This is a genomic window from Kribbella sp. NPDC051718, from assembly GCF_040681515.1.
Lineage (GTDB): Bacteria > Actinomycetota > Actinomycetes > Propionibacteriales > Kribbellaceae > Kribbella.
In genome coordinates this window covers 516,921-865,918 of sequence record NZ_JBFAYZ010000003.1, presented here as the reverse complement: position 1 = coordinate 865,918, position 348,998 = coordinate 516,921, and the positions used below count along the sequence as shown (strand labels likewise).

The 348,998-nt window shown below is 68.1% G+C and carries 330 protein-coding genes, 1 tRNA gene, 3 pseudogenes and 1 riboswitch (1 of these 335 only partly in view); of the genes and pseudogenes, 119 read left to right on the top strand and 215 right to left on the bottom strand.

The genetic code is table 11. The features are described 5' to 3' along the window. Together AB0M15_RS15660 and AB0M15_RS15655 are read left to right on the top strand one after the other, a co-directional pair. A pseudogene (locus AB0M15_RS15660) lies at positions 1-1,181 on the top strand (hypothetical protein); the annotation flags it as partial. A gap of 41 nt (positions 1,182-1,222) precedes the next feature. Beyond that, positions 1,223-1,786: a hypothetical protein gene (locus AB0M15_RS15655; RefSeq protein ID WP_363818411.1), complete on the top strand. Its 564-nt coding sequence runs from the start codon at positions 1,223-1,225 to the stop codon at positions 1,784-1,786. Between the two features lie 23 nt (positions 1,787-1,809). Here the strand turns inward: AB0M15_RS15655 and AB0M15_RS15650 are convergent, their stop codons facing one another. The 5 genes from AB0M15_RS15650 to AB0M15_RS15630 all read right to left on the bottom strand — a co-directional run bounded on the left by AB0M15_RS15650 (position 1,810) and on the right by AB0M15_RS15630 (position 7,061). Next, positions 1,810-2,316: a hypothetical protein gene (locus AB0M15_RS15650; protein WP_363818409.1), complete on the bottom strand. Its 507-nt coding sequence runs from the start codon at positions 2,314-2,316 to the stop codon at positions 1,810-1,812. Positions 2,317-2,320: 4 nt separating this feature from the next. After that, positions 2,321-3,205, bottom strand: a complete 885-nt coding sequence (locus AB0M15_RS15645) for a hypothetical protein (RefSeq protein ID WP_363818406.1) — start codon at positions 3,203-3,205, stop codon at positions 2,321-2,323. 71 nt (positions 3,206-3,276) lie between these two features. After that, positions 3,277-3,618, bottom strand: coding sequence for a hypothetical protein (locus AB0M15_RS15640; RefSeq protein WP_363818403.1), 342 nt, complete (start codon positions 3,616-3,618; stop codon positions 3,277-3,279). A 277-nt stretch (positions 3,619-3,895) separates the two neighbouring features. Further along, on the bottom strand, positions 3,896-6,358 hold the full coding sequence (locus tag AB0M15_RS15635) for an excinuclease ABC subunit UvrA (protein WP_363818401.1): 2,463 nt from the start codon (positions 6,356-6,358) through the stop codon (positions 3,896-3,898). 4 nt (positions 6,359-6,362) lie between these two features. After that, positions 6,363-7,061 (bottom strand): TetR/AcrR family transcriptional regulator, encoded by a 699-nt coding sequence (locus tag AB0M15_RS15630; RefSeq protein WP_363818399.1) that lies wholly within the window; start codon positions 7,059-7,061, stop codon positions 6,363-6,365. 53 nt (positions 7,062-7,114) lie between these two features. On the opposite strand from AB0M15_RS15630, the gene AB0M15_RS15625 reads away from it, so the two are divergent. Beyond that, entirely contained in the window at positions 7,115-8,554 is a 1,440-nt protein-coding gene (locus AB0M15_RS15625) for a DHA2 family efflux MFS transporter permease subunit (RefSeq protein WP_363818397.1), read from the top strand. A 3-nt stretch (positions 8,555-8,557) separates the two neighbouring features. On the opposite strand, the gene AB0M15_RS15620 is transcribed toward AB0M15_RS15625, so the two are convergent. Together AB0M15_RS15620 and AB0M15_RS15615 are read right to left on the bottom strand one after the other, a co-directional pair. After that, on the bottom strand, positions 8,558-9,373 hold the full coding sequence (locus AB0M15_RS15620; protein WP_363818395.1) for a VOC family protein: 816 nt from the start codon (positions 9,371-9,373) through the stop codon (positions 8,558-8,560). After that, positions 9,370-9,702: a metalloregulator ArsR/SmtB family transcription factor gene (locus AB0M15_RS15615; protein WP_363818392.1), complete on the bottom strand. Its 333-nt coding sequence runs from the start codon at positions 9,700-9,702 to the stop codon at positions 9,370-9,372. The genes AB0M15_RS15620 and AB0M15_RS15615 overlap by 4 nt, the downstream gene beginning before the upstream one ends. Before the next feature lie 99 nt (positions 9,703-9,801). Between AB0M15_RS15615 and AB0M15_RS15610 the strand changes: the two genes are divergently transcribed. Continuing rightward, positions 9,802-11,733 carry an AAA family ATPase gene (locus AB0M15_RS15610; protein WP_363818389.1) on the top strand — a complete coding sequence of 644 codons (1,932 nt, stop codon included), beginning with the start codon at positions 9,802-9,804 and terminating at the stop codon, positions 11,731-11,733. 3 nt (positions 11,734-11,736) lie between these two features. On the opposite strand, the gene AB0M15_RS15605 is transcribed toward AB0M15_RS15610, so the two are convergent. The 3 genes from AB0M15_RS15605 to AB0M15_RS15595 form a co-directional block, all read right to left on the bottom strand. Next, positions 11,737-12,345: a hypothetical protein gene (locus tag AB0M15_RS15605; protein ID WP_363818387.1), complete on the bottom strand. Its 609-nt coding sequence runs from the start codon at positions 12,343-12,345 to the stop codon at positions 11,737-11,739. Continuing rightward, the gene (locus AB0M15_RS15600; RefSeq protein ID WP_363818384.1) at positions 12,342-12,887 is read right to left on the bottom strand and encodes a sigma-70 family RNA polymerase sigma factor; all 546 of its coding nucleotides are present in this window, start codon (positions 12,885-12,887) and stop codon (positions 12,342-12,344) included. The genes AB0M15_RS15605 and AB0M15_RS15600 overlap by 4 nt, the downstream gene beginning before the upstream one ends. A gap of 66 nt (positions 12,888-12,953) precedes the next feature. Beyond that, on the bottom strand, positions 12,954-13,574 hold the full coding sequence (locus AB0M15_RS15595; protein WP_363818381.1) for a dihydrofolate reductase family protein: 621 nt from the start codon (positions 13,572-13,574) through the stop codon (positions 12,954-12,956). A 70-nt stretch (positions 13,575-13,644) separates the two neighbouring features. On the opposite strand from AB0M15_RS15595, the gene AB0M15_RS15590 reads away from it, so the two are divergent. Beyond that, positions 13,645-14,415, top strand: coding sequence for a class I SAM-dependent methyltransferase (locus AB0M15_RS15590; protein ID WP_363818378.1), 771 nt, complete (start codon positions 13,645-13,647; stop codon positions 14,413-14,415). On the opposite strand, the gene AB0M15_RS15585 is transcribed toward AB0M15_RS15590, so the two are convergent. Genes AB0M15_RS15585 through AB0M15_RS15575 form a run of 3 tightly spaced genes read right to left on the bottom strand, consistent with a single transcriptional unit; the run spans position 14,412 to position 16,977 of the window. After that, positions 14,412-15,368, bottom strand: coding sequence for a DUF3500 domain-containing protein (locus AB0M15_RS15585; protein ID WP_363818376.1), 957 nt, complete (start codon positions 15,366-15,368; stop codon positions 14,412-14,414). The genes AB0M15_RS15590 and AB0M15_RS15585 overlap by 4 nt on opposite strands. Continuing rightward, on the bottom strand, positions 15,359-16,039 hold the full coding sequence (locus AB0M15_RS15580; RefSeq protein ID WP_363818373.1) for a phosphoglycerate mutase family protein: 681 nt from the start codon (positions 16,037-16,039) through the stop codon (positions 15,359-15,361). Before AB0M15_RS15580 ends, AB0M15_RS15585 begins: the two co-directional genes overlap by 10 nt. After that, positions 16,030-16,977: a cobalamin biosynthesis protein gene (locus tag AB0M15_RS15575; RefSeq protein ID WP_363818370.1), complete on the bottom strand. Its 948-nt coding sequence runs from the start codon at positions 16,975-16,977 to the stop codon at positions 16,030-16,032. The genes AB0M15_RS15580 and AB0M15_RS15575 overlap by 10 nt, the downstream gene beginning before the upstream one ends. A gap of 62 nt (positions 16,978-17,039) precedes the next feature. Between AB0M15_RS15575 and AB0M15_RS15570 the strand changes: the two genes are divergently transcribed. The 3 genes from AB0M15_RS15570 to AB0M15_RS15560 are packed head-to-tail and all read left to right on the top strand — an operon-like array spanning position 17,040 to position 19,779. After that, positions 17,040-17,852, top strand: coding sequence for a serine hydrolase (locus AB0M15_RS15570; protein WP_363818368.1), 813 nt, complete (start codon positions 17,040-17,042; stop codon positions 17,850-17,852). After that, positions 17,849-18,916, top strand: a complete 1,068-nt coding sequence (locus AB0M15_RS15565) for a dipeptide epimerase (RefSeq protein ID WP_363818366.1) — start codon at positions 17,849-17,851, stop codon at positions 18,914-18,916. The genes AB0M15_RS15570 and AB0M15_RS15565 overlap by 4 nt, the downstream gene beginning before the upstream one ends. Further along, positions 18,913-19,779, top strand: a complete 867-nt coding sequence (locus AB0M15_RS15560) for an NlpC/P60 family protein (RefSeq protein WP_363818363.1) — start codon at positions 18,913-18,915, stop codon at positions 19,777-19,779. The genes AB0M15_RS15565 and AB0M15_RS15560 overlap by 4 nt, the downstream gene beginning before the upstream one ends. A 160-nt stretch (positions 19,780-19,939) precedes the next feature. On the opposite strand, the gene AB0M15_RS15555 is transcribed toward AB0M15_RS15560, so the two are convergent. The 3 genes from AB0M15_RS15555 to AB0M15_RS15545 form a co-directional block, all read right to left on the bottom strand. Continuing rightward, positions 19,940-21,052, bottom strand: coding sequence for a TerC family protein (locus AB0M15_RS15555; RefSeq protein ID WP_363818361.1), 1,113 nt, complete (start codon positions 21,050-21,052; stop codon positions 19,940-19,942). Between the two features lie 197 nt (positions 21,053-21,249). Beyond that, positions 21,250-21,603: an MmcQ/YjbR family DNA-binding protein gene (locus AB0M15_RS15550; RefSeq protein WP_363818358.1), complete on the bottom strand. Its 354-nt coding sequence runs from the start codon at positions 21,601-21,603 to the stop codon at positions 21,250-21,252. Between the two features lie 9 nt (positions 21,604-21,612). Then, a complete protein-coding gene (locus AB0M15_RS15545; protein ID WP_363818355.1) occupies positions 21,613-22,350 on the bottom strand; it encodes an SDR family oxidoreductase in 738 nt (245 codons plus the stop codon). A gap of 77 nt (positions 22,351-22,427) precedes the next feature. On the opposite strand from AB0M15_RS15545, the gene AB0M15_RS15540 reads away from it, so the two are divergent. After that, complete coding sequence (locus tag AB0M15_RS15540) at positions 22,428-23,348, top strand: nitrilase-related carbon-nitrogen hydrolase (protein ID WP_363818353.1); 921 nt, start codon at positions 22,428-22,430, stop codon at positions 23,346-23,348. A 1-nt stretch (position 23,349) separates the two neighbouring features. On the opposite strand, the gene uvrB is transcribed toward AB0M15_RS15540, so the two are convergent. The 9 genes from uvrB to AB0M15_RS15495 all read right to left on the bottom strand — a co-directional run bounded on the left by uvrB (position 23,350) and on the right by AB0M15_RS15495 (position 33,732). Continuing rightward, the gene (gene uvrB, locus AB0M15_RS15535) at positions 23,350-25,455 is read right to left on the bottom strand and encodes an excinuclease ABC subunit UvrB (protein ID WP_363818350.1); all 2,106 of its coding nucleotides are present in this window, start codon (positions 25,453-25,455) and stop codon (positions 23,350-23,352) included. 57 nt (positions 25,456-25,512) lie between these two features. Further along, entirely contained in the window at positions 25,513-26,283 is a 771-nt protein-coding gene (locus tag AB0M15_RS15530; protein ID WP_363818348.1) for a hypothetical protein, read from the bottom strand. Between the two features lie 13 nt (positions 26,284-26,296). After that, positions 26,297-27,220 carry a hypothetical protein gene (locus AB0M15_RS15525; protein WP_363818345.1) on the bottom strand — a complete coding sequence of 308 codons (924 nt, stop codon included), beginning with the start codon at positions 27,218-27,220 and terminating at the stop codon, positions 26,297-26,299. Continuing rightward, complete coding sequence (locus tag AB0M15_RS15520) at positions 27,217-28,215, bottom strand: hypothetical protein (protein WP_363818343.1); 999 nt, start codon at positions 28,213-28,215, stop codon at positions 27,217-27,219. Before AB0M15_RS15520 ends, AB0M15_RS15525 begins: the two co-directional genes overlap by 4 nt. Next, a complete protein-coding gene (locus tag AB0M15_RS15515; RefSeq protein ID WP_363818341.1) occupies positions 28,212-29,390 on the bottom strand; it encodes a PrsW family glutamic-type intramembrane protease in 1,179 nt (392 codons plus the stop codon). The genes AB0M15_RS15520 and AB0M15_RS15515 overlap by 4 nt, the downstream gene beginning before the upstream one ends. 81 nt (positions 29,391-29,471) lie before the next feature. Then, positions 29,472-30,086, bottom strand: coding sequence for a dephospho-CoA kinase (gene coaE / locus AB0M15_RS15510; protein ID WP_363818338.1), 615 nt, complete (start codon positions 30,084-30,086; stop codon positions 29,472-29,474). Between the two features lie 85 nt (positions 30,087-30,171). Beyond that, entirely contained in the window at positions 30,172-31,665 is a 1,494-nt protein-coding gene (gene rpsA / locus AB0M15_RS15505; protein WP_363818336.1) for a 30S ribosomal protein S1, read from the bottom strand. A 209-nt stretch (positions 31,666-31,874) separates the two neighbouring features. Continuing rightward, the gene (locus tag AB0M15_RS15500) at positions 31,875-32,780 is read right to left on the bottom strand and encodes a phosphotransferase (RefSeq protein WP_363818334.1); all 906 of its coding nucleotides are present in this window, start codon (positions 32,778-32,780) and stop codon (positions 31,875-31,877) included. A gap of 37 nt (positions 32,781-32,817) precedes the next feature. Then, entirely contained in the window at positions 32,818-33,732 is a 915-nt protein-coding gene (locus AB0M15_RS15495) for an SGNH/GDSL hydrolase family protein (protein ID WP_363818331.1), read from the bottom strand. 141 nt (positions 33,733-33,873) lie between these two features. Here AB0M15_RS15495 and AB0M15_RS15490 point away from each other — a divergent pair, with 141 nt between their 5' ends. Genes AB0M15_RS15490 through AB0M15_RS15480 form a run of 3 tightly spaced genes read left to right on the top strand, consistent with a single transcriptional unit; the run spans position 33,874 to position 35,786 of the window. Beyond that, positions 33,874-34,443 (top strand): TetR/AcrR family transcriptional regulator, encoded by a 570-nt coding sequence (locus AB0M15_RS15490; RefSeq protein WP_363818328.1) that lies wholly within the window; start codon positions 33,874-33,876, stop codon positions 34,441-34,443. Next, positions 34,440-34,985 carry an SRPBCC domain-containing protein gene (locus tag AB0M15_RS15485; RefSeq protein ID WP_363818326.1) on the top strand — a complete coding sequence of 182 codons (546 nt, stop codon included), beginning with the start codon at positions 34,440-34,442 and terminating at the stop codon, positions 34,983-34,985. The genes AB0M15_RS15490 and AB0M15_RS15485 overlap by 4 nt, the downstream gene beginning before the upstream one ends. Positions 34,986-34,994: 9 nt before the next feature. After that, positions 34,995-35,786 carry a class I SAM-dependent methyltransferase gene (locus AB0M15_RS15480; protein ID WP_363818323.1) on the top strand — a complete coding sequence of 264 codons (792 nt, stop codon included), beginning with the start codon at positions 34,995-34,997 and terminating at the stop codon, positions 35,784-35,786. Here AB0M15_RS15480 and AB0M15_RS15475 read toward each other — a convergent pair. Continuing rightward, complete coding sequence (locus tag AB0M15_RS15475; RefSeq protein WP_363818320.1) at positions 35,783-36,889, bottom strand: DUF3068 domain-containing protein; 1,107 nt, start codon at positions 36,887-36,889, stop codon at positions 35,783-35,785. The genes AB0M15_RS15480 and AB0M15_RS15475 overlap by 4 nt on opposite strands. A gap of 112 nt (positions 36,890-37,001) precedes the next feature. Here AB0M15_RS15475 and AB0M15_RS15470 point away from each other — a divergent pair, with 112 nt between their 5' ends. Both AB0M15_RS15470 and AB0M15_RS15465 read left to right on the top strand, forming a co-directional pair. Next, positions 37,002-38,801, top strand: coding sequence for a hypothetical protein (locus tag AB0M15_RS15470; protein ID WP_363818318.1), 1,800 nt, complete (start codon positions 37,002-37,004; stop codon positions 38,799-38,801). Beyond that, positions 38,798-40,024: an acyltransferase gene (locus AB0M15_RS15465; RefSeq protein WP_363818315.1), complete on the top strand. Its 1,227-nt coding sequence runs from the start codon at positions 38,798-38,800 to the stop codon at positions 40,022-40,024. Before AB0M15_RS15470 ends, AB0M15_RS15465 begins: the two co-directional genes overlap by 4 nt. Here the strand turns inward: AB0M15_RS15465 and AB0M15_RS15460 are convergent. Continuing rightward, positions 39,913-43,992, bottom strand: coding sequence for an alpha-(1->3)-arabinofuranosyltransferase (locus tag AB0M15_RS15460; RefSeq protein WP_363818313.1), 4,080 nt, complete (start codon positions 43,990-43,992; stop codon positions 39,913-39,915). The two genes, AB0M15_RS15465 and AB0M15_RS15460, sit on opposite strands and share 112 nt — an antisense overlap. Next, on the bottom strand, positions 43,989-44,747 hold the full coding sequence (locus tag AB0M15_RS15455; protein WP_363818310.1) for a class I SAM-dependent methyltransferase: 759 nt from the start codon (positions 44,745-44,747) through the stop codon (positions 43,989-43,991). Before AB0M15_RS15455 ends, AB0M15_RS15460 begins: the two co-directional genes overlap by 4 nt. Before the next feature lie 107 nt (positions 44,748-44,854). On the opposite strand from AB0M15_RS15455, the gene AB0M15_RS15450 reads away from it, so the two are divergent. Then, on the top strand, positions 44,855-45,976 hold the full coding sequence (locus AB0M15_RS15450) for a glycosyltransferase family 4 protein (protein ID WP_363818308.1): 1,122 nt from the start codon (positions 44,855-44,857) through the stop codon (positions 45,974-45,976). A gap of 21 nt (positions 45,977-45,997) precedes the next feature. Here AB0M15_RS15450 and AB0M15_RS15445 read toward each other — a convergent pair whose 3' ends face one another. Then, entirely contained in the window at positions 45,998-46,165 is a 168-nt protein-coding gene (locus AB0M15_RS15445; RefSeq protein ID WP_363818306.1) for a DUF2613 family protein, read from the bottom strand. 58 nt (positions 46,166-46,223) lie between these two features. Further along, entirely contained in the window at positions 46,224-47,933 is a 1,710-nt protein-coding gene (locus tag AB0M15_RS15440) for a hypothetical protein (RefSeq protein ID WP_363818304.1), read from the bottom strand. Positions 47,934-47,995: 62 nt separating this feature from the next. On the opposite strand from AB0M15_RS15440, the gene AB0M15_RS15435 reads away from it, so the two are divergent. After that, positions 47,996-49,261, top strand: a complete 1,266-nt coding sequence (locus tag AB0M15_RS15435) for a polysaccharide biosynthesis protein (RefSeq protein ID WP_363818302.1) — start codon at positions 47,996-47,998, stop codon at positions 49,259-49,261. Positions 49,262-49,270: 9 nt separating this feature from the next. Next, entirely contained in the window at positions 49,271-49,750 is a 480-nt protein-coding gene (locus tag AB0M15_RS15430) for an NUDIX domain-containing protein (protein ID WP_363818300.1), read from the top strand. Here the strand turns inward: AB0M15_RS15430 and AB0M15_RS15425 are convergent. Continuing rightward, the gene (locus tag AB0M15_RS15425; RefSeq protein WP_363818297.1) at positions 49,747-50,598 is read right to left on the bottom strand and encodes a hypothetical protein; all 852 of its coding nucleotides are present in this window, start codon (positions 50,596-50,598) and stop codon (positions 49,747-49,749) included. The genes AB0M15_RS15430 and AB0M15_RS15425 overlap by 4 nt on opposite strands. A 3-nt stretch (positions 50,599-50,601) precedes the next feature. Beyond that, entirely contained in the window at positions 50,602-53,313 is a 2,712-nt protein-coding gene (gene polA / locus AB0M15_RS15420) for a DNA polymerase I (protein WP_363818450.1), read from the bottom strand. A 96-nt stretch (positions 53,314-53,409) separates the two neighbouring features. Between polA and AB0M15_RS15415 the strand changes: the two genes are divergently transcribed. After that, the gene (locus tag AB0M15_RS15415; protein ID WP_363818294.1) at positions 53,410-53,835 is read left to right on the top strand and encodes a hotdog fold thioesterase; all 426 of its coding nucleotides are present in this window, start codon (positions 53,410-53,412) and stop codon (positions 53,833-53,835) included. On the opposite strand, the gene AB0M15_RS15410 is transcribed toward AB0M15_RS15415, so the two are convergent. Further along, positions 53,798-54,445 (bottom strand): GNAT family N-acetyltransferase, encoded by a 648-nt coding sequence (locus AB0M15_RS15410; protein ID WP_363818292.1) that lies wholly within the window; start codon positions 54,443-54,445, stop codon positions 53,798-53,800. The two genes, AB0M15_RS15415 and AB0M15_RS15410, sit on opposite strands and share 38 nt — an antisense overlap. Before the next feature lie 129 nt (positions 54,446-54,574). On the opposite strand from AB0M15_RS15410, the gene AB0M15_RS15405 reads away from it, so the two are divergent. Next, positions 54,575-55,315, top strand: a complete 741-nt coding sequence (locus tag AB0M15_RS15405; RefSeq protein WP_363818289.1) for a DUF554 domain-containing protein — start codon at positions 54,575-54,577, stop codon at positions 55,313-55,315. A 100-nt stretch (positions 55,316-55,415) separates the two neighbouring features. Here AB0M15_RS15405 and AB0M15_RS15400 read toward each other — a convergent pair whose 3' ends face one another. From AB0M15_RS15400 to AB0M15_RS15370, 7 genes are all read right to left on the bottom strand, one after another. Then, the gene (locus AB0M15_RS15400) at positions 55,416-56,132 is read right to left on the bottom strand and encodes an ABC transporter ATP-binding protein (RefSeq protein ID WP_363818286.1); all 717 of its coding nucleotides are present in this window, start codon (positions 56,130-56,132) and stop codon (positions 55,416-55,418) included. Next, positions 56,129-57,010 carry an ABC transporter ATP-binding protein gene (locus tag AB0M15_RS15395; protein WP_363818284.1) on the bottom strand — a complete coding sequence of 294 codons (882 nt, stop codon included), beginning with the start codon at positions 57,008-57,010 and terminating at the stop codon, positions 56,129-56,131. Before AB0M15_RS15395 ends, AB0M15_RS15400 begins: the two co-directional genes overlap by 4 nt. After that, complete coding sequence (locus tag AB0M15_RS15390) at positions 57,007-58,701, bottom strand: branched-chain amino acid ABC transporter permease (protein WP_363818280.1); 1,695 nt, start codon at positions 58,699-58,701, stop codon at positions 57,007-57,009. The genes AB0M15_RS15395 and AB0M15_RS15390 overlap by 4 nt, the downstream gene beginning before the upstream one ends. Beyond that, a complete protein-coding gene (locus AB0M15_RS15385) occupies positions 58,698-59,630 on the bottom strand; it encodes a branched-chain amino acid ABC transporter permease (protein WP_363818277.1) in 933 nt (310 codons plus the stop codon). Before AB0M15_RS15385 ends, AB0M15_RS15390 begins: the two co-directional genes overlap by 4 nt. A gap of 84 nt (positions 59,631-59,714) precedes the next feature. Continuing rightward, a complete protein-coding gene (locus AB0M15_RS15380; protein ID WP_363818274.1) occupies positions 59,715-60,956 on the bottom strand; it encodes a branched-chain amino acid ABC transporter substrate-binding protein in 1,242 nt (413 codons plus the stop codon). 192 nt (positions 60,957-61,148) lie between these two features. Further along, positions 61,149-61,739 (bottom strand): response regulator, encoded by a 591-nt coding sequence (locus AB0M15_RS15375; protein ID WP_363818272.1) that lies wholly within the window; start codon positions 61,737-61,739, stop codon positions 61,149-61,151. Positions 61,740-61,755: 16 nt separating this feature from the next. Further along, entirely contained in the window at positions 61,756-62,109 is a 354-nt protein-coding gene (locus AB0M15_RS15370; protein WP_363818269.1) for a hypothetical protein, read from the bottom strand. A gap of 617 nt (positions 62,110-62,726) precedes the next feature. Between AB0M15_RS15370 and AB0M15_RS15365 the strand changes: the two genes are divergently transcribed. Further along, a tRNA-Leu gene (locus AB0M15_RS15365) sits at positions 62,727-62,799 on the top strand. A 98-nt stretch (positions 62,800-62,897) separates the two neighbouring features. Continuing rightward, positions 62,898-63,632, top strand: a complete 735-nt coding sequence (locus tag AB0M15_RS15360) for a helix-turn-helix domain-containing protein (RefSeq protein WP_363818267.1) — start codon at positions 62,898-62,900, stop codon at positions 63,630-63,632. A gap of 192 nt (positions 63,633-63,824) precedes the next feature. On the opposite strand, the gene pyk is transcribed toward AB0M15_RS15360, so the two are convergent. From pyk to gltB, 4 genes are all read right to left on the bottom strand, one after another. After that, positions 63,825-65,267 (bottom strand): pyruvate kinase, encoded by a 1,443-nt coding sequence (gene pyk / locus AB0M15_RS15355; protein WP_363818264.1) that lies wholly within the window; start codon positions 65,265-65,267, stop codon positions 63,825-63,827. A 74-nt stretch (positions 65,268-65,341) separates the two neighbouring features. Further along, on the bottom strand, positions 65,342-66,892 hold the full coding sequence (locus AB0M15_RS15350) for a metallophosphoesterase (RefSeq protein WP_363818261.1): 1,551 nt from the start codon (positions 66,890-66,892) through the stop codon (positions 65,342-65,344). A gap of 138 nt (positions 66,893-67,030) precedes the next feature. Then, on the bottom strand, positions 67,031-68,497 hold the full coding sequence (locus AB0M15_RS15345) for a glutamate synthase subunit beta (RefSeq protein ID WP_363818259.1): 1,467 nt from the start codon (positions 68,495-68,497) through the stop codon (positions 67,031-67,033). Beyond that, positions 68,497-73,020, bottom strand: a complete 4,524-nt coding sequence (gene gltB / locus AB0M15_RS15340) for a glutamate synthase large subunit (RefSeq protein WP_363818257.1) — start codon at positions 73,018-73,020, stop codon at positions 68,497-68,499. Before gltB ends, AB0M15_RS15345 begins: the two co-directional genes overlap by 1 nt. 958 nt (positions 73,021-73,978) lie before the next feature. On the opposite strand from gltB, the gene AB0M15_RS15335 reads away from it, so the two are divergent. Further along, positions 73,979-74,713 (top strand): phosphotransferase, encoded by a 735-nt coding sequence (locus AB0M15_RS15335; protein WP_363818255.1) that lies wholly within the window; start codon positions 73,979-73,981, stop codon positions 74,711-74,713. Here AB0M15_RS15335 and AB0M15_RS15330 read toward each other — a convergent pair. The 13 genes from AB0M15_RS15330 to hisI form a co-directional block, all read right to left on the bottom strand. Beyond that, the gene (locus tag AB0M15_RS15330; RefSeq protein ID WP_363818251.1) at positions 74,677-75,486 is read right to left on the bottom strand and encodes a hypothetical protein; all 810 of its coding nucleotides are present in this window, start codon (positions 75,484-75,486) and stop codon (positions 74,677-74,679) included. The two genes, AB0M15_RS15335 and AB0M15_RS15330, sit on opposite strands and share 37 nt — an antisense overlap. Before the next feature lie 10 nt (positions 75,487-75,496). Further along, on the bottom strand, positions 75,497-76,213 hold the full coding sequence (locus AB0M15_RS15325; protein WP_363818248.1) for a VIT1/CCC1 transporter family protein: 717 nt from the start codon (positions 76,211-76,213) through the stop codon (positions 75,497-75,499). Then, the gene (lgt, locus tag AB0M15_RS15320) at positions 76,206-77,333 is read right to left on the bottom strand and encodes a prolipoprotein diacylglyceryl transferase (protein ID WP_363818245.1); all 1,128 of its coding nucleotides are present in this window, start codon (positions 77,331-77,333) and stop codon (positions 76,206-76,208) included. The genes AB0M15_RS15325 and lgt overlap by 8 nt, the downstream gene beginning before the upstream one ends. An 84-nt stretch (positions 77,334-77,417) precedes the next feature. Next, entirely contained in the window at positions 77,418-78,134 is a 717-nt protein-coding gene (locus AB0M15_RS15315) for a thioredoxin domain-containing protein (protein WP_363818242.1), read from the bottom strand. Next, complete coding sequence (locus AB0M15_RS15310) at positions 78,131-78,595, bottom strand: MauE/DoxX family redox-associated membrane protein (protein ID WP_363818239.1); 465 nt, start codon at positions 78,593-78,595, stop codon at positions 78,131-78,133. Before AB0M15_RS15310 ends, AB0M15_RS15315 begins: the two co-directional genes overlap by 4 nt. Next, a complete protein-coding gene (locus AB0M15_RS15305; RefSeq protein ID WP_363818236.1) occupies positions 78,592-79,254 on the bottom strand; it encodes an SCO family protein in 663 nt (220 codons plus the stop codon). Before AB0M15_RS15305 ends, AB0M15_RS15310 begins: the two co-directional genes overlap by 4 nt. A gap of 7 nt (positions 79,255-79,261) precedes the next feature. Beyond that, positions 79,262-80,089 carry a tryptophan synthase subunit alpha gene (gene trpA / locus AB0M15_RS15300; RefSeq protein ID WP_363818233.1) on the bottom strand — a complete coding sequence of 276 codons (828 nt, stop codon included), beginning with the start codon at positions 80,087-80,089 and terminating at the stop codon, positions 79,262-79,264. After that, positions 80,086-81,294 (bottom strand): tryptophan synthase subunit beta, encoded by a 1,209-nt coding sequence (gene trpB, locus AB0M15_RS15295; protein ID WP_363818230.1) that lies wholly within the window; start codon positions 81,292-81,294, stop codon positions 80,086-80,088. Before trpB ends, trpA begins: the two co-directional genes overlap by 4 nt. Positions 81,295-81,345: 51 nt before the next feature. Then, positions 81,346-82,152 carry an indole-3-glycerol phosphate synthase TrpC gene (gene trpC, locus AB0M15_RS15290; protein WP_343977734.1) on the bottom strand — a complete coding sequence of 269 codons (807 nt, stop codon included), beginning with the start codon at positions 82,150-82,152 and terminating at the stop codon, positions 81,346-81,348. 14 nt (positions 82,153-82,166) lie between these two features. Further along, positions 82,167-82,427, bottom strand: a complete 261-nt coding sequence (locus AB0M15_RS15285) for an HGxxPAAW family protein (RefSeq protein ID WP_164596673.1) — start codon at positions 82,425-82,427, stop codon at positions 82,167-82,169. A 55-nt stretch (positions 82,428-82,482) separates the two neighbouring features. After that, positions 82,483-83,013 carry a Trp biosynthesis-associated membrane protein gene (locus AB0M15_RS15280; protein ID WP_363818225.1) on the bottom strand — a complete coding sequence of 177 codons (531 nt, stop codon included), beginning with the start codon at positions 83,011-83,013 and terminating at the stop codon, positions 82,483-82,485. After that, the gene (locus tag AB0M15_RS15275) at positions 83,013-84,503 is read right to left on the bottom strand and encodes an anthranilate synthase component I (RefSeq protein WP_363818223.1); all 1,491 of its coding nucleotides are present in this window, start codon (positions 84,501-84,503) and stop codon (positions 83,013-83,015) included. The genes AB0M15_RS15280 and AB0M15_RS15275 overlap by 1 nt, the downstream gene beginning before the upstream one ends. Beyond that, positions 84,500-84,829, bottom strand: coding sequence for a phosphoribosyl-AMP cyclohydrolase (gene hisI, locus AB0M15_RS15270; RefSeq protein WP_363818220.1), 330 nt, complete (start codon positions 84,827-84,829; stop codon positions 84,500-84,502). Before hisI ends, AB0M15_RS15275 begins: the two co-directional genes overlap by 4 nt. A gap of 88 nt (positions 84,830-84,917) precedes the next feature. Here hisI and AB0M15_RS15265 point away from each other — a divergent pair, with 88 nt between their 5' ends. After that, positions 84,918-86,030: a dipeptidase gene (locus AB0M15_RS15265; protein WP_363818217.1), complete on the top strand. Its 1,113-nt coding sequence runs from the start codon at positions 84,918-84,920 to the stop codon at positions 86,028-86,030. 36 nt (positions 86,031-86,066) lie between these two features. Here AB0M15_RS15265 and AB0M15_RS15260 read toward each other — a convergent pair whose 3' ends face one another. After that, positions 86,067-86,933, bottom strand: coding sequence for a GNAT family N-acetyltransferase (locus AB0M15_RS15260; RefSeq protein WP_363818215.1), 867 nt, complete (start codon positions 86,931-86,933; stop codon positions 86,067-86,069). A 192-nt stretch (positions 86,934-87,125) separates the two neighbouring features. Here AB0M15_RS15260 and AB0M15_RS15255 point away from each other — a divergent pair, with 192 nt between their 5' ends. Together AB0M15_RS15255 and AB0M15_RS15250 are read left to right on the top strand one after the other, a co-directional pair. After that, positions 87,126-88,169 carry a hypothetical protein gene (locus AB0M15_RS15255; RefSeq protein WP_363818214.1) on the top strand — a complete coding sequence of 348 codons (1,044 nt, stop codon included), beginning with the start codon at positions 87,126-87,128 and terminating at the stop codon, positions 88,167-88,169. A gap of 137 nt (positions 88,170-88,306) precedes the next feature. Beyond that, entirely contained in the window at positions 88,307-88,603 is a 297-nt protein-coding gene (locus tag AB0M15_RS15250) for a Fe-S cluster assembly protein HesB (protein ID WP_363818211.1), read from the top strand. Positions 88,604-88,657: 54 nt separating this feature from the next. Here AB0M15_RS15250 and AB0M15_RS15245 read toward each other — a convergent pair whose 3' ends face one another. Both AB0M15_RS15245 and AB0M15_RS15240 read right to left on the bottom strand, forming a co-directional pair. Further along, complete coding sequence (locus tag AB0M15_RS15245; RefSeq protein WP_363818209.1) at positions 88,658-90,454, bottom strand: ABC transporter ATP-binding protein; 1,797 nt, start codon at positions 90,452-90,454, stop codon at positions 88,658-88,660. Next, complete coding sequence (locus AB0M15_RS15240) at positions 90,451-92,304, bottom strand: ABC transporter ATP-binding protein (protein WP_363818207.1); 1,854 nt, start codon at positions 92,302-92,304, stop codon at positions 90,451-90,453. Before AB0M15_RS15240 ends, AB0M15_RS15245 begins: the two co-directional genes overlap by 4 nt. Positions 92,305-92,403: 99 nt before the next feature. Here AB0M15_RS15240 and AB0M15_RS15235 point away from each other — a divergent pair, with 99 nt between their 5' ends. Then, positions 92,404-93,045, top strand: a complete 642-nt coding sequence (locus AB0M15_RS15235) for a TIGR03085 family metal-binding protein (RefSeq protein WP_363818205.1) — start codon at positions 92,404-92,406, stop codon at positions 93,043-93,045. Positions 93,046-93,078: 33 nt separating this feature from the next. On the opposite strand, the gene AB0M15_RS15230 is transcribed toward AB0M15_RS15235, so the two are convergent. From AB0M15_RS15230 to AB0M15_RS15215, 4 genes are all read right to left on the bottom strand, one after another. Beyond that, entirely contained in the window at positions 93,079-93,687 is a 609-nt protein-coding gene (locus AB0M15_RS15230; RefSeq protein ID WP_363818203.1) for a VTT domain-containing protein, read from the bottom strand. Further along, a complete protein-coding gene (locus AB0M15_RS15225) occupies positions 93,677-94,438 on the bottom strand; it encodes an MBL fold metallo-hydrolase (protein ID WP_363818201.1) in 762 nt (253 codons plus the stop codon). The genes AB0M15_RS15230 and AB0M15_RS15225 overlap by 11 nt, the downstream gene beginning before the upstream one ends. Before the next feature lie 2 nt (positions 94,439-94,440). Then, positions 94,441-96,570 carry an alkaline phosphatase family protein gene (locus AB0M15_RS15220; RefSeq protein ID WP_363818198.1) on the bottom strand — a complete coding sequence of 710 codons (2,130 nt, stop codon included), beginning with the start codon at positions 96,568-96,570 and terminating at the stop codon, positions 94,441-94,443. A gap of 112 nt (positions 96,571-96,682) precedes the next feature. Next, positions 96,683-97,993 carry a family 43 glycosylhydrolase gene (locus tag AB0M15_RS15215; protein WP_363818196.1) on the bottom strand — a complete coding sequence of 437 codons (1,311 nt, stop codon included), beginning with the start codon at positions 97,991-97,993 and terminating at the stop codon, positions 96,683-96,685. Between the two features lie 124 nt (positions 97,994-98,117). Between AB0M15_RS15215 and AB0M15_RS15210 the strand changes: the two genes are divergently transcribed. The 5 genes from AB0M15_RS15210 to AB0M15_RS15190 all read left to right on the top strand — a co-directional run bounded on the left by AB0M15_RS15210 (position 98,118) and on the right by AB0M15_RS15190 (position 103,900). Continuing rightward, positions 98,118-99,005 carry a MurR/RpiR family transcriptional regulator gene (locus tag AB0M15_RS15210; RefSeq protein ID WP_363818193.1) on the top strand — a complete coding sequence of 296 codons (888 nt, stop codon included), beginning with the start codon at positions 98,118-98,120 and terminating at the stop codon, positions 99,003-99,005. A gap of 9 nt (positions 99,006-99,014) precedes the next feature. Continuing rightward, positions 99,015-100,226 (top strand): hypothetical protein, encoded by a 1,212-nt coding sequence (locus tag AB0M15_RS15205; RefSeq protein WP_363818190.1) that lies wholly within the window; start codon positions 99,015-99,017, stop codon positions 100,224-100,226. Positions 100,227-100,338: 112 nt separating this feature from the next. Then, complete coding sequence (gene dacB / locus AB0M15_RS15200; protein WP_363818188.1) at positions 100,339-101,925, top strand: D-alanyl-D-alanine carboxypeptidase/D-alanyl-D-alanine-endopeptidase; 1,587 nt, start codon at positions 100,339-100,341, stop codon at positions 101,923-101,925. 80 nt (positions 101,926-102,005) lie between these two features. After that, on the top strand, positions 102,006-102,959 hold the full coding sequence (locus AB0M15_RS15195; RefSeq protein ID WP_363818185.1) for a GNAT family N-acetyltransferase: 954 nt from the start codon (positions 102,006-102,008) through the stop codon (positions 102,957-102,959). Beyond that, positions 102,959-103,900: a GNAT family N-acetyltransferase gene (locus AB0M15_RS15190; protein WP_363818182.1), complete on the top strand. Its 942-nt coding sequence runs from the start codon at positions 102,959-102,961 to the stop codon at positions 103,898-103,900. The genes AB0M15_RS15195 and AB0M15_RS15190 overlap by 1 nt, the downstream gene beginning before the upstream one ends. Here the strand turns inward: AB0M15_RS15190 and AB0M15_RS15185 are convergent. Together AB0M15_RS15185 and AB0M15_RS15180 are read right to left on the bottom strand one after the other, a co-directional pair. Then, positions 103,897-104,496, bottom strand: a complete 600-nt coding sequence (locus tag AB0M15_RS15185; protein ID WP_363818179.1) for a hypothetical protein — start codon at positions 104,494-104,496, stop codon at positions 103,897-103,899. The two genes, AB0M15_RS15190 and AB0M15_RS15185, sit on opposite strands and share 4 nt — an antisense overlap. After that, entirely contained in the window at positions 104,489-104,995 is a 507-nt protein-coding gene (locus AB0M15_RS15180) for a sigma-70 family RNA polymerase sigma factor (RefSeq protein WP_363818176.1), read from the bottom strand. Before AB0M15_RS15180 ends, AB0M15_RS15185 begins: the two co-directional genes overlap by 8 nt. 74 nt (positions 104,996-105,069) lie before the next feature. Between AB0M15_RS15180 and AB0M15_RS15175 the strand changes: the two genes are divergently transcribed. Both AB0M15_RS15175 and AB0M15_RS15170 read left to right on the top strand, forming a co-directional pair. Continuing rightward, positions 105,070-105,657: an ArsR family transcriptional regulator gene (locus tag AB0M15_RS15175; RefSeq protein ID WP_363818174.1), complete on the top strand. Its 588-nt coding sequence runs from the start codon at positions 105,070-105,072 to the stop codon at positions 105,655-105,657. 16 nt (positions 105,658-105,673) lie between these two features. Continuing rightward, complete coding sequence (locus AB0M15_RS15170; RefSeq protein ID WP_363818171.1) at positions 105,674-106,936, top strand: MFS transporter; 1,263 nt, start codon at positions 105,674-105,676, stop codon at positions 106,934-106,936. A 3-nt stretch (positions 106,937-106,939) separates the two neighbouring features. Here the strand turns inward: AB0M15_RS15170 and AB0M15_RS15165 are convergent, their stop codons facing one another. From AB0M15_RS15165 to AB0M15_RS15155, 3 genes and pseudogenes are all read right to left on the bottom strand, one after another. Continuing rightward, entirely contained in the window at positions 106,940-108,526 is a 1,587-nt protein-coding gene (locus tag AB0M15_RS15165) for an MDR family MFS transporter (RefSeq protein ID WP_363818169.1), read from the bottom strand. Then, positions 108,526-109,035 carry a MarR family transcriptional regulator gene (locus tag AB0M15_RS15160; RefSeq protein WP_363818166.1) on the bottom strand — a complete coding sequence of 170 codons (510 nt, stop codon included), beginning with the start codon at positions 109,033-109,035 and terminating at the stop codon, positions 108,526-108,528. Before AB0M15_RS15160 ends, AB0M15_RS15165 begins: the two co-directional genes overlap by 1 nt. 19 nt (positions 109,036-109,054) lie before the next feature. Continuing rightward, a pseudogene (locus AB0M15_RS15155) lies at positions 109,055-109,897 on the bottom strand (helix-turn-helix transcriptional regulator). A gap of 167 nt (positions 109,898-110,064) precedes the next feature. On the opposite strand from AB0M15_RS15155, the gene AB0M15_RS15150 reads away from it, so the two are divergent. Next, a complete protein-coding gene (locus AB0M15_RS15150) occupies positions 110,065-110,865 on the top strand; it encodes an SDR family oxidoreductase (protein WP_363818163.1) in 801 nt (266 codons plus the stop codon). Here AB0M15_RS15150 and AB0M15_RS15145 read toward each other — a convergent pair. The 4 genes from AB0M15_RS15145 to AB0M15_RS15130 all read right to left on the bottom strand — a co-directional run bounded on the left by AB0M15_RS15145 (position 110,830) and on the right by AB0M15_RS15130 (position 113,885). Further along, positions 110,830-111,513: a GNAT family N-acetyltransferase gene (locus tag AB0M15_RS15145; RefSeq protein ID WP_363818160.1), complete on the bottom strand. Its 684-nt coding sequence runs from the start codon at positions 111,511-111,513 to the stop codon at positions 110,830-110,832. The genes AB0M15_RS15150 and AB0M15_RS15145 overlap by 36 nt on opposite strands. 236 nt (positions 111,514-111,749) lie before the next feature. After that, a complete protein-coding gene (locus tag AB0M15_RS15140; protein ID WP_363818157.1) occupies positions 111,750-112,208 on the bottom strand; it encodes a MarR family transcriptional regulator in 459 nt (152 codons plus the stop codon). Positions 112,209-112,213: 5 nt separating this feature from the next. Continuing rightward, entirely contained in the window at positions 112,214-112,975 is a 762-nt protein-coding gene (gene hisF / locus AB0M15_RS15135) for an imidazole glycerol phosphate synthase subunit HisF (RefSeq protein ID WP_343977645.1), read from the bottom strand. Then, complete coding sequence (locus tag AB0M15_RS15130) at positions 112,935-113,885, bottom strand: helix-turn-helix transcriptional regulator (protein ID WP_363818153.1); 951 nt, start codon at positions 113,883-113,885, stop codon at positions 112,935-112,937. Before AB0M15_RS15130 ends, hisF begins: the two co-directional genes overlap by 41 nt. 53 nt (positions 113,886-113,938) lie before the next feature. Here AB0M15_RS15130 and AB0M15_RS15125 point away from each other — a divergent pair, with 53 nt between their 5' ends. Next, the gene (locus tag AB0M15_RS15125) at positions 113,939-114,625 is read left to right on the top strand and encodes an SDR family NAD(P)-dependent oxidoreductase (protein ID WP_363818151.1); all 687 of its coding nucleotides are present in this window, start codon (positions 113,939-113,941) and stop codon (positions 114,623-114,625) included. 39 nt (positions 114,626-114,664) lie between these two features. Here AB0M15_RS15125 and AB0M15_RS15120 read toward each other — a convergent pair whose 3' ends face one another. The 5 genes from AB0M15_RS15120 to priA all read right to left on the bottom strand — a co-directional run bounded on the left by AB0M15_RS15120 (position 114,665) and on the right by priA (position 121,528). Further along, entirely contained in the window at positions 114,665-115,597 is a 933-nt protein-coding gene (locus AB0M15_RS15120) for a lysophospholipid acyltransferase family protein (RefSeq protein WP_363818149.1), read from the bottom strand. Further along, positions 115,597-117,177, bottom strand: a complete 1,581-nt coding sequence (locus AB0M15_RS15115) for a lactate racemase domain-containing protein (RefSeq protein WP_363818146.1) — start codon at positions 117,175-117,177, stop codon at positions 115,597-115,599. The genes AB0M15_RS15120 and AB0M15_RS15115 overlap by 1 nt, the downstream gene beginning before the upstream one ends. 69 nt (positions 117,178-117,246) lie before the next feature. Beyond that, on the bottom strand, positions 117,247-118,446 hold the full coding sequence (locus AB0M15_RS15110) for a zinc-binding dehydrogenase (RefSeq protein WP_363818144.1): 1,200 nt from the start codon (positions 118,444-118,446) through the stop codon (positions 117,247-117,249). Continuing rightward, positions 118,443-120,758, bottom strand: a complete 2,316-nt coding sequence (locus AB0M15_RS15105; protein ID WP_363818141.1) for an HAD-IB family hydrolase — start codon at positions 120,756-120,758, stop codon at positions 118,443-118,445. Before AB0M15_RS15105 ends, AB0M15_RS15110 begins: the two co-directional genes overlap by 4 nt. Next, entirely contained in the window at positions 120,755-121,528 is a 774-nt protein-coding gene (priA, locus tag AB0M15_RS15100; RefSeq protein WP_363818138.1) for a bifunctional 1-(5-phosphoribosyl)-5-((5-phosphoribosylamino)methylideneamino)imidazole-4-carboxamide isomerase/phosphoribosylanthranilate isomerase PriA, read from the bottom strand. Before priA ends, AB0M15_RS15105 begins: the two co-directional genes overlap by 4 nt. Positions 121,529-121,654: 126 nt before the next feature. Between priA and AB0M15_RS15095 the strand changes: the two genes are divergently transcribed. Continuing rightward, positions 121,655-122,779 carry a cytochrome P450 gene (locus AB0M15_RS15095; RefSeq protein WP_363818135.1) on the top strand — a complete coding sequence of 375 codons (1,125 nt, stop codon included), beginning with the start codon at positions 121,655-121,657 and terminating at the stop codon, positions 122,777-122,779. Between the two features lie 20 nt (positions 122,780-122,799). On the opposite strand, the gene AB0M15_RS15090 is transcribed toward AB0M15_RS15095, so the two are convergent. From AB0M15_RS15090 to dxr, 15 genes are all read right to left on the bottom strand, one after another. Continuing rightward, positions 122,800-123,555: a class I SAM-dependent methyltransferase gene (locus tag AB0M15_RS15090; protein ID WP_363818132.1), complete on the bottom strand. Its 756-nt coding sequence runs from the start codon at positions 123,553-123,555 to the stop codon at positions 122,800-122,802. Positions 123,556-123,564: 9 nt separating this feature from the next. Next, positions 123,565-124,344: a TSUP family transporter gene (locus AB0M15_RS15085; protein WP_363818130.1), complete on the bottom strand. Its 780-nt coding sequence runs from the start codon at positions 124,342-124,344 to the stop codon at positions 123,565-123,567. 573 nt (positions 124,345-124,917) lie between these two features. Beyond that, a complete protein-coding gene (locus AB0M15_RS15080; RefSeq protein WP_363818127.1) occupies positions 124,918-126,681 on the bottom strand; it encodes a proline--tRNA ligase in 1,764 nt (587 codons plus the stop codon). 100 nt (positions 126,682-126,781) lie between these two features. Beyond that, positions 126,782-127,153 (bottom strand): hypothetical protein, encoded by a 372-nt coding sequence (locus tag AB0M15_RS15075; RefSeq protein ID WP_363818124.1) that lies wholly within the window; start codon positions 127,151-127,153, stop codon positions 126,782-126,784. A 42-nt stretch (positions 127,154-127,195) separates the two neighbouring features. Further along, positions 127,196-128,527, bottom strand: coding sequence for a M14 family zinc carboxypeptidase (locus AB0M15_RS15070; protein WP_363818121.1), 1,332 nt, complete (start codon positions 128,525-128,527; stop codon positions 127,196-127,198). 91 nt (positions 128,528-128,618) lie between these two features. Beyond that, entirely contained in the window at positions 128,619-129,443 is an 825-nt protein-coding gene (locus AB0M15_RS15065) for a GNAT family N-acetyltransferase (protein ID WP_363818119.1), read from the bottom strand. A 48-nt stretch (positions 129,444-129,491) separates the two neighbouring features. Further along, positions 129,492-129,965, bottom strand: a complete 474-nt coding sequence (locus AB0M15_RS15060; RefSeq protein ID WP_363818116.1) for a GNAT family N-acetyltransferase — start codon at positions 129,963-129,965, stop codon at positions 129,492-129,494. Beyond that, positions 129,962-130,612 (bottom strand): VOC family protein, encoded by a 651-nt coding sequence (locus AB0M15_RS15055; RefSeq protein WP_363818113.1) that lies wholly within the window; start codon positions 130,610-130,612, stop codon positions 129,962-129,964. The genes AB0M15_RS15060 and AB0M15_RS15055 overlap by 4 nt, the downstream gene beginning before the upstream one ends. Then, positions 130,605-130,763: a CopG family transcriptional regulator gene (locus AB0M15_RS15050; protein WP_363818111.1), complete on the bottom strand. Its 159-nt coding sequence runs from the start codon at positions 130,761-130,763 to the stop codon at positions 130,605-130,607. The genes AB0M15_RS15055 and AB0M15_RS15050 overlap by 8 nt, the downstream gene beginning before the upstream one ends. 82 nt (positions 130,764-130,845) lie before the next feature. After that, positions 130,846-131,181, bottom strand: a complete 336-nt coding sequence (gene trxA / locus AB0M15_RS15045; RefSeq protein ID WP_343977581.1) for a thioredoxin — start codon at positions 131,179-131,181, stop codon at positions 130,846-130,848. Further along, positions 131,178-131,543, bottom strand: a complete 366-nt coding sequence (locus tag AB0M15_RS15040; RefSeq protein ID WP_363818108.1) for a MerR family transcriptional regulator — start codon at positions 131,541-131,543, stop codon at positions 131,178-131,180. The genes trxA and AB0M15_RS15040 overlap by 4 nt, the downstream gene beginning before the upstream one ends. Before the next feature lie 51 nt (positions 131,544-131,594). Continuing rightward, positions 131,595-132,143, bottom strand: coding sequence for a nucleosidase (locus AB0M15_RS15035; RefSeq protein ID WP_363818106.1), 549 nt, complete (start codon positions 132,141-132,143; stop codon positions 131,595-131,597). Between the two features lie 44 nt (positions 132,144-132,187). Beyond that, the gene (gene ispG, locus AB0M15_RS15030) at positions 132,188-133,339 is read right to left on the bottom strand and encodes a flavodoxin-dependent (E)-4-hydroxy-3-methylbut-2-enyl-diphosphate synthase (RefSeq protein WP_363818103.1); all 1,152 of its coding nucleotides are present in this window, start codon (positions 133,337-133,339) and stop codon (positions 132,188-132,190) included. 22 nt (positions 133,340-133,361) lie between these two features. After that, positions 133,362-134,675, bottom strand: coding sequence for a M50 family metallopeptidase (locus AB0M15_RS15025; protein ID WP_363818101.1), 1,314 nt, complete (start codon positions 134,673-134,675; stop codon positions 133,362-133,364). Beyond that, the gene (gene dxr / locus AB0M15_RS15020) at positions 134,672-135,898 is read right to left on the bottom strand and encodes a 1-deoxy-D-xylulose-5-phosphate reductoisomerase (RefSeq protein ID WP_363818098.1); all 1,227 of its coding nucleotides are present in this window, start codon (positions 135,896-135,898) and stop codon (positions 134,672-134,674) included. The genes AB0M15_RS15025 and dxr overlap by 4 nt, the downstream gene beginning before the upstream one ends. Positions 135,899-136,029: 131 nt before the next feature. Between dxr and AB0M15_RS15015 the strand changes: the two genes are divergently transcribed. The 3 genes from AB0M15_RS15015 (at position 136,030) to AB0M15_RS15005 (ending at position 138,160) form a co-directional block, all read left to right on the top strand. Beyond that, positions 136,030-136,608 carry a DUF1707 domain-containing protein gene (locus AB0M15_RS15015; RefSeq protein ID WP_363818096.1) on the top strand — a complete coding sequence of 193 codons (579 nt, stop codon included), beginning with the start codon at positions 136,030-136,032 and terminating at the stop codon, positions 136,606-136,608. Between the two features lie 18 nt (positions 136,609-136,626). Continuing rightward, the gene (locus tag AB0M15_RS15010; protein ID WP_363818093.1) at positions 136,627-137,790 is read left to right on the top strand and encodes an acyl-CoA dehydrogenase family protein; all 1,164 of its coding nucleotides are present in this window, start codon (positions 136,627-136,629) and stop codon (positions 137,788-137,790) included. 85 nt (positions 137,791-137,875) lie between these two features. Beyond that, the gene (locus AB0M15_RS15005; protein WP_363818091.1) at positions 137,876-138,160 is read left to right on the top strand and encodes a DUF6458 family protein; all 285 of its coding nucleotides are present in this window, start codon (positions 137,876-137,878) and stop codon (positions 138,158-138,160) included. Here AB0M15_RS15005 and AB0M15_RS15000 read toward each other — a convergent pair. Beyond that, complete coding sequence (locus tag AB0M15_RS15000) at positions 138,157-138,882, bottom strand: SDR family oxidoreductase (RefSeq protein ID WP_363818089.1); 726 nt, start codon at positions 138,880-138,882, stop codon at positions 138,157-138,159. The genes AB0M15_RS15005 and AB0M15_RS15000 overlap by 4 nt on opposite strands. A gap of 70 nt (positions 138,883-138,952) precedes the next feature. On the opposite strand from AB0M15_RS15000, the gene AB0M15_RS14995 reads away from it, so the two are divergent. The 3 genes from AB0M15_RS14995 to AB0M15_RS14985 are packed head-to-tail and all read left to right on the top strand — an operon-like array spanning position 138,953 to position 141,262. Then, a complete protein-coding gene (locus AB0M15_RS14995) occupies positions 138,953-139,864 on the top strand; it encodes a LysR substrate-binding domain-containing protein (RefSeq protein WP_363818087.1) in 912 nt (303 codons plus the stop codon). Positions 139,865-139,917: 53 nt separating this feature from the next. Then, positions 139,918-140,292 carry a nuclear transport factor 2 family protein gene (locus AB0M15_RS14990; RefSeq protein ID WP_363818084.1) on the top strand — a complete coding sequence of 125 codons (375 nt, stop codon included), beginning with the start codon at positions 139,918-139,920 and terminating at the stop codon, positions 140,290-140,292. A gap of 28 nt (positions 140,293-140,320) precedes the next feature. After that, a complete protein-coding gene (locus AB0M15_RS14985) occupies positions 140,321-141,262 on the top strand; it encodes a cyclase family protein (RefSeq protein ID WP_363818081.1) in 942 nt (313 codons plus the stop codon). A 9-nt stretch (positions 141,263-141,271) separates the two neighbouring features. Here AB0M15_RS14985 and rny read toward each other — a convergent pair whose 3' ends face one another. The 6 genes from rny to recA all read right to left on the bottom strand — a co-directional run bounded on the left by rny (position 141,272) and on the right by recA (position 147,884). Continuing rightward, positions 141,272-142,975 (bottom strand): ribonuclease Y, encoded by a 1,704-nt coding sequence (rny, locus tag AB0M15_RS14980; protein WP_363818079.1) that lies wholly within the window; start codon positions 142,973-142,975, stop codon positions 141,272-141,274. Positions 142,976-143,468: 493 nt separating this feature from the next. Beyond that, the gene (locus AB0M15_RS14975) at positions 143,469-144,089 is read right to left on the bottom strand and encodes an Rv0909 family putative TA system antitoxin (RefSeq protein ID WP_363818076.1); all 621 of its coding nucleotides are present in this window, start codon (positions 144,087-144,089) and stop codon (positions 143,469-143,471) included. Between the two features lie 234 nt (positions 144,090-144,323). Further along, complete coding sequence (locus AB0M15_RS14970; protein WP_363818074.1) at positions 144,324-144,608, bottom strand: hypothetical protein; 285 nt, start codon at positions 144,606-144,608, stop codon at positions 144,324-144,326. Between the two features lie 180 nt (positions 144,609-144,788). Then, positions 144,789-145,463, bottom strand: coding sequence for an alpha/beta hydrolase family protein (locus tag AB0M15_RS14965; protein ID WP_363818072.1), 675 nt, complete (start codon positions 145,461-145,463; stop codon positions 144,789-144,791). A gap of 29 nt (positions 145,464-145,492) precedes the next feature. Further along, the gene (locus tag AB0M15_RS14960; protein WP_363818069.1) at positions 145,493-146,131 is read right to left on the bottom strand and encodes a regulatory protein RecX; all 639 of its coding nucleotides are present in this window, start codon (positions 146,129-146,131) and stop codon (positions 145,493-145,495) included. Positions 146,132-146,807: 676 nt separating this feature from the next. Next, entirely contained in the window at positions 146,808-147,884 is a 1,077-nt protein-coding gene (recA, locus tag AB0M15_RS14955; RefSeq protein WP_363818067.1) for a recombinase RecA, read from the bottom strand. A 249-nt stretch (positions 147,885-148,133) separates the two neighbouring features. Between recA and AB0M15_RS14950 the strand changes: the two genes are divergently transcribed. From AB0M15_RS14950 to AB0M15_RS14935, 4 genes are all read left to right on the top strand, one after another. Next, complete coding sequence (locus tag AB0M15_RS14950; protein WP_363818064.1) at positions 148,134-148,928, top strand: hypothetical protein; 795 nt, start codon at positions 148,134-148,136, stop codon at positions 148,926-148,928. Between the two features lie 40 nt (positions 148,929-148,968). After that, a complete protein-coding gene (locus tag AB0M15_RS14945; RefSeq protein WP_363818062.1) occupies positions 148,969-149,532 on the top strand; it encodes a GrpB family protein in 564 nt (187 codons plus the stop codon). A gap of 108 nt (positions 149,533-149,640) precedes the next feature. Then, positions 149,641-150,855 carry an MMPL family transporter gene (locus AB0M15_RS14940; protein ID WP_363818059.1) on the top strand — a complete coding sequence of 405 codons (1,215 nt, stop codon included), beginning with the start codon at positions 149,641-149,643 and terminating at the stop codon, positions 150,853-150,855. Further along, positions 150,797-151,762, top strand: a complete 966-nt coding sequence (locus AB0M15_RS14935) for an MMPL family transporter (RefSeq protein WP_363818057.1) — start codon at positions 150,797-150,799, stop codon at positions 151,760-151,762. Before AB0M15_RS14940 ends, AB0M15_RS14935 begins: the two co-directional genes overlap by 59 nt. Before the next feature lie 41 nt (positions 151,763-151,803). On the opposite strand, the gene AB0M15_RS14930 is transcribed toward AB0M15_RS14935, so the two are convergent. Beyond that, complete coding sequence (locus AB0M15_RS14930; protein WP_363818054.1) at positions 151,804-151,998, bottom strand: DUF3046 domain-containing protein; 195 nt, start codon at positions 151,996-151,998, stop codon at positions 151,804-151,806. Beyond that, a complete protein-coding gene (locus AB0M15_RS14925; RefSeq protein WP_363818051.1) occupies positions 151,998-153,161 on the bottom strand; it encodes a hypothetical protein in 1,164 nt (387 codons plus the stop codon). Before AB0M15_RS14925 ends, AB0M15_RS14930 begins: the two co-directional genes overlap by 1 nt. 76 nt (positions 153,162-153,237) lie before the next feature. On the opposite strand from AB0M15_RS14925, the gene AB0M15_RS14920 reads away from it, so the two are divergent. The 3 genes from AB0M15_RS14920 to AB0M15_RS14910 all read left to right on the top strand — a co-directional run bounded on the left by AB0M15_RS14920 (position 153,238) and on the right by AB0M15_RS14910 (position 159,227). Next, complete coding sequence (locus tag AB0M15_RS14920; RefSeq protein ID WP_363818447.1) at positions 153,238-157,926, top strand: ATP-dependent helicase; 4,689 nt, start codon at positions 153,238-153,240, stop codon at positions 157,924-157,926. Positions 157,927-157,929: 3 nt separating this feature from the next. Further along, complete coding sequence (locus AB0M15_RS14915; protein WP_363818048.1) at positions 157,930-158,715, top strand: DNA-formamidopyrimidine glycosylase family protein; 786 nt, start codon at positions 157,930-157,932, stop codon at positions 158,713-158,715. Between the two features lie 92 nt (positions 158,716-158,807). Next, positions 158,808-159,227, top strand: a complete 420-nt coding sequence (locus AB0M15_RS14910; RefSeq protein WP_363818046.1) for a DUF4262 domain-containing protein — start codon at positions 158,808-158,810, stop codon at positions 159,225-159,227. Positions 159,228-159,247: 20 nt separating this feature from the next. Here the strand turns inward: AB0M15_RS14910 and AB0M15_RS14905 are convergent, their stop codons facing one another. The 8 genes from AB0M15_RS14905 to AB0M15_RS14870 form a co-directional block, all read right to left on the bottom strand. Beyond that, positions 159,248-159,538 carry a helix-turn-helix transcriptional regulator gene (locus tag AB0M15_RS14905; protein WP_328322728.1) on the bottom strand — a complete coding sequence of 97 codons (291 nt, stop codon included), beginning with the start codon at positions 159,536-159,538 and terminating at the stop codon, positions 159,248-159,250. A 163-nt stretch (positions 159,539-159,701) separates the two neighbouring features. After that, a complete protein-coding gene (locus tag AB0M15_RS14900; RefSeq protein ID WP_363818044.1) occupies positions 159,702-160,202 on the bottom strand; it encodes a CinA family protein in 501 nt (166 codons plus the stop codon). Then, complete coding sequence (gene pgsA, locus AB0M15_RS14895; protein WP_363818041.1) at positions 160,199-160,822, bottom strand: CDP-diacylglycerol--glycerol-3-phosphate 3-phosphatidyltransferase; 624 nt, start codon at positions 160,820-160,822, stop codon at positions 160,199-160,201. Before pgsA ends, AB0M15_RS14900 begins: the two co-directional genes overlap by 4 nt. After that, positions 160,819-162,384 (bottom strand): 30S ribosomal protein S12 methylthiotransferase RimO, encoded by a 1,566-nt coding sequence (gene rimO / locus AB0M15_RS14890; RefSeq protein ID WP_363818038.1) that lies wholly within the window; start codon positions 162,382-162,384, stop codon positions 160,819-160,821. The genes pgsA and rimO overlap by 4 nt, the downstream gene beginning before the upstream one ends. A 183-nt stretch (positions 162,385-162,567) precedes the next feature. Beyond that, complete coding sequence (locus AB0M15_RS14885) at positions 162,568-163,329, bottom strand: RodZ domain-containing protein (protein ID WP_363818035.1); 762 nt, start codon at positions 163,327-163,329, stop codon at positions 162,568-162,570. A 95-nt stretch (positions 163,330-163,424) separates the two neighbouring features. Beyond that, positions 163,425-163,997, bottom strand: coding sequence for a hypothetical protein (locus AB0M15_RS14880; RefSeq protein ID WP_363818033.1), 573 nt, complete (start codon positions 163,995-163,997; stop codon positions 163,425-163,427). Between the two features lie 3 nt (positions 163,998-164,000). Further along, positions 164,001-166,649 (bottom strand): DNA translocase FtsK 4TM domain-containing protein, encoded by a 2,649-nt coding sequence (locus tag AB0M15_RS14875; RefSeq protein WP_363818030.1) that lies wholly within the window; start codon positions 166,647-166,649, stop codon positions 164,001-164,003. Between the two features lie 110 nt (positions 166,650-166,759). Then, complete coding sequence (locus AB0M15_RS14870; protein WP_363818028.1) at positions 166,760-167,335, bottom strand: DinB family protein; 576 nt, start codon at positions 167,333-167,335, stop codon at positions 166,760-166,762. Between the two features lie 163 nt (positions 167,336-167,498). After that, positions 167,499-167,613, top strand: a riboswitch (SAM riboswitch). 16 nt (positions 167,614-167,629) lie between these two features. Here AB0M15_RS14870 and AB0M15_RS14865 point away from each other — a divergent pair. Beyond that, positions 167,630-168,994 (top strand): aminotransferase class V-fold PLP-dependent enzyme, encoded by a 1,365-nt coding sequence (locus tag AB0M15_RS14865; RefSeq protein ID WP_363818026.1) that lies wholly within the window; start codon positions 167,630-167,632, stop codon positions 168,992-168,994. A 102-nt stretch (positions 168,995-169,096) separates the two neighbouring features. On the opposite strand, the gene AB0M15_RS14860 is transcribed toward AB0M15_RS14865, so the two are convergent. The 3 genes from AB0M15_RS14860 to AB0M15_RS14850 form a co-directional block, all read right to left on the bottom strand. After that, positions 169,097-170,830, bottom strand: a complete 1,734-nt coding sequence (locus tag AB0M15_RS14860; protein ID WP_363818023.1) for an alpha/beta hydrolase fold domain-containing protein — start codon at positions 170,828-170,830, stop codon at positions 169,097-169,099. An 88-nt stretch (positions 170,831-170,918) separates the two neighbouring features. Further along, positions 170,919-172,973, bottom strand: coding sequence for a prolyl oligopeptidase family serine peptidase (locus AB0M15_RS14855; RefSeq protein WP_363818020.1), 2,055 nt, complete (start codon positions 172,971-172,973; stop codon positions 170,919-170,921). Positions 172,974-173,116: 143 nt separating this feature from the next. Beyond that, a complete protein-coding gene (locus AB0M15_RS14850) occupies positions 173,117-174,640 on the bottom strand; it encodes an alkaline phosphatase D family protein (RefSeq protein WP_363818017.1) in 1,524 nt (507 codons plus the stop codon). A 133-nt stretch (positions 174,641-174,773) separates the two neighbouring features. Between AB0M15_RS14850 and AB0M15_RS14845 the strand changes: the two genes are divergently transcribed. Beyond that, positions 174,774-175,382: an ANTAR domain-containing protein gene (locus AB0M15_RS14845; RefSeq protein ID WP_363818015.1), complete on the top strand. Its 609-nt coding sequence runs from the start codon at positions 174,774-174,776 to the stop codon at positions 175,380-175,382. 106 nt (positions 175,383-175,488) lie between these two features. Further along, the gene (locus tag AB0M15_RS14840; protein ID WP_363818012.1) at positions 175,489-176,613 is read left to right on the top strand and encodes an acyl-CoA desaturase; all 1,125 of its coding nucleotides are present in this window, start codon (positions 175,489-175,491) and stop codon (positions 176,611-176,613) included. Here the strand turns inward: AB0M15_RS14840 and AB0M15_RS14835 are convergent. After that, positions 176,594-177,181 carry a TetR/AcrR family transcriptional regulator gene (locus AB0M15_RS14835; protein WP_363818010.1) on the bottom strand — a complete coding sequence of 196 codons (588 nt, stop codon included), beginning with the start codon at positions 177,179-177,181 and terminating at the stop codon, positions 176,594-176,596. The two genes, AB0M15_RS14840 and AB0M15_RS14835, sit on opposite strands and share 20 nt — an antisense overlap. An 80-nt stretch (positions 177,182-177,261) precedes the next feature. On the opposite strand from AB0M15_RS14835, the gene AB0M15_RS14830 reads away from it, so the two are divergent. After that, the gene (locus AB0M15_RS14830; protein ID WP_363818008.1) at positions 177,262-178,002 is read left to right on the top strand and encodes an alpha/beta fold hydrolase; all 741 of its coding nucleotides are present in this window, start codon (positions 177,262-177,264) and stop codon (positions 178,000-178,002) included. Between the two features lie 18 nt (positions 178,003-178,020). Beyond that, positions 178,021-178,893, top strand: a complete 873-nt coding sequence (locus AB0M15_RS14825; protein ID WP_363818005.1) for a DMT family transporter — start codon at positions 178,021-178,023, stop codon at positions 178,891-178,893. On the opposite strand, the gene AB0M15_RS14820 is transcribed toward AB0M15_RS14825, so the two are convergent. The 4 genes from AB0M15_RS14820 to AB0M15_RS14805 all read right to left on the bottom strand — a co-directional run bounded on the left by AB0M15_RS14820 (position 178,835) and on the right by AB0M15_RS14805 (position 183,615). Next, positions 178,835-179,851, bottom strand: coding sequence for a LacI family DNA-binding transcriptional regulator (locus tag AB0M15_RS14820; RefSeq protein WP_363818003.1), 1,017 nt, complete (start codon positions 179,849-179,851; stop codon positions 178,835-178,837). The two genes, AB0M15_RS14825 and AB0M15_RS14820, sit on opposite strands and share 59 nt — an antisense overlap. A gap of 34 nt (positions 179,852-179,885) precedes the next feature. After that, complete coding sequence (locus AB0M15_RS14815) at positions 179,886-181,580, bottom strand: ribonuclease J (protein ID WP_363818000.1); 1,695 nt, start codon at positions 181,578-181,580, stop codon at positions 179,886-179,888. After that, positions 181,577-182,491 (bottom strand): 4-hydroxy-tetrahydrodipicolinate synthase, encoded by a 915-nt coding sequence (gene dapA / locus AB0M15_RS14810; RefSeq protein ID WP_363817998.1) that lies wholly within the window; start codon positions 182,489-182,491, stop codon positions 181,577-181,579. Before dapA ends, AB0M15_RS14815 begins: the two co-directional genes overlap by 4 nt. Before the next feature lie 329 nt (positions 182,492-182,820). Further along, entirely contained in the window at positions 182,821-183,615 is a 795-nt protein-coding gene (locus AB0M15_RS14805; RefSeq protein WP_363817995.1) for a metal-dependent hydrolase, read from the bottom strand. Positions 183,616-183,827: 212 nt separating this feature from the next. Between AB0M15_RS14805 and AB0M15_RS14800 the strand changes: the two genes are divergently transcribed. Then, entirely contained in the window at positions 183,828-184,985 is a 1,158-nt protein-coding gene (locus AB0M15_RS14800) for a hypothetical protein (RefSeq protein WP_363817993.1), read from the top strand. Between the two features lie 377 nt (positions 184,986-185,362). Here AB0M15_RS14800 and paaE read toward each other — a convergent pair whose 3' ends face one another. The 5 genes from paaE to paaA are packed head-to-tail and all read right to left on the bottom strand — an operon-like array spanning position 185,363 to position 188,895. Then, positions 185,363-186,436, bottom strand: a complete 1,074-nt coding sequence (paaE, locus tag AB0M15_RS14795; RefSeq protein WP_363817990.1) for a 1,2-phenylacetyl-CoA epoxidase subunit PaaE — start codon at positions 186,434-186,436, stop codon at positions 185,363-185,365. An 11-nt stretch (positions 186,437-186,447) separates the two neighbouring features. Next, positions 186,448-186,927, bottom strand: coding sequence for a 1,2-phenylacetyl-CoA epoxidase subunit PaaD (gene paaD / locus AB0M15_RS14790; RefSeq protein ID WP_363817987.1), 480 nt, complete (start codon positions 186,925-186,927; stop codon positions 186,448-186,450). Beyond that, complete coding sequence (gene paaC / locus AB0M15_RS14785; RefSeq protein WP_363817984.1) at positions 186,921-187,661, bottom strand: 1,2-phenylacetyl-CoA epoxidase subunit PaaC; 741 nt, start codon at positions 187,659-187,661, stop codon at positions 186,921-186,923. The genes paaD and paaC overlap by 7 nt, the downstream gene beginning before the upstream one ends. After that, positions 187,658-187,969, bottom strand: a complete 312-nt coding sequence (gene paaB, locus AB0M15_RS14780; RefSeq protein WP_363817981.1) for a 1,2-phenylacetyl-CoA epoxidase subunit PaaB — start codon at positions 187,967-187,969, stop codon at positions 187,658-187,660. The genes paaC and paaB overlap by 4 nt, the downstream gene beginning before the upstream one ends. Beyond that, positions 187,966-188,895 carry a 1,2-phenylacetyl-CoA epoxidase subunit PaaA gene (gene paaA / locus AB0M15_RS14775; RefSeq protein ID WP_363817979.1) on the bottom strand — a complete coding sequence of 310 codons (930 nt, stop codon included), beginning with the start codon at positions 188,893-188,895 and terminating at the stop codon, positions 187,966-187,968. The genes paaB and paaA overlap by 4 nt, the downstream gene beginning before the upstream one ends. Positions 188,896-189,084: 189 nt before the next feature. Here paaA and AB0M15_RS14770 point away from each other — a divergent pair, with 189 nt between their 5' ends. After that, positions 189,085-190,299, top strand: a complete 1,215-nt coding sequence (locus AB0M15_RS14770; protein WP_363817976.1) for a DUF418 domain-containing protein — start codon at positions 189,085-189,087, stop codon at positions 190,297-190,299. 86 nt (positions 190,300-190,385) lie between these two features. After that, positions 190,386-191,000, top strand: coding sequence for a GNAT family N-acetyltransferase (locus AB0M15_RS14765; protein ID WP_363817973.1), 615 nt, complete (start codon positions 190,386-190,388; stop codon positions 190,998-191,000). 664 nt (positions 191,001-191,664) lie between these two features. Here AB0M15_RS14765 and AB0M15_RS14760 read toward each other — a convergent pair. Both AB0M15_RS14760 and AB0M15_RS14755 read right to left on the bottom strand, forming a co-directional pair. Then, positions 191,665-193,245 carry a DUF222 domain-containing protein gene (locus AB0M15_RS14760; protein WP_363817971.1) on the bottom strand — a complete coding sequence of 527 codons (1,581 nt, stop codon included), beginning with the start codon at positions 193,243-193,245 and terminating at the stop codon, positions 191,665-191,667. A 148-nt stretch (positions 193,246-193,393) separates the two neighbouring features. Continuing rightward, positions 193,394-194,392: a helix-turn-helix domain-containing protein gene (locus AB0M15_RS14755; protein ID WP_363817968.1), complete on the bottom strand. Its 999-nt coding sequence runs from the start codon at positions 194,390-194,392 to the stop codon at positions 193,394-193,396. A gap of 52 nt (positions 194,393-194,444) precedes the next feature. On the opposite strand from AB0M15_RS14755, the gene AB0M15_RS14750 reads away from it, so the two are divergent. After that, positions 194,445-194,831, top strand: a complete 387-nt coding sequence (locus AB0M15_RS14750) for a cupin domain-containing protein (RefSeq protein ID WP_363817966.1) — start codon at positions 194,445-194,447, stop codon at positions 194,829-194,831. Positions 194,832-194,854: 23 nt separating this feature from the next. Here AB0M15_RS14750 and AB0M15_RS14745 read toward each other — a convergent pair whose 3' ends face one another. From AB0M15_RS14745 to AB0M15_RS14735, 3 genes are read right to left on the bottom strand one after another with little or no spacing between them, the layout of a single operon-like run. Then, positions 194,855-195,550, bottom strand: a complete 696-nt coding sequence (locus AB0M15_RS14745; RefSeq protein ID WP_363817964.1) for a DsbA family protein — start codon at positions 195,548-195,550, stop codon at positions 194,855-194,857. 11 nt (positions 195,551-195,561) lie between these two features. Further along, positions 195,562-195,759, bottom strand: coding sequence for a hypothetical protein (locus AB0M15_RS14740; protein WP_363817961.1), 198 nt, complete (start codon positions 195,757-195,759; stop codon positions 195,562-195,564). 10 nt (positions 195,760-195,769) lie between these two features. Further along, entirely contained in the window at positions 195,770-197,299 is a 1,530-nt protein-coding gene (locus AB0M15_RS14735) for an MFS transporter (RefSeq protein ID WP_363817960.1), read from the bottom strand. 86 nt (positions 197,300-197,385) lie between these two features. Between AB0M15_RS14735 and AB0M15_RS14730 the strand changes: the two genes are divergently transcribed. Further along, entirely contained in the window at positions 197,386-198,048 is a 663-nt protein-coding gene (locus AB0M15_RS14730; protein ID WP_363817957.1) for a TetR/AcrR family transcriptional regulator, read from the top strand. A gap of 149 nt (positions 198,049-198,197) precedes the next feature. Beyond that, positions 198,198-199,919 carry an alpha/beta fold hydrolase gene (locus AB0M15_RS14725; protein WP_363817954.1) on the top strand — a complete coding sequence of 574 codons (1,722 nt, stop codon included), beginning with the start codon at positions 198,198-198,200 and terminating at the stop codon, positions 199,917-199,919. A gap of 394 nt (positions 199,920-200,313) precedes the next feature. Here the strand turns inward: AB0M15_RS14725 and AB0M15_RS14720 are convergent, their stop codons facing one another. The 6 genes from AB0M15_RS14720 to AB0M15_RS14695 all read right to left on the bottom strand — a co-directional run bounded on the left by AB0M15_RS14720 (position 200,314) and on the right by AB0M15_RS14695 (position 207,980). Continuing rightward, entirely contained in the window at positions 200,314-201,927 is a 1,614-nt protein-coding gene (locus AB0M15_RS14720) for a hypothetical protein (RefSeq protein ID WP_363817952.1), read from the bottom strand. Between the two features lie 123 nt (positions 201,928-202,050). Next, positions 202,051-204,597 carry a tetratricopeptide repeat protein gene (locus tag AB0M15_RS14715; RefSeq protein WP_363817949.1) on the bottom strand — a complete coding sequence of 849 codons (2,547 nt, stop codon included), beginning with the start codon at positions 204,595-204,597 and terminating at the stop codon, positions 202,051-202,053. Positions 204,598-204,681: 84 nt separating this feature from the next. After that, the gene (locus AB0M15_RS14710) at positions 204,682-205,122 is read right to left on the bottom strand and encodes a hypothetical protein (RefSeq protein ID WP_363817946.1); all 441 of its coding nucleotides are present in this window, start codon (positions 205,120-205,122) and stop codon (positions 204,682-204,684) included. A gap of 1 nt (position 205,123) precedes the next feature. After that, on the bottom strand, positions 205,124-205,870 hold the full coding sequence (gene dapB, locus AB0M15_RS14705; protein WP_363817943.1) for a 4-hydroxy-tetrahydrodipicolinate reductase: 747 nt from the start codon (positions 205,868-205,870) through the stop codon (positions 205,124-205,126). A gap of 66 nt (positions 205,871-205,936) precedes the next feature. Further along, entirely contained in the window at positions 205,937-207,766 is a 1,830-nt protein-coding gene (locus tag AB0M15_RS14700) for a hypothetical protein (RefSeq protein WP_363817940.1), read from the bottom strand. Between the two features lie 28 nt (positions 207,767-207,794). Next, positions 207,795-207,980 (bottom strand): hypothetical protein, encoded by a 186-nt coding sequence (locus AB0M15_RS14695; RefSeq protein ID WP_363817938.1) that lies wholly within the window; start codon positions 207,978-207,980, stop codon positions 207,795-207,797. Positions 207,981-208,144: 164 nt separating this feature from the next. Here AB0M15_RS14695 and AB0M15_RS14690 point away from each other — a divergent pair, with 164 nt between their 5' ends. Next, complete coding sequence (locus AB0M15_RS14690) at positions 208,145-208,624, top strand: hypothetical protein (RefSeq protein WP_363817935.1); 480 nt, start codon at positions 208,145-208,147, stop codon at positions 208,622-208,624. A 208-nt stretch (positions 208,625-208,832) separates the two neighbouring features. Here the strand turns inward: AB0M15_RS14690 and AB0M15_RS14685 are convergent, their stop codons facing one another. The 9 genes from AB0M15_RS14685 to AB0M15_RS14645 form a co-directional block, all read right to left on the bottom strand. Further along, positions 208,833-209,837 carry a dipeptide ABC transporter ATP-binding protein gene (locus tag AB0M15_RS14685; protein ID WP_363817932.1) on the bottom strand — a complete coding sequence of 335 codons (1,005 nt, stop codon included), beginning with the start codon at positions 209,835-209,837 and terminating at the stop codon, positions 208,833-208,835. Continuing rightward, complete coding sequence (locus tag AB0M15_RS14680) at positions 209,837-210,841, bottom strand: ABC transporter ATP-binding protein (protein WP_363817930.1); 1,005 nt, start codon at positions 210,839-210,841, stop codon at positions 209,837-209,839. The genes AB0M15_RS14685 and AB0M15_RS14680 overlap by 1 nt, the downstream gene beginning before the upstream one ends. After that, on the bottom strand, positions 210,838-211,731 hold the full coding sequence (locus AB0M15_RS14675) for an ABC transporter permease (RefSeq protein WP_363817928.1): 894 nt from the start codon (positions 211,729-211,731) through the stop codon (positions 210,838-210,840). The genes AB0M15_RS14680 and AB0M15_RS14675 overlap by 4 nt, the downstream gene beginning before the upstream one ends. Further along, positions 211,724-212,650 carry an ABC transporter permease gene (locus AB0M15_RS14670; RefSeq protein ID WP_363817925.1) on the bottom strand — a complete coding sequence of 309 codons (927 nt, stop codon included), beginning with the start codon at positions 212,648-212,650 and terminating at the stop codon, positions 211,724-211,726. Before AB0M15_RS14670 ends, AB0M15_RS14675 begins: the two co-directional genes overlap by 8 nt. Then, positions 212,647-214,254 carry an ABC transporter substrate-binding protein gene (locus AB0M15_RS14665; protein ID WP_363817922.1) on the bottom strand — a complete coding sequence of 536 codons (1,608 nt, stop codon included), beginning with the start codon at positions 214,252-214,254 and terminating at the stop codon, positions 212,647-212,649. Before AB0M15_RS14665 ends, AB0M15_RS14670 begins: the two co-directional genes overlap by 4 nt. A gap of 300 nt (positions 214,255-214,554) precedes the next feature. Next, on the bottom strand, positions 214,555-215,865 hold the full coding sequence (locus tag AB0M15_RS14660; protein ID WP_363817918.1) for a pitrilysin family protein: 1,311 nt from the start codon (positions 215,863-215,865) through the stop codon (positions 214,555-214,557). Next, positions 215,862-218,105: a polyribonucleotide nucleotidyltransferase gene (locus AB0M15_RS14655; protein ID WP_363817916.1), complete on the bottom strand. Its 2,244-nt coding sequence runs from the start codon at positions 218,103-218,105 to the stop codon at positions 215,862-215,864. The genes AB0M15_RS14660 and AB0M15_RS14655 overlap by 4 nt, the downstream gene beginning before the upstream one ends. A gap of 292 nt (positions 218,106-218,397) precedes the next feature. Continuing rightward, complete coding sequence (rpsO, locus tag AB0M15_RS14650) at positions 218,398-218,670, bottom strand: 30S ribosomal protein S15 (RefSeq protein WP_164604166.1); 273 nt, start codon at positions 218,668-218,670, stop codon at positions 218,398-218,400. Positions 218,671-218,788: 118 nt separating this feature from the next. Further along, a complete protein-coding gene (locus AB0M15_RS14645; protein WP_363817913.1) occupies positions 218,789-219,751 on the bottom strand; it encodes a bifunctional riboflavin kinase/FAD synthetase in 963 nt (320 codons plus the stop codon). Positions 219,752-219,872: 121 nt separating this feature from the next. Between AB0M15_RS14645 and AB0M15_RS14640 the strand changes: the two genes are divergently transcribed. After that, positions 219,873-220,904 carry an SGNH/GDSL hydrolase family protein gene (locus AB0M15_RS14640; protein WP_363817911.1) on the top strand — a complete coding sequence of 344 codons (1,032 nt, stop codon included), beginning with the start codon at positions 219,873-219,875 and terminating at the stop codon, positions 220,902-220,904. Positions 220,905-221,039: 135 nt separating this feature from the next. Further along, positions 221,040-221,468 (top strand): Type 1 glutamine amidotransferase-like domain-containing protein, encoded by a 429-nt coding sequence (locus AB0M15_RS14635; RefSeq protein ID WP_363817908.1) that lies wholly within the window; start codon positions 221,040-221,042, stop codon positions 221,466-221,468. On the opposite strand, the gene AB0M15_RS14630 is transcribed toward AB0M15_RS14635, so the two are convergent. From AB0M15_RS14630 to AB0M15_RS14605, 6 genes are read right to left on the bottom strand one after another with little or no spacing between them, the layout of a single operon-like run. Beyond that, the gene (locus tag AB0M15_RS14630) at positions 221,417-222,409 is read right to left on the bottom strand and encodes a phosphotransferase (protein WP_363817905.1); all 993 of its coding nucleotides are present in this window, start codon (positions 222,407-222,409) and stop codon (positions 221,417-221,419) included. The genes AB0M15_RS14635 and AB0M15_RS14630 overlap by 52 nt on opposite strands. A gap of 13 nt (positions 222,410-222,422) precedes the next feature. Then, on the bottom strand, positions 222,423-223,343 hold the full coding sequence (locus tag AB0M15_RS14625; protein WP_363817902.1) for an NAD(P)-dependent oxidoreductase: 921 nt from the start codon (positions 223,341-223,343) through the stop codon (positions 222,423-222,425). After that, positions 223,340-223,933 carry a dihydrofolate reductase family protein gene (locus AB0M15_RS14620; protein WP_363817900.1) on the bottom strand — a complete coding sequence of 198 codons (594 nt, stop codon included), beginning with the start codon at positions 223,931-223,933 and terminating at the stop codon, positions 223,340-223,342. Before AB0M15_RS14620 ends, AB0M15_RS14625 begins: the two co-directional genes overlap by 4 nt. Continuing rightward, on the bottom strand, positions 223,930-225,216 hold the full coding sequence (locus AB0M15_RS14615) for an FAD-binding oxidoreductase (protein ID WP_363817897.1): 1,287 nt from the start codon (positions 225,214-225,216) through the stop codon (positions 223,930-223,932). Before AB0M15_RS14615 ends, AB0M15_RS14620 begins: the two co-directional genes overlap by 4 nt. A 10-nt stretch (positions 225,217-225,226) precedes the next feature. Next, on the bottom strand, positions 225,227-226,087 hold the full coding sequence (locus AB0M15_RS14610) for a helix-turn-helix domain-containing protein (RefSeq protein ID WP_363817894.1): 861 nt from the start codon (positions 226,085-226,087) through the stop codon (positions 225,227-225,229). 31 nt (positions 226,088-226,118) lie between these two features. Then, positions 226,119-227,003, bottom strand: a complete 885-nt coding sequence (locus AB0M15_RS14605) for an NAD-dependent protein deacetylase (protein WP_363817891.1) — start codon at positions 227,001-227,003, stop codon at positions 226,119-226,121. 66 nt (positions 227,004-227,069) lie between these two features. Between AB0M15_RS14605 and AB0M15_RS14600 the strand changes: the two genes are divergently transcribed. Next, entirely contained in the window at positions 227,070-228,272 is a 1,203-nt protein-coding gene (locus AB0M15_RS14600) for an MFS transporter (RefSeq protein WP_363817888.1), read from the top strand. Between the two features lie 13 nt (positions 228,273-228,285). Here AB0M15_RS14600 and AB0M15_RS14595 read toward each other — a convergent pair whose 3' ends face one another. Then, the gene (locus AB0M15_RS14595) at positions 228,286-229,239 is read right to left on the bottom strand and encodes an NADP-dependent oxidoreductase (RefSeq protein ID WP_363817886.1); all 954 of its coding nucleotides are present in this window, start codon (positions 229,237-229,239) and stop codon (positions 228,286-228,288) included. A gap of 71 nt (positions 229,240-229,310) precedes the next feature. On the opposite strand from AB0M15_RS14595, the gene AB0M15_RS14590 reads away from it, so the two are divergent. The 9 genes from AB0M15_RS14590 (at position 229,311) to AB0M15_RS14550 (ending at position 238,211) form a co-directional block, all read left to right on the top strand. Next, positions 229,311-230,285 carry a helix-turn-helix domain-containing protein gene (locus AB0M15_RS14590; RefSeq protein WP_363817883.1) on the top strand — a complete coding sequence of 325 codons (975 nt, stop codon included), beginning with the start codon at positions 229,311-229,313 and terminating at the stop codon, positions 230,283-230,285. A gap of 30 nt (positions 230,286-230,315) precedes the next feature. Then, the gene (locus tag AB0M15_RS14585; protein WP_363817880.1) at positions 230,316-231,119 is read left to right on the top strand and encodes an alpha/beta hydrolase; all 804 of its coding nucleotides are present in this window, start codon (positions 230,316-230,318) and stop codon (positions 231,117-231,119) included. Next, a complete protein-coding gene (locus tag AB0M15_RS14580; protein ID WP_363817878.1) occupies positions 231,116-232,258 on the top strand; it encodes a SpoIIE family protein phosphatase in 1,143 nt (380 codons plus the stop codon). The genes AB0M15_RS14585 and AB0M15_RS14580 overlap by 4 nt, the downstream gene beginning before the upstream one ends. Positions 232,259-232,327: 69 nt before the next feature. Next, on the top strand, positions 232,328-233,050 hold the full coding sequence (locus AB0M15_RS14575; protein ID WP_363817875.1) for a GAF and ANTAR domain-containing protein: 723 nt from the start codon (positions 232,328-232,330) through the stop codon (positions 233,048-233,050). Beyond that, positions 233,047-233,379, top strand: a complete 333-nt coding sequence (locus tag AB0M15_RS14570; protein ID WP_363817871.1) for an STAS domain-containing protein — start codon at positions 233,047-233,049, stop codon at positions 233,377-233,379. Before AB0M15_RS14575 ends, AB0M15_RS14570 begins: the two co-directional genes overlap by 4 nt. A gap of 45 nt (positions 233,380-233,424) precedes the next feature. Next, on the top strand, positions 233,425-235,350 hold the full coding sequence (locus tag AB0M15_RS14565) for a potassium transporter Kup (protein ID WP_363817869.1): 1,926 nt from the start codon (positions 233,425-233,427) through the stop codon (positions 235,348-235,350). Between the two features lie 9 nt (positions 235,351-235,359). Then, a complete protein-coding gene (locus tag AB0M15_RS14560) occupies positions 235,360-236,769 on the top strand; it encodes a hypothetical protein (RefSeq protein ID WP_363817867.1) in 1,410 nt (469 codons plus the stop codon). A 31-nt stretch (positions 236,770-236,800) separates the two neighbouring features. Further along, a complete protein-coding gene (locus AB0M15_RS14555) occupies positions 236,801-237,883 on the top strand; it encodes a serine hydrolase domain-containing protein (RefSeq protein WP_363817865.1) in 1,083 nt (360 codons plus the stop codon). A 28-nt stretch (positions 237,884-237,911) separates the two neighbouring features. Further along, on the top strand, positions 237,912-238,211 hold the full coding sequence (locus AB0M15_RS14550) for a hypothetical protein (RefSeq protein WP_363817863.1): 300 nt from the start codon (positions 237,912-237,914) through the stop codon (positions 238,209-238,211). Here the strand turns inward: AB0M15_RS14550 and AB0M15_RS14545 are convergent. Continuing rightward, positions 238,208-239,152, bottom strand: coding sequence for a pyridoxal-phosphate dependent enzyme (locus tag AB0M15_RS14545; protein WP_363817861.1), 945 nt, complete (start codon positions 239,150-239,152; stop codon positions 238,208-238,210). The genes AB0M15_RS14550 and AB0M15_RS14545 overlap by 4 nt on opposite strands. An 82-nt stretch (positions 239,153-239,234) precedes the next feature. On the opposite strand from AB0M15_RS14545, the gene AB0M15_RS14540 reads away from it, so the two are divergent. Further along, a complete protein-coding gene (locus tag AB0M15_RS14540) occupies positions 239,235-239,795 on the top strand; it encodes a hypothetical protein (RefSeq protein WP_363817858.1) in 561 nt (186 codons plus the stop codon). Positions 239,796-240,106: 311 nt separating this feature from the next. Here AB0M15_RS14540 and AB0M15_RS14535 read toward each other — a convergent pair whose 3' ends face one another. From AB0M15_RS14535 to rimP, 7 genes are all read right to left on the bottom strand, one after another. Continuing rightward, complete coding sequence (locus tag AB0M15_RS14535; RefSeq protein ID WP_363817855.1) at positions 240,107-240,358, bottom strand: hypothetical protein; 252 nt, start codon at positions 240,356-240,358, stop codon at positions 240,107-240,109. Positions 240,359-240,825: 467 nt separating this feature from the next. After that, positions 240,826-241,809 (bottom strand): tRNA pseudouridine(55) synthase TruB, encoded by a 984-nt coding sequence (gene truB, locus AB0M15_RS14530; protein ID WP_363817851.1) that lies wholly within the window; start codon positions 241,807-241,809, stop codon positions 240,826-240,828. Then, positions 241,790-242,227 carry a 30S ribosome-binding factor RbfA gene (gene rbfA / locus AB0M15_RS14525; RefSeq protein ID WP_328322645.1) on the bottom strand — a complete coding sequence of 146 codons (438 nt, stop codon included), beginning with the start codon at positions 242,225-242,227 and terminating at the stop codon, positions 241,790-241,792. The genes truB and rbfA overlap by 20 nt, the downstream gene beginning before the upstream one ends. Before the next feature lie 96 nt (positions 242,228-242,323). Further along, positions 242,324-245,572, bottom strand: coding sequence for a translation initiation factor IF-2 (gene infB / locus AB0M15_RS14520; protein ID WP_363817849.1), 3,249 nt, complete (start codon positions 245,570-245,572; stop codon positions 242,324-242,326). 178 nt (positions 245,573-245,750) lie between these two features. Continuing rightward, positions 245,751-245,975, bottom strand: coding sequence for a YlxR family protein (locus AB0M15_RS14515; protein ID WP_363818444.1), 225 nt, complete (start codon positions 245,973-245,975; stop codon positions 245,751-245,753). Positions 245,976-246,071: 96 nt separating this feature from the next. After that, positions 246,072-247,064 (bottom strand): transcription termination factor NusA, encoded by a 993-nt coding sequence (nusA, locus tag AB0M15_RS14510; RefSeq protein ID WP_363817846.1) that lies wholly within the window; start codon positions 247,062-247,064, stop codon positions 246,072-246,074. Beyond that, positions 247,064-247,585, bottom strand: coding sequence for a ribosome maturation factor RimP (gene rimP, locus AB0M15_RS14505; RefSeq protein WP_363817844.1), 522 nt, complete (start codon positions 247,583-247,585; stop codon positions 247,064-247,066). Before rimP ends, nusA begins: the two co-directional genes overlap by 1 nt. A 146-nt stretch (positions 247,586-247,731) precedes the next feature. On the opposite strand from rimP, the gene AB0M15_RS14500 reads away from it, so the two are divergent. Genes AB0M15_RS14500 through AB0M15_RS14490 form a run of 3 tightly spaced genes read left to right on the top strand, consistent with a single transcriptional unit; the run spans position 247,732 to position 249,402 of the window. Then, on the top strand, positions 247,732-248,313 hold the full coding sequence (locus AB0M15_RS14500) for a cell division protein FtsK (RefSeq protein ID WP_363817842.1): 582 nt from the start codon (positions 247,732-247,734) through the stop codon (positions 248,311-248,313). Next, positions 248,310-248,720 carry a ferritin-like domain-containing protein gene (locus tag AB0M15_RS14495; RefSeq protein ID WP_363817840.1) on the top strand — a complete coding sequence of 137 codons (411 nt, stop codon included), beginning with the start codon at positions 248,310-248,312 and terminating at the stop codon, positions 248,718-248,720. The genes AB0M15_RS14500 and AB0M15_RS14495 overlap by 4 nt, the downstream gene beginning before the upstream one ends. Before the next feature lie 55 nt (positions 248,721-248,775). Beyond that, entirely contained in the window at positions 248,776-249,402 is a 627-nt protein-coding gene (locus AB0M15_RS14490; protein ID WP_363817837.1) for a lysoplasmalogenase, read from the top strand. On the opposite strand, the gene AB0M15_RS14485 is transcribed toward AB0M15_RS14490, so the two are convergent. Then, positions 249,358-250,353, bottom strand: coding sequence for a sigma-70 family RNA polymerase sigma factor (locus AB0M15_RS14485; protein WP_363817835.1), 996 nt, complete (start codon positions 250,351-250,353; stop codon positions 249,358-249,360). The two genes, AB0M15_RS14490 and AB0M15_RS14485, sit on opposite strands and share 45 nt — an antisense overlap. Before the next feature lie 79 nt (positions 250,354-250,432). On the opposite strand from AB0M15_RS14485, the gene AB0M15_RS14480 reads away from it, so the two are divergent. Genes AB0M15_RS14480 through AB0M15_RS14470 form a run of 3 tightly spaced genes read left to right on the top strand, consistent with a single transcriptional unit; the run spans position 250,433 to position 251,972 of the window. After that, on the top strand, positions 250,433-251,212 hold the full coding sequence (locus tag AB0M15_RS14480) for an SDR family oxidoreductase (RefSeq protein WP_363817833.1): 780 nt from the start codon (positions 250,433-250,435) through the stop codon (positions 251,210-251,212). Between the two features lie 12 nt (positions 251,213-251,224). Next, positions 251,225-251,608, top strand: a complete 384-nt coding sequence (locus AB0M15_RS14475) for a YchJ family metal-binding protein (RefSeq protein ID WP_363817830.1) — start codon at positions 251,225-251,227, stop codon at positions 251,606-251,608. Position 251,609: 1 nt separating this feature from the next. Beyond that, positions 251,610-251,972, top strand: coding sequence for an ACT domain-containing protein (locus AB0M15_RS14470; protein ID WP_363817828.1), 363 nt, complete (start codon positions 251,610-251,612; stop codon positions 251,970-251,972). A 67-nt stretch (positions 251,973-252,039) separates the two neighbouring features. On the opposite strand, the gene AB0M15_RS14465 is transcribed toward AB0M15_RS14470, so the two are convergent. The 6 genes from AB0M15_RS14465 to hisD all read right to left on the bottom strand — a co-directional run bounded on the left by AB0M15_RS14465 (position 252,040) and on the right by hisD (position 257,740). Continuing rightward, a complete protein-coding gene (locus tag AB0M15_RS14465; protein ID WP_363817826.1) occupies positions 252,040-253,437 on the bottom strand; it encodes an alkaline phosphatase PhoX in 1,398 nt (465 codons plus the stop codon). A gap of 80 nt (positions 253,438-253,517) precedes the next feature. Next, positions 253,518-254,078: a YciI family protein gene (locus AB0M15_RS14460; RefSeq protein WP_363817823.1), complete on the bottom strand. Its 561-nt coding sequence runs from the start codon at positions 254,076-254,078 to the stop codon at positions 253,518-253,520. Then, entirely contained in the window at positions 254,078-254,716 is a 639-nt protein-coding gene (hisH, locus tag AB0M15_RS14455) for an imidazole glycerol phosphate synthase subunit HisH (RefSeq protein WP_363817820.1), read from the bottom strand. Before hisH ends, AB0M15_RS14460 begins: the two co-directional genes overlap by 1 nt. Continuing rightward, the gene (hisB, locus tag AB0M15_RS14450; RefSeq protein ID WP_363817817.1) at positions 254,713-255,312 is read right to left on the bottom strand and encodes an imidazoleglycerol-phosphate dehydratase HisB; all 600 of its coding nucleotides are present in this window, start codon (positions 255,310-255,312) and stop codon (positions 254,713-254,715) included. The genes hisH and hisB overlap by 4 nt, the downstream gene beginning before the upstream one ends. Continuing rightward, positions 255,309-256,427 carry a histidinol-phosphate transaminase gene (locus AB0M15_RS14445; RefSeq protein WP_363817815.1) on the bottom strand — a complete coding sequence of 373 codons (1,119 nt, stop codon included), beginning with the start codon at positions 256,425-256,427 and terminating at the stop codon, positions 255,309-255,311. The genes hisB and AB0M15_RS14445 overlap by 4 nt, the downstream gene beginning before the upstream one ends. Next, positions 256,427-257,740, bottom strand: coding sequence for a histidinol dehydrogenase (hisD, locus tag AB0M15_RS14440; protein WP_363817812.1), 1,314 nt, complete (start codon positions 257,738-257,740; stop codon positions 256,427-256,429). The genes AB0M15_RS14445 and hisD overlap by 1 nt, the downstream gene beginning before the upstream one ends. Positions 257,741-257,996: 256 nt before the next feature. Between hisD and AB0M15_RS14435 the strand changes: the two genes are divergently transcribed. Beyond that, on the top strand, positions 257,997-258,665 hold the full coding sequence (locus tag AB0M15_RS14435; RefSeq protein ID WP_363817809.1) for an LON peptidase substrate-binding domain-containing protein: 669 nt from the start codon (positions 257,997-257,999) through the stop codon (positions 258,663-258,665). Between the two features lie 14 nt (positions 258,666-258,679). Here the strand turns inward: AB0M15_RS14435 and AB0M15_RS14430 are convergent, their stop codons facing one another. Then, positions 258,680-259,573: a LysR substrate-binding domain-containing protein gene (locus tag AB0M15_RS14430; RefSeq protein ID WP_363817807.1), complete on the bottom strand. Its 894-nt coding sequence runs from the start codon at positions 259,571-259,573 to the stop codon at positions 258,680-258,682. Between the two features lie 137 nt (positions 259,574-259,710). Between AB0M15_RS14430 and AB0M15_RS14425 the strand changes: the two genes are divergently transcribed. Genes AB0M15_RS14425 through AB0M15_RS14395 form a run of 7 tightly spaced genes read left to right on the top strand, consistent with a single transcriptional unit; the run spans position 259,711 to position 264,096 of the window. Continuing rightward, positions 259,711-260,445, top strand: a complete 735-nt coding sequence (locus AB0M15_RS14425) for an SDR family oxidoreductase (protein ID WP_363817804.1) — start codon at positions 259,711-259,713, stop codon at positions 260,443-260,445. Positions 260,446-260,459: 14 nt separating this feature from the next. Beyond that, on the top strand, positions 260,460-261,083 hold the full coding sequence (locus tag AB0M15_RS14420; protein WP_363817801.1) for an NAD(P)-binding domain-containing protein: 624 nt from the start codon (positions 260,460-260,462) through the stop codon (positions 261,081-261,083). Positions 261,084-261,120: 37 nt separating this feature from the next. Next, on the top strand, positions 261,121-262,056 hold the full coding sequence (locus tag AB0M15_RS14415; RefSeq protein WP_363817799.1) for an SDR family oxidoreductase: 936 nt from the start codon (positions 261,121-261,123) through the stop codon (positions 262,054-262,056). Positions 262,057-262,107: 51 nt separating this feature from the next. Further along, entirely contained in the window at positions 262,108-262,938 is an 831-nt protein-coding gene (locus AB0M15_RS14410; protein ID WP_363817796.1) for a metalloregulator ArsR/SmtB family transcription factor, read from the top strand. After that, entirely contained in the window at positions 262,935-263,522 is a 588-nt protein-coding gene (locus tag AB0M15_RS14405; RefSeq protein WP_363817794.1) for a dihydrofolate reductase family protein, read from the top strand. The genes AB0M15_RS14410 and AB0M15_RS14405 overlap by 4 nt, the downstream gene beginning before the upstream one ends. A 32-nt stretch (positions 263,523-263,554) precedes the next feature. Further along, entirely contained in the window at positions 263,555-263,791 is a 237-nt protein-coding gene (locus AB0M15_RS14400; RefSeq protein ID WP_328322622.1) for a ribbon-helix-helix domain-containing protein, read from the top strand. Then, positions 263,791-264,096 carry a type II toxin-antitoxin system PemK/MazF family toxin gene (locus AB0M15_RS14395; protein WP_363817791.1) on the top strand — a complete coding sequence of 102 codons (306 nt, stop codon included), beginning with the start codon at positions 263,791-263,793 and terminating at the stop codon, positions 264,094-264,096. Before AB0M15_RS14400 ends, AB0M15_RS14395 begins: the two co-directional genes overlap by 1 nt. A gap of 197 nt (positions 264,097-264,293) precedes the next feature. On the opposite strand, the gene ilvD is transcribed toward AB0M15_RS14395, so the two are convergent. Further along, a complete protein-coding gene (gene ilvD / locus AB0M15_RS14390; protein ID WP_363817789.1) occupies positions 264,294-266,144 on the bottom strand; it encodes a dihydroxy-acid dehydratase in 1,851 nt (616 codons plus the stop codon). 123 nt (positions 266,145-266,267) lie between these two features. Between ilvD and AB0M15_RS14385 the strand changes: the two genes are divergently transcribed. The 7 genes from AB0M15_RS14385 to AB0M15_RS14355 all read left to right on the top strand — a co-directional run bounded on the left by AB0M15_RS14385 (position 266,268) and on the right by AB0M15_RS14355 (position 273,356). Continuing rightward, the gene (locus AB0M15_RS14385; protein WP_363817786.1) at positions 266,268-267,203 is read left to right on the top strand and encodes a sigma-70 family RNA polymerase sigma factor; all 936 of its coding nucleotides are present in this window, start codon (positions 266,268-266,270) and stop codon (positions 267,201-267,203) included. Between the two features lie 54 nt (positions 267,204-267,257). Next, positions 267,258-268,286 (top strand): class I SAM-dependent methyltransferase, encoded by a 1,029-nt coding sequence (locus AB0M15_RS14380; protein ID WP_363817783.1) that lies wholly within the window; start codon positions 267,258-267,260, stop codon positions 268,284-268,286. Between the two features lie 34 nt (positions 268,287-268,320). After that, positions 268,321-269,163 carry a helix-turn-helix domain-containing protein gene (locus tag AB0M15_RS14375; protein ID WP_363817781.1) on the top strand — a complete coding sequence of 281 codons (843 nt, stop codon included), beginning with the start codon at positions 268,321-268,323 and terminating at the stop codon, positions 269,161-269,163. Then, complete coding sequence (locus AB0M15_RS14370; RefSeq protein ID WP_363817778.1) at positions 269,160-269,606, top strand: VOC family protein; 447 nt, start codon at positions 269,160-269,162, stop codon at positions 269,604-269,606. The genes AB0M15_RS14375 and AB0M15_RS14370 overlap by 4 nt, the downstream gene beginning before the upstream one ends. Before the next feature lie 26 nt (positions 269,607-269,632). Next, positions 269,633-271,480: a DNA helicase RecQ gene (gene recQ / locus AB0M15_RS14365; protein ID WP_363817776.1), complete on the top strand. Its 1,848-nt coding sequence runs from the start codon at positions 269,633-269,635 to the stop codon at positions 271,478-271,480. Positions 271,481-271,545: 65 nt separating this feature from the next. Then, positions 271,546-272,586 (top strand): hypothetical protein, encoded by a 1,041-nt coding sequence (locus tag AB0M15_RS14360; protein ID WP_363817774.1) that lies wholly within the window; start codon positions 271,546-271,548, stop codon positions 272,584-272,586. Positions 272,587-272,636: 50 nt separating this feature from the next. After that, complete coding sequence (locus tag AB0M15_RS14355) at positions 272,637-273,356, top strand: class I SAM-dependent methyltransferase (RefSeq protein ID WP_363817771.1); 720 nt, start codon at positions 272,637-272,639, stop codon at positions 273,354-273,356. Here AB0M15_RS14355 and AB0M15_RS14350 read toward each other — a convergent pair. The 4 genes from AB0M15_RS14350 to AB0M15_RS14335 form a co-directional block, all read right to left on the bottom strand. Further along, on the bottom strand, positions 273,325-274,494 hold the full coding sequence (locus AB0M15_RS14350) for a serine hydrolase domain-containing protein (RefSeq protein ID WP_363817768.1): 1,170 nt from the start codon (positions 274,492-274,494) through the stop codon (positions 273,325-273,327). The two genes, AB0M15_RS14355 and AB0M15_RS14350, sit on opposite strands and share 32 nt — an antisense overlap. 68 nt (positions 274,495-274,562) lie before the next feature. Further along, positions 274,563-274,955: a DUF1801 domain-containing protein gene (locus tag AB0M15_RS14345; RefSeq protein WP_363817765.1), complete on the bottom strand. Its 393-nt coding sequence runs from the start codon at positions 274,953-274,955 to the stop codon at positions 274,563-274,565. Further along, complete coding sequence (locus tag AB0M15_RS14340) at positions 274,955-275,824, bottom strand: LysR family transcriptional regulator (RefSeq protein ID WP_363817762.1); 870 nt, start codon at positions 275,822-275,824, stop codon at positions 274,955-274,957. The genes AB0M15_RS14345 and AB0M15_RS14340 overlap by 1 nt, the downstream gene beginning before the upstream one ends. A gap of 28 nt (positions 275,825-275,852) precedes the next feature. Further along, on the bottom strand, positions 275,853-276,215 hold the full coding sequence (locus AB0M15_RS14335) for a VOC family protein (protein ID WP_363817760.1): 363 nt from the start codon (positions 276,213-276,215) through the stop codon (positions 275,853-275,855). A gap of 127 nt (positions 276,216-276,342) precedes the next feature. Between AB0M15_RS14335 and AB0M15_RS14330 the strand changes: the two genes are divergently transcribed. Beyond that, a complete protein-coding gene (locus tag AB0M15_RS14330; protein ID WP_363817757.1) occupies positions 276,343-276,876 on the top strand; it encodes a dihydrofolate reductase family protein in 534 nt (177 codons plus the stop codon). Here AB0M15_RS14330 and AB0M15_RS14325 read toward each other — a convergent pair. The 8 genes from AB0M15_RS14325 to AB0M15_RS14290 form a co-directional block, all read right to left on the bottom strand. Continuing rightward, positions 276,869-277,312 carry a hypothetical protein gene (locus tag AB0M15_RS14325; RefSeq protein ID WP_363817755.1) on the bottom strand — a complete coding sequence of 148 codons (444 nt, stop codon included), beginning with the start codon at positions 277,310-277,312 and terminating at the stop codon, positions 276,869-276,871. The genes AB0M15_RS14330 and AB0M15_RS14325 overlap by 8 nt on opposite strands. An 81-nt stretch (positions 277,313-277,393) precedes the next feature. Further along, positions 277,394-279,289, bottom strand: coding sequence for a DUF3352 domain-containing protein (locus AB0M15_RS14320; RefSeq protein WP_363817752.1), 1,896 nt, complete (start codon positions 279,287-279,289; stop codon positions 277,394-277,396). 46 nt (positions 279,290-279,335) lie between these two features. Further along, the gene (locus tag AB0M15_RS14315) at positions 279,336-279,965 is read right to left on the bottom strand and encodes a hypothetical protein (RefSeq protein ID WP_363817750.1); all 630 of its coding nucleotides are present in this window, start codon (positions 279,963-279,965) and stop codon (positions 279,336-279,338) included. A 22-nt stretch (positions 279,966-279,987) separates the two neighbouring features. Next, positions 279,988-283,533 (bottom strand): DNA polymerase III subunit alpha, encoded by a 3,546-nt coding sequence (gene dnaE, locus AB0M15_RS14310; protein ID WP_363817747.1) that lies wholly within the window; start codon positions 283,531-283,533, stop codon positions 279,988-279,990. A gap of 131 nt (positions 283,534-283,664) precedes the next feature. Further along, a complete protein-coding gene (locus AB0M15_RS14305) occupies positions 283,665-284,306 on the bottom strand; it encodes a Type 1 glutamine amidotransferase-like domain-containing protein (RefSeq protein ID WP_363817744.1) in 642 nt (213 codons plus the stop codon). A 2-nt stretch (positions 284,307-284,308) separates the two neighbouring features. After that, entirely contained in the window at positions 284,309-285,241 is a 933-nt protein-coding gene (locus AB0M15_RS14300; RefSeq protein WP_363817741.1) for an RluA family pseudouridine synthase, read from the bottom strand. After that, positions 285,238-286,086 (bottom strand): signal peptidase II, encoded by an 849-nt coding sequence (gene lspA / locus AB0M15_RS14295; protein ID WP_363817738.1) that lies wholly within the window; start codon positions 286,084-286,086, stop codon positions 285,238-285,240. The genes AB0M15_RS14300 and lspA overlap by 4 nt, the downstream gene beginning before the upstream one ends. After that, positions 286,059-286,673 carry a TraR/DksA C4-type zinc finger protein gene (locus AB0M15_RS14290; protein WP_363817736.1) on the bottom strand — a complete coding sequence of 205 codons (615 nt, stop codon included), beginning with the start codon at positions 286,671-286,673 and terminating at the stop codon, positions 286,059-286,061. Before AB0M15_RS14290 ends, lspA begins: the two co-directional genes overlap by 28 nt. Before the next feature lie 506 nt (positions 286,674-287,179). Between AB0M15_RS14290 and ileS the strand changes: the two genes are divergently transcribed. Next, positions 287,180-290,335, top strand: coding sequence for an isoleucine--tRNA ligase (gene ileS, locus AB0M15_RS14285; RefSeq protein WP_363817734.1), 3,156 nt, complete (start codon positions 287,180-287,182; stop codon positions 290,333-290,335). A gap of 4 nt (positions 290,336-290,339) precedes the next feature. Here ileS and AB0M15_RS14280 read toward each other — a convergent pair whose 3' ends face one another. Beyond that, positions 290,340-290,819, bottom strand: a complete 480-nt coding sequence (locus tag AB0M15_RS14280; RefSeq protein ID WP_363817731.1) for a MarR family winged helix-turn-helix transcriptional regulator — start codon at positions 290,817-290,819, stop codon at positions 290,340-290,342. Positions 290,820-290,864: 45 nt separating this feature from the next. On the opposite strand from AB0M15_RS14280, the gene AB0M15_RS14275 reads away from it, so the two are divergent. Then, on the top strand, positions 290,865-291,332 hold the full coding sequence (locus tag AB0M15_RS14275; RefSeq protein ID WP_363817728.1) for a pyridoxamine 5'-phosphate oxidase family protein: 468 nt from the start codon (positions 290,865-290,867) through the stop codon (positions 291,330-291,332). 147 nt (positions 291,333-291,479) lie between these two features. Here AB0M15_RS14275 and AB0M15_RS14270 read toward each other — a convergent pair whose 3' ends face one another. The 6 genes from AB0M15_RS14270 to AB0M15_RS14245 all read right to left on the bottom strand — a co-directional run bounded on the left by AB0M15_RS14270 (position 291,480) and on the right by AB0M15_RS14245 (position 295,866). Continuing rightward, on the bottom strand, positions 291,480-292,250 hold the full coding sequence (locus AB0M15_RS14270; RefSeq protein WP_343968484.1) for a DivIVA domain-containing protein: 771 nt from the start codon (positions 292,248-292,250) through the stop codon (positions 291,480-291,482). Positions 292,251-292,436: 186 nt separating this feature from the next. Next, entirely contained in the window at positions 292,437-292,742 is a 306-nt protein-coding gene (locus AB0M15_RS14265; protein WP_343968486.1) for a YggT family protein, read from the bottom strand. Positions 292,743-292,780: 38 nt separating this feature from the next. Continuing rightward, the gene (gene sepF / locus AB0M15_RS14260) at positions 292,781-293,302 is read right to left on the bottom strand and encodes a cell division protein SepF (RefSeq protein ID WP_363817724.1); all 522 of its coding nucleotides are present in this window, start codon (positions 293,300-293,302) and stop codon (positions 292,781-292,783) included. A gap of 37 nt (positions 293,303-293,339) precedes the next feature. Further along, positions 293,340-294,056: a YggS family pyridoxal phosphate-dependent enzyme gene (locus tag AB0M15_RS14255; protein WP_363817721.1), complete on the bottom strand. Its 717-nt coding sequence runs from the start codon at positions 294,054-294,056 to the stop codon at positions 293,340-293,342. After that, positions 294,053-294,781, bottom strand: coding sequence for a peptidoglycan editing factor PgeF (pgeF, locus tag AB0M15_RS14250; RefSeq protein WP_363817718.1), 729 nt, complete (start codon positions 294,779-294,781; stop codon positions 294,053-294,055). The genes AB0M15_RS14255 and pgeF overlap by 4 nt, the downstream gene beginning before the upstream one ends. A gap of 110 nt (positions 294,782-294,891) precedes the next feature. Then, on the bottom strand, positions 294,892-295,866 hold the full coding sequence (locus AB0M15_RS14245; RefSeq protein ID WP_363817715.1) for a S41 family peptidase: 975 nt from the start codon (positions 295,864-295,866) through the stop codon (positions 294,892-294,894). 57 nt (positions 295,867-295,923) lie between these two features. Between AB0M15_RS14245 and AB0M15_RS14240 the strand changes: the two genes are divergently transcribed. Continuing rightward, a complete protein-coding gene (locus AB0M15_RS14240; protein ID WP_363817713.1) occupies positions 295,924-296,448 on the top strand; it encodes a metalloregulator ArsR/SmtB family transcription factor in 525 nt (174 codons plus the stop codon). A 604-nt stretch (positions 296,449-297,052) separates the two neighbouring features. Here the strand turns inward: AB0M15_RS14240 and ftsZ are convergent. The 13 genes and pseudogenes from ftsZ to mraZ form a co-directional block, all read right to left on the bottom strand. Next, positions 297,053-298,027 (bottom strand): annotated as a pseudogene (gene ftsZ, locus AB0M15_RS14235) (cell division protein FtsZ); the annotation flags it as partial. 241 nt (positions 298,028-298,268) lie between these two features. Then, a complete protein-coding gene (locus AB0M15_RS14230) occupies positions 298,269-299,009 on the bottom strand; it encodes an FtsQ-type POTRA domain-containing protein (protein ID WP_363817710.1) in 741 nt (246 codons plus the stop codon). Between the two features lie 21 nt (positions 299,010-299,030). Then, positions 299,031-300,470 (bottom strand): UDP-N-acetylmuramate--L-alanine ligase, encoded by a 1,440-nt coding sequence (gene murC, locus AB0M15_RS14225; RefSeq protein WP_363817708.1) that lies wholly within the window; start codon positions 300,468-300,470, stop codon positions 299,031-299,033. After that, positions 300,467-301,555 carry an undecaprenyldiphospho-muramoylpentapeptide beta-N-acetylglucosaminyltransferase gene (gene murG / locus AB0M15_RS14220; protein WP_363817705.1) on the bottom strand — a complete coding sequence of 363 codons (1,089 nt, stop codon included), beginning with the start codon at positions 301,553-301,555 and terminating at the stop codon, positions 300,467-300,469. Before murG ends, murC begins: the two co-directional genes overlap by 4 nt. A gap of 5 nt (positions 301,556-301,560) precedes the next feature. After that, complete coding sequence (ftsW, locus tag AB0M15_RS14215) at positions 301,561-302,838, bottom strand: putative lipid II flippase FtsW (protein WP_363817702.1); 1,278 nt, start codon at positions 302,836-302,838, stop codon at positions 301,561-301,563. A 15-nt stretch (positions 302,839-302,853) separates the two neighbouring features. Further along, positions 302,854-304,293 carry a UDP-N-acetylmuramoyl-L-alanine--D-glutamate ligase gene (murD, locus tag AB0M15_RS14210; protein WP_363817699.1) on the bottom strand — a complete coding sequence of 480 codons (1,440 nt, stop codon included), beginning with the start codon at positions 304,291-304,293 and terminating at the stop codon, positions 302,854-302,856. Next, positions 304,290-305,366: a phospho-N-acetylmuramoyl-pentapeptide-transferase gene (gene mraY, locus AB0M15_RS14205; RefSeq protein WP_363817696.1), complete on the bottom strand. Its 1,077-nt coding sequence runs from the start codon at positions 305,364-305,366 to the stop codon at positions 304,290-304,292. The genes murD and mraY overlap by 4 nt, the downstream gene beginning before the upstream one ends. After that, positions 305,363-306,772, bottom strand: coding sequence for a UDP-N-acetylmuramoyl-tripeptide--D-alanyl-D-alanine ligase (gene murF, locus AB0M15_RS14200; RefSeq protein ID WP_363817694.1), 1,410 nt, complete (start codon positions 306,770-306,772; stop codon positions 305,363-305,365). The genes mraY and murF overlap by 4 nt, the downstream gene beginning before the upstream one ends. Further along, on the bottom strand, positions 306,769-308,346 hold the full coding sequence (locus AB0M15_RS14195; RefSeq protein ID WP_363817692.1) for a UDP-N-acetylmuramoyl-L-alanyl-D-glutamate--2,6-diaminopimelate ligase: 1,578 nt from the start codon (positions 308,344-308,346) through the stop codon (positions 306,769-306,771). Before AB0M15_RS14195 ends, murF begins: the two co-directional genes overlap by 4 nt. 50 nt (positions 308,347-308,396) lie before the next feature. Next, positions 308,397-310,451, bottom strand: coding sequence for a penicillin-binding protein 2 (locus AB0M15_RS14190; protein WP_363817689.1), 2,055 nt, complete (start codon positions 310,449-310,451; stop codon positions 308,397-308,399). A gap of 439 nt (positions 310,452-310,890) precedes the next feature. Continuing rightward, on the bottom strand, positions 310,891-311,553 hold the full coding sequence (locus AB0M15_RS14185) for a hypothetical protein (protein ID WP_363817686.1): 663 nt from the start codon (positions 311,551-311,553) through the stop codon (positions 310,891-310,893). Beyond that, on the bottom strand, positions 311,553-312,533 hold the full coding sequence (gene rsmH, locus AB0M15_RS14180; protein WP_363817683.1) for a 16S rRNA (cytosine(1402)-N(4))-methyltransferase RsmH: 981 nt from the start codon (positions 312,531-312,533) through the stop codon (positions 311,553-311,555). Before rsmH ends, AB0M15_RS14185 begins: the two co-directional genes overlap by 1 nt. Positions 312,534-312,743: 210 nt before the next feature. Beyond that, the gene (gene mraZ, locus AB0M15_RS14175; protein ID WP_328322582.1) at positions 312,744-313,175 is read right to left on the bottom strand and encodes a division/cell wall cluster transcriptional repressor MraZ; all 432 of its coding nucleotides are present in this window, start codon (positions 313,173-313,175) and stop codon (positions 312,744-312,746) included. Between the two features lie 304 nt (positions 313,176-313,479). On the opposite strand from mraZ, the gene AB0M15_RS14170 reads away from it, so the two are divergent. From AB0M15_RS14170 to AB0M15_RS14160, 3 genes are read left to right on the top strand one after another with little or no spacing between them, the layout of a single operon-like run. Continuing rightward, positions 313,480-314,433, top strand: coding sequence for a MoxR family ATPase (locus tag AB0M15_RS14170; protein WP_363818441.1), 954 nt, complete (start codon positions 313,480-313,482; stop codon positions 314,431-314,433). Between the two features lie 3 nt (positions 314,434-314,436). Continuing rightward, positions 314,437-315,723 carry a DUF58 domain-containing protein gene (locus AB0M15_RS14165; RefSeq protein ID WP_363817679.1) on the top strand — a complete coding sequence of 429 codons (1,287 nt, stop codon included), beginning with the start codon at positions 314,437-314,439 and terminating at the stop codon, positions 315,721-315,723. Then, positions 315,720-318,074 carry a DUF3488 and transglutaminase-like domain-containing protein gene (locus tag AB0M15_RS14160; protein ID WP_363817676.1) on the top strand — a complete coding sequence of 785 codons (2,355 nt, stop codon included), beginning with the start codon at positions 315,720-315,722 and terminating at the stop codon, positions 318,072-318,074. Before AB0M15_RS14165 ends, AB0M15_RS14160 begins: the two co-directional genes overlap by 4 nt. Before the next feature lie 281 nt (positions 318,075-318,355). Here AB0M15_RS14160 and AB0M15_RS14155 read toward each other — a convergent pair whose 3' ends face one another. From AB0M15_RS14155 to AB0M15_RS14145, 3 genes are all read right to left on the bottom strand, one after another. After that, the gene (locus AB0M15_RS14155) at positions 318,356-318,820 is read right to left on the bottom strand and encodes a DUF3040 domain-containing protein (protein ID WP_363818439.1); all 465 of its coding nucleotides are present in this window, start codon (positions 318,818-318,820) and stop codon (positions 318,356-318,358) included. 267 nt (positions 318,821-319,087) lie between these two features. Continuing rightward, positions 319,088-319,834: a methyltransferase domain-containing protein gene (locus AB0M15_RS14150; protein ID WP_363817674.1), complete on the bottom strand. Its 747-nt coding sequence runs from the start codon at positions 319,832-319,834 to the stop codon at positions 319,088-319,090. A gap of 82 nt (positions 319,835-319,916) precedes the next feature. Beyond that, a complete protein-coding gene (locus AB0M15_RS14145; RefSeq protein WP_363817671.1) occupies positions 319,917-320,888 on the bottom strand; it encodes an aminoglycoside phosphotransferase family protein in 972 nt (323 codons plus the stop codon). Between the two features lie 79 nt (positions 320,889-320,967). Here AB0M15_RS14145 and AB0M15_RS14140 point away from each other — a divergent pair, with 79 nt between their 5' ends. Continuing rightward, on the top strand, positions 320,968-322,740 hold the full coding sequence (locus AB0M15_RS14140) for a right-handed parallel beta-helix repeat-containing protein (protein WP_363817668.1): 1,773 nt from the start codon (positions 320,968-320,970) through the stop codon (positions 322,738-322,740). On the opposite strand, the gene AB0M15_RS14135 is transcribed toward AB0M15_RS14140, so the two are convergent. After that, positions 322,741-323,319, bottom strand: a complete 579-nt coding sequence (locus tag AB0M15_RS14135) for a dihydrofolate reductase family protein (protein WP_363817665.1) — start codon at positions 323,317-323,319, stop codon at positions 322,741-322,743. A 90-nt stretch (positions 323,320-323,409) separates the two neighbouring features. Then, entirely contained in the window at positions 323,410-326,199 is a 2,790-nt protein-coding gene (locus tag AB0M15_RS14130) for a LuxR C-terminal-related transcriptional regulator (RefSeq protein ID WP_363817662.1), read from the bottom strand. A gap of 66 nt (positions 326,200-326,265) precedes the next feature. On the opposite strand from AB0M15_RS14130, the gene AB0M15_RS14125 reads away from it, so the two are divergent. After that, complete coding sequence (locus tag AB0M15_RS14125) at positions 326,266-326,721, top strand: pyridoxamine 5'-phosphate oxidase family protein (RefSeq protein WP_363817659.1); 456 nt, start codon at positions 326,266-326,268, stop codon at positions 326,719-326,721. Between the two features lie 79 nt (positions 326,722-326,800). Here AB0M15_RS14125 and AB0M15_RS14120 read toward each other — a convergent pair whose 3' ends face one another. From AB0M15_RS14120 to AB0M15_RS14110, 3 genes are all read right to left on the bottom strand, one after another. Next, positions 326,801-327,217, bottom strand: a complete 417-nt coding sequence (locus AB0M15_RS14120; RefSeq protein ID WP_363817656.1) for a serine hydrolase — start codon at positions 327,215-327,217, stop codon at positions 326,801-326,803. A 310-nt stretch (positions 327,218-327,527) separates the two neighbouring features. Then, positions 327,528-328,001 (bottom strand): SAV_6107 family HEPN domain-containing protein, encoded by a 474-nt coding sequence (locus tag AB0M15_RS14115; RefSeq protein ID WP_363817653.1) that lies wholly within the window; start codon positions 327,999-328,001, stop codon positions 327,528-327,530. Then, a complete protein-coding gene (locus AB0M15_RS14110) occupies positions 327,998-328,357 on the bottom strand; it encodes a DUF6504 family protein (RefSeq protein WP_363817650.1) in 360 nt (119 codons plus the stop codon). The genes AB0M15_RS14115 and AB0M15_RS14110 overlap by 4 nt, the downstream gene beginning before the upstream one ends. A 349-nt stretch (positions 328,358-328,706) precedes the next feature. Here AB0M15_RS14110 and AB0M15_RS14105 point away from each other — a divergent pair, with 349 nt between their 5' ends. The 3 genes from AB0M15_RS14105 (at position 328,707) to AB0M15_RS14095 (ending at position 330,865) form a co-directional block, all read left to right on the top strand. Beyond that, complete coding sequence (locus tag AB0M15_RS14105) at positions 328,707-329,288, top strand: DM13 domain-containing protein (protein ID WP_363817647.1); 582 nt, start codon at positions 328,707-328,709, stop codon at positions 329,286-329,288. A gap of 61 nt (positions 329,289-329,349) precedes the next feature. Continuing rightward, positions 329,350-330,384: a DUF4037 domain-containing protein gene (locus tag AB0M15_RS14100; protein ID WP_363817644.1), complete on the top strand. Its 1,035-nt coding sequence runs from the start codon at positions 329,350-329,352 to the stop codon at positions 330,382-330,384. 10 nt (positions 330,385-330,394) lie between these two features. Further along, positions 330,395-330,865: a YbaK/EbsC family protein gene (locus AB0M15_RS14095; RefSeq protein WP_363817641.1), complete on the top strand. Its 471-nt coding sequence runs from the start codon at positions 330,395-330,397 to the stop codon at positions 330,863-330,865. Here AB0M15_RS14095 and AB0M15_RS14090 read toward each other — a convergent pair. Both AB0M15_RS14090 and AB0M15_RS14085 read right to left on the bottom strand, forming a co-directional pair. Continuing rightward, the gene (locus AB0M15_RS14090; protein ID WP_363817639.1) at positions 330,858-331,661 is read right to left on the bottom strand and encodes a hypothetical protein; all 804 of its coding nucleotides are present in this window, start codon (positions 331,659-331,661) and stop codon (positions 330,858-330,860) included. The two genes, AB0M15_RS14095 and AB0M15_RS14090, sit on opposite strands and share 8 nt — an antisense overlap. 2 nt (positions 331,662-331,663) lie before the next feature. Beyond that, on the bottom strand, positions 331,664-333,595 hold the full coding sequence (locus AB0M15_RS14085) for an N-acetylmuramoyl-L-alanine amidase (RefSeq protein ID WP_363817637.1): 1,932 nt from the start codon (positions 333,593-333,595) through the stop codon (positions 331,664-331,666). A 139-nt stretch (positions 333,596-333,734) separates the two neighbouring features. Between AB0M15_RS14085 and AB0M15_RS14080 the strand changes: the two genes are divergently transcribed. The 4 genes from AB0M15_RS14080 (at position 333,735) to AB0M15_RS14065 (ending at position 339,417) form a co-directional block, all read left to right on the top strand. Next, on the top strand, positions 333,735-334,346 hold the full coding sequence (locus tag AB0M15_RS14080; RefSeq protein WP_363817634.1) for a DUF4126 domain-containing protein: 612 nt from the start codon (positions 333,735-333,737) through the stop codon (positions 334,344-334,346). Continuing rightward, a complete protein-coding gene (locus tag AB0M15_RS14075; RefSeq protein ID WP_363817631.1) occupies positions 334,346-335,653 on the top strand; it encodes an FAD-dependent oxidoreductase in 1,308 nt (435 codons plus the stop codon). Before AB0M15_RS14080 ends, AB0M15_RS14075 begins: the two co-directional genes overlap by 1 nt. A 72-nt stretch (positions 335,654-335,725) precedes the next feature. Next, entirely contained in the window at positions 335,726-337,945 is a 2,220-nt protein-coding gene (locus AB0M15_RS14070; protein WP_363817628.1) for a UvrD-helicase domain-containing protein, read from the top strand. A 20-nt stretch (positions 337,946-337,965) separates the two neighbouring features. Next, positions 337,966-339,417, top strand: a complete 1,452-nt coding sequence (locus AB0M15_RS14065) for an alpha/beta hydrolase (RefSeq protein ID WP_363817626.1) — start codon at positions 337,966-337,968, stop codon at positions 339,415-339,417. Here the strand turns inward: AB0M15_RS14065 and AB0M15_RS14060 are convergent. Both AB0M15_RS14060 and metF read right to left on the bottom strand, forming a co-directional pair. Then, positions 339,414-339,944, bottom strand: a complete 531-nt coding sequence (locus tag AB0M15_RS14060; RefSeq protein ID WP_344838295.1) for a histidine phosphatase family protein — start codon at positions 339,942-339,944, stop codon at positions 339,414-339,416. The two genes, AB0M15_RS14065 and AB0M15_RS14060, sit on opposite strands and share 4 nt — an antisense overlap. 18 nt (positions 339,945-339,962) lie before the next feature. Next, positions 339,963-340,877 (bottom strand): methylenetetrahydrofolate reductase [NAD(P)H], encoded by a 915-nt coding sequence (gene metF / locus AB0M15_RS14055; RefSeq protein ID WP_363817623.1) that lies wholly within the window; start codon positions 340,875-340,877, stop codon positions 339,963-339,965. A 58-nt stretch (positions 340,878-340,935) separates the two neighbouring features. Between metF and AB0M15_RS14050 the strand changes: the two genes are divergently transcribed. Beyond that, entirely contained in the window at positions 340,936-342,006 is a 1,071-nt protein-coding gene (locus AB0M15_RS14050; protein ID WP_363817620.1) for a polyprenyl synthetase family protein, read from the top strand. A 4-nt stretch (positions 342,007-342,010) separates the two neighbouring features. Here AB0M15_RS14050 and AB0M15_RS14045 read toward each other — a convergent pair whose 3' ends face one another. Continuing rightward, positions 342,011-342,418, bottom strand: coding sequence for a helix-turn-helix domain-containing protein (locus tag AB0M15_RS14045; protein WP_363817618.1), 408 nt, complete (start codon positions 342,416-342,418; stop codon positions 342,011-342,013). Between the two features lie 65 nt (positions 342,419-342,483). Here AB0M15_RS14045 and AB0M15_RS14040 point away from each other — a divergent pair, with 65 nt between their 5' ends. Together AB0M15_RS14040 and AB0M15_RS14035 are read left to right on the top strand one after the other, a co-directional pair. Continuing rightward, positions 342,484-342,825, top strand: a complete 342-nt coding sequence (locus AB0M15_RS14040) for a DUF4180 domain-containing protein (protein ID WP_363817615.1) — start codon at positions 342,484-342,486, stop codon at positions 342,823-342,825. After that, complete coding sequence (locus AB0M15_RS14035) at positions 342,803-343,498, top strand: DUF2071 domain-containing protein (protein ID WP_363817612.1); 696 nt, start codon at positions 342,803-342,805, stop codon at positions 343,496-343,498. Before AB0M15_RS14040 ends, AB0M15_RS14035 begins: the two co-directional genes overlap by 23 nt. Here the strand turns inward: AB0M15_RS14035 and AB0M15_RS14030 are convergent. The 3 genes from AB0M15_RS14030 to thiE are packed head-to-tail and all read right to left on the bottom strand — an operon-like array spanning position 343,476 to position 344,988. Continuing rightward, positions 343,476-343,904 carry a barstar family protein gene (locus AB0M15_RS14030; protein WP_363817609.1) on the bottom strand — a complete coding sequence of 143 codons (429 nt, stop codon included), beginning with the start codon at positions 343,902-343,904 and terminating at the stop codon, positions 343,476-343,478. The two genes, AB0M15_RS14035 and AB0M15_RS14030, sit on opposite strands and share 23 nt — an antisense overlap. Then, positions 343,901-344,326: a ribonuclease gene (locus tag AB0M15_RS14025; protein WP_363817606.1), complete on the bottom strand. Its 426-nt coding sequence runs from the start codon at positions 344,324-344,326 to the stop codon at positions 343,901-343,903. The genes AB0M15_RS14030 and AB0M15_RS14025 overlap by 4 nt, the downstream gene beginning before the upstream one ends. After that, on the bottom strand, positions 344,323-344,988 hold the full coding sequence (gene thiE, locus AB0M15_RS14020) for a thiamine phosphate synthase (protein ID WP_363817603.1): 666 nt from the start codon (positions 344,986-344,988) through the stop codon (positions 344,323-344,325). The genes AB0M15_RS14025 and thiE overlap by 4 nt, the downstream gene beginning before the upstream one ends. 42 nt (positions 344,989-345,030) lie before the next feature. On the opposite strand from thiE, the gene thiO reads away from it, so the two are divergent. The 5 genes from thiO to pknB form a co-directional block, all read left to right on the top strand. Further along, positions 345,031-346,185: a glycine oxidase ThiO gene (thiO, locus tag AB0M15_RS14015; RefSeq protein ID WP_363817600.1), complete on the top strand. Its 1,155-nt coding sequence runs from the start codon at positions 345,031-345,033 to the stop codon at positions 346,183-346,185. Next, positions 346,182-346,382, top strand: coding sequence for a sulfur carrier protein ThiS (gene thiS, locus AB0M15_RS14010; protein WP_363817597.1), 201 nt, complete (start codon positions 346,182-346,184; stop codon positions 346,380-346,382). Before thiO ends, thiS begins: the two co-directional genes overlap by 4 nt. Positions 346,383-346,391: 9 nt before the next feature. Further along, positions 346,392-347,168, top strand: coding sequence for a thiazole synthase (locus AB0M15_RS14005; RefSeq protein ID WP_343968566.1), 777 nt, complete (start codon positions 346,392-346,394; stop codon positions 347,166-347,168). Positions 347,169-347,343: 175 nt separating this feature from the next. Further along, the gene (locus AB0M15_RS14000; protein WP_363817593.1) at positions 347,344-348,330 is read left to right on the top strand and encodes a LysM peptidoglycan-binding domain-containing protein; all 987 of its coding nucleotides are present in this window, start codon (positions 347,344-347,346) and stop codon (positions 348,328-348,330) included. Positions 348,331-348,502: 172 nt separating this feature from the next. Continuing rightward, positions 348,503-348,998, top strand: the beginning of a protein-coding gene (gene pknB, locus AB0M15_RS13995; protein ID WP_363817590.1) for a Stk1 family PASTA domain-containing Ser/Thr kinase. 1,511 nt of this gene lie beyond the right edge of the window; only the first 496 of its 2,007 coding nucleotides appear in the window; the start codon lies at positions 348,503-348,505; its stop codon lies off the right edge, out of view.

Here is a 348,998-nt window from a genome sequence, read left to right as displayed (position 1 = left end):
AAGCCGACCCCGAAACCGCCCGCGCCACCGCCGAACAGAAAGCCCGCGAACGCGGCGTCTACATCGGCCGCTCCGACGACCACGGCACCACCACCGTCGTCGTCAAAGCCGACACCGGCTCGGTCATCTTCTTCGACGCCACCATCGACCAGATCGCCGACGCACTCAACGTCCTCGAAGGCCCCGCACCCCACCAGGAACAGCGAGCCAGAGCCTTCAGCATCATGGCCGACCCCGCCCTGTCTCACCTCTTCCTCCAGGTAGCCCAGTACCTAGCCACCCACCAGCCCATCACAGGCACAGCCGCGACCACGCCAACCCCTGCGACCGACCCCATCCCGGACGTGCCGGACCCTGCGGAGGCTGCCGCTGCCCAGCACACCCCAAATGAGGACTCTTCCGGCGCTCCGAATGCCGTGAGCGCTCAGGAAGCGGCTGGTGGAGCCGACACCAGTGAACAGACCAGCCATCGACACCCGGCCGACGAACGCAGCCGGCCCGAAGAGCCAGACTGGCCACCCGCAAGTACGCCGGTCTACCCACCCGATCCGCCGCGGCGGCACCGTGTGGAACCGCTGGAAGCAGCCATTGCCGACAAGCTCGTTTCCGCCATGGACGCTGCCGCGCGGGACAATCTCGCCAGCAGGCTCTTCGCCCTCAAAAGCGCTGCCCGCCAAGCCGGCAGAGACGGCACCAGGCCGGGGAAGGTCAAGCTGTATGTCCACCTCACCGACGAGATCCTGCTCGCCGGTCAGGGAACCATGCGTGTCGAAGGGTTCGGACCGGTGTACGCGAAGCTGGCCGAGCTGATCGGCTATGACCGGGTCGTGCTCCAGCCGGTCATCGACCTCAACGAGGGGCACAACGTCAACGCGTACGAGATCCCGGGCTGGATGCGCGAGCGGGTCAAGCTCACCTACCCGGTCGAGCAGTTTCCGTACGGGCCGGGCGAGACCACCAACCGGACCGACCTGGACCATGTCGTCCCGTACGACCCCAACGGGTCCGAAGGACAGACCAGTACCGCCAACCTGCGACCGCTACGGCGCCGCAGCCACCGGATCAAGACCCTCGCCGGCTGGACCGAACGCGCTGACGGCAACGCCACGGAATGGACCACCCGCCACGGCTACCGATTCCGCGTCGACCGCAACGGCACTCATCCCATCCACGACCCCTAAACCAGTGGCGCCCATGGCGACAGGACGGCCACTCTGGGGACATGCGACTGACCTTTCTGCATGACCCGCGTGGTGGTGAGAGCCTCACGCTGATCCGGCGTGCGGATGGCGCGGAGTTCAACCTCTTCTCGTACTCCCGCAAGCACCGCGTGCCGCACGATCTCGCGCATGCGGTCACCGAACGCGAGCTCGGCATGCCCGACGGCATCTTCGGCTGTATCGCGGCCGGTGCGGTCTTCGACAGCATGGAGCAGACGGCCGGGAAGAAGCGTCACGACGCCAAGGTCCGCAGCGCGCGCATCCTCAAAGCACCGAACAGCATCGGCATGAGCGAGGCGCTCTCGACCGTCTTTCACATGGCGGTCGAGAAAGACCAGCCCACGCCGTACGCCGAAGTCCGCGAAATGTGGGGCGTCACCCGAGCCGATCCCTGCCCGTACGCCGACGCCGACCTCGACCGCACCACCGAGACCCTGCGCGAACTGAGCCAGCGCTGGCAGGCGAGCTCCGACCCGCTCGACTTCCCTTGGCCGGAATCGCTTCAGGTGGAGGCATCACAGCGCGGTCCGAAAATGCGCGTGCGTACCGGCCGCCGCGACCGCTAGCACCTCCACCACAGATACGGCGGCTAGCGACGTCTGCGACTCCACCATGGTTTCCGCCAACCATAGAATGCAACGCCGAACAGCCAGGCGCCCGCGACAGCCGCGCCGAGTTGAATGCCCCACAGGCGACCGAGCAAGGTGTGGCTCAGCTCGCCTCGGGCCCACTTCGCGCCCTCTTGCCGACAGTCGAGCTTGTTGCTCTGCTCATCCTTGATCAGATCGCAGGGCGGGTCCTCGACCGCATCCGCGCTCACCGTCGATCCCGCCGGTGCCTGCTTCGCCTGCTCCGCTGCCTTCGGATTGACGGCCTGGAGCGTCGGGTGCTGTTTCATCCACCGCTCGAAGACCTGCAGCATGGCCAGGTGGCCACGCGCGTTGGGATGGAGGCTGTTGTGGTACCAGTTCTTCGGGTTGAAGCGCTGCTCGGCGATCCCCGCAACGGATCGAAGACCGATGAAGTTCACGCCTGGCTGGTCGTCGTTGGCCGGATCGCACAACTGCAGGTGCGCAGTGGCCAACGCACCTTCCATCTCGTCAAGGAAGTAGAACTTCTCGGCGAGCGCCGCAGCTCTGATGGTTGAGTTCAGGCTCGCGACGAAGCTGCTGATGAAGTCCAGGTCTCCTTGGGACAGCGCCACCTGACCGCACTTGACCGCTCTCCCATTCTCGACGTACGCCGGCGCCGGGGCTGATCACGACCAGGGATGGCGACAACCCCTGCTCAAAGGCGCTGACCTGGGCGAGCTGGCTCCCGGGCTCGTTGTACTGCCGCGCCGGACCAGGCAGGTTTGTCTCCGCCCGATACCGGACGTGGGAGGTCTTGGCGCCCGAGCACGCCAGAAAGGCCATCGAGTCGAAATCGTTTCGCCCTGCGATAGCGGCCCACGCGGTGGGAGAGCGGTGGCAATGGTTCCGACTCCCCTTCCCGCCGCTGTCGGCATTCGCCTCGTAATAGGTCTGTGCTCCTTCGCCGGACATGTAGGAGTCCCCCAGAGCGACAAGCACCCTTTGATCGCCCGCCTTCGGAGTCAGCTCCGCCGGCCACCGGTCGGCCGCCGACGTGATACCCATGAGCGACACCGCAGCGATGACTGCGGCGATGTCGGCCTGCGTACTGGAGACGATCGCAAACACCAGCAGCGCGAGGGCGGCAAAGGCGATCAGAACATACGCGGTTTGCGTAGTTTCCAGTCGCTTGACAGCGATCAAGGCAGATCCACCGAGCAGCAGCGGACCGGTGATGAAGAATGCGGCGACGCGTCGACCCGCTTCGTCACTGTGCAACCAATCCACCGCCGGCTCGGCAAGAATGCTGAGCCCGGCGGGCACGAAAACGACGATCCCGAAGGCAACGAGCACTACCGACCACCCGTGAGACTTCATGAGAAGAAGCCCGACGAGCACGAGCGCCACACTCACGATGAGCAGGAGACCTCCTGTCAGGACGCGACACTTTCCACTGCCGTCCGTGCCTTTTTGCCGGAACCGCATCAGCACGTTCTCGCGTGGGGCGCCGAGATCAAATAGGGAAAGGTCCATGGCTTATCGGCCGACTTGCCCGACTGTGCAGCCTTGATCGATGCCTGATGTTGCCCACTGATCCACAACGTGGCCGCGGCGATATAGAGAATGAAGACGGTACCGACCCCGAACAAAGATGCGCCTTGCCTGCAGATGACGGCCAAGAGGATCGCGGTACACAACAAAAACGGCAGCCGTGTCGCGATTCGCACCACCCGTTCGCGATCCATGGTCTCCGCGTATGACCCAGCCATCCAGCGCCAGAACGCACGCCATGGCGACAAGGCCGCTGGCGCGTTCGAACTTTCCATCAGATGTTCCCCCTGTACTGCTACAACACATCCGAACAGTCCGGAATACACTTCAAATGATGTGCGCAGCGCCTAGGCAGAATCCACAGGCGTACTCCGGAGCGCGAAAACCAACCGGCCGAAATGCTTCGTGGTGCGCTCATATGGTTCCCCCTTGGGAGAGCCGAGTCACATCACGTGGCTGCTCGCCCAAACTCCACTGTCCTCCTCGAAAGGCCTCCTGAGAAGCTTTCAATGAGGTAAAGCCCTCGCGGGGGAAACCACCCACTTGCTTGAGTTAGAGAACGTCGCGGAGGTAGTGGCCGGTGAGGCTTTCGGGGGTTTGGGTGAGTAGGGCGGGGGTGGTGGCGGCTACTATGCGGCCGCCGGCGGTGCCGCCACCGGGGCCCAGGTCGATTACGTAGTCGGCGTTGGCGATCATGTCGAGGTCGTGTTCGATGACGATGACCGTGGCGCCGGCGGTGATCAGGCGGTCGAAGACGTTGAGGAGGACGCGGATGTCGGCGGGGTGGAGGCCGACGCTGGGTTCGTCGAAGATGAAGAGGGTGCCTTGCTGGGGTTTCTCCAGGTCGGCGACGAGTTTGAGGCGTTGGGCTTCGCCGCCGGAAAGCGCCGGAGTGGCTTCGCCGAGGATCAGGTAGCCGAGGCCGACCTCGTCGAGGGTGCGTAGACGCGCTTGCATTTTGCGGAGGCCGGTGAACTTGGTTCGAGCCTGTTCGACGGTCAGGGCCAGCGCCCCGGCCATGGTCAGGTCGTCGAGGGTGATGGTGTCGCAGTCGGGGTTGTAGCGGCGGCCTTCGCACACCGGGCAAGGGATGTCGACGTCGGGGAGGAACTGGACGTCCAGCGAGATCTGGCCGGTGCCGTCGCATTGCGGGCAGCGCAGGCTGCCGGTGTTGTAGGAGAAATCCGCGGCCTTGAGTCCACGCGACACTGCTTCCGGCGTACCGGCGAAGGCTCGGCGGAGGTCGTCGAGGACGCCGCTGTACGTCGCCACGGTGGAACGCACGTTGCGCCCGATCGGAACGGCGTCGACGATGACGGTGCGGTCGATGCCGCCTGCGTCCAGGTGGCGTACGTGTTTGGGCGAGGAGCCGGTCAGGGCCGCGGCGAGGCTGTCGAGTACGAGGGTGGTCTTGCCCGAACCGGATACGCCGGTGACCGCTGTGAGCCGCAACAAGGGGAACGAAGCCTCGAGCGCCTTCAAGGTGAAACGGGGGCCGGTCTCAACGCGGATCCGGCCGTGTTCGAAGACGTCCTCGAGGGGCACGCGTGGGCGAACGACCGCCGGTTCCTGGCCGCCGAGGAATCCTCCGATCACCGACGCAGTCGACTTCGACAGGTCCTCGACGGTGCCGGTGGCAACAATCTCGCCGCCGTGCGCGCCGGCGCCCGGGCCGATCTCGATCAGCCAGTCGGCGTGGCGTAGTACGCGGACGTCGTGGTCGACGAGGACCACGGAGTTGCCGGTCTCGACCAGGCGGCGCGCGACCGTCATCAGGGCGTCGATGTTGCTCGGATGCAGCCCGATCGACGGCTCGTCGAGGACGTACAGGAGGCCTGTCGCGCTGCTTCGCAGAGTACGGCTGAGCTGTACCCGCTGCAGCTCGCCGGTCGAGAGCGTGCGCGAGGCCCGGCCGAGGGACAGGTAGCCGAGTCCGAGGCCGAGCAGGTGCTCAGCGGTCGGAGTGAACGCGTCGACGATCTGCGTGGCCATCCGGGTGAGCTCGGCCGGCGCGGCTGCCGGCAACAAGCGGACGAAGGCCGTCGTCCGGTCGAGGCTCCAGGTGGAGATCTCGTCGAGGGTGACGCCGTTGAGGGGGACGGTTCGCGCGCGTTCGTTGAGCCGCGAGCCGCCGCAGGCCGGGCACTCGGCGATGTGGACGAAGCGGTCGAGGCGGGTGAGCGACTTCTCGCTCTGGGCGTTGGCGAGCGCGTCCTCGATCACCCGGTTGGCGTTGCGGTAGGCCGCGTTGAGCTCGAAGGCGTTGCCTTTCTTGCTCGTGACAACGACCGTCCGCTTGGTCTCCTCACCGTTCAGGACGATCTCGCGCTCGGCCGGAGTCAGCTCCCGGAACGGAACATCCACCCGTACGCCGAGCTGCGCGACCACCTGAGGCAGCAGGCCGGCGCCGAACGAGGCCCACGCCGCCACGGCTCCATCGGCGATCGAGAGCGACTCGTCCGGTACGAGCGCCTCCTGATCGATCTGCCGCGTCTCCCCCGTGCCCGCGCAGGTCTCGCAAGCGCCGTCGCTGTTGAACGCGAACGACTCCGCCCCCGGTACTGCGAAACGCTCGCCGCACTCAGGACAGGTGAGATGCGCGGTCGAGGCGATCTCCAGCGTCGGCTGCACGCGATGGCCGTTGGGGCAAAGGTGCACCCCCAATCGGGAGTACATCAGGCGAAGCGAGTTGAGCAGCTCGGTCGCCGTACCGAACGTACTGCGAACACCCGGTACTGCGGGACGCTGATGCAGCGCGATCGCAGCCGGTACTCCATCAACGGCGTCGACGTCCGCGCGCGCAGCCTGCGACAGGCGTCGGCGGGTGTAGGAGGACAAGGCTTCGAGGTAGCGGCGAGATCCCTCTGCATAGAGCACGCCCAGCGCGAGTGACGACTTGCCCGACCCGGACACACCGGTCAGGGCAACGAGCTGCCGAAGCGGCACGTCGATGTCGACGCTCTTCAGGTTGTGGACACGGGCACGTCGTACTGCGACCTGCTCGCCCCAATGCATGTGGTCATCGTAGGTTGCCGATCATCAGATTCAGCGTGAAGTCGAAGCGTTCGTGGCCCATTCCCGCGGTCAGCTGGAACGCATAGCGCCGGGTCTGCGGGAACTGGTCGGCGGGTAGCGCGGCAAACCGGTGCACCAACTCTTCCCGGCTGACGACCCAGTCGTCGGCCTGCGGAACCAGTGAGTGTTCCAGCGCGTAGGCGCAGACATACAGCCAGAGGGCATCGATGGCCCAGGCCGCGGTCTGCGGTCCGATGCGGCCGGCAAGGAGGATGGCCAGCATTCCTTCGTTGACCCTCAGCACGTCGAGGTCGGTGGCGGCCATCGCGAGGGCTGCCCGGGAGATGCCGGGGTACTTCAGGAACTGGTCGCGCGCCTGGGCGCAGACGTGGCGGATCTGCTCTTGCCAGCTCGCCGGGTCGGGCTTGGGTAGTACGAGCTGGGAGCAGAGGCGGCCGATGATCAGCTCGTCGATGTCCGCCTTGTTGACGACGTGCGCGTACAGCGAGGCGGGGCCGGTGTCGAGGACGGCGGCGACGCTCCGCATCGTCAGAGCGTCGTAGCCCTGGGTCGCCACCACCTCGAGCGCCGCGTCGGTGATCCGGTCGACGGTGATCGGCTCTTTGCGGCGCTTCTGCTGCGCCGGCACGGCGGCGGGCTGAGCGTGCCGGGCGGCACGGCGTTCTCTCGGATCGACTGGCATGTGACCGACCCTACCGTTGACACGAACAATGTTCCAAGAGTAGAACTTAGTTCGTGACTGTAGAACAACGTTCGTTGGAAGCGTCGAGCACCGCTCCGCTCCCCCTTCGGCAAGCCTGGCTCGTGCTGGCTGCCGTCTTCATCGCCGATGTGATGGACGTCATCGACTCCACCATCGCCAACCTCGCCGGCCCCTCGATCCGCGCCGACCTCGGCGGCAGCGAGACCACCCTGCAGTGGGTGCTCACCGCCTACACCGCGGCGTTCGCCATCGGCCTGATCACGTCCGGCCGGCTCGGCGACCTGCTCGGCCGCCGCCGGCTGTTCCTGCTCGGCATGGCCGGCTTCACGCTGACCTCGCTGGCCTGCGGCCTGGCGCCCACTGTCGGCTTCCTGATCACCGCCCGCGTGCTGCAAGGCCTGTTCGGCGCCGTGATGATTCCGCAGGGCTTCGCGATGGTGAAGGTCGTCTTCCCGCCGCACCTGCTGCGCAAGGCGCTGATCCCGTTCGGTCCCGTGATGGGACTCGCGACGGTCGCCGGGCCGATCATGGCCGGCTGGCTGCTGCACCTCGACCTGTTCGGCAGTCAGTGGCGCTCGATCTTCCTGATCAACGTGCCGATCGGCGTCATCGCCTGGCTGCTCGCCTGGCGAGTCCTGCCGCACCGTACCGGCGAGGACTCGAACGCCCGGCTCGATCTCGGCGGCGTCGGTCTGCTCACGCTGTCGTCAGCGCTGTTGATCATCCCGCTGATCCAGGGCCGCGAGCTCGGCTGGCCGCTGTGGACCTATCTGTCGATGGCTGGCTCGGTCGTCGCGCTGGCCCTGTTCGTCGGCTCCGAGCGGCGCAGCAAGCATCCCGTGATCACGCCTTCGCTGTTCACCAAACGCAGCTTCGTCGTCGGTCTTGCCATCACCGGCGCCTTCTACGCATCGCTGAGCGGCTTCCAGTTGGCGCTCAACCTGCTCCTGCAGCTCGGCGAGCACTGGACCCCGCTGCACACCAGCCTGACCTTGATCCCGTGGGCGCTCGGCAGCGCTGTCGCTGTCGCGCTCGCCGGCGCAGTACTCACCCAGCGACTCGGCCGCGCCACCCTGCACCTCGGCCTCGGCATCGCCGTCATCGGCCTGCTCGCGCTCTGGTGGACCGTGGCCGCCACGGACCTCACGTCCTGGACGCTCGCACCCTCACTGCTGCTGATCGGCTTCGGTACCGGCCTGGTCTTCGTCCCGATCTTCGACTTCATCCTCGGCACCGCCACCACCGAAGAGGTCGGCACCGGCGCCGGCATGCTCAACGCCGTCCAGCAGTTCTCCGGCGCCATCGGCGTAGCCGCCCTGGGCACCGTCTTCTTCGCCCGAGCCGCCCACGCCCACACCAAACCCTTCACCCACGCCGGCGAACTGGTCATCGTGCTGGCCGCCGTCTTCTTCGCCCTCACCTTCACCCTCGTCTACCTACTCCCCAAGCACGTCCAGCAACCAGAAGCCTGACCGTCAAGCCATCGACGGACCCGACTGGACGAACCGCCAGTGATGACCTTCGAGATCCTTCACCTCGTACGACCGGTAGCCATGCTGTTCGATTCCCGCGACGATCACCGCGCCGTTCGCGGTACTACGGGCGAAGTGGGCATCGAGGTCATCGACAGAGATCCAGACCGCATGGTCGACCGGCCGTCGATCGACGAGCTCCTTCAGCGCGAAGAGCATGATCGCCGAACCGCCCACCCGGAGCTCGTTCCAGGACGGATGGTTGTCGTCGCCGGACAGCCGCAAGGACGACTCCAGGCCGAAGACCTTCCCCAGCCATTCGGCTGCGGCGGCGGGATCCTCGTAGTACAAGGCGATGCCCAGGCGGTCGAGCTCAGCCGGCGCCTGCGCAGCGGCTGAACTGATGCGGTCGGCGTACCAGCCGATGACGTTTGGCCAGAAGTAGAAGGCCTTCTTGCCGCCTGGTAGCAGGGTCTGTTCGACGCTAACTCGGGTGCCGCCTTCGACGGGGGCGAAGCGGATTTCGGTTTCGGTGTCGTCTACTGAGCTTCGGTAGGCGAACAGGGCGCCGGGATCCCAGGCGGTGATCTGGCCGAGTTCGAGGACGTCTTCGGCGGTGGTGGCGTCGGCGTGCCGGTAGATCTCGAGGATTCGGCCGCCGAGGCCTGGTTCGATCTGCATGCCGATGGCGCGGGTGGCGTCGAAGAAGTTGATGGGGCCGCGGACCCACCACAAGTCGATCTCGGCGGTGAAGATCCGGAAGGCTGTCGCTGGGTCGGTGGCGACCTCGACGGATGCGGACGCGGACGGCTTGGTCACGATCTCTCCTCTCGTTCGACGTGCTTCTTGAAGGCCCCCAACTGCTCCTGCCAATGCGCCTGTACCTGATCAAGCCACGCCTGTACGGCGACCATCGGCTCCTGCCGCAGGTGGAACACCCGCAGCCGCGCGTCATCCGGCACCCGCTCGTCGTCGATCACCCGGGCGGCCAGGAGAATCCGCAGATGCCGGCTCATCGCCGGCGCCGACGCCCCGGTTGCCATCGCGAGCTCACCAGCCCGCCGCGGCCCCTCCCCCAGCAACCGAACGACCTGCCGGCGCGTCGGATCAGCCAGTACCTCGAAGAAGCGGTCAACTTCGTCTTCCATGGATTAATAGTTACAGCAGCCGTTAACTATTCGCAAGACGTGAAGCACCCTGACGCACTAAAGTGAGCGGGCCTGATGGTCGGCTAGGAGAGGAAGTTCGTGGAGCAGCACACCCGGAGAGCGCGCCTGCTCGACGTACTCACAGCTGAGCGGGCTTGGGAAGTACCGGATAGCTGGCTGGCCGGGGTTCGGGGGCAGCTTCGCGCCTGGGCCGACGACCCGAAGGCGTTGCGGCCGGGAGCCTTTCCGGAGTTCGTCGACGGGACGCCCGCGGCGGTGTGGTTCGCGCATCAGATCGCGCCGCTGCTGACCGGCTGGATTCCGGTACTCCGCGGCGAATACGCCGACGTCAGCGCGGCCGTGACCCGGGACTTCTATCGGCCGTCGGGCTGGGTCGGCGCCGGGCATGTGGTCCGCGTCGCCGCGACCGACTGGCCGCTGCTGGTGTTGTCGGGCGCGCGCGGCTTCAACGAAGAGAGCCGTCGGCAAGCATTGCAGTTGTCGCGTGACGTGGTGAGCCTGTTCGTCGACGCTCCGCCGATGGCCGCTCGCGCGCAGGCGTTGACCGCTGGGTTCGATCGGGTGCTGGGCGACCGCGAGGCGACCCGGATGCATGTCGCGGCCGATTACGAGACGATCGAGCAGTTCTGGCGGACGACGGTGCTCAGCGACGCGGAGCGCGCAGTACTGCCGGAGCTCGGTGGCTCCGAGGCGGCGCTCAGGTACTCGCTCGACTCGTTGCGGGATGCCCACGCGAAGTTGTCGGCGGTCGTTGTGGACGATGAGGCGCCGGGGTTCGCGCAGTTGCTGGCGCGGTTGATCCGGGCGACCGGGCTCGGCGGACAGCCTGCGGAGGTCGGGCAGGTCCTGGGCGCTGAGGGGTGGGATGTCGAGGGCGCGCTGGCTGAGCTGAGGGACGGGTTCGAAACCCAGACTTGGTTGGGGCGCAACGCTGACTGGCTAGGCAGAGCGATCGCGCAGGACCAGCGGGTGCCGGCGCGGTACTGGGTGGCGGCGGCTACGCGAGTGTCGGTGCATTTGTCGGGCGTACTGGAGAACGGGCCGTGGCCGGAGCCGGAGGTGCCCGACCTCGGTGCGTTCTTCGAGCACCTCGACGGCGGGCGCGCACCGGCGGTGGAGGCGGCACCGGTGAGGCAGGCTGTCGTTGCGGAGCTTGAGCAGACTGATGGGTTGGCTGAGCTGGAGGCCTTGATCGGGCTGGAGTCGATCAAGGACTCCGTGCGCCGGATGGTGGCCGAGATCAGGACCAACCAGCGGCGCAAGGAGCTCGGGCTGCCGACGCAGGACCGGGCCCGGCACATGGTGTTCGTCGGCAAGCCCGGTACGGCCAAGACCACGATCGCCCGGCTGCTCGCCAAGATCTACAAAGAGCTGGGCGTACTCGAGAAAGGCCACGTGGTCGAGGTCGACCGATCGGATCTGGTCGGCTCCGGAGTCGGTACCACCGCCCCGATGACGGCCGCCAAGTTCCGCGAGGCGCTCGGCGGGCTGCTGTTCGTCGACGAGGCGTACACCCTGGTACCGGACAACAACCCCGGTGACTTCGGGATGGAGGCCGTCGCCACCCTGCTGAAGATGATGGAGGACTACCGCGACGAGTGCGTCGTGATCGTCGCCGGGTACCACCGTGAGATGCAGCGGTTCCTGGACTCCAACCCGGGCTTGGCGTCGCGGTTCCCGAAGCTGCTGTCGTTCGCCGAGTACGACACCGACCAGTTGGTCGCCATCTTCGAGTTGCAGGCGAAGCAGAAGGGGATGATCCACAGCCAGGAGGTCCTGGCTGTGGTTCGCAAGTACATCCCCGCCGCTCCGCGTGGGCACAACTTCGGCAACGGCCGGTTCATCCGGAACATGCTCGAGGAAGCCATCTCCACCCAGGCGACCCGGCTCTCCCTGCGCGACCCCGAGACGCTGACCGAGCGCGACCTGCGGGAACTGCTCCCCGAAGACGTCAGGCCGGCTACCTCGATGCGCGCCGAGGACTACCTGTTGCAGCGGCCGGGCACCTGAGGATCAGCCTCCGAAGGCCTGCTTGTAGAGGCTGAGGAGTTCCGGGTTGGTCGGGGCGCTCTCGCCGCAGAGGCTGACCTGGGCGTTGGTCGCGGTGATGAGGTAGGTGCCGCCGACCTTGAAATCTACGCCGAGCAGAGTGGTGACCGCGTCGGCGTCGGACTGGACCTCGACCGTGGTGGCTTCGCCGCCGCGGTACCAGTGGTCGACGTGGAGGGTGACCTGCTCGCCCTTGATGGCGGTGGCGGTGCCCTCGAAGGCGGTCTCCATCCCTTGGAGGTCTGCCACCTCTACCGCGCGGCACTTGGCGTTGGGCGCAGCGCCGACGGTCAGCTTGAGGACGCTCGGCGTGCTGACAGCGCTGGTCGGCGGACCGGCCACAGGCTGGTTGTCGTTGCCGGAGTTGCCGGCGACGGCCCAGCCGACTCCACCGGCGGCGAGCAGTACGCCGGCGGCAACCGCGGGCAGCCAGCGGCGGTAGGTGTTGCGGGTGGGCCGGGTTTCGGTGTCGGTGGTCATCGTGGCCTCCAGGAGGCGGTCGAGGTTCGGCTCGGGAGCGTGCCTCGCCGGATCGGCGGCCTTCAGCTGGGCCAGCAGTTCGTCGTCGTTCACAGCTCGCTCCCTCCTTTACCCTTCTCCTGTCCGGCACCGACCGCGTTCTTTCGCCCGAGGACCGCGGCCAGCTTTTTCTTTGCCCGATGCAACCGAATGCTGACGGCGTTCGCGGTCAACCCGGTCACCTCCGCGATCCCCCGCGGCGCCAGCCCCTCCCAGGCCCACAACGTCACGACTTCCCGATCGAGCTCGCCCAGAGTCTTGAGCGCCTCGTACAGCGCAGCATGATCAGTAGTTGCCGTTGGCAACTCCGAAGCAGTACGAGCCAACCGCTCCACCAACCGGAGCCGGCGCCCCTCCGCCCGCCGCGCGTTGGCCAAACAACCACGCGCGACCCCGTAGCACCACGGCAACACCTCGTCCGGATCAACCGCAGTACCGTCGCCAAGCCCAGGTACGTCATCGAGCCGCCGCCACAACACCAGCATCGTCTCCGCCAGCACGTCATCGACCGCGTCGGCAGCGGCCCGCCGCACCAGATACCGATGCACAGGCGCCCCCACCACCCCCACCAACACCTCAAAGCGAGCCTCGCGCACCCGCACATCCTCTCGCCCAACCGTAGAAGTCACACCCATCCCTGTCCGGCAAGCCCCGGATTCTTTCTAACGGCGGACCAGCTGCACGTGCCCGGCTGTGGCGGAGCTGGTTTGGTCGGCGACGCGGTACTGCGCGAGGGCGTCGTCGAGGTTGTCGAAGAGGCGGATGCCGGTGCCGGCCAGGACTGGGGCGATGACCAGGTGGAGTTCGTCGATCAGGCCGGCGCGGAGGTATTGCTGGATCGTTGTGGCGCCGCCGGCGATGACGACGTCTTGGCCGTCGGCTGCTTGGAAGGCTTGGTCGAGGACCTTCTCGATCGGGGCGTCGGTGAAGCGGAAGGTGGTGCCGCCCTCCATCGGGAGGTCTGGGCGGAGGTGGTGGGTCTGGACGAAGGTGGTGTGGTGGTATGGCGGGTTCGGGCCCCACCAGCCGGTCCAGGACTCGTCCTCCCACGGGCCTCGCTGCGGACCGAACATGTTGCGGCCCATGATCGTGGCACCCACGTTGTCGTTCCACCGGTTCAGCCGCTCGGCGTCAAGACCGGTCGCGCCGGCCTCCATCGCCGCTTCCATCCAGCCGTGCAGGTCGTCCATTCCGTCCCCGAACGGTTTGTCGAGCCGCTGGTTCGGGCCGGCGGCATAGCCGTCCACGGTGATCGTGAAGTTGTGAACGCGTACCTTCGCCATGATCTGTCTCCTTAAAGGTTGCTTTACCGCAGAGTCGGAGCCGGTCGGGCGGCTTTGACATGGAAACTCGATGGACATGGTCGGCGCCGACAGTGCAGGCTGCCAGGCGATGACCAGCAGCGAAGTGTGGGACGAGGACACTGCGACGCGGTACGACGCGTCGTCCGCCGAGATGTTCGAGCCGGAGGTGATCGAACCGACGGTCGGCTTCCTGGCAGAACTGGCCGGCCAGGGCGCAGCGCTGGAGTTCGCGATCGGTACCGGCCGGGTGGCCATCCCGCTTGCGGTTCGCGGCGTCGCCGTGACCGGGATCGAGCTGTCCGAGCCGATGGCGGCTCAGCTGCGACAGAAGGACCAGACGCTCCCCGTCGTGATCGGCGACATGGCGACGACGCAGGTGCCCGGCGAGTACGAGCTGGTCTATCTCGTCTTCAACTCCATCTCGAACCTGCGGACCCAGGCTGAGCAGGTCGAGTGCTTCCGCAACGCGGCCCGCCACCTCAAGCCGGGCGGCCGCTTCGTCATCGAGCTGTGGGTGCCCGCGATCCGCCGGATGCCGCCGGGGCAATCCGCGGTACCGATGGGCATCGGCGACGGACATCTCGTCTTCGACACGTACGATCTCGCGACCCAGGCCTGCGCGTCGCACCACTACTTCACCGACCCCGACGGCACGACCCGGTACGAAGCCGGCAACTTCCGCTACATCTGGCCTGCCGAGTGCGACCTGATGGCTCAGCTGGCCGGACTCGAGTTCGAGGCCCGGTACGCCGATTGGCACCGAGCCCCCTTCACCGCCGACAGCGAAAGCCACGTCTCCGTCTGGCGCAAGCCGGTCTAGTACCCGGCGTAATGAGCAGCGAGTAGATCCGTACCCCAGTCGTTGCGCAGATCCCGCCACACCGAGTGGATGTGGTTGGCGTCGTCCTGCGTGTTGTCGTACTCCGCCAAGAACGTCGGCCCCGCGATCGAGTAGTAATGGCCGCCGCCCGGCCGGGTCGCCCCGGCCCACGCAAACGTCAACCGCTCGATCCCCTGCTCCGTGATGTCCTGCCACGTCTGCAGGCCGATCGGGCCGGCGGCGCGGCCGATGTATTGGCCGATCAGCAGGCTGAAGAGTTGCCGCTGCTCTGGCGTCAGCTCGCCGTACGGAAGCCCACGCATCAATACCTTGGGGTCCGCCACCGGGTCATATCGGGTCAGGATGTCGGACGGCGCCGTGTCGGAGACGATCGCGAGCTCCCGCTGCCCGGCCTCCAGCGAATCCAGGAACGAGAACCCCAGATCCTGCTCGGCCGCCAGCGTCCGCAACCCCTCATGCGGCCCGGACAACACCGTCGCCGGCTCGGAGCCGAAGAACTGCGGCGTGAACCCGATCGCACCCGACACGAACGTCACATGCAACGCGATGTGATGCCCGTTGAGCCGCCAGGCCCACGGGGCCATCCCAGCAGGATCGCCGAGCACCCGCAGGAAGTACCGCTGCTCGGACCCGACATCCACAGCCGACCCCGGCTCGGCCTGCGGCAGTCCCCGCCGGATCGCCTCGGTGAACATCACCGACCGCGCATCCGCCAGCCCGCGCTCGCTCAACGCGATCTCCAGCAACCGAAGCGCGAGCCGCCGCTGCTCGACCGACAACTCCCCCAGCGTCACCCCGGGACGATCGCCCGGCAGGTACGTCCACACCTGGTGGTCAGGCGTGTCGAAGGGAGCGGTCGCCTTCTCCCGCAGCTCCGGACTCAAGGCGGCCAGCAACTCGACGGCCGCGTCGCGAGACTGTTCTACAACCATGCCGATCGCTCCCGTTCAGTCGGAGTGTGCTGGGTCCATTGTTCGAACGGCCGGTCCAGTTTGTACCGGAAGTCCGGCTGCCGCAGCAGCACCCGTGTCTCCGCGTTGCCCGGGTTGCGCAGCGTCTCGAAGAACTTCACCGACCAGTGGAACCAGCGCATGCAGAACAGCCGCATCGTCAGCCCGTGCGACACCAGCAGCACGTTCCGCGGCGAGTCGGGCGTCTCGAAGTCGCGGTGCATCGTCTCGAGGAAGCTCGACACCCGGTCGTACACGTCCGAGCCGGACTCGCCATGCGTGAACCGGTAGAAGAAGTGCCCGTACGAGTCCCGCAGCGCCTCCTGCCGGGCGATGTCCTCGGTGTCCTGGAAGTTCGCCCAGTCCTGCTCACGCAGCCGTGGCTCCTCCCGGGCGACCCCGATCAGGTCGTCCAGCCCGAGCGAGTCGAGCGTCTGCAGCGTCCGCAGGTACGGCGAGACGTAGACGCGTACCGGCTCGCCCTCGAAGAGTTCGCGCAACTGCTTGCCCGCCGCGGCCGCCTGCTCGTGCCCGTGCGCGGTGAGCGGGACCGAGTGGTCGGGCACGGTCTCGTAGACCCGCTTGTCGAGATTGGCCTCGGACTCGCCGTGCCGGATCAGCGCGATCCGCATCGGCCGCTGGGTCAGATGCATGCCCGCTCCCCTCGCCTTCCACGGTGCTTCGGACGCAACGCCACGATCGCCGCCAGCGCGGCCGACGCGTAGGCGACGCGCCGCGCGAGTGATGCCGTACGCCGGATGTCGCCGACCGTCGGTGGCAGGCCGTCTCCCAACGTGCCCCGATCCTCGACCTCGGAACCGTACGAGTTGACCCCGCCCAGTCGCAGGCCGAGCGCACCCGCGAAGGACGCCTCGACCGGGCCTGCGTTCGGACTCGGATGGCCGGGTGCATCCCGTCGCCAGATGCGCCACGACTCCCCCGGTCGCCCGGAGACGAGGCCGGTCAGTACTGCGCACACTCGCGCCGGCAGCAGGTTGACCGCATCATCGAGTCGCGCCGACGCCCACCCGAAGTTGCGGTAGCGGGGCGACTTGTAGCCGACCATGGCGTCGAGCGTGTTGACCGCGCGGTAGCCGATCAGGCCGGGGATCCCGAGGAGGCCGCCCCAGACGAGCGGGGCGACGGTCGCATCGGAGGTGTTCTCGGCGATTGACTCGACGGTCGCGCGGGCGAGCTCGTCGGCTTCGAGGTCGGTGGCGTCGCGGCTGCAGAGGTAGCTGAGTCTGCCGCGGGCGTCCTCGAGTTCTTTGGCGTCGAGGTAGCCGGCCATGATTTCGGCTTCACGCTCGAGGCTGCGGCCGCCTAGGACGGCCCAGGTTGCGGCGGCGGTGAGCACGGTTCGCGCGATCGGGCGGCCGGCTGTCAGCTTTTCGGCTGCCACGCCTACGGTCGCGGTCGTGGTGATGAGGAGGGCGGCGTACTTCGTACCGGCCGCGCGTGAATCGGCGTACAGCGTGCGCTCGAGCCGGCCGGCGACCTGGCCGAAACCGGCCACCGGGTGGAAGCGGCGTGGGTCGCCCAGCCAGCGATCGGCGGCGAAACCGAGGAGAAGTCCTAGCGCTCTCGACACTCCGCGAAGTCTGCCAGGCCCGGCAAGTTCAAGGACGGTCGCGGTGTGGAAGGGTGACGATCATGGGAATTGCAGACCAACTCCGTGGGGTCGACGGGCGGGGTGAGTTCGGTGTCTGGCTGGGGCGGCTCGACGGCAAAGCGGTGCTGCGGCATCACGCGGAGCGCACGCACTACGCCGCGAGCACGATGAAGCTGCCGGTCGCGATCGCGATGATGCGGCTGGTCGAGGCCGGTGAGCTGGCGCTCGACCAGGCGGTGACCGTGCACAACGACTTCGCGTCGGCGGCGGGTGGGCGGTTCGGGGTCAATCCGGCCGAGGACGAGGCGCCGGCGACCTGGACGCGGCTCGGGGAGCAGGTGACTTTGGGCTGGCTGGCGACAGAGATGATCACTCGGTCGAGCAATCTCGCGACTGATCTGGTCCTGGAGCAGACCGGGGTGGATGGGGCCAATGCCGTGCTGGCCGAGTACGGATCCGGCGCCAGCGTGATCCGGCGCGGCATCGACGACGCGGGAGCGCAGGCGGCGGGGATCAGCAACTTGATGAGCCCGGCCGATCTCGCCGCCGTCTTGGTTGCTGTGGGCAATGACATGACGGCATCGGGTGAGTATGTGCGCGAGCTTCTCGCCGGAAATACCTGGAACGGCGAGATCCCGGCCTTGCTGCCGTCGGGGACACGCGTGGAGCACAAGAACGGCTGGGATCTCCGGATCCGGCACGACGGTGGCATCGTCCGGCCTTCCGACGCCGACGCCTTCGTGCTCGTGGTCTGCACGACGTCCGAGCTGCCCGATTCCGAGGCGCAGCGGTTGATCGCCGAGATCGCACTTGAGGCCTGGACCCATCGACACGATCTGGAGGCGATCCGGTGAAACTCACCACGCACCTGATCTCCGCACCGCTGCACACCCCGTTCATCACAGCACTCCGTACTGCGACCAGCGCCGACTCCCTGCTCGTCGAGCTGACGGACGGCGAGCTGAGCGGCTGGGGCGAGGCGCCTCAGGTCTGGAAGGTGACCGGCGAATCGCTGGCCGGCGCGCAGGCCTGCGTCGAAGGTCCGATCGCGGCCGCGCTCGACGGGCTGGAACCGGACGACTTCACCGAGGCGTTGCGCCGGATCCAAGCGGCCGTGCAGGGCAACTTCGGGGCCAAGGCGGCGGTGGATGTCGCTCTGCATGATCTCGTGGCGCGTCGACGGGGGCAGACCTTGCATGGGTTCCTCGGGTCGACCGTTTCGTCGGTGCGGACGGATGTGACGTTGTCGGTCGGGGATGCCGAAGAGTTGGCGGCGTCGGCGATAGATCGGATCGCTGACGGGTTCGACGTGTTGAAGGTGAAGGTCGGGACGGGTGACGCTGCGGCTGACTTCCACCGGGTACGCCGGGTGCGGGAGGCGATCGGGCCGGATCCGCGGCTGCGGCTCGATGCGAATCAGGGGTGGAGCCGGCGGGACGCGGTGAACGCGATTCGTGCTCTGGAGGATGCGGGGTGCGATATCGAGCTGGTCGAGCAGCCGGTGGTCGCGGCCGATCTGGAGGGGATGGCGTGGATCACTGATCGGGTGAGTACGCCGATTCTGGCTGATGAATCGGTGTACGGAGTACGGGATCTGGTCGCGGTGATCCGGCATGGCGCGGCTGATCTGGTCAATGTGAAGCTCGCCAAGTGTGGTGGGCTGGCGACCGCCCGGACGCTGCTCGAGTTGGCTCGGGAGCACGGGCTTGGGGCGATTGTGGGGTCGATGATGGAGAGTCACGTGGGGATCGGGGCGGCGGCTGCGCTTGTCGCGGCGTACCCGACTACGGCGGTCAATGACCTCGACGCGGCCTGGTGGTTGAGGTCGGCGCCGGTGGTCGGCGGGGTGCGATATGAGGGCTCGGTGATCCACCTGCCGACGGCGGCTGGACTCGGCGTGACAGGCTTGACGCTATGAAGTTAGTTTCCGCCAAAGTACCGGTGAGTACCGTTTGGACTTCACCGGATGCGCCACGGGACGTCGACGCGCCTGCGATCGCCGCCCAGCCTGACGTCGCCGCCTGGGCGAAGGCCATGGACACCGAGACCCGGCTCGGCCTGCACGGCCGGACGCTCACCCAGTTGCTGTTCGCCGAGCCGGTGCTCGTACGGTCCGAACGCGACGGGTGGTCCGAGATCATCGCGCCGTGGCAGCCGTCGTCGGCCGACGACCTCGGCTATCCGGGGTGGGTGCCGTCGAGCCATCTCGGTGAGCTGCCGGGCGCTGCCACTGCACCGGTCGCCGTCACTGTGCCGACTGCTCAACTGTTCGCCGAGCCGGGCGCCGGTCATCTGGCTGACCTGTCCTTTGCGACCGTACTGGCGTCAGTCGACCATGCCGACGGCTACACCCGCGTCGCACTGCCCGACGGTGGCTCCGGCTGGCTTGCAGACTCTGCGCTGCGTCCCGTGGACTCCCCCGCATCACCCGAGGACCGCATCCGCCTGGGCTCACTCTTCCTAGGCCTCGAGTACCTCTGGGGCGGCACCTCCACCTACGGCCTCGACTGCTCCGGCCTGGTCCACGCCGTCAGCCGCGTCCTCGGCCAGCGAATCCCCCGAGACGCCCACGACCAGTGCGACGCCCTCGAACACATCCCCACCGACGAAGCCCACCCCGGCGACCTCTACTTCTTCGGCCGCCCCGGCCAGAAGGTCCACCACGTAGGTTTCGTCTCCCCCGCCGGCATGCTCCACGCCTCAGAAACCGGCAAACGCCTAGAAAACGAACCCCTACTCCCAGAACGCCGCCAAACCCTGGTAACCACCGCCCGCCTCTAACCCACCACCCAACAGCCTGCCGCCGGGCGCTCACCTCCTGCCCAGGCAGCCACCGAGCGAAGCGAGGCGTGCTGCCTGGACCACCGTGGCGGTGCTCCTCCGAACAACAACCGGCGCCCGATCCCCGCAGGGGATCGGGCGCCGGTGCTTTGGCTTTTGGCTAGGACTTCTTGGTGTCTGACTGCTCGGGCTCTTGGAGACCCTCGAGTTGGGCGCGGGTCGCCTCGTCGAGTTCGCCGCCGCCGGCTTGCGCAGCTGCCGAGGTCGGCGTCTCGGACTCGGGCGCGTCGACTGCGGGCGACGTCGCCATGTTGCGGGACTTGTGGAGGCTGAGCAGGGTCGTGATGCCGAGGGTGACGATGATGAAGCCGAGGGAGACCCAGATCGGGATCTCGGGCGCCCACTCGATGTGATGGCCGCCGTTGATGAACGGCAGTTCGTTCTCGTGCATCGCGTGCAGGACCAGCTTCACGCCGATGAAGGCGAGTACGACCGACAGCCCGAGCGACAGGTAGACCAGCCGCCGCAGCAGATCGCCGAGCAGGAAGTACAGCTGCCGCAGACCCATCAGCGCGAACACGTTGGCGGTGAAGACCAGGAACGGCTCCTGGGTCAGCCCGTAGATCGCCGGGATCGAGTCGAGCGCGAACAGCAGGTCCGTCGTACCGAGCGCGATGATCACGATCGCCATCGGGGTGACGAGCCGCTTGCCGTTCTGCTTCACGGTGAGCTTGACGCCGTTGTACTCGTCGGTCGCGTTCAGCCGCTTCTTGGCGAACCGGATGACCGCGTTCTCCTTGTAGTCCTCGTCGTCGTTCTCACCCTGCTTGGCCAGGTGGATCGCCGTGTACACGAGGAACGCGCCGAACAGGTAGAACACCCAGGAGAACTCGTTGATCGCGGCCGCGCCGACGGCGATGAAGATGCCGCGGAAGAACAGCGCCAGGATGATGCCGACCAGCAATGCGGTCTGCTGGTACTTCCTGGGCACCTGGAACCTGGCCATGATGATCAGGAAGATGAACAGGTTGTCGACGCTCAGGCTGTACTCCGTGAGCCAGCCGGCGAAGAACTCGCCGGCGTACTCGCCGCCGGAGAAGACCCAGACGCCGAGCCCGAAGACGACGGCGAGGGAGACGTAGAAGACGATCGCCCGGGCCGATTCCTTGGTACTCGGTTCGTGCGGGCGGCGGCCGATGATGAAGACATCGAAGGCCAGCAGGGCGAGCAGCACCCCGACGGTGATGTACCAGACGTAGTCGGCAACGTGCACAGGAAACCTCCGGAGCTCAGACGAGAATCGGACTCCGAAGGTCTCTTCCGCCTGGCTCGATCAGTCGGGCCTGGCCGGCGGCACCGGGCGTGGGGACGAACCCTTGACCGTGATGACGATACCGCCGCGAAAGGAATACTCCCCTTCAACACCTCTATTCTGACCGATCGATGTCCAAGTTTCCAAATCGAACCCACCTATCGAACCGGTGGCCGTTTTGATTTCGGCAGCTTGGCGACGATCGTCTCGTAGGACGTGTCGACCAGCTCGAGGATCTCGTCATCGGGCACCGACCCGCCCAGCCGAACCGTGTTCCACCCCGACCGTCCGATGTACGCCGACTTGCTGACATCCTCCGGATAGGTGTCGACCAGCTCGTCGGCCTCCTCCCGGTTGTTGCCGCACTTCACCCCCACCGCGGTCCCCGACCCGAGGAACGCGAAGATCTTGTCCCCCACCTTGGCGACGACGTCCCCTTCCCACGGCTCGTCCTGCCAAGCTCCCGGCTTCGCCAGGCAGTGCTCCAGCAGGTCCGCCGCGGTCAGTCTCATACCTGCAGGCTAGGAGATGATCTGGCCGCCGTCAGCTACCACGACCGCGCCGGTGACGTAGCTGGCGCGCGGTGAGGCGAGGAACAGCGCGACCTCGGCGATCTCCTCCGGCGTGCCCGGTCGACCGAGCGGCCAGGGTGCGCTCACCTGCTGCATGCCTTCCTCCGGCAGGATCTCCAGCAGCTTGTCGGTCCGGATCATGCCGGCGCAGACCGCGTTCACCCGCACCCCGGCCGGCCCGAACTCGACCGCCCACGACCTGGTCATCGACTCCAGCGCCGCCTTGCTGCCGCTGTAGCCCGCGGCGATCGCCATCCCGATCTGCGCACCGGTCGAGGAGACGTTGACGATCGCGCTCCCCAGGCCCATGCGTGGAGCGATGGCGGCGGTCAGGAAGTACGCGCTGCGGAGATTCACGTCGTACACCCGCTGGTACTCCGCGGCCGTCAACGCCACGGTCGGAACCATCGGGTAGAACCCGGCGTTGTTGACCAGGATCCCGATGTCGCCGGCCTCGCTGGTCAGCCGCTCGAGGTCGTCCAGCTCGCCGAGATCAGCCGGTACGAACGTCGCCCGACCGCCATCGCTCTCGATCAGCCCGACCGTCTCGGCGCCGAGTTCGGCGCGTCGCCCGGTGACGACGACCTCCGCTCCGGCGGCCGCCAGACTGCGGGCGATGGCACGCCCGATTCTCGACGTGGCTCCGGTGACGAGGGCCCGCTGACCGGCCAGTTCCTGAGTGCTCATCGATCGAGCGTAGGGCCGCCGCCAGGACCTCGTACCGACTCGCCGACCGGTGCCCTTCGACGGCGTACTCTCCCGGCATGGCATCCGTCGTCGTAGCTGCTGTTCAGGCCGGATCTGTTCTCTTCGACACTCCTGCCACCATGGCGAAAGCCGAGCACTTCATCCGGGAGGCAGCCTCGGGCGGCGCCCGGCTGGTGGTGCTGCCGGAGGCGTTCATCGGTGGCTATCCGAAGGGCATCGACTTCGGCGTGACGGTCGGGTCACGGTCGGCCGAAGGACGCGACCTCTTCCGCCGCTACCGCGAAGCAGCGATCGCCGTACCAGGCCCCGAAACCGCCCGACTGGCGGAGCTGTCCGCCCAGCTAGGCGTCGACCTGGTCGTCGGTGTGATCGAACGCGACGGCGGCACCCTCTACTGCACCGCGCTCTTCTTCACCGCCACCGACGGCCTGGTAGCCAAGCACCGCAAACTCCTGCCAACAGCCGCCGAACGCTACCTCTGGGGCCAAGGCGACGGCTCGACCATGCCCGCGGTCCGCACCGAGTACGCCGTACTGGGCGCCGCCATCTGCTGGGAGAACTACCTGCCGCTGTTCCGCCAGTCCATGTACGCCAAAGGCATCGACATCTGGTGCGCCCCCACCGTCGACGACCGCGACCAGTGGCAGTCGACGATGCGCCACATCGCCTTGGAAGGCCGCTGCTTCGTCATCAGCGCCAACCAATACCTGACCCGCGCCGACCTCCCCGAGGACGTCCACCCCATCCAAGGCGACTCCCCCGAAACCATCCTCATCAACGGCGGCAGCACCATCATCTCGCCACTCGGCGAGATCCTCGCCGGCCCAGCCCGGGCCGGCGAAACTGTCCTCCTAGCCGAACTAGACCTCTCCGACCGAGATCGGGGCTTCCTCGACTTCGATCCGGTCGGCCACTACAGCCGACCGGACATCTTCACCCTCACCGTCAACGAGTCCCCCCAGCGCAACGTCAGCTGAACTACTTGGCGCCGGCGTTGAGCATTTGGCGGAGTTCCTTCTTGAGCTCGGAGATTTCGTCTCGGTAGCGGGCGGCTACTTCGAACTGGAGCTCGGCGGCTGCGTTGTGCATCTGGTCGGTGAGTTGCTGGATCAGGTCTGCCAGGTCGGAGGACGGGAGGCCGCCGGCCAGTTCGCGGGCCTTCTCGCCTGCCTTGAGTTTGCCGCCGCCGGGGACGGGGGCCTTGCCACGGGATTGGGTGCGACCGTTGCCGAGGAGCTCGGCGGTGTCGGCGTCCTCGCGGGCCAGCATGTCGGTGATGTCGGCGATCTTCTTACGGAGCGGTTGCGGGTCGACGCCGTTGGCGGTGTTGTACGCGACCTGGATGGCGCGACGACGGTTGGTCTCGTCGATCGCCTGCTCCATCGACGGGGTGATCTTGTCGGCGTACATGAAGACCGCACCCGAGACGTTTCGGGCCGCGCGGCCGATCGTCTGGATCAGTGACCGGCCCGAGCGTAGGAAGCCTTCCTTGTCCGCGTCGAGGATCGCGACCAGCGACACCTCCGGCAGGTCGAGGCCCTCACGCAGCAGGTTGATGCCGACCAGTACGTCGTACTCACCCATCCGCAGCTCGCGGAGCAGTTCGACCCGGCGCAGGGTGTCCACCTCGCTGTGCAGATAGCGAGTCCGGATGCCCATCTCCAGCAGGTAGTCGGTCAGGTCCTCCGACATTTTCTTGGTCAGCGTGGTGACCAGCACCCGCTCGTTGCGCTCGGTCCGGAGCCGGATCTCGTGGATCAGGTCGTCGATCTGGCCCTTGGTCGGCTTCACGATCACCTCGGGGTCGATCAGACCCGTCGGCCGGATGATCTGCTCGACGTGCCCGTCCGACTTGTCCTGCTCGTACTGCCCCGGAGTCGCCGACAGGTACACCGTCTGGCCGATCCGCTCCAGGAACTCCTCCCAGCGCAGCGGCCGGTTGTCCATCGCCGACGGCAACCGGAAGCCGTGCTCGACCAGCGTCCGCTTCCGCGACATGTCGCCCTCGTACATCCCGCCGATCTGCGGCACGGTGACGTGCGACTCGTCGATCACCAGCAGGAAGTCCTCGGGGAAGTAGTCCAGCAGGCAGTGCGGCGCCGTCCCCGGCTCGCGCCCGTCCGTGTGCCGCGAGTAGTTCTCGATCCCCGAGCAGGTGCCGATCTGGCGCATCATCTCGATGTCGTACGTCGTGCGCATCCGCAGCCGCTGGGCCTCCAGCAGTTGCCCGCCGCGCTCCAGCTCGGCCAGCCGCTCCTCGAGCTCGGCCTCGATGCTGGTGATCGCGCGCTCCATCTTCTCCGGCGCCGTCACGTAGTGCGTCGCGGCACCGATGTAGAGCTCGTTCTCCTCGCTGAGGATCTCGCCGGTCAACGGGTGCAGCGTCATCACCCGCTCGATCTCGTCGCCGAAGAACTCCACCCGGACCGCCAGCTCCTGGTAGACCGGGAAGACCTCGAGCGTGTCGCCGCGGACCCGGAAGGTGCCGCGGGTGCCGGCCAGGTCGTTGCGCGCGTACTGCACGCCGACCAGCTTGCGGAGCAGACCGTCGCGGTCCATCTCGTCGCCGACCTTCACGTGGATCATCCGGTTCAGGTACTCATCGGCTGAGCCCAGACCGTAGATACAGGAGACGGTCGCCACCACGACCACGTCGCGCCGGGTCAGCAGCGACCAGGTCGCCGAGTGCCGCAGCCGCTCGACCTCCTCGTTGATCGAGGAGTCCTTCTCGATGTAGGTGTCCGTCTGCGGGACGTACGCCTCCGGCTGGTAGTAGTCGTAGTACGAGACGAAGTACTCGACCGCGTTCTCCGGGAAGAAGTGCCGCAGCTCGGTCGCGAACTGGGCGGCCAGCGTCTTGTTCGGTTGCAGGATCAGCATCGGCCGCTGGATCTTCTCCGCCAGCCACGCCATCGTGGCCGTCTTGCCCGTACCCGTGGCGCCCAGCAGCACCACATCCTGCTCGCCCGCGTTGATCCGGCGCTCGAGCTCGGCGATCGCGGCCGGCTGGTCGCCGGCCGGATCGAAGTCGGACACGACCTTGAGGGGCGCGACCATACGCTGGAGATCGGTGACCTGTCTCATGACCACCACCGTACGACCCGCCGCCGACAGTTTCCGAAAATCAGCCCAGGGCGGACATCAGGTGTAGCTCTTCACCACGGATTCGTTCATCGCGGCCAGATCCTTCGCCCGCCGGTCGTAGACGCTCGTCTCCAGCCCCACGTCGGTCGCCGTGACCTGCCCGAACTGGTCCTCGTACGCCGTCATGAAGCCCTTGAACGGCAGCAGCTTCCCGCTTTTGGTCGGCACGTCCGCGGTGTAGGTGATCGTGTAGCAGGACTTCAGCGCCGGCACCGCACATTCCAGCGCGGTTCCGCGACCGATCTTGACGTTCTTGTACCCGTTCGACTCGATGTCGACCAGGTGCTCGGCGAACGCCTTCGCGTCGTACAGCTGCGTCTGCCGGACCCAGAAATACCCGTCGATGAACCCACGCCGCTTCCCGCCCTGCCGGTTCTCCTGCAGGATCCAATACTGCCCGCCGACCGTCTTGTCCGGCCCCTGCAGCCACCCCTTCGCCGGCGTGAACCAGACGCCCTTGCCGACCTCGACACCGACGTCGAACGGGCCCTTGGTCTTCGGCGCAGCCGTCGGTGACGGTGTGAAGAGTGTGCCGACCGGCTCCGGGGTCGCGCCGGCCACCGGCGTACCGGCGGTGTCGTCGTCCTTGCCGGTCACCATCAGCACCACACCGATCGCGATCAGCAACACCGCGAGCACGGCACAGCCCATCACGATCCACTGCGTCTTCGACGATTTGGCCGGCCGGAACTGAGGTCCGATCGGGCCCGGACCCCATCCGCCCTGGACGGGCGGAGGCGGCGGGGTTCGGTACTGCTGCTGGCTCATGTTCGCCTCTCACTCAAAGACTGTCGAGCACCGACTGCTTCATCGCCTTCACCGCTGGATCGGCGGTCGCGACGAAGTCGGCCCCTGCCTGGTAGTCCAGCGCGGTGACCACGCCGTCCTTGCGCCGGTACACCTCCACGTCGCCCTTGATCGACGCACCAGGCGTCGGGGTGATGGTGTAGGAGAGCGCAACGCACTCCACCAAGACGTCCTTGGGGCACTGCAGGTTCCGTACGTTGTCGAGCTTGGCGATCTTGTCCTTGGTCTCGCCCTCGACGATGCCGACCACGAACGCGTTCGCGGTGACGTTCTGCTTCTGCCGCACCCACAGGAACGCCCGGGGCGCTCCATCCGGCCCGTAGATGGCGACCTGCTTGCCGTTCGTCTCCTTGGCGACCACGTTCCAGCCCGGGGCCGGCACGATCGAGACGCCGAACTGCACCGGCAACGCGTTCGAGGGCGGCGTGTACGACGGTGTCGGCGTGACCGTGGGGACCGGGCCTGGATCGGCGCTCTTGTCGTCTCCCCCGGTCAGCAGGACAAGCGCAACAGCGACCAGTACTACGACCGCGAGCCCCGCAGCGATGGGGATCACCACCGGCGGCAGCTTGAACCCCTTCTTGACCGGCTCAGGCCGACGCAGAGACGGCGGGCCGACCTTGTCACCCCACGGCGCATCGGTCTGACTAGCACCCTGTACTCCGGTGCCGCTCGTCGCTGCTGGAGTAGTGCCCGCTGCATCCCACGTGGATGGCGCAGAGCCCGCAGTACCGGCGTCTGGCGTGTCCCAGGGGGACGGTGGGCGGGCGGGGACCTCCAGCGACCAGGGAGACGGCGGTAGCTCCGGCTCCGGGGTGGTGGACTCCTCGCCCTCCTCGTCGGTCTTCCGCACCCATGGATTGCTGGGTGGCTGGCCTTTGTCGCGCTTGTTGTTCACTGGCTCTTGATCACCGAATCCAGCATCGTGGTGACGGCCTTCTGGACGGCGTCCTTCTTGTCCTCGCGGCCGTACACCTGAATGATCGTCAGGACGCCGTCCTCACGCTGGATGACACCGACCAGGCCGACCACCTTGAGCGTGCCGCTCTGGCTCGTCGACACCGCGCTGTAGGTCTGCGACGCCAGGTACTTGACCTTGCCGGTGGTGGGCGAGCTCTCGAACGGCTTGTTCTTCTTGACCTGGTCCAGGCCCTTCGTCTCGACCGTGAACAGCTTCGCCAGCGCCGACGCCGGGGTCTCGCCCGGGTTCGGCTTGAAGGCGTTCACCATGAAGTACGCCTCGCCCTTGTTGAGCAGGTAGACGCCGGTGTACTTGGCCAGGGACTCACGCTTGTAGCCGGGCGCGGGGGTCACGCGGACGCCCTCGGCCACGTCGATGCCGGTGTCGTCGGCCGGCGTGCTGGGCTCGTTGCTCGGCTCGGTGCTCGGCTCAGTGGTCGGCTGGGTGGCGGTGGGCACGCTCGGCGACGCGTCGATCTTCTTGTCGTCGTTACCGCCGAACACGAAGGCCAGCACGACACCGATGAGCGCTACCGCGGCGAGACCTCCACCGGCGAGCAGCAGGATCTTGTTCGGACCCTTACCACCACCACCGGCGTACTGCGGGCTCCACTGCTGCTGGCCCGGGTAGCCCGGCTGCTGGGGGTAGCCCGGCTGCTGGCCCGGGTACTGCTGCTGAGGCGGGCCCTGGTACGGCGGTTGGCCAGGCTGCCCATACGCAGGCGGCGGCCCTTGCGGCGGCCGTCCCTGCGGAGGCGGACCCTGCGGAGGCGGCGGGCCCTGGTATGGCGGCTGGCCGTAGCCAGGTGGCGGTCCATAGCCGTGCGGCGGACCCTGCGGCGGCCGGCCATAACCCGGCGGCGGTCCCTGCGGCGGTCCCTGCGGCGGCTGCTGACCTGGCTGGCCGCCGTACGGCGGTTGCTGGTTGCTCATGCCTGCGTCTCCCCAGTCTGCAGTGCCACGCCGCGCTCGGACTTCGGCACCGACCGGACCGAGTTGCCACAAGCAGAACAGAAGTCCGAGTGCGGCAGCAGCGGCATCTCACACCGCGAGCAGAACGCCAGCTCACCCGACGCATGGTTCGAGCCACCCCGGGCGGCCGACTCCAGCGCCGCCTCCAGCAGACCCTTGTGCAGCACCGTCCGGACCCGGATGATCAACGCCCCGAGCAGCACCAGACCCCAGAGCACACCGAGCACGGCACCGATCGTCGAGCCGTGCCCGCCGACGAAGCCGAGCAGGTACACACCGCCCTGGAACAGCGCGTTCACCAGCATCGCCTGGATCAGACCGACCACCCAGCGCGGCGTGAAGCCGTCGTACTTCTCCCCCAGCCCGGAGAACTCCGCCACCGCGAGCCCGGTCGCCGAGCCGTAGATCAGCGGCTTCACGAACCCCTGCAGCAGGACGACCGAGATCCAGGTACCGGCGCTGCTGCCCGGACCGGCGAAGCCGCCGCTGATCCAGCCCCAGTGCAGGACGAGCGTCTCGAAACAAGCGAAGCCGACCCCGGCCACCACGCCGAACGTGAAGCCGTCCATCAGGTCGTCGTACCGCGGCCGCGAGGCGAGGTACAGCGGGCCGATCTGCCGGATCAGCTCCGAGACGACCGGGACCAGCAGCACCAGGATCAGCAGGTCGCTCCCGGAAGGACTGCCCGAGTTGCCACCGATCAGGTCGGTCGACAGGCCGATCCGGTCGGACCACAACCAGGTGAACACCGCGGCCAGTACGCCGGTCAGCACGAACGCCGCGGCGACCACCGGGACCGGCTCGTCCTCCCACAGGTTCACGTCGTAGATGTAGAGGATGTAGACGATCGGGATGGCGAAGGCGGCGATCATGATCGCGACCGGCAGCGCGCCCAGCGCCGCCGTCACCACGGTCAGCAGCAAGGCGATGCCCAGCGCAACCCGGTAGGTGTACGGCTGACGGCCCGCGCCCTGCGGCATGATCGTCGAGACCAGCTTGAACGAAGCCACCGGCTCGTCCGGTCTGGCCGCATAGGCCTTCTTGCGCTCGGCGTCCCCGGTCTGCAGATCATTGCCACAGTGGTGGCAGAAATGCGATACCTCGGGGACGTCAGAGCTACAGCGCGGACACTCCACGCCACCCTCCCAACCTTGGACTTGCGGACCGGGAAGATTCTCCAACAGCTCGGCCCGGAATCATCATTTCGGGCCCAAGGGTCATCCTTTCGTGGCCGGACCGTGTCCTGCTCGGCTCAGCAGTCCCGGCCAGAGCTCCGCGATCCGGGCGTCCAGCTGCTCGAGGCTGCCGGCGTTGTCGACGACCAGGTCCGCGACCGCGAGCCGCTGCTCCCGCGTTGCCTGGCTGGCGATCCGAGCCTTCGCTTCCTCCTCTGTCATGCCGCGGTCCCGGGTCAGCCGCTCGACCTGTACCTCCTGCGGCACATCGACCACCAGCACCAGATCGAAGTTGCCCCCCTGCCCGGTCTCCACCAGCAGCGGAATGTCGTGCACCACAACGGCGTCGGCCGGCGCCGAGCTCTCGATCTCGGCGGCCCGGGCCCGCACCCGCGGATGGATGATCGCCTCCAGCTTGCGCCGGGCGACCTCGTCCCCGAACACGATCCGCCCGACCGCCGGCCGGTCCAGGTCCCCGTCGGCCGTCAGTACGTCCCCGAACACCTCCACCACCTCGGCCAGCCCATCGGTGCCCCTGGCAACCACTTCGCGGGCCAGCAGGTCCGAGTCGATCACGACGGCTCCACGAGCGGCCAGTCGCGCCGACACCGAGCTTTTGCCCGACCCGATCCCTCCGGTCAATCCGACTCTCAGCACGCAAGCACCGTACAAGGACGAGACCCCCACACCCAGTACGGGGGTGTGGGGGTCTCGGGTCCTGCAGGTACTTACCGGGTGGCTATCAGCCCTGGCCGGTCAGCTTCTCGCGGAGAGCCTGGAGCGCCTCGTCGGAAGCGAGCGCGCCCTCGGCGGGAGCGTCGTCCTTCGCTGCGGCAGCTCCGCCGCCGGTGGCCGAGGAGTACGTGGAGGCCTCGCCGGCCTCGACGTCCGCGGTCTTGGCGTCCTCGATCTGCTTCTTGTGGGCCTCCCAGCGCGTGTGGGCCTCGGCGTACTGCCGCTCCCACTCCTCGCGCTGAGCGTCGAAGCCCTCGAGCCATTCGCCCGTCTCCGGGTCGAAGCCGTCGGGGTAGACGTAGTTGCCCTGGTCGTCGTACGTCGCCGCCATGCCGTACAGCGTGGGGTCGAAGTCGTCGGAGACCGGGTCGACACCCTCGTTGGCCTGCTTCAGCGACAGCGAGATCCGGCGACGCTCGAGGTCGATGTCGATGATCTTGACCATCACATCGTCGTTCACCTGAACGACCTGCTCCGGGATCTCGACGTGACGCTCGGCCAGCTCGGAGATGTGCACCAGACCCTCGATGCCCTCCTCGACCCGGACGAACGCACCGAACGGAACCAGCTTGGTGACCTTGCCGGGCACGATCTGGCCCATCTGGTGGGTCCGGGCGAACTGCTGCCACGGGTCTTCCTGGGTCGCCTTCAGCGACAGCGAGACGCGCTCGCGGTCCATGTCGACGTCCAGCACCTCGACGGTGACCTCCTGGCCGACCTCGACCACCTCGGTCGGGTGGTCGATGTGCTTCCAGGACAGCTCCGAGACGTGCACCAGACCGTCGACGCCGCCGAGGTCCACGAACGCACCGAAGTTGACGATCGAGGAGACGACACCCTTGCGGATCTGGCCCTTCTGCAGCTGGGTGAGGAAGTTCATCCGCACCTCGGACTGCGTCTGCTCCAGCCAGGCGCGACGCGACAGAACCACGTTGTTGCGGTTCTTGTCGAGCTCGATGATCTTGGCCTCGATCTCCTGGCCGACGTACGGCTGGAGGTCGCGGACCCGACGCATCTCGACGAGCGAGGCGGGCAGGAAGCCGCGGAGGCCGATGTCCAGGATGAGTCCACCCTTGACGACCTCGATGACGGTACCGGTGACGACGCCGTCCTCTTCCTTGATCTTCTCGATCGTGCCCCAGGCCTTCTCGTACTGGGCGCGCTTCTTCGAGAGGATCAGGCGACCCTCCTTGTCCTCCTTCTGGAGAACCAGGGCCTCGACGTGGTCGCCGACGTTGACGACCTCGTTCGGGTCGACGTCGTGCTTGATCGACAGCTCGCGCGACGGGATGACGCCCTCGGTCTTGTAACCGATGTCGAGGAGAACCTCGTCCCGGTCGACCTTGACGATGGTCCCCTCAACGATGTCGCCGTCGTTGAAGTACTTGATGGTCAGATCGATCGCCGCGAGGAAGTCTTCCTCCGACCCGATGTCATTGACCGCTACCTGCGGGGTGGTGCGTACTGCGGGGTCGAGAGGTGCCTCGATGCTGGCCGTCATGTGGTGAGTTGCTCCGTGGGCTGATGGTGTCGTACGGGTGCGTTATGACCGTTGGATCGCATCTTGCTGCGAGCACGAGCCTGCTCCGTCTGAGGTCGCGCGGGCCCATAGCGCATCTCACAGAATACGTGTATGACGGAGGGCACGGCAACCCGGGGCACCCGGTGACGACCGGCCGCCCGCCGAGGTCTCTCGACGTGCCACTGGTCTCAATGTACGACGTCCGGGTCCGGACGGCCGCCCGCAAGCTCGCCCGTGTCGCAGATCCGGGTGATCAACGCGTTCGCGGCGGCCGCCACGGGGTTGGTCCCCGGCCTCGCCGCGAGGTCGATCAGGGCCCAGAGATCCGCCGCCCGAGCCTGGTCGACCAGCCTGTCCCCGAGGTCGAAACCGGCCCGTATTACGCCGAGCACCGCCCCCGCGAGCACCGGGTCGGTGTTGAACCGCAGCAGGTTGCCCAGGTCGGCGTAGACCGACCCCGCATGCGCGAACTCCCAGTCGATCAGCCCCGTGATCTCCGCGTTCGCCGGGTCGACCAGCAGATTCTTCGGGTTGAAGTCACTGTGCACCAGGCAGAAGCGGTCCACCCCGGTCGCGGCCAGCTCCTCGACCTCGAAGATCACGTCAGCGAACCGGTCGACCTGCGCCCGCGTCAGCCCGATCTCGCCGGCATGCGATTGGAAGAATTCCTCCAGGTCGCCGACCCCGAACGGCTCGATCGCCAGTTCCCGCCCGACGAAGTCGCCGAAGCTCAGGAACGGCATCCCGCTCAGCCGCACGAGGAGTTCGCCGAGCTGCTCCCCCACCCTCCGCCGCTCCGCGTCGCCGGCCGTCGCGAGATAGGTCTCCAGATTCACGCCGGGCAGCCGCTCGTACAAGACATAAGGAGGAGCACCGTCGCCAGCAGGCTCAGGCATGGCGTCCAGCACCCGGGGCACCGGTAGCAGTCCGCGCACGAGTCGCATCAGCGAGACATCGACCGCCGCGCGCGCCGGGCGCCTGCCGTACAGCTTCAGCACGGCATCCTCACCGCCGGCGCTCACGGCGAAGGTCTCCCCGCCGTAGCCGCCGGTCAGCGGTACCGCACTGGCTGCGATCGCCCCGAAGTCGTCCATGCCGCGCATCCTGCCGCACGGCACGGACGATTTCGGATCAGGCCTTGGAGTTCGCCGTGAGCCCGGCCGCTGCCATCACGGTCGGTACCGCATTACGCAGGCCGGCCGCGTTCGGGTGCAGGGGGACGAGTCCGTTCGTCACCACGTTCGGGATCAGCCCCTCGATCCACCTGGTCGCGAGGCCCTTGCACATGTCGTGGCCGATGCTGGGCGTCGCCAGATCGACGTACGTCGCACCGTGCGCCTGTGCCTGCTCCGCCATCCGGACGTTCAGCCGCGTCAGCGCCGACTGCAGGTAGTCGGCGTCTGCTGCCCAGACCGGAACGGCCGGCCAGCAGCCGCCCTTCTTGATCCCAGTCGGGTAGCCGACCATCAGGATCTTCGCGTGCGGCGCCCGCTGCCGGATCTGCTCGATCACCGTTCCGTACGTCGGTGCGAACGCGTCGATCTTCTGCGCGAGCTTGTCCAGCCCACCAGCGGTGTTGGTCGCCTTGCAGGACGTCCCGAGCGGCTGCGGCAGCAGGTTCACGCAGGAGACCGCGAGCCCGACCAGGCCGATGTCGTTGCCGCCGATCCCGACCGTGACGAGCGTGGTGTCGGCGCTCAGCGCGTCGTACTGCGGTGCCGCCGTCCCGGTGATGATCCCGGGCTGCGGCTGCGCGAAGTGGTTGGTCGTGGCCCCGCCGCAGGTGACGTCGCGGAAGGTCGCGGGGTGGACCTGGTTGGCGATCAGCGACGGGTAGTTGACCGCCGATCGCGCGCAGGTGAACAGCTCCTTCGCCGGCAACACCAGGGAGCCGGCGGCGTAGGAGTCACCCATCGCGACATAGACGAGCGGCGGCGCCTCGGCCGCTCGAGCCGTGGCCGCTTGAGCCGCGACCGGCCCCGCCACGAGCAACCCGGTCGCGGCGAGTACCGCGACCATCCGAGCACGTACTGATCTCTTCTGCATGCTGCCCGCCTTCAACGTTAAGTGACTGGTCGGTAACAGTACGAGTCAGCTTGAGGAAAACTCACCTTTTCGGCAAGAGCTGGGGGCTGACAACTTTCCGTCGATCAATTACGCTACTGCAGTATCGTAAAAGGAGATGAGATGGCCGGACGAGGTAGACCGCGCGACACCGGGGTCGAGGGCAGAGTGCTCGCGGCCGCGGCGGCAGAGATCCGCCAGGGCGGATACGACGCGCTGTCGATCGACCGGGTCGCCGAGCGGGCCGGTGTCGCCAAGACGACGCTGTACCGGCGCTGGGCATCCAAGGCCGAGCTGGTGGTCGCGCTGATCACCAACTTGCGCGAGGAAGTCCCGTTCGAGCCGACCGACGATCCGCGCGGCGACCTGACCAAGCTCGTCGCCACGATCACCGCCAATCTCGCCGCGACCCCGGCGACCCTGATCGCCGACCTGGCCGCCGCTGCCGCCCGCGAACCACGCGTCGGCGAAAGCGTCCGCGCACTGTGGGCCGAGCGCCACCGAGCCGTCACGGCCGTGGTCGCCAAGGCCCAGGAGGCAGGCCTCGTCCTGGACCACGTCTCCCCCGCCGTGCTGGTCGACCAACTGGTCGGCCCCCTCTACTACCGCCTGCTCGTCACCGGCGAGCCGCTCACCCCTGATTACGCAAGGACGCTCATCCGCAGCGTCCTCGGCCCTGAGGAGCCACGATGACCACCGCCACCACCGCCAAGAAGAAGTCACCCGTACGCCGACGGGTGCTGACCGCCTTGGGCGCCGTCGTAGTACTGCTGGCCGGCTACTGCGTCTACGCGATCGCCCACACCACCGTGCTGCACACCGAGATCGAGATCGACGCAACCCCCGACGAGGTCTGGAAGGTGCTGGCGGACCGCGCCGCCTACCCCGACTGGAACCCATTCATCATCTCGTCGACCGGCGACCTGAAGACCGGCGCCACCATCACCAACGTCCTCAAGGACACCAAGGGCGAGGAAACGACCTTCACCCCCGAACTCCTCGCCGTCGACCCCGGCAAGGAGCTGCGCTGGATCGGCAAGATCCCCCCGGGCGGCATCTTCAACGGCGAGCACTCGTTCCGGATCGAACCGCTGCCGGGCGGCCGCTCGAAGCTCATCCAGGAAGAACGCTTCAACGGCATCGCCGTCCCCTTCACCGTCAGCATGCTGAACGAAACCATCAAGCCCCAGTTCGAGGCGATGAACCGGGCGCTGGCCGCGCGCGCCGCCGGATAGGCTGCGCGGGTGGTGGAGCCGCAGCGGGTGGAGTTGAGTGAGTCGGAGACGTCCAGGGCCAGCCGGACCTACTGGGATTCGGCGGCCGAGGAGTATCTCGAGGAGCATGGGGAGTTCCTCGGGGACGACAAGTTCATCTGGTCTCCCGAGGGAGTGGATGAGGCTGCGGCGCAGTTGCTTGGACCGGTGCGAGGGAAGCGAGTGCTCGAGGTCGGGTGCGGGGCTGCACAGTGCTCGCGGTGGTTGGCTGGGCAGGGCGCGAATGTGGTTGCCTTCGACATCTCGGTCGAGCAGCTTCGGGTCGGGCGCGAGCTGGATCGGCGTACCGGGACCGCAGTACGGACCGTTGCTGCCGACGCGGTCGCGATTCCCTTTGCGAGCAACACCTTTGACATCGCCTGCTCGGCGTTCGGCGCGCTGCCGTTCGTAGCCGACGCGGAGGCGGCGCTCGGCGAGATCGCGCGGACCCTCAAGCCCGGCGGCCTTCTCGTCTTCTCGGTGACGCACCCGATCAGATGGAGCATGCCGGACGACCCGACCCCGGCCGGCCTCCGGATCACTCAGTCGTACTTCGACCGCACCCCGTACGTCGAGGTCGACGCCGACGGCACTCCCGTGTACGCCGAGCACCACCGCACGACCGGCGACTGGATCCGCGCCCTCACCACCGCCGGCTTCGTCATCGACGACCTACTCGAACCCGAGTGGCCGGCCGGCAACGACAACATCTGGGGCGGCTGGGGACCAGACCGCGGCCGGCTGGTTCCCGGTACCGCGATCTGGTCCGCCCGCAAGAACTAGTCCTTCTCGTCCGGTTCCGTGGCCTCGGCCCGAGCGTGAGCGGCAGCGGGCCGCGGCCGGACCTGCAAGAACACCACCAGCGCCAGCAACAGCAGCCCGATGATCAGCGAGAACAGCGGCACCCAGAAGCCGATCGCGTGCAGCTGCGCGGCCTTGGCCTGGTAACCGCCCTCCTCGACGCCGTTCTCCTTGGCGCCCTTGACGTTCTTCTGCACGGTCGCGTCGTCGTAGGCGATCGTCACCTCGGTCGCGGTCAGCTTCTTGCCGTCGTCGGCCTGCAGTTCGGCGAGCTGCTTCTCCTCGCCCTTGATGATGGCGCCGGTGACCGGCTCGATCCACAGCGTCCGGGTGTTCTGGTACATCCGGTCCACCTCGACGGCCGGCTCGGCCGAGCCGAGCAGCGACCCCGGGATCTTCAGCCGCTCGGCCGCCTCCAGTTTCTGCTTCGGCACCTCCTGGACGAACTTGTAGACCTCGAGCCCCTTCAGGTGCGTGGTGCTCTCGTACTTCATCGGCCAGGCCTTGCGGGTCGACGTGTCCCAGAACTGGTACGTCTGCTTCTTCGTCCCGAACGGGAACTTCAGCACCAGCCCGTCGTGACCGTGGAAGAACCGGTCGCCGCCGTTCTCGGCGGTCTTGCGGTCGGCCTTCTCCAACGTGGTGGAGATGTACTCACCGGTGTCCTTGTCCGCCCAGCGCACCGACTCGCCGGTGTGCGCGTCCAGCACGACCCGCTCCTGGACGAAGCTCAGCGGCATCTTGTCCGTCTGCGACTTGTCGTCAGGGAACTGGTAGTTCTGCGTGTTGTCGGTCACCACCGCGGTGTCGAAGACGACCACCTTGCGGTCCAGCTTCTTGCTGATCTCCTCGGCCGCTTTCACGTCCCCGCGGACCGTACGGCGTGCCTCGAGTGTCTCGTGCTCCTTCTTCTTCAGCTCCTTGGCGCTGAAGAAGGTAGCGTCCGGCCCTTCCGAGACGGTGTGCGCGACCTGGTCCGGTGGCGCCACCGACAGCGTCGGATACGCGTAGAACTTGGCCAATGCCGCGATCCCCACGAAGAAGATCCCGAGTGCGATCACCAGCGCACGACTGCGATTCCCCACAACAACCCCTCCCGGTCTGTTCGCGGGACGCTACCAGCGAGTAAGGGCCCTGAACAGGGAGCAGTGCGGAGAAAAATCCGGTAGTGGCCGAACTGTCATATAGTCCGGCCACATGAGTGCGATCTGGGGGGCGGCGGGGCGGCTGCGAGCCGGCCCCGACGAGGCGGTGCTGCGGGTCGCGGTGGTGGCGATCGCGGCCGTCCAGGCGGTCGTCCTCGGCCTGCTCGCCCGGCGCGGTTCGTGGCTGAGCGACGACCTCGACTTCATGGTGCAGGGCGGCAAGGGCTTCGCGCCGGACGAGCTACTCACCCCGGTCAACGACCACATCGCCCCCGGCCTGCGGTTCGTCTACGCGGTCTTCGCCCAGCTGGCCCCGATGAACTACGACCTCACCGTCGCCTGGCGGGTGCTCATGCAGGCCCTGGCGATCGCCTTCATGGGCTTCCTGCTGCTCCGCCTGCTCGGCGCCAGTTGGTGGGTCGTCACCGGTACGGCGCTCTACGCGCTGGCCCCGGTCAGCATGCCGTCGTTCATGTCGCTGTCGAGCGCGGTCAACAACCTGCCCGCCCACGTCTTCGGGTTACTGGTCCTGCACGCCACCGTCGACTGGTACTCCGGCCGCCGCCGCCAAGCAGTTGCCTACGGCCCCCTTTCGTTGCTGATCTCGTTGGCCTGCTGGGAGAAGTCCGGCCTGATCATGGCCACCGCGCTCGCCCTGGCGCTGTACCTGCGCAAGGTGCCGCTGCGCCAATGGCTCCGGCAGAGCTGGCTGCTCGGCGCCGTGTTCGCCGCCCCGGTCGTCGCCTTTGGCATCCTTTACGCGACGCACGGCGATCCGTCCAGTGGCAGCTGGCCCGGCCTCGGCAAGCTGCTCGGACAGGGCGCCCGGGCGTTCGCAGTACCGATCGGGACACTGGCCGGTGGGCCGTGGCACTGGGCTTCGTTCGACACTCCGTTCGGTATCGCCGACGCACCTGTCGCAGCGGTCGTGCTGGGTGGCGTGGTTCTGATCGTTCTCCTTGCGGCCGCTTGGCGGCTGGACCGCCGGGTGCTGTTGCTGTGGGGATCCCTGCTCGCCTATGTCCTGACCACCTGGCTGCTGGTGTCGTACGGACGCTCCGCGCTCTTCGGCTCGGTCTTCACCGTGCACTACCACTACTGGTCGGACATCTCGATCCCACTGACCCTGGCCGTCGTCCTGACCGCGCGATCCATCCACCCCCGCGTCGAGTGGATCCGGCCGGCCGCTGCCGCGACCGCCTGCTGCCTGGTCGCGTGGACCGCCGGAGTCGTCGTCTCCGACGCAGGCTTCGCCAAGAGCTGGGGCAAGAACCCAGCTCGCCCGTACTTCGACAACGTCACCACCGAGCTCGACCAGGCCGGCTCGTCGGTCAACCTGTGGGACGTCACGATGCCCTCGACGATCTCGGGGCTGCTCTCCAGCGACAACCGGCTCTCCCCCGTCCTCCGCACCGCCGGCATCCCGTTCCGGCTGCAGGGGCCGGGACCTGATCCGTACTTCGTCACCCGATCCGGCGAGGTCCGGCCGTCGAAGTTCCGGGTCTGGGCGACGTCGCACACTCCCGGTGGCTGCGCGAAGGAACTGAAGGGGACTACGCCGGTGACACTGCCGCTGGAGAAGGTAGGGCCTGACTACGGTGCGGTCCGGTGGTTCGCGAAGTTCTCCTATCTCGCCAACCAGGAGGTCCGAGTGCTGGCCGAACTGATCGACGCCGACGGCAAGGTCGTACCGATGCCGCTGCCGGACCACGCCTGGCCGACCGGGTTCACGACCATGTACTTCGGTCCGTCCGAGCTGATCCAGGCGACCGCTGTCCGGCTGCGATCCGTGGATCCGGACGACACCGTCTGCCTGGGCGAGTTCGAGCTCGGCCTGCCGGAGGCATCGTGATCAGGCGGCAGCGGTTCCCTGCCCTCGACGGGCTGCGCGCGATCGGCGCTCTCGCCGTACTGACCACGCACGTCGGCTTCCAGAGTGGCGAGTCGCTGAACGGCCCGTTCGCCGGGCTGCTGGCCCGGCTGGACGTCGGTGTTGCCATCTTCTTCGCCATCTCCGGTTTCCTGCTCTACCGGCCGCATGTCGTCGCCTGGTTCGAGGAGAGCGAGCCGCCCCGCCTGTTGCCGTACCTGCGCAACAGGGCGCTGCGGATCGTGCCTGCGCTCTGGGTCGCCGTCGTGCTGGCCGCCGTCCTGGTGCCGCACGATCAGACGGTCGGCTTCCTGAACTACCTACGGCACGCGACCTTCACGCAGATCTACGTCGAGCGGCCGTCGGTCCCCGGACTCTCGCAGCTGTGGAGTCTCGCTACCGAGGTGGCGTTCTACTTGCTGCTGCCCTTCATCGCCAAGTTGCTGACGAGCTACGAGCGGCCGACCCGGCGGGGCGTGCGGTGGCGGCTGGCAGTGCTGTTCGCGTTCGGCCTGATCGGTCCGGCCTGGATGGCCGCCATCAACGCCACGGATCACAGCCTGGCTGGTCTGTGGCTGCCCGGCTACTTGGGTTGGTTCGCGGTCGGCATGGGGATGGCGCTGTGGCAGGTCGCCCGGACCAGTGGACGTCTCGGCCCGTCCCCGGTGGACACGCTGACGAAGATCCCCGGCACCGTCTGGGGGGTCGCGATCGCGCTCTTCCTGATCGCGACCACGCCGATCGCGGGTCCGTACGGTCTCAGCGTGCCGACGCCGGCGCAGGCGTTCGTGAAGTGCCTGCTCTACACCGGGATCGCCGCATGCGCGCTGTTCCCCGCGATCAGTCCGACCCGCCGTACGGCCGGAGTGCTGGGCGGCCGGATCGGCCATGTCGCGGGCGATCTCTCGTACAGCGTCTTCGTCTACCACTTGATCGTGCTGGACCTGGTCGAGCGGCTCTTCGACCAGAAGCTTTTCAGCGGGCACTTCGCCGTGCTCTTCTGGCCGACTCTGGTGGCGACGATCGGGGTCGCCGCGGCCAGCTACTACGGGATGGAGCGGCCGATCATGCGCCGCGGGCGGCGCGACCGGAGCTACGACGTCTCCGGGACCGGTCTCGACAGCAACGCCAACGCACAGCCGAACAAGATCGACGACTGGACCAAGCCCGAGGTGAGACCCGCTCCCCCGTCCGGCCAGGGCTGAACCGCTGCCACCAGCGATCCCAGCAGGACGGCGGCGATCACGACCGCGATGGCGATCAGCCGGCGCCCATCGAGAGCCCAGGCGACCACAGCAGCGATCAGGGTTGCGGCGAAGCCGATCCAGCCCGCCATGAACGTTCCGGCTGCGACGGCGACGACCGAGACGACCCAGGGGCCAAGGCGACCGGCCTCGCGCAGCACGTGCCCTCGGCGACGTGCACGTTGCCGAGCGAAGATCGCCAATCCCAGCACCCCGAGGAACGCGGCCAGCCCGACCATCAGCCCGGCGCGGTAGTCCCGGTCCGGTGTGAAGCGCGCGGTGACCATCTGCTCGGGGCCGGCCGGAAGGATCCAGCCCTGCTGCCAACCGCCGATCCGTAGCGGGACGAGCTTGCGACCGGTGCTGTCGTAGGCCTCCCAGCCCACATTGAAGTTCTGTGCAACCGTCAGTACCGACTGCTCGTCCGCGTGTGGCACCTCTAGCGTCATCGACGCCGGGGTGGGACGCCAGACCGCCACCTTCTTGATCGGCTCGCTCGCCGTGGCCGTGAAGCCCGGGCGGCTCAGCTTGACCTCGACCGGTACGAAGTCAGGGCTCGCCGTGACGTCGATCGAGTGCCGGCCGGCCTGCAGTTTGACGCTGCCCTGCTGGCAGAGGGTGAAGGTGAGCGGTCGCCGCTGCAGTACGTCGCGGACCGTACCGGTGAGCGCAGTGGGAATGTCCACGCCGTCCACCCGGACAGACGGACCGAAGCCGCACAGGGATCCGGTCACCGTGTTCAGGTCGACCACCTTGCGGAGCTGGTCGACACCAAGTACCCGCACCTCGGAGACACCGACCGGAAGGTACCGGGCGAATCCGCTGGCCGAGTCGACGTCGACGGACTGGTCGACGCCGGTGAAGGTCACCTCGATGTCCCTCAGCACCGTCGTCCCAGCGGGGAAGGTGATGTAGCCCTCCGGATCGATCTTGTACTCGGTCTTCGGTCCGCGGTCGAAGCTGACCGACACGTCCGTAGTCCGGGAGGCCGCCAGGTACGGGTCGTTGAGGAACTGCAGCCCGGTGACGGGCTTCCTCCTCGCCCCGGGCAACCTCAGCGTCAGGCTGGGTCGCAGGTCGTCCGCACCGGCCAACCACCCAGTGCCGAGGTCGCGGTCAACCACCGCACCCGGCCGGCCTTCAGGCGCGGTGACCGCGCGGGACGAGGCAGTTGCCCGGATCGGCGCCCGGCGGTCCAGCAGCCGCTCCACCGCCGTACCGTCCTTCGGCAGGGCCGTGCCCACCACCCGGTACGCCGCCGCGCTGGGCAGGTCGACACTGCGCAGCAGTCCCTCCGGCTCCTCGGAGTCACGCGCGCTACCGGCCCGGCACAACGGCCTGGTCCCTGCGTGCAGGCAGCTCGACCGGCCGACCTGCTGGTTGCGGAACACCAGCGCCTCGGGCTGACGATCCGGCACGCTCGGAACCACCAGCCTGCTCACCGGCGTCACCCCGGGCACCGTGACCTCGGCGATCGAGACGCCGTTGGGGTTCTTGCCGTCGGTGACGCCGACCGTGATCCGGAGCCGCTGAGTGGTCCCGGGTGGCGCCGCGATGGACTGCGGATCACCGGTGCTCTGCACGGCCGACGTGACCGAGCCCCGATCGGTGTCGACCCGCACCGTACGAACCGCTTCCGTGGTCGGCGCGGCCAGCGAGAACTGCACCTCGAGGTGATCGAGTGACTGCGCGGCCGCGAAGCTCAGCTCGAGCCACTCCCCGCTGCTGCGACCGAAGTTGCCGGAGACCCAGCGAGTGTCGGGATCACCATCGACGGCGGCCGACGGCCCATTGCCGGGTCCGAGCCTCAGGGTCGCGTCCGCGTCCGCAGCCGACGAGGAGGCCCGTACGCCGGTGACGCCACCGGCCCATGACCTCGTCGTCAACACGGCCGCGGGATCGACCACGTAGTCGAGCGTGCGCCTCTTCTGCCGACCCGGGTCGTCCGCGGTCAGCACCGGCGACGCGTTGTCCGCAGCTCTGCCGAAGGTCACCTCTCGACGCTGCAACCCGTCCGTCTGGACCAGTGGCAGCCTGGCGAGTCCCTTGGCGTCAGTGCTGGTCACTGCCTCCCAGTTGCTGCCCAGTGCAGTCAGCACCGCGGGTACGTCCTCGGGAGCGCCACGCACCTCGACCAGTTGCGACTGCGGGACCAACCTCCCGAGGCTGACCTCACCCACGTCGAAGATCTCCACGCTCGGGAACGGCAGCCGGGTGTGCTCGTCGAGGGTCAGGCGGGCTTGCTCGATGGAGCTTCCGGTCGGCGGCCCGAAGTACGCGACCCGCTTGATACCGGCGTCGGCCAGGCTCTCGTGGACTGCGAGGGTTGGGCTCACCTGCGTATCGAGCCGCAGGTCGTTCCGCACCACCAGGTACCTCACGCCGGCCCTGGTCAATGCCTGCCGCAAGGTCTTGTCGCCGACGCCGGAGCTCAGCCGGCGCTCCACCTCATCCAGCCATCGCGTAGTACCGGCCGATCCCAGCGGTACCGCGTCCCGGACCGCCATCGGTCGCTTCAGCAACGACTGGAACGGCTCGTCCTTGGTAGAGCCCCAAGTGAAGTCGGCGAACGACGCCGCCGGTACTACGAGCACGCTGCCCGCCGTCTGCTGACTGTCGAGCCAGGTCGCCGCCTCACGCCAGTGCGCCGGCATCGCCTGGTAGGACTCAGGCCTCGGCAGCTGGGCGAACACCGCGGGCGTTGCGACCGAGACGACCAGGCAGGCCGCCAGTACCGGCACTATGCGGCGGTGGACGCCACGGGCGGCCGCCCAGCTCGTCAGCCGGGTCAGTGCGTGGGCCGCGGCCAGCGTGAGCGGCAGCCGCACGACCAGCTCGAACTTGTGGGTGTTGCGGAGAGCGGCAAGCGGTCCGTCGAGCAGCTCCTGCAGCTGGGGGGCCAGTGGCGAACCGGCCGTGCCTGCGTGCCCGAGGGTGACCAGCAGCAGACCGACGACCAGTGAGAGTTGCAGGAAGCCCCGGTGCTTCAGTGTGCCCATCGCCAGGCCGACCAGGCCGAGCAGGGCGACGACAGCCGAGGTGAAGATCAGTGCCGGCTGCGTGACGAAGAGCCAGCCGGCGGGCCAGGTCGCGCCGTCTCCGGCCAGCAGGAAGTTCAGCCACTGCGACGTACCGCGGAAGGACTCGAAGGCGCTCGCCTTGCTGGTCGTGATCGCGGCGTTCTCGATCCAGTCGAGGAAGGGTGGGCTGTACCGGCCGAGGATCGCCAGCGGGATCAGCCACCACAACGAGACCAGCAGTACGCAGCCGAACCAGCCTGCCGCGATCTTGAGGGTCGACCTGTCCACTCGCCGGGTGAGCAGCCACAGGGCCGGGAGCACCAGGGTCGCCCCCGTCGCGACCGCGTTCACTCCCCCGACCAGTCCGAACGCCACCGCGGACCAGCCGACCCGCCACCAGCCGGACCGGGCCTTGGGAGTCACCAGCGGGAGCAGCACCCAGGGGGCCATCGCAAGTGGCCACACCTCGATCGAGGTGATCGCCACCTCGCCGAGCATCCGCGGACTCAGCGCGTAGAACAGGGCGGCGGCGAAGCGCGCCCACGGAGCGCCGTACCCGAGTGCGCCGCAGAGCTTCCACACGCCGAGGAAGGCCACGCACATCACCAGCGACCACCACAGCCGCTGAGTGACCCAGCCTGGTACCGACACGGCGTCCAGCAACCAGTGGAACGGTCCCATCGGCAACAGGTAGCCGTAGGCCTGGTTCTGGAGCTGGCCGAACGCACCTTGCGGATCCCACAGATGCAGCGAGCGGGCCAGGAACGGACCAGGTCCGGCCGTCAGGTCGAGCTTGGTGTCGGGGACGATCTTGCCCGGCGCCTGATGGAAGCACAGGGCCATCAGGACCAGGCAGCCCAGCAACAGCCGGGTCCGCCAGATCACCTTCTCGTTGCTCGGTGCCTTCATCGGCGCCGGAGCACCACGACGAGGTTCCAGGTCACGATCTCCCGCAACCCCGGAATCGCCAGTACGCCGTACGCCCAGCGCGGGTGGTACCGCGGGAAGGCGGCGACGAGCTCGGCGTCGCGGCACGAGCGCGCCCACCGGAGTCCGCCGGCCACGGTGATCGGGAACAGCGATTCGCCGAATTTGTTCTTCGGCGGCTTGCCCAGCTTGCGCTCGTACCGCGCAGCGGCCCGGTGGCCACCGAGGAAATGCCAGGGCGCGGTCTCGTGGCCGCCATGCGGACCCCACCAGCCCGTGTAGGACAGGAAGATCGTGCCGCCCGGCTTGGTGACGCGAACCATCTCGTCGGCCATCAGCCACGGGTCCGGCACGTGCTCGAGGACGTTCGACGAGAAGCAGATGTCGATCTCGCCGTCACCGATCGGCAGCGCCATCCCGCTGCCCAGGACGGTGCCCGGCACCGGTTCGCCGCGGCCGCTCAGCTCGCCGAGATCGGAGTCGATCGCGTAGTACGTCGCCCCCGCGGCGCGGAAGGCGTCGGCGAAGTAGCCGGGGCCGCCGCCGACGTCGAGCATCCGGGCGCCGCGCAGGTCGGCATACGCGGACAGCTGGCCGACCGAGTCGGCGGCGAGCGTTCCGTAGAAGTGATCCGGGTCGGTCTGCTCGACTCCGAACGCCCGGAACAGCCGCACGGCGCGGCCGAGATCGGCCGTCCAGCCGACGGTGGTCACAGGGCTCGGAATCGCTTCGGACACAGGCCGGACCCTAACGGATTTCGCGAGGTCTGGCGGACATCGTTACTCCCTGGTAACCTCGCCGCCTCATCCGCGGGGGCGGACTAGCGGAAGGTGGGGCTCTACCGGTGCGCGAGCAGACCGTGCTGTTACTGAACTGGCGGGACACGACCAACCCCGAAGGCGGGGGTTCCGAACGATGCGTGGAGGAGGTGGCGAAAGGCCTTGCGGCGATGGGCTGGTCGGTCACCATGCTCTGCGCGGCGTACCCCGGCAGCCCGCGGGAGGCCCGCCGGCACGGCGTCCGGTACCTGTACCGCGGCAGCAAAGTGACCGTTTACCTCCGCGGCCTGCTGCACACGCTGCTGCACCGGCCCAGCCACGTCATCGACGTGCAGAACGGGCTCCCATTCTTTACCCGCCTCGTACGTCGTACCGGCGTCGTCGTCCTCGTCCACCACGTGCACGAGGAGCAGTGGCAGGTCGTCTACCCGGGCTGGAAGGGACGCCTCGGATGGTGGCTGGAGTCCAGGGTGGCTCCCAGGCTCTACAGCGACTGCCGCTACGTCACGGTGTCGTCGGCATCGCGCGACGAACTGCAGGCGCTCGGTGTGGAGAGCACGCGCATCGACGTGATCCACAACGGGACCGACCCGGCGCCTCCTCGTCAGGTACCGCAGGCCGCCGCGCCGACTGTGGTCTGTGTCGGGCGCATCGTGCCGCACAAGCAGGTGGAGCACGCGGTGGACGCCATCGCCGAAGCGCGCAAGGTGCTGCCGGATGCACGGTTGCTGGTCGTCGGGTCCGGTTGGTGGGAGGACGAACTGCGCTCGTACGTCGAGTCACGGGGGCTGCAGGACGCGGTCGAGTTCCGCGGGCACGTCAGCGAGGACGACAAGCACGCGGCGTACGACGAGGCCTGGGTGCTCGCGTTGCCGAGCCTGAAGGAGGGCTGGGGGTTGGTGGTCGGTGAGGCGGCGGCGCACGGCGTACCGACGGTCGCCTATCGCAGTGCGGGTGGACCGACCGAGTCGGTGCAGCACGATGCCACGGGGCTCCTGGTGGACACCGAGGCAGAGTTCGGCGCGGCCATCCTGTCCCTGCTGCAGGACGAGGCCGTTCGCCGCAGGCTGTCCGCGGGAGCAGTCGCGTCCGCGGGCAACTTCACCTGGTCGGCCACGGTCCGCGGGTTCGACCGCGTGCTCAGCGGCCGGCCGGAGACAGCAGAAAGGCCGGCCAGCGTCCGCTGACCGGCCTTGCCGACGTACCGACTACTTGCCCCCGTAGTTGACGATCGGGACGTCCACCTGGCCGACGCTGGTCTGGCCGGCGGGCGCCTTCGGCTCGTCCTTCACCGTCTGTACTACCCCGACGACAGCGGCGGTCGAGACGGCCATGCCGGCCAGTATTGCCAACACAGCACCAATCAGAGTTCCCATGAAGCGCGTCCCCTCCTAGACAAGTAAACCGGATGGTAACAACCGGCTGGTAACTTCGCTAGAGCTTGGAACGGGCCGGTCTGAACCTGGCGAGCGCCCCCGCTGCAGCGGCGGCAAGTACAGCACCTGCGAGGGCCCAGGCGGTCAGGACGAGGACAATAGACCAGAGCCGATCGCCTTGCTCGGCAGGGGTTCCTGCGATGCGGAACACGGTGACCGTCGGACCGTTGAACTCCTCGATGAGCTGCGGGGTCAGCTCGCGAGGAGACGGGCCGCCCGCGTCACGATCGACGACGATCCAGCCGACGCCTTGCTGCTGCAGGGCCTGGGCGGGGTCTGCCCCGGTCCGGACCGCCTCGCGAAGGCCTGTGGCGATCGCGGTTGCTCTCGGGTCCTCACCGGCCAGTCGGCGGCCGTCGACGATCAGCTCGTCAGGGACGACCGAGGCTCTGGAGAAGTAGCGCGGCATCGGATCGAGCATCGGGCGTCTACCGGTCCAGGCCGGCGCCCGATAGGCCTCGAAGGGCCATGGGATGAAGTCCCCCGCTTTGTCGCTGCTCGCGAGGACGCGGCGGGCCTCCGCCCAGTCGGCCGGGTACTGGGCGGCCTTCAGCCCGTCACCACCCGCCAGCGACGGCATCGCGGCGATCGGGATCAGCGCGGCGGTCGCTCCCACCACCCATCTCAACGGCACGACGCGCAGTACGGCGGCCAAGGCGACACCGAAGGCGAGCGACTCGAGCAGGACCAAGGGACCGAGGTACCGCTGCCCATCCCGGAACAGGCCGGCCCCCGGTACCTCCCGTACCGCCCAGGCCACCGCCCCTGGTGCCACTACGCCGGCCATCCCAACCGCTACGGCCAGGCCGGCCGCAACCACGAGCGCCCGCACCAGGTGGTCCCGCTGTCGCCACCAGATCACCACGCCCACGACGGCAACCACCAGCAGCAGGAATCCCAGCGCCATAGGTACGACCTGGCCGCGGCTGCCAGGCACCACGTCTGCATTCCAGACGCCGCCGAGAGTGAGCAGGGTCGGCAAGGTACCGCCGTACCCCTCGTTCCGAGCAGCGAAGGCCCTGACGGCGGCGGGGTCCGAGGTAGCAGGGGAGGTCCGTGCCAGACCGGCGACGAGCCAGGGTGCATTCAGGAGAGCCGCCCCAAGCAGTGCATGCCGCGAAAGGCGCCTGCTCTCAGCTCCCGGCCAGAGGAGCGTCAGTGCAGCCAGCAGTAGGCCGGTGAGTCCGCCTGACGCGGTCAGCGCGCATCCGGCGGATGCCAGCAGGAAGCCGGGCAGGCCCTTGCCCTCACGGAGTCGGAGCGCAGAGCGCACCAGCCACGGCAGAGCGGCGTACCCGAGGAGTAGCGCCCAGGCACCGAGGTGGAACCGCTCGGCGACGAACGGGTTCCACACATAGAGCGTCGTCGCCGCAGCGCCCGCCAGCGGACCGCCTAGGCCCAATTGCCGCCACAGGGCAGTCAGGCCCAGGCCGCTCAGCAGTGGGATCGCGACGATCACCAGCTTGTTGAGCAGCTGTCCGCCGGCCACCTCGTCCAGTACTGCTACCAGTACGTCCGACGGGACGGCGCGCGGCAAGGCGGTTGTGACACCGAACAGGTCAAGCCGTAGCGTGAGGTCCGGCACGAACACCATGTCGTAGCCGACCACATACCCAGGAGCGAGCAGCGGCACGGTGATGAGCACGGTCAGCAGAACCGGCCAGGTCCACGGCAACAGCCGGCCCAGCCGGGAGGATCCCCCCTCCACGCCCACCTCCTCGCAAGTACTGTTCAGCGCAACCTACCCGCCAGCCACAGAACAGAAGCCGCATGACCTCTGAGATGACTCCCGACCAGCAGCCGGCCGCACCGAAGCTCGGTTTCCTGCGCAGCGCCACCGTGGTAGCGGTCGGCATGGCCATCATGAACGTAGCCGCCTACGGTTTCACCTTGTTTGCGGTGCACCGGCTCGTACCGGAGCAGTTCAGCGCCGTGGTGGCGCTGCTGGGGCTGCTGCTGATCGGCAATGTCGTGCCGCTGGGGTTGCAGGCGTCGGGAGCGCGGCGGATCGCTACGCATCCAGGGCCTGGGCGGGAGGCGTTGGCGGACTCGCTGCTCAGGGCGGGTCGTCGTTCGGCGCTTGGGCTGACTGTGGTGTGTCTGCTGGCCAGCCCCTTGTTGATCTGGCTGCTGCACATCGACTCGTGGGTTGCTGTGCTGCTGTTGGCGCCTACGCTCGGTGGGCTGACGCTGATGGGGTCGCAGCTCGGAGTACTGCAGGGCAGCGAGCGGTGGACCGAGTTGGCCGCGATGTACACGGCTGTCGGGATTGGACGGTTCGCCTTCGGGGCCGGTGCGCTGGTGATCCACCCGAGTGTCACCGCGGCGATGATCGGTGTCGCCGTCGGTGCCGCACTACCGCCGCTGGTCGGGTCCTTCCTGCTGCGCGGTTCTGCCGGTGGTACGCCGGAGCAGGTCAAGGAAGCACTGCGGGAAACCATCCACGGCACCCACGCGCTGCTGGCCTTCTTCGCCATCGCCAACGCGGATGCCTTGCTCGCCAGAGGTCTGATGGACGGCGAGCACAGCGGGTACTACGCGGCCGGCGTGATCGTCGCCAAAGCGTGCCTCTTCCTGCCCCAGTTCGTGATCGTCACCGTCTTCCCCTCCCTGGCCAGCTCCCCCGGCGACACGCTGCGCCTGCGCCGCGCCATCCAGGCGGTCGCCGCACTCGGCGTCTGCTGCGTCCTCGGCGCGCTGCTCCTCCCGGACCTCGTCGTGACGGTTGCCGGGGGCAAGGACAAGTATCCGGTACTGGGCGACTTCGCCTGGATCTTCGCGCTCGCCGGTTCGGCGTACGCCGTCCTGCAACTGGTCGTCTACGCCGCGATCGCCCAACAGGAAAAACGCGCCGCCCTGGTCATCTGGATCGGCCTGGCCGTGCTGGCGGTCGCCGCCCTCATCGTCATCGGCACCGACCTGGCCACCGGCTTCACCGCCATCAAGATCCTGGCCGCGATGACCGCTGCCTGCGCCATCGCCCTGTCGGCCGCCCTGGCAACAGGTCTCCACCGCCAGGCTGGGACCTCCGCCTAGGCTGGCGGAATGACGACCCCGAAGTTCATCCTCGACCTGCGCGAGAAGGTCGGCCATGATCTGCTCTGGCTGACCGGGATCACCGGCGTCGTGCTGGACGACGCCGACCGCGTCCTGCTGGTACGCCGGGCGGACACCGGGCGCTGGTCGTTGCCCGCCGGGATTCTCGAGCCGGGTGAGCAGCCGGCGATCGCGTTGCTGCGCGAGATCCAGGAGGAGACGGCGGTCGAGGCGGAGATCGTCCGGCTGGTCAGTATCGACACTCTGCCGCCGGGTGCCTACCCGAACGGCGACCAGGTGCAGTTCCTCGACCTGTGCTTCAGCTGCCGGCCGTTGCGCGGTGAGGCGCGCGTCAACGACGACGAGAACCTGGAGGTCGCCTGGTTCCCCCTCGACGACCTACCAGACCTCTCCGAAGTCAGACTCGCGTCAATCGCGCACGCCTTGAAACCCGACACTCAACCGCTCTACACCGGCCGCCCCGCCTAGCCCCGAAGCTCCAACTGCAACTCCCGCGACCAGCGCTCGCCTTTACTCGGCTCCTGCCCCAGCACAGCCGCCAGCTGACGGCGTACAGAAGCAGACTTTCCGCGCTCGACCAGGAGCGCTGCCTCGGCCAGCGCATAGCGCGTCTTCTTGTCCCGGCGCGGTTCGCCGACCTTGGGATCGCTCCACCTGCCATGCCAGAACGATCCTGCCGTCTTCGCCTGGTAGTCGCCGAAGTAGCTCCACACCGTCCCGTCGAGCGACACGTTCCTGATCGACGACGCCGGTAGCTCCGCCGTCCACCGGGCTTCTTGCTGCCAGCGCCACTTGTTCGGACTCGTCTTGCCCCGCCGGGTGATTCCGACGAAGCGCAGCTGCCGCCGGATCACGTCCCACTGCGCGTGCTCGTCGGCTATCCAGTCGCGCAGCAACTCGTACAGGTTCTCGAACGTGAATCCCTGGCTCACCAGGTCCACGAACACCGTCGGCCGGCCGCGCATCAGGTCTGCCGGGGCAAGACCTGCCGCGGCCAGGTTCGTCCGTAGCTGGGCCAGTTCCTCGGCGGTCAGATCGTCGGCCCACGTCCCGGGCAGCGACAACGGCAACGGGTGCAGCCGGTCCTGCCAGGACGTACCGACGAAGGCGCCGCTCAGGAGGTCGAACAGGCTGTCCACCGAGCGGCCGACGAAGTACAGGTCGCCGTCGCCACAACGGGCGAGCACCTTGCCGGCGCAGGCGATCAGCTCGTCGAGGTAGTCGAGGTTGACCTCGGGTACGTCGTCGAGCATCGAGCCGAGCTGGTCCGGCCGGACCAGATCCCAACGGAACGGCCGGATCGGCTCATCAGGCATCGGTTAGTGCGCAGCCTCGTGCCAGGTGCGGCCGACACCCACCGAGACATCGAGCGGTACCGCCATTTCGACGGCGGCGCCCATGTCTCGGCGGACCAGTTCCTCCAGGGCTTCGCGCTCGCCCGGCGCGATCTCGAAGACCAGTTCGTCGTGGACCTGGAGGAGCATCCGGGACTTCAGGTCGGAGGACTTCAGTGAGGCGTCGACCTTGAGCATCGCCATCTTGATGACGTCGGCGGCCGAGCCCTGGATTGGGGCGTTCAGGGCCATCCGCTCGGCCATCTCGCGGCGTTGGCGGTTGTCGCTGGTCAGGTCCGGCAGGTAGCGGCGGCGGCCGAGGATCGTCTCGGTGTAGCCGCTCTTGCCGGCCCCGAGCACGATGCTGCGCAGGTAGTCGCGGACGCCACCGAAGCCCTCGAAGTACTCGTCCATCAAGCCCTTCGCCTCGTCCACGCCGATCTTCAGCTGCTGGCTCAGCCCGTACGCCGACAACCCGTACGCGAGGCCGTAGTTCATCGCCTTGATCTTGGCCCGCTGCTCCTGGGTCACCTCGGTCGGCTCGACCGAGAACACCCGGGACGCGGTCACCGAGTGGAAGTCCATCCCGGAGTTGAACGCGTCGATCAGCCCCTGGTCCTCCGACACGTGCGCCATGATCCGCATCTCGATCTGGCTGTAGTCGGCCGACATCAACGCCTCGAAGCCGTCACCGACCACGAACGCCTCGCGGATCCGGCGGCCCTCCTCGGTCCGGATCGGGATGTTCTGCAGGTTCGGGTCGGTCGAGCTCAACCGCCCGGTCGCCGCGATCGTCTGGTTGAACGTGGTGTGGATCCGCGCGTCGACCGGGCTGATCGTCTTCAGCAGCCCCTCGACCGTCTGCCGCAGCCGGGTCGCGTCCCGGTGTGCCAGCAGGTAAGCGAGGAACGGGTGCTCGGTCTTCTCGAACAGCGACTGCAGCGAGTCCGCGTCGGTCGTGTAACCCGTCTTGGTCCGCTTGGTCTTCGGCATCTGCAGCTCGTCGAACAGCACCACCTGCAGCTGCTTCGGCGACCCGAGGTTGATCTCCTTGCCGATCACCTCGTACGCCGCGGTCGCCGCCTCCCGCACACCCGTGGCGAACCGCGCCTCGAGCTCCTCCAGGTACGGCCGGTCGACCGAGATGCCGTCCCGCTCCATCGCCGCGATCACGTCGATCAGCGGCAACTCGACGTCGGCGAGCAGCGTCGTACCGGCCTGCTTCTCCAGCTCGGCGTCGAGGGTGTCGGCCAGGTCGGCGATCGCCCGGGCGCGCAGCATCGTCGCGTCCGCGGCCGGCCCGCCCTCGACGTCGTCGAAGCTGAGCTGGCCGTTCTCGGCCTCCTCGGTGCGCAGTTCACGCTTGAGGTAGCGCACGGTCAGGTCGGCGAGGTCGTACGACCGTTGGTCCGGCCGGACCAGATAAGCGCTCAGCTGGGTGTCCGAGGTCAGTCCACCGAGCGTCCAACCGCGCTCGAGGAATCCGAGCAGCGGGCCCTTCGCGTCGTGCAATGCCTTCGGCTGATTCGGGTCGGCCAGCCAAGCCTGCCAGGCCGCGTCGTCGTCCGGGGTCAGGAAGGCCGGGTCGAACCAGGCGGCCGCACCCGTCGAGGTCGCCAGCGCCAGGCCGGTGATCTCGCCCGTACCACGCCCCCAGCTGCCCTGTACTGCGACGCCCGTCCGCGCGCCGGTCGAGACGTGCTCCTTGATCCAGGCGCCGACCTCACCGGGCTTGAGCTGCGTGCCCTCGAGGTCGAAGCCCTCCTCGATCGTCTCCTCGACCTGCTCGTGCTCGGCGACCAGCCGCTCGCGGAGTACGCGGAACTCGAGGCTGTCGAAAAGCGTGTGCACCTTGTCCCGGTCCCACGGGTGCCGGACCAGGTCGTCGACGGCCACGTCCAGCGTCAGGTCGCGGACCAGCTCGTTGATCTGCCGGTTCCGGATCACGTCGGACAGGTGCTCGCGCAGCGACTCACCGGCCTTGCCCTTGATCTCGTTCACCCGGTCGATCACGTCGTTCAGCGAACCGAACTGGTTCAGCCACTTCGCCGCCGTCTTGTCGCCGACCCCGGGCACGCCCGGCAGGTTGTCGCTCTTCTCCCCCACCAGCGCGGCCAGATCCGGATACATCCGCGGCGGGATCCCGTACTTCGCCTCGACCGCGGCCGGGTCCATCCGGGCGATCTCGGAGACGCCACGCTTCGGGTACAGCACGGTGATGTTCTCGTTGATCAGCTGGAACGAGTCGCGGTCGCCGGAGCTGATCAGCACCTCGAAACCCTGCTCGTCGGCCTGCGTCGCCAGCGTGGCGATGATGTCGTCCGCTTCCCAGCCGTCGATCTCGGTGGTCGGGATCCGGAGCGCCTCCAGCACCTCCTTGACCAGCGAGACCTGCCCCTTGAACTCGTCCGGGGACTTCGACCGGCCGGCCTTGTACTCGGTGTACTGCTCGGCGCGGAAGGTCTTGCGGGACACGTCGAACGCGACGCAGATGTGCGTCGGCTGCTCGTCGCGCAGCATGTTGATCAGCATCGAGGTGAACCCGTACACCGCGTTGGTGTGCTGACCAGTGGTGGTGGAGAAGTTCTCCACCGGCAGCGCGTAGAACGCCCGGTACGCGAGCGAGTGCCCGTCCAGCAGCAGGATCCGCGGTCGCTTGGTGGGACCGTCCACCGTCGTACCCGGGTCCTTGGTCATCGTCGAGGAGTCTGTTTCAGGAGCCACGTAAAGACTCTAGTGGGTACCGCCGACAGTTCCCGCACGCGCACGCGGGGGCTCACGTAGCCTTCTGTCATGAGTGATGAGAAGACGGGCATCGACGTGCCGGGGATGTCGACCGAGGGAACGCTGCTCGACGCCATGGGCATCGTCATCACCGAGGCGGCCCCCGAGCGGGTGGTCGCGACGATGCCGGTGAAGGGCAACGTCCAGCCGTACGGGTTGCTGCACGGCGGCGCGTCCTGCGTGCTCGCCGAGAGCCTCGGCTCGATCGGCTCCGCGCTGCACGCCGCGACGTACGGGAAGGTCGCTGTCGGTGTCGACATCAACGCGACGCATCACCGGGCCGTCCGGGAAGGCGTCGTCACCGGCGTGGCCACCCCGATCTACCTGGGCCGCACCACTACGTCGTACGAGGTCGTCATCACCGACGAGCGGGACAAGCGGGTCTGCACCGCGCGGATCACGTGCCAGCTGATTCAGGCGCCGCCGGGAGCCTGAACTCCTCGAACTGCTCGTCGCCGTGGTCGTCGGCCAGCGGCGAGCGGGCGAGTTGCGCGCGGCGGGCCATCACGGAACGCCGTGACGACAACAACGCCAGCAGGTTGGGCGCATGCTCGGCCGCAAGGCGGCGCCGCACGGTATGCGTGCTCGCGAACCGCAGTACGCCGGCCTGCCCCAACCCCAACCGGGCGAGGAACCTGTTGGCCTCTCGGGCGATCGGCGGAGCGACGACTGCGAGATGCGGGCAGTTCTCGTGCTCGGCCCAAGCGGCCGCCTCGGCGATCAGCGCCTTGCCCAGGCCGTGCCGGCGGGCGTGATCGCTGACGTGTAGGTACTCCACCGTGACCGTGACCTCGTCGTGCAGCGGGCTGATCGGGGTCTGGCGCAGGTACGCCATGCCGCCGAGCTCGCCGTCGATCTCGCCGACCACCAGCCGGCCCGACGGATCGTCCGCGTGCTTGGCCACGGAGGCCTGGGCGGACTCCACGGACGGCGCGGTCAGCAACCGCGCCTGATGTCCGGCTCCGACCGCCATCTCGCTCCACAGGGTCACCAAAGCGCCGGCGTCGTCCGGACGGGCGTCGCGCACCTCGATGGCTGGTGCCACGTGGCCCTCCTAGATTCTGATCCACCCCCGAGGTGAACAGATATGAGCGGATACGCTCATCCCCCGCGCAACAGTAGGGCTTTCGGGGTCCGATGCAAAGCTGACGCGAAGCGAAACGGGAGACCAGGTTTGTTCATCGGAATCGGTACTGTCGTGAACGTCGCGGCAGTGCTCGTCGGCTCGGTCCTGGGCGTCCTGATCGGTCACCGGCTGCAGCACCGGACCCGCGATCTGGTCACCGACGCACTCGGCCTGGTCACGCTGCTGATCGCGATCAGCTCGGCACTGACCGTGGGCGACGCCGTCCTCAGCGACGCGGTCGGCGACAGTGCGCCGGTGCTGATCGTGCTCGGCGCGATGCTGATCGGCGGCATCACCGGCTCGCTGCTGCGGATCGAGCAGCGGCTGGAGGGATTCGGCGCCTGGATGCAGCATCGGTTCAGCCGGGGTGACAGCGAAAGCACTTTCGTCGAAGGCTTCGTGTCGGCGTCGATGGTGTTCTGTGTCGGGCCGTTGACCTTCCTGGGCGCGTTGTCCGACGGATTGGGCCGGGGCGCGGATCAGCTGTTGCTCAAGTCGGTGCTGGACGGCTTCGCCTCGATCGCCTTCGCCGCGTCCCTGGGTTGGGGTGTGGCGGCCTCGGCTGTGGTCGTACTGGTCATCCAGGGGCTGATGACGGCCGTAGGCGCAGTACTGGGCGACATCCTTCCCGACGCTCACGTGACCGCCCTGGGCGCCACTGGCGGCCTGCTGCTGGTCGGCGTAGCCCTGCGCCTGCTCAAGCTCAAGCAGATCGCCGTCGCCGACCTGCTCCCGGCGCTGATCGTCGCGCCCCTGCTCGTCCAGCTGCTCGTTGTCATCCGCAACTGACCAGCAGTTGTTGCCTCGGACACCAAACGGGGACCTTGAACAAGTTATTACCTGTTCAAGGTCCCCATTGGGTGTTCAAGGCAACCAGTACCGCCGGGTACTAGTCCTCGCCGAGGTACGCCTTGCGGACGTCGTCGTTGACGAGCAGCTCGCGGCCGGAGCCGGACAGCACGATCTGGCCGACCTCGAGCACGTAGCCGAAGTCGGCCCGCTTGAGCGCCGCCTGGGCGTTCTGCTCGACCAGCAGGATCGTGGTGCCCTGCTTCTGCAGCTCGGTGACCGTCGACATGATCCGCTTCATCATGATCGGCGACAGCCCCATCGACGGCTCGTCCAGCATCAGCAGCTTGGGCTTGCTCATCATCGCGCGGCCCATCGCGAGCATCTGCTGCTCACCGCCCGAGAACGTACCGGCCGGCTGCTTGCGCCGCTCCCCCAGGATCGGGAACAGCTCGTACGCCGCGTCCAGGTCCTTGCGGATCGCCGCCGAGTCGTTGCGCGCGAACGCACCGAGCAGCAGGTTCTCCTCCACCGACAGCCGGGGGAAGATCCGCCGGCCCTCGGGTGAGTGCGCCAGCCCCATCGTGACGATGTCGTGGGCCGGCACCTTGTCGATCCGCTGACCCATGAAGGTGATCTCGCCACCACTGGGCCGGAGCAGACCGGAGATGGTCCGCAGCGTCGTCGTCTTGCCGGCACCGTTGGTACCGATCAGCGAGACGACCTGGCCCTGCTCGACCGAGAAGCTGATCCCCTTCACGGCGACGATCTTGCCGTAGGAGACTTCCAGGTCCTTGACCTCGAGCATCGCGGTCATGCTTTGCCCTCCTCGTCGGCCACGGTGGTGTCCTGGACGTGGGCCGCGGTGGTGTCCACCTCGTCCTCGTCGTCGTCCTCACCGGTGCCGATGTACGCCTCGATCACCCGCGGGTCGGACTGCACCTCGCCCGGCGTGCCCTCGACCAGGGCCTCGCCGCGGACCAGACACAGCACCCGGTCGCACAGGTTGAAGATGAAGCGCATGTCGTGCTCGATGACGACCACGGACAGGCCCGAGTCCCGGATCTTGAAGATCAGGTCGCTGGCCTGCCGGGTCTCCTGCGGGTTCATACCGGCCGTCGGCTCGTCCAGCAGGATGAGCTTCGGGTCGGTGGCCAGCGCGCGGGCGATCTCGAGCCGCCGCTGGTCGCCGTACGGCATGTTGCGGGCCAGGTGCTCGGCCGACTTGCCGAGCCCGACGAATTCGAGCAGCTCCTGGGCCCGGGCCCGGGTGGCCCGCTCCTCGCGACGGAACTTCGGCCCCCGCAGTACGGCGGTGAGCGCACCCGCGCTGGTCCGGCAGTAGCGGCCGACCATCACGTTCTCCAGCGCGGTCATGTTCGCGAACAGCCGGATGTTCTGGAACGTCCGGGCCATGCCCGCCGTGACGACCGCGCGCGGCTTGGGCGGCAACGGCGTACCGGCGAACCGGACCTGGCCGCTGGTCGGCTTGTACAGCCCGGTCAGGCAGTTGAAGAACGTCGTCTTGCCGGCCCCGTTCGGGCCGATCAGACCGACGATCTCGCCTTCGCGGACGGTCAGGTTGACCTCGCTGACGGCCAGCAGACCGCCGAACCGCATGGTCACGCCGGAGGCCTCCAGGACCACCTGCGGAGTGCCCGGCGCGGCGTTGGTCACTTCCTCCGTGACGGTCATCTCGCCTCCTCGATCAGGTCGTGCTCGACCGCCACCGCGAGTGCCTCGTCCTCTTCGTGGAACTCCAGCTGCCGCCGTCTGCTCGCGACCAGCCCCTCCGGACGGAACCGCATCATCAGCACCAGCAGCAGACCGAACAACAGCAGCCGGTACTCCGAGAAGAACCGCAGCTTCTCCGGCAGCAACTTCAGGATCGTTGCTCCCAGCAACACACCGGCGATGGTACCCATACCGCCCAGCACGATCGCCGCGAGCAGGAACGCCGACTCGAGGAAGACGTACTGGTCCGGGCTGACCGCACCGTCCTGGTGGGCCTTGATGGTGCCGGCCAGGCCGGCCAGGAAGGCGCCGACGGAGAACGCCAGCAGCTTCAGGCCGAAGACGTTGACACCCATCGCCTCGGCGGCCTTCTCGTCCTCGCGGATGGCGACCCAGCCGCGACCGATCCGGCTGTCGTTCAGCCGGGCGAAGACCAGGATGACGCCGCCGATCAGGATCAGCAGCAGGAAGTAGTAGTTCGAGAACCTGCCCAGATCGATGCCGGCGATCGTGTGCGTAGCGCCGAAGTTGAAGCTGCCGATCTCCAGGTCCGGGATGCCGGGGACACCGTTCGGGCCGTTGGTCAGGTTCGGCCCGTTGTTGCCGTCCAGGTTGAACATCGAGAACCGGAAGATCTCACCGAAGCCCAGCGTCACGATCGCCAGGTAGTCACCGGAGACCCGCAGCGTCGGCGAACCGATGATCAGGCCCAGCACCGCCGCCACGCTCGCACCGAGCAGGACGACCACCAGGAACGGCGGCTTCCAGCCGATGGTGGCGAACGCCGACTGCGACATGGTCGCCGCGACGTAGGCGCCGGAGCCGAGGAAGGCGATGTAGCCGAGGTCCAGCAGGCCGGCCAGGCCGACCACGATGTTCAGGCCCATCGCCGTCGCGGCGAAGACCAGCACCTGGGTGGCGATCGACATGTTCGCGTCCGACCCGTTCTGGGTGAACGGGAACAGGAACGCGACCAGGAACGCCGACAGGGTGAGGATCTTCTTCTGCCGCTGGGCGACGTGACCGAACCAGGTCAGGATGCCGGTCCGCACCATCATCGCGATGACGCCGGCGGCGAAGACCAGGAACAGCACGAACGACCAGGCGTCGTCGCGGCCCAGCGCGTAGGCCGCACCGAACAGCACACCCGCCATCACGACGGCGATCGCGAGTACTTCGGCCCAGCCCGGCGCCCTGGCCGCGGCCAGGTCACGGTGCTCGCGCAGCGGAACGACCCGCGCGCCCAGGAACAGCAGCAGCGCGCCCACGAAGGACACCCAGCCACCCGGGTTGACGTTGATCAGGCCGGTGGAATCGGTGGTGATGGCAACGAGTACCAGCACCATGTAGATCAGCATCCACAGGCCGAGGGCACGCAGTCCGAGCGCCGCGTCGAGCCAGGGCCCGATCCGGGACTCGAGCGGTCCCTTGACGGTGAGCAGCAGCAACAGGCCGACGACCCCGCCGATGATGGCCAGGATCTGCAGGCCACCGGGGTAGAAGTTGATCGACAGGTCGCCCAGGATCTGGTCGTCGTAGCTCCAGGACAGGAAGGAGCCGATGATCAGCAGCGCCACCCCGGCCAGGCCGAGCGGCCAGCCCTTGGCAGCGTGCTTGGCCGTGAAGCTCTCGGGCAGGTTGGGAATTCTCATGCGCGATCCACCACCCTCGCTCCGAGCAGACCCTGCGGCCGGAAGACCAGCACCAGAATCAGGATCACGAACGCCCAGACGTCCTTCCAGGTACTACCGCCGAGGCCGAACTGGGTCGCCATCGCCTCGACGACGCCGAGCACCAGGCCACCGACCACGGCGCCCTGGATGTTGCCGATACCGCCCAGCACCGCGGCGGTGAACGCCTTCAGACCGGCCAGGAAGCCCATCCGGAAGTCGATGTTGTTGTTCTGCAGGCCCTGCGAGACACCGGCGACGGCGGCCAGGACGGCGCCGAGCGCGAACGCCACGACGATGATCCGGTCGACGTTGATACCCATCAGCCGGGCGGTGTCCGGGTCCTGCGAGACGGCCTGCATGCCGCGGCCCAGCCGGGTCCGGGTGATGAAGTACCAGAGCAGTGCCGAACAGATGATCAGCGCGGCGACGGTGAAGATCGCAGACCGCTGGATCGTCACGCTGCCGACCTGAACGGCCGTGCCGCTGACGACGTCGAGCTGCGGGAACGGGATCCGCTGCTTGGCGCTCGGGAAGTCCGGGATCTTCTCGTAGAAGAGCCGGATGAACTCCTGCAGGAAGACCGAGATGCCGATCGCCGTGATCAGTGGTGCGAGGCGGGGCGCGTTCCGCAGGGGACGGTACGCGATCCGCTCCATCAGCACCGCGGTGCCGACCGAGGCGATCATGGCGCCGATGATCATGATCGGCAGGATCCAGACGCCGGTCTGACCGTCGAAGAACAACAGGTACGTGGTCAGTGCGCCGAACGCACCGATCATGAAGACCTCGCCGTGGGCGAAGTTGATGAGCTGAACGATGCCGTAGACGACGGTGTACCCGACCGCGATCAGGGCGTACAGCGATCCAAGGGTCAGCCCGTTCACGAGCTGCTGAAAGAACAGGTCCACGTCGACCTCCCAACTGGCTTGAGTTTGCGGCATGCCACGGGGGTGGGACGACGTGTGGCGTCCCACCCCCGGGTCATGGGTCGACTACTTGCTCTCGAAGTCCTTGGTCTCCACGGTGGCCCACTTGCCGGCATCCACCTTGTAGACGGTCAGGACCTTGGACGTGGTGTCGCCGTACTGGTCGAACGCGACCTTGCCGGTGACGCCGTCGAAGCTGACCTTGCTCATCGCGTCGATGGTCGCCTGACGGGCCGACTCGACGTCCTTGGCGTCCTTCAGCGAGACCTTCAGCGCGTTGATGATCGCGTTGGCCGCGTCGTAGGAGTAGCCACCGTAAGCCGCGTACGGCTCCGGGTACTTCTGCTCGGCGTAGTCGGCGACGAACTTCTTCGCCGAGTCCAGCGCCTCGACCGGCGCGCCGACCGAGGTGGCCAGGTCACCCGTGGAGGTCTTGCCCGCCAGGGTGATGTACTTCGGGTCGAAGATGCCGTCGCCGCCCATCAGCGGGACGTTCAGGCCGGCGGCCTTCATCTGCTGCGACAGCGGTCCGGCGGCCGGGTACTCGCCACCGTAGTAGATGGCCTGCGGCGCGCTCGGCTTGATCGCGGTCACGACGGCCTGGTAGTTCGAGTCGTCCGGGTTGATGGTCTCGGCCTCGACGACCGTACCGCCCAGCTTCTTGAACTCCTCGGTGAAGGTGCCGACCAGACCCTGGCCGTACGCCTTCTTGTCGTGCACCGTGGCGACCTTGGTGATCTTGGCCGTCTCGTACAGGTACCGGGCCGCGAACGGGCCCTGGACCGCGTCCGTGGTGCAGGTGCGGAAGTACGAGGCGTACGGACGCTTCGGGTCCTTCTGCCAGTCGACGCCCTGGGTCAGGCCGGGGCCGGTGTTGGCCGGCGAGACCTGGACGATCTTGGCGGTCGACAGGACCGGCTGGACCTGCTGGCTGACGCTGGTGTTCAGCGTTCCGACGACGCCGATGACGTCCTTGTCGCCGGCCAGCGACGTGGCGGCGTTCTTACCCGGGTCCGGCTTGGCCTCGTCGTCCTTCGCGTCGACCTCGAGCTTCCAGCCCGGGATCGCGTTGGTGTCGTTGGCCTGCTTGATAGCCAGTTCGACCGAGTGCTGGATACCCAGACCCAGCGCCGACAGGTCGCCTGACAGAGGTGCGATGACGCCGATCTTGGCGGTCTTGGTCGCACTGCCGCCGCCCCCGGCGTTGTCGTCCTTGCTGCGTGAACCGCAGGCAGTCAGGGCCAACGACGCCACGATCAGCGTCGCGCCGACCCGTACTACGGAACGCTGCTGCACTGTTCCTCCCATGTCTGGATAGTCCGAGCAAACCCCCGGACTCCCGCGATTGCCGCGAGCACCCGCAGGTTAGACCTCCGGAAGCGTCACAAGCGAACGTGACGGAGCGTGTGTTGTGAGGTCGTTACAGCGGTAAGCAGCATGAGCATCAGTGACGACTGTTAATGCCGTCCTCGTGGCGCTTTCCGATGAGCAGAGAGTGACTCAGTCGTCACTACCCGCCTCGTCAACAACCAACTCGGCGACCTGACGCATCGAAACTCTTTTATCCATGGCGGTTTTCTGGATCCAGCGGAACGAGTCCGGCTCGGTCAGCCCGAACTTGGTCTGCAGCACCGACTTGGCCCGGTCGACCAGCTTGCGGGTCTCCAGCCGCTCGGCCAGATCGGCCACCTCACGCTCGAGCTCGGCCAGTTCGACGTACCGCGAGGCGGCGATCTCGATGGCCGGCAGCAGATCCGCCTTGGAGAACGGCTTCACCAGGTACGCCATCGCCCCCGCATCCCGGGCCCGCTCGACCAGCTCCCGCTGCGAGAACGCGGTCAGCATCAGCACCGGAGCGATCCGGTCCCCCGCGATCTTCTCCGCCGCACTGAGCCCGTCCAGCTTCGGCATCTTCACATCCAGAATCACCAGATCAGGCCGATGCTCAGTCGCCAGCCGAATGGCCTCCTCACCATCCCCCGCCTGCCCGACGACGTCATACCCCTCCTCCTCGAGCATCTCCGCCAGATCCATCCGGATCAGCGCCTCATCCTCCGCAATCACCACCCGCTTAGCATTCACAAGGTCCACCCTATCGATCCCCCTCTCAGCTCTTCCCCCCGACGAACCGATCCAGCGCCTCGACCCCCTCGCGCCGACTCACAGCCACCGCGTTCATCCGAGGCCTCCGCCACGCGATACCCAACAGATCCAGAGCATCGGTCAATATGTTCCGGATGTCGTCGGACTCGTTCCAGAACTGGTAGCGGATGTACTCGTACCGCTTGGTTCCGCCATCCGCAGTCACCTTGGTCGCCCAGTTGACGAACCGGCAACCATCCGAATGGAACAGCCCGCGCAGCAGCTGTTCGGGGTACTCGGCAACTATCTCCCGTTGCCAGTCCGCCAGCTCGATCTTGCGCAGATGCTCCGCCCCGGCCCATGCTGCGGAAACAGACAAGGCCAGTGCTTCCACCGCACCTCGATCCGAATCGCGCTCCCGTTCCGAAGGCACGGACTACCTGTCGGCTTCACCAGCCGCATCGTCGCCGCGATCTCCTGGTTGAGCACCGGATACTTCGGATCGTTCGAGATCGACAGCACGTACACCCCGCGCCTCGCCAACACGATGTGCCCATCACCCAGGTACCACCCAAGCAACAACGCGTACGCCGCCTGATCAAGCTCGGCCCCATCGCACCGCGGACACGGCGTCGGCTGGAATCCCTGCCCACGCGGCAGTCCCAGCTCTTGGTGCTGCCGCCGCCACCTCTTGATCGTCTTCACCGCAACGCCATGAATCTCAGCGTCAGCCCGATCGCTGATCCCGCTGTCTGACATCCGCAGCGCGGAGTCCACCGTCTCCTGCGACCTGAAGTGAGGCATGACACAAGGCTGTCAACGACGACCGACAATTTCTCCGCCGCCGGTGAGGTGGAATCGATTTGCCAGAAGGCCACCAGAACAACGAAGATAGGTCGTGCTCGGCGGAGCCGTCTGACGGCGGAAGCGGGGCAGCGAACAGCGCGCCCCTGCAGTGCCGCGACCTGCTCCGTAGGTTAGGATCTCGGGCGGAAAGCCCTGGTATTCCAACGGCAGAGAAAATGGTCTCAAACACCATACAGTGTGGGTTCGAATCCCACCCAGGGCACAATCTCAGCCTCGAACCCACCCCGGTTCGGGGCTGTTTTGGTTCCCGGCCGATGTGTCGGTGGGGCCTGTGAAGCTCGGTCTGTGTACGACAACCGGATGCGAGGACGAGCGCGTGAGTTGCTCGCGGCCGGTGAGACCTTGAGTGCAGTGAGTCGCCTTCTCGGAGTGAGTCGCGCTACTCTCCGTGACTGGCGGGACCGGGCGGGCGCGGAGTACGGGCCGGTCGACTGCCCGCTCTGCACCAACGGGAAGCCGGCGGCCGGACCATACGCGCATCTGCTCGGCCTCTACCTCGGTGACGGCTGTCTCTCCGTCGGGAAGAAGCAGGTCTACGCCCTTCGGGTTGCCTGCGACAACAAATACCCTCGACTGATCGACGAAGCCGAGGCCTCCATGTGCGCCGTCCACCCAACTCGCCCGGTCCGCCGGGTGCAGGCCACCGGATATATCTCAGTCGTCTCCTACTGGAAGCACTGGCCCTGCCACTTCCCCCAGCACGGCTCCGGCCCGAAGCACCTCCGCGAGATCAAGCTGACCGACTGGCAGCGAAACCTCGTCATCGCGGAACCCGGGCCGTTCCTGCGAGGCCTGTTCCATTCCGACGGCTGCCGGGTGACGAATTGGACGACCCGGCCCGTCGGCGGCATGCAGAAGCGGTACGAATACCCGCGCTACCAGTTCTCCAACGAGTCCGCCGACATCATGGAGCTCTGCCAATGGGCCTTGGACCTACTCGCCATCCCCTGGCGAATGCCGCGGCGCAATGCCCTCTCAGTTGCCAGGCGCGAAGGCGTCGCCGTACTCGACCGGCATATAGGCCCGAAGTCCTGAGCCATCAACGACGGCGCCTGACGCACGCAGGAGCGCCGTCTGCGTACAAGAAGCGTGTCCTTGAACACCTTCTGGTGACCTTGAACAAGTAATAGCTTGTTCAAGGTCACCAGAAGGTGTTCAAGGTCGCCGCAGATGGCATAGAGGCGGCCAGTCGGGTGACTGGCCGCCTATGGCTGTTGCTTAGTTCTGTCAGTCGCGGTACGCCGGGGCGGCGCCGCTGATGGCGTCGCCCATTCGGTGGACTCGGAGGGCGTTGGTGGAGCCGGGGATGGAGGGTGGGGAGCCGGCGACGATGACCACCAGGTCGCCCTTTTGGAGTTTGCCCAGTTCGAGGAGGCGTTGGTCTACCTGGCGGACCATGTCGTCGGTGTGCTGGACGGTCGGGACGATGTGGGTCTCGATGCCCCAGACGACGCTCAGCCAGGCGCTGACTGATGGGACGGGGGTGAAGGCCAGGACCGGGATTTCGGTGCGGTAGCGGGCCAGGCGCAGCGCCGTGTCGCCGCTTTGGGTGAAGGCGACCAGGTACTTGGCCTCCATCCGCTCCGCGACGTCGGCGGCCGCCTTGGCGATCACGCCGCCCTTGGTGCGGGGTTCCCAGTCGATCTCGGCGACGCGGCCGAGGCCGTGCTGCTCGGTCGACGCGACGATGCGGGCCATCGTCTTGACCGTTTCGATCGGGAACCGGCCGACGCTGGTCTCGCCGGACAGCATCACCGCATCGGCGCCGTCGAGCACCGCGTTGGCGACGTCGGAGGCCTCGGCCCGGGTCGGGCGCGGGGCGGAGATCATCGACTCCAGCATCTGGGTGGCGACGATCACCGGCTTCGCGTTCAGCCGGGCCTGGTCGATGATCAGCTTCTGGACCAGCGGGACCTCCTCCAGCGGGAGCTCCACACCGAGGTCACCGCGGGCGACCATGAAGCCGTCGAAGGCCTCGATGATCTCGTCCAGGTTGGCGACCGCCTGCGGCTTCTCGATCTTGGCGATCACCGGGATCCGGTGACCTTCCTCTTCCATGATCTTGTGCACGATCTGGATGTCGGCCGCGCGCTGTACGAACGACAGCGCGATCATGTCGGCCGGCAGGTGCAGGGCCCAGCGCAGGTCCTCCGCGTCCTTCTCCGACATGGCCGGCACGCTCACCGTGACGCCGGGCAGGTTGATGCCCTTGTGGTTCGACACCGGTCCGCCGACGACCACCCGGCAGATCACGTCGGTCTCGGTCACCTCCTCGGCGACCAGGGCGATGCGGCCGTCGTCGATGAGCAGCTGATCACCCGGATTGACGTCACCGGGCAGCCCGTCGTACGTCGTACCGCAGATGTTCACGTCACCGGGAACCTCCCGGGTGGTGATGGTGAAGCGCTCGCCGTAGGTCAAGGTGACCTTGCCTTCGGCGAACTCCGCCAGCCGGATCTTCGGGCCCTGCAGGTCGACGAGGATGCCGACGTTTTTGCCGGTCTCCTCCGCTGCAGCGCGAATCCGGTGGTAGATGCGCTCATGCTCGGCGTGGGCGCCGTGGCTCAGGTTCAGCCTTGCGACGTCCATGCCTGCTTGGACGAGTTCCAGGATGCGCTCAGGGGCGGCCGTAGCCGGGCCGAGCGTACAAACGATCTTTGCGCGACGCACGTCACAAAACCCTACTCCTACAAGACCACTGCGCCGCTGGTCCGCCCCCGTTACTGACGGGTTAACACCTTGTGTCAGTTGGCCAGCGGCTTGTACGCGCCCACGGTGATCTCACCCGTCAGCTCGGCCGTGACGGTCTGCAGACCGGTCGGCTGACCCTTCACGTAGGTGACCAGGGTGACCTCGCCCGGCCGCCGCAGGGTGTACCCGAGGGCGAACGCGTACGCCGCCCCGCCGGTGGTCCCGTTGGTGAAGGTGGTGACCGCTTTGCCGTCGAGGATCTTCGTCTCCGGCCCCACCTGGCGATGCAGGTGACCGGACAGCAGCAGCGACGCGCAACCGCGGTTCGCCGTGTCCTGGAAGGATGCCGGATCGTGGACGACGAAGGTCGAGATCCGCTTGTCCTCGGGCTGGTCGCAGGCCACGTCGGCCAGCCGCTTGGACTGCTCCACCGTCGTCTCGTCGCCTGGGGTGTCCGCGCTGCCGAGACCGGTCCTGGTCGGGTCGCTGTCGCCGAGGAACCGGATTCCCTCGACCTCGACCGGCTTGCTGTCGAGCACGGTGAACTTGTTCTTCCGCATCGCGTCCTCGATGTGCCCGCCGGCGTCGTGGTTGCCCGCGACGGCTACGACCTTGAGGTCCTTGAAGTGCTGGGCGAGCGAGTTGATGCTGAACACCTCCCACGCCTGCCCCGAGGACGAGTCGTCGCCGGCACCGATCAGTACCTTCGCCCCGGCGACCTTGGCGACCTCGGCGGCGAACGGGTCCATCCCGATGTTGTCGTGCCGGTCCGACACCAGCAGCGCGATGGTCTCCCCCTCGGCCGCCTGGTGGATCCGGCCGCCGACCCGGCTGACCCGGTCGCGGAGCTGGCCGTAGAACTCGGTACTGCGCTCGTACGTCTCGACCGCCGTACGGATGACGCCCACGCCACCGGTCGTCGAGAAGCCGGACGCGACCTCGACGCTCTTGAGGCGGTCGTCGAAGGACAGCTCGGGCAGCAGCTTCGAGAGTGGTTGCCAGGTGGTCGGGACGGCCTCGGGGGTCCGCATCGCGGCTGGGCCGAAGATCGACGCGATCGTGGTCAGCATGGCGACCAGTACGACGATCGCGCGGTGCTGTACTCGGCGTTCAGAGTTGTGGAGTGCCTTCCAGAGCTCGCGCCGGCGACGGGGACCGACCATCGCCCAGCCAGTCGCGACGATGACGGCGACCAGCAGACCTGAACCGGCGCCGGCGACGGCGTTGTCGACGGCCATCTCGCGGACGACCTGGCGGATCCGGGCGATCTCACCGTCGGGCTGGGAGGCGATCAGGGCGTCGCGGTTGAGCAGCTCGGTGAGGTTGTCGGCGTCGGTTTCCTGGATGTCGATGTTGAGGCCGAGATCTGCCGGTAGGTCGGTCTGCAGGCGCAGACGCGGCAGTACGGCCCCGAGGTCGAGAGTGGCATGGTTGTCGAAGGTCGGCGACACGGTGGCAGCGTGTGCGCCGATGGTGACGCGTTCGGAGTCGTTGGCGAAGCCGAGCAGGCCGATCGAGACCGAGACGACCAGCCAGAGCAGCACCAGCGCGGCCCACGGCGCCGCTTTGCGGACCCGGGCCCTGGTCACCAGCCGTCGAAACACGATCCCCAACCTATTGCCCGAGTTCAAACACCGCACGGTACCCACGCCGTCTGAGGGGTTAACCCCTCAAGTGGTGGGTTGCCTAGCCAGAATCTGACGAGGCAACCCACCATCTGAGGGGTTAACCCCTCAGATGTGTCAGACCACCAGGGGGCGGGCGGTGGGTGGGATGGGGGTTGGGAGGGTGGAGGAGCCGGTTAGGTGGGTGTCTACGCCGGCGGCGCAGGAGCGACCCTCGGCGATGGCCCAGACGATCAGGGACTGGCCTCGGCCCGCGTCACCGCAGGCGAAGACACCCTCGACCGAGGTCTGGTACGACTTGTCGCGCTTGACGTTGCCGCGCTCGTCCAGTTCGACGCCCAACTGCTCGAGGAATCCTTCGCGCTCCGGGCCGAGGAAGCCCATCGCCAGCAGGACGAGCTGCGCCGGGATGGTGCGCTCACTGCCCGGTACCGGGGTGAAGCGACCCTCGACGAGTTCGACCTCGACCAGGTCCAGACCGGATACGTTGCCGTCGGCATCCGCCACGAAGTTGTTGGTGGAGACCGCGTAGACGCGATCGCCGCCCTCCTCGTGCGCCGAGGCGACGCGATAGATCATCGGATACGTCGGCCAGGGCTGCCCAGCAGGCCGCTCCTCCGAAGGCCGCGGCATGATCTCCAGCTGGGTGACGCTGCGAGCACCCTGGCGGTGCGCGGTACCGAGGCAGTCGGCGCCCGTGTCACCACCACCGATGATCACCACGTCCTTGCCAGTGGCAACGATCTGGTCCTCGACCGTCTCCCCCAGCGCGACCTTGTTGGCCTGCGGCAGGTACTCCATCGCCTGGTGGATGCCGCCGAACTCGCGGCCCGGTACCGGCAGATCGCGAGCCGCCGTCGCGCCGGTGGCGATCACGACCGCGTCGTACCGCTGCTTGAGCTGCGTCCCGGTGACGTCCACGCCGACGTTGACGCCGGAGCGGAAGACGGTGCCCTCTTCCTTCATCTGCTGGATCCGGCGCTCGACCTGCACCTTCTCCATCTTGAACTCGGGGATGCCGAACCGCAGCAGTCCACCCGGCGCCGAGGCGCGCTCGTAGACAGCGACGGTATGACCGGCCCGCGTCAACTGCTGAGCCACCGCGAGGCCGGCCGGCCCGGAGCCGACGACCGCGATCGTCTTGCCGGTCAGCCATTCCGGCGGCTGGGGCCGGACGTCGCCGGCCTCCCAGGCCTTGTCGATGATCGCGACCTCGACGTTCTTGATCGTGACCGGCTCCTGGTTGATGCCGAGCACACAGGCCGGCTCACAGGGAGCCGGGCACAGCCGCCCGGTGAACTCCGGGAAGTTGTTGGTCGCGTGCAGCCGCTCGATCGCGCCGGTCCAGTCGTCACGCCAGACCAGGTCGTTCCACTCCGGGATCAGGTTGCCCAGCGGGCAGCCGGAGTGGCAGAACGGGATGCCGCAGTCCATGCAGCGGCCCGCCTGCTTGCTGATGATCGGCAGCAACGCCTTGCCGGGTCCACCGGGGTAGACCTCTTTCCAGTCCTGCTTGCGTTCCTCGACCGGGCGGCGGTCGGCGACCTCGCGCTGGGTGGTCAGGAATCCCTTGGGATCAGCCATCAGATGGCCTCCATCATCGCTCGCGTGGTGGCGTCCTCGTCCAGCCCGTCGCGTTCGGCGGCCGCCTTGGCCGCCAGAACCCGGGCGTAGTCGCGAGGCATCACCGTGGTGAAGCGGGCAGCCGCGGAGGTCCAATCCCCGAGCAGCTTCTCAGCGCGCTCGGAACCGGTCTCCTCGTGGTGCCTGCGGACCAGGTCGTGCAACAGCTCGGACTCCGCCTCGGTGAGCGGGAGCAGGTCGACCAGCTCCGGGTTCACCAGCGCGGGATCCAGATCGAGCACGTGGGCCACGCCGCCCGACATGCCCGCCGCGAAGTTCCGGCCGGTCGCGCCGATGACGACGACGCGACCACCCGTCATGTACTCGCAGGCGTGGTCGCCGACTGCTTCGACGACCGCGGTGGCACCCGAGTTCCGGACACAGAACCGTTGCCCTGCGCCACCGTTGATGAACAGCTCACCCGAGGTCGCGCCGTACGCGATCACGTTGCCGGCGATGATCTGGTCGGCCGCGTCGAACCGCGCCTCGCGGTCCGGGCGGATCACCACGCGTCCACCGGACAGGCCCTTGCCGACGTAGTCGTTGGCGTCGCCCTCCAGCCGGAGCGTGACTCCGCGCGGCACGAAGGCGGCGAACGAGTTGCCGGCCGACCCGGTGAAGGTCAGGTCGATCGTGCCGTCGGGCAGCCCGGCGGCCCGGTACTTCTTGGTGATCGCGTTGCCGAGCATGGTGCCGACCGTCCGGTTGACGTTCCGGATCGCCAGCTGCGCCCGGACCGGCTCGCCGTTGTCGATGGCCGGCGCGCAGATCCGGATCAGCTCGTTGTCGAGCGCCTTGTCGAGCCCGTGGTCCTGGGTGACGGTCTGGTGCCGCGAAGCACCCTCCGGCAGCGAAGGCACGTGCAGGATCGGCGACAGGTCCAGCCCATCGGCCTTCCAGTGGTCGACAGCGCGCTTGATGTCCAGAACCTCGGCATGCCCGATCGCCTCGTCGAGCGTGCGGAAGCCGAGCTCGGCCAGGTACTCCCGGACCTCCTCCGCGATGAACTCGAAGAAGTTGACGACGAATTCCGGCTTGCCCGCAAAGCGCTCACGCAGTACCGGGTTCTGAGTCGCGACGCCGACCGGACACGTGTCCAGGTGGCAGACGCGCATCATGATGCAGCCCGAGACGACCAGCGGAGCCGTGGCGAACCCGTACTCCTCTGCGCCGAGCAGGGCCGCGACGACCACGTCCCGGCCGGTCTTGAGCTGGCCGTCGGTCTGTACGACGATCCGGTCGCGCAACCCGTTGAGCAGCAGGGTCTGCTGCGTCTCGGCCAGACCGAGCTCCCAGGGCCCACCCGCGTGCTTCAGCGACGTCAGCGGAGCCGCACCGGTACCACCGTCGTGCCCGGAAATCAGTACGACGTCCGCGTGTGCCTTGCTCACCCCGGCCGCGATCGTGCCGACGCCGACCTCCGAGACCAGCTTCACGTGGACCCGGGCCAGCGGGTTCGCGTTCTTCAGGTCGTGGATCAGCTGAGCCAGGTCCTCGATCGAGTAGATATCGTGGTGCGGCGGCGGCGAGATCAGGCCGACGCCCGGCGTGGAGTGCCGGGTGCTGGCCACCCACGGGTACACCTTGTGCCCCGGCAGCTGACCACCTTCACCGGGCTTCGCGCCCTGCGCCATCTTGATCTGGATGTCGTCGGAGTTCGTCAGGTACTCCGACGTGACGCCGAAGCGGCCCGACGCGACCTGCTTGATCGAGCTCCGCCGGGACGGGTCGTGCAGCCGGTCGGAGTCCTCGCCGCCCTCACCGGTGTTCGACTTGCCACCGAGCTGGTTCATCGCGATCGCGAGCGTGGTGTGCGCCTCGGCGCTGATCGAGCCGTAGCTCATCGCACCCGTCGAGAACCGCTTGACGATCGCCGACACCGGCTCGACCTCGTCGATCGAGATCGGCCCACGATCCGACTTGAAGCCGAACAGGCCGCGCAGCGTCATCAGCCGCTCCGACTGCTCGTCGACGCGGGCCGTGTACTGCTTGAAGATGTCGTACCGCCCCGTGCGGGTCGAGTGCTGCAACCGGAACACGGTCTCGGGGTCGAACAGGTGCGGCTCGCCCTCACGCCGCCACTGGTACTCGCCACCGACGTCGAGCTTGCGGTGCGCGCTGACGATGCCGTCGGCCGGGTACGCCCGCAGGTGCCGGCGCCTGACCTCCTCGGCGATGACGTCGAGACCGATGCCGCCGAGCTTGGACGACGTGCCGGTGAAGTACTCCTCGACCAGGTCCGGGGACAGGCCGTTGGCCTCGAAGATCTGCGCGCCCGTGTACGACGCGACGGTGGAGACGCCCATCTTGGACATCACCTTGAGCACGCCCTTGCCCAGCGACTTCACCAGGTTGCGGACGGCCTGCTCGGGCTCGATACCGGGCAGGTACGTACCGCGGCGGCAGAGGTCCTCGACGGACTCCAGCGCCAGGTACGGGTTGACGCCGGCCGCGCCGTACCCCATCAGCAGGGCGACGTGGTGCACCTCGCGGACGTCGCCGGCTTCGACGACCAGACCGACCTGGGTGCGGGTCTTCTCCCTCACCAGGTGGTGATGAACCGCGGCGGTCAGCAGCAGCGACGGGATCGGCGCGTTCTCGGCGTTCGAGTGGCGGTCGGACAGGACCAGGATGCGGGCGCCCTGAGCGATCGCCTCGTCGGCCTCGGCGCAGATCTCGTCGAGCCGGGCCTTGAGCGACGCGCCGCCGCCCTCGACCTCGTAGTGACCGCGCAGCACGGTCGTCGCGAGGCCGGGCAGGTCACCGTCCAGGTTGATGTGGCGGAGCTTCGCCAGCTCGTCGTTGGTGAGCACCGGGAAGGGCAGCACCACCTGACGGCAGGAGGCAGGACCCGGGTTGAGCAGGTTCGCCTCCGGCCCCAGCGACGACGACAGCGAGGTGACGAGCTCCTCGCGGATCGCGTCCAGCGGCGGGTTGGTGACCTGTGCGAACAACTGCGCGAAGTAGTCGAACAGCAGCCGCGGCCGGTCGCTCAGGACGGCGATCGGGGTGTCGGTACCCATCGAGCCGATCGGCTCGGCACCGGACTTGGCCATCGGGGTGAGCAGGATGCGCAGCTCCTCCTCGGTGTACCCGAAGACCTGCTGGCGCCGGGTGACCGAGGCGTGGCTGTGGACGACGTGCTCGCGCTCGTGCAGGTCGTCGAACCGGATCAGGCCGGCGTGCAGCCATTCGTCGTACGGGTTCTCGCCGGCCAGCGCCGACTTCACCTCGTTGTCAGTGATGATCCGGTGGCCCTCGACGTCGACCAGGAAGATCTTGCCCGGCTCGAGCCGGCCCTTCTGGACCACGGTCGCCGGGTCGATGTCCAGTACGCCCGCTTCGGACGCCAGTACGACCAAGCCGTCATCGGTGACCCAGTACCGCGAAGGGCGCAGGCCGTTGCGGTCGAGGACCGCGCCGACCTTCGTACCGTCGGAGAAGACGACCGAGGCCGGTCCGTCCCACGGCTCCATCAGGGTCGAGTGGAACTCGTAGAAAGCGCGGCGCTTGGGATCCATCGTGGTGGCGTTCTCCCACGCCTCCGGGATCATCATCAGCATGGCGTGCGGCAGCGAGCGGCCGCCGAGGTGGAGCAGCTCCAGCACCTCGTCGAACGAGGCGGAGTCGGACGCTCCCGGCGTACAGATCGGGTAGAGCTGCTCCAGGTCGCCCGGGATCAGGTCGCTGGCCAGCAGTGCCTCGCGGGCGCGCATCCAGTTCCGGTTGCCCTGCACGGTGTTGATCTCGCCGTTGTGGGCGATGTACCGGTACGGGTGGGCCAGCGGCCAGGAGGGGAACGTGTTGGTGGAGAACCGGCTGTGCACGACGCCGATCGCCGAGGCGAGGTCGGGGTCGGTCAGCTCGGGGAAGAACTTGTCCAGCTGGTCGGTGGTCAGCATCCCCTTGTAGGTGATGGTGCGGCTCGACAGCGACGGGAAGTAGGTCTCGGTCTCCTTCTCGGCGCGCTTGCGCAGCCGGAAGGCCATCCGCTCCAGCGCCAGGCCGAGCACGCGACCGCCCTTGGCCGCCACGAACAGTTGGCGGAACACCGGCATCACCGAACGCGCGGTGGCGCCCAGCAGGTCCGGGGTGGTCGGCATCTCGCGCCAGCCCAGAACGGCCAGGTTCTCCTCGGCCGCCAGCTCCTCGATCCGGGCGATCGCCTTGGAGGCGTCGTCGGGATCCTGCGGGAGGAAGGCGATACCGGTCGCGTAGCTGCGGGCGACCGGAAGCTCGAAGTCGCACACCTTGCGGTAGTACGCGTCCGGGATCTGGATCAGAATGCCGGCGCCGTCGCCGGAGTCCGGCTCGGCACCCGAAGCACCACGGTGCTCGAGATTGCGCAGGGCGGTCAAAGCCTTGGCCACGATGTCGTGGCTCGGTTCACCGGTGAGGGTTGCTACGAAGGCCACACCACACGCGTCGTGCTCGTGGCGTCCGTCGTACAGGCCCTCGCTGGGGAATGGGGGGCGACCATACATCTAGGGGCTCCCGTCGTCCTACGGTCAACTGCTGGCCGCGGGACAACATTGGCCCAAGCCGGGAGTCCCGAGACTACCTCATGACGACCATCAGGTGGACTCTCATCCCACCGCCGGAACGCCTTTCACAGTCCACAATCGCACTGCCGTCACGCGTTGTAAGCAAGCGCTCACTGCGCCTTCACCCATGGTGACATCCTGCGGTTGAATCCGGGTGCTGAACTTCCCACCAAAACCCGACTGGCAGCCGCTCCCATCTAGCCGATCCCCCGCGTACCCGCCGCCGCTCGCTGCGGCAGCCGCTGGCCGCAGTTGCCTGGCCAGCCAAGGTGCTGAAGGCGGCCGTACCGAGCAACAGGCAGTCCTCGCCGGCGAAGGCTTGAGGCGGACGTCGGTAGGCGGCGGGCGGGGCGGGAGGGAGGACTACTGCCTGCTGTTGCGTACAGACTCCCCCGGCGGTGCGGTGCCCGACGCGTGCCGGGCCTTCACCGGTGGGCCGGGGCACCGAGTCGCCCGTGCATAGCAACAGGACGTCCGCGCTGGCGAGGGCCATTGTCGAGCGTGCGTCGGCGGTGGGCAGGGCCGATGGCAGGACTACTGCCTGTCGTTGCGTACAGGCTCATGTGTGTCCCCGACAGGCGACGAACCCGACCAGGGCACCCACCCGCGACGCGGGACCGGCGGCACCGCGCTATGCGGGACCGGGAAAGGGGTGGGTGGGAGCACCCGAGCGGGGATCGACGAAGACAGCGAGCGGCGGCGGGGGCTTGGGGATGGGCTGGGTGGGGGTGGAATGGGCGGGTTTGTTGGGTGGTTTGGTGGTAGATCTTGTGGGATGGAGTGGGAGCCGGAGGGTGATTGGACTGCGCTCACCGTGGGGACGGGGGTTTCTAACGGTGGGGTTTGGTTGACGCCGGATGGGATGGTGGTTAAGCGGCTGCTGCCGGGGGTTGGGCGGGTGGATCACTATGCGTACTGGCGGCGGCAGGCTGAGGTGGCTGGTAGTGGGGTGGTTGAGCGGACTGTCGGGTTGCGGGGGCCTCGGTGTGTGAAGGTGGAGAGCGATCCGGGCGGGGTGACCGTTTGGAGTGCGGCGGTTGAGGCTGTGGGGCTTGAGGCGGTGGAGTTGGCGGGAGCTGTGGGGCGGTTCGGGCTGAATGAGTTCGAGCGGGCGGAGTGGTTCGCGCGGCGGATTCTGCGGGATCGGCTGGCGGGTGATGAGGATGGGGTCGGGTGGGGACGGCTGACCCAAGTGGAGCTGTTGCCGGGTGGGGTTCGGCGGGATTGTGCGAGGTTGTGGGAGCGGCGGTACGAGCTGCTGGATGAGCTCGATCGGTTGCCGCAGCAGGTGGTGCATGGGGACGCGCATCCGGTGAATCTGATCGGGCGCGAGGGCGACGACGTGGTGGCGGTCGACTGGGAGCAGTTCGGGGTGGGGCCGTTGGGGTTCGATCTCGGGTATCTGGTGGTGTCCACCGAAGCGGCGATCGACGAGTTGCTGGCGGCGTACCAGAGTGGCAGTCAGGAGCGCTGGCCGAGTGATGCCGTGAGGCGTGGGGCGGTGTTGACTGCGGCGATCACGGTGGTCGCCCGGGCGGCTTGGTCGCTCAGGCAGGACGAGCCGGGTGATCATAGCGAGCGGCTGTGCCGGTTGGATCAGGTGGTCGCGGAGGCTGCTCGCCAGGCTTTGTAGAAGGCCGGGTAGCTCAGGTACCTCGTCGTGACGGCTTCCTGCAGTACGGCGTACAGGGCGTCGGAGCCGTTGAAGGCCGGGCGGTCGAGGGTGCCGTCGGCGAGGAAGATCAGCGCGGTGCGGGCCATCACGAAGGCGGTGGTGCGGTCGTCGATCGGGGCGCCGAGCGATAGCTCCTCGGGGGCCATGAACCGGGACGAGCCGAACATCCGGCCCATGTCGTTGCGGTAGGCACCGAGTTGGTAGTCGTCGAGGTCCATCGCGGTGAGCTGGCGGGTGCCGAAGTCGTAGAGCAGCGAGCCGTCGTAGAAGTCGCCTTCGACCCAGCCTTGCGTGGTGAGCAGGTCGTGCAGGTCGAAGAGCTGGTCGAGCGCGGCGGTGAGCTGGTCGACGGGGAGGGCGCGGAAGCGCTGGAACGCACTGGTGGGATCGTCCTGGCGGGTGCCGAGGTGTTCGCCGTCGCGCCATTCGTAGACGAGCGCTGGGCCGGCGGGCGACTCGATCAGGCCGTGGTACTCCGGTAGCAGCGGATGAGCGACGGCCTCGGCAAGTCTCGCCGCGTTCCGGAGACCGGCCTCGCGTCGCTCGAACTTGGCGAACGGCTCGGGGTCGGCCGGGTCGCCGGCGGTTTTGACGAAGTACCGCTGGCCGGCGACCTGTACGCCGTACGAGACGTTGCCGGAGTCTTGCGTCTTGGCGCCGAAGCGCGCGAACACCTCACCGAATCGGTGGACGAAGACATCTGGCCGCTCGTCGATCGCCGCAGGAAACACCCACGCGACACTAGCCGATGCCGGGTCCGACCAAGGTGCCGACGCCGTAGGTGAGGGCTGCCGCCGCGCCGCCCAGGAGGAGTTGGCGGAGGCCGGAGTACCACCAGGAGCGGGATGTGACGCGGCTGACGACTGCACCGCAGATGAAGAGTGCGGTGAGGGACATGATCAAGGCGGGGATTACTGAGTTGGCGCCCAGGAGGTATGGGAGGAGTGGGATCAGGGCGCCTACTGCGAAGCAGATGAAGCTCGAAGCTGCGGCGACGACCGGTGAGGGGAGATCGTTGGGGTCGATGCCCAGTTCTTCGCGGACGTGTTCTTCCAGTGCCTGGTCGGGGTTGGCGTGGAACTGCTTGGCGACCTTGTCGGCCAGGTCTGCGTCGAGGCCCTTTTGCTGATAGGTCGCGGAGAGTTCGCGTTCCTCGTCGACGGGGTGGCGCTGGATTTCTCGGCGTTCTACGTCGATCTCGGCTCTGGCTAGTTCGCGTTGGGAGGCAACCGACGTGTACTCCCCTGCCGCCATCGAGAACGCGCCGGCTGCCAGACCGGCCAGGCCTGCGAGGACGATGAACTTGGAGCCGCTGTCGGTGCCGCCGTCCATGCCGGCGATCAGGGCGAAGTTGGAGACCAGGCCGTCCACGGCGCCGAAGACGGCTGGTCTCAGCCACCCACCGGTTACGTCGCGGTGGGTGTGGTCGCCGGAGTGTTCGGCGGAGATCTCAGTCACGAGGTCCGTCTGTTGAGTCGACCTTCAAGTCACCGTCGACCGGGCTGTGCGGGCCGGTCTCTTCGATCACATTCGACTCGGTGGTCGGGTTTGTCTCGACCGCCGGAGACGAGCCTGGTGTGGGTTCGTCGGCGGCGGAGTTGGTGGAATCTTCAGCGGCCACTTCGGAGGTGCTGGTGGTTGGGTTTGCTTCAACCGCCGAGGACGAGGCTGGTGCGGGTTCGTCGGCGGCGGAGTTGGGTGTAGCGATATCCGCGTTGGTGGGGGTAGTGGGCTGAGCCGTGGTTGTTGCGGCGGAGATGTCTTCCTGGCCTGGCTTGCGGAGGGTCGCGAGGATGAAGTAGGCGACCGCTAGGACGAACATGATCATCGAGGTCCACACGTTGAGGCGGAGGCCGGCGAACTCGTTGACCGTGTCGATGCGGAGGTTTTCGATCCAGGCGCGGCCGGCGGTGTAGCCGGCGACGTACAGGGCGAAGGCCCGGCCGTGGCCCAGTTTGAAGCGGCGGTCGATCAGGATGACCAGCGCGATCACGCCCAGGTTCCAGATGGCTTCGTACAGGAACGTCGGGTGGAAGGTGGCGAAGTCCTTGAAGCCGTCGGGGCGGTGGTTGAAGTCGATCTGCAGGCCCCACCAGTGGTTCGTCGGGCGGCCGAAGAGTTCCTGGTTGAAGTAGTTTCCGAACCGGCCGACCACCTGGGCCAGCGCGATCCCGGGCGCCATCACGTCAGCGACCGCGAGGAACGGCACCTTGTGGCGGCGGCAGGCGATCCAGGCGCCGAGGCAGCCGAAGCCGACGGCGCCCCAGATGCCGAGCCCGCCGTGCCAGATCTTCAGCGCGTCGATCGGGTGCTTGCCTTCACCGAAGTACAGCTCGGCATCGGTGATCACATGGTAGATCCGCGCCCCGACCAGGCCGAACGGCACCGCCCACATGATGATGTCGGCGAGCACCTCCGGCGAGCCGCCGCGGGCGATCCAGCGCCGGCGGCCCAGCCAGTAGCCGGCGAAGATGCCGATCAGGATGCAGATGGCGTACGCACGCAGCGGCAGCGGGCCGAGGTGCCAGACGCCCTGGCTGGGACTGGGGATGAACGCCGGGATGATCACGGCGGGCACGAGACTAAACATGGCAGTCGGACCCTACTCGACCCGCCCCGATCGCGACCACCAACCCCGTGGTCACGATCGGGAGACGGAGCGTCAGCTGATCCCGCTGATGGCCGCCTTGAGGCCGTCGACGGTGAGTTGGTCACCCTGCAGCATCTTGTCGTTCACGAACACGGTGGGGGTGCCTTCCACCTTCTTGTCGTTGGACGCCTTGTTGATCGACTCCAGCCAGCTCGCGTAGCTGTTGTCCTTGATCGCGGCCTCGAACTTGGCGTCGTCGATGCCGAGCTTCTTGCCCAGCTCGATCAGCTGGTCCTCGGTCCACGCCTTGGTGAAGTCGGCGTAGATCTCGTCGGCGTAGCTCAGCGCCTTGCCGCTCGCGGCGGCCGCGGCGAACGCGTTGGCCAGCCGGGGCGAGGCGCCGGGGTTGACGAACTTCAGCGGCCAGTACGTGAGCGTGACCGTGCCGTCCTCGACCAGCTCGTCGAGTACCGGCCCGGTCTCCTTCTCGAACTCCGCGCAGTGCGGGCAGCGGAAGTCCAGGAAGAGGTCGACGTTCGTCGTCGCGCTGTCCTTGCCGACCTTGACGCCTTCGCCGTTGGTCCCCGGGCCGGTGATTACGGCCGGCTCGGGCCGCCCGTTGGACGTCACGTCGACCGACGAGTGCTTGCGCCAGTAGTCGACTCCGACGGCCGCGACGATCGCCAGCACCACCACGCCGACGACAACGATCAGCCCGACCGGTACCCGGCGCTTCGGCGGCTCCACCACCAGCGGACTGGCGGGCCTCTTCTTCTTGCTGTTGGTCACGACGCGACGACTCCTGTCGAGGATTCCGATTCGAGGGCGAACCTGCTGAGCGGGTTCACGAACAGCCAGCCCGCCACCACCAGCAGCCCCACGTCCCGCAGGATCTCCTGCAGGTACTTCGTATCGCCGGGCGCGACCTGACCGCCACCGCCGAAGCAGCCGCAGTCGATCGCCAGCCCACGAGCCCAGGCCGACGACACCGCGGCGATGAACAGCACCATGAAGACACCGGCCGCCACCGCGGCGGCCCGGACACCGTAGCCGACGATCAGCAGCAGCCCGATCCCGATCTCCAGGAACGGCAGCAGCAGCCCGACCACCCCGTCGAACCCCTCGGGCAGCAGTTCATAAGCCCGGACAGCCTGAGTGGCCGCCTCCGGATCGGTCACCTTCAGCGCGCCGGCGACCAGCATCACCCCACCCAGCAGCAGCCGCGCGGCCAGCGACACCCAGAGCTTCACTGGTTGTCCTCCACCAACTTGCCGAAGTCGTGCGCCAGATCACCGATCGCTGCGTTCGACAGCCAGAGCACCCCGGCCTTGTCGTTCTTGCCGAAGCCGAGCACCTGCGCGCCGTGGCCGACCTCGTACCCACCCGAGGGCAGCTTCTGCATCCCCTCGACCGGTACGCCGACCGCCTTGGCGATGTCCTTGATCGAGTCCAGTCCCCCGGTGAGCCCGACGAACGACGGGTCGAACCGATCCAGGTACTTCCGGATCACCGGCCCCGTGTCACGCGCCGGGTCGGTGGTGATGAACAGCAACTGCACCTGATCCCGCACCGACTCGTCGAGCTTCGTCAGCGCCGACGCCACGTCGGCCATCACGGTCGGGCACACGTCCGGACAGTTGGTGTACCCGAAGAAGACCAGTGTGACCGGCTTCTTCGTCGAGGTGACCAGGTTGAAGTCGTTGCCCGACGTGTCGGTCAGCACCTTGGCCGGCAGCGCGTACGGCCGGTCCAACGTTGCCCCCCGCAACCCGCTCGGATCACCTGCCGGGGTACGGATGATCGCCCCGCCGGGGTTGTTGGCCGTCTGCTTCTGTCCGCCACTGCAGCCCACAAGGGCAAGCAGAGCCACCGCGGCGAGGAAAACAGCCGCGTTCCTGGTTCGACTCACAGGCGGTTCAACGATCAACGGGCTTGCGTGGTTCCCGCCGGACTCCCTCGGCGAGATCTTCCGTGAGAGCCCGTACGCCGGCCGGGCCGCCCGCGTCGAGTGCCTTCACGAAGGCCGAGCCGACGATCACCGCGTCCGCGTACTCCGCGATGGCGGCGGCCTGGTCCCCGTTCGAGACGCCGAGCCCGACGCCGACCGGCAACCCGGTCGCCGCCTTCGTCCGGGCGACCAACGGCGCCGCCAGGTCGGAGGTCTGGTCGCGAGCCCCGGTGACGCCCATCACGGCCGTCGCGTACACGAACCCCCGGCAGTTGCCGGTCGTCATCGCGATCCGCGCGTCCGTCGAGGACGGCGAGACCAGGAACACCTTGTCCAGCTCGTTCTTGTCGGCCGCCGCGATCCACTCGGCGCCCTCGTCGGGGACCAGGTCGGGCGTGATCAGCCCCGCTCCCCCGGCCGCCTTGAAGTCGACGGCGAACCGGTCCACGCCGTACCGCTCGATCGGGTTCCAGTACGTCATCACGAGCACCGGGACGTCGGAGTACGCCGCGAGCTTCTCGACCGTGGCCAGGACGTCGCGGATCTTCAGCCCACCGGCCAGCGCGACCTCGGCGGCCCGCTGGATGGTGACGCCGTCCATCACCGGGTCGGTGTACGGCAGGCCGATCTCGAGCACGTCGGCGCCACCGTCGACGAGCGCCTTGATCGCGTCGACCCCGCCGTCGATGCTCGGGTAACCGGCCGGCAGGTAGCCGACCAGCGCGGCCCGGCCCTCGTCGTTCGCCTTCCGGATCGCGGTCCCGGCGTTGCCCAAGGCAACCATTTCGGAGCTCATGCCTTGCCGTTCCCGTCGATCAGGCCGAACCATTCGCCGGCCGTGTCCATGTCCTTGTCACCGCGTCCCGACAGGCAGACCAGCACGGTCGCGTCGGGGCCGAGCTCCTTGACGATCTCGAGCGTGCCCGCGATCGCATGCGCCGACTCGATCGCCGGGATGATGCCCTCGGTGCGGGCGAGCAGCCGGAACGACTCCATCGCGTCCGCGTCCGACACCGGCCGGTACGACGCTCGCCCGGTCTCCGCCAGCCACGAATGCTCAGGACCGACACCTGGGTAGTCCAGCCCGGCCGAGATCGAATGCGACTCGATCGTCTGGCCGTCCTCGTCCTGCAACAGGTAGGACCGGGCGCCATGCAAAACGCCGACCTGCCCGGCGGTGATCGTCGCCGCGTGCCGACCGGTCTCGTACCCGTCGCCACCGGCCTCGATGCCGTACAGCTTCACGTCGGTGTCGGGCACGAAGGCGGCGAACAGGCCGATCGCGTTCGAGCCGCCGCCGACGCAGGCGACCGCAGCGTCGGGCAGCCGACCGAGTAGCTCGAGCGACTGCGCCCGGGCCTCGTCGCCGATGCCGCGGACGAAGTCACGGACCATCGCGGGGAACGGGTGGCCGCCGGCCGCAGTACCGAGCAGGTAGTGGGTGTTGTCGACGCTGGAGACCCAGTCGCGCAGGGCCTCGTTGATCGCGTCCTTGAGCGTGCGGCTGCCGGTCTTGACCGGGATCACCTCGGCGCCGAGCAGCTTCATCCGGGCGACGTTCAGCGCCTGGCGCTCGGTGTCGACCTCGCCCATGTAGACGACGCATTCGAGGTCCAGGTAGGCGCAGGCAGTCGCCGTGGCGACACCGTGCTGGCCGGCGCCGGTCTCGGCGATCACGCGGGTCTTGCCCATCCGCTTGGTGAGCAGCGCCTGGCCGAGCACGTTGCGGATCTTGTGAGCGCCGGTGTGGTTGAGGTCCTCGCGCTTGAGCAGGATCCGGGCGCCGGCCACCTCGGACAGCCGGGTCGCGTCGTACAGCAGGCTCGGGACGCCGGCGTACTCGCGCAGCATCCGGTCGAACTCGCCGGTGAACTCGGGGTCGGCCATCGCTTCCTGCCAGGCGACCGTCAGCTCGTCGAGCGGCGCGATCAGCGCCTCCGGCATGAACCTGCCGCCGAAGCGGCCGAAGTGCCCGAGCTGATCAGGCAACACAGCAGTCATTCCAAGCCTCCAGAGAGAGTTTCCCCTGCTATTGCAGGGGAAACCCGACGTCTAGTGACGCTGCTGGATGGCGGGGTGCGATCCCGCAGCGACGAGATCGGCGACCGAGGCCCGCGGATCGCGGCCGGTCACCAGGGTTTCACCGACGAGGACGACATCGGCCCCGGCGCGCGCGAACTCGATTACATCATGCGGACCACGCACACCGGACTCCGCCACCCGGATCAGGTTGGTCGGGATCACCGGCGCGACCCGCGCGAAGGTCGAACGGTCCACCTCCAGCGTCTTCAGGTTGCGGTTGTTGACGCCGATCACCTGGGCCCCCGCGTCCACCGCACGCAGGGTCTCTTCCTCGTCGTGCACCTCGACCAGCGGGGTCAGCCCGATCGACGTGGCCCGCTCGATCAGCGAGACCAGCGCCTCCTGCTCGAGCGCCGCGACGATCAGCAGGATCATGTCGGCACCGGCTGCCCGGGCCTCCCAGAGCTGGTACGAGGAGACCACGAAGTCCTTGCGCAGCACCGGCACGTCGACCCGGCCGCGGACCGCGCGGAGGTCGTCCAGGCTGCCACCGAACCGGCGCTTCTCGGTCAGCACGCTGATCGCGGCCGCGCCGCCCTCGGCGTACTCCGACGCGAGCGCCGCCGGGTCGTCGATGTCGGCCAGCGCGCCCTTGGACGGGCTGGACCGCTTCACCTCGGCGATGATCGCGATCCCGTCGCCGCGGAAGACCGGCATCGGGTCCTTGGCGTCCGGTTTGCGCTGGGCTTCCAGCTTGAGGTCGTCCAGGCTGACCAGCGCCTGGCGCTCCGCGAGGTCCTCCCGGACCCCGGCGAGGATGTCGTCAAGCACAGTCATATCGGTTCCGTCCGTCAGGAGTGGTCGCTGGACTTGGCACCGAAGCCGAGCAGCTGCATCACCTTGCCGACCAGGCCGCCGGCGACGGCGATCCCGACCGAGATCCAGAACAACAGCCAGTTCGGGCCCATCACCATCGCGATGGCTCCGAGGGTGAAGCCCACCAGCACGATCACCACGGCGGTCCACGCCGCCGGAGTGCTGCCGTGCAGGCCGCCCGCGTGAGCTTCGTCGCTCTCGTACGTCACCGCTTGATCCGTGGTCGTATTGTCCATCGTTGGGCCACTCCTCGTCGTCGTCCCGTCCTATTGTGGCGGTTGCCTCCGACAGTCAGACCGTCGGGTCCTCACCTGCGTCGATCGCCTTCCACTGATCAGCCGGGGTGACGGCCGGATCACGCTCGTACCTGAGCGTGGGACGGCGCCATCGGTGCGCCGTCAGCACGGCAACGATGCCCGCCGCGAGCAGCGCCACTCCCCCGGCCAGCGCCAGCCATGGCGCAGGTCCGGTGCTCAGGGTCACAGTGCCCGTGACGGCCTGGCTGAGTTCCGGCCGGAGCCTGCCCAGCTCGGCCACGTCAGGACGCACCTGGAGGGCCACTCCGACGGCTGCGGCGCCCATGAAGACGATCAGGCCGGAGATGACCCGGCGGAGCGCGGTACCGGCCAGTTTGGTGACGACAACGGCCACCACCGAGGCCAGGGCCAGCGTCACGGGCGCGCGGGTCACGTCGTAGCCGGTGAACTTCACCGGCAGCCGGCCGGTGCCGGGGTCGGCGATGGACCAGGTCAGGTAGGCCGAGAGGCCCAGCAGCACGAGCGCCACCAGGGCCAGCAGGTCCACCAGTCTTTGCGGGCGCATCAGACCTCGGAGAAGGTGCCGGCGACCGCGATCGCGTTGAGGACCGCGGCGGCCTTGGTGCGGCACTCCGCGTCCTCCGAGGCCGGGTCCGAGTCGGCGACGATGCCCGCGCCGGCCTGGACGTACGCCGTCGTGCCGCGGAGGACCGCAGTACGGATGGCGATCGCCGTGTCCGCGTCACCGGCGAAGTCGAGGTAGCCGACCACACCGCCATAGACGCCGCGGCGGGTGACCTCGAGCTTGTCGATGATCTCCATCGCGCGCGGTTTGGGTGCCCCCGACAACGTTCCGGCCGGGAAAGCAGCCGTGAGCGCGTCGAAGGCGGTCTTGCCCGCCTGCAGCCGGCCGGTGACGGTCGATTCGAGGTGCATCACGTGGCTGTAGCGGCGGACGTCCATGAAGTCGACCACCTCCACCGTGCCCGGCGCGCAGACCCGGCCGACGTCATTGCGGCCCAGATCGACGAGCATCAGGTGCTCGGCGCGCTCCTTGGCGTCCGCGCGCAGCTCCTCCTCCAGCGCCCGGTCCTCCTCCGGCGTCGCGCCGCGGGGGCGGGTGCCGGCGATCGGGTGCAGGATCACCTTGTTGTCGGTGACCTTGACCAGCGCCTCGGGGCTGGAGCCGACGATGTCGAAGCCGTCCAGGCGGACGAGGTACATGTACGGACTCGGGTTGGACCTTCTGAGCACCCGGTAGATGTCCAGGGCGCTCGCGGCCGTCTGCAGCTCGAATCGCTGCGAGACGACGATCTGGAACGCCTCCCCCGCCCGGATCTCCTCCTTGGCGGTCTCCACGGCCTCCCGGTACTCCGCGCTGGACCGCTGCCGATGCGGGTCTGGCAGCGCCAAGCGGTCGGCCCTGACGACGTACGACGGGGTCGGCTGCGCCAGATCGCGCTCCATCGCGTCGAGCCGGCGGACGGCGTCGGCGTACGACTCGTCGACGCGCTCGTCGGAGTCGTCCCAGTTGACCGCGTTCGCGATCAGCCAGATCTCGCCGGTCTCGTGGTCGAGCGCGGCCAGGTCGGTGGCGAACAGGAAGGTCAGCTCGGGCAGCCCGAGGTCGTCGATCGTTGTGTCCGGCAACTTCTCCAGCCGGCGGACGGCGTCGTACCCGAGGAAGCCGACCATGCCGCCGGTGAGCGGGGGCAGGTCGGGCAGTCGTGGGGTGTGTAGGATCTCCAGCGTCTCGCGCAGCGCCTTGAGCGGATCACCGGTCTGCGGCAGGCCGACCGGCGGGTTGCCGGTCCAGATCGCCTCGCCGTTGCGCTCGGTCAGGGTCGCCGCGCTGCGGACGCCGATGAACGAGTACCGCGACCAGACGCCGCCGTTCTCCGCCGACTCCAGCAGGAAGGTGCCCTCGCGCTCGGCGGCGAGCTTGCCGTAGACCCCGATCGGCGTCTCCGCGTCGGCCAGCAGCCGGCGCGTGACCGGGATGACCCGGCGGTCCTTGGCGTAGTCGCGGAAGGTCTCCAGGTCCGGAGAGTTCATGCCTTGACCCCGATCTCACCGTGCTCGAAGCAGCTGCGGGTGCCCGTGTGGCAGGCCGGGCCTTCCTGGTCCACCAGGACGAGCAGGGTGTCGGCGTCGCAGTCCACGAGGATCTGCTTCACGTGCTGCCGGTGGCCACTCGTCTCGCCCTTGACCCAGTACTCCTGCCGGCTCCTCGACCAGAACGTGCTCCGGCCGGTCTCGGCGGTCCGGCGGATGGCCTCGGCGTTCATCCAGCCGACCATCAGCACCTCGCGGGTGTCGTACTGCTGCACCACCGCGGGGATCAGGCCCGCCGCGTCGAAGGTGAGTTCCTCGGTGTCCACCGGTCCATTGTCTCGCACCTGGCGAGACACCTTGACCGCGCCCTGCTCAGCCGGTGCGAGCGGCGGCCGATCCTGACAGGATGGCGCAATGACCTCCAGTGTTGCCCGGGTACAGGGACTGTTGCAGGACCATCCGCTGGTCGACGGCCACAACGATCTCCCGATCGCCTTCTACGAGCTGGCCGAGTACGACCTCGACAAGTACGACCTGAGCATCTCGGTGCCGAAGCTGAACACCGATCTCCCCCGGCTGCGGCTCGGGCAGGTCGCGGCGCAGTTCTGGTCCTTGTGGGTGCCGCAGGACGCGGACTCGGTCCGGCGGACGTTCGAGCAGATCGATTTCGTGCACCGGATGGTGGCGCGTTTCCCGGAGGCCATGCAGCTAGCGGTCACCGCGGACAACGTCGACGCAGCCTTCAAGGAGCGCCGGATCGCCTCGCTGATGGGGATGGAGGGCGGCCACTCGATCGGTGAGTCGCTCGGCGTGCTGCGGGTGATGCGCTCGCTCGGCGTGCGGTACATGACGCTGACCCACAACAACAACGTCTCCTGGGCCGACTCGGCGACCGACGAGCCGGTGCTCGGCGGGTTGAACGGGTTTGGTGAAGACGTCGTCCGGGAGATGAACCGGATCGGCATGCTGGTCGACCTCTCGCACGTCTCGGCCGACACGATGCGGCACGCGCTGCGGGTGACGAGCGCGCCGGTGATCTTCAGCCACTCGTCGGCGCGTGCGGTCTGCGACGTACCGCGCAACGTGCCCGACGACGTCCTGCAGACGCTCAGCGGCAACGACGGCGTCTGCATGGTGACCTTCGTCCCGTACTTCGTGTCGCAGGCTTACGTCGACTGGGTGGCCGGCGCCCGCGAGGTGGCCGGTTCGCTCGACCTCGACCCGTTGGTGCCGGCGCAGCAGAAGAAGCTGAAGGAGGCGTACGACGTACCGAAGCCCCGGGTGACGCTGGAGGACGTGGTGGCGCACGTCGAGCACGTCCGCGAGGTGGCCGGCGTCGACCACATCGGGCTCGGTGGCGACTACGACGGCTGCCCGGAGTTCCCGGACGGGTTGCCGGACGTCGCGTCGTACCCGTCGCTCTTCTACGCCCTGGCCGACCGCGGCTGGAGCGACGAAGAGCTGGCAAAGCTTGCCGGCGGCAACATCCTCCGAGTGCTCCGCGCCGCCGACGACGTCGCCGGCTAGAAGATGCCGAGCTCGCCGCGGGTCCGCGGCGAGCGATCAGAAGTCACGGACCTGGTCGCGGGTCTGCGCCAACGGAGTGAAGCCTGCCGATTCGTAGGTGGCGACGGCTCCGACGTTGAAGCAGGGGGTCGCGACCAGCGCGCTCGACGACCCCAGCTCGCGGAGGGCCGCGGCCGCTGCAAGGGTGATCGCCTGGCCGTAGCCGCGGCCGCGGTAGTCACGGTGAACACCCATCGGCTCGAGCAGGCCGGGCTTGCCTTCGCCGGCTGACCAGACGGTCACGCCGGCGACGGCGGTGCCCTGTGCGTCGCGGCCGAGCAGGCAACGGGCGGTCGCGTACGGAGTACCGGCTGCCATTGCGTGCCAGCGGTCGTCGCTGAAGGTCGATCCGTCGAAGGATGCGCGCTGGATCGCCGTGCGCTCGGCCGCGTTCTCCGGTCCGACCGTCTCGATGGTGAGACCGCCGTCCTCGACCGGCTCGGCGAGATCGCGCCTGAGCGGCTGCCAAGGCTCGTCCAGCGTCCAGCCGTCCTTGCTGAGGATCTCCTGGATCACGCCGGTGGCCGGCGCCTCGAAGTACACCTTGCCCTCGATCAGCACTCCACGCTCAGGATCAGAACAGTCGTCGACGATCCGCCGGCTCAGCTCCTCGTCGCCGAGCGCCTCCGGCGCGAACGCCAACCTGAGCAGATCCGGCTCGTCGAGCATCCCGATCGCGACCGGCTCCCCGTCGCGCTCCCAGATCCGCACGGCTGCCGCCGCCCGCTCGCCCCCGAACCGCCAGAACCACCCGAGATCCCCCGGATGCAGCTGAAACACCCCAGCGTCGCTCTGCCACTCCGCCAGCTTCACCGCCGCACCCGCAAGCCCCGCAACGTCAGGCGTCCCCAACCAAATCGTCATACCGCCATCCCACACCACCCCACCCCCAACCCGCACCCGACTTACCCCCTCAGACCGACTTTGTGCTCCACCTGAGCGAATCGGCCGCGTCGATTTGCTCAGGTGGAGCACAAAGTCTGTCTGAAGGGTGGGTCGGGGGTGGTTGTCCACAGGGGTGGGGCGGTGGGGGTCGGGGGCGGGGAGGATCGGGGGGTGGAAAGGCTTCGGGGTGGGGTGCGAGAGGGGTTGAGGGCTGCGTTCGGTGAGCCGTTGCGGCATAGCGAGCTTCGGCAACTCGGGCTGGGCGATCACGACGTACAGCGACTGCTTCGCAACGGCGGTCTTCAGCGCGCCCACGGCAGGTACCTCGACGGGACCGGCAGCGCACGCCTGGCCGCGATCCGCTGTGCGTTGGCCGCACACCCGCGGTCGGTGGTCAGCCATCACACTGCGGCCGAGCTGAACGGCCTGCGCGTCTGGAGCGACGATTCCGCCTCGCGGGAGCTGTCCGATGCCGTCTGGCTCACCTGCAAGCCGGGTGCGGACCGGCGCAACAAGAAGCGCGACGACCTCGTACTACGCCGCGCCTCCTTGCCGTCCGCCGACCTGAGAACTCTCCAAGGCCTGCCGATCACCTCCATCGCACGGACCACCGTCGACCTCGCCCGCGAACTGCCTTTGCCCGAAGCAATCGTCACGGTCGACCACGCACTCGCCACTGAGGTCCGCCGCGAGGAGCTCGAGCTGGTCCTGCGCCGTCAACGGCGCTGGCCCGGCGTTCGCCGAGCGCAGTACGCGATCGCGTTCGGCGATCCCCGATCGGAGTCCGCGCTGGAGTCGATCGCCAGGGCGCTGTTCGAGCGAGCCGGTCTTCCGGCTCCCGTTCTGCAAGCACAGTTCTGGGAAGGTCAATGGTGGGCCGACGAGCGGGTCGACTTCTGGTGGCCGCAATTCCGGACGATCGTCGAAGCGGACGGGTTGGCGAAATTCGAGGCGCCGACGGTCAAGCAACGCCGGCGGATCCTGCGACGGGCCTTCGAGCGCGACCAGCGGCTCGCCGATCGCGATCTCGAGCTGGTCCATTTCGGTTGGGAGGACGCGGTACTTCGTCCGGCTGAACTCGCCGGGCGCCTGAAAGCCGCTTTCGCCCGCGGCAGCCGGCGTACCGGACCGCCCCCCACCTGGCGAACCGCAGACCCCAACGACCCCCACCACTGGCCGCGCCCCCAGGCCGCCGACCTCTACGCCGCGAGCTGACCACTTTGTGCTCCACCTGAGCGAATCAACCGCGGCCAGCTGCTCAGGTCGAGCACAAAGTCGTCGGCCGGGGCTGTTTGGGGATCGGGGGAAGGGGCACGGGGCGGGTTCATCGCAATCGATGCTAGGAGAAGCAAGTGCTTACCCTGACTGAGAACGCCACTCTGGTGATCAAGAGCATCACGGGCGTCGAGGGCGCTCCCGAGGGTGCCGGGGTCCGGATCTCGCAGGAGAACCCGGCCGACCCCGCGCTGGCCGTCACCACCACCGAGTCCCCCGCCAAGGGCGACCAGGTCGTCGAGGAGGCCGGCGCCCGCGTCTTCCTGGAGCCCAACGCCGCAGCCGCCCTGGACGACAAGATCCTCGACGCAGCAGTAGACGACAAGGGCGGCGTCGAATTCCTCCTCGTCCCGCAACCCGGTGCCGCGCACTAAAGCTTCACCCAACAAGATTTGAGCGGTCGGCCAAGCCGACCGCTCAAGTTTTGTTTAGAGGGCTGATCGTTGGGCTATCCAGCTGTCGTGTAGGTGGGTGTAGATGCCGCCGGCGGTGACCAGTTCGGCATGGGGGCCTCGCTCGACGATGCGGCCGTTGTCGAAGACGAGGACTTCGTCGGCTGCTTCGGCGGTGGAGAGGCGGTGGGCGATGGTTACCGAGGTGCGGCCGGTCATCAGGCGTTCCAGAGCGGCGTTGACTCGGACTTCGGTGCCGGGGTCTACGGCTGAGGTGGCTTCGTCCAGGACCAAGAGGTCTGGGTCGGCGATGTTGGCTCGGACCAGGGCGACCAGTTGGCGTTCGCCGGCTGAGAGGGATTCGCCTCGTTGGCCCACCGGAGAGTCGAGGCCATCGGGGAGGGATTCGAGCCAGTCGGTGAGGCCTAGGGACTCGAAGGCATCCAGGAGCTGGGCGTCGGTGACGTCTGGCCGCCCGAAGCGGACGTTGTCGGCCAGGGACGAGTCGAAGAGGTAGCCGTCCTGGGGCACCATCACGACTCGTTCGCGCAGGGAGGCGAAGGCGATTTCGCGAGCGTTCACACCGTCGAGCAGGACGGCGCCGGACGTCGGGTCCATCAAGCGGGTGAGCAGTTTGGCGAAGGTTGTCTTGCCTGAGCCGGTCTCGCCGACGACCGCTACCCGGCGATGGGGTTCCAGCCGGACGTCAACGTCACGTAGTACCAGCTCTCCGTCCGGATAGGCGAAGTTCACGTCGCGGAACTCGACCGTCACCGGCCCGCGCGACTGATGCACGCCGGCCTCGCCCGGGTCGACGACATCGGCCGGAGTCGCGATCACGCCGAGCACCCGCCGCCAACCGGCGAAGGCGCTCTGCGCGTCGGTCAGTACCTGCGTCGCGATCTGCACCGGATCGGAGAACAACGCCACCAGGAACATGAACGCCAAGATCTCGCCCAGCGTCGCATGCCCGTCCACCCCGAGCAGCACACCCGCAGTCAGTACGCCGGCATTCGCCAACCCCGCCGCCAGCCCGCCGATCGAGAATGTGATCCCCGTGATCGCCTGCGCCTTGGTCGCCGTCTTGCGGTAGTCCTCGATCGACGCGTCGATCCGCTCCTGCGTCCGCTTCTCGATCGCGTACGCGCGCACGACCTGCGCCCCGACGACCGGCTCGGCGATCGCCGACAACATCTCCCCCACCTTCGCCCGCACCACGCCATAGGCCGCGGACATCAACCGCTGCAGGTACTTCAGGCTGGCGAACAACGGCAGGAAGCAGATCAGCACGACCAGCGCCAACTGCCACGAGTACACGAACATCACCACGGTCGCCAGCAACATCTGCCCGATGCTGACCAGGAAGATGAACCCGCCGAACTGCAGGAACTGCGACACCGTGTCCACATCGGACGTCACCCGGCTGACCAGCGCACCCCGCCGCTCGGTGCTCTGCGTCAGTACCGGCAGGTCATGCACATGCCGGAACGCCTTGATCCGCATCGTCGCCAGCCCGCGCTCGGAGTTCGTCGCCAGCCGCACAGTCGTCAGGTACGACGCAAACGCCGTCACCAGCACGCCGCCGAAGCATGCCAAACACATCCACGCCACGAACGACATGTCCGGCCCGCCAGGACCCGACAACCCCTTGTCGATCGTCTGCTGCACAGCGATCGGTACGACGATCCGCCCGCCGGTCATCGTCAGCGCAAGCAACCCGGTGATCCACCAGCCACGCGCCAGCTCCGGCGACACCCGCAACCCTTGGCGGAGTGTCTCCAGCCCGCCTGCGTTGTCGCCGGCATCGAGTCGGCTGGACGATACGGCGCTCACCTGGACGCTCCTTCGGAGTCGAGATCATCGAGTTCTGCTTCGAGGGCGGCCTCTTCCTCACGCCGCGCCGCATCCTTCTCGTACGCGTCGACCAGATCCCGGTACGCCGCCGAGCGCTCCTGCAACTCGACATGCGTCCCCTGGTCGGCGATCCGCCCTTCGTCCAGGAACAACACCTCATCGGCCAGCGCGATCGTCGCCTTGCGATAGGCGATCACCAGCACCGTCGTCGCAGCCTCATCCCCCTGTACTGCGGTCCGCAGCCCAGCCAGGATCCGTGCCTCGACCTGCGGATCGACCGCACTGGTCGCGTCGTCGAGAATCAGCAACCGCGGCCGGCGTACCAGCGCCCGGGCCAGCGCGATCCGCTGCCGCTGCCCACCGGACAACGTCGTACCGCGCTCCCCCACCTTCGTGTCGAGCCCATGCGGCAAGGACTTCACGAACCCGTCGCCCTGCGCGATCCGCAAGGCGTCCCACACATCCTCGTCGGAGTACTCCCCGCCGAGCGTGATGTTCCCGCGAATCGTGTCGTCGAAGAGCCAAGCGGTCTGCGCCACCAACGCAACGGACCCCGCCAGCTCGTCGCGAGCCAGCTCCCGCAGATCCAGCCCGTCGACTGCGACCGCCCCCTCCTCGGGATCGACCAGCCGGGTGAGCATCGTCGTCAACGTCGACTTGCCGGACCCCGTCGGCCCGACCACAGCCACCGTTCGCCCGGGCTCGACCACGAAGTCGACTCCCGCGAGCACATCGCGATCCGGCAGATACCCGAACCGCACATCAGTCACCTCGAGCCGAGCCGCCGACGCTGCCGTCAGTCGCAGCGACCCGTACTCCATCCCGCCCTCGGCCTTGAGCACCCGCTGCACCCGATCCCAGCCGACCACCGACCGCGGCAGCTCACCGAGCACCCAGCCCAACGCCCGGATCGGGAACCCGATCAGCGTGAACAAGAACGCCACCTGCACCACGTCACCCGCGTCAGCCGCACCCGAGCGAACCCGCCCGACCCCGACCAGCAACACCGCCAGTACGCCGACGCGCGGCAACCCCTCGATCACCGGGTCGAACGCGCCACGAGCCCTGTTGACCGCGATGTTCGCGTCCCGCAGCGCATTCGTCGGCCCGCGGAAGCGCTCGGTCTCTGCCGCCTCACGCCCCAACGTCTTGACCACGAGCGCGCCATCGAAGGACTCGTGCGCGACCTCGGACACATCCGCGCGAAGCTCCTGAGCGCGGGTGGCGAGCGGCTGTAGGGTGCGCTGGAAGATCACGTTCGCGACGAAGACCAGCGGGAAGACCAGGCAGCCGACCAGCGCGAGCCAGACGTCGGCGGCGAACATCGCGGCGATCGCGAAGCCGAGCATCGCGATCACGCCGACGGCCATCGGCAGCGGGGCGATCGGATACCAGGTCGACTCGACGTCCGCGTTGGCGTTGGACAGCAACTGACCGGTCGGATGCTTGTGGTGCCACTCCAGCGGCAGCTTCAGGTACTGCCGGGTGACGCGCTGCCGGTACGTCGCCTGCAGCCGGAACTGCATGACGCCGGCCCCGATCCGCCGGCCGACGACACCGATGGCGCGCAGGATCGCGATCCCGAGGAACAACGCGATCAGCGACGCGACCGCACCGAAGGTGGTGTCACCCCGCTCCAGCGCCGGCCGGATCACGTGATCGGTCGCCCAGCCGAGCCCCCAGCCGTCGGCGACCGTCATCGCGCCGTAGAGCATGCTCGCGGCCACCGACCAGGTGAACACCCACGGCTCTTCCCAGATCGCCACTCGCAGGACCGCGAACCCTCGCCGGGTCACGCTCCCCTTGCTGGGAACCTTCGGCTGTGGCACGCAGACATCCTTCGAACGACACTGTCAGGACCGTAGCCAGCCACGAAGCTGACAACGATTGACATTCTGCCATTGGATTCCGACAGTTACGATCGAGTTGTGACCGACTACAGCAAGGTAGAACGACTCGTCCTGTGTGACCTGTTCGACCAAGTCGGGCCCGATCAGCCGACGCTGTGCGAAGGATGGACGACTTTCGATCTCGCGGCCCATCTGTACGTCCGGGAGAACGATCCGATCGCGCAGCCGGGCATCATGATCGCCGGGCTGGCCGACACCACCGCTCGCCGGATGGAGCAGGCGAAGTCGAAGTACGGCTTCACCGGGGTCGTCGACAAGGTCCGCAACGGTCCGCCGCGGCTCTCGATCTACGGCATCCCGGGGATCGGGCACAACCTCAACACCACCGAGTACCTCGTGCACCACGAGGACGTCCGCCGCGCGGTCCCCGACTTCACCGTCCGGGCGCTGCCCGCGGAGCAGCAGGACGGGCTGTGGCGGCAAGTGAAGGTCGCTGCCAAGTCGATGACCCGCAAGGCTCCGACCGGGCTCGTACTACGCCTGCCGGACGGCAGTGAGTCCGTCGCCAAGAAGCCCACCGCCGACGGCTCGGTCACGATCACCGGTGAGCCGGTCGAGCTGGTCCTGTTCTGCTTCGGCCGCCAGCAGGTTGCCCAGGTCAGCCTGGACGGCGAGCCGAGCGCAGTCGAGCGCCTCCAAGCAGCGTCTTTCGGGATGTAGCCGGTCCCAGCCGGCGGGGCCGCTGTTGCTGGCTCAGTCGGTGACCGGCTCGCCCGTCGGCTGCTTCGCCGCGGCCGACTTCTTCCGCCAGCGCTGGATCAGGCTGCTGACCACCGTGGTCAGCAGCACCAGCGCGATCGCCGCCACCACACCCTGCCAAGGCTTCGGGAACAACGCATACCCGAGCAACCCGATCGCCATGTAGACGACCGCCCACAACGACGACGAGATCAGATCCACGACCGCGAACCGGTGCCACCGATACCCCGCCAGCCCGGCCGCCAGCAGCACCGGCACCCGGCCACCGGGAATCAGCCGCGACGTCAGCAACACGGTGATCTCATGCTCGGCCAGCCGCACCCGCAACGCATCGAGCGACGCGTTGTTCCGCAGCCACCCGACCCGTTGGGCCAGCTTCTCCCCGCCCGCCCGGCACGCCGCGTACACGATCAGGTCGCCCACATACGCACCACCGGCACCGGCGATCAGTACGCCCACCAGCCCGATCGGATTGCTGTGCGAGGCCAGCACCGCACCCGCCGACACCGCGGCACCGGTCGGCAGGATCGGCAGCACCGCACCGATCAGCACCGCACCGGCCAGCGCTGCCAGGTAGACCCACCCGAAGTCATCACTCAACATTGGTCGACTCTCCTGGCACCAGCAGCTCCACCTCGACGGCGGGATCCACCTGGCCCATCTCCTTCTTGAACTCTTCCCCCGGCGGCAGGAACAGGTCCGGCCGCAGCCGATCGCACCCGATCGGCCAGAACGTCCCGAAGTGCACCGGGATCGCGATCCGCGCGCCGACCCGTCGCACCGCCTCGGCGGCCCGGACGGGATCGAGGTGGCCCGGGCCCAGCGACGGACCCCAGCCGCCGACGGGTACGAGCGCGAGATCCACGGGCGACACCTCGGCCGCCATGCCGTCGTACAGGTCGGTATCACCGGCGAACCAGACACTCGGCGAGCCCTCGACCCGGAAGCCGAGGGCCGGTCCGCGATGGGCGGACCAGGGCAGCCGCCGGCCGTCGTGGTCGGCGGTCACGACGGTGATGTCGAGTTTGCCGATCCGCAGTTGATTGCCGGGGGCAACCTCGATGCAGCGGTCCGAGTAGAACGAGCCGCTGTGCGAGTCGATCAGCTTGGCCGCGCCCCGGGGGACGACGAGCGCGGCGTCCGGCGAGACCTTCGGCAGCGACGTCAGATGCAGATGGTCGGCATGCAGATGCGACACCAGTACCGCGTCACACCGGCCGGCCTCCGCGGTCGGCGCGGGGCCGCGGCGACGCCGGACGTGCGCGATCCGAGAAGTCAGCACCGGGTCCGTGAGGAGCCTGGTGCCTTCCGACTCGATGGTGGTGGTGCTGTGACCCCACCAGGTGATCCGCACTCTCAGGCCTCCACGCTTGCATCCGACGGACTCTCCACCCGTGCCTCCTCGGGCTTGCGCTGGCCGAGCTGGTCGAGCCAGCTGATCAGGAGGCGGTGTACCGCGTCGGAGCCTACGGGTGGCTCGTCGACGACCCAGCGGCGCGGGTGCACCAGGACGGCCTCGGTCTGCCAGCCGCCGATCCCGCCGTGACAGCCGACCAGCTCCTCGAACGCCGCCACCTCCCGGGTGTACTCGTCGAGCCGGCTGATCACCACGATGTCCCCGTTGTGCGGCATCTCGGCCTGCCGGAGCATCGACGCCACCGCCATCGGACCGTACGGCTCCAGCGGATCGATACCCTCGACCCGCCCTGAGCGCAGTACGTGGACGCCGGCCCGGCCGATCGCGACCGGCCCTTCGGCGAGCGTCTCCACGACCACGAACCCGATCCCGGGATGCGTCGCCAGGCCCGGGATCAGCCGCGGGTGGAGCAGCTCGATCTCCTCCAGCGGCACCCGCCCCGGGGTCCTGGCCAGGTAGATCAGGGCCAGGTTGCCCGACGCCGTGACGATCATCTGTTCGTCGGCCGCGATCGGCGGCTCGCAGTCGGCCGGCCCGAGCTCGACCTCGCCCCGGGCGGCCTTGCCGTGCAGCGCCTTGCGGGTCACCTTGCCGCCCACACTCGTCCGCATGGTCAGCTCGGTCAGGAACGCGTTGACCGGCCCCCAGCCCTCGGACCGGCCGGTCGCCGCCACCGGCTGCTTGGTGGTGTCGACCAGGTCGTCGACGACCTGCGTGAGCGTCCGTCCGTACCGCTGCAGGAAGGTCGAGCCCTGGCTCTGACCGTGGTCGGACAGGACCACGATCTCGTACGAGTGCGGCAGGATGTCGATGATCCGCTGGAGCGCGCCGAGCACCCGGTCGAGTCCTTCGAGCGTCTGCAGCGACTCGGGGCGGGTCGGTCCGGCGTGGTGGGCGACCTCGTCGTAGTCGACGAAGTCGCAGTAGATCGCCGGGGTGCCCTTGACCAGCTCGTCGGTGATCAGCGAGACGTTCAGGTCACGCAGCAGGACGTTGGAGATGGCCCGGAGGAAGATGTACGACCCGCCGCGGTTGACCCGCGGTACCAGGTTGCGAACCCGTTGCCGACGGGCCTGGTGGAGTTCCTTGACCATCTCGGCGAGACAGAGCACCAGCCCACGGGCAGCACCCTGCGGGCTGGAGAAGAACCGGACGTACCCACGGCTGCGACCGGTCGGCAGCGCCGCCCGGCTGAAGACCAGCTCGCATTTGTCAGCGTCACCCGACCAGTTGTTGCTGATGCTCGCACCACCATCGGCAAGCAGCCCGCGGCCGGTGGACATCCGCGCCTCGATCTCGGCGGCGTCCCGGGCGCGGTTGGTCACCATCACCCGGCCGGTCTCCTTCTCGTACCACCGGAAGGCCGGGATCTGGCCGGATCCACCGTGCAGGATGCCCGCCTGGCTGGCCGGCGTGGTCGCCGGTACGCCGGTATGCCACTCGACCATCGAATGGCGCCCCTCCCGGACCCACCCACCCAGATGCGGCAGGTTGCCCGACATCACCATCCAGTTGAGCAGCGGCGCCGACAGCCCGTCGATCTGGATGATCAGCAGCCCGGTCTTGGGCGCCGCCTCGATCCGGCGCGCCCGGCGCCGGACGACGCGCATCAGCTCGGACACGTAAGCGTCGTCACTGCCCGCATACGCGATCCAGCCGACAAGGGCGCTGACCGAGGACATCACGATCGACACCACCAGCGCCGCCTCGGGACCGCCGTGCAGGTGCACGCCCGGATCGATCGTGACCCCGAGGTAGACGACCGCGAACTGGCTCAGCAGCCCGCCGACCAGCACCCCGACCGAGCCGATCAGGACCGCGATCCCGGCCAGGATCCAGCGCACGATCAACCCGATCACCGCGAGGATCACGACCAGCCGCAGGATCGGCCACGCGCCGTCACTGCTGCTGATCTGCGGCAGCGTCCAGAAGGTGATCAGGAGCGAGACCAGCGAAGCGAGCCCGCCGAGGATCATCGCCTGCAGGCCACGAGTGGTACGGCGCAGGTCCAGCCAGACCGGCCTGCGCTGCCGCCGATCGCTGGAGACCTGCTCGGGTGGTTTAGCCATCAGGTACTTCGAACTCCCCGTTCGCCCATTACTGCCACTCTGAGCCTACGAGGCCACCCACCAACCGCCCACTCCGCCACACCCCGGACTTTCCCCGACCGTCACCTCAGGGTTACTGGAGCTCGAAGTAGTCCACCTCCGCGTAGAGGTCACCCTTGGTGAGGCGGACGGTGTTCCAGCCTGCATTCAGAGTGATCGGTACGGACGCCTGGTGCCAGTTGTCCCAACCAGTGGCCGGGTAGCTGACCGAGCCCTGGCCGTTGCCGTTGACAACCACCCCGTGACTGGCCGTCGCGCCCATGCCGTTCGCGTAGCCGACGGAGAGCGTGTAGCCGCCCGCTGACGGCGCGAACACGGAGACCTGGACCCACGAGTCCGCATAGTCGATGTACGCCGCGACCGCACCCTGCGATGCTCCGGCAGCCCCAGTACGGACCGAGCAGTGGTTGAGGGTGCCGCGCTCGGCCTCGGTACGGACCCGACTGCCCCGGACCACCGGGAAGTCGTTGGCCCAGCCAAGGTCCGCGACGTACAGATGTCTTGAGCCGTTGACCCAGCCATGCAGGAACACCTTGTCGCCGACGAAGTCAGCGCCGCCGGGACCGCAGACGTGGTTGTCGAAGCTGGCCGTGGTCATCAGGGGGCGGAAGGCCGTCGTCCACGGGCCGGTGAGGCTGGGCGAGGTCGCGTACGAGGTCAGGTAGTTGCAGTCGTTGTAGCCGCCGCCGGAGTAGAAGAGCACGAACTGACTCCCCCGCTGGACCAGGTCCGGCGCCTCGATCACGCCGCTCGAGGTCAGCATTGCGGTGTTGCCACCGGTGAGAGCCGTGCCGTTGTTCGTAGTCCGGGTGAGCCAGAGGGTGGACGGCTGGCCGATCGCGTTGCCGTCGTTCTTCCAGGTCAGGTACCGAGTGCCGTCATTGGCCACGAAGGTGTTGGCGTCGATGGCGCCGCCCTTGTCGAGCGGGCAGATCAGCGGCTGGCTGCCGACCGGGGTGAACGGGCCGAGTGCCGAGCTCGAGGTGGCGACGCCGATGCATTGACGACCGGATGACTTGTGCCAGGCGGTGTAGGTGAGGGTGAAGCTGCCGTCCGGGTTCGGGTAGACGTCCGGCGCCCAGGTACGTCCGGCCTGTGCCCAGCTCGCCGACGGGCCGCCGGGCATCGCGTCGCCACGGATCGTCCAGGGGCCGTTGGCGCTCGGCGCGGAGGCGACCGGGACGTGGCCGCGGCCGTTGTTGGTCGAGTACGCGTACCAGGTGCCGTTCTTCTGGAAGACGTCCGGATCGGGGAAGTCCTCACCGATGATGTCGGCTGGGAAAGCCGCTGCGGTCACGCGTTGAACGGCGGCCTGGGCGGGTGGCATCAGCACGGTCAGGGGCAGGGCTAGGGCGGCGATCGCCGCGAGGACTCTGCTGCGCATGAGGGCTCCTCAGGTGGGGCGGTACCTGTGCGACCACTTTTACATCGATTCACCTGAGAATCGAGAGCTGGAAATTATTTCGATCCATTGACACCAGGATCTTCACCGTGGAAATTGCTTCCACATGGACGACATCGACATCCTGCACCGGTTGCGCGAGCTGAGGCCCGCGATGGGCGGCGCGCTGGTCCGGATCGCCGACTTCCTGCTGGCCGAGCCGGCCGAGGCCGCGCGGCTCACGATCACCGACCTCGCGGATCGCACCGGTACGTCTCCTGGCACCGTCACCCGCTTCTGCCACACCGCCGGGCTGTCCGGGTTCGCCGCGCTCAAGGTCGCGCTCGCCGAGCAGGTCGGCCGCTCCGGCGCGAGTCGCTGGCGCACGGACATCGGTCGGGAGATCGAGCCGGCCGACGACCTCGACCAGGTGCTCAAGGTGATCGTCGCCGCCAACACCCAGGCGTTGCTGAGCACCGCGGACCAGCTCGACCTGGCTGCCATCGACCAGGTCGCCAGGGCGATCACCGAAGCACGCGGCATCCATCTCTTCGGCGTCGGTACCAGCGCCATCACCGGGGACGAGCTGCGGATCCGGTTGCAGCGGATCGGTTTCGCCTGCTGGCTCTGGCCGGAGGTCCACGGCGCTCTCACCGCGGTCGCCCTGGCCGACGAGCGCGACCTGGTGATCGGCATCTCTCACTCAGGCCAGATCACCGAAACCATCGACGTACTCCGAGCAGCCCGCGGCACCCAGACGGTCGCCATCACCAACGACCGATCCTCGACCCTCGCCGCCGAGGCCGACCTGATCCTCACCACAGCCCAAACCGGCGCCGCCCCCGCCGACGCCCTGGCCGACCGCCACGCCCAGTTCCTCGTCCTCGATGTCCTCTACACCCGAGTCGCCCAGCTCAACCACACCCGCACCCTCACCGCCCTGGAAACCACCGCCGCCGCCATCGACCCCCACCGCACCCCCAAACCCAAACGCCGCCGCCCCCCGCCCACCTGAAGGAGCCCCATGGCCCACCATCCCACCCGCCGTTCCGTCCTCGGCGGACTCGTTGCCCTAGGCACCGGTATTGCAGCAGTCCCGCCAACCTTCGCCGCCCGCTGCCCGACCGACCAGTCCTCGGCAGCTGCCTTCACCTTCCTGGCCGAGAAGATCGACCAGTACGGCACCGGCACCACCCTGCGCGTCCCGCAGAGCTACACCGGCGGCTTCTTCGCCGACCTCAACTTCGTCTCCTCGTTCCTCTACGACGACGCCCTCACCGTCATGGCGTTGATCCGCGAGGGCTCCGCAGCTCAACTGACGCGAGCCAAGATGCTTGGCGACGTCTTCCTCTACGTCCAGCAGCACGACCCGATCGGCGACGGACGGACCCGGGCGTCATACCAGCCCAACCCGCTGATCACCGCCGACGGCTCGCCCTACATCGGCTCCCCCGCCGCCTACTCCGGCAACCAGGCCTGGGTCGGCATGGCCCTTTGCCACCTGTACCAACGCACCGGCCAACGGAAGTACCTGACCGGCGCCCTCACCGCCGCGAACTGGATCCAGTCGAAGACCTGGTCATCGGCCGGCATCCCCGGCTACACCGGCGGCCGCAGCGCCGACGACCAGCCGCTCACCTTCAAGGCGACCGAACACAACATCGATATCGGCGCGTTCTTCGCGATGCTCGCCCAGCAGACCGGCGACCGGGTCTGGTCGAGCCGTTCCAAGCAGGCGTTCGCCTTCGTCCGCGCGATGTGGGACAACCCCGGCCGGATGCTCTGGACCGGCACCAACCCCGACGGCGTGACGATCAACCACTACCCGATCCCCGCCGACGTCCAGGTCTGGGCCTACCTCGCCACCCGTGACGCCCGCTACAGCCAGGCCGTCGACTGGGTGATCACCAACCTGGCGGCAACCGACGGTGGCTTCACCGGTATCAGCTTCAGCAACACCGACACGAGCAAGGTCTGGTTCGAAGGCACTGCCCACCTGGTCACCGCGCTCAAGGTCCGTCGCGCTCCCGGCGACCAGGCCCGGATCAACACCTACCTGGCCAGCCTCCGCGACGCTCAGCTCCGGGCCCCCAACGCAGACGGGAAGGGCATCGTCTCAGCTTCGTCCGACGGCCTCGACACCGGCTTCGGCGACCTGTACTACGCGTCGCTGCACACCGGCGCCACGGCCTGGTACCTGCTGGCCGCCACCGGTACCAACGCGTTCGTCCTCTGACGACCCAACCGATCGGGCATGATCACTGGACCGGAAGGGCAGCGCGATGGAGACTCCGGGTTAGTTGGATTCCGCCGAAGCTTGAGGGGTTCTTGTGAGGAAATTACCTAGAGTGTCCGGCCGCGGCCTGGTGGCCGTCGCAGCTGCCGTGGCGGCGACGGCCGGGCTGGTCGGGCAGTCGGCCGGCGCGCCGGCCGCAGTACAGCAGGTGCAGGCGACCGGGTTGCAGCAACAGCTCGACACGTTGCTCACCGATTCGCGGTTCCAGGGGTCGCAGGTCGGGCTGGTCGTGCGGGACGCGACCACCGGCGAGACGCTCTACGACCGCAACGGCGGGTCGCGGCTGGTGCCGGCTTCCAACACGAAGCTCTTCACCTCGACGGCCGCGATGCACACGCTCGGGGCCGGGTTCCGGTTCCATACCGACGTACTGGCGACCGCGCCGGTGAAGAAGAGCGGGAAGCTTCAGGGAGACCTTTATCTGAAGGGTTTCGGCGACCCGAGTGCACTCGAGAGCGACTACGTCGGACTGGCCAAGCAGATCGCCGCGGCCGGGATCAAGCGGGTAGACGGCGATCTGATCGCCGACGACACGTACTTCGACAAGGTGCGGCTGGGTGACAGTTGGGCGTGGGACGACGAGCCGTTCTACTACAGCGCCGAGATCTCCGCCCTGACACTCGCCCCGAACGGCGACCTCGACTCCGGTACGGCGATCGTCGAGAGCCGGCCCGGCGCCACGGCCGGAGCACCGGTCCAGCTCAACTTCCGCCTGGCGAACGGCCTGCTCAAGCTGATCAACACGGCCACCACCGGTGCCGCCGGGTCGGCCAGCACGCTGTCGATCGAGCGCGACCACGGCACGAACATCGTCCGGGCCACCGGCTCGCTACCGCTCGGCGCCGCCCTCGGCTCGACCTGGGTCACCGTCTGGGAGCCGCCGCTGTACGCCGCTGACGTCTTCCGCCGGGCCCTCACTGCCGAGGGAGTCAAGGTCGACGGCAAGATCCGCGAGGCAGCGACCCCGGCCGCGGCCAGGCAGCTCGCCCGGGACGAGTCGATGACGCTCGGCGAGCTGATGAACCCGTTCCTCAAGCTCTCCAACAACATGCACGCCGAGACGCTGGTCAAGGCGATGGGCGCCGTGACGAAGGCGAACGGCAGCTGGCCGACCGGCCTCGGCATCGTCACGGCGTACGCGAAGAGCGTCGGCGTGGACACCGCCACGATCCGGTTGTCCGACGGCTCCGGCCTGTCCCGCAAGGTGAACGTGACCCCGAAGAGCGTCACCGACATCCTGCTGGCCGCGCAGAAGGAGCCCTGGTTCCAGCAGTGGTACGACGCGCTGCCGATCGCGGGCAATCCGGATCGCTTCACCGGCGGCACCCTGCGGTCCCGGATGGCCGGCACCCCGGCCGCGAACAACCTGCACGGCAAGACCGGCTCGCTGACCGGTGTCACGGCGCTGTCGGGCTACGTGACGAACAAGGACGGCCGCAAGCTGGTCTTCTCGATGATCACCGACAACTACCTGACCAGCCCGCGCTCGGTCGAGGACGCGGTCGGCGTCACCCTCGCCTCCTGGACCGACCAGGCGCCGGTCGCCGCGATCAAGCCCGCTCCCGCCACCAAGGCACAGCTGAGCGACGACGGCACCGGTCCGGGCGACCCCGGCAACGACTGGATCAAGGGTCGTTAGGGCAGCACCAGGATTGCTTACGGATCTGAAGAATCACTAATGAAATAGACAGTGCGGCAGTCGTTCAGCACGATGAGGGAATGACTGCCGCACTGCCCACGGGGCACACCTTCCGCCGGCCGACCAAGGACGATGCGGAGGCGATCTTCGAGCTGGTCGCGGCCCGCAACCTCGCCGCCATCGGGTCGGCCGACTTCACCCTCGACGACATGGCCGACGAGCTCAGCGAACCCGGCTTCGACCTCGACCGGGACGGCTGGCTGGTCTTCACCGGTGAGACCCTGACCGGCTATGGGACGGTCTTCGGGCAGGGCGATCACCACCTGCTCGACATCGACCTCTACAGCGCCGATCCGGCCATCAACGAGTGGCTGCTGGGCGAGATCCTCGTGCGGGCCAAAGAGCTGGGTCGCGAGCACGGGCAGGCCGAGGTATCGCTCGATCTCGGCGTGTACCGAACCGACACGGCCAAGCGTGAACTCCTTGCCGACAACGACTTCACGCCCGGTACGACGTACCACCGGATGCGCATCGATCACACCGAGCCAGTCGCCGCGCCGGAGGTACCGGAAGGCGTGGTCCTTCGTCGCGGCGCGCCTGACGAGGAGACTCGGCGCGCAGGTCACGCGGTGTTCACGGAGACCTTCACCGGGCAGTTCGGGTTCACTCCCCGGTCGTACGAGGAGTGGTTCGCGGCGCGGGACGCGCAGTCGACCTTCGACTGGTCGCAGCTGAGTCTGCTGGAGCTGGACGGGCAGGTGGTCGGGTTCATCGAGAGCAACGACCAGTTCGTCGAGGACGAGAACTGCAACTACGTCGGCCGGCTCGGCGTGCTCGAGGAGGCGCGCGGTCGCGGCCTCGCCAAGTTCCTGCTCCGCGACGCCTTCGCTCTTGACGCCGCGGCCGGCCGGGCAGGCACGATCCTGCACGTGGACACCAACAACCCGACCCCCGCGCTGGGCCTCTACCTTTCGGTCGGTATGCAGGCAGTCCTGGTCATCGACGTCTGGCGGCGCACGCTGCCGACTGCCTGATGACTGGCCTGCCGTCAGGCGCGACCTGGCGCGCCATGCAGCTCGAAGACGCTGGGGCGGTCCAGCAGCATCTGGCTGCCCGCAGCGTCGCACTGATCGGCATTCATCAGTACAGCCCGGAAGGCGTCGACGACTTCCTGCGCAATCCGCAGCTCGACCTCGCCACGGGCACCTGGCTGGTCTCCGCCGACGACAAGATCATCGGTACTGCGGCTGTCGTCCAACGGCCGGACTGCGTCGGCATCGAGCTCACCGCGGCCGACCGGTCCGTGGCCGACTGGCTGTTCGACCGCGCGGTGGCCCGAGCGGCGGAGGTGAGCCGAGACGCCGGTCTGAGTGAGCAGCTGGTGCGGATCGCGGTGCTGGGCGCCGACAAGCAGCTTGCCGAGCTTGCGGCCGCCCGTGGATTCACGCACGAGACCTCGATTCAGCGGATGAAGATCGCGCACAGCGGGCCGATCGACCGGCCTGTCGCGCCAGCCGGGATCGTGGTTCGGAGCGGCGCGGCAGGCGAGGACACCCGGCGGACGGCGTACCGGCTGATCGCTGAGGCGTTCGAGGACCAGCCGTCGTCGAGCCCGCCCGAGTACGACAAGTGGGTGGCGGCCCGCGAAGCCCGGTCCACCTTCGAGTGGTCCCAGCTGACCGTGCTCGACCTGGACGGCGAGCCGGTCGCGGTCCGCGAGGTCGACCGCAACTTCGTGAACTCCGACAACTGCGGGTACATCGGGCGGATCGGCGTACTGGCCCGGGCGCGCGGCCGTGGGCTGGCGAAGTACCTGCTGCGGGACCAGTTCGCCATCGACGCCGCGGCCGGCCTCAGCGGCACCATGCTGCACGTGGACAGCTCGAACCCGACACCGGCCCTCGGACTCTATCTGTCCGTCGGGATGCGGCCGGACATCGTCACCGACCGATGGCGGAAGACGCTGCAGGTCTAGTTCAGGACGACGCGGTTGCCAGTGGAGCCGGCCAGGACTTGGCGGGTCGCTAGTTCCCAGTGCAGGTCGAGGATGCCTTTGAAGGGTTTGCCTTCTGGCCTGAAGCACTGCATGCCTTCGTCCGACTGAGGAAGGACGGAGTACTGGTAGGCGGCGATGCGGATGGTTTGGGCGTCCTGGGCGAGGACTCGGAGGACTACGTGGGGAACGCAGGTCTCCGTGTCGCCTCGGGTGGCTTCGACGATCAGGCGGTCCGGGGTGGCTGGGTCGGGATAGGCCCTGGTGACCTCGAGTTCGTGGTCGAGGGTGAGCAGGGTGGTGCCTTGCTTGAACTGTGGGGGCGGCGGGCCGACGTCCAGGTCGCGGGGAGCGGGCGTCGAGGTGGTCACGGTTGGGGTGTCCTCGGCACGCGGACGGTTCAAGGCGGTGACCGTTGCGGCGCCGCCGATGACTCCGATGGCCGCTGCGACGGCTATGACGATCCGGCCGCGTCGGCGGCGGTGCAGGGCGCGTTCGACGTACTCGAAGGGACGCGCCTCCTCGGGGGTGCGCTCGTCGACGTACTCGGTCAGCAGGTCGGTCTCCGGATCAGGCATGGCCAGGCACCTCCTCCTCGACCTCCAGTAGCGGCGCGAGCGCCTGGCGGGCACGGGCCAGCCGGGACTTCACGGTGCCGGACGGCAGTTGCAGTTCGTCCGCGATCTGCTCGATCGACAGGTCCGTCACGTAGTACAGGACCGCCACGGCCCGCTGCGTCGGAGTGATCCGCGCCAGCGCGGCGGCCACGTCCACAGCATCCCCATCAGGACCCTGTACTTCGGAAGCGCGGCCTGTCAGCTTGGCCAAGGCCCGCGTCGCCACCTGCTGGCGCCTGAGCCGGCTCACCAGCGCGCGCACCGCGACTGCGCGGACCCAGGCGTCGGGGTCGTCGTACCGGCTGATCTTGTCCCAGCGGTCGAGCAGCTTCACGTACGCGTCCTGGGCGAGCTCCTCGGCGTCGGCCCGGGAGGCGCCGATCGAGACGAGCAGGCCGATCAGGCGTGGCCAGGTACGGCGGTAGAGCGCTGCCACCTCGGTTGCCGGATCGTCCCTCACACCCCTAACACGCGCTGCACCCCTGTTCGGTTCCACTCTTGCCGGATCGAGATGTGAGAGATTACTCTCGAAACATGTCTCTCAGAAATCCGTACGGCGATTTCGAGATCACCGACCCGCAGGCGATGCGTGCGTTGGCGCATCCCGTCCGGCTCGCCGCACTCAGCTACCTGCAGAAGAACGGACCGGCCACCGCGACCCAGTTGTCGGTGCACGTCGGCGCCTCGCCGTCGGTGACGAGCTGGCATCTGCGGCATCTCGAATCGTTCGGGCTGGTCAGCGACAGCCCTCCCCCGGACGGCGGCTCCGACAAGCGCCAGCGCTGGTGGAAGGCGGTCGCCCGCGGCTTCCGGTTCGAGATGCCCGAGACCCCCGAAGGCGCCGAGGCCGGCCGGATGCTGCGCACCGAGATGATGAGCCAGGCGCTCGACCACGTCCAGCAATGGCTCTCCGACACCGAGCCCGCTCTGGACCCCGCTTGGTCCCGCTCCACCGGCTCCTCGAACACCCTCCTGACCATCACCCTCGCCGAAGCAGAGGCAATCGAGAACGCCATCGAAGACCTCCTGGCCCCCTACGTCCAACGCGGCGACTCCGGCGCCCCCACCGAGGCCCACCCAGTCCGCCTCATCCGCATGACGTTGCCCGAAGCAACCACCTGATTTCGTGAGGACCGCCATGACCATCCCCGCTCCGCCGGCCGCCAGCCTGTGGCGAGACAAGCGATTCAAAACGTTCTGGTCGGCTCAGAGTGTTTCTGAGTTCGGTGATCGGATCAGTGAGCTTGCGTTGCCGTTGATCGCGGTGACGCTGCTGAACGCTTCGCCTAGTCAGGTTGGGTTTTTGACTGCGGCGGTGTGGTTGCCGAACCTTGCGTCGTTGTTCATCGGGACCTGGGTCGACCAGCATCGGGACAAGCGGCCGTTGATGATTGCGGCCGATCTCGTCCGGACAGTCCTGCTGTTGACGTTGCCGATCGCGTACTGGCTCGACATCCTCACCCTCGGACAGCTCTACGCGATCGCGATCCTGGCCGGTACCGCGCACGTCGTCTTCAACACCGCCTACGCGTCCTTCTTCGTCCGGCTGGTCCAGCGCGAGCAGTACCTCGAAGCCAACAGCAAGCTGGCGTCCACCAGATCGATCTCGTTCATCGCCGGACCGGCCGTCGGCGGTCTGCTGATCCAATGGCTGACGGCACCGATCGCGCTGCTCGTCGACGCCCTGTCGTTCCTCTTCTCCGCCTTCCAGGTCAGCCGGCTGAAGGTCGAGCCCGGCGCGGCCGACGACGGCGAGGAGTCGTTGCTGACCAGGGCACGGGCCGGGATGAAGTACCTGCTCAAGCATCCGTATCTGCGCGCCAGCCTCGGCTGCGCGACCACGGTGAACTTCTTCAACATGATCGGGTTGGCGCTGCTGGTGCTGTTCGCCAGCCGCAACCTGGGTCTGTCGGCCGGCACCATCGGTATCGCCTTCGGTGTCGGCGCCAGCGGTGGGCTCGTGGGAGCGCTCGCCGCGAACCGGCTGGCCCGGCTGATCGGTGCCGGGCGATTGATCGCGCTCGGCTCGGTCGTCTTCCCGGCCGCGTTGGGGATCGCCGTTCTCGCCGACGGACCGGTCTGGGTGCGGGCGGCAACGCTCGCGGCGGCCGAGTTCGTCGGCGGGTTCGCGGTGATGTGCTTCGACATACCGCTGAATTCCCTACAGGCGTCGGTGACTCACGACCACATGCGCAGCCGGGTGGCCGGCGCGTTCAGCAGCATCAACTACGGCGTACGGCCGCTCGGCGCGGTGATCGGCGGTCTCCTGGGCACCTGGCTGGGTGTCCGGGAGACGCTGCTGATCTCCGCCGCCGGCGGCCTTCTCGCCGTCCTGTGGCTGCTTCCCTCCCCGATCATCCGGACCCGCAACCTCGAGGGCCTCGAACCACCGGCGATCTGACGGTCAGTCCAGCTCGACCGGCTCGTCGAGCTTGGCGACCGTGCGGCGCAGCGGGATCTCCTTGATGAACAGGACCGCGATCAAGCTGACCAGCGCACAAGCGGCCGCGATCAGGAAGATGCGACCGGTGGCATCGCCGTACGACTGCCGGACGAGCTCAGCCAGCTGCGGGGGCAGGTGGTTGACGTCCAGCAGACTCGTACCATCCGAACCGCCGGCCTGCAGCTTGGCCGCCGCTGCCGCGCCACCCGGTCCGTGCAGGACACCCTGGATGAGCAGGTCCTTGACCCGGCTGGCCAGGACGGCCCCGAGAACTGCGACTCCGACCGCACCGCCGAGGCTCCGGAAGAATGCCACGGACGCGCTGGAGGCGCCGATCTCGCTGACGTCCACGGTGTTCTGTACGGCGAGCACCAGGTTCTGCATCATCATGCCCATCCCGATGCCCATCAAGAGCATGCCGAGACCGACGTACCAGTACGGGCTGGTGTGGTCGATGGTGCCGAGGATGCCCAGGCCGGCGGTGAGCAGGACGCCGCCGATGATCAGGTACCGCTTCCACTTGCCGAACCGGGTCACCATCTGGCCGGCTCCGACCGAGCCGATGAACGAGCCGAGCATCATCGGGATGGTCAGCAACCCGGCCTCGGTGGCGCTGTAGCCCCGGGCGACCTGGAAGTACTGACCGAGGAAGAGCGCACTGCCGAACATCGCGACGCCGACAGCCATGCTGGCCACGATCGCCAGCGCGGTGGTGCGCTGCCGGACGACCTTGAGCGGAACGAGCGGCTCGCGGACCCGGTTCTCCACCATCACGGTGAGGATGCCGAAGACGATCGTGCCGCCGACGAACAGGAACGACTGCCAAGAGATCCAGTCGAAGTCGTGACCGGCGAAGGTCACCCAGAGCAGCGGCAGGCTGGCGGTGATGCTGATCAGGATGGCACCGAGGTAGTCGACCTTCACCTCACGCTTGAACAGCGGCAGGTGCAGGTACTTCTGCAGGATGACCAGGCTGATCACGGCCAGCGGGACGCACACGTAGAAACACCAGCGCCAGCCCAGCCAGGAGGTGTCGACGATGACGCCGCCGATGAGCGGGCCGCTCACGGTGGCCACGGCCATCACGGCGCCCATGTAGCCGGAGTACCGGCCGCGGTCGCGGGGCGGGATCGCCGCACCGATGATCGCCTGGGCGAGTGCCATCAGGCCGCCCATGGCGAGGCCTTGCAGGACGCGCGCGCCGATCAGGAACGGCACGTTGTGCGACATCCCGGCGAGGGCGGAGCCGACCACGAACAGGCTGATCGCCAGCTGCACGAGCAGCTTCTTGCTCATCAGGTCGGACAGCTTGCCCCAGATCGGGGTGGACACCGTGGTGGCCAGCAGGCTGGCCGTGAGCACCCAGGTGTACTGCGTCTGGGAGCCCTCGAGGTCGGCGATGATCGTCGGCAGGGCGTTGCTGACGATGGTCGAGCTGAGCATCGCCGTGAACAGCGCGGCGAGCAGCCCGACCAGGATCTCGAGGATCTCGCGGTGGGTGAGTTCCGGCGCAGCGGGCGCTTGCGGCCGGGTCTCGGTGACAGTCATCAGTCTCCAGTCGAGGGGTTTGAGTGCTTCGCGAACTCGGCAGCCTCGGTGACGGCGGAGGCCACGCGGCGCAGGGTTGCGGCAGCCGCGGCCAGTTCGTCGTCATCCCAGTCCGCCAGTGCGGAGCGGAGTTGCCGGGCGTAACCGGCGTACAGAGCGTGCAGGCGGTCCCGGCCGCGTTCACTGAGCTGGATCAGGGACACCCGGGCGTCGGCCGGGTCGGGCCGACGGCTCACCAGGCCGTCGGCTTCCAGCGCGGTCAGCTGACGGCTCACCACGGAGGCATCGACCCCCAGTTTGGTGGCGATCTCACCGCCGCGCTGCTCGCCGTCCTTGGCCAGAACCTTCAGCACACTCGCGTCGGCACGCCGCAGTCCGGTATCGGGCCACAGGTGCCGGTGCTCGATACAACGCACGGCCCGAATCAGCGAACTGACCCCGTCGAGCACTTCATGGGCCGGCGTATCCCGCTCCACCTCCGGGACAGAGGCTTGCTGGACTAGTTGCATACCCCAACTATATACACATTTAGTTGGTTTCTGCAACCATATGAGTCAGTGGATAGAGGGCCTGGGCGCTGGGGGTGCCTGGTTTGGTGAGGTAGATGAACAGCGCCTGGTCCGGGTCGCCGGGGAAGGTGACCACCTCGGACTCGACGGTCAGGTCGCCGACCAGTGGGTGGTGCAGGTGTTTGGTGCCGTGGGCGAACTCGACGACCTTCTGCTTCGACCACCACTAGCGGAAGAGTTCGCTCTTGATCGACAGCTCGCCGACCAGTTCCGCGGTCTTGGGGTCATCGGGGTAGCGGGCCGCGTCCATCCGGAGCGCGCCGACAAGCTCGGCCACGACGGTCTCCCAGTCGTCGGCCCACAGCGAGCGGGCCGCCTCGTCGAGCAGCACCCAGCGGGCCGCGTTGCGTTGCTTGGCCGGCGTCGCGGGGAAGTCCGCGAGCAGTGCCCGCGCCGCCCGATTCGCGGCCAGTACGTCGGTACGCCGACCGAGTACGTACGCCGGGTTGTCACCGAGACTCTCGATGAGCGCGAAGACTCCCGGCCGGACGAGCTGTCCGGACCGGCCGGATCGGGTCCTCGGCCGTGGCCGCACGGCGACTGTCTGGAGGTAGGTGCGTTCGGCCCGGTCCAGCTGGAGTGCACCGGCGATCGCGTCCAGCACGGCGTCGGACGGTTCGATCGGGCGACCCTGCTCGAGCCGGGTGTAGTAGTCGACGCTGACACCGGCCAACCTGGCGAGCTCCTCGCGCCGCAGCCCTGGGATCCGGCGCTTCTGCTCGTCGACGATCCCGAGCGTCGCCGGATCCAGCGCCGCGCGCCGCGCCCGCAGGAAGTCACCGAGCTCCTCGTTCCGGGTCATCTCCCCATGGTGCCGCACTCCCCCGGCTGCCTAGCGCCGTGCAGCTGGCCCTCCGCGTCCTAGGCAGCGGCGTCCCAGGATCCGGCGGGCCGATTTCGACCGCCTGGCAGGCCGATCGGGCGGGTTAGCTCGATGCCGTACGCAACCAATCACTAGGGAGACCTGACATGTCCACATGGCTCATTACCGGCGCCACCTCCGGGTTCGGCCGGCTCGTCGCCGACCGGGTCCTCGCGGCCGGGAACAACGTGATCGCGATCGGTCGCCGCAAGGATCGCCTCGACGACCTGGTCGCTTCGGCTCCGGTTGGCCGAGTGATCCCGATCGCGCTCGACGTGACCGCGGCCGACGCCGAGCAGGTGATCGCTGCGGCTGTCGAAGGTACCGGTCGTCTCGATGTCGTGGTCAACAACGCGGGCTACGGATTGTTCGGGTCGGTCGAGCAGACGGGCGCGGAGGCTGCGAAGGCGATCTTCGACACCAATGTGCTCGCCAATCTCGCGGTACTACGGGCGACGCTGCCGGCGATCCGCGCGTCGCAAGGCCGCATCATCCAACTGTCGTCGCTGATCGGATCTTTCGCGTGGGCGTCGTCTGGTCTGTACTCCGCGTCGAAGGCCGCCGTGGAGTTGTTCAGCGAAGCGCTCGCACTGGAACTCGCACCGACCGGCGCCAAGGTGACCATCATCCAGCCCGGCACCTTCGCGACCGAGTTCACCACTTCGGCACACGTCGTCGCGCCCGACGAGGTCTATCTGCCGACTGTAGGCGCGTTCCTCGACCACATCTCCAAGCTGCCTTCAGAGGCGCTCGGTGATCCGAACAGTGTCGCCGACGGCATCCTCGCCGTCGCCACCATGCCCGAGCCGCCCCTCCGCCTACCCATCGGCCAGGACGCGATCGACGGCATCGGAAACGCCCTGCGAACCCGCCTAGGCGACCTTGCGGTAGCTCCCGACAACCACTGATCGCCTGATCGTGAAACCCATCGCCTGATAAAGCCGGATCGCTCCTGCGTTCCCCTCGAAGACATGCAGGAACGACCGATCCCCACGCTCCAGCGCACCTCGGAACACCCGCTCCATCAGCACCCCAGCGAGTCCACGGCCCCGGTACGCCGGGTCCGTGCAGACTCCGCTGATCTCGGTCCACCCGGCCGGCCGCATCCGCTCCCCCGCCATCGCGACCAGCTTGTCGCCGTCCCGGATCCCGTAGTACGCACCGAGCTCGCCGGTCCGCAACCCGAACGGCCCCGGCTCGGTCCGCTGGGCGAGGTCGAGCATCTCCACCGCATCCGCCGCACCCAGCCGCTCGATCACCACGTCATCAGCTGGCCGAAACGTCAGCTCATCAGAAGCAACCATCTGCAGGACCGCGAACCGACGGACCTCCTCGATCCCCACCGGCCACCGCTCCGGCCCGTTCACCAGCACGATGGCGTCATCCCCCGCCAACCCCGCCAACTGCTCCCAGTCAGCCTCATCGGCGTCCGCCGGCATCCCCATGAACGGCGACACCTCCACCGGATACCGAGCCACCCGCCCAGCCGCAATCGCCAACTCCCGATGAGCCCCCACCAACGAACTCAACACCGGATTGTCCAAAACGTTGTCCACGCCGCGACTATAGGCAGCCCACCCCAGTCGCCCGCCCAGTCAGCCTGGCCCTCAGCGAGCCACTCAGCCCCTTGGCTCCCGCGGCCGGATCCGTGCAGGCGACGATCCACTCGTGGTATGACGCACCAGCGTACGGAAGAACAGGCAGTGGTAGCCGTCGGGCAGCTGAGCCGGGCTCAGCCCCAGCGGGTTCAGCGCCGCCCGAGCCCACTACTGCCAGTTGCTTGGTACAGCCGCTAGCTGAGGTCGAGGTTCAGGCGGGCCAGGAGGCGGGCCAGGGCTGCTAGGTCGGGGGTTTCCCAGCGGTCGAGGATGGCGCGGAACTCTGCCTGGCGCTGGATGCGCATGGCGTTGAAGCGTTCGGCGCCGGTTTCGGTGAGGCGGAGCAGGCGGGCTCGGCCGTCGTCGGGGTCGCCGACTCGCTCGATCAGGCCGAGGGTTTCCAGTTGGGTGAGGCCGCGGCTGACGGTCGACTTGTCGAGGCCCAGCGCTTGGGCGACGTCGGAGGCGCGTACGCCGGTACGACCGGAAGCGGTGCCGAACTCGATCTGCGAGATCAGCGCATAGCCGGCCGCGTCCATCTCGGGGTGGACGCGACGGGCCATCATCATCTGGGCCGAGCGCGACCGGCGGAACAGGTTGGACAGTTCGTGCTCGACGTCCGCGACCAGCCGCTGGCTGTTCTCGGTGACCATGTCGCTCACCTGACCACGACGCCGGCGTCGCGGAGAGCCTTCTTGACGTCGGCGATCCGCAGGTCGCCGAAGTGGAAGACACTGGCCGCCAGTACCGCGTCCGCTCCTGCCTCGACCGCCGGCGGGAAGTGCTCGGGCAGCCCCGCTCCCCCGCTCGCGATCAGCGGTACGTCGACCACCGCGCGGACCGCCCGGATCAGCTCCAGGTCGAAACCCTTTTTGGTGCCGTCGGCATCCATCGAGTTGAGCAGGATCTCACCGGCCCCCAACTCGGCACCACGCCGCGCCCACTCGATCGCGTCCAGCCCGGCCGACTTCCGGCCGCCGTGCGTCGTCACCTCGAAACCGCTCGGCTGCCCAGCGGACCGGCGTACGTCCAGGGACAACACCAGCACCTGGTTGCCGAACCGGTGCGCGATCTCCTCGATCACCGCCGGCCTTGCGATCGCGCCGGTGTTGATCCCGACCTTGTCCGCCCCCGCGCGCAAAAGCCGGTCGACATCTGCCGCCTCGCGCACACCGCCACCCACAGTGAGCGGAATGAACACCTGCTCAGCCGTCCGCCCGACCACCTCGTACGTCGTCTCCCGCGACCCCGACGAAGCGGTGATATCGAGAAACGTCAGCTCGTCGGCCCCTTCGGCGTCATACAACCGAGCCATCTCCACCGGATCCCCGGCATCGCGCAGGTCAGCGAAGTTGACACCCTTGACCACCCGCCCGGCATCAACGTCCAGACAGGGAATCACACGCACGGCGAGGCTCACGCGCCAAGGGTACCGACCGGCCCGGCAAGACCGACGCCAGTAGGGCCAGCTTGTCCGCATCGCTCGACCCGGCGTCGGGGTGATACACGACGAGCTTCAGGCCGGCCGCTCCGTCGATCTGCAGTCGCTCGCGGTTCAGGGTCAGTTCGCCGACCAGCGGATGATCGATCCGGAGTGGCCCGCCACGCTGACCACGGACCTCATGGCGGGCCCAAAGTTCGCGGAACCGGTCGCTGGCGCGGGAGAGTTCGCCGGTCAGCTCGAGCAGGCGCGGATCGTCGAGGTCGTTCCCCACGGACTGCCGGAGGTTCGCGACCAGGCACTCGGTGACGTCTTGCCAGTCCGGATGCAGAGCCTGCTCCGCCGGGTCCAGGAACAGGTCGCGCAACTGGTTGCCACCCACGGCGAGACCGGGAGACAACGCCCTGGCCAGACTGTTGGAGGCCAGGATGTCGAAGTACCGGCCTTCGATGAAAGCGGGTTGCGCCAGCGAGTCCAGCAGCTTGAGCGCACCGGACGGTGGGGTCTCCTCCTCGGATGCTCGATGGCCACGCGGCCGGGGCGCCTCGGAGACGAGGGACTTGAGGTGAGCGAGGTGGTCGTCGTCGAGCCGTAGTACGCGAGCGATCGACTCGAGCACCTGCACGGACGGATTGCGATCGCGGCCGCGCTCGAGCCGCAGGTAGTAGTCGGCGCTGATGCCGGCCAGCATGGCGACCTCTTCGCGCCGCAGACCGGCCACCCGCCGCACGCCAACCTCAGGAAGGCCCGCCTGCTGAGGCGTCACCAGCTCGCGCCGGGCCCGCAAGAACGCGCCGAGCGAGTTGAGTCCGGCCCGGCCGTTCAGCAGAGGGGGCCCTGCGACACCCCGGGCTGAAGAGGGCTCTGGTTGCGGCGGATGGCTGCTCATAGCGTCTTCAACGGTCCACCCGGACCGGATATTTCGACAGGAGACGCAGACGCATGACGGTCACACTGATCACCGGAGCCAACAAGGGCATCGGTTTCGAGACAGCCAGACAGCTCCTCGAGCTGGGGCACGTGGTCTACCTCGGGGCGCGGGACGTCGAGCGGGGTGAGCAGGCCGCGGCAACACTCGGCGCGCGGTTCGTCCAGCTCGATGTGACCGACGACGCCTCGGTGGGCAAGGCGCTGGCGACGATCGGCGCGGACGAGGGCCGGCTCGATGTCCTGGTGCACAACGCGGGAGTCCTCGGGGACGGAACGATCGACGGGCCGAAGGCGCTCCGGGTGTTCGACACCAACGCGGTCGGAATCGTCCGCGTGACGGAGGCGGCACTTCCGCTGCTGCACAAGTCCACGAATCCCGTCGTGGTGACGGTGTCGAGCAGCGCCGGATCGTTCTGGGCGGTGAACAACCCCGACCGGCCGGAGTACCACCTGCCGCTTGCGCTCTACTCGGCGTCCAAGGCGGCCGCCACCATGCTGACGGTCCAGTACGCCAAGGCGGAACCCGGGATCAGGTTCAACGCGCTCGAGCCCGGCACCACCGCCACCGACATGACCGCGGCCTTCGGCATCGGACGCTCACCCGAGCAGAGTGCGGCCTTCGTAGTGCGGCTGGCCACTGTGGGACCGGACGGTCCGACCGGAACCTTCCAGGACGAAAGCGGAGAACTGCCCTGGTGAGCAGAAGGGCGGCCACTGGGTGGCCGCCCTTCAAGCTTGTTACTTCCAGGCCCTGCGCTTCTGCTCTGCTGGCTTGACGGGTGTCGTGGATGCCCAGACTCGGCGCCAGCGGGCGGCGTCGGGGCCGGATTGGGATGGAGAGGCGCCGGCTGCTACCCGGCGGCGGGCCTCCCACCAGGTGGATGCCTCTTCGTCCAGCAGGGCCGATACGGCGGCCGAGATGCGTGGGGCGAAGTCGCGGGCAGTTTCGCCTTCGGCCGGGTAGAGCGGGTCGCCGTACCGGACTGCGACCGTCGGGCGGCCGGGGACCGGCCAGCCGCGGCCGCGGGGCATCGCGGCGAAGGAGCCCTTGATGCCGACCGGGATCACCGGGACGCCTTGTTCCACTGCGATGTAGGCCGCGCCCATCCGGAAGCGTTCCATCCAGCCGTCGGGCGAGCGGGTGCCTTCGGGGAAGACGACGACGTTCCAGCCGTCCGCGAGCAGGTCGCCCGGGGTCGCGCTGAGCTTGCCGCCGCGACGCTCGATCGGGAACGTGTTGAACACGATCGCTGACGCGGTCGCCCGCCACCACGTATCGAAGAAGTAGTCCGCAGCCGCCGCGACAGCAGTCTTGCGACGCATGTCGTCAGGCAGCGTGCAGAGCACCAGCGGGGTGTCCAGGTGCGACGAGTGGTTCGCCACGATGACGGCCGGCCCATGCAGCTTGCGCAGCGAGTCGAGCCCGCTCACCTGCGGGTTCACCTCGAAGCGGAGTACCGAGTTCAGCGCGCCCTTCTGCAGGACCTCCCGTACCGCGATCGCCGCGGGCGTGCGGGCCCACTTGGTCGGGAAGACCGACGACTCCTTCTTGACTACGTAAGGCTCGGCCGACCGCGGCACCTGCTGACGCCGTCCCCAGCGGAAGCCGCGCGCGACCTGCTTCACGTCCCGCGCGGTGTCCCGGCTGAACCGGACCAGGCTCGCCCCCATCAGCGGACGTCCGCGAGCAGGTGCGGCGGGTTGTGCAGGTACGTGATGGACGGCGACCGGCCGACCGAGTGGCTGACCATCTCGAGCGCGTCCTGCAGCGTGGAGGCGGACCGGAAGCCCATCCGCTCGACCGTCTTGCGGTTCGCGCCGACCCAGACGATGTCGCCGCAGTGGTCCAGCGCGTGGCTGATCCAGTACCACATGTAGAACGGGTGCACGCCGTGGTACGCGTTCGAGGTGCGGTACAGGTGGATGTACCACGGGTCCTCGGCGTACTGCTTCTCGAACTTCGCCTCGATGGTGGCCGGGTCGGTCGACTCCGACAGCACCTCCTCGAAGAAGTCCACGTACGACGGGTGGTGCAACTGGCTGAACTCGTAGTCGACCGGGTGGTACAGGATCACCGCGCCGTCCTTGCGGACGATCGGCTGGCCCAGGTACGAGTTGAAGTAGTAGCCCAGCCCCATGCAGGCGGCCAGGATCGGGTTCATCACCGAGTTCACGTTGTACGGGCCGACGAACGGCACGCCCATGATCGCCACGTCGGCCTGGCCCTGGACCTCGACCTTGTGCTGGCGGTGCACCATCTCGATGGTCTTGTCGTGCACCGGCTCGATCTTGCCCGCGGTGACACCGGTCAGGCCGTAGTTGGCCCGGACGTCCTGGAAGATCTTGCGCTTGATCCGGGTGGGCGCCAGGTCCAGCCCGCGCTTGGCGCCGAGGTAGGCGGCCTGGTCCTTGATCGACCACTCCCACTCGCGCTTCTGCAGGAACTCCAGCGGCCCGCCGAAGATGTCGTTGTTCAGCGTGGTCTCGATCTGGAAGACCTTGACGTGCTGGGTGAGGATCTCGCCCATCCGCCAGGCCGACTCGTGCATCTTCGACCGCTTGTGGTCCATGAAGGACCGCGAGTGGATCATCGTGTGGCTGTTGTGGTGGTGCTTCAGCGACTTGTACGACGCCAGCCCGATCGACGTCGACTTGTGGCCGCCGTCCATCGCCACCAGGTTCACGTTCACGTAGACCAGCAGGTCGGACTCGGCCGCCCGCTTGGAGATCTCGACGTCCTCGCCGTGCCTGGTCTGACCCAGGTGGGCCAGGTTCGCCTCGTCCTCGGCGTCGAAGTTGTAGAGCTTGCCGTCGGGGTAGAACGACCGGAAGACCCGCTCGCCGACGATGTCGCGCAGCTCGTTCGGGGTGAGCCGGCGGTGCAGCGCGTTGGCCGAGATCAGCTCGACGTCGTCGACGCCCGCGTCGGCGGCCATCGTCAGCACCTGCTCGATGATCCGCTGCCGGATGTCCGGCTTCTTCATCGGCGGCAACGGGATGGAGATGTCGTCGAACGCGATGGTCAGCTTCATCCCGGCGAACAGCAGCTCCGGCAGCGGCTCGGACTCGAGCGGGTTGAGCAGCGCGTTCTGGATCGCCTCCTCGACGTCGCGGACCGGCGGCAGCGACTCCGGCGGGTACACCACCCGGGTGCCGAGCGGGAACCGCTCCAGCAGGAAACCCTCACCGTTGTGCACGAGCAGCGGCGGCGTCCGGTCGTCCACCTCAAGCACAAACCCTGGCCGAGACATGTCAGAACCTCTCTCGTCGTACGTTCAACGGTGCAGCGAAAACAGTGTCGATGGCCTTGGCAGTGGCGGTCATGAGGCCCTCACATCGAAGGCGACCTTCACGGTGCCCAGGCGACCGGCGGACTGCGCGTGGTCGAGCGCCTCACGCCACCGGTAGAGCGGGTACCTCGCCCCGACGACCCCGTCCAGCGGAGCCTTCTGGGCGATCTCCAGCGCGGTCTCGAAGGCAGGGCGCCCGTTCGGCTCCTCCCGCGAGGACGCGTACGTCCCGGTCAGCTCCAACTCACGGAACCACACCGGCGACAGGTCCGCACCGGTCGACGGCATGCCGGCCAGTACCACCCGGCCGCCGGCCTTGGTGACCCGCAGCACGGTGTCGATCGAGTCCTTGCTGCCGACCGCGTCGACGGCGACGTCGACCCCGCCGAGCAGGAACTCCTTGGCGTTCATCTCCGGCTTCAACCGGAACGCGCCGGTGGCCCGGCGGACGCCACGGAAGACCTCGTCGGGCGCGACCACGTCGCTCGCACCGAACGCCCGGGCCAGCTCACGCTGCTTCGGGTGCTTGGCGACGACGGTGATCCGGCCGGCCTGGGTCAGCTCGCGCAGGGCGAGCGTCGCGAACAGCCCGACAGCGCCGGCGCCGCTGACCAGTACGGACTGGCCCGGCTCGATCTTGGCCCGGAGTGCGGTGTGCACGGCACCAGCCAGTGGCTCGACCAGGACTGCCCGCTCATCGGAGAGGCCATCCGGTACGGCGTACAGCTGGCTGCGGTGGGCGACCATGACGTTGCCCCAGCCGCCGCCGGTGTCCTGGCAGAAGCCGGTCTGGAGTCCGGGCGAGACGTGACCGACGGTGATCCGGTCGCACAGGCTGGTACGACCGGACGAGCAGCTCTCGCAGGGTTCCACCCCACGCGCGGCGCAGGTGAGGACCGAGTCCATGACTACCCGGGTGCCCTTCGGCAGGTCCTCGCAGTCGTCGAGCAGCTCGCCGACGATCTCGTGGCCCGGTACGAACGGCAGCGACACCAGCGCGGAGAAGTACAGCTTGGTGTGGCCGGTGACCATGCCGAGGTCGGAGCCGCAGATGCCGGACAGAATCGGCCGGATCCGGGCCCAGCCGTCCTTGTCGGCCTTCGGCTCGTTGATCGTGACGAGTCGCAGCGGCGCGGCCGGGCCGGTGAGGATGGCCGGGATCCGGCTCCCCATCGCCTTGGCTGCCAGGAACTTGGCCGGTGAACGGTACATCTCGAGCGCGAGCATCATCGGGCCTGACCTCCGGTTAGACGCTGTACCCCGGGGATCTCCAGACGCGAAGAGGTGGCGGGTGTCTTCCAGTCGACGATCTGCCAGCGCGCGGCCCGGGCGGCCCGGAACAGCGACACGTCCGGCGAGACGGCGACCGGGTTGCCGACGGTCGTCAGCATCGGCAGGTCCGAGTGGCTGTCGGCGTAGGCGTACGACTTGGACAGGTCGATGTTCGTGCCGCGGGCGCGATGCTTGATCCACGCGGCCCGGGACTCGCCGACCAGCGGCGGGCCGGTCAGGTACCCGGTGCAGCGACCGCGGTCGTCGACGGCCAGGTCGGCCGCGACGATCTCGTCGAACAGCGAGTCCAGCGGCCGGGTCAGTGGCCGGACCGCACCGGTGATCAGGATCGTCCGGTGACCGGCCGCCTTGTGCTCACGGATCCGCCGGACGGCAGCCCCGCTGAGCCGCTCGAGCACGTGGCCGGCGAGCACCTCGTCGACGATGTGGTTGAGCTCTTCCAGCTCGGCGCCCTGGTACCGGCGGTAGATCGTCCGCAGGAAGGTGCCGCGGTCCTTGCGCTCGGCCGAGATCAGCTTCGGCAGCTTGCGCAGCATCGCGCCGATCTCACCGACCCGCTGGTGGCTGTCCAGTTCGGGCAGCCGCATCCACAGGTAGGTCTCGATCACGTTCGACGACAGCAGCGTGCCGTCCATGTCGAACGCGGCGATGATCTCGGCGTCGTCGGACGGCTGCACCTTCTTCAGTACACCGGCCGACTCCGCAAGCGACTTGTTGCGCTTCTTCCGGACGACATCCAGCCGGCGCAGCGAGTCGGTGACGCTCGGGCAGTGCACTTCCTGCAGGTAGTGGTGCCAGTCGACGATCGAGGTGTCGCACCAGAACTTCTCCTGGTCGTCGCCCTCGAGCGCGTTGTGCAGGGCGAGCACGTTGTCGTCGATGAACTGCAGCTCGGCCTGCGCGTACTCGGAGTACAGGTCCATGTAGCGGCGCAGGAAGTCGATCCGGCGCTTCTGCACGTCCAGCTCACGGGCGTACTTGCGGGTCCGCTCGCCGCGTGGCGCGTGCATGATGATCTGGTCGGCGATCTTGTGCGCCTTCTCGCCGTACCGCAGCATGCTCTCGACCGAGTCCCCACCGGGGAACTTCCAGACCGGCAGCCGGACCGCGCCGCGCTCGCCCAGGTCGAAGGGGTGCTTGGAGAAGTACGCGCGGACACCGGCGTACAGCTGCTCGAAGGTCAGCGGGTTCCGGGCGCCGGAGCTGACGTGGTAGTACTCCGGCTTCGACAGCTCGGGCTCGGTCGCCATCACCGCGCAGATCGCGCCGACGACGTGGTCGACCGGGATGATCTCGACGACCGAGTCGGGGCTGGCCGGGAACTCCGGCAGCTCACCGCGGCCGTAGGCCAGGATCAGCGGCTCGGCCATCTTGAATCCCTCGATCCAGCCCGGGTGCGGACTCTGCACCGCGGACTCGATGATGGCCGGCCGGACGATCGAGGTCGGCAGCTTGGCGGCGAACTCCTCGACGACGCGCTCGCCCAGAGCCTTGGTGAAGGTGTAGCAGTCGGTCCAGCCGAGGCTTCGCGCCCGCTCGGTGCCGGTCTCGATCAGCTTCTTCGCGACCCACTCGGTACGGCGACGCTCGGTGTCGGCCGCCGCGGTCAGGTGACCCGCGCGACGGTGCAGCTTCTCCGACTCCTTGCGGAACCGGATCAGCATCGCGGCGCTGCGCGAGGTCTCCTCGATCCGCGCCTTCATCGCCATCCCGGCCTCGGCCTCGGTGCGCCAGTCGACGTTGTGGTCGACCGGGGCCTCCGGGATCGCGCCGCGGCGACGGCCGGCGGTGTAGGCGGTGGAGATGTGCACGTAGTGGACCGGACGGCCTTCGCTGGCCTCGACGATCCGCTCGAGCAGGCTCTTGGTGCCCAGCACGTTGGTCGTGAACGCCTCGTGGATCGGCGGGTCGAAGGAGACGTCGCCGGCGCAGTGCACCACGATGTCGAGATCCTTCGGCAGCTCCGGTACGGCCGACAGGTCGCCCTCTACGACCTCGACCCGGGCGGCGGTCAGCTCGGCGGCATCGGCGTACGGGGTGCCCTCGCCGTAGAACGGCTTGAAGATGTCCTTCTTGAGCATCTGCGCCATCCGGTCGGTGCCCTTGAGGGACCCCTTCGGACGGATGATCGCGACCACCGTGGTGCCGGGCAGGTCGCCGATCATCCGGTGCAGCAGGGCCTCACCGACGAATCCGGTGATGCCGGTGACCAGGACCTTCTTGCCTGCCAGCTTGTCGGCAAGGCTCACTTGTCGCCTCCACGGGTGAGTTCGAGTGCCTCGGTCAGGGTGAACGCCCCGGCGTACAGGGCCTTGCCGACGATGACGCCTTCGACGCCGTCGCTGACCAGCGTGCTCAGCGCGCGCAGGTCGTCCAGGCTGGAGACGCCGCCGGAAGCGACGATCGGCTTCTCGGTCCGCGCGCACAGGTCGCGGTACAGGTCGAGGTTGGGGCCCTGCAGCATGCCGTCCTTGGTGACGTCGGTGACGACGTACCGCTCACAGCCGGCCCGCTCGAGCCGCTCGAGCACCTCGTACAGGTCGCCGCCCTCTTTGGTCCAGCCGCGGGCGGCCAGCGTGCGGCCGCGGACGTCCAGGCCGACCGCGACGCGGTCGCCGTACTGCGCGATGATCCGGTCGCACCACTCCGGATCCTCCAGCGCGGCGGTGCCGATGTTGACCCGGCGCGCGCCGGTCGCCAGGGCGGCCTCGAGCGAGTCGTCGTCGCGGATGCCGCCGGACAGCTCCACCTGTACGTCGAGCTTGCCGGTCACCTCGGCGAGCAACTCACGGTTGCTGCCCCGACCGAACGCGGCGTCCAGATCGACCAGGTGGATCCAGTCCGCGCCGGCGTCCTGCCAAGCCATCGCAGCGGCCAGCGGGTCGCCGTAGGAGGTCTCGCTCCCGGCCTCGCCCTGGACCAACCGAACAGCCTGCCCATCCGCCACATCGACGGCAGGCAGCAGCACCAGAGTCCCAGACCGGGGCGGTGGGGTGGGGGCCGAATCAGACACTGACATGGCCCACACCCTAGATGGCTCAGTTGGCGGTTTTGTAACCCAGTGCCCTCCTGAGTCGTTGAGATCGGATCTGTCGCAGCAATACCAGTGGTGTTACTGGTATCTACCATGCGTAAGCTCTTTGACATGACAAGCGTGGCTGAACTGGAGATCGATCCGCACCCGTATCTGGCTTCTGTCCGTCCGGTCGGGTGGAGCGATGCGTTGGGTGGCTGGGTGGTGGCCAGCCGGGAGTTGGCGATGCAGGTGATGCGGGATCCGGAGACGTTCACGGTGGATGACCCGCGGTTCTCGACGGCGCAGGTGGTGGGGCCGTCGATGTTGTCGCTGGACGGTTCTGTGCATGCCTCGCATCGGGAGCCGTTCGAGCATCCGTTCAACCTGGCTCAGACGCGGGCGCGGTTCACAGCCTTCGTCGCGGAGGAGACGGATCGGCTGGTTTCGGCGATCGCTGGGGCTGGTGCCGCCGATCTACGGACCACGGTCGCTGGGCCGTTGTCCGTCGCGGTGGTGGCCTACTCGCTCGGACTGGAGCGGGCCGACGCGGCGACGGTGCTGGACTGGTACCAGGACATCTCCACCTCGGTCAGCGGGATCGCGGCCGGGCTGCCCGTTACCGCCGAGGGTGCCGCGGCGTTCGCCAAACTTCACCAACATGTTGCCGGGAGCATCGATCACTCCGACTCGCTGATCGCCGAGGCCGCTGCCGCTGGGCTCGGGACCGACGAGGTGGTTGCCAACGCGGCCGTGCTGATGTTCGGCGGCATCGAGACCACCGAGGGGATGATCACCAATTGCCTCTGGCATCTGCTGACCAACCCGTCGCAACTTGCTCTGGTGCTGGCCGATCCCTCGTTGATCCCCAACGCGATCGAAGAATCGTTGCGCCTGGAGCCCGCCGCGGCCGTGGTCGACCGTTATGCGACGCGCGACGTTTCCTTGGGTTCGGCTGAGGTCAAGCGCGGCGACTTCGTCAGCGTCTCGCTGGCCGGCGCCAACCGCGATCCAGCCGTCTTCCCCGATCCGGACCGGTACGACGTCCAGCGCGACAACGCCCGTCGCCACCTCGCCTTCGCCAGCGGCCCACACATCTGCCTGGGCATGCACCTGGCCCGGCTCGAGGCCGTCAGCGCGATCACCGCGCTCCTCACCCGGCTACCCGTCCTCCGACTTGACCCGACCTCTCCCCCGCCCCACGGCCTCGTCTTCCGCAAACCGACAGCGGTCAACGCGACCTGGACGCTCGCCTGACGAGAGCCCGGCCGGCCGGGTCAGCCGGCTGGACGGGTGAGCAGGAGGACACCCGCCGGGAAGGCGGGCACCTCGCGGTCCGGGTCGGCGTTCGCGTCACGTTCGAACTCGACGAATCCGCGATCGAGCTCGTCCTCGGCGATGTGCTCGAAGGTCGAGAACGCCCGCAACTTCAGCCGCTCGTACGTCGCCCGCTGGGTGCGCGGCTCGGTGACGTCGACCCAGTGCGGCTCGTCCTCGGCCTGGAATCCGGCTTGGGTAGCGAGGGCACGGATCTCGTCAAAAGGCAGGTACATCTGCGCGTCGACGCGACGGGCACTCGGGAAGTACCGGTACCAGTAGAGGTCCGGCATCCGGTCGCCGAACTGGGTTCGGAGGATGACGGTGCCGCCTGGGCGCAGTACCCGGTTGACCTCGCGGAGGCCCTGGCGCGGGTCGGACCAGTGATGGATCGTCAGGAAGAGCCACACCAGGTCGCACGACTCGTCCGGCAGCGGGATCGCCTCGGCGGATCCTTCGAGGTAGGTGACGGCGGGGTGTTCGATCGCCTGCTCCAGCATCCGCGCCGACGGCTCGACGCCGTACACGGGACCGCCGAAGGTGTCGGCCAGTGCGGGGGTGAAGCGGCCGATGCCGCAGCCGAGATCGAGGACTGTCAGTGGGCGGGCGGAAGGCGCGAATCCGGCAGCTGCCCGCATCCAGGTGTCGAGGCTGTCCGCGGGGAGGGCGCGTCCTTGGGCGTAGACCTGATGTAACCGTGCGTCGTAGTCCACCATTTCCTGAGTTTATCGGGGCCAGAACACGTCATATGCGAGGCGAAGGATGAGCGCCGAGACGACGACCAGGAAGATCACCCGGACGAAACGCGAGCCGCGGGCGACCGCAGCACGGGCGCCGAGCAGACCGCCGAGCATGTTGGCCGCGCCCATGATCAGGCCGAGCCGCCACAGCGGTGCACCGTGGGCGGCGAAGACGAGGATGGCGCCGAGGTTCGTGGCGACGTTGGCGATCTTGGCCTTCGCGCTGGCCCGGAGGAAGTTGTAGCCCATCAGCCCGACGAGCGCGAAGATCAGGAACGAGCCGGTACCCGGCCCGACCGCGCCGTCGTAGAACCCGATCAGGAGTCCGACCAGGCTGGCCGCGAAGTAGTGGGCACGCCCGTCGAAGCGCAGTACGGTCGCGGACCCGAGGTCCGGCTTGAACCAGGTGTAGAGGGCGACACCGATCAGCAGGACAAGCACGATCGGCTTGAACCACGCCATCGGGATCTGCGTCGCCACCAACGCGCCGGCCGCGGCCCCGATCGCGGCCAGCCCGGCCAGCGGGAGGACGGTTCGACGGTCGGGCTTCACCTTGATGCCGAAGGTGATCGCGCTGGTCGTCGTACCGAACAGGGACGAGATCTTGTTGGTCGAGAGAATCTGCGCCGGCGATGCGTTCGGCAACCCCAGCAGCATCGCCGGCAACTGGATCAGTCCGCCGCCACCGACCACCGCGTCGATCCACCCCGCCGAAAACGCGGCCACCACCAAAAACACGACCGTCCACAACGAAACGTCAGGCACGGCAACCCCGGCGGCCACGATAATCAGTCACGGCCCCATCATCAGGTAAACCCATTGTCCCGCTCTACCCTTACACCCCACGATGTGACGCAGCCCCCAAGGAGGGCGCCCGCCTCCCACATCGCCCCCGGCCGCGTCCACATCACCCTCCCCAGCCGCCCCAAGGTAACCCAGCAACACGGCTACTTCCACGCCGGCGCCACCAGCTCCATAGCCGACAGCGCCGACGGCTACGCCGCCTTCACCCTGTTCCAACCACTGATGCCTCGCGGACCCGCGGTGTCCCGGAGGACAGGTAGTAGTGCTTGTTTCCAGGCTCAACTGCGTGATGCCGAGCGTGAAACTGCCCAGCCGACGCGACTACCTCCTGTCGCCCGGCACACCACCACCCTCGTCACGTTCGCGCGTCACGCTTCTGGGTCGCCAGGAACGCAGGAGCGCCCACACCCGGCGGGCGCAGCCAGAGCAGTGAGCGACGCAGGAGCGAGCGGCGGCGGGTGCGCGGGCGTAGTACGCGAAAACAACCGCCGCCCTCACCCGAAGGTGAGAGCGGCGGTGGTGTTCAACAGATGGTCAGCCGCGGACGACGGAGACCAGGTGGTCGACGATCTCGGCGACCGGGACGTCTGTACGGTCGCCGGAGCGGCGGTCCTTGACCTCGATGGTGCCGTCGGCGAGGCCCTTGCCGACGACCGCGATCGTGGGGATGCCGAGGAGTTCGGCGTCCTTGAACTTGACGCCGGGTGAGACCTTCTCGCGGTCGTCGTACAGCACCGTCAGGCCGCGCGACTCAAGCTCGGCGGCGATCGACGCCGCCTTCTCGAAGACCTCGGCATCCTTGCCGGTGGCAACCAAGTGGACATCCGCCGGCGAGATCTCGCGCGGCCAGATCAGGCCGAGGTCGTCGTGGTTGCCTTCGGCGATCGCGGCGACGGCGCGGGTGACGCCGACACCGTACGAACCCATGGTGACCGTGACGAGCTTGCCGTTCTGGTCGAGCACCTTCAGGTCCAGTGCCTCGGCGTACTTCTTGCCGAGCTGGAAGATGTGCCCCATCTCGATGCCGCGCGCCGACGACAGCGGACCCGAACCGTCGGGCGCCTCGTCGCCGTCACGTACCTCGGCCGCCTGGATGGTGCCATCAGCGTTGAAGTCGCGCCCGTAGACCAGGTTGATGACGTGGAAGCCGGTCTTGTCCGCACCCGTCACCCACGCCGAACCCTCGGCAACCCGCGGGTCGAGCAGGTACCGGATCTTCGAAGTGTTCTCCGCGCCCAGCACGCCCGGGCCGATGTAGCCCTTGGCCAGCGCAGGGTTCTTCTCGAAGTCCGACTCCTCGAACGCGACGACCTCGGCGGGCTCGACCTGCGCGCCCAGCCGCTTCTCGTCGAGATTCCGGTCACCCCGTACGCCGATCGCCAGCGGCTCGCGCGTCCCGTCAGGGTGCACCAGCATCACGAGCACGTTCTTCAACGTGTCCGCGGCCGTCCACTCGCGACCGTCCGTCCGAGCGTGCTTGGCGTTCAGCGCGTCGACCAGCGTGTCGATCGTCGGCGTGTCCGGCGTGTCGACGACCTCAGCAGCAGGCACGCCCGAGGCATCGACGGCCGGCGACTGCGGCACCTCGACAGCCTCGACGTTGGCCGCGTAGCCACCCGGCGAGCGGACGAAGGTGTCCTCGCCGTTCTCCGCGATCGCCAGGAACTCCTCCGACGCCGACCCGCCCATCGCGCCCGACATCGCGGCCACGATCACGTAGTCGAAACCGAGCCGGTCGAAGATCGCGATGTACGCCTTGCGGTGCAGCTCGTACGACGCCTGCAACCCGTCCTGGTCGATGTCGAACGAGTACGAGTCCTTCATCACGAACTCGCGCCCGCGCAGCACCCCGGCACGCGGCCGGGCCTCGTCGCGATACTTGTTCTGGATCTGGTAGATCGACAGCGGCAGGTCCTTGTACGACGAGTACAGGTCCTTCACGACGAGGGTGAACATCTCCTCGTGCGTCGGCCCGAGCAGCATGTCGGCGCCCTTGCGGTCCTTGATCCGGAAGATGTTCGGCCCGTACTCCGTCCAGCGGCCGGTCGCCTCGTAGGGCTCGCGGGGCAGCAGCGCCGGGAAGACCAGCTCCTGCGCGCCGATCCCGTTCATCTCCTCGCGGACGATGTTCTCGACGTTGCGCAGCACCTTCAGGCCGAGCGGCAACCAGGTGTAGATACCGGGCGCGGCGCGACGGATGTAGCCGGCCCGGACCAGCAGCCGGTGGCTCGGGACCTCTGCGTCCGCCGGGTCCTCGCGAAGGGTGCGAAGGAACAGCGACGACATGCGCAGTATCACGGGAGTCTCCAAGCAGTGAACGAGTGGTGGAAGAACTACTGTCGGCAAAGAGGATATCCGCCGACGGGTAGTGCTCTCACCACCTTTCCACAGCCCCGCCTCAGCGCCCCTCGCGGGACGCCTTCAGCGCCGCCCGGATCAGCGGGATCTGCAGCGGCAGCCGGGCGAACCCGATCGCCTTCGCGCGCGGCGTTCCCTTCCGCTGAAGATCGAGCGCCATCTGCACGTTCGCCGGGAACACGGCGGCCAGCAGTCCTGCACTGAGCAGGCCTGCCGGACGCCGCGTCCGCGGGTGCAGGAGCCCGGCCGCGCAAGCGAGCTCGGCCACGCCCGAGGCGTACACGAGCTCCTTCTTGCGCGGCAACTGCCGCGGCACGATCCGCTCGAACGGCTCCGGCTTCACGAAATGCAGCACCCCCATGACACCGAAAAGCACTGCCAGTCCGGTGGTGCTTCTGCTCCGTCTGCTCATGCCGACGACCTTAGCGGATCGTGTTACCCACGGGTAGCCAGCTCACGGAAGCGGCCCGTACGGCGTCGCCGCAGCGCGCGCGGCATACAGCAGAGCGGGCTTCTGCGCCGGCCACAAGGAGCTCGTGAAGCACGAGTACGACGGGAAGAACCCGCCACAGCTCCCCGAGTCCGGCCCGACCTCGAACGTGTACGCCGGAACGCCCCGCGTCCCATAAAGCCAGTCATCGGTGGCCCCCGGCGCGAAATAGCCGACCCCACCGTCACCAGTGGAGACCGGATACCCGTTCAGCGCCCCCATCTTCTTGCCCAGGGCAATCAACGCCGCCTTGTTCGGCGCCGCCGTATTCGTGTACCCATAGGGCGCCAGGATGTCGTTGCCGAAACTGTGCAGCGTCAGGAACACCCCGGTGGTATCCGCCGCCGCGGGCTCCCCCACCGCACCCTTGGTGTCGCGGAAGATCTTGTCCAGCAACCCTTGGACCGCAATCGTCTCCGGCTCCGAGATCGCCTTCTTCCCCGGATAGGTCTCGTCGCAAGGACCGCCCTGCTGCACGTCCCACTGGAAGCTCGAGTTGCGGTTCAAATCCACACCCGCGTCGGCGGCCGGGCAGCCACCCGCGGAGTTGTCGACGTTCTTGCGCTGCATCACCGGCTGCGTCGGATTCGACGCGACCACGTCGACACCGTCCGGGTTCGCGATCGGGATCACCCACAGCTCCCGGGTGTCCAGCAGCGACGTGATCGCCGGGTCCGTTCCGTACGAACCGACTAGCAGGTCGATCCACTTGTAGGCGATCTCCCCGGTCGCCAACTCACGCGCATGGATCTGCGTATGCAGAACGAACTTCGGCTTCTTGCCCGTGCTGTTCAACGCACAGTCGCCAGTGGTCAGCTTGGTGATGCACAGGGCCTGGATGTCGTGCCCGCCCTGTCCCTTCGTCTTCTTCCACGAGTCGCCGATGTCGTACAGCTTCACCAGGTCCGGGTGAGCGGCGGTGACGGCCGCGTTGTGCTGCTCGTGGCCGGCCGTCGTGTGGTAGCCGCCGTAATACGTAGTACCGGCCGTAGTTGCGCGGATCACCGGCTGGTAGACGTTGCCGGTCTTGCCGAGGACTACGCCACGGTCGCGGAGACGCGCGACCTCGGCGGGAGTGGCGACCAGGATCGGGCGAGAGCCGTGGCCGTGGGAGATGTCGTAGCCGTCGCGAACGAGATCGGCGACAGTCACTCCGGCAGGCAGCTTGAGGGAGTAGTACGACGGTGTTGCGTCAGCCTCGAACTGGGGCGCAGCGGCAGAGGGGCCGGGCGCGAAGCCGGCGACGGCGATCGCGACGGTGGCCAAACCGGCCAATGACACAGCGAGTCTTCGCATGAAGTTTTTGTCCTTCGACTGGGCGGGGGCGGCGCTGTCGAACAGCAAACCTCACCAACGGTCACCGGGCCATCACATTCAGCGCTCAGCCTCAGAACAGGATCGTCGCGAAGGTCTCGATGGTCCGGAACCCCACCCGCTCGTACGCCGCCCGCGCCGGCGTGTTGAACGCATTGACATACAACGTCACAACCGGCGAGATCTGTCGCGCGAGTTCCACCACAGCCGCCATGCCGGGAGCCGCGAGCCCCTGACCCCGCCGCTCGGGATCGACCCAAACCCCCTGGATCTGGCAGACCCCACTGCCCACCGAGCCGATCTCCGCCTTGAACACGACCTTGCCGTCCTCGATCCGCGCAAAGGCCCGGCCGGCCCGGATCAACTCGGCGACCCGCGACCGGTAGAACGTCCCATCCGGCCCCGTCTGCGGCGGTACACCCACCTCCTCGGTGTACATCGCGACGCACGCCGGGTACAGAATCCCCAGCTCGACCGGCTCGACAGCGCGCACCAGCGGATCGGGCGCGATCACCGGCGGTCCCTCGATCACCATGAACGGCTGCTCGTCGCGCACCTCGCGCGCCGGACCCCAATGCGGTTCGAGCGCGGTCCACAACTGATCGACGGCGCGAGCAGGCCCGAGGATCTGGAAGCAGTTGCGGCCACGGCGCAACGCGTACGCCGCGAACGAACGCAACGCGGCCTCCCCCGCACCGACCGGCACCATGTTGCCGCCGGCATGGCAGAGCGCCTCGAGCTCGCCCTTCTCGACGTATCCCCAGACCTCCGCCCCGCGGCGCGGATCGAGCCCGGACGCCTGCACCAAGGAGTCGACGAAGACGTTCACGACCGGATCGCGGGCGATGACGGCCCTCGCTGCTGAGAGGTCGCGAGGACCCAGTACCCGTACGCCCACGCCGCAGAACCTAGCCGATTACCGCCGCTGTGGCGCGCAATGGGTCATCTAGAGTGCGCGTGCCATCCAAATCAGTTCGTCGCCCAGGTCCCGGTCCGGCGTACTCCGGGCAGCTCCGAAACCGTTCTTGCGATAGAACCGGATCGCCTGCTCGTTCCCGACGAGCACATCGAGCAACAACTGATCCACCCCCGCCGGCAGCGCCGCGATCGCCCCGTCCAGCAAGGCTTTCCCGACCCCGAGCCGCTGATACCCGGGCAGCACATAAAGCTTCCACATCACCCAGAAGCCGGCCTCCTGTCCCAGGCCGACCATCCCCACAATGCGCTCGTCGACAACCGCGAGGAGCGTGATGCCGGTGGTGATGCCCCGCTCGACCGCCGCCGGCGACCACCACTGCGCCAACCCGTCCGCGATGAACTCGGCCGACACCAATCCGTCGTACGCGACCGGCCAGGTCGTCAACCCGATCTCCCGCACCGCCGCGACGTCGTCCACCACGGCCCGCCGGACGCTGATCATCCGCGAACCCGCACGGTCTGCCCGTCCGGATCGACCACAGCCAATCCCCCGTCGGCCTTCTCAACCCGATAGCCGGTCGCCGCAAGACGCTCGGCAACCTCATCCAGGTTCTCGGAGGTCGTCAGCTCGATCTGTACGTCGGACCCGCCCGCCCGGAACCTCGCCAACTCGGGATTGTCCCCACCCAGGATGTCCAGCAGCCGCTCCCAGCCCACCTGATCCGAGGCGCCGAGCATGGGCGTGACCGACCATCGCGTGTCCGGATGGGCAGCATGCAACTTGTAGCCGTACAGATCCTTGGGCCGCTCATCGATCCACAGCCCCACCCCGTCCGGACCCGTGGCCGTCAACACCCGCCCGAACGCCTCGTCGAAGATGCTCGCGTCCTCGAACCCGGCGGCAACCAGCCGCTCCAGCAACTCGTCGATATCGTCGGCCTCGAAGGTCAGCCTGGTCTGCCCCGGCTCACCACCGGTATCGCTGCGGGCCGCGTCGTGCAGCGCGATCATCCCCCGCCCGGCGACCATGTCGATCCAGATCCCGCTCTCGGACTCGATCCGGGACCGCAGCCCCAGCGTCTCCAGGAACGCCCGCATCGCCTGCACGTCGTTGCTGAATCTCAACGTGCGAATCACGACCTCATTCATGCCGATTCCCCTCCAGGTAGTCCGTCAGCGCCTGCTCGACCAGAGCCGACAAGCTCGTGCTCTCGTCGATCGCCTGATGCTTGATCCGCCGGATCAGGTCCGGCGGCAGGTACACGTTGAACTGCGCCTTCTTGGCGGCCTCTTCGGTCATGTCTAGTATGCTAGCAATCTAGCGGGCTAACAAAGAAGCCCCCTGGTCGCGAACGACCAGGGGGCTTGGGTGAAACGGTGGATCAGACGGCGGTCAGCAGCGCGTCGTCCAGTTCCTTGAGCAGCTTGGCCTTCGGGCGGGCGCCGACCACCGACCAGATCAGCTCGCCGTGATGGAAGAGCATCAGCGTCGGCAGAGCCATCACCCGGTAGTTCGAGGAGATCGCCGGGTTCTCGTCGGAGTTCACCTTGACCACGGTCAGCCGGTCAGCGCGCTCGACCGCGATCTGCTGCAGGATCGGGACGATCTGGTGGCAGGGCGGGCACCACTGGGCCCAGAAGTCCACCAGGACGGGCTTGTCGGCCCGTAGTACCAGCTGGTCGAAGTTGGTCTCGTCGGCCACGAGTAGTTCGGTCATCGGTTGGTCCTCCAGTTCTCGGCATCGGTCAGGAGGTCGGCGAGCTTGATCCGCAGCTCGGCCAGCTCGGCGATCCGCCGGTCGACCTCCGCGATCCGCGCCCGGTACGCCGTCAGCGACGCCGGGCAGACGTCCGCCCGGTCGTTGCCGGCCCGCAGGCACTCGATGAACGGATAGGTCTGCTCCGCGGTCAGCCCGAGCGACAGCAAGGCCTTCACCTCACGGACCACGATCACGTCCTCGGCGCTGTACGCCCGGTACCCGTTGGCCTCCCGCCGGGGCTTCAACAGCCCCTGAGACTCGTAGTACCGCACCGCCTTGACCGTCACCCCGGCCTCGGCCGCCAAATCCCCGATCCGCATCTCCGCCTCCTTGACCCGACGCTAAACCCTGCCCCCAGGGTCAAGGTCAAGTCAGGATAGTTCGGTGCGGAGCCAATCCCCCAGGACCTTGGCGCTCGCGTCCACAAGGGCCGGCCAGTCCATCGCAGCCTCGTCAGCCGAGTCGGACACATGCTTGACCAGCCGGACCGGTACGCCGAACTGGCGGCAGGCGAACGCCACCCCGTACGCCTCCATGTCGACCAGATGTGCACGCTCGGCCAGCCGTGCCTTGAGCACCGGGTCGGTGACGAACACGTCGCCCGAGGCGAGCACCGTCCCGTCGCCGCCCTCGATCTGGATGGACTCCTGCGGGTCGAGGCCGATCCCCCGGATCGCCTCGGCGTTGAGGTCGTGGTTGACGACCTCGCTCGGCAGATAGATCCCGGCCAGCCCGTCGCGCAGGGCTCCCGTCGTACCGACGTTCAGGACCGTGAGGTCGCTGATGTCGCGGCCGGCCAGGGCCTGCGCCGTGATCACCGCCGCCGCGGTCTTGCCGACCCCGGTGATGATCACCGGGAGGCCTTCCGGAACGTACCGAGCCTCGCCGCGCGTCGCGCTGATCACGATGTAGTCCGTCACGCGGCGAGGGTACCCGCTCACTCGAAGCGGAAGGTGATCGACGATCAGCCGACCGTCACGGTCGGCTCGCCGCCGTCGACGGACTCGCCCATCTCCTCGGCGATCCGCATCGCCTCTTCGATCAGGGTCTCGACGATCTTCGACTCGGGCACCGTCTTGATCACCTCGCCCTTGACGAAGATCTGACCCTTGCCGTTGCCGGAGGCAACCCCGAGGTCGGCCTCGCGGGCCTCACCCGGTCCGTTCACTACGCAACCCATCACGGCCACGCGGAGCGGGACCTCCATGCCCTCGAGCCCCGCGGTGACCTGCTCGGCCAGCGTGTAGACGTCGACCTGGGCGCGGCCGCAGGACGGGCAGGAGACGATCTCGAGCTTGCGCTCGCGCAGGTTCAGCGACTGCAGGATCTGCAGGCCGACCTTGACCTCCTCGACCGGCGGCGCGGACAGCGAGACCCGGATCGTGTCGCCGATGCCCTGGGACAGCAGCGCGCCGAACGCGACCGACGACTTGATCGTGCCCTGGAAGGCCGGGCCTGCCTCGGTGACACCGAGGTGCAGCGGCCAGTCGCCGGCCTCGGAGAGCAACTGGTACGCCTTGACCATCACGACCGGGTCGTTGTGCTTGACCGAGATCTTGAAGTCGTGGAAGTCGTGCTCCTCGAACAGCGACGCCTCCCAGACGGCCGACTCGACCAGCGCCTCGGGCGTCGCCTTGCCGTACTTCTGCAGCAGTCGCGGGTCGAGCGAGCCGGCGTTGACGCCGATCCGGATCGAGGTGCCGTGGTCCTTGGCGGCAGCCGCGATCTCCTTGATCTGGTCGTCGAACTTGCGGATGTTGCCCGGGTTGACCCGGACCGCGGCGCAACCGGCCTCGATCGCGGCGAACACGTACTTCGGCTGGAAGTGGATGTCGGCGATCACCGGGATCTGCGAGTGCCGGGCGATCTCCGGCAGCGCGTCGGCGTCGTCCTGCGACGGGCAGGCGACCCGGACGATGTCGCAGCCGGCCGCGGTGAGCTCGGCGATCTGCTGCAGCGTCGTGTTGACGTCCGAGGTCAGCGTGGTGGTCATCGACTGTACGGACACCGGCGCGTCGCCACCGACCAGCACCTTGCCCACCTTGATCTGGCGGGTCTTGCGGCGCGGGGCGAGGGTCGGCGGAGGCAGCGCGGGCATGCCCAGGGAGATGCTCATTTTTCCTTTGTCCGGTTGAGAGTTATCCGTTGAAGAGCTTGATCGGGTTGACGATGTCGGCGACGACGAGCAGGACGCCCATCACCACGATGACGCTGGCCGCCACGTACGCGATCGGCAGCAGCTTCGCCACGTCGACGTACCCGGGGTCGGGCCGGCCGAGCAGCTTGGCGAACCCGCGCCGGATGCCTTCCCAGATCGCGCCGATCATGTGGCCGCCGTCGAGTGGCAGCAGCGGGATGAAGTTGAACAGCGCGAGGAACAGGTTCAGCGAGGCGAGCAGCGAGACCAGGAAGGCGATCCTGGCGCCCGGCGTCAGGTCCTGGTTGGAGGCGACCTCGCCGGCCACCCGGCTGGCGCCGACGACGCTCATCGGGCTGTTCTCGTCGCGGTCGCCGCCGACGATCGACTTGGCCACGCCGACCAGCTTCTCCGGGAAGTTGCCGAGCGCCTTGACGGTGGCGACGGTCAGCTCGCCCATCTTGTCGACGACGAAGCCGAAGTCCTGCCGGACCACCTTCTGCTCCGGTGAGACGCCGAGGAAGCCGACCGAGACCAGCTTGTCCGAGCCGGCCTTCTCCACCACCTGATTGAGGATGGTGTTGGTGGTCAGCGTCTGCTGCTTGCCGTCGCGCTCGACCACGATGGTGGCCGGCTTGTCCGTGTTGGACCGGATCAGCGGCGTCAGGTCGTCCCAGCTGCTGATGGCGGTGCCGTTGAAGGACAGGATCTTGTCGCCGACGTGGAACCCGGCGGCCTTGGCCGGCGACACCTTGTCGGCGTCCGTGCACTTGCGGTCGGGCTTGGCCGCCTCCGAGGCGGGGATCACGCAGTCGGTGACGGTGGCGACCGTGGTCTGCGCGACGTTGGCGCCGTAGAACATGAACAGGCCGGCGAACAGGAAGAACGCGATGGCGACGTTGACCAGCGGACCGGACGCCATCACGATCAGCTTCTTCCACCACACCTTCTGGTAGAACAGCCGGCCGTTGTCGACCGGATCGATCGTCTCGTACTCCGCGGTGCGCGCGTTCTCCACCAGCGACTGGATCGGCCCGGTGTTGGCCTTGCGGACCTTCGTCGGGTCCTGTCCCTTGGCCGGCGGCATCATCCCGATGATCCGGACGAAACCACCCGCCGGGATCGCCTTGAAGCCGTACTCGGTCTCGCCGCGCTTGGTCGACCAGACCGTCTTGCCGAAGCCGACGAAGAACTGGGTCACCTTCATGCCGAACGCCTTGGCCGGCAGCATGTGACCCATTTCATGCAGCGCGACCGACACCAGGATGCCGATCACGAACAGCACCACGCCGACGAAAGTGAGGAGTGCGCTCATACCTGTGTGGTCTCCTGGCCCTGGTGGTCCGTGCTGCCGGTCAGTTCGCGGGCCCGGACGCGCGCCCAGGCGTCCGCGGCGAGTACGTCGTCGATGGACAGTTCCTCGTACGAGGGTACGTCGTGTTCGGTCACGATCCGGGCCACGGTGTCGACGATCCCCAGGAACGGCAGCCGCCCGCTGCGGAACGCCTCCACGCAGACCTCGTTCGCCGCGTTCAGTACTGCGGGAGCGGTACCGCCCCGCTCCCCCGCCTCGCGGGCCAGCTGGACGGCCGGGAACGCCTCGTTGTCGAGCGGCTCGAACTCCCAGGAGCCCGCCTTGGTCCAGTCACAGCTCGGAGCGGCGTCCGGTATCCGTTCGGGCCAGCCCAGCGCGAGCGCGATCGGCAGCCGCATGTCCGGCGGCGAGGCCTGGGCGATGGTCGAGCCGTCCACGAACTCGACCATCGAGTGCACGATCGACCGCGGGTGCACGACGACCTCGATCCGGTCCATCGGGAGGCTGTAGAGCAGGTGCGCCTCGATCACCTCGAGACCCTTGTTGATCAGGTTGGCCGAGTTGATCGTGATGACCGGGCCCATGTCCCAGGTCGGGTGGTTCGCCGCCTGCTCGGGCGTGACGTCGGCCATCTGGGCCCGGGTCCGGCCGCGGAAGGGCCCGCCGCTCGCGGTGACGACCAAGCGGCGTACCTCGTCGGCGGTACCGGTGCGGAGGCATTGGGCGATCGCGCTGTGCTCCGAGTCGACCGGAACGATCTGGCCCGGCTTGACCCGCTTCACCACGAGCGGGCCGCCGATGACCAGTGATTCCTTGTTGGCGAGGGCGAGGGTGGTACCGGCGTCCAGCGCGGCCAGCGTGGGCTGCAGGCCGACGGATCCGGTGATGCCGTTCAGTACTACGTCGCACGCCATCCCGGCCAGCTCCGTCGAGGCGTCCGGGCCGGTGATGATCTTCGGGATCCGGAACTGTCCCTGGGAGTAGCCGCGCTTCTGCGCCTCGGCGTAGAAGGCCAACTGCAGATCCTGGGTCGCGGTGGCCTTGGCGACCGCGACGACCTCGACCTCGAACTCCAGCGCCTGCTGCGCGAGCAACGCGACGTTGTCACCGCCCGCGGACAGCGCGAGCACCCGGAACCGATCCCGGTTGCGGCCGATCAGTTCAAGCGCCTGCGTGCCGATCGAGCCGGTCGAACCGAGGATGACGACGGTGCGTTGATTCACGCCACCTATTGTCACAGGTACTGATCCCCGGTTCAGGGGGTGTCTCCCAGTTCCCGCCGTGCCGAGTGCCGCGCAGTAGGCGGGAGCTGGGAGACACCCCCTGGACTCCCGGCAGCGCTACCGTTGGCCTCATGAGTCTGGAACAGCCGCCGCCCGCCCGCAGGGCATCCGATCATGACCGTGAGCGCGCCGCCGCGGTGATCCAGGAAGCTCACAGTGACGGCCGGCTGGACTTCGAGGAGATGGACGAGCGGCTCACGCAGATCTACTCCGCCAAGACCGAGATCGAGCTGCGGACGGCGACTGCAGATCTGCTGCCGATCGCGCACGGAAGCAATGCGGCCGAGGTGACGATCCGCGCCAAGCACAGCGCCCAGAAGCGCGAAGGTGCCTGGATCGTGCCCGAGCGGGTGACCGCGGTCGCCGAGCACTCGTCCGTAAAGCTCGACTTCACCGACGCGGTGATCAGCTGGCGCGAGGTGCATGTGGAGGCGCACGCCAAGCACAGCTCGGTGGTGATGGTCGTGCCGCGCGGCTGGAGCGTCGATATCGACAACGTCGACATGGTCCACAGCGCCGCGAAGAACAAGGCGACCGCACCGACGGTCGGCGGCGTCCGGCTGATCGTCACCGGCCAGGCCCGGCACGGCTCGATCGTCGTGCGGCATCCGCGCAAGCGGCACTGGTGGTGGCCTTGGTACAGCAAGTGATTCCGTTAGCGTGTGCGCATGACGGTTTCGCTTGATCTTGTAGACGTCGACTCGCTGCTCACCGAAGAGGAAGTCGCCATCAGGGCGACGGCTCGGCGGTTCGCGGACGAGCAGCTGCGGCCGCACCTGCCCGAGTGGTTCGAGTCGGCCAGCATCCCGGCGCGCGATCTCGCGAAGGAGCTGGGCTCGCTCGGCCTGCTGGGCATGCACCTGACGGGCTACGGCTGCGCTGGGCTGGGGCCGGTGGCTTATGGGCTGGCGTGTCTGGAGATCGAGGCGGCCGACTCGGGGATGCGGTCGCTGGTGAGCGTGCAGGGTTCGCTCGCGATGTACGCGATCTGGAAGTACGGCAGTGAAGAGCAGAAGACCGAGTGGCTGCCGCGGATGGCCGCGGGCGAGGCGATCGGCTGCTTCGGGCTGACCGAGCCCGACTTCGGGTCGAATCCGGGTGGCATGCGCACGAACGCACGGCGCGACGGCGACGACTGGGTGCTCAACGGGTCGAAGATGTGGATCACCAACGGGTCGGTGGCCGATGTGGCCGTGGTGTGGGCACGGACGGATGACGGGGTGCGCGGGTTCGTCGTACCGACTTCTGCGCCTGGATTCTCGGCGCCGGAGATCACCCGGAAGATGTCGCTGCGGGCGTCGGTGACGTCGGAGCTGATCTTCTCGGATGTGCGGTTGCCTTCGTCGGCGATGCTGCCGGAAGCTCGTGGGTTGTCGGGGCCGTTGGGGTGTTTGAACGAGGCGCGCTTCGGGATCATCTTCGGGGCGATGGGGGCGGCGCGGGACTGTCTGGAGACGGCGGTTTCATATGCCGCCGACCGGCAGGTGTTCGACAAGCCGCTGTCGGCTTATCAGCTGACGCAGGCGAAGTTCGCAGACATGGCGGTCGAACTGAACAAGGGCATCCTCCTCGCGGTCCACCTCGGCCGCCTCAAGGAGAAGGGCACGCTGCGTCCGGAGCAGGTCAGCGTAGGCAAGCTCAACAACGTACGCGAGGCAATCGCCATCGCCCGCGAGTGCCGCACGATCCTGGCGGCCAACGGCATCAGCGGCGAGTACCCGATCATGCGCCACGCCAACAACCTCGAATCAGTCCTCACCTACGAAGGCACCTCCGAAGTCCACCAACTGGTAATAGGCCAAGCCCTAACCGGCCAATCCGCCTTCCGCTGACCCCACCCTCTCGCCCTGCTTGAGGATCGGCGGATCGGGTACTGAGCGTGAGTACCAATCCACAGAAAGTCACCTGGAGGTGACGATGAGGATCAACGGGGGCATCGCACTCATCGCAGTCGGGGCGATCATCGCCTTCGCCATCCACGACACGCTGAGCGGGGTCGATCTGACCGCGGTCGGCATCATCATCATGCTCGGCGGCGCGTTCGGGCTGTGGTTCTCGTACCGCCTCGCGAACGCCAAGCACGACGAGGAGATCGAGCTGATCAAGCCGTCGGTCGAGGAGCAGTACACGACCGAACCGCACGAGTACGCCATCCAGGAGCAGATCGACGTCACCCCGAGCCATCTCCCCAAGGAGCCCTAAACCAGGCGGGCTCCGCCGTCCAGATGCAGGACGGTGCCGGTCAGGAACGGATTGGTGATCGCGCTCAGCACCGCCGCCGAGATGTCTTCGGTCGTGCCGATCCGGCGGGCCGGGTTCTTCGCGGCGACATCGGCGTACATCTTCTCCTTGTCAGCGCCCAGCCCGTCCCAGGCACCTGAATCGATGATGCCCGGCGAGACCGCGTTGACCCGCACGGGCGCCAGCTCGACCGCGAGCGCCTGAGCCAGGAACGCGACCGCGCCGTTGGTCGTCGCCGTCACAGCCATTCCCGGCTTGGGACGCCAGGCGACGATCCCGGAGAAGAGCGTCACCGAGGTCGTCGGCCGGAGGTGCTTGACCAGCAGCAGTGCACCGATCACCTTGGCGTCGAACGCTCTGGCGATCGCCTCGCGCTCCAGCTTCTCCACCGGACCCTTCGCCGGCGCGTTGGCCAGCGAGATCAGGTGCTCGACGACGACATCGCGCCGCGCCAGCTCCGTCGCCAACTCGGCGATCGAGTCTTCGTTGCCCAAGTCAACGACCGCGGTCGCCACTTCGCCGTTGATCGAGTCCGCCACTTTCTGTACTGCCGCAGTGCTGCGCCCGGTGATCGTCACCCTGGCTCCTTGGTGGACGGCGTCCTGCGCCAACTGCCGGCCGATGCCCGAACCGCCCGCCACGATGAGGACCTGCTTGCCGCTGAGTTCTGTCGCTGTTGTCATGCGTCCAGCCTCTGTGCCTTGAACCATCGACACAAAGACCAGTTTTCGATGCACGCCATAGAATGCCTCTATGCCTACCCTGCGAGCCCTGGAGTGCTTCGTCGCCATCGTCGAGGCCGGGTCGATCACCCGGGCTGCGGCTGCCTTGCATCTGTCGCAGCCCTCGCTGTCACACCAGCTCGCAGTACTCGAGAACGAGCTGGGTTCGCCGCTGCTCGAACGGCTCCCCCGCGGCACCCGGCCGACCACCGCCGGGCGGGAGGCGTTGAGGCATGCTCGTGCCGCGCTGGAGTCGGCCGATCGCGTAGTACAGGCTGGCCGGGCGGTCACCGCGTTGGACGAGGGGCAGCTCCGGGTCGGCTGTGCGGGCTCGATGACGGCCGGCCTCGTGGCTCCACTGCTCCGTGCTTGGCGACGACGTCATCCGCGGGTGCGACTCGCATTGCAGGAGCGCAACAGTGCTGACGCCCTGGCGGCCATGATCACGGCCGACGAGATCGACGTCGCGATCGGCCCACGCCCCACCCGCTGGGAGGGTGCCGTCGATCTGCTTGCCCGGGAGGAGTTGGTCATCGTGTTCAGCGCCGGCGATCCACTCGGGGACCAACCCGGACCTGTCCCGATCACTGCCCTCCACGGATACCCAGTCATCCAGTACGCCGGCCCGCACGGCCTCGCCGGTTGGCTCGACAGCCTCTTCGCCGAGCATCGCGTATCACCCGAGGTTGTGATCCGTACGTCGCAAACCACGTCGGCGCCAGCCCTCGCCGCGGCCGGACTGGGCGCAGCCGTAGTCCCGCTGAGCGGACTACCGACCGCCTTCACGGGCACCGTGCATCGACTGGATCCACCACAGTCCCGAGACGTAGTCGCCCTGACCGCCGGCCGATCCGACGTACTGGTCTCACAGTTCGTCGCGTCGGTGAAGGCGACCGTGCTGAGGGTTCCGGCGGCCGTTGCGAGGCAACTGGAGGCGGTTTAAGACTGGCTGAAGGCCGCTGCGCAGGCTGGCTGTCAGAAGGGCGGGTGGTCGTGATGACCGACAAGAACCGTGCGCTACTGGAACGCCTCTGGCCGATGGACGGGCAGCTCGCGCTGTCGGCCGAGGCCGAGCACGAACTGCGCACCGAGGACTACGTGCTGGAGATGCCGCAGTCCGGGGAACGCATCGTCGGCCGGGACAAGATGCGCGCGATGCAGCGCGAGTACCCGGCGCCGCCGTCGATCGTGATCCAGCGGATCACCGGCGCGGGCGACCATTTCGTCGTCCTCGGCCGGTCGGACTACGACGGTGAGATCTTCCACGTGGCCAACATCGTCGAGTTCAGTGACGGCCGGATCGCCCGGGAGACGCGGATCTACGGTTCCCCGTTCGAACCGCCGGCCTGGCGTTCGAAGTACGCGGAGTAGGCCCTCCGGGTCAATACACTCGGCTGCCATGACGCTGCCGACTCAGGACGACGTGCTGGGGTACTTCGACACGCTCTCGAACTGGGGACGCTGGGGTGACGACGACGAACTCGGCACGCTGAACCTGATCACCGACGACGTCCGGCTGGCGGCGGCGCGGGCCGTGCGCCACGGCAGGAGCGTGTCGTGCGGCTGGGAGGTCGCCGTACCGTCGGAGATGGAGCGATCGACGACGGCGTGCCCGTGCGCAGCCGATATGCCGGGTGCCGAGAACATGCCGCCCGCCTTCCACGCCGACCGTCGCTGGGGTTTCTCCCACGAGCGACTCGGCATCTTCTTCCACGGCAACACGATCACCCACCTCGACTCCCCCTGCCATCTCTTCTGGGACGGCAAGATGTACAACGGCCGCTCCCACTCGATGGTCGACGCCGCAACAGGCTCAGCCTGGGCAGCCGTTACGGCAGCAGCGAACGGGATCACCACACGAGGCGTCCTTCTGGACATCGCCCAAGTCCGCGGAGTGCCGTGGCTGTCCCCAGGCGATGGCGTGTTCCCCGAAGACCTCGAGGAGGCCGAGCGCCGCCAAGGCGTCCGAGTGCAATCTGGCGACGCCGTACTGCTGCGAACCGGCTACGGCCGCGCCCGCCACGAGTCCGGCCCCTCCGGCGGCATCACCCAGGCCGGCTGGCACGCATCCTGCCTCCCCTGGCTACACGAACGAGGCGTTGCCCTGATCGGCGCCGACACCCCGCAAGACGTCCAGCCATCCGGCTACGACGACATCCTGATGCCCGTCCACGCCATCAGCCTCGTAGCCATTGGCCTCTGGCTCCTGGACAACTGCGACCTGGAAGCCTGCGCATCGACAGCCGCCGAACTCAACCAGTGGGACTTCCACCTAGCCCTCGCCCCACTCCGCCTAGCCGGCACTTCCGGCAGCCCAGCCAACCCGATAGCCACCTTTTGAGCAGCTCGGCTACTTGGCGACCTCGGTGGCGCGGGATTCGCGGACGACGGTGACGCGGATCTGGCCCGGGTAGGTCAGCTCCTCCTCGACCTGCTTGGCGATGTCGCGAGCCATCACCTGCGCGGCGATGTCGTCGACGGCGTCCGGCAACACCATCACCCGGATCTCGCGACCCGCCTGCATCGCGAACACCTTCTCGACGCCGTCGTGATGCATCGCGATCTCCTCGAGCCGCTCGAGCCGCTGCACGTACGCCTCCAGCGACTCACGCCGCGCCCCCGGCCGCCCACCGCTGACCGCGTCCGCCGCCTGGGTCAGTACCGCCTCGACGGTCCGCACCTCGACCTCGTTGTGGTGCGCCTCGATGCAGTGCACGACGTCGTCGTCCTCGCCGTACTTGCGGGCAAGCTCGGCCCCGACGATCGCGTGGCTGCCCTCGGACTCATGCGTCAGCGCCTTGCCGATGTCATGCAGGAACGCGCCCCGCTTGCACCGCTTGGCATCCAACCCCAGCTCGGCCGCCATCATCCCGGCGATGTGCGCCGACTCGATCAGGTGCTTGAGCACGTTCTGCCCGTACGACGTCCGGTACCGCAGCAGGCCCATCGTGCGCACCAGTTCGGGGTGCAGATCGGTGATCCCGACGTCGGCCATCGCGTCCTCGGCCGCCCGGTCGCACAGTTCGGCGACCTCGCCCTTGCTGCGCTCGTAGATCTCCTCGATCCGGCTCGGGTGGATCCGGCCGTCGAGCACCAGCGAATCCAGGGTCAGCCGCGCGGTCTCCCGGCGTACCGGGTCGAAGCAGGACAGCAGCACCGCTTCGGGGGTGTCGTCGATGATCAGGTTGACGCCGGTGGTCTGCTCGAAGGACCTGATGTTGCGGCCCTCGCGACCGATGATCCGGCCCTTCATGTCGTCGCTGGGCAGGTGCACGACCGACACGACCGACTCACTGGTCTGCTCCGAAGCCAGTCGCTGCACGGCGCCGGTGATGATCTTGCGCGCCTTGATCTCGCCCTCGTCCTGCGCCTGCCGCTCGATGTCGCGGACGATCGTGTGCGCGTGCCGCTTCGCCTCCGCCTCGATCGCGGCGACCAGCTCGGCCTTCGCCTGCTCGGTGGTGAGGTTGGCGACGCCCTCGAGGATCCGGCGCCGCTCGTCCTCGAGGTCGCGGATCTCGGCCTTGCGCTGGTCGAGTTCGGCAAGCTGGGTGGTGAGCTCGCCCTGGCGCTCCTCGATGCTGCGGTGCTGCTCGTCGAGGCGTTCCTCGCGCTCGGTCAACCGGTGCTCGCGGCGCTCCATCTCCAGCCGCTGCTCACGCAGGTCCTCACGGATGGACTGCGCCTCGGACTCGGCTTCCCGGCGTACGTCGGACGCCCGCTGCTCGGCCTCCCGCCGTACTTCGGACGCCCGGGTCTCGGCGTCACGCCGGATCTCCTCGGCACGCTGCTCGGTCGCCTCGGCGCGGACCCGGAGTACCGCCGCTGCTTCTTCCGCCTGCCGAGTCACCAGCTCGGCAGCGGACTTGGCGCCGGACGTGATCGTGGCGGCCTCGAGCTTGGCGTTCGCCTCGGCGGCGCTGAGGGCCGCGGACTGGTCGGCCACCTTGCGGCGCGACAGCGTCAGGCCGATCCAGGCCAGCAGGCCGACGATCAGCAACCCGATCAGGACGAGCCCTACAGATGCCGCCGTCGGCATGGCCGCGAGTGACATCGGCGTCTCCCCTCTGCGAGTCGCGCCCGGGGGCGTGACGTTGTCGGCGTCGAAGGGAGCTTTCACAGCGATCAGCAGGACGGTACGACGAAGAGCACCACCCGGTTCGGCGGTGCTGCAAACACCCGGCGAACCGGGTCGTCCTATGCGGCAGCTCGGTCGAGCGTTGGTCTCACGTCCCCCGCGCCATGGTCATGACCCGGGATTTTGTCCGGCCGGTCCAGCCGGCCGCTGCTATGTACGCCATCTCGCGATGGAATGCTCCCTTACTGATTCCGAGGCTAGGCGCGGCCATCCACAGGGTCAAGACGAACACCCGCCGACCGGTTTCCCGTCCAAATCGAGACCTAACCCCACCAAACCCCCACGATCACCCCCAGTCACCCCGACCCGCCCGCCCCGGCCCCGGCCCGGTCGGCAATGTCAACGACCCGGGTCTCCCCTGCGTACTGGCAGGTGGGAGACCCGGGTCGTTGGCGTCTATTGCGAGGTACTACCTCGGGCCCGGCAGCCCGCCCTCCGACGTACCGGTCGCCGTACTGCCCGTCGCGGCACCCTCGGTGCCGGAACCGGCCGAACTGCTCGGATTGCCCGCGACGTCCGGCACCTCTCCACCGACGACGGTGCCATCCACCGCGTCAGGAGCAGCCTCGTCGACAGTCTCCTCGGACGCACCCTCAGCAACGCTGCCTTTCGCCCCGGGCGCAGTCTCGTCCACGCTGCCCGCCGGCTCAGGCGCGCCTTCACCGACGGTCTCCCCGGCAGCACCTTCCGCGTCGGCCGTACCAGGTCCAGCGGATTGGTCTGGTCCAGAATCGGCAGGCTCTGCCGCCGCCTCATCGGCTCCGGCCGTGGGTGCGTCTGCCGTGGTGTCCTCACTGCTCTGCTCGGTCGAGGTGGTCCCGGGCCCGCCGGCGGGCTTCGCAGGGTCCGCGTGGGAGTCGACATAGGTGTCGACCTTCCCCTGCACGGCATCGACCTTGTCGGCGTACTTTCCGCCGGTCTGCTTGTCGATCAGGTCGCCGGCTTTCTCCACGCCTGCCTTGATCTTGTCCGGGTTTTGCTTGACGACATTCCGGAGCCAGTTCTTCGCCTGGTCTTGGAAATCGTTCATTGCACCCTCCGAGAGGTGTCAGGGGCGGATCGGACGAAAATCCCAGCCTACGGACCGCACAAATCCGATCCGTACTTCGGATCAGACACCGTCAACCCCGACCCGTCAACGTCCCTCGCCGCTAACCCCTCGTCCCCTTCCCCGAAACCCACCCGTCACCCACCCCCGAAATCACCCCGGCAACCACCCCAGCGCCCCACCACCCACCCCGAACAGCCCTCCATCCCCCGACTCCTACTCCGAATCCGCCTCGGCCCCGTCAAGCAGCCGATCAAGTACTTCACCGGCTTCCTCGTACCCCGCATCCGACACCCGCTGCAACTCCCGCAAATCACGCACCGCAACTGCTCGTCGCGTCAACAACTCCCCCGCGCGCATGCTCCCCTCATCCAGCAACTCACTCAACTCCTCCAAATCCCCCCGCCCATCAGCAAGCTCAGCCAACCGATCCAACGCCTTCTCGTTCCCGTCGTCAGCCAGCCCCCGAAGAGCCTCCCGATCCCCACCGAAATCAGTCATGCCCCCATGCTCCACCGCAGCCGAACTGGTCGCGTGTCAGCCGCGCCCCCAGGCTATCGCCCGAATCCGTTCGGAGAAGTTGCCATCGACAACCCGCTAACGTGCCCAGCGCTCGGCGCCGGCCATCAGCACTTCGGCCGCCGGGCCTTGATCTGCCCGTAGCCCATCAAATCGGAACACTCACCATCCATGACGCCGCAGCCAGTCGGCCACCGAGTCGGTCGCGGGGCTTGCCGGGTCACCGAGGCCGCAGGCGCCGTGGTCAAGGCCGGCGAACTCGAGGACATCGATCCCGAGACCCCGCAAGATGTACTGGTCCTTGGGCGAGACCCGCTGCGCATCCAGCGTGCCCCAGTACATCAGGCTCGGTACTGCCATCCGGCGAAGCTCCGCATGCCAGTCGTAGCGATGGAACCAGTTCCAGAACGTTCGGCTGCCGACCGGGATCCGTTGCTCCCGGTTCATCCGGGCAAGCCACGCGTCGGACAGGCCACGCAGCACGTTGAACCCGCCGCACACCAACAGGCGGGCCCGCGGGGTTGCTTGAGCGATCGCACATGCCATGGCCCCACCCTGCGAGAAGCCCCACACCGCGAACTCGGGAATGGATTCCTGGTCGCACACCGCGAGGATCTGCTCGTGAATTCCGGCCGACGGATAGGGATCTGGGCGGTCGCTTCGGCCGAACCCGAGCGGCTCGATCTGCACCATCGTGTACTGGCCGGAGAGTTGCTCGAACGGAACATAGGAGCCGCGGTCCTTCTTCGGCAACACCACCGCTGGACCGTTCCCTGTCACGGCATACCTGAGCTGGCAACCAGCAAACGACGCGGTCTTCCAGCCGTCCGCGTTCACGACACCTCCAGCGATGGCGCAGGCGACTGCTACTCGGCTTCTAGGCCGGAGTCGTTGAGGAGGGGGAGTTCTTCGTCGGAGGCGGCTAGTTCTTGTTTGACGACGGTCATGGCGAGGGCGCCGGGGTAGCCCTTGCGGGCGAGCATGCCGATCAGGCGACGCATGGCGACCTGGCGTTCGAGGGAGCGCATCGAACGGAGTTTTTTGCGGACCAGGGCGCGTGCAGTGGCTTCTTCCTGGTCGGGCTCGATCTCTTCGATGGCGTCGCGGGCCAGCTCGTCGTCGACTCCTCGCCGGCGGAGTTCCTGGGCGAGGGCGCGCTTGCCGAGACCGCGACCACGGTGGCGTGACTCCACCCAGGCGTTGGCGAAGGCGGCATCGTCGATCAGCCCGACCTCGGTGAACCGATCGAGCACCTCGTCCGCCACCTCGCCGGGAATCTCCCGCTCCGCCAACAGATCGGCGAGCTCAGCCCGGGTCCGCGGCTGCCCACTCAACTTGTCGAGCAAGATCGTCCGCGCCGTCGCATGCGGATCCGCGAACTCGTCTACCTCGACCTCCGCAACCTCACTAGGACGCCTCCCTCCGAACTTCCGACTCCCCCGCATCCCCGACCGCCGCCGCCCCGACCCATCCGACATCCCAGCCCCACCAGAAGTCTCACTCACACCCCCAGCCCACGGCCCATCACCAGAGCCACTGACGCCCGCTGCGGAGTTGCTGCCCGGAGAAAAGCCTTCAGCAGACACGAAGTGCGCCGATGCGGAGTTGGCTGATGTGGAGTTGGTTGGTGCGGGGGCGGCTGGTTCGTTGGTGGCCCAGGCCGGCATTCCGTCGGGTTGGCCTTCGAATGCGTCGAAGGCGCCGTCGTCGGATGTGCGACTCCCACCGATGCGGCCGGCCCGGACGCGATCGGGATCGTCAAAGGTACGGCTGGATCTGCCAGCGGCAGTTTTGCCTGCGGAAGTGCGACCAGCTTTGCCCGAACTGCCGCGGCCCGAACGGAGACCGCTCGAGCTACCGGCGCTCGAGCTACCGGTGCCCAAGCCAGTGCCGCCTGAGCTAGTGCCTTCCGAAGCAGTCCGACCGGAACCGGCGCGGGTCGACTTGCCGGATCGGGCTCTGGGCGACTTCTTCGCGGGTGCTCCGAGCTTCTCGTCCAGGGACCACGGGAGGGGCTGGACCGGAGCTCGTTCTACCTCTGGGTCGGGGCTCACCGGTGCCTGTTTCGGCGTGGTGATTCCCGCTACCCCCCGGCGGACTCCCGCGGGCAGCTCCGGCAGGGCCTTGGGACTGGCCTGCCTGGAGCTGCCCGGACGATCGTCGCCGGGAGACGAGGGGTGATCAGAAGTCGACATCGACCTCGGCCGCAGCCTTGGCGTCGGCCGGCGCCTCCACCGCCACACCGATGCCCATCTTGTCCTTGATCTTCTTCTCCAGCTCGTTGGCCAGATCCGGGTTGTCGCGCAGGAAGTTCCGCGCGTTCTCCCGGCCCTGACCGAGTTGGTCGCTCTCGTAGGTGAACCAGGCGCCGGCCTTGCGGACGAAGCCCTGCTCCACGCCGAGGTCCAGCAGGCTGCCCTCGCGGCTGATGCCCAGGCCGTAGATGATGTCGAACTCGGCCTGCTTGAACGGCGGGGCCACCTTGTTCTTCACGACCTTGACCCGGGTCCGGTTGCCGACGAAGTCGGTACCGTCCTTCAGCGACTCGATCCGGCGCACGTCGAGCCGGACCGAGGCGTAGAACTTCAGCGCCTTACCACCGGTCGTCGTCTCCGGGGAGCCGAACATCACGCCGATCTTCTCGCGCAGCTGGTTGATGAAGATCGCGGTGGTGTTCGTCCCGCTGACCGCACCGGTCATCTTCCGCAGCGCCTGGCTCATCAGCCGGGCCTGCAGACCGACGTGGCTGTCACCCATCTCGCCTTCGATCTCGGCCCGGGGCACCAGCGCGGCCACCGAGTCGATCACGACGATGTCGATCGCGCCGGAGCGGATCAGCATGTCGGCGATCTCCAGCGCCTGCTCGCCGGAGTCCGGCTGCGAGACCAGCAGCGCGTCGGTGTCGACGCCCAGCTTCTGCGCGTAGTCCGGGTCCAGCGCGTGCTCCGCGTCGATGAACGCCGCGATCCCGCCGGCCCGCTGCGCGTTCGCCACCGCGTGCAGGGCGACCGTCGTCTTACCGGAGGATTCCGGGCCGTAGATCTCCACCACACGACCGCGCGGCAGGCCACCGATCCCGAGCGCGATGTCGAGCGCGATCGACCCGGTCGGGATGACCTCGATCTTCGCCCGCTCCTGGTCGCCCAGGCGCATCACCGCACCCTTGCCGCAGTTCCGCTCGATCTGCGTCAGCGCGGTCGCCAGCGCCTTCTCGCGATCCGCGACCTTGCGGTCATCCTTCGCCGCTGCACCAGCCATGTGACTGCCACCTAACCCATCTACTATCGGGGCCGCTGTCCCAGCCGCCCGGAGGAAATTCGTTGTCGCCAGAGACGGTATTGGTTCCCACGGACAGTTTTCGGTGCCGGTGAGAATCTGTGGAAAACCCGGCCCGTCCGCGGAACTCGTACGGGACAAAATAGCCCGAACACCTGTTCGAATCACAACTGACACGCCGAAGCACCCCGGAGATCGTCGCCGACCCGCCCAGTCCCTACCCTGGCGGACGTGACCGACCGCCCTGACGTCCCCGACTCCGCCGTCGTCCTCGCCCTCAGCCGGGTCGAGTTCGGCATCGACTCGGTCCTCGACGCGCTCCGCACCCAGGACCCGTTCGGCATCCGCGGCATCCTGACCGAGTACTCCGCCCAGGAGCAACCCAACCTGGCCGAGAAGGGCCTGATCCTCGCGATCGACCGGCTCCTTCGGATGAAGGTGCCCGGACACGCCGAGTGGCCGACGCTGCCACTGGGCCAGCGCTGCGACTGGTGGGTGGAACGGCTCGGCGGGTTCGCTGCCGTGGTGGCGGGTCTCCCCCGGCTCAGTGGCGCCGCTGCCGACGCCCTGCCGGTCAAGGACACCCTCGGCGCCGCAGTACAGGCCATGGTGATCGGTGCGGTCTGCCGCGAGTACGGCGTCGACGCACACGCGGACCGGACCGCAGTGATGGCCCGGGTGCTCACCGCCCGCCCGATCACGCCGGACGACGTACTCCGGTACGACGACCCGACCACGGCCGGGAAGGACGTGGCAGCCCAACTGGGGCTCGGCGACGAGTCGGAGGAGGCAGGTCTGCGCAAGGGCATCCGCCTGGTCTGGCGGATCAGCAAGCTCTTCGGCGGGCTCGGAGAGGTGTTCGAGGACCGTCCGCGCGGCAGTATCGGCGCCAGGATGCTCGGCAAGCTCCCGGCCGTCGGGGTGGTCGGTGGGTTCCTCGACGAGCGCAAGGGCATCCGCAGGGCCGCATACGCCGCTGCCGAACTGCTCAGCACCAGCGCCTTCCGGGTGAAGCCGGTCGGATAAGGGCTGTCTGTGTCACCGGGTCGCTGCGATGATTCACCTCATGAGCGCGATCGCCATCGTCAATCCGGATCCGACCTGGGCTGCGCAGTACGACAAGACGGCCCAGGTGCTCACCAACATCCTCGGCGACACGGTCGTACGGGTGGACCACATCGGTTCGACCTCGGTACCGCGCCTGGCGGCCAAGGACATCCTGGACATCCAGGCGACCGTCGCTGTCGAGTCCGAGCTCGAGGACGCCGTGCAACTGCTGACGGCGGCCGACTGGGAGGCCAGGCCGCCGCGCCGTGACCACCCGGTGCCCGGACTGCCCGGAGACGAGTTCCAGTGGGTCAAGCGGCTCGTGGTCGAGCCCATGTACCGCCGCAGGGTCAATCTGCACCTGCGGGTGATCGGTCGCGCCAACCAGCGGTACGCGCTGCTCTTCAGGGACTACCTGCGTGCCCATCCGGACACGGCCGCGGCGTACGGCGAGTTCAAGCGGCGCGCCGCGACCCTGCCCCTGGAGTCCGTCGGCGAGTACGCCGATCTGAAGGATCCCGTCTGTGACCTGATCTACCTGCCGGCCGAGGACTGGGCGGCGCGTACCGGCTGGTCCGCCTGAACCGGTGACCCTTCGGGCAGGCCTCTGCGGACGGTGATCGGAGTACTACTCGGGGCTCGTTGACGCGCCTCACGGCAGCCGGGAGGCTGGGCGTGGGGGTGGTTTCGGATGGCGGGAACAGGGCGGCTCGCGGCGTTGCCATGCGGCAAGGTGTCGAAGTGGATCGTGCTCGGGCTATGGATCGTCGCGGTCGCGGTGTGCTTCAGCCCGGCCGGCAAGCTGACCGGTGCGCAGGACAACGATGCTGTGTCCTGGTTGCCCGGCAATGCCGAGTCGACCGAAGTACTGAAGGCGACGGCTCAGTTCTCCTCGCCTGACGAGATCCCCGCGGTGCTGGTCTACGAGCGACCGGGCGGGCTGACCGAGGCCGACAAGCAGGCCGTGACCGGCCATGCGGCGGAGTACGGCAAGTTGCCGAACGTCGATCGCGAGGTGGTCGGGCCGATCCCCTCGGAGGACGGCAAGGCGCTGCAGGTCCTAGTACCGATCAACGCGGGCGACGGCGGCTGGGACACGATCGGCGCCAGAGCCGACGACATCCGCCGGGTCGCCGCCGATCGACCTGACGGCCTGTCGTTCCACCTGACCGGTCCTGGTGGCTTCGCTGCTGACTCACAAGAGGCCTTCGCCGGTATCGACGGCAAGCTGCTGTACTCCGCAGCGGCCGTAGTGATCGTGATCCTGCTGCTCACCTACCGGAGCCCGGTGCTGTGGCTGTTGCCGCTGATCTCGGCCGGTACCGCGCTGTTCGCGGCGCAGGCTGTCGTATACCTGCTGGCGACCAAGGCAGACCTCACGGTGAACGCACAGAGCGCAGGCATTCTCACCGTGCTCGTCTTCGGCGCAGGGACGGACTATGCCCTGCTCCTGGTGGCTCGCTACCGAGAAGAACTCCGACGACATGAGGACAGGCACGAGGCGATGGCCTTCGCCCTGCATCGATCCGGGCCGGCCATCTTCGCGTCAGGCTCGACAGTAGTGGCCGGCATGCTGTGCCTGCTGCTCGCTTCGATGAACTCGACCCGCGGCCTCGGTCCGGTGGCAGCGGTCGGCATCGTGGTCGCCTTGCTCGCAATGCTGACCCTGCTGCCTGCCTTGCTGGTGGTGTGCGGCCGCTGGGTGTTCTGGCCGCTACGGCCGACCTATGGGTCCGACGATCACACGGAGACGAGTGTGTGGGGACGGATCGGGCGACGGATCGCAGTACGGCCACGGCTCACCTGGATCACGACCACGGTTCTGCTGGGCGCTGCTGCCATTGGGGATGCTCACGCTCGACGCCAACGGGCTGTCGAACGAGGAGTCCTTCACTGGAACCCCTGACTCGGTAGTCGGCGAGAAGATCGTCGCTGCGCATTTCCCGGCGGGGGCAGGCAACCCACTGGTCGTCGTAGGCAAGGCAGACCACGCCACCCAGATCAGTACTGCGATGTCGTCGGTCAAGGGCATCGCGTCGGTCGCCGAGCCGCAGACCTCGGGCGGGCTCGCGTACATCGAGGGCACGATGACCGATGCGGTCGACACGCAAGCAGCGAAAGACACCGTCGACCGGGTGCGGGCAGCCGTTCACGCTGTCGACGGTGCGGACGCGCTGGCCGGCGGTGGCGCGGCAATCGTGCTGGACACCCAACGGGCCTCGAATCACGACAACAAGGTGATCATCCCGGTCGTGCTCGCGGTGGTGCTGCTGATCCTCGCCCTGCTGCTGCGAGCGCTGGTGGCGCCGGTGATGCTGGTGGCAACCGTCGTACTGTCCTTCGGCGCGGCCCTCGGGATCAGCTCGCTGGTGTTCCATCACCTATTGGGCTTCGACGGCGCCGACAGCTCCCTGCCACTGTTCGTCTTCGTCTTCCTGGTGGCCCTGGGCATCGACTACAACATCTTCCTGATGACCAGGGTGCACGAGGAGTCGAAGGTGCACGGGACCAGGCGTGGTGCGCTGATCGGCGTCGCCGCGACCGGCGGGGTGATCACCTCGGCGGGGCTGGTGCTGGCCGGCACGTTCGCGGTACTGGCGACGATGCCGGTCGTCGCGTTCGCGGAGATCGGCATCGCGGTCGCCCTGGGCGTTCTGCTGGACACGATCGTCGTCCGGTCGGTACTGGTGACGGCACTCAACCTCGACATCGGGCGGCACCTGTGGTGGCCGAGCAAGCTCGCCCAGAAGCGCGACCCCGCGCCGGAAGCGCTCGGAGACCCCGAGCCAGAACGTGCTCTAGCCGGGAACTGACCTCTTGGCGGCGCAGTGGCGCTAGCTGTCGGTCAGTACGGCTAGCGCTCGCTGGGTGGGAGTTGGAGGTGTGCCCAGACGGCACGCCAGACCTCCTTGGCGGCTTCTCCGTCGGCGAGCGCCTCTTCGACCGTACGGCCGCCGAGCTCACTCAGCGCCTGGGTCTCCGCCCAGGTTCGCGAGTAGGCAGGACCCAGATGGCTGTCCATCCGGGTCCAGAACTCAGTCAGTCTCATTACTGCCCATCGTCGTCCGGCGGCCGGTTCCAGCCACCTTGCTGTCCGCCCTGCGGCGGCTGACCCCAGCCACCCTGCCCCTGCTGCGGCGGCTGTCCCTGCGGAGGCTGACCCTGCGGGGGCTGCCCCTGGGGAGGTCGACCCTGCGGGGGCTGTCCTTGCGGAGGCTGGCCTTGAGCGGGCGGTCCCTGGGGCGGTTGACCCCAACCACCCTGGCCCTGCTGAGGCGGGCCTTGCGGCGGCTGTTGCGGTCCCCACTGGCCGGGCTGACCCTGCTGCGGAGGCTGCGGCTGCCCAGGGTACTGCCCCAGACCAGGCTTGCCGTACTGCTGCGGCGGCTGCCCCGGCTGACCGTACGGCCCCTGCTGACCCGGGCCGTACGGACCGGGCTGACCCGGTTGCCCGTACCCACCAGGGCCCTGAGGCGGACCGTACCTGCCAGGTGCGCCCGGCTGGCCGCCGTACTGGGAACCCCACTGGCCCTGCGGCTGGCCCGGGTACTGCCCGTATTGACCGAATTGCTGCGTCTTGGCCTTGCGACCACGGAGTACGAAGAAGGCCACGGCACCGCCGCCGAGCAGCAGGAGCACGACGATCAGGATCAGCGCCCAGGCCGGGAAGCTGCTGCCGGCCTCCGACGTCAGCGACACCTTGCCCAGCTTGTCGAGGCTGTCGTACGTCGCCGTCCGGCCGCTCACCTTGGCACCCGCGTCGTGCTCGAGGATCTTGCCCGGCATGGTGATCTTGAAGTCGACCACCGGTGTGATGCCGTTCGTGTCGCCGTCCAGGCCCAGGTCCTTGATCGAGACGAAGAACCTGCCGCCCTCCTTGCGGAACCCGACGCCATCGTCGGTCGACTGGCCCATCGAGCGGAACGGCACGTGGTCGAACGTGCAGTTCGAGCCGACGTACTTGTCGTCCTCGAAGGATTTGCAGCTGACACCGTCGGTGGAGGTCTGCTGGAGCCCCTTCTCGACCGCTTGCCGTAGCTGGTCGAGCGACTGACCGCTGCTGGACGCCAACTGCTTGTCCAGGCCGATCTTCATGCTGCCGGAGACGGTCTCGTCGGAGTTGACCTTGAGGTCGCCATCGAGCTTCACGCAGCCGGTCAGGCCGACCAGGCAGGCGATGATGACGAGCGCGAGGCGCACGCGGTTCTTCATGCCGCCGATCATTCCAGAAGGCGGGGACAGGCCGCGGCCAAGGTCCGGCCGGAAATTGTCGGAGCGGCCGGGCAAGATGGGCAACGTGCAGAAATCCAGCGCGTTGAGCCGATTCTCGCCCGCGACCCGGGCGTGGTTCGACGACGTCTTCGAAGCGGCCACCCCGGCCCAGCTCGAGGCGTGGGACGCGATCACCGCGAGCCGGGACGCGCTGGTGGTCGCCCCGACGGGTTCAGGCAAGACGCTGGCGGCCTTCCTCTGGGCGCTCGACCGGTTGGCCACGATCCCGCCGCCGGAGGATCCGAAGCTGCGCTGCCGGGTGCTCTACGTGTCGCCGCTGAAGGCGCTGGCGGTCGACGTCGAGCGCAACCTGCGAGCGCCGCTGATCGGGATCCGGGAGACCGCCCGGCGGCTCGGCGAGGCGCCGATCGACGTCGAGGTGGCGGTTCGCTCGGGTGATACGCCGGCCAACGAGCGCCGACGGTTCGCGACCAAGCCGGCCGACGTACTGATCACCACGCCCGAGTCCCTGTTCCTGCTGCTCACCTCGCAGGCGCGAGAGTCGCTGCGCGGGGTGGAGACGATCATCGTCGACGAGGTGCACGCGGTCGCCGGTACCAAGCGCGGCGCCCATCTCGCACTCACGCTGGAGCGGTTGGACGCGTTGCTGCCCAAGCCGGCCCAGCGGATCGGGCTGTCCGCGACCGTGCGGCCGGTCGAGGAGGTCGCCCGCTTCCTCGGGGGCGAGCGGCCGGTCAAGGTGGTGCAGCCGAAGTTCACCAAGCAGTGGGACCTGAGCGTCGTCGTACCGGTCGAGGACATGGCCGAGCTGGCCAGGACCGAGATCGAGACCTCTGGATCAGCGGCCGGGCCACCGCAGCACGCCTCGATCTGGCCGCATGTCGAGGAGCACGTCTTCGACCTGATCTCGGCGCACCGGTCCACCATCGTGTTCTCGAACTCGCGGCGGCTGGCCGAGCGGCTGACCGCCCGGCTCAACGAGATCGCCGCCGAGCGGGCCGAGCTCGAGCTTCCCGAGGCCGGGTCGCCCGCGCAGGTGATGGCTCAGTCCGGCGCGTCGCTGGCCGCTCCTCCACTGATCGCCCGCGCGCATCACGGCTCGGTCAGCAAGGAACAACGAGCCCTGATCGAGGCCGATCTCAAGTCGGGCCGGCTGCCCTGTGTGGTCGCGACCAGCAGCCTCGAGCTCGGAATCGACATGGGCGCGGTCGATCTGGTCATCCAGGTCGAGGCACCGCCGTCGGTCGCCAGCGGGCTGCAGCGGGTCGGTCGCGCCGGTCACCAGGTCGGCGCGGTCTCCCGCGGCGTACTGTTCCCGAAGTTCCGCGGCGACCTGGTCGACACGGCCGTGGTGGTCCAGCGGATGCGCGACGGACTGATCGAGAGCCTGCACATCCCGGCGAACCCGCTGGACGTGCTGGCCCAGCAGATCGTGTCGATCGTCGCCCTCGACACGATCGACGTGGACGAACTCTTCGCACTTGTACGCCGCTGCGCGCCGTTCGCGTCGTTGCCCCGCTCGGCCTACGACGGCGTGCTGGACATGTTGTCCGGGCGGTACCCGTCGGACGAGTTCGCCGAGTTGCGGCCGCGGATCGTGTTCGACCGGGTCAGCGGCGAGATCTCCGGGCGGCCCGGTGCGCAACGCCTCGCCGTGACCAGCGGCGGCACGATCCCGGACCGCGGGCTGTTCGGCGTGTTCCTGGTCGGCGAGTCGACCAACCACCGCGTCGGCGAGCTCGACGAGGAGATGGTCTACGAGTCGAGGGTCGGCGACGTCTTCACACTGGGAGCGTCGAGCTGGCGGATCGAGGACATCACCCACGATCGGGTGCTCGTCTCCCCCGCTCCGGGGCAACCGGGGCGACTGCCGTTCTGGAAGGGCGACGCGGTCGGTCGCCCGGCAGAGCTCGGGGCCGCGACTGGTGCCTTCGTCCGGACGATGGCCGCGCTGCCGCCAGCGAAGGCGGTCAAGCGAGCGCGCGACGCCGGCCTCGACGAGTACGCGGCAAACAACCTGGTCGCCTATCTCGGTGAGCAACGCGAAGCGACCAGCCGGGTGCCCGACGACATCACGATCCTGGTCGAGCGGTTCCGGGACGAGTTGGGCGATTGGCGGGTCTGCATCCATTCGCCGTACGGGGGTCAGGTCCACGGTCCTTGGGCCTTGGCGATCGCTGCTCGGCTCCGCGAGCGATATGGCATGGACGCGCAGTCGGTCTCCGGTGACGACGGGATCGTGCTGCGTCTGCCGGAGACGGACGAGCCACCGCCGGGTGCCGACCTGGTGCTCTTCGACGCGGCCGAGATCGAGGATCTGGTCACTGCGGAAGTGGGTGGCTCTGCGCTGTTCGCGGCCCGCTTCCGTGAGTGTGCGGCGCGGGCGTTGCTGCTCCCCCGGCGCAACCCCGGCAAGCGATCACCTCTGTGGCAGCAACGGCAGAAGTCGGCTCAGTTGTTGAGTGTGGCCAGCAAGTACGGCTCGTTCCCGATCGTGCTGGAGACACTGCGTGAGGTGCTGCAGGACGTCTACGACCTGGACGCTTTGAAGGACCTGCTGACCGGTATCAGCGAGCGGCGGATCTCCGTGGTCGAGGTGGAGACGCCCGAGGCATCGCCGTTCGCGAAGTCGCTGCTGTTCGGGTACGTGGGCGCGTTCATGTACGAGGGCGACACTCCGCTCGCCGAGAAGCGCGCCGCGGCTCTGGCCCTCGACCAAAGCCTGCTGTCCGAGCTGCTCGGCCGCACGGAGCTGCGCGAGCTACTCGATGCCGAGGTCGTACTGCGCACCGAGGCCGAGCTGCAACGCCTCGCCGAGGATCGCCGTGCTCGCGACGGCGAAGGGCTCTTCGACGTACTGCGCCTGATCGGGCCGCTGTCGCTGTCCGAGGCGTCCCAACGATGCGTCGACGGCTCAGACGCCGAAGCCTGGCTGACCGAGCTCGCCGCCGCCCGCCGGGTGGTCCGGGTGCGGATCGCGGGCGAGCATCGATGGGCCGTGGTGGAGGACGTCGCGCGGTTGCGGGATGCGCTCGGCGTTCCGCTGCCGCCTGGAATCGCGGAGGCTCATGCCGAGTCGGTCGCCGATCCGATGGGCGACCTGGTGTCGCGCTATGCCCGCACCCACGGGCCTTTCCGCGCCATCGATCTGGCGACACATTTCGGTATCGGCGTGGCGGTCGTGTCCGACACCTTGCGCCGGCTCGCAGCGGCCGGGCGGGTGGTCGAGGGCGAGTTCCTGCCCGGTGGGATCGCGATGGAGTGGTGTGACAGCGAGGTTCTGCGGCTGCTCAGGCGCCGGTCGCTCGCGGCGCTGCGCAAGGAGGTCGAGCCGGTCGACCCGTCCGCGCTCGCGCGATTCCTGCCTGCCTGGCAAGGGATCACGAGCAGTCGCGGCCGGGGGTACGACGTGCTGCTCGGTGCTGTTGAGCAGTTGGCGGGCTGTGCGGTTCCTGCGTCGGCGTTGGAGTCGATCGTGCTGCCGTCGCGAGTGCCGGGGTATCAGCCGTCGATGCTGGACGAGCTGACGGCGACTGGTGAGGTGGTGTGGGCGGGGTCCGGCTCACTGCCTGGTACTGACGGTTGGGTCTCGTTGCACCTCGCGGACAACTGCGATCTGACGCTGCCAGATCCGGATCCATCGTTCGAGATCGGGGAGACCCATCAGGCCGTGCTGGATGCGTTGGCCGGCGGGGGCGCGTTCTTCTTCCGGCAACTGAGCGACGTCGTCGGCGCGACGGCTGGGGTGGTCGACGACGAGACAATGGTCGGCATCTTGTGGGATCTCGTCTGGGCCGGGCATCTGACCAACGACACCCTGGCACCGGTCCGGTCACTGGTCGGCGGCGGGCGAGGCACTCATCGCACCCGCCGCACTACACCTCGCGCGCGACCTGGACGTCCCTTGAGGCCGGGGCGTCCGGCGATGCCTGCGCGGAGCGGTCCGCCGACAGCAGGCGGGCGCTGGTCGCTTCTGCCTGAGCGCAATGAGGATGCGACCAGGCGAGCTCATGCGGCGGCGGAGACGTTGCTGGATCGCTACGGGATCGTCACGCGCGGCTCGGTCATCACCGAGCGGACACCGGGTGGGTTCGCGGCGGTTTACAAGGTGCTGAGCGCGTTCGAGGAGTCCGGGCGGTGTCGGCGTGGGTACTTCGTCGCAGGGCTGGGAGCGGCGCAGTTCGCATTGCCGGGGGCAGTCGACCGGTTGCGGGCAATGGCCGAGTTGCCGACCGGAGGGTTGGCGTCAGGTGGGTTGGCGGCGGGCGGGTTGGCGGCTGGTGGGATGGGGTCTGGCGGGTTGGTGGCTGGTGGACCTGGGGGGTCGGTGGGTCGGCGGTCGGCGGCGGGCAGTCGGGCGAAGGACGAGCCGGCGGCGCGTGCCGTAGTACTGGCTGCTTCTGATCCGGCCAATCCTTATGGCGCGGCTCTGCCTTGGCCCGAGCGGGAGAACGCCGGTGGGCATCGACCAGGGCGGAAGGCCGGCGCGCTCGTGATGCTCGTCGACGGGCGGCTGATCGTGTACGTCGAGCGTGGCGGACGGACCGTGCTGAGCTTCACGGAGGATCCGGAGCTGTTGCAACCGGCGGTCGATGCGCTGGCGCTGGCGATCAGGGATGGGCATCTGGGCAAGCTGAGTGTGGAGACTGCCGATGGCGAGCAGGTTCGGCATACGGCATTCGGTGATGCGCTGGCCAAGGCCGGGTTCCACGCGACTCCGCGCGGTCTGCGGCTCCGGGCCTGAGCCATGCCTGAGGGAGACACCGTCTGGCGCGCATGCAAGCGACTCGATCAGGCGCTGGGTGGGCACGAGCTGACGGAGACGGACTTCCGGGTGCCGACGCTGGCCACGACGGACCTCAGCGGACGGACCATGCTCGAAGTCGTTGCGAAGGGCAAGCACCTGCTGATGCGGCTGTCCGGCGGCCTGACTGTCCACAGTCACTTCCGGATGGACGGCAGCTGGCATCTGTACCGGCCGGGCGAGTCCTGGAAAGGCGGCCCGGATTACCAGGTGCGCGCTGTCCTGAGGACTGCTGACTGGATTGCGGTGGGGTATCGGCTGCCCGTGCTGGATTTGGTCGCCACCGAGCAGGAAGACACCGTGGTGGGCCACCTGGGGCCAGATCTGCTGTCGCCTGACTTCGATCGAGAGCTGGCGCTGGCCAACCTCGCTGCTGATCCGGATCGCACGATCAGCGAGGCGCTGCTGGATCAGCGGAACCTGGCCGGGATCGGCAACTTCTATCGGACTGAAGTCTGCTTCCTGCTCGGCCTTCATCCGTGGCGAACGGCGGGGTCGGTCGACCTGGCGGCGACGGTGGATCTCAGCCGCCGGCTGATGAAGGCGAACCTCCGGCATGCGGCCCAGGTGACGACAGGCGTCGATCGCCCCGGCCAGCGGTCCTATGTGTTCGAGCGGCCCGGCAAGCCGTGTCGACGGTGCCGGACGACGATCCGGACGGCGCCGATCGGCGAGCCGCCCCGGGAGCGGGTCAGCTACTGGTGCCCCACCTGCCAGCCCGAGCCCTGAAATCCGCCTGTGGATGAACCGCTGATCCGGCGGACAACCGGATACCTTCCCTGACGAGTCGAACATTTGTTCGAGTCCGAGAGGAGAACTTCATGTGCGACATCTGCGGCGGCATCACGAATCCGGAGTACGAGCAGCGACTGCGGAGCAACATCCGCAAGTACGGCTGGACGGTGCAGTTCATCGAGGGTGCGGACAATCGGAATTCTGCCTACGCCTACACCCTCGGGATGAGCCTGCACGGGCACCCGGAGTTCGTCACCTTCAACTGCCATCCGGGCTTCGTCGCGGGCGAGTTCCAGCCGCTCGCGGAAGCGGTGTTGTCCGGGCGTCGCTTCGACGAAGGCGACGACGTCAGCGATCTTCTGCAGCCGCGACTGCTTCGAGTGCCGGACTCGACGACACACCTCTACACGGCGAACACGATGTTCAGGCAGCCTGGAGAGCCACCGATCGAGGCACTACAGCTGGTCTGGCCGACCAGGACGCCATGGTTGGAGAGCGGACGATGAACGTCCGCGAGCTGCCGGGGTCAGGCAGCGGAGGCGACGACCTCGGGCTCGATGGCCGGATGGGCCAGCACCAGAGCCTCTTCGCGGGCCAAGTCCTCGCTCACCTCGGCGAAGACCGTCGACAGCGGCACTTCCAGTGCCATGCAGATGGCCGCGAGCAACTCGCTCGACGCCTCTTTCTGACCACGCTCGACCTCGGACAGGTAGCCCAGGCTCACCCGAGCATCAGCGGACACCTCGCGCAGAGTGCGCCCCTGGCGCAGCCGCTTGCGCCGCAGGACGTCGCCCAGGAGGCCACGAACCAGCACCATGAGGTTTCTCCCTTCCGCCTGTCGGACCGAACCTACTCGCACCGTAGCTCGACCGTGGGGACCAACGGTACCCGTTGCCGGGTCACTACTCCTCGCAATGTCCAGCTTCGGTGCGCCGTGCCAGTCTGCCCTACCTGTTCCCATGGTGGTCTCAACACCCCGATCAAGCCAGTTCTTCCGCCACCAACTCGGCGGCGAGTTCGAGAACGGCCCGCACACTCCCCTGTCGGACAGCTGTCCGGTCGCCGCTCAAAGCCAGCTTCCGGACCAGTACTGTGCCCGGTCCCGCGGCCGCCACGTAGACGGTGCCGGCCTCGATGCCCGCTTGTGGGTCTGGGCCGGCCACACCGGTCGTGGCTAGCCCGTAGGTGGCCCCGAGGCGCTCCCGCACACCCGTCGCCAGGGCAGCGGCCGTGTCCGGGTGAACCGGGCCTACATCGGCCAGCAGCTCCGTTGGGACACCGGCCAGGGTGGCCTTCAGATCGGTCGCATAGACGACGACTCCGCCTCGATAGACCGCTGACACGCCTGGCACGTCAGTCAGTGCGGCCCCGACCAGGCCGCCGGTCAGCGACTCCGCGGTCGCGAGGGTCTCCCCACGCTGCTTCAACCGCGCAACCAGCCCCAGCAACACCTCCTGGGAGTCGGATTGGTTCGCGGTCACGGGAGGGGGCGCTTCGCGGCGGCTCGGAGGCGGAGGCCGCGGCCGACATAGTCGAGACCGGTGACGATCGTGACGATGACGGCGGCGGCCATGAAGACGATCGCGGTCCAGTGCACGACGGCGACCGAGTGCCAGGGAAGGAGGTAGAGACCGAGGGCGATCGCCTGCAGCACCGTCTTCAGCTTGCCGCCGCGGCTGGCCGGCATCACGCCGTGCCGGATCACCCAGAATCGGAGGGCTGTGACACCCCATTCGCGAACCATCACGACGATGGTGACCCACCAGGGCAGGTCGCCGAGGATCGAGAGGCCGATGAACGCTGCCCCGGTGAGCGCCTTGTCGGCAATCGGGTCGGCGATCTTGCCGAAGTTGGTGACCATGTTCCACCGGCGCGCGATGTCACCGTCGAACCGGTCGGTGACGATCGCGACCACGAAGGCGGCGGTGGCGAGCAGCCGGTTGCCGTCGCTCGCGCCGGCGTCGCGGAGCAACAACCAGACGAACAGCGGGACCAGGACGAGCCGGAGGACGGTCAGCGCGTTCGCCACATTCCAGGCGCTGGGCGCGCTGAGCTGGCCGGCGGCCGCGCGCGGCACCGGGTTCGTCGGCGGGATCGTCACGCGGTCAGGTTAGCTGCCGGAACGCCCTCTCGGGTGCGTACCTGCGCGCCGAAGGCGGCGATCAGGTCGACGCCTTCGGTCCCGACCACCTCAGCGGTGACCAGATCGCCGATCGCGAGGTCAGCCGGGAAACCGGTGAGCGTCGTCGAGCCGTCGACCTCGGGGCCTTGGTGGGCGGCGCGACCCTCGGCGGTGTCGCCGTCGATCGACTCGACCAGGATCTCGACGGTCTCGCCGATCCGGGCCTCGGCGCGGGCCGAGGTCAGGTCCTCGGCGAGCCGGGTGACGCGGTCCAGGCGGGCCGCGATCGTGTCCTCGTCGAGCTTGCCGTCGTACGTCTCCGCCTCGGTGCCGTCCTCGTCCGAGTAGCCGAACACCCCGATCGCGTCGAGACCGGCGCGGGAAAGGAAGTCGCAGAGAATGTCCACGTCCTCCTCGGTCTCCCCCGGGAAGCCGACGATCACGTTGCTCCGGATTCCGGCCGTCGGCGCCTGCGCGCGGACCTGGGCGATCAGCTCGAGGAAGCGCTCGGAGTCGCCGAAGCGACGCATCCGGCGCAGCAGCGGGCCGGACGCGTGCTGGAAGGAGAGGTCGAAGTACGGGACGACGCCAGGGGTCGAGGCCATCGCCGTGATCAGGGTCGGGCGCATCTCGGCGGGCTGGAGGTACGAGACGCGGACGCGGGTCAGGCCTGGCACCTCGGCGATCTCGGCGACCAGGGTCTCGAGCAGGCGGAGGTCACCGAGGTCCTTGCCGTACGAGGTCGAGTTCTCGGAGACGAGGAAGACCTCGCGCACACCGTTCTCGGCGAGCCAGTGCGCTTCACCGAGCACCTCGGTCGGACGACGGGAGACGAAGGCGCCACGGAAGGCGGGGATCGCACAGAACGCGCACCGACGGTCGCAGCCGGACGCCAACTTCAACGGAGCCATCGGACCACCGTCCAGCCGGCGCCGGACGATCCGCGGACCACTGGCGGGAGCCGAGGCCAGGTCCGGAGCGTCGATAGTCAGCTCAGCTGGCTCGGAGGCCTTGACGGTACGTCCCTTGAGACCCTGCTCGCGCTGAGCCTGCACCTCAGCGGCAACATCACCGTGGCCGGGGACTGCTACGCCGTGGGTGTTGGCGCGGTCGGCGGGGGCCAGTGGGAGGAGCTTGCGGCGGTCGCGGGGGACGTGCGACTGGTGCTTGGTGCCGGCGAGGATCGAGCGGAGCTTGTCGGAGATGTCCGCGTAGTCGTCGAAGCCGAGGACGGCGTCGGTCTCCGGGAGTGCCTCGGCCAGTTGTTCGCCGTAGCGCTCGGCCAGGCAGCCGACGGCGACGACGGCTTGCGTGCGGCCGGACTCCTTGTAGTCGGAGGCGGCGAGCAAGGTGTCGACCGAGTCCTTCTTGGCGGCCTCGACGAAGCCGCAGGTGTTGACCACCACGGTGTCGGCCTCGGCAGCATCCTCGACGAGCCGGAAACCACCGGCTTCGAGCCGGCCGGCCAGCTCCTCGGAGTCGACGTCATTACGAGCACAGCCCAGCGTGACCAGGGCGACGGTGGTGGGAGTCGTAGTCATCACCCACGAGTATGACCCCTCCCCCGACCCCACCGAAATCAACACCACCCACCCCCGACCCCACACAGCCACTACATCCCTGGAGAGCAGGCCTGGAGGCCCCGGAGGGGCTGGAGCCGGAGCGGCTGCGGCCCGGAGCCGCCGGAACCCGGCGTGGCTGGGGGCTCTGGGTGCCTGCGGTGGTTAGTCGTTGGGGGTGGCTATCTTGCCGGTGGGGAGGATGGTGAAGCGTTTGGCGGGTGGGGTGACTTTTGTGTTGTTGATGTAGACGGTGATGTTGCCGCCGCTTTCGAGGGTTACTCGGATTTCGCCGGCGTAGTTGATGGTTTGGGTGGAGCCGGGGCCGAGGACGCCCTGGAAGAGTTTGAGGCCCTTGGAGTTGCGGATGGTTACGTAGGAACCGTCGCCTCGGGCGGTGAGGGAGAGCTTGGTGCGGAAGGGGGCGGCCGGCTTCTTCGGCGTAACGGGGGTGGTCGGTTTGGCCGAAGGTTTGGTGGTGGGCTTGGGCGCGGGGGTGGTGATGGCGGCGGTCGGAGTGGTCTTGGAGGCGTTGGCCTCTACGTCGCTGGGGAGGGTGAAGAGGCGCATGATGCCCCAGCCCATCAGGCCGACCAGGATCGCGCCCAGGACCAGGCCCCAGCGCGGGCGCGCGGAGTGCAGGGTCGGGCGCTTGTCGCTGGCGCGTTCCTCGCGACGGACGCGGTCCGGCTGCGGGGCCGGGTGCGACTCGTCGAACTTCGCCAGCAGGGCTTCCGGATCTGCCTTCACCACGCGGGCGATCGCCCGGATGTGACCGCGGGCGTAGAAATTACCGCCACAGCGGGAGAAGTCGTCGGCCTCCATGGCGGCGAGCAGCCCGGATCTGATCCGGGTCGACGTACTCAGCTGCTCGATCGTCATGTCGGCCCGTTCGCGGGCCGCCGTGAGCTCGCTGCCGATGCTCACGCCCCACCACCTCTCTCCACCGTCTACGAAGTTGGCTGCCAGTGCGCCGACGTCACAACAGTCAACGCCCTGGGCTCGACGGGGTCACGCAAGGCTCAGACTTGTTCCCTGACCGGACACCTGGTGTCCGCCAGCATGTGCAGAGCCTGTACCACTTCCCCGTTGGACGGCTTGGCCGTCAACCCGAACGGTACCGCGAGTGAGGTGCCGGTCAGTCGCCGGTTGGCATCGGTGACCCTGCGAGTCGCGGCCGGCATCTCGCTGAGCACCGGTCCGGGGTCGAGCAGGTGCACCGCGATCCGGCCGTCGTCGAGCAGGTGCCGCCGCTTCAGCACGGTGACCTCCTCGATCTCCTCCCACCGGGTGCCGATCCATTCGTTGCGGATCCGCAGCCGGATACCGACCTCGTCGGCGACCAGCATCGCGCCGACGGTCAGTGCCCGGGCGCAGATCACCGCGAGCACGCCGAAGGCAGCCGCGGCGATCCAGCGCAGTACGCCGGTAGGGCTCGTCGACCCCGACGTCGCGAAACCGATCGCGACCAGGCCGGCCCCGACGGCCAGTGCGCCGTGCACCTTCTGAGAGGCCTTGACGGTGAACTCGTGGGTGGCTTGGTCGATGTCGACAGCGTGCTGCTCAGACCGGGGCATCGCGGTATGGGCGGTCACGGGTCACTCTCCTCGCAATGTGGCGACGAAGTCCTCTAGGTCGTCCGGTTTCACCAGTACGTCGCGGGCCTTCGATCCCTCGCTCGGCCCGACCACACCCCGGCTCTCCAGGATGTCCATCAGCCGGCCCGCCTTGGCGAAACCGACCCGGAGCTTACGTTGCAGCATCGACGTCGAGCCGAACTGGGTGGACACGATCAGCTCGGCCGCCTGGACGACCAGGTCGAGGTCGTCGCCGATCTCGTCGTCGAGGTCCTTGCTCGGACCGGTCGGCGCGATCAAATCCTCGCGGTACGTCGGCTGCAGCTGCTCCTTGCAGTGCTCGACGACCGCGCGGATCTCGTTCTCGGTGACCCAGGCGCCCTGGATCCGCATCGGCTTGCTCGCGCCCATCGGCAGGAACAGGCCGTCACCCTGGCCGACCAGCTTCTCCGCGCCGGGCTGGTCCAGGATGACCCGGCTGTCGGCCAGCGACGAGGTCGCGAAGGCCAGCCGGGACGGCACGTTCGCCTTGATCAGACCGGTCACCACGTCGACGGACGGACGCTGGGTGGCCAGCACCAGGTGGATACCGGCGGCCCGGGCGAGCTGGGTGATCCGGACGATCGAGTCCTCGACGTCGCGCGGCGCGACCATCATCAGGTCGGCGAGCTCGTCGACGATCACCAGCAGGTACGGGTACGGCGTGAGGACGCGCTCGCTGCCCGGCGGCGGCTTGATCTTGCCGCCGCGGACCGCCTTGTTGAAGTCGTCGACGTGCCGGAACCCGAAGGCCGCCAGGTCGTCGTAGCGCATGTCCATCTCGCGGACGACCCACTGCAGCGCCTCGGCCGCCTTCTTGGCGCTGGTGATGATCGGCGTGATCAGGTGCGGAATGCCCTCGTAGTTGTTCAGCTCGACCCGCTTGGGGTCGACCAGCACCATCCGGACCTCGTCCGGCGTCGACCGCATCAGCACCGAGGTGATCAGCGAGTTGACGAACGACGACTTACCCGAGCCGGTCGCACCCGCGACCAGCAGGTGCGGCATCTTCGCCATGTTGGCGACGACGAAGCCGCCCTCGACGTCCTTGCCGAGCCCGGCGATCATCGGGTGGTGGTCGTTGCGCGCGGTCGCGGACCGGATCACGTCGCCGAGGCTGACGATCTCCTTGTCCACGTTCGGGATCTCGATGCCGATCGCGGACTTGCCCGGGATCGGCGACAGGATCCGGACGTCGGCCGAGGCGACGGCGTACGCGATGTTCTTGGACAGCGCGGTGACCTTCTCGACCTTGACCGCGGAGCCGAGCTCGACCTCGTACCGGGTGACTGTCGGGCCACGGGTGTAGCCGGTCACCTGAGCGTCGATGCCGAACTGGTCGAACACCTCGGTCAGCTTGCCGACCACCGCGTCCGACGCCTTCGTCCGGGCCTTGTGGACCGAGCCGGGCTTGAGGATCTGGCCGTCGGGCAGCGTGTAGGTGATGTCGCCGGAGAGGCTGAGCTGCTCGACCCGCTGTGGCAAGGGCGTGTGCGGCGGCGGCTCGGGAGCCGGTTCGGGCTCCAGGTCCTTCTTGGAGCCGGCCTTCATCGCACCCGCGACTGCACCGTAGATCGGCGGCGCACCGGCCGCGGCTGCGGCGGCGCCGTCCGCGTCGACGTCGTACGGCTCTTCGTCCGGATCGATCGGCGCCTTCTTGCGGCCGCGCTTGTTGATCTCGCGGCCTTCGAGCACCGGCGAGTCGTACGGCTTGACGGTCGGCTCGCCGTCCTCGTCCAGGGCCGCCTTCGCGCGCCGCTCCTTGCGAGTCAGGCGGACGGTGTCGTCGGCGGCCGCAGCCACCGAGGGCGCGTCGGCCGGGAGTTCAGTACGTCCGAGCAGTACGTCGAACGCGGCCCGGACCCGCAACGGGATCGCGTAAATCGGCGTCCCGGTCACCACCAGGGCACCGAAGATCGAAAGCAGCACGAGCAGCGGCGCCGCGACGTACTGGGTGAGAAGGTCGGACAGGAGCGAGGAGACGACGTACCCGATCGCTCCCCCGGCGTCCTGCAGCCGGCCGTCCGACGGGTTGCCGGGACGCGGCAGGCCGTTGGCGATGTGGACCAGACCCAGCACTCCGAGCGAGACCGCGGTCCAGCCGATCACCTGGCGTCCGGCCGGGCCGTTGCGGTCCGGGTGACGCATGGTGCGCAGGGCGATGAACAGAAGCATCAGCGGTACGGCCCAGCCGAGCATGCCGACGCTGCCGCCGACCGCCACCCGGATGCCCTTGCCGACCGCACCGGGCATGTCCCACCAGATCGCGGCGGCCACTACGAACGCCAGGCCGATCAGGGTGAGGCCGGCGCCGTCGCGGCGATGAGCCGGGTCGAGGTCGCGGGCGCCGTGGCCGATGCCGCGGACCATGCTGCCGAGCAGGTGGGCGATCCCGATCCAGACCTTGACCAGCCCTCTGGCGAGGGCGAGCATGGCGGCCGCGAACGGACCCGCATTGCTCGTTTTGGGCACAGCCGTACGCGCAGCGGTGGAACCACTGCGCTTCGTGCTCTGCCCACGCTTCTGGGCGCCTGACGGACGGGAGCGGCCACCAGCTGCCGAGCGGCCCGATGCGGGGCTGCTGGCTGCCGACTTCCGCGCCCGCGCCGGGGAAGACGTGCGGGTCGCCATATCTAGCAGGCTACCCCGACTACCACTCGAGTCACACGTGTCACACGCCGATCACACCGCCCCATCCGTAGCGTCACAGCCCCACGCGGCCGGGCGTGTCCGCAGGGGCCTCAGGCGCCGGTCACGCCGTCCAGATGTTCGCGCAGGAAGTCGGCGTGGCCGCAGTGGCGGGCGTATTCGCCGATCAGGTGGATGTAGATCATCCGCAGCGACGACACCTCGTCACGGAAGGTGAACTGCTGGTCGAGCGAGTAGCCCTCGGCGGCCTTGTCGGCCAGCGCCCACTCGTCGATCAGGGCCTCGTACTCCGCCTGGGCGCGGCTGGCGTCGATCAGCTCGAAGTCGGCGTCCTTGCCGAGCGCCAGATCGAACACCGGGGCGGCCGGCGCGAGCCGGGAACCGGGGTCGGCGGGAGCGGTGGACGCGGCTCCGGGGACAGCTGGGCCGGCTGAGGCGAAGTGGATGCGGAACCAGATTCGTTCGACCTTGGTCGCGTGCCGGATCAGGCCGAGCAGCGAAAGGTTGGACGGCGGGGACGGGCGGGTGGCCAGTTGCTCGGCGGTCAGGCCGGCGCATTTGTACAGCAGCGTGGTCCGGTAGAAGTTCAGGTAGCCGGCGAGCAACTCCTGCTCGGGCGCGACGAGCGAGCCCTCGGGCCGCTCGACCTCAGGTGCGATCCAGGTCATCCCCAGATCCTCTCCCGGGCGCCGGCGAGCCGGGCCACCGCATTAGCCGCACACGGAAAACATCGATCTCCGCACGCCTGGCGTCTCACGATACGTGCGGGTATCCCAACCAGTGAGATTGGTGCTGGCGCGAAGCACGGATCGTTGGCTACCGTCTTCCGCAGGTCATGAGTGCCAGCGTCAAGCCCCAGCTCGCTGGCCGGCAACCCTCCTCCGCGGTGGGGTGCCCTGGGTGAAGACCGGGCCGTTCGGATACCCCGTTTCGGCAAGTGCGGATCATCCAGGAGCAGAACCATGTCGATCCTCTCCATCCTCGAGCCTGCCAACACCGCCGTGACCACCCGGCCGGCCCTGGCCAAGCTCACCACCGGCACCATCCCCGCCACCGTCGCGAGCGACCTGCTGGTCCCGCTGGCCGACGGCCGCGTGACCGACTACGCGAACTTCGACCACGGGGCGAGCGCGCCGTGTCTGGAGTCGGTGCGAGCGGCGGTCGAGGCCGCACTCCCGTCGTACGCGTCGGTGCACCGCGGCAACGGCTACGCCTCGCGGATCACCACCCAGTGGTACGAGCGGGCCCGCGCCGAGGTGCACGGCTTCGTCGGCGCTCGCGAGGACGACCAGGTGATCTTCACCCGGCAGACCACGGACGCGCTCAACCTGCTGGCCCGCGCCGTACCGGCCGACGCGACCGTGATCGTGTTCGAGTCCGAGCACCACGCGGCCCTCCTCCCCTGGCCCGCCGAGCGCACCACCCGGCTGGCAGCGCCCACGAGCCACACCGCAGCGGTGACCGCAGTTGCCGACGCCCTGCGCGCAGCACCCGAGGGCCCCCGCCTGGTCGTCATCACCGGCGCGTCGAACGTCACCGGCGAGATCTTCCCGATCGCCGAGATCGCCGCCGTCGCCAAGGCGCACGGCGCCCGCGTCTGCCTCGACGCCGCGCAACTCGCACCGCACCGCGTGGTCGACATCCAGGAGCTGGACGTCGACTGGGTCGCGCTCTCCGGCCACAAGCTCTACGCCCCGTACGGCGCCGGCGCGCTGATCGGCCGGGCCGACTGGCTGAACGCGGCCGACCCGTACCTGTACGGCGGTGGCGCGACGGCCGCCGTGACCAGCGACGCGACCGTCTGGAACCAGGGCCCGGCCCGGCACGAGGGCGGCTCCCCCAACGTGATCGGCGCCATCGCACTGGCCGCCGCTTGCGCCGCCATCACCGAGCACCGCGAGGCGATCGAGCAGCACGAGCGCAGCCTGCTCGCCCGGCTCCGCACCGGCCTGGCCCAGATCGCCGGCGTCAACACGTACGACATCTTCGGCGCCGACGCCGACCGCGTGGGCACGGTCTGCTTCACCATCGACGGGGTCAGCTCGACGCTGGTGTCCGCGGCGCTCTCGGCGGAGTACGGGATCGGCGTACGGGACGGGAAGTTCTGTGCCCACCCGCTGGTCGGCCACCTGCTCGCCAACTCGCCCGAGGCGACCGCAGTCCGCGCAAGCCTCGGACTGGGCACCACCCGCGAGCACGTCGACCGCCTCGTCAGCGCGGTCCGCAACCTGGCCACCAACGGCCTGACCACCGAGTACGACGAGACCCCGCACGGCTGTCAGCCCCACGACGACCCCCGCGACCTCGTCGCCCCCAAGATCTGGTGAACCCACCACCTCACCAACAAGCCTGAGCCCACTCCACCGCTCGGTGCAGGGCTGAGACCCAAGGCCTGGTGAGACACGGACCCACAGGTGAGCGGCAAACGCCTAACGGTCCGGCTGGTTGGTCAGCCAGACGGCGATCTGGCTGCGTGATCTGAAGCCGAGTTTGTCCAGGATGTGCACGACATGCGATTCCGCGGTCCGTCTGCTGATCACGAGTCGGAGCGCGATCTCCTTGTTCGTCAGCCCCTGGGCCACCAGCTCGGCTACCTGATACTCCCGGTCGCTCAGCGATCCGGTGCCTGCGGATGCGGGCCGCAGTACCGGTACTGCGGCCTCGCGCCCGACCGCGAACACCATCGCCTCGTCGAATCCGACGCAGGCGGTCACGCCACGCTCGAAGGCGGCCCGGTACCGCTCGTTGCCCAAGGCATCCATCGCGGCTCGCTCACACGCATCATGCGCGTCGGTCATCTGCAGCGAGCCGAGCAACCGCCGACCACCACCCATCGGCCACACCTTGTACGCGACCCCGAGCAACTCCGCAGCCCGCTCGTACCGGCCCATGGCGGCGGTGGTCCAGCAGAGCAGCTCCAGCCACGTCACCGCACCCAGTACGTCGTTGAAGGTATGCGCCAGCCGGACGGCCTCAGTCAGCCCGGCCACAGCGTCGTCGTATGAACCCTGCATCCACTGCCCCAGCGCACACGCGAAGAGAAGCCCACCACGCGCGTACTGCTCGCCACTGTCGTCGCAACGCTCCAGCGCTCGCCGGGCGATCGCCATTCCCTCGGTGACCCGCCCCCGCCAGATCTCCGCCTGGGCAACAGCCGAGTAGAGCTGCAGCAGGAAGCTACTGGACTGCTCCAGCGCCTTCAGCCGTCGGATCGACTCCTGGAAGAGCGGCGCCGCCTTCTCGATCTCACCAGTCAGGAAGTAGTAGGTGCCGAATACGAAGACCGTGTGCGCCAGCACGTCCTCGTCATCGTGCTCACGCCCCCAGGCGTCGGCTTCCGCGGCATAATGAGTAGATGCTCGCGGCCTCGCCCTGCCGGACGTGTGGATGATGGCCGGCGGCAACCCACGCAGTTGGTCCACCCGGGCCTGCAGCGGCGCGGCGTACGGGTTGTGCCTGGTCGCCTCGTCCGGCGCGTAGACGTCCCAGCCGAACTTCATGAAGTCGCGGGACAGGAACCGCCCATCGGCGAAGTCCCGGTACGACTCGGTGTCCAACTCAGCTGAGGTGGCCGGGTAGAGCAGCAGCTGGACCTTGATCGACGGCCCGTCGTGGTCACGCGCGTAGAGCGTCAGCGCCGCACTGAGGTTGCCGCCGACGCTGTTGCCGGCGACAGCGAGCCGCGAGGCGTCGAGCCCAAGAGCAGCGCCCTCCGACGCGACCCACTGCAGCGCAGCGAACGCCTCTTCCAGCTGCGCCGGGAACACAGCGTCCGGAATCGGCGTGTACTCGACGAACACGGCTGCATAACCAGTAGCGATGACAAGATCCCGGGTCAGCGACTGGTGGTTGTCGAAGTCGCCCGCGATCCACACCCCACCGTGCAGGAAGAGGATGACCGGCAACGGGCCATCGACGCCGCTAGGTCGCTGGATGTAGACCTTGGTGCTCACCCCGTCGACGGTGATGTCGTGCTCCGAGACGTCGACCCCGCTCAGGTCGGGTGGCGCGGTCGTCTGCAGGCCCCGCAGTACCCCACGGACCTGGTCGCCCGGCAACAGCCAGTACGGGTCCGGGTTCTTGTTCACCTCGGTCAGGAACTCGCGGACCCGGCGCTCGATCCTCAGGTCGGTCCCGGCGTCCGGGACCTCGATTGCACTCATCTGACTTCTCCCTGCTCACGGTGGGGACTGGTGGCCCGAGTCCAGCACCAGCCCCCGTGAGCGGGCATCCGTCAAAATACCGATCGCGCTACTGCGGCTGCAGCCCCGTGTGGTGCGCAGCGAAGGCCAGGAGGTCGGCCCACTCGGAGGCGACCATCGCTGCCGGCTTGCCGAAGCCGTGGCCGGTATTGACCTCGATCCGGGTCAGTACCGGCTTGTCCCCCGCCTGCAGGTGCTGCAGAGTCGCCATGAACTTATGGCTGTGTAGCGGCACAACACGATCGTCGTGGTCGCCGGTGACGACCAGCGTTGCCGGGTACGACGTACCGTCGCGCAGGTTGTGCAGTGGCGAGTAAGCCAGCAAGTCCTCGAACTGGGTCGGGTCGTCGGGCAGGCCGAAGTCCGATGCCCAGGCGGCGCCCACGGTGAAGAGGTGGAAGCGCAGCATGTCCATCACGCCGACGCCGGGCAGCGCCACTGCGAACAGGTCCGGCCGCTGGGTCATCACTGCTCCGACGAGCAGACCGCCGTTGCTGCGGCCGTGGATGGCCAGCTGCGCCGGCGTAGTCACCTTGGTCTTGGTCAGGTCCTCCCCGACCGCGATGAAGTCGTCGAAGACGTTCTGCTTGTTCCGCAGCCGCCCCTCGTCGTGCCAGGCACTGCCGAACTCCCCACCGCCCCGCAAGTTGGTGATCACCAGCACGCCGCCCGCCGCAAGCCAGGCCGGCCAGCCCGGACGGTAGTCGGCCATGACCGGGATGCTGAAACCTCCATAGCCCCACATCAGCGTCGGACGCGGTTCGTCGAAGCTCAGGTCGGCCCGGCTGATCAGGAAGTACGGCACCTGCCGCCCCGGCTCGACCCGGCGGCTGACAGTGATGTCAGGCGACAGGAAGCCGACCCCGGCCGGCACCAGCGACGGCAGCGCACGGAACTCGCCGGTTGCCGTCGAGACCACATAGGCAACGGTCGGATCCGTGGTCGACGAGAGCCCGATGAAGAGCTCGTCGTACTTCGGTGACGCGGTCAACCCCACAAAGCCCCCGCCCGGCACCGGCACCACCCGGCCGCTACCACCCTCCAAAGCATGCAAGGCAAGCACCGGCTGCGCGTCGACCAGAGAAACGACAGCCAACCCCGACGCCGTGCCACTGACGGTCAGCAACGCATTCGAGCCCTCAGGGATGAGGTCGGTGAAGTTGCCCTCGAGGTCCGACGTCACCACCCGGCCCCGAGATGCATCCCGGTCGGTCTGCAGAACCAACTGGTCGCCGGACATCCGCACGAAGATGTTCTCGTCGCGGAACTCGTCGATCACCTTGATCGGCTCGCCCAGCACGCTGCCGGCCACCGGGTACACCCAGATCCGAGATGCCGGGTCGGTGCCCTCGGCAAGCGTCACCACGAGGTAGCGGTCGTCGTCGGAGACCTCGGGCTGGATGAAGATCTGCGCGTTGTCCGGGAAGCTCAGGACCAGCTGGTCGTCGTCCTGCGGAGTACCGACCTTGTGCAGCTTCAGCTGGCCACCTTCAAGTGCCTGCGTCTCGGTGCCCTCGCTGCGGCCACTGGCCGGGTAGTGCAGGTAGAGGTACGCCGACGAGTCCGGTAGCCAGGTGGCCTGGGAGAACTTCGCACGAGTGACCACATCGTCAACATCGGCACCAGTGGCTATCTCCCGGAGCCGGAAGGTGGTCCAGTCGCTACCACTCTCGTTGACCCCGTAGGCGAAGTACCGGCCGTCCGGGCTGATAGTGAAGCTGGCCAATGAGTCAGTGCCGTCCGCGGACAGCTTGTTGGGGTCGAGGATGACACGGCCACCCTCGAGCAGCCCTTCCAGCGAGTCGGCGACATACAGGACGTCCTGCGCCTGGGAGCCGTCGTTGCGGCCCACGAAGTACCAGCCGGACTTGTGCGCGGGTACGCCGGCCCGGGGCCGCGCCAGGATCGCCGAGAGAGTCTCCTGGAACCAGGCGCGCTCCGGATAGCTGGACAGCTCGGCCTCGGTCGCCTCGTTCTGGCGGGAGACCCAGTCCTTGGTCTCGGCGGAGTCAGCGTCCTCCAGCCAGCGGTACGGGTCGGCGATCTCGCGTCCGTGCAGGGTGTCGACGACAGTCTCGTCACGGCGACTCTCTGGGTAGCTCATGCCAGCAAACTTAGCCCGCGGCCACCACTCACCTCAGCAGGTTTTCCCTACCGGCAGACTGCGCGTCCCGCTCACCAGGCCTTCAGCGGGCGGCATCCCGCGCTGGGCATCCGGACTGGTGAGCGGGCCGCTCCCCAGAGTTGTCAGTGGTGTGCTGCCGGCAAGTCCTTGCGCCAGAGCACCTTGCCGTACAGGTCGCGCAGCGAGGCGGTGAAGACCTCGGAGCGCGGGTCGATCGACACGTGCCCGAAGAACTGGTTGCCACCCGACGGCGGCTGGTTCGGGAAGTCAGCCGCCTTCACGAACTCCAACCGAGGCCCGAAGGTCGAGTCGAGCGTGTTCGGCCCGAACGTACCGGCGTTGACCGGACCAGCGACCAGCTCCCAGAACGGGTCGAAGTCGGTGAAGGCCGCCCGCGACGGGTCGTAGTGGTGCGCCGCGCAGTAGTGCACGTCCGCGGTCAGCCAGACCGTGTTGCGGACCTTCCGGCGCTTGAACTGCGAGAGCACCCAGGCGATCTCGTGCTCACGGCCACCGGGCGCACCGGCCAGTCCGTTGGCGACAGCCTCGATCTCGGTACCGTCCGGCACCAGCAGACCCAGCGGCATGTCGCTGGCAATCACCTTCCAGGTCGCCTTGGAAGCAGCGGCCTCGCGAACCAGCCATGCTGCCTGCTCGGCACCCAGCATCGCGACCGGACCGGCGACACCCGGTGCCGGGTTGGCGCCGCGGTACGTCCGCATGTCGAGGCAGAAGACATCGAGCAGCGGGCCATAGCTCACCTTGCGGTAGATGCGGTTGCGGCCGGCGGTGTGCACCATCGGCAGGTACTCCAGGAATGCCTGCCGGGAGCGCTGGGCCAGCACGTCGACCCGCTTCTCGGTGTAGCGGTCGTCGGTCAGGATCTCGCCCGGGTACCAGTTGTTCAGCGTCTCGTGGTCATCCCACTGGCTGACGATCGGCACATCGGCGTACAGGTCGCGCAGGTTGTGGTCGAGCAGGTTGTACTTGTACCGGCCCCGGTACTCCGCCAGCGTCTCGGCGACCTTGCTGACCTCCTCGGTCACCACGTTCTTCCAGGTGGTGCCGTCCGGGATCGCCACCGAGGCCGCGATCGGGCCGTCGGCGTAGATGTTGTCGCCGGAGTGCAGGAAGAAGTCGGGGCGGGTCTGGTGCATCGCCTTGTACGCGATCATGCCGCCGATGTCGGGGTTGATGCCGTAGCCCTGGCCGGCGGTGTCACCGGTCCACACGAAGCTCACGGGGCGGTTGCGGCCCGGCGTACTGAAGGAGCCTTCGATGGTCTCGCCACGGCGGCCGTAGGCGTCCTCGAAGCCGACCCGGTAGTCGTAGCGCTGGCCGGGGCGCAGACCGCGCAGCGGCAGCTGGGCGGTGTAGTCCTGGTCGCCCGAGGTGATCGGACCGCGCAGCGTCACAGCGCGGTCGAACCGGCCGTGGGTGGTCAGGTCGACGGTCAGCCGGGCGCGGCGATCGGTGCGCGACCAGACGACGGCGGAGTTCGAGGTGACGTCGCCGGACATGATTCCGGACGGCAGAGCAGGACGGTCCCGGCGTACTACGGAAGCGGCGGCGGTCACGCTCGGTACGGCGGCGGTTGCACCTGCGACGGCAGTGGCGGCCAGCAGCTGGCGGCGGCTCAAGTTCATGAGCCGAAGGTGCTCCTCCGGAGTGACGTCCGGGTGACTGCGGAACGAACTAACTGACAACTCGCCCGGGGGGATCGCGGGGGACTTGCGCGGCCATCGATGATTGAGGCTCACAGGGTCGAAGGGAATTCCGGTGCAGTCCAGGGAACAACGCCTCACAGAGGTGTTCATCAAGCTCGCCGACACGCTCGGCGAGGACTTCGAGCTGGCCGCCTTCCTGGGCATGCTCGCCGAAGCGACGGTCGAGCTGCTCGAGGTGGACGCGGTCGGCCTGGACCTGACCAACGACGACCAGATACTGCGGGTCTTCGCCACCGCCGGCTCCCCCGCCCAGCTGGTCGAGCAGGACCACCCGAGCTACGCCACCACCGAGATGCTCCCGTTTTGCCTGCGGGACAAGGTGATCGGCTCGATGAACCTCTTCCGGACCAGCGCCACCGCCTTCAGCGAGCCGGAGCTGATGCTGGGGCAAGCGCTGTCCGACATGGCCACGATCGGCCTGCTGCACGAGCGCGAACACCGCGGCCGGCAAGAGCTGTGCGGGCAACTGCAGCAGGCGCTGGACAGCCGGATCCTGATCGAGCAGGCCAAGGGAATGCTCGCCGAACGGACCGGTCTCAGCCTGCCGGACGCCTTCGCGGCGATGCGCTCGTATGCCCGGGGCAAGGGCTGCGGACTGAAGGCGGTGGCCAGAGGTGTGCTCGACGGCACACTGCTGACCGCGAGCCTGCGGACTCCCTGAGCCTGACCACGCCGCGCGCCTACCGAGCGGTCGGTTGCGTGTGGTCGCCCAGCGTGGTTCCGTTGGGTACTACAGCCACTCTTCTCGTGGCGCTGCCCTGGACCCGGTGGCGCATCTCGACCGATGCACTCCGGATGGGGCGTTCTCCTTGTCGCAACTGCTTGCCGAAGACCCGCACCCCCAAAGACCGCAGCAGAAGTACGCGAGTCTTTACAGCGACCTCTTGCACACGGTCCGGGACTTGGGCCTGCTGCGACGCCGCTACACCTACTACTGGACCCGCATCGGCCTGGTACTGGCCGCGCTGGGCGGTGTGATCACCGGATTCATCCTGCTCGGTGACTCCTGGTTCCAACTGCTGATGGCCGGCGCCCTCGCGCTGATCCTGGTCCAGGTCGCGTTCCTCAGCCATGACAGCGCGCACCGGCAGATCTTCGACTCGGCCGCGTGGAACGACTGGACCGCCCGTCTGCTGGCCGGTGGCCTCGCCGGCATGAGCATCACCTGGTGGAAGAACAAGCACAGCAAGCACCACAACGCGCCGAACCAGCTCGGCAAGGATCCCGACATCGCGATCGGCGTCGTTGCCTTCACCCCCGACCACGCGGCCAAACGCAAGCGCGGCTTCATGAAGTGGTACCAGGACCGCCAGGGCTGGCTCTTCTTCCCGCTGCTGACGCTGGAAGGCCTCAGCCTGCACGTGTCGAGCCTGCAGCACCTGTTCCGTCGCGGGGCGACCAAGGTCGAGCGCATCGAGGCAGCGGTCGTCGTCTCCCGGCTCGGCCTGTACGTGACCGCGCTGTACGTCCTGCTGCCGATCGGCAAGGCCAGCGCGTTCCTCGGCCTGCAGCTGGCCGTCTTCGGGGTCTGCCTCGGCGGCTCGTTCGCGCCGAACCACAAGGGCATGCCGCTGGTCCCGGCCACGATGAAGATCGACTTCCTCCGTCGCCAGGTGCTGATGTCGCGCAACATCCGCGGCGGCGTCCTCACCGACTTCGCGATGGGCGGGCTCAACTACCAGATCGAGCACCACCTGTTCCCGAGCATGCCGAGGCCGACGCTGCGCCACGTCCAGCCGATCGTCCGCGAGTACTGCCAGCTGCACGGCGTGAAGTACACCGAGGTCGCCTTCCTCGAGTCGTACAAGATCGTCGTCGACTACCTGAACAACGTCGGCCTCCGCGCCCGCGACCCGTTCGCGTGCCCGCTGGTCAGTCAGTACCGGAAGTAAGCAAAGGCAGCGCCGCGGCCAGTGCATCATCGGCCGCGGCCCTACCCAACGCGAGGTGGTCGGCCATCACGGTCGCGCCCTGCAGCAGCATCAGCAACTGACCCCCGACCCGGTCCGGGTCGGCCACGCCCGCCGCGGCCGCGATCTGCGTGAGCAGTGCCCGATAGCCGTCGAGATGCTGGACCACCATGCTGTGGGCCGGCTCGAAATGCCGCTGGGTCGCCGCGTTCACCAGCGCGCACCCCCGGTAGTCCGGCTGGTCGAACCACTCCCCCAGTACGCCGAACACCGCGGTCAACTGGGCGGCCGGGTCATCCCCACCTGTCGCAGCGGCCCGCCTCAGCCAGGCGTTGTTGCGATCGCTGCGGGCCTGCAGGACAGCGGCGATCAGCCCGTCCTTCGAGCCGAAGTGCCGGTACAGAGTCTCCTTCGACGCTCCCACCGACGAGCACAGCTCCGCGATCCCGACACCGTCCAGCCCGCGCTCGTAGAAGACGACGGTGGCGGCCTCGAGCATCGCCGCCCGGGTCCGATCGGGGTCGAGCGAGGTTCCTTTGGCGACGGGCATGAGACAGATGGTACCGATCGGACCCATCTCTTGTTACCGTCCTGATGGTAACGACCGGTTCGATCAAGCGAGGTTGCCGAGTGAGACACGCCAGCACAGCGCCCTTCACCGTCTCCAGTGGCGGCCAAGAGCTCCCCGGAGTACTGCATCTCCCGGCCGGCGACGGTCCCCATCCGACGGTTCTCCTGCTGCACGGCTTCCCGGGCTGGGAGCGCAACTTCGACGTCGCGCACGTGCTTCGCCGGGCGGGCTACGCCACGCTGGTCTTCCACTACCGCGGATCGTGGGGAGCAGCCGGGACCTGGTCGTGGACCAGCGCCCTGGAAGACGCGGCCGCGGCGGTCGCCGGCCTGCGCGCGGATCCGCGGGTCGACGCCACCAGGCTCGCCGTCATCGGGCACAGCATGGGCGGATTCGCCGCGCTCCGTACGGCCGCCGCCGACCCTGCGATCCCCGCCGTGGGGTCCATCGCCGGTTTCGACTTCGGCGCCGCCGCGACCGCACCGAACCCGGACCAGTACGTCGAACCGTTCGACGGCGATCTACTGCCGTTGCACGGGACCAGCGGCAGAGCACTCGTCGACGAAATGGTTGCCAACGGCCCCGAATGGCGCCTGGCCGACCTAGCACCCCGACTGGCCGATCGCCGCGTCCTGCTGATCGGCGCAACCCGGGACACGGCTGCACCGCCGGAGCAACACCACTTGCCGCTGGTGGAGGCATACAGGAACGCCGAGCACCACCTGTTCCCCACGGACCACGCGCTGGCGGACCACCGAGAGGACCTGGCCCAGGCGATCCTCGCCTTCCTCAAAGGCTGAACCCGTAGTGTGAGGCGCATGTGGTGGGGATTGCTGTGCGCTCTGGCTGCCGCGCTTGCCTATGGGTTGGCGTCGGTCATGCAGGCCATGGCGGCGCAGTCGACGCCCGGTGGTGGTGAGGGCGTCGATCCTCGGCTGCTGTTCCGGGTGGTCTCGCAGTGGAGGTTCATGGCGGGGATCGCTCTGGATCTGTGCGGGTTCGGGGTGCAGTTGGCCGCGCTACAGGTGCTGCCGCTCTTCGTGGTTCAAGCTGCGCTGGCCGCCAGCCTTGCTGTGACAGCGGTAGCCGCACGGTTCCTCGGCATCAGGCTGGGGCGCCGCGAGTGGGCTGCTGTAGGTGCGGTGTGCGTCGGCCTGGCGCTGCTCGGGTTGTCGGCGGAGAGCGAAGGTGCCGCCTCGATCGGCAACGGATTCCGGTGGGGGCTGGTCGTCGCGACAGCGGCCCTGGTCGTCGTCGGGCTGTCCGCGGGGTTGGCGCCGAAGAGGTTGCGGGCGCCGCTGCTGGGTCTGGTCGCCGGCCTGAGTTTCGGAGTGGTGGCGATCTCGGGGCGGATCATCGACAGTTTCAAGCCGATCGACCTGCTCACCGAGCCCGCCGTCTACACCGCGATCGTCGCCGGCGCCTCAGCGATGCTGTTCTTCGCCTCGGCGCTGCAACGCGGCAGCATCACGACGGCGACGGCCATGCTCGTCGTCGGGGAGACCGTGTTCCCGGCCGCCGTCGGGATCCTGGCGCTGGGCGACCGGACGCGCCACGGGTTCGTAGTACCCGCGGCGGCCGGTTTCGCGTTGGCGATCGCGGCCGCGCTGGCGTTGGCCCGATATGGCGAGCTCAGCTCGACGGAGGAATCTCCCCCGAGCCGCGAATCGTCAACTTCACCGGCACCCTGACCGTCCGGCCGGGGCGGTGCGGCTCGGGCAGCCGCTCGGTCATCAGCTGGATCGCAGTACGGGCCATCACATCGGCCGACTGGGCCACCGCCGTGAGTCCGGGGCTGAGCAGGTCGCCGAGCGCCAGGTCGTCGAAGGACACCAGGGCGACGCGATCACGCCGGCCGGCCATCCCCCGCAGTACCTCCGCAGTGGTCATGTTGTTGGCCGACAGAATGGCCGTCGCGGGCTCAGGCCGGTCCAGTACTGCGGACAGCGTGATCCCGATTCCCTCCGTCGTCGGCTCCGACAGATGGACCAGGTCCTCGTCGACATCGATCCGGTGCCGGGCCATCGCGGCTCGATAGGCCACCACCCGCTCGCGAGCCGTGAAGATCCGCTCGTCATCGCCGAGGTACGCGATCCGGCGATGCCCCTGCCGGACCAGGTGGTCGATCGCCTGGTCGATACCACCCGCGTTGTCGGCCAGTACCGCGTCGGCCTCGATCCCGTGCGCCGGCCGGTCGATCGTGACGACCGCCATGCCCGCGTCCACGTGCGGGGCCAGGTAGTCCTGGGTCTCCCCGATCGGCGCCATGATGAGTGCGTCGGGGCGCCGGGCAACGAACTCCAGGCAGACCTCCCGCTCGCGCTCGGGATCCTCGTCGGTCAGGCCGATCATCACGACCGAACCGCTCCCCCGCGCCCACAGCTCGACCGCGCGGCCGAGCGAGGCGAAGAACGGGTCACCGATGTCGCGGATGACGACCGCGATCGTGCCGGTCTTGCCGCGGCGCAGCATCCGGGCGCTCTCGTTCGGCGTGTAGTTGAGGTCCTTGATCGCGGCCTGGACCTTCGCGGTCAGCTCCGGGCTGACGTTCGGCTCCTCGTTGACCACCCGGGAGACGGTCTTGAGCGCCACGCCCGCCCGGGCCGCGACCTCTTTCATGGTGGGCCGGCGCTGCCCGGCTCCATTCACACCAGTAATACTCACAACTGGCCCACCCCTCTGGTTAGGACTGCACGACGACCGGGATGATCATCGGCCGGCGACGGTGCGTGTCGCTGACCCACTTGCCGACCACGCGGCGGATGACCTGCTGCAACTGGTACATGTCGTCCACCCCGCTCCCGATCGCCTTCTCGATCTCCGCCTCGATCTTCGGCCGCAGCTCGTCGAAGACAGTGTCGTCCTCGGCGAACCCGCGCGCCTGGATCTCCGGCCCGGCCATCAGTTTGCCGGTGACAGAGTCCATCACGGCGATCACCGAGATGAAACCCTCATCACCGAGAATCCGCCGATCCTTCAGTGAGGTCTCGGTGATGTCGCCCACGGTCGAGCCGTCGACGAACACGTATCCACACTCGACCTTGCCCGCGACAACGGCCTTCCGGTCGACCAGGTCGACCACCACGCCGTCCTCGACCACGACCACGTTCTCTTCCGGTACGCCGGTCTGCCGGGCGAGCTCGGCGTTGGCGTGCAGGTGCCGGATCTCGCCGTGCACCGGCATCACGTTGCGCGGCTTGACGATGTTGTAGCAGTAGAGCAGCTCGCCCGCCGACGCGTGGCCGGACACGTGGACGAGCGCGTTGCCCTTGTGGATCACGTTCGCGCCGTGCCTGGTCAGCCCGTTGATCACCCGGAACACCGAGTTCTCGTTGCCCGGGATCAGCGACGACGCCAAGACGACGGTGTCGCCCGGCTGGATCTGTACGACGTGATGGTCGTTGGCCGCGATCCGCGACAGCGCCGACATCGGCTCGCCCTGCGAACCGGTCGACACCAGCACGACCTGCTCGGGCGGGTAGTTGTCCAGCTCGCGCATGTCGATCAGGGTGTCGCCGGGCACGGTCAGGAAGCCGAGGTCGCGGGCCACCGCCATGTTGCGAACCATCGAGCGACCGACGTACGCGACCTTCCGATGGTGCTTCACCGCCGCGTCCATCACCTGCTGCACGCGGTGCACGTGCGAGGCGAAGCAGGCGACGATGATGCGCTGCTTCGAGGCCTTGCTGAAGACGCCGTCGAGCACCGGCGCGATGTCGCGCTCGTGGGTGGTGAAGCCGGGCACCTCGGAGTTGGTGGAGTCGACCATGAACAGGTCGACGCCCTCCTCGCCGAGCCGGGCGAACGCCCGCAGGTCGGTGATCCGGTTGTCCAGCGGCAACTGGTCCATCTTGAAGTCACCGGTGTGCAGGACCAGGCCGGCCGGCGTCCGGATCGCCACGGCGAGCGCGTCCGGGATGGAGTGGTTGACCGCGACGAACTCGCACTCGAACGGGCCGAAGCGCACCGTCTCGCCCTCGACGACGGTCTGCTGCGGCACGTTGCGGTGCCGGTGCTCCTTGAGCTTGCCCTCGAGCAGCGCCAGGGTCAGCTGGGAGCCGACCACCGGGATGTCGCCCCGCTCGCGCAACAGGTACGGCAGGCCGCCGATGTGGTCCTCGTGGCCGTGCGTCAGGACGACCGCCACGATGTCGTCCAAACGCTCCCGGATCGGCTGGAAGTCCGGGAGGATCAGGTCGACACCGGGCTGGTTCTCGTCCGGGAAGAGCACTCCGCAGTCGACGATCAGCAGCTTGCCGTCGTACTCGAAGACCGTCATGTTCCGTCCGACCTCACCGAGGCCGCCGAGCGGGATCACACGGAGAGCGCCGGGCGCGAGTGGCTCCGGCGCTTGCAGATCAGGGTGCGGGTGGCTCATGCAATCAGTCCTGCCGTCTTGAGATCGGTGGTGAGCCAGTCGGTCTGCTCGCCGGTCGCCTCGACCAGCGGCGCGCGCAGCGTCGCGTGCTCGATCACACCGGCCAGCTTGAGAGCCGCCTTCACCATGATGGCGCCCTGCGTCCTCGTCATGATCGCCTCGACGGCGGGCACCAGCTGCCGGTCGATGCGTCGTGCGGTGTCCAGGTCTCCTGCGACGACAGCGTCGATCAACTGCCGGTACTGCGGGCTGGCGACATGCCCGACGACGCTCGCGATCCCCACGGCGCCCATCGCCAGCCAGGCGAGGTTCAGCTCATCCGCACCGCAGTAGTAGTAGAGGTCCGAATTGGCCAGGACCTTCGTCGTGGCGGCCACATCGCCCTTGGCGTCCTTCACCGCGACGATCCGCGGGTGCTCGGCCAGCGCGAGCAGCGTCTCGGTGGTGATCGGCACACCGGCCCGGCCGGGGATGTCGTAGGCCATCACGGGCAGCCCGGTGGCGTCGGCGATGGCGTTGAAGTGCAGCTTGATGCCCTCTTGCGGAGGCTTGTTGTAGTACGGAGTGACTACGAGCAGGCCGTGCGCGCCGGCGGCCTCAGCGGCCTTGGCGGACTCCACGCTGTGGGCGGTGTTGTTGGATCCGACCCCGCTGACGACCTTCGCGCGATCGCCGACCGCCTCGAGGGTGGCGCGGATGATCAGCACCTTCTCCTCGTCGCTGGTGGTCGGCGCCTCGCCGGTAGTGCCGTTGACGATCAGGGAATCGTTGCCCTCGTCGACCAGCTTGGTGGCCACCTTCTGCGCCGCGTCGAGATCGAGCGAGCCGTCGGGCTTGAAGGGGGTGATCATCGCCGTGGTCAACCTGCCGAAAGGCAGGGCCGTCGAGGCGGTGTTTGCGCTAGAGGACATGGGGCTCAGATTACCGCCCCAACCGCCTCAGGAAATGAGTAGGCCTGGTGGCTGTCCGCTCGGGGGTCCGGGCAGCCACCAGGCTCACTCGTCCTATCGCTGCAGCCTCCGTAGTCGTTACACCTTCCACCAAAAAAATCCGAAAAACTTCCTGCCGGTACTCTCCGCAACAACGTCCTCACTTTCTGTTGACTTTCGGCTCGTCAGGTTCTTGCCATGCCGGATTCCGACAGGTGGAGCCCGGACCAGGTGGGTGCTGCGTGGGTGAGACTGGATGCAGCAAGAGGCGTCCCCCTGATGAGTGTGGCGCGCCGCCCGCTGGTCGGACCCTAGCGGCGCGCCACGCTCACTCCCACCGCGTCGAAGACATCGACCAGGAACTGGATCGCGCCCGGCAGCAGCAAGACGCCGGCGACGACCAGCACCGGCACGATCAGCAGGTTCTCCACCCAGCCGCCGGTGCGGAAGCGCAGCGGTCGCGGCAGGCGGATCTCGTACCAGGTCTCGCCACTGATCGGCAGCGGCCACAGCCACGGACAGCCCGATCGCGTGAGGCTGTCGCCCAGGCAGTGCACGAACATGCCGACAGCGACGGCCACACCGATCCACTTGCCGATCCCGTCCAGCCCGGCGTGCAGGTTGTGGACGGCGGACTCCCCCGGCAACCACGTACCGGCGATCGTCCAGGCGCCTGCGGCCAGTACCAGCGTCACCACCCAGTCGCCGAGCGCATCAGCGGCCAGCAGCAACCCGACGAGAGCGACAGCCAGGACTGCCCGCCAGCCACCCGCCGCGCCCGCGCTCGACGTCGCGAAGCCCAGCCCGATCGCGGCCGCCAGCGTATGACTCGCATGCCGATGCTGCCCCGTGCCGTCCTCGTCGCGGGGGCCCTTCGTCAGCGAATACAGCAAGCTCGAGAAGGCCCGCACCACATTCGACACGAACCCGGTGATCGGCCCGAGCAACCGCGAGGCACCGGCGCCCGGATGGTCCAAATCCGGCAGCAACGCGTACCCAGCGGTGGCGGCGGCGAACGGCACCACCTCCGCGATCGTCGTCAGCCCCACCAGCGGCGCGACGGCGAGCCCCGCACACCATCCGGACAACGCATGCGAACGCCCCATCACGGCGCCCCACCCCCATCAGTCGTGAGCCGCCGATTCTTTCAGCGCCGACCGACAGAAACGGGAAGCCACACGGGACGGCCGTACAAGCCGTCAGCTTTCCGCCATGCCGGATTCCGACAGCCCCGAACCGCTGCCGGCGCCGTGATCGCGACCAATACTGAGGCCGTCAATCCCCTCCGCCGCCGCCCCGGCGAAGACCTAGGAGAGCTATGAAGAAGTCCCTTGCAGGGTCCGCCGTCCTGCTCACACTCGTGCTGGCGGGCGGGCTGGCGGGCAACGCCGCTCAGGCCTCCACCTCCCCCGCAACCTCGCAGACCGCGGCTGCCACGCAGGCCTTGTCCCCCGAGCAGACCAGCGCACTGGCAGCCAAGCTCAACGCGCTGCGGCCGACGGGCGGATCGACTCTCGCCGCCCAGCTCAATGCTCAGGTGGCGATCGACGACGACCTGAGCGCAGCGGTCATCCCGACTGCCTGCAACCCGTCCACGCCGGTCCGGGACTGGGCGGCAGCACAGCGCGCTGACTGGACGGCTGCGGACCAGCAGTTCGCGGACGCCGTCAACAGCTTCCAGCCGCTGCTGTACGACGCGCTGCTGTGGCCGCAGGACGCCGGGTCGACCTTCGGCCTCACCGGTGAGTTCAGCACCGACATCACTCACACCTTCCGCGACCTCGGCCGGTTCTGGGACATCGACCCGGCCGGCATCCGGCTGGTCCCGATGAAGGGCACGATGCTGACCGACCCGGCCCGGATGTACCGGTTCTTCCACGTCGTCTACGGCCTGCCAGACGCCATCTCGACCTCCTTGGCCGCCGAGGTCGTCACCGGGATGAACCAGCCGAAGTTCGACTACGGCAACCACCCGTACTTCAGCTTCAACGCCTTCGCCTACCCGGGCGCGGTCATTCCCGGCTTCGTCGTCCCGAAGATGATCGTGATGGGCGACGGCGTACTGGAGGCCTTCAAGGCGATCGGCTACTCCGATGTCACCGCGCAGGCGATCCTGGCCCATGAGTACGGGCACCACGTGCAGTTCCAGGACAACCTGTTCGCCAGCACCCTCACCGGGTCCGAGGCGTCCCGGCGGACCGAGCTGATGGCCGACTCGTTCGCCGCCTACTTCCTCACCCACTCGCGCGGGGACGCCCTTCAGTACAAGCGGATCCAGCAGTTCGACCAGGTGTTCTTCCAGCTCGGCGACTGCGGTTTCACCAACCTGAGCCATCACGGCACCCACACGCAGCGGCTGCGTGCGGTCGACTGGGGCTACAGCATCGTCAGCAGCGCGCCCAACCAGGGCCACATCATGCCCAGCCGCACCTTCGCGGGCCTGTTCGAGACGCAGTTGCCGGCCATCGTCGCCTGACGGTCTGAGGGTCTGGCGGGGCGGAACTCCTTCCGCCCCGCCAGCGGTCAGCGCGTCGGCGGCCTGAACTGGTACGCCGGCTTGGCCTTCGCCGAGCGGGTTGCAGGCTGGGCGAAGGGGACCTCGTCCGGCCTGCAGACCGTGCCCTTCGCGGGCCGACGCCCGAACCACCTGGACCACCGGGGTTGAGGAACAGTGAGCCGATCCGCCGCTTGGGGTCGGTCGCCTTGATCCGGCTGACCGCGAGCGAGGTCGTCGCGCCACGCGGGTTGTCGTAGTCCAGCGGCACCTTCGCCGTCGCACACTCGTAGCCCGGCGCCGTGTCACACGCATGCCACGCCGGCTTGGGGATCGTCAGGCCCTGAGCAGCAGAGGCGTCAGGCGTCGAAGTCGAGGGTGACTTTCTCGCTGGTCGGGTGCGACTGGCAGGTGAGCACGTAACCGGCGCGGATCTCGTCGGGTTCGAGCGCCCAGTTGGTGTCCATCCGAACGGTGCCGTCGACAACTTTTGCCCGGCAGGTCCCGCAAACTCCGCCCTTACAGGCAAAGGGTGCATCGGTCCGCACGGCCAGCGTTGCGTCCAGCACTGCCTTTCCGTGCTCGCCCAGCGGGAAGGTCGAACGACGGCCGTCGAGGATCACCGTCACCTCGGCCGCCTCCGCGTCCGTCGTGGTCTCCTCGACCCGCGCCACCGGTGCTTCGTCGCCGACATGGAACAGCTCGGCGTGCACGTCCTCGCGGGCCACGTCCTGGTCGATCAGCAGCTCCTGCGCGCCGACGACCATCGCGTACGGACCGCAGAGGAACCACTCGTCGACGGTCTTCACCGGCAGGATCGTGTCGATCATCCGGCCCAGCCGGTCCTTGTCGATCCGCCCGCTGAACAGCTCGACGTCGGTCGACTCCCGGGACAGTACGTGCACCAGGTGCAGGCGTTCGGCGTACCGGTCCTTGAGGTCGGCCAGGTCGTCGGAGAACATCACCGATCCGGCCGTGCGGTTGCCGTAGAGCAGGGTGACCCGGCTGGCCGGCTCGACCTGCAGGATGGTCGCGACCAGCGAGAGCACCGGGGTGATCCCGCTGCCGGCGGCGATGAACGCGTAGTGCTTGGCGTGGGCGGGATCGAGCGGCGTCCCGAACCGCCCGAGCGGCGTCATCACGTCGATCGTGTCGCCGACCTTGAGCGCGGTCGACGCGTACGACGAGAAGTCGCCGCCGGGGATCCGCTTGACCGCGATCCGTAGTACGCCGGAACCCGCCGGCGAGCAGATCGAGTAGCTGCGCCGGATGTCGTCGCCGGTACGCCGTACCGTCAGGTGCTGTCCCGCGGCGAACTCATACTCCGCCGCAAGCTCCGCCGGTACGTCGAAAGTGATCGCCACCGAGTCATCCGTGATCTCGTCGATCGCACTGACTTTGAGCGGATGAAAGCTCGCTCTGCGCCTGGTCATCGTCGTCATGGTCAGATCGCCTTGAAGTGGTCGAAGGGCTCCCGGCAGGAGTTGCACCGCCAGAGCGACTTGCAGGAGGTGGACCCGAACCGGCTCAGCTCGGTGGTGTCAGGCGAACCGCACAGCGGGCACCGGATGGTCAGGCTCAGCGATACCGGTCCCCCAACCGCATGACGACCCGTCGGCGGGGCGATCCCGTACTCCGTGAGCTTGGCCTTGCCCTCGTCGCTCATCCAGTCCGTCGTCCACGCGGGCGACAGAACGGTCTCCACGCGACCCTTGAGGTGGAGTGAGTCGAGGGTGAGCTCGACCTCGTGCTTGATCAGGTCCATCGCCGGGCAGCCGGAGTACGTCGGGGTGATCGTCACGACCACCTCGTCGCCCTCGTGCCGCACGCCTCTGAGCACGCCGAGGTCAGCGATCGTCAGCACCGGTACTTCGGGATCCGCGACCTCCCCGACTGCCGTCAGGATCGCGGTGTCCGTCACCATTTCGCTCCTGGATGCGAGCGGGCGACGTGCTGCATTTCGGCGAGCAGATACCCGAAGTGTTCGGTGTGACGACCTTCGCGACCGCCACTGTGCTGGTACGACGAGGCCGGCCGCTCGCACGTCGACTGGTCGATCACCTCGGTGACCCGGCGCAGCCACTCCTCCTCCAGCGTCGACGGGTCGACAGCGACGTCGAGCCGCTGGACCAGGTCGTCGGAGGCGAACAGTTCGGCCGTGTAGGGCCACATCGCTTGCAGGCCGGCCTGCATCCGGGAGTGGCTCTCTTCGGTCCCGTCGCCGAGGCGGAGTACCCACTGGGTGGCGTGGTCGACGTGGTATGCGACCTCCTTCACCGCCTTGCCGGCGACGCCCGCGAGGGTCTCGTTGGAGGAGCTGCGGAGCTCTTCGTAGAGGAGGTGCTGGTACGTCGCGAAGTACAGCAGCTTGGCGATGCTCTGCGCGAAGTCACCGTTCGGCAGCTCGGTGAGCTGGACGTTGAGGAAGTCGCGCTCGTCGCGGAAGTAGGCCAGGTCGTCCTCGGAACGGCCCGCGCCCTCGACCTGGCCGGCGTACTGCAGCAGTGACCGGGCCTGGCCGAGCTGGTCGAGGCCGATGTTGCCCAGGGCAACGTCCTCCTCGAGCTGCGGGGCGGCCGCGATCCACTCGGCGGTCCGCTGCACCGCGATCAGCGCGTCGTCGCCGAGCCTCAGGGTGTACGTGAAGAGGTCGGTCACAGGTGCTCGACGCCTTCCGGGACCTCGTAGAAGGTCGGGTGCCGGTAGACCTTGTCGGCGGCCGGGTCGAAGAACTCGTCCTTCTCGTCCGGGCTCGACGCGGTGATGTCGGTGGCCGGCACGACCCAGATCGAGACACCCTCCTGGCGGCGGGTGTAGACATCGCGGGCGTTGCGCAGCGCCATCGTCGCGTCGGGCGCGTGCAGGCTGCCGACATGCACGTGCGACAGGCCACGACGGGACCGGACGAAGACCTCCCAAAGCGGCTCGATCGACGGACGCGCAGCAGTTCCGGTCGTCTCGCTCATGCGGCACTCCCCTGCGCCTTGGCGGCCTGCTTCTCGGCGTACGCCGCGGCTGCCTCACGGACCCAGGCGCCGTCCTCGTGTGCCTTGACCCGGTGGGCCAGCCGCTCCTCGTTGCACGGACCGTTGCCCTTGACAACTTCGTACAGCTCGGTGAAGTCCGGCTGGGTGAAGCTGTAGTGACCGGTCTCCTCGTCGTAGGTCAGCCCGTCGTCGGGCACCCGGATGCCGAGTACGTCGGCCTGCGGGACGGTCATGTCGACGAAGCGCTGCCGCAGCTCGTCGTTGCTGTGCCGCTTGATCCCCCACGCCATCGACTGCTCGGAGTGGGTCGAGCTGGCGTCCGGCGGGCCGAACATCATCAGGCTCGGCCACCACCAGCGGTTCAGCGCGTCCTGGGCCATCGCCTTCTGGGCGTCGGTGCCGTTGCACAGCGTGTGCAGGATCTCGAACCCCTGCCGCTGGTGGAACGACTCCTCCTTGCAGACCCGGACCATGGCCCGCGCGTACGGACCGTACGAGCAGCGGCACAGCGGGACCTGGTTGACGATCGCGGCGCCGTCGACCAGCCAGCCGATCGCGCCGATGTCGGCCCAGGTCAGCGTCGGGTAGTTGAAGATGCTGGAGTACTTCTGCCGGCCCTCGTGCAGCATGTCCAGCAGGTCGGCGCGGTCCACGCCGAGCGTCTCGGCGGCGGCGTACAGGTAGAGGCCGTGACCGGCCTCGTCCTGGACCTTCGCCATCAGGATCGCCTTGCGGCGCAGTGACGGCGCCCGGCTGATCCAGTTGCCCTCGGGCTGCATCCCGATGATCTCGGAGTGCGCGTGCTGCGCGATCTGCCGGATCAGGGTTTTGCGGTACCCCTCGGGCATCGCGTCGCGCGGCTCGATCCGGCCGTCTGCGTCGATCGTCGCCTGGAAGCTGTCCATGGCCCGAGCATAGCCGACTTGTGACACTTTTTCTGCAGATCGGACGACAAGTGTCACAACATGCTGCTTCTGGGGGTGCTAACTCCACCTTGAGGTGTGGGCTCAGGCCACTGGGTCGGCGCATCGTCTGGCAGCAGGATTGTGGTCAACAGCTCAACCCCTCCACAGTTCTGAAAGGGATGAATCCTCGTGACGCAGCTCATCACCTCGCAGCCCCCGGTGACCGACCACCGGGGCCCGGTCACCAGCGCCGAGCGCGCGCTGGCGCCGGACCTGATCCGCGGCGCGATGCTGCTGCTGATCGGCCTGGCCAACGCCGCCAACTTCGCCTTCGCCGGCCAGCCCGGCCTGAACGGCTCCCCGCACGGCCTCGAGCGGATCCTCAACTTCCTCAAGATCACCCTGGTCGACGCCCGGGCGTACCCGGTCTTCGCGGTGATGTTCGGCTACGGCCTGGTCCAGCTGGCCCGCCGCCAGCGCAACTCGGGCGCGACGCCGAGCGGAGTACGAAAGATCCTGCTGAAGCGGAACGCCTGGCTGATCGCCTTCGGCCTGGCCCACGCGACCCTCTTGTACTTCGGTGACTTCCTCGGCGCGTACGGCATCGTCGGCATCATCTGCACGCTGGTACTGCTGAATCGCGGCGACCGGTTCCACAAGATCGTCCTGTGGATCTGGGGTGCCCAGATCGTCTACGTGGTCGTCGCCGCCGGCCTGGCCGCGCTCGCCGTCATCAACTCGGGCCCCGGCCACTCGATGACCAACAGCCCGAACCCGTCCCTGGCCGCCACCAACTACGGCTCCAGCCTGCTCCACCGGCTGCAGGAGTACCCGGCCCACACCGCCTTCGTCCTCGGCTTCACCGTCATCGTCTGGCTCGGCATCTGGGCCGCTCGCAAGCAGATCCTCGAGAACCCGTTGGCACACAAGGTCCTGCTGACCCGGGTCGCGGTGGTCGGCATGGGCATCACCGTCCTCGGCGGCCTCCCGCTCGCCCTGGTCGCCGCCGGCTGGCTACACGTCGACGAGGCCGCGATCAGCAAGCTTTCCTTCCTGCACGATTTGAGCGGCCAGTACGGCGGCCCCGGCTACATCGCCCTCTTCGCCCTCCTGGTCGGCAAACTCACCACCTCGCGCCGCCCCGCCGAGCTGGGCCTGCCGGTCCAGGCGATCTCCGCCCTCGGACAGCGCTCGATGTCCGGCTACCTGTTCCAGTCCGTGTCCTGGATGGTGCTGCTGGCGCCCTTCACCCTCAACCTGGGCCAGCGCTTCGGAAGTACCGGCTGGACCGCCTTCGGCGCCGCCGTACTGGTCTGGACGATCTCCGTGATCGCCGCCTACCAAATGAAGAAGCACTCCTACCGAGGACCCGCGGAAACCCTCCTCCGCAAGCTCGTCTACTGATCCGTTTTGAGCCGCCTCCGGCAGGACACCTACCCGACGGGTGTCCTGCCGGAGGTCTTTGCCTTGCCCTTTGAAAGGATGTGGGTATGAACCACGACGACTTCGGCGTACCGGAACCGGAAAGCCTGACCTCGATGGGCACCACCGAGGACCCGATCGCCGAGTCAAGCGTCCGCCTGGCCCTGCCCGCCGAGGCAGACGCCATCGGCGAAATCCAGGTTGCCGCCTGGCGCCGCGCCTACGAGGGCCTCCTCCCCGCGGACGTCCTAGCCGACCTGAACCCCGCTCAATTCGCCGCCCAATGGCGCGCCGCCCTGATCGCCCCCGGCGAAGCCCGCAACCGCGTCCTGGTAGCCCTGGCCGGCCGCACCATCGTCGGCTTCGCCGCCATCACCGCCTCCGACGACCCAGACGCCGACCAACGCCACGACGCCCTAGTCGCCGAACTGGCAGTCGACCCCACCGCCACCCGAGCCGGCCACGGCTCCCGCCTCCTAAACGCCGTCGTAGACACAACCCGGGCCGACAAATTCCAGCGAGTAACCGTCTGGATCAACACCACAGACGACATCCTCCGCTCCTTCTACACAGACTCCGGCTGGTCCCCCGACGGCGCCACCCGAGAACTAGACCTCTACGGCGACGAATCAGTCCGCGTAAAACAGGTCCGCCTCCACACAGACCCATCCGCCTCCGAGTAACTGTTTAACCCCCACCCGTACTCGCCCGTCGAGCCGGAGTGTTGAGCCCACCCGAACCACTGAGCTAGCAACGCACTGGCCAAAGCGACCCGATCGACTCCCGGCCGCTGAATCAGCCCACCCGTACCCACTCCTCGCACCAAGTCAGCGAACCCAGCGAACCCCCAGGCGATCCCCCACCTGCCGATCATCAGGTAGTTACGATGTCGCAGCCGAACTCGGCATAGCAGGAGCACCACGTTGGCCACCGTCTCAGCAGCCGCGAGCCTTCGGGCCAGCGACCGGTTGTCGTTCAGTGGCCTCCGGCAACGATAGGAACCTGTGCGAACGGCATCGGGGGCCGAGAGTCTTGCCCTGGACATGATTCCCGGGTGAACTCGATGTTCTGTCCGGTCTTCGCCGTTCTCGGATCAATCAGCACGACGGAGTCCGGCACGCCCAGCTCGACGGTGTGCTCGCGACAGTGGACTGCTTCACCGCGACGGAAGCGAGCATGGGATCAGGTGTCTCGTTCGTTGTCTGGTGTCCGACGCCCGCCGGGTGGTCGCCGACGTCCAGGCCTCGGCGGTCGGCGAGGACCTGGTCTGCTGTGGGCGTGGATGGTTGGCGTCGGGCCGGAGGCGGGCGGCGCTGTGGGTGGTGGGGGCGTGTTGTGGTGGGTTATTTACGGGCCGGTGGAGGGGGTGCCCGTTTCGCCCCAGGGGTTGAGGTCGGCGACGGTCTCGGGGGTTAGCCAGGACAGGCCTCTGGCGGCGGGGCTGGCTGGGTTGGAGGGGGTGGTGCCGCGTGGCCGGTTGGGCTGGGGGTGGTGGGGATCGGCGTTGATGGACCAGGCGGCGGTTGCGGGCGCGAGCCAGCTGGCGGCGGTGCCGTCCAGCGTCAAGGTGCCCGGGGCTCGACGGCCATCCGGGGCCGGCGAGCCCCAGGGCGAGGTCGGTTGGGTGCCGGGAGTGGCCCGGGCAGCCGGGGTTGATGGGGCATCCCAGGGCGATGAGGATTCCGGAGTGTGCCGGAGTGGTGAGGTTTCCGGGGTGTTGGGGGGTGATGAGGTGATGATGGACAGCGGGACTCGAGTTGGGGTGGGGATGGTCCAGTTGGGGCGGGTGATCTGGACGGTGCCTCTGGTGATGGTGACCGACCAGTGGCCGGCGTGGACGGCGCGGTGATGAGCCGCGCAGAGCAGTACGAGATTTGAGATCGAGGTCGGGCCGCCGTCGACCCAGTGGATGACGTGGTGGGCGTGACAATGCGACGGCGGGGCTTTGCAGATGACACAGCCCTTGTCGCGCCGGTTCAGAGCACGTCGGATCGGGCGGGTGACGAAGCGGTACTCCGTCCCGACATCCAACGGCTGGGAGTCCGAGCCGAGCACAATCGGCAGGACCGCCGCATCACAAGCCAGAAGACGGACGGCAGAAGCGGACAGGTTGTCACCGAAGAGCAGTTCACCGACGGCTTCGGAGGTCAGAGCCTTCAGATCCGCGAAATCAATGGTGACCGTCAAGTGCGGCACACCAGGGACACCCGTCGCGGCGGGGACGCCGGTAGCGATGTCGAGGATCGCGGTCAACGCATCAGCCTGCCGCTTCTCGTGCGACCGCGGGTCCAGCTCACCATCAACTGTCCGGTGTGGTTTCGCGAGGTCGTGGATCGCGATCTTGAACTGTTCGGCATTCGCACCCGCCAGGAACCCACCGAACTTCACACCGTCATCGGCACGGCGGATCCACAGCTTCTCGTTCTGGTACGCCTCATCCTCGGCGGGCTCGGGGCCGTCGGTGTCCAACCGGTCGAGGACCTGGCGGCCGAAGTCGCGCAGGCCACTCGGGGTCAGATAGCGCGCGACCTCGACCATCTGCTCCTCGGCGACCGCGAGATCCTCGGCCGGCACGGTCGCAGGCGCCTTCTCCAAGGTGAAGACGATGACCTTCGCCAGTTCCACGGTCAGCCTCAATGGGTCCTCGTCCGAGGCGAGAGCCGCGGCCACCGCGCCGTACTTGGCAAGGTTCTTCAGGAACTTGAGATCACTACGACTCTCGGCCGCGTCGCGCCGGTGGCGAAGCTCGAGGAGTTCGACGGTGTTCTTGGCACCCAGTTCGGTCGCCAGACCCCGGGACTCGACGTCCCCGACCAGCTCCAGGCAGAGCACGTTCAGCTGGAGCCGGGCAGCCACGACCGTGTCCAGAGTGACCATGAGTTCGTCGTCACTCTGGAGACAGGTGGGTCGCAGCTGCGAGATCTCCATACCGACAACCCTAGACAGCCCCGCCGACAGTTTTCGAACCCGGAAAGCCCTTATTTACAAGGGATCTGCGATTGGCAGGAAGTGGCCAGGTTATGCACAGGACATGCGCGGCTGTGGACGAGCACGAAGTCAGTTGGGACCGGTGCGACTACCCTGTTGCATTGAGGGTGAAGCGGCGGCGGTAGTTGCTTGGGGTTAGGCCGGTGCGGCGTCTTAGTTGGATTCGTAGGTTGGTGGGGGTGCCAAGGCCGGATTGGCGGGCTACCGCGTCTAGGCGGATTTCGCCTGCTTCTAGTAGGCGGCAGGCTAGGGATACTCGTTCGGCGGTTAGCCAGGCGAGGGGCGTTGTGCCTAGTTCTGCTTGGAAGTGGCGGTGGAGGGTGGCTTGGCTCATGGCGGCGTGGGCTGCGATGTCGGCGATTGTGAGGGGGCTGGCTAGTTCTTGGCGGATCCAGGTCAGGAGCGGAGCGAGCGACGTGTCGGCTACGGGTGGGACTGGCTGGTCTATGAATTGGCGTTGGCCGCCGTCTCTGTGAGCGGTGTAGACGAGGCGGCGGCTTACTGCATTGGCGATCTCGGCGCCGTGGTCGCGGCGGATCAGGTGCAGGCCTAGGTCTAGTGCGGCGGCGCTGCCGGCGGCTGTGAGGACGTTGCCTTCGTCAACGAATAGGACGTCGGGTTCTAGCTTGACCTCGGGGTACATGGCGGCGAAGAGGCCGGCCCAGCGCCAGTGGGTGGTGGCGCGGCGGCCGTCGAGTACGCCGGCCGCCGCGAGGGTGAAGGCGCCGGTACAGAAGCTCACCAATCTCGCTCCGCGCGTGGCGGCCCGGCGTACGGCGTCGAGAACAGCCGGAGGCGGCGGTACTTCGGGGTCCGGGCGGTTCGGGACGATGACGGTGTCCGCGTCGTCGACCTGGTCGAGCCCGGCGACTCCGGTGAGCTGGAAGAACCCGCTGTGCATGCGGACGGCCGGCTCCGGCGTACAGAGGACCAGCTCGTACCACTCCCGATCCAGCTCCGGCCGCCGCAACCCGAACAACTCGGTCGCCACCCCGAGCTCGAACGGATTCGACCCCTCACCAACAATCACCGCAACCTTGTGCGCCCGAGTCTGGTCCGGCCGCTGCTGCGAGGATTGTTTCGACATGTGTTATTCCTAGCACTCACGCGATCGGAATGCACCTGGCGAGGATGGTTCTGTGACCAACGAACCGATTGACCTCCGCGCCGTTCTCTCCACCTTCGACGACCTGTGGAATCCGCGGATCGCCGCGCGGATCAACGACTACGACATCCGCGTGACGCATGTGAAGGGCTCGTACATCTGGCATGTCCACGACACCACCGATGAGCTCTTCCTGACGCTGGACGGCGACTTCAACATCGCTGTCCGCGACCCCGAGGAGCGGGTAATCAGCCTCCCGGCCGGCTCACTGTTCGTCGTACCCAAGGGCATCTACCATCGCCCCTTCTCCGATGGCGGTGCGCAGATTCTCGTCATGGATCCCGCCAACACGCCCACCACCGGCGATACCCATGACCCGTTGCCGGACCACATCCAAACCCACACCGGCATCGCGCTCTAGCCACCTCGACCGGCCGCGTGGTGTTAGGCAGGCTCGAGCGCGCCGGCGGCTTGGAGCAGGAGGGTTTCGTAGATCGACGGGTCGTCGGCGGTCGCGATCGGGAAGCCGGTGCCGTAGGCGTCGGTGTAGTGGACTTCCACACCGGGGTTGGCAGCATTCGTACCGTCGGCGAGGAACAGGTGAGGGCTGCACTGAACCGCATTCGTCTGCGACACAGCGAAGTCAGCCATCACCAGCTTCCGGGCGCGGCCATCGTCGAGCGCCTCCGCCAACCGATCGACGTCGACGGCGCCCGTCTCAGCAGCAACCTCCAGCAACACCGACCGCAAGCTGATGCACCGACTCTCGACCCAGAACGTCTTACGCAACGCGAGATCCAGCGCCTCACTCGCGGCAAGCCCCTGCTCCTTGGCCGCCTGCACAGCCTCCAGCGCCGGCACCGTCGTCGTCGGATAGGTCCAGTCGGGCGCCTGCCACAACTTCCACCCGGCCTCCGGATCGAGCCGGCCGATCGCCGACACCTCCGAATCGGTCCCCGGCCGCGGACTGCTGTGCCCGTTCAGCAGTTCCAGCGGGAACGCGTGGTGGTCGAACCCCACCTGCCCTTCCAACCCCAGCCGGGCGCGGGTCGTATGCAGCCGATGCACGGCCAGATGTGCGAACGAGCACCAGATATCGGAGTACACGACGATGGTCCCCGGCGCGACAGCAACAGTCATCAGTTTCCCCTTCAAAACAATGGAAAACCCACCATATCATAGAACTGGACCGCAGTCCGGTTAACTGCCGGAGTGATTGAATGACCCACCACCCGGCCGATCAGCAGGTTGAGCACTGCAGCCGATCCCGCCGACGCCAGCGCGAGCAGCAGCGTCGCCACGGTCGCGACGGGGACGACCCCGTAGGCGTACCTCAGCAGCATCCGCATCGACCAGATGCTAGTCGCCAACCACCGCCGGCTCGACAGGCTTTTCCACCGGGGCGTTGCGCCGTGGAGTGACGACCAGTACGAAGGCGAGGGCAGCCAGTACGACGATCGCGCCGGCGTGGAAGGACTGCGACATGCCGTGCACGAAGGCATCGCGAACGCCGTCGGCCAAGGCCGGTCCGTGAGCGCCGAGCCGAGGATCGGCGGCAACCTCGAGACCCGCGGCGGCTGAGTCCTTCACGTGAGTCGCGGCTTCCGGCGGAAGGCCGGCGACCAGGCCGGCCGCGCGATCGGCGTACGCGGAGTTGAAGAGCGAGCCGAGCAAGGCGATGCCGAGTGCGGCGCCGAACTCACGCGTCACGTCGTTGACCGCGGAAGCGACGCCCTGCTTCGACGGCGGCAACGCGGACACGATGCTGTTGGTCGACGGCGTCGCCGACAGCGCGAGCCCTCCGCTGAAGATCAGCAGAGCGATCAGGAACTGCCAGTACGGCGAATCCGCCCCGAGCCGTGCCGCCAGCAGGAAGCCGACCGCCATCGACACCAGCCCGGCGGCCATCCACGGCTTGCTTCCCGACCGGCGCACGAGTCGCGGCGACAGGGAGGACAGCGGCATCACCACAGCGGCCATCGGCAAGAACGCGAGTGCTGAGCGCAGCGGCCCATAGCCGAGTACCAACTGCAGGTACTGCAGGCCGACGTAGAAGAAGCCGAACGTCCCGAGGAACTGGATCACCAGCGTCGTGAAGCCGGTACTGAACCCGCGCAAAGCGAACAGCCGCGGATCCAGCATCGGGCGCTCCCGCCGCAGCGCCTGCAGAGCCCAACCGGACAAGGCGATCGCTGCCAGCGCGAACGCGCCGATCGACACCACATGATCCCAGCCGCGGTCCGCTCCTTCGATCAGCCCGAACACGAGCGCGCCGATCCCGATCGCCGACAACGCCGCCCCACCCAGATCCACCGCTGGCTCCTCAGCGCCCCGGGTGTCCGGCACCAGCAGTACGTTCGCGACGACCGCGACCGCCGCCATCACCGCGAGCGCCAGGAAGGTCGATCGCCACGAGAACGCCTCCAGCAAGCTCCCCGACAGCAGCAACCCGAGCACCGCCCCGGCGCTCGCGAATCCGGCCCAGACCCCGACCGCACGATCCCGCCGATCCGCCGGGAACACGGCGGTGATCGTCGACAGCGTGGGCGGCATCGCGAGCGCGGCACCGATCCCCATCACCGCCCGGCACGCGATGACCAGGCCGGCCGAGTCGGCGAAGGTGGCGGCCAAGGCAGCCAGGCCGAAGATCGCGGTCCCCGCGATCAACGCGCGGCGGCGGCCGAAGTCGTCGCCGATCGCCCCGAACGGCAGGACGAGCGCGGCCAGCGCCACGGTGTAGGCGTCGGCGACCCAGGTGAGCTGGGCGCTCGACGCGCCCAGTTCGAGCGCCAGGTCCTTCAGCGCGAGATTGACACCCGCCACCGACGCCATCACGAGCACGACGGTCAGGCAGCAGGCGGCGAGTACGGCAGACGGGGAACGGCGCATTGCACTCCTCCTGATAAAACGGAATTTGTTCTTCCGTTTCACCACGGAGCAGAAGTGGAACCGGGGGTTCCGGTATCGTCGGTGTCATGCCCGTCACTCCCCAGCCGTCACCCGAGCCCACCCGCCGCCCGCGCAAGGACGCCGAGCGCAACCGGCAGCGCCTGCTGGACGCCGCCGGCGAGCTGTTCGTCGAGCGCGGCTTCGCGGTCTCGCTCGAGGAGATCGCCGCCCGCGCCGGCCTCGGCGTCGGCACGGTCTACCGGCACATCGACGACCGGGCCGGACTGCTGAGCGAACTGCTCGCGCCGATGCTCGAAGAGGTGCTGACCGTCACCCGGCAAGCGCTGGACCGCGACGATCCGGGACCGGCCTTCTTCTGGTTGCTGCGCGAGCTCGCCGAGCGGGTCGCGCTCAATCAGGCGATGCGGGACGTGTTGCTGGCCGAGATTCCGCCGGAGCCGATGGTCACCCGGCTCCGCGCCGAGTTCGCACCGCTCGGCACCGAGGCGTTGCGTCGTGCGCAGGCGGCGGGCGCAGTACGGGATGATCTGGGTCCAACCGATCTGCCGTTGCTGCTGGCCGCGGTCGGATCGATCGAGGTGCGATTCGGGCGGGTGGCGCCGGGGACCTGGGAACGGTTCCTGACGTTGCTGCTCGATGGCCTGACGCCGTCGAGGACGACCACGAGCAAGCTGGCCGTCGTACCGCTGACCGATGAGCAGCTGGGAGAGCTGTCCAGTCCGGAATGACCTTGCCCCCTTAGCATCCAAGCGATCCGCGACCGGCCGGGGGTGGTACTCGACCTCCAGTGCGTGACATGACAGATTGCGACGGTCCGATCACGCAAGGCTGTATTTATTCCTTCCCCACCCCACCGCCCCGGTCGTCTGGAGTGTCTATGAAGTTCCGTACCCTGGCCGTCGCCCTGGGTATCAGTACCGCCGCACTGCTCGCGATTCCGGGCTCCGGGGCGACCGCCTCGCTGCAGACCGGGACGGAGCGGGTGCAGTCGGGGCCCAACAAGGTGGCCACTCGGTACCTGAACCAGAAGCTGACCTGGACGCTGTGCGGCGACCCGGAGTACCGGACCTACTGCGCGAAGATCACCGCTCCGCGCGACTGGTCGAACCAGTACTCCGGCAACGACATCGACCTCGCCATCAGCAAGGTCACGCCAACGAGCAAGAGCAAGAAGAAGCCGAGCCGTGTCATCTTCGGCAACCCCGGCGGACCCGGTGGAGCAGGGCTCGGGATGGCGCCGTACCTGGCCAGCCAGGCCGGGCTCGGCAAGGACCACCTGTACGTCGGGTTCGACCCGCGCGGCACCGGCGACAGCGCCAACGTCACCTGCCAGGGCGCACCCGGTTTCACCATGGACGCCCGCGACCGCGACAGCGAGAACCTCGGCCTGATCTCCGAAGCGGCTCTCCTCACCCGCCCGTACTGCGAACGCCAGTCCCGCGGGCTGCTCCCCTACGTCAACACCGCGCAGACCGTCCAGGACATCGACCTGATCCGCCAACTGCTCGGCTACGAGAAGATCGACTGGCTCGGCTACTCCGGCGGCACCTGGCTCGGCGCGTACTACCAGACCTACTTCCCGGCCCACGTCGGCCGTTTCGTGCTCGACTCGAACACCGACTTCACCCGGCCCTGGTCGGAGACCTTCGTGGCCCAGCCGCAGGCGTTCGAGCGGCGCTTCCGCGAGGACTTCGCACCGTGGGCGGCCAAGCACGACGACCGGCTGCACCTGGGCTCATCACCACGCTTGGTGATCAGGACCTATGAACGGTTGCGCCGGGAACTGAAAAAGCAGCCGGCCGTCGAGGAGTTCCTGGACGGGTCGATGAAGATCACCTACGACCAGAACACGCTCGACCAGATCGTGGCCTCGGATATGTATACAAAACTGGATTTCCAGTCACTCGCTCTGGATCTCGCATTTCTTCGGGGTCTGTCCGCGGCGCAGACCACCGGCGGGCCGAAGGCCGCGCAACACAAGGTCGACGCATTGCCGCTGGCCCGTCAGCAGGAACTCGTCCGGCGCGCGACCAGCGGACCCATCGGCCTGCCGCCGATCGGCCAGGCGGTCGGCGACGACGCGGAGAGCGCGACCTTCACCGCGGTCACCTGCAACGACACGGCCTGGCCGCAGGGTCGCGAGGTCGGCGACGACCTGGCGGCCGACCTCGGCCCGAAGTACCCGCTGATCGGCTGGTCGATGAACGAGAACCCCTGCTTCTACTGGGATCGGCCCGCGATCGAGATGCCGACCCCGACCGGCAAGGGCTTGCCGACGACGTTGATGGTGCAGTCCGCGCACGACCCCGCCACCAACGCCTCACTGGCCGCCGCGGCGCATCAGCGGTACGCCGGATCGCGGCTCGTCACGATCACCGGCGAGGGCGACCACGGCATCTACGGCGGGGTGAACAAGTGCGCCGACAAGATCATCAACACCTTCCTCACCACCGGGGTGGCGCCGGCCCGCGACGTCAGCTGCAAGGGCGAGGGAATTCCGGCTCCGTCAGTTCCCTATTCCGGCGACGAGCCGGTCGACGGCGCGCCACTGAACCGGATCGCCGGATTCACCAAAGCGGTCTCCGGATATCTGCATTGAGCGTTGAAGCCGCAATGAATTAGCGGCATTTCTACGGCACGGAAAGCGAACACCTCGCCACTCTCCGCGAGAATATGGCGATGCGTTCGTTGTCACCCTGCGTTTGTCAGGGCGATGTCAGGGTTCCGTCCCTGTGCCACGCAGCGTGACCACGGCAACCTTGAGTCAGCGCGGGAGAACCGGGCATCGGCTGGGAGGGCCCGATGCTAGGTGACATCGCCGAACGCGGCTTCGGCCGGCTGTGAGGTGGGGGGACTGCCTGGGGGGTCAGACAGAACACAGCCGGCCGGGACCTCGTTCAACGATGGCGCATCCCGGCTCCCAGATCCCTCGCGAGGTACCTTCGATCCCCCAGGTCGTGGTGCCTCGCGAGGCTTTTTTCTGTGATCAAACATCACCGATGGCGGTCCAGGTACTGCGCCTGGTAGAGCGACGGCGGGAACAGCCCCGGCCGGTTCGCACCCTCGATGTAGCCGGCCGGCTGGCTGAACGGGCCGTCCCCGGTGACCACTCCCCGGCACCCGATCGCGTAGTTCTGCGCCGTCGGCGGCTTCTGGACGACGAGCTTGGCGGTGCCGGTGTCGCAGTTCCAGCCGACCGAGTGCGAGGTCGCCCAGCCGTGTCCGGTGCCGTAGTCGCCGCGGTTGTAGATCCCCAGCGTCAGGTCGACCTGCGGCGCGACATCGCGGTGGTTGTCCCAGAGCAGTCCCTGGCTCCAGCGCCGGTGGCCTTCGCTGGACGCGAGCGCGCCTTCCGAAGTACCGCGCAGGAAGACGATGCCCGAGGCGCTGCTGGCGCCGTTGGAGATGAACGCGTGCCGGGCCTTGGTGGCGTGGCAGTCGACGAACAGCACCTGCTGGGAGAACGACTCGCAGTTGAAGTTGTAGCGCAGCCCGCCGGTGACGACCGAGGCCGGATCGAACGCGCGGCAGTTCCGGACGGTGACCCGGGTCGCCTCGGTGGTCTCGACGCCGGCCTTCGCGAAGTGCAGGAAGGTGCTGTCCCGGACCCACGCGTCCTCGACCTGGCGGACCTTCACGCCGACCCACGCATGCGCCTCGTCCACCTCCGGGTCACCCGCGAACTGGATGTCGATCCGCAGGCTCTCGACCCCGACGCCGGTCACCAGGCCGGCGCGGTCCCAGACATACAGGTACGACTGCGCCAGCTCGCGTCGCAGGTGCTCGAAGAGCGGCACGTCGACAGTCACCGTGTTGCCGCGGATCGACTGGATGTAGCGGTTGTAGGTGATCGGCTGGCTGTCGACGGTCCAGCCCGCGTCGGTCGCCGTACCACCGTGGTCGACCGCGGTGAGCCACGCCTCGGTGCACGGGTGGATCAGGATGATGTTGTCGCCGCGCTTGAGGGCGCTGGCGTCGGCGACCTCGAACGATCGCGAGCCGACCTGCACCCAGTCGCTGGTGATGTCCGTCTTGGTCCCGGGGACCTGGCCGCGCCAGCTGGTGCTGGTACCACCGCCGAGCACGATCACGTCGCGGGATACCGGGGTGTTGCCGGTCGCCTGGAGGATGGTGTGCCGTTTCGGGTCGGCGCCGTCGCCGGAGCCGCGGAGGACGACGCCGGACTGGTTCACCCGGAGCGTACCGGCGACCGGGTAGTTGCCGGGGGCAAGCAGTAGGGCGCCGCGGAAGCCCGCGTGGTCGGGGGTGCGCTTGCCGACCTCGTCGATCGCTGCCTGCAGGTGGGCCGTGTTGTCGCCCTCGATCGGCTTGACGGTTTTGACGGTCCGGACGTGCGGGATCGGGCTGTCGCCGTATTTGTAGCCGGCGTAGCTGAAGTCGGGGATCCGGTTCCCCTCGGCGTCGGCGGTGTAGACGAGCCGGTACTTCGCGTCGTACCGGACCCGCTCCGACTGCCACAGGCCCGTGGTGGACGCCTGCGGAGTCGCACCCGACGCCTGGCTCATGCCCAGCGAGCCTAACGCCGCTCCCCCGACCACAGCTCCCCCGGCTCCGAGCAGACTCCTCCTGCTGAACACGTTCGTCATCGAGCACCTTCCTGAGGGGCGGATCAGTCCGCCCATCCTGCGGTGCGGCATCGCCCTTGGCAAGCGCTTACCGGCGCGTCGGGAACCGCTTCCCACCAGATGGAACTCAGCTGATGAGCAGTTTCAGAGGCGGTTGGAGCGGTCGGGGGCGCCTGCGCCGCCGGTGCCGGGGTAGCCGTCGGCGACGGCAGCTAGTGGGGCAGCGCGGCCGGCGGACCAGGCGGCTCGGAAGGCTCGGCGGTCGAGGGTTTGCTCGATCGAGCGGCGGGTGGCGAGCTGGTCCGGCTTCTCGACCTCGGGCACCGGCGCGCCGATCACCTCACGGATCCCGTCGGCCGCACCGATCAGAAACGCCGCGTACTCCGTCCGCTCCCGCTGCTGAGCAACCGTCGCCAGCTCCTCCAGCACGCTCGCGGTCCGCCACCGGTCACCAAGATCGCGATGCTCGGCCAAACTCTCATCGAGCAGATGCACCGCCCGATCGGTGAACCCGCGACGCCGCTCGACAATCCCCAACTGATTGAGCGACCAGGCGACGCCCTCGCGATACCCGAGCCGCTGCGACAACGCCAGACTCTCCAGCAGCAGGTCCTCGGCCTCGGTCAACTCACCGCTGTACTGCGCGATCGTCCCCAAGCTGATCAGCGACCACGCCAGCCCTTCGCCGTCACCAAGCACCCGGAAGCTGTCCCGAGCTCGCTTGCACCGCCGCGCCCCGATCTCCAGATCCCCACGCAGCCACGCGACGAACCCGAGATGGTTGTGCGCCCAGGACATCCCCGACCGATCGCCAAGACTCTCGAAAAGGTCGTAGCTCTGGCAATGCAGATTCTCGGCCGTCTCGTAGTCCCCGCGCTCGCGAGCCACTCCCCCAAGCCGCTGCATGACGAGCGCAGTACCAGCCGTGTCCTCAAGCTCCCTGTACTGCGTCAGCGCCGACTCCAGCCGCGCCGTCGCCACGCCATACTCACATTGCAGGAACGCCAGCATCCCCGCGCCCAGCGCCGCCTTCGCCTGGTACTGCGGTTCGACCCCACCCGACCCGGCCATCGTGAGCGCCCGCTCGAGCCACTCGCTGCCCTCGGCGTAATGACCGCGCAGGTAGCAGAACAACCACAGCCCACCGGCGAGGCGAACTGGTTCGCCCGCAGTACCGGATCGCAACGACCACGTCATCGCGGCCCGAAGATTGTCGAGCTCACCGTCGAGCCGGTCGAGCCAGTCGGCCTGGTTCGCACCCCGTAGGTGGCTCTCGGCCTCTTCGGCGAGCGAGATGTAGAACGCCGCGTGGTGCCGCGCGACCTCATCGGTCCGGCCCGCCGCCGCCAGCTGGTCGGCCGCGAATTCGCGGATCACGGCGAGCATGTCGTACCGCGCGATACCCCGATCGCGACTGACCCGGATCAACGACTTGTCCACGAGCCGGCTGGTGAGATCGAGCGCCCTGGCCCGCTCCAGCGGACCGGGCACGACCGTGCCGGACAGCACCGCGGCCGCCGCGTTGAAGTTCCAACCGCCGACGAAGACCGAGAGGAGCGCGAAGAGTTCGCGCTCCTGCGGGGTCAGCAGGTCATGGCTCCACTCGATCGCGCCGTACAGGGACTGTTGCCGCGGCCCCGCAGTACTGGATCCACCTGCCAGGATGCCGAAGGAGGTCTCCAGCTCGGCCGCGAGCTCCTCGACGGTCAGCACGTTGGTGCGAGCGGCGGCCAGCTCGATCGCGAGCGGCATGCCTTCGAGGCGGCGTACGACGCGGGCCACCTGCTCACGCTGCTCAAGAGGCTCATGTCCCCTTGCGGTGGCCCGATCGATGAACAGCTTGACCGCGGGCGACGTGTCCAGTTGATCGTTCGTCTCCGGCAGAGCCAGCGGCTGCACGACGTACACACTCTCGCCGGCGATCCGCATCAGTTCGCGGCTGGACGCGAGGATGGAGAGGTTCGGGCAGTACTCGAGCAAGGCCGAGCAGATGGTCGCGATGTCGGCGACCACGTGCTCGCAGTTGTCGAGCACGAGCAGCAGGTTTCGCCGGCCGATCTGCTCGGCGATCTCCTGGATCAGCCGGGCTCCGTCGAGCGGGTGCAGTCCGGTCGACGCGGCCACCGCCGGCGCGACCGCGGCCGGATCCGAGACCGGGGCGAGCGGCACCCAGCAGACACCGTCGTCGAACTGATGGGCCACCTCGGCGGCGACCGCGAGGGCGAGACGGGTCTTGCCGACGCCGCCTGGACCGCTCAGCGTCATCAACCTGGTGACGCGTTCGCCGACGAGCCTGCCAACCTCGATCAGCTCGTCCGTGCGGCCGACCAGCTCGTTCGCCGGAGCCGGTGCCGGGCGCATCGCCGAGCGGGGGGCGGCGTTGTCGTCGCGGCGGGCGGCGGCGGTGAGCTGGGCGCGATCGGGCGCGCCGAGCCGGAGGGCGTCTCCGAGCAGCCTGAGTGTGTGCGGTCTGGGCGCTCGGCGGCGACCTCGCTCGAGCGCCGCGATGGCGTCGACGCTCAGACCGGCAAGCTCCGCCAGTCCCTCCTGCGACAGTCCGGCGTCTCGCCGGTGCCTGCGGAGCAGATCACCGAAACCTGTTGCCTGGGCGTCGTCCGAGCCGCGGCGAGACCCGTCTGAAGGCAAAGGACGGCCCACCCAGTCTCCGACCTCGTCCGTGGCGGTCGCCACGCACACCCTGAAGGTATCCCGATCCACACCGCGTTGTCAGGCTGAGCCACACCGTTCCCAGCCAACTCACAGGAAACTCCCGCTTTACTGCTGAGTACGGTGCTCGATTGCCGTCCGCATCGATGCGCGGGCCCGCTTCCGGTCGCCGGCTGCGTCGTAGGCCGTCGAAAGCCGGAACCAGACCCGCCAGTCGTCCGGCGCCGCCTCGGCCTCTTCCTGGTACTTCGTGAAGGCGGCGTCCGCGGCGGCCCGGTCGATCCGCCCCGACGGCCGCCTCGGCAGATCGTCGACAGGGAGCCCGCCCGACTCGGCCAGCTCCCGCGCGAGCGCCTCGGTCCGCCGGCCGAACTGGAGCTCGCGCCAGACGAGGTACAGCCCGATGAGCGGGATCACCAGCACCGCGACACCGAGCACGATCGCGACCGGGTCGCCGGTGCCGATCAGCAGCACACCACGCCAGCCGAGCAGTCCGGCGTACGCGATGAAAACGATCGCGATCACCGCCACCGCTCGCTTGGCCGTCATGTCAGCTGAGGTCCATGAAGTGCTCGAGACCGACGGTGAGCCCGGGCGTGCCGACGATCTTCCGTACGCCGAGCAGGACGCCTGCCATGAACGATTCGCGATGCATGGAGTCGTGCCGGATCGTCAGCGTCTCACCGACGTCGCCGAGCAGGACCTCCTGGTGCGCGACGAGGCCGCGCAGGCGGACGCTGTGGACGGGGATGCCGTCGACCTCGGCTCCGCGAGCGCCTTCGAGGCCGGTGCTGGTGGCGTCCGGGATCGATACTGAGCCGGCGGCTTGGCGGGCTTCGGCGATGAGTTGCGCGGTGCGTTGCGCCGTACCGGAAGGGGCGTCGACCTTGTCGGGGTGGTGCAGTTCGATGATCTCGACGGATTCGTAGTACGGGGCCGCCTTGGCCGCGAACTGCATCATCAGTACTGCGCCGATGGAGAAGTTGGGGGCGATCAGTACGCCGGTACCGGGATTGGCGTCGAGTTGGCTGCGGAGGGTCGCGAGGCGCTCCTCGGTGAACCCGGTGGTGCCGACGACGGCGTGGATGCCGTGCCCGATGCACCAGCCGAGGTTGTCCATCACGACCTCGGGCCGGGTGAAGTCGACGACCACCTCGGCTTTTGCGTTGGTGAGCTCGTCCAGCTCATCACCCTGGTCGAGTGCGGCAACCAGCTCCAGATCGTCGGAAGCTTCAACAGCCTGGCACGTCTGAGCGCCCATCTTGCCCTTGGCACCCAGCACCGCAACCTTGATCATCCGTCGCCTTCCTCGCTTTTGCTGATCCGGGGTCAAGGATCTCACTGCGGTCCGGCGAGGTTGCGCTCAGGGAGTGTGCGTCGCCAGCTCGGCGGCCGGGACGTAGATCTGCAGGTTCATCGTGGTCGCGGGTGGGGCGATCAGTTTGTAGTCGACGTCGAAGTCCAGCCCACAGGTCCGCAGGGCGTCGATCTCCAGCTCGCTGACCGGGCGGTTGAAGAACAGCAACGGCTGGCGGTTGCCCGGCCACGGCTCCTTGGTGGAACAGACCTCGGTGATCCCGGCCGCGGTCCGCTCGCGCTCCTTCGGCGCCACCCAGGCCTCACCGAACGGGCGACCGCGCAGCATCAAGACGATGCCGGCCATCTTGTCCAGGGCGATGATCGGGCGGCCGGACGGTGTCGTGTAGGGCTTCAGGAGTTCGTCGAGGGCCTGGTACCTCGCGGCGTTACCCTTCGTCAGCTTGAGCCCGCCGAGCGACTTGAGGTTGGTCGCGGTGGTGAGGTCGCGGTGCGGCGCCGATCGGTACGGGTTGAGCACCAGGCCGCCGTACGAGATCGAGGCGACGGCGATCAGCGCGCTGACGGTCACCAGGGCGGTCGTCGTACGGGCGACCAGCGGGGCCTTGTCGAGGCTGGTCAGGACGGCGATCATCAGCGCGGCCCAGGCGGCGAACGCGTTGAAGCCGATCATGTAGATCGGGGTGTTCGTTCCGAACGCCTGCACGAACGGCAGCACGGTGAGCAGACCGAGAATGACCCATGACCTTGGGTTCTCTTTGCCTGGCGACCATTGCTTGGCTAGTAGCGCCGCGATCGTGGTGATGACGGCGACCAGTACCGCGGCCAGCAAGGTGACCTGGAACTTGCCGTTGTTGACCGGGCCGCCGTGGAGTCCGCCCTTGTCGATGGCTTGGTACACCGACAAGGCGAGACCGGCCGCGGTCAACAGCCACGCGGCGTACCGGAGTACGGGCTTGCGGGCTACTACTCCGGCTGCGGCGGCGATGAAGAGCAGGAAATGCTGCTTGAACGTCTCGCCGACGAGCTTGATACCGGTGTCCCAATACATCTGCACGAGGGTGGCCGGGGTGTACGAACTGCCCGCGATGAACCGGTTGACTGCGAGGATGCCCGGAACCGCCACCGTCAACGGCACCACGAAGACCTGCACCGCGACCGCTACTGCCGTTGCGCCGACCAGCGCCCAAAAGATGCCCCGGGCAACAGCCTGCGACCCTTGCTTGCTGAACACGACGATCGCCGCGACGACGATCAGCGTGAGCACCACGATCGACGACCACTTCGCCAGCACCATCACGCTGATCACCACGCCGGCCAGCGTGAGCGCCCAGATCGGCGGCTTCCGGTCCTTCTCGATCGCGGTCGCCGCCCAGAGCACGCACGAAACCCCGGTGAGCGACCCGAGCAAGATAACGTCGTTGTACGCCGGACTGATCGGCAACCAGCTGTAACTCATCCCACCGGCCGCCAGGATGCTGGTGATCCCCGCAGCCTCCCAGAGCCACGTCTTGGGCGCCTCCGGCCGCCGCGCCCGCAGCCACCGCATGAAGCTCCACCCGAAGAACAGGTGCCCAACGACGACGGTCACCAGCCGGAAGATCCGCAGATGCGCGATATCCCAATGCAGCAACTGAAAGATCGGCCCGTAGATGTACTGAATCCCGGTCAACGCCAGCGGATTGCTGCTCCACCACCGGTAGGACAGCAGGTAGTACCCCTCGTCGGTGATATCGAACCCGTACCCGACGTTCCGAGCCGCGGTCACGATCCACGTCAGGCTGACCCCCGCGGCGATCGCCAACACGGCAACAATCAGCCCATGGCTACCCGCCGTGACCTTCTCATCGCGATCGGCGACCCCGTCAACACTCACCCGAGAACCTTAGACGCCCCGCAACATGTCATTCGCCACCCGAGACGTCGGCCTGGTAGAGGACCTCACCACTCCGGGCGTCGACGACGCTCACCACGTCCTCGGTGAAGAAGAAGTCGGCCCGCATGCCGTCGACGGACGGGCTGATGTTCGTCGTCACATGCGCGAACTCGTCCCCGATACCGGATCCGGCTGGTCGTCGCTCACCCGCCAAGTCTGCCTCACCCCGCGCCCACCCTTGTCGCTGAGCTTTCAGCCCTGATGCAACACGTGGACGGTTGGCGCGCCGACCGGTTACGGTCGGCGACGACTACACCGCAGCGAGTTGACGGGTCGGTCAGGAACGGCTGCATCGGTTGCGACTACGGAGGAGATCGAATGCGATTGAGAACAACCGGAAAACGCGCGGCTGCGACGGTCGTGATGCTGTTCGCCGCAGCGGTCCTCGTTCCGCTGACGGCCCAGGCGCCGGCCCAGGCAGCACCGGACGTCGCGACCGGAACGACCGCCTGGACACCGGACATCTCCCCGATGTTCTCCGGCGAGTTCGTCTGGCGGGACGTACCGAGCGCGAACCGGAACGAGAAGCTCGCCATCTGCGCCGCCGCCAACGGAATCGCCTGCGTGTCGGTCGGCCAAGGCGACGGCAGACACAGCATCTTCCACCTGTTCAGGTGCGAGACCCGAACCCTCTCGAACTTCATCGACGCCCTAGCCGTCAAGAACCACCAGACCGGCGGAGTCCAGATCCACTTCTGGGGCCCCCACAAAGAAGTCTGGATCCGCCCCGACCCCAACATCCTCTGGACAGTCCCAGACGACTACACCTACGACTTCGGCCACCTCGACCTCTGCTGAACACCGCATAGACGACGCCGGCTGGGACGAGTGCTCCTCACCCCGATGTCGCCCACCGGCCACACATCAGCCCGCCAACGCGAGCACCTCGGCGGCCACCCCGCTGTCAACAAGCTGGCGACGCAGGAGCCGGCGCCCGGGGTGGGTGGGAGCTCAGCGCCGTGGGAGCGACGCAGGAGCGACCGAGGCGCCGGCGTGGGTGAGTACTTCAGGCGGTGAGGGTGGTTGTGTAGGTGGATTGGGCGTCTTCGGCGAAGTGGCAGGCGACGGATTGGCCCGTGGGGAGTTGGCGGAGTTCGGGGACCTCGATCGAGCAGCGGGCTTCCGCGCGGAGGCAGCGGGTGTGGAAGCGGCAGCCCGAGGGCGGAGATACCGGGGAGGGTGGGTCGCCGGCCAGGACGATGCGTTTGCGGCCTTGGCGGGCCAGGCCGGGCTCGGCGGAGAGCAGCGCCTGGGTGTAGGGGTGGGCTGGTACGTCGTAGACCTGATGGTGTTCGCCGAGTTCCGCCACCCGGCCGAGGTACATCACCGCGACCCGATCGGACACGTGGCGCACGACCGATAGGTCGTGGGCTACGAAGATGATGCTCAGGCCGAGTTCACGCTGTAAGCGCATCAGCAGGTTCACCACCTGCGCTTGCACGGACAGGTCCAAAGCCGACACCGGCTCATCGCAGAGCAGTACGTCCGGGTTCAGCGCGATGGCGCGAGCGATACCGATCCGCTGCCGTTGGCCTCCGGAGAACTGATGCGGGAACCGCGTCTCGTCCTCGGCGCGCAGACCGACCAGCTCCAGCAATTCCCGCACTCGGGCGCGGATGTCGAGACCGCGCGAAACATCGGGATGGACCTCGAGCGGCTCGGCGACGATCTCGCCGACGCGCATCCGCGGATTCAAGCTTGAGTACGGGTCCTGGAAGACGACCTGTACGTTCCGCCGCCACCGCCGGAGCTCGCGACCGCCCATCTTGCTGACGTCCTCACCGCCGTACAGAACGGACCCCGACGTCGGCTTCTCCAGCGCGGCCAGCAGCCGGACCAAGGTCGACTTCCCGCAGCCCGACTCCCCCACGATTCCGAGCGACTCGCCACGGCGCAGGACGAGATCGACCCCGTCCACCGCCCGTACCAGCGTCTTCTGGCTGAAGGAGAACGCCGGGCTGATGTCGTAGTGCTTGACCAGGTTGGTTGCCAGCAGCAACTCGTCACTCATCAGACCGCCTCCTGCGCGGGGATCGACGTACGGCGGATGCAGGCAGCGTCCCGGCCGGGCGCGATCGTCAGCAGCGGCGGTACCACCTCAGCGCACTCCGCGATCGCCTCCGGGCACCGGGTCCGGAAAGCGCAACCCGACGGGATGGCTCGCAACGAAGGCGGCGTACCGGGGATCGTCGGCAACTCCTGACCCTTCAGGTCAGCCGACGGCATCGACCCCAGAAGCCCCTCCGTATAAGGGTGCAGAGGCCGTTCAAGCGCCGCAGCAGTAGCCGCCCGCTCGACCACATGCCCGGCGTACATCACCACCACGTTGTCAGCGACATCCGAAACCACCCCGAGGTCGTGCGTGATCAGCACAACCCCCATCTCCCGCTCAGCCTGCAGATCCTCGATCAACTCCAGAATCTGCGCCTGCACGGTCACATCGAGAGCGGTAGTCGGCTCATCAGCGATCAGTACGTCGGGATCCAACGCCAGCGCCATCGCCAACATCACCCGCTGCCGCATCCCGCCGGAGAACTCGTGCGGATAGTCATGCACCCGCTTAGCGGCCGCCGGAATCCGCACCTGATCCAGCATCTCCGCCGCCCGCTTCATCGCGTCCGACTTCGACATCCCCCGATGCACCCGATAACACTCGGCGATCTGCTTCCCCACCGACTGCACCGGATTCAAAGCGGACAACGAATCCTGAAAGACCATCGTGATCCGATCCCCGACGATGCGACGTCGTTCCTTCACCGTCATCGCGATCAGATCTTCACCCCGGTACTTCGCAGTCCCGGAAACGATCCGCCCCGGTGGCATCTCCAAGATCCCCGTCAACGCCTGGGTGGACACACTCTTCCCCGAACCCGACTCCCCCAGAATCGCCAGCGTCTCCCCCGCCCGGACCTGCCACGACACGCCGTCCACGGCCCGCACCCGCCCGTGCGGAGTATCGAACTCCACCGACAGGTCTGAAACCTCCAGCAGTACCTCGCCAACCGTCGCACTCATCGCATCAACTTCGGGTCGAGGGCGTCGCGGATCGAGTCGCCGATGATCATGAAGGAGATCGTCATCGTCGAGATGAACAGCGCCGGCCAGATGAACAGGTGTGGTGCGTCCCGGTACGACGCCGCGACGCCGAACTGCGACCCCCAGGAAATGGACGGCGGCTGCAACCCCACGCCCAGGAAGGTCAAGATCGCCTCCAACCCGACCAGCCCGCCGACGCCGAGAGTCGTCGTCGCCAGCAACGGCGCCATCGCGTTCGGGAAGACGTGTTTGCGCAGGATCCGCAACGGCGGCACCCCGACCGACCGCGCCGCCAGCACGAACTCCCGATTCCGCACCGAGAACACGGTGGATCGCATCAGCCGCATCCCCAGCGGCCACGACGTCAGCAGGATGACCCCGACGATGATCCAGATGCTCCGGTTCGGGACCGAGTTGAGCACGACGATCAGCGCCACCAACCCGGGCAGCGAGAACAGTACGTCCGCAGTACGGGAGATCAGGTTGTCCACGAAGCCCGGGAAGTACCCGGCGAGCAACCCCAGAACCGCCGCGATCAAGAACCCACCGATGCTCGCCACGACACTGACCAGCACCGACGGCCGGGCGCCGTAGATGACGTTGGCGAAGTAGTCGCAGCCCTGGACATCGAAGCCGAAGGGATGCCCCGGGGCGCGCCCCTGCTGCGACTTGCCCAGCTCGCAGAACCGCGGATCGGTGGCGGTGAAGATCCGCGGCACCGCGGCCATCAGGAAGAACGTCAGCACGAGCACCGTACAGAGCACGAACTGCGGTTTGCGCAGCAACGCCCGGAGCAACTCGCGGTTCGACAGCGTCCGCCCGCCCAGCTCCAGAGCCTCGGACTCGAAGATCGCCTGCGTCTCAGACATTGCGCACCCTCGGATCGATCGCGCCGTAGACGATGTCGACGATCAGGTTGACGGCGATGAACATCACGAAGGCCAGCGTGGACAGCAGCACGACCACGCCGCCCTCCTTCAGCTTGATCGCCTGGAACATGAACTGGCCGAGCCCGGGCAGGTTGAAGATGCTCTCGGCCAGCAGTGCGCCGGCGAAGATGCCACCCACGTCGACGCCCATGAAGGTCACCATCGGCAGCAACGCGTTCGGCAGCACATGACCCCACAGGATCCGCTGCTCCCCCAGACCCTTGGCCCGGGCGGTCTTCACGAAGTCGGCGTTCGCCGTCTCGACGATCGACGTCCGGGTCAGCCGGGCCAGGCCGGCGAACCCGGTCAGGCCGATACACACCGCGGGCAGCAGGTACGACGTGGGATAGCCGTGCGCAATGCCTGATACCGGCAGCCATTTCAGCTCCACACCGAACACGTACTGCGCAGCGAAGTACACGACCAGCAGGGGCACCGCGAGGATGAAGAGCGTCGCGAGCAGGAGGATCCGGTCGACGGCGCCGTTGCGCTTGAACCCGGCGTACAGGCCGAAGAGCAGGCCGGCGATCCACTGGATCACCAGGCCCATCGTGGCCAGCTTGAGCGTCACCGGGATCCGCAGTTGCAGCTGCGAGGCGATGTCGGCACCGGCGAAGGTGGTACCGAAGTTGCCGGTGAAGATGTCCTTCATCGACAGCAGGTACTGCACCACGAACGGATCGTCGAGGTGGAACTGCGCGCGCTTGGCCGCCATCACCGCGGCCGGAATCGGCTTGTCACCGGCCAGCTCACGCAGGGGGTCTCCGGGCATCGCGAAGACGAGCGCGAAGACCCCCAGCGTGACGATCAGGCCGATCGGCACGGCCGCCAGGATGCGGCGCAGGACGAACCGGGTCACTTGAACGTTGAGTAGAGCGCCTGGACGCCGGTGTACTTCGACACCCGCGGCTCGATCTTGGCCGAGTGCAGGTAGGCGTTCTGCTTGGCGTACAAGGGAATCAGCGGCATGTCCTCGAGGGCAATGTCCTCCACCTGCTGGTACAGCTTGATCGCGGCCTCGGGGTTCGGCTCCGCGTCGCCCTGGGCGAGCAGCGCGTCCAGCTTGGGGTTGCTGTAGTGGGCGAAGTTGGCGTCACCGGTGGTCTTGAACATCGGCGTCAGGTAGTCCTCGATCGACGGGTAGTCGTGTCCCCAGCCGCCGAACCGCAGGCCGTCGAGCTTGCGCTGCTGGGCCAGTTCGGTGAGCTCGGAGCCGACCTTGCCGGTGTACTTGACCTCCAGCCCGAGGTTCTGCCGGAGCATGTTGCCGATCGCCTCGGCGAACAGCTGCCCGGTCGCGGAGGTGGTGTTGTAGTTGATGTTCAGCGGACCGGAGAAGCCGCCCGCCTCGGCCAGCAGCGACTTGGCCTTGGCCACGTCGAAGGCGCAGTACTTGCAGGCGTCGGCGCGGTAGCCGTCGATGTCCGGCGAGATCAGGCCGTTGGACGGCGTCGCCAGGCCGACCAGGTCGGCGAGCGCCTTGCGGTCGATCGCCTCCGAGAAGGCGTGCCGCAGCCGGGGGTCCTTGAAGCGCTGGTCCCAGGCCGGCATCACCAGATAGTTGGCGCCGGAGCTCTCACCGGTCACCCAGCCGTCCGGCGCGTCGGTCTTGAAGGTCTTGATCTTGGTCGCCGGTACGTCGACGAAGTCCACCGTGCCGGCCAGGAACTCGTTGTACGCCGTGTCCGCGTTCGGGATGAACCGGAAGGTGATCCCATCCGCCTCGGGCGCGTTCGGGCCCTTGTAGCCGTCCCACTTGGCCAGCTTGACGTCGCCGCCGTTGCTCCAGTCACCGTCCAGCTTGTACGGTCCGTTGCCGATCGGCTTGCGCTTGTACGCGTCCGGGTCCTTGCGTACCTCCTCGGGCAGCGGCGCCAGCCCGAGGTACTGCAGGGTCAGCCCGAACTGCGAGAACGGCACCTTGAGCTTGACCGTGAAGGTCAGGTCGTCGACCTGCTCGAGGCCGCTCATCGCCTTCACCGACGTGGGCTTCGGGGTGGCGCCCTCGGCGGTCGGCGGGTTCAGCGCGTCGTACCCCTCGACCTTGGAGAAGAAGCCGTTGTTGTCCCAGGCATTCGAGCCCTCGGCGGTCAGGTTCCAGCTGTCGACATAGTCCTTCGCGGTCAGCGGCTGACCGTTCTGGAAGCTGTTGCCGGCCTTCAGCTTGATCGTCCAGGTCTGGCTGGTCTTGTCCGGGGTGACCGAGTCGGCCATCACGTTGACGACCTTGCCGGTGTTCGGGTCGGTCGCCACCAGCGGCGCGAACATCGCCTGTGCGACCTGGATCCCCGGGCTGCCGTTCTCGTTCAGCGGGTTGATGAAGTCGAGCGGATCCGCGGCCAGCGCGATCACCACGCTCTTGGCCCCGCCCGTCCCCGAGCCGCTGCCCTTACCGTCGCCACAGCTGGTGAGCACCAGCGCGAGACCGAGCGTCACCCCCAGAACCCCAGTGACTCGTCGCACGTCGAACCAACTTCCTCGGCGGAGGGCCGGTAGGCGGAATAGCCGCCATGTTGGCTGGTCGAAACTGGCGATGTCAACGTTGTCAGAAGCAAACCAGAGGCAAGTAACAAACGCGTTACCTTCACGAGACCTCAGAGCACCCACGGCACACTCCGCCTCCCCAGGTCAAGAACTCACCCCAATTACCCCAAGTCATCAGACGTCATCAAGGCCCGTCACGCTCCGTAGACTGCCCATCAAAAACTCTCCCCGAACGCAACGAACCGCGGCCCGCCGGTGGGCGGGCCGCGGTTCGAGGGGTCAGACGGTGAAGCGGGACTTGTCTTTGAAGGGGCCCATGACGGTGAGGGTCTGGTCGCCGGCGTAGAGGTCGGCGGCCAGGGTGGCTACGTCGTCGAGGGTGACGGTGTCGATGCGGTGCAGGATCTGGTCGACCGTGGGGAGTTCGCCGTAGACGAGTTCGGCTTTGGCGATGCGGGTCATCTTGGCGCCGGTGTCTTCGAGGCCCATGACCACCGAGCCGCGCATCTGGCCTTTCCCGCGGAGGAGTTCGTCGGGGGTGATGTTGCCCTTGGCAATGTTCGCCAGTTCGGCGCGGACCACCTCGAGGACCTCGGGGGCCTTCTTCGGCAGGCAGCCGGCGTAGACGCCGACCATGCCGGAGTCGGCGTACGCCGAGCCGAACGTGAACACCGAATACGCGAGGCCACGCTTCTCGCGCACCTCCTGGAACAGCCGCGACGACATCCCGCCACCGACGATGCCGTGCAGCACACCCGCGGCGTACCGGCGCTCGTCGTTGCGGACCAGTCCAGGCATGCCCAGCACGAGATGCGCCTGCTCGACGTCGCGGTAGTGGACTTCCACTCCCCCGTACGTCGGTACGCGACGCTTAGCCTCTGGTCGCACCGGCGATGGCTCTGCCTCAGCAGTCATCCAATGGCGCTCGAACGCCTTGCGCACCAGCCGGACCACGTCGGAGTGCTCGACGTTGCCGGCCACCGAGACGACGATGTTCTCGGGCAGGTAGCGGCGGCGGTACCAGCCGCGGACCTGGCGAGGTGTCAGGCCGGCCACCGATTCCGGCGTACCGGTGATCGAGCGGCCGAGCGGGGTCTCACCCCAGAGTTGCTCGGCGAACAGGTCGTGGATGTGGTCCGACGTCTCGTCGGCGTGCATCGCGATCTCTTCGTCGATGACGTCCCGTTCGCTCTCGATGTCCTCCTCCGTCAGCGTCGCCGAGGTGATCATGTCGCAGATCACGTCGACCGCCAGCGGCAGGTCGGAGTCGAGCACCCGAGCGTAGTAGCAGGTGTACTCCTTGCCGGTGAACGCGTTCATCTCGCCACCGACGGCGTCCAGGGACGCCGAGATCTCCATCGCGTCGCGCCGCTCGGTGCCCTTGAACAGCAGGTGTTCGAGGAAGTGCGTCGCGCCGGACAGGTGGACCGGCTCGTCGCGCGAGCCGACGCCGACCCACACGCCGAAGGTGACCGAGCGGAAGCCCGGCGAAGACTGGGAAAGCACGCGGAGCCCGGAGGGCAGGACGGTCCGTTTGACCGGACCGCCCTCCTCCGGGCTCAGCAACGTGCTGGTGATGGCACGTGTCACTCGGCGGGAGCGACCTCTGCGTCATCGGCCTTGGCTGCATCTTCAGAAGCAGCCTTGGCTGCATCTTCGTCCAGGACCGGGATCAGCGACAGCTTGCCGCGGTCGTCGATCTCGGCGATCTCGACCTGGAGCTTCTGGCCGACGGAGAGGATGTCCTCCACGGCCTCGACCCGCTTGCCACCGGCCAGGCCGCGCAGCTTCGAGATGTGCAGCAGACCGTCCTTGCCGGGGAGCAGGGAGATGAACGCACCGAAGTTGGTCGTCTTGACGACCGTTCCCAGGTAGCGCTCGCCCTTCTCCGGCATGGTCGGGTTGGCGATCGCGTTGATCATCGCGCGCGCCGCGTCGGCCGAGGGGCCGTCCGTCGCACCGATGTACACCGTGCCGTCGTCCTCGATGGAGATGTCGGCACCGGTCTCGTCGGTGATCTGGTTGATCATCTTGCCCTTCGGGCCGATGACCTCTCCGATCTTGTCCACCGGGACCTTCACCGAGATGACCCGCGGCGCGAACTCGCTCATCTCACCCGGGGCGTCGATGGCCTTGGCCATCACGTCGAGGATGGTCAGGCGGGCTTCCTTGGCCTGGGTCAGCGCGCCGGCGAGCACGCTCGCCGGGATGCCGTCGAGCTTCGTGTCCAGCTGGAGGGCCGTGACGAAGTCCTTGGTACCGGCGACCTTGAAGTCCATGTCGCCGAACGCGTCCTCGGCACCGAGGATGTCGGTCAGCGCGACGTACTCGAGCTTTCCGTCGACCTCACCGGAGATCAGGCCCATCGCGATACCGGCGACGGGGGCCTTCAGCGGCACACCGGCCGAGAGCAGGGACAGCGTCGAGGCGCAGACCGAGCCCATCGAGGTGGAACCGTTCGAGCCGAGCGCCTCGGAGACCTGACGCAGCGCGTACGGGAAGTCCTCCCGCGACGGCAGCACCGGCACCAGGGCGCGCTCGGCGAGGGCGCCGTGGCCGATCTCGCGACGCTTCGGCGAACCGACCCGGCCGGTCTCACCGGTCGAGTACGGCGGGAAGTTGTAGTTGTGCATGTAGCGCTTGCGCGTCTCCGGGGAGAGCGTGTCGAGCTGCTGCTCCATCCGGAGCATGTTCAGCGTGGTGACACCCATGATCTGGGTCTCGCCGCGCTCGAAGATCGCCGAACCGTGCACCCGCGGCAGCACCTTGACCTGCGCCTTGAGCGGACGGATGTCGGTCAGGCCACGGCCGTCGATCCGGACCTTGTCCTTGAGCACACGCTGCCGGACCAGCTTCTTGGTGAGCGAGCGGAAGGCTGCGGACAGCTCCTTCTCGCGACCCTCGAAGTCGGCGGCCAGCTTGTCGACCACGGCCGCCTTGACGGCGTCGGTGGCGTCCTCGCGGTCGTGCTTGCCGGCGATCGTCAGAGCCTGCGACAGCTCCTCGGCGGCAGCGGCCTCGACGGCGGCGAAGGCGTCGTCCTGGTAGTCCGGGAAGACCGGGAACTCACCAGTGGGCTTGGAGACCTTGGCAGCCAGCTCGGACTGCGCCTCGACCAGCGTCTTGATGAACGCCTTGGAGGCCTCGAGGCCCTGGGCCACGACCTCTTCGGTCGGCGCCTGCTTGCCGGCGGCGACGGCGTCGAAGGTGCCCGGGGTGGACTCGGCCTCGACCATCATGATCGCGACGTCACCGGTCTCGGTGACACGACCCGCGACCACCATGTCGAAGACGGCGTCCTCGAGCTCGGTGTGGGTCGGGAATGCAACCCACTGCTTGTCGATCAGAGCGACGCGGGTGGCGCCGATCGGGCCCGAGAACGGCAGCCCGGCGATCTGGGTGGACATCGACGCGGCGTTGATCGCCAGCACGTCGTACAGCTTGTCCGGGTTGAGCGCCAGGACGGTGATGACGACCTGGATCTCGTTGCGCAGGCCGGAGACGAACGACGGCCGCAGCGGGCGGTCGATCAGCCGGCAGGTCAGGATGGCCTCTTCGGAAGGACGGCCTTCGCGACGGAAGAACGAGCCCGGGATGCGGCCGGCGGCGTACATCCGCTCCTCGACGTCCACCGTCAACGGGAAGAAGTCGAACTGGTCCTTGGGCTTCTTGCTGGCCGTGGTGGCCGACAGCACCATCGTGTCGCCGTCGAGGTAGGCGGCGGCGGAGCCGGCGGCCTGCTGGGCCAGACGGCCCGACTCGAAGCGGATGGTACGGGTGCCGAAGCTGCCGTTGTCGATGACGGCTTCAGCGAACTCTGCGCCCTCCATGGGCGCGTTTGTGGATCCCGACACGGGATACCCCTCTCGTCACTTGAGACGACTGTGAGGCGCGAGTCCTCCGGGGGTGTGCCGGTCTTCGATCGAGGCCCGCGGGTGCTGCGCTTTTCAGCGCTGTCCCGAAAGCCACTACCGAGGACCGGTCGTCGGCCCGGTACGCGTCTCGCGTCGTCTCGTTGTCGTTGATTATTCAGTTGTTCCGCACGGTCGTGCGGGGCTCCGTACTTGCGCACGGATACGCGAGAAGCGGCCACCCGGAATGCGGTGGCCGCTTCTCACGACGTCATCGGCGAAGGCCGAGCCGCTCGATCAGGGACCGGTAGCGGTTGATGTCCTTCTTCGACAGGTAGTTCAGGAGCCGGCGACGCTGGCCGACCAGGAGCAGCAGACCACGACGGCTGTGGTGGTCGTGCTTGTGCTCCTTCAGGTGCTCGGTCAGATCGGCGATCCGGTGCGTGAGCAGCGCGACCTGGACCTCGGGGGAACCGGTGTCGCCCTCGGTCAGGGCGTACTCGCCGATGATCTTCTTCTTCGCCTCAGGATTGGCTGACGACACGTAGTGATCCTCTCGATGTCCGTTGCGCGGCGCACCGGGGCTTAGGTCACCCGGGCACTCTCGATCCGCGGCCGTTCAGACGGCAGCGCCCAGGGTATCAGTCCGTGGACGCGTCACCCTAATTCTGGGTAAGAGTTCGGCGTGCCTGGTCGACATCGAGTTTCATCTGGATCAGGAGGTCGTCGATGGTGTCGAAGCGGATCTGGGTGCCGCGCAGACGGGTGACGAAGTCGATCGCGACCTTGGAGCCGTAGAGCTCCAGGTCGTCGCGGTCGAGCACGTACGACTCTACCCGGCGGTCCACACCGTCGAAGGTGGGATTGCTGCCCACGCTGATCGCGGCCGGCAGCGGTTCGGCGTACTGCGGAGCGCCGGGGGCCGGTTCGAGGACGGTCAGCCAGCCTGCGTACACGCCGTCGAGCGGAACCGCAGCGCCGGGCAGGGCGGGGATGTTGGCTGTCGGGTAGCCGAGTTCGCGGCCGCGCTTGTCGCCCTCGATGACGACTCCGGTGACCCTGAGCGGCCGGCCGAGCGCCGCGGCGGCACCTTCGACGTCACCCTTGGCGATCAGATCCCGGATGTACGTCGAGGACCACGGCTGGGCGTCACCCGCCAGGCTCAGGCCCTCGACCTGGAACCCGGCTGCCGCACCGGCCGCGACGAGCGTGTCGACGTGTCCGGCGGCCTTGTGGCCGAAGCGGAAGTTCTCCCCCACCACGACCGCCTTGGCGTGCAGGGTCTTGACCAGGACCTTGTCGATGAACTCCTCCGGCGACCAGTTCGACACGTCCTGGTCGAACGGCAGGATCAGTACCGCGTCCGCGCCGGCGGCGCCGAGCAGCTCGGCCCGCTGCGTCGGCTCGCTGATCATCGCGGGAGCGTGGCCGGGGCGTAGTACCGCCATCGGATGGGGGTTGAATGTCATCGCGACCACCGGCAGCCCACCGAGCTCGGCTGCCCGCGCCTTGGCGTGCCGCAGTACCTCCTGGTGACCGCGGTGCACGCCGTCGAAGTTGCCGATGGTGACGACCGACGGCCCGAACCCCGGGTCCACCTCGCCCAAACCGTGCCAGACATGCATGGGAGAAGGATTCCATGTGACCGGCCGAGGTGTATCAACAGGTCCCTTCGTCACCCCTTGTAATCGGACGGTGACTCAACTTAGATTGGGCCCGCACTTCTTTCGCACCCTCGGAGGTTCCGTGAAAGTTCAGCGTCTCGTCGCCGCCTGCAGCTCGGCGGTACTGGTCGGTTCGATGTCCCTCACGAGTACCGCTCAGGCTGCCGCCCCGGCCTTCGCGCCAGTTGTGTTCAGCAAGTACGTCGCTCTTGGTGACTCCTACTCCTCGGCACCGCTGGTGCCGCTGCCCGACATCCTGTCGCTCGGCTGCCTGCGCTCCTCCAACAACTACCCCAAGCAGCTCGCCGCCCAGCTGCGGGTGACGTCCTTCAGCGACGTCAGCTGCGGTGGCGCGGACACGACGAACATGACCCAGCCGCAGAGCACGCCGCTCGGCACCTTCCCGCCGCAGTTCGACGCGCTCCGGTCCGACACCGATCTGGTCACCGTCGGGATAGGTGGCAACGATTTCGGAGTCTTCGGGGACATCACCGGGACCTGCCCGGGGCTGCGGGCGGCCGATCCGGCGGGGTCGCCGTGCAAGAAGCACTTCACCGTCGACGGCGTGGACACGCTGGCGGCGAAGATCACCCAGACGCAGGCCCGGATCACCGAGGTGGTGAAGGGCATCAAGCTGCGTTCGCCGCGCGCGACGGTGGTCCTGATCGGGTATCCGAAGATCGCCCCGGAGACGGGCGTCTGCCCCGCGATCCTGCCGTTCTCCGACGGCGACTACGCCTATCTGTACTCGGTCGAGCAGAAGCTCAACCAGGCGGTGTCCGGCGCGGCCGCGGCCGGCGGGGCGGTCTACGTCGACACCTTCGGGCCGTCCACCGGGCATGATGCGTGTGCTCCTGACGGTCAGGCCTGGATCCAGGGCAAGGACATCAACCTGCTGCGGGCGCTGAACTACCACCCTCGGTACGAAGGCCAGGCCGGCGTGGCGTCGCTGACCTACAAGCAGCTGACCGGCACCCCGACGACCATCACCGCCGCCGAGCAACAGCGCTGGACGACCGAAGCCCGCGAACTCAGCCGCAAGGCTGCCCAATCCAAGTCCACCCCGGCCGTCAAGGCCCACCTGGACCGCCTACGGACCGGCGCGCAACGCTGACCCTTTCCAATCCGTACGGCGGACACCGGACCGGCCCCTTTCACGCAGGGGACCGGTCCGGTGCTCATGTCGGATCGGGGTAGCGCCGCTCGTTGGAGGGGTAGGAGGAACTCCTCCATGGACTAGGAAGGTGTCATGAGGCTTCTACTGACTTCTGCTGGTGTGGGGAACGACAGCATTGAGGACGCGTTGGTCGAGCTGCTCGGCAAGCCGATCGCCGAGGCCAATGCGCTGCTGATCCCGACAGCCCTCCACCCCTTTCGCGGTGGGCCGTACATGGCCCGGCGGGCGATCGCCGGTCAGGGGCCGGGGCGATTGGCGGAGCTGGGGTGGAAGTCGTTGGGCGTGCTGGAGCTGTCGGTGCTGCCGAGCATCGACGAGGACGCGTGGGTGCCTACGGTTCGGGAAGCGGACGCCTTGCTGGTGTGTGGCGGAGATCCGTTGTTCCTGGCCGACTGGATGCGGCGGTCCGGGCTCTCCGATCTGCTGCCGACGTTGCGCTCCGAGGCGGTCTACGTGGGGGTGAGCGCCGGGAGCATCCGATCGAGGGATCGCCGGATGTAGTCCATCGTCCGGTCCAGGTCGGCCGCGAAGGACGGGTTGACCTGGGCCATCCCGGCATACCAGAGCCCGAAGGCGACGTACCGGGTGGCGATGAAGTCGTCGAGGTGCGTGAGGTCGGGCAGCCGGCGGTGTTGCGCGTAGCCGTCGAGAAGCGCCGCGCGGTACGCCGGGTAGTCGTCCCGGTAGTGGTTGTCCCACAGCGGTACTGCGAGGTCGTACAGCCAGTAGCCGAAGCCGCAGTCGTCGAAGTCGATGATCCGCACCGCGTCGCCGTCGAACAGCGCATCGTCCAGATGCAGATCAGCGTGAATCAGACCGAATGCAGCTCCTTGTCCTTTCATTACGGTTCGCATCCGCAGCGCGACCTCATCGAATTGAGTGCGGACAGGCGTCGGCAACAAATCCCAGCAGCCGGCCGCGGACACCCCGCCGTACTCCATCGTGTTCCCGAAGAACGTCTCCCAGTCCCACCGCATCCGTACGAAACCTGCTGGCGGCTCCCAACCCGAAGCATGCTCGTGCAACCGCGCAAGAACCCCGCCCAGCCGCCTGAAGTGCGCGGCCTTCGGATGCGCCGCCCGCATCCTCCCGCCCTGCCACCCAAGCACCGAACAAACCCGCCCGTCAGCGACCGCCGTCCACTCCCCTGTGCGCGCCCGAACCGGTGACGGCACACTCAGCTCCGTCTCCGCCTGCAACGCCGCCAGCCAATCCAGCTCCGACCCGACGGCAATGCTCGAATCGACACCCGTCCCATGGCGATTGTTCCGATGCACCCGCAGCAGAAACCGCCCGTCCGCGGACTCGACCTTGAAGGTCGTGTTCTCTCCATGAGCGATGAACGAAAGCCGCGGCTCCTCGATCGGGTATTCCGCCATGGCCTGAATCGCCGCACGCCGAATCCGCGCAACCTGAGCCCGCTTCGACGCCAGTTCAGCCATCCCCACAGCGTAGTCAGCGAGGGTTGGTGGCGCGCCAGGATAAATAGTCGGCTAATGCGGTGGCGACGTCATACCTAGGGGCGAAGCCGGTTTCCTTGGTGAGCCGGGTGATGTCCAGATAAGGGTCGTCGCCGGGGCCGAACTGTCTGCCGGGGATGACGTCGAGTCGGGCGTCGGGGATGGCGGCCCGTAAAGCATCCACGACCTCGCGGTTGGTGGATCGGCGGCCGTTGGAGACGTTGTACGTGTCGTGCTGCAAGGTCTCCGCAGTCATCAGCAGAGCGATCGCACGGCCGGTGTCGGGGGCATAGCAGTTGTCACCGCCGTCGTCGGCGTAGATAGGTCGCGGCGTCTCGCCACGGCGTACTGCGCTGACGCACGCCGGGATCGGGTTGAACGGCGACTCCGGGTCCATCAGCGGTCCCCAAGTGCCACCGATCCGGAGCAGTACCGGCTGGATGCCCGTGCCCTGCAGGCTGTGCGTCACCAGCGGCTCGACAGCCTTCTTGAACGCGATGATCAGATGCGGATACTCCGCATTGACCAACGAAAGCTCTTCCTGCCAAGGGATCTCGGGCCGTCCGATGTAGACGCCGATGCTGCTGGCGACCGCGAACCGGCGGACACCCCACGCACGCGCGGCATCCAGCGCGTTGAGCAGCCCCGTCAGGTCCGTGCGGAAGTAGTCGACCGCATCCTCACCAGGGATGGTCCCCGCCAGATGCACGATGCCGGTCACCGGGTAACGCTTGCCAAGGGCAAGGAACGCGTCCCGATCCGTGACGTCGAGCGACTCCACCACCACCTTGCCGTCCAGGAAGGACGGGACCTCAGTACGCCGGTACGCCGTGACCACGACCTCCTGCCCCAGATCCACCAGCGCCCGAGCCGTCTGCGCGCCGATCATCCCCAGGCCTCCGGTGACGAGGATCATCGGACCACCTCGTAATGGAGGTGCGTCACGCCGGCCGCCGGTACCGCCTCGACGAGCCGCAGACCCACGTGCGAAGGCAACGACTGGAAGAACGGCCGGCCCCCGCCCAGCAGGATCGGTATCTGATGCAGGACCAGCTCATCGACGAGCCCCGCCTCGAGGGCAGCCGTCACCACGCCACCGCCCATCAGCGCGACGTCCTTGTCACCGGCCAACGACCGCGCAGCCGCCACAGCATCCTCGATCCCGGTCGTGATCACAGTCTGCCGATCACGAGTGCCCGGGATCGGCCGATGCGTGAGCACGACCAGTGGCGCATTCGGATGCGGCGTACCGCCGTTGATCCAGCCGGAGTCGTCGTATGTGTTCCGCCCAGCAAGGCTCGCGCCGACCCGCCCGGCAAACGCGTCGAAGACCCGGGCACTCGCCTCGCTCAGCTTGAACCCGTCGAACTCCTTGCTGGGCGTGTCCCCGTCGAAGTACCAGTCGAACAGCATCGTCCCGTCGCCGAGCCCGCGCCCCTCGCCCGGATCGCGCCCGGTGATGAACCCGTCGACCGATACCGACAACGCACTGAATACCTTGCTCATGACACTCCCTGGAAGAAATGGAAGAACCGGTCCGGGTCATACGCGTTCTTGACCGCCACCAGCTGTGGATAGTTGCCTGCGTGGTACGCCGAAGCCCAGTCGCCGAGCGCCGGGTCGGGAAAGTTGGGGTACACCCGTCCTGAGCCGTCGAGGTGAGCCGTGGCCCACGACTCGTCGATCCACGGATCATCCGCCGCGCCGATGTGTTCGAGCAGGAAGCGTTCGCCCCGATGAGCGAACGCCGTCGCGTCCTCGGCGACGCGGTTGTACGCCCCACCCATCGCGGTGAAGGCGATCTCCCGTCCCCCCTTCTCCAGCTGGGACAGGAGCGACGAGACCGTTCCCGCGGACATCGGCTGCGAGAAGAACTCCGATCGCATCCGCACCGCAGGAACACCCCGCGGATCGGCGAAGGTGCTCTTCAACCGGTGAAAAGGCAGCCCAGCGCTTAAGTCCACCGTGTCGGCCGACGACACGAACGGCTGCAGCAGCTCCCGCGTCGGTCCCTCGCCGAGCAGAGAAGCACCGAAGAGCGTCGCCTCCATCGGCAGGCCGGGCTCCGAGGCGACGCTGAGGTTGACGGTTAGTTCGTCCGGCGCATCCGGCGCCCAGGTCTGCCAGGCCGACACGACGTCCTCGAGAGCACCACCCGACCAGCGCGCCTCGACCCGGGTAGCCAGCGGCTCGGGAACCGTGGCGAATCGAAGTACCGTCACCACACCGAACTGACCGCCGCCCGCACCACGCAGAGCCCAGAACAGGTCGGGCTCGTGGTCCGCATCGCAATCCACCACGCTGCCATCCGCCAGCACGACCTGTACGCCGATGAGCCGATCGCAGGTCAATCCGTACCGCCGCCCCAGCAGCCCGATCCCGCCGCCCAGCGTCAACCCGGCGATCCCAACGGTCGGCCCACACCCTGCCGGCAAGGTGCGCCCCTGGGCGTGGAGCGTCGAGTACACCTGCGCCAGCCGCGCCCCCGCTCCGATCGTCGCCACCTCACCGACCACCGAGATCCCGTCGAGCCCGGACAGATCGAGCAAAACCCCATCCGTCGACGACCGCCCAGCAAAGCAATGCCCGCCCCCACGAACGGCAAGACGATCGCCCGTACGGGCCACGTAGCGGATCGCGTTGGCGACGTCTGAGACCGACCGACACCGGATCACGAGCCGCGGCCGCACGTCCTGGTAGGCGACGTTGACCGGACGGCGGGCAGCGTCGTAGCCCGGTGAGTCGGGTCTGAACAACTCACCGTCGAGAGTCGCGGCCAGGTCGGGCATGGGTCCGAACCTACGAGCGGTGTACCGCCTCGGTCTTGAACAAATCGTGCAAGTGCCGGTCCCGGGTGGCGAGGAAGGGTTGGTAGGAGGCGGAGTGGTCGTGGCCGCAGTGGCAGCGTTCTAGGTCGCCGCCGAGGAGTTGGGTGGGGGTGACGCCGGTGAGGCGGAGGCATTCTCGACTCAGGTGGGCCTGGTCGGCGTAGCCGGTGTCGATTGCCAGGCCCGCCATGCCGTCGGTACCGCGTCGGCCGCTGGGGGTGGCGCCGGCTTGGGCCAGGGCGAGGAAGCCTTGGAAGCGCAGGGTTCGTTGGAGAACCTTGGGAGTCACACCGACCGTTTGGAGGCAGCGGCGGCGGAGTTGGCTGGGCGACAGGGCGAGGTGGGTCGCGAGGGTGTCGATGTTGACCGGGCGCCAGGGCATCAGCGCCTGCACGGCTTCGCCGACCAAGACGTCCACTGCGCCGGTACGCCGGAATTGCTGCAGGAGATCGGCTTGCAAGAGGAGCAGCCCGCGTTCCGGCGTACCGGCTGAGGCGACTGTGTCGACGAGACGGTCGGCCGAGTTGCGCCATAGGTCCGTCAGGCCGAGCCGCTGATCCACCAGGTCGTCGAGCACGGTTGGGAGCGGCGGCGGCGTCCCGGGATGGAAGCGGACGCCGACGATCGTCGTGTGCGGCGGGATGACTTCCAGCTCAGGACCGGTCAACGGGCCGAGCAGTTGCGGTCGGCCACCGATCGGGAAGTGGATCTCGACGCCGCCGGTGGGCAGATGCCGTTGCAGGTACGCCGTGTCGCCGGTGCGCTGGATCCACACCGTGCGCACCATCGTCGCCAGCTCCGGCAGCGGCGGATGCTCGACGTAGGACTCCACGACGGCATCCTCGCACCCGAAAAGGCCGCCGTCAGAGGAGTGCGCCGGTGAGGCTGGTGAGCGCCTCGCCGAGCGGGAGGTTCACCCGTACGGCGGCGTACGGGTCGCCGCGGGTGAGGCCCTGGTTGATGATCAGGACGGGTTTGCCGGCCTTCGCGGCGTACCGGACGAAGCGGAAGCCGGACATGACGGTCAGCGACGAACCGAGGACGAGCACCGCACGGGCGTCGTCGATCAGGCGGTAGCACCGCTCGACCCGGGTCTTCGGCACGTTCTCGCCGAAGAAGACGACATCCGGCTTGAGCAGCGACGATCCACAGTTGGTGCAGTCGACCAGGTGGAAGTCCTTCACCACCTCGTCCGGCAGCTCGACATCGCCGTCCGGGTTGATCCGCGTCGCCTGCGCGTCGAAGACGGGATTGGCCGAACGCAACCGCCGATCGAGCTCCTCCCGCGGAGTCGTCTGCCGGCAGTCCAGACAGATCACCCGATCGAGGTTCCCATGCAGCTCGATCACATCCCGCGCCCCGGCAGCACCGTGCAGCCCGTCGACGTTCTGGGTGATGACCCCGTCGACATACCCCCGAGCCTGCAACGCGGCCACGGCCCGGTGCCCGGCATTCGGATCGGCCCGGGCGATCGTCCGCCAGCCAAGGTGGCTCCGCGCCCAGTACCGCTGCCGCCCCGCCGCACTCCCCACGAAGTCGCCGTACGTCATCGGCGTATGAGTCCGCAGACTCCCCGTCTCACCCCGATAATCCGGAATCCCCGACTCGGTAGAAATGCCGGCCCCACTCAAAACCACCACACGCCCACCACTGACTACGTCGGCAACCGCCGCGACATCCGTAACCCCAGGAGCAAGCGACAGCACATCAGGCCCTGGAGACCAGGTAAGTGTGGGACGAGAACGCACCCCTCAAGAGTACGTTGCCGCTCGGATAGGGTTCGGGAGGTAGCTGAAGCGGTTTAGGGGAGGGTGATGCTCGACCGGTCCGGGTCTGCGTTGGGGATCGTCTTCCGGTCGAAGGTCTACCGGGCGTCGTTCCTGGCCTTGCTGATCGCGGGGATCGGGATGTCGGCGGCCACGCCTCAGCTGACGCTCTTCCTCGTCCGGGAGCTGCACACGCCGCTGCCCGTCGCCGGGCTGTACTACGTGACGAACCTGGCGGCGCCCGTTGCGGGATATCTGGTCGGGCGGTTGTCGGACCGGACTCCTGAGCGGCTCCTGTGGTTCCGGGTCTGTGCGTTGGTCGGCACGGTCGGGTGGCTCGCGATGGCGGCGGCCAACACCGTGTGGCTGCCCTTCGTGATCAGTGCGATCGCCTTGAGCGTGTCCGGTGGGTCGATGGCCCAGCTGTTCGCGGCCTGCCGAGACGAGTTGAGCCGGCATCCGACGAAGGCGGACAACCGAGTCGTCGCGACCGTCCGAATGGCGTTCGTGATCGGCTGGATGATCGGTCCCGTCGCGGGAAGCTGGTTCGGCGGGCAGTTCGGCCTCCGCGCGCTCTTGGTGGCGACCGCGACCTGCGTCTTCGCCCAGATGATCCCGCTCGGCCGGCAGCGCGTGGAGCGGTACGACGACGTCACCCTGATCCCGCGCTCCACCAGCCGGCGCCAGATCGACCACATGATGCCGCTGCTGGTCTTCACCGCGATCTGTGTCCTCGCGATGACCGGCGACACCATCAAGTTCGGCTACCTGCCCATCTACATGGCCGACCAGCTCCACGTCTCCGACACCATGCGCGGCGCCGTGATCGGCATCCAGCCCCTGCTGGAGCTGCTGATGCTCCCGCTCGTCGCCCGCCTGGCGGATCGTTTCGGCGGGCTCAAGGTGATGACCGTCGGAGCCGCCCTCGGCCTGGCCGGCAACCTCGCCTACGCCACCAGTACTTCCGTAGCGGCCCTCTTCGTCGGCCAAGCACTCACGGCCGGACTCTGGGCCTGCGTCGGCGCCCTCGGCGTCTCGATCGCCCAGCATCTGTACCCCGAAGGCGTCGGCACAGCGTCCGGTATCTTCCTCAGCTCGATCCCCGTCAGCTCAGCCATCGGCGGCGCGATCGGCGGCCTGGGCGTCGCAGCCATCGGCCTCCCCCACGTCTTCTTCCTCCCGGCCGCCCTGACCACGCTCTCCACGATCGCCTTCGCCGTCCTCAGCCGACGCGCACAGGTGAGTGAGTGAGTGAGTGAGTGAGTTAATCAGCCACGCGGAGGACGATCTTGCCGCTGGCGGCGTTGGTCTCACCGCGGCGATGCGCGTCGGCCGCCTCGGCCAGCGGGAAGACCGAGTCGATCTCCACTCTCAACTGTCCGGCGTCTACCAGGTCGGTGATGGCGGTCAACGCGAGGCGGTCGGGCTCGACCAGGGTGAAGTCGGCGTTGATGCCGCGCCGCTTCGCCTCGGCGGCCGCGTCGTCCTCGACGTTGAGGATCGAGACGAGCACGCCGCCGTCCTTGAGGACTTGTACCGAGCGCAGGCTGGTGTCGCCCGCGATCGGGTCGAAAACCACATCGACCGGGGACTCACGTAGTACGTCGGCGAAGTCCACCGAGCGGTAGTCGATCACCTCGTCCGCGCCGAGCGAGCGGACGAAATCGTGCTTGGGTGCACTCGCGGTGCCGATCACATGTGCGCCGAGACTCTTCGCGATCTGGACAGCCAGATGGCCGACTCCCCCGGCGGCCGCATGCACGAGCACCCGCTGTCCCGCGCTCAACCGCGCGGTATCGACCAGCCCCTGCCACGCGGTCAGCGCAGCAAGCGGCAACCCCGCGGCTTCTTCGAAGCTCAACACCGACGGCTTCCGAACGAAGTGCCTCGACGGCGCAACGACGTACTCCGCGTAGCCACCCGGCAGCACCGGGAACTTGGGCATCCCGAGTACCTCGTCCCCCACCTTCAACCAGGTCACGCCACCACCCACCTGCTCCACCACGCCGGCCACGTCGTAACCCAGGATCAGCGGAAAGTCGTCAGCGCCGACCCGGCCGCCTGCTGCGCGAGCCTTCCAGTCCGTCGGGTTGATCCCGGCCGCGCGGACCCGGACCAGGATCTCGGTCAGCCCCGGGACCGGCCGCTCCACCTCCTGCAACTGCAGAACCTCAGGTCCACCGATCCCTTGGGCCACCACCGCGTTCATCGTCGTCATGGCAAGAAGTCTTTCGGTTGCCCAGCCCGCTGCCTACTGGCCTGATGGACATCATGTGAAACTATCGGGCCATGTCCGTATCACCGCATCGCGTCGCCGTCCTGGCCCTGCCAGGCGTCGTCCCGTTCGAGCTGGCCATCCCGTCGAGGATCTTCGGCGGGGCCCAAGCAGCCGACGACCGCCCGCTCTACGAGGTCATCACCTGCACCATCGACGGCGAGCCGGTACGCACTGCCGAGGACTATTCGATCACCGTCCAGCACGACGCCTCCGTGCTTGCTACCGCCGACACCGTCGTGATCCCGCCCACCCGCCTGCTCCACGACATCGTCACCAACGACGGCCTGCTCGACGACGACGTACTGCGCGCCCTCAAGCACCTCCGCCCCGGCACCCGGCTCCTCGCAATCTGCACCGGCGCCTTCGTACTGGCCGCCGCCGGACTCCTCGACGGCCGGCCCGCCGCGACTCATTGGGCCGAGGCGGAGGAGTTCCAGCAACTGTTCCCCGCAGTACAAGTGGATCCGATGGTGCTCTACATCGACGACGGCGACGTACTGACCTCCGCCGGAGTGGCAGCCGGTATCGACCTCTGCCTCCACGTCATCCGCCACGACCACGGCAGCGCCGTCGCGAGTTCGGTCGCCCGCGCGTGCGTCGTACCGCCGAGGCGTGATGGCGGGCAAGCGCAGTACGTCTGGCGCCCGATTCCGCCTGGACAAGACGGCGGTACTGCGGCCACCCGAGCCTGGGCCGCCGAGCAACTGGGCCGCCCGCTGAGCCTGGTCGAGCTCGCCGCCCACGCCCGGATGAGCGTACGGACCTTCACCCGCCGATTCCGCGCCGAGACCGGCGTGAGCCCGGGCACCTGGCTGGCCATGCAGCGCTTGGACTACGCCCGCCAACTGCTCGAGGACACCGACCTGACAGTCGACCAGATCGCCGACCGCACCGGCCTCGGCAGCGGCACCAACCTGCGGCAGCAGCTCCGCGAGACGGCCGGCATCTCCCCCACCGCCTACCGCCGGACGTTCCGTACCTCCTGAACAACGGGTCCTGGGTGCAAGGATGACCGGATGGACACCTTGCGCCGGAACAACGTCGTCGTCACGGGGAATCCGGACGGGCGAACGGTCGTCCTGGCCCACGGGTTCGGCTGCGACCAGAACATGTGGCGGCTGACGGTTCCCGCGCTGGCCTCGGAGTATCGGATCGTGCTTTTCGACTACGTCGGCTCCGGGCGATCCGAGCTGGCTGCGTTCGACGAAGTGCGCTATTCGACGCTTGGCGGATATGCCGATGACGTGGTGGAGGTCTGCGCCGCGCTCGACCTGACCGACGCGGTCTTCGTCGGCCACTCGGTCAGCGCGATGATCGGCGTACTGGCCGCCCAAAAGGCGCCGCCCCGGATCGGCGCGCTGGTGATGGTCGCGCCCTCCCCTTGCTACATCGACGACGGCGACTACCGCGGTGGCTTCACCGCGCAAGACATCGACGAGCTGCTCAGCTCGCTGGAGTCCAACTACCTCGGCTGGTCCGCCGCGATGGCACCGGCGATCATGGGTACGCCGGACCGCCCCGAACTCGGCGAGGAACTCACCAACAGCTTCTGCGCCACCGACCCCGCGATGGCTCGCGTGTTCGCCCGTACTACGTTCCTCTCCGACTCCCGCACCGACCTGGCCGGCGTACGCGTGCCCACCCTCATCCTCGAGTCGACCGAAGACCTGATCGCCCCACGTCAGGTCGGCGCCTACGTGCACTCCGCCGTCGACGGCTCGACCCTCGTCACCCTGGACGCGACCGGCCACTGCCCGCACCTTTCGTCGCCCGAGGCAACCAATCGCGCGATCACCGACTTCCTCGCGACACTGCGATGACCGCCGACGACGACACCTACCCCTGCGGCCATCTGACGACGGCGATCGACGGCACCATCGTCAGCATCAACAACACCTTGCTCGGCTGGCTCCGCCTCGACCGCGACGCCGTGGTCGGACGACTCCGCTTCGCCGACCTGCTCAGCATCGGCGGCAAGCTCTACCACGAGACCCACTTCGCTCCCCTGCTGCGGCTGCAAGGTGAGGTGGCCGGCGTAGCTCTCGAACTCAAACGAGCCGACTCCACCCGAATGCCGGTCCTCGTGTCCTCAGCCGTGGTCTCGGGCCAGATCCGCACCACCGTCTTCGATGCGCAGATCCGGCGCGCGTACGAGGAGGAGCTGCTGCGCGAGCGCAAGGCAGCCGAATTGGCTCGCAGCCAGGCCGAGGAAGACCGCACCCGGCTCCAGGACGCCCTCGCCGTTCTCCAGCAATCCTTGCTACCGGCAACCATGCCGACTGTCCCCGGCGTGAGCACGGCGGCGTACTACCACACCGCCTCACCCGATGAGCTCGGCGGCGACTTCTACGACGTCTTCGCCATCGACGGCGAACGCTGGGGGTTCTTCCTCGGCGACGTCTGCGGCAAGGGTCCAGCTGCCGCGGCCGTGACCTCATTGGCCCGCTACACCTTGCGCGCTGCCGCGATGCACAACCCGGCAGCAGCACTAAGCACCCTCAACGAGCTGCTGTACGAGCGTTTCTCCAACGGGGACCTGCGCTACTGCACGGCAGTCTTCGGCACCCTGCAGAGCTCCGAGACTGGCCAGATCGCCCTGCGGTTCGCCTCCGGCGGCCACCCGCCACCGCTGCTCATCCGCGTCGACGGCACCTGCAAGTACCTGCCCAGCCCCGACGGCACATTGATCGGCATCCTGCCGGACTCACAGTTCCCGCAGACTGAGGTGGCGCTGGAGCCGGGCGATCTGCTCCTTCTCTACACCGACGGCCTGACCGAGGCCCGCGTCAACGGCGAGCGCGATCTGTACGGTCCGGACGCCCTCCGCGCGCTCGCCGGCCAGTACGCCGGTACGTCACCGGACGCGCTCGTCGCGGCACTCTCCGAAGTACTGGCCGGCTTCGGTCCGCGACTCGCGGATGACACCGCTTTGCTGGCCTTCGGAGCGCCTGTCCGCTGACACAACGGTCTGGGCCTCAATTCCGTGCCACACGGCTGGGTTGGGGGTGGGGCGGTGCATGATTGCGCCATGGATCAGTACGCCCGGCTCTCCGATCCCGGAGACCTGCAGGAGGCATTCGGAGCGGATGCCTTCGCCCGTCTCGCGGTCGAGCTGCACGACGCGCATGGGATGACCGAAACGGTCGAGTCGGTCGTCCAGTTCGCGCTCCAGGCCGAGGCGTGCTCGTACGCCGGCGTCACGCTCACCGTCCGGGGCAGCCGGGAGATCGCCGCGGTGACCGACCCGGTGGTCACCGCGATCTACGAGGCCCAGTCCGAGCTCGGTGACGGGCCGTTGCTCACCGCAGTCAACCAAGGCGTCACGGTCCACGTCCCCGACACGGCCACCGAGACACGCTGGCCGGCCTTGTCGGACCGGTTCACGCAGTACGGGATCGGGTCGGCGCTGCATGTGCCAATGTGGTCAGGCGAACAGCTGATCGGCGTACTCTCCCTGTTCAACACCGAGCCGCACGCGTTCTCCGTCGACGACGAGGCGATCGCGCACATCCTGGCCCGGCACGCCTCGATCGCCGTCGCTTCGACCCGGGACAGCGAGACGATGGCCGCCGCCGTCGACGCGCGCAAGCTGGTCGGCCAGGCGATGGGCATCCTGATGGAGCGCTTCGACCTCGACGACGCCGGCGCCTTCGAGATCCTCAAGCGCTACTCCCAGCAGAACAACGTCAAGCTCCGCGACGTCGCCCAGGAACTGGTCGACACCCGCACGCTGCGTGGCGTCGTCCGGTGACTGACGACCTGCTCTCGCTGGAGGTCCTGGATCGCGGCTCGGACGTCGTGATCACGGTCTCCGGCGAACTCGACTTCGGCACCACCGCCCGGTTTCTCGCCGAAGCCCAGCCGCTGGCCGAAGCCGGCCGCGCCGTCATCCTCGACCTGGCGGACCTGATGTTCTGCGACTCGAGCGGCCTAGGCGCCCTCGTCAGACTCCACAAACTCGCCGAGGACGCCGGCGGCAGCCTCTGCCTGGCCCGCCTCCGCCCTCAACTCCAGTCGACGATCGAGCTGACCATGCTCCACCGCCTGCTGGTGATCCGCGCCGACGTACCGGCGCTCTGAGCCCTCTGCCACTGGATCCGCCCCTCCGGGTGGTTGAATTCCCCCGTGACTGAGACGGAGAAGGCCGCGGGCGGTAGCCGGACGATCGCGAAGGCGGCTCTGATGGTGGGCGCGCTGGGGGTCGTGTTCGGCGATATCGGGACCAGTCCGATCTATACGATCCAGACGGTCTTCAACCCCAGTGACCCGCACCCGGTGCCGGTGACGACCGACAACGTGTTCGGGATCATCTCGCTGATCTTCTGGTCGGTGACACTGATCGTCACGATCAAGTACGTGCTGCTGGTGCTGCGGGCCGACAACGACGGCGAGGGCGGCATCCTCGCCCTGATCACGCTGATCCGGGGCAAGGCCGTCCCGGGCAGCAACCGGACGAAGTACATCCTGGCCGGGCTCGGCATCTTCGGCGCGTCACTGTTCTTCGGCGACTCGATGATCACACCGGCCATCTCGGTGCTGTCGGCGGTCGAGGGCCTGAAGGTGGTCCAGCCCGGATTCGACGACTGGGTCGTGCCGATCACCGCGACCATCATCCTGGTGCTGTTCGCGGTCCAGCGGCTCGGTACGGCGAAGATCGGGCGCTCGTTCGGGCCGGTGATGATCGTCTGGTTCACCGTGATCGGCGTGGCCGGGATCGGCGGCATCGTCGACCACCCGCAGATCCTGAAGGCGCTCTCGCCGACGTACGCGATCGGCTTCATGACCGGTCACTTCTCGATCGCGTTCTTCGCGCTGGCCGCCGTCGTGCTGGCCATCACCGGCGCCGAGGCGCTGTACGCCGACCTGGGTCACTTCGGCCGTGGACCGATCAGCCGGGCCTGGCTCTTCCTCGTCTTCCCGGCCTGCATCCTGAGCTACCTCGGTCAGGGCGCGCTGATCCTCTCGGACGCCAGCCACATCAGCAGTCCGTTCTTCCTGCTGGTACCGAGCTGGGCGCGGCTGCCGCTGGTACTGCTCGCCACCGCCGCCACCGTGATCGCCTCGCAAGCGGTGATCACCGGCGCCTTCTCGGTCGCCCACCAGGCGGTGCAGCTCGGCTACCTGCCGCGGCTGCGGATCACCCACACGTCCGAGGAGGCGATCGGCCAGATCTACGTGCCGTGGGTCAACTGGGCGCTGATGATCTCCGTACTCACGCTGGTCTTCGCGTTCGAAAGCTCAGCGGCGCTGGCGTTCGCCTTCGGTATGGCCGTCACCGGCACGATCACGATCAACTCGATCCTGTTCTTCTACATCGTGCGGCGCCAGTGGAAGAAGCCGCTCTGGCTCGTCATCATCGGCGCCGCGATCTTCCTGACCGTCGAGCTGCTCTTCCTCGCGGCCAACCTGACCAAGATCGCCCACGGCGCCTGGCTGCCGCTGATCATCGCGATCACGGTGTTCACCGTGCTGACCACCTGGCAACGCGGCCGGGTGATCGTGACGAAACGACGCGAGGAGCGGGAGGGGCCGCTGCGCGAGTTCATCGACCAGCTGCACGAGTCCTCGCCGCCACTCCAGCGGGTGCCTGGTACCGCCGTCTTCCTGAACCGCAGCAAGACCAGCGTGCCGCTCGCGATGCGCGCCAACGTCGAGCACAACCACATCCTGCACCAGCACGTCCTCATCCTGTCGATCGAGACGGACCCGGTCCCGCACGTCGACGTCGCCGACAGCATCACCGTCGACGACCTCGGTCACCTCGACGACGGGATCATCCACGTCGCCGCCCGCTTCGGCTACATGCAGACGCCGGACGTCCCCGCGGTACTGCGCCTGGCGGCCGAGAAGAGCCCCGAGATGTCGGCCGATCTCGAAGACACCTCGTACTTCCTGTCGACGATCGAACTGGGTCTCGGCGACGCGCCGGGGATGACGCGCTGGCGCAAGCGGCTCTTCATCGCCACCTCCGGCATCACCGCCGACGCCGCCGAGTACTTCAGCCTGCCGCGCGATCGCGTCGTCATCATGGGCTCCCGCATCGACGTCTGAGTTCCGCTTTTGCACGTTGCTGCAAAAGGTCGTCCGGACCGAACTTCGGTCCGGACGACGGTACGGGCCACACAGGCCTTCGCCGCCGGCCCGGAAACCCAAGCAGGACGGGCGAACTGCGTCAAAACCGTACTCAACCTACCGGCCGACTCGCTGCCCGGATCGAGCCAGGCCACCACCGCGGACCCGTCCGGCCGATACGTCCTCGGCGAGGCCAACCGCGACGGACACCAGCATCCGCAAGCAGTGCTCTGGGTGGACGGCGTACCGCGCTGGCTCGGCACTTCGCTGGCCGGTGCCGAGTCGTTCGGCTACTCGGTGATCAACGGTGGGCTGGTGCTCGGTACCACCTATGGCAGTGACAAGGACGAGTACTGGATCTACTCGGCCAAGACCGACTCGTACCGGATCCTCGATATCCCTGCCAGCCTGAAGTTCCCGACCTTCCACGGGATGAACGCCCGCCAGGACATCGTCGGCCTCAGCTGGGACGAGGCGCTCGGCAAGCACGTCGCCTTCGTCTGGCCGGCGGGCCGTCAGCCGCGGCTGCTCCCGACTCCGGCCGGCGCCACCGTCGAGTACCTCGACGACATCTCGGACGAGGGTCTGATCGTGGGGCGGGTCGTCCCTGACGGTGGGTTCGGGGCGACTAGCTACCTGTGGAAGAACTGGAACACCCAACCGACCGCACTGCCCGGCGCGGACGAGGGCGACGTCTGGGCCCGCGACATCGAAGGCACGTCGATCGGCGGCCAGCAGTACGCCTCCGACGGCACCACCGGGCTGATCTGGAACACCCGGAACCCTGGGGTCACCCGAGTCGAGCGGGGCGTCATCGATCTCAACACGTCTCACGACGTCGTCACCGAAGGCATGTGGGGCGCGAACGGCGACTACCCGTCGATCATCATCCGCGCCAACGGCACCAAACTCACCTTCCCCGGCGGCACCATGCTCACCCATATCTTCGAGCGCAACACCCAATGGACGGCGGCCGGCTACGACGTCAGCACCGGCACCCTCCAGCCCATCCTCTACGCCTGCCAACCAACCCACGGCCATCCGGCGGCAGGCGTTCTCCCCACGCCTGCCACCCCGCTCGCTCGTCCCTCGCTCACTCAGCGCCAGGCTCCCACCCGCCCTGAACGCGGGCTCCTGCGTCGCCCGCTAGACGAAAGCTGTTGCGGGCGCACGCAGTTGGCCGAAGCAACCGCCATGCCCTGCGACAACCCTGGCTCCGTCGGACCGACAGCTCGCGGCGTTGGATGCGAAGGAAGTCTCCCTCATCGCACCGGAATACCCGCCCACCACAACCAGACCATCCTCATCGCCGTCTGCGGCGTGGCCCCTGCTTTTCCAATCCACTCAAGGCCTGAAGAAGCTGTTCCGCCGGCGCAACAGCCGCTGATATCCCGGTGACTCCGGCGGGCGGAGTTGTTAGCGTGCCCGGATGCCCCTACTGCCCAGGTCGACGCCGGCCGCGTCAGGAATGTCGTCCCGGGCGGTCGGCGCGCTGCTGGACCAGCTCGAAGCGCGATCCGTCGAGTGCCACTCGCTCATGGTTGTGCATCGCGGTCACGTGGTCGTGGAGGGCTGGTGGACGCCGTACTCCGCGGAGCGCGTCCACCTGCTCTACTCGCTGACCAAGTCGTTCACGTCGGTCGCCGTCGGGCTGACGATCGCCGACGGGCTGCTGTCGCTGGACGACCGGGTGGTGGACGTGCTGCCGGACCACGTACCGGCCGATGTCTCGGCCCAGGGGCGCCGCATCACCGTGCATCACCTGCTGTCCATGACGGCGGGGCATGACCCGGACAGTCTTGATGAGGCTTGGCGACTGGAGCCCGGCGACCTGGTGAGGGGCTTCCTGCGTGTGCCCTTCGCCAACGCTGAGGGAACCCGGCACACCTACGACAACTCGACCACCTACATCCTCGCCCGGATGGTCGAGCGGGTCACCGGACGGAGCTTGCCGGAGTTTCTCGACGAGCGGTTGTTCCAGCCGATGGGGATCGAGGGCGCCGAGTGGGACCGGGTGGCGAGCGGTGCCGCCTTCGGCTTCCACGGTCTCCACCTCACGACCGAGGCTGTCGCTGCTTTCGGCGAACTGCTGCTCCGCGGCGGGGTTTGGGGCGACCGCCAGCTTGTCCCGCGCGAATGGCTCGACCTCGCGACCAGCCCGCAGATCGAGACCCTGCCGCTCCCCAACTGGTCTGAGAATCCGGACTTCCTTCGCGGGTACGGCTACCAGTTCTGGATCTCGCGCCACGGGTACCACGGGCGGCGCCTACGGTCAGTACTGCGTGGTCGTACCGTCCCACGAACTCGTCATCGTCCTCACCGGCGCCGTCGACCCAACAGACGTCCTGCCCGGCCTCTTCTGGGACTGCCTCCTACCGGCCCTGGACAACCCGGACAGCGCTCAGGACGACGAACTGCTCGCGGATCGCCTGCGACAACTGTCCTTCACCCCCGTACCCGGCTCAGCGCACCCGTCTCGCTCGGCGCGCGCGACGATCGACGCCTCCGCTGACAACGCCGCTCTGCCCACTGGGACCACCGTGGCTGTCGAGCCGGTCGCCGCCGGCTGGCTCCTGCAACTGGGCCCATCGCTCAAGATCTCGGTAGGCCACGGCGACTGGCGCGAGAGCCCTCCACCCGGCCGCCCGGTCGTCGCGAGCGCCGCCTGGCAGGACGACACCTTCGTCGCCGATCTCTTCGTCATCACCACCCCGCATCGCGTGCGGCTGGTGATCAACGCGGGAACAGCGGTGGCAACGTGGAGCACCGTGCCCCTGACGACTTCCAACCTGGAGCTACACCTGCGCTCCCCGCTGATGACCCGCCCGGACGTCTCCTAGGCGATCCAGCGGTTGAAGTCCGCGGGGGTGACGTTGCTTCCGCAGAGGATGGTGGCGACGGTCTTCCCGGCGTACCGGCCGTTGCTCTCCAGGATCGAGGCGATGCCCAGCGCCGCGGCCGGTTCGACCACCAGCCCTGCATGCGTGTGGATGAGACGCATCGCTTCGACGATGCCGGCCTCCGTCACCAGGACCGCATCGTCCGCAACCTTGGCCAGATCCTCGAGTACCTCCGGGATCACGTACCTCCCTGCGACACCGTCGGCGATAGTGTCGGGAGCCCCGACCTCGACCGGCCGACCGGCCCTCAGCGCCAACGTCATCGCCGGCGCCTGCTCCGGCTGAACGCAGATCACCTCGGTCCCCTTGCACAGACTCTTCACCGCAAACCCCACCCCGGACGCCATCGCGCCCGCGCCGAGCGAGATCAGCACCGCGTCGAGCTCAACGGGTAGCTCCGACAGCTCGACCCCGATCGTCGCCGCCCCTTCGCAGGTACCGACGTCCTTGCTGTCCTCGACCAAGAACGCACCCGTCTCAGCCGCAAACCGCTCGGCGGTCTCCAGCGCTGCCTCGATCTCCCCATCCACCAGCATCACGTCGGCCCCCAGCACCTTCATCCGCTCGATCTTCAACGGATTGGCCGCCACCGACGCGACCACCGTCACCCCGATCCCCCGCCGCCGCCCGCTGTAGGCCAGCGCCTGCCCAAGATTCCCCGCACTCGCACAAACAACAGCGCCGGTTTCAGGCAGCCTGCTCAGAACAGTCTCCGTCCCACGCCCCTTGAAGCAACGAACCGGATTCAGCGTCTCCACCTTCAGCACCACCCGGCACCCGAGCACGTCTCCGAGCGGTCCACATTCGTACTGCGGCGTCTCCCGGAACACCGGATCGATCTGCTCCCTAGCAGCCAGAATGCGCGCCAGCTCCAACCGCACGGCAACCTCCCCGTCAGTGTCCCGATCAAGCAGCCCACGCTAGCTCTTGTTGATCGGGAGAAGCGGGTTCAAACTGCGACAGATGTCGACCGAGCTGACGCGCGCCGTGGTAACCGGGGTCCTCGCCTTGCTGACCGCCGGGGTGATCGCCCTCGTCAACAGCTGGATCTCCACCCGCGCCGGTATCGACGAGAACCTCCGCGACCAACGGCTCGCGGCCTACCCAGAACTCTGGAAGGCAACCGGCGCCGTCCCCCGCTGGCCCCGCACCCAACCGACCCGCAGCCAGCTCCAGCAACTCCACGAGTCGTACCGCACCTGGTACTACTCGAAGGGCGGCCTCTTCATGTCGGAGTCAGCCCGAGCCCGCTACGGCGACGTCCAGGAATTACTCGACGCCCTACTCCAGAGGTCGCCCGACGCAACCGGTCCGCTGACCGCAACTGCCTACACAGACCTCATGCAAACCACCAGCGCCCTCCGAACAGCAATGACCCAAGACCTGGACACCCGCCGCCGCCGCTCACTACTCCAACGCTGGCAACGCACCCGCTGGCACCACAAAGCCGCAGTCGACGCCCAGCTCCGAATCAAGCGCACCGCCACCTCGTCTCCATTCGAAGCTGGCGCCAAGGGAGAGTAACGCCGGTTCCGCGCGTAAGAGTCAACGTCAACTGTGGTGGGGTGATCCCCACGCGTCCTGCTCCGCTCGCTGCGCTCCCTACGCTGACCGCTCCCGCCCACCCCGGGTGCGCAGGCTCCTTCGTCGCCCGCTGGGGTGACAGCGGTCGTGTTGCGAGGTTGGCGTCTTGCGTGGGGCTGCTGTGGGTTAGGTGTGTCCCCACGCGTCTGCCGTGGTCGGGTGATCCCCACGCGTCCTACTCTGCTCGCTGCGCTCCTTACGCAGCCGCTCCCGCCCACTCCTTGCGCTCAAGGTGCCCTAACCGGCGTCCACTACTTCCTGTCCTCGAGTACCCGCAATCCATCCGTAGACACGCGTCTGCTGTTCCACGCGACGACGAGCAGCGGCACCTGCGCAACGCCGTACAGCACGTGGAAGAGGTAATGCCGCAGCGACTGCTCGGGATCGAACGGGAGAATCGGCAGCGGCAGCACGCTCACGATCGCCCCACCGACCAGATGCAGCCCACCCCAGAACAGCGAAGCCCAGGCGGCCGCTTGCCGCGCACCCGTCAGCCAGAGCACCGCGATCCCGCGAACCCCAGCGACGGCAACAACGTTTCCGGACTGACGAACGTCTGCCCCGGAAGATCAGCGAAGTTGTGAACGACAAACCCGGCCCACGCCAGCACCAACACCCCACCCACCAGCCAAGGCTTCACCCCTCAAAGATTAGGGCGATTCCACCTACCCTCGGCCGACTTCTACCCGATCGGGCACAGCGCAATGTCGGTGCACCTTGGTGGGCCTGACGCGTACTGCCGTCACCAGGTGGGTGACGGCGATCAGAGCAGCGGCGCGGGGGCGGGGCGGGGCGCCTAGCAACCAGAGCAGGGCGCGGGATGATGCCCCACACGGCAGCCCGACCGAGGACGAGTCCTCGCGACACGATCGCAGTCACCCAAGCGGGCGACGAAGGAGCCCGCGCACCAACGGGGGCGGGCGGGAGCGACCAGCGCAGCGAACGAAGCAGGACGCGTGGGGAGGAAGTACTAGCTGACGAAGACAGCGGTGGGTTTGGCTAGGGGGCCGCTGGGTTCGTACAGAGCCAGGAAGGTGCCGTCGGGCGCGAACATGGCGGTTTGGGTGCCTGCCGTGAGCTTGAGCCCGGGTAGCGGCCGCCCAGTGCGGATGGCAGCAGCCTGCTCGGCGTCCGCGTCGAAGCGGGGGAACGTGTCGGCGGCTACGTCGGCGATGGGGAGCATGGCGAACGACTCCCCCAGCTCTTCCAGCGTGTGCGCAGACGACATATCGAAGGCGCCCACCCGGGTACGACGGAGCATCGTGAGATGTCCGCCAACACCAAGATCAGCACCCAGGTCACGCGCCAAGGCGCGGATGTAAGTGCCGCTCGAGCAGTCGACCGAGATGTCGACTTCGATGCCGCCGGCAACGGTTCGAACGTCGAGTACGTCGTACCGGCTGATCGTCACATTCCGGGCCTTGAGCTCGACCTCTTCGCCGGCCCGGACCCGCTCGTACGCACGCTTGCCGTCGACCTTGATCGCCGACACCTTCGAAGGGATCTGCGAGATCGGCCCGCGGTATGCCGCCACGGCCGCGTCGATCGCCGAAGGAGTCACCGCGGCCAACGCCTCCGGAGAAGCTGCAACCTCAATCTCCCCCTCGGCGTCGTCCGTGGAGGACGTCGCGCCGAGCAGGATCGTCGCGTCGTACGACTTGTCAGCCAGCTGGAGGTGTCCCAGCAGCCGCGTGGCCCGGTTCAGTCCGACCACCAGTACGCCGGTGGCCATCGGATCCAGCGTCCCCGCGTGACCCACCTTGCGAGTCCCCGCGAGCCGCCGTACCCGAGCGACCACCGTATGAGAGGTCAGCCCCGCCGGCTTGTCGACGATGACGATGCCGTCGGCAACGGACGCATCGAACGGAACAGGAGTGCTGGACGCAGCAGACGCGCCTGCATCCCCCGGAGAGGAGGCAGGCGCGTCCACGGCGTCACTCGTCGTCGGAGTCATCGTCCTCGCGGTGCTTGTACGGGTCGGCATCGCCGGCCGGCTTGGCGCCGGCGGCAGCCTTGGCCACCTCGGCGTCGGCCTGCCGAGCCTTTGCCAGCAACTCCTCGATCTGACCAGCGGTCTCCGGTACGGCGTCCAGGTAGAACGCCAGGCTCGGAGCCCGTCGCAGGCCGAGTGCCTTGCCGACCTCGCTGCGGATCAGCCCACGAGCCGACTCGAGCGCGGCGGCGGTGGACACGCGGTCCTGCTCGCCGCCGTACACCGTGTAGAAGACGCTCGCCTCGCCCAGATCGGCGGTCAGCTTCGCGTCCGTCACGGTGACGAAGCCGAGTCGCGGGTCCTTGACCCGGCGCTCCAGCAGCTCCGCGACCAGGACCTGGATCCGGTCGGCCAGCTGCTTCGCCCTTGCTTCACCCATCAGGGCTCACTCCCTCTGTGTCCACGTCATGCGTAACGTCCGGAGCGACGGAAGAAGAAACCGTCACTCCGGACGTTACTAGGGCATTGCTGCGTACTAGCTGCGGGCCTTCTCGCGCAGCTCGAACGCCTCGACGACATCGCCGATCCGGATGTCGTTGTAGTTCTGCACGGTCAGACCACACTCGAAGCCCTCGCGGACCTCGGACGCGTCGTCCTTGAACCGCTTGAGCGAGGACAGCTCGCCGTTCTCGACGATGACCGCGCCGTCGCGGATCAGCCTGATCTTGGCGTTGCGCCTGATCAGGCCGTTCGTGACCCAACATCCGGCGATGTTTCCGACCTTCGACGACTTGAAGATCTCGCGGATCTCCGCCTGACCCAGAGTGACTTCCTCGTAGATCGGCTTCAGCATGCCCTTCAGGGCCGCCTCGATGTCGTCGATCGCGGCGTAGATGACCGAGTAGAACCGGATGTCCACGCCTTCACGCTCGGCCAGATCCCCGGCCTTGCCGGCCGGCCGCACGTTGAAGCCGATGATGACGGCGTCGGACGCGATGGCCAGGTTGACGTCGTTCTCGTTGATCGCACCGACACCACGGTCGATGACGCGCAGCGAGACCTCGTCGCTGACCTCGATCCGGACCAGCGCGTCTTCCAGCGCCTCGACCGAACCGGAGCCGTCGCCCTTGAGGATGAGCAGCAGTTCCTGCGTCTGCCCCTTCTCCATCGAGGCCATGAAGTCCTCGAGGGTACGACGTGCGCGCCGCTTGGCGTTGGCCGCCGCACGAGCCCGGGCTTCCCGCTTCTCAGCGATCTGCCGGGCCATCCGGTCGTCCTCCACCACGAGGAACTTGTCACCGGCACCGGGCACGGCGGTCAGACCGAGGACGAGCACCGGCCGTGACGGCAGGGCCTCCTCGACCGAGTTGCCGTGCTCGTCGAGCATCGCCCGGACCCGGCCGTACGCCGGACCCGCGACCATCGAGTCGCCGACCCGCAGCGTTCCGCGCTGGACCAGCACGGTCGCGACCGGTCCACGTCCCTTGTCCAGGTGCGCCTCGATCGCGAGACCTTGGGCCGGCATGTCCGGGTTGGCCCGGAGATCCAGCGCAGCGTCGGCGGTCAGGACGACGCCCTCGAGCAGGCCGTCGATGTTGATCCGCGACTTCGCCGAGACGTCGACGAACATGGTGTCGCCGCCGTACTCCTCGGGAACCAGCCCGTACTCCGTGAGCTGACCGCGGACCTTGACCGGGTCGGCCGCCGGGACGTCGATCTTGTTGACCGCGACCACGATCGGCACACCGGCCGCGCGGGCGTGGTTCAGCGCCTCGATCGTCTGCGGCATCACGCCGTCGTCGGCCGCGACCACCAGGATGACGATGTCGGTGGCCTGCGCACCACGAGCACGCATGGCGGTGAACGCCTCGTGACCCGGGGTGTCGACGAAGGTGATGGCGCGTTCCTTGCCGTCCACCTCGGTCGTCACCTGGTACGCACCGATGTGCTGGGTGATGCCACCGGCCTCGCCGGCCACGACGTTCGCGTGCCGGATCGCGTCCAGCAGCTTGGTCTTACCGTGGTCGACGTGACCCATCACGGTGACGACCGGCGGACGGGCCGCCAGGTTGGTGTCGTCGCCCTCGTCGGAGCCGAAGTCGATGTCGAACGACTCCAGCAGCTCGCGGTCCTCGTCTTCCGGTGAGACGACCTGAACGTCGTAGTTCAGCTCGGTGCCGAGCAGCTCGAGGGTCTCCTCGTTGACCGACTGGGTCGCGGTCACCATCTCGCCCAGGGCGAACAGCACCTGGACCAGCGATGCCGGGTCGACGCCGACCTTCTCGGCGAAGTCCGTCAGCGAGGAACCACGGGCGAGGCGAACGACCTCGCCGTCACCGTGCTTGACGCGCACGCCGCCGACGGCCGGAGCCTGCATGTTGTCGAATTCCTGGCGCTTGGCGCGCTTGGACTTGCGACCACGACGGGCCGGACCGCCCGGACGCCCGAAGGCACCCTGCGTTCCGCCACGGCCACGGTTGCCCGGGCCGGGACGACCGCCACCGCCACCACCGGGGGGACCGCTGGGGCCACCACCCGGACGGAAGCCACCGCCACCGCCGCCACCGGGACGCGCGCCGGCACCGGCACCGGGACCACCGGAACCGCCGCCGGGACGGCCACGGCCGCCACCGCCGCCACCAGGACCACCCGAACCGCCGCCGGGGCCCGACGGACGGCCGGTGAAGGTACCGGCTGAGGACTTCGGCATCATCGCCGGGTTCGGACGCGGAGCGCCCGGTACGCCACCCGAGGGGCGCGGACGGTCGGAACCGCCAGTACGGGCCTGCGGCGGCCGCGGCGGCATACCCGCCGGGCTACCACCTTGGGCCGGGGCCGCCGGAGCGCCACCCGGACCCGGACGCGCGCCACCGCGCTGCATGCCCTGGGTCGAGCTGAAGGGGTTGTTGCCCGGACGCGGTGCACCCGGACGGCCACCACGGTCGCCACCGGGAGCTCCCGGACGCGGGGCGCCACCCGGACGGGGGGCACCACCGGGACGCGGCGCGGCACCAGGACGCGGGGCGTTGCCGCCCGGACCTGCGGGACGCGGCGCCGGGCGGTCGCCCGACGGACGCGGTGCTGCCGGGCCGGGACGCTGACCGGCCGGAGCCGACGGCGCCGCGGAGGCGGCAGGAGCCTGCACTGCGGGGGTCTCCGGTGCGGCCGGAGCCTCTACCGGAGCAGCCGGAGCCGGTGCCGGAGCAGCCGGAGCCTCGGCAGCCTTGGCCGCCGGAGCCTCGAACGCCGGAGCGGCCGGGCTCTCCTGGCGCGGACCGGGCTTCGGGCCAGGCCGCGGGCCCGGACGGGCCGGGGACGGCGCAGAGCCCGCCGGACGGGCCGGAGCCGGTGCCGGAGCGGACGTGCTGGTCTCAGCGGCGGCCGGGGCCGGAGCTGAGGCGGCCGGGGTGGCCGACTCGGTGACCTCTGCGCCGGACGTGGCAGAACTCGCGGCGGTCTCGACCACCGTGGGCTCAGCCTTGACCGGAGCGGCCGGTGCCTCGGCAGCCGGTGCGCTGGTCTCAGCGCTCGGCGCCTTCGGCGCGGCCGGGGTGACCGGCGCGGTCGCCTGCGGCGCTGCTGAGGTGCTGGCGGCGGCCTTCTTGGCCGCGCGCTTCTTCGGCGGGTTCTTCTCGAACTCTTCCGCCAACCGCCGGACGACGGGTGCCTCGATCGTCGAGGACGCCGATCGGACGAACTCTCCCATGTCGTTCAGCCTGGTCAGGACGACCTTGCTGGTAACTCCGAGCTCTTTCGCGAGCTCGTAGACTCGGACCTTTGCCACTACTCTCCCTCTGGTCCGAGCCTTGGGGGCGCGGACCGTTAGTTGACGTACATGCTCATCGCATTGCACTCATCGTTCGACACTCATCGAGTGGTCATGAGTCGATGACCCGCCTTCATGTCTTCACGGCTTGCGCCATGGGCGGCCGGGCGGCCGCTCGCTGTGTTGCAACTCATTGCTACTGCTCCACCTGTGCCCGGACCAGCGAAATATCAAGCGGACCCTGGACCTTGAAGGCCCGTGGGAACGCCTTTCGCCGCTCTGCCAGGTCGAGACACTCGGTCACCGGGTGCAGATGCGCCCCGCGGCCGGGTGCCCGATGCGCGGGATCCGGGAGGACACGTCCTCCGGAAACCGTCATCCGCAGCAGATCAGCCGGACTGTCCCGCTTCCGACACCCGATACAGGTACGCTCCTGAACCTTCTCAGGGCGCGCGTCTGCAGTGTGAATCTTCAGTTCCTCAGGGTGTGGTGACGACTCAGTCGACCGACCGAGAGATCAGTCTACCTTCTCGTTCTCACGAGTCACATCCGTATCCGGCCTGATGTCGATCCGCCAGCCCGTGAGCCGGGCCGCGAGGCGGGCGTTCTGCCCCTCCTTGCCGATGGCGAGCGACAGCTGGTAGTCCGGTACGACGACCCGCGCGGCGCGTGCCGCGGCGTCCACGACCTCCACTGATGAAACCTGCGCCGGCGAAAGCGCATTCCCGACGAACGTCGCCGGGTCGTCGCTGTGATCGATGATGTCGATCTTCTCGCCGTGCAGCTCGTGCATGATGTTGCGCACCCGCTGGCCCATCGGGCCGATGCAGGCGCCCTTGCCGTTCACGGACGGGTTTAGCGTCCGGACCGCGATCTTGGTCCGGTGCCCGGCCTCGCGCGCGATCGCGGTGATCTCGACGGTGCCGTCGGCGATCTCCGGTACCTCGAGCGCGAACAGCTTCTTGACCAGGTTCGGGTGGGTCCGGGAGACGGTGATCTGCGGGCCCTTGAAGCCCTTGCGGACGCCGACCACGTAGACCCGCAGCCGGGAGCCGTGCTCGTACTTCTCCCCCGGCACCTGCTCCGGCGCCGGCAGTACGGCCTCGATCTTGCCGAGGTCGATCATCACCGAGCGCGGGTCGCGGCCCTGCTGGACGATGCCCGACAGGATGTCGCCCTCCTTGCCCGCGAACTCGCCGTACCGGACCTCGTCCTCGGCGTCGCGCAGCCGCTGCAGGATGACCTGCTTGGCCGTGGTGGCCGCGATCCGGCCGAAGTCGGCCGGCGTGTCGTCGAACTCGCGGGCGACCGTACCGTCCTCGGCCAGCTCCTTGGCCAGCACGGTGACGTGCCCGCTCTTGCGGTCCAGCTCGACCCGGGCCTGCTGCTGCGCGCCCTCGGTCCGGTGGTACGCCACCAGCAGGGCCTGCTCGATCGCCTCGACCACGATGTCGAACGCGATGTCCTTCTCACGTTCCAGGGACCGCAGGACGGCCATGTCGATATCCATCAGTTCTCCTCTTGCACGCCGTCAGCGGCGGATTCTGCTTCGTCGTTGCCGGCTGGCCGGTTGAACTCGATCTGGATCTTGGCCTTGGTGATGTCGCCGTACGCGATCGTCCGCGGCCGGCCCTTGACGTCCAGCTCGGCCGCCTCGTCGGTGGCGGACTTGATCCGCCCGGTCACCTTGCCGCCGGCCACCAGGGTGACCTCGACCAGCCGGGTGACGTTGCGCCGCCAGTGCCGCGGCAGCGTGAGCGGCCGGTCGACGCCGGGGCTGGACACCTCCAGCGTGTACGCGCCGTCGCCCATCACCTCGTCGGCGTCGAGCGCCTTCGAGATGGCCCGGGTGACGTCGGCGACGTCGTCCAGGTTGATTCCGCCGTCGCGGTCGACCAGCACCCGCAGGAGCCGGCGCTTGCCGATCGGCGTGACTTCGGCAGCCTCCAGGTCGCAACCGAACTGGGCGACGAGCGGCCGCAGGAAGTTTTCGAGGCTCTCGGGGTCCGTGTGGTCAGTCCTTCGGCTCACAGGTAGACCTGCCTCTCTCTCCAGTTGTGACACCGCGTTCTGCAGCGCCGTGCGCCCCGGCGATCCGACCGAGGGCAGTAGCCCACCATATCCGGCCCACCGAAGTGGCCGAGCACGTACCTCCGTTCGGGATAGGGTTTCGGCCTATGCCGAACGATCCTGAGCCCCTCACTCGCTGGTCGGCAGTACTGGTCTCCCGACGGACCACGCTGCGGACGGTTGCCTTGTCAGCTGGTACTACGGCCCTGCTCGCAGGGTGCAAGGACGACCCGGGTGGCGAGCCCGCGACGGGCGGCGACTCCAAAAGCACCAAGGGCCCGGACGGCAAGCCGACGCCGAGCACCGACCCCGCAGTGGTCGCGGCCATGTCCACGGCGGCCGGACAGGTGGCTCAAGTCGCCCAGCGGCTAACGGCGGCCAGCAAGCTCTACCCTGCGTTCCGCACCCAGCTCACCACCGCTGCGAAGTACCACGCTCAGCATCTGGCGAAGCTCAACGAGCTGTCGGGGACCGGTCCGGCGACCGCTCCCCCGCTAGCGGCCCTCCCGAAGGGTGCCGAGGCCGCGATGGCAGACCTGGCCACGAGGGAGCAGAAGCTGTCCGTCGCGCACGCAATCGCCGCGGCGAAGCTGTCCGGGCCGAATGCCCGCCTGCTCGCCATGGTCGCTGCCGCCGAGAGCCAGCTGGCGACGTCCCTGACCGTCAAGAAGAAGCAGGCCGCCCAGTGAGCCAAGTCGATGCCCTCCAGTCGGCCCTGGCCGGTGAGCACGCCGCCCTGTACGGCGTGGGCGTCGCCGGCGGCAAGCTGAACGGAGCCAAGTTCCGGGCTGCGGACGAGCTGTACGAGCAGCACCGCCGGCAGCGCGACAAGCTCGCCGCACTCCTCACTGCAGCCGGCGAGAAGCCGGTTGCCGCGGAACCGGCGTACGACCTGCCGTTAGCTGTGACGACACCACAGACCGCCAGCAGCCTGATCCTGCTGATCGAGCGCCGCCTGGCAGCCGTCTACGCCGACCTGGTCGAGGGCGCCGAGCAGGACCAGGTCCGTGCGCTCGCGATCCAGACTCTGATCACCACCTCGACGACCCAGCTCAATTGGGGCGGCGCGCCCGTCGCGTTCCCTGGCGCCGTCTGAAGCTCGTCACCGAGGGTTAGCCCGTACGACACCGGCGTGCGGGAGACTCCGCGGTATGAAGCTGGGACAGCTGGCCAACGGGCGGCGGCGGTTGGCGGCGTACTGGGGTGCAGCGGCGATCCATGTCGCGGCGGTTGCCGTCGACATCAAACTGCTGAAGCAGACGAGCAAGGTGACGTTGATGCCCCTGCTGCTGTCCTGGACGCGGACGCAGGAGGACATCCCCCCGCTGATCCAGGCCGCGCTGCTCGCATCGGCGGCCGGCGACCTGCTGCTGGAGACCGACCTGCAGTTGGCCGGCATCGCCGCCTTCGCCGCAGCACACGCCTGCTACCTCGCCGTGTACCTCACCAAGCCCGGCGAGAAGTCGTGGCGGGTGCTGGCGGCATACGGCGCGTTGTGGGCGGCCCTGATCGCCCTGCTCTCCAAGGACCTCGGCTCCCAACGAGTCCCCGTCGCGGCGTACGCATTGTTGCTCACTGCAACCGCCGTCGCCTCCGGCTGGCACAACCGCCGCAGCGGCCTCGGCGGCGCACTCTTCCTCATCTCCGACGCCCTGGTCGCGATGCGCCTGGCCGGCCGCGACTTCCCGGGCCGCGGCACCCTGGTGATGTCCACCTACGCCACCGGCCAGTACCTACTCGCCTCCGGCGCCAGGGAGCGAGAGCGGCAGCCCGAATGACGGGAACACGCTGCTGTCGAAGCGGGTGAAGGCGCAGATCTGCGCGCCGGTCAGGGTCAGGACGAACAGACCACCCGCGTGCCGGTGGCCGGTGGCAGCGCGAAGGTACGCCGCAAAGGCCGGCTGACCGTTGGCCCGCGTCGGCACCAGGTCGACCCGGCGTCCCGAGCTGAAGATGCCGCCGAACAGCCGGGCCGCGGCGTCCCGGCCGTCGTACTCGAGTGGAATGGGCGGCATCGAGACGAACACGTCGTCGGTGAACAAGGCGACCAGCGCCTCGACGTCCCCCGACTCGTAGGCGTCGACGAACCTGGCCGTCAGCAGTCGTTCAGTGTCGGATCCCGGAGCCGCCGCACGCTCAGGGAGCCGCTGCCGGAGGCCGGAGCGGGCCCGCTTGAGCGCGCTGTTGACCGACTCGACCGTCGTGTCGAGCATCCCGGCCACCTCGCTCGCCCGGAAGCCCAGCACGTCCCGCAGGATCAGTACTGCGACCTGGCGCGGAGGCAGCGCCTGTACTGCGGCGACGAAGGCGAGCGAGATCGCCTCGCTCTGCTCGAAGCTCGACTCCGGGCCAGGGGCAACCACTCCGTCGAGCAAGGCGTCGGGGAACGGCTCGAGCCAGGCGACCTCGCCGTACCGCGTCGGCGTCGGCGGCTCGACCGACGGCATGTTCCACTCCTCGGCCGGGCGACGGCTCGCTGAGCGTCGCGCATTGAGACAGCGGTTGGTGGCGATCCGGTAGAGCCAGGTCCGGAGGGAGGCGCGTCCCTCGTACCCCTCGAGGCCCCGCCATGCGGCGAGCAGCGTGTCCTGGAGGGCGTCCTCGGCATCTTGGAGCGAGCCGAGCATCCGGTAGCAATGGACCTGCAGCTCCCGGCGGTACGGCTCGGTGAGCTCGCGGAACGCCGTACCGTCCCCGGCTCGCGCTCTGCCGATCAGCTCCTGCGTCACCTTCACACTGTATGGACACCGGCCGCGGCTGGAACTGGGCGCGCGCCCGGTTTCGCCGGGTCGCGGTGTCTGTATGGCCATGATGCTCAAAGACAAGATCGCAGTGGTTTACGGAGCCGGCGGCGGGATCGGTGCGGCGGTCGCCCGGGCGTTCGCGCTCGAAGGGGCCAGGGTGTTCCTCACCGGTCGCCGGCTCGCGTCCGTCCGGGCGGTTGCCGAGGACCTCGAGGTCGCCGAGGCAGCGGAGGTCGATGCTCTCGACGAGCGGGCGATCGACAGCCATTTGGACTCGGTCGTGGCGAAGGCCGGTCGGGTCGACATCTCCTTCAACGCGGTCGGCTTCCCGAACGCGACGATCGTCGGTGTCCCGCTGACGGAGCTGGCGGCCGAGCACTTCAGCCAGCCGCTCACGGAGTACGGGTTGTCTTACTTCCTGACCGCCCGCCTGGCAGCCCGGCGGATGGTCGCGCAGGAGTCGGGGGTGATCATGACCGTCACCGCGCTCCACTCCCGTACGGGTCTCCCGCTGGTCGGCGGGTACGGCCCGGCAATGGCCGCCAAGGAGGCGCTCACCCGAGACCTGTCCGCCGAGCTGGCACCGTACGGCGTGCGCGTAGTCGGCCTGCGGCCGCAGGGCATGCCTGAGACCCGCACGATCAAAGACGCTTTCGAACCCCGGGCGAAGGCATCCGGCCTGACCTGGGACCAATGGCTCGACCTGCTCGCCGCCCGGACCCACCCACGACGTCTGATGACGCTGGCGGAGCTGGCCGACCTGGCGGCCTTCATCGCCTCCGACAAGGCGAGCGGCCTGACCGGCACGACCGTCAACCTGACGATGGGCAGCCTGGACGACTGACACAATCACCGGATGGCCAAACGCACGCCCTGCCCCTGCGGTCTCGACGCCGCGTACGCCGACTGCTGCGGCAGCATCCACGAGGGCCGGACGCAGGCCACCACCGCCGAGCGCCTGATGCGCTCGCGCTACTCGGCTTTCGCAGTCCGCGACGCCGACTACCTCCTCCGCAGCTGGCACTCCACAACCCGCCCCCGCGAACTCCACCTCGAAGACGACATCGAGTGGACCGGCCTGGAAATCCTCAACACCACCAACGGCACCCCCTTCCACACCGAAGGCACCGTCGAATTCCGCGCCAACTACATCGCCGAAGGCCGCCCCGACCACCAAACCGAAAACAGCCACTTCACCCGCGAAGCCGGCGCCTGGGTCTACACCGGCCCGGCCATCTGACATGGCAGACGTCGCCCAACAACTGCGCTTCCTGGACGGCCTCTTCCAGATCGAGCTCCACCCCACCGGCCAAGGCCTACCGCAGGACGACGCCTGGCTGGCCGTCGTCCGGGCCCCGGACGGTGTCACGGTCATCACCCGGGCGAAGGGTGAAGGCGACCACTGGATCGCCTTGTACAGCGGCGACACCGCCCACGACCTCGACGTCCCAGGGATGCTGAGCTCCCTGCTGCTCCCCCTCAAGTCCGCCGGCATCCCCGTCTTCGTAGCCTCCACCCACACGGCTGACGTAGTACTGGTCCCGTCAGCCCGACGCACCAAGGTGATCGAGGCACTCGAGTCCGCAGGGCATCTGGTTACGTAGCCGTCGCTGCGGTCAGGGCAGGGCGCCGGCCGTGCCTCGGGGCGGTGGGCACGGCCGGCGGGGGCAGTTAGCGGCGGCGGCGCCAGGGGCCGGTGACGGCGTAGGTGATGCCGGGGGTGTAGATGTTGAAGAACATCGTGCGGCCGTCGGCGGAGAAGCCGACGCCGGAGAGTTCGCCGTACTCCGGTGCGTCGGGGGTGCCGTTGTTGACGCGGTTGCGGGCGAACTTGAAGACTTGGCCGTCCTCGGTGGTGCCGAGCAGGTGCTGGTCACCGATGCCGTCCTCGCACATCATCAGTCCGCCGTACGGCGACATCGTGATGTTGTCGGGTGAGTCGTACTCCGGGTTCGGGTCGGTCGGGACCGCGCGCAGGAAGATGAGTTCGAGCCGGAGCGTCTTGCGGCGCGGGTCGTACTTCCAGACCTGCCCGTTGTGCTCCATCTTCGGGCCAAGACTGGTCAGCGCGAACGACGAGACGAAGTACACGCAGCGGTCGAGCACACCCCACCAGGCGCCTTCGAGCTTGTAGCCGCCGGTGATCGGCTTGGCGAAGTCTTGCGCCCGTACCGACTCGGTGGTCGCCAACGGGTCGGGCACCTTGACCCACTCGACACCGTGGAACACGGTGCCTGCCTCCTGTACGACGGAGAGGTCGGGCAGGTCGGGGATGCGCATCGCCTGGAGTTCGCCCCCGGCGCGCAGGCTCCCCCAGCCACCTCGCGGCCGGTTGGGCAGGAAGCGGTAGAACCCGCCGAGCGGCGCCACGAACGCGTCCTCGGTCTCGTACACGATGCCCGTCGCCGGATCGATCGCGACCGCCTCGTGCTGGAACCGGCCCATCGCCTTCAGCGGAACAGGGTTGCGGTTGCGGCGGTCGTCGTACGGGTCGACCTCGAAGATGAAGCCGTGGTCCTTGGTGTACCCCTTGACGCCGGCCTTGTCCTCGGTCTCCTCGCAGGTCAGCCAGGTGCGCCAGGGCGTCTTGCCGCCGGAGCAGTTGATCGCCGTACCACCGAGCGCGATGAACTCCTTCTCGACGTGGTTGTGCCGGTCGACGATCAGCGTGCTGTTGCCACCACCCGCACCCGGGTCGTACGTCCGCTCGGCCGGCCCTTTGACCGGGATCGGCGCGTCCGGGTAGCACTCGTGGTTGCGGACCAGCCGCGACCCGCCGTGCCGGTCCGGGAAGGCTCCCATCCCGTCGAAGCGGCTCGGGATCAGCCCGCCGTCGGGCCGGGTGGCGCCTTCGCGGGACAGGATCTTGTAGCTGAAGCCGCGAGGCAGGTCGAGCATGCCGGCCGGGTCCTCGACCAGCGGCCCGTAGCCCACCTTCGGGCCTGAGGTACCGAGCGCGGGCTCGGCGGTGTAGAGGGCGTCGACCGACCCCACCACCCCGACCGCAACACCGGCCGCTGCCGCACGAGCGACGAACTGACGTCTGGACAGGGGGTTCTCGACGGTCACAGGCGGTCTCCTTGTCAGCACAAGCAGTGGTCGCCAGTGAACCTACGGTGAACGGCAGCCGAACGGCAAGAGAACGCGTGTCAGGAATCGCTCTGTGAGCGACCGCCCCGCTGCCAGCGACGCGCGGTAATCGACATCGGTGCTCCACCGGTCAGCCGGTCGGCGGCCGGGCGGATCACATCGGCCGCCTCGACCGGTGCACCGGTGACGGCGGCGACGATCCCGACGGAGCGCGAGCCGTCGTCCTCGACGAGCAGCGCCACAAAGCTCAGCCGATCGTCCTCGAGGAGCGATGGCGCCAGCTCGGCCAGCTCGACCGGCTCCCACTCGGCGGTTACCAGGGCCCGTGGCGCGTCGTCCCGCCGATCGACCAGGACGACGGCACGCGCGATCGTCAGCGGCTGGTAGTAACCAGCAACCCAGTAAGGCTCCTCATACGCAAACCGCTCAGCCGCCGCCCGATCATCCACATCGACGACATGCACACTCCCGGTGTGCTCCTCGCCATCCTCGGACAACGTCGGACCACGCAGAATCAGCCGATCAGCAAACCGGTCCATATAAGACCAGTGCGCCTCCGACAGCTCGATCAGCCCGTCCAAAACCTCAGGCTGATCCGCACCATGGACGTAGTACGGCACTAGAAGGACCGCAGCCAATTGGCCAGCAACTCGGCGCCGGCGTCGCCTGACTTTTCGGGGTGGAACTGGGTGGCGGTCAGCGGGCCGTTCTCGACTGCGGCGACGAAGCGGTCGCCGCCGTACTCCGTCCAGGTGACCGTCGGTTTGACTGCGGCCCACGTGTCGACGAGATGCCAGTCGCGGACGCCGTACGAGTGGACGAAGTAGAAGCGTTCCTTCTCGATCCCGTCGAAGAGCTTGGTCGCGCCGTCGACCGAGACGGTGTTCCAGCCCATGTGCGGGACCGGCTCGCCACCGGCCGGTTGCAGCCGCTCGACGACGCCGGGCCACTGGTCGCAGCCGTCGGTCTCGACGCCGTGTTCGATGCCCTTGGCAAACAAGATCTGCATGCCGACGCAGATGCCGAGGACCGGCCGGCCGCCGGTCAGCCGGCGGTCGACGATCTCGTCGCCGCGGACCGCCTTCAGCCCGGTCATGCACGCCTCGAAGGCGCCGACGCCGGGGACCAGCAGCCCGTCGGCGTTCAGCGCCTCGTCGAAGTCACTCGTCACCGTGACGTCGGCGCCGACCCGCTGCAAGGCCCGCTCACCCGAGCGGATGTTGCCCGAGCCGTAGTCCAGCAGAACGACTGATTTCACAGGGCGCCCTTGGTCGAGGGAATGCCCGGCTGCCGCGGGTCGAGCTCGGCGGCGGCCCGCAGCGCTCGTGCGAACGCCTTGAACTGCGCCTCGACGATGTGGTGCGGATCGCGACCCGACAGCACCCGGATGTGGATGCAGATCGCCGCGTTGAAGGCCAGCGTCTCGAACACGTGCTGGGTCAGCGAGCCGGCGTAATCGCCACCGATGATCGCGTACACCTGCCCGTCGGGCTCGCCCGTGTGCACGCAGTACGGACGCCCGGACAGGTCGACCGTGCAGTGCACGAGCGCCTCGTCCAGCGGGACGGTCGCGTCGCCGAAGCGCCGGATCCCGCGCTTGTCACCCAAGGCTTCACGAAGAGCCTGGCCGATGCCGATCGCGGTGTCCTCGACGGTGTGGTGCGCGTCGATCTCGAGGTCGCCGACCGTGTTCACGTGCAGGTCGAGCAGCGCGTGCTTGGCCAGCGCGTTGAGCATGTGGTCGTAGAAGCCGACGCCGGTGGAGATCTCAGCGCGCCCGGTACCGTCGAGATCGAGCTCGACCAGCACCTTGGACTCCGACGTCTCCCGGTCGATCCGGGCCGTGCGTGTCATAGGGACCTTCCTAGATCAGTCTTGAGCACCTTCTCCAGCGAAGCGCGGAAGGCGGCCATCTCGGCGCCGGTGCCGATCGACACCCGCAGCCAGCCGTTCGGTCCGGTCTCGCGGATCAGTACGCCGTCGTCCAGCAGCGACTGCCACACCGCGTGCCGGTCGGCGAAGGTACCGAAGAGGACGAAGTTCGCATCCGAATCGACCGCGCGCAACCCCTGCGCCCGCAGCCAGTCCACTGTCTCATCGCGCTCGGTCCGCAGCTGGTCGACCCGGCCGAGCAGCTCGTCGGAGTGCCGCAACGCCGCCCGCGCGACTGCCTGCGTCACCGCCGACAAGTGGTACGGCAGCCGGACGATGCGCAGGGCATCGACCAGTTGCTTGCTCGCGGCAAGGTAACCGACGCGTGCCCCCGCCAGCGCAAAAGCCTTGGAGGTCGTCCGGGCCACCGCCAGATTGGGGTACGACGGCAACAACGTGACGGCGCTCGGAGTACCAGTACGCCGGAACTCCGCGTACGCCTCGTCGACCACGAGCACCGCGCCGATCGCGGCCGTCCGGGCGGCGACCGCCTCGACCAGCTGGATCGGCAGCGCGGTACCGGTCGGGTTGTTGGGTGAGGCAAGCAGGACGACCGACGGCCGGTGCCGCGAGATGGCCGCGAGCGCCTTGCTCTGGTCGAGGGTGAAGTCCTCGGAGCGGCGACCGGTGACCCAGGCGGTGTTGGTGTCGCGGGCGTACTCCGGGTACATCGAGTACGTCGGCGCGAAGGACAGCGCGGTACGGCCTGGACCGCCGAAGGCCTGCAGGATGTGCAGCATCACCTCGTTGGAACCGTTCGCCGCCCACACCTGCTCAGCGGTGAGCTGAGCACCGGACTCCCGAGCCAGGTACGCCGCGAAATCGGCGCGCAGGGCAAGGAACTCGCGATCCGGGTAGCGGTTCAGCCCGCGGGCCGCCTCGGCCACCGACGCGGTGATGTCCGCGACGATCGCCTCGCTCGGCGGGTACGGGTTCTCGTTGACGTTGAGCAGGACGGGGACGTCCAGCTGCGGCGCGCCGTACGGCTCGAAGCTCTTCAGCTCGTCGCGGATCGGCAGCCCATCGAAACGACCCATCAGTCCTCACTCTGGAAACGCACAGACACAGCGGCACCGTGGGCCGGCAGATCCTCGGCGTGGGCGAGCGCCACCACGTGCCCGGCGACCTCTTGCAGGGCGTCGCGGGTGTAGTTCACGACGTGCATCGCCTTCAGGAAGCTGCGCACGGACAGGCCGGACGAGTGGCACGCGCAGCCGGCCGTCGGCAGCACGTGGTTCGATCCGGCGCAGTAGTCGCCGAGCGAGACCGGCGACCAGCCGCCGACGAAGATCGCGCCGGCGTTGCTGATCAGCTGCGAACGCTCCTCGGCGTCGACCGTCTGGATCTCGAGGTGCTCGGCCGCATACGCATCGACGACGGCCGTGCCCTGGTCCAGATCGTCGACCAGTACTACGGCCGACTGCTGCCCGCCGAGCGCTTCCGCCACCCGCTCCGAGTGCTTGGTCGCAGGCACCTGCTTGACCAGCTCGGCCTCGACGGCCGTCGCCAATGCCTCGCTCGGCGTGACGAGCACGCTGGCCGCCATCGGGTCGTGCTCGGCCTGGCTGATCAGGTCGGCGGCGACGTGCGCCGCGTTGGCGGAGTCGTCGGCCAGTACGGCGATCTCGGTCGGACCCGCCTCGGAGTCGATCCCGACCTCGCTCTGCACGAACCGCTTGGCCGCGACCACGTAGATGTTGCCCGGCCCGGTGATCAGGTTGACCTTGCGGCAGCCCTCGAAGCCGTACGCGAACCCGGCGATCGCCTGCGCACCGCCCATCGCGTACACCTCGTCGATCCCGAGCATCGCGCACACAGCGAGCACAGTCGGGTGCGGCAGGCCACCAAACTCCTTTTGCGGAGGAGACGCCAAAGCCAAAGAGGTCACTCCGGCAACCTGAGCCGGTACGACGTTCATCACCACGCTGGAGGCGAGCGGCGCGCGGCCGCCGGGCACGTAGAGCCCGACCCGCTGCACCGGCACCAGCCGCTGAGTCACCCGGCCACCCGGCGCGGGCTGCGACTCGACGTCACTCCCCCGCTCGTCCAGGCTGACCTCGCGTACTCGCCGGATCGACTCCTCCAGCGCCTTGCGGACGTCCGGGTCGAGCTCCTCCAGGGCCGTCTTGAGCGCCTCGGCCGGAACCCGCAACTCGTCCACGGTCACATGGTCGAACTTCTCGCCGTACTCCCTGATCGCCTCGAGCCCGCGATGACGGACGTCCAGGCAGATCGGTCGGACGACGTCGAGGGCAGCCTCGACGTCGAACACAGCTCGGGGGACCAGGGCTTGGAGGTCGAGAACCTCTCCGGCTGCCACTCGGCCCCGCAGGTCGACGCGGCGAATCATGAGCCTCAGTCTAGGGCGTGTCTCCCGATTCCCTGCAGTCGCGAGGAGGTGCTCGGTGCGGTAGCTCGGCGTGCTGGAGTGAAGGCCTCGATGTTTTTCCATCGTGGCCTTTGCTCCAGTGCGCCGAGATGCCGTGCCGAGCGCCCCGCAGCACGCAGGGAATCGGGAGACGCGCCCTAGGTCGGCTCCCCCGGTCCCCGCGCGCCGTCTGCTGCGCGGACCACGGCGGTCAGTGGTTGCCATTAGGCTCAATGCCATGGACTCCCGCCTGCCGCTTCTCACTGTCGACACAGTGATCTTTCCTGGGCTGGTGCTCCCGATCCCTGTCACCGACGTTCAGGGCCGGTCGGTGATCCGGGACCTGGTCGAGAACGGCGGCGAGATGGTGTGCGGCGCGGTGGCGGTCCGCGACGGCTACGAGCTGGGCGACCGGGTGTTCCGGTCGCTGTACGGCACCGGTTGCGCGGCGACGATCTCGGAGATCTCCCTGGACATCGACGACGACGGCCCGGTCGAGGTCACCCTGACCGGCAACCGCCGCTTCAAGGTCGCCGAACTGGACAGCGACGGCGACTACCTCGTCGCCGACGTCGAGTGGCTCGACGAGGAACCAGGCGACGACCCCCTCGGCACTGCGACCGTCGCTGTCGAGCGCTTCCGGCGGTACGCCGCAGCCGTCACCGAGATCTCCCAGCCCGGCCTCCACATCGGTGCCCTCCCCGATGAGCCCAGCACCCTCTCGTACCTGATCTCAGCGGCGATGACCCTGGTCACCCCCGACCGCCAAAAGCTGCTGGAAGCCCTGGACACCACCACCCGCCTCGCCCAGCTGGTCGGCCTCCTGGACACCGAGCTGGCCGCCATCAGGGCCCTCCCGTCCCTCCCCGCCACCGACCTGGCCTGGTCGGACATGTCCCCCAACTGAGGCAGTCGACAGCTTCAGGCCTGACCGTCTGAATAGGCCTCGTAGTTGCCGCATTCCGCCGTGATCTCGGCCGTCGCCAGCGCCGCGGTGAAGAAGTCCTCGGCCAGCGGCGAGGTACGCGATGCCGCCATCGCGAGGCCTACCTGGTCTGGCGCCAGTTCCGGGATGGGTACGTAGCTGATGTCCGGACGTGAGTAGAACAGCGTTTCCGAACGCGCCACGAACGAGATGCCCCGGCCGGCCGCGACGTGCTCGAGCTTCTCCTCCACACCGCGCACCCGGAGCCCGGAGTCGGGATGCGGGCGCCTGGTGGGATGCGTGCTCGGGTCGGCATGCCAGACCAGCGGCTCACCGGCCAGGTCGGCTTCGGTGACCTCCTCCTTGCCGGCCAGCCGGTGGCCGGCGGGTAGCACCACCATGAGCGGCTCGGCGTACAGCGGGACCACGCGCAGGCCGGTCTGGTCGACCGGCAGCCGCACATAGCCCACGTCGATGCGGCCGTCGAGCAGCATCAGGGCCTGGTCGTCCCATTCGATCCGCTGCACCTCCACGACCACGTCCGGATGCCGGGATTCGAATACCTGGGCCGCCGGGATGACCGGGATCCCGGTCCGGAAGCCGACCGCCAGTCGCCGACTGCCGTGGGCGGCAACGCTCACCCGGCGGCGGACCGCGTCCGCGGAGGCGAGCAGCGGACCGGAGTCGGCCTGCAGTTGCCGGCCGGCGTCGGTCAGCGCCACTCCGTGGCGATCCCTGATGAACAGCGAGGCGCCGAGATCCTGTTCCAGCGCGCGGATCTGGCGACTGAGGGCCGGCTGCGCGATGTGCAGCTCGTCCGCGGCGCGGCCGAAGTGCAGCTGATCGGCGACGGCGAGGAAGTAGCGCACTTTGCGCAGGTCCAGATCCATGGCGCCTCCCGATTCGGTGATGCCGCCAAGGTATCACCGCGCTTGAAACAGGTCTTGGACAGCCACTCACCCCAATGACAACCTGGATAAGCAAGCAACAACGCCGTAGTGAATTCCAGAAAGCAGGAAGATAGCTCGTGGGAAAGCTCGAAGGAAAGGTGGCGGTGATCACCGGTGCCTCCACCGGCATGGCATTGGCCGGCGCCAAATTGTTCGTCGAGGAAGGAGCACACGTCTTCATCCAGGCCCGCCGACAGTCCGCGCTGGACGACGCCGTCAAGCTGATCGGCCGCAACGTCACCGCCGTCCAGGGTGACGCGGCCGAACTGGACGACCTGGACCGCTTGTACGACACCGTCAAGCGGGAGAAGGGATCGATCGACGTGCTGTGGGCCAGCGCCGGGATGGGCGAGCCCGCCGTCCTCGGTGAGATCACCGAGGAGCAGTTCCACCGCGCCTTCTGGCTCAACGCGCGCGGCACCCTGTTCACCGTCCAGAAGGCACTGCCACTGATCAACGACAACGGCTCGATCCTGATGACCGGATCCAACGCCTCCCTCGGCGCCTTCCCCGGCTGGAGCCTCTATGCAGGCAGCAAAGCCGTCCAGCAGGCGTGGGCCCGGGTCTGGCTCAACGAACTGCGTGACCGCAAGATCCGGGTCAACGTCCTGACCCCCGGCCAGGTCGCCACCGCCAAGCAGGCAGAACTGTTCGACGAGGCCACCAAGGCCGCCTTCGAGTCGCTCATCCCCCGCGGGGAGATGGGCCGCCCCGAGGAAATCGCCGCCATCGCGCTGTTCCTCGCCTCCGACGACTCCAGTTACGTCAACGGCCTGGAACTGGTCGCCGACGGCGGCACCACCGCCATCTGAAAGGAACACACCTCATGAGCAGCATCACTCTTGTCGGTACGGGGAACATGGCCAGCGCCATCGGCACGCTCGCGGTTGCGGGCGGCAACACCGTCGAGATCATGGGACGCGATCAGTCCAAGGCCGAGGACCTGGCCAAGGCTCTGGGCGGCGGTGCGACGACGGGTGAGTGGGGCGCCGTCCCGGCCGGGGACATCGTCATCACGGCCCTCTTGTACGCCGCTGTCGCACCGGTCGTCACCGAGTACGGAGACGCCCTCGCTGGCAAGGTCATCGTCGACATCAGCAACCCCTTCAACGCCACGTTCGACGGACTGGCCCTCGGCGAGGAGACCTCGGTCGCGCAGGAGGTGGCCAAGGTGGCCCCGGCCGGCGCCAGCGTGGTGAAGGCGTTCAACACCATCTTCCACAATGTCCTGGAGAAGGGCCGGCCGAGCGTTTTCCTGGCCGGCGACAATGCGACGGCCAAAACAGAAGTGGCGGCATTCGTCGAGAGCATCGGGTTGCGCCCACTGGATGCCGGCGGGCTGAAAATGGCGCACTGGCTGGAAGGAATGGGCCTGGTCACGGTGAGCCTCGCCGGCAATGGCGTCGGCCACTGGGATTTCGCCCTCGGCGTCAACGAATTCACCGCCTGAGCCCCAACTCCGGGCATTATTCACGAGGAGCAGTAGCGTGCGCGTTTTCGTCACCGGCGGAACCGGCCATTCCGGTTCGTACATCATCCCCGAGCTGATCGCCGCCGGGCACGAGGTCACCGGCTTGGCCCGGTCGGACACGGCCGCGGCGGCGCTGTCCGCGATGGGCGCGAAGGTACGGCGCGGCGACCTCGAGGATCTCGACGGGCTCATGGATGCGGCGGCGGACTCCGACGGCGTCATCCACGTTGCCCACCGGCAAGACCTGCTCCCGTTCGGCGGGATGGACGCCGTGTCCGCCGCGGAACTCCCGATCATGCTCGCGTACGGCGAGGCACTCGAGGGAACTCAGAAGCCGTTGGTCGTGGCGGGGAGTATCGGCTCGTCCGGGCAGCTGGGCCGGCCGGCCACCGAGGAGGATCCGGCCCTTCCGGTCGGCGATGAGCACAAGGGAACCCTGCGGGTTCGCAACGTCGTGGAAACCGCCGTCATCGATCTGGCCGAGCGCGGAGTGCGGTCGTCGGTCGTGCGGATTGCCAATTTCGCGCACGGCACGACCGATAGCGCAGGCTTCCTCCCCACCCTGATCGCGCTCGCGAAGGAGAAGGGATTCGCCGGCTATCCCGGAGACGGCGCGAACCTGTGGAACGCGGTGCACGTCCGCGATCTCGCCTCCTTGTTCCGCCTGGCGCTGGAGAAGGGCCCGGCCGGCAAGCACTGGCACGCGGTTCAGGATGAGGGCATCCCGCTCCGCGAGATCGCCGAGGCCATCGGCAGCCGCCTGGACCTGCCCGCCGTCAGCATTCCCCTGGACGAACTGATGCTGCCGGGATACTTCGGGTTCCTCGCGAACATCGTCACGCAGACCTACCCAGCGTCCAACCTCATCACCCGCCGGACCCTCGGCTGGGAACCCGCCCAACCCAGCCTGCTCGCCGACCTGGACAACGGCCACTACTTCCCCGCCAACTGATCCAGATCTATTCCTTGACAAGAATATTCGTCGTGGTGAATGCTTTGAGTCATGGACGCATTGATCACGGCACTCGCCGACCCGGCTCGGTGGCGGTTGGTGGAGTTGCTGGGTGAGCGGCCTCGATCGGTGGGGGTGTTGGCTCAGCTTGCGGGGGCGCGGCAACCGCAGACGACCAAGCATCTGCAGACGTTGGAGCGGGCTGGGGTTGTCGTCTCGGAGCGGACTGGGCAGCGGCGGATTTATGCGCTGCAGTCCGATCCGTTGCGGGAGCTGGCGGCTGCGCTCAACCGGCTGGCCGACGCCGCGGACCAGGTCGGCGAAGGCTTCGATCGGCATCGGGGCAGCGTTGACACCGAGCGGCTCGCCGCGGAGGAGGCCGGCTGGGCTGATGGGCGGGCCTTCAGGTTCGTACGGTCGTTGCCTGCGGCCGCGGAGCAGGTTTGGCGGCATCTGACCGAGGTCGAGCTGCTCGCTCAGTGGTGGGCGCCGGAGGATCTTCGCGTTTCGGAGCTCGTCTTCGAGGTGCGGCCGGGTGGGCGGGTCGTGCTGGAGTACCGCGATGCGGAGGACGCCGACGGTTCCGACCTGGTCGCCGGGCGTTCCGAAGGAGTCGTCACCGACGTCCGGGCCGGCGAGCAGCTCGCCTATCGCAACTCCCCGGTGCTTCCTGACGGAAGTACCGCCTTCACCGCCCACACCAGCTACACGCTCCGGCCGACCGACGCCGGTACCGACCTCGAAGTCGAGCTGCGGATCAGCGACAGCACGATCCAGTCCGCCGACTTCATCGCAGGGATCGAGCTCGGCTTCGGCCAGAGCCTCGACAAGCTCGCGGCGACCCTCGCCGCCACCTCGACCACCTCAAGGAGTACGAAATGACCCGTCTGGTGACCGCGAACCTCAACCTCTCCCTCGACGGCCGCTACAACGGCCCCGGAGGTCCCGGCGATCTGTCGGCGATCATCCCGTACGCGATGACCGACGTGGCCCGCGATCACATGACCCGCCTGTACGAGAACGCGACCACCGCCGTCCTCGGCCGGCTCAACGCCGAAGGATTCCTCGGGTTCTGGCCGACGATCATCGACAACCAGGACGCCGACCCGCGCGACCGCGGCTACGCGCAATGGCTCGTCGACACCGACAAGGTCGTCTTCTCCACCACCCTCACCGAAGCGCCCTGGGAGCGGACCCGGCTCGTGAACGCCCCCGTCGCGGACGTCATCACCGACCTCGAAGCCACCGACGGCGGCGAGATCCTGGTCAACTCCAGCGCCAGCATCATCAAGCCGCTGCTCGCGGCCGACCTGCTCGACCGCCTGTACCTGATGATCACCCCCGAGATCAGCGGCGGCGGCCGGCACCTGTTCGACGACGGCCTGCCGGCCACCAAATGGAGCGTCACCCACCAGGACACCGGCAAGCTCGGCGAGCTGGCGATGGTCTACGACCGGCTGCGGTAGAGAATTGAATCCCAGACCGGTATGGTTCTGGTATGAGCAAGCAGATCACCGTACGGCTGCCGGACGAGCTCGTCGAGTTCATGGACCGGCTGGTGGATGACAACAAGGCGTCCAGCCGGGCGTCAGTGGTCGCGCGCGCGATGGAGCGGGAGCGGCGGCGTGAGCTGGCCGAGCGGGACGCGGCCATCCTCGCGGCCCACGGAGACTACGAAGACCTCGACGGACTGGCGGTCGCCGCCGGCGGAACTGTACTGACCGACCTCGACTGATGCGTCCGCTGCACATCGCCCGGCTGGACAAGCCCCGCCCGGTCGTCGTCCTGACCCGCGAACTGATCCGGCCGCGGCTGACCAACGTGACGGTCGCCCCGATCACCAGCACCATCCGCGGTCTGTCGACCGAGGTACTGGTCGGCAGCCAGAACGGCCTGGATCACCCCAGCGCGATCAGCTGCGACAACATCCAGACCATCCCGAAACTCCAACTCGGCCGCCTGATCGGCTACCTCCTCCCCGACCAGGAGGAGGCGCTGGCCGAAGCAATCACCCTCGCCTTCGACCTCGAACCCCAGTAGACACCGGGCCGCGTGGTAACTGCGGCGAAGATGCTGTGGATCCGGGATGCTCGTGGCTCGGGCCGGTCCGCCAGTGCATACCCAAACCCGATCGGCAAACGGTTACCTCGGCGTGTCGGGGCCGGGTCACGGGGTTGTGTATGCGTGGCAGTCCGGGTGGCGCCAACCCCGAATACCGCGAGCCAACCGCCACCCAACTACCCCAGCTTGCTGACGTCTCGTACTGCGCCCTTGTCGGCGCTGGTTGCCATGGCGGCGTAGGCACGCAGCGCCGCGGACACCTTCCGGTCGCGGGCCTTCGGCGCGTAGACGCCACCCAAGGCATCCCGGCGAGCAGCCAGTACGTCGTCAGCCACCAGCAGCTCGATCGACCGGCCGGGGATGTCGATCCGGATCCGGTCGCCGTCCTCGACCAGCGCGATCGTCCCGCCGGACGCGGCCTCGGGCGACGCGTGCCCGATCGACAGTCCCGACGTACCGCCGGAGAAGCGCCCGTCGGTGATCAACGCGCAGACCTTGCCCAGCCCCCGACCTTTCAGGAACGAGGTCGGGTAGAGCATCTCCTGCATCCCCGGGCCGCCCTTGGGCCCTTCGTACCGGATGACGACCACATCGCCCGGCTTGATCGCCTTGGCGAGGATCTTCTCGACCGCCTCTTCCTGCGACTCACACACGACGGCCGGTCCCTCGAAGGTCCAGATCGACTCGTCGACGCCGGCCGTCTTCACCACGCAGCCGTCGACCGCGAGGTTGCCCTTCAGCACCGCCAGCCCGCCATCGACCGAGTAGGCGTGCGCCGCATCGCGGATGCACCCGCCGGCCGCGTCGGTGTCCAGCGTCTCCCAGCGCTCAGACTGCGAGAACGCCATCGCCGACCGCTTGCAACCAGGCGCCGCGTGCCACAACTCGACCGCTTCGGCCGACGGCGATCCGCCGCGGACGTCCCAGTTCTTCAGCCAGTCGTCGATCGAGGCGCTGTGCACGGTGTGGATGTCCTCGTTCAGCAATCCCGCTCGGTACAGCTCGCCGAGGATCGCCGGGATGCCACCGGCGCGGTGGACGTCCTCCATGTAGTACGTGCCACCGGGAGCGACGTTCGGCGCGACCTTCGCCAGGCAGGGCACGCGACGGGAGACGGCGTTGATGTCGTCCAGGTCGAAGTCAACCTCGGCCTCCTGCGCCGCGGCGAGCAGGTGCAGGATCGTGTTGGTCGAGCCGCCCATCGCGATGTCGAGCGCCATCGCGTTCTCGAACGCGGCGCGGGAGGCGACGGTCCGCGGCAGGACGGTGTCGTCGTCGGTCTCGTAGTACCGCTTGGTGATCTCGACGACCGTGCGGCCGGCGTTCTCGTACAGAGCCTTGCGGGCGGTGTGGGTGGCGAGCACCGAACCGTTGCCCGGCAGCGCCAGGCCGATCGCCTCGGCCAGGCAGTTCATCGAGTTGGCGGTGAACATGCCCGAACAGGAACCGCAGGTCGGGCAGGCGTTCTCCTCGATCCGCAGGATGTCGGCGTCGGAGACGTTCTCGTTGACCGCCTCGGACATCGCGTCGATCAGGTCCAGCTTGCGCACGGTGCCGTCGACCAGCGTGGCCCGGCCGGCCTCCATCGGCCCGCCGGAGACGAACACGGTCGGGATGTTCAGCCGGAGCGCGGCCATCAGCATGCCCGGGGTGATCTTGTCGCAGTTCGAGATGCAGATCAGCGCGTCCGCGCAGTGCGCCTCGACCATGTACTCGACCGAGTCGGCGATCAGGTCGCGGGACGGCAGGCTGTAGAGCATCCCGCCGTGGCCCATCGCGATGCCGTCGTCGACCGCGATCGTGTTGAACTCGCGGGCGATCCCGCCGGCCGCCTGGATCGCCTCGGAGACGATCCGGCCGACCGGTTGCAGATGGGTGTGGCCGGGGACGAACTCGGTGAAGCTGTTCGCCACCGCGATGATCGGCTTGCCGAAGTCCTCTCTGGCGACGCCGGAGGCCATCATGAGGGCGCGGGCGCCCGCCATGTTGCGGCCGTGGGTGACGGTACGGGACCTCAGTTCAGGCACGACGATCTCTCCAAATCAGCTGCGAACGACTGCTTGTCATGGTGCCACTCCAGGTCCAGATGCCGAAACGCCGGTCCCGTATGACGGATGGGGGGCTCACCGGCACCGCGTATCTTGGGCGCTGTGGACGACCCAGAGCTGGTACGAGCGGCGCAGTCCGGCGACGTCGCTGCACTCGGCCTGCTGCTCGCCCGGCACCGGCCCGGGATGACCGCCGTCGCGATCAGCCTGCTCGGCTACGGTCCCGACGCGGAGGATGCCGTCCAGGAGGCGACGACGGTCGCACTGGCCCGGATCGGCGACGTTCGCGATCCGGCGGCGATCGGCCCGTGGCTGCGCCAGATCGTTCGTAATGCTTGCCGGATGCAACTACGCGCCCGGCAGCCGTTGCCGCTCGACGACCACCTCCACGCGGTACCACCGTCCGCCGAGCCGGATCCCGCCCAGCTGCTGGAGCAGCACGCGTCCCGCGACTGGGTGTGGCATGCGTTGGAACGCTTGTCGCCACCCCTGCGACTGGTGGTCATGTTGAGGCACTTCAGCGGTGTTACGGCGTACCAGGACATCGCCGAGGCCTGCGGAGTGCCGGTCGGTACTGTCCGCAGCCGACTCTCCGAGGCCCGCAGCAAGCTCTGCGCGAGCCTCCTGGCGACAGCAGACGACTCGTACGGCGACGTGTCGGCACTCGCCTCGGCACGACGCGGCGAGATCGAGGACACTCTCGTCGCGGCCTTCCGTGGCGACCTGCCCGACGTACTGGCTGCCTCCTGGTCGCCGCACGCGGAATTCCACTTCTCGGACGGCCATCACTCGAAGGGCTTCGACTACTTCGTGCAGGGAATGGACCACGACGTCGACCACGGCGTCAGGGGCCGGATCACCAACGTCGTGGCCAGCCGCGACCTCACGGTCGCCGAGATCGACCTGATCAACCCCGCCCACGACCCGTACCACTGCCCGCCGGCCGTCGTCTGGGTCCAGCACCTGCGCGACGGCCTGGTGCAGAGCTGCAGGTTCTTCCACGCCAGCCGGGCCGGTCAGCAGGCCCTCTCCGCGTGAGCCAGCTCACATTCAAACGATCGAACTTCGCGCCGCCGCCCGCATCCTGTCCTCGTGAGCACCCTTGACGCGGAAAACCCACTCGAACGCTTCGCGCTGGCCTCAGCTGCCCGGGAGTCGCTGGCCGTCTGGACCACCGGCGCACAGATCCTGAGCGTGATCACGACGCTGCGGGACCGTGGCTGGACGAAGTTCCTCGCCGAGCCACGCGACCTCGAGAGACTGGCCGAGTTCTCCGGTCTGCCGCCGGCCCGGCTGGCCGACGTCCTGTCGGTGCTCGTGGCGAACGGCATCGTGCGGCAGGAGGACGGGACCGTGCAGCTGACCAGGTCGTTCGAAGCCCTGGCCGCCGCCGACGCCTACATCGGACTGGACGAACTGCTCGATCACTCCGAGGTGATGTCCAAGCTGGTCCGTACTGCGGCCGAGGACCCCGGCCCACTCCCCCTGACCGAGCCCGACGCGCTGGTCGTCGCCCGTGCCCTCGGCGGCAAGGCCACCCCGATCACCCGGGCCCTGTACGAGCAGAGCTTCCTCCCGAAGCTGCCCGAGTTGAGCGAGGCGATAAGTGCTGGCCGGTGGCTCGACGTCGGCTGTGGTGTCGCGGGCGCGACGCTGACCCTGGCCACGCTGCTTCCCGAGTTCCGGGCCGTGGCGATCGAGCTTGTACCTACCGTGGCCGCCGAGACGCTCCGGCGGGCCAAGGAGCACGGCGTGACCGATCGGGTGGACGTCCGCTGCCTCGACGTCCGGGACTTCGATGAGCCGGCCTCGTTCGGCGGCGCCTTCTGGGCCCAGCCGTTCTTCCCCGAACCGAGCCGGGCGGCGACCCTCGCGGTCATCCTGCGCTCGCTCAAGCCGGGCGGGGTGCTCTTCATGCAGGAGATGGAGCCACCCGAACCCGATGAGTCCGACAAGCCGGCCTACGCCTTGCGGAAGCTGGTCGCGCGGGGCCAGGAGGTGCCGTTCGCCCGGTCCGCCGAGGACCTGACGGCCGAGGCTTTGGCAGCCGGCTTCGAGTTGGTCCGGCTGGCGCCGACGGACTTCGGCCGGATGATCCTCGTGCGGCGGCCGCTGAGCTGAGCTTTCTGTCCCCGGGCGGCCGTAGCCTGGGCAGATGGAGGGCTTCGAGCACCATGTGCGCAGGGCGCATCCCGCTCTGCGCCCGTATGTCGGCGGCCTCACCGGTTACGCGTACCGGGGCGCGCCGCTGGAGCTGCATCGCGGCCTGCCCTCGCGGTATCTGACGATCGTGATCAGTCTGGACGAGCCGCTTGGCGTCGCCTGGCCGGACGAGCCCGCGGAGAAGTTCCAGACGCTCGTCGGTGGGCTGCACTCGACCGCGGTCCAGATCGCCGACTCCCCCAACGTGGCCGGCATCCAGCTCGCGCTCACGCCGGCCGGCTCGCGAGCACTGCTGGGTTTGCCCTCGGGTGAGCTGGCCACGACGATCATCGACCTCGACAAGCTGCTCGGGGCACCGGCGCAGGAGGTCGGCGAGCGGCTTCGCGCGACACCGCATTGGCATGAACGGTTCGACATCGTGGAGCGGCTGCTGCTCGAGTCATGGCGGGACGAACCGATCGGCGCGCCACGGGCCGAGCTCGGTTGGGCCTGGCGACGGTTGTGCGAGACGGCGGGCGGCATCGGCGTACAGGACCTTGCTGCGGAGGTCGGGTGGAGCCGGCGGCATCTGACCGAGCAGTTCAGGACGGAGTACGGGTTGGCGCCGAAGGTCGCCTCGCGGGTACTGCGTTTCGAGCGCGCCGTCTCGCAACTCAAGGCGAGGCCACAGACCCGATTGGCAGATCTTGCCGCCGATCTCGGGTACGCCGATCAAGCTCATCTCACTCGTGAATGGCACGCGATCGCGGGATGCTCGCCGCGGCAGTGGATGACCGAAGAGCTCCCATTCGTCCAAGACGACACCCGGACCGAGGTTGCAGAGTCGACGGTATGAACACGACGACGAACGACACCGTGATCGGGGTCTGGCCGACGCTGGTCTACCGCGACGGTCAGGCCGCACTGAAGTTCCTCACCGAAGGGCTGGGGTTCACACTGGTCGCCTCGTACGCCGGGGTCGCCGAGGACTCGATCGCGCACGCCGAGCTGGCCTGGCCGGCAGGTGGCGGCGTGATGGTCAGCTCGCTCGGTCGCAACGCAGTGCCGAACGAGTTCGACCACTTGGCCGATCAGGTCCAGTCGGTCTATCTGGTCTGCGCCGACCCCGATGCGTTGTGGCCGCAGGTGATCGCCGCGGGGGCGACCGTAGTACGGGAGATGCGTGACGAGGACTACGGATCGCGAGGATTCAGCGTCGCCGATCCGGAGGGCAACGTGTGGAGCATCGGCACCTATCGCGGCGAGATCGGCGCGTTGTCCACAGGGGGCCAACAGTGACTGCGGGAACTCCGTAGACTCGCCGGGTGACAGAGACGACCCAGCCGCTGGACGACACCTCGAGCGAGGCCCTGCAGGTCTTGCACCGGGTGTTCGGGTACGACTCGTTCCGGGGTGAGCAACAAGACATCATCGAGACCGTCGTCGGTGGCGGTGACGCCCTGGTGCTGATGCCGACCGGTGGTGGGAAGTCGCTCTGCTACCAGATCCCTGCCCTGGTCCGGTCGGGCGTCGGCGTGGTCATCTCGCCGCTGATCGCGTTGATGCAGGACCAGGTCGACGCGCTGACGGCGCTCGGCGTCCGGGCCGGGTTCCTCAACTCGACGCAGGACTACGAGCAACGGCGTGAGGTCGAGCAGGCGTTCCTGTCCGGTGATCTCGACCTGCTCTACCTGGCGCCCGAGCGGCTCCGGGTGGAGGCGACGACGCGGCTGCTCGACCAGGGCAAGATCGCGCTGTTCGCGATCGACGAGGCGCACTGTGTGTCGCAGTGGGGGCACGACTTCCGGCCCGACTACCTGATGCTGTCGGAGCTGCACGAGCGCTGGCCGGACGTGCCGCGGATCGCGCTGACGGCGACCGCGACCGAGGCGACGCACGCCGAGATCGCCAGCCGGCTGAACCTGAAGTCCGCGAAGCACTTCGTCGCGAGCTTCGACCGGCCGAACATCCAGTACCGGATCGTGCCGAAGGACAGCCCGCAGAAGCAGTTGCTCGACCTGCTGCGCACCGAGCACGCGGGCGACGCCGGCATCGTCTACTGCCTGTCCCGCAACAGCGTCGAGAAGACGGCGACCTTCCTCACCCAGAACGGCATCGAGGCCGTGCCGTACCACGCGGGTCTGGACAGCCGGGTCCGCGCGAAGAACCAGTCGCGGTTCCTGCGCGAGGACGGGCTGGTGGTGGTCGCGACGATCGCCTTCGGGATGGGCATCGACAAGCCGGACGTCCGGTTCGTCGCGCATCTGGACCTGCCGAAGTCGGTCGAGGGCTACTACCAGGAGACCGGGCGCGCCGGCCGTGACGGACTGCCGTCGACGGCGTGGCTGGCCTACGGACTGCAGGACGTCGTCCAGCAACGCAAGATGATCGACACCTCCGAGGGCGACGCCGCCCATCGCCGTCGGCTCGGCACGCATCTCGACGCGATGCTCGCGTTGTGCGAGACGGTTCAATGCCGTCGGCAACAACTCCTCGCGTACTTCGGGCAGAACGGCGAGCCCTGTGGCAACTGCGACACCTGCCTCACCCCGCCGGAGTCGTGGGACGGCACCATCCCGGCACAGAAGCTGCTCTCGACGGTCTACCGGCTCCAGCACGAGCGGAACCAGAAGTTCGGCGCCGGTCAGGTGATCGACATCCTGCTCGGCAAGACGACCGACAAGGTCAAGCAGTTCCGGCACGACGACCTGACCGTCTTCGGCATCGGCACCGAACTGAAGGACACCGAGTGGCGTGGGGTGGTCCGCCAGCTACTCGCCCAACGGCTGCTCACGGTCGAAGGCGACTACGGCACGTTGCTGCTCACTGAAGAGAGCGCCGAGGTGCTCGGCCGCCGGCGTGATGTGATGATGCGCCGCGAGCCGGAGCGGGTCGCCCGATCCAGTTCGCGGTCGAGTGGTGGCAAGAAGAAGGCCGTCGTCGACCTCGCGCCCGAGGCCGAGCCGATCTTCGAGCGGCTGCGCGCCTGGCGTGGCGCGGTCGCCAAGGAGACCGGCGTCCCGGCGTACGTGATCTTCCATGACGCGACGTTGCGGCAGATCGCGACCGACCTGCCGAGCAGTCTGGCCGAGCTGGGCAAGATCAGCGGCGTCGGCGAGAACAAGCTGGCGAAGTACGGCGAGGGCGTCCTGGAGGCACTGGCCGCGGAGTAGCTGTGACGCGATCGCCTGCCCACTGCGTCTGAAGGGGTATGCAAACAATCGTTTCTTCTTTGCTATTGGCAACTACCGTGGGCGGCCTGGCAGCGCCCGCGCCGATCGACTGGACGGTGACCCCGACCGGTCCCGAGAACGCGGTGCTCTACACGACCGAGAAGGCCGGCGACTCTCTCTGGAGCGTCGGCATCAACCTGGAACCGGGCAAGGACGGATCGCTCAAGTTCCATCCGCTCGCGGTGCGGTGGAACGGCCACGCCTGGCAGCTGACCAAGCAGCCGGTGCCGGACGGCCGGCTGGACGACGTACTGGCGAAGTCGGCCAACGACGTCTGGGCTGTCGGCGCGACGGAGAACGGCGCCGAGACGCAACCCGTTCTGCAGCACTGGAAGGGCGGCGCCTGGAGCCTGGTCGACTCCCCCGCCGGAGACGACAACGCCCAGTTCACCTCGATCGCCGCGCAGGGCGATGGCCTGCTGATCGGACGGTACGGCGACCAGACCAGCGTGCTGCGGTACGCCGGTGGCAAGTGGAAGGAGCTCCCGCGCGAAGGCCTCCAGCACATCATCTACATCGATGACCTGCACGCGGTCGGCAAGGAGATCTGGGCGGCCGGCATCGGCGGAGTCGCGCGCTACGACGGCACCCGATGGAACGAGGTGAAGCTGCCGGTGAAGGTTCCCGAAGGCCGGACCTTCGAGGTCGCCCAGCTCGTGGTCAAGTCGGCCAAAGACATCTGGGCCGTCGGCATGAAGAACGACACCGACCTGTGGCGGGTGCCGCTCGCGCTGCACTACGACGGCAAGACCTGGACCGAGATCGGCGCACCCGCGGTCACCGGTCAGTTCCACGACCTCGAGTTCCTCGACGGCAAGGCGATCGCGGTCGGCGGCAACCCGAACACCGGCGAGCCGCTGGTCGCCGAACTGGCCGGCAAGGAGTTCGTGCAGACCACCACCCCGGCCGGCGCCGGCTACCTGCACGGCAGCGCCCAGGTCGGTAAATGCCTCTGGGCGGTCGGCGTGGCCGCCGAGACGACGCCGGACGGATTCGAGAAGCCGTTCGTCGCGGTCGGCAGGCACCGCCCTGACAGCACCTGTTAGCTCGCAGCAGACCCGGAAACTCGGGCGCAGGTCCAGCCGTTGGACCGGACATGAGCAACCTGACGAGTTCGTACGACGACCTGGCTGATGCTTACCACGCCACGATCGACCCCGACGGTGCCGGCCTGAACGACCCGACCTTCGACGAACTGGTGGGCGACCCCCGCGGCCAACGCGTCGCGGCGGTCGCCTGCGGCCAGGGCCGGGAAGCCCGGCGACTCGCGGACCTCGGCGCGCAGGTGGTCGGCATCGACGCCTCCGAGCCGATGCTCGCCCACGCGCGCGCTCTCGAGGAGCAGACACCGCGCGGGATCGACTACCTCCACGGCAACGCGCACGACCTGCAGCCGCTCGTCGACGCGTCGTTCGACGGCGTCGTCTGCCACATGGCCCTGATGGACATCCCTGAACTCGAACCGACGCTGCGATCGGTCGCCCGGATCCTCAAGCCCGGCGGGTGGTTCGTCGCCTCGATCATCCACCCTTGTTACAAGCCGCCGGCCCACGGCGAACTGGTCGACCACGTCCAGGGCACCTACCGGCGGATCGCCGGCCGCTACTTCGAGGAAGGGCCGCACGAGAGCCCGACCCGCTGGGAGATCCTGCCCCGCGTCTCGTACCACCGCACTTTGTCGACCTACGTCAACACCTTGGTGGATGCCGGGTTGACGATCGAGCGGCTGGCGGAGCCGGTGGGCGACACACCGGTGTGGAAAGAGGCCGCCCAGGTGATCTTCTTCAGCTGCCGAGCAGCGGCTGGAGGGCGGTGACCAGTTCGGTCACCACGGTCTCGGGGTGCTTGTTGCCGTCGGCAAGGATCACCGAGATGGCGAGCTTGCGGCTCGGAACGACGACGAGCAGGCTGGTGAAGTCGGCCAGCTCGCCACGGTGCCCGTACGCCGTACCGATCCCGTAGATCTCGGAGAACAGCATTGTGCCGAGACCGTACTCGCCGTCGCCGGTCGTCATCTGGTTCACCAGGTCGGCCGGGATGACGCGATCGCCGTACAGCTCGTATCCCCAGCGGGCCACGGTCGGCGCGTCGGCGGCGAGGCCGGCGTTGGCGGCGGACAGGCTCGCGATCGCGCGGCACGGCGTGTACCCGTCGACGGCCTTGCCGCAGGCCGCGTTGCGATCCTCGGCGACGGGAACCGCCGGCTTCTGACCATCCTGGAAGGCGGCGTGCTGGAGACCGGCCGGCTTGGCCAGCTCGCGGGTCAGTACGGTCGCGAGCGGTTCGCCGGTCACCTTCTCGATCAGCATTCCGAGCAGGACGTAGCTGGGATTGCTGTAGTCGTAGGCGCTGTCAGGTTTGGTCGGCTCGGCGGTGTCGTAGGACAGTGCCTGCTCCGGCGTCCAGTGCTTACCCGGCGCCGCCTTGATCGCGACGTCCATCTTGGCGTAGTCGTCGGCCCGGAAGTTCGGTACGCCGGAGCGCATGCTGAGGTGTTGCCGCACGGTCGCGTTGTTGGCGGTCAGCCTGTGCTGCACGTACTTCGACAGCGGCGCGTCGAGGTCGATCTTCTTGGCTCGCGCGAGCAACATCACCTCCGCCGCGACGAACGTCTTGGTGATGCTCGCGACGGACATGCTCGTCTGCGGCGTGAGCGCGGTGCCGGCTGCGTCCTGGCCGGCCGCGCCCGACCAGATCCACTTGTCACTCACCACGGCCGCAGTCACCCCACGAGACCCGGACTCGGTCGTCGGATCGCTGACCACCTTCGTCAGCACCGCCTGCAACGCCGTCGCCTTGCCCGGATCGAGCACCGTGGTCGCCGGATCGGGCAGTATCTGCCCACCCAGGTCCGTGTAGGTCGAGTCGGGCGTCGGCGAAGAGTTGCCGTCCGACGAACACCCACTGATCAGCACAGCCATCGCAACCGCCAGTACCACCCCGGTTCTCCCCATCCACCGATCGTCTCGCTGCCAGGGGGTCAGGTCGAGGCACGATCGGGCAGCGCCAGGGCAGGCCTGGACTAGGTGTTCTTCAGTTTGCGCCAGCCGCCGGCTCGGTTGTTGGCGATGATCTGGCGGAGCATCGCGGTCAGGGCCGGCTCGTTGATCGGCTCGTCTTCGTGGATCGAGATCATCCGGGCGGTCTTGTTGTCGTGCCCGCCGGTGATGATGCCTTCCGGGTCGGGGACGATCGCGCCGTCGTACAGGAAGATGTTGACGTGCGTCTTGGCGGCCAGCAGCGCGCAGACGTTGCCCTGCAGCACAAAGTACGGCTGGACCGTGCGCTTGATCGTCTCTTCGAGTTCGGGGTCGGCGGCGTGCACGAGGTCGCGCACGCGGTGGCAGATCTCCTGCTGCCAGTCGGGCAGCTTGTCGATGTAGTCATCGACACGTGGGTCCTTCTCGTAGCTCATCAGGTGCTCCAGCTGAGTCCGGTCGCGATCTCCGCGAAGTCGTGAATGGTTCGGGCCCGGCGACCAGCGCTCCAGGCCAGGCAGACGTGATTGGGGCCGATGTCCTCGATCGGCACCGCGACCACGTCCGGGCGGGTGTAGAAGCCTGCGGTGGAGAGTGGCAGCACCGAGATTCCGTTGCCAGCAGCAACGTGTTCGAGCTTCTCCTCGACGTTGTGGAAGACCGGTACCCGACCTGGCCGCCGTTCCCGGAGCTCGACGGCGATATCGCGCCACTCCGGGACGGCGTCCGGGTCCTGCAACAGGTGCTCGTCGGCGAGGTCACTGATCCGCAGCGACGGCTTGCCCGCCAGCCGATGGTCGGTCGGCAGCATGACGACCCGCGACTCTTCGAACAACGGGCGGACCGTCAAACCCTGCTGGTCGATCGGCAGTCGGACGATGCTGACATCGGCGCGGCCGTCTCGTAGTACCTCGACCTGGTCGTGCCATGACGTCCGGAGCAGCTCGATCGTCAGCTCCGGGTACTGCGCGGTGAACGCGCGCACCGCGGTCGTGACGGTGATGCCCGGCATGAATCCGATCGTGAAGGTGCCCGCCGGCCGCGCGGCCCGGACCACCCGGACCCGGGCGGCCTCGGCCGCGGCGAGCAACGGGCGGCCGTCCTCCAGCAACTGCCGGCCGGCCTCGGTCAGCTCGGTCGCCCGCTTGGTACGGACGAACAGCTGGACCTTGAGCTCGTCCTCCAGCGCCCGGATCTGCCGGGACAGCACCGGCTGGGCGATGTGCAACCGCTCCGCCGCGCGGCCGAAATGCAGCTCCTCGGCCACCGCGACGAAGTACCGGACCTTGCGCAGATCGACGTCCATAACGCCACCTCCTGATACCTGCAGGGTATTACTCCTGGGTCAGGTAGAGCCGGTTGCCGTCCTGGTCGGTGAAGGTGAACATCGGCGGCACGCCCGGCCAGGAGATCAGCTCGCTCGTCTCCACGCCCTGCCCGGTGAGCGCCGCGTGGGCGGCCGCGGCGTCCTTGGTGGCCAACCGGATGCCCGTGTCGACGCCGACCGCCGTGCTCAGCAGCAGCGCGACAGAGGTGGTCCCCTCCGGCAAACCGACCACGAGCCAGCGACCGCCGAGCTGTGGCAGCGGTGTGTCCGACAGCGTCTCGAAGCCCAGCTTCCGCTGGTAGAACTCCAGCGCCCGGTCCTGGTCGGCAACGGGGATGGCGACGGTCCGGACTGCGGTGATGTGAGGCATTTCGGTCCCTTTCCAGGTGTCTTTACCCCTAGGTAGAGACCGCTTGCCGGATTTCGACACGATCCGCCGATGAGTTTTCGCGGGCTCGCTCGTCTTCATGGTCAAACCCCACCAAGGAGGCAGACCGATGGCGAAAGTCCTGTACCACGTGACGATGTCCCTCGACGGTTTCATCGCCGGCCCGGAGCACTCGATGGAGTGGATGAAGGTGGCCGGCAGCGGGCCGCAACCGGAGGGAATGGAGGTGGCCCAGACCTCTGGCGCGGCACTGGCCGGGCGGAACGGGTACGACGCCGGGCGACGGGTCGGCGGCGAACTGTACGGCGGTGCCTACAGCGGACCGATCTTCGTCCTGACCAACAACCCGCCCGCCGACGAGACGAACCCGGCATACAGGTTCGTCAGCGGTGACATCGGGCCGGTCGTCAAGACAGCACTGGAGGCGGCCGACGGCAAGGATCTGCTGGTGCTCGGCGGGACGGTCGCTGCGCAGTGCATCGACGCCGGCCTGCTCGACGAGCTGTTCATCCACGTGGCGCCGGTGCTGCTCGGCCAGGGGATCCCGCTGTTCCGTAGTACCGGCCCGCTCGTCTCCCTGGAGCCGGTCTCGATCAAACAGGTCGGCGGCTCCGCCAACCTGCGCTACCGCGTGATCAGCTGACCTGATCCGGCGGTATTTCCTTCAGGTACGCATCCAGGTCCGGTTCACCGGTGAGCAGGTGCCGGACCCAAGCAGCGCGCTCGTGGTCGGCAAGAGCCAGTTCCCAAACACAGCCGGCCGAGAAGGCCGGCATGGGGGTGATGGCGGTCGGACGGTCCAGTGGTGAACGAAAGTAGGCCAAGGAGAGGTCGACGTCGCTGCTCCACCAGTAGATGAGAAAGAAGTTGGCTGGGCGGGCGCGGTGGACGATGACGAACGCTGCCCGACCGTGTGAGTCGGCCGGCAGGGTCGCGGCCGCGAACATCCGTACGGCATGCAGCAGGACAGGGGCGGGCTCTCCTTCGACCGCCAGGCCGTAGAGCTTGGTCGGCCAGGTACCGAGCATTTCCACGCCGTACTGCGTGACGGGACGTGGGTGGTGGTTGGTTGGCTGCACCTGCACAGGGTGCCCGGTCCGAGGGTCTTCAACAGCAAAGCCCGGACAGCCGTGGTGGCTGTCCGGGCTTGTGCGGTTGGGTTACTTGGCTACGACCCGGAGAGTGAACTCGCCTTGGCCGTCGCCGGTGATGCGGCTGGTGAGGCCGGCGGAGCGGAGGGCGGCGTAGTCCTTGTCACGACCGATCTCCTCGTCCAGCGCACCGGTCGCGGCAAAGTCGACGTAGCCGACCAGCACCGCGCCGGAGGTGTCCGGCACCGCCTGCTTGAAGCTGTCGGACTGGCCGAGGTTGCCGCCCTTGAGCACCTGGTCGGCGTACTCCTGATCCGTCGCGATGACGAGCGTCTTGTCGTCCTTCGCCTTCTTGATCGGGATCTCCCCCACCGGCGAGTTGGTCTGGATCAGGTCGGTCACCTTGTCCACCACCGCCTCGGCCTTGGCCGGGTCGGTCTCGATCCGGGCGGCGATCTTCGGGCCGTTGCTGCTGTCCTTGTCGACCGCGACCGACAGGTTCTTGCCCAGCAGCGGCTTCAGGTCGTCCGGCAGGACCAGCCCGTACTCCTCGGTGAAGCCCTTCGTCAGCTCGGGCAGGTTGAGGCCCGCGCCGGACTTCTCGAGTTGCTTCCAGACCGTGTCGACCAGGTTCGCGCCGTCGGACAGCGTCAACGCGGCGGCCGTGGTGTCGGGCAGCTTGGCGATCTGATCACCGGCGTTCGCCGAGTTGACCTTGAGCGACTTGTCGCCGCGCGCGATGCCCTTCAGCTCGACATACTGCGAGTCGAACCGCAGCGCCGCCGCCGCACTGCCCTCCGGCAACGCGGAGGTCTCCGAGGCCATCCCCTTGGGCGCCAGCGCCGACAGCCCCTTCAGATCCGCCCACATCGAGACGAAGCCCTGCTCACCGAGCGCGTCCATGTCGGACTTGAAGGTGGCGTTCTCGGACAGCGGGCTGTCCTTGCTGGTGGCAACGGCCGCGTCGACGGTCGCCTGGTCCTCGGACAGCAGCACATAGCCGTCGGTGAACACCCGGCCCGGCTTCTTGTCCTCCTTGGCGAACAACTTGTCCAACCCGGCGTTCGCCTTGTCCTCGTTCTTCACCTCGACCGCGACGATCGCGTCCGGCTCCTCGCCGTCCTTGCCCGGCACCGCGGCGGCACCCGCGCGGTCACCCAGCCACGGCTTGATGTCCTTCTCGAAGTCGACGTCGGCCAGCTCGTCGTCGGAGTCCTTCTTGATCAGGTCGAACAGCTTCTGGCGCAGATCGTCCTTGTCGCTCGTCAGGCCGATCTTCTCCTTGGCCGACGGGAACTTCAGCATGAACCGGACGGCGGCGACCTTCTGGCCGGCCGACGGGTTCAGGTCGACCCGCGCGTACGCGACGGCGTTGCCGGGGAGCACATCAGCCGGCTGGCCTCCGCCCGCAAGCTTGCCGTAGGCAAAGATGCCGCCACCGGCGACTACTGCCACGACCGCGACCCCTGCGATCAGCGGGACCAGCTTGCCGCGCTTCTTCGGCTCAGGCTGCCACTGCATGGTCTCCGGCGACCCGTACGGCGGTTGTCCGCCGCCACCGTGCATCTGCTGCGGGTAGTCCGGCGAGCCAGGCTGCGACCACTGCTGCCCCTGAGGCGGCTGCTGCTGCCCATGCTGCGGCTGCCCTGCCCCGTACTGCGGTCCCTGCGGCTGCTGCCCGTACTGCGGGAACGGCTGACCCTGCGGCGGCTGCTGGCCGTACTGCGGAGGCTGCTGCCCGTACTGCCCGCCCTGCGTGGGCTGCTGGCCGTACTGCTGGCCCTGCGGCGGCTGGCCGGGCTGCGACCCGCCGTAGGGCGCGCCCTGACCGGGCTGGCCGCTATAGCCTGGTTGCTGGCCCTGCGGAGCGTACGGATTGTGCTGCGGCTGGCCGCTGTATGGTCCCTGACCGCCAGCGGCACCCGGGTGGTGCCGACCGGTCGGCGGATTGGTGTCGTCAGACATATGCCCCCCTCACGTCGCCGGTAGCCTCACCACCGGCCGAAACAGGCTAATGCACCTGCGGTGTCGATTCTGACGCGGCAGATACCGATCCGGTTGCAACGGGATCCGCACGCCAGGTCGAGGCGGCGATGATGGCCGCGGCGAGCGCTGCGCCCACTAGCCAAGCGGCTAACGGCGTCCAGGTGTGCAGCTCCAGCGGAGCGTCCAGCAGGTCCCCCGGCTTGGCCGTCTCCAGCCGCGCCTGCAGCGGGTCATGCCCGAGCAGCATGCCGACACCCCAGGCGACCCCGGAGCCCAGCGCCGACCCGAGTACGACGATGCTGACCGCCCACGGACCGTAGTTGCGCAACCACCAGAACAGCAACGCCCCCAGCACCAGCGCGGCCAGGAACCCGATCGCGGTGAAGGTGCCGTCAGGTCCGAAGACCTTCGTCATCTGCTCCTCGCCGAGCGACCCACCGTTCTCGTCCACCGTGTACTGCGCGAGCGGCGAGAACTGCTGCCACGCCCACCCCGCGATCGCACCGGCAACGAGAAACACCCCGATCGTCACCGCGATCGCCCGGCTCCACGGCAACTTGGGTTCCTCGACGACTACCGGCGTACCGAACGGCTGCTGACCGTAGCCCTGGCCGTATGCACCAGGGCCGAGCGGGTTGTCTACTGGCTGACTCACGTGGCAAGTGTTGCAGGTCCCGCTAGCCCGCCAGGCACGACGGGCCCAGCAGGGCCTTCAGGTCTGCCATCAGGGATGAGGTCGGGGTCACCCGGAAGCGGTCGCCGATGCGCATGACCGTGGTCTTCTGCCTTGCCTGCAAGCGCAGCTGGACCTCGGTCATCCCGGGGTGCGACTGCAGGACGTCGCGGAGCTGGTCGACCACCGGTGGGGTGCACCGGTTGACGGGCATCGTGATCACGACCGGGCCGCTCGGGCCCTCGGTCAGGTCGGGGACGGAGACCTCGTCGCCGCTCAGCTCGACCCGGTCCTCGCGGCGGCGGATCCGGCCCTTCATCAAGATGATCGCGTCGTTGCTCAGCAGGTGCGCGTGCAGCTGGTACGCCGAGGAGAACATCATCACCTCGATCGAACCTTCGAGGTCCTCGATGGTGACGATCGCGTAGATGTCGCCGCGCTTGTTCACCTTGCGCTGGACCGCGGTGACCAGGCCGCCGATCGTGACCCGGGAGCCGTCCGGCCGGTCCTCGTCGGCGAGCAGCTGGCCGATCGTGCAGTCGGTGCCGTTGGTGAGCACGTGCTCGACGCCGAACAGCGGGTGGTCGGAGACGTACAGGCCGAGCATGTCCCGCTCGTGGGCGAGCTTGGTCGCCTTGTCCCACTCCTCGATCTCGGGCACCCGGACGGTGAGCCGGCTGTTGCCGTCGGCCGGCTCGTCGTCGTCGCCCATCGAGAACAGGTCGAACTGGCCGTGCGCCTCGTTCCGCTTGAGGTCGATCGCCTCATCGACGGCCTGCTCGTGCACCGCCACGACCGCGCGCCGGGCGTGGTTCATCGAGTCGAACGAGCCGGCCTTGGCCAGCGACTCGATCACCCGCTTGTTGCAGACCGGCAGCGGCACCTTGTCGATGAAGTCGACGAAGTCGGTGAACCGCCCCTCGGACTGGCGGGCCGCGACGATCTCGGCCACCACGTTGACACCGACGTTGCGGATCCCGGACATGCCGAAGCGGATGTCGGTGCCGACCGGGGTGAAGTCGGAGTCGGACTCGTTCACGTCCGGCGGCAGCACCTTGATGCCCATCCGGCGGCACTCGTTCAGGTAGATGGCCATCTTGTCCTTGTCGTCCTTCACGGACGTCAGAACCGCCGCCATGTACTCCGCGGGGAAGTTCGCCTTCAGGTACGCGGTCCAGTACGAGACCAGCCCGTACGCCGCCGAGTGCGCCTTGTTGAACGCGTAGTCGGAGAACGGGACCAGGACGTCCCAGAGCGCCTTGATCGACTGGGGGGAGAAGCCGTTCGCCTTCATCCCCTCGGAGAAGCCGACGTACTCCGCGTCGAGCACCTCGCGCTTCTTCTTGCCCATCGCCCGGCGGAGCAGGTCCGCCTTGCCGAGCGTGTAGCCGCCGAGCTGCTGGGCGATCGCCATGACCTGCTCTTGATAGACGATCAGCCCGTACGTCGTGCCGAGGATCGGCTCCAGCGCGACCGCGAGCTCGTCGTGCGGGTAGCTGATCTCCTGCTGCTTGTTCTTGCGGAGCGCGTAGTTGGTGTGGCTGTTCGCGCCCATCGGGCCAGGCCGGTAGAGCGCGCCGACGGCCGAGATGTCTTCGAAGTTGTCCGGCTTCATCAGCCGCAGCAGGGCCCGCATCGGGCCGCCGTCGAACTGGAAGACGCCGAGCGTGTCACCGCGGCCGAGCAGCTCGAAGGTCGGCTTGTCGTCGAGGCTGCGGCCGAGCGCGTCCAGGTCCAGCTTGATCCCGCGGCTGGCCTCCACGTTCTTGACCGCGTCGTCCATGATCGTCAGGTTGCGCAGACCCAGGAAGTCCATCTTGACCAGGCCGAGCGTCTCGCAGCTCGGGTAGTCGAACTGGGTGATGATCTGGCCGTCCTGGTCGCGGCGCATGATCGGGATCAGGTCGATCAGCGGCTCGCTGGACATGATCACGCCGGCCGCGTGCACACCCCACTGGCGCTTCAGGTTCTCCAGGCCACGGGCGGTGTCGACGATCTTGCGGACGTCGGCGTCCGCCTCGTACAGCTGGCGGAACTCGCCGGCCTCGGAGTACCGCTTGTGCTGCGGGTCGAAGATGCCGGACAGCGGCACGTCCTTGCCCATCACGGCCGGCGGCATCGCCTTGGTGATCCGGTCGCCCATCGCGAACGGGTAGTCGAGCACCCGGCCGGCGTCCTTGATCGCCTGCTTGGCCTTGATGGTTCCGTACGTGACGATCATGGCGACCCGGTCGTCGCCGTACTTCTCGGTGACGTACCGGATCACCTCGGGGCGGCGACGGTCGTCGAAGTCGATGTCGAAGTCGGGCATCGACATCCGCTCCGGGTTGAGGAAGCGCTCGAAGATCAGGCCGTGCTGGAGCGGGTCGAGGTCGGTGATCCGCATCGCGTACGCGCACATCGAGCCGGCACCGGAGCCACGGCCGGGACCGACCCGGATGCCGTTCTCCTTGGCCCAGTTGATGAAGTCGGCGACGACCAGGAAGTAGCCCGCGTACCCCTTCGAGGTGATGACCTCGATCTCGTACTCCGCCTGCTTGCGCACGTGGTCGGGAACCCCGGCCGGGTAGCGCTTGTGCAGGCCGGTCTCGACCTCGGCGACGAACCAGGACTCCTCGTTGTGCCCGTCCGGGCAGGGGAAGCGCGGCATGAACCGGCCCTCGCCCTCGGTGAAGCTCACGTCGCACTGCTCGGCGATCAGCAGCGTGTTGTCGCAGGCCTCCGGGTAGTCCTTCCAGACCTCGCGCATCTCGGCCGCGGTCTTCACGTAGAACTCGTTCGCGTCGAACTTGAACCGGTTCGGGTCGGACAGGGTCGAGCCGGACTGCACGCAGAGCAGCGCCGCGTGCGCGACCGAGTCCTCGGGCTTGGTGTAGTGCAGGTCGTTGGTCGCGACCAGCGGCAGGCCGAGCTCCTTGGCCAGCTTCAGCAGGTCGCCCTGGATGTCGCGCTCGATGCCGAGCCCGTGGTCCATCAGCTCGCAGTAGTAGTTCTCTTTGCCGAAGATGTCGCGGAACTCGGCGGCCGCCTTGATGGCCTCGTCGTACTGCCCCAGCCGCAGCCGGGTCTGCACCTCACCGGACGGGCAGCCGGTGGTCGCGATCAGGCCCTTGCCGTAGGTCTGCAGCAGCTCGCGGTCCATCCGGGGCTTGAAGTAGTAGCCCTCGAGGCTGGCCAGCGAAGACATCCGGAAAAGGTTGTGCATGCCGCCGGTGTTCTTCGCCAGCAGCGTCATGTGCGTGTACGCACCGCTACCCGAGACGTCGTCGCGGCCCGAGTTCGCATCGCCCCACTTGACCCGCTTGCGCTCGCTGCGGTGGGTGTGCGGCGTCAGGTACGCCTCGACGCCGATGATCGGCTTCACGTCGTACTTCTTGGCCGTCTTCCAGAACTCGTACGCCCCGAAGACGAAGCCGTGGTCGGTGGTCGCGATGGCCGGCTGACCCATCTCCTGGGCCGTTTTGAACAACTCGTCGATCCGCGCGGCGCCGTCCAGCATCGAGTACTCGGTGTGCACATGTAGATGCACGAAACTGTCGCTGGACGCCATGTCTTCGCAGACCTCCCAGAGGCGTGAATGAGTGGAACTGCGCCAGCCTATGCGGGCCCATGGACAGTCTTTGAACCGGCTCACCGAAGGCTGGACTCAGCGCCCGATATCCGTTCGTGGACGACACCACTTCACACCAGTTCGCGCCGCTCCCCATCCACCACGAGCGCCTGCCCGTCACGCATCTGGAGGTGCTTGACGCCGCTGCGTTCATACACCTCGACGACCTTCTCCAGCAGCTCCGTCTCCGGGTGCCCCGGCGAGTTGAGGTGCGGCACGATCGCCTCGTCGAGCACCCCGAGCCCGTCCCAGACCACCTCACCGTCGACGTCCTCGACGGGATCACACAGCTCCAGCCCACGCAGGCTCGGGGCCAGCACGCAACAGCCCGCGCTGTACCCGGCGTACACGACGGTCTCCGAGGTGATCAGTCCGGGCAGGACCTTGTCGGCGCCACTGGCGGCCATGGCGGCTCGGAGTACGAAGACGTTGCCGCCGCGGACCCACAGGCCGTCGTACTCCGTGAGGCGCGCGCCGAGGTTCTGGCCGGCGCGGGCGCCGCGTTCGGAGTACGAGCGGAGGTCGAGTTCTTCGGGGTGGAGTCCGAGGTCGCGGAGCCAGGTCAGCTCAGCGACGACTTTGGCCCGGCGTACTGCGGGATCTTCGGCGTCGATGGCGTTGCAGATGACAGCTGTCCGTCCTGCCTCCGGGAGCAGGGCGACCAGGTGCTCGGGGTGGTCGCCCAACCGGAAGGAGGACAGGTACAGCTTCATCGCTACTGGTCGGCGGCGAGTTTGTTCAGGGCGTTGTCGAGGTCGGCCGGGTACTCCGACGCGTACTCGACGTACTCGCCGCTGCCGGGGTGGGTGAAGCCGAGGCGCATGGCGTGGAGCCATTGGCGGGAGAGTTCGAGGCGTTCGGCCAGGACCGGGTCGGCGCCGTAGGTGAGGTCGCCGGCGCAGGGGTGGCCGATGGCCGACATGTGGACTCGGATCTGGTGCGTCCGGCCCGTCTCGAGGGTGATCTCGAGGAGGGTGGCGAAGCGGAAGGCCTCGAGGGTCTCGTAGTGCGTGACGCTCGGTTTGCCGCCCGCTACGACGCCGAACTTGTAGTCGTGGTGCGGGTGGCGGTCGATCGGGGCGTCCACGGTGCCGGTGAACGGGTCGGGGTGACCTTGGACCAGCGCGTGGTAGATCTTCTTGACCGTGCGCTCCTTGAAGGCGCGCTTGAGCACGGTGTAGCTGTACTCCGTCTTGGCGACCACCATCAGGCCCGACGTACCGACGTCGAGGCGGTGGACGATGCCCTTGCGCTCGGCCGCCCCGCTGGTGGAGATGCTGAAGCCGGCTCCGGCGAGGTGGCCGATCACGGTCGGGCCGGTCCAGCCCGGTGACGGGTGGGCGGCGACTCCGACCGGCTTGTCGACGACGATGATCTCGTCGTCGTCGTGGACGATCCGGAGGTTGTCGACGGTCTCCGGTACGACGGTGATCTCGCCCGGGGGTGCGGGGAGCTCGACGTCGAGCATGACGCCGGCGGAGACGCGGGCGGACTTGAGTGCCGGGGAGCCGTCCATCTGGACCAGGCCGGACTCGATCATCTCGGCGGCCTTGGTCCGGGAGACTCCGAACAGGCGCGACAGCGCGGCGTCGAGCCGCTCACCGGCGAGCCCGTCGGGGATCATCACCGTGCGTGCGTCGCCGCTCATTTCTTCCCCACGTCCTTGGTTCCATCCAGCCGGATCCCGCGCAAGGTCTGGATCACCAGCAGGATCGCCGCCGACGTCACCGCCATGTCCGCGACGTTGAAGATCGCCCAGTGCGGCGTCTGCAGAAAGTCGACCACATGCCCGTGGAACGGCGACGGCTCGCGGAACACGCGGTCCGTGATGTTTCCGATCGCCCCACCGAACAACAGCCCGAACGCCACGGCCCACCCGACCGACCCCAGCTTCCGGGACAGATACACCACCCCGACCGCCACGATGATCTGAATCGCACTGATCACCGGCGTCAGCCCAGACCCCAAACTGAAAGCCGCCCCCGGATTCCGAATCAGATTGAACTTCAGCAACGACCCGACGACACTGACCGGCTCCCCCGGCGCCAGATGATGCAGCGCCAACACCTTCGTCAACTGATCCAAGCCCAGGACAAGCAGCCCAACCACCGCGAAGACCACAACAAGCCCGCGCCGCCCACCGGCTGCGCCGGCGGGCGGCGCGTCAAAGGCGGAGTCGTCGGAAGCCTCGTCACCCGTGGCAGGGGAAGCCGGCAACGCGGCTTCGCCGCTAGCCGGCGAGCTGCTGGCTGTGCCAGCGCTCTCGCTGGAGCCCACGGCGGCTGAGACCGAGCTGGCCGCCTCAGCACCCGCGGGGGCGGGGGCGGGGGCGGTAGCCGGAGCCGCCGCGGGCGTCGTACCGGGGTCGGCTGGGGACGGCGAGGAACCGGCCGACTCGAGGTCGGCCGGTTCCGGCTTGGGGTCTGGTGAGTCGTCCGCTGGCAGGTCGGACGGTTCGGGGTTGCTCAGCGGCGTTCTTCGCGTTCTTTGCATGACACGCACAGTGTCGCACGGGGGAACGCCTGCAACCGACCCTTGCCGATCGCCTTGCCGCAGCTCTCGCAGACGCCGTAGGTGCCGTCGTCGATCCGGGACAGGGCGCGCTCGATCTGGTCGAGCATGTCGCTCGCGTTCCGGGCCAGCGACATCTCGTGGTCGCGCTCCAGCGTCGTCGACCCGACGTCGGCCTGGTCGTTGCCGGCCCCGTCGCCACCGTCGCGGAGCAGTCCGACGATCTCCTGCTCGGCGTCGCGGATCTCTTCCTTCAGGTGGATCGCGTCGGCCTCCAGCTCACCGCGCAGCTCCTCCATCTCGGCCGCCGTCCACGGCGTCTCGCCGTCCTTGACGGTGAAGTTCTCGGCCTTCTTCGCAGGCACCTTGGCCGGTGCAGTCGCCGGACTGCGGTTCTCGTTCGTCTTCATGGCCACCCTCTTCGTCGGAGTCTGCTTGGCAGCGGCCTTCTTCGCTGAAGGCTGGTTGGCCGGTGCCTTGGTGGCGACCGGTTCGGCGGAATTCGCGGCGCTCTTCGCGGCCGCGGCGGGATGTCTGGGGGCGGACTTCTTCGGAGCCGATGTAGCCATGGTCGACTACCCCCTGCCTTCGTCGGAGACTGAAGCGGACTGGTCGCAAGACAGTAGGTCACGTGAAGGCCACGTGCCAGCCCGACGCGCAGACCGTGGACATACGGTAGTCGGTTCTTCAAGCCCACTCGATGTTCCGCGCGTCACAGCCGCGTCTCGGAGCTTCTTCAGTGAAGCAATTGCTTCAGTTTCGGCACCGTCTCAGCAACCCGCACGAGCATTGTGGGGGACGGATCTTGTCCTGACCAGCGATTAACGATTCGTAGCCGGATGGTACGGAGTCGTACACTGGCCCGGCACACCGCAAGGCAGTGATGGGGCGATCACCCCGGAGCCGCCGGAAGAACGGTCCATCACGGACTCAGTAGACCCGGCAGCGGAGCGTAACGAAGTGGGCAGGTCCCCCGGGACCGGCCAAGGAGGGTGGTACCGCGGAGCCCGGCGACGACGCCGAGGCCTCGTCCCTTCGTCCGGCAGGCACGACGCTCGACGAAGGAACCAAGGAAATGGCGGAGAACACCCCCACCAACGGATGGCTGCAGATCCCGGCTCAGGTCGATCTGCCCGCGATCGAGCGCGACGTGCTCGCGCACTGGGACGAGCAGGACACCTTCGCCAAGAGTCTCGCGCAGACCGCCGGCAGTGAGCCGTGGACCTTCTTCGAGGGCCCGCCGACCGCGAACGGCATGCCTGGCACGCACCACATCGAGGCGCGCGTCTTCAAGGACGTCTTCCCGCGCTACCGGACGATGAAGGGCTTCTCGGTCGAGCGCAAGGCCGGCTGGGACTGCCACGGCCTACCGGTCGAGGTCGCGGTGGAGAAGGAGCTCGGCTTCAGCGGCAAGAAGGACATCGAGGCCTTCGGGATCGCCGAGTTCAACGCCAAGTGCCGCGAGTCGGTACTACGGCACGTCGACGCCTTCGCCGACCTGACCACCCGGATGGGCTACTGGGTGGACATGGAGCACCCGTACCGGACGATGGACCCGGAGTACGTGCAGTCGGTCTGGTGGTCGCTCAAGCAGATCCACGACAAGGGTCAGCTCGTCGAGGACTACCGGATCACTCCGTACTGCCCCCGCTGCGGCACCGGCCTGTCCGACCACGAGCTCGCCCAGGGCTACGAGACAGTCATCGACCCGTCGGTGTACGTCCGCTTCCCGCTCACCTCGGGCCCGCTGGCCGACAAGGCGTCCCTCCTGGTCTGGACGACGACTCCCTGGACGCTGGTCTCCAATACGGCGGTCGCTGTGCACCCAGACGTCGACTATGTGGTCGCCACCGACGGCAACGAGTCGCTGGTCGTGGCTGAGCCGCTGCTGAGCGCGCTGGGCGAAGGCTGGACGGTCACTGATCGGTACGTCGGACATGACATGGAGCACTGGGCGTACCAGCGGCCGTTCGAGCTGGTGGAGTTCACTGAGGCGGCGCATTACGTAGTACTGGCCGACTACGTGACCACTGAGGACGGTACTGGTCTCGTACACCAGGCTCCTGCGTTCGGTGCCGACGACCTCATCGTCAGCCGCGCCTATAACCTCCCGGTGGTCAACCCGGTCGAATCCGACGGCACATTCAAGGCAGACGTGCCGCTGGTCGGCGGACAGTTCTTCAAGAAGGCCGACGAGGACCTGGTCAACGACCTGCGCGATCGCGGCGTCCTGTTCAAGCACGTCCCGTACGAGCACCCGTACCCGCACTGCTGGCGCTGCCACACCCCTGTCATGTACTACGCGCTGCCGTCCTGGTACATCCGCACCACCCAGGTGAAGGACGCCCTGCTCCGCGAGAACGAGAAGACGAACTGGTACCCGGACTCGGTCAAGTGGGGCCGGTACGGCGACTGGCTGCGCAACAACATCGACTGGGCCGTCTCCCGCTCCCGCTTCTGGGGTACGCCGCTGCCGATCTGGCGCTGCGCCGACGACCACCAGGTCTGCGTGGGGTCGCTGGCCGAGCTGGGCGAGCTGGCCGGCCGCGACCTGAGCGCGACCGACCCGCACCGGCCGTTCGTCGACGACATCACCTTCGCCTGCCCGACGTGCGGCGAGGAGTCGACCCGGGTCGCCGAGGTGATCGACGCCTGGTACGACTCGGGCGCGATGCCGTTCGCCCAGTGGGGCTACCCGTGGGCCGACGGGTCGCAGGAGAAGTTCAAGAAGTCGTACCCGGCGGACTTCATCTCCGAGGCGATCGACCAGACCCGTGGCTGGTTCTACACGCTGATGGCGATCGGCACGCTGGTGTTCGACGAGTCGTCGTACCGCAACGTCGTCTGCCTCGGGCACATCCTGGCCGAGGACGGCCGGAAGATGTCCAAGCACCTGGGCAACATCCTCGAGCCGATCCCGCTGATGGACAACCACAGCGCCGATGCAGTCCGCTGGTTCATGGCCTGCTCCGGCTCGCCGTGGAAGGCGCGCGGCATCGGGCCGAACGTGCTCAACGAGATCGTCCGGAAGGTCATGCTGACCTACTGGAACACGGCCGCCTTCCACGCCCTGTACGCCCGGTTGGCCGACTGGTCGCCGACGGCTGCCGCTCCCCCGGTGGCCGAGCGCTCGGTGCTCGACCGGTGGCTGGTCAGCGAGACGCACCGGCTGGTCCGGGACACTGACGAGGCGTACGCGGCGTACGACACGCAGAAGCTCGGTGCGCTGATCAGCCAGTTCGTCGACGTGCTGTCCAACTGGTACGTCCGCCGCTCGCGCCGCCGCTTCTGGGCGGGCGACGCCGGCGCGCTGGCCACGCTGCACGAGACGCTCGACGTGCTGACCCGGCTGATGGCGCCGCTGACCCCGTTCGTCACCGAGCGGGTCTGGCAGGACGTATTCCGCCCGGTCACGCCGGGCCTGGCGGAGTCGGTGCACCTTGCCGCCTTCCCGGAGTACGACGAGACGCTCATCGACGACCGGCTGGCCACGCACGTGTCCATGGCTCGACGCGTTGTCGAGCTGGGTCGGTCGGCTCGGGCCGAGGCGAAGGTCCGTACGCGGCAGCCGCTCGGCCGGGCGCTGGTCGGGTCGGCCGCGATCGCCGACCTGGACGACGAACTGCTGCGTGAGATCGCCGAGGAACTGAACGTCGGCACGGTCGCTCCGCTGTCGTCGGCCGGTGAGGACCTGATCGACTACTCGGCGAAGGGCAATTTCCGCGAGCTCGGCAAGCGGTTCGCCAAGCAGACCCCGGTCGTGGCCGCCGCCATCGCCGCAGCGGATGCGGCCGGCCTGGCCGCAGCACTCAAGGCCTCCGACACGGCGACCGTACTGGTCGACGGCGAAGAGGTCCAGGTGAGCGCTGCCGAGGTGCTCCTGTCCGAGCGCCCGCGCGAGGGCTGGTCGGTGGTCAACGAGCAGGGCGAGACCGTTGCCCTCGACCTCGAGATCACCCCCGAGCTCAAGCAGGCAGGCCTCGCCCGCGAGGTGGTACGGACGTTGCAGGAGGCCCGCAAGAGCTCCGGCCTCGAGGTCTCCGACCGCATCACCGTCTGGCTGACCAGCACGGATTCGGAGCTTTCCGATGCCCTGGGCAAGCATGCGGACGAGATCGGCCGCGAGGTCCTGGCCACCACCCTCACCCAGTCGGCTCCCCCGGCGACGGACGAGTTGACCACCGGAACCGACGATGACCTCGGTCTGACCTACTGGCTCACCAAGGCCTGACGGTTCAGCGCGGCGGGGCGACCCGCCGCGCTCGCAGGGTGGGAGCAGCTCCCAAGTGGTGCAGCGTGTCGATCAGCAGCAGCCGCGCCGCTTCGATGCGGTCGGCACCTAACGCGGCCTGAAGCTCCGCGTCGATCGCGGCGCGGTGCTTGCGGGCGGCGGCAATGATCGCGTTGCCGCGAGCGGTCAGGGTGACGAGCTTGGCTCGGGCGTCCGCCGGGTCGGGGTGCCGCGACAGATAGCCGCGGGCCTGCAGGTCGGCCACCGACTTGGATGCGGCTTGCTGGGTGACGCCGAGCAGCTCGGCCAAGGTGCTGATCGTCACAGGCGCCGTGACCAGATGCTGGAAGACGACGCCGTCGGCGAAGCGGGAATCCTCGAAGCCGTCAGCCGAGAGCCGGCGTTGGAGTTCGTCGGCGAGAGCCCAGCCGGTGAAGAGCGAGGCCAGCGAGAGGTCGGCGTCGGCGGGGTCGAAGTCTGCCATGCCCGAACTGTACAACCTTGGTTGTGCATCAGGTAATCTACAACCATGGTTGTGGAAAATGTGCAGAGTGAGTTCATCGAGGTGGCGCACCGGATCGTCTGGTGCACGGTGGCGACCGTTGATCGGCGCGGGCGGCCGCGATCGCGGGTGCTGCATCCGTACTGGGAGTTCGACGGCGACCAGCTGGTCGGCTGGATCGTCACCAGACCGACTCCGGTCAAGGTGGCCCACCTGGCCAACTCGCCGTACCTGAGCTGCAGCTACTGGGATCCCACTCACGACACCGCGATCGCGGACTGTCGGGCGGAGTGGATCGACGACGTGCCGACCCGGCAACGCGTCTGGGAGCTGTACCGCGAAGCCCCCGAACCACTGGGCTTCGACTTCTGGAAAGTCTTCGACGGTGGACCGTCGAGCGAAATCGTCTCGCTCCTGAGACTGACGCCCTATCGGCTGCGGATCACCGACGTGGCGACGCTCAGCGGACAGAAGGCCCCACTCAGCCGGCCGTGAATTCCGGCGGCCGGCAGTGGGAACCCTTAGTCACGAAAGAACAACCCTGAGTCAGAAAAGTCCGGACATGACAAAGAGGCGGTGCTGCCGGATTAGCACCGCCCCTAGTCACGCCAAAGACCAGGTACTGCTGGTAACTCTCAGTGCTTAGACGCCGTGACCGTGAGCCTGGGCGCGGGCCTCCGGGCGGAAGCCGTTGCGCGGGCTGAGCGTGTCGTCGCCGTTGCCGAGCGCCTTGAGCTGCTCGGTGAAGTACGTCTTCAGGCGGCTGCGGTACTCACGCTCGTACGCGTGCAGGTCGTCGATGGTGCGCTCGAGCTGACCCTTCTGCTTCTCCAGCGTGCCGAGCATCTGGGCGCGGCGCTCGGCGATCTCGCCGTCGAGCTTCTCGGCGCGGGCGCGGGCCTCACCGGTCATCCGGTCGGCCTTGCCACGAGCCTCGTTCTCCAGCCGCTCGGCCTTGGCGCGGGCCTCGCCGATGATCTTGTCGGCGGTGTCCTTCGCCTCCTGGACCAGGTCGTCGGAGTGCTTGGTGGCCATCTCCAGCAGCCGCACGGCGGAGCTGGAGGCGTCGCCGACGGTTCCTGCTGCCGCAGCAGCCCCCGCGGCGGCTACAACCGGAGCGACGACTGGCGGCGGCTCTTCCTTGGGCTTCTCGACGACCACAGGGGCCGGCTTGGGCTGCTGCACGACAGGCGGCAGGGCGGCGGTCTGGTCGACCACCGGTCGGTCCTGCCCACTGCCGGCACGCTGGGCCGCGGCTAGCTTGGCCCGCAGCTCCTCGTTCTCGGCGAGAAGTCGCTCGAGCTCGGCTTCGACCTCGTCGAGGAAGGAGTCGACCTCAGTGACGTCGTAGCCCTCCCGCAATCGGACGGGCGTGAACTGCTTCGAGCGGACGTCATCCGGCGTCAGCGGCATCTTTCACCTCGTTTGTCTGTGTCCTTGGCGGAGTCGTCGTGGCCTGGACCTCGGCGACTCAGTAGATCACGTTATCGCTTCGTTGTGTTCTGGCGGAATCCGGGCGGGCGATAACGTTCCCCATGGTCGGTGTTTCCGGGCGGTTCCTACCCAGCTGCTCGCATCCTCACGCTTGTCGTCACCGGCTCAGATCGACCGGATCGCGGTGGAGTTGATCGACATCGCCAGCGAGACGAGGACGAACAACATCAGCATCGACAGGTCGACCCGGATGCCACCCGCGCCGATCGGCGGCAGGATCCGGCGCAGCGGCCGGAGAAACGGATCGGTCACCGAGTAGATCAGCTCGAACAGCAACAGCAGCGGCCCTTTCGGGTGCCATTGCGGCGCGAACATCACGATCAGGCTGAGGACGAACCGGGCCACCAGCATCAGGAAGAAGGCGAGCAGAACCCAGCTCAGAACACCGAGGACGAGCACGAGAGCATCCATGTCAGACAAGAGTGTAGAAGACGGCCGAAGCCACGTCCTCAGCTCTGGTTGTAGAACCCGTCGGCGGCGATCTTTTCCTTCTCCTCCGCGGCCAGCGTCACGTTCGGCGGGCAGACCAGGAAGACCTTGGTCGTGATCCGCTCGATCGAGCCACGGCAGCAGAAGATCAGCCCGGCGGCGAAGTCCACCAGCCGCTTGGCGTCCGCGTGGTCCATCTCGGTCAGGTTCATGATGACGGGGGTTCCGTCGCGGAAGTGCTCACCGATCACGCGCGCCTCGTTGTAGCTGCGCGGGTGCACGGTGGTGATGCGGGCCAACTCGGTAACCTCCGGGGATGATGCGGTGACGCCACGCCGTTCTGGGAACTTGCTGACCGTGCCGACCTGCTCGTCACGACGATCAGGCACCGGCGCTGTCTCGTCGGACTCCCCGTCGACGGCTTCTTCGTCGTACTCGTCGTCGTAGCCGTCGTCGTACTCGTCGTCGTAGCGCGCGTTGTACCGCTCGCCGTCCTCGACCAAGCCGAGGTACACACCCATCTTGCGCAACGCGCCGCTCATGGCCCTCCAGCCCTTCGGTCGAGTCTCGATGTCGACACTAGCCCAGAGGAGTACGTGTACCGAGTAATGCGCGCCCGAGCCGAACGTGTGTCGCCCCACGCCTGATCGCGGCCTCCAGATCGCCGCTCATCCCGGCGGAGATCCAGTCGGCGCCGGGATGTTCGGAGCGTAGCCGGGACGCTACCGCTTCCAGCCCGGCGAACGCCTCGTCCGGGTCGGATCCGAGCGGCGCGACGGCCATCACGCCACCCAGCTCCAGGCCGTCCGCTGCGGCGACTTCTGCGGCCAGCTCCTGCACCTCGGCCGGCGCGACGCCACCGCGGCTCATCCCGGTCGCCACCTCTTCCCGCCCGTACTCCGCCAGGCTCACCTGCAGCAGGCAGCGCAGTACCCGGCCTTCATCGATCGCGGCCCGGGACAGTGCCGTCACCAGCGACGACCGGTCGACCGAGTGCACCACCGAGGCGTTGCGGGCGACCGAACGCGCCTTGTTCGACTGCAACTGCCCAACGAAGTGCCAGGTGACGTCCTGACAGTCGGGCGCCTTGACCTTGAGCTCCTGCTCCCGGTTCTCGCCCAGATCCCGTACTCCGAGTGCCGCCAGCGCACGTACATCGTTGATGGGGAAGGTTTTGGTGATCCCGACGAGGGTGACCGACCCCTCGGGCCTCCCGGCCGCCACACAGGCCGCCTGGATGCGCTCACGCACCGCCTTGACGTTGGCGCTGAGCTCCTCCTCGCGCGTGCCGGTCATGCGGCAAGCCGGACGAGGCCGGCCATCCGGCCACTGACGGGGCCTTCGCGGCGGTACGAGTAGAGGTTCTCCGACTCGATCGTGCAGGAGGTCGCGTTGATGACGGTGCAGTCGAGCTCGGCGAGCTGGGCGGCGACACCGGCGGCGACGTCGATCGACGGGGTGCCCCAGCTCGTCTCGGCGTACGAGGCCGGGACGCGTTCGGCGACCTCGGCGCGCATTTCGTCGGGGACCTCGTAGCAGTTGCCGCAGGCGTACGGGCCGAGCACTGCGGTGATGTGCTCGGCTCCGAGGGCGCGCATGGCCTCGACGGTGGCCGGTACTACTCCGACGTACAGGCCTTTGCGGCCGGAGTGGGCGGCGCCGATCACGCCGTTGGCCTGGTCGGCGAGGAGGACGGGGAGGCAGTCGGCGGCGCGGACGCAGAGCACGACATCGGATTGCGTTGTCACCATCGCGTCAGCCCGCGGTCGCGGATCGATCGCCGTGTCGCCGGGCCCGACGATGTGGACGTCGGGACCGTGGACCTGGTTGACCCGGATCACTCGTTCAGGTGCGACCCCGAACTCGGTCGCGATCAGCCGGAAGTTCTCCGCGATCGCCGACGCCTCATCCCCCTGCGCACTCCCCAGGTTCAGTTCCCCGTACGGCGGTTGGCTCGCTCCCCCGAACCGATCGGTGAAGGCGAAGCGGACACCATCTCGAACCTCGTCATAACCGAACACATCTCAAGGCTATCCGGCACACACCCTCCCGCGGAGCGGAAGCGGTGTCTTGGGACACCAAGCGGTGACCTTGAACACGAAATAGCGTGTCCGAGGTCACCAGTTGGTGTTCAAGGTCGCACCAGTTGGCGCGCTGCGTCTGCTTCCTCGGTGAGGGCGCGACGTGCTGGATCGGCAGCCAACGTGAGGACGTGGTCGAGGGCTCTGCGGTAGGCCTCTTGGAAGGCGTCGGGGGCGGTGACTTCTACGTCGGGGATGACGCCTACGCCCTCCCAGTTGGCCTGGGAGACGGGGTTGAGGGCGCGTTTGATCGGGATGGTGGCTTCGAGGTGGGGGTGGAGTTTGAAGCCGTCGCGGGGGTGGGCGCCGCCGCCGGTTCGCTCGCCGACGACGGTGGCGCGGCCGAGTTGCTGGAGGTCGTAGGTGAGTTCTTCGGCGGCCGAGAAGGTGGTCGAGCTGGTCAGCACCCAGACCGGTTTGGTACCGCCGAAGCGCGGGCCGGGCAGGTGCGGAATGGTCCAGAACTGGCGGACCGTACCGTCGGCGGGAGTGACCAGATCGTTCAGGTGCACCGGTTCGCCTTCGAACAGGTGGCTGCACAGGAACGTCACCATGTCGGGCGAACCACCCAGACAGCCACGCAGGTCGATCACCAGCGCATCCGTTGCTGACAGCAACGACATGGCGGCACTCACGGCCGCGCCGGCATGAGTGGGATCGAAGATCAACGGACGGATCTCGAGTAGACCAATGTTGCCGGCCAGCCGCTCCACCCGGGCCATCCCGCCCGCCGTCAGCTCGGCATGTCGCCGCCATGCCTCGTCCTCGGCGACCGGATCGGTCTCGTCGACCACCTCGTCGACATGGAACTTCAGCCGCAGGTGGCGATCCTGGTTGCCCTCCTGCAGATCGGCCGTCACCAGGGCCGCCAGCTCCTCGGGCTCGGCCAGTGCGTCGTACCGCCCGTCCGCGGCGGCCGCTTTCAGGCGGGTCGCGATCTCGGCCCCGACCTCGGGGAAGACATAGAGCTCGCTGACCAGGGTCGCGAGCCGGTCGATCAGTTCGGAAATCTCGTCTGTGCGCATGCCGAGGATTCAAGCACCGGAATTGACAAAGCGTCAAGAACCCTTGACGCTTGATTCATGACCGACGAGATGGCGGACCGGCTGGAGATCTCCACCGCCGAGCAGTTCAAGGCCCTGGGGCATCCGCTGCGGCACAGGTTGCTGTTCGCGCTCGGGCAGGAGGCGGCGACGATCAGCCAGCTCGCGACCTCACTCGGCACTGCGAAGGGCAACGTCTCCCACCATCTCGGCGTCCTGCGAGACGCCGGCATGGTTCGGGTCGTGGAGACCCGCCAGGTGCGCGGCGGGACGGAGCAGTACTACCGCCGGACGGCGAAGCTGTTCGACTTCACCGGCGAAGGCGAGCGGGCGAGCTCGGCGATCGCCCTGCAAGCGGCAGCGGCCGACCTGCAGTCGTCGACCGGGCAGCCGATGCTCAACCTGCGCAACATCCGGCTGACCGAAGCGCAGGCCGAGGAGCTCCAGACCCGCCTGTCGAACATGGTCCACGAACTGGTGGACGCGGGCCCCGGGGCGGCCCGCTACGGCGTGGTCGTCTCGGTCTACCGTCCCCAGCAATCCGAACCGACGCCGCCCAACTGAAACCGGGCCGGCGCCGGCTGGTCGCCGGCACCGACCCGGTGCACGTCGAGCTGTCGAGCTACTTCAGGAAGTCCGGGATGTCGAGGTCGTCCTCGTCGTTGTCCGGCTTGCGCGGCTGACGCTGCGGAGCCGGCTGGGAAGACGGTGAGTTCGACGGCCCGGTGGTCGGCCAGCTGTGCTGGGTCGGTGCCGCGGGAGTGTGCGGAACCGGTGGCTGGTTCGACGGCTGGGAGGTCGGCTGCGCAGTACGGACCGGCTCGCCGGCCTGCGGGCGCGCCGAGTGCGTAGTACCGCGCTGCTGGTCCGTGTTGGGCACCGGGACCGTGTCATCGGTCGGCGTCCCCGCCGGAGGCTGGTACGCCGGCGCACTCTGGGCAGGAGGAGTCGAATCGGCGGGCTGCGTCTGCGTGCTGGCCGGGGGCGTCCCGTACGGCGGAGGCTGGTTGACCGGCGGCTGGGCAGGAGCAGCCTGCTGCGTGGCCGGAGCCGGCGGCTGCTGCTGGGCCTGAGCCTGCGCTTCGGCCTGGGACGCCCGCGGGACGCCTTGCGTCGCGACGTCTCCACCGGCGGCGGGCAGCTTGTTCTGCGGGCGGGCCTGGCTCATCGCCTGCTCGCGGCGCTTCGGCATCCCGCCGTCGAAGCCGGCCGCGATCACGGTCACCCGGACCTCGTCGCCGAGCGCGTCGTCGATCACCGCGCCGAAGATGATGTTCGCGTCGGTGTGCGCCGACTCCGAGACCAGCTGGGCCGCCTCGTTGATCTCGAACAGCCCCAGGTCGGAGCCGCCGGCGATCGACAGCAGCACGCCGTGCGCGCCCTCGATGCTTGCCTCCAGCAACGGAGACGAGATGGCCGCCTCGGCTGCCGCCACCGCGCGGTCCTCGCCGCGGGACGAGCCGATGCCCATCAGCGCCGAGCCGGCGTTCGACATGACCGCCTTGACGTCGGCGAAGTCCACGTTGATCAGGCCGGGGGTGGTGATCAGGTCGGTGATGCCGGAGACACCCTGCAGCAGCACCTGGTCGGCCTGCTTGAAGGCGTCCAGGACGGAGACGGCGCGGTCTGAGATGGTGAGGAGGCGGTCATTCGGAATGACTATCAGCGTGTCGACCTCTTCACGGAGCGCGGCGATGCCGTCCTCCGCCTGGGTCGCACGCCGCTTGCCCTCGAAGGAGAACGGCCGGGTCACCACACCGATCGTCAGCGCCCCGAGGGAGCGCGCGATCCGCGACACCACCGGCGCGCCGCCGGTGCCGGTGCCACCGCCCTCACCCGCGGTGACGAAGACCATGTCGGCGCCCTTGAGCGCCTCCTCGATCTCCTCCGCGTGGTCCTCGGCGGCCTTCTGCCCGATCGCCGGGTTCGCGCCGGCGCCGAGGCCCCGGGTCTCCTCCCGGCCGATGTCGAGCTTGACGTCCGCGTCGCTCATCAACAGCGCCTGGGCGTCCGTGTTGATGGCGATGAACTCAACGCCCTTCAGACCGTGCTCGATCATCCGGTTGACGGCGTTGACGCCGCCTCCGCCGATGCCGACGACCTTGATGAGTGCCAAATAGTTCTGCGGTGCCGCCACGTCCGCGCCTCTCGCCTCGTTCTGTTCCCGTTATGGCCAGTTGGCCGTCCGAGCTGCGCCTGCCTGGGCCCCTTCCGCCCGCCGGTCGTTCCGGCTGGCGACTGCACTGTCTCAAAAGGGCCTTTACCTCAAGTACATGATTAGAGTTCTGTCAACCCTAGATTCCTTCGAACGCTACGGGAGACGCTCCGGCAATGTCCACGCGCCTCGCCGCCGGTACCACGATGTGTGCCCGATGTGGGCACGGTCACTTCTTTTCCCCTTTGGTGACAGGGAGATCGGGCGCCGAGACGTCGTAGACCGTCGCGTCCCGCTTCATCAGCACGCTGAGTACTTCGGCCTTGCGCTCGCTGTCATCGGCACTGCCCCAGACCACCTTCACCGTGGAGCCGAGGTTGAGGGTGATCGAGTCCGGCGAAGCGGCCGAGATCGACTTCACCTGCGCCCGCAGCGCCTCCGGCAGAGCCGCCGAAACCTTCACCACCGAACTGATCGTGACTTCCCGCCGCGTCCCGACCACCAGCGCCTCGGGCAGATCCACCGGCCGGGCCGGCACCGTCTTGAAGGCCACCCCGGTCGCATCGACCAGCTCGAAGTTGCTGCCGTCGGTGACGACCACTACCGGTACTCGCTCGGTCACGACGATCTTGAGCTGGTTCGGCCAGGCCCTGGTCACCTGGGCATCCGCCACCGACTGGATCGTCCGCACCCGGTCCGCGATCGCGGTCAGGTCGACCTTGGCCAGCGGCGTACCCAGCGGTGCCGCGGCGACCTGGGTGATAGTTGCCACCGGCACCGTATCGGCGCCGGCCACCTTCACCCCGGAGACCGCGAGCACTGACGAGAAGTAGAACAACCAGGCGATGAACCCGGCCACCAGGACGACCAGGCCGCCGGCGGCCCAGGGCAGCCAGCCACGCCAGCGCACCAACCGCTGCCGGCGCGCGAACCGCTCCTGTGCCCGGGCAAGGTCAGTGCTCTGACTCATCTCACCACCGCATCCGCGAACTCACTCCGCGGCCGCCGCCGTCAGCGCGGCCCGCTCGGCCAGCAGGCCGAGCACCTCGGGACCGATCAGCGTCACGTCACCGGCACCTGCGGTGACCACCAGGTCACCCGGCTCGGCGAGGTCCGCGATCAGTTGCGGCACCGCGGACCAGGACTGCTCGAAGTGGACCTGATCGGGCTTCAGCGGCACCTGATGGGCGATCAGCGCGCCGGTGATCCCGGGCTCGGGATCTTCGCGGGCCGCGAAGATGTCCATCACGACCACCTCGTCGGCCAGCGCGAGCGCGTCGGCGAAATCGGTGGCGAAGATCCGGGTGCGGCTGAACAGGTGCGGCTGGAAGCAGACGATCACGCGCCCCTCCCCCGCCACCGTGCGAGCCGCGGCCAGGTCGACCGCGACCTCGGTCGGGTGATGGGCGTACGAGTCGAAGACCCGGACGCCGTCCTCCAGACCCTTGAACTCGAACCGGCGGCCGGTCCCGGTGAAGGCACCGAGCCCTTCGGCCAGGTCCGCGGCGGAGAAGCCGAGCCCGAGTCCGACGGTCAGCGCCGCCGCCGAGTTCAGCGCGTTGTGCTTGCCGGCCTGCTGCAGGTTCACCGCCGGCAGCTTGCGGCCGTGGAACACCGGCACGTACGACTGCGTCGATCCGCTCGCAACGAGCTCGGTGACCTGGGTGTCCGCATCGGGCGATTCCCCGTACGTCCGGACGTCGATCCCCTTGGCGCGGGCGAACTCGACCAGCTCCCGCGCACCGGCGTCGTCGTAGCAGACGACCATGAAGCCGCCGGGCAGGACGCGATCGCAGAACTGCTCGAAGGCGAGCCGGTAGCTGGCCTCGTCGCCGTAGTTGTCCAGGTGATCGGGCTCGACCGAGGTGACGATCGACACCTCGGGGCTGTAGGTCAGGAAGGACTTGTCGGACTCGTCGGCCTCCGCGACGAACAGGTCGCCGCTGCCGTCGTGGGCGTTCGAGCCGGACTCGTTCAGGTTCCCGCCGATCGCGTACGACGGGTCCGCCGCACAGTGCTGCAACGCGACCGTCAGCATCGACGTGGTGGTCGTCTTGCCGTGCGTACCGGCGACGGCGATCGTCCGCCGGCCGACCATGACGGAGGCCAGCGCGGCCGCTCGCGGCAGGATCGGGATCCCCGCGGCGCGCGCGGCGACGACCTCGGGGTTGTTCTCGCGGATCGCGGTGGAGACGACGACGGTGTCCACCTCGGCGACGTGCTCGGCGGCGTGGCCGACCCAGCAGGTCGCGCCGAGGGCCCGCAGGGCGCCGAGCACCTTGCTGTCCTTGCCGTCCGAACCGGAGACCTCGATACCGCGGGCCGCCATGATCCGGGCGATCCCGGACATCCCGGCGCCGCCGATCCCGATGAAGTGCACCCGGCCGAGCTTCTCGGCGGGCAGATGGCTGTCAGGTGCGGTGACGATCACGAGGAAGACCTCACCACATCGAGGATGATCTGCGCCAACCGGTCGTCGGCGTCCAGCTTGATCAGACCCTTGGCTGCGTTGGACATGGCTGTCAGACGCTCGCGGTCGTGCAGAAGTTGCGGAACCGTCGCGCGGACCCAGTCCGGAGTGACCTCGGCGTTGTCCACCAGCAGACCGCCGCCCGCCTCGACCACGGCCTTGGCGTTCTGGCGCTGCTCACCGTTACCGTGCGGCAACGGAACGTAGATCGCCGGCAGGCCGACGCCCGACGCCTCGGTGACCGCGTTCGCTCCCGAGCGGCAGACGACCAGGTCGGCGGCCGCGTAGGCGTAGTCCATCCGGTCGATGTAGTTGAGCACCCGGTACGGATACGGCCCGGTCTGGGCGACCTCGAGGCTGTTCTTCGAGCCGATCGCGTGGATCACCTGGACTCCGGCGGCGAGCAGGTCGGCCGCAGCGCCGCCGAACGCCTCGTTCAGCTGCCGGGCGCCCTGCGAGCCACCGGTGATGAAGACGGTCGGCGCGTCCGGGTCGAGCCCGAAGAACTCGCGCGCCTCGGCCCGCAGCGCGGCCCGGTCGAGCGTGGAGATGGCCCGGCGGATCGGCAGCCCGACGTACTGGGCGTGCGGCAGGTCGGTACCGGGGAAGGAGGTGATCACCGTCTCGGTGCAATACCGGGCGGCGAACTTGTTCGCGATGCCCGGGGTCGCGTTGCCCTCGTGCACGACGATCGGCGTCTTGCGGCGCCAGGCCGCGACGTACGCCGGGGTGGACACGTACCCGCCGAAGCCGACCAGTACGTCCGCCTTGGCCTCGTCGAGTACCTTGCGGGCCGCGCTGACCGAGCTGAGCATCTTGCCCGGTACGGCGAACAGGGCCGGCGTGGGCTTGCGCGGCAACGGGACGGGGGGAATCAGTTCGAGCCGGTACCCGGCCTCGGGCACGACCCGGACCTCGAGTCCGCGCTCGGTCCCGAGCGCGATGATCTCGATCGTCGGGTCTATCCGGCGCAAGGCGTCGGCGGTAGCGATCAGGGGGGAAGTATGGCCGGCGGTACCACCACCGGCCAGGACGATGCTCGGCACAGCTTTCAACGCTCCCGCGTGTTCTCACGGCCAGTACGGCCAGGTGTGCGCCACGAAGACATCCACCCGAACCGGGGCCGCCGGATCTCCTTGAGGGCGGCCTGCGCGCCGGGTTCGGCCTTCGCGAAGGACAGCAACATGCCGATCGCGATCAGCGACGGCAGCAGTGCGGACCCACCGTACGACAAAAGCGGCAGCGGGATACCCACGATGGGTAGCAAACCGATCACGGCACCCAGGTTGACCAGGGTCTGGGCGAGCAGCCAGACGGTGATCCCGGCACTCGCGTAGCGCACGAACGGGTCGGTGTTCCGGGTGGCGATCCGGACCCCGGCGTAGGCGACCGCGAGGAACAGCGCGAGCACGGTGAGTGAACCGATCAGGCCCAGCTCCTCGCCGATCACGGCGAAGATGAAGTCGGTGTGGGCCTCGGGCAGGTTGCCCCACTTCTGCCGGCTGTTGCCGATCCCGACCCCCCACCAGCCACCGGTGGAGAGCGCGTAGAAGGCGTGGTACGCCTGCCAGCCCACGTTGCTCGGATCCGCGAACGGGTCCATGAACTGGGTGACCCGCTTCATCCGGTAGCTCTCCTGGCTGACGAAGAACGCCGCGATCGAGCCGACGATCGCCATCATCGCCACGAACAGCCTGGTCGGCGCGCCGACCACCCAGATCATCCCGATCATCACGGCCATCAGGACCAGCGACGTGCCGAGGTCGTGCTGGCCGACGATCAGCGCGATCACCAGGCCGCAGACCGGCACCATCGGCACCAGCAGGTGCTTCCACTGGGTCAGCAGCTTCTGCTTGCGGGCGTACAGATCCGCGCACCACATGACCAGCGCCAGCTTGGCGAACTCACTCGGCTGGATCTGCAACGGCCCACCGAAGCTGACCCAGTTCGTGTTGCCGTTGACCTCCTTGCCGATGCCCGGGATGTAGGTCAGGACAAGCAGGAAGACCGAGCCCAGCAGCGCGACGTACGCGAGCATCCGGAAGTGCCGGGGCGTCATCCGCGACGCGACATAGGCCATCGGGAGACCGACGCCGACCCAGATCAGCTGCCGGTAGAAGATCGTGTAGCTGTTCCCGGTGGTCCGCAGCGACTGGACGCTGGACGCCGACAGCACCATCAGGATCCCGAGCACCAGCAGCAGACCGCTGGCGCCGAGCAGGATGTGGTACGACGTGAGCGGCCGGTCCAGGACGTCCTTGACCGCCGCCAGCCAGGGCCGCTCGGCCGCCTCGCTGTTCTTGCTCTTGGACTGATCCGTGATCGTCACCCGATCACCTCCGGATCAGTTGTCGCCCAGCCGCAGTACGGCTTCGGCGAAGGCGTCTCCGCGGGCTCCATAGTTGGCGAACATGTCCCAAGAAGCGCAGCCGGGCGCGAGCAGCACGGTGTCCCCCACCTGCGCCAGCTTCGTCGCCTCCCCCACCACGATCTCCATGGCTCCAGTGTCCGTTGCCTCCACGATGATCACCGGGACATCCGGCGCGTGTCGGGCAAGTGCTTCGGCGATCACAGCCTTGTCCTGGCCGAGCAGTACGACGCCGCGCAACCGTTCCCTGGCAGCGATCACCAGCTCGTCGAAGGTCGCACCCTTCGCCTGTCCGCCGGCGATCCAGACGACCGGGTCGTAGGCCAGCAGCGAGGCCTGGGCTGCGTGCGGGTTGGTCGCCTTGGAGTCGTCGATGTAGTTGACCCCGGCAACCTCGCCGACGGTCGCGATCCGGTGCGCGTCCGGGCGGAACACCCGCAACCCGTCACGGACGGCTGACGCCGGTACGCCGAAAGCTCGCGCCAACGCGGCGGCCGCCAGCGCGTTCGCGACGTTGTGCGGTGCGGCGGGCGTGATGTCGGCCAGGCCGGCGATCTCGAGCGCGGAGCTGGCTCGCTGTTCGACGAAGGCCCGGTCGACCAACAGGTCGTCGACCAGGCCGAGCATCGAGATCGCCGGCGTACCGAGGGTGAAGCCGATCGCGCGGCAGCCCTCGATCACGTCGGCTTCCTCGACAAGCTGCTCGGTCGCGGGGTCGGCGACGTTGTAGACGCAGGCGACCTGGCAGTTCTCGTAGATCTTGCCCTTCGCGGCGGCGTAGGCGTCCATCGAGCCGTGCCAGTCGACGTGGTCGGGCGCGATGTTCAGGATCGCGGCCGAGTGCGCCGACATCGAGTCGGTGAAGTGCAACTGGTAGCTGGACAGTTCGACGGCGATCACGTCGTACGGCTCGGGGTCCATCACGGCTTCCAGCAGCGGCAGCCCGACGTTGCCCGCGGCAACTGCCCGGTGGCCGGCCGCGGTCAGGATCGAGGTCAGCATCTGGACCGTGGTGGTCTTGCCGTTGGTACCGGTGATGCACAGCCACGGCGCCGCGTTGGCAGGGTCGCGCAGGCGCCAGGCGAGCTCGATCTCACTCCAGACCGGGATCCCCCGCTCGACGGCCGTCGCGAGCAGCGGCGCGTGTGGCGGGATGCCGGGCGACGTGACGACGACCTCGACATCCGCCGGAAGTCCCGCAGTACTGCCCTCGCCGAGGTTGATGTCGGCGCCGAGCGTCTCGAGGATCAGCGCCTTCTCGCGCAGTGCCTCGTTGTCGCGATCGTCCAGCACGGTGACGTGCTCGGCACCCGCCTGCAGCAACGAGTCGGCACAGGCGTAACCGGCCGTACCGAAGCCCAGTACGACGAACCGCGTCGTCGCCCAGCCGTCGTCGGTCCGTGTCGTGAGGCTCATCCGGCCACCCATTCCGCATAGAACAAGCCGAGACCCATCGCGACGCACAGGCCGGAGATGATCCAGAACCGGATCACCACGTTCACCTGTTCCCAGCCGAGCATCTCGAAGTGGTGTTGCAGGGGCGCGATCCGGAAGATCCGTCTGCCGACCCCGTAGAGCCGTTTGGTGAGCTTGAAGTAACTGACCTGCAGAATCACCGAGGCGGTGATGATCACGAACAGACCGCCGAGTACCAACACGAGCAGCTCGGTCCGGGTCAGTACCGCGAAACCCGCCACCGCGCCGCCCAGCGACAGCGAACCGGTGTCACCCATGAAGATCTTGGCCGGCGACGCGTTCCACCACAGGAACCCGAACAACGCGCCGGTGAGGGCGGCCGCGACGACCGCGAGGTCGAGTGGATCCCGTACCTCGTAACAGCGCGCCTCGGCCATCGTCTTGCAGCTCTGGTTGGACTGCCACACACAGATCAGCGTGTAGGCGCCGAACACCATCATCGAAGCGCCGGTGGCCAGACCGTCCAGGCCGTCGGCGAGGTTGACGCCGTTCGACATGCCGGCCAGCAGCAGCAGGATCCAGACCACCACCAGGACCGGTACCAGATGCAGCCACTCGATGTCGCGGATGAACGAGATGAACGGCGAGGCGGGCCGCTGCCCGCGCTCGTCGGGGAACTGCAGCGCCAGCACCGCGAAGGCCACCGCGACGATCGTCTGGCCGGCCAGTTTCGCCTTGCTGCGCAGGCCCAGGCTGCGCTGCCGGACGATCTTGATGAAGTCGTCCAGGAAGCCGACCGCGCCCATCCCGGCGAACAGGAACAGCAGCAGCACCGCCGAGGCACTGGGCGGCCGCTGAGTCAGGATCTTCGCCGCGAAGTACCCGATGATGGTCGCGGTGATGAAGACGGTGCCGCCCATCGTCGGGGTGCCGCGCTTGGTGTGGTGCGAGGTCGGGCCGTCGTCGCGGATCTCCTGGCCGTAGCCACGACGCTTCAGGATGCTGATCGCCCATCGGGTGCCGAGCAGCGTCAGTACCATCGAGATGGCACCGGCCAACAGGATCGAGATCACTGCGAAGCCTCCTCGAGCAGGGCGGTCGCCAGCCGGTCCAGCCCGACGAATCGGGACGCCTTCACCAGCACCACGTCTCCCTGCTGCAATTCCTTGCGAAGCAACTCGAGTGCTTCGTCCATGCTGTCGACGTACGCCGACTCGTTGCCCCAGGATCCTTCCAGCGAGGCGCCGAGGTGGATCGGGCGGGCCCCCTCACCGACGACGACCAGCCGCTGCACGTCCAGCCGGACGGCCAGCCGGCCGATCGCGTCGTGCTCCTCGGTGTGGCTGTCGCCCAACTCGCCCATCGGGCCCAGGACCGCCCAGGTCCGGCCGGCCCCGGTCTGGGCCGAGCGGCTCCGGCCGATCGCGACCAGCGCCTTGAGCGCGGCCCGCATGGACTCCGGATTGGCGTTGTAGGCGTCGTTGATGACCGTCACGCCGTCCGCGCGCTCGGTCACCTCCATCCGCCACTTCGAGGCAGCCATGGCGGTGCTCAGCCCCTCGGCGATCTGTGCCGGCGTCAGCCCGACAGCCTGTACTGCGGCTGCCGCGGCGAGCGCGTTGGCGACTTGGTGCTCTCCCACGACCTGGAGCTGTACCGCGTGCTCCTCGCCGCCGATGTGGAGCGTGAAGGCTGCTCGGCCCAACGAGTCGAGGTTGATGTTTTCGGCTCGAACGGTTGCCTCGGGAGCGTCGCCCCACAGGACGACCTTCTCGCTCGTCCGGCCGGCCATCGCGGCGACGCGTGGGTCGTCTGCGTTGAGTACGGCGGTTCCGCCCGGAAGTACGGCCTCGATCATCTCGCCCTTGGCGACGGCGATCGCGTCCTGACTGCCGAACTCACCGATGTGCGAGTGGCCGACGTTCAGCACCAGCCCGACCTTCGGCGGTGTGATCCGGCACAGGTAGGTGATGTCGCCGACGTGCCGGGCGCCCATCTCCGCGACCAGGAAGCGGGTGGCCGGATCCGCCTTGAGCGAGGTCAGCGGGTGGCCGATCTCGTTGTTCATCGAGCCGACCGCGGCCACCGTCGGGCCGTACGGTGCGAGCAGCTGGGAGATCAGGTCCTTGGTGCTGGTCTTGCCCTGCGAACCGGTCAGGCCGATCACGGTCAGGTCGGGCAGCTGCGCGATGACGTACTTCGCAAGCTCGCCAACCGCCGTCTGTACGTCGGCGACGACGATGCACGGGCTGCCCTCGACCGGCCGGGTGGTGATCGAGACGGTCGCGCCGGCAGCGGTCACCGCCGGGACGAAATCGTGTCCGTCGACGTTCTCGCCGGCGAACGCGAGGAAGAGCCCGCCCGCGGTGATTGCGCGGGAATCCCGCTCGACGCTGCCGTCGACGATCGCGGCGGGATCCACCCCGGCCAGCTCACCGCCCACTGCTTCGGCGATCTGGGCACAACTGAGGGGGATCACACTGCTGCCTCTCCGGTCACCGCGATCAGCTCGCGCACGGTCTGCCGGTCGTCGAACGGGTGGATCACGCCGCCGACGTCCTGGCCGGTCTCGTGGCCCTTGCCCAGCACCACCACGGTGTCGCCTGGTCCGGCCAGCCCGATCGCGGTCGCGATCGCCTGCCGACGGTCGCCGACCTCCTGCAGGTCCACCCCGGGGACCGCTGCACGAGCGCCCTCGATCGCCGCGGCACGGATCGCCGCCGGGTCCTCGCTGCGCGGGTTGTCATCGGTGACGATCACGACATCGGCCGCGCGAGCCGCCGCGGCGCCCATCGCGGGCCGCTTGCCGGGGTCACGGTCGCCGCCGCAGCCGACCACGGCGAACAACTTGCCCCCCTGACCGGGGTGGTGGGGTGGGGTCAGAAAGAAATGCGGGGCGGTACGGGCTGCCTTGAGTGCGAGCTCGACCGCGCCAGGCGTGTGCGCGTAGTCGACGATGACGCTCAGGCCGTCGGCGCGGCTGAAGGTCTCCATCCGGCCCGGTACCGCGGCGTGCTGCAACCCGGCAGCGATCGCCTCAGCCGGTACGTCGAGCTGCCGCAGCATCACCGTCGCCAGCAGCGCGTTCGCCACGTTGAAGTCACCGGGCAGCCCGATCTCGACGGTCAGCGCCTCCTCCGGGCCCTGGATGTCGATCACCGTGGTGCCGTGCTCGGACTGGTGCGTGCCGCCGACGGTCCAGTCGGCGTCGCGGGTGGTCGAGACGGTCACCAGTGGAACAACCGTCTGCGCGGCGAGACGGCGGCCGTACTCGTCGTCGATGTTGACCACGGCCAGGTCGCAGCGCTCGGGGGTGAAGAGCGACGCCTTCGCGGCGAAGTACTCCTCGAAAGTCTTGTGGAAGTCCAGGTGGTCGTGCGTCAGGTTGGTGAACCCGGCGACCGCGAACCGCGCGCCGTCCACCCGGCCCATCGCCAGCGCGTGGCTGGAGACCTCCATCGCGCACCACGCGACAGCCTGCTCGCGCATCACCGCGAACAACGCCTGCAGATCGGTGGCCTCGGGGGTCGTCCGGGCGCTCTTGACCGCCTCGTCGCCGATCCGGGTCTCGATCGTGCCGATCAGCGCGGAACGGCCGAGAGTCTTCAGCACCGAGTCGAGCAGGAAGCTCGTCGTCGTCTTGCCGTTCGTACCCGTGATCCCCAACAGGTGCAGTTCGCTCGTCGGCTCGCCGTAGATGCGGCTGGCAACGGCACCGAGCACGTCACGTGGCTTGGCCACCACCAGCACGGGCAACCCAGTGGCTCGCGCCCGCTCCTCCCCCGCCGGATCAGTCAGTACTGCGACCGCGCCGGCCGCCTGCGCGTTGGCGGCGAAGGCGGCTCCGTGGGTCACCAGCCCCGGCAGGGCGGCGTACAGGTCGCCGGGATGGATCGACCGGGAGTCGAGTGACACGCCGGTCACGGAGACGTCAGCGAGGTCCGTCGAAGCGCTGGCTCCGGCGGTCTGGACGAGGTCGGCGAGGCCGACCGGCACGGTCCGTTGCGGCCTGATCGCGGCAACGGCTCCGCCTGCGGCGGTTGGGGTGGACACGGGCCCAGAGGTTACCGCTCCGGGCCCGGTGACACCTACCTGACCCGGCGTCACCAGGTCAGCGGGACGTTGGGCTGCTTCGCGCCGGTCGGCGGTACTGCGTACTTCTGGAGCGCGTAGCTCATCACGTCGCGGAACACCGGACCTCCCTGGAAACCACCGCCCCGCCCGTTCGTCGGGTTCTGCAGTACGACGTACGTAACGAAGCGCGGGTTGTCGGCCGGGGCGAATCCGGCGAAAGAGGTCGCCCACTTGCAGTAGCCCTCGCAGCCCTCACCGGTCTCCTGCGCCGTTCCGGTCTTGCCTGCGACGCGGTAGCCGGGGATGGCCGCCTGGAGCGCGGTACCGCCGTCAGCGGTCACCGACTCCATCATCGTGGCGACCTCCTTGGCGGCGGTCTCGCTCACCACCCGGCGGGACGGGCCGGCCGGGTTGGCGATGTCGTTGCCGTTGGAGTCGACGTAGTTCTTGACCAGCTTGGGCGGTACGTAGATGCCGCCGTTGGCCACCGCGTTGACGGCGGCGGTCATCTGGACGGCGTTGACGGCCAGGCCCTGACCGAAGGCGACGGTCGAGCGGGTCAGCTCCGGCCACTCGTCGCCCTGCGGCATCACGCCCCGGCTCTCGCCGGGGAAGCCCAGGCCGGTCGGCTCGCCGAAACCGAAGTCGTGCAGGTACTTCACGAACTGCGGGATCGGCAGCTCGCGGGAGGCGATGATGGTGCCGACGTTGGAGGACTTGGCGATCACGCCGGCGATGGTCAGCTTCAGCACGCCGTGGTCGAAGTGGTCCTTGATCTTGCGCCGCTGCACGGTGATGCTGCCCGGCACCTCCAGCTTGGTGTCGAGCGAGATCTTGCCGGCGTCGGCCAGCGCGGCCATCGTGACGACCTTCTGCACGCTGCCCGGCTCGTAGACCTGTTCCAGCGCGTTGTTCTTCAGCGACTGGCCCTTGAGCGGCTTGTTCGGGTCGTAGCCCGGGTAGTTGGCCATCGCCACCAGCTCGCCGGTCTTCACGTCCATCACGACGACCGTGCCGGACTCGGCCTTCCACTGCTTGACCGCTTCCTCGATCCGCTTCTCGGCGAACCACTGCAGGTCGGAGTCCAGGGTGAGCTGCGCGCTGACGCCGGGCTTGGGCTCCTCGACGGTGTGGTCGGCGTTCGGGATCTTGTTGCCCTTGGTGTCGACCTCGTACATCGCCTTGCCGTCGGAGCCGGACAGCTTGTCGTTCAGCCCGTACTCCAGTCCCGCCAGGCCTTTGCCCTCGTCGCCGACGACGCCGACCACGCTGGCGCCGACCGTGCCGAGCGGGTGGCTGCGGATCGGGTCCGACTCGGTGAACAGGCCGACCAGCAGCGGCGCCTTGGCCTCGGCCGGTTTGCCTTTGTTCTGCGCGCTGATCGCGGCGTTCTGCTTCTTGATCTCCGCCTCGATCTGGTTCCAGGTCGGTGGGCTGACCTGGTGCGCGAGCAGCACGTAGCGCTTCTTCAGGGTGAGGTCGGCGTAGAACTTCGCGTACGTCGTACCGGGGATCTTCGAGGTGAGGATGCTCGCCAGCTGAGCCGCCACGGGCGCGGTCTGGCTCGGGTCGGCGGTGATCGCGACGGCGTCCTCCGAGACCGACAGCGGGACGCCGTTGCGGTCCAGGATCGCGCCGCGGGTCGCGTGCAGCACGAACGGCTTGGTGTTCTCCTTGGTCGCGGCGAGCGCGTAGGAGTCCGGGTCGACGCCCTGCAGCAGGATCAGCCGGCCGGCGAACAGCGACAGCACGAACGCCATCACCCCGAAAGTCATCCGCAGTCGCAACGCGGGACGACCGAGCTTCAACGTCCGCGGCGGCTTCTTGACCCGCGGCTTCCGCGGCGGCCGCCGATTCTGCGGCACCCGCTTCCGCGGTCCCCCACCGGCCGGACGCTTCCGCGGCGGCTCACCGGTACGCCGGGCCGCCCCGGCCCCCACTGAGCGCGCAGCAGCCTTCCTCGCAGTGCCGGCGGCAGCCGTCCTGCCAGCGCTCGCGGCAGCCTTCCTGCCACCGTCGGCGGCCGCCTTCTTCGCAGTGCGCCGAGGCGCATCACCAGCCGCAGCCGGCCGAGGCCGACGCACTTCACCGCTCCGAGCAGCAGACTTGCGAGGCTCTCCCGTGGCCTTGCGAGGTCCAGCCGCCTTCCCACCGGGCCCTGCCCGGCCAGCCGTACCGCCGCTGTCCCGAGCGGCCCGCAGCCGCTTCGCCGGCTCGCCATCGCCGGCAGGCGACCTCCGGCCGCCTGCGGCGGAGCGGGAGGAGGGCGGCTCGCCGCCGACGGCTCGGCGCCCGCCGCCTGCCGCTGAGCGGCGGCTCGCCTCCGCGGCGTCCGGGCGCTTCGCGCCTTCTCCGCCTGCACGGGGCTTACCCGAGCCGGTGCGGCTCGGGCGGGGTGTGTTGGAGCCGGTGCTGTCTGTAGTGGGGCGACGGCGCGGTGGGGTGGCTCGGCGCGGGGGTTCCCGGCCGGGGTCGCCGCCGCGTTTGCGTGGCGGTTCGCTGCCCCGTCGCTCCGTCATCCGATCATCCCCCGGTCGTCGTGTCGGCCCCAGTAGTCGCGGGCTTGTTCGTGGTCGCCGGCTTGTTGTTCGCGGGCGGCTTGGTGCTGTTGGCCGTTACTGGTGGCTTGTTGGTGGTCACCGGTGGCTTGGCGCCCGTGGCCGGTGGCTTGGTGCCGGTGGCCGGCTTGTTGGTGGCCGGCTTGACCGGTGGCTTGACGGGTGGTTTCGGGACGACCGGCGTGTTGGTGGCCGGCAGAGCCGGGCCGAACATGGCCTTCGCCGTACCGGCCTTGCCCTCGGCCGGTACGCCGAGCACCTTCCCGTCGGACAGCCGCAGGAACACCGGGTTCGGGTTCGGCACCATGCCCATCCGCACCGCCCGGTCCGCCAGGTTCTGCGGCGCCTCCAGCGTGCGTACCTGCTTCTCCAGCTGCTCCTGCTGGTCGCGCAGCTGATCGGCCTGGTTGTTCAGGGCCGTCACCTGGAACGTCCCGCGCTGCAACTCGGTGTTGAGCAGCAGCAACCCGACCAGACCCGCCGCGAGCAACGCCACCACGAAGATGACGAACGGCATCCGCGGCGGCCGGAACGGCGCTCCGTAGACGACCCGGAGCTTCGGCTCCTGCTTGACCACCGGCTGCGCGGGAGTGACCCGTGCCTTCGACGGGCTGAACACAGTGCTCATCAGGCCACCAACCCCTTCTCGCGTACGCGCTCCGCCGCTCGGACCCGGGCCGATGCAGCCCTCGGGTTCTCCGCGACCTCTTCCTCCGTCGGCTTCTCCGCTCCACGCGTCAGCAACTTGAGGTATGGCTCGTGACCCGCCGGGATCACCGGCAGGTCGTCCGGTACGTCGCTCTTCGCGCCGGCCGCCAGCACCTGCTTGGCGATCCGGTCCTCGAGCGACTGGTAGCTCATCACCACGATCCGCCCGTGCAACGCCAGCGATGCGACGGCAGCGGGCAGCGCGCGACGTAGTACCTCGAGCTCCCCGTTGACCTCGATCCGCAATGCCTGGAAGGTCCGCTTGGCCGGGTGTCCCCCGGTCCGCCGGGCCGCCTGCGGGATCGCGTCGCGGACCAGCTCGGACAGCCGGGCGCTGTTCGTGAACGGCTCGGTCTCACGGGCCTTGACGATCCGGTCCGCGATCCGGCGGGAGAACTTCTCCTCGCCGTACTGGAACAGGATCCGGGCCAGCTCGGCCGAGCTGTAGGTGTTGAGGATGTCCGCGGCGGTCGTCGGCGCGGTGCTGTCCATCCGCATGTCCAGCGGCGCGTCCTGCGAGTACGCGAAGCCACGGTCGGCCTCGTCGAGCTGCATGGAGGAGACGCCGAGGTCGAACAGGATGCCGTCGATCGCCGCGATGCCCAGGTCGAAGAGCACCTGGGGCAGCTCGTCGTACACGGCGTGCACCAGCGTGACGCGTTCGGCGTACGGGGCGAGCCGGTCGCCGGTCAGCCGCAGCGCTTCGGGATCGCGGTCGAGGCCGACCAGGCGGATGTCGGGGAAACGCTGCAGGAAGGCTTCGGCGTGTCCGCCGAGTCCGAGGGTGGCGTCGACGAGGACGGCACCGGGGTGCTGCAGGCCGGGAGCGAGCAGGGCGACGACGCGGTCGAGCATGACCGGGACATGGCGTCCCTCTGCTCCGCGCTCAGCACCGTCCATCTCGACCCCTCCATAGCTTTACCTGCCGGCCTTGCGATCGTGCGAAGGGGCGGTGGTGGAGCAGAGTGGAGTGAATTCGTCCGGTCAGATCGCGGGTTCGCCTTCCGGGGAAGTACCCGATGCCTTGGCGCCGGGGAAGTGGCGCCAACACTCGAGTCGGAAGTCGGACCCGTGATCTCACCGGACGATCCGGTGCTACCTCGGGCTGGTTCAGAAGATGCCGGGCAGTACCTCCTCGGACAGGTCGGCGAACGCCTGCTCCTGTGCCGCTGAGTACGTGTTCCAGTTCTCCGTGTTCCAGATCTCCACCCTGTTCATCGCCCCGATGACGACACAGTCGCGATCCAGCCCTGCGTAATCGCGAAGCATCGGCGGGATGGTGACCCGGCCCTGCTTGTCCGGCACCTCGTTGGAGGCTCCGGCGAACAACATCCGTAGGTAGTCCCGAGCACCCTTGTTGGTGATCGGAGCCTGCTTCAACTGCTCGGTCATCTGCACGAATTCGCTTTCCGGCCACACGGACAGCGACCGCTCCTGTCCCCGGGTGATCACCAGGCCTTCAGCCAATTCGTCGCGGAACTTCGCCGGCAGGAACAGTCGGCCCTTGTCGTCGAGCTTGGGGAAGTGCGTTCCAAGGAACACGCTCCACCTCCCCGTTGCGGACTCTCCGTCTCAGGTCGAGCTTGTTGTCCACCATTTCAGTACCACTGCGCTCCACCTTACTCCACTTTGCCCCACCGTCAACCAGATTCGCCCCGTTTCGCTCCCCCGTACGCTGGAGGTCACGAACCGGCAACAACGGGTGAGGGCGATTTAGATGAACGCCGAAACGACTGGTAACGAAACGCACGGAGATCTAGGCCCGACCCCTACGCCGGGTCAGAATGAGTCGGCCAACAACCAATGGGGAGGACTCAGGGTGAGCACCACCGCGACCAGCTCGGCCATGGAATTCGACGAGCTGACAGAGGTGGCGGGACGGGTCCGCCGAGCCATCGAGACGGTTATCGAAGGCAAACCCGATGTGGTCGAAGTAGCCGTCACCGTGCTACTCGCCGAAGGACACCTGCTGATCGAGGACGTGCCCGGCGTCGGCAAGACGATGCTGGCCAAGGCACTGGCCCGATCGATCGACTGCACCGTGCGCCGGATCCAGTTCACGCCGGACCTGTTGCCGTCCGACATCACCGGCGTGTCGGTCTTCAACCAGGAGAACCGCGAGTTCGAGTTCAAGCCGGGCGCGGTGTTCGCGAACATCGTCGTCGGTGACGAGATCAACCGTGCCTCCCCGAAGACGCAGGCCGCGCTGCTGGAGTCGATGGAGGAGCGCCAGGTCACCGTCGACACCACGACGTACCAGCTCGAGGCCCCGTTCATGGTGATCGCGACGCAGAACCCGATCGAGATGGAGGGGACCTATCCCCTCCCCGAGGCACAGCGCGACCGCTTCATGGCCCGGCTGTCGATGGGCTACCCCGAGCCGGCCGCCGAGCTGCGGATGCTCGACGGGCACGCCGCCGCCGAGCCGCTGGATTCGCTGCAGCCGGTGACCGACGGACAGCAGATCCTCCGCCTGGTGAAGACCGTGCACTCGGTGCACGTGTCGGAGTCAGTGAAGGAGTACGCCGTCGCCCTGGTCGGGGCCACCCGCCGCTCGCAGGAGCTGCGCCTGGGCGCCAGCCCGCGCGCCACGCTGCACCTGGTCCGGGCCGCCCGGGCTGCTGCCGCGCTGGACTCGCGCGAGTTCGTCCTCCCGGACGACATCCAGGAGCTCGCCGTACCAGTTCTCGCACACCGAGTACTACCGGCCGCCGAAGCCCACCTCGGTGGACGTGGGGCGGCTGACATCATCTCCGGGCTCGTGGCCTCGGTGCCGCTGCCCCGCACTCGTCGGGACTGAGACATGCGGCAGGCTTTGCGCGGACTGACCACCCGGGGGCGGGCGTTCGTCGCAGCCGGGATCACTGCTTCTCTTTGTGCGCTGTTGCTCGGCCAGAAGGACCTGCTGCGTGTCGGCATCCTGCTGGTCGCGCTGCCGCTCGTGGCGGCACTAGTAGTCGGCCGGACCCGGCTGCGCCTGCAGGTGCGGCGCAGCTTGGCCCCGGACCAGGTGCCAGTCGGCACTCCGTCGACAGTGGAGTTGACGCTGTCCAACCAGGGCCGGATGCCGGCCGGACTGCTGCTGCTCGAGGACCGCATTCCTTATGTACTGGGGCACCGCCCGCGATTCGTCGTCGACCGGGTCAGCCCGAACTGGAAGCGCACGGTCACCTATCCGGTGAAGTCCGATGTGCGTGGACTGTTCCAGGTCGGTCCGCTGATGCTGACGGTCGCCGATCCGTTCGGGCTGGTCGAGACGAGCAGGACGTTCACCCGGAGCCAGCACCTGCTGGTGACGCCACGGGTCTACCAGCTTCCCGAAGTACGGCTGGGAGCTGATCGGGCGGGGTCGGGCGAGAACCGGCCTCGGGCGATCGCGTCGGCGGGTGAAGAGGACGCGACCGTTCGCGAGTACCGCGACGGTGACGACCTGCGCCGGGTGCATTGGCGTTCGACCGCGCGGCGTGGCGCGATGATGGTTCGCCGGGAGGAGCAGCCCTGGCAGAGCCGGTGCGCGATCTTCCTGGACGCCCGCAGCATCTCGCACCACGGGCACGGGCCGTCCTCCAGCCTCGAGTGGGCGGTGAGCGCTGCCGCCTCGGTCGGTACCGACCGGATCCGGCGCGGCTACGTCACCACCTTGCTCGGTGGGCCGACCACGCTGTCGGCGATCAGCCACCGCAGCTCGACGGCGATCCACCAGCCGCTCAGCAGCCAGCAGTTGCTGACCGAGTGCGCGACGGTGGAGGAGCACAAGTACGCCGAGATCGGTCCGCTGCTGACGGTCGACCGGCACATCCAGGAGCCCAGCCTGGTGGTCGCGATCGTCGGCGCCTGCAACAGCGAGGACGTCACCTCGCTCAACCGCTGGCGGACCACCCAGGCGACCGGGGTGGCGCTCTTGCTCGATGCGGCAAGCTGGTCGGTGGGCGCGGAGGGCACCGAGAAGGCCGCCCGGCTCACCGCGGCCACTGATGCCACCGAGAACGAACTGCGCCGCAACGGCTGGCGGGTCGCCAGAGTGCAGCGCGGGGACCATCTCCCGACCGTGTGGTCCACCCTCGGACTGCGGAGCGGAAGGATCGCATGACCGGACACGTGAGGATCTCGATCGCGGCGTGGGTGGCGACCGTGCTCGGGGCGCTGGTGCTGACGCCGGTGTTCTCCGGGCCGTTCCTGTTCATCAGCGCCTTCTTCTGCGCGATCGTGACCGCGGTCGGGATCGGCCTGCAGAACTGGCGGGCGCCGCGCATCGTCGTACCGATCGTGCAGCTGCTGGTGCTGATCGAGCTGATCTCGCTGTCGTTCCTGCACAACACGATGAAGTGGGGCCTGATCCCGTGGAAGGCCACGGTGCTGGCCTTCAACGACCAGATGGTCGATGCGATGAACTCGATCAACCGGTTCAGCGCGCCGCTGCCGTACGACCGGCACCTGCTGCTGTTCGCGTCGACGGTGATCGCCTTCGCGGGGTTGCTGATCCACCTGGTCGCGGTACAGATCAAGCAGGCTGCTTGGGCCGGTCTGTTGCTGCTGACCATGTACACGGTGCCTGCCGCGACCGTGCACGGCGGATTGCCTGCGTTGCTGTTCATCCCGCCGGCCGTCGGCTACATCATCTTGTTGTCTGCCGAAGGGCGGACCAGGCTCAGTCGCTGGGGACGCCGGATCTCCGGGGTATCGCACCTGGATGCGGCGGAGCCGATCGAGGCTTCCGCGCTCGGCCAGGCTGGGCGACGGATCGGGCTGAGTGTGGTCGCGCTGGCCGCGTTGCTGCCGGCGTTGATTCCTGCTCTGCCAGAGGGTGTGATCGGGAACGGCGCAGCTGGTGGTGGCGGCACAGGTACCGGCGCGATCGTCTCCCCCAACGACACCATGCTGGACATGGGCAAGAACCTGAAGCGCGGCGACAACGTGACCGCGCTGACCTACACCGGCGGCCCGCCGGAGGGCGTGTATCTGCGGCTGACCGCGCTGGACCTCTTCGACGGCAACACTTGGCGCCGGTCCGACACGGGTGAAGGTCAGAAGATCGGCAACGATCCGTTGAGCCCACCGCCCGGCTACAGCGGCGACCTGAGCAAGGTCCCGGAGAACAAGCTGAAGATCCAGGTCAGCCGCAGCTTCCGGTCCCAGTTCGCGCCGGTGCCCTATCCGTTGCGGACGATCTCGCTGAAGAAGAACTGGAAGTTCGACGCGAGCACGCTGGACGTGCTGTCCACCAACGGCAGCGTCGTCGGCGGCCAGGACTTCAACCTCAGCTGGTACGACCTGAAGCCGACCGCGGAGGAGCTGAACGACAGCATCCCCGGCGGCGAGCCCGACCAGACCACCAGCGACGTACCGGCGCGGACCCCGCCGAAGTTCACGGAGCTGGCCAAGGAGATCACGGCCACGGCGAACGGCAACCACTACCTGCAGGCGACCATGCTGCAGGACTGGTTCCGCGGCAGCGACTTCACCTACAGCACTACGACGGACAGCTCGAGCGGCATGCGCGCGCTGGAGAAGTTCCTCTTCACCGACAAGACCGGGTACTGCGAACAGTTCGCGACCGGGATGGCGCTGCTGGCCCGCACGCTCGGCATTCCCGCCCGGGTCGGGATCGGCTTCCTGCCGGGTACGACCGGCAAGGACAACCAGCACATCGTCAAGATGCACGACATGCACGCGTGGCCGGAGCTGTACTTCGAGGGCTCCGGCTGGGTCCGCTTCGAGCCGACGCCGTCGGTCCGGGCCGCGACCACGCCGAGCTGGAGCAACCCGGCCAACATCCCCCCGAGCAACCCGACGACCGCGCCGACCACGGCGCCGACCACTCCGGGCTCGACCGTCGACCCCGAGAACCCCCGGCTGCCCGGCGAGCGCAACCTGCCTGGCGAGAACGGCCTCGCACCGGTCGGCGGCGGTAACTGGTTCACCAACGGCGGCGCCAAGATCATCGGCAGCTCGCTGGCCGTGATCCTGCTGCTCGGTGTGCCGTGGCTGGTCCGCACGCTGACCAGACGCCGACGCTACAGCCGCGAGCCGAGCCGGATCGGCATCGAAGGCTTGTGGGCCGAAGTCCGCGACACGGCTCGCGACCTCGGGCTGGACTGGTCGGAGATCGCCACACCACGTCAGCTGGGCGACTGGCTGGTCACCCAGGTCCCGGAGGAGACCCAACCTGCGGCTCTCCGGCTGGCCCGCGGAGTCGAGGCGATGCGCTACGCCGGCCTGGGCGACGTCTTCCCCGACCTCCGCCCGGAGACCGAAGAAGTCCGCAAGGCCCTTTGGATCGACACCCGCCTCCTCCGCCGCTTGCGAGCCCGGCTACTACCGCCCTCCTGGCGCTGGTACCTGAACCGAGGCAGCTCCGAGGCCTCCGACCTCCTGGACGAGTTCGACCTCCTATTGGCCCGGATCCGCTCAGCCCTACTCCCCCGCCGCCACGCCAGCTAACAACAACCAGCGCGCCGCCAGCCCTCCGGGCCGGCGGCGCGCTGCTGTGTGAGGCGAGCAGGTGGTGAGCAGCCTGCGTGACCGCAGCTGCTTTCGCAGCTGCTTTCACCCGCCCGGCAGGGACCTGGCCACCAGCGGTGGTGGGGGCGGGTGGAAACTAACCCGGGCAGCCAGCAACTGTCAGCTGACCGCGGTGGCCGGGGACTGCTTACGTAGTACTGGGGAATGCAGAACCACACCCGGCGCGGGGCGCGGGTGTGGTTTGGGAGGGGCTTAGAGGGTCAGAGGTCCTCGTCGCGGCGGCGGCGCCAGCGGTCTTCCATCCGCTCCATGAAGCTGCCGGACGAATCGTGTCTGGTCCGGTGCCGTTTGGACTGCGGCGGAGGCGGCGGCAGGTCGTCGCCGTCGCTCGCGTTGCTGATCCGCTTCATGCTCAGCGCCGCGATGTACAGGCAGGCGACCATCACGACGAAGCCGATCACTCCGATGATGGTGTTGGGAATGATCGCGCCGGCCATCAGTACAACGATGCCCAGCACGAATCCAACGCCGGCAAGCACTGCCCGGCGCTTGTAGTACAAGCGCACATTGGTGCCTCGCATGGCGGAAACAAACTTCGGGTCTTCCGCAGCGAGGGCACGTTCGAGCTGCTCGAACTGGCGCTGCTCTTCTTCCGAGAGGGGCACCGTCGATCCCTCCATGGTGAGCGCGATCTCGATAGGCCGAGTCCAGTCTAGGCCGACCATGCGGTCCACGAAACCCTGACCGCCTGTCCCGCGCGTCACGGTCCGGCAACTCCGCACGGTAACCGCTGCTCCGGCACCGGTTTCAGCGCTGCAAGGCGCAGGTTCATCCGGCGTGTCGCCGCCATCCGGACACAGCAAGTAATCAACTTCCGGACACCCCACGACGCCCCGAAAGGCATTCCCCACCTGGCCAGACAGCTGGTACGAACGATTGACCCACCCCGACCACTGGGAGCGGCGAGCGGCGGCGGAGCTAGGGAGCTGGGATCAGCGGGTGGCGAGGATGTGGAGCTGGGGGGCGAGGGCGCGGAAGGCGGGGTGCTGGCTGGCGGCTCGCTCGAGTTCGGCGAGGGCTTCGGGCGCGCCGGGCTCGGAGTCGACGAAGGCCGCGGGAACCAGGTCGGCGAAGGTCCGCACCCCGTGCACGGTGTGCACCATGAAGCCGGCCTCGGCGAGCTGGGCGATGATGCCCGCCTCGTCGAAGCGGCGCGGCATCGGGTCGGTCGGCCCCCACCGCCCGTCGGCGTCCTGCAGTGCGACGCGAGCCTCGGCGAGATGCCCGGCCAGCGCGCGAGCCAGTACGACGGCGTTGCGCTGGGCAACCAGGAGGCTGAGTACGCCGCCTTCCCGTAGTACGGAGGCCATCGCCTGCAGAGCCTGTACCGGATCGTCGACGACCTCGAGCACGCCGTGGCACAGCACTGCGTCGGCAGTCGACTCACCAGCGACCTCGGGGAGCTCAGCGGCATCGCCCTGTACGCCACGGACGAGCTTGCTCACACCCTCGTCGGCGGCGCGGCGTTCGAGCGAGGCGAGCGCGTCGGGGCTGGGGTCGACCACGGTGACGCGGTGCCCCTCAACTGCCAGCGGGACGGCGAATCCACCGGTACCACCGCCGAGATCGACGATGTCCAGACCTGCTCCGGGGTCGATACGAGCCCGGCCCGCAAGTGCCACTCGCAGAGCCTCGGCGACCAGCGCCGTTCGCACCGAGCGCCGACGTCGGTCGACCATCCTGAAGCCCTTCTCGCGACAACACCACTCCGAGCCACACCCTACTGGCCGACCACCCATCCTTCTCACCACCACTACCTGTTCAGCTGCGACCGGACAGCAACCGGCCGAGTCGTTCGATGGCTTCCTCAGCCTCCTCGACCATCAACTCGGCGACCTCCACCGATCGTTCCGCAGTCGCACCGACGAACGTCGCATTGCTCACCGCGATCGCCCACTCCTCCCCCGTCGCCGCGAGCCACTCACCCATCGGCGTACCGGCTTCCTTCAGCCAAGCTTCCTTGTACGCCGTGACGCCGGCCCGCCGCGCAGCCATCACCACGTCGAGCATGGCCGGCCCCACCCGGGCACTCCCCCAGTCGATCAGCCGCGGTGGCCTCGACGCCTCGGGATCCGCCGCGATGACGTTGTCGCCGTACACGTCACCGTGGATGAGCGTCGGCGGCAAAACCTCCAGCCCGAGCAACAGCCGCTCATCCTTAGCAAACCGCGCGAGCAACTCCAGCGCCCGGTCGAACACCGCATGCTGTCCGTGCTGAGCTGCTGCCCTGGCAATCCCACCCGGCGCAAACCCGGTGAACGCCGATCGCAGGAACTGCTCGTCGACCTTCGGAATCCCCGTCGGCAACTCGTCGACCCGACCGAGGTGCCGCAGATGCAGTCGCGCCAGAGCCGCGTACACGACCGCGGGTGGCTCGGTCTGCCACCCGATCACTCCACCAGGCTCGAACGGCACGACAATCCATGGGCCGTCCTCGTCAGTACCTGAGTCGATCAACTCCGGGAACACGGGATCGACAACGTCCAAGCTGTTGAGCGCGGCGACCTCACCCGGCGTCGCACGCTTGGCAACCACGTCGATCTCAGCAGCCGGCCCGACCCGCGTCGGCCCGCAGATGCTGGACCGCGCCGCCCGGTAAGTGACTGCGACGCGCTCGATCATCGGCGACGTCGCGCCGCCGGTGAGCGGTACTCGCCGGCCGATCCCCACCACGACCGTGTCGCCACCCAGCCAGTTCTGGATCGCTTCGGAGCGGATTGGCGGCGGCTTCACCCGGCCGAGCGTAGGCGCGGGCGTTTGTCGACCGACACCGGTTTTCTTCGGGCCGGGCGGAGCGAGGATCATGGTGGGCATGGCGTCAGTACCGGACCTCGTCGATGTGGTTGCCTTCGGCGCCGACCCGACCGGGCGGGCTGACTCCGCGCCGGCGGTCGCCGCGGCGTTGCGGCACGCCAAAAGGCTCGGCCGGCCGGTACGGATCGTGTTCTCCGCAGGCACCTTCCAGCTGTATCCCGAGCAGGCGAAGACGCGCGAGCTGTACGTGTCCAACACCGTCGGCGCCGACCAGCGGTACCGGGAGAAGAAGATCGGGCTGCTCGTCGAGGACATGCACGACGTCGTCGTGGACGGGCATGGCGCCAAGCTCGTCTTTCACGGGCTGCAGACGGCCTTCGCGGCGATCCGTTCGTCGGACGTGACCTTCACGAACTTCTCCTTCGACTACGCCGGCCCGAAGGTCGTCGATGTCACGGTCGCCGAGGCGGGTGTGACCGGCGGGCGGGCGTACCGGATCTTGTCGGTCCCGGCCGGCAGCCCGTACGAGGTAAGCGGCGCTCACCTCACCTGGCTCGGCGAGACCAGCCCGGTCAGCGGTACGCCGTACTGGTCGGGCGTCGACGGACTGGAGTACACCCAGATCCACGACCCAGCGACGCAGCGCACCTGGCGCGACGACAACCCGCTCTTCACCGATGTCGCCGGCATGCGCGATCTCGGCGACCAGCGGATCCGCATCGACTACGCGACCGCCATCCGGCCGGACGACGTCGGGCTCGTCTACCAGATGCGGCTGATCGAACGTGAGGAGCCGGGCGCCTTCATCTGGGAGTCGTCGAACGTGGTCCTGCGGTCGATCAACGCCCACTACCTGCAGACGTTCGGCATCGTGGGGCAGTTCAGCGAGAACATCACCATCGACCAGGTGAACTTCGCGCCGGACCCAGCCTCCGGCCGTACCACCGCCTCGTTCGCCGACTTCGTCCAACTGTCCGGCATCAAGGGCGACGTCACGATCACCGACTGCATCTTCGACGGCCCGCACGACGACCCGATCAACATCCACGGCACGTACCTCGAGGTCATCGGCAAGCCCGCGCCCGACGCGCTCAGCCTCAGCTGCGAGCACCCGCAGACGGCCGGCTTCCCGCAGTTCTACCCCGGCGACGAAGTGGAGTTCGTCGACAAGCTCACGATGTCGCCGCTCGAGAACGGCCGGGCCGTGGTCGTCGCTGTCGACGGTCCGAGCGGGATGGACCATACGAAATCGCTGACCACGATGACCGTCACCTTCGACCGCCCGCTGCCCGAGGCGATCGAGATCGGCGGCACGGTCGCCGAGAACATCACCTACACCCCGTCGGTCGTCATCTCCGGCAACGTCTTCCGCAACGTGCCGACCCGCGGCGTACTCGTCACCACCCGCAAGCCGGTACTGATCACCGGCAACCGCTTCGAGGCGATGTCGATGGCCAGCATCTTCATCTCCTCGGATGCCTACCAGTGGTACGAATCGGGCCCGGTCACGGACGTCATCATCCGCGGGAACGAGTTCACCAGGCCTGCCGATCCGGTCATCCTCATCGAGCCGACCAACCGCGACGTCGACCCCACCAGGCCGGTGCACCGCAACATCACCGTCACCGGGAACACCTTCGACGTCGGCGACCTCACCCTCGTCAACGCCAAGAGCGTCGCCGGCTTCCAGTTCACCGCCAACACGATCCGCCCGATCGGCGGACCGGGCCGGCCGCCGTACACCGCACCGCTGTTTGTCTTCACCGGAAGTACAGACATCCAGGTAGCTGACAACGACTACGGCACTGGTACGGCGCCAGACCGACGGTGACTAGCGGACGACGTTGTAGCGCAGGTGGGTGACGCCGCTGCCGGCCTCGACGACACGGTCCCTGACCAGGTTGACCGGGTCGGCACCGAGCAGGTCGAACAACCGGACGCCGCCACCGAGTAGTACCGGCACGAGGTGTACCTGGATCACGTCGAGCAGCCCGACCGCCAACGCCTGCTGGGCCGCGGTGGCGCCATGCAGACCGACCGTCTTGTCCCCCGCCACGGCCTGCGCCTGGGCGATCGCGCTCTCGACGCCATCGGTGACGAAGGTGAAGACGTCCGGCGACTCCGCCGGCGGCTTGTGAGTGAGCACGAAGCAGGGAACGTCGCCGGCCGGACCGCCGTCACCCCAGCCGCCGTCACCGACACAGAAGTCGTACGACCGTCGGCCCATCAGGATCGCGCCGACACCATCCGCCATCTCCTGCAGTACCGCCTGGTCTGCTGCAGTGGCCTTCGACCAGAGCCATTCGTGCAGTACCTCGCCGCCTTCACCCAGCGGGTACTTCCGGCTGTCGTGCGGCCCGGTGACGAACCCGTCCAGCGACATCGACATCCCCACAGCAACGGTTCCCATGGCTCCTCCTCAAGGCTTCTCCCCGCTCCTTGCGGGATGCCTCAAGCCTGTCTTCGCCACGCCCACAGGACATCCGTAGCCACCACTGAATCATCCAGTGTGGTCCGGCGCCCAAGCCTTCAGCGCACTCAACTCCGCACGCCCCTCCGCAGCCCGCTCCGGTATCAGCAGCAACGTCACAGCCCGCTCGAACCGGGCCCCGATCCGCTCCCACCGCACCACTGCCTCCCCCATCAACTCCAGATCCCCCGTATGCCTCGCCGTCGCCCGGGCCAAGCACGCCGCCGCCCAATCATTCTCAGCCGCCGCAGCCCCGGCCTGTACTAGTCGCTCGGCGGCACCGGGCAAACCCGCGACTACAGCCAGCTCCGCGCCGGCCGCATGGGCATAAGCCATCCACCACTTCTCCGAAAACGCCATCGACGCAGCCCCCACCAACTCCGCGGCCTCGGCGTACCGGCCAGTGTGGGTCGCTACTCGGGCGTTGGTGAAGGCTGCGGCTGCTGCGAGAGCGCGGGAGGCGGCTGCGTCGTCGACGTGCGCCATCCGGCGGGCGCGGGAGCACCATTCCTCGAAGGCGGGGGCGTCACCGCGCAAGCCGTGGACGAGGGCGACGATCGCTGCGGCCGAGGCTGGCCAGTCGCCGCGGAGTGATGACAGTTCTGACTCCACCTCAGCTGTCGTGGCGTACAACCAGCCGTCCCACAGCACGTCCGCCTGGACCAGCGCCTCATCAAACTGCCCGCTCAGACCGCATAGCCGGATCAACCTCGGCGCAACGATCGCCGGATGAGTCGCGACCGAGTCGGCCCGGGACGCCTGCTCCGCAATGCTCGCAGCGGCCGGCAGATCTCCAGCGGCTATCGCGGACGTCGACGCCACATGGAAGAGATCAACCAACTCCGCTGCAACCGCCGGCTCATACCGCGACGCACTAGCGGCCAACCGGAGCCGCTCGTCCGACAACCGATGGGCTTGACGCAACTGCCCCGCATTGGCCAGCGCAGTACCCAGCGCGTCCAACGCCCCCAGCACCAGCGCGTCATCCCCAGCCCGCCGCGCCGCCGCTACCGCAGCCCGCGACAACTCGAGATCCGGCTCGAGCGGCGTCTCCCCCGCAACCCACGCCCGCGCAATCGCTAGTACCGCGTTGGACCGCTCGTCACCCGCCTCCACCAGCGCGGCCGCTTCCTCCACCAACGTAACCAACCGATCACGCGCAACCGGTTCCTTGAACGCCATCGAAAACCGGGTACCAGCCACCACCGCCGAAGCCAAAGCCGCCGCCCGCGCCCCAGCCGTCTCCGCGAGACCAGCCGCCTCCATCAACAGCCCGAACGCGGTCTCCCCGTTAGAGGTCGTCAACGCAACCGAAGCAGCCATCCCAAGATCCTCAGCCGCAGCGCGCGCATCCGGCGCCAGCTCCGCCGCCCGGCGGTAGTGGTCGTCCGCAGCCATCACTTGACCACGACCAAAGCTAAGCCGCGCAAGCGCCCTAGCCAGCCGGTACGCCGTACCGCCCGTCTCCGCCGCCTTCCCTGTCGGAGCAGCCACCGCGAGGGCGTGGCGGAGGTCGTCGGCCACTGCGTCGAATTCAGCCACCGGCAGGTGCTCGATGCGGGCATCCAACTGGGCGGCTGTGTCGGCGGCCCATTGAAGGTACCGGGGTCTGATGTCCTCGCCGCTGGCCTCCAACTCATGGAGGGCGACCGCCCGGACCGTCTCCAACAGGGACCAACGAGTGGTCGCGCCGACCCGACGGTGTACGACCAGACTCCGGTCAACCAGTCGGCCGATCAGGTCGGCAACAGCACCGACCCCGTACTCCGGGTCAAGCGCCACCACAGCAGCGAGATCGAAGCCACCGACGAACACCCCCAGCCGCCGGAACAACAGGCGCTCCTCATCGTCCAGCAACTCCAGACTCCACCCGATCACGTCACCGAGCGAGTGGTGCCGTTGATCCGGCCCACGCCCACCAGAGATCAACCGCAGCAGGTCATCCAGCGCAGCACCGACCCCATCCACGCCCAGCGACGCGGTCCGAGCTGCGACCAGTTCGATCGCCAGCGGCATCCCGTCGAGCGCAACGCACAACTGCTCAACCGCCGCCGGTTCGGCAACGAGCCCGGGATCCGTCGCACGAGCCCGATCCAGGAAGAGCCGCGCCGCCTCGTCCCCCAGCGGCAGAACCTGAACCAACCGCTCTCCAGGAACAGCAAGCCGCTCGCGACTCGTCGCAAGAATCGTGACGTGCGGGCAAAGCCGCAGGATCCGCGCGACCAGCTCCCCCACCTCAGCGATGACGTGCTCGCAGTTGTCCAGCACCAGCAGCGCCCGCTCAGAACGCAGCCGATCGATCACCGCATCGGCCGGCGTCCCCGGCGGCTTCTCGACAACCCCGAGCACCTGCGCCACCGCCTGTCCAACACCGCCGGCACGCACCGGTACAAGATCCACGAACACCGAGACCCGCTGAAGACCCTCAGCCACCTCGACAGCAAGTCGCGTCTTACCCATCCCACCGACTCCGACCAGACTCACCAGCCGCGATCCATCGAGCGCCGCAGCCACCGAGACGCGTTCCCCCTCCCGCCCGATGAACGACGTCGGAAACACCGGGAGTTGGCCGGCGACGGGTGCAGCCGTCGTACCGCCCGCAGTACCGGCCTTTGCTCCGCCGCCGCCCGAAGCGTCGGCGAGTGCTGCCAGGGTGCGGCGATCGGGTACGCCCGCTTTGCGCAACAGCGAAGCCACATGGCTCTCCACCGTGCGTACAGACAAGTGCAGCCGAGCGGCGATCTGCGCGTTGGACTGATGCCCGCGAATCGCCGCAAGCACCTCAGCCTCCCGCGCCGAAACCTGCTCCCGCCACTCCATCCCGGCACTCTAATGTCCGTGGTGGCCACGGATGCGCGCACTTCACGGCCGTACGAGGCTGGCGTCATGACCCCACAAGAAACAGCCCGCCGAATCATCCACGCCAACAACTACCTAACCCTCGCCACCACCGACCACACCGGCCACCCGTGGGCATCACCGGTGTACTTCACCCCCGACAGCGGCATCGACTTCTACTGGGTCTCCCGCCCAGACAGCCGCCACTCCCTCAACCTCACCACCCGCCCAGAGGTCGCCATCGTCATCTTCAACTCCCAGCTCCCGGTCTTCCACGCCGAAGCCGTCTACCTGACCGCCCACGCCGAACAGGTCAACGACGGCGACCTCCCCCACTGCACAGCCCTCTACCGCAGGCGCCACCCCGACCTGACCACCTTCACCCCCGAACACCTACAAGCCCCCAACCTCCTCCGCCTTTACCGCGCCCGAGCCGTAGAAGCCTCCGTACTCCTAGACGACGACGGCCCCGACAGCCGAGTCCCCCTGGCCCTTCCCATCTAGCTGGTTCGGAAGGCGATGGCGAGCAATTGCTCGGTGAAGGGCTTGAGATCGCCGCTGCCCCACGGGTTGTACGCAACTGTCAGCTGGCGACGACCGTCCTCTGTAGTCCAAGAGGCAGCTGGTACCCGAAGATGTCGCCGTCGTGCCCCCACACCCGGACACCGTTGACCACCATGGTCTGCACCCCAAGCCCGTAGTCGTAACTCCGCCCCGTACTCCGGATCTGCAACAACTGCCTCTGCTGCGCCGGCCGCAGCAGACCACCGGTGACCAGCGCGCGGTAGAAGCGGCTGAGGTCCGCCGCAGTCGACACAACCTCCCCCGATGCACCGGCAACCGACGGGTTGAACCGAGTGATGTCGACGGGCTCAACCTGATCGCCCACCTGTCGCGGCAGGTAGCCGTGCGCATGTGCCCCCGCAATGACCGACCGTCGCCCGGGAAACTCCGTACCGCGCAGCCCCAGCCGATACAGCACCCGCCGCTCGACTGCCACCCAGCAAGCCGATCACCCGGCACAGCCCCCGGTGCCCGACGTCCGAGCAGCCGTACGCCGGATACTCCAAGGCAGCCCCGTGGCCAAGCAGCGAACACCTGCTGTCTAGCAACTCGGCGATCCCGACGGTGGTCGCACCGCGCGACGCAGGAGCGCCCACCCCGGGCGGGCGGGAGCACCCAGAGCGGGAGCGACGCAGGAGCGGACGCGGCGGGTGCGTCGGGCTGGTTTGGGTGGGTGGGTGGGGACAGGTCAGCGCCCGCGGAACGGGGATCCGCGGGCGCTGCAATTGGGGTGGTGGGGAGGCGGGTTAGCTTGCCTGCATCCAGGGTTGGGCTAGGACTGATTGGGGGTCGGAGGCTCTGGGGAGGACGGGCTGGGTGGTGAGGTTGAGGCTGGACTCGACCAGGTCGTAGAAGGTTTCGGCGGCTCGGACCAGGTCGTTGGCCTCGCGGGTGGTGACGGCTCGCTCCAGGCCGGCTTCGGCGGCGGCGCGTTGGGTGGCGCCGGCGGCGAAGAAGGAGGCCCATTCGCCGAACTCGGGGGCCACCTCGGAGAGCAGCACCCAGGCGTTGCGCTGGACGCGGCGGCGGGCGCCGGAGCGGACCGGGCGGGCGCGGACGGCGAGCACTGCGGCCGCGACTCGGAGGGCGGCCACGTGGGCGCTCGAGTAGCGGATCAGGTGGTCGTCGGCCTCGCGGGCCTCGGCGAGCGCCGTACGCGCCCGGGAAAGATCGCGGCTGGCCGAGCCGGCGGCTGCCGGCGAAACCGGTGAAACTGTCATCGGTCCGTCACCCTCTCGAGTTGCCAACGTCCGGAGTCCGGGTCGTGCGCGAGATCGAACATCTCCCGCCGGCCGTGCCGGCCGCACCCCGCCTCCACGCGGAAGACCGCCCGTTGCGGCCCCCAATCCGCGTCCAGCACACCGACGGCGGCGGAGGATCCCGCGACGGCGGTCGCCGTCGCTGCGCCCACGCCGGCGCCGATCACGCCACGCTCCCACCAGGCCGCCGTCTCCACCCAGTGGGCTTCGACCGCGCAGACCCGCCACAACCGTCCACGCCACAGGAATTGCTGTGGAGTCTCGATCCCGTCCACGACGTCTGAACGCACCTCGACGGACTCATCGAACTCCCACATACCGCATCGCCTCCTGTGCGCGAACTTCTTCCCCTGGTCAGCGGCCCGGTGGGTGGGCGCCAGGTGGGGGTCGAGGTCCACCTCGGCGCCCGGCCCACCGGGACCACCGGTTACCGATGCGGCCGCAACTCCGCACCGGAGTCCTTCAGCTGTCCCGATCGCCGGCGCCCGGTCTCCCGACGAAACCGGTTCTGCGGCAATCGAACATCTGTTCGAACACTGAAAGCGTAACCCTGCCCGCCGACAATCGTCAACGGGACGTAAGCGGCCGGCGAGCCGCGGCGCGGGCTCCCGCCGCCAGACTGGATCCAGCACCCGGACCCGCCGGGTGACGGACTGGAGCCGATCGATGCCGAGCACCCGCCGCCGTACCCTGGCCGCCACCACCGTGGTGGTCGCCGCCGTGGTCGCAGCCGTCGCGCTGCCGCTCTTCCAGCCTTGGCGGCTCTTCACCGGCAAGGTGGTCGACGAAGCGCTTCCGGGCGCCGATCCGATCTCCATGACCACATCCTCGGTGCCGCCACCGACAATTTCCGGTGACCGCCGGCAAACCCCCTCCGCACCCCCACCAAAGGCGCCGAAACGACTCACCTCCGGCAGCTTCATCAGCCACGAGCACAAGACGACCGGTACCGTCTCCGTCCTCGAGTTGCCCAACGGCTCCCGCGTACTACGCCTGGAGGCCCTCGACACCTCCGACGGCCCCGACCTCGAGGTCTGGCTCAGCGACGCCAAGGTGCTCGACGGCCGCCCCGGCTGGCACGTCTTCGACGACGGGCGGTATCGCAGCCTCGGCCAGCTCAAAGGCAACCAGGGCAACCAGAACTACGCGATCCCGGCAGACGTCGACCTGAAGGCCCTGACCAGCGTCTCGATCTGGTGCAACCGCTTCAACGTCTCTTTCGGCGCCGCCCAGCTGACCCAGACCTGAGCTCCCGGAATTCATCAAAAACCGGATGTAACCGCCCACGCCACCGAACTACTGTCAGCCCATGACCACCGGCAGCGCCTTCATCTCCGCGCGGACCCTGAGCCAGGGCTTCCACGACGAGATCATCCGCCCGCTGCTCGCTGGAATCCCTTACGCGGCTGGCCTGCTCGGCTGGGGCTCGGACGTCCTCGGCTACGACACCGAGCGCTCGATGGACCACGGCTGGGGACCGCGTCTGCACATCTTCGTCGACGCCTACCAGGTGGACCACGCCACCGCCGCAGTAGAGGCAGGCTTGCCCGAGGAGTACCGGGGTCACCCGGTGCGCTTCGGCTGGGACACCCAGGAGCCCGTCCACCACATCACGATCACCACCGTCGACGCCTGGCTCAAGGAGCACCTAGGCGTGCTCAACGGCCGCCACCTCAGCCTCCAGGACTGGCTGGTAACTCCACAGCAGAAGCTGCTGGGGGTGGTCGCAGGCCAGGTGTACGCCGATGACGGCCGGCTGCAGGTGGTACGGGACGAGTTCCGGTGGTACCCGGACGACCTCTGGCGCTGGATGATCGCGTGCCAGTGGTCCCGGATCGCTGAGGAGGAGACCTTCGTCCAACGCACCTCAGAGGTCGGGGACGAGCTCGGCTCACGCATCGTCGCCGCACGCCTCGCCCGCGACCTGATGCGTCTCGCCCTGCTGATGGAGCGCACCTATGCGCCCTACACCAAGTGGCTCGGCACCGCCTTCAGCGAACTCGGCCACCCCGACGGGCTCGATCGCGATCTCGAGGACACGCTCAAAGCCGGTACCTCCCCCGAGCGCGAGCGCGCGCTGACGTCGGCGTACCGGAAGGCGGCGATCCGATTCAACGCGCTGCGGCTGACCGCACAGGTCGACGTCGAGCCGCACCAGTTCCACGAGCGGCCGGCGATCGTGCTGGGCGCCGGACGGTTCGTCGAGGCGAGCCTCGAAGCGGTGAAGGACCAGAAGGTGCGGGATCTCGGTCTGGTCGGCGCGATCGACCAGTTCGCCGACAACACCGACGTACTGAGCAATCCCAAGGCATACCGCAAGTTGATCAGCATCTACGAGAAGTAGGGTTTCGAACGTGAGTACTCATCCCAATGTCCAGCTGGTGGCCGACGCCCTGGCGGCGGCCGGCGCCACCGGTGAGATCAAGATCCTCGACGACGCCGTACCGACCGCGGCCGCCGCGGCCGAGGAGCTCGGCTGCGAGGTCGGCGCGATCGCGAACAGCCTGATCTTCGACGGCGACGGCGCGCCCGTACTGATCCTGACCTCCGGCGCGCACCGGGTGGACACCGCGAAGGTCGCCGCCGAGCTCGGCATCGGCAAGCTCCGCCGCGCGACGCCGGAGTTCGTCAAGGAGCACACCGGCCAGGCGATCGGCGGGGTCGCACCGGTCGGGCACCCGCAGCAGGTCCGGACACTGGTCGACACCACCCTCGACCAGTACGCAGAGGTCTGGGCAGCCGCCGGCATCCCCCACTCGGTCTTCCCGACCTCGTACGCCGAACTGCTCAAGCTCACCAACGGCACGCCGATCACCGTCAACTAGCCGCAGCCAGCAGCCCCTCGACCGTCGAGCGGACAAAGCGCCGGGCCAGCAGCCCCCGCCGAACCCGCGCCACCGGATTGCGTCGCACCGCGGTGGCGGGAGCGCCGGCGCTGCGCGGAGCCGTGCCCGCCGGCGGTGCGGCGGAAGCCCCGTAGCGGCGGTTGTGGATATCCGCGACCACCGCTGTAGGCGCTCCAAGTGATGGCAGGAGCTCAAGCGCCTCGCGCTTGGTGATTAGCCGGCCGTCGGTCAGGGTGACGCCGGCGCGGGCGACGGTGATGAGGCCGAGGTCGACCCAGACGTCGGCCCACCACCTCTTCCACCGATGCGCGGCTGGGTACCAGAACGTCTCCAGGTCCTGCCGGATGAAGGCCATCAGCTCTTCATCAGTGGTTGCTGGCAGCAACGAAGATGGCGCGGGGCCGTAGATGCTCAGATCTCCCAGGAGTAACTCGCGCCGGGTCACTGCGGTTACTGGCCGCTCGAAGTACTCGCTGTGTGCCCAGGTCGGATGCTGCAGCGACGCGACATCCAACTGCGAGACAAGCATGTAGCTGCAGTGCAGTCCGCGAGCCAACGGATGCGCCGCCTCCAGCGAACGGTGAAGCGCCTCCAGTGCAGCAGAGTCAGAGATAGGCCCGTCGAGGACAGCGATCAGGTCTAGGTCGCTGACGCCGACCTGATAGTCGCCCAAGGCAAGCGATCCGTGCAGCCACAGGGCACGCAGCGGCACCACCGACGGCAGGGACGCGACGAAGCCGTCCAGCAAGCGCTGGACGGCTTCGTCGTAAGGCATGGTCAGTAGGCTAGCTTCAGGTCCACATCGGCCGCACGGACGTAGGCCATCCGGTGCCCGAACCAGATCTGGTAGTAGCGGTCCTTACCGAGCACCTGCACGTGATCCGTCGGCGGCTGCCCAGCGAACGTCGTGGCGCGGTAGTAGTCCGTCTCGATGTTCGCGTCGCCCACCGGGTAGGCCTGCCCAGCACTGATCGAGTACTGCAGCGGCGTGACGGCCTGGTAAGGAATACCGGCCGGGTAAGCGGCCTGCTCCGGGTATGCCCGCCCATACACCGGCACCGAAGCCTTACCCTCCTTGGGCTTCACTACCAGCCCCGGCTTGGCAAACGCGTCAGGCGCATTGCCAGGACTCTTGAACCAGGCCTTCGCACCCAGGTACCAGATGGCCACCCAGTCGCCCGAGCGCTCCGCCACCACGTACTGCGAACCAGCCGCCGCCCGACCACCGATATCCGACACCTGTGTCGTGGAGTCGGCACCACTCGGCCGGTTCCCGAGGTCCTTGACCAGCGGAGCCGCGTCGTCCGGCGCCTGGCGCAGGTACACGAAGTTGGTCCCCTGCGGCGCGCATGGCTGACCAACAGTGGTGCAGTCGGTCACAACCTGCTGGTTGGAGGCGAAGCCCGGCTTGATGGTGACAGTGGTGCCGGCCTTCACCGGGAAGACGCTGTGCCCGTAGATCGGCGCACCGAGCAGGTCGAAGTAGTGCTCCCAGTCCCAGTACGGTCCCGGATCCCAGTGCATGCCCGCAACCGTCGACGGCACCGTGCCAGGCACCTGGTCGTGGCCGATGATGTGGGCCCGGTCGAGCGGGATGTTGTTCTGCTTGGCCAGGTACTTCACCAGCTTGGCCGAGTTGCGGTAGAGCGCCTCGGTGTACCAGGTCGCGCCCTGGGCGGCGAAGCCCTCGTGCTCGATCCCGATGCTGTGCATGTTCACGTACCAGTTGCCCGCGTGCCAGGCGACGTCGTTGGCGTTCACGTGCTGCCAGACGTGCCCGTCGGACGAGCGCATCGTGTACTGCCACGACACGTACGTCGGGTCCTGGACCAGGTTCAGCGTGCCCTGCCAGCCACCCTCGGTGTCGTGGATGACGATGTAGTCGATCTTGCCCGTCTTCGGCCGGTTCGCCAGGTCATGGTTGCCGTAGTCACCAGCACCCGGCCCGTACTGCGAGTACGGCGCCGGCAGCGACTCGCAAGCCAGCTGCTTGGGGCACTGGGTCTCACCAGCACTAGCAGCCGCCTTGGCCAGCGGAAGAGCCGTCTTGGCCAGCTGCGCCTTGTCCGGCGTGACCTTGAGCGCCGGCATGACCAGTTGCTGGCCGGTGTTCGTAGTACGGGCTGCACCGCGGGCCAGGATCGCGTAGACGTCATCGGCGAAGCCGGCGGCGCTAGTGCGGTCCGATGCGCCGGCATAGGTGCTCACAGCCCCATACCAAGAAGCGGCGGAGGTAGTTGCGCCTACAGGCAGCTTGAGCGAGCGCTGGTACGAGGCGAGCAGTGCTGCACCACCAGCGATGTTGGCGGCGGGGTCATTGCGCAGTGCAACGGGGTCGAGCCCCGTCAGGTTCGATGCGGTGTACAGCGTCCGCAGCGACTCCCCCTTGGCCAACTGCTCGCCGGTAGACCGCTCCATGAGCTCAGCCGGCGCCACGGCGGTCAGGTGCATCGGTCCGTACCCGCCGGACGTGCTCGCCTTGCCCTGGTGGTCGTCCCACCGGGTCTCGGCGTACGACACAGCCATCAGTACGGACTCCGGTACGCCGTACTGGGCCGAGGCGGACCGGAACGCCTCAGCTGCCGAGGCGAACGCAGGCCCCGGGGTGGCAGCGGTCGCAGCGGGTGGACCACCAGACGACACGCCGGTCATGCTGATGGGCAGCGCTACCACTGCCAGTGCGGCGAGAATCTTCGGACGACGACGCATGTTCTGTTCTCCCTGACCCTGATGGGACTACGGTCACTCAGACCGGCAACCCGTTCACTCTGGGTCGCGCGGGACCGGATGTCAACGGTTAACCATTTTTGAGGTCAGAGCGTTCGATTCTGACGACAAGCGAGGGGCCATGGAAGCGTTGCCGTTGGCGTTCACGACCGGCTGGGCGAGCGGCATCAACGCCTACGCATGCGTGCTGATGCTCGGTCTGCTCGGCCGCTTCGCCGGTGTCGACGACGTGCCGCACGCGCTCACCACCAACGGGGTGCTGATCGCGGCCGGCGCCCTGTTCGCCTTCGAGTTCGTCGCCGACAAGATCCCGTACATCGACTCGGCCTGGGACGGGATCTCCACCCTGATCCGGCCGACTGTCGGCGCCATCATCGCCGCCCTGCTGGCCGGTCAGGCGAGCAGCCTGCACCAGGCCTTCATCGCGACCACCGGCGGCGTGGTCGCGCTGCTGTCCCACGCGGTGAAGTCGAGCCTTCGGCTGGCGATCAACACCTCCCCCGAGCCGGTCACCAACATCGCCGCCTCGTCCGGTGAGGACGTCGCCGTCGCCGGCGTCGTCTCGCTCGCCGCGTTCCACCCGACCGCCGCCCTGATCATCGCCGCGATCCTGCTGGTGATCGGGTTGATCTCCGTGTACTTCGCGTTCCGCGCGATCCGCCGGGGACTCGCCAGGTTCCGCGCCTGGCGGGAGAGAAACAGCAATCCAGCAACTGGGAGCAGTGCAGTCTGATGGCCCGCGTGATCGTCATCGGGGCCGGCCTAGCCGGTCTCGCCACCGCCGTACGGCTGGCCAAGCTCGGCCACCAAGTCACCGTCTGCGAGAAGGACGACCGACTAGGGGGCGCTCTGGGCCGGGTAGAGGCCGACGGGTTCAGCTGGGACGCAGGAGCCGCCAGTACTACGCTCCCGGCCGCCCTGCGCGACCTGTTCCGCAAGAGCGGCCGTCCGATCGAGAGCCTGGTCCAACTGGAGCCCGTCACCGAGCCGCGTCGCCACCTGTTCAGCGACGGCTCAGTGCTCGACCTGCCGGTGGGCGATCGGGCGCTGCAGTCAGATGCCTGGGCACACCTCGCCGACGACAAGACGGCGAAGCAGTGGACCGACCTGGTCGACAAGTACGGCGAAACCTGGCAGATCCTGCGCAAGTCCTCGCTGGAGCCGCCGCTGATGGACAAGCTGCCGCTGGCCGCGATCCGCAGCCTCAAGCCGTGGCAGTCGCTGGAGCGCACGGCCCAGCGCGGCCTCGACGACGAGCGCGCTCGCGCGGTGCTGCGCTACTACGCGATCCAGCACGGCTCTGACCCGAAGCTCACGCCGGGCTACGTCGGGGTGTGGTCCTACCTGGAGCGCACCTTCGGTCGCTGGACCATCGACGGCGGTTTCGGCGTACTGGCTGATGCCCTCGCGCAGCGGGCGAGCGAACGCAAGATCGACATCCACACCAACGTAGAGGTCGTCGGAGTCGACACTGACCATGGTCAGGTGACCGGTGTCCGACTGGCGGACGGCAAGACGCTCCCTGCCGAGGTAGTGGTCAGCGACATCGACCCGCGTGACCTCTACGGCCAACTGGTCGACGACCCGCAGGCCAAGAAGGTCCGCCGCAAGGTGCTGTCCACCCACCAGGCCCAGGCCGCGTACGTCATCCACCTGGGTCTCAAGGACCCGGTACCGTTCCTGCCCTTCGAGACCGTTCTGCACGGCAAGCCGACGGTAGTGGTCCGCACCGGCGGCCAGGCGCCGGCAGGACATCAGGCCTGGTCTGTACTGGTCCACGGCTACCCCACAGACGACGTACTGGACCTTCTGGTCGCCAGGGGGCTCCACATCCGGGACAAGGTCGTCTCCCGGCAGACCTCCCCGTCCTGGTGGGCCGGAGTGGCCTGGGAGGGCTACAAGACGGCCCGGCGACGGGCAGCCAACACCTCTCCGATCAAGGGCCTCTACTGCGTCGGCGCAGGCGCCCACCCAGGCGTCGGAGTGCCCGCTACCACGCTCGGCGCGGCGATCGTTGCGGACGCCGTCGGCAAGGCTTGATCGCGGCGCATTAAGATTGACCGTTCATGTGTGCCGTGTCGGGGAGGTGTCCCGGCAGTAGAGAGGACCCCGGTGGATCAATCCCCCACGTCGACCGATCTCGAGAACGTCGAGCGAGCTGAGCTCGAGGCCGAGCAGCAGCACGTCGACCGGGTCTACGAGCGGGTCGCCGAAGCGGCCCGGTCAGCGTCCCGGATCGCGGTCGAAGGGCACCAGCGCGGTCAGGCCCAGAACGTCGGCCGGGTCCGCGACGAGGAGCAGACCGGCCTGTACGAGCGCGACGTACTGGTGTTCGCCGCCGCCCGCCGGATCGCTGAGCTGGACGCGGAGCACGAGGGCCTGGTGTTCGGCCGGCTCGACTCCGACCAGGGCGACGAGACAGAGCCGGCCGAGGCCGCAGCCGACCTGGAGAAGCTGTACGTGGGCCGTATCGGTGTCCGCGACGCGGAGTACGAGCCGCTGGTCATCGACTGGCGTGCCCCGGCCGCCGAGCCGTTCTACCGCGCCACCGCCACCGACCGGCTGAAGGTCGTCCGCCGCCGCGTACTGCGCAACAAGGGCCCCCGCATCGCCGGGCTCGAGGACGACCTACTGGCGCCCGGACGCTCCCCGGCAGACCTGCCCGTACTGGGCGAGGGCGCCCTGATGGCATCCCTGTCGCGTGCCCGTGGTCACACAATGCGTGACATCGTCGCCACCATCCAGGCTGAGCAGGACGAAGCGATCCGGGCCCCTGCCCGCGGCGTCACCGTCATCGGCGGCGGCCCTGGCACCGGCAAGACGGTCGTAGCGCTCCACCGAGCCGCCTACCTCCTGTACTCCGACCGCAGGCGGTTCGAACGCGGCGGCGTCCTGGTGGTCGGCCCGTCCGCCGCCTTCATGGCCTACATCGAGCGGGTACTCCCCAGCCTCGGCGAGAACACCGTCTCGCTCAGGGCGGTCGGCGAGCTCGTAGACGGCGTACGCGCGACCGCTGTCGACGACGCGGACGTGGCAGCCATCAAGGGCTCCCTGCGGATGACTGGTCTGCTCTCCCGGGCAGCACGCGACCGAGTGCTCGATGCGCCCACTACCCTGCGCGTGTTCGTCAACGGCGCGACCGTCGAGCTGGATGCGAACCAGCTCGACAACGTCCGCCGCAACGCCCTGCGCCGCACCCCGCGCAACAAGGCCGGCTCGGAAGCCCGCAAGGGCCTGGTAGCTGCCCTGTGGCAGCGGTTCCCCGATGACCTGCGCAACGGCGTGTACGCCGACCGCGAGTCGTTCGGCGACATCGTCACCGACCTGCCCGCATACAAGCAGTTCTTCTCGGCCTGGTGGCCGGTGCTCACCCCCGGCACTGTGCTGCGCTGGCTCGGCGACGCCCGGCGAGCGCAGCGCTGGTCGCGGGGCGACTTCACCACGACTGAGATCGACCAGCTGTCGGCGGCGATTCGGAGTACGGGCGAATTCACCATCGCGGACGTGGCACTGCTGGATGAGCTGAGCAACCTGCTCGGCCGGCCGCCAGTGGTCGAGGCCGGCAAGGATGAGGAGTTCGACTGGCTCGAAGGGCTGTCGGACGGCGTCAACGAAGTACTGACGACCTCTGAGCGGCGTCAGCGGGCAATCGCGGCCGCTGAGGCCGAGGAGCCGGATGAGTACGCGCACGTGCTGGTGGACGAGGCACAGGATCTCTCCCCCATGCAGTGGCGCATGGTGACGCGTCGCGGACCCCAGGCGAGCTGGACGATCGTCGGCGACCCAGCGCAGAGCTCCTGGCCAGACCCGGCCGAGGCACGCGCAGCGATGGACTCGATGCTGTCGCACCTACAGCGGCACACGTTCCGGCTCTCGACGAACTACCGGAACTCGGCGGAGATCTATGCCTTCGCAGGCGAGGTCATCCGGCAGCAGATCCCGGATGCCGACCTGCCCAACGCAGTGCGGCAGACCGGCGTGGACCCCGAGCACCGGATCTTCGACGCGGGCAAGGTCGCCGAGGCGGCCGCTGACGCCGCCGGTGAGCTGCTGGCACTCGTCGAGGGCACGGTCGGCGTCATCGTTCCGCCGGTACTACGCCCCGCCATCGACTCGGTGCTCGCGGACCTGGGCGACTCCCGCGTCGTCGCACTCAGCCCGCTGGACTCCAAGGGCCTCGAGTACGACGCAGTGGTCGTGGTCGAGCCGGACCGGATCGTCAGCGACACGCTGGGCGGCGTACGGGCTCTGTACGTCGTTCTGACTCGGGCGACCCAGCGCATGATTACCATCAACAGCACTACCCACTGGTTGCCCGCCCGCGCCTCCTGAGAAGGAAGTAGAGCGGCGCTTTGACTAAGAACCACCTGACGCGCGGTGCGGCACTCGTTGTCGCAACCGCGCTGCTCAGCGCTCCCCTGGTCACTGCCAGTGCGGCAACCCCGAAGCTGAAGTGGGGTGCGTGCCCGGACTCCGCGGGCGCACCCCGCGGCGTGTACTGCGCCAAGCTGCTGGTCCCGCTGGACTACAGCAATCCCACTGGTCGGCAGATCACCCTGACGCTGTCGGCCAACGGCTCACTGAGCTCGCCACACTTCATGCTGGTGAACCCGGGCGGCCCCGGCGCCTCGGGGATCGGCACCGAGAAGCTGGTCTCCGCGGCGCTCCCCCAGGCAGTGGCCGACCAGTACTCCGTGTTCAGCTTCGACCCGCGTGGTGTTGGCGCCAGTACGCCGGTCGACTGCGGTGACCTGACCAAGCTGAGCCCTCATCCGGCCCTGCCCTACAAGCCCGCCAACGCCAAGCAGGAGCAGCAGCGCGTCGCCCTGGCCAAGAAGGTGGCAGACCAGTGCGGAGCCAAGGCCAAGTGGCTGCTGCCGTACATCACCACCGAGAACGCCGCCCGGGACATGGACCGGATCCGGATCGCGCTCGGCAAGCAGAAGATCGACTACCTCGGCTACAGCTACGGCACCAAGCTCGGGGCGACCTACGCGACGATGTTCCCGCAGCACGTGGGCCGGTTCATCCTGGATAGCGTGGTCGACCCACTGGTCAGCACCTACCAGTCAGGCTTCGAGCAGAACGTGGCACTCGAGCAGCGCACCCAGCAGATGTTCAGCTGGGTAGCGGCCAACGACAAGACCTACCACCTCGGCAAGACCGGACAGGCGGTCGCCAAAACCTGGGAGCGGATCCGGGCAGGGCTGGCGGCCAAGCCGGTCAGTGGCAAGGTCGGCAAGCCTGAGCTCGACGACATGCTCGCCTCGAGCATGTACACCGAGGACTCGTGGCCGACGCTGCTTGAGGCCGTCACCGACTACCTCAAGGGCAACCCGGAAGGACTGCTCAGCGCAGCTGACCAACTGGCTCTGGGGGTCGACCCGGCGCAGCTCGCCTACAACTGCAACGACAAGGGCTGGCCACGCACCTGGTCCCGCTGGCACCGCGACACTGTGCGCTCGGATCGCCTGGCACCCCACTATGCGTGGCTGAACACCTGGTACAGCGCCCCCTGCGCGTTCTGGCCCGTCGGTCCCGCGAAGGCCGAGCGGATCGGCTCGAGCAAGGTCCCGCCGATCCTGCTGCTCCAGGGCCGGTACGACGGCCCGACGCCGCTGGTCGGTGCGCAGCGGATGCAACTCGTGCTGCCCGGATCACGGCTGCTCGTCGATGCCGGTGGCAACCATGCGTCGTACCTGTTCACAGACAACCCGTGTACCGACATACCGGCGGCGAAGTACTGGCTGACCGGCAAGCTGCCGGCCAACGGCAACTGCCCGGCCTCTAGGCCGGCTGCCTAACCGCGTGGGATGACGTAGTCGACCAGGTCTGCATCATCCGCGCCCAGGTCGGCCCAGCGGCTCGTGGTGTGCAGGACTGTCAGACCTGAGGTCGGGTACTTCTGGGTGAGCTCGACGCGGTTCGGGCTGGTGCCGTCCAGCGCCAGCTCGTCCGCGAGCCACGGGATGCCCGGGGCGTGGCCCACGACGACCACCGTCCGGACCTCGGCCGGGACGTCGTAGATGACCTGCAGCAACTCCTCGGTGCCGGCGCTGTAGATCCGCCGGTCGTACCAGACGTCGGTCGCCACTGCGCCGGCCTCGGCGGCGTACTGCCAGGTCTCCCTGGTACGGATCGACGGCGAGCACAGGACCAGCTCAGCTTCGATGCCTTGGGCAACCAAGTAGCGGCCGGCCGCGGCGGCGTCGGCCCGGCCGCGATCGGCGAGGGGCCGCTCCAGGTCGGGCATCGACTCGGGCGGCACCGCCTTCGCGTGCCGGAGCAGTACCAGGGTGCGGTCGATCAGGAGATCCGACGGGTCAGCCATCCGGCCAGGATAGGGCGTCTAGACGACCGCTGGCTGTAGGTTGCGGAATACCTGACGGGTCGCCGTCGAGCGGTTCAGGGTGATGAAGTGGATGCCTGGTGCGCCGCCGGCGAGCAGCGCGTCGGACAGTTCGCTCGCGATCTCGATACCGACAGCCCGGACCGCGGCCGGGTCGTCGGAGACCGCATGCAGCCGATCCGTCACCACTGACGGCAGCGCCATGCCGGTCAGCAAGGCCATCCGCTCGATCTGCTTGATGTTCGTCACCGGCATGATGCCCGGCAGGATCGGGATGTCGCAGCCCAGCGCCGAGGCCCGCTCGACCAGCCGGAAGTAGTCGTCCGCGCCGAAGAACATCTGGGTGATCGCATAGTCGGCGCCGGCCGCCGCCTTCGCCGCGAGCACGCGGGCATCGGTCTCGAAGTCCGCCGCCTCCGGATGCTTGTCGGGGAACGCCGCCACCCCTACGCAGAAGTCGCCCAGCTCGCGAACCAGCTCGACCAGCTCGATCGCGTGGTTCAGCCCCTCGGGATGCGCGACCCACGGCTGCGACGGGCCACCCGGCGGGTCGCCGCGCAGAGCGAGCACATTGCGGACGCCGGCCCCGGCATACGCGCCGACAACCGAGCGCAGCTCGTCCCGCGAGTGCGAAACGCAGGTCAAGTGGCCGAGCGGAGTGAGCGAGGTGTCCTGGGCGACCCGCTCGGTGACCCGGATCGTGCCGTCACGAGTGGTGCCGCCGGCGCCGTACGTGATCGAGACGAAGGTCGGCCGCAGCTGCTCGATCTCGCGGATCGAGTGCCACAGCACCTCCTCCGCCTCGGGGGTCTTGGGCGGGAAGAACTCGAAGGAGAAGGATGGCTGGTCGCCCGACAGCAGCTCGCGGATCGTCGGCGTACTGCCCGGGAGGGTGGACGGGAGACCGGTTGCCATGAGGCCAAGGCTACCCGGGGCATGGGGCTCCGTGCGCGGACCGACTACCCTCCGAGACGTGTATGCCGACGCAGACATCCCGACCGAGATCCAGCACGCTCTGACCGCCTTCCTGGACATCCAGCAGGTGCGGCTCGCCGCGATCGGACCGGAACTCCAGGAGCAGGTCCAGGCCGCCCGCGACGCGACCAGCGGCGGTAAACGGCTGCGACCGTCCTTCTGCTACTGGGGATTCCGGGCAGCGGGCGGCGACCCGAAGCAGCCGATCCTGAAGGCGGCGGCCAGTCTGGAGATGCTGCACGTCAGCGCGCTCGTGCACGACGACGTGATGGACTCCTCCGACGTACGCCGGGGAGCACCGGCCGCCCATCGTCGCTTCGAGGCGCTGCAGCGGGCCCGGTCGGAGAAGACCGGCAACGGCGGCGACCCGGTCGGCTTCGGGATCGGCGCGGCCATCCTGCTCGGCGACCTCTGCCTGATCTGGGCCGACGAGATGCTGCACACGTCGGGCTTCGACGCTGCTGCGTTGGCGGCTGCTTCCAAGTTCTTCGACGCGGTCCGGGTGGAAGTGACGGCCGGGCAGTACCTCGACCTGGTCGCCCAGGCGTCGGGTGAGGCCGACATGGACCGGGCCCTCCGCGTACTGCGGTACAAGGCGGCCACCTATACGGTCGAGCGGCCGCTGCACATCGGCGCGGCCCTCGGTGGGGGCGGACAAGACCTGATCGATGCGCTGTCGGCGTACGGGCTGCCGTTGGGTGAGGCGTTCCAGCTGCGGGACGACCTGCTGGGGGTCTTCGGGGATCCGGCACTGACCGGGAAGCCGGCCGGGGACGATCTACGCGAGGGGAAGCGGACGGTGCTCACGGCGTACGCGGTCGAGCATGCGTCGGAGGTGCAGCTGAACGAGTTCAACCGGCTGTTCGGGCGGGCCGATCTGGACGACGACGAGATCCAGTTGCTGCGCGAGATCCTGCAGGACAGCCGCGCGGTGCAGGCTTGCGAGGACCTGATCACCGATCGCACCGAGGACGCCCTCGACGCGCTCGACCGCGCCCCGATCGACGACGAGACCTCCCGCAAGGCACTCGCCGACCTGGCCATCGCCGCCACCGCCCGCCATGTCTGAGCTGTCAGGCCTTCGCTAGCAACGCCACCACCCGCAGCAGGTCGGCAGTCACCTCCGGTTCGCCGAGGATGATCAGCTTGAGGCTGCTGCGGTCCTCGTCGTACGCCGATTCGACCCGCAGCCGCCCGAGCCCGCCCTGGCTGACCGCCGCACCCAGATGCGTGCTGATCCGGTCGGCGCCGGCCCGGTCGATCGCGTCGACCTGCACGATGCTCGACACCTCGACCCGCCGCTCGCTCGCGCCACCGTCGTCGACGGCCGGGATCCCCGTGAACGCCTCGAGATCCTCCCGGCTGATCCGGTACTGCTTCCCGATCCGGACCGCGTTCAGCTTGCCGTCCCGGACGTAGCTGCGCACCGTCCGCACGTGCAGCCCCAACTGCTCCGCCACCTGCTCCACCGAAAACAACACGCTAGATCCCTATCACATGCCTTAGAATTCCCTATAGATCACATTTAAGGGAAGGATACGGTACTTTGCGGACCTATCGCGCGACCACCATGATCGGGAGCGAGCAGGACGCGGTCGATGCCATCGCGGACGCGCACTACTGGCATCAGGCCGAGTGGCTGGTCGTACCGGTCGAACTGCTGCCGCCGGAGTTCTTCCAGTTGAGCAGCGGGGTGGCGGGCGCGATCGTGCAGAAGTTCGTCACCTACCGGATGGGCCTGGTCGTGCTCGGCGACGTGTCGGCGCACGAAGCGGCCAGCAAGCCGTTCCGGGACTGGGTGCGGGAGGCGAACCGCGGGCGGCAGCTGAAGTTCGTACCGGACCAGGCGGCGCTAGATTGCCTGCATGACGTGGCCGCAGGCACCTGAGCTAGCCCGGCCGCGGGTGCTCCGGCAGCGGTGGCTCGACCTGTCGTTCATCCACTGGGCAGTAGAGCCGGCCAGGGTGGCCCAGTACTTCCCGGCGGGCACCAGGCCTGACACGTTCGAGGGACGGACGTACGTCGGCCTGGTGCCCTTCCGGATGGTCATGTTCCGGTCCTTCCTGGAGACCAACGTCCGCCTGTACTCCGTAGACACCAGCGGCCGTCGAGGCGTGGTGTTCCTCAGCCTCGACACCAACTGGCTTCCCCTGGTGGCCGGATCGCGCAGCACCCTCGGTATCCCCTACCGCTGGGCACGCATGGAGCACCATGCAGCGGACGGGCGCCACACCTACAGCTCGACGCTCCGCTGGCCGCGCATCAACGCCAGCAGCACGATCGAGACACAGGTAGGCGAGCAACTAGAGCCTGGGCCACTGGAGCACTTCCTGACCGCCCGCTGGGGTCTACACCTCAGCAGGGCCGGCCGTACGTGGTACATGCCCAACGAGCACCCGCCCTGGGTCCTGCACCGAGCGGAGCTCCACCGGTTTGAGGACAGGGGTCTGCTCGCCTCCGTCGGACTAGGCGAGCTCAGCAGTCGCCCGCCAGACCATGTGGCCTTCAGTACCGGAGTACCGGCCCGGTTCGGCTTGCCTAGAGGACCGGTATCTCGGTGACCAGGTCCGGTACGTCGTCGGCCTCGCGGAGCAGCACCCGCAGCTGACCCGACTCGTTGGCGTCCTCGGCGAAGATCTGGAGCGCCACGTCGACCGTGTCGTGGTCGTGGTCGAGCAGGTCGCGCCAGCCGTCCCAGAGCACGACCTCCGGCTCCCCTGTCGACCTGTCGCTCAGTGAGTCGGCCAGTGCGTCCCAGTTGCGCCCGAACCAGCGCGGTAGGTCGAAGGCGGTCGCACAGACGTCCAGGAAGCCGGTCTTGTCGTTCACGCTCGTCGTGTCGAGCAGCACGAAGTTCCAGCCGGCCGCGGTGACGCTGCGGCGTACCTCGTCGTGGGTGAGCTTGGAGTGCCACCGGTAGACGCCCGGGCGCAAGCCGTCGCTCAACAGCGTGCGCAGCTCAGTCATCCGTCCTCCTGGATCCGGCGGAACGACTTGTAGTGGTCGTCAGTGTAGTAACGCTCGTCGCTGTTACCGGTGATGATCCGACGAGCGCCGCGATCCTTCTCGCCGGGGGTCTTCACGGTGTACTCGTGGTAGTAACCCTTGTTCTGCTTCGGCAGGAGCTTCTCGAAGTTGCTGAAGACGACCCCGTCGCGGCTGTAGGGGTACGGCCCGCCTTTGTCGATCAGCGCAAGCGTCTGCTGGGCCTCCTTCGGCAGGTCGGCCGAAGACACGAACATCAGGCCGCTGACCGGGTCCTTACCCGGCTTCTCCTTGGTCGCGGTGTCCGACGAGCTACAGCCGAACAGCGACGCGGCCAGAGTGATCACCAGCATCGCGACGACCACCGCGGCGATGATCCGCGCAGTCCTCGGGTTGTTGATCATCCGGCACTCCGGAGCCGCCGACTGAACTCCCCTGCCGCCTCAGCCGGGTCATCGGCTTCAGTGATCGCCCGGACGACGACCACCCGCGTCGCCCCCGCCTCGACGACCTCGTCCAGCCTGTCGAGATCAATCCCGCCGATGGCGAACCATGGCTTGGCGGACTGACGACTGGCGGCGTACGAGACCAACTCGAGCCCAGCGGCCGCACGACCGGGCTTGGTCGGCGTCGCCCAGGTCGGGCCGACACAGAAGTAGTCCGAGCCGTGCTCATCGACAGCGGCGTTCACCTGGCTGAAGGTGTGGGTGGAGCGGCCTATGACCGGCTCCATCCCCGTGATGGCACGCGCCGCCCGGACCGGCAGATCCCGCTGGCCGAGATGCAGGATGTCGGCGCCAGCGGCGAAGGCGATGTCGGCGCGGTCGTTGACGGCGAGCAGCTTGCCGTGCCGCTTGCAGGCGTCCGCGAACACCTCCAGGTGCGCCAGCTCGTCTGCTGCTTCCAGGTCCTTCTGCCGCAGTTGCACGATGTCGACGCCACCACCCAGCGCGGCGTCCAGGAACTGCTCGAGGTCGCCCTGCTTCTCCCGGGCGTCCGTGCACAGGTAGAGGTGGGCGTCGGCCAGCCGGTCACGCAGCCCGGCGTCTGCGGTGTGCTCAGTCACAGGGTCAGCCTGCCATGTGTATACAGACGTAGTCTTGGCGGCATGGCTGAGCGAACCTGCGATGTCGTCATCATCGGCGCGGGGCTGATCGGCCTCGCGACTGCCTGGCGACTCGCTGTAGACGGTATCCAGGTGACGGTATGTGACCCGACACCCGGCAGCCAGACCTCTTCGGTCGCCGCCGGCATGCTCGCCCCGGTCACCGAGGTCGAGTACGGCGAGGACGAACTGCTCGCCCTCAACCTGGCCAGCATCGCCGCGTGGCCCGCCTTCGCTGCAGAGCTGGAGACCTTGACCGGCGAGCCTGCCGGCCTGCATCGCACCGGGACTCTCTCGGTGGCGTACGACGTCGACGACGCGGCAGCGATCCGCAGGCTGGCCGAGTACCAGCGGCGACTCGGCCTGGAGGTCGAGGAGCTCACCGGCCGAGAGGCCCGCAAACGCGAGCCGCTCCTGGCCGCTGGAGTCACCGCCGGCGTTTGGGTTCCCGGCGACCACTCCGTCGACAACCGCCAAGCCGTCTCCACCCTGCTCCGAGCAGCCGAGCTAACCGGCGTCCAACTGGTCCGCCAACGCGTCAACCGAGTCCTGATCACCGGTACTACGGCAGTCGGTGTCGAGCTAGAGGACGGGTCGGCCATCCACGCCGGCCAGGTCATCGCAGCAGCCGGCCCCTGGTCGTCCCAGTTGGACGGCATCCCGGCCGAACTCCGCATCCCCGTCCGGCCGCTCAAGGGCGAGATCCTGCGTCTACGGGTGCCCCCGGCGTACCGGCCTGCTCTCAGCCACACAGTGCGGGCCACTGCTCGCGGGTTCGCCGTCTACCTCGTACCGCGGCCCGGCGGCGAGCTGGTTGTCGGGGCGACCACCTCCGAGCTCGGCTACGACACCCGGGTGCTCGCTGGTGGGGTGTTCGCGCTTCTGCGGGATGCGCGGATGATTCTGCCCCTGGTGGATGAGCTGGAGCTCGTGGAGGCGGTGGCCGGATTGCGGCCGGCTACACCCGACAACGCCCCGATCCTGGGGCCGTCCGGCGTCGACGGCCTGCTGTGGGCGACCGGGCACTACCGCAACGGAGTACTGCTGACTCCGATTACCGCACAGATCATCGCCGAGACGGTCCATACCGGCGTCCTCCCGCCGTTGGCGAGACCGTTCCAAGCGACCCGCTTCACCGAAGTTAAGGTGACGCCATGAACGTGCTCGTCAACGGTAGTGCCGAGGAGATCAGCGCTGGGACCACGGTTGCCGAAGTGGTTGAGCGGTGGGCGCGTAGCCCGGTCGGTGTGGCGGTGGCGGTGAACGAGGCTGTGGTGACCCGGACAGAGTGGCCCGGGACGACGCTGGCCGAAGGCGACCGGGTGGAGATTCTCACCGCGGTCCAGGGCGGTTGAGGAGGAAGCATGAGTGACGACACCCTGGTGATCGCGGGTCGTGAGTTCACGTCGCGGCTGGTGATGGGTACCGGCGGGGCGCCGAGTCTCGAAGTACTGGAGGAGGCGCTGGTCGCGTCCGGTACTCAGCTGACGACGGTGGCGCTGCGGCGGCTCGACCCGAGCCAGCAGGGGTCTGTCCTCGATGTGCTCCGCAAGCACGACATCGCAGTACTGCCCAACACTGCTGGGTGTTTCACTGCGGGCGAGGCCGTGCTCACTGCGCGGCTGGCGCGGGAGGCCTTGCAGACGGACCTGATCAAGCTCGAGGTCGTCGCGGACGATCACACCCTGCTGCCTGACCCGGTGGAGCTGCTGGATGCGGCTGAGACCTTGGCAGCCGACGGGTTCTCCGTGCTCGCCTACACCAACGACGACCCGATCCTGGCCCGGCGGCTGGAGCAGGTCGGGTGCGTGGCGGTGATGCCGCTCGGCTCCCCCATCGGTTCGGGGCTGGGGATTCGGAACCCGCACAACATCAGCATGATCGTCGAGGCGGCCAAGGTGCCGATCGTGCTCGACGCTGGCATCGGGACGGCGAGTGACGCGACCCTGGCGATGGAGCTGGGCTGCGACGCCGTACTGCTCGCTACCGCCGTGACCCGGGCCGAGCGACCCGCCCTGATGGCTGCCGCGATGCGCGACGCCGTGACGGCTGGGCGGGGCGCCTTGCTGGCGGGGCGGATCCCGCGCCGCTACCACTCCGCGCAGGCCTCGTCACCGTTGGATGGCCGGGCGTCACTTTAGGTGCCTTCGGCACCAGTTGCTGGCGGCAAACATTCATTTGTGAACCACAATCATGTAGTTCAGCCTTGAATTGTTACCTTTTCATCACAGCCGTAACAAACGACCCATGCGCACCTGTTGTCACATCTGTACCACCACTTACCGTCAAGGGACATTCACACGGGGAGATGGAAAGATGGGCAACACGTGGCGAAAAGTCCTGCGGGTAACGACTGGTTTCGCGGTCCCGCTGCTCGCGGCCGGCGTGATCACGGCCGGCTCGCCCGGCTTCGGGCAGTACAAGGTGAAGCACGGTGACACACTCAGCCAGATCGCGGCGACGTACGGGACCAACGTCCGGACCCTGGTCGCGCTGAACAACCTGCCCGGCAACGGCAACGCGATCTACGCCGGCGAGGTGCTCCAGCTGCCGGGCAAGGCGCCCAAGCAGAGCCCGGTGAAGAAGAAGTCCCTGGCCGGCGGCCGGGTTCCGTACGTCGTGAAGGCCGGCGACACGATCGGCAAGCTGGCCAAACGCTTCCGCTGCTCGCAGGCCAACCTCCTGGCCGCGAACGGGCTTCGCGCTACCGACCACATCTACATCGGCAAGCAGATCCTGATCCCGGTCAAGATCGTCGCCAAGCCGGTCGCCCAGAAGAAGCCTGTCGCTCGGAAGAAGACCAAGAACAACACCTTCGCGGGCCGTACCTACGCCGACCACATCGTCTCGGCCGCGGACGCCAACCGCGCCGCCCTGAGCAAGCGCAAGCTGCCGACCCGGGCCCAGATGCGGACGATGATCATCCACACGGCCAAGCGGTACCACGTCGACCCCGAGCTGGCGCTGGCGATCTCCTGGCAGGAGTCCGGCTGGAAGCAGCGGGTCGTCTCCCCCGCCAACGCGATCGGCACGATGCAGGTGATCCCGTCGACCGGCAAGTTCGCCTCCAGCTTCGTCGGCCGCCGGCTCGACCTGCTCAAGCCGCAGGACAACGTCACCGCCGGGGTCGTCCTGCTCAATCGTTTGACCTCCGCGGCGAAGCTCGACATCGCGGTGGCCGGCTACTACCAGGGCCTCGGCGGCGTCCGGCGGAACGGGATGTACCCGGACACGAAGCAGTACGTGAAGAGCGTTCTACGCCTGAAAACACAGTTCGAGAAGGGCTGGAACCCGCTCCGGTAGGGCGGGCGTGTCAGGGTAGCTAGCTGCAGTCGCGAGGAGGTGCCGTGCCGAGTGCCGCGCAGCACGCAGCTAGTTACCCTGACACGCCCTACGCGGCGCGGCGGTGGAGGCGCGACCTTGCGGCTTATTTACACTCTCAGGGCAGACAGCTTTGAGAGGCGGCTCACCGCAAGTGACGGAAGACGTAGGCACCCAGCTGGGCGACCGCCTTGTCGGGCGAGTGCTCGACGGGCGGTACCGCGTGGGTTCGCGGGTCGCCAAGGGTGGCATGGCGACCGTCTACGAGGCCCTCGACATGCGGCTCGACCGGATCATCGCGCTCAAGGTGATGCACCTCGGGATGGGCGACGACGCCGAGTTCGGCCGCCGGTTCGTCGCCGAGGCCCGGGCCGCCGCCAAGCTCTCGCACCCGAACGTGGTCGCCGTCTTCGACCAGGGCACCGACGACGACACGCTGTTCCTCGCGATGGAGTACGTGCCCGGCCGCACGCTGCGTGACGTGATCCGCCAGCAGTCGCCGCTGCCGCCCGCGCGGGCGCTGGACCTGCTCGCCCCGGTGCTGTCCGCTCTCTCGGCCGCCCACGACGCGGGCATCGTGCACCGCGACATCAAGCCCGAGAACGTGCTCATCTCCAACGACGGCACCGTCAAGGTCGCCGACTTCGGCC

Excerpts from the sequence above, each read along its gene's own strand:
- AB0M15_RS15655 (WP_363818411.1), top strand. The coding sequence starts at position 1,223 with ATGCGACTGACCTTTCTGCATGACCCGCGTGGTGGTGAGAGCCTCACG.
- AB0M15_RS15650 (WP_363818409.1), bottom strand. The coding sequence starts at position 2,316 with ATGGAAGGTGCGTTGGCCACTGCGCACCTGCAGTTGTGCGATCCGGCC.
- AB0M15_RS15640 (WP_363818403.1), bottom strand. The coding sequence starts at position 3,618 with ATGGAAAGTTCGAACGCGCCAGCGGCCTTGTCGCCATGGCGTGCGTTC.
- AB0M15_RS15635 (WP_363818401.1), bottom strand. The coding sequence starts at position 6,358 with ATGCATTGGGGCGAGCAGGTCGCAGTACGACGTGCCCGTGTCCACAAC.
- AB0M15_RS15630 (WP_363818399.1), bottom strand. The coding sequence starts at position 7,061 with ATGCCAGTCGATCCGAGAGAACGCCGTGCCGCCCGGCACGCTCAGCCC.
- AB0M15_RS15615 (WP_363818392.1), bottom strand. The coding sequence starts at position 9,702 with ATGGAAGACGAAGTTGACCGCTTCTTCGAGGTACTGGCTGATCCGACG.
- AB0M15_RS15595 (WP_363818381.1), bottom strand. The coding sequence starts at position 13,574 with ATGGCGAAGGTACGCGTTCACAACTTCACGATCACCGTGGACGGCTAT.
- AB0M15_RS15590 (WP_363818378.1), top strand. The coding sequence starts at position 13,645 with ATGGACATGGTCGGCGCCGACAGTGCAGGCTGCCAGGCGATGACCAGC.
- AB0M15_RS15585 (WP_363818376.1), bottom strand. The coding sequence starts at position 15,368 with ATGGTTGTAGAACAGTCTCGCGACGCGGCCGTCGAGTTGCTGGCCGCC.
- AB0M15_RS15580 (WP_363818373.1), bottom strand. The coding sequence starts at position 16,039 with ATGCATCTGACCCAGCGGCCGATGCGGATCGCGCTGATCCGGCACGGC.
- AB0M15_RS15570 (WP_363818368.1), top strand. The coding sequence starts at position 17,040 with ATGGGAATTGCAGACCAACTCCGTGGGGTCGACGGGCGGGGTGAGTTC.
- AB0M15_RS15560 (WP_363818363.1), top strand. The coding sequence starts at position 18,913 with ATGAAGTTAGTTTCCGCCAAAGTACCGGTGAGTACCGTTTGGACTTCA.
- AB0M15_RS15550 (WP_363818358.1), bottom strand. The coding sequence starts at position 21,603 with ATGAGACTGACCGCGGCGGACCTGCTGGAGCACTGCCTGGCGAAGCCG.
- AB0M15_RS15545 (WP_363818355.1), bottom strand. The coding sequence starts at position 22,350 with ATGAGCACTCAGGAACTGGCCGGTCAGCGGGCCCTCGTCACCGGAGCC.
- AB0M15_RS15540 (WP_363818353.1), top strand. The coding sequence starts at position 22,428 with ATGGCATCCGTCGTCGTAGCTGCTGTTCAGGCCGGATCTGTTCTCTTC.
- uvrB (WP_363818350.1), bottom strand. The coding sequence starts at position 25,455 with ATGAGACAGGTCACCGATCTCCAGCGTATGGTCGCGCCCCTCAAGGTC.
- AB0M15_RS15530 (WP_363818348.1), bottom strand. The coding sequence starts at position 26,283 with ATGAGCCAGCAGCAGTACCGAACCCCGCCGCCTCCGCCCGTCCAGGGC.
- AB0M15_RS15520 (WP_363818343.1), bottom strand. The coding sequence starts at position 28,215 with ATGAGCAACCAGCAACCGCCGTACGGCGGCCAGCCAGGTCAGCAGCCG.
- rpsA (WP_363818336.1), bottom strand. The coding sequence starts at position 31,665 with ATGACGGCCAGCATCGAGGCACCTCTCGACCCCGCAGTACGCACCACC.
- AB0M15_RS15500 (WP_363818334.1), bottom strand. The coding sequence starts at position 32,780 with ATGGACGACTTCGGGGCGATCGCAGCCAGTGCGGTACCGCTGACCGGC.
- AB0M15_RS15495 (WP_363818331.1), bottom strand. The coding sequence starts at position 33,732 with ATGCAGAAGAGATCAGTACGTGCTCGGATGGTCGCGGTACTCGCCGCG.
- AB0M15_RS15490 (WP_363818328.1), top strand. The coding sequence starts at position 33,874 with ATGGCCGGACGAGGTAGACCGCGCGACACCGGGGTCGAGGGCAGAGTG.
- AB0M15_RS15485 (WP_363818326.1), top strand. The coding sequence starts at position 34,440 with ATGACCACCGCCACCACCGCCAAGAAGAAGTCACCCGTACGCCGACGG.
- AB0M15_RS15470 (WP_363818318.1), top strand. The coding sequence starts at position 37,002 with ATGAGTGCGATCTGGGGGGCGGCGGGGCGGCTGCGAGCCGGCCCCGAC.
- AB0M15_RS15460 (WP_363818313.1), bottom strand. The coding sequence starts at position 43,992 with ATGAAGGCACCGAGCAACGAGAAGGTGATCTGGCGGACCCGGCTGTTG.
- AB0M15_RS15445 (WP_363818306.1), bottom strand. The coding sequence starts at position 46,165 with ATGGGAACTCTGATTGGTGCTGTGTTGGCAATACTGGCCGGCATGGCC.
- AB0M15_RS15435 (WP_363818302.1), top strand. The coding sequence starts at position 47,996 with ATGACCTCTGAGATGACTCCCGACCAGCAGCCGGCCGCACCGAAGCTC.
- AB0M15_RS15430 (WP_363818300.1), top strand. The coding sequence starts at position 49,271 with ATGACGACCCCGAAGTTCATCCTCGACCTGCGCGAGAAGGTCGGCCAT.
- AB0M15_RS15425 (WP_363818297.1), bottom strand. The coding sequence starts at position 50,598 with ATGCCTGATGAGCCGATCCGGCCGTTCCGTTGGGATCTGGTCCGGCCG.
- polA (WP_363818450.1), bottom strand. The coding sequence starts at position 53,313 with ATGACCAAGGACCCGGGTACGACGGTGGACGGTCCCACCAAGCGACCG.
- AB0M15_RS15415 (WP_363818294.1), top strand. The coding sequence starts at position 53,410 with ATGAGTGATGAGAAGACGGGCATCGACGTGCCGGGGATGTCGACCGAG.
- AB0M15_RS15400 (WP_363818286.1), bottom strand. The coding sequence starts at position 56,132 with ATGACCGCGATGCTCGAGGTCAAGGACCTGGAAGTCTCCTACGGCAAG.
- AB0M15_RS15395 (WP_363818284.1), bottom strand. The coding sequence starts at position 57,010 with ATGACCGTCACGGAGGAAGTGACCAACGCCGCGCCGGGCACTCCGCAG.
- AB0M15_RS15390 (WP_363818280.1), bottom strand. The coding sequence starts at position 58,701 with ATGAGAATTCCCAACCTGCCCGAGAGCTTCACGGCCAAGCACGCTGCC.
- AB0M15_RS15380 (WP_363818274.1), bottom strand. The coding sequence starts at position 60,956 with ATGGGAGGAACAGTGCAGCAGCGTTCCGTAGTACGGGTCGGCGCGACG.
- AB0M15_RS15360 (WP_363818267.1), top strand. The coding sequence starts at position 62,898 with ATGCGAGGACGAGCGCGTGAGTTGCTCGCGGCCGGTGAGACCTTGAGT.
- AB0M15_RS15345 (WP_363818259.1), bottom strand. The coding sequence starts at position 68,497 with ATGGCTGATCCCAAGGGATTCCTGACCACCCAGCGCGAGGTCGCCGAC.
- gltB (WP_363818257.1), bottom strand. The coding sequence starts at position 73,020 with ATGTATGGTCGCCCCCCATTCCCCAGCGAGGGCCTGTACGACGGACGC.
- trpA (WP_363818233.1), bottom strand. The coding sequence starts at position 80,089 with ATGAGCTCCGAAATGGTTGCCTTGGGCAACGCCGGGACCGCGATCCGG.
- trpB (WP_363818230.1), bottom strand. The coding sequence starts at position 81,294 with ATGACTGCTGTGTTGCCTGATCAGCTCGGGCACTTCGGCCGCTTCGGC.
- trpC (WP_343977734.1), bottom strand. The coding sequence starts at position 82,152 with ATGACTGTGCTTGACGACATCCTCGCCGGGGTCCGGGAGGACCTCGCG.
- AB0M15_RS15285 (WP_164596673.1), bottom strand. The coding sequence starts at position 82,427 with ATGGACAATACGACCACGGATCAAGCGGTGACGTACGAGAGCGACGAA.
- AB0M15_RS15280 (WP_363818225.1), bottom strand. The coding sequence starts at position 83,013 with ATGCGCCCGCAAAGACTGGTGGACCTGCTGGCCCTGGTGGCGCTCGTG.
- AB0M15_RS15275 (WP_363818223.1), bottom strand. The coding sequence starts at position 84,503 with ATGAACTCTCCGGACCTGGAGACCTTCCGCGACTACGCCAAGGACCGC.
- AB0M15_RS15265 (WP_363818217.1), top strand. The coding sequence starts at position 84,918 with ATGACCTCCAGTGTTGCCCGGGTACAGGGACTGTTGCAGGACCATCCG.
- AB0M15_RS15260 (WP_363818215.1), bottom strand. The coding sequence starts at position 86,933 with ATGACGATTTGGTTGGGGACGCCTGACGTTGCGGGGCTTGCGGGTGCG.
- AB0M15_RS15230 (WP_363818203.1), bottom strand. The coding sequence starts at position 93,687 with ATGTTGAGTGATGACTTCGGGTGGGTCTACCTGGCAGCGCTGGCCGGT.
- AB0M15_RS15220 (WP_363818198.1), bottom strand. The coding sequence starts at position 96,570 with ATGGCTAAACCACCCGAGCAGGTCTCCAGCGATCGGCGGCAGCGCAGG.
- AB0M15_RS15215 (WP_363818196.1), bottom strand. The coding sequence starts at position 97,993 with ATGCGCAGCAGAGTCCTCGCGGCGATCGCCGCCCTAGCCCTGCCCCTG.
- AB0M15_RS15210 (WP_363818193.1), top strand. The coding sequence starts at position 98,118 with ATGGACGACATCGACATCCTGCACCGGTTGCGCGAGCTGAGGCCCGCG.
- AB0M15_RS15205 (WP_363818190.1), top strand. The coding sequence starts at position 99,015 with ATGGCCCACCATCCCACCCGCCGTTCCGTCCTCGGCGGACTCGTTGCC.
- AB0M15_RS15195 (WP_363818185.1), top strand. The coding sequence starts at position 102,006 with ATGACTGCCGCACTGCCCACGGGGCACACCTTCCGCCGGCCGACCAAG.
- AB0M15_RS15190 (WP_363818182.1), top strand. The coding sequence starts at position 102,959 with ATGACTGGCCTGCCGTCAGGCGCGACCTGGCGCGCCATGCAGCTCGAA.
- AB0M15_RS15185 (WP_363818179.1), bottom strand. The coding sequence starts at position 104,496 with ATGCCTGATCCGGAGACCGACCTGCTGACCGAGTACGTCGACGAGCGC.
- AB0M15_RS15175 (WP_363818174.1), top strand. The coding sequence starts at position 105,070 with ATGTCTCTCAGAAATCCGTACGGCGATTTCGAGATCACCGACCCGCAG.
- AB0M15_RS15170 (WP_363818171.1), top strand. The coding sequence starts at position 105,674 with ATGACCATCCCCGCTCCGCCGGCCGCCAGCCTGTGGCGAGACAAGCGA.
- AB0M15_RS15165 (WP_363818169.1), bottom strand. The coding sequence starts at position 108,526 with ATGACTGTCACCGAGACCCGGCCGCAAGCGCCCGCTGCGCCGGAACTC.
- AB0M15_RS15160 (WP_363818166.1), bottom strand. The coding sequence starts at position 109,035 with ATGCAACTAGTCCAGCAAGCCTCTGTCCCGGAGGTGGAGCGGGATACG.
- AB0M15_RS15150 (WP_363818163.1), top strand. The coding sequence starts at position 110,065 with ATGTCCACATGGCTCATTACCGGCGCCACCTCCGGGTTCGGCCGGCTC.
- AB0M15_RS15140 (WP_363818157.1), bottom strand. The coding sequence starts at position 112,208 with ATGGTCACCGAGAACAGCCAGCGGCTGGTCGCGGACGTCGAGCACGAA.
- AB0M15_RS15130 (WP_363818153.1), bottom strand. The coding sequence starts at position 113,885 with ATGAGCAGCCATCCGCCGCAACCAGAGCCCTCTTCAGCCCGGGGTGTC.
- AB0M15_RS15125 (WP_363818151.1), top strand. The coding sequence starts at position 113,939 with ATGACGGTCACACTGATCACCGGAGCCAACAAGGGCATCGGTTTCGAG.
- AB0M15_RS15120 (WP_363818149.1), bottom strand. The coding sequence starts at position 115,597 with ATGGGGGCGAGCCTGGTCCGGTTCAGCCGGGACACCGCGCGGGACGTG.
- AB0M15_RS15115 (WP_363818146.1), bottom strand. The coding sequence starts at position 117,177 with ATGTCTCGGCCAGGGTTTGTGCTTGAGGTGGACGACCGGACGCCGCCG.
- AB0M15_RS15110 (WP_363818144.1), bottom strand. The coding sequence starts at position 118,446 with ATGATGCTCGCGCTCGAGATGTACCGTTCACCGGCCAAGTTCCTGGCA.
- priA (WP_363818138.1), bottom strand. The coding sequence starts at position 121,528 with ATGTCAGTGTCTGATTCGGCCCCCACCCCACCGCCCCGGTCTGGGACT.
- AB0M15_RS15095 (WP_363818135.1), top strand. The coding sequence starts at position 121,655 with ATGACAAGCGTGGCTGAACTGGAGATCGATCCGCACCCGTATCTGGCT.
- AB0M15_RS15090 (WP_363818132.1), bottom strand. The coding sequence starts at position 123,555 with ATGGTGGACTACGACGCACGGTTACATCAGGTCTACGCCCAAGGACGC.
- AB0M15_RS15075 (WP_363818124.1), bottom strand. The coding sequence starts at position 127,153 with ATGAGCAGACGGAGCAGAAGCACCACCGGACTGGCAGTGCTTTTCGGT.
- AB0M15_RS15070 (WP_363818121.1), bottom strand. The coding sequence starts at position 128,527 with ATGCGAAGACTCGCTGTGTCATTGGCCGGTTTGGCCACCGTCGCGATC.
- AB0M15_RS15060 (WP_363818116.1), bottom strand. The coding sequence starts at position 129,965 with ATGATCAGCGTCCGGCGGGCCGTGGTGGACGACGTCGCGGCGGTGCGG.
- AB0M15_RS15055 (WP_363818113.1), bottom strand. The coding sequence starts at position 130,612 with ATGAATGAGGTCGTGATTCGCACGTTGAGATTCAGCAACGACGTGCAG.
- AB0M15_RS15050 (WP_363818111.1), bottom strand. The coding sequence starts at position 130,763 with ATGACCGAAGAGGCCGCCAAGAAGGCGCAGTTCAACGTGTACCTGCCG.
- trxA (WP_343977581.1), bottom strand. The coding sequence starts at position 131,181 with ATGACCGAACTACTCGTGGCCGACGAGACCAACTTCGACCAGCTGGTA.
- AB0M15_RS15040 (WP_363818108.1), bottom strand. The coding sequence starts at position 131,543 with ATGCGGATCGGGGATTTGGCGGCCGAGGCCGGGGTGACGGTCAAGGCG.
- ispG (WP_363818103.1), bottom strand. The coding sequence starts at position 133,339 with ATGAGCATCTCCCTGGGCATGCCCGCGCTGCCTCCGCCGACCCTCGCC.
- AB0M15_RS15025 (WP_363818101.1), bottom strand. The coding sequence starts at position 134,675 with ATGAGCGCACTCCTCACTTTCGTCGGCGTGGTGCTGTTCGTGATCGGC.
- AB0M15_RS15015 (WP_363818096.1), top strand. The coding sequence starts at position 136,030 with ATGAGTCTGGAACAGCCGCCGCCCGCCCGCAGGGCATCCGATCATGAC.
- AB0M15_RS15010 (WP_363818093.1), top strand. The coding sequence starts at position 136,627 with ATGACGGTTTCGCTTGATCTTGTAGACGTCGACTCGCTGCTCACCGAA.
- AB0M15_RS15005 (WP_363818091.1), top strand. The coding sequence starts at position 137,876 with ATGAGGATCAACGGGGGCATCGCACTCATCGCAGTCGGGGCGATCATC.
- AB0M15_RS15000 (WP_363818089.1), bottom strand. The coding sequence starts at position 138,882 with ATGACAACAGCGACAGAACTCAGCGGCAAGCAGGTCCTCATCGTGGCG.
- AB0M15_RS14995 (WP_363818087.1), top strand. The coding sequence starts at position 138,953 with ATGCCTACCCTGCGAGCCCTGGAGTGCTTCGTCGCCATCGTCGAGGCC.
- AB0M15_RS14990 (WP_363818084.1), top strand. The coding sequence starts at position 139,918 with ATGACCGACAAGAACCGTGCGCTACTGGAACGCCTCTGGCCGATGGAC.
- AB0M15_RS14985 (WP_363818081.1), top strand. The coding sequence starts at position 140,321 with ATGACGCTGCCGACTCAGGACGACGTGCTGGGGTACTTCGACACGCTC.
- rny (WP_363818079.1), bottom strand. The coding sequence starts at position 142,975 with ATGTCACTCGCGGCCATGCCGACGGCGGCATCTGTAGGGCTCGTCCTG.
- AB0M15_RS14975 (WP_363818076.1), bottom strand. The coding sequence starts at position 144,089 with ATGAACGATTTCCAAGACCAGGCGAAGAACTGGCTCCGGAATGTCGTC.
- AB0M15_RS14970 (WP_363818074.1), bottom strand. The coding sequence starts at position 144,608 with ATGACTGATTTCGGTGGGGATCGGGAGGCTCTTCGGGGGCTGGCTGAC.
- recA (WP_363818067.1), bottom strand. The coding sequence starts at position 147,884 with ATGGCTGGTGCAGCGGCGAAGGATGACCGCAAGGTCGCGGATCGCGAG.
- AB0M15_RS14945 (WP_363818062.1), top strand. The coding sequence starts at position 148,969 with ATGAGCGCGATCGCCATCGTCAATCCGGATCCGACCTGGGCTGCGCAG.
- AB0M15_RS14940 (WP_363818059.1), top strand. The coding sequence starts at position 149,641 with ATGGCGGGAACAGGGCGGCTCGCGGCGTTGCCATGCGGCAAGGTGTCG.
- AB0M15_RS14935 (WP_363818057.1), top strand. The coding sequence starts at position 150,797 with ATGCTCACGCTCGACGCCAACGGGCTGTCGAACGAGGAGTCCTTCACT.
- AB0M15_RS14930 (WP_363818054.1), bottom strand. The coding sequence starts at position 151,998 with ATGAGACTGACTGAGTTCTGGACCCGGATGGACAGCCATCTGGGTCCT.
- AB0M15_RS14925 (WP_363818051.1), bottom strand. The coding sequence starts at position 153,161 with ATGAAGAACCGCGTGCGCCTCGCGCTCGTCATCATCGCCTGCCTGGTC.
- AB0M15_RS14920 (WP_363818447.1), top strand. The coding sequence starts at position 153,238 with ATGGGCAACGTGCAGAAATCCAGCGCGTTGAGCCGATTCTCGCCCGCG.
- AB0M15_RS14915 (WP_363818048.1), top strand. The coding sequence starts at position 157,930 with ATGCCTGAGGGAGACACCGTCTGGCGCGCATGCAAGCGACTCGATCAG.
- AB0M15_RS14910 (WP_363818046.1), top strand. The coding sequence starts at position 158,808 with ATGTGCGACATCTGCGGCGGCATCACGAATCCGGAGTACGAGCAGCGA.
- AB0M15_RS14905 (WP_328322728.1), bottom strand. The coding sequence starts at position 159,538 with ATGGTGCTGGTTCGTGGCCTCCTGGGCGACGTCCTGCGGCGCAAGCGG.
- rimO (WP_363818038.1), bottom strand. The coding sequence starts at position 162,384 with ATGACTACGACTCCCACCACCGTCGCCCTGGTCACGCTGGGCTGTGCT.
- AB0M15_RS14875 (WP_363818030.1), bottom strand. The coding sequence starts at position 166,649 with ATGGCGACCCGCACGTCTTCCCCGGCGCGGGCGCGGAAGTCGGCAGCC.
- AB0M15_RS14870 (WP_363818028.1), bottom strand. The coding sequence starts at position 167,335 with ATGACCTGGATCGCACCTGAGGTCGAGCGGCCCGAGGGCTCGCTCGTC.
- AB0M15_RS14865 (WP_363818026.1), top strand. The coding sequence starts at position 167,630 with ATGTCGATCCTCTCCATCCTCGAGCCTGCCAACACCGCCGTGACCACC.
- AB0M15_RS14860 (WP_363818023.1), bottom strand. The coding sequence starts at position 170,830 with ATGAGTGCAATCGAGGTCCCGGACGCCGGGACCGACCTGAGGATCGAG.
- AB0M15_RS14855 (WP_363818020.1), bottom strand. The coding sequence starts at position 172,973 with ATGAGCTACCCAGAGAGTCGCCGTGACGAGACTGTCGTCGACACCCTG.
- AB0M15_RS14850 (WP_363818017.1), bottom strand. The coding sequence starts at position 174,640 with ATGAACTTGAGCCGCCGCCAGCTGCTGGCCGCCACTGCCGTCGCAGGT.
- AB0M15_RS14835 (WP_363818010.1), bottom strand. The coding sequence starts at position 177,181 with ATGCCCGTCGCCAAAGGAACCTCGCTCGACCCCGATCGGACCCGGGCG.
- AB0M15_RS14825 (WP_363818005.1), top strand. The coding sequence starts at position 178,021 with ATGTGGTGGGGATTGCTGTGCGCTCTGGCTGCCGCGCTTGCCTATGGG.
- AB0M15_RS14815 (WP_363818000.1), bottom strand. The coding sequence starts at position 181,580 with ATGAGCCACCCGCACCCTGATCTGCAAGCGCCGGAGCCACTCGCGCCC.
- dapA (WP_363817998.1), bottom strand. The coding sequence starts at position 182,491 with ATGTCCTCTAGCGCAAACACCGCCTCGACGGCCCTGCCTTTCGGCAGG.
- AB0M15_RS14805 (WP_363817995.1), bottom strand. The coding sequence starts at position 183,615 with ATGGGGCGTTCGCATGCGTTGTCCGGATGGTGTGCGGGGCTCGCCGTC.
- AB0M15_RS14800 (WP_363817993.1), top strand. The coding sequence starts at position 183,828 with ATGAAGAAGTCCCTTGCAGGGTCCGCCGTCCTGCTCACACTCGTGCTG.
- paaE (WP_363817990.1), bottom strand. The coding sequence starts at position 186,436 with ATGACCAGGCGCAGAGCGAGCTTTCATCCGCTCAAAGTCAGTGCGATC.
- paaD (WP_363817987.1), bottom strand. The coding sequence starts at position 186,927 with ATGGTGACGGACACCGCGATCCTGACGGCAGTCGGGGAGGTCGCGGAT.
- paaB (WP_363817981.1), bottom strand. The coding sequence starts at position 187,969 with ATGAGCGAGACGACCGGAACTGCTGCGCGTCCGTCGATCGAGCCGCTT.
- paaA (WP_363817979.1), bottom strand. The coding sequence starts at position 188,895 with ATGGACAGCTTCCAGGCGACGATCGACGCAGACGGCCGGATCGAGCCG.
- AB0M15_RS14765 (WP_363817973.1), top strand. The coding sequence starts at position 190,386 with ATGAACCACGACGACTTCGGCGTACCGGAACCGGAAAGCCTGACCTCG.
- AB0M15_RS14760 (WP_363817971.1), bottom strand. The coding sequence starts at position 193,245 with ATGGAGATCTCGCAGCTGCGACCCACCTGTCTCCAGAGTGACGACGAA.
- AB0M15_RS14755 (WP_363817968.1), bottom strand. The coding sequence starts at position 194,392 with ATGTCGAAACAATCCTCGCAGCAGCGGCCGGACCAGACTCGGGCGCAC.
- AB0M15_RS14745 (WP_363817964.1), bottom strand. The coding sequence starts at position 195,550 with ATGACTGTTGCTGTCGCGCCGGGGACCATCGTCGTGTACTCCGATATC.
- AB0M15_RS14740 (WP_363817961.1), bottom strand. The coding sequence starts at position 195,759 with ATGCGGATGCTGCTGAGGTACGCCTACGGGGTCGTCCCCGTCGCGACC.
- AB0M15_RS14735 (WP_363817960.1), bottom strand. The coding sequence starts at position 197,299 with ATGCGCCGTTCCCCGTCTGCCGTACTCGCCGCCTGCTGCCTGACCGTC.
- AB0M15_RS14730 (WP_363817957.1), top strand. The coding sequence starts at position 197,386 with ATGCCCGTCACTCCCCAGCCGTCACCCGAGCCCACCCGCCGCCCGCGC.
- AB0M15_RS14725 (WP_363817954.1), top strand. The coding sequence starts at position 198,198 with ATGAAGTTCCGTACCCTGGCCGTCGCCCTGGGTATCAGTACCGCCGCA.
- AB0M15_RS14720 (WP_363817952.1), bottom strand. The coding sequence starts at position 201,927 with ATGACGAACGTGTTCAGCAGGAGGAGTCTGCTCGGAGCCGGGGGAGCT.
- AB0M15_RS14710 (WP_363817946.1), bottom strand. The coding sequence starts at position 205,122 with ATGACGGCCAAGCGAGCGGTGGCGGTGATCGCGATCGTTTTCATCGCG.
- dapB (WP_363817943.1), bottom strand. The coding sequence starts at position 205,870 with ATGATCAAGGTTGCGGTGCTGGGTGCCAAGGGCAAGATGGGCGCTCAG.
- AB0M15_RS14690 (WP_363817935.1), top strand. The coding sequence starts at position 208,145 with ATGCGATTGAGAACAACCGGAAAACGCGCGGCTGCGACGGTCGTGATG.
- AB0M15_RS14685 (WP_363817932.1), bottom strand. The coding sequence starts at position 209,837 with ATGAGTGACGAGTTGCTGCTGGCAACCAACCTGGTCAAGCACTACGAC.
- AB0M15_RS14680 (WP_363817930.1), bottom strand. The coding sequence starts at position 210,841 with ATGAGTGCGACGGTTGGCGAGGTACTGCTGGAGGTTTCAGACCTGTCG.
- AB0M15_RS14675 (WP_363817928.1), bottom strand. The coding sequence starts at position 211,731 with ATGTCTGAGACGCAGGCGATCTTCGAGTCCGAGGCTCTGGAGCTGGGC.
- AB0M15_RS14655 (WP_363817916.1), bottom strand. The coding sequence starts at position 218,105 with ATGGAGGGCGCAGAGTTCGCTGAAGCCGTCATCGACAACGGCAGCTTC.
- AB0M15_RS14645 (WP_363817913.1), bottom strand. The coding sequence starts at position 219,751 with ATGCATGTCTGGCACGGTTTGGGCGAGGTGGACCCGGGGTTCGGGCCG.
- AB0M15_RS14635 (WP_363817908.1), top strand. The coding sequence starts at position 221,040 with ATGAGGCTTCTACTGACTTCTGCTGGTGTGGGGAACGACAGCATTGAG.
- AB0M15_RS14630 (WP_363817905.1), bottom strand. The coding sequence starts at position 222,409 with ATGGCTGAACTGGCGTCGAAGCGGGCTCAGGTTGCGCGGATTCGGCGT.
- AB0M15_RS14625 (WP_363817902.1), bottom strand. The coding sequence starts at position 223,343 with ATGATCCTCGTCACCGGAGGCCTGGGGATGATCGGCGCGCAGACGGCT.
- AB0M15_RS14620 (WP_363817900.1), bottom strand. The coding sequence starts at position 223,933 with ATGAGCAAGGTATTCAGTGCGTTGTCGGTATCGGTCGACGGGTTCATC.
- AB0M15_RS14615 (WP_363817897.1), bottom strand. The coding sequence starts at position 225,216 with ATGCCCGACCTGGCCGCGACTCTCGACGGTGAGTTGTTCAGACCCGAC.
- AB0M15_RS14600 (WP_363817888.1), top strand. The coding sequence starts at position 227,070 with ATGCTCGACCGGTCCGGGTCTGCGTTGGGGATCGTCTTCCGGTCGAAG.
- AB0M15_RS14595 (WP_363817886.1), bottom strand. The coding sequence starts at position 229,239 with ATGACGACGATGAACGCGGTGGTGGCCCAAGGGATCGGTGGACCTGAG.
- AB0M15_RS14590 (WP_363817883.1), top strand. The coding sequence starts at position 229,311 with ATGTCCGTATCACCGCATCGCGTCGCCGTCCTGGCCCTGCCAGGCGTC.
- AB0M15_RS14585 (WP_363817880.1), top strand. The coding sequence starts at position 230,316 with ATGGACACCTTGCGCCGGAACAACGTCGTCGTCACGGGGAATCCGGAC.
- AB0M15_RS14580 (WP_363817878.1), top strand. The coding sequence starts at position 231,116 with ATGACCGCCGACGACGACACCTACCCCTGCGGCCATCTGACGACGGCG.
- AB0M15_RS14575 (WP_363817875.1), top strand. The coding sequence starts at position 232,328 with ATGGATCAGTACGCCCGGCTCTCCGATCCCGGAGACCTGCAGGAGGCA.
- AB0M15_RS14555 (WP_363817865.1), top strand. The coding sequence starts at position 236,801 with ATGCCCCTACTGCCCAGGTCGACGCCGGCCGCGTCAGGAATGTCGTCC.
- AB0M15_RS14540 (WP_363817858.1), top strand. The coding sequence starts at position 239,235 with ATGTCGACCGAGCTGACGCGCGCCGTGGTAACCGGGGTCCTCGCCTTG.
- truB (WP_363817851.1), bottom strand. The coding sequence starts at position 241,809 with ATGACTCCGACGACGAGTGACGCCGTGGACGCGCCTGCCTCCTCTCCG.
- rbfA (WP_328322645.1), bottom strand. The coding sequence starts at position 242,227 with ATGGGTGAAGCAAGGGCGAAGCAGCTGGCCGACCGGATCCAGGTCCTG.
- nusA (WP_363817846.1), bottom strand. The coding sequence starts at position 247,064 with ATGGATATCGACATGGCCGTCCTGCGGTCCCTGGAACGTGAGAAGGAC.
- AB0M15_RS14500 (WP_363817842.1), top strand. The coding sequence starts at position 247,732 with ATGCCGAACGATCCTGAGCCCCTCACTCGCTGGTCGGCAGTACTGGTC.
- AB0M15_RS14490 (WP_363817837.1), top strand. The coding sequence starts at position 248,776 with ATGAAGCTGGGACAGCTGGCCAACGGGCGGCGGCGGTTGGCGGCGTAC.
- AB0M15_RS14480 (WP_363817833.1), top strand. The coding sequence starts at position 250,433 with ATGATGCTCAAAGACAAGATCGCAGTGGTTTACGGAGCCGGCGGCGGG.
- AB0M15_RS14475 (WP_363817830.1), top strand. The coding sequence starts at position 251,225 with ATGGCCAAACGCACGCCCTGCCCCTGCGGTCTCGACGCCGCGTACGCC.
- AB0M15_RS14470 (WP_363817828.1), top strand. The coding sequence starts at position 251,610 with ATGGCAGACGTCGCCCAACAACTGCGCTTCCTGGACGGCCTCTTCCAG.
- hisB (WP_363817817.1), bottom strand. The coding sequence starts at position 255,312 with ATGACACGCACGGCCCGGATCGACCGGGAGACGTCGGAGTCCAAGGTG.
- AB0M15_RS14445 (WP_363817815.1), bottom strand. The coding sequence starts at position 256,427 with ATGGGTCGTTTCGATGGGCTGCCGATCCGCGACGAGCTGAAGAGCTTC.
- hisD (WP_363817812.1), bottom strand. The coding sequence starts at position 257,740 with ATGATTCGCCGCGTCGACCTGCGGGGCCGAGTGGCAGCCGGAGAGGTT.
- AB0M15_RS14435 (WP_363817809.1), top strand. The coding sequence starts at position 257,997 with ATGGACTCCCGCCTGCCGCTTCTCACTGTCGACACAGTGATCTTTCCT.
- AB0M15_RS14430 (WP_363817807.1), bottom strand. The coding sequence starts at position 259,573 with ATGGATCTGGACCTGCGCAAAGTGCGCTACTTCCTCGCCGTCGCCGAT.
- AB0M15_RS14420 (WP_363817801.1), top strand. The coding sequence starts at position 260,460 with ATGAGCAGCATCACTCTTGTCGGTACGGGGAACATGGCCAGCGCCATC.
- AB0M15_RS14410 (WP_363817796.1), top strand. The coding sequence starts at position 262,108 with ATGGACGCATTGATCACGGCACTCGCCGACCCGGCTCGGTGGCGGTTG.
- AB0M15_RS14405 (WP_363817794.1), top strand. The coding sequence starts at position 262,935 with ATGACCCGTCTGGTGACCGCGAACCTCAACCTCTCCCTCGACGGCCGC.
- AB0M15_RS14400 (WP_328322622.1), top strand. The coding sequence starts at position 263,555 with ATGAGCAAGCAGATCACCGTACGGCTGCCGGACGAGCTCGTCGAGTTC.
- AB0M15_RS14395 (WP_363817791.1), top strand. The coding sequence starts at position 263,791 with ATGCGTCCGCTGCACATCGCCCGGCTGGACAAGCCCCGCCCGGTCGTC.
- AB0M15_RS14375 (WP_363817781.1), top strand. The coding sequence starts at position 268,321 with ATGGAGGGCTTCGAGCACCATGTGCGCAGGGCGCATCCCGCTCTGCGC.
- AB0M15_RS14370 (WP_363817778.1), top strand. The coding sequence starts at position 269,160 with ATGAACACGACGACGAACGACACCGTGATCGGGGTCTGGCCGACGCTG.
- AB0M15_RS14355 (WP_363817771.1), top strand. The coding sequence starts at position 272,637 with ATGAGCAACCTGACGAGTTCGTACGACGACCTGGCTGATGCTTACCAC.
- AB0M15_RS14350 (WP_363817768.1), bottom strand. The coding sequence starts at position 274,494 with ATGGGGAGAACCGGGGTGGTACTGGCGGTTGCGATGGCTGTGCTGATC.
- AB0M15_RS14345 (WP_363817765.1), bottom strand. The coding sequence starts at position 274,955 with ATGAGCTACGAGAAGGACCCACGTGTCGATGACTACATCGACAAGCTG.
- AB0M15_RS14340 (WP_363817762.1), bottom strand. The coding sequence starts at position 275,824 with ATGGACGTCGATCTGCGCAAGGTCCGGTACTTCGTCGCGGTGGCCGAG.
- AB0M15_RS14335 (WP_363817760.1), bottom strand. The coding sequence starts at position 276,215 with ATGCCTCACATCACCGCAGTCCGGACCGTCGCCATCCCCGTTGCCGAC.
- AB0M15_RS14330 (WP_363817757.1), top strand. The coding sequence starts at position 276,343 with ATGGCGAAAGTCCTGTACCACGTGACGATGTCCCTCGACGGTTTCATC.
- AB0M15_RS14320 (WP_363817752.1), bottom strand. The coding sequence starts at position 279,289 with ATGTCTGACGACACCAATCCGCCGACCGGTCGGCACCACCCGGGTGCC.
- dnaE (WP_363817747.1), bottom strand. The coding sequence starts at position 283,533 with ATGGCGTCCAGCGACAGTTTCGTGCATCTACATGTGCACACCGAGTAC.
- AB0M15_RS14305 (WP_363817744.1), bottom strand. The coding sequence starts at position 284,306 with ATGAAGCTGTACCTGTCCTCCTTCCGGTTGGGCGACCACCCCGAGCAC.
- AB0M15_RS14300 (WP_363817741.1), bottom strand. The coding sequence starts at position 285,241 with ATGAGCGGCGACGCACGCACGGTGATGATCCCCGACGGGCTCGCCGGT.
- lspA (WP_363817738.1), bottom strand. The coding sequence starts at position 286,086 with ATGCAAAGAACGCGAAGAACGCCGCTGAGCAACCCCGAACCGTCCGAC.
- AB0M15_RS14290 (WP_363817736.1), bottom strand. The coding sequence starts at position 286,673 with ATGGCTACATCGGCTCCGAAGAAGTCCGCCCCCAGACATCCCGCCGCG.
- ileS (WP_363817734.1), top strand. The coding sequence starts at position 287,180 with ATGGCGGAGAACACCCCCACCAACGGATGGCTGCAGATCCCGGCTCAG.
- AB0M15_RS14280 (WP_363817731.1), bottom strand. The coding sequence starts at position 290,819 with ATGGCAGACTTCGACCCCGCCGACGCCGACCTCTCGCTGGCCTCGCTC.
- AB0M15_RS14275 (WP_363817728.1), top strand. The coding sequence starts at position 290,865 with ATGGTTGTGGAAAATGTGCAGAGTGAGTTCATCGAGGTGGCGCACCGG.
- AB0M15_RS14270 (WP_343968484.1), bottom strand. The coding sequence starts at position 292,250 with ATGCCGCTGACGCCGGATGACGTCCGCTCGAAGCAGTTCACGCCCGTC.
- AB0M15_RS14265 (WP_343968486.1), bottom strand. The coding sequence starts at position 292,742 with ATGGATGCTCTCGTGCTCGTCCTCGGTGTTCTGAGCTGGGTTCTGCTC.
- sepF (WP_363817724.1), bottom strand. The coding sequence starts at position 293,302 with ATGAGCGGCGCGTTGCGCAAGATGGGTGTGTACCTCGGCTTGGTCGAG.
- AB0M15_RS14255 (WP_363817721.1), bottom strand. The coding sequence starts at position 294,056 with ATGACCGGCACGCGCGAGGAGGAGCTCAGCGCCAACGTCAAGGCGGTG.
- AB0M15_RS14245 (WP_363817715.1), bottom strand. The coding sequence starts at position 295,866 with ATGCGCACAGACGAGATTTCCGAACTGATCGACCGGCTCGCGACCCTG.
- AB0M15_RS14240 (WP_363817713.1), top strand. The coding sequence starts at position 295,924 with ATGACCGACGAGATGGCGGACCGGCTGGAGATCTCCACCGCCGAGCAG.
- AB0M15_RS14230 (WP_363817710.1), bottom strand. The coding sequence starts at position 299,009 with ATGAGTCAGAGCACTGACCTTGCCCGGGCACAGGAGCGGTTCGCGCGC.
- murD (WP_363817699.1), bottom strand. The coding sequence starts at position 304,293 with ATGAGCCTCACGACACGGACCGACGACGGCTGGGCGACGACGCGGTTC.
- AB0M15_RS14185 (WP_363817686.1), bottom strand. The coding sequence starts at position 311,553 with ATGAGCACTGTGTTCAGCCCGTCGAAGGCACGGGTCACTCCCGCGCAG.
- rsmH (WP_363817683.1), bottom strand. The coding sequence starts at position 312,533 with ATGGACGGTGCTGAGCGCGGAGCAGAGGGACGCCATGTCCCGGTCATG.
- AB0M15_RS14170 (WP_363818441.1), top strand. The coding sequence starts at position 313,480 with ATGGAATTCGACGAGCTGACAGAGGTGGCGGGACGGGTCCGCCGAGCC.
- AB0M15_RS14165 (WP_363817679.1), top strand. The coding sequence starts at position 314,437 with ATGCGGCAGGCTTTGCGCGGACTGACCACCCGGGGGCGGGCGTTCGTC.
- AB0M15_RS14160 (WP_363817676.1), top strand. The coding sequence starts at position 315,720 with ATGACCGGACACGTGAGGATCTCGATCGCGGCGTGGGTGGCGACCGTG.
- AB0M15_RS14155 (WP_363818439.1), bottom strand. The coding sequence starts at position 318,820 with ATGGTCGGCCTAGACTGGACTCGGCCTATCGAGATCGCGCTCACCATG.
- AB0M15_RS14150 (WP_363817674.1), bottom strand. The coding sequence starts at position 319,834 with ATGGTCGACCGACGTCGGCGCTCGGTGCGAACGGCGCTGGTCGCCGAG.
- AB0M15_RS14140 (WP_363817668.1), top strand. The coding sequence starts at position 320,968 with ATGGCGTCAGTACCGGACCTCGTCGATGTGGTTGCCTTCGGCGCCGAC.
- AB0M15_RS14135 (WP_363817665.1), bottom strand. The coding sequence starts at position 323,319 with ATGGGAACCGTTGCTGTGGGGATGTCGATGTCGCTGGACGGGTTCGTC.
- AB0M15_RS14130 (WP_363817662.1), bottom strand. The coding sequence starts at position 326,199 with ATGGAGTGGCGGGAGCAGGTTTCGGCGCGGGAGGCTGAGGTGCTTGCG.
- AB0M15_RS14125 (WP_363817659.1), top strand. The coding sequence starts at position 326,266 with ATGACCCCACAAGAAACAGCCCGCCGAATCATCCACGCCAACAACTAC.
- AB0M15_RS14115 (WP_363817653.1), bottom strand. The coding sequence starts at position 328,001 with ATGACAGTTTCACCGGTTTCGCCGGCAGCCGCCGGCTCGGCCAGCCGC.
- AB0M15_RS14110 (WP_363817650.1), bottom strand. The coding sequence starts at position 328,357 with ATGTGGGAGTTCGATGAGTCCGTCGAGGTGCGTTCAGACGTCGTGGAC.
- AB0M15_RS14105 (WP_363817647.1), top strand. The coding sequence starts at position 328,707 with ATGCCGAGCACCCGCCGCCGTACCCTGGCCGCCACCACCGTGGTGGTC.
- AB0M15_RS14100 (WP_363817644.1), top strand. The coding sequence starts at position 329,350 with ATGACCACCGGCAGCGCCTTCATCTCCGCGCGGACCCTGAGCCAGGGC.
- AB0M15_RS14090 (WP_363817639.1), bottom strand. The coding sequence starts at position 331,661 with ATGCCTTACGACGAAGCCGTCCAGCGCTTGCTGGACGGCTTCGTCGCG.
- AB0M15_RS14085 (WP_363817637.1), bottom strand. The coding sequence starts at position 333,595 with ATGCGTCGTCGTCCGAAGATTCTCGCCGCACTGGCAGTGGTAGCGCTG.
- AB0M15_RS14080 (WP_363817634.1), top strand. The coding sequence starts at position 333,735 with ATGGAAGCGTTGCCGTTGGCGTTCACGACCGGCTGGGCGAGCGGCATC.
- AB0M15_RS14075 (WP_363817631.1), top strand. The coding sequence starts at position 334,346 with ATGGCCCGCGTGATCGTCATCGGGGCCGGCCTAGCCGGTCTCGCCACC.
- AB0M15_RS14060 (WP_344838295.1), bottom strand. The coding sequence starts at position 339,944 with ATGGCTGACCCGTCGGATCTCCTGATCGACCGCACCCTGGTACTGCTC.
- metF (WP_363817623.1), bottom strand. The coding sequence starts at position 340,877 with ATGGCAACCGGTCTCCCGTCCACCCTCCCGGGCAGTACGCCGACGATC.
- AB0M15_RS14035 (WP_363817612.1), top strand. The coding sequence starts at position 342,803 with ATGACGTGGCCGCAGGCACCTGAGCTAGCCCGGCCGCGGGTGCTCCGG.
- AB0M15_RS14030 (WP_363817609.1), bottom strand. The coding sequence starts at position 343,904 with ATGACTGAGCTGCGCACGCTGTTGAGCGACGGCTTGCGCCCGGGCGTC.
- AB0M15_RS14025 (WP_363817606.1), bottom strand. The coding sequence starts at position 344,326 with ATGATCAACAACCCGAGGACTGCGCGGATCATCGCCGCGGTGGTCGTC.
- thiO (WP_363817600.1), top strand. The coding sequence starts at position 345,031 with ATGGCTGAGCGAACCTGCGATGTCGTCATCATCGGCGCGGGGCTGATC.
- thiS (WP_363817597.1), top strand. The coding sequence starts at position 346,182 with ATGAACGTGCTCGTCAACGGTAGTGCCGAGGAGATCAGCGCTGGGACC.
- AB0M15_RS14005 (WP_343968566.1), top strand. The coding sequence starts at position 346,392 with ATGAGTGACGACACCCTGGTGATCGCGGGTCGTGAGTTCACGTCGCGG.
- AB0M15_RS14000 (WP_363817593.1), top strand. The coding sequence starts at position 347,344 with ATGGGCAACACGTGGCGAAAAGTCCTGCGGGTAACGACTGGTTTCGCG.